The sequence below is a fragment of the Frigoribacterium sp. CF331 genome, assembly GCF_057787905.1.
The window spans coordinates 682,324-1,135,933 of sequence record NZ_CM173545.1 but is presented as its reverse complement, the minus strand read 5'-3'; the positions used below and the strand labels follow the sequence as shown (position 1 = coordinate 1,135,933).

407 protein-coding genes, 6 tRNA genes, 5 pseudogenes and 1 riboswitch (1 of these 419 cut by a window edge) are annotated in these 453,610 nt (G+C 72.3%); of the genes and pseudogenes, 231 read left to right on the top strand and 187 right to left on the bottom strand.

Annotated features, from left to right (window positions below; all coding sequences use genetic code 11):
* The 3 genes from AC3CCI_RS05225 to AC3CCI_RS05215 form a co-directional block, all read right to left on the bottom strand.
* A protein-coding gene (locus AC3CCI_RS05225; protein WP_354594883.1) for a glycosyltransferase crosses the window boundary here: on the bottom strand, window positions 1-880 show its 5' portion. Its footprint begins 185 nt before the window's first position; 880 of the gene's 1,065 nt are visible here — the first part of the coding sequence; its start codon is at window positions 878-880; its stop codon lies off the left edge, out of view.
* Window positions 877-5,595: a PKD domain-containing protein gene (locus AC3CCI_RS05220; RefSeq protein WP_488628329.1), complete on the bottom strand. Its 4,719-nt coding sequence runs from the start codon at window positions 5,593-5,595 to the stop codon at window positions 877-879. Before AC3CCI_RS05220 ends, AC3CCI_RS05225 begins: the two co-directional genes overlap by 4 nt.
* A 114-nt stretch (window positions 5,596-5,709) precedes the next feature.
* Entirely contained in the window at window positions 5,710-6,369 is a 660-nt protein-coding gene (locus AC3CCI_RS05215; RefSeq protein WP_488628328.1) for a hypothetical protein, read from the bottom strand.
* 165 nt (window positions 6,370-6,534) lie between these two features.
* Between AC3CCI_RS05215 and AC3CCI_RS05210 the strand changes: the two genes are divergently transcribed.
* Window positions 6,535-8,097, top strand: coding sequence for a glycosyltransferase family 39 protein (locus AC3CCI_RS05210; protein ID WP_488628327.1), 1,563 nt, complete (start codon window positions 6,535-6,537; stop codon window positions 8,095-8,097).
* Here the strand turns inward: AC3CCI_RS05210 and AC3CCI_RS05205 are convergent.
* Window positions 8,045-9,394: an O-antigen ligase family protein gene (locus tag AC3CCI_RS05205; RefSeq protein ID WP_488628326.1), complete on the bottom strand. Its 1,350-nt coding sequence runs from the start codon at window positions 9,392-9,394 to the stop codon at window positions 8,045-8,047. The genes AC3CCI_RS05210 and AC3CCI_RS05205 overlap by 53 nt on opposite strands.
* 252 nt (window positions 9,395-9,646) lie before the next feature.
* On the opposite strand from AC3CCI_RS05205, the gene AC3CCI_RS05200 reads away from it, so the two are divergent.
* The 7 genes from AC3CCI_RS05200 (at window position 9,647) to AC3CCI_RS05170 (ending at window position 17,497) form a co-directional block, all read left to right on the top strand.
* Window positions 9,647-12,142: a right-handed parallel beta-helix repeat-containing protein gene (locus tag AC3CCI_RS05200; protein WP_488628325.1), complete on the top strand. Its 2,496-nt coding sequence runs from the start codon at window positions 9,647-9,649 to the stop codon at window positions 12,140-12,142.
* An 88-nt stretch (window positions 12,143-12,230) separates the two neighbouring features.
* Window positions 12,231-12,905, top strand: coding sequence for a tRNA (adenosine(37)-N6)-threonylcarbamoyltransferase complex dimerization subunit type 1 TsaB (gene tsaB, locus AC3CCI_RS05195; protein ID WP_488628324.1), 675 nt, complete (start codon window positions 12,231-12,233; stop codon window positions 12,903-12,905).
* The gene (rimI, locus tag AC3CCI_RS05190) at window positions 12,902-13,441 is read left to right on the top strand and encodes a ribosomal protein S18-alanine N-acetyltransferase (protein ID WP_488628323.1); all 540 of its coding nucleotides are present in this window, start codon (window positions 12,902-12,904) and stop codon (window positions 13,439-13,441) included. Before tsaB ends, rimI begins: the two co-directional genes overlap by 4 nt.
* Entirely contained in the window at window positions 13,438-14,499 is a 1,062-nt protein-coding gene (gene tsaD, locus AC3CCI_RS05185) for a tRNA (adenosine(37)-N6)-threonylcarbamoyltransferase complex transferase subunit TsaD (protein WP_488628322.1), read from the top strand. The genes rimI and tsaD overlap by 4 nt, the downstream gene beginning before the upstream one ends.
* A 109-nt stretch (window positions 14,500-14,608) precedes the next feature.
* Window positions 14,609-15,037, top strand: coding sequence for a DUF4190 domain-containing protein (locus tag AC3CCI_RS05180; RefSeq protein ID WP_354594875.1), 429 nt, complete (start codon window positions 14,609-14,611; stop codon window positions 15,035-15,037).
* A 189-nt stretch (window positions 15,038-15,226) separates the two neighbouring features.
* Window positions 15,227-16,180, top strand: a complete 954-nt coding sequence (locus tag AC3CCI_RS05175; RefSeq protein ID WP_488628321.1) for a DUF4190 domain-containing protein — start codon at window positions 15,227-15,229, stop codon at window positions 16,178-16,180.
* A 198-nt stretch (window positions 16,181-16,378) separates the two neighbouring features.
* Window positions 16,379-17,497, top strand: coding sequence for an acyltransferase family protein (locus AC3CCI_RS05170; protein WP_488628320.1), 1,119 nt, complete (start codon window positions 16,379-16,381; stop codon window positions 17,495-17,497).
* Window positions 17,498-17,569: 72 nt separating this feature from the next.
* On the opposite strand, the gene AC3CCI_RS05165 is transcribed toward AC3CCI_RS05170, so the two are convergent.
* Window positions 17,570-18,763, bottom strand: a complete 1,194-nt coding sequence (locus AC3CCI_RS05165) for a class I SAM-dependent methyltransferase (RefSeq protein WP_488628319.1) — start codon at window positions 18,761-18,763, stop codon at window positions 17,570-17,572.
* A gap of 144 nt (window positions 18,764-18,907) precedes the next feature.
* Here AC3CCI_RS05165 and groES point away from each other — a divergent pair, with 144 nt between their 5' ends.
* From groES to AC3CCI_RS05150, 3 genes are all read left to right on the top strand, one after another.
* Complete coding sequence (groES, locus tag AC3CCI_RS05160; RefSeq protein ID WP_123519617.1) at window positions 18,908-19,204, top strand: co-chaperone GroES; 297 nt, start codon at window positions 18,908-18,910, stop codon at window positions 19,202-19,204.
* A 197-nt stretch (window positions 19,205-19,401) separates the two neighbouring features.
* Window positions 19,402-20,382 (top strand): EamA family transporter RarD, encoded by a 981-nt coding sequence (gene rarD, locus AC3CCI_RS05155; protein ID WP_354594872.1) that lies wholly within the window; start codon window positions 19,402-19,404, stop codon window positions 20,380-20,382.
* A gap of 162 nt (window positions 20,383-20,544) precedes the next feature.
* The gene (locus tag AC3CCI_RS05150) at window positions 20,545-21,873 is read left to right on the top strand and encodes an ABC transporter substrate-binding protein (RefSeq protein WP_354594871.1); all 1,329 of its coding nucleotides are present in this window, start codon (window positions 20,545-20,547) and stop codon (window positions 21,871-21,873) included.
* Window positions 21,874-22,336: 463 nt separating this feature from the next.
* Here the strand turns inward: AC3CCI_RS05150 and AC3CCI_RS05145 are convergent, their stop codons facing one another.
* The 4 genes from AC3CCI_RS05145 to AC3CCI_RS05130 form a co-directional block, all read right to left on the bottom strand.
* On the bottom strand, window positions 22,337-23,059 hold the full coding sequence (locus tag AC3CCI_RS05145; protein WP_354594964.1) for an ABC transporter ATP-binding protein: 723 nt from the start codon (window positions 23,057-23,059) through the stop codon (window positions 22,337-22,339).
* 80 nt (window positions 23,060-23,139) lie between these two features.
* Window positions 23,140-24,219, bottom strand: a complete 1,080-nt coding sequence (locus AC3CCI_RS05140) for an ABC transporter ATP-binding protein (protein WP_488628662.1) — start codon at window positions 24,217-24,219, stop codon at window positions 23,140-23,142.
* Between the two features lie 79 nt (window positions 24,220-24,298).
* Window positions 24,299-25,282: a branched-chain amino acid ABC transporter permease gene (locus AC3CCI_RS05135; RefSeq protein ID WP_056259640.1), complete on the bottom strand. Its 984-nt coding sequence runs from the start codon at window positions 25,280-25,282 to the stop codon at window positions 24,299-24,301.
* 12 nt (window positions 25,283-25,294) lie between these two features.
* A complete protein-coding gene (locus AC3CCI_RS05130; RefSeq protein WP_354594870.1) occupies window positions 25,295-26,653 on the bottom strand; it encodes a branched-chain amino acid ABC transporter permease in 1,359 nt (452 codons plus the stop codon).
* A 359-nt stretch (window positions 26,654-27,012) separates the two neighbouring features.
* Between AC3CCI_RS05130 and guaB the strand changes: the two genes are divergently transcribed.
* The 8 genes from guaB to guaA all read left to right on the top strand — a co-directional run bounded on the left by guaB (window position 27,013) and on the right by guaA (window position 37,013).
* On the top strand, window positions 27,013-28,515 hold the full coding sequence (guaB, locus tag AC3CCI_RS05125) for an IMP dehydrogenase (protein ID WP_488628318.1): 1,503 nt from the start codon (window positions 27,013-27,015) through the stop codon (window positions 28,513-28,515).
* A gap of 47 nt (window positions 28,516-28,562) precedes the next feature.
* Entirely contained in the window at window positions 28,563-29,684 is a 1,122-nt protein-coding gene (locus tag AC3CCI_RS05120) for a GuaB3 family IMP dehydrogenase-related protein (protein WP_354594868.1), read from the top strand.
* Between the two features lie 61 nt (window positions 29,685-29,745).
* Entirely contained in the window at window positions 29,746-31,605 is a 1,860-nt protein-coding gene (locus tag AC3CCI_RS05115; protein ID WP_354594867.1) for a glycerol-3-phosphate dehydrogenase/oxidase, read from the top strand.
* A gap of 199 nt (window positions 31,606-31,804) precedes the next feature.
* A complete protein-coding gene (locus AC3CCI_RS05110) occupies window positions 31,805-32,335 on the top strand; it encodes a cation:proton antiporter regulatory subunit (RefSeq protein WP_043595745.1) in 531 nt (176 codons plus the stop codon).
* A 5-nt stretch (window positions 32,336-32,340) separates the two neighbouring features.
* The gene (locus AC3CCI_RS05105) at window positions 32,341-33,876 is read left to right on the top strand and encodes a cation:proton antiporter (protein WP_488628317.1); all 1,536 of its coding nucleotides are present in this window, start codon (window positions 32,341-32,343) and stop codon (window positions 33,874-33,876) included.
* A 98-nt stretch (window positions 33,877-33,974) separates the two neighbouring features.
* The gene (locus AC3CCI_RS05100) at window positions 33,975-34,826 is read left to right on the top strand and encodes an SURF1 family protein (RefSeq protein ID WP_488628316.1); all 852 of its coding nucleotides are present in this window, start codon (window positions 33,975-33,977) and stop codon (window positions 34,824-34,826) included.
* 100 nt (window positions 34,827-34,926) lie between these two features.
* On the top strand, window positions 34,927-35,367 hold the full coding sequence (locus AC3CCI_RS05095; RefSeq protein WP_488628315.1) for a DUF3817 domain-containing protein: 441 nt from the start codon (window positions 34,927-34,929) through the stop codon (window positions 35,365-35,367).
* 92 nt (window positions 35,368-35,459) lie between these two features.
* Window positions 35,460-37,013, top strand: coding sequence for a glutamine-hydrolyzing GMP synthase (gene guaA, locus AC3CCI_RS05090; protein ID WP_354595346.1), 1,554 nt, complete (start codon window positions 35,460-35,462; stop codon window positions 37,011-37,013).
* A 421-nt stretch (window positions 37,014-37,434) separates the two neighbouring features.
* Here the strand turns inward: guaA and AC3CCI_RS05085 are convergent, their stop codons facing one another.
* Window positions 37,435-38,268 carry a Bax inhibitor-1/YccA family protein gene (locus AC3CCI_RS05085; RefSeq protein WP_488628314.1) on the bottom strand — a complete coding sequence of 278 codons (834 nt, stop codon included), beginning with the start codon at window positions 38,266-38,268 and terminating at the stop codon, window positions 37,435-37,437.
* A 275-nt stretch (window positions 38,269-38,543) separates the two neighbouring features.
* On the opposite strand from AC3CCI_RS05085, the gene AC3CCI_RS05080 reads away from it, so the two are divergent.
* Together AC3CCI_RS05080 and AC3CCI_RS05075 are read left to right on the top strand one after the other, a co-directional pair.
* Window positions 38,544-39,536, top strand: coding sequence for a glycerophosphodiester phosphodiesterase family protein (locus AC3CCI_RS05080; RefSeq protein WP_488628313.1), 993 nt, complete (start codon window positions 38,544-38,546; stop codon window positions 39,534-39,536).
* A 79-nt stretch (window positions 39,537-39,615) separates the two neighbouring features.
* Entirely contained in the window at window positions 39,616-42,036 is a 2,421-nt protein-coding gene (locus tag AC3CCI_RS05075) for an ATP-dependent helicase (protein WP_488628312.1), read from the top strand.
* A 122-nt stretch (window positions 42,037-42,158) separates the two neighbouring features.
* Here AC3CCI_RS05075 and AC3CCI_RS05070 read toward each other — a convergent pair whose 3' ends face one another.
* Window positions 42,159-42,923, bottom strand: coding sequence for an FHA domain-containing protein (locus AC3CCI_RS05070; RefSeq protein WP_488628311.1), 765 nt, complete (start codon window positions 42,921-42,923; stop codon window positions 42,159-42,161).
* Between the two features lie 101 nt (window positions 42,924-43,024).
* Here AC3CCI_RS05070 and AC3CCI_RS05065 point away from each other — a divergent pair, with 101 nt between their 5' ends.
* The 6 genes from AC3CCI_RS05065 to AC3CCI_RS05040 all read left to right on the top strand — a co-directional run bounded on the left by AC3CCI_RS05065 (window position 43,025) and on the right by AC3CCI_RS05040 (window position 51,364).
* On the top strand, window positions 43,025-43,318 hold the full coding sequence (locus tag AC3CCI_RS05065; protein WP_354595304.1) for a WXG100 family type VII secretion target: 294 nt from the start codon (window positions 43,025-43,027) through the stop codon (window positions 43,316-43,318).
* Window positions 43,319-43,398: 80 nt separating this feature from the next.
* Window positions 43,399-43,695 (top strand): hypothetical protein, encoded by a 297-nt coding sequence (locus tag AC3CCI_RS05060; protein ID WP_488628310.1) that lies wholly within the window; start codon window positions 43,399-43,401, stop codon window positions 43,693-43,695.
* A 20-nt stretch (window positions 43,696-43,715) separates the two neighbouring features.
* The gene (locus AC3CCI_RS05055) at window positions 43,716-44,951 is read left to right on the top strand and encodes a putative T7SS-secreted protein (protein ID WP_488628309.1); all 1,236 of its coding nucleotides are present in this window, start codon (window positions 43,716-43,718) and stop codon (window positions 44,949-44,951) included.
* Window positions 44,952-45,543: 592 nt separating this feature from the next.
* Complete coding sequence (locus AC3CCI_RS05050; protein WP_488628308.1) at window positions 45,544-46,290, top strand: hypothetical protein; 747 nt, start codon at window positions 45,544-45,546, stop codon at window positions 46,288-46,290.
* 35 nt (window positions 46,291-46,325) lie between these two features.
* Window positions 46,326-46,934 (top strand): hypothetical protein, encoded by a 609-nt coding sequence (locus AC3CCI_RS05045; protein WP_488628307.1) that lies wholly within the window; start codon window positions 46,326-46,328, stop codon window positions 46,932-46,934.
* Entirely contained in the window at window positions 46,931-51,364 is a 4,434-nt protein-coding gene (locus AC3CCI_RS05040; protein WP_488628306.1) for a type VII secretion EssC family protein, read from the top strand. Before AC3CCI_RS05045 ends, AC3CCI_RS05040 begins: the two co-directional genes overlap by 4 nt.
* Before the next feature lie 35 nt (window positions 51,365-51,399).
* Here the strand turns inward: AC3CCI_RS05040 and AC3CCI_RS05035 are convergent, their stop codons facing one another.
* The 3 genes from AC3CCI_RS05035 to AC3CCI_RS05025 form a co-directional block, all read right to left on the bottom strand.
* Entirely contained in the window at window positions 51,400-53,343 is a 1,944-nt protein-coding gene (locus AC3CCI_RS05035; RefSeq protein WP_488628305.1) for a thioester domain-containing protein, read from the bottom strand.
* A gap of 156 nt (window positions 53,344-53,499) precedes the next feature.
* Complete coding sequence (locus AC3CCI_RS05030; RefSeq protein ID WP_123519640.1) at window positions 53,500-53,733, bottom strand: hypothetical protein; 234 nt, start codon at window positions 53,731-53,733, stop codon at window positions 53,500-53,502.
* A gap of 43 nt (window positions 53,734-53,776) precedes the next feature.
* Window positions 53,777-54,187 (bottom strand): ester cyclase, encoded by a 411-nt coding sequence (locus AC3CCI_RS05025; RefSeq protein ID WP_354595311.1) that lies wholly within the window; start codon window positions 54,185-54,187, stop codon window positions 53,777-53,779.
* 211 nt (window positions 54,188-54,398) lie between these two features.
* Between AC3CCI_RS05025 and sucC the strand changes: the two genes are divergently transcribed.
* From sucC to AC3CCI_RS04985, 8 genes and pseudogenes are all read left to right on the top strand, one after another.
* On the top strand, window positions 54,399-55,562 hold the full coding sequence (gene sucC, locus AC3CCI_RS05020) for an ADP-forming succinate--CoA ligase subunit beta (protein ID WP_194595024.1): 1,164 nt from the start codon (window positions 54,399-54,401) through the stop codon (window positions 55,560-55,562).
* 15 nt (window positions 55,563-55,577) lie between these two features.
* Window positions 55,578-56,465: a succinate--CoA ligase subunit alpha gene (sucD, locus tag AC3CCI_RS05015; RefSeq protein ID WP_043594275.1), complete on the top strand. Its 888-nt coding sequence runs from the start codon at window positions 55,578-55,580 to the stop codon at window positions 56,463-56,465.
* Window positions 56,466-56,667: 202 nt separating this feature from the next.
* Entirely contained in the window at window positions 56,668-58,047 is a 1,380-nt protein-coding gene (locus tag AC3CCI_RS05010) for a cell division protein PerM (protein WP_488628304.1), read from the top strand.
* A 61-nt stretch (window positions 58,048-58,108) separates the two neighbouring features.
* Window positions 58,109-58,702 (top strand): phosphoribosylglycinamide formyltransferase, encoded by a 594-nt coding sequence (purN, locus tag AC3CCI_RS05005; protein WP_354595313.1) that lies wholly within the window; start codon window positions 58,109-58,111, stop codon window positions 58,700-58,702.
* Window positions 58,699-60,363 carry a bifunctional phosphoribosylaminoimidazolecarboxamide formyltransferase/IMP cyclohydrolase gene (purH, locus tag AC3CCI_RS05000; protein ID WP_488628303.1) on the top strand — a complete coding sequence of 555 codons (1,665 nt, stop codon included), beginning with the start codon at window positions 58,699-58,701 and terminating at the stop codon, window positions 60,361-60,363. The genes purN and purH overlap by 4 nt, the downstream gene beginning before the upstream one ends.
* Window positions 60,364-60,822: 459 nt before the next feature.
* Window positions 60,823-62,655 carry an ABC transporter ATP-binding protein gene (locus tag AC3CCI_RS04995; protein WP_488628302.1) on the top strand — a complete coding sequence of 611 codons (1,833 nt, stop codon included), beginning with the start codon at window positions 60,823-60,825 and terminating at the stop codon, window positions 62,653-62,655.
* Window positions 62,652-64,601 carry an ABC transporter ATP-binding protein gene (locus tag AC3CCI_RS04990; RefSeq protein ID WP_488628301.1) on the top strand — a complete coding sequence of 650 codons (1,950 nt, stop codon included), beginning with the start codon at window positions 62,652-62,654 and terminating at the stop codon, window positions 64,599-64,601. Before AC3CCI_RS04995 ends, AC3CCI_RS04990 begins: the two co-directional genes overlap by 4 nt.
* A gap of 51 nt (window positions 64,602-64,652) precedes the next feature.
* Window positions 64,653-64,853 (top strand): annotated as a pseudogene (locus AC3CCI_RS04985) (GNAT family N-acetyltransferase); the annotation flags it as partial.
* A 93-nt stretch (window positions 64,854-64,946) separates the two neighbouring features.
* On the opposite strand, the gene AC3CCI_RS04980 reads toward AC3CCI_RS04985, so the two are convergent.
* The gene (locus tag AC3CCI_RS04980) at window positions 64,947-65,318 is read right to left on the bottom strand and encodes an MGMT family protein (protein ID WP_488628300.1); all 372 of its coding nucleotides are present in this window, start codon (window positions 65,316-65,318) and stop codon (window positions 64,947-64,949) included.
* A gap of 25 nt (window positions 65,319-65,343) precedes the next feature.
* Complete coding sequence (locus tag AC3CCI_RS04975) at window positions 65,344-65,814, bottom strand: GNAT family N-acetyltransferase (RefSeq protein ID WP_354595318.1); 471 nt, start codon at window positions 65,812-65,814, stop codon at window positions 65,344-65,346.
* 99 nt (window positions 65,815-65,913) lie between these two features.
* Here AC3CCI_RS04975 and AC3CCI_RS04970 point away from each other — a divergent pair, with 99 nt between their 5' ends.
* From AC3CCI_RS04970 to AC3CCI_RS04950, 5 genes are all read left to right on the top strand, one after another.
* Entirely contained in the window at window positions 65,914-67,188 is a 1,275-nt protein-coding gene (locus AC3CCI_RS04970; protein WP_488628299.1) for an ROK family transcriptional regulator, read from the top strand.
* A 173-nt stretch (window positions 67,189-67,361) separates the two neighbouring features.
* Window positions 67,362-68,750, top strand: coding sequence for an extracellular solute-binding protein (locus AC3CCI_RS04965; protein ID WP_354595320.1), 1,389 nt, complete (start codon window positions 67,362-67,364; stop codon window positions 68,748-68,750).
* A gap of 4 nt (window positions 68,751-68,754) precedes the next feature.
* Complete coding sequence (locus AC3CCI_RS04960) at window positions 68,755-69,741, top strand: carbohydrate ABC transporter permease (RefSeq protein ID WP_488628298.1); 987 nt, start codon at window positions 68,755-68,757, stop codon at window positions 69,739-69,741.
* Window positions 69,742-69,743: 2 nt separating this feature from the next.
* Window positions 69,744-70,580, top strand: a complete 837-nt coding sequence (locus AC3CCI_RS04955) for a carbohydrate ABC transporter permease (RefSeq protein ID WP_056259591.1) — start codon at window positions 69,744-69,746, stop codon at window positions 70,578-70,580.
* A 94-nt stretch (window positions 70,581-70,674) separates the two neighbouring features.
* Window positions 70,675-73,749 carry an alpha-mannosidase gene (locus AC3CCI_RS04950; protein ID WP_488628297.1) on the top strand — a complete coding sequence of 1,025 codons (3,075 nt, stop codon included), beginning with the start codon at window positions 70,675-70,677 and terminating at the stop codon, window positions 73,747-73,749.
* 180 nt (window positions 73,750-73,929) lie between these two features.
* Here the strand turns inward: AC3CCI_RS04950 and AC3CCI_RS04945 are convergent, their stop codons facing one another.
* Window positions 73,930-74,856, bottom strand: a complete 927-nt coding sequence (locus AC3CCI_RS04945; RefSeq protein WP_354595323.1) for an ROK family protein — start codon at window positions 74,854-74,856, stop codon at window positions 73,930-73,932.
* 339 nt (window positions 74,857-75,195) lie between these two features.
* On the opposite strand from AC3CCI_RS04945, the gene AC3CCI_RS04940 reads away from it, so the two are divergent.
* From AC3CCI_RS04940 to AC3CCI_RS04905, 8 genes are all read left to right on the top strand, one after another.
* On the top strand, window positions 75,196-76,368 hold the full coding sequence (locus AC3CCI_RS04940) for an ROK family transcriptional regulator (RefSeq protein ID WP_354595324.1): 1,173 nt from the start codon (window positions 75,196-75,198) through the stop codon (window positions 76,366-76,368).
* Between the two features lie 136 nt (window positions 76,369-76,504).
* Complete coding sequence (locus tag AC3CCI_RS04935; protein ID WP_488628296.1) at window positions 76,505-77,833, top strand: sugar ABC transporter substrate-binding protein; 1,329 nt, start codon at window positions 76,505-76,507, stop codon at window positions 77,831-77,833.
* A 127-nt stretch (window positions 77,834-77,960) separates the two neighbouring features.
* Window positions 77,961-78,962: a carbohydrate ABC transporter permease gene (locus tag AC3CCI_RS04930; protein WP_488628295.1), complete on the top strand. Its 1,002-nt coding sequence runs from the start codon at window positions 77,961-77,963 to the stop codon at window positions 78,960-78,962.
* Window positions 78,959-79,912: a carbohydrate ABC transporter permease gene (locus tag AC3CCI_RS04925; RefSeq protein WP_488628294.1), complete on the top strand. Its 954-nt coding sequence runs from the start codon at window positions 78,959-78,961 to the stop codon at window positions 79,910-79,912. Before AC3CCI_RS04930 ends, AC3CCI_RS04925 begins: the two co-directional genes overlap by 4 nt.
* Window positions 79,913-79,915: 3 nt before the next feature.
* Window positions 79,916-81,646, top strand: a complete 1,731-nt coding sequence (locus AC3CCI_RS04920) for a beta-N-acetylhexosaminidase (RefSeq protein ID WP_488628293.1) — start codon at window positions 79,916-79,918, stop codon at window positions 81,644-81,646.
* Window positions 81,647-81,783: 137 nt separating this feature from the next.
* A complete protein-coding gene (gene nagB, locus AC3CCI_RS04915) occupies window positions 81,784-82,569 on the top strand; it encodes a glucosamine-6-phosphate deaminase (protein ID WP_488628292.1) in 786 nt (261 codons plus the stop codon).
* 34 nt (window positions 82,570-82,603) lie between these two features.
* Window positions 82,604-84,277, top strand: a complete 1,674-nt coding sequence (locus tag AC3CCI_RS04910; RefSeq protein WP_488628291.1) for an N-acyl-D-amino-acid deacylase family protein — start codon at window positions 82,604-82,606, stop codon at window positions 84,275-84,277.
* Window positions 84,278-84,444: 167 nt separating this feature from the next.
* On the top strand, window positions 84,445-85,071 hold the full coding sequence (locus AC3CCI_RS04905) for an NAD(P)-dependent oxidoreductase (protein ID WP_488628290.1): 627 nt from the start codon (window positions 84,445-84,447) through the stop codon (window positions 85,069-85,071).
* A 28-nt stretch (window positions 85,072-85,099) separates the two neighbouring features.
* On the opposite strand, the gene AC3CCI_RS04900 is transcribed toward AC3CCI_RS04905, so the two are convergent.
* A complete protein-coding gene (locus AC3CCI_RS04900) occupies window positions 85,100-85,504 on the bottom strand; it encodes a RidA family protein (RefSeq protein WP_354595332.1) in 405 nt (134 codons plus the stop codon).
* 137 nt (window positions 85,505-85,641) lie between these two features.
* Between AC3CCI_RS04900 and AC3CCI_RS04895 the strand changes: the two genes are divergently transcribed.
* Window positions 85,642-87,132 (top strand): alanine racemase, encoded by a 1,491-nt coding sequence (locus AC3CCI_RS04895; protein ID WP_488628289.1) that lies wholly within the window; start codon window positions 85,642-85,644, stop codon window positions 87,130-87,132.
* 52 nt (window positions 87,133-87,184) lie between these two features.
* Here AC3CCI_RS04895 and AC3CCI_RS04890 read toward each other — a convergent pair whose 3' ends face one another.
* Window positions 87,185-88,042: a hypothetical protein gene (locus tag AC3CCI_RS04890; RefSeq protein WP_488628288.1), complete on the bottom strand. Its 858-nt coding sequence runs from the start codon at window positions 88,040-88,042 to the stop codon at window positions 87,185-87,187.
* 101 nt (window positions 88,043-88,143) lie between these two features.
* Window positions 88,144-89,328 carry a serine/threonine-protein kinase gene (locus AC3CCI_RS04885; RefSeq protein WP_488628287.1) on the bottom strand — a complete coding sequence of 395 codons (1,185 nt, stop codon included), beginning with the start codon at window positions 89,326-89,328 and terminating at the stop codon, window positions 88,144-88,146.
* Window positions 89,329-89,406: 78 nt separating this feature from the next.
* Between AC3CCI_RS04885 and AC3CCI_RS04880 the strand changes: the two genes are divergently transcribed.
* The 3 genes from AC3CCI_RS04880 to AC3CCI_RS04870 all read left to right on the top strand — a co-directional run bounded on the left by AC3CCI_RS04880 (window position 89,407) and on the right by AC3CCI_RS04870 (window position 92,205).
* Entirely contained in the window at window positions 89,407-89,655 is a 249-nt protein-coding gene (locus tag AC3CCI_RS04880; RefSeq protein WP_488628286.1) for a DUF4287 domain-containing protein, read from the top strand.
* Between the two features lie 133 nt (window positions 89,656-89,788).
* The gene (locus tag AC3CCI_RS04875; RefSeq protein WP_488628285.1) at window positions 89,789-90,457 is read left to right on the top strand and encodes a response regulator transcription factor; all 669 of its coding nucleotides are present in this window, start codon (window positions 89,789-89,791) and stop codon (window positions 90,455-90,457) included.
* Window positions 90,454-92,205, top strand: coding sequence for a sensor histidine kinase (locus tag AC3CCI_RS04870; protein WP_488628284.1), 1,752 nt, complete (start codon window positions 90,454-90,456; stop codon window positions 92,203-92,205). The genes AC3CCI_RS04875 and AC3CCI_RS04870 overlap by 4 nt, the downstream gene beginning before the upstream one ends.
* A 155-nt stretch (window positions 92,206-92,360) precedes the next feature.
* Here the strand turns inward: AC3CCI_RS04870 and AC3CCI_RS04865 are convergent, their stop codons facing one another.
* Window positions 92,361-93,341, bottom strand: coding sequence for an NAD-dependent epimerase/dehydratase family protein (locus tag AC3CCI_RS04865; protein WP_488628283.1), 981 nt, complete (start codon window positions 93,339-93,341; stop codon window positions 92,361-92,363).
* Between the two features lie 74 nt (window positions 93,342-93,415).
* Window positions 93,416-94,237, bottom strand: coding sequence for a copper homeostasis protein CutC (locus AC3CCI_RS04860; RefSeq protein WP_488628282.1), 822 nt, complete (start codon window positions 94,235-94,237; stop codon window positions 93,416-93,418).
* 69 nt (window positions 94,238-94,306) lie between these two features.
* Between AC3CCI_RS04860 and AC3CCI_RS04855 the strand changes: the two genes are divergently transcribed.
* Complete coding sequence (locus AC3CCI_RS04855; RefSeq protein ID WP_488628281.1) at window positions 94,307-96,106, top strand: AMP-binding protein; 1,800 nt, start codon at window positions 94,307-94,309, stop codon at window positions 96,104-96,106.
* Window positions 96,107-96,269: 163 nt separating this feature from the next.
* Here the strand turns inward: AC3CCI_RS04855 and AC3CCI_RS04850 are convergent, their stop codons facing one another.
* The 4 genes from AC3CCI_RS04850 to AC3CCI_RS04835 form a co-directional block, all read right to left on the bottom strand.
* The gene (locus AC3CCI_RS04850; RefSeq protein ID WP_488628280.1) at window positions 96,270-97,673 is read right to left on the bottom strand and encodes an N-acetylglucosamine-6-phosphate deacetylase; all 1,404 of its coding nucleotides are present in this window, start codon (window positions 97,671-97,673) and stop codon (window positions 96,270-96,272) included.
* Window positions 97,670-98,095, bottom strand: a complete 426-nt coding sequence (locus tag AC3CCI_RS04845; RefSeq protein WP_488628279.1) for a YrdB family protein — start codon at window positions 98,093-98,095, stop codon at window positions 97,670-97,672. The genes AC3CCI_RS04850 and AC3CCI_RS04845 overlap by 4 nt, the downstream gene beginning before the upstream one ends.
* Before the next feature lie 237 nt (window positions 98,096-98,332).
* Entirely contained in the window at window positions 98,333-99,163 is an 831-nt protein-coding gene (purU, locus tag AC3CCI_RS04840; protein WP_354595347.1) for a formyltetrahydrofolate deformylase, read from the bottom strand.
* A 146-nt stretch (window positions 99,164-99,309) separates the two neighbouring features.
* Complete coding sequence (locus tag AC3CCI_RS04835; RefSeq protein WP_488628278.1) at window positions 99,310-99,726, bottom strand: DUF1304 domain-containing protein; 417 nt, start codon at window positions 99,724-99,726, stop codon at window positions 99,310-99,312.
* Between the two features lie 120 nt (window positions 99,727-99,846).
* Here AC3CCI_RS04835 and AC3CCI_RS04830 point away from each other — a divergent pair, with 120 nt between their 5' ends.
* The 11 genes from AC3CCI_RS04830 to AC3CCI_RS04780 all read left to right on the top strand — a co-directional run bounded on the left by AC3CCI_RS04830 (window position 99,847) and on the right by AC3CCI_RS04780 (window position 113,437).
* A complete protein-coding gene (locus tag AC3CCI_RS04830; RefSeq protein ID WP_354595345.1) occupies window positions 99,847-100,902 on the top strand; it encodes a LacI family DNA-binding transcriptional regulator in 1,056 nt (351 codons plus the stop codon).
* Window positions 100,903-101,209: 307 nt separating this feature from the next.
* Window positions 101,210-102,403: a glycoside hydrolase family protein gene (locus AC3CCI_RS04825; RefSeq protein ID WP_488628277.1), complete on the top strand. Its 1,194-nt coding sequence runs from the start codon at window positions 101,210-101,212 to the stop codon at window positions 102,401-102,403.
* A gap of 39 nt (window positions 102,404-102,442) precedes the next feature.
* Entirely contained in the window at window positions 102,443-103,744 is a 1,302-nt protein-coding gene (locus AC3CCI_RS04820; RefSeq protein ID WP_488628276.1) for an ABC transporter substrate-binding protein, read from the top strand.
* A gap of 11 nt (window positions 103,745-103,755) precedes the next feature.
* Window positions 103,756-104,769 carry a carbohydrate ABC transporter permease gene (locus AC3CCI_RS04815; protein WP_488628661.1) on the top strand — a complete coding sequence of 338 codons (1,014 nt, stop codon included), beginning with the start codon at window positions 103,756-103,758 and terminating at the stop codon, window positions 104,767-104,769.
* Window positions 104,766-105,677, top strand: coding sequence for a carbohydrate ABC transporter permease (locus tag AC3CCI_RS04810; protein ID WP_488628275.1), 912 nt, complete (start codon window positions 104,766-104,768; stop codon window positions 105,675-105,677). Before AC3CCI_RS04815 ends, AC3CCI_RS04810 begins: the two co-directional genes overlap by 4 nt.
* Before the next feature lie 99 nt (window positions 105,678-105,776).
* The gene (locus AC3CCI_RS04805; RefSeq protein WP_488628274.1) at window positions 105,777-106,832 is read left to right on the top strand and encodes a glycoside hydrolase family 130 protein; all 1,056 of its coding nucleotides are present in this window, start codon (window positions 105,777-105,779) and stop codon (window positions 106,830-106,832) included.
* Window positions 106,833-106,897: 65 nt separating this feature from the next.
* Window positions 106,898-109,084, top strand: a complete 2,187-nt coding sequence (locus AC3CCI_RS04800) for a hypothetical protein (protein WP_488628273.1) — start codon at window positions 106,898-106,900, stop codon at window positions 109,082-109,084.
* 117 nt (window positions 109,085-109,201) lie between these two features.
* A complete protein-coding gene (locus AC3CCI_RS04795) occupies window positions 109,202-109,447 on the top strand; it encodes a hypothetical protein (protein WP_354595673.1) in 246 nt (81 codons plus the stop codon).
* A gap of 116 nt (window positions 109,448-109,563) precedes the next feature.
* Window positions 109,564-110,178 carry a 2Fe-2S iron-sulfur cluster-binding protein gene (locus tag AC3CCI_RS04790; protein ID WP_354595674.1) on the top strand — a complete coding sequence of 205 codons (615 nt, stop codon included), beginning with the start codon at window positions 109,564-109,566 and terminating at the stop codon, window positions 110,176-110,178.
* A complete protein-coding gene (locus tag AC3CCI_RS04785; RefSeq protein WP_488628272.1) occupies window positions 110,175-111,308 on the top strand; it encodes an FAD binding domain-containing protein in 1,134 nt (377 codons plus the stop codon). The genes AC3CCI_RS04790 and AC3CCI_RS04785 overlap by 4 nt, the downstream gene beginning before the upstream one ends.
* The gene (locus AC3CCI_RS04780; protein WP_488628271.1) at window positions 111,305-113,437 is read left to right on the top strand and encodes a xanthine dehydrogenase family protein molybdopterin-binding subunit; all 2,133 of its coding nucleotides are present in this window, start codon (window positions 111,305-111,307) and stop codon (window positions 113,435-113,437) included. The genes AC3CCI_RS04785 and AC3CCI_RS04780 overlap by 4 nt, the downstream gene beginning before the upstream one ends.
* Window positions 113,438-113,499: 62 nt before the next feature.
* Here the strand turns inward: AC3CCI_RS04780 and AC3CCI_RS04775 are convergent, their stop codons facing one another.
* On the bottom strand, window positions 113,500-114,474 hold the full coding sequence (locus tag AC3CCI_RS04775; protein WP_354595677.1) for an XdhC family protein: 975 nt from the start codon (window positions 114,472-114,474) through the stop codon (window positions 113,500-113,502).
* Window positions 114,475-114,604: 130 nt separating this feature from the next.
* On the opposite strand from AC3CCI_RS04775, the gene AC3CCI_RS04770 reads away from it, so the two are divergent.
* Window positions 114,605-115,345, top strand: coding sequence for a nucleotidyltransferase family protein (locus tag AC3CCI_RS04770; protein ID WP_488628270.1), 741 nt, complete (start codon window positions 114,605-114,607; stop codon window positions 115,343-115,345).
* A gap of 18 nt (window positions 115,346-115,363) precedes the next feature.
* Here AC3CCI_RS04770 and AC3CCI_RS04765 read toward each other — a convergent pair whose 3' ends face one another.
* Window positions 115,364-116,449 (bottom strand): hypothetical protein, encoded by a 1,086-nt coding sequence (locus AC3CCI_RS04765; RefSeq protein ID WP_488628269.1) that lies wholly within the window; start codon window positions 116,447-116,449, stop codon window positions 115,364-115,366.
* A gap of 245 nt (window positions 116,450-116,694) precedes the next feature.
* On the opposite strand from AC3CCI_RS04765, the gene AC3CCI_RS04760 reads away from it, so the two are divergent.
* From AC3CCI_RS04760 to AC3CCI_RS04750, 3 genes and pseudogenes are all read left to right on the top strand, one after another.
* A complete protein-coding gene (locus AC3CCI_RS04760) occupies window positions 116,695-117,213 on the top strand; it encodes a DinB family protein (protein WP_488628268.1) in 519 nt (172 codons plus the stop codon).
* Between the two features lie 152 nt (window positions 117,214-117,365).
* The gene (locus AC3CCI_RS04755; protein ID WP_354595681.1) at window positions 117,366-117,869 is read left to right on the top strand and encodes a hypothetical protein; all 504 of its coding nucleotides are present in this window, start codon (window positions 117,366-117,368) and stop codon (window positions 117,867-117,869) included.
* Window positions 117,870-117,906: 37 nt separating this feature from the next.
* Window positions 117,907-118,497 (top strand): annotated as a pseudogene (locus tag AC3CCI_RS04750) (MOSC domain-containing protein); the annotation flags it as partial.
* A 278-nt stretch (window positions 118,498-118,775) separates the two neighbouring features.
* Here the strand turns inward: AC3CCI_RS04750 and AC3CCI_RS04745 are convergent.
* The 9 genes from AC3CCI_RS04745 to AC3CCI_RS04705 all read right to left on the bottom strand — a co-directional run bounded on the left by AC3CCI_RS04745 (window position 118,776) and on the right by AC3CCI_RS04705 (window position 129,876).
* Window positions 118,776-123,146: an FtsK/SpoIIIE domain-containing protein gene (locus tag AC3CCI_RS04745; RefSeq protein WP_488628267.1), complete on the bottom strand. Its 4,371-nt coding sequence runs from the start codon at window positions 123,144-123,146 to the stop codon at window positions 118,776-118,778.
* On the bottom strand, window positions 123,143-124,174 hold the full coding sequence (locus AC3CCI_RS04740) for a hypothetical protein (protein ID WP_488628266.1): 1,032 nt from the start codon (window positions 124,172-124,174) through the stop codon (window positions 123,143-123,145). Before AC3CCI_RS04740 ends, AC3CCI_RS04745 begins: the two co-directional genes overlap by 4 nt.
* Window positions 124,171-124,842: a hypothetical protein gene (locus AC3CCI_RS04735; RefSeq protein WP_354595686.1), complete on the bottom strand. Its 672-nt coding sequence runs from the start codon at window positions 124,840-124,842 to the stop codon at window positions 124,171-124,173. Before AC3CCI_RS04735 ends, AC3CCI_RS04740 begins: the two co-directional genes overlap by 4 nt.
* On the bottom strand, window positions 124,839-125,486 hold the full coding sequence (locus tag AC3CCI_RS04730; protein ID WP_488628265.1) for a hypothetical protein: 648 nt from the start codon (window positions 125,484-125,486) through the stop codon (window positions 124,839-124,841). Before AC3CCI_RS04730 ends, AC3CCI_RS04735 begins: the two co-directional genes overlap by 4 nt.
* Entirely contained in the window at window positions 125,483-127,021 is a 1,539-nt protein-coding gene (locus AC3CCI_RS04725) for a hypothetical protein (protein WP_488628264.1), read from the bottom strand. Before AC3CCI_RS04725 ends, AC3CCI_RS04730 begins: the two co-directional genes overlap by 4 nt.
* Entirely contained in the window at window positions 127,021-127,311 is a 291-nt protein-coding gene (locus AC3CCI_RS04720) for a hypothetical protein (RefSeq protein WP_354595689.1), read from the bottom strand. Before AC3CCI_RS04720 ends, AC3CCI_RS04725 begins: the two co-directional genes overlap by 1 nt.
* 111 nt (window positions 127,312-127,422) lie before the next feature.
* The gene (locus AC3CCI_RS04715; protein ID WP_056259510.1) at window positions 127,423-127,716 is read right to left on the bottom strand and encodes a WXG100 family type VII secretion target; all 294 of its coding nucleotides are present in this window, start codon (window positions 127,714-127,716) and stop codon (window positions 127,423-127,425) included.
* A 316-nt stretch (window positions 127,717-128,032) separates the two neighbouring features.
* Window positions 128,033-129,490 (bottom strand): MFS transporter, encoded by a 1,458-nt coding sequence (locus tag AC3CCI_RS04710; protein WP_488628263.1) that lies wholly within the window; start codon window positions 129,488-129,490, stop codon window positions 128,033-128,035.
* Complete coding sequence (locus AC3CCI_RS04705; RefSeq protein ID WP_354595691.1) at window positions 129,487-129,876, bottom strand: DUF3253 domain-containing protein; 390 nt, start codon at window positions 129,874-129,876, stop codon at window positions 129,487-129,489. The genes AC3CCI_RS04710 and AC3CCI_RS04705 overlap by 4 nt, the downstream gene beginning before the upstream one ends.
* 129 nt (window positions 129,877-130,005) lie before the next feature.
* On the opposite strand from AC3CCI_RS04705, the gene AC3CCI_RS04700 reads away from it, so the two are divergent.
* Both AC3CCI_RS04700 and AC3CCI_RS04695 read left to right on the top strand, forming a co-directional pair.
* On the top strand, window positions 130,006-130,626 hold the full coding sequence (locus tag AC3CCI_RS04700) for a DUF805 domain-containing protein (protein WP_488628262.1): 621 nt from the start codon (window positions 130,006-130,008) through the stop codon (window positions 130,624-130,626).
* Window positions 130,627-130,968: 342 nt separating this feature from the next.
* Window positions 130,969-132,279, top strand: coding sequence for an MFS transporter (locus AC3CCI_RS04695; protein ID WP_488628261.1), 1,311 nt, complete (start codon window positions 130,969-130,971; stop codon window positions 132,277-132,279).
* 332 nt (window positions 132,280-132,611) lie between these two features.
* Here AC3CCI_RS04695 and AC3CCI_RS04690 read toward each other — a convergent pair whose 3' ends face one another.
* Together AC3CCI_RS04690 and AC3CCI_RS04685 are read right to left on the bottom strand one after the other, a co-directional pair.
* A complete protein-coding gene (locus AC3CCI_RS04690) occupies window positions 132,612-132,740 on the bottom strand; it encodes a hypothetical protein (protein ID WP_255354548.1) in 129 nt (42 codons plus the stop codon).
* A 160-nt stretch (window positions 132,741-132,900) separates the two neighbouring features.
* A complete protein-coding gene (locus AC3CCI_RS04685; RefSeq protein ID WP_488628260.1) occupies window positions 132,901-133,383 on the bottom strand; it encodes an Asp23/Gls24 family envelope stress response protein in 483 nt (160 codons plus the stop codon).
* Between the two features lie 114 nt (window positions 133,384-133,497).
* On the opposite strand from AC3CCI_RS04685, the gene AC3CCI_RS04680 reads away from it, so the two are divergent.
* Both AC3CCI_RS04680 and AC3CCI_RS04675 read left to right on the top strand, forming a co-directional pair.
* Window positions 133,498-135,066 carry a cryptochrome/photolyase family protein gene (locus tag AC3CCI_RS04680; protein WP_488628259.1) on the top strand — a complete coding sequence of 523 codons (1,569 nt, stop codon included), beginning with the start codon at window positions 133,498-133,500 and terminating at the stop codon, window positions 135,064-135,066.
* A 179-nt stretch (window positions 135,067-135,245) separates the two neighbouring features.
* Window positions 135,246-135,866, top strand: a complete 621-nt coding sequence (locus AC3CCI_RS04675; protein WP_488628258.1) for a hypothetical protein — start codon at window positions 135,246-135,248, stop codon at window positions 135,864-135,866.
* 54 nt (window positions 135,867-135,920) lie between these two features.
* Here AC3CCI_RS04675 and AC3CCI_RS04670 read toward each other — a convergent pair whose 3' ends face one another.
* Together AC3CCI_RS04670 and AC3CCI_RS04665 are read right to left on the bottom strand one after the other, a co-directional pair.
* Window positions 135,921-137,090, bottom strand: a complete 1,170-nt coding sequence (locus AC3CCI_RS04670; protein ID WP_488628257.1) for an SGNH/GDSL hydrolase family protein — start codon at window positions 137,088-137,090, stop codon at window positions 135,921-135,923.
* 94 nt (window positions 137,091-137,184) lie between these two features.
* Window positions 137,185-138,891, bottom strand: coding sequence for an ABC-F family ATP-binding cassette domain-containing protein (locus tag AC3CCI_RS04665; RefSeq protein ID WP_488628256.1), 1,707 nt, complete (start codon window positions 138,889-138,891; stop codon window positions 137,185-137,187).
* A 93-nt stretch (window positions 138,892-138,984) separates the two neighbouring features.
* On the opposite strand from AC3CCI_RS04665, the gene AC3CCI_RS04660 reads away from it, so the two are divergent.
* Window positions 138,985-139,170 (top strand): PspC domain-containing protein, encoded by a 186-nt coding sequence (locus AC3CCI_RS04660; protein WP_488628255.1) that lies wholly within the window; start codon window positions 138,985-138,987, stop codon window positions 139,168-139,170.
* 24 nt (window positions 139,171-139,194) lie between these two features.
* On the opposite strand, the gene AC3CCI_RS04655 is transcribed toward AC3CCI_RS04660, so the two are convergent.
* Both AC3CCI_RS04655 and clpS read right to left on the bottom strand, forming a co-directional pair.
* The gene (locus AC3CCI_RS04655) at window positions 139,195-139,671 is read right to left on the bottom strand and encodes a DUF2017 domain-containing protein (RefSeq protein WP_488628254.1); all 477 of its coding nucleotides are present in this window, start codon (window positions 139,669-139,671) and stop codon (window positions 139,195-139,197) included.
* Window positions 139,668-139,973 (bottom strand): ATP-dependent Clp protease adapter ClpS, encoded by a 306-nt coding sequence (clpS, locus tag AC3CCI_RS04650; protein ID WP_056043262.1) that lies wholly within the window; start codon window positions 139,971-139,973, stop codon window positions 139,668-139,670. The genes AC3CCI_RS04655 and clpS overlap by 4 nt, the downstream gene beginning before the upstream one ends.
* Before the next feature lie 86 nt (window positions 139,974-140,059).
* Window positions 140,060-140,143, top strand: a riboswitch (ZMP/ZTP riboswitch).
* A 45-nt stretch (window positions 140,144-140,188) separates the two neighbouring features.
* Between clpS and glyA the strand changes: the two genes are divergently transcribed.
* Window positions 140,189-141,496 (top strand): serine hydroxymethyltransferase, encoded by a 1,308-nt coding sequence (glyA, locus tag AC3CCI_RS04645; RefSeq protein ID WP_354595619.1) that lies wholly within the window; start codon window positions 140,189-140,191, stop codon window positions 141,494-141,496.
* Between the two features lie 158 nt (window positions 141,497-141,654).
* Window positions 141,655-142,566 carry a bifunctional methylenetetrahydrofolate dehydrogenase/methenyltetrahydrofolate cyclohydrolase gene (locus AC3CCI_RS04640; RefSeq protein WP_488628660.1) on the top strand — a complete coding sequence of 304 codons (912 nt, stop codon included), beginning with the start codon at window positions 141,655-141,657 and terminating at the stop codon, window positions 142,564-142,566.
* A gap of 359 nt (window positions 142,567-142,925) precedes the next feature.
* Here the strand turns inward: AC3CCI_RS04640 and galK are convergent, their stop codons facing one another.
* Window positions 142,926-144,131 (bottom strand): galactokinase, encoded by a 1,206-nt coding sequence (gene galK / locus AC3CCI_RS04635; protein WP_354595609.1) that lies wholly within the window; start codon window positions 144,129-144,131, stop codon window positions 142,926-142,928.
* A complete protein-coding gene (galT, locus tag AC3CCI_RS04630) occupies window positions 144,128-145,231 on the bottom strand; it encodes a galactose-1-phosphate uridylyltransferase (protein ID WP_488628253.1) in 1,104 nt (367 codons plus the stop codon). Before galT ends, galK begins: the two co-directional genes overlap by 4 nt.
* Before the next feature lie 79 nt (window positions 145,232-145,310).
* On the opposite strand from galT, the gene AC3CCI_RS04625 reads away from it, so the two are divergent.
* Complete coding sequence (locus tag AC3CCI_RS04625; protein WP_488628252.1) at window positions 145,311-146,240, top strand: DeoR/GlpR family DNA-binding transcription regulator; 930 nt, start codon at window positions 145,311-145,313, stop codon at window positions 146,238-146,240.
* Window positions 146,237-147,187, top strand: a complete 951-nt coding sequence (locus AC3CCI_RS04620; protein ID WP_488628251.1) for an aldose 1-epimerase family protein — start codon at window positions 146,237-146,239, stop codon at window positions 147,185-147,187. Before AC3CCI_RS04625 ends, AC3CCI_RS04620 begins: the two co-directional genes overlap by 4 nt.
* Window positions 147,188-147,937: 750 nt before the next feature.
* Here AC3CCI_RS04620 and AC3CCI_RS04615 read toward each other — a convergent pair.
* Window positions 147,938-148,010 (bottom strand) — tRNA-Lys (locus AC3CCI_RS04615).
* A 174-nt stretch (window positions 148,011-148,184) separates the two neighbouring features.
* Between AC3CCI_RS04615 and AC3CCI_RS04610 the strand changes: the two genes are divergently transcribed.
* From AC3CCI_RS04610 to AC3CCI_RS04600, 3 genes are all read left to right on the top strand, one after another.
* Window positions 148,185-148,814, top strand: coding sequence for a hypothetical protein (locus AC3CCI_RS04610; RefSeq protein ID WP_043597263.1), 630 nt, complete (start codon window positions 148,185-148,187; stop codon window positions 148,812-148,814).
* A 644-nt stretch (window positions 148,815-149,458) separates the two neighbouring features.
* Window positions 149,459-150,055, top strand: coding sequence for a sigma-70 family RNA polymerase sigma factor (locus tag AC3CCI_RS04605; RefSeq protein WP_354595617.1), 597 nt, complete (start codon window positions 149,459-149,461; stop codon window positions 150,053-150,055).
* On the top strand, window positions 150,052-150,972 hold the full coding sequence (locus AC3CCI_RS04600; protein WP_488628250.1) for an anti-sigma factor: 921 nt from the start codon (window positions 150,052-150,054) through the stop codon (window positions 150,970-150,972). The genes AC3CCI_RS04605 and AC3CCI_RS04600 overlap by 4 nt, the downstream gene beginning before the upstream one ends.
* A gap of 145 nt (window positions 150,973-151,117) precedes the next feature.
* Here the strand turns inward: AC3CCI_RS04600 and pstB are convergent, their stop codons facing one another.
* The 9 genes from pstB to AC3CCI_RS04555 all read right to left on the bottom strand — a co-directional run bounded on the left by pstB (window position 151,118) and on the right by AC3CCI_RS04555 (window position 160,685).
* The gene (gene pstB, locus AC3CCI_RS04595; protein ID WP_354595604.1) at window positions 151,118-151,897 is read right to left on the bottom strand and encodes a phosphate ABC transporter ATP-binding protein PstB; all 780 of its coding nucleotides are present in this window, start codon (window positions 151,895-151,897) and stop codon (window positions 151,118-151,120) included.
* A 64-nt stretch (window positions 151,898-151,961) separates the two neighbouring features.
* Window positions 151,962-153,056 (bottom strand): phosphate ABC transporter permease PstA, encoded by a 1,095-nt coding sequence (gene pstA / locus AC3CCI_RS04590; protein WP_488628249.1) that lies wholly within the window; start codon window positions 153,054-153,056, stop codon window positions 151,962-151,964.
* A complete protein-coding gene (pstC, locus tag AC3CCI_RS04585; RefSeq protein WP_354595602.1) occupies window positions 153,056-154,018 on the bottom strand; it encodes a phosphate ABC transporter permease subunit PstC in 963 nt (320 codons plus the stop codon). Before pstC ends, pstA begins: the two co-directional genes overlap by 1 nt.
* Before the next feature lie 112 nt (window positions 154,019-154,130).
* Window positions 154,131-155,231 (bottom strand): phosphate ABC transporter substrate-binding protein PstS, encoded by a 1,101-nt coding sequence (locus tag AC3CCI_RS04580; protein ID WP_488628248.1) that lies wholly within the window; start codon window positions 155,229-155,231, stop codon window positions 154,131-154,133.
* Between the two features lie 226 nt (window positions 155,232-155,457).
* On the bottom strand, window positions 155,458-156,399 hold the full coding sequence (locus tag AC3CCI_RS04575) for an NUDIX hydrolase (protein WP_354595601.1): 942 nt from the start codon (window positions 156,397-156,399) through the stop codon (window positions 155,458-155,460).
* The gene (locus AC3CCI_RS04570; RefSeq protein WP_354595600.1) at window positions 156,396-158,567 is read right to left on the bottom strand and encodes an RNA degradosome polyphosphate kinase; all 2,172 of its coding nucleotides are present in this window, start codon (window positions 158,565-158,567) and stop codon (window positions 156,396-156,398) included. The genes AC3CCI_RS04575 and AC3CCI_RS04570 overlap by 4 nt, the downstream gene beginning before the upstream one ends.
* Before the next feature lie 166 nt (window positions 158,568-158,733).
* Window positions 158,734-158,952, bottom strand: a complete 219-nt coding sequence (locus AC3CCI_RS04565; protein WP_123355311.1) for a hypothetical protein — start codon at window positions 158,950-158,952, stop codon at window positions 158,734-158,736.
* A gap of 190 nt (window positions 158,953-159,142) precedes the next feature.
* Complete coding sequence (gene mshD, locus AC3CCI_RS04560) at window positions 159,143-159,973, bottom strand: mycothiol synthase (RefSeq protein WP_488628247.1); 831 nt, start codon at window positions 159,971-159,973, stop codon at window positions 159,143-159,145.
* 31 nt (window positions 159,974-160,004) lie between these two features.
* Window positions 160,005-160,685: a winged helix-turn-helix domain-containing protein gene (locus tag AC3CCI_RS04555; protein WP_354595598.1), complete on the bottom strand. Its 681-nt coding sequence runs from the start codon at window positions 160,683-160,685 to the stop codon at window positions 160,005-160,007.
* A gap of 113 nt (window positions 160,686-160,798) precedes the next feature.
* Here AC3CCI_RS04555 and AC3CCI_RS04550 point away from each other — a divergent pair, with 113 nt between their 5' ends.
* The 4 genes from AC3CCI_RS04550 to AC3CCI_RS04535 all read left to right on the top strand — a co-directional run bounded on the left by AC3CCI_RS04550 (window position 160,799) and on the right by AC3CCI_RS04535 (window position 164,276).
* On the top strand, window positions 160,799-161,089 hold the full coding sequence (locus tag AC3CCI_RS04550; protein WP_354595597.1) for a hypothetical protein: 291 nt from the start codon (window positions 160,799-160,801) through the stop codon (window positions 161,087-161,089).
* Between the two features lie 198 nt (window positions 161,090-161,287).
* The gene (locus tag AC3CCI_RS04545) at window positions 161,288-161,911 is read left to right on the top strand and encodes a heme-binding beta-barrel domain-containing protein (protein WP_488628246.1); all 624 of its coding nucleotides are present in this window, start codon (window positions 161,288-161,290) and stop codon (window positions 161,909-161,911) included.
* Window positions 161,904-163,127, top strand: coding sequence for a CAF17-like 4Fe-4S cluster assembly/insertion protein YgfZ (gene ygfZ / locus AC3CCI_RS04540; RefSeq protein ID WP_488628245.1), 1,224 nt, complete (start codon window positions 161,904-161,906; stop codon window positions 163,125-163,127). Before AC3CCI_RS04545 ends, ygfZ begins: the two co-directional genes overlap by 8 nt.
* A 33-nt stretch (window positions 163,128-163,160) precedes the next feature.
* Window positions 163,161-164,276 carry an FUSC family protein gene (locus AC3CCI_RS04535; RefSeq protein ID WP_488628244.1) on the top strand — a complete coding sequence of 372 codons (1,116 nt, stop codon included), beginning with the start codon at window positions 163,161-163,163 and terminating at the stop codon, window positions 164,274-164,276.
* 87 nt (window positions 164,277-164,363) lie between these two features.
* Here the strand turns inward: AC3CCI_RS04535 and AC3CCI_RS04530 are convergent, their stop codons facing one another.
* Window positions 164,364-165,140 (bottom strand): class I SAM-dependent methyltransferase, encoded by a 777-nt coding sequence (locus AC3CCI_RS04530; protein WP_488628243.1) that lies wholly within the window; start codon window positions 165,138-165,140, stop codon window positions 164,364-164,366.
* Between the two features lie 41 nt (window positions 165,141-165,181).
* Between AC3CCI_RS04530 and AC3CCI_RS04525 the strand changes: the two genes are divergently transcribed.
* The gene (locus tag AC3CCI_RS04525) at window positions 165,182-165,925 is read left to right on the top strand and encodes a phosphoglyceromutase (protein ID WP_159827656.1); all 744 of its coding nucleotides are present in this window, start codon (window positions 165,182-165,184) and stop codon (window positions 165,923-165,925) included.
* 86 nt (window positions 165,926-166,011) lie between these two features.
* Here AC3CCI_RS04525 and AC3CCI_RS04520 read toward each other — a convergent pair whose 3' ends face one another.
* Together AC3CCI_RS04520 and phoU are read right to left on the bottom strand one after the other, a co-directional pair.
* Window positions 166,012-166,545 carry a P-loop nucleotide/nucleoside kinase family protein gene (locus AC3CCI_RS04520; RefSeq protein WP_488628242.1) on the bottom strand — a complete coding sequence of 178 codons (534 nt, stop codon included), beginning with the start codon at window positions 166,543-166,545 and terminating at the stop codon, window positions 166,012-166,014.
* Window positions 166,546-166,639: 94 nt separating this feature from the next.
* Window positions 166,640-167,293: a phosphate signaling complex protein PhoU gene (gene phoU, locus AC3CCI_RS04515; RefSeq protein WP_043597221.1), complete on the bottom strand. Its 654-nt coding sequence runs from the start codon at window positions 167,291-167,293 to the stop codon at window positions 166,640-166,642.
* Window positions 167,294-167,533: 240 nt separating this feature from the next.
* On the opposite strand from phoU, the gene AC3CCI_RS04510 reads away from it, so the two are divergent.
* Window positions 167,534-168,727: a sensor histidine kinase gene (locus AC3CCI_RS04510; RefSeq protein ID WP_488628241.1), complete on the top strand. Its 1,194-nt coding sequence runs from the start codon at window positions 167,534-167,536 to the stop codon at window positions 168,725-168,727.
* A gap of 13 nt (window positions 168,728-168,740) precedes the next feature.
* Window positions 168,741-169,421 carry a response regulator gene (locus AC3CCI_RS04505; RefSeq protein WP_488628240.1) on the top strand — a complete coding sequence of 227 codons (681 nt, stop codon included), beginning with the start codon at window positions 168,741-168,743 and terminating at the stop codon, window positions 169,419-169,421.
* A gap of 116 nt (window positions 169,422-169,537) precedes the next feature.
* Here the strand turns inward: AC3CCI_RS04505 and AC3CCI_RS04500 are convergent, their stop codons facing one another.
* A complete protein-coding gene (locus AC3CCI_RS04500; RefSeq protein WP_354595704.1) occupies window positions 169,538-170,134 on the bottom strand; it encodes a hypothetical protein in 597 nt (198 codons plus the stop codon).
* A gap of 136 nt (window positions 170,135-170,270) precedes the next feature.
* Between AC3CCI_RS04500 and AC3CCI_RS04495 the strand changes: the two genes are divergently transcribed.
* Genes AC3CCI_RS04495 through rlmB form a run of 4 tightly spaced genes read left to right on the top strand, consistent with a single transcriptional unit; the run spans window position 170,271 to window position 174,493 of the window.
* Window positions 170,271-170,753, top strand: coding sequence for a CarD family transcriptional regulator (locus AC3CCI_RS04495; protein ID WP_043597211.1), 483 nt, complete (start codon window positions 170,271-170,273; stop codon window positions 170,751-170,753).
* On the top strand, window positions 170,743-172,035 hold the full coding sequence (ispD, locus tag AC3CCI_RS04490) for a 2-C-methyl-D-erythritol 4-phosphate cytidylyltransferase (protein WP_488628239.1): 1,293 nt from the start codon (window positions 170,743-170,745) through the stop codon (window positions 172,033-172,035). Before AC3CCI_RS04495 ends, ispD begins: the two co-directional genes overlap by 11 nt.
* Window positions 172,032-173,450: a cysteine--tRNA ligase gene (gene cysS, locus AC3CCI_RS04485; protein WP_488628238.1), complete on the top strand. Its 1,419-nt coding sequence runs from the start codon at window positions 172,032-172,034 to the stop codon at window positions 173,448-173,450. The genes ispD and cysS overlap by 4 nt, the downstream gene beginning before the upstream one ends.
* Window positions 173,447-174,493 carry a 23S rRNA (guanosine(2251)-2'-O)-methyltransferase RlmB gene (gene rlmB, locus AC3CCI_RS04480; protein ID WP_488628237.1) on the top strand — a complete coding sequence of 349 codons (1,047 nt, stop codon included), beginning with the start codon at window positions 173,447-173,449 and terminating at the stop codon, window positions 174,491-174,493. Before cysS ends, rlmB begins: the two co-directional genes overlap by 4 nt.
* Before the next feature lie 71 nt (window positions 174,494-174,564).
* On the opposite strand, the gene AC3CCI_RS04475 is transcribed toward rlmB, so the two are convergent.
* Window positions 174,565-175,866, bottom strand: coding sequence for a DUF4032 domain-containing protein (locus AC3CCI_RS04475; RefSeq protein ID WP_488628236.1), 1,302 nt, complete (start codon window positions 175,864-175,866; stop codon window positions 174,565-174,567).
* Between the two features lie 140 nt (window positions 175,867-176,006).
* On the bottom strand, window positions 176,007-177,107 hold the full coding sequence (locus tag AC3CCI_RS04470; protein WP_354595699.1) for an ABC transporter ATP-binding protein: 1,101 nt from the start codon (window positions 177,105-177,107) through the stop codon (window positions 176,007-176,009).
* Between the two features lie 272 nt (window positions 177,108-177,379).
* Between AC3CCI_RS04470 and AC3CCI_RS04465 the strand changes: the two genes are divergently transcribed.
* A complete protein-coding gene (locus AC3CCI_RS04465; RefSeq protein WP_354595698.1) occupies window positions 177,380-178,339 on the top strand; it encodes a DsbA family protein in 960 nt (319 codons plus the stop codon).
* Here AC3CCI_RS04465 and AC3CCI_RS04460 read toward each other — a convergent pair.
* Window positions 178,336-178,887 carry a metallophosphoesterase family protein gene (locus AC3CCI_RS04460; RefSeq protein ID WP_488628235.1) on the bottom strand — a complete coding sequence of 184 codons (552 nt, stop codon included), beginning with the start codon at window positions 178,885-178,887 and terminating at the stop codon, window positions 178,336-178,338. The genes AC3CCI_RS04465 and AC3CCI_RS04460 overlap by 4 nt on opposite strands.
* Window positions 178,888-179,080: 193 nt before the next feature.
* Between AC3CCI_RS04460 and AC3CCI_RS04455 the strand changes: the two genes are divergently transcribed.
* The 3 genes from AC3CCI_RS04455 to AC3CCI_RS04445 all read left to right on the top strand — a co-directional run bounded on the left by AC3CCI_RS04455 (window position 179,081) and on the right by AC3CCI_RS04445 (window position 183,028).
* Complete coding sequence (locus AC3CCI_RS04455) at window positions 179,081-180,214, top strand: AI-2E family transporter (protein ID WP_354595696.1); 1,134 nt, start codon at window positions 179,081-179,083, stop codon at window positions 180,212-180,214.
* A 281-nt stretch (window positions 180,215-180,495) separates the two neighbouring features.
* Entirely contained in the window at window positions 180,496-182,460 is a 1,965-nt protein-coding gene (locus AC3CCI_RS04450; protein ID WP_488628234.1) for an MDR family MFS transporter, read from the top strand.
* The gene (locus tag AC3CCI_RS04445) at window positions 182,441-183,028 is read left to right on the top strand and encodes a MarR family winged helix-turn-helix transcriptional regulator (RefSeq protein WP_488628233.1); all 588 of its coding nucleotides are present in this window, start codon (window positions 182,441-182,443) and stop codon (window positions 183,026-183,028) included. The genes AC3CCI_RS04450 and AC3CCI_RS04445 overlap by 20 nt, the downstream gene beginning before the upstream one ends.
* A gap of 243 nt (window positions 183,029-183,271) precedes the next feature.
* On the opposite strand, the gene AC3CCI_RS04440 is transcribed toward AC3CCI_RS04445, so the two are convergent.
* Together AC3CCI_RS04440 and AC3CCI_RS04435 are read right to left on the bottom strand one after the other, a co-directional pair.
* Window positions 183,272-184,315, bottom strand: a complete 1,044-nt coding sequence (locus AC3CCI_RS04440) for an NAD(P)-dependent alcohol dehydrogenase (protein ID WP_488628232.1) — start codon at window positions 184,313-184,315, stop codon at window positions 183,272-183,274.
* Window positions 184,316-184,490: 175 nt separating this feature from the next.
* Window positions 184,491-185,432 carry an ROK family protein gene (locus tag AC3CCI_RS04435; RefSeq protein ID WP_488628231.1) on the bottom strand — a complete coding sequence of 314 codons (942 nt, stop codon included), beginning with the start codon at window positions 185,430-185,432 and terminating at the stop codon, window positions 184,491-184,493.
* Between the two features lie 81 nt (window positions 185,433-185,513).
* On the opposite strand from AC3CCI_RS04435, the gene AC3CCI_RS04430 reads away from it, so the two are divergent.
* Window positions 185,514-186,461 carry a carbohydrate kinase family protein gene (locus AC3CCI_RS04430; protein ID WP_488628230.1) on the top strand — a complete coding sequence of 316 codons (948 nt, stop codon included), beginning with the start codon at window positions 185,514-185,516 and terminating at the stop codon, window positions 186,459-186,461.
* 132 nt (window positions 186,462-186,593) lie between these two features.
* On the opposite strand, the gene AC3CCI_RS04425 is transcribed toward AC3CCI_RS04430, so the two are convergent.
* From AC3CCI_RS04425 to AC3CCI_RS04415, 3 genes are all read right to left on the bottom strand, one after another.
* On the bottom strand, window positions 186,594-187,601 hold the full coding sequence (locus AC3CCI_RS04425) for an NADP-dependent oxidoreductase (protein WP_354593800.1): 1,008 nt from the start codon (window positions 187,599-187,601) through the stop codon (window positions 186,594-186,596).
* 167 nt (window positions 187,602-187,768) lie between these two features.
* Complete coding sequence (gene ypfJ / locus AC3CCI_RS04420; protein ID WP_488628229.1) at window positions 187,769-188,671, bottom strand: KPN_02809 family neutral zinc metallopeptidase; 903 nt, start codon at window positions 188,669-188,671, stop codon at window positions 187,769-187,771.
* Window positions 188,672-188,698: 27 nt separating this feature from the next.
* On the bottom strand, window positions 188,699-189,136 hold the full coding sequence (locus AC3CCI_RS04415) for a DUF5997 family protein (RefSeq protein WP_354593798.1): 438 nt from the start codon (window positions 189,134-189,136) through the stop codon (window positions 188,699-188,701).
* A 33-nt stretch (window positions 189,137-189,169) separates the two neighbouring features.
* On the opposite strand from AC3CCI_RS04415, the gene AC3CCI_RS04410 reads away from it, so the two are divergent.
* From AC3CCI_RS04410 to AC3CCI_RS04390, 5 genes are all read left to right on the top strand, one after another.
* Window positions 189,170-189,892, top strand: a complete 723-nt coding sequence (locus AC3CCI_RS04410) for a LysR substrate-binding domain-containing protein (protein WP_488628228.1) — start codon at window positions 189,170-189,172, stop codon at window positions 189,890-189,892.
* 36 nt (window positions 189,893-189,928) lie between these two features.
* Entirely contained in the window at window positions 189,929-190,693 is a 765-nt protein-coding gene (locus tag AC3CCI_RS04405; RefSeq protein WP_488628227.1) for an SDR family oxidoreductase, read from the top strand.
* Between the two features lie 124 nt (window positions 190,694-190,817).
* Window positions 190,818-191,267 carry a YdeI/OmpD-associated family protein gene (locus AC3CCI_RS04400; protein WP_354593795.1) on the top strand — a complete coding sequence of 150 codons (450 nt, stop codon included), beginning with the start codon at window positions 190,818-190,820 and terminating at the stop codon, window positions 191,265-191,267.
* A gap of 121 nt (window positions 191,268-191,388) precedes the next feature.
* Window positions 191,389-191,598, top strand: coding sequence for a hypervirulence associated TUDOR domain-containing protein (locus tag AC3CCI_RS04395; RefSeq protein ID WP_354593794.1), 210 nt, complete (start codon window positions 191,389-191,391; stop codon window positions 191,596-191,598).
* A 54-nt stretch (window positions 191,599-191,652) separates the two neighbouring features.
* Window positions 191,653-191,889: a hypothetical protein gene (locus AC3CCI_RS04390; protein ID WP_056259415.1), complete on the top strand. Its 237-nt coding sequence runs from the start codon at window positions 191,653-191,655 to the stop codon at window positions 191,887-191,889.
* Here AC3CCI_RS04390 and AC3CCI_RS04385 read toward each other — a convergent pair.
* Complete coding sequence (locus tag AC3CCI_RS04385; protein ID WP_488628226.1) at window positions 191,882-193,129, bottom strand: MFS transporter; 1,248 nt, start codon at window positions 193,127-193,129, stop codon at window positions 191,882-191,884. The genes AC3CCI_RS04390 and AC3CCI_RS04385 overlap by 8 nt on opposite strands.
* An 86-nt stretch (window positions 193,130-193,215) precedes the next feature.
* On the opposite strand from AC3CCI_RS04385, the gene AC3CCI_RS04380 reads away from it, so the two are divergent.
* Window positions 193,216-193,908 (top strand): TetR/AcrR family transcriptional regulator, encoded by a 693-nt coding sequence (locus tag AC3CCI_RS04380; RefSeq protein ID WP_354593792.1) that lies wholly within the window; start codon window positions 193,216-193,218, stop codon window positions 193,906-193,908.
* Window positions 193,909-193,944: 36 nt separating this feature from the next.
* Here the strand turns inward: AC3CCI_RS04380 and AC3CCI_RS04375 are convergent, their stop codons facing one another.
* Entirely contained in the window at window positions 193,945-194,799 is an 855-nt protein-coding gene (locus AC3CCI_RS04375; RefSeq protein WP_354593791.1) for an ABC transporter permease, read from the bottom strand.
* Window positions 194,796-195,848 carry an ATP-binding cassette domain-containing protein gene (locus AC3CCI_RS04370; RefSeq protein WP_354593790.1) on the bottom strand — a complete coding sequence of 351 codons (1,053 nt, stop codon included), beginning with the start codon at window positions 195,846-195,848 and terminating at the stop codon, window positions 194,796-194,798. Before AC3CCI_RS04370 ends, AC3CCI_RS04375 begins: the two co-directional genes overlap by 4 nt.
* A 207-nt stretch (window positions 195,849-196,055) precedes the next feature.
* On the opposite strand from AC3CCI_RS04370, the gene AC3CCI_RS04365 reads away from it, so the two are divergent.
* Window positions 196,056-199,556, top strand: coding sequence for a bifunctional proline dehydrogenase/L-glutamate gamma-semialdehyde dehydrogenase (locus tag AC3CCI_RS04365; protein WP_488628225.1), 3,501 nt, complete (start codon window positions 196,056-196,058; stop codon window positions 199,554-199,556).
* Between the two features lie 84 nt (window positions 199,557-199,640).
* Here the strand turns inward: AC3CCI_RS04365 and AC3CCI_RS04360 are convergent, their stop codons facing one another.
* From AC3CCI_RS04360 to AC3CCI_RS04340, 5 genes are all read right to left on the bottom strand, one after another.
* The gene (locus AC3CCI_RS04360; protein WP_488628224.1) at window positions 199,641-200,849 is read right to left on the bottom strand and encodes an alcohol dehydrogenase catalytic domain-containing protein; all 1,209 of its coding nucleotides are present in this window, start codon (window positions 200,847-200,849) and stop codon (window positions 199,641-199,643) included.
* 216 nt (window positions 200,850-201,065) lie between these two features.
* Entirely contained in the window at window positions 201,066-202,049 is a 984-nt protein-coding gene (locus tag AC3CCI_RS04355; protein WP_488628223.1) for an NAD-dependent epimerase/dehydratase family protein, read from the bottom strand.
* A gap of 100 nt (window positions 202,050-202,149) precedes the next feature.
* Window positions 202,150-204,939, bottom strand: coding sequence for an alpha/beta fold hydrolase (locus AC3CCI_RS04350; protein ID WP_488628222.1), 2,790 nt, complete (start codon window positions 204,937-204,939; stop codon window positions 202,150-202,152).
* Window positions 204,936-205,958: a 3-oxoacyl-ACP synthase III gene (locus AC3CCI_RS04345; protein WP_354593786.1), complete on the bottom strand. Its 1,023-nt coding sequence runs from the start codon at window positions 205,956-205,958 to the stop codon at window positions 204,936-204,938. Before AC3CCI_RS04345 ends, AC3CCI_RS04350 begins: the two co-directional genes overlap by 4 nt.
* Window positions 205,959-206,140: 182 nt before the next feature.
* Window positions 206,141-206,422 carry a hypothetical protein gene (locus AC3CCI_RS04340; protein ID WP_488628221.1) on the bottom strand — a complete coding sequence of 94 codons (282 nt, stop codon included), beginning with the start codon at window positions 206,420-206,422 and terminating at the stop codon, window positions 206,141-206,143.
* A gap of 63 nt (window positions 206,423-206,485) precedes the next feature.
* Here AC3CCI_RS04340 and AC3CCI_RS04335 point away from each other — a divergent pair, with 63 nt between their 5' ends.
* Window positions 206,486-206,731, top strand: coding sequence for a hypothetical protein (locus AC3CCI_RS04335; protein ID WP_488628220.1), 246 nt, complete (start codon window positions 206,486-206,488; stop codon window positions 206,729-206,731).
* A 61-nt stretch (window positions 206,732-206,792) separates the two neighbouring features.
* Here AC3CCI_RS04335 and AC3CCI_RS04330 read toward each other — a convergent pair whose 3' ends face one another.
* Complete coding sequence (locus tag AC3CCI_RS04330; RefSeq protein ID WP_488628219.1) at window positions 206,793-207,746, bottom strand: FUSC family protein; 954 nt, start codon at window positions 207,744-207,746, stop codon at window positions 206,793-206,795.
* A 224-nt stretch (window positions 207,747-207,970) separates the two neighbouring features.
* On the opposite strand from AC3CCI_RS04330, the gene AC3CCI_RS04325 reads away from it, so the two are divergent.
* Window positions 207,971-208,468, top strand: a complete 498-nt coding sequence (locus AC3CCI_RS04325) for a MarR family winged helix-turn-helix transcriptional regulator (RefSeq protein ID WP_488628218.1) — start codon at window positions 207,971-207,973, stop codon at window positions 208,466-208,468.
* Between the two features lie 44 nt (window positions 208,469-208,512).
* Here AC3CCI_RS04325 and AC3CCI_RS04320 read toward each other — a convergent pair.
* A tRNA-Thr gene (locus AC3CCI_RS04320) sits at window positions 208,513-208,585 on the bottom strand.
* A 146-nt stretch (window positions 208,586-208,731) separates the two neighbouring features.
* Here AC3CCI_RS04320 and AC3CCI_RS04315 point away from each other — a divergent pair.
* Window positions 208,732-208,914 (top strand): hypothetical protein, encoded by a 183-nt coding sequence (locus AC3CCI_RS04315; RefSeq protein WP_354593781.1) that lies wholly within the window; start codon window positions 208,732-208,734, stop codon window positions 208,912-208,914.
* A gap of 45 nt (window positions 208,915-208,959) precedes the next feature.
* Here the strand turns inward: AC3CCI_RS04315 and AC3CCI_RS04310 are convergent, their stop codons facing one another.
* Window positions 208,960-209,511, bottom strand: coding sequence for a nitroreductase family protein (locus AC3CCI_RS04310; protein WP_488628217.1), 552 nt, complete (start codon window positions 209,509-209,511; stop codon window positions 208,960-208,962).
* Window positions 209,511-209,912, bottom strand: coding sequence for a peptide-methionine (R)-S-oxide reductase MsrB (gene msrB / locus AC3CCI_RS04305; RefSeq protein ID WP_488628216.1), 402 nt, complete (start codon window positions 209,910-209,912; stop codon window positions 209,511-209,513). Before msrB ends, AC3CCI_RS04310 begins: the two co-directional genes overlap by 1 nt.
* Before the next feature lie 89 nt (window positions 209,913-210,001).
* Between msrB and AC3CCI_RS04300 the strand changes: the two genes are divergently transcribed.
* The 5 genes from AC3CCI_RS04300 to groL all read left to right on the top strand — a co-directional run bounded on the left by AC3CCI_RS04300 (window position 210,002) and on the right by groL (window position 214,277).
* The gene (locus tag AC3CCI_RS04300) at window positions 210,002-210,967 is read left to right on the top strand and encodes a DUF2332 family protein (RefSeq protein WP_488628215.1); all 966 of its coding nucleotides are present in this window, start codon (window positions 210,002-210,004) and stop codon (window positions 210,965-210,967) included.
* Between the two features lie 93 nt (window positions 210,968-211,060).
* Entirely contained in the window at window positions 211,061-211,348 is a 288-nt protein-coding gene (locus AC3CCI_RS04295; RefSeq protein WP_354593777.1) for a DUF3263 domain-containing protein, read from the top strand.
* An 18-nt stretch (window positions 211,349-211,366) separates the two neighbouring features.
* Window positions 211,367-211,948, top strand: coding sequence for a LytR C-terminal domain-containing protein (locus AC3CCI_RS04290; RefSeq protein ID WP_354593776.1), 582 nt, complete (start codon window positions 211,367-211,369; stop codon window positions 211,946-211,948).
* A gap of 306 nt (window positions 211,949-212,254) precedes the next feature.
* On the top strand, window positions 212,255-212,458 hold the full coding sequence (locus AC3CCI_RS04285) for a cold-shock protein (protein WP_354593775.1): 204 nt from the start codon (window positions 212,255-212,257) through the stop codon (window positions 212,456-212,458).
* A gap of 199 nt (window positions 212,459-212,657) precedes the next feature.
* Window positions 212,658-214,277, top strand: coding sequence for a chaperonin GroEL (gene groL / locus AC3CCI_RS04280; RefSeq protein WP_043593524.1), 1,620 nt, complete (start codon window positions 212,658-212,660; stop codon window positions 214,275-214,277).
* Window positions 214,278-214,649: 372 nt separating this feature from the next.
* Here the strand turns inward: groL and AC3CCI_RS04275 are convergent, their stop codons facing one another.
* The 6 genes from AC3CCI_RS04275 to AC3CCI_RS04250 form a co-directional block, all read right to left on the bottom strand.
* Complete coding sequence (locus AC3CCI_RS04275; protein WP_488628214.1) at window positions 214,650-216,419, bottom strand: sensor histidine kinase; 1,770 nt, start codon at window positions 216,417-216,419, stop codon at window positions 214,650-214,652.
* A gap of 102 nt (window positions 216,420-216,521) precedes the next feature.
* Window positions 216,522-217,214 (bottom strand): response regulator transcription factor, encoded by a 693-nt coding sequence (locus tag AC3CCI_RS04270; RefSeq protein WP_054146826.1) that lies wholly within the window; start codon window positions 217,212-217,214, stop codon window positions 216,522-216,524.
* A gap of 147 nt (window positions 217,215-217,361) precedes the next feature.
* Window positions 217,362-217,925, bottom strand: a complete 564-nt coding sequence (locus AC3CCI_RS04265) for a hypothetical protein (protein ID WP_488628213.1) — start codon at window positions 217,923-217,925, stop codon at window positions 217,362-217,364.
* Window positions 217,922-219,556: a DNA repair helicase XPB gene (locus AC3CCI_RS04260; protein ID WP_488628212.1), complete on the bottom strand. Its 1,635-nt coding sequence runs from the start codon at window positions 219,554-219,556 to the stop codon at window positions 217,922-217,924. The genes AC3CCI_RS04265 and AC3CCI_RS04260 overlap by 4 nt, the downstream gene beginning before the upstream one ends.
* 95 nt (window positions 219,557-219,651) lie before the next feature.
* Window positions 219,652-221,511, bottom strand: coding sequence for a helicase-associated domain-containing protein (locus AC3CCI_RS04255; protein WP_488628211.1), 1,860 nt, complete (start codon window positions 221,509-221,511; stop codon window positions 219,652-219,654).
* Between the two features lie 39 nt (window positions 221,512-221,550).
* Entirely contained in the window at window positions 221,551-221,829 is a 279-nt protein-coding gene (locus AC3CCI_RS04250) for a hypothetical protein (RefSeq protein WP_354593770.1), read from the bottom strand.
* Window positions 221,830-221,920: 91 nt separating this feature from the next.
* On the opposite strand from AC3CCI_RS04250, the gene AC3CCI_RS04245 reads away from it, so the two are divergent.
* Together AC3CCI_RS04245 and AC3CCI_RS04240 are read left to right on the top strand one after the other, a co-directional pair.
* Entirely contained in the window at window positions 221,921-222,298 is a 378-nt protein-coding gene (locus tag AC3CCI_RS04245) for a cold-shock protein (protein WP_043593516.1), read from the top strand.
* Window positions 222,291-222,959, top strand: a complete 669-nt coding sequence (locus AC3CCI_RS04240; RefSeq protein WP_488628210.1) for a DUF3027 domain-containing protein — start codon at window positions 222,291-222,293, stop codon at window positions 222,957-222,959. The genes AC3CCI_RS04245 and AC3CCI_RS04240 overlap by 8 nt, the downstream gene beginning before the upstream one ends.
* A gap of 93 nt (window positions 222,960-223,052) precedes the next feature.
* On the opposite strand, the gene serC is transcribed toward AC3CCI_RS04240, so the two are convergent.
* Complete coding sequence (gene serC / locus AC3CCI_RS04235) at window positions 223,053-224,165, bottom strand: phosphoserine transaminase (RefSeq protein ID WP_488628209.1); 1,113 nt, start codon at window positions 224,163-224,165, stop codon at window positions 223,053-223,055.
* Window positions 224,166-224,253: 88 nt separating this feature from the next.
* On the opposite strand from serC, the gene AC3CCI_RS04230 reads away from it, so the two are divergent.
* From AC3CCI_RS04230 to AC3CCI_RS04205, 6 genes are all read left to right on the top strand, one after another.
* Window positions 224,254-224,946 carry an iron-dependent transcriptional repressor DtxR gene (locus tag AC3CCI_RS04230; RefSeq protein WP_056259359.1) on the top strand — a complete coding sequence of 231 codons (693 nt, stop codon included), beginning with the start codon at window positions 224,254-224,256 and terminating at the stop codon, window positions 224,944-224,946.
* 330 nt (window positions 224,947-225,276) lie between these two features.
* Window positions 225,277-226,131, top strand: a complete 855-nt coding sequence (locus tag AC3CCI_RS04225) for a C40 family peptidase (protein WP_488628208.1) — start codon at window positions 225,277-225,279, stop codon at window positions 226,129-226,131.
* 330 nt (window positions 226,132-226,461) lie between these two features.
* Complete coding sequence (locus tag AC3CCI_RS04220) at window positions 226,462-226,956, top strand: HNH endonuclease (RefSeq protein ID WP_354593766.1); 495 nt, start codon at window positions 226,462-226,464, stop codon at window positions 226,954-226,956.
* A 174-nt stretch (window positions 226,957-227,130) separates the two neighbouring features.
* Window positions 227,131-227,202, top strand: a tRNA-Arg gene (locus AC3CCI_RS04215).
* A gap of 201 nt (window positions 227,203-227,403) precedes the next feature.
* Complete coding sequence (locus tag AC3CCI_RS04210) at window positions 227,404-228,942, top strand: CCA tRNA nucleotidyltransferase (RefSeq protein ID WP_488628207.1); 1,539 nt, start codon at window positions 227,404-227,406, stop codon at window positions 228,940-228,942.
* 59 nt (window positions 228,943-229,001) lie between these two features.
* Entirely contained in the window at window positions 229,002-229,808 is an 807-nt protein-coding gene (locus tag AC3CCI_RS04205; RefSeq protein WP_488628206.1) for a phosphatase PAP2 family protein, read from the top strand.
* 82 nt (window positions 229,809-229,890) lie between these two features.
* Here the strand turns inward: AC3CCI_RS04205 and AC3CCI_RS04200 are convergent, their stop codons facing one another.
* Window positions 229,891-230,253 carry a VOC family protein gene (locus tag AC3CCI_RS04200; RefSeq protein ID WP_488628205.1) on the bottom strand — a complete coding sequence of 121 codons (363 nt, stop codon included), beginning with the start codon at window positions 230,251-230,253 and terminating at the stop codon, window positions 229,891-229,893.
* A gap of 72 nt (window positions 230,254-230,325) precedes the next feature.
* Here AC3CCI_RS04200 and AC3CCI_RS04195 point away from each other — a divergent pair, with 72 nt between their 5' ends.
* Window positions 230,326-230,766 (top strand): MarR family winged helix-turn-helix transcriptional regulator, encoded by a 441-nt coding sequence (locus AC3CCI_RS04195; protein WP_354593762.1) that lies wholly within the window; start codon window positions 230,326-230,328, stop codon window positions 230,764-230,766.
* A gap of 1 nt (window position 230,767) precedes the next feature.
* Here AC3CCI_RS04195 and AC3CCI_RS04190 read toward each other — a convergent pair whose 3' ends face one another.
* Together AC3CCI_RS04190 and AC3CCI_RS04185 are read right to left on the bottom strand one after the other, a co-directional pair.
* Window positions 230,768-231,244 (bottom strand): GNAT family N-acetyltransferase, encoded by a 477-nt coding sequence (locus AC3CCI_RS04190; RefSeq protein ID WP_488628204.1) that lies wholly within the window; start codon window positions 231,242-231,244, stop codon window positions 230,768-230,770.
* A gap of 51 nt (window positions 231,245-231,295) precedes the next feature.
* Window positions 231,296-231,958, bottom strand: a complete 663-nt coding sequence (locus AC3CCI_RS04185) for a TetR/AcrR family transcriptional regulator (protein ID WP_354593760.1) — start codon at window positions 231,956-231,958, stop codon at window positions 231,296-231,298.
* A 92-nt stretch (window positions 231,959-232,050) separates the two neighbouring features.
* Between AC3CCI_RS04185 and AC3CCI_RS04180 the strand changes: the two genes are divergently transcribed.
* Window positions 232,051-232,695: a GNAT family N-acetyltransferase gene (locus AC3CCI_RS04180; protein WP_488628203.1), complete on the top strand. Its 645-nt coding sequence runs from the start codon at window positions 232,051-232,053 to the stop codon at window positions 232,693-232,695.
* A 186-nt stretch (window positions 232,696-232,881) separates the two neighbouring features.
* Window positions 232,882-234,210 (top strand): MalY/PatB family protein, encoded by a 1,329-nt coding sequence (locus tag AC3CCI_RS04175; RefSeq protein ID WP_488628202.1) that lies wholly within the window; start codon window positions 232,882-232,884, stop codon window positions 234,208-234,210.
* A gap of 96 nt (window positions 234,211-234,306) precedes the next feature.
* Here the strand turns inward: AC3CCI_RS04175 and AC3CCI_RS04170 are convergent, their stop codons facing one another.
* The 10 genes from AC3CCI_RS04170 to AC3CCI_RS04125 form a co-directional block, all read right to left on the bottom strand.
* The gene (locus AC3CCI_RS04170; protein WP_488628201.1) at window positions 234,307-235,044 is read right to left on the bottom strand and encodes a hypothetical protein; all 738 of its coding nucleotides are present in this window, start codon (window positions 235,042-235,044) and stop codon (window positions 234,307-234,309) included.
* A complete protein-coding gene (locus AC3CCI_RS04165; protein WP_488628200.1) occupies window positions 235,041-236,003 on the bottom strand; it encodes an ATP-binding cassette domain-containing protein in 963 nt (320 codons plus the stop codon). The genes AC3CCI_RS04170 and AC3CCI_RS04165 overlap by 4 nt, the downstream gene beginning before the upstream one ends.
* Window positions 236,004-236,008: 5 nt before the next feature.
* The gene (locus AC3CCI_RS04160) at window positions 236,009-237,082 is read right to left on the bottom strand and encodes a hypothetical protein (protein WP_488628199.1); all 1,074 of its coding nucleotides are present in this window, start codon (window positions 237,080-237,082) and stop codon (window positions 236,009-236,011) included.
* Window positions 237,079-237,681: an ABC transporter ATP-binding protein gene (locus AC3CCI_RS04155; protein WP_488628198.1), complete on the bottom strand. Its 603-nt coding sequence runs from the start codon at window positions 237,679-237,681 to the stop codon at window positions 237,079-237,081. The genes AC3CCI_RS04160 and AC3CCI_RS04155 overlap by 4 nt, the downstream gene beginning before the upstream one ends.
* A complete protein-coding gene (locus AC3CCI_RS04150) occupies window positions 237,672-238,727 on the bottom strand; it encodes a peptidoglycan-binding domain-containing protein (protein ID WP_488628197.1) in 1,056 nt (351 codons plus the stop codon). The genes AC3CCI_RS04155 and AC3CCI_RS04150 overlap by 10 nt, the downstream gene beginning before the upstream one ends.
* Entirely contained in the window at window positions 238,724-239,335 is a 612-nt protein-coding gene (locus AC3CCI_RS04145; protein WP_488628196.1) for a hypothetical protein, read from the bottom strand. Before AC3CCI_RS04145 ends, AC3CCI_RS04150 begins: the two co-directional genes overlap by 4 nt.
* 322 nt (window positions 239,336-239,657) lie before the next feature.
* On the bottom strand, window positions 239,658-241,982 hold the full coding sequence (gene metE, locus AC3CCI_RS04140) for a 5-methyltetrahydropteroyltriglutamate--homocysteine S-methyltransferase (RefSeq protein WP_488628195.1): 2,325 nt from the start codon (window positions 241,980-241,982) through the stop codon (window positions 239,658-239,660).
* 75 nt (window positions 241,983-242,057) lie between these two features.
* Entirely contained in the window at window positions 242,058-243,062 is a 1,005-nt protein-coding gene (locus tag AC3CCI_RS04135) for a methylenetetrahydrofolate reductase (protein WP_488628194.1), read from the bottom strand.
* Window positions 243,063-243,232: 170 nt separating this feature from the next.
* Window positions 243,233-244,540, bottom strand: coding sequence for an LLM class flavin-dependent oxidoreductase (locus AC3CCI_RS04130; protein ID WP_488628193.1), 1,308 nt, complete (start codon window positions 244,538-244,540; stop codon window positions 243,233-243,235).
* Window position 244,541: 1 nt separating this feature from the next.
* Window positions 244,542-246,020 carry an O-acetylhomoserine aminocarboxypropyltransferase/cysteine synthase family protein gene (locus AC3CCI_RS04125; protein ID WP_488628192.1) on the bottom strand — a complete coding sequence of 493 codons (1,479 nt, stop codon included), beginning with the start codon at window positions 246,018-246,020 and terminating at the stop codon, window positions 244,542-244,544.
* A gap of 273 nt (window positions 246,021-246,293) precedes the next feature.
* Between AC3CCI_RS04125 and AC3CCI_RS04120 the strand changes: the two genes are divergently transcribed.
* Complete coding sequence (locus AC3CCI_RS04120) at window positions 246,294-248,504, top strand: NADP-dependent isocitrate dehydrogenase (RefSeq protein ID WP_488628191.1); 2,211 nt, start codon at window positions 246,294-246,296, stop codon at window positions 248,502-248,504.
* Window positions 248,505-248,674: 170 nt separating this feature from the next.
* On the opposite strand, the gene AC3CCI_RS04115 is transcribed toward AC3CCI_RS04120, so the two are convergent.
* Window positions 248,675-249,649: a LysR family transcriptional regulator ArgP gene (locus AC3CCI_RS04115; protein WP_488628190.1), complete on the bottom strand. Its 975-nt coding sequence runs from the start codon at window positions 249,647-249,649 to the stop codon at window positions 248,675-248,677.
* A 69-nt stretch (window positions 249,650-249,718) separates the two neighbouring features.
* Between AC3CCI_RS04115 and AC3CCI_RS04110 the strand changes: the two genes are divergently transcribed.
* A complete protein-coding gene (locus AC3CCI_RS04110; protein ID WP_488628189.1) occupies window positions 249,719-250,489 on the top strand; it encodes a LysE/ArgO family amino acid transporter in 771 nt (256 codons plus the stop codon).
* A gap of 19 nt (window positions 250,490-250,508) precedes the next feature.
* Here the strand turns inward: AC3CCI_RS04110 and AC3CCI_RS04105 are convergent, their stop codons facing one another.
* Window positions 250,509-251,936 (bottom strand): CDP-alcohol phosphatidyltransferase family protein, encoded by a 1,428-nt coding sequence (locus tag AC3CCI_RS04105; protein ID WP_488628188.1) that lies wholly within the window; start codon window positions 251,934-251,936, stop codon window positions 250,509-250,511.
* Window positions 251,937-252,019: 83 nt separating this feature from the next.
* Between AC3CCI_RS04105 and AC3CCI_RS04100 the strand changes: the two genes are divergently transcribed.
* Window positions 252,020-252,592: a YdeI/OmpD-associated family protein gene (locus AC3CCI_RS04100; protein ID WP_488628187.1), complete on the top strand. Its 573-nt coding sequence runs from the start codon at window positions 252,020-252,022 to the stop codon at window positions 252,590-252,592.
* Window positions 252,593-252,782: 190 nt separating this feature from the next.
* Here AC3CCI_RS04100 and AC3CCI_RS04095 read toward each other — a convergent pair whose 3' ends face one another.
* Window positions 252,783-253,415: a Pr6Pr family membrane protein gene (locus tag AC3CCI_RS04095; protein WP_488628186.1), complete on the bottom strand. Its 633-nt coding sequence runs from the start codon at window positions 253,413-253,415 to the stop codon at window positions 252,783-252,785.
* A 126-nt stretch (window positions 253,416-253,541) separates the two neighbouring features.
* On the bottom strand, window positions 253,542-254,072 hold the full coding sequence (locus AC3CCI_RS04090; protein ID WP_488628185.1) for a Rho termination factor N-terminal domain-containing protein: 531 nt from the start codon (window positions 254,070-254,072) through the stop codon (window positions 253,542-253,544).
* A 133-nt stretch (window positions 254,073-254,205) separates the two neighbouring features.
* Here AC3CCI_RS04090 and AC3CCI_RS04085 point away from each other — a divergent pair, with 133 nt between their 5' ends.
* Entirely contained in the window at window positions 254,206-255,348 is a 1,143-nt protein-coding gene (locus AC3CCI_RS04085) for a M20 family metallopeptidase (protein WP_488628184.1), read from the top strand.
* Window positions 255,349-255,372: 24 nt separating this feature from the next.
* Here the strand turns inward: AC3CCI_RS04085 and AC3CCI_RS04080 are convergent, their stop codons facing one another.
* Window positions 255,373-256,401: a LacI family DNA-binding transcriptional regulator gene (locus tag AC3CCI_RS04080; RefSeq protein WP_488628183.1), complete on the bottom strand. Its 1,029-nt coding sequence runs from the start codon at window positions 256,399-256,401 to the stop codon at window positions 255,373-255,375.
* A gap of 230 nt (window positions 256,402-256,631) precedes the next feature.
* Between AC3CCI_RS04080 and AC3CCI_RS04075 the strand changes: the two genes are divergently transcribed.
* The 8 genes from AC3CCI_RS04075 (at window position 256,632) to AC3CCI_RS04040 (ending at window position 264,487) form a co-directional block, all read left to right on the top strand.
* Complete coding sequence (locus AC3CCI_RS04075) at window positions 256,632-257,663, top strand: substrate-binding domain-containing protein (RefSeq protein WP_354593742.1); 1,032 nt, start codon at window positions 256,632-256,634, stop codon at window positions 257,661-257,663.
* Window positions 257,663-258,418: an ATP-binding cassette domain-containing protein gene (locus AC3CCI_RS04070; protein ID WP_056259309.1), complete on the top strand. Its 756-nt coding sequence runs from the start codon at window positions 257,663-257,665 to the stop codon at window positions 258,416-258,418. Before AC3CCI_RS04075 ends, AC3CCI_RS04070 begins: the two co-directional genes overlap by 1 nt.
* A complete protein-coding gene (locus AC3CCI_RS04065; protein ID WP_354593741.1) occupies window positions 258,415-259,476 on the top strand; it encodes an ABC transporter permease in 1,062 nt (353 codons plus the stop codon). The genes AC3CCI_RS04070 and AC3CCI_RS04065 overlap by 4 nt, the downstream gene beginning before the upstream one ends.
* Window positions 259,473-260,561, top strand: a complete 1,089-nt coding sequence (locus tag AC3CCI_RS04060; RefSeq protein WP_354593740.1) for a phosphotriesterase family protein — start codon at window positions 259,473-259,475, stop codon at window positions 260,559-260,561. The genes AC3CCI_RS04065 and AC3CCI_RS04060 overlap by 4 nt, the downstream gene beginning before the upstream one ends.
* Before the next feature lie 80 nt (window positions 260,562-260,641).
* Window positions 260,642-261,391 carry a glutamine amidotransferase gene (locus tag AC3CCI_RS04055; RefSeq protein WP_354593739.1) on the top strand — a complete coding sequence of 250 codons (750 nt, stop codon included), beginning with the start codon at window positions 260,642-260,644 and terminating at the stop codon, window positions 261,389-261,391.
* The gene (locus AC3CCI_RS04050) at window positions 261,373-262,071 is read left to right on the top strand and encodes a TenA family protein (protein WP_354593738.1); all 699 of its coding nucleotides are present in this window, start codon (window positions 261,373-261,375) and stop codon (window positions 262,069-262,071) included. Before AC3CCI_RS04055 ends, AC3CCI_RS04050 begins: the two co-directional genes overlap by 19 nt.
* The gene (locus AC3CCI_RS04045; RefSeq protein ID WP_488628182.1) at window positions 262,068-263,306 is read left to right on the top strand and encodes a hypothetical protein; all 1,239 of its coding nucleotides are present in this window, start codon (window positions 262,068-262,070) and stop codon (window positions 263,304-263,306) included. The genes AC3CCI_RS04050 and AC3CCI_RS04045 overlap by 4 nt, the downstream gene beginning before the upstream one ends.
* Window positions 263,303-264,487 carry a M28 family metallopeptidase gene (locus AC3CCI_RS04040; RefSeq protein WP_354593737.1) on the top strand — a complete coding sequence of 395 codons (1,185 nt, stop codon included), beginning with the start codon at window positions 263,303-263,305 and terminating at the stop codon, window positions 264,485-264,487. Before AC3CCI_RS04045 ends, AC3CCI_RS04040 begins: the two co-directional genes overlap by 4 nt.
* 84 nt (window positions 264,488-264,571) lie before the next feature.
* Here the strand turns inward: AC3CCI_RS04040 and AC3CCI_RS04035 are convergent, their stop codons facing one another.
* The gene (locus AC3CCI_RS04035; protein ID WP_488628181.1) at window positions 264,572-265,207 is read right to left on the bottom strand and encodes a class F sortase; all 636 of its coding nucleotides are present in this window, start codon (window positions 265,205-265,207) and stop codon (window positions 264,572-264,574) included.
* Window position 265,208: 1 nt separating this feature from the next.
* A complete protein-coding gene (locus AC3CCI_RS04030) occupies window positions 265,209-265,949 on the bottom strand; it encodes a CHRD domain-containing protein (protein ID WP_354593735.1) in 741 nt (246 codons plus the stop codon).
* Window positions 265,950-266,178: 229 nt separating this feature from the next.
* Here AC3CCI_RS04030 and AC3CCI_RS04025 point away from each other — a divergent pair, with 229 nt between their 5' ends.
* Together AC3CCI_RS04025 and AC3CCI_RS04020 are read left to right on the top strand one after the other, a co-directional pair.
* Entirely contained in the window at window positions 266,179-266,748 is a 570-nt protein-coding gene (locus AC3CCI_RS04025) for an RNA polymerase sigma factor (protein ID WP_488628180.1), read from the top strand.
* On the top strand, window positions 266,741-267,634 hold the full coding sequence (locus AC3CCI_RS04020; protein ID WP_488628179.1) for a hypothetical protein: 894 nt from the start codon (window positions 266,741-266,743) through the stop codon (window positions 267,632-267,634). Before AC3CCI_RS04025 ends, AC3CCI_RS04020 begins: the two co-directional genes overlap by 8 nt.
* A 119-nt stretch (window positions 267,635-267,753) precedes the next feature.
* On the opposite strand, the gene AC3CCI_RS04015 is transcribed toward AC3CCI_RS04020, so the two are convergent.
* Window positions 267,754-268,791, bottom strand: a complete 1,038-nt coding sequence (locus AC3CCI_RS04015) for a Gfo/Idh/MocA family protein (protein WP_488628178.1) — start codon at window positions 268,789-268,791, stop codon at window positions 267,754-267,756.
* Between the two features lie 144 nt (window positions 268,792-268,935).
* Window positions 268,936-269,781 carry a helix-turn-helix transcriptional regulator gene (locus AC3CCI_RS04010; protein WP_488628177.1) on the bottom strand — a complete coding sequence of 282 codons (846 nt, stop codon included), beginning with the start codon at window positions 269,779-269,781 and terminating at the stop codon, window positions 268,936-268,938.
* A 240-nt stretch (window positions 269,782-270,021) separates the two neighbouring features.
* On the opposite strand from AC3CCI_RS04010, the gene AC3CCI_RS04005 reads away from it, so the two are divergent.
* The 3 genes from AC3CCI_RS04005 to AC3CCI_RS03995 all read left to right on the top strand — a co-directional run bounded on the left by AC3CCI_RS04005 (window position 270,022) and on the right by AC3CCI_RS03995 (window position 271,892).
* A complete protein-coding gene (locus AC3CCI_RS04005; protein ID WP_488628176.1) occupies window positions 270,022-270,765 on the top strand; it encodes an SDR family oxidoreductase in 744 nt (247 codons plus the stop codon).
* Window positions 270,766-270,886: 121 nt separating this feature from the next.
* Complete coding sequence (locus AC3CCI_RS04000) at window positions 270,887-271,120, top strand: hypothetical protein (RefSeq protein WP_354593729.1); 234 nt, start codon at window positions 270,887-270,889, stop codon at window positions 271,118-271,120.
* Between the two features lie 172 nt (window positions 271,121-271,292).
* On the top strand, window positions 271,293-271,892 hold the full coding sequence (locus tag AC3CCI_RS03995; protein ID WP_488628175.1) for a GIY-YIG nuclease family protein: 600 nt from the start codon (window positions 271,293-271,295) through the stop codon (window positions 271,890-271,892).
* A gap of 152 nt (window positions 271,893-272,044) precedes the next feature.
* On the opposite strand, the gene AC3CCI_RS03990 is transcribed toward AC3CCI_RS03995, so the two are convergent.
* Window positions 272,045-273,301 carry a zinc-ribbon domain-containing protein gene (locus AC3CCI_RS03990; protein ID WP_488628174.1) on the bottom strand — a complete coding sequence of 419 codons (1,257 nt, stop codon included), beginning with the start codon at window positions 273,299-273,301 and terminating at the stop codon, window positions 272,045-272,047.
* Between the two features lie 162 nt (window positions 273,302-273,463).
* Here AC3CCI_RS03990 and AC3CCI_RS03985 point away from each other — a divergent pair, with 162 nt between their 5' ends.
* Window positions 273,464-276,091, top strand: coding sequence for an ATP-binding cassette domain-containing protein (locus tag AC3CCI_RS03985; protein ID WP_488628173.1), 2,628 nt, complete (start codon window positions 273,464-273,466; stop codon window positions 276,089-276,091).
* Window positions 276,092-276,278: 187 nt separating this feature from the next.
* Here AC3CCI_RS03985 and AC3CCI_RS03980 read toward each other — a convergent pair whose 3' ends face one another.
* Window positions 276,279-277,178 carry an SDR family oxidoreductase gene (locus AC3CCI_RS03980; RefSeq protein ID WP_488628172.1) on the bottom strand — a complete coding sequence of 300 codons (900 nt, stop codon included), beginning with the start codon at window positions 277,176-277,178 and terminating at the stop codon, window positions 276,279-276,281.
* A 170-nt stretch (window positions 277,179-277,348) separates the two neighbouring features.
* Here AC3CCI_RS03980 and AC3CCI_RS03975 point away from each other — a divergent pair, with 170 nt between their 5' ends.
* Entirely contained in the window at window positions 277,349-277,759 is a 411-nt protein-coding gene (locus tag AC3CCI_RS03975; RefSeq protein ID WP_488628171.1) for an ester cyclase, read from the top strand.
* Window positions 277,760-277,903: 144 nt separating this feature from the next.
* On the opposite strand, the gene AC3CCI_RS03970 is transcribed toward AC3CCI_RS03975, so the two are convergent.
* Window positions 277,904-278,290, bottom strand: a complete 387-nt coding sequence (locus AC3CCI_RS03970; protein WP_488628170.1) for an iron chaperone — start codon at window positions 278,288-278,290, stop codon at window positions 277,904-277,906.
* Window positions 278,291-278,583: 293 nt separating this feature from the next.
* On the opposite strand from AC3CCI_RS03970, the gene AC3CCI_RS03965 reads away from it, so the two are divergent.
* Window positions 278,584-279,150: a recombinase family protein gene (locus AC3CCI_RS03965; RefSeq protein WP_055976327.1), complete on the top strand. Its 567-nt coding sequence runs from the start codon at window positions 278,584-278,586 to the stop codon at window positions 279,148-279,150.
* Window positions 279,151-279,180: 30 nt separating this feature from the next.
* Here the strand turns inward: AC3CCI_RS03965 and AC3CCI_RS03960 are convergent, their stop codons facing one another.
* Window positions 279,181-279,582 carry a MerR family transcriptional regulator gene (locus AC3CCI_RS03960; protein WP_055801348.1) on the bottom strand — a complete coding sequence of 134 codons (402 nt, stop codon included), beginning with the start codon at window positions 279,580-279,582 and terminating at the stop codon, window positions 279,181-279,183.
* Window positions 279,583-279,677: 95 nt separating this feature from the next.
* On the opposite strand from AC3CCI_RS03960, the gene AC3CCI_RS03955 reads away from it, so the two are divergent.
* Window positions 279,678-280,652: an arsenic resistance protein gene (locus AC3CCI_RS03955; RefSeq protein ID WP_055801345.1), complete on the top strand. Its 975-nt coding sequence runs from the start codon at window positions 279,678-279,680 to the stop codon at window positions 280,650-280,652.
* Here the strand turns inward: AC3CCI_RS03955 and AC3CCI_RS03950 are convergent.
* The 6 genes from AC3CCI_RS03950 to AC3CCI_RS03925 all read right to left on the bottom strand — a co-directional run bounded on the left by AC3CCI_RS03950 (window position 280,635) and on the right by AC3CCI_RS03925 (window position 284,743).
* Window positions 280,635-281,042: an arsenate-mycothiol transferase ArsC gene (locus AC3CCI_RS03950; protein ID WP_055801565.1), complete on the bottom strand. Its 408-nt coding sequence runs from the start codon at window positions 281,040-281,042 to the stop codon at window positions 280,635-280,637. The genes AC3CCI_RS03955 and AC3CCI_RS03950 overlap by 18 nt on opposite strands.
* Window positions 281,043-281,227: 185 nt before the next feature.
* Window positions 281,228-281,938, bottom strand: coding sequence for a zf-HC2 domain-containing protein (locus AC3CCI_RS03945; protein ID WP_082452595.1), 711 nt, complete (start codon window positions 281,936-281,938; stop codon window positions 281,228-281,230).
* Window positions 281,935-282,441 carry a sigma-70 family RNA polymerase sigma factor gene (locus AC3CCI_RS03940; RefSeq protein ID WP_055801561.1) on the bottom strand — a complete coding sequence of 169 codons (507 nt, stop codon included), beginning with the start codon at window positions 282,439-282,441 and terminating at the stop codon, window positions 281,935-281,937. Before AC3CCI_RS03940 ends, AC3CCI_RS03945 begins: the two co-directional genes overlap by 4 nt.
* 298 nt (window positions 282,442-282,739) lie before the next feature.
* Complete coding sequence (locus AC3CCI_RS03935; protein ID WP_488628169.1) at window positions 282,740-283,246, bottom strand: COG4315 family predicted lipoprotein; 507 nt, start codon at window positions 283,244-283,246, stop codon at window positions 282,740-282,742.
* A 428-nt stretch (window positions 283,247-283,674) separates the two neighbouring features.
* A complete protein-coding gene (locus AC3CCI_RS03930; RefSeq protein WP_488628659.1) occupies window positions 283,675-284,601 on the bottom strand; it encodes a sodium:calcium antiporter in 927 nt (308 codons plus the stop codon).
* Between the two features lie 16 nt (window positions 284,602-284,617).
* Window positions 284,618-284,743 carry a hypothetical protein gene (locus tag AC3CCI_RS03925; RefSeq protein WP_488628168.1) on the bottom strand — a complete coding sequence of 42 codons (126 nt, stop codon included), beginning with the start codon at window positions 284,741-284,743 and terminating at the stop codon, window positions 284,618-284,620.
* 7 nt (window positions 284,744-284,750) lie between these two features.
* On the opposite strand from AC3CCI_RS03925, the gene AC3CCI_RS03920 reads away from it, so the two are divergent.
* From AC3CCI_RS03920 to AC3CCI_RS03910, 3 genes are all read left to right on the top strand, one after another.
* Window positions 284,751-285,515 carry a cation diffusion facilitator family transporter gene (locus AC3CCI_RS03920; protein ID WP_326934206.1) on the top strand — a complete coding sequence of 255 codons (765 nt, stop codon included), beginning with the start codon at window positions 284,751-284,753 and terminating at the stop codon, window positions 285,513-285,515.
* Entirely contained in the window at window positions 285,512-286,093 is a 582-nt protein-coding gene (locus tag AC3CCI_RS03915; RefSeq protein WP_055801328.1) for a DUF305 domain-containing protein, read from the top strand. Before AC3CCI_RS03920 ends, AC3CCI_RS03915 begins: the two co-directional genes overlap by 4 nt.
* 671 nt (window positions 286,094-286,764) lie before the next feature.
* Window positions 286,765-287,310, top strand: a complete 546-nt coding sequence (locus AC3CCI_RS03910) for a uracil-DNA glycosylase family protein (protein WP_488628167.1) — start codon at window positions 286,765-286,767, stop codon at window positions 287,308-287,310.
* Here the strand turns inward: AC3CCI_RS03910 and AC3CCI_RS03905 are convergent, their stop codons facing one another.
* Window positions 287,311-288,237, bottom strand: a complete 927-nt coding sequence (locus AC3CCI_RS03905; protein WP_488628166.1) for a LysR family transcriptional regulator — start codon at window positions 288,235-288,237, stop codon at window positions 287,311-287,313.
* A 51-nt stretch (window positions 288,238-288,288) separates the two neighbouring features.
* Between AC3CCI_RS03905 and AC3CCI_RS03900 the strand changes: the two genes are divergently transcribed.
* A complete protein-coding gene (locus AC3CCI_RS03900) occupies window positions 288,289-289,437 on the top strand; it encodes a TDT family transporter (RefSeq protein ID WP_488628165.1) in 1,149 nt (382 codons plus the stop codon).
* A gap of 32 nt (window positions 289,438-289,469) precedes the next feature.
* Here AC3CCI_RS03900 and AC3CCI_RS03895 read toward each other — a convergent pair whose 3' ends face one another.
* Window positions 289,470-289,913 (bottom strand): nucleoside/nucleotide kinase family protein, encoded by a 444-nt coding sequence (locus tag AC3CCI_RS03895; protein ID WP_054145818.1) that lies wholly within the window; start codon window positions 289,911-289,913, stop codon window positions 289,470-289,472.
* Window positions 289,914-290,106: 193 nt separating this feature from the next.
* Window positions 290,107-290,370: a hypothetical protein gene (locus AC3CCI_RS03890; RefSeq protein WP_488628164.1), complete on the bottom strand. Its 264-nt coding sequence runs from the start codon at window positions 290,368-290,370 to the stop codon at window positions 290,107-290,109.
* Window positions 290,371-290,477: 107 nt separating this feature from the next.
* Between AC3CCI_RS03890 and AC3CCI_RS03885 the strand changes: the two genes are divergently transcribed.
* Together AC3CCI_RS03885 and AC3CCI_RS03880 are read left to right on the top strand one after the other, a co-directional pair.
* Window positions 290,478-290,963 carry a GNAT family N-acetyltransferase gene (locus tag AC3CCI_RS03885; protein WP_488628163.1) on the top strand — a complete coding sequence of 162 codons (486 nt, stop codon included), beginning with the start codon at window positions 290,478-290,480 and terminating at the stop codon, window positions 290,961-290,963.
* Window positions 290,964-290,999: 36 nt separating this feature from the next.
* Complete coding sequence (locus AC3CCI_RS03880) at window positions 291,000-291,536, top strand: putative immunity protein (protein WP_354593711.1); 537 nt, start codon at window positions 291,000-291,002, stop codon at window positions 291,534-291,536.
* Between the two features lie 392 nt (window positions 291,537-291,928).
* On the opposite strand, the gene AC3CCI_RS03875 is transcribed toward AC3CCI_RS03880, so the two are convergent.
* The 5 genes and pseudogenes from AC3CCI_RS03875 to AC3CCI_RS03855 form a co-directional block, all read right to left on the bottom strand.
* Window positions 291,929-292,297: a hypothetical protein gene (locus AC3CCI_RS03875; protein ID WP_488628162.1), complete on the bottom strand. Its 369-nt coding sequence runs from the start codon at window positions 292,295-292,297 to the stop codon at window positions 291,929-291,931.
* Between the two features lie 284 nt (window positions 292,298-292,581).
* Window positions 292,582-293,118 carry a hypothetical protein gene (locus tag AC3CCI_RS03870; RefSeq protein WP_488628161.1) on the bottom strand — a complete coding sequence of 179 codons (537 nt, stop codon included), beginning with the start codon at window positions 293,116-293,118 and terminating at the stop codon, window positions 292,582-292,584.
* Window positions 293,119-293,298: 180 nt separating this feature from the next.
* On the bottom strand, window positions 293,299-293,649 hold the full coding sequence (locus AC3CCI_RS03865) for a DUF6611 family protein (protein WP_488628658.1): 351 nt from the start codon (window positions 293,647-293,649) through the stop codon (window positions 293,299-293,301).
* A gap of 25 nt (window positions 293,650-293,674) precedes the next feature.
* A pseudogene (locus AC3CCI_RS03860) lies at window positions 293,675-293,848 on the bottom strand (DUF6611 family protein); the annotation flags it as partial.
* Window positions 293,845-294,351 carry a hypothetical protein gene (locus tag AC3CCI_RS03855; RefSeq protein WP_488628160.1) on the bottom strand — a complete coding sequence of 169 codons (507 nt, stop codon included), beginning with the start codon at window positions 294,349-294,351 and terminating at the stop codon, window positions 293,845-293,847. The pseudogene AC3CCI_RS03860 and the gene AC3CCI_RS03855, both read right to left, overlap by 4 nt.
* Before the next feature lie 275 nt (window positions 294,352-294,626).
* On the opposite strand from AC3CCI_RS03855, the gene AC3CCI_RS03850 reads away from it, so the two are divergent.
* Entirely contained in the window at window positions 294,627-294,812 is a 186-nt protein-coding gene (locus AC3CCI_RS03850) for a hypothetical protein (RefSeq protein WP_354593707.1), read from the top strand.
* A gap of 123 nt (window positions 294,813-294,935) precedes the next feature.
* On the opposite strand, the gene AC3CCI_RS03845 is transcribed toward AC3CCI_RS03850, so the two are convergent.
* Window positions 294,936-300,365 (bottom strand): beta strand repeat-containing protein, encoded by a 5,430-nt coding sequence (locus AC3CCI_RS03845; protein ID WP_488628159.1) that lies wholly within the window; start codon window positions 300,363-300,365, stop codon window positions 294,936-294,938.
* Between the two features lie 271 nt (window positions 300,366-300,636).
* Window positions 300,637-302,034, bottom strand: coding sequence for an MFS transporter (locus AC3CCI_RS03840; RefSeq protein WP_488628158.1), 1,398 nt, complete (start codon window positions 302,032-302,034; stop codon window positions 300,637-300,639).
* Between the two features lie 373 nt (window positions 302,035-302,407).
* Here AC3CCI_RS03840 and AC3CCI_RS03835 point away from each other — a divergent pair, with 373 nt between their 5' ends.
* Window positions 302,408-302,656 carry a glutaredoxin family protein gene (locus AC3CCI_RS03835; RefSeq protein ID WP_488628157.1) on the top strand — a complete coding sequence of 83 codons (249 nt, stop codon included), beginning with the start codon at window positions 302,408-302,410 and terminating at the stop codon, window positions 302,654-302,656.
* 118 nt (window positions 302,657-302,774) lie between these two features.
* On the opposite strand, the gene AC3CCI_RS03830 is transcribed toward AC3CCI_RS03835, so the two are convergent.
* Window positions 302,775-303,227, bottom strand: a complete 453-nt coding sequence (locus tag AC3CCI_RS03830; protein ID WP_488628156.1) for a DUF6314 family protein — start codon at window positions 303,225-303,227, stop codon at window positions 302,775-302,777.
* Window positions 303,217-304,650 (bottom strand): helix-turn-helix domain-containing protein, encoded by a 1,434-nt coding sequence (locus tag AC3CCI_RS03825; RefSeq protein ID WP_488628155.1) that lies wholly within the window; start codon window positions 304,648-304,650, stop codon window positions 303,217-303,219. The genes AC3CCI_RS03830 and AC3CCI_RS03825 overlap by 11 nt, the downstream gene beginning before the upstream one ends.
* A 237-nt stretch (window positions 304,651-304,887) precedes the next feature.
* Between AC3CCI_RS03825 and AC3CCI_RS03820 the strand changes: the two genes are divergently transcribed.
* The gene (locus tag AC3CCI_RS03820) at window positions 304,888-306,531 is read left to right on the top strand and encodes a glyceraldehyde-3-phosphate dehydrogenase (RefSeq protein ID WP_488628657.1); all 1,644 of its coding nucleotides are present in this window, start codon (window positions 304,888-304,890) and stop codon (window positions 306,529-306,531) included.
* A complete protein-coding gene (locus AC3CCI_RS03815) occupies window positions 306,528-308,711 on the top strand; it encodes a phosphoenolpyruvate carboxykinase (GTP) (RefSeq protein ID WP_488628154.1) in 2,184 nt (727 codons plus the stop codon). The genes AC3CCI_RS03820 and AC3CCI_RS03815 overlap by 4 nt, the downstream gene beginning before the upstream one ends.
* A gap of 181 nt (window positions 308,712-308,892) precedes the next feature.
* Here the strand turns inward: AC3CCI_RS03815 and AC3CCI_RS03810 are convergent, their stop codons facing one another.
* The 3 genes from AC3CCI_RS03810 to ocd form a co-directional block, all read right to left on the bottom strand.
* Window positions 308,893-309,933 (bottom strand): TerC family protein, encoded by a 1,041-nt coding sequence (locus AC3CCI_RS03810; RefSeq protein WP_194595193.1) that lies wholly within the window; start codon window positions 309,931-309,933, stop codon window positions 308,893-308,895.
* 197 nt (window positions 309,934-310,130) lie between these two features.
* The gene (ctlX, locus tag AC3CCI_RS03805) at window positions 310,131-311,150 is read right to left on the bottom strand and encodes a citrulline utilization hydrolase CtlX (RefSeq protein ID WP_488628153.1); all 1,020 of its coding nucleotides are present in this window, start codon (window positions 311,148-311,150) and stop codon (window positions 310,131-310,133) included.
* A gap of 57 nt (window positions 311,151-311,207) precedes the next feature.
* Window positions 311,208-312,239, bottom strand: coding sequence for an ornithine cyclodeaminase (gene ocd / locus AC3CCI_RS03800; RefSeq protein ID WP_488628152.1), 1,032 nt, complete (start codon window positions 312,237-312,239; stop codon window positions 311,208-311,210).
* 148 nt (window positions 312,240-312,387) lie between these two features.
* Between ocd and AC3CCI_RS03795 the strand changes: the two genes are divergently transcribed.
* Window positions 312,388-312,819, top strand: a complete 432-nt coding sequence (locus tag AC3CCI_RS03795; protein ID WP_488628151.1) for an Lrp/AsnC family transcriptional regulator — start codon at window positions 312,388-312,390, stop codon at window positions 312,817-312,819.
* Between the two features lie 43 nt (window positions 312,820-312,862).
* Here the strand turns inward: AC3CCI_RS03795 and AC3CCI_RS03790 are convergent, their stop codons facing one another.
* On the bottom strand, window positions 312,863-313,831 hold the full coding sequence (locus AC3CCI_RS03790) for an epimerase (RefSeq protein ID WP_354593697.1): 969 nt from the start codon (window positions 313,829-313,831) through the stop codon (window positions 312,863-312,865).
* Window positions 313,828-314,550 (bottom strand): DUF4166 domain-containing protein, encoded by a 723-nt coding sequence (locus AC3CCI_RS03785; protein WP_354593696.1) that lies wholly within the window; start codon window positions 314,548-314,550, stop codon window positions 313,828-313,830. The genes AC3CCI_RS03790 and AC3CCI_RS03785 overlap by 4 nt, the downstream gene beginning before the upstream one ends.
* Before the next feature lie 161 nt (window positions 314,551-314,711).
* On the opposite strand from AC3CCI_RS03785, the gene AC3CCI_RS03780 reads away from it, so the two are divergent.
* The gene (locus tag AC3CCI_RS03780; RefSeq protein ID WP_488628150.1) at window positions 314,712-315,764 is read left to right on the top strand and encodes a sulfurtransferase; all 1,053 of its coding nucleotides are present in this window, start codon (window positions 314,712-314,714) and stop codon (window positions 315,762-315,764) included.
* Here the strand turns inward: AC3CCI_RS03780 and AC3CCI_RS03775 are convergent.
* Window positions 315,730-315,840, bottom strand: a pseudogene (locus AC3CCI_RS03775) (YegP family protein); the annotation flags it as partial. The gene AC3CCI_RS03780 and the pseudogene AC3CCI_RS03775 overlap by 35 nt on opposite strands.
* 340 nt (window positions 315,841-316,180) lie before the next feature.
* A complete protein-coding gene (locus AC3CCI_RS03770) occupies window positions 316,181-316,600 on the bottom strand; it encodes a hypothetical protein (protein ID WP_354593693.1) in 420 nt (139 codons plus the stop codon).
* A gap of 274 nt (window positions 316,601-316,874) precedes the next feature.
* Between AC3CCI_RS03770 and AC3CCI_RS03765 the strand changes: the two genes are divergently transcribed.
* Together AC3CCI_RS03765 and AC3CCI_RS03760 are read left to right on the top strand one after the other, a co-directional pair.
* Complete coding sequence (locus tag AC3CCI_RS03765) at window positions 316,875-320,642, top strand: AAA family ATPase (protein WP_488628149.1); 3,768 nt, start codon at window positions 316,875-316,877, stop codon at window positions 320,640-320,642.
* A complete protein-coding gene (locus tag AC3CCI_RS03760; protein WP_488628148.1) occupies window positions 320,639-320,854 on the top strand; it encodes a hypothetical protein in 216 nt (71 codons plus the stop codon). The genes AC3CCI_RS03765 and AC3CCI_RS03760 overlap by 4 nt, the downstream gene beginning before the upstream one ends.
* Window positions 320,855-320,973: 119 nt before the next feature.
* Here the strand turns inward: AC3CCI_RS03760 and mscL are convergent, their stop codons facing one another.
* From mscL to AC3CCI_RS03745, 3 genes are all read right to left on the bottom strand, one after another.
* Window positions 320,974-321,468, bottom strand: coding sequence for a large conductance mechanosensitive channel protein MscL (gene mscL / locus AC3CCI_RS03755; protein WP_488628147.1), 495 nt, complete (start codon window positions 321,466-321,468; stop codon window positions 320,974-320,976).
* A gap of 94 nt (window positions 321,469-321,562) precedes the next feature.
* Window positions 321,563-321,979, bottom strand: coding sequence for an FmdB family zinc ribbon protein (locus AC3CCI_RS03750; RefSeq protein ID WP_488628146.1), 417 nt, complete (start codon window positions 321,977-321,979; stop codon window positions 321,563-321,565).
* Between the two features lie 26 nt (window positions 321,980-322,005).
* Window positions 322,006-322,584 carry a 5-formyltetrahydrofolate cyclo-ligase gene (locus AC3CCI_RS03745; protein ID WP_354593689.1) on the bottom strand — a complete coding sequence of 193 codons (579 nt, stop codon included), beginning with the start codon at window positions 322,582-322,584 and terminating at the stop codon, window positions 322,006-322,008.
* A gap of 66 nt (window positions 322,585-322,650) precedes the next feature.
* On the opposite strand from AC3CCI_RS03745, the gene galU reads away from it, so the two are divergent.
* From galU to AC3CCI_RS03715, 6 genes are all read left to right on the top strand, one after another.
* On the top strand, window positions 322,651-323,547 hold the full coding sequence (gene galU / locus AC3CCI_RS03740) for a UTP--glucose-1-phosphate uridylyltransferase GalU (RefSeq protein WP_194595606.1): 897 nt from the start codon (window positions 322,651-322,653) through the stop codon (window positions 323,545-323,547).
* 16 nt (window positions 323,548-323,563) lie between these two features.
* Entirely contained in the window at window positions 323,564-324,211 is a 648-nt protein-coding gene (locus AC3CCI_RS03735) for a GNAT family N-acetyltransferase (RefSeq protein ID WP_488628145.1), read from the top strand.
* Window positions 324,212-324,329: 118 nt separating this feature from the next.
* The gene (locus AC3CCI_RS03730) at window positions 324,330-325,376 is read left to right on the top strand and encodes a hypothetical protein (protein WP_488628144.1); all 1,047 of its coding nucleotides are present in this window, start codon (window positions 324,330-324,332) and stop codon (window positions 325,374-325,376) included.
* Window positions 325,377-325,446: 70 nt separating this feature from the next.
* Window positions 325,447-325,522: transfer RNA gene (locus AC3CCI_RS03725), tRNA-Ala, on the top strand.
* 122 nt (window positions 325,523-325,644) lie between these two features.
* Entirely contained in the window at window positions 325,645-325,848 is a 204-nt protein-coding gene (locus AC3CCI_RS03720; RefSeq protein WP_488628143.1) for a hypothetical protein, read from the top strand.
* Window positions 325,849-325,917: 69 nt separating this feature from the next.
* Complete coding sequence (locus AC3CCI_RS03715; protein ID WP_488628142.1) at window positions 325,918-327,516, top strand: DUF7059 domain-containing protein; 1,599 nt, start codon at window positions 325,918-325,920, stop codon at window positions 327,514-327,516.
* Window positions 327,517-327,564: 48 nt separating this feature from the next.
* Here AC3CCI_RS03715 and AC3CCI_RS03710 read toward each other — a convergent pair whose 3' ends face one another.
* Entirely contained in the window at window positions 327,565-328,467 is a 903-nt protein-coding gene (locus AC3CCI_RS03710; protein WP_488628141.1) for an NAD-dependent epimerase/dehydratase family protein, read from the bottom strand.
* A 222-nt stretch (window positions 328,468-328,689) separates the two neighbouring features.
* On the opposite strand from AC3CCI_RS03710, the gene AC3CCI_RS03705 reads away from it, so the two are divergent.
* On the top strand, window positions 328,690-328,872 hold the full coding sequence (locus tag AC3CCI_RS03705) for a hypothetical protein (RefSeq protein WP_488628140.1): 183 nt from the start codon (window positions 328,690-328,692) through the stop codon (window positions 328,870-328,872).
* A 28-nt stretch (window positions 328,873-328,900) separates the two neighbouring features.
* On the opposite strand, the gene AC3CCI_RS03700 is transcribed toward AC3CCI_RS03705, so the two are convergent.
* Window positions 328,901-329,398 (bottom strand): flavin reductase family protein, encoded by a 498-nt coding sequence (locus AC3CCI_RS03700; protein WP_488628139.1) that lies wholly within the window; start codon window positions 329,396-329,398, stop codon window positions 328,901-328,903.
* 520 nt (window positions 329,399-329,918) lie between these two features.
* On the opposite strand from AC3CCI_RS03700, the gene AC3CCI_RS03695 reads away from it, so the two are divergent.
* Both AC3CCI_RS03695 and AC3CCI_RS03690 read left to right on the top strand, forming a co-directional pair.
* Entirely contained in the window at window positions 329,919-332,489 is a 2,571-nt protein-coding gene (locus AC3CCI_RS03695; protein ID WP_488628138.1) for a DEAD/DEAH box helicase, read from the top strand.
* A 69-nt stretch (window positions 332,490-332,558) separates the two neighbouring features.
* Window positions 332,559-333,320, top strand: a complete 762-nt coding sequence (locus tag AC3CCI_RS03690; protein WP_354593682.1) for an SDR family NAD(P)-dependent oxidoreductase — start codon at window positions 332,559-332,561, stop codon at window positions 333,318-333,320.
* A gap of 104 nt (window positions 333,321-333,424) precedes the next feature.
* Here AC3CCI_RS03690 and AC3CCI_RS03685 read toward each other — a convergent pair whose 3' ends face one another.
* From AC3CCI_RS03685 to AC3CCI_RS03675, 3 genes are all read right to left on the bottom strand, one after another.
* Window positions 333,425-333,958 (bottom strand): ribonuclease H family protein, encoded by a 534-nt coding sequence (locus tag AC3CCI_RS03685; RefSeq protein WP_488628137.1) that lies wholly within the window; start codon window positions 333,956-333,958, stop codon window positions 333,425-333,427.
* Window positions 333,959-334,114: 156 nt separating this feature from the next.
* Window positions 334,115-334,945 carry an aldo/keto reductase gene (locus tag AC3CCI_RS03680; protein WP_488628136.1) on the bottom strand — a complete coding sequence of 277 codons (831 nt, stop codon included), beginning with the start codon at window positions 334,943-334,945 and terminating at the stop codon, window positions 334,115-334,117.
* A 108-nt stretch (window positions 334,946-335,053) separates the two neighbouring features.
* Complete coding sequence (locus AC3CCI_RS03675; protein ID WP_354593679.1) at window positions 335,054-336,262, bottom strand: MFS transporter; 1,209 nt, start codon at window positions 336,260-336,262, stop codon at window positions 335,054-335,056.
* Between the two features lie 316 nt (window positions 336,263-336,578).
* On the opposite strand from AC3CCI_RS03675, the gene nrdH reads away from it, so the two are divergent.
* From nrdH to nrdF, 4 genes are all read left to right on the top strand, one after another.
* The gene (nrdH, locus tag AC3CCI_RS03670) at window positions 336,579-336,812 is read left to right on the top strand and encodes a glutaredoxin-like protein NrdH (protein ID WP_043596549.1); all 234 of its coding nucleotides are present in this window, start codon (window positions 336,579-336,581) and stop codon (window positions 336,810-336,812) included.
* 81 nt (window positions 336,813-336,893) lie between these two features.
* Window positions 336,894-337,313 (top strand): class Ib ribonucleoside-diphosphate reductase assembly flavoprotein NrdI, encoded by a 420-nt coding sequence (nrdI, locus tag AC3CCI_RS03665; protein ID WP_354593678.1) that lies wholly within the window; start codon window positions 336,894-336,896, stop codon window positions 337,311-337,313.
* Between the two features lie 32 nt (window positions 337,314-337,345).
* On the top strand, window positions 337,346-339,451 hold the full coding sequence (nrdE, locus tag AC3CCI_RS03660; protein WP_354593677.1) for a class 1b ribonucleoside-diphosphate reductase subunit alpha: 2,106 nt from the start codon (window positions 337,346-337,348) through the stop codon (window positions 339,449-339,451).
* 98 nt (window positions 339,452-339,549) lie between these two features.
* Complete coding sequence (gene nrdF, locus AC3CCI_RS03655) at window positions 339,550-340,551, top strand: class 1b ribonucleoside-diphosphate reductase subunit beta (protein ID WP_354593676.1); 1,002 nt, start codon at window positions 339,550-339,552, stop codon at window positions 340,549-340,551.
* 177 nt (window positions 340,552-340,728) lie between these two features.
* Here nrdF and AC3CCI_RS03650 read toward each other — a convergent pair whose 3' ends face one another.
* From AC3CCI_RS03650 to AC3CCI_RS03640, 3 genes are all read right to left on the bottom strand, one after another.
* Window positions 340,729-341,991, bottom strand: coding sequence for a kynureninase (locus AC3CCI_RS03650; protein WP_488628135.1), 1,263 nt, complete (start codon window positions 341,989-341,991; stop codon window positions 340,729-340,731).
* The gene (locus tag AC3CCI_RS03645; RefSeq protein WP_488628134.1) at window positions 341,988-343,160 is read right to left on the bottom strand and encodes an amidohydrolase family protein; all 1,173 of its coding nucleotides are present in this window, start codon (window positions 343,158-343,160) and stop codon (window positions 341,988-341,990) included. The genes AC3CCI_RS03650 and AC3CCI_RS03645 overlap by 4 nt, the downstream gene beginning before the upstream one ends.
* Window positions 343,161-343,264: 104 nt before the next feature.
* Window positions 343,265-344,059, bottom strand: coding sequence for a class I SAM-dependent methyltransferase (locus AC3CCI_RS03640; RefSeq protein WP_488628133.1), 795 nt, complete (start codon window positions 344,057-344,059; stop codon window positions 343,265-343,267).
* Between the two features lie 72 nt (window positions 344,060-344,131).
* Between AC3CCI_RS03640 and msuE the strand changes: the two genes are divergently transcribed.
* The gene (gene msuE / locus AC3CCI_RS03635) at window positions 344,132-344,848 is read left to right on the top strand and encodes an FMN reductase (protein ID WP_488628132.1); all 717 of its coding nucleotides are present in this window, start codon (window positions 344,132-344,134) and stop codon (window positions 344,846-344,848) included.
* Between the two features lie 50 nt (window positions 344,849-344,898).
* Window positions 344,899-345,327: a hypothetical protein gene (locus tag AC3CCI_RS03630; protein WP_354593671.1), complete on the top strand. Its 429-nt coding sequence runs from the start codon at window positions 344,899-344,901 to the stop codon at window positions 345,325-345,327.
* Window positions 345,328-345,470: 143 nt separating this feature from the next.
* Here the strand turns inward: AC3CCI_RS03630 and arfA are convergent, their stop codons facing one another.
* From arfA to hrpA, 6 genes are all read right to left on the bottom strand, one after another.
* Window positions 345,471-347,006 (bottom strand): arabinosylfuranosidase ArfA, encoded by a 1,536-nt coding sequence (gene arfA / locus AC3CCI_RS03625; protein WP_488628131.1) that lies wholly within the window; start codon window positions 347,004-347,006, stop codon window positions 345,471-345,473.
* A 77-nt stretch (window positions 347,007-347,083) separates the two neighbouring features.
* Window positions 347,084-347,995 (bottom strand): carbohydrate ABC transporter permease, encoded by a 912-nt coding sequence (locus tag AC3CCI_RS03620; RefSeq protein WP_488628130.1) that lies wholly within the window; start codon window positions 347,993-347,995, stop codon window positions 347,084-347,086.
* Window positions 347,992-348,966 carry a carbohydrate ABC transporter permease gene (locus AC3CCI_RS03615; RefSeq protein WP_488628129.1) on the bottom strand — a complete coding sequence of 325 codons (975 nt, stop codon included), beginning with the start codon at window positions 348,964-348,966 and terminating at the stop codon, window positions 347,992-347,994. The genes AC3CCI_RS03620 and AC3CCI_RS03615 overlap by 4 nt, the downstream gene beginning before the upstream one ends.
* Before the next feature lie 133 nt (window positions 348,967-349,099).
* Window positions 349,100-350,470: an extracellular solute-binding protein gene (locus tag AC3CCI_RS03610; RefSeq protein ID WP_354593669.1), complete on the bottom strand. Its 1,371-nt coding sequence runs from the start codon at window positions 350,468-350,470 to the stop codon at window positions 349,100-349,102.
* A 281-nt stretch (window positions 350,471-350,751) separates the two neighbouring features.
* Window positions 350,752-351,777 carry a LacI family DNA-binding transcriptional regulator gene (locus AC3CCI_RS03605; protein ID WP_488628128.1) on the bottom strand — a complete coding sequence of 342 codons (1,026 nt, stop codon included), beginning with the start codon at window positions 351,775-351,777 and terminating at the stop codon, window positions 350,752-350,754.
* A 26-nt stretch (window positions 351,778-351,803) separates the two neighbouring features.
* Complete coding sequence (gene hrpA / locus AC3CCI_RS03600; RefSeq protein WP_488628127.1) at window positions 351,804-355,697, bottom strand: ATP-dependent RNA helicase HrpA; 3,894 nt, start codon at window positions 355,695-355,697, stop codon at window positions 351,804-351,806.
* A 98-nt stretch (window positions 355,698-355,795) separates the two neighbouring features.
* Here hrpA and AC3CCI_RS03595 point away from each other — a divergent pair, with 98 nt between their 5' ends.
* The 4 genes from AC3CCI_RS03595 to AC3CCI_RS03580 all read left to right on the top strand — a co-directional run bounded on the left by AC3CCI_RS03595 (window position 355,796) and on the right by AC3CCI_RS03580 (window position 361,735).
* Complete coding sequence (locus tag AC3CCI_RS03595; protein WP_488628126.1) at window positions 355,796-357,412, top strand: long-chain-fatty-acid--CoA ligase; 1,617 nt, start codon at window positions 355,796-355,798, stop codon at window positions 357,410-357,412.
* Between the two features lie 47 nt (window positions 357,413-357,459).
* Entirely contained in the window at window positions 357,460-358,404 is a 945-nt protein-coding gene (locus AC3CCI_RS03590) for a DMT family transporter (protein ID WP_488628125.1), read from the top strand.
* A gap of 86 nt (window positions 358,405-358,490) precedes the next feature.
* The gene (locus tag AC3CCI_RS03585; RefSeq protein WP_488628124.1) at window positions 358,491-359,675 is read left to right on the top strand and encodes a bifunctional 2-methylcitrate synthase/citrate synthase; all 1,185 of its coding nucleotides are present in this window, start codon (window positions 358,491-358,493) and stop codon (window positions 359,673-359,675) included.
* A 17-nt stretch (window positions 359,676-359,692) separates the two neighbouring features.
* A complete protein-coding gene (locus AC3CCI_RS03580; protein ID WP_488628123.1) occupies window positions 359,693-361,735 on the top strand; it encodes a thioredoxin domain-containing protein in 2,043 nt (680 codons plus the stop codon).
* Between the two features lie 30 nt (window positions 361,736-361,765).
* Here the strand turns inward: AC3CCI_RS03580 and AC3CCI_RS03575 are convergent, their stop codons facing one another.
* The 5 genes from AC3CCI_RS03575 to AC3CCI_RS03555 form a co-directional block, all read right to left on the bottom strand.
* Window positions 361,766-362,287: a sulfurtransferase gene (locus AC3CCI_RS03575; RefSeq protein WP_488628122.1), complete on the bottom strand. Its 522-nt coding sequence runs from the start codon at window positions 362,285-362,287 to the stop codon at window positions 361,766-361,768.
* Window positions 362,288-362,326: 39 nt separating this feature from the next.
* Window positions 362,327-362,650, bottom strand: coding sequence for a rhodanese-like domain-containing protein (locus AC3CCI_RS03570; protein WP_488628121.1), 324 nt, complete (start codon window positions 362,648-362,650; stop codon window positions 362,327-362,329).
* Window positions 362,651-362,822: 172 nt separating this feature from the next.
* A complete protein-coding gene (locus tag AC3CCI_RS03565) occupies window positions 362,823-363,389 on the bottom strand; it encodes a CoA-binding protein (RefSeq protein ID WP_354593661.1) in 567 nt (188 codons plus the stop codon).
* Window positions 363,390-363,395: 6 nt separating this feature from the next.
* Complete coding sequence (locus tag AC3CCI_RS03560; RefSeq protein ID WP_354593660.1) at window positions 363,396-364,688, bottom strand: O-acetylhomoserine aminocarboxypropyltransferase/cysteine synthase family protein; 1,293 nt, start codon at window positions 364,686-364,688, stop codon at window positions 363,396-363,398.
* A gap of 126 nt (window positions 364,689-364,814) precedes the next feature.
* Window positions 364,815-366,554: a dolichyl-phosphate-mannose--protein mannosyltransferase gene (locus tag AC3CCI_RS03555; protein WP_488628120.1), complete on the bottom strand. Its 1,740-nt coding sequence runs from the start codon at window positions 366,552-366,554 to the stop codon at window positions 364,815-364,817.
* A 46-nt stretch (window positions 366,555-366,600) separates the two neighbouring features.
* Here AC3CCI_RS03555 and rsmI point away from each other — a divergent pair, with 46 nt between their 5' ends.
* The 7 genes from rsmI (at window position 366,601) to AC3CCI_RS03520 (ending at window position 373,623) form a co-directional block, all read left to right on the top strand.
* Window positions 366,601-367,428, top strand: coding sequence for a 16S rRNA (cytidine(1402)-2'-O)-methyltransferase (rsmI, locus tag AC3CCI_RS03550; protein WP_488628119.1), 828 nt, complete (start codon window positions 366,601-366,603; stop codon window positions 367,426-367,428).
* Between the two features lie 93 nt (window positions 367,429-367,521).
* Complete coding sequence (locus AC3CCI_RS03545; protein WP_488628118.1) at window positions 367,522-368,514, top strand: NADP-dependent oxidoreductase; 993 nt, start codon at window positions 367,522-367,524, stop codon at window positions 368,512-368,514.
* 121 nt (window positions 368,515-368,635) lie between these two features.
* A complete protein-coding gene (gene metG, locus AC3CCI_RS03540) occupies window positions 368,636-370,204 on the top strand; it encodes a methionine--tRNA ligase (protein ID WP_354593656.1) in 1,569 nt (522 codons plus the stop codon).
* Window positions 370,201-371,145: a TatD family hydrolase gene (locus AC3CCI_RS03535; protein WP_488628117.1), complete on the top strand. Its 945-nt coding sequence runs from the start codon at window positions 370,201-370,203 to the stop codon at window positions 371,143-371,145. The genes metG and AC3CCI_RS03535 overlap by 4 nt, the downstream gene beginning before the upstream one ends.
* Window positions 371,145-372,047 carry a 16S rRNA (adenine(1518)-N(6)/adenine(1519)-N(6))-dimethyltransferase RsmA gene (gene rsmA, locus AC3CCI_RS03530; protein WP_488628116.1) on the top strand — a complete coding sequence of 301 codons (903 nt, stop codon included), beginning with the start codon at window positions 371,145-371,147 and terminating at the stop codon, window positions 372,045-372,047. The genes AC3CCI_RS03535 and rsmA overlap by 1 nt, the downstream gene beginning before the upstream one ends.
* Before the next feature lie 3 nt (window positions 372,048-372,050).
* Window positions 372,051-372,671: a hypothetical protein gene (locus AC3CCI_RS03525; protein WP_488628115.1), complete on the top strand. Its 621-nt coding sequence runs from the start codon at window positions 372,051-372,053 to the stop codon at window positions 372,669-372,671.
* A 13-nt stretch (window positions 372,672-372,684) separates the two neighbouring features.
* Window positions 372,685-373,623, top strand: coding sequence for a 4-(cytidine 5'-diphospho)-2-C-methyl-D-erythritol kinase (locus AC3CCI_RS03520; protein WP_354593652.1), 939 nt, complete (start codon window positions 372,685-372,687; stop codon window positions 373,621-373,623).
* Between the two features lie 127 nt (window positions 373,624-373,750).
* Here the strand turns inward: AC3CCI_RS03520 and AC3CCI_RS03515 are convergent, their stop codons facing one another.
* Window positions 373,751-375,424: a glycosyltransferase family 39 protein gene (locus tag AC3CCI_RS03515; RefSeq protein WP_488628114.1), complete on the bottom strand. Its 1,674-nt coding sequence runs from the start codon at window positions 375,422-375,424 to the stop codon at window positions 373,751-373,753.
* Between the two features lie 94 nt (window positions 375,425-375,518).
* On the opposite strand from AC3CCI_RS03515, the gene AC3CCI_RS03510 reads away from it, so the two are divergent.
* Window positions 375,519-376,712, top strand: a complete 1,194-nt coding sequence (locus tag AC3CCI_RS03510; RefSeq protein ID WP_488628113.1) for a ThiF family adenylyltransferase — start codon at window positions 375,519-375,521, stop codon at window positions 376,710-376,712.
* A 111-nt stretch (window positions 376,713-376,823) separates the two neighbouring features.
* On the opposite strand, the gene AC3CCI_RS03505 is transcribed toward AC3CCI_RS03510, so the two are convergent.
* The 5 genes from AC3CCI_RS03505 to AC3CCI_RS03485 are packed head-to-tail and all read right to left on the bottom strand — an operon-like array spanning window position 376,824 to window position 381,349.
* Entirely contained in the window at window positions 376,824-377,171 is a 348-nt protein-coding gene (locus tag AC3CCI_RS03505; RefSeq protein ID WP_488628112.1) for a MoaD/ThiS family protein, read from the bottom strand.
* A 1-nt stretch (window position 377,172) separates the two neighbouring features.
* Entirely contained in the window at window positions 377,173-378,267 is a 1,095-nt protein-coding gene (gene moaA / locus AC3CCI_RS03500; protein WP_488628111.1) for a GTP 3',8-cyclase MoaA, read from the bottom strand.
* 9 nt (window positions 378,268-378,276) lie between these two features.
* On the bottom strand, window positions 378,277-379,002 hold the full coding sequence (locus AC3CCI_RS03495) for an ABC transporter ATP-binding protein (RefSeq protein WP_488628110.1): 726 nt from the start codon (window positions 379,000-379,002) through the stop codon (window positions 378,277-378,279).
* Window positions 378,999-380,900: a hypothetical protein gene (locus AC3CCI_RS03490; protein ID WP_488628109.1), complete on the bottom strand. Its 1,902-nt coding sequence runs from the start codon at window positions 380,898-380,900 to the stop codon at window positions 378,999-379,001. The genes AC3CCI_RS03495 and AC3CCI_RS03490 overlap by 4 nt, the downstream gene beginning before the upstream one ends.
* A gap of 35 nt (window positions 380,901-380,935) precedes the next feature.
* On the bottom strand, window positions 380,936-381,349 hold the full coding sequence (locus AC3CCI_RS03485) for a lactococcin 972 family bacteriocin (protein ID WP_354593646.1): 414 nt from the start codon (window positions 381,347-381,349) through the stop codon (window positions 380,936-380,938).
* 185 nt (window positions 381,350-381,534) lie between these two features.
* Between AC3CCI_RS03485 and AC3CCI_RS03480 the strand changes: the two genes are divergently transcribed.
* From AC3CCI_RS03480 to AC3CCI_RS03465, 4 genes are all read left to right on the top strand, one after another.
* Window positions 381,535-381,939, top strand: coding sequence for a TOBE domain-containing protein (locus AC3CCI_RS03480; RefSeq protein ID WP_488628108.1), 405 nt, complete (start codon window positions 381,535-381,537; stop codon window positions 381,937-381,939).
* Between the two features lie 3 nt (window positions 381,940-381,942).
* Entirely contained in the window at window positions 381,943-382,758 is an 816-nt protein-coding gene (gene modA / locus AC3CCI_RS03475) for a molybdate ABC transporter substrate-binding protein (protein WP_488628107.1), read from the top strand.
* A 91-nt stretch (window positions 382,759-382,849) separates the two neighbouring features.
* The gene (locus AC3CCI_RS03470; RefSeq protein WP_488628656.1) at window positions 382,850-383,713 is read left to right on the top strand and encodes an ABC transporter permease; all 864 of its coding nucleotides are present in this window, start codon (window positions 382,850-382,852) and stop codon (window positions 383,711-383,713) included.
* Window positions 383,710-384,783: a sulfate/molybdate ABC transporter ATP-binding protein gene (locus tag AC3CCI_RS03465; protein ID WP_488628106.1), complete on the top strand. Its 1,074-nt coding sequence runs from the start codon at window positions 383,710-383,712 to the stop codon at window positions 384,781-384,783. The genes AC3CCI_RS03470 and AC3CCI_RS03465 overlap by 4 nt, the downstream gene beginning before the upstream one ends.
* 67 nt (window positions 384,784-384,850) lie before the next feature.
* Here AC3CCI_RS03465 and AC3CCI_RS03460 read toward each other — a convergent pair whose 3' ends face one another.
* Window positions 384,851-386,308, bottom strand: a complete 1,458-nt coding sequence (locus AC3CCI_RS03460; RefSeq protein WP_354593642.1) for a glycosyltransferase 87 family protein — start codon at window positions 386,306-386,308, stop codon at window positions 384,851-384,853.
* 66 nt (window positions 386,309-386,374) lie between these two features.
* Here AC3CCI_RS03460 and AC3CCI_RS03455 point away from each other — a divergent pair, with 66 nt between their 5' ends.
* Window positions 386,375-387,733, top strand: a complete 1,359-nt coding sequence (locus tag AC3CCI_RS03455) for a molybdopterin-dependent oxidoreductase (protein WP_488628105.1) — start codon at window positions 386,375-386,377, stop codon at window positions 387,731-387,733.
* Entirely contained in the window at window positions 387,730-388,236 is a 507-nt protein-coding gene (locus tag AC3CCI_RS03450) for a hypothetical protein (protein WP_354593640.1), read from the top strand. The genes AC3CCI_RS03455 and AC3CCI_RS03450 overlap by 4 nt, the downstream gene beginning before the upstream one ends.
* Here the strand turns inward: AC3CCI_RS03450 and AC3CCI_RS03445 are convergent.
* From AC3CCI_RS03445 to AC3CCI_RS03435, 3 genes are read right to left on the bottom strand one after another with little or no spacing between them, the layout of a single operon-like run.
* Entirely contained in the window at window positions 388,185-388,895 is a 711-nt protein-coding gene (locus tag AC3CCI_RS03445; RefSeq protein WP_354593639.1) for a class I SAM-dependent methyltransferase, read from the bottom strand. The two genes, AC3CCI_RS03450 and AC3CCI_RS03445, sit on opposite strands and share 52 nt — an antisense overlap.
* The gene (locus AC3CCI_RS03440) at window positions 388,892-389,596 is read right to left on the bottom strand and encodes a TIGR04282 family arsenosugar biosynthesis glycosyltransferase (protein WP_488628104.1); all 705 of its coding nucleotides are present in this window, start codon (window positions 389,594-389,596) and stop codon (window positions 388,892-388,894) included. The genes AC3CCI_RS03445 and AC3CCI_RS03440 overlap by 4 nt, the downstream gene beginning before the upstream one ends.
* Complete coding sequence (locus AC3CCI_RS03435) at window positions 389,593-390,261, bottom strand: glycosyltransferase family 2 protein (protein ID WP_354593637.1); 669 nt, start codon at window positions 390,259-390,261, stop codon at window positions 389,593-389,595. The genes AC3CCI_RS03440 and AC3CCI_RS03435 overlap by 4 nt, the downstream gene beginning before the upstream one ends.
* Before the next feature lie 112 nt (window positions 390,262-390,373).
* Between AC3CCI_RS03435 and AC3CCI_RS03430 the strand changes: the two genes are divergently transcribed.
* Together AC3CCI_RS03430 and AC3CCI_RS03425 are read left to right on the top strand one after the other, a co-directional pair.
* Entirely contained in the window at window positions 390,374-390,688 is a 315-nt protein-coding gene (locus AC3CCI_RS03430; protein WP_354593636.1) for a FitA-like ribbon-helix-helix domain-containing protein, read from the top strand.
* Window positions 390,685-391,104 carry a PIN domain-containing protein gene (locus AC3CCI_RS03425; protein ID WP_488628103.1) on the top strand — a complete coding sequence of 140 codons (420 nt, stop codon included), beginning with the start codon at window positions 390,685-390,687 and terminating at the stop codon, window positions 391,102-391,104. Before AC3CCI_RS03430 ends, AC3CCI_RS03425 begins: the two co-directional genes overlap by 4 nt.
* A gap of 115 nt (window positions 391,105-391,219) precedes the next feature.
* Here AC3CCI_RS03425 and AC3CCI_RS03420 read toward each other — a convergent pair whose 3' ends face one another.
* Both AC3CCI_RS03420 and AC3CCI_RS03415 read right to left on the bottom strand, forming a co-directional pair.
* A complete protein-coding gene (locus AC3CCI_RS03420; protein WP_488628655.1) occupies window positions 391,220-392,275 on the bottom strand; it encodes an NAD-dependent epimerase/dehydratase family protein in 1,056 nt (351 codons plus the stop codon).
* Window positions 392,276-392,352: 77 nt separating this feature from the next.
* Complete coding sequence (locus AC3CCI_RS03415; RefSeq protein WP_488628102.1) at window positions 392,353-393,267, bottom strand: MTAP family purine nucleoside phosphorylase; 915 nt, start codon at window positions 393,265-393,267, stop codon at window positions 392,353-392,355.
* Between the two features lie 38 nt (window positions 393,268-393,305).
* On the opposite strand from AC3CCI_RS03415, the gene AC3CCI_RS03410 reads away from it, so the two are divergent.
* The 6 genes and pseudogenes from AC3CCI_RS03410 to AC3CCI_RS03385 all read left to right on the top strand — a co-directional run bounded on the left by AC3CCI_RS03410 (window position 393,306) and on the right by AC3CCI_RS03385 (window position 398,116).
* Window positions 393,306-394,583: a molybdopterin molybdotransferase MoeA gene (locus AC3CCI_RS03410; RefSeq protein WP_488628101.1), complete on the top strand. Its 1,278-nt coding sequence runs from the start codon at window positions 393,306-393,308 to the stop codon at window positions 394,581-394,583.
* Window positions 394,580-395,119 (top strand): cyclic pyranopterin monophosphate synthase MoaC, encoded by a 540-nt coding sequence (gene moaC, locus AC3CCI_RS03405; RefSeq protein WP_488628100.1) that lies wholly within the window; start codon window positions 394,580-394,582, stop codon window positions 395,117-395,119. Before AC3CCI_RS03410 ends, moaC begins: the two co-directional genes overlap by 4 nt.
* The gene (locus AC3CCI_RS03400; protein WP_354593631.1) at window positions 395,116-395,691 is read left to right on the top strand and encodes a MogA/MoaB family molybdenum cofactor biosynthesis protein; all 576 of its coding nucleotides are present in this window, start codon (window positions 395,116-395,118) and stop codon (window positions 395,689-395,691) included. Before moaC ends, AC3CCI_RS03400 begins: the two co-directional genes overlap by 4 nt.
* Window positions 395,688-396,245, top strand: coding sequence for a molybdenum cofactor biosynthesis protein MoaE (locus tag AC3CCI_RS03395; RefSeq protein ID WP_488628099.1), 558 nt, complete (start codon window positions 395,688-395,690; stop codon window positions 396,243-396,245). Before AC3CCI_RS03400 ends, AC3CCI_RS03395 begins: the two co-directional genes overlap by 4 nt.
* Window positions 396,224-396,770: pseudogene (locus tag AC3CCI_RS03390) on the top strand (ATP-binding cassette domain-containing protein); the annotation flags it as partial. The gene AC3CCI_RS03395 and the pseudogene AC3CCI_RS03390, both read left to right, overlap by 22 nt.
* A gap of 191 nt (window positions 396,771-396,961) precedes the next feature.
* Window positions 396,962-398,116: an ABC-F family ATP-binding cassette domain-containing protein gene (locus AC3CCI_RS03385; RefSeq protein ID WP_488628654.1), complete on the top strand. Its 1,155-nt coding sequence runs from the start codon at window positions 396,962-396,964 to the stop codon at window positions 398,114-398,116.
* Between the two features lie 118 nt (window positions 398,117-398,234).
* On the opposite strand, the gene AC3CCI_RS03380 is transcribed toward AC3CCI_RS03385, so the two are convergent.
* Window positions 398,235-398,729: a MarR family winged helix-turn-helix transcriptional regulator gene (locus tag AC3CCI_RS03380; RefSeq protein WP_488628098.1), complete on the bottom strand. Its 495-nt coding sequence runs from the start codon at window positions 398,727-398,729 to the stop codon at window positions 398,235-398,237.
* A gap of 127 nt (window positions 398,730-398,856) precedes the next feature.
* On the opposite strand from AC3CCI_RS03380, the gene AC3CCI_RS03375 reads away from it, so the two are divergent.
* The 4 genes from AC3CCI_RS03375 (at window position 398,857) to AC3CCI_RS03360 (ending at window position 402,086) form a co-directional block, all read left to right on the top strand.
* Window positions 398,857-398,928: transfer RNA gene (locus AC3CCI_RS03375), tRNA-Gln, on the top strand.
* 91 nt (window positions 398,929-399,019) lie between these two features.
* A complete protein-coding gene (locus tag AC3CCI_RS03370; protein WP_354593627.1) occupies window positions 399,020-399,508 on the top strand; it encodes a DUF4126 family protein in 489 nt (162 codons plus the stop codon).
* A 125-nt stretch (window positions 399,509-399,633) separates the two neighbouring features.
* Window positions 399,634-401,067, top strand: coding sequence for a bifunctional UDP-N-acetylglucosamine diphosphorylase/glucosamine-1-phosphate N-acetyltransferase GlmU (glmU, locus tag AC3CCI_RS03365; protein ID WP_488628097.1), 1,434 nt, complete (start codon window positions 399,634-399,636; stop codon window positions 401,065-401,067).
* 41 nt (window positions 401,068-401,108) lie between these two features.
* On the top strand, window positions 401,109-402,086 hold the full coding sequence (locus tag AC3CCI_RS03360; RefSeq protein ID WP_354593625.1) for a ribose-phosphate diphosphokinase: 978 nt from the start codon (window positions 401,109-401,111) through the stop codon (window positions 402,084-402,086).
* A 911-nt stretch (window positions 402,087-402,997) separates the two neighbouring features.
* Here the strand turns inward: AC3CCI_RS03360 and gndA are convergent.
* Complete coding sequence (gndA, locus tag AC3CCI_RS03355; protein ID WP_354593624.1) at window positions 402,998-404,455, bottom strand: NADP-dependent phosphogluconate dehydrogenase; 1,458 nt, start codon at window positions 404,453-404,455, stop codon at window positions 402,998-403,000.
* 143 nt (window positions 404,456-404,598) lie between these two features.
* Here gndA and AC3CCI_RS03350 point away from each other — a divergent pair, with 143 nt between their 5' ends.
* The 13 genes from AC3CCI_RS03350 (at window position 404,599) to AC3CCI_RS03290 (ending at window position 419,352) form a co-directional block, all read left to right on the top strand.
* On the top strand, window positions 404,599-405,132 hold the full coding sequence (locus AC3CCI_RS03350) for a gluconokinase (RefSeq protein ID WP_354593623.1): 534 nt from the start codon (window positions 404,599-404,601) through the stop codon (window positions 405,130-405,132).
* Between the two features lie 274 nt (window positions 405,133-405,406).
* Complete coding sequence (locus tag AC3CCI_RS03345) at window positions 405,407-406,042, top strand: 50S ribosomal protein L25/general stress protein Ctc (RefSeq protein ID WP_354593622.1); 636 nt, start codon at window positions 405,407-405,409, stop codon at window positions 406,040-406,042.
* A gap of 60 nt (window positions 406,043-406,102) precedes the next feature.
* Window positions 406,103-406,693, top strand: coding sequence for an aminoacyl-tRNA hydrolase (pth, locus tag AC3CCI_RS03340; protein ID WP_354593621.1), 591 nt, complete (start codon window positions 406,103-406,105; stop codon window positions 406,691-406,693).
* A 190-nt stretch (window positions 406,694-406,883) separates the two neighbouring features.
* Complete coding sequence (gene mfd, locus AC3CCI_RS03335) at window positions 406,884-410,495, top strand: transcription-repair coupling factor (RefSeq protein ID WP_354593620.1); 3,612 nt, start codon at window positions 406,884-406,886, stop codon at window positions 410,493-410,495.
* Between the two features lie 95 nt (window positions 410,496-410,590).
* Window positions 410,591-411,379, top strand: coding sequence for a MazG nucleotide pyrophosphohydrolase domain-containing protein (locus tag AC3CCI_RS03330; RefSeq protein WP_488628096.1), 789 nt, complete (start codon window positions 410,591-410,593; stop codon window positions 411,377-411,379).
* A 333-nt stretch (window positions 411,380-411,712) separates the two neighbouring features.
* Complete coding sequence (locus AC3CCI_RS03325; RefSeq protein ID WP_488628095.1) at window positions 411,713-412,294, top strand: TetR/AcrR family transcriptional regulator; 582 nt, start codon at window positions 411,713-411,715, stop codon at window positions 412,292-412,294.
* A gap of 264 nt (window positions 412,295-412,558) precedes the next feature.
* Entirely contained in the window at window positions 412,559-413,800 is a 1,242-nt protein-coding gene (gene hisS, locus AC3CCI_RS03320) for a histidine--tRNA ligase (protein WP_488628094.1), read from the top strand.
* Between the two features lie 102 nt (window positions 413,801-413,902).
* Complete coding sequence (gene eno, locus AC3CCI_RS03315; RefSeq protein ID WP_354593616.1) at window positions 413,903-415,183, top strand: phosphopyruvate hydratase; 1,281 nt, start codon at window positions 413,903-413,905, stop codon at window positions 415,181-415,183.
* An 86-nt stretch (window positions 415,184-415,269) separates the two neighbouring features.
* Complete coding sequence (locus tag AC3CCI_RS03310; protein ID WP_488628093.1) at window positions 415,270-415,827, top strand: FtsB family cell division protein; 558 nt, start codon at window positions 415,270-415,272, stop codon at window positions 415,825-415,827.
* Window positions 415,824-416,381 carry a DUF501 domain-containing protein gene (locus AC3CCI_RS03305; RefSeq protein WP_354593614.1) on the top strand — a complete coding sequence of 186 codons (558 nt, stop codon included), beginning with the start codon at window positions 415,824-415,826 and terminating at the stop codon, window positions 416,379-416,381. The genes AC3CCI_RS03310 and AC3CCI_RS03305 overlap by 4 nt, the downstream gene beginning before the upstream one ends.
* Window positions 416,382-416,386: 5 nt before the next feature.
* Window positions 416,387-417,634 carry a S8 family serine peptidase gene (locus AC3CCI_RS03300; protein WP_488628092.1) on the top strand — a complete coding sequence of 416 codons (1,248 nt, stop codon included), beginning with the start codon at window positions 416,387-416,389 and terminating at the stop codon, window positions 417,632-417,634.
* A 39-nt stretch (window positions 417,635-417,673) separates the two neighbouring features.
* Complete coding sequence (locus AC3CCI_RS03295) at window positions 417,674-419,185, top strand: NAD(P)/FAD-dependent oxidoreductase (RefSeq protein WP_488628091.1); 1,512 nt, start codon at window positions 417,674-417,676, stop codon at window positions 419,183-419,185.
* 93 nt (window positions 419,186-419,278) lie between these two features.
* A tRNA-Leu gene (locus tag AC3CCI_RS03290) sits at window positions 419,279-419,352 on the top strand.
* Between the two features lie 179 nt (window positions 419,353-419,531).
* Here AC3CCI_RS03290 and AC3CCI_RS03285 read toward each other — a convergent pair.
* Entirely contained in the window at window positions 419,532-421,703 is a 2,172-nt protein-coding gene (locus AC3CCI_RS03285; protein ID WP_488628090.1) for an Ig-like domain-containing protein, read from the bottom strand.
* A 284-nt stretch (window positions 421,704-421,987) separates the two neighbouring features.
* Between AC3CCI_RS03285 and AC3CCI_RS03280 the strand changes: the two genes are divergently transcribed.
* Window positions 421,988-422,569, top strand: a complete 582-nt coding sequence (locus tag AC3CCI_RS03280; protein WP_354593610.1) for a LemA family protein — start codon at window positions 421,988-421,990, stop codon at window positions 422,567-422,569.
* Between the two features lie 28 nt (window positions 422,570-422,597).
* Complete coding sequence (locus tag AC3CCI_RS03275; protein ID WP_488628089.1) at window positions 422,598-423,503, top strand: M48 family metalloprotease; 906 nt, start codon at window positions 422,598-422,600, stop codon at window positions 423,501-423,503.
* Here AC3CCI_RS03275 and AC3CCI_RS03270 read toward each other — a convergent pair.
* The gene (locus AC3CCI_RS03270) at window positions 423,500-424,738 is read right to left on the bottom strand and encodes a winged helix-turn-helix domain-containing protein (protein WP_488628088.1); all 1,239 of its coding nucleotides are present in this window, start codon (window positions 424,736-424,738) and stop codon (window positions 423,500-423,502) included. The two genes, AC3CCI_RS03275 and AC3CCI_RS03270, sit on opposite strands and share 4 nt — an antisense overlap.
* A gap of 131 nt (window positions 424,739-424,869) precedes the next feature.
* Here AC3CCI_RS03270 and AC3CCI_RS03265 point away from each other — a divergent pair, with 131 nt between their 5' ends.
* Genes AC3CCI_RS03265 through AC3CCI_RS03255 form a run of 3 tightly spaced genes read left to right on the top strand, consistent with a single transcriptional unit; the run spans window position 424,870 to window position 427,568 of the window.
* Window positions 424,870-426,051, top strand: a complete 1,182-nt coding sequence (locus tag AC3CCI_RS03265) for an AI-2E family transporter (RefSeq protein WP_354593607.1) — start codon at window positions 424,870-424,872, stop codon at window positions 426,049-426,051.
* On the top strand, window positions 426,044-427,282 hold the full coding sequence (gene ilvA, locus AC3CCI_RS03260; RefSeq protein ID WP_354593606.1) for a threonine ammonia-lyase: 1,239 nt from the start codon (window positions 426,044-426,046) through the stop codon (window positions 427,280-427,282). The genes AC3CCI_RS03265 and ilvA overlap by 8 nt, the downstream gene beginning before the upstream one ends.
* Window positions 427,283-427,331: 49 nt before the next feature.
* Window positions 427,332-427,568, top strand: a complete 237-nt coding sequence (locus tag AC3CCI_RS03255; protein WP_488628087.1) for a hypothetical protein — start codon at window positions 427,332-427,334, stop codon at window positions 427,566-427,568.
* A 321-nt stretch (window positions 427,569-427,889) separates the two neighbouring features.
* On the opposite strand, the gene greA is transcribed toward AC3CCI_RS03255, so the two are convergent.
* Together greA and AC3CCI_RS03245 are read right to left on the bottom strand one after the other, a co-directional pair.
* Window positions 427,890-428,381, bottom strand: coding sequence for a transcription elongation factor GreA (gene greA / locus AC3CCI_RS03250; RefSeq protein ID WP_354593604.1), 492 nt, complete (start codon window positions 428,379-428,381; stop codon window positions 427,890-427,892).
* A gap of 142 nt (window positions 428,382-428,523) precedes the next feature.
* Window positions 428,524-428,946, bottom strand: coding sequence for a DUF4307 domain-containing protein (locus AC3CCI_RS03245; RefSeq protein ID WP_488628086.1), 423 nt, complete (start codon window positions 428,944-428,946; stop codon window positions 428,524-428,526).
* Window positions 428,947-429,015: 69 nt separating this feature from the next.
* Here AC3CCI_RS03245 and mca point away from each other — a divergent pair, with 69 nt between their 5' ends.
* Both mca and AC3CCI_RS03235 read left to right on the top strand, forming a co-directional pair.
* Window positions 429,016-429,906 (top strand): mycothiol conjugate amidase Mca, encoded by an 891-nt coding sequence (gene mca, locus AC3CCI_RS03240; RefSeq protein ID WP_488628085.1) that lies wholly within the window; start codon window positions 429,016-429,018, stop codon window positions 429,904-429,906.
* Window positions 429,903-430,277 carry a hypothetical protein gene (locus AC3CCI_RS03235; protein WP_488628084.1) on the top strand — a complete coding sequence of 125 codons (375 nt, stop codon included), beginning with the start codon at window positions 429,903-429,905 and terminating at the stop codon, window positions 430,275-430,277. Before mca ends, AC3CCI_RS03235 begins: the two co-directional genes overlap by 4 nt.
* Before the next feature lie 58 nt (window positions 430,278-430,335).
* Here AC3CCI_RS03235 and trhA read toward each other — a convergent pair whose 3' ends face one another.
* Entirely contained in the window at window positions 430,336-431,076 is a 741-nt protein-coding gene (trhA, locus tag AC3CCI_RS03230) for a PAQR family membrane homeostasis protein TrhA (RefSeq protein WP_354593600.1), read from the bottom strand.
* 85 nt (window positions 431,077-431,161) lie between these two features.
* Here trhA and AC3CCI_RS03225 point away from each other — a divergent pair, with 85 nt between their 5' ends.
* The 5 genes from AC3CCI_RS03225 (at window position 431,162) to AC3CCI_RS03205 (ending at window position 438,123) form a co-directional block, all read left to right on the top strand.
* The gene (locus AC3CCI_RS03225) at window positions 431,162-431,950 is read left to right on the top strand and encodes an isoprenyl transferase (protein WP_354593599.1); all 789 of its coding nucleotides are present in this window, start codon (window positions 431,162-431,164) and stop codon (window positions 431,948-431,950) included.
* Window positions 431,951-432,228: 278 nt separating this feature from the next.
* Window positions 432,229-433,356 (top strand): aminotransferase class V-fold PLP-dependent enzyme, encoded by a 1,128-nt coding sequence (locus AC3CCI_RS03220; RefSeq protein ID WP_488628083.1) that lies wholly within the window; start codon window positions 432,229-432,231, stop codon window positions 433,354-433,356.
* 313 nt (window positions 433,357-433,669) lie between these two features.
* The gene (phoH2, locus tag AC3CCI_RS03215) at window positions 433,670-435,013 is read left to right on the top strand and encodes an RNA 5'-3' helicase PhoH2 (protein WP_488628653.1); all 1,344 of its coding nucleotides are present in this window, start codon (window positions 433,670-433,672) and stop codon (window positions 435,011-435,013) included.
* A 1,221-nt stretch (window positions 435,014-436,234) separates the two neighbouring features.
* On the top strand, window positions 436,235-437,338 hold the full coding sequence (locus tag AC3CCI_RS03210) for a hypothetical protein (protein ID WP_488628082.1): 1,104 nt from the start codon (window positions 436,235-436,237) through the stop codon (window positions 437,336-437,338).
* Window positions 437,335-438,123 (top strand): prepilin peptidase, encoded by a 789-nt coding sequence (locus AC3CCI_RS03205; RefSeq protein ID WP_488628081.1) that lies wholly within the window; start codon window positions 437,335-437,337, stop codon window positions 438,121-438,123. Before AC3CCI_RS03210 ends, AC3CCI_RS03205 begins: the two co-directional genes overlap by 4 nt.
* 346 nt (window positions 438,124-438,469) lie before the next feature.
* Here the strand turns inward: AC3CCI_RS03205 and AC3CCI_RS03200 are convergent, their stop codons facing one another.
* From AC3CCI_RS03200 to xseA, 5 genes are all read right to left on the bottom strand, one after another.
* Complete coding sequence (locus AC3CCI_RS03200; RefSeq protein ID WP_488628080.1) at window positions 438,470-439,870, bottom strand: class II fumarate hydratase; 1,401 nt, start codon at window positions 439,868-439,870, stop codon at window positions 438,470-438,472.
* Window positions 439,871-439,955: 85 nt separating this feature from the next.
* The gene (locus AC3CCI_RS03195) at window positions 439,956-440,651 is read right to left on the bottom strand and encodes a carbonic anhydrase (RefSeq protein ID WP_488628079.1); all 696 of its coding nucleotides are present in this window, start codon (window positions 440,649-440,651) and stop codon (window positions 439,956-439,958) included.
* Between the two features lies 1 nt (window position 440,652).
* Complete coding sequence (locus AC3CCI_RS03190) at window positions 440,653-441,345, bottom strand: DUF4245 domain-containing protein (RefSeq protein WP_488628078.1); 693 nt, start codon at window positions 441,343-441,345, stop codon at window positions 440,653-440,655.
* Window positions 441,342-441,572, bottom strand: a complete 231-nt coding sequence (locus AC3CCI_RS03185) for an exodeoxyribonuclease VII small subunit (RefSeq protein WP_488628077.1) — start codon at window positions 441,570-441,572, stop codon at window positions 441,342-441,344. Before AC3CCI_RS03185 ends, AC3CCI_RS03190 begins: the two co-directional genes overlap by 4 nt.
* Window positions 441,573-441,581: 9 nt before the next feature.
* Window positions 441,582-442,871 carry an exodeoxyribonuclease VII large subunit gene (gene xseA, locus AC3CCI_RS03180; RefSeq protein ID WP_488628076.1) on the bottom strand — a complete coding sequence of 430 codons (1,290 nt, stop codon included), beginning with the start codon at window positions 442,869-442,871 and terminating at the stop codon, window positions 441,582-441,584.
* Window positions 442,872-442,985: 114 nt separating this feature from the next.
* Between xseA and AC3CCI_RS03175 the strand changes: the two genes are divergently transcribed.
* Window positions 442,986-444,059 (top strand): 4-hydroxy-3-methylbut-2-enyl diphosphate reductase, encoded by a 1,074-nt coding sequence (locus AC3CCI_RS03175; RefSeq protein WP_354593591.1) that lies wholly within the window; start codon window positions 442,986-442,988, stop codon window positions 444,057-444,059.
* A complete protein-coding gene (locus AC3CCI_RS03170) occupies window positions 444,056-444,625 on the top strand; it encodes a DUF6264 family protein (RefSeq protein ID WP_488628075.1) in 570 nt (189 codons plus the stop codon). The genes AC3CCI_RS03175 and AC3CCI_RS03170 overlap by 4 nt, the downstream gene beginning before the upstream one ends.
* An 85-nt stretch (window positions 444,626-444,710) precedes the next feature.
* Here the strand turns inward: AC3CCI_RS03170 and fbaA are convergent, their stop codons facing one another.
* Both fbaA and AC3CCI_RS03160 read right to left on the bottom strand, forming a co-directional pair.
* The gene (gene fbaA / locus AC3CCI_RS03165) at window positions 444,711-445,739 is read right to left on the bottom strand and encodes a class II fructose-bisphosphate aldolase (RefSeq protein ID WP_354593589.1); all 1,029 of its coding nucleotides are present in this window, start codon (window positions 445,737-445,739) and stop codon (window positions 444,711-444,713) included.
* A 107-nt stretch (window positions 445,740-445,846) separates the two neighbouring features.
* Window positions 445,847-449,230 (bottom strand): SdrD B-like domain-containing protein, encoded by a 3,384-nt coding sequence (locus tag AC3CCI_RS03160; RefSeq protein WP_488628074.1) that lies wholly within the window; start codon window positions 449,228-449,230, stop codon window positions 445,847-445,849.
* A 92-nt stretch (window positions 449,231-449,322) separates the two neighbouring features.
* Between AC3CCI_RS03160 and glpX the strand changes: the two genes are divergently transcribed.
* The gene (glpX, locus tag AC3CCI_RS03155; protein WP_354593587.1) at window positions 449,323-450,321 is read left to right on the top strand and encodes a class II fructose-bisphosphatase; all 999 of its coding nucleotides are present in this window, start codon (window positions 449,323-449,325) and stop codon (window positions 450,319-450,321) included.
* 75 nt (window positions 450,322-450,396) lie between these two features.
* Here glpX and AC3CCI_RS03150 read toward each other — a convergent pair whose 3' ends face one another.
* Window positions 450,397-451,665 carry a DNA recombination protein RmuC gene (locus AC3CCI_RS03150; protein ID WP_354593586.1) on the bottom strand — a complete coding sequence of 423 codons (1,269 nt, stop codon included), beginning with the start codon at window positions 451,663-451,665 and terminating at the stop codon, window positions 450,397-450,399.
* Between the two features lie 64 nt (window positions 451,666-451,729).
* Entirely contained in the window at window positions 451,730-452,359 is a 630-nt protein-coding gene (locus AC3CCI_RS03145) for an exonuclease domain-containing protein (protein WP_488628073.1), read from the bottom strand.
* A 118-nt stretch (window positions 452,360-452,477) separates the two neighbouring features.
* On the opposite strand from AC3CCI_RS03145, the gene ychF reads away from it, so the two are divergent.
* Complete coding sequence (gene ychF, locus AC3CCI_RS03140) at window positions 452,478-453,551, top strand: redox-regulated ATPase YchF (protein WP_194595297.1); 1,074 nt, start codon at window positions 452,478-452,480, stop codon at window positions 453,549-453,551.
* Window positions 453,552-453,610 lie beyond the last annotated feature (59 nt).

Genomic DNA, 453,610 nt, shown 5'->3' with positions numbered 1-453,610 from the left:
CGTCCTCGTACTGACGCACCCAGGCGGGCCCGACCTCGTCGGCCAGGCGCGCGTTGACCTCGTTGGCCGGCACGAGCACGGGTCGCCCGAGCGACAGGGCCGTGAGCACCCCACCCGAGTTGTGCATCTCGCGGTAGGGCAGCACGACGAGCTCGGCCCGTCGCACGGTCTCGATCAGGGCCTCGTCGTCCAGGAACCGCAGGTCGAGGCTGACCCGGGGGTCGTCGGCGGCGAGCTGCTCGAGGCCCTGCGCCAGCTCGGGCGTCGAGGGCTTGCCGGCGGCGTGCAGCCGGCGGTCGTCGCCACGCACGCCGCGGAAGGCGCGGACGAGGCCGTCGACGCCCTTGTAGCGACGGATGAAGCCGAAGTACGAGACCCGACCGGTCTCACGGGCGGGCCACGGCCAGCGCGAGAACCAGTCGACGTAGTGGCCGTGGGGGATGAGCGCCCCGAGCGCGTCGGGGTGCTCGGGCGTCTCGTCGTTCAGCCGCACCCAGAGCGTGGTGCGTCGTTCGATCCAGCGCAGCAGCACCCGCTCGCGGCGCGAGATGCCGCTCGGCAGCTCGAGGTTGTGCTCGGTGCGGACGATCGGGGTGCGGGTCGCCGCCAGCTTCGCGACCAGGGCGACGGTCAGCGCCTGGCGGACGAGCGCCTTGAGCGGGCTCCGGCCCGAGACGAGGATCTCGGGCCAGTGCACGTGGAACACGTCGTAGCGGCCGAGCAGCGCACCCTTCCAGCTGAAGGTGCGCACCTCGACCCCGGGGACCGCACCGACGGCGTCCCGGAGCATCACGAGGTAGGGGTTCGTCGTCGGCCGCGGTCGGGGGAACGACTGCTGGACGACGAGCCCGCTCGGGTGCTCCGGGACGGCGCCGGTCACGGCTTGAAGACGCTCAGGTCGTCGAACGAGACCGTCTGCGGAGCGTTGGTGGTGCTGCCCGAGGCGTAGGCGCCGAGGGCGACCCAGCCGGGTGCCTGCAGCCCCGCGAAGGCGTCGGTGGTCGACACGGTCCAGCCCGACGGTTCGGCGGTGCCGTCCGCCCAGACCTTGGCGCGGATCGTCGTCGTGCCCGAGCCGCTCACCTCGAGCCGCACGTTGAGCTTCGCCCCGGGGGCCACCTTCGTCGGCACGAGCGTCTCGCCCACGAGGTTGGTGCCCGACGTCGAGCCCTTGAAGGCCGTCAGGGCCACGACGACCGAGCCGTCCGGACGATAGCGCAGTGCCGCGCGGTACTCGGTGTTCGCCGCGACCTTGCGTCCGGTCACGTACACGTACGTGCCGCCACCCGTCGCCGCCTTGTCGAGGCTCACGCTCGTGCGCAGGTCGGCGTCGGTCGTCGTGACGCCGGTGAGGGCCATCGAGGTGTTCCAGCCGGCGGCTCCCAGGTACTGGGTGCCGACGCCGTTCGCGACCGAGTACTGCGAGGCCTGACCGGTGCGCGTCCACGTACCGCCCACGTCGGCCGAGCCCCAGCCGTTCGTCGCCGAGCGGCCGAAGCCGTCCTGCACGACGGCGGTGGCCACCGGAGGTGCGGTGACCGTCACCGTGGAGGTGCGGGTCCCCGTGGCGCCCTTGTCGTCGGTGACGACGAGGGTCACGGTGTAGGTGCCGCCCGTGGCGTAGTCGTGCTTCGCCGTGCTGCCGGTCGCCGTGGCGCCGTCGCCGAAGTCCCAGGCGTACGAGGCCACGGTGCCGTCGCTGTCGGTCGAGGCGCGCCCGTCGGTGGTCACCGAGAGCTTGTCGGTCGCCGTGGTGAACGTCGCCGTCGGGGCGGCGTTCGGGATCGGTGCGACCGTGACGGTGCCCGTCGAGCTGCCGGTGGCGCCCTTGTCGTCGGTCACCGTGAGGGTCACGGTGTAGGTGCCGGCGGCGGCGTAGGTGTGCGACGCCGTCTTCCCGGTGGCCGTGCCGCCGTCGCCGAAGGTCCAGGCGTAGCCGGTCACCGTGCCGTCCGCGTCGGCCGAGGCCGAGGCGTCGGTCGACACCGCCAGACCCGTCGTCGAGCTGGTGAACGACGCCGTCGGGGCGACGTTGGCCGGCGGGGCCGGGGCGACGGTGACCGTGCCGGTCGAGGTGCCGGTGGCCCCTTCGCCGTCGGTCACGGTGAGCGTGACGGTGTACGTGCCGGCCGTGGCGTAGGTGTGGCCCGAGGTCGAACCGGTCACCGCGGCCGTGCCGTCACCGAAGTCCCAGCGGTAGGACGCGACCGTGCCGTCCGAGTCGGCCGAGGTGCGGCCGTCGACCGCGACGACCAGGTGGTCGACCGTCGAGGTGAACGAGGCGGTGGGGGCCGCGTTCACGCGGGGCGGCGTCACCGTCACGGTGGCGGTCGAGGTGCCCACGGCGCCCCGGTCGTCCGTCACGGTCAAGGTGACCGTGTAGGTGCCGCCGGTGGCGTAGGTGTGCGTGGGCTTCGCGCCCGAGGCCACGGCGGAACCGTCGCCGAAGTCCCAGGCGTACGAGGCGATCGAGCCGTCGGCGTCGGCCGAGGTGCTGCCGTCGAAGGCGACGTCGAGGCCGGTGGGGGCCGAGGCGAAGGCCGCCGTGGGTGCCGCGTTCGGCTTGTCCACGCCCAGGGCGTAGTGCTGCGCGACCGTGGCGGCGTCGAGCGGACGGGCGTAGACGGCCGCCTCGTCGAGGCTGCCGGCCCAGTAGCCCGAGCCCGAGTTCCACGAGCTGTCGCCGCCGAGGCGCCAGTACCCGCGGTAGCCGTCCGACGCGGTCGACGGGTTCGAGCCGACCTGGACGCCGTCGACGTACAGCTTCATGCCCTCGGAGCCCTGGGTGGCCACGACGTGGTGCCAGCGCCCGTCGTTGTAGCTCGCCGTGCTGCTGGCGAGGTTCATCTGGCCGGTCCAGTTGCCGAACTGCAGGCGACCGTCCTGCTCCATGTAGACGTGGCGGTCGTAGTTGCCGCTGTAACCCGTCTGCTGGTTGCCGAAGCCGATCAGCTTGCCGCCCGAGGTCGTGGTGGTGTTGAACCAGGTCTCGAGCGTGTAGCTGTTGGGGGTGTCGTACGAGGTGTTGGTCGAGATGCCGCCGGACGACCCGTCGAAGGTCGCCGAGTGACCCGATCCCGAGGCGACGGCGGGGGTGCCACCGGTCGCGACGCCACCGCTCACGAGGCCGTCGGTGCCGACGGGGGACGCGTCGGCCGCTACGGTCTGGCCGTCACCGTCGAGACGGAAGTACACCTCGGGGTCGTCCTGGAACACGCGGGCGCCGTACGAGTCGGCCGGAGCCTTCGGCAGCTTGCTGGTGCGACCGGAGGCGACCCACTGTCCGTCGACCTGCTTCGGGCTCAGGGCTGCGGGGTAGATCGACACGTCGTCGATGTCGCCCTGGAAGTACGGAGCACCGTCCCAGTTGTTGTCGCCGCCGATCCGCCAGTAGCCCGTGTAGTCCTGGGCGCCGGTGGTGCCGGTGTCGGTCGCGACCTTCTTGCCGTCGACGTAGAACGACTGGCCGGCCGAGCTGAGGGTGCCCACCACCTGGTGCCACTGACCGTCGTTCAGCGCGGTCGGGCTCGTGATGATGCGGCTGGCGTTCGGGTACACGCCGAACGACACTCGGCCGCGGGGGTCCATGTAGAGGTGGCGGTCGTACGAGCTCGAGCCGCCGGTTCGGCTGCTGCCGAAGCCGACGATCTTGCCGCCCGTCGTCGACGTCGTGCGGAACCAGGCCTCGACCGAGAACGTCTGCGGACCGGTGACGGCCGAGGCCGTCGACGAGGTGCCGGTGTCGGTGCCCGAGAACGTGCTCGAACCGTCGGCGTCCGAGGTGGTCTGCCCGGTGGCGCCACGCGTGACGCCGGACTGGGCCTGCTGGTCGTCGTAACCGACCCAGTCGTAGACCGTCGAGCCGCTCTTCTCGCCCAGTCGCCACAGCGAGGTGGCGCCGTCGGCGGCGACCTGCTTGGCGTAGGGCGAGACCTGGTCGGAGGTGACGGTCACGTTCACGCCGTCACCGAGGACGGTGTTGCCGAGGGGATCGGTGGCGCGGACCCGGTAGCTGTGGGTGCTGCCCGGTTCGAGGCCCTTGTCGACGAAGCCGAGCGCGGGGCGCTTCCAGAAGGTCGAGGCGGTGGTCGTCGTGTAGACGGGGTTCGTCAGGTCACCGTCGCGGTACACCGCGTAGCTCAGGTTCGCGTTGTCCTTGTCCCAGTTCGACTGCCAGCTGACCCGGACCGTGCCGGACGACAGCGAGACGAGGTTGGGGGTGAAGAGCGCTCCCGACGCCTCGGGTCCCATCTTGTTCGGGGCGATGCTCGACACCGCGAAGCGCACGAGGCCGTTCTGGGCCTTGCCGTTCACGGACGGGAACTCCCCGCCGTAGACCACGTACTTGTCGTTGGCCGCGACGCTCCACGGGCCCTGGCTCAGGCCCGTGTAGCTGCCGGTCGCGAAGTCGGGGAACCAGTTGAGGATGCTCGGGGCAGGGGTCCCGGCGAAGTTGTAGTAGCCGTAGGGGTCGTTGCCGACCGTGCCGGTCGCCGAGTCGCTGAAGGCCATGGCGCGCTGGAAGGTCCAGGGTTCCGTCTGCGGCTGGCCGCCGATGTTGCCGCAGTAGTGCGGGTGGCCGGCGACGAAGACGGCGGTGCTGTTCGCGGCGACCGAGTAGGTGTCGCCGTGGCAGTCCTCGACCCAGGCGAGGTCGCCGTTCCAGGTCGACTTGAAGGCGCCTTCGAGGCGGCCGCCGCCACCGAAGGTGTAACCCGAGCCGTAGAAGCCGTTGGCCGTGGCGCTCAGGCTGTAGATCGCGGCCTGACCGCCACCGTTGCGGACGACGTCGTTGGCCTGCAGGGGGAGGTTGGCCCCGGTCGCGTTGTCGACCATGGCCAGGCCGTAGCCCGGTTGCGACGAGCCGTTGACCGACCCGAACGACCCGCCGAGGACGATCTTCGAGCCGTCCGGGCTCGTCACCAGGCCGAGGACGTCACCGTCGGCGATCTTCGGAGCCCACGGCAGGTTGGTGCCGTTCGACGCGGTCACCGCGGCGGCCTTGACGCGGGTGTCCTTGCCGACGCTCGAGAACGCCCCGGCGAAGTAGACGTTGGGGCCGACGGCGGCGATGGCGTTGACCGAAGCGTTCGTCCCGGGGTTCCAGCCGCTGACGAGGGCGCCGGTGGTCGGGTCGAGCGCCGCCAGGCGGTACTTGTTCACGCCGTTGACCTTGGTGAACGCCCCGCCGATGTAGAGGCGCTTGCCGTCCGGCGACGCGGCGATGGCCTTGACCTGCTGGTCGATCACCGGGGCGAACGTGGTCGACAGGGCGCCGGTCGTGATGTCGTACGCGAGGAGGAAGCTGCGGGGCACCTCGGCGACCCCCGCGGCCGCGCCGGCCGGGCGCGCCTTCGTGAACTTGCCGGCGGCGTAGACCGTGTTGCCGACGATGACCTGCGTGAAGACCGAGCCGTCGATCTGCGGTGCGGGCAGCGCGTCCGCGGTCACGGTCGCCGGGGTCGACGGCGACGTCGGGTCGGCGGGGGCGGAGTCGGCCGTGGCGGGCTGGACTCCCACCAGGACGGACAGGAGCACGGCGGACGCGGCGACGATCGCGGGCAGGCGAAGGCGCGACGAGACGGTTCTTCCCATGGGGAGGCCTCATTCGGGTCGGGTAAGTGACGTCGGCATTCGGGTACCGACGGCTTGACGACTATAAGGTCCCCCCTAGGGGGGACAATGGCCCCCGTTGTGGGTACAGGGGTGTTACGAGGTCGACCCCTCGAAGACCAGCACGGGCACGTCGACCGAGTAGTCGAAGGTCAGGCGCAGGTCGCCCTGGTCGTCGGCGGGCACCGCGAAGACGTAGACGCCGCTGGCCGTGGCGCCGGCGTCGACGCTGCCCGGAAGTGAAGAAGTCCCGGTCGAGAACGTGTTGGCGGGTGTCCGGTCCGACCCGTAGGCCAGGTTGACGACGGCCGTCGAGAGGTCGACGGGCGCGGTCGACGAGTTCGTGACCTCGATCTCGGCGCGCACGGCCGGACCGGTCACCTCGCCGGGCAACGCGGCCTCGCCGTCGACCGCTGTGAGGCTTTTCACCCGGACCGTCACCCCGTCCACGACGGTGGGCGACTGGTCGAGGCCCACGGGTGGTGCCTCGGGTGTGTCGGGCCCCGCCGCAGGAGGCGCGGTGTCGGTCGGCGCCGCCGACCCGCCGCCCGAGGACGCGGAGTCCGAGGGGGAGTCCGATGCCGTCGCCGTCCCGCCGGTCCCGGGGCCCCCGTCCTCGCCGCCGGTGACGGCCGGCACGATGACGAGGGCGACGAGCAGCGCGAGCGCGACCACGACGACGCCGCCGACGATCACGAGGCGACGACGGGAGCGCGGGCCGGTCCGGTCGGTGGGCGTCTGGTCGTCTGACGACATGGCGTCTCCTCGGTCGGGTGGGCCCGTCCCGCCGAGCACCGGCGGGGTCCTGGGTCGCTGCTAGCATGCCAGCACTCCGGGCCCCCCGCACCCGACCCGTCGGCCCGGTCGCCCTCTCCCTCGCCCGAGGCGACGGCTCGCGGTCGGCCACGCGTGAGGACGGCCATGACCACCACCAGCCCGACGGCGACCCGACCGGCCGGGACCGCGGCGTCCCTGCTCCGGTCCCGCGCCTCCTCGGCCGCCGTCCCGATCGCGCTGGGCCTGGCGGGCACCGCCGTGGCACTGGTGGGCTCGTCGACCGTGTCGCTCTGGACCGACGAGGCCGCCACGATCTCGGCCGCCACGCGATCGCTGCCCGAGCTGTGGGCGTTGGTGCAGCGGATCGACGCCGTGCACGCCGCCTACTACCTCGTCATGCACCTGTGGACGAGCGTCGCGGGCATCTCGCCGTTCGCCCTGCGGCTGCCGAGCGCGGTGGCCGTCGGCGCCTCCGTCGTGGGGGTGCACCGCCTGCTCGTGGTCCTCGGCCGACCGGACGCGGCGGTGGCGGGGGCGGTCGTGGCGATCGTGCTGCCGCGCGTGACCTGGATGGGCATCGAGGCGCGCTCGTTCGGCCCGAGTGCGGCCTTCGCGGTCTGGGCGACCGTCCTGCTCGTCGTGGCCCTCCGCCGAGGAGGCGCGGCCCGGTGGGTCGGGTACGCGGCGCTCCTCGGGGTGGGGACGGCCCTCAACATCTACGTCGCGCTCCTCGCGGTCGCCCACGCCGTCACGGTCGCCGTCGCGCGCGACGTCACAGGACGACGGCGTCTCGCCTGGCTCGTCGCGGCCGCGGGCGGTGGTCTCGCGGCGTCGCCCGTGGTGCTGCTGGCGGCGGGGCAGCAGGGCCAGCTCGGGGACAACCGGCTGGGGCTGGTGCAGATCGCCCGGGGCGTGGTGGTGAACCAGTGGTTCCTCGGCGGCACCCCGACGCGCGTGACGTCGACCGCGTCGCCGACCGAGCCCTGGGCGCTCGCGTCGCTCGGCCTGGCCCTGGTCGGGTGGGCCCTCGTCGTGGTCGCGGTCGTGGCCGGTCGGCACCGCGGCGGGAGCACGGCGCTCCGCGTGCTCGTGCCCGTCCTCGTCGTGCCCACGGCCGTCGTCGTGGGGTACAGCCTCGCGGTGAGCCCTCTCTACAACCCGCGGTACTTCACCTTCGCCGCTCCCGTCTGCGCCGCCCTCGTCGGACTCGGCGTCGTGGCCCTCCGCCGACGGACGACCCGCGTGCTCGCCGTCGTCGTGGTCGTCGCGCTCTGCGCCCCGATCTACCTCTCGCAGCGTCAGGTCACGGGCAAGAGCGGGACGGACTGGGCCGAGGCCGCCGCCGAGGTCGACCGTCGGTCGGTCCCGGGCGACGGGGTCTACTTCGCCCCGCTCGACGCCGGGTCCCCGTCGGTCGTGCGACGGACGACCGACAACGTCGAGGTCACCTACCCCACCGACTTCGACGGACTGGTCGACGTGACCAGGCGGTCCGAGGCCGTCGACGAGGACAGTCTCCGGGGCACCTCGTGGCCCCTCGGTTCGGACGAGTCCCGTCTCGACGACGTCGACCGGGTCTGGGTCGTCGAACCAGAGGAGGCGCCCACGGCACGCGAGGACGACGACACCCTGGTCCGCGAGGGTTTCGGCCTCGTCAGTCGGTGGTCGGGCGGGATGACGGCCGTGGAGGAGTGGACGCGGCCGTGACGTCGTCGTGCGGCAGGGCGGGCGACACGTGGTCGTCCGCTTCTCGTCGTCGGACCACCGGGAGGAAGGCGAGGCCCAGGGCGAGGATCAGCGTCGTCAGGGCGCCGTAGAAGGGCGAGAAGAAGATGTTCCAGATGCTCTGGGCCGAGGCGTAGAGCATGATGCCGCTGGCCGTGCCGTCCGCGATGCGACGGGCCATGCCGACGGCCAGCACGACGAGCATGAACGCGACGAGCACGATGCCGACGACGCCTGACTGCGACCACAGGTTGCCGACGACCGAGTGCAACTCGAAGTTGCCGCCGAACATGAAACGTTCGACGTACCCGTTGTTGGGCTGGTAGCCGATGCTGCTCATGCCCTCCTTGGCGACGCGGATGTCGTCGGGTGTCGGGACGGCGCCGGCGCCGAAGCCCCAGGGGTGGTCGCGCATCAGGGCGAGGGTCGCGGCCAGTTCCGGACGCCCGCCGAGGATCAGCGAGCCCGAGACGCGGAGTTGCTCGACGCTGCGGGACTGGGCGGCCAGCCCGAGGTAGCCGTCGAGGATGAGGGCCTGGCCGAGCTGGAAGACGGCGAACCCGAGGGCCGCGAGCCCGATCAGCACCGCGACGGGCGAGGGCCGACGGTGCGGACGCACGATCGTCATCTGTGCGAACACGAGGATCGCGGCGAGCAGCAGCAGGCCGAAGGCCGAACGGAAGTCGCTGAGCGCCGCGACGACCGTCAGCACGAGGAGCGTCCCGAGCTCCCACTTCCGCCCCAGGCGCGCGGCGAGGGCCAGGGCGATCACCGTGGCGGGCAGGGCGAAGCCGAACTTCCACGGGTTGCTCGCGAACAACGCCGTCGAGGGCGTCAGCTGCAGGGCGAGGCCGACGCCGAAGAAGAGCGTGGCCCATTGCGGGCCCAGGACGTCTGCGGCCCAGACGAACAGTCCGACGCCCAGCAGGGCCCCGAGGAGCAGCACCGTCATCGGGACGGCCGACGAGGGGTCGACCTCGTGGTCCACCGCGTTGGCGACGCCGAGCCAGACGCCCGCGAGGGCCGCCAGGGCGCCGACGCCCATGAACGCGACCCCCCACCGGCGGCGTCGCACGGCACCCCACCACACGGGCAGGAGGGCGATCGAGACGGCGAAGCCGAGTTGGACTCCCTGGGGCAGCGGGTACCGCATGCCGAGGACGACGAGGGCTCCCGCGGCCATCACGCGCACCCAGGTGCGGGCTCCGGTCGTGGCCGTCCCCGGGTTCCAGGACGGTGAGCTCGTCCTGGGTCCCGGGTCGAGTCGAGCCTGCGTCATGCGTGAACTCTAGGCGACCCCGCAGGGGGCGAGGACACCAGTCCGGGTGCCCCTCGGACGGTTGCCACCCGATGGGGAGCCACCACGACGGGGGCTGACGGAGGGTTGCGGACTGCGCCTAGATGTAACAAGATCTCGTCTTGTCCTCGGAGGGCCCCCGATGCGCCTCTTCCGAACGGATTTCCGCAAGCCCCCATCCTGGGGGTGCCGCGACGGGATCATCAGTACTCCACCCCGACGAAAGGAGCGCCGATGTCCAGCGCCACCACGCCCCGGCTCGACCCGCCCACCCGTTCACGTTCCGTCGCCGGTGCCCTGGTGACCGCGGTGGCCTGTCTGGCCGCGGTCCTCGTGCCCGCCACCAGCGCCTCCTCGGCCCCGACCACCGTGGTGTCCGACACCCACGGCCGCACCGTGTCGGCGGGGTGGGGCAAGGCCAACGCGGGCGGTTCGTGGACCACCTGGTCCAGCCCGTCCGCGACCTTCTCCGTCGGGAAGGGCGTCTCGACGATCTCCGGCCTCCGTCCGGGTGCCTCGGCCACCGCGACCCTCAAGTCCGTGTCGGCCCAGGACGTCGAGGTGCGTGAGTTCGTCGCCCTGCCGAAGACGGCCGGCGCCCTCTACCAGGGGTGGGAGCTGCGCCGACAGGCCGACGGTTCGACCTACCGGGGTCGCCTCGAACTCGGCGCCTCGGGCAAGGCGGTCCTCGTCGTCACGAAGGTCTGGAAGGGCAAGGAGTCCTCGCTCGGCCGGACGGCCCTGCCGTCGTCGGTGACGACCGGGTCCACGGTCGCCGTCGCGTTCCGCGCGGTGGGCACCACCACCGTGTCGGTCCAGGGCAAGGCCTGGGTGCGCGGCACGGCCGAGCCCGGCTGGCAGGTGTCCGTCGACGACTCGTCGGCCACCCGCGTGGCCGCACCCGGTTCCGTGGGCATCTGGCAGTACGCCAGCGGCGGCAACAAGGCCCCCGTGACGACGAGCTTCGACGACCTCGTCGTCACGAGCTCGCCGCAGACCGCCGTGCCCGCCCCCGCGCCCGTCCCGGTGCCGACGCCCACGACGCCGGCGCCGGAGCCCACGTCCCCCGAGCCGACGACGCCGGAGCCCACGACGCCCGAGACGGTGCCGTCGGTTTCACAGGGCTCCGCCCCGGTCGGTGGCACCTCCTACGCCGTCCCGGCCGGCGCGGTCGTCGTCTCGCCCGGCGGCGACGACGCGGCGGCCGGCACGCAGGCGGCCCCGCTCCGCACCCTGGCGGCGGCGGTCGCGAAGGCCCGCACCGGCGGGACGATCGTGCTGCGCGCGGGTTCCTACAACGAGAGCGTCGTCGTCCCGTTCCAGAAGAAGCTGACGATCCAGTCCTTCCCCCGCGAGGCCGTGTGGCTCGACGGTTCCGTGCCGGTGTCGACGTGGCAGCGCTCGGGGTCCGGCTGGAGCACGCCGTGGTCGTTCTTCCCCTCCGCCGAGATCGGCGGATCGGTGGACAACCCCCGCTTCGTCTCGCCCTCGTTCCCCTACGCGGCGCGACCGGACCAGGTCTTCCTCGACGGCGTCCAGCTGACCCAGGTGGCGCCCTCGCAGCTCGCCCCCGGCACCTTCGCGCCCGACCCCGCCTCGGGTCGCGTGCTGATCGGCAGCGACCCCTCGGGTCACGAGCTCCGCATCAGCAACAAGCAGCAGGCCCTGTGGGTCCAGTCGCCCGACTCGACCGTCCGTGGCCTCGGCATCCGCCGGTACGCCACCCCCAACTCCGACAAGGGCGCCATCCGCTTCGGCAACACGGGCGGCACCGCCGAGAACCTGGTCATCCAGGACAACGCCATGATCGGCATCAACCTCGAGAACAACGGGGGCCGTCTCCGGCACCTGACGGTCGAGCGCAGCGGTCTGCTCGGCGTCGGCACGAACGCCTCGTACGACCTCCAGCTCACCGACTCGGTGATCCGTCAGAACAACTGGCAGCGCTTCAAGGAGGCACCGGTCTCGGGCGGGGTCAAGATCACCCGGTCGCGCGGCGTGACCGTCACGAACAACGACATCAGCCGCAACTACAGCTCGGGCCTGTGGCTCGACGAGTCGGTGTACGACAGCAAGGTCACCGGCAACACGGTCGACGGCAACGAGTGGACGGGCATTCAGCTCGAGCTCTCGAGCAAGGCCGTGGTGGCCGACAACGTGATCACCGGTGGCAAGGCCGGTCTGCAGATCATGGGCACGGACGACGTCCGCGTCTACAACAACTCGATCGGCGGCTTCAGCGAGTACGGCGTCAAGATCACCCAGGACGAGCGCCGTCAGGCGACCGCCCCGACCGGCCAGGACCGTCGTCGTCCGATCCCCGACCCGACCGTGACGTGGGTCACCGGCAAGATCACGCTCGCCAACAACGCGTTCGGCAGCGGCGGGCGCTACCAGGTGTTCGTGCTCGACAGCAAGACGAACCGGTCGGCCGACTCGATGGGCATCACCGTCACGGGCAACGCCTTCAACCAGCGGCGCACGTCGGCCCAGGCGACCCTCGTCGGGTGGGGCGGGGGCGACAACAGGACGGTCACCCGTCTCGACACCGTGTCGGCCCTGTCGGCGAAGAACTCGTCGTGGCGCAACGTCGAGACGCAGCAGGTGCTCGACCTCGGCGGCATGACCAGCCTGTTGGCCTCGTCGCTCGGCATCGTCTCGGCCCTGCCGTCCGACATCGCGGCACTGCTCGGCCAGCCCGGCACGGCGCGTCGCATCGGCGCGTTCTGACCGGCGTGACGGAGCCCGGCCCCGGCCGGGTTCCGTCACCCGTCAGGAGGCGCGGGTCGGCCTCCCGACACCGCCTACGATTGACCCCGTGATCCTGGCCATCGACACCTCCGCCGGCTCGTCCGTCGCCGTCGTCGACCGCGACGGCGGAGTCCTCGCCGAGCGCACGGTCGCCGACACCCGGCGGCACGCCGAGGTGATCGGCAGCCTGGTCGACGAGGCCCTGCGCGAGGCGGGCGTCGTCCCCTCCGACCTCTCGGCCGTGGTCGCCGGCCGTGGCCCCGGGCCCTTCACGGGCCTCCGCGTCGGCATCGCCGCCGCCCGCGCGTTCGCCTTCGGGGCCGGCGTGCCCTGTCTCTCGGTCGGCAGCCACGACGCGGTCGCGTTCGAGCGGCTCTCGGCCGAGGGCGGTCGGTCCGTCGCCACGGCGGGCGGGCGCCTCGACTCCCCCCTCGTCGTCGTCACCGACGCGCGGCGTCGCGAGGTGGCGTACAGCGCGTGGTCGGGTCTCGACGACGACGGCCTGCCCGTGCTCGTGGCCGGCCCCGCCCTGGTCCGGCCGGCCGACCTCGACGAGGCGACGGGCGCCTCCTCGTCCTGGCCCCGCACCGACCCCGACGCGACGACGGTCTCGGCGGCCGCCCTGGGCATGCTGGCCGAGCGGCTCTTCGAGCACGGTCGCCCGTTCGCCGACGCCGAGCCCCTCTACCTGCGCGAACCCGACGTGACCCCGTCGGCCGGTCCGAAGCCGGTGACCCGATGAGCGTCCTGTTGCGCACGGCCACCCTCGACGACCTCGACGGCATCATGGCGATCGAGACCACGACCTTCGCCTCCGACGCCTGGTCGCGGGCGAGCATGACGCACGAGCTCACGGCTCCCGGCGGCCGCTACCTGGTCGCCGCGGCCGAGGGCGACGACACCACCGTGATCGGTTACGCCGGCATGCTGGCGCCGAGGGGCGCCCCTCAGGCCGACGTCCAGACCATCGCCGTGCTCGCCGAGCACCGCGGGCGGGGGCTCGGCCGCGCGATGCTGACGCAGTTGCTCGGCGAGGCGCGTCAGGCCGGCGTCCACGAGGTGTTCCTCGAGGTGCGGGCCGACAACCCCGGGGCGCAGCACCTCTACGAGTCGCTCGGGTTCGAACCGATCGCCGTCCGCAAGCGCTACTACCAGCCCGACGGGGTCGACGCGGTCGTCATGCGGCTCACCGTGCCCGCCGCGGTCACCGGGACCACCCCGACCCGGGCCGAGCCGTTCGGCGACGCCCCCCTCGACCGGCAGGAGGATCTCGGGTGACCGCCGACCGTGAACCGCTCGTGCTCGGCATCGAGACCAGTTGCGACGAGACCGGCATCGGCATCGTCCGGGGGCGGACGCTGCTGGCCAACGTCATCTCGTCGTCGATGGACGAGCACGCCCGCTACGGAGGCGTCGTGCCCGAGGTCGCCGCCCGCGCGCACCTCGAGGCGCTCGAGCCGGCCCTCGCCGCGGCGCTCGCCGAGGCCGGGGTCACCGTGGCCGAGCTCGACGCCATCGCCGTGACCAGCGGCCCCGGGCTCGCCGGGGCGCTCATGGTCGGCGTCGGCGCGGCGAAGGCCCTGGCGCTCGCCACCGGCACGCCCCTCTACGCCGTGAACCACCTCGTCGGGCACGTCGGTGCCGACGTGCTGCGCGAGGACGGCAGCGAGCTCGAGCTGCCGACGATCGCGCTGCTCGTCTCGGGCGGACACACCTCGCTGTTGCACGTGCGCGACCTGGTCGACGACGTCGAGCTGCTCGGCGAGACCATCGACGACGCCGCGGGCGAGGCGTTCGACAAGGTCGCCCGGCTGCTCGGCCTGCCCTACCCGGGCGGTCCGCAGATCGACCGCGTCGCCGAGGGCGGCGACCCGCGGGCCGTCCGGTTCCCGCGCGGGCTGACCCTGCCGAAAGACCTGGCGAAGCACCGCTACGACTTCTCGTTCTCGGGGCTCAAGACGGCCGTCGCCCGATGGGTCGAGCAGCGTCGCGGCGAAGGAGGCGCGGTGCCGGTCGCCGACGTCGCCGCCAGCTTCCGCGAGGCGGTCGCCGACGTCCTGCTGACCAAGGCCCTCGCGGCCTGTGCCGACCGGGGCGTGCCGCGCCTGCTGCTCGGCGGGGGAGTCGTGGCGAACGCCCGTGTCCGGCAGCTCGCCGCAGAGCGCTGCGCGGCCGCCGGGGTCGAGCTGCGCGTGCCGCCCCTCTCGCTCTGCACCGACAACGGCGCGATGATCGCCGCGTTGGGCGCCGAGCTCGTCTCGCGTGGCCGGGCACCGTCGCCGCTCGACTTCGGTGCCGACTCGACGCTGCCCGTGACGATGGTGCAGGCCGTCTGAGCCCGCCCCGTCGGCGGCTCGGTCGCCCGGTGCCCGTCGCCGATAGCATGCAGGGGCTCGACCGACCGCGGCCGTCACCGGCCGAACCTCAGCAGAAGGACGTCCTCCGATGACCGACCACAACTCCGGGCCCCAGGGCCAGCCCTCGTCGCAGAACCCCTACCCGGGTCAGCCGCCGGCCCACCAGGGCCAACAGCCGGCCTACCAGGGCCAGCCCTACGGTGGCCAGCCCGCCTACCAGGGCCAGAACGGCGCACGCTCCGGCCAGCGCAACACGCTGGCCCTCGTGTCGCTGATCCTCGGCATCGTCGGTTTCGTCACCGGCGGCCTCGCCGGCATCGCGGCGATCGTCACGGGCCACATCTCGCTCAGCCAGATCAAGAAGACGGGTGAGGACGGCAGGGGCATGGCCCTGACCGGCACGATCCTGGGCTACGTGTCCGTGCTGATCGGCATCCTGCTCATCGTCCTGGTCTTCGTCGGGCTGGGGATCGTCGCGAGCGATCCCGCCCTCTACGACGGCAGCTACAACTCGTAGTCCGACGCAGCGTCGGGTGGCGGCTTCCCAGGGGCCGCTCATCGGCGTCGTCGCTAGCATGAAAGGGTCCGCGCCGACGGTGCGGACCCTTTCGTGATCCTCGGTCGCGACCGGCACGACCCTGACCGGACCGACCCTGACCGGACCGACCGACGACACGACCGACCCACCGCTCGCGAAAGGCAGCTCATGGCCACCGACGACACCACCCCCGAGAAGCCCTCCTCGACGCCGAGCGCGCCCTCGGCGTCCACCCCGCCCACGGCGACGGGTGCCCCGCCCGTGAGCCAGACCGAGGGCGCCCGGGGCCCGGCCGCCTCGTCGCCGCCCCTGCCGCCCACCGCCTTCCCCGGGGCGCCGTCGCAGCCGCCCGCCTCGTCGACCCACGGCGGAGCCGGCGTGCCGCCCACGGGCTCGGCACCGTACGGTGCGCCGCAGGGTGCTCCCGCCCACCCGCAGCCCGAACGGTCCCGCCCGGGGCAGGTTCCGCCCGGTGCCCCTCAGCCGCCCCGGCCGCCGTATGCGCAGCCCGGCACGCAGCCTCAGGCCGCGTACGGTCAGCCCGCCGGGCACGGGCAGGGTCTCGGCCAGCAACCGCAGGGCTACGGTCCGCCGCAGGGCTACCGTCCGCAGCAGGGCTACGGTCAACAGCAGGGCTACGGTCAACAACCGGCCCGCGCAGGACAGGCGCCCGGTCAGCCGCCCTACGGCCACCAGCCCCAGGGTCAGCAGGCGTACGGGCAGCAGCCCTACGGGCAGCAGTCGTACGCCCAGCAGCCGTACGGTCAGCAGTCGTACGGCAGCGCCCCGTACGGCCAGCAGCCCTACGGCTCGCCCTACCCGCCCTACGCCTCGGCCGGTGCGGCCCAGCCCCCGCGTCTGCTCAGCCTCTTGTCGATGATCGGGTCGATCGCCGGCCTCGTGCTGGCCCCGTTGACCTTCGGGCTCTCGATCGTCCTCTCGATCGCCGGCGTCGTCCTGGGCCACCTCGGCGCGTCACGCGAGCGTCATGCCCGCGGCTTCTGGCTGACCGGCCTCGTCGTGGGCTACGCCGGCGTGGTCCTGATCGTCCTGGGCTGGGTCCTCTTCGGCCTCTGGATCGCCGGGTTCTCGTCCGGCTCGGGCTACTACGGCGGTTACTGACCGTCGAGGCGTGTCCGACGGCGTGCTCCCGAGCCGCCGTCGGGTGGTGTCCGACGTCGTCCGCGCCGCAGCCTGCACGGGTGATGCCGGGGCGGAACGAGCGGGCACCGGCGCCGCCTCCGGTCCGATCCGGGTTATCGTGGCGTGCCACCCACCCGAACCGGCCTCCCCGGCACCCGACTGCGACACGGAGGATCGATGTCAGCGCCAGCCCGCGACCACGCCGCCGTCGACCCGGCGCGCCGTCCGTCGCGGCCCGACGCGCTCGGCGCCGTCCTCGACCCGCGGCGGAACGCCTACAACCTGATCCGCCTCGTCATGGCCGCGGCGGTCGTGGTCTGGCACTCGGTCCCCCTGACCGGGCACGACATCGGCTTCGAGCCGGCGCGTCAGCTCGCCGCTCGCCTTCCCGTGGACGTGTTCTTCGCGATCTCGGGCTACCTCATCGTCATGTCCTGGTCGAGGACCCCTCGGGTGGTCGCCTTCCTCCGGGCCCGCGTCCTCCGCATCTTCCCGGCGTTCTGGGTGTGTCTCGTCCTCACCGCCGCCGTGTTCGCCCCGGTGTCCTTGCTCCTCCGGGGCGCGCCCGTCCCCGACGGGTTCGTCGGCGACGCCGTGTCGTACGTCGTGCGCAACAGCCTCCTGCGCGTGTGGCAGTACGACATCGCGGGCACGCCCCTCGGCACCCCGGTCGAGGGAGCCTGGAACGGCTCGCTCTGGACCCTCGGCTGGGAGTTCGCCTGCTACCTCGGCGTCCTGCTGCTGGGCGTCGTCGGCCTCCTGCGGTCCCGCTGGGCCCTCCCCGCCGCCTACCTGCTGTGCACCCTCGGCGTGGTGGCCAGCACCTACGGCGGGGTGCACAACTGGTACCTGACGAACGGGTCGCGGTTCGGCATCGTCTTCGTCGCGGGCGCCCTCGTGTACCGCTGGCGTGACAGCATCCCCGTCCGGCCCTGGCTGCTCGTCCTCGCCGGGGTGGCCGTCCTGGCCTCGTCGGCCCTGCCCGACTACGGTCTCGTCGCCGCACTCCCGCTCGCCTACCTCGCCCTCGGGGTCGGTGCGTCGATCAAGAACCCGCGGGCATCCATCCGCACCGACATCTCGTACGGCACCTACATCTACGGCTTCCCGCTGCAGCAGTTGCTCGCGACCGCAGGAGCGGCGGCCTGGGGAGTCCCGCTCTTCGCCCTCGTCTCGCTCGCGGTCACCTTCGTCCTGGCGACGGCGAGCTGGCACCTGGTCGAACGGCCCTTGATGAAGTTCAAGCGGCGCAAGCCGCTGGCCGGGCCGACCGATCCGGTGGGCACCGTCGCCTGAGCCCGGCACGCCGACCGGCACCCGGGCGCGACCGGACCAGGACGCCGGGGGTCGGTCCCGTCCCGCCGCGCGTCAGGCCAGGCGCTCGCAGAGCAGGGCCGTGTGCCGGCCAGCGACGCGGGTCAGCACGAGCGTCGCCGACCCGGTGCCCTGCAGCGACAGGCGCTTGCGGAACGTCGCGGGGTCGACGTCGACCCCGCGCTTCTTGATCTCGAGTCGGCCGATGCCGCGGGCCCGCAGTTCGCGCTTCAGCGTCCGCTCGTCGAGCGGGAAGGTCTCGACGACCCGGAAGCCCTGGGCGAAGGGGGTCTCGACCCGCGCCTCCGTGGTCAACCAGGCGATGTCGCGACTGATCGTGCGGGCGTCCATCGACCGGGCGAGGTCGCCGATCAGGCGTGCCCTGATGACGGCACCGTCGGGCTCGTAGAGGTACTCGTCGAGGTCGCCGGGGTCCACGTCGTCGGAGTCGGCAGGCGCCGTCAGCTCGGACGCACCGGAGGCGCCGATCACGAGGGCGGACCGGCCCACCCCCGGCCGCGCCAGCGGTCCGAACCACACCCCCACCTCGACCACGTCGCGATCGACCGAGATCCACTGGCACTCGGCGTCGGTCGGCAGCAGTTCGCGGTCGACGCCCGGTCCGAGCTTGACGCCCGTGGGCAGCCGCTCGGCGAGACCGAACGCGACGTCCAGGCCGGGGGACCAGTCGGCGGGGTCGGCGAGGCGCTTCGTCGCGGAGTGGCCGGACGTCCGCCTGGCCGGGTCGAGGAACACGCCCTCGACCCCGCCGAGGTCGGTCGTCGCGGCGTCGCCGTGCTCGACCCGCGACGACGACCACGGTGCGAGGTTGTACGAGGCGACCGCGGCGGTGACCTCGTCGCGGTCGACCGCGAGCACGTCGAGGTCGAGCGCGGCGAAGGCGATCGCGTCGCCGCCGATGCCGCACCCGAGGTCGGCCACGCTGCCGAGGCCGGCGGCGGCGTAGCGGCCGGCGTGCCGGGCGGCCACCGGGAGGCGCGTGGCCTGCTCGAGGCCGGCCTCGGTGAAGAGCATGCGGCTCGCGAACTCACCGAACTTGGCGGCGGCCTTGCCCCGGAGCCTCGCCTGGGTCAGCACCGCGGACACCAGGGCGGGCGGATGCCCCTGCTTGCGGAGCGCGGCCACGGTGCCGACGACGTCGTCGCCGGTGCCACCGCCCGCCGGCAGCGAGTCGAGCAGCCGCAGCCCCTCGGGTGAGAGGACTTCGAGCAGCTCGGAGGAATCCATGTCGTCCAGTGTGACGCACGCGACCCGACCCGTTGGCACTCGGATTGACCGAGTGCCAGTCTCGTCCTACAGTTGTTCTGGCACTCGCCCCCGGCAAGTGCCAGCCCCCATGTTTTCGTAGCACCGAGAAAGAAGAGGTCACCCGTGTCGGTCAGCATCAAGCCGCTCGAAGATCGCATCGTCATTCGTCAGGTCGAAGCCGAGCAGACCACTGCTTCGGGCCTCGTGATCCCCGACACCGCCAAGGAGAAGCCCCAAGAGGGCGAAGTGGTGGCGGTGGGCCCGGGCCGCATCGACGACAACGGCAACCGCGTGCCGCTCGACGTCGCCGTCGGCGACAAGGTCATCTACAGCAAGTACGGCGGAACCGAGGTGAAGTACGGCGGCGAAGACCTGCTCGTGCTCTCGGCTCGCGACGTCCTGGCGGTCATCGTCCGCTAGTTCCCGGCGCGGCTCCGGCCGTCGCCCGCGACCACCGGTCGCCGCCCCGAAGGCCCCTGCCCAGGCAGGGGCCTTCGTCGTGTCCGCGGCCTCCCGGCGGACGATCGACCGTCCCCGGGCGTGATCGTCCGTCGATCGATCCACCGTGGCAGGACCTCGCGTTCCGTGCAGTGGGTGCAGCCACCTAGAGTCGCCAGGTGACCTCGACCCGCGCCTCCTCGTCCCCCGCCGCCCCGACCCCGGGGCTCGGCGTCGCCGGAGCCGGCGGTGCGGGGCTCGCCTACGCCCTGGGGGCCTACGGGCTCTGGGGCGTGCTGCCGGTGTACTTCCTGCTGCTGGCACCGGCCGGCCCGTTCGAGATCGTGGCCTGGCGCGTGCTCTTCTCGCTCGTCTTCTGCGCGGTGCTGCTCGTCGTCACGGGCGCCCTGCGCTCGTTCGGCGCGCTGCTGCGCCAGCCCCGCGTGGTGGGCACCATGGGGTTGGCCGGCGCGTTCATCGTCGTCAACTGGACGGTCTTCATCTCGGCGACCCTCAGCGGTCACGTGGTCGAGGCCGCCCTCGGGTACTTCATCAACCCCATCGTGACGGTGCTGCTCGGCGTGGTCGTGCTGCGCGAACGCCTGCGCACGACCCAGTGGGTGGCCGTCGGGCTGAGCGCCGTGGCCGTCCTCGTGATCGCGGTCGGCGCGGGGCGGCCACCGGTCATCTCGCTCGTGCTCGCGTTCTCGTTCGGGCTCTACGGGCTGGTCAAGAAGCAGGTCGGCGGTCGCGTCGACGCGGTCGGCGGGCTCACGCTCGAGACCCTGTGGATCGCCCCCTTCGCGGCCGCGACCCTGATCGTCCTGCACGTGACGGGCCTGGGCGGCGGCGTCGTGCTCGGCACGGTGGGCGTCGGGCACACGATCGCCACGGTGGGCACCGGCGTCATCACCGCCGTGCCCCTGCTGCTGTTCGCCGCGGCGACCCGTCGGCTGCCCCTGACCACCGTCGGCCTGACGCAGTACGTCGCGCCCGTGCTGCAGTTCGTCGTGGGCGTCGTCGTGCTCGGCGAGCACATGTCGCTCACGCGCTGGGTCGGCTTCGCGATCGTCTGGGTCGCCTCGATCGTGCTGACGGTCGACATGGTGCGCACCGGGCGGCGGTCGCGCCGTCCGGCCGCCGTAGCCCCCGCGGTCTAGAAGCGACCTTCCCTCGCAAAGTCACGAATGGCTAACGAAACGTCACTTTGACGCCGAGAACACACGCCAGAAACATTCGACCCCTAGTTTCGGACCAATCGCGGCAGGTTCGACCGCCACCGGTCGGGCTGCACTGCCGCTGTCCACGAAAGGGTTCCACGGATGATCCGATCCAGCACCGCCCTCCGAGCACTGGCACTCGCCGGCGCAGCCTCCGTGCTGCTCGCTGCCTGTTCGACGGCCTCCCCCTCCGACGACGCCTCGTCGTCGGCGTCCTCGTCGGCCAAGACCGACCCGGCCGCGAGCTGCGAGGCCGGCACGCCGAGCACCGATCCGTTCGCGATCGGCACGATGCTGCCCCTGACCGGCACCCTCGCCTACCTCGGCCCGCCCGCCATCGCCGGTGCGAACCAGGCCATCAGCGACATCAACGCCGCCGGTGGCGTCCTCGACCAGCCGGCCGAGATCTCGACCAGCACCGACTCGGGTGACAGCAACGACATGACCGTGTCGAGCAACGCGGCGACGCAGCTGATCGACGCCAAGGTGCCCGTCGTGCTCGGTGCCGAGTCGTCGAGCGTCACGCTCAACGTGGTCGACCAGCTCACCAGCAACTGCATCGTCGAGATCTCGCCCGCCAACACGGCGAGCTCGCTGAGCGGCTACTCGTCGTACTACTACCGCACCGCTCCGCCGGACTCGGTGCAGGGCTCGGCCCTCGGCCAGCAGATCACCGCCGACGGCAACGCCAACGTGGCCTTCCTCGTCTTCAACGACACCTACGGCACCGGCCTCCGCGACTCGACGCAGGAGTCGATCGAGAGCTCGGGCGGCACCGTCGTCTACGGCGGCACCGGTGAGGGCCAGGAGTTCCCCCCCGGTCAGACCACCTTCTCGTCCGAGGTCTCGGCAGCCATCGCCGCCGACCCCGACGCCATCGTGATCCTCGCCTTCGACGAGACCAAGTCGATCGTCCCCGAGCTGGTCGCCCAGGGCTGGGACATGAGCAAGGTCTACATGTCCGACGGCAACACGGCGGACTACAGCGCCGACTTCGAGCCCGGCACGTTGGAAGGCGCCAAGGGCACGATCCCCGGTGCCGACGCGAGCGCCGACTTCAAGGCCAAGCTCGCCGCCGGGTACCAGCAGAGCGAGGGACAGGCTCTGGCCGACTACTCGTACGCTGCCGAGTCGTACGACGCCGTCATCCTGACCGCTCTCGCGGCCCAGGCCGGTGGCGGCACCGACGCCGGGACGATCCAGGCCAACATGGCCGCGGTCTCCGGCGCGAACGGCGGCACCGAGTGCACCACCTTCGCGGACTGCAAGACCGCGCTCGACGCCGGTGACGACATCCACTACACCGGCCCCTCGGGCATCGGACCGTTCAACGACGACAACGACCCGTCGTCCGCCTCGATCGGCGTCTACCAGTTCGACGCCGACAACAAGCCCGTCTACCAGACCGGCATCGAGGGTTCGGTCGGCTAGTCCCACCACCCGCACCATCCGAGGGCCCGGCACGAGACATCGTGCCGGGCCCTTCGGCGTGCCCCGCACCGCATCGCACCGCGTCTCGTGCACGGCACCGCGTCGCCGGTGCGTCGCCGTCTTCGCACCACCTCTCGTGCACGGCACCGCGTAGAGACCGGGTGCGGTGCACGAAACGCGGTGCGCCAGGCTCGCGCCTCTCGGCGCGGCGTCTCGAGGCCGGGAGGCGCGGCGGGCGACCCCAGGACGGTCGCGACGTCCGCGTCCCCGGTGCCGCGCCTCCTCGTCCCGGGCGGCCCGCCGGTGCGTCCCCGCCTTCGCACCGCGTCTCGTGCACGGCACCGCGTCGAGACCGGGTGCGGTGCACGACACGCGGTGCGCAGCCTCGGCACCCGCCGGGCGCACGCACGAGGCCCCGACCACGCCGGGGCGTGATCGGGGCCTCAGGGCGGCACAGGGGGCGTCAGGCGCCCTCGACGTCCTTCGCCAGGGTGCCGAGGTAGAGCTCGATGACCTTGGGGTCGTCCGCCAGCTCGCGGCCGGTGCCCGAGTAGGCGTTGCGGCCCTGGTCGAGGACGTAGCCGCGGTCGCAGATCTGCAGGCAGCGACGCGCGTTCTGCTCGACCATGATGACCGAGACGCCGGCCTTGTTGATGCGGCGGGTGCGGATGAACGTCTCGTCCTGGCGCACGGGCGACAGGCCGGCGGACGGCTCGTCGAGCAGCAGCACCTTGGGGTCCATCATCAGTGCCCTGGCCATGGCGACCGACTGGCGCTCGCCGCCCGAGAGCGACCCGGCGCGCTGGCCGCGACGGTCCGCGAGCACGGGGAAGAGGTCGTAGATGACCTCGAGGCGCTCGGCGAACTTCTTCGGCCGCAGGAACATGCCCATCTGCAGGTTCTCCTCGATGGTCAGCGAGGGGAACACGTTGTTGGTCTGCGGCACGAAGCCGACGCCCGCCTCGACCAGCTTGTTGGCCTTGAGGTTGGTGATGTCGGCGCCGCCGAGCGTGACCGAGCCCGAGTGGATCCTGACCTGCCCGAAGAGCGCCTTGAGCAGCGTCGACTTGCCGGCGCCGTTCGGGCCGATGATGCCGATCAGCTCGCCGGGGTAGCAGACCAGGTCGCACCCGTTGAGGATGTTCACGCCCGGCAGGTAGCCCGCGACGAGGTCGGTCGCGTTCATGACCGGCTCGACGCCGGCGAACTTCTCGGTGCCCGGGTGCTTGGGGGCCGTGGTGGCGCCCGCGCCGTCCTGTGCGGTGCTCATCGCTTGTCTCCGCTCTGCCGTCCGTCGGACAGCTGGTCGTCGGCCGCGTTCGTGGCCTGCGGGGTCGAGGGGTCGGGGTGGCCGGGCAGGTCGCGTCCCGCGACGCCGCCCGCGGACGAGGAGGCGCTGGTCGCCTCGGCCGCGCGGGCCGCGTCCTCGCGCGCCACCTCTTCTTCGAGCTGTTCGAGCGTGGCGTCGTCGAGCAGCGAGTCGTCGCCCAGGTCGGTGTCGTGGTGGGCGCCGAGGTAGGCGTCGATGACGGCCTGGTCGTCCATCACGGTGTCGGCCGGACCCTCGGCCACGATGCGGCCCTCGGCCATGACGATCACCCAGTCCGAGATGTGGCGGACCATGTGCATGTCGTGCTCGACGAAGAGCACCGTGGTGCCGTCGTCGCGCAGGCTCTGGATGTGCCCGAGCAGCGACTGGGTCAGGGCCGGGTTCACGCCGGCCATCGGCTCGTCGAGCATGATCATGGCCGGGTCGCTCATCAGCGCGCGGGCCATCTCGAGCAGCTTGCGCTGGCCGCCCGACAGGCTGCCGGCGAAGTCGTCCTTCTTCTCGAACAGCTTGAACCGCCTGAGCAGCTCCTCGGCCTTGAGCTCGATCTCTCGCTCACGCTTGCGCCAGAGGGGCGCGACGATCGCGACGAAGAAGTTCTCGCCGGGCTGGTCCTTCGCGCCGAGCAGCATGTTCTGCATGACGGTCAGGCGCGACAGCGCCTTGGTGAGCTGGAAGGTGCGCACCATGCCCGAGCGGGCGACCTTGGCGGCGCCCACGTTGCCCATGGCCTTGCCCTCGAAGACCCACTTCGCGACCCCCGCGCCGCTGCGCTTGAACGCGGTGGGGGCCGACGAGGCCTTGTCGAAGCCGGTCAGCAGGTTGAAGAACGTCGTCTTCCCGGCCCCGTTCGGGCCGATGAGCGCCGTGATGGCACCGCGCTGCACCTCGACGTGTCCGACGTCGACGGCGGTCATGCCGCCGAAGCGACGCACGACGTTGTCGACCGTCAGGATGGGGTCCGGCTTCGCCGAGCCCGGGATCTTCTCGACGGTGGCGAGCTTCGAGCGCAGCACCGTGCGGTCGTAGTCGTAGCCCTCGCGTCGGGGCCGGGTGCTGCCGCTGGCGGTGGTGCTCGTGGTGGTGCTCGAGGTGTCAGACACTGAACGCCAACTCCTTCTTCTTTCCGAGGATGCCCTGTGGCCTGAAGATGATCAGCAGCATGAGGGCGATGCCGACGAGGACGTACGAGAACTGCTCGGCCTGCTGGCCGTTCATGATGCTCGACGGGATGAAGTCGCCGGCGAGGGTGCGCACCAGCAGGCGGGTCACGAAGAACAGGATCGCTCCGAGCACCGGGCCGAAGACCGTCGCGGCGCCTCCCAGCAGCAGGGCCGTCCAGATGAAGAAGGTCATCGAGCGCCCCATGCTGTCCGGCTGCACCGAGCTCGGCAGCACGTAGATGATGCCGGCGAGCGATCCCATCAGGGCGCCGAGCACGAGTGCCTGCATCTTGTACGAGTAGACGTTCTTGCCGAGGCTGCGGACGGCGTCCTCGTCCTCGCGGATGCCCTTCAGCACGCGGCCCCACGGGCTGCGGCTGAGCAGGAACACCAGCAGGCAGAGCAGGGCGACGATGCTCCAGCCGACGATGCGGATCCACCAGCCGCTCACGCCGTTGTTGTCGTACGTGAACCAGAGGATGGTGGTCTGGCCGTCGGGCAACGGCGACAGGGCGGTGAACGCCTCGCGGTACGAGGCGCCCGGGATGCCGTTCGAGCCACCCGTGGTGTCGGTCAAGATGCTCGACCGGCCGACGTACCGGATGATCTCGGCCGAACAGATGGTCACGATCGCGAGGTAGTCCCCCCGCAGCTTTAGGGTCGGCACGCCGAGGATCAGCGCGAAGACGAGCGAGCAGACCAGGGCGATGATCACCGCGAGCCCGAGCGGCAGCCCGTTGCTGATCGAGATGGCGAAGCCGTAGGCGCCGAGCAGCAGGAAGGCCGCCTGGCCCATGTTGATGAGGCCGGTGAAGCCGAAGTGGATGTTCAGGCCGATCGCCGCGATGGCGAAGGCGGCCGTCGTGGGCGCGAGGGCCTCGGCGCTCAGCGCCCGCAGGAGTTCGATGAAGTACATGGTCGTTGCCCCTTAGCCCACTCGTTCTTTTCGACCGAAGATGCCCTGTGGCCTGAACACGAGGATCAGGATCAGGATCAGCAGGGCCGTCGCGTACTTGAAGTCGCCGGGCAGCCAGATGTTGGTCAGCTCGACGACGATGCCGATGATCAGCGAGCCGACGAGGGCTCCGAAGGCGGTGCCGAGCCCGCCCAGCGTGACGGCCGCGAAGATCAGCAGCAGGATCTGCAGGCCGGTCATCCAGTTGACGCCGTTCAGCACCAGGCCGAGCATGACGCCCGACAGGCCGGCGAGGCCCGCCGCCAGCGTCCAGACCAGGCGGATGATGCGGTCGACATCGATGCCCGAGGCCGCGGCCAGGGCCGGGTTGTCCGAGACCGCGCGGGTGGCGCGACCGGTGCGGGTCTTCAGCAGGAACAATCCGGTGCCGACGAGCACGACGACCGAGATGGCCATGGCGACGTACGACTGCACGGTCAGCGTGATGCCGAGGAAGGTCACGGTCGACGGGTTGTCGCGGTCGATCCGGACGGTGCCGGCGCCGTAGAAGTACTGGAACGCGTACTGCAGGGCGATCGAGAGGCCGATGGTGACGATCATGAGCTGCGTCAGGCTGAGCCGTCGCTTGCGCAGCGGCTTCCAGATCGCGAGGTCCTGCAGGTAGCCGGTCGCGGCGCAGATCACCGTGCTGAGCACCGCGGCGAGGATCAGCGGCACCCCGATCGAGGTGAACGAGTAGGCCAGCAGACCACCGAGGGTCACCTGCTCGCCGTGCGAGAAGCTGCTGAGGCCGGTCGTGCCGTAGATGAGCGAGAGGCCGATCGCGGCGAGGGCGAGCAGCAGGCCCAGTCGGATGCCCGAGGCGAACTGCTGGGCGAAGCGGTCCCAGTTGAAGGCCGAGGCGGTGGCGTCGCCGGTGACGGCGCCCTCCTCGGCGGTCAGGGCGAACAGTGCGCTCGCCGAGGCCCCCAGGTTGACGTTGACCGTGCGCTCGGCGTTGTCCGCGTTGACGAGGAACTGTCCGTCCGGCAGCGACTCGGTGTCGACCGTGACGCTGTAGGGGCCCGCCTCGGTGACGGCGATGCTCCAGCGGCCGGTGTCGTCGGTGGTGCCGGTCTCCTCGAAGTCGGACGCACCGGTGGCCACGACGTCGACGCCGACGGCGGGTTCGCCCTCGCTGTCGCGGATGGTGCCCTGGATGCAGCCGGTCGTGGGGCTCGTGGCGCAGGCGGCCTGGGCGGCCTGCGCCGACGTGGGGGCGACGGTCGCGGCGGCGAACGTGGCCATGAGCCCGAGCAGCACGGCGGAGGCCGTCACGATCAGGGACTGCCGCAGCCGGGGCCGCGACGCGATGGTCGTCGAGAGTCTCACAAAACCTCCTGGTGGGAAGCGCCCCGTCGAGATTCGGGCGGTCTCGTTCTGCTCCCGGGGCGTCGTCGTCGCTGACAGTAACTCCGCCGTGTGTCGAGCATGTTTCAGGTGCAAGACGGAGTGGAGTCGGTACAGAATCCCCCATGACGAGCGAGAATCACGAATCTTCCGTGTGTCGGATCGGTAACGGTGCACGATCGCCGCGTGCGCCGGGGGTCGCACCGCGCCTCCTCGTCGTCCCGGAGGGCGCCGGCGACAGGAATGCAGGAGGCGCGGGCTGGGTTAATATCGACTACCGGACTCGACGGCGACCCGGTGCCAACCCACCCACCCTCATCTCGCTCCTTCGAAGGGGACTCATGGACCAGCCGGACCCGTTCGGATTCATCGGACTCACCTACGACGACGTCATGCTGCTGCCGGGCCGCACCGACGTCATCCCCAGCGAGACCGACACCTCGTCGCAGCTCACCAAGCGCATCCGGGTCGCGGTGCCGCTGCTCTCGGCCGCGATGGACACCGTCACCGAGTCGCGCATGGCCATCGCCATGGCGCGTCAGGGCGGCATCGGCATCATCCACCGCAACCTCTCGATCGCCGACCAGGCGGCGCACGTCGACAAGGTCAAGCGCAGCGAGTCCGGCATGATCACGAACCCCGTCACGACGACGCCCGACGCCACGGTGGCCGAGGTCGACGCGTTGTGCGGGCAGTTCCGCGTCTCGGGCCTGCCGGTCGTCGAGGGCGACGGCACCCTCGTCGGCATCATCACCAACCGCGACATGCGCTTCGTGTCGCCGTTCGAGATGTCGACCACGCTCGTCCGCGACGTCATGACGGCGGCGCCGCTGATCACCGCACCCGAGGGCGTGGACCCCGATTCGGCGATCGCCATCTTCGCCCAGCACAAGATCGAGAAGCTGCCCCTGGTCGACGAGGCCGGCCACCTGCGCGGCCTCATCACCGTCAAGGACTTCGACAAGAGCGAGAAGTACCCCGACGCCACCAAGGACGACGAGGGTCGCCTGCGGGTCGGCGCCGCGATCGGCTTCTTCGGCGACGCGTGGGAGCGCGCCTGCGCCCTCCGCGACGCCGGCGTCGACGTGCTCGTGGTCGACACCGCCAACGGCGAGAGCTCGGGCGAGCTCGACATGATCCGTCGCATCAAGGCCGACCCGAGCTTCGCGCACGTCGACGTCATCGGCGGCAACGTCGCCACCCGCAGCGGTGCGCAGGCTCTGGTCGACGCCGGTGCCGACGCCATCAAGGTCGGCGTGGGCCCGGGCTCGATCTGCACCACCCGCGTGGTCGCCGGCGTGGGCGTGCCCCAGGTGACCGCCGTCTACGAGGCGTCGTTGGCCGCCCGCGAGGCGGGCGTGCCGGTCATCGCCGACGGCGGGTTGCAGTACTCGGGCGACATCGCGAAGGCCCTCGTGGCCGGCGCCGACACCGTCATGCTCGGCTCGCTGCTCGCGGGCTGCGACGAGAGCCCGGGCGACCTGGTCTTCGTGAACGGCAAGCAGTTCAAGAACTACCGCGGCATGGGGTCGCTCGGCGCGATGCAGACCCGCGGCAAGAACACCTCGTACTCGAAGGACCGCTACTTCCAGGCCGACGTGCCGAGCGACGACAAGCTCATCCCCGAGGGCGTCGAGGGCCAGGTGCCCTACCGCGGTGCCCTGAACAACGTGGTGTACCAGCTCAGCGGCGGCCTCCGTCAGTCGATGTTCTACGTCGGCGGGCGCACCGTGGCCGAGCTCAAGGCGAACGGCAAGTTCGTCCGCATCACCGCGGCCGGCCTGAAGGAGAGCCACCCGCACGACCTGCAGATGGTCGTCGAGGCCCCGAACTACCGTCGCTAGACGCACCGGGCCGGGGGCGCGTCCCCCGGCTCCGGTAGGGTGGCACGGTGACTGAGGTAGAGATCGGCGTCTCCAAGCGAGCCCGCCGCGCGTACGCGTTCGACGACATCGCCATCGTTCCGAGCCGGCGCACCCGCGACCCCCGAGACGTCTCGGTCGGTTGGTCGATCGACGCGTTCCAGTTCGAGTCGCCGGTCATCGCCGCGCCGATGGACTCCGTCGTCAGCCCCGCCACGGCCATCCGCATCGGTCAGCTCGGCGGTCTCGGCGTCCTCGACCTCGAGGGCGTGTGGACGCGGTACGACGACCCCGAAGAGGTCCTCGCCGAGATCCGCGACCTGCCCGAGCGCGACTCGGTCGCCCGCATGCAAGAGATCTACAGCGAACCGATCAAGCCCGAGCTCGTGCGCGACCGCCTCGCCGAGATCCGCGCCGCCGGCGTCACCGTCGCCGGCGCCCTCAGCCCGCAGCGCACCCAAGACCTCTACCAGACGGTCGTCGACGCCGGCGTCGACCTCTTCGTCATCCGCGGCACGACGGTCAGCGCCGAGCACGTCTCGAAGAACAGCGAGCCGCTGAACCTCAAGAAGTTCATCTACGAACTCGACGTCCCGGTCATCGTCGGCGGGGCCTCGACCTACACCGCCGCGCTGCACCTCATGCGGACGGGTGCGGCGGGCGTCCTCGTCGGGTTCGGGGGCGGCGCCGCCAGCACGACCCGCGCCTCCCTGGGCATCCACGCTCCCATGGCGAGCGCCGTGGCCGACGTCGCCGGCGCACGCCGCGACTACCTCGACGAGTCGGGTGGCCGCTACGTGCACGTCATCGCCGACGGGGGCCTCGGCACCTCGGGCGACCTGGTCAAGGCCATCGCCTGCGGTGCGGACGCCGTCATGCTCGGCGCCGCCCTGGCCCGGGCCGACGACGTGCCCGGCGGCGGCTACCACTGGGGCGCCGAGGCGCACCACCCCGAGCTGCCCCGGGGCCGCCGCATGCACGTCGGCACCATCGGCTCGCTCGAGAAGATCCTCTACGGCCCGGCCACGACGGTCGACGGCACGTCGAACATCATGGGCGCCCTGCGGCGCTCGATGGCGACCACCGGCTACAGCGACCTGAAGGAGTTCCAGCGGGTCGAGGTGGTTGTGGCCCCCTACCAGCCTCACTAGCGTTTGATGGGGTGGTCCGGTCGAGAGACCGGGCCGACCGAATCCAACGATGGAGGCTCGCATGGCCAAGTCCGCGTCCGTTTCGCTCTCCTCGAAGCTCGGCCCCGACGAACGGGCCGCAGCCGTCGAGGCGCTGAAGACGAAGGAACTCGACATCCTCGTCATCGGCGGTGGCATCGTCGGGGCGGGGTCCGCGCTCGACGCCGTGACGCGGGGGCTGAGCGTCGGCATCGTCGAGGCCCGCGACTGGGGCTCCGGCACGTCGAGCCGGTCGTCGAAGCTCGTCCACGGCGGCATCCGCTACCTCGAGCAGCTGAACTTCCGGCTCGTGCGCGAGGCCCTGATCGAACGCGGCCTGCTGCTGCAGCGACTCGCGCCGCACCTGGTGAAGCCCGTGCGGTTCCTCTACCCGCTGAGCAAGCCGGTCTACGAGCGCTTCTACATCGGCGCCGGCATGGCGCTCTACGACATCTTCAGCTGGACCGGCGGCCGCCCGCCCGGCGTGCCCCACCACCGCCACCTGAGCAAGTCGCAGGTGTTGCGCGCGATCCCGAGCCTGTCGAAGGACGCCGTCGTGGGCGGCCTGACCTACTACGACGCCCAGGTCGACGACGCCCGCTACGTGTCGTCGCTGGTGCGCACGGCGTCGAGCTACGGCGCCCACGCCGCGAGCCGCATCCGCGTCGAGGGCTTCGTCAAGGTGGGCGAGCGGGTCGTCGGCGTGAAGGCCCACGACTACCAGACCGGCGAGCACTTCGAGATCCGGGCGAAGCAGGTCGTCAACGCGACCGGCGTCTGGACCGACGACACCCAGGCCATGGTCGGCGAGCGGGGCCAGTTCAAGGTGCGGGCGTCCAAGGGCGTGCACCTCGTCGTGCCGCGCGACCGCATCCACTCCGACATGGGCATGATCTTCCGCACCGAGAAGAGCGTCCTGTTCGTCATCCCGTGGGGTCGCCACTGGCTGGTCGGCACGACCGACACCGACTGGGACCTCGACAAGGCGCACCCCGCGGCGACCGCGGCCGACATCGACTACATCCTCGAGCACGTGAACAAGGTCATGGCGGTGCCCCTCACGCGGGCCGACGTCGAGGGCGTCTACGCCGGACTCCGGCCGCTGCTCGCCGGCGAGAGCGACCAGACGTCGAAGCTGTCCCGTGAGCACATCGTGGCGCACACCGTGCCGGGCCTCGTCGTCGTGGCCGGCGGCAAGTGGACGACCTACCGGGTCATGGCCGAGGACGCCATCGACGAGGCCGTCGCGGCCCTCGACGGCCGGACCCCCGAGAGCACCACGATGGAGATCCCGCTGCTCGGCGCCGAGGGCTACCACGCGGCGTGGAACAAGCGCGGCAAGATCGCCAAGGCGTTCGGCGTGCACAAGGTGCGCATCGAGCACCTGCTGAACCGCTACGGCACGCTGACCGACGAGGTGCTCGACCTCATCCGCGACGACCCCTCGCTCGCCGAGCCGCTGCCCGGGGCCGACGACTACATCCGCGCCGAGGTCGTCTACGCCGCCAGCCACGAGAGCGCCCTGCACCTCGAGGACGTCCTCGCCCGGCGCACCCGCATCTCGATCGAGGCCTGGGACCGCGGCGAGTCCGCCGCCCCGGTCGCCGCCAAGCTCATGGCCGACGTGCTCGGCTGGAGCGACGACGAGGCCGAGGCCGAGGTCGCGAACTACCTCAAGCGCGTCGCGGCCGAGCGGGCCAGCCAGCTCGAGCCCGACGACGAGTCGGCCGACCGCGTGCGCCTCGAGGCGCCCGACATCACCTTCGGCTTCGACGAGGACGACATGGTCGTCGCGGGGGCCGACCAGGGAGGCGCGCCCAAACCGGGCGAGAAGGTCACCGAACCCGCGGGCACGCCGGGGGACGACACGTCGGCGAGCAGCCCGGGCGGCCGCCAGGGCTGATCCCCGGTCGCTCACGCGACCACCCGCAGGAGGCGCGGTGCCGGTTCGACCGGCACCGCGCCTCCTGCGTCCGCCGTCCGAGAACGTGGGAACACCTGTGGACGGCGACGGGTTGTCCCCAGCACGAGCAGCCCGGCTGCCGCGGCCGAACCCGCCGCTAGGCTGAGACGACTGCCCCCGAGTCCACTGGAGACGAACCATGGTTGACGTGCGTCGAGTCAAGCTCCCCGGCGTGGGTGTGCTGCACACCTTCATCACCGACGACGGCGGCAAGTGCGGTGTCATCACGCACCGTTCGGGGCACAGCGACCTCATCACGTTCAGCGACGACGTCGACGGCGACCACGTCAAGAAGGTCTCGTTGCGCCTCAGCGAAGACGAGGCGCACACGCTCGCCGAGCTGCTCGGCGGCACGCGCATCACCGAGTCGCTCTCGGCCCTCGACCAGATCCCCGGCCTCAGCATCGACTGGTTCACGGTCGACTACGACGACCACATCGCCGGGCAGCCGCTCGGCGACCTCGGCGCCAAGGGCGTCGTGGGCCTCACGGTGGTCGCGGTGGTCCGCGGTGACGCGGCCAACCCCGCGCCGTCGGGCGACTTCAAGGTGTTCCCCGGCGACACGCTCGTCGTGGCCGGTTCGCCCGAGAAGGTCGCCAAGGCGTTCTCGTTCTACCGCACCGGCGAGCTCAAGCACCGCTCGCCGGTCGACGCGCCGCCCGGGGGCTAGGTCCGATGCACCTGGGTGAAGAGCTGATCGTCCTCGGCATCCTGCTGCTGATCGCGTACGTGCTCGGTCGTGCCGGCAAGCTCGTCGGCCTGCCGTCGATCCCGATCTACATGATCGTCGGCCTGCTCGCCAGCACGAACACGGGCTGGTTCCCGTTGAGCTTCGAGTCCGACAACATCGAGTTGATCGCGATCTTCGGCCTGATCCTGCTGCTGTTCAACCTCGGCCTCGAGTTCGATCAAGACGAGTTCTTCTCGAACGCCGGGCGCCTGATCGTCTCGGGTGGCAGCTACATCGCCATCAACATGGGGGTGGGGCTGGTCTTCGGCTTCATGCTCGGCTGGGGCACGCGCGAGGCGCTGATCATCGCGGGCATGACGGCGACGTCCTCCAGCGCGATCGTCACGAAGCTGCTGATCGAGCTGAACCGCCTGGCGAACCGCGAGACGCCGATGATCCTCGGGGTCACGGTCGTCGAAGACATCTTCATCGCCGTCTACCTCGCGATCGTCTCGGTCGTGCTCAGCGGCGAGACCGACCCCGGGCCGGTCATCCTCAAGCTCGGCATCGCGTTCGCCTTCCTCGTCGTGATGTTCGGCGTCGCCCGGTGGGGCGGCCGGGTCGTGTCGCGGCTCATGCGCACCCGCGACGACGAACTCTTCACGGTGTTGTTCTTCGGCCTGGCCGTGCTCTTCGCGGGTCTCGGCGAGGTGCTCGGCGTCACCGACGCGATCGGTGCCTTCCTCATCGGCCTGATCATCGGGGCGACGAAGTTCCGCAACCGGGTCGAACAGTTCGCCCTGCCCATGCGCGACGTCTTCGGGGCGTTCTTCTTCCTGAACTTCGGCCTCGGGCTCAACCCGGCGCTCTTCCCGAGCGTGCTCGGGCCCGTCGCGATCGCCGTCGGCATGACGGTGCTGCTCAACGTCGGCGCGGGCCAGTTCGTCGCCTGGCTCAACAAGCTGGGGCCGCAGGCGGGCATCAACACCACCGTCATCCTCGTGAACCGGGGCGAGTTCGCGTTGATCCTCGCGACGCTCTCGGCCGGTGCCGGGCTCGACGAACGGTTGCAGCCCTTCGCCGGTCTCTACGTGCTGATCATGGCCGTGCTCGGCCCCGTCCTCGCTTCCAACAGCGAGCGCATCGGCTCGCTGGTGCTGCGATCGCGCAAGAAGGCCGAGCGGGCCGAGGCCGAGGCCCGTCGCCTCGAACGCGAGGCGCGCAGCGGCGACGAGATCGCCCTGATGGAGGCCGCGCTCGCCGGCGACGACCTCGACCAGACCGAGGTCACCGAGGACGACGACGAGCGCGAGACCGAGCGGGTGCGGACGGGTGCGGCACGGGCCGCCGCCGGGCGGGCCGGTTCGACCCGCGGCGGACGCGACGGCGACGGCGACGGCGACTCCGACGGCGGCCCGGACGGCGACGACGACCTCGACGACCTCGACGCGATGGACGCCGACGAGGCCCGGCTCTGGGCCGAGCAGGCCGGCCAGCAGAGCGACCAGCGGGCGGCGCGTCAGCGCGACCCCGAGTACTGAGCCCCGGCCCCGTCGGCTCGTCGTCCCGATCGGCTCGACGCCTCGATCCGCCCGTCGTCCCAGCGAGCTCGTCGACGACGAGAGGTACGATCGCCGACGTGACCCAGACCGCGCAGCGCCCCGTCCTCCTCGGAGTCGACGGCGATCCGCTGCCCGAGACCATGTGGCAGGTCGCCCGCCGCCCGCGGTGGATCGCCCTGCTCGGGCTCGCACTCGTGGTCGCCGCGATCTTCGCCTGGCTCGGCCACTGGCAGATCGAGCGCAGCGTCGAGAGCGTGCAGGTGGTCAACCCCGAGACCGAGACCACCAAGGTGCTGTCGTCGGTCGCCACGCCGCAGACCCCGTTCGCCGACTCGCTCGGCGCCCAGCGGGTGTCGGTCACGGGCGAGTTCGACCCCGACGACTTCGCCGTCGTCGGCGACCGGGTCAACGGCGGCGAGACCGGGTACTGGCTGATCGGTCGCTTCGTCGACGACGCCAACGGCGCCTCGCTGCCCGTGGGGCTCGGCTGGTCGGCCACGCGCGAGGGCGCCGAGGCGGCCGAGCCGTCCGTCGCCGCGACCTCGACCGTCACGGTCGAGGGGCGGTACTTCCCGTCCGAGTCCCCGACCGAGAGCGACTTCGAGAACGGCGCGCAGACCGTCGTGTCGGTGGCGGCCCTCATCAACGAGTGGCCCGGCTTCGACGGGCAGGTCTACGGCGGCTACGTCGTCGCCGACGACGCGCCCCGGTCGCTCGACGCGATCGACTCCGCGCCGCCCGCCTCCGACGTCCAGTTCAACTGGCTCAACGTCTTCTACGCGATCGAATGGGTCGTCTTCGCCGGCTTCGCCGTGTTCCTCTGGTTCCGGCTCGTGCGCGACGCGTTCGAGCGAGAGCACGAAGAAGCCGAGGAGGCGCGGGCCGAGGCGGACGCGCGCGGCGCGAGCCAGCCGACCCGCGCCTCCTGAGCCCGTCGCGGTCGCACGCCGGCGGCGTGGCCGACGGGCCTCGTTCGACGTCGACAGGTGCCGTCGTGGCGCGTCGGTGGGCGCGGCTAGAATCGAGTCCATGCCCCTGAAGCCCCGGCAACGCGACATCCCGAAGATCCCGGGTGCCGTCAGGTTCTACAAGATCTCTGCGTACGTCACCGGCGTCATGCTGTTGCTGCTCATCTTCGAGATGATCTTCAAGTACACGCCGCTGCAGCTCGAGATGCAGCTCGGCGGTCAGGGCGGGTTCCTCGTGCCGGTCGACTCGACCACGGGGTTCAACCTCTCGACGGCGATCCTCATCGCACACGGCTGGCTCTACGTCGTCTACCTCTTCGCCGACTTCCGCCTCTGGAGCCTCATGAGGTGGCCGTTCTCGCGGTTCTTCCTCATCGCGCTCGGCGGCGTCGTGCCCCTGCTCTCGTTCTTCGTCGAGAGCCACATGACCAAGCTCGCCACGCGGCAGTACGACGCGCTGACCGCCGAGACCACCCCCACGACCGAGGGAGCCCCCGCGTGACCGACGCACCCGAGACCGCCGAGGCGTCGGCGACGACCGCCGCCACGGCCCCCGCACCGGCCGAGCGTGCCCCCGAGACCGCCCAGAGCCCCGTGCTCGTGGTCGACTTCGGCGCCCAGTACGCGCAGCTGATCGCCCGCCGCGTGCGTGAGGCCAACGTCTACAGCGAGATCGTGCCGCACACGATCACCGCGGCCGAGATCGCCGAGAAGAACCCGGTGGGCATCGTGCTCAGCGGTGGCCCGTCGAGCGTCTACGAAGAGGGTGCCCCGAGCATCGACGCGGGCATCTTCGACCTCGACATCCCCGTGCTGGGCATCTGCTACGGCTTCCAGGCGATGGCCAAGGCCCTCGGCGGCGAGGTCTCGCACACCGGTCAGCGCGAGTACGGCGCGACCGACGTCACGCTCGCCGAGGGCGACAGCACCCTGCTCTCGGGTCAGCCCACCTCGCAGACGACGTGGATGAGCCACGGCGACTCGGTGTCGAAGGCCCCCGAGGGCTTCGACGTGCTGGCCTCGAGTGCGTCGACCCCTGTCGCCGCGTTCTCGAGCGACGCCCGCAAGCTCTACGGCGTGCAGTGGCACCCCGAGGTCAAGCACTCGTCGTACGGCCAGGCCGTCCTCGAGAACTTCCTGCACCGCGCCGCCGGCATCCCCGCCGACTGGAACAGCGGCAACGTCATCGCCGAGCAGGTCGCGCGCATCCGCGAGCAGGTCGGTGACGCGCGCGTCATCTGCGGCCTCTCGGGCGGCGTCGACTCGGCCGTCGCGGCGGCGATCGTGCACGAGGCCGTCGGTGACCAGCTGACCTGCGTCTTCGTCGACCACGGTCTGCTGCGTGCCGACGAGCGTCGCCAGGTCGAAGAGGACTACGTCGCCTCGACCGGCGTGCGGCTCGTGACGATCGACGCCGAGCAGCAGTTCCTCGACGCCCTCGCCGGGGTCACCGACCCCGAGCAGAAGCGCAAGATCATCGGCCGCGAGTTCATCCGCAGCTTCGAGGCGGCCGCCGAGGCCCTCGTGCTCGAGGCGGCGGCCGAGGGCGACTCGGCCGTGAAGTTCCTCGTGCAGGGCACGCTCTACCCCGACGTCGTCGAGAGCGGTGGCGGCACGGGCACGGCGAACATCAAGAGCCACCACAACGTGGGCGGGCTGCCCGAAGACCTGCAGTTCGAGCTCGTCGAGCCGCTGCGCACCCTGTTCAAGGACGAGGTCCGCGCGATCGGTCGCGAGCTCGGCCTGCCCGAGGTCATCGTGGGTCGTCAGCCGTTCCCGGGCCCCGGGCTCGGCATCCGCATCGTCGGCGAGGTCACGCACGAGCGTCTCGAGCTGCTGCGCGCGGCCGACGCGATCGCCCGCGCCGAGCTGACCGCGGCCGGCCTCGACGACGAGATCTGGCAGTGCCCCGTGGTGCTGCTCGCCGACGTCCGTTCGGTGGGCGTGCAGGGCGACGGCCGCACCTACGGTCACCCGATCGTGCTGCGCCCGGTGTCGTCCGAAGACGCGATGACCGCCGACTGGACGCGCCTGCCGTACGACGTGCTGGCCCGCATCTCGAACCGCATCACGAACGAGGTCGACGGCGTCAACCGCGTCGTGCTCGACGTCACCTCGAAGCCCCCGGGAACGATCGAATGGGAGTGACGCGAAGCGTCACTCTGGCGGCGCTCTGCGCCGTCAGTGCCCACCAGTAGCCGCGAACGTGGAGTGAGGGAGACCTCCCGCGAAGCGCAGTGATCGGGCCGTTTTCGGCGCGGAGCGCCGTGGCCTGATCATTCCGGGGGAGCCTGCGACCCCGGTGCCCACCAGTAGCGTGCGGCGTGCAGTGAGGGAGACCTCCCGCGAAGCGCAGTGAGGCGAAGCCCCCTCCGGCATACATCTGCCCGAGGGGGCTTCTCCGTTTCCGGCGTCAGGACGCCGGCGAGTGGGCAGAACATGCTCCCCATCCGCGCCCGATCGTCATCTTCTGCCCACTCGGCCGTCGGCCTCCACCCCACACGGAAGCGGGGCCCGTCCCTCTCGGAACGAGCCCCGCTTCGTGGTGGTGCTGGTGTCGCCGTGGTGGCTAGTCGCTGCCGCGCAGGATGGCGAGCATGCGCAGGATCTCGACGTACAGCCAGATGACCGTCATGACGATGCCGAAGGCCGCCGACCACGCGTAGATGCGGGGTGCGCCGCGTTCGACGCCGGTCTTGACCTGGTCGAAGTCGAGGACGAGCGAGTACGCCGCCATGATCACGACGAGGATGCCGAGGATGAAGCCGAGGGGGATGCCCGCGATCTCCATGCCCCGAAGGCCCCAGGGGTTGGTGTTGGCGCCGAAGACCATCAGGCCGAGGTTCAGCAACGAGAAGACGCCGTAGCCGATCATCGCGATCATGAAGATCTTGGTGGCCTTGGCCGAGGCACGGATCTTGCCGCTCTTGAACAGCAGCAGGGTCGTGACGAACACGGCCACGGTGCCGATCAGGGCCTGGGTGACGATGCCGTCCCACCGGCTCTCGAAGATCGACGAGATGCCTCCGACGAACAGACCCTGCGCGGCCGAGTAGGCGAGCACGAGGCCGGGGGACGGCTTCTTCTTGAAGATGTTCACGAGCGCCAGCACGAAGCCGGCGATGGCCCCGACGAAGGCGAGAGCGGGGACGAACCAACCCACGGCGGCGAAGACGAGGACGACGCCGAAGGCCAGCAGCGTCTTCGAGATCGTGTCTTCGTACGTCATGCGGTCGGTCTGCGTGGGGCCGGCGGCGGGCTGCGAGTAGAGCTGCTGCAGCTGCTCGGCGGTCATGCCGTTGTACTCGACCGGCTGGGCTGCGCCCTGCTGCTGACGGATGACGGGCCCGCCGTTCTTCGAGAAGGCCGGCGACTGACTGAAGCCGGGATTCGAGAATGCCAAGGGGTTCCTCTTCTTGATCGCTAGGGATGTGTGGACCGCCCGCGCAGGTGCGCGAGGGTGGTTCCGTACACACGAGGCTAACCGTGCCGTGCAACGAATGGCTGAAGATCTGCCTGATGAGAGCCGCATTCTCGCAGGGCGAACGTGCATGGCGTGCAGTCTTTTGCGTCTGCGGTGGGTGGGACGCCTCGGCCCCAGGGGGCCGCGCCTCCTCGTGGTCCACAGGGCGCCGGGCGGTTCGGGTCGTGCACGGACGGGCGGGTTAGCGTGACCGGGTGTCCACCTCGCCTCTCGTCATCGCCCACCGCGGCGCCAGCGGTCACCGACCCGAGCACGGCGAGGACGCCTACCGCCTCGCGATCGAGCTCGGGGCCGATGCGATCGAGCCCGACCTGGTCGCGTCGAGCGACGGCGTGCTCGTGCTGCGGCACGAGAACGAGATCTCGGGCACGACCGATGTCGCCGACCACGACGAGTTCCGGCACCGGCGCACCACCAAGACCATCGACGGCACGAAGGTGACGGGCTGGTTCACCGAGGACTTCACCTGGGACGAGCTCAGCACGCTGCGCATCCGTGAACGTCTGCCCGAGCTGCGGCCCGACAGCGCCGCGCACGACGGCGAGGGGCGCATCCAGCGGCTGGGCGACCTGCTCGACCTGCTCGACGCCGTCGATCGGCCCGTCGGGCTCGTCGCCGAGGTCAAGCACGCCACCTACTTCGACTCGATCGGGCTGCCGCTGGGCGAGCTGCTCGCCGACGAGCTGCGGCAGCGCCGGTGGGTCGACGACCCCCGCCTGACCATCGAGTCGTTCGAGCAGACCGTGCTCGGGCGGCTCGCCGACCAGCGACTCGGGGCCCGGCTCGTCTACCTGCTCGAGAAGGCCGGAACGGCGGCCGACCTCGTGGCGGCGGGTCGCGCCTCCGTGGGGTACCGCGACCAGCTGCACGCCGAGTCGCTCGAGTCGTTCGTCGACGCAGGGCTGCACGGCGTCAGCCTCGACAAGCACACGCTCGTCGACGCCCGCGGGGCGACCGACGGTCGGGTGGTCGACCGGGCCCACGCCGCGGGGCTCGACGTCTTCACCTGGACGCTGCGCGCCGAGAACGCGTTCCTGGCCCGCGCGAACCGCGGCCCCGGCGGCAAGGCCGCCTTCGGCGACTGGCGCACCGAGTTCACCTCGCTCATGGCTCTCGGCGTCGACGGCGTCTTCGCCGACCAGCCCGAGCTCGCCGAGGAGGCGCGGGTAGCCTTGGCGTCCCGCTGACCCCGCACCACGTCACCGCTGCCCGTGGTCGCCCCGCACCCCTCGCGATGTCGGTGGTCGCGCTTAGACTCGACGAGCCATGACGATCGTGCTCGAGCCCTCTGACGCTGCCGGCGGTTCCGGCGACCCCCTGACCGCCGGTCTAAACCCCCAGCAGAAAGAGGCGGTCGAGTACCGCGGGCAGTCGCTGCTGATCGTGGCCGGCGCCGGCTCGGGCAAGACCAGCGTGCTCACCCGCCGCATCGCCGGCCTGTTGGCGACGCGCGAAGCGTGGCCCAGTCAGATCCTCGCGATCACGTTCACCAACAAGGCCGCGGCCGAGATGCGCGAGCGCGTGGCGCACCTCGTCGGCCAGGCCGGTGAGGGCATGTGGATCAGCACGTTCCACTCGGCGTGCGTGCGCATCCTGCGGCGCGAGGCCGAGCAGTTCGGCTTCACCAAGAGCTTCACGATCTACGACTCGGCCGACTCGCGGGCGCTGCTCAAGCGCATCCTGAAAGAGCTCGACGCCGACCAGCTCGGCCTCACCGTCAGCATGGCGTCGGGCAAGATCTCGAAGCTCAAGAACGAGCTCAGCGACGTCGAGTCGTACTCGCGCCAGATCAACATGAACGACCCGCAAGAGGTCATGTTCCTCGAGATCTTCCGGCAGTACACCCGCGAGCTGCAGCGGGCCAACGCCTTCGACTTCGACGACCTCATCGCGCAGACCGTCTACCTCTTCCGGGCCTTCCCGCACGTCGCGGCGCAGTACCAGCGGCGGTTCCGGCACATCCTGGTCGACGAGTACCAAGACACCAACCACGCGCAGTACTCGCTCATCCGCGAGCTGACCCGGCCGGTGCAGTCCGACCTCGTCGACGAGCTCGAGCGGGGCGGCCAGTTCGTGCAGTCGATGCGTGACGGCAGCGGCGGCATCCCCGGGGCGTCGCTCACCGTGGTCGGCGACTCCGACCAGTCGATCTACGCCTTCCGCGGCGCCGACATCCGCAACATCGTCGAGTTCGAACGCGACTTCCCGAACTCGAAGGTCATCCTGCTCGAGCAGAACTACCGCTCGACGCAGAACATCCTCGACGCGGCCAACGCGGTCATCTCGAACAACTTCGACCGCCAGGCCAAGAACCTCTTCACCACGGTCGGCGCCGGCAGCAAGATCGTCGGCTTCACCGGGTACACCGGTCACGACGAGGCCCAGTTCGTGGCCGACGAGATCTCGGCACTGCACGAGTCCGGCACCGATTACAAAGACATGGCCGTCTTCTACCGCACCAACTCGCAGACGCGTGCGCTCGAAGAGATCTTCATCCGCTCGGCGATCCCGTACCGCGTGCTCGGCGGCACGAAGTTCTACGAGCGCGCCGAGATCAAGGACGCCATGGCGTACCTGATCACCGTCGCCAACCCGGCCGACCCGCTGGCGCTCCGCCGCATCATGAACGTGCCCAAGCGCGGCATCGGTCCGGCCACCGAGACCGCGATGCAGCGCTGGGCCGACACCAACGAGGCGCCGCTGCGTGACGCGATGCGCAACGCCGACCAGCTCGGCCTCGGTCCGAAGGTCACCGGTGCGATCACCGGCCTGGCGAAGCTGCTCGACGACGTGCAGGCGACGGCCGCGACGGCACCCGTCCACGAGATCCTGACCGCCCTCATCGAGGGCAGCGGCCTCGTCGAGGTGCTGCGCGCGTCACGTGACCCGCAAGACGAGGCCCGCGCCGAGAACATCGACGAGCTCGTCGCCGTCACCAGGGAGTTCCAGAAGAACAACCCCGACGGCACGTTGCTCGACTTCCTCACCGAGGTCACGCTCGTCGCGGCCGCCGACGACCTCGACGACACGAGCGGCACGGTGTCGCTGATGACGCTGCACACCGCGAAGGGGCTCGAGTACGAGGCCGTCTTCCTCACCGGAGTCGAAGAAGACCTGCTGCCGCACCGCATGTCGGCCAGCGAACCCGGTGGCCCGTCCGAAGAGCGGCGGTTGTTCTACGTTGGCATCACCCGGGCACGCCAGCGGCTCTTCCTGTCGCTCGCGATGACGCGGGCGCAGTTCGGCGAGGTGAACGTGGCGATGCCGTCGCGCTACCTGCAAGAGATCCCGGTCGAGCTGATCGACTGGAAGCAGTCGCCCGGCATGGCGACCAGTCGCGGGGGCACGCAGCCGCGGGCGCTCAACGCGCGTCGCGAGGGTGGTGACGGCAACCGGGGGGCGACCCCGCGGGCGTCGGGCGGTTACGGTTCGGGCAGCTACGACCGGGCGACGGCGGCGTCGAAGACGAAGCCGAAGACCGAGTGGGCGAACCGGGTCACGGGCACCGTGCGTGACAACGGCGACCTCGAGCTCGAGGCCGGCGACCGCATCTCGCACGTCGACTTCGGCGAGGGTCGCGTCATGGCCGTCACCGGCATCGGCGCCCGCCGCATCGCCGAGGTGCTCTTCGACGGCGCCGGCCGCAAGAAGCTGCTGATCAAGGTCGCACCGATCGAGAAGATCTAGCGCAGGCGACTCGTCGGCTCGGACCATCGCGGCTCGCGGCTCGCGGCTCGCGGCTCCACAATTGCCGTCAGCTCGGGTCGGAGCACGTGGTGGTGCTTGCCGTCGCCTGTCGGGCCGCCGCCTCACGCCTCGTCGCGAGTCCGGGCTTCCGGTCGGCGGCGGACGACGGTCACCGCGTGGTCGCCGATCGACAGCAGCGACCCGACCCTCACGCGGGTGGGGGTGTGCGCCTCGAGTTCGGTCACGTCGCCGGTCGTCGACACGAGGGTCGTGCCGTTGCCCGAGCCCAGGTCGGTCACCCAGACCCCGGCATCGGGACCGATGACGATCGAGACGTGATGGCGCGACAGCGACCGCCCCGGGTCGTCGAGCGCCACGACGCAGGCGCCGGCAGGTGGGGGCGGGGGTTGGTCCGTCCGGCGACCGACGACGACCGCCCGTGCCGTCAACGGCACGACGCTCTCGTCGGGGAGTCGCAGGCCGTAGTGCCTCGGACGCAGCGCCGTCGCCTCGAGATCGGGTGCTTCCGGTGGCCCTGCGTGATGCGGGTTGCCGGCGTCGGGCGGTGACGGCGGAGGCGGGGCCGCCGCTTCGACGGTCAGCGCAGGTAGTTCGGCAGGAGTCGCGGGCTCGACGAGCATCGTGCCGGGTGTGACGGGAGTCGCATCGGTCGGGCGACCCGGTCCGTCAGCGGGGGCGAAGCCCGAGGAGGCGCGGGGCGGGGGAGGAGCCGACGTCACGACGGTCTCGGGCGGTCGCAGCGGCAGGACGGTGATGCGCGAGAGCAGGCCTGCGGCTCGTAGCTCTCGGATGGACTGGGCGGTGACCACCGGAGGGTCCGCGGGGTGCTGCTCGCGCCTCCTGCTCGCGCCCTTCTTCCACCTCATGCCGACTCCGATCTGTGGGCAACCGTCACGCAACCTATCAGGCATGACATATTGGTCGTGATCGACCGACCGGTCGACGTCACAACGAGAGGGAGCACCTCATGGCCAATGTCACCGTCACCTACGACGACCTGCGCACGCAGGCCACGCAATTGCGCAACGGGCAGCGCGCGATCGAAGACCAACTCGGGCAGATGAAGTCGCAGATCGACAACCTCGTCGGCTCGGGCTACGTCACCGACAAGTCGTCCAAGGCGTTCGACTCGACGTACACCGAGTTCACGACCGGAGCGTCCAAGACCATCTCCGCGGTCGAGAGCATGGCGGCGTTCCTCGAGAACGCGGCCAGCACCCTCGAAGGTGCCGACCAGCAGCTGGCCAGCAGCCTGGGCTGACCGACGCACGACCGGGGGTCGAGGCGGGTCGTGCTGAAGCACGACGCGCCTCGGCCTCGCGACACGAGGGGAGGAACCTCATGGCTCGATCGAGCCTGAACATCGACGGGGCCGGTCTCGAGGCGTTGCTCGGCGACCTCGACCGGGTGCGGACCGACTTCGAGACGGCCGATTCGTCGGCACAGCTCACGGCCGAGGCCTGCGGGCACGCGCGGCTCGCAGCGAAGGTCACGTCGTTCGCGACGAACTGGAACGACCGGCGGGCGCAGCTCGCTCAGCAGATCACCGAGCTCGGCGAGGCCCTCTCGACGATCGACCAGACCTTCGCCGAGGTCGACGGCGAACTCGAGGGCACCCTCGTGGGTGGCGACCGGTGACGGCCGGCACGCTCGCCGGGGTGACGGCCAACTCGCTCGTGGGGGTCTCGGGGGACCCGGGGCTGGTGAACGCGATGGCTGACCATTACGAGTCGGTGGCGGCGTCGATCCGTGGGGCGGCCATGAAGCTGAGGTCGCTCGAAGCGGGGTCGTCGTCGAGCGACGCCCTCGACGCGTTCCTGGCCAAGGCCCAGCAGGTGTCGGCGAGCCTGGGCAAGGCCGAGGGGCGTTACGGCGAGACGGGTTCGGCGTTGAAGACGTACGCGTCCGAGCTCTCGCTCGCACAGGAGGCCGCCGCGCCGGCCCTGGCGAACCACCGAGACGCCGTCGACGACCTTGCCGCAGCCGAGAGGCTCGTCGAGCGGTACGACCAGCTGGCACTGGTGGCGACCGACGAGGTGACCAAGCAGGAGCACCTCGACCAGGCCGCAGCCCAGCGGGCCAAGGCCGACGACGCCCGGGGCCGCGTCGCCATCTATGCCAGGCGACTGGCCGACGCACACGCGTCCGTCGAGACCGCGGCGAACACTGCCATCGCCAGGATCGACGACGCCACGGACGACGGCCTCGACGACACCGTCTGGGACGACCTCGGCGCCGCCTGGGACGCCGGCTTCGCCGCCTTCCAGACCTGGATGGAGGAGAACGACTCGTGGATCAGCACCGTTGTGGACGCGCTCACAATCGTCGGTGGCCTCCTGGCCTTTGCCTCGCTCTTCATCCCGGGCCTCAACCTCGTCATCTTGGCGGTGATGGCAGTGTCTTTGGGGCTGGCTGTGGGGCGCTTCGCCGCAGGCACCGGAACCGCTCTTGATCTCGCCATGGCACTTGTCTCGGTCGCGACTCTTGGCATCGGGGGGACGCTAGTTGCATCGGCGAGGTCCTCCATCAAGGTGGTGAGCGCGAATCGCGTCGCTGGACTGGTGAGAAGCGGGAACACAAGAAGGCTCGCCACCTTGCGGGTGTCGACGAGTTGGAGCCGTGCCCAGCCCGGCCTCGGCGATCGATTCCTGCTGAAGAGCTTCGGTGACGAGGGGGTTGCCCAGGTGCTTCACTTTCTCCGCTCAACTCGGCCGGGGGCATTCGCCGACGATCCTGCCCAGATCGCAAGGACGCTAGCCAAGCTCAACTCAGCTCGGGTCATCCAGGCGGTTGACCAGGGCCGCAGCGTTGCCGAGGGTGCCGCTGCCTGGCTCGGTGTCGATCTTCCAGCCACGGTCTGGCGGAGGCTCAGCACTTCGAAAGGCTCGTTGTGACACCTATCGATCGTCATAGACGGAGGCGCCGTCAGTCGAAACTTGAGGGCGTCATCTTCAACGCGCTCGTCCTTTCGTCAGGCCTGATACCCGTGTGCGCCGCTCAAACGACCCGCCTAGTTCTCCAGTTCCGAGGTGGCGGACGGGGCGATGCGCGTCGATTGAACCCTGAGGGTGGTCCACTCTTCTCGACGGCGGAGAATTGGCCGCCGTTTGTGGGGTCCTCGGTACCGTTTTGGATTGCTTGTAGTTGTCTCGTGGCTGCCGTGATCTGGCTCTCTCGAAGAGGAGGTGGCAATGATCGCTTCCCTCTTGATTCGCCTCTGATTGCCTATGCTGCGTTTCTCGGAGGGGCGTGGAGCGTGATCATCGCCCTCCCCTTTCGCGGCCTCGATGCCTGGCCGCGGGACTCCGCAGTCGCGGGCGCCATCCAGATCCTCTGTGGCATCTGGGCGGCCGTCGGGATCATCCGGGGTCGGCGTCTTCGAAAACGACTGGCGCTTGACCAAGCGCGAATTACGGAGAGCACGGCCGGCCAACGCTGGAGACGGGAAGAGCCAGCCGGGGCCAGAGGTCGTTCAGAGGACAAATCGTGAGCGCCGCGGGGTACGTGAGGCGGACGGCTGGGACGGTGGCGGCGTCGTATTCGATCGTCGTGCCTCCCGGGTTCGTCCGGGTGCCGGGTGGGCTCGACGCTCGCGAGGCGGCCGCAGTCGTCGCCCCCCAGCTCGCTGAGCCGTCGGCCGCCGAGAAGATGTCGGCCCCCGAGGACTGGCGGCTGCGGTTCGGATCGGCGTTCGAACGAGCACTCGCCGCCGACGTCCACGGTCGGGTGCTCGACTCGTACCTCAGCGCGGGGCCGCTGCCGGGCACCGACATCGTCTGCTCCGTGGTCGTCGCCACGGTGCCCGTCACCCGGTCCAGACATGCCAATCTCGATCGGCTGTTGCTCCGGAGGGTCGCCACCCACGGGGCCGAACCGTTCGTCCTCGCCGGTGATCCCGCCGTCGTCTGGGACGACCCCGCGGGCGACACCTCGGCCCTCGACGGTGACACCGCGACGGCCGGCAGAGGTGACGGGGCTGACGAAGTGGCCAGCCTGACCCCGCTCCGGCGCCGCACCGTGCTGGCTCGAGTCGCAGGCCGAGACGACCGGTTGGTCACCCTCGTCCTCACCGTCGGATCGACCACCACAGCCGAGGCCGCGCGGAGCGACATCACCTCCGACGCGCAGCGCCGCATCGCCGACGCCCTCGCCGACGTCTTCGACGCGATGGTCAGCACCTTCCGCTGGCGCGACGCCGAGAGTCGCCTCGTCACCGACCGGCCCCTCGCCTGAACCCTCTCGACCGCCACAGAAAGCGACACCGAACCATGACCGACCACGACCACGACCACGACAGTGTTCGCGACCACGACCTCCTCATCGGACACGACCCCGACACCTGGGTGTCCCTGCCGACCACGTGGCCACACGACGGGCACCGAGCGCCACGCTCGTGGATCAGGGCCACCGTCCGTGCGGTCGCCGAGCGGTCCGAGGGCGCGACCCGCGCCTCCCGGTCCTGGCTCACAGAAGTGCTCTCGGCGCTGGCCCGCTGGTCGCCGGCCGACGAGCGCCGGTACCTCTACCTGCCCGACATCGCGACGCCGCCGAGCCTGCTGCGGGTGCAGTACGGCTCGGCCCGAGGGGACCGCGACGCCGCCCTGCGAACGATGGTCCTCGAGAGCGACCTCGCCCCGATCGAACCTCCCGTGGTCGAGGACGTCGAGACGGACGACCTCGGTCGGGGCCTGCGGGGTGTGCGGTACGCGGCCCTCGAGGGCGAGGACGGCCTCCACGCCACCCTCGTCTACGCCTTCCGCGCCGAGCCGTACGACGTCCGCGTCAGCTGTCAGGTCGGCGGCCCCGAAGCGGTGCCGGTCATGATCGCCGAAGTCGACCTCTTCGTCGACGGCATCAGCGTGGTGCCTGCCGCGTGAGACTGGCGCTCACCGTCCTGCACGTCCCCACGGGCCGCCGGGCCGACCGATCCGTCGTCGTCGATCCCGACGCCACCGTCGCCGAGGTCGCCGCACACCTCGCCGCGGCCCTCGGGCTGCCGACCGACGCCCACGATGCGGCTCCGTCCCACCTCTCGGTCGACGGCTTCCCCGTGGATACGGACGCCCGGCTCCGGTCGGGCGTCCTGCTCGACGGTGCCGTGCTCGGACTCGGCGGCCCCGCACCGCATCGTCGGCTCCCCGACGACTCGCCGACGATCCGCGTCATCGGAGGACGCGGCGCCGGCACGATCCACGTCGTCGACGTGGGCATCGTGCACGTGGGCACCGGACCGGACGCCGGCGTCCGACTGGACGACGACCGCGTGCCCCCGATCGTCGCGACGATCGAACTGGACGGTGCCGGGCGGTTCTCGCTGACCCCCACGGCGGATGCCTTCCCCGAGTCCGACGTCGACGCCCGCGGGCCGCTCGTCCTCGTCGACCGCATCCCCGTCCTCGGCACGGCCGCGATCGACGAGCACAGCGTCATCACCATCGGCGACACCCTCCTCGCCGTCGCCCCCGCCGGACACCCGTCCGCGGCCATCACCGTGAGCGACGGGGGAGGCACCCTCGACCACGCGCGTCCTCCGCGCCTCCTGCCGGAGCCCCCGACCACGACGTTCCGGTACCCCGCCGAGCCCCAGCAGGGCACGAAGCGGCCCCTGCCGATCGTGGCCGCGCTCGCACCCGTGGTGATGGCGGTCGTGATGGTCAGCGTGTTCGGCAACGTCGCCTTCCTCGCATTCGGGCTCATGTCGCCCGTCGTCATGATCGGCAACCACCTCTACGACAAGCGGAACGGCAAGGTGTCGCACCGGCGGCGCCTGGCCGACCACCAGGCCACCAAGGAGGCGGTGGCGGCGGACGCCGAGAGCGCCGTCCGACAGCTGCAGCGCGAGTTGCGACACCTCAGCCCCGACGCGGCGACCGTGCTCGACATCGCCGTCCGGCGTCGATCCCGGCTGTGGGAGCGCCGCCGGGACGACCCCGACCACCTGCGCGTGAGGATCGGCACCGCAGACCTGCCCTCGGGCGTCACCATCGAGGACCCCGCCGAGCTCGAGCACCGTCGGACGGTGGCCCGCCCCGCCGTCGACGTGCCCGTGACCGTCGACCTGGGCGACCACGGCGTCGTCGGCGTCGCCGGCAGGCCGGAGCACGCCCGACCGCTGGTCGCGTGGATGCTCGCCCAGCTCGCCGTCGCCCAGAGTCCCCGTGACGTGCGCTTCGTCGTCCTGACCGAACAGGCCGCGGTCGACCACTGGTCCTGGCTCGCCCATGTGCCCCACGCTCGGCCCGAGGAAGGACGACCCGCCGCCGTGTGGCTGGGCAACGACGCCGAGACCGTCGCCCGTCGGGTCGCCGAGCTGGGCGCCGAGATCGACGCCCGTCAGCGCGCGGCCCGCGAGTCGACGGGCGCGCTCCGCGCGGCGACCGACGTCGTGCTCGTGCTCGACGGGGCGAGACGACTGCGCACCCTGCCGGGGCTCGTCCGCGTCCTCCGGGACGGACCGTCCGTCGGCGTGCACGCGGTGTGCCTCGACACCGAACGTCGCTCGCTTCCCGAGGAGTGCGTCGCCGTCGTCACCTGTGGCACCACGAGGCACTCGCTCGACGTGCACCGGACCGCCGACGTGCGAGAGGTCAAGGCCGACCTGTTGCCCGACGGATGGTTCGAGGCCGTCGGACGGGCCGTCGCCCCGGTGGTCGACGTCGACGACGGTGACGGTGCCGCGGGGCTCCCGGCCCGTTCGCGCCTGCTCGACGTCCTGCAGCTCGACCCGCCGACGCCCGAGGCCGTCCTCGAACGGTGGTCCCGAACGGCCCCCACGACCGAGGTGGTGATCGGCGAAAGCCTCGACGGTCCGTTCTCGTTCGACCTGCGCCGCGACGGCCCGCACGGTCTGGTCGCGGGCACGACCGGCTCGGGCAAGTCCGAGTTGCTGCAGAGCATGGTCGCGTCGCTCGCCGCCGCCAACACGCCCGAGTCGATGACCTTCGTCCTCGTCGACTACAAGGGAGGGGCCGCTTTCCGGGACTTCGGGCCCCTGCCGCACACCGTCGGGATGGTCACCGACCTCGACACGCACCTGGTCGAGCGTGCCCTGCACTCGCTCGGGGCCGAACTGCGTCGCCGGGAGCACCTGCTGGCAGACGCCGGGGCCAAGGACCTCGAGGACTACGTCGAGGGCGCAAGCGGGCCGCGTGAACGGCCGCCGCTGCCGCGCCTCCTGATCGTCATCGACGAGTTCGCGAGCATGGTCCGCGAGCTGCCGGACTTCGTGACGGGCCTGGTGAACATCGCCCAGCGGGGACGATCGCTCGGCATCCACCTCGTTCTCGCGACCCAGCGGCCGACCGGCGTCGTCACCGGGGACATCCGGGCCAACACCAACCTGCGCATCGCCCTGAGGGTCACCGACGCAGGCGAGAGCACGGATGTCATCGACGCGGGCGACGCCGCCGGCATCGCGAAGTCGACGCCGGGGCGCGCGTTCGTCCGTCTGGGCGCGCGCGCCCTCGTTCCGTTCCAGGCGGGGCGCGTCGGGGGTCGCCGGCCGGGACTGGTCGCCGACGTCGTGCCGGAGGTGTGGTCGAGTCCGCTCGGTTGGGCGGACCTCGGCCGGGCCGCCCCCGAGCCGCCCGTGCGCACCTCGACCGAGTCGGTCGGTCGCACCGACCTGGTCGAGCTCGTCGCCGCTCTCGCCGCGGCGAGCGACCGCCTCGGCATCGCCCGCCCGCATCGTCCGTGGCTCGACGCGCTGCCCGAACGCATCGTGCTCGACGACCTCGACGCACCCGGGCCCGGCGTCGACGGAGAGGGGCCCCCCGACGGAGACCTGCCCGTCCTGCCGTTCGGTCGGCAGGACTTCCCGGCGGAACAGCGCCAGGCCGCGGCCGTCCTCGATCTTCAAGCCCTCGGCCACCTCTTCGTCGTGGGTGCCCCGCGCACCGGACGCTCGCAGGTGCTACGAACCGTCGCGGCAGCGATCGCCGACCGGACGAGCTGCGCCGACGTCCATCTCTTCGGCATCGACTGCGGAAGCGGGGCCCTCTTGCCGCTCGAGACCATGCCCCACGTCGGAGCCGTCGTCCAGCGCACCCAGCTCGACCGTGTGCGCCGCCTCCTGACGAAGCTCGTCGACGAGACCCACCGTCGCCAGCAGGTGCTCGCCACGGGTGGCCACGCCGGCGTCGTCGAACAACGCCGGGCGGCGCCCGAGGCCGACCGGCTGCCGCACCTCGTCGTCATGGTGGACCGGTGGGAGGGTTTCACCGGCAGCTTCGCCGAGATCGAACACGGCAAGCTCGTCGACCAGGTGGGGCTGCTGCTGCGTGAGGGCGCCGCGGCGGGGGTGCACGTGATCGTCACGGGCGACCGCCAGCTCGTCGCGGGCCGACTCGCCGCCCTCGTCGACGACAAACTGCTGCTGCGGTTGACGGACCGCGCGGACTACGCCCTCGCCGGGTTGACCCCCCGAGCCCTGCCCGACGTCGTGCCGCCGGGCAGGGGATTCACCGCCGAGAGCGCGATCGAGACGCAGGTCGCCCTGATCGACGCCGACCCCACGGGCCAGGCCCAGGCCGAGTCCCTGCGCCGGCGCGGGGTCGCGTCGTCGCATCGTGACCGCCACGTGCCCCCGGGTCGCCGGCCCTTCCGCGTCGACCAGTTGGCCGGCCCGATCACGTTCGACGAGGCCTGGTCCCGTCGCGACGAGCGCGACCCGACCGGACTGTTCGCCCTCGTCGGCGTCGGTGGCGACGACCTCGTGCCGATGGGCCCGGACCTCATCGAGGGGCCGGGCAGCTTCGTCGTCACCGGTCCGCCGAGGAGCGGGCGCAGCAGCGTCCTGGTCGCCATGGTCCGGTCGATCACCGCACAGGGCGTCGAGGTCGTCGTGGTCGCACCACGCCGCTCGCCGCTCCGTGCCCTCGAAGGGGCCCCGGGCGTCGTGGCGACGATCACCAGCCAGACCGTCGAGGCCTCGACGCTCGCGCCGCTCTTCTCGGCACCGCATGGTCCCCGCGTGCTCGTCGTCGATGACGGTGAACGCCTCAAGGACTGCCCCGCCGCCGAGTGGCTCGCTGACTTCCTGCGTTCGTGCCCCGAGACCGGTCGCGCTCTCGTCGTGGCGGGTACGACCGGCGAGGTGCTGACGGGGTGGTCCGGCTGGCACGTGGACGTGCGGAACAACCGTTGCGGTGCCGTGCTCGGCCCTCAGCTTCCGAACGAGGGCGAGCAGGTCGGCGTCCGTCTGACGAAGGCCGATCTCACCGATCGGCCCGTGCCGGGAGTCGCCTTCGTGGACGACGGGACCGGGCAGGCCGTGAGGGTGCAGGTGCCGTTCGATCCGGTCGGCTGACCCCCGCCCGTGTCGCGACACCTGCACCCGGGCGCTCATCGCGCGTCGCCCACCCCGAGGGCCGAGGGACGGTCGCCCGGCCGTGCGATGGACTCGGCGTCGATCGCGAGGCCCGGGCGCCGGCGCCTCCTGATGTGGAGCGCGCCCGCCGCCGCCACCAGGACGACCCCGGTCCCGAGGATGCCGAGGGCCACGAGCAACGCCTGCCCGGCTCCGTCGGACCCGGTGAAGGCGAGGCGTGCCGGTGGGACGGGTGCCTCGGTCGCGGCCGGCTGTCGGATGGTCGTCATCTCGCTCCGGTGCACCGTCGTGTCGGAGAAGGCAGGCACGACCTGGCTGCCGTCCTCCGCCACCGGTGATCCTGCGGACGAGAAGACGAAGACGTACGTGCCAGGGCGGTCGAGCGTGGTGCACGGGGTGTCGTAGGTGCCGTCCTCGCCGACGGTGACAGCTTCGCGTGCCACGACCAGGCTCGGGTCGATGCGGTCGACCGGCCCGAGATCACGTCCCTCGTCGGGGGCCTCGTCGAACGGCCCGACGAGCACCGACTCCACCTCGACCCCGCCGGGGACGTCGGGGTGGAGGTCGACGACCGTCAGGGCATCGCTGACACAGGTGCCGGGGTCGCCGTCGGCCTGCGACACCGTCGTCGAGAGGGACGGGGCCCACGGGACGAACGTGGTCTCGGTCGCGGCGCCGAAGGGCGAGCGCCACGAACCGACCCGGTCGCGGCCGGTCTCGACCGGGGTGTCGGCCGGGTCGATGGTCTCGACCCAGGTGAAGTACCCGCCGGACGGCAGTTCGCAACCCGGCGTCGAGTACGTGCCGGGCCCGTCGAGCACCTCGAGCGCGACCTCGCAGACGACCGGGGCGTCCGCCGGCCAGTCGTCGGTCTCGACGAGGGGAGCGAGGAAGGGCCCGAGCAGGCGGCTGCGGACGGTGACCGGCACGGCCCGCCACGTGCCCGAGTCGTCGTACCGACCCCATTCGGAGAGGAGCCCCTCTCCGGGCCGGACGTCGAGGGTCACCTGATCCGTCACGATCGTGCCGACCTCGGCGACCGTGTCGCTGGTCTCGGTCACGACCCGCGGTGCGAAGGGCAGTGGTGACAACTGCTCGACGCTGACCGATTCCGATGCCGACGCGGCCACGCCACCCGAGAACAAGATCATCTGCGACCCGGCAGGGCTGTTGCCCACCGTCGTGACCCTCCCGTAGGGCAGGTCGTCGAACCGGACCGTCGCGGTCACGGTCAGGCGGGCACGGTCACCGGTAGCCGTCACGGGCACCGGCTCGCCGTTGCGCACGGCGGCCGTCGTCGACCCGTCCGCGAAGACGGCCCCGTCGAGCGTGACGGTGCCCTCGTGCGACGGTTCGAGCACGGACGGGCCGCCCGTCACCCGGTCGACCGTGAGGTCGGGGCGGATGAGCCCCGTCCCGTCGGCTGCGAGCTCGACGGTGATCGAGGCCACGACCGACTTCGACGCGGCGGACGACGCCTCGGCGAGCATCTGATTCGCCCGCTCGAGCACGATCGGCCAGCGCTCGTTCGCGCGGCCCGCGTAGTAGCGCTGCGTGTGGCCGTTCAGCCCGGTGATCGTCCAGACGGCGAGCTGACCCGCGGCGGCCGTGTCGGCGTCGGTCGTTCCGCCCCAGGTGCGGGCGATGTAGGCGAGGCGGGCGTGGTCGTCGGTCGAGACGCCGATGACGTCACCGCCGGTGGTCGTGTCGTAGTGGTTGCCGACCGGCGAGGTCTTGCCGGCCTCGAGGCAGAAGGCCTGGGTGCCGTCGTCGAGCCGGTAGGTACCGAGCCACGAGACGCCATCGACCCGCCACAGGTGCCCGACGCCGCGACCGGTGCCGGTGACGGCGACAGCCGGGGCCTGGCCGAGGAGACCGGCGGCGACGGAGAACAAGAGGACGAGGGCGAGCGCGAGGCGTCGTCTGGGGGGCCCGAGGGCGCTGTGTCGTGATGTCATGCACCGACGATCGGGCAGGGGCCCCGGCTGCCGAGGCCGGCACCGCGCCTCCTGTGCACGGTTGTCGACGACGCAGGCCCGGGGGAGGAGCCGTCACGCGACGACGCCCCCGCCGCGAGGTGCGGCAGGGGCGTCGTCAGACGGGGAGGACCGAGGTCACTCGGTCTCGTCGAGGTCGATCTCGTCACCCTCGAGGTCGTTCGAGGCGTACTCGGGCGAGCCCTCGCGGGGTGCGCCGCCGGTCGGGCCGTCGTTGCCCTCGCCGACGCCGGGGAAGACCGTCTCGCCGGCGACCGCGTCGTTCGTCGCGATCTGCTCGGACTCGGCGAACTCGTCGGCCTGGTCGTAGGGCTGGTCGCCCGATGCTGCGGGGGTGTTCGTGTCGCTCATGGTGCGTCCTCTCGAAGGCGGTGCGGGGTGGTGGGGGGTCGTATCAGGCCAGGCCGAGTTGCTGCTTCAGGCCGGCCTCGTCGGTGGCGCCCCAGCGCTCGACCAGCAGGCCGTCCTCGTCGAAGCGTCCGACCTGGATGCCGCGCACCGTGAACGACTTGCCCGTGGGTTCGGCGCCCTGGAACGTGCCGGTGTGCGTTCCCGAGATCGTGAAGACGGCGGTGACGTTCTCGTCGTCGGCGACGAGCGTCTCGACCCCGAGGTCGGCGTCGGGGAAGGCCTCGAAGAACTCGGTCCAGAAGGCCTGGATGCCGGCGAGGCCGGCGGGTGCGTCGGGGGCCGGGTCGTGGTCGACGACGTCGGCGTGGAAGCCCTCGCCCAGTCGGTCGATCTCGCGGGCGGTCAGGATCTCGCCGATGCGCTGCTGGGTGGCGACGTTCTTCTCTTTCGACATGCGTGTCTCCGTTTCTCGTTCTGTCGGGATGCCTCTCGTCTACTCCCCAGGCCCGCGATCGCCGCCGATGCTCACAGCAGACGCGACGCTCGGCGTACCCCTCGGGTCGCCCGCTAGGCTGACCGCTGGCCCATTGTCTTCATGTCGAGATGGCTCGATGTCGAGACGGATCATGGTGAGACGACGCAGAGATGCGGATTGGAAGAACAGCGTGGATCTTTTCGAGTACCAGGCCAGAGACCTGTTCGAACAGTACGGCGTGCCCGTGCTGCCGGGCATCGTGGCCGACACCCCCGAGGAGGCGCGGGCAGCGTCCGAGAAGCTGGGTGGCGTCACCGTCGTCAAGGCCCAGGTCAAGGTCGGCGGCCGCGGCAAGGCCGGCGGCGTCAAGGTGGCGAAGACCCCCGACGACGCCGAGGCGGCGGCGAAGGACATCCTCGGGCTCGACATCAAGGGCCACGTCGTGAAGCGCGTGATGATCGCGGGCGGCGCCCAGATCGCGCAGGAGTTCTACTTCTCGGTGCTGCTCGACCGCGCCAACCGCTCGTACCTCTCGCTCTGCAGCGTCGAGGGCGGCATGGAGATCGAGCAGCTCGCCGTCGAGAAGCCCGACGCCCTCGCGCGCGTCGAGGTCGACCCCCGCTCGGGCATCGACCTGGCCAAGGCCACCGAGATCGCGAAGGCCGGCGGGTTCCCCGACGAGCTGATCGAGAAGGTCGCCCCCGTGCTGGTCAAGCTCTACGCGGTGTACGAGGGCGAGGACGCCACGCTCGTCGAGGTCAACCCGCTCGTCCTCACCGAGCAGGGCGACATCGTCGCCCTCGACGGCAAGGTGTCGATCGACGAGAACGCCGAGTTCCGTCACCCCGGCCACGCCGAGCTCGAGGACGCCGACGCGGCCGACCCGCTCGAGGCCAAGGCGAAGGCAGCCGGGCTCAACTACGTGAAGCTCGACGGCGAGGTCGGCATCATCGGCAACGGCGCCGGGCTCGTCATGTCGACGCTCGACGTCGTCGCCTACGCCGGCGAGGCGCACGGCGGGGTCAAGCCCGCCAACTTCCTCGACATCGGCGGCGGAGCGAGCGCCGAGGTCATGGCGGCCGGGCTCGACGTCATCCTGGGCGACGCCCAGGTCAAGAGCGTGTTCGTCAACGTCTTCGGTGGCATCACCGCCTGCGACGCGGTCGCCAACGGCATCGTCGCCGCCCTGGGCATCCTCGGCGACGCGGCCACCAAGCCGCTCGTCGTGCGCCTCGACGGCAACAACGTCGACGAGGGTCGACGCATCCTGGCGGAGGCGGCGCACCCGCTCGTCACCGTCGTCGCGACCATGGACGAGGCTGCCGACAAGGCCGCCGAGCTGGCTTCGAAGTAAGGACTGCACAGAACAATGTCGATCTTCCTCAACAAGGACAGCAAGGTCATCGTCCAGGGCATCACCGGCGGCGAGGGCACGAAGCACACCGCCCTGATGCTCAAGGCCGGCACGCAGGTCGTGGGCGGCGTCAACGCCCGCAAGGCCGGCACGACCGTCACCCACGGCGACGTCGAACTGCCCGTCTTCGGCACGGTCACCGAGGCCGTCGCCGAGACCGGCGCCGACGTCTCGATCGTCTTCGTGCCGCCGGCGTTCGCGAAGGACGCCGTCGTCGAGGCCATCGAGGCCGAGGTGCCGCTCGTCGTCGTCATCACCGAGGGCATCCCCGTGCAAGACAGCGCCGAGTTCTGGGCGCTCGCCAAGGCCAAGGGCGGCACGACGCGCATCATCGGGCCGAACTGCCCGGGCATCATCACGCCGGGCGAATCGCTGGTCGGCATCACGCCCGCCTCGATCTCGGGCTCCGGCCCGATCGGACTCGTGTCGAAGTCGGGCACCCTGACCTACCAGATGATGTTCGAGCTGCGTGACCTCGGCTTCTCGACCGCCATCGGCATCGGCGGCGACCCGGTCATCGGCACGACCCACATCGACGCCCTCGAGGCGTTCGAGGCCGACCCCGACACCAAGGCGATCGTCATGATCGGCGAGATCGGCGGAGACGCCGAAGAGCGGGCCGCCGACTACATCAAGGCGCACGTCACCAAGCCGGTCGTCGGCTACGTCGCGGGCTTCACCGCCCCCGAGGGCAAGACGATGGGCCACGCGGGCGCGATCGTGTCCGGCTCGGCCGGCACGGCCCAGGCCAAGAAAGAGGCGCTCGAGGCCGCCGGCGTCAAGGTCGGCAAGACGCCGAGCGAGACCGCGGCGCTGCTGCGCGAGGTCTACGCCTCCCTCTGAGGGATGACCCGCGCCTCCTCGACGGGCGTGTCCGTCGTGACGGGTCGTCTTCGGACGGCCGGCCATGACGGACACGCCCGTCGTCGTCCCCCCGGCGACCGGGCGTCGTCCGGGCGTCGTCCGGAGTGACGTCGAGGGCGTCGTCGTCGCGGGCGGCGGGGCAGCGGGCCGGCCCCGGTCGGCACCGGTACAGTCGCTCGCGATGAACCGCCCAGTCACCGCCCTCTTCGCCGCGCTCGAAGCCCTGCTCGTCGTGGGCGTCGGCGTCGGCATCCCCCTCGTCGTGCTGACCTCGCTCTGGGCGTTCCAGTACGGGCTGCAGATCGACTGGATCGTGTTCTGGCGGGCCGCCGTCGACTCGTGGCTCGTCGGCCACGGCGCGGACCTCACCCTGCAGCTCAGCGCCGAGGCCGCGGCCGCGACGGGCGTCACCGGAGCCGACGCCCCCATCGTCGTCTCGCTGGCGGCCATGGGCTTCGCCGTGCTCACCGTCCTGATGGGCATCCGCGCGGGTCGTGCCGCGGCCGAGACGGCGCACCGCGTGACGGGCGTGCTCGTGACCATCGGCACCGTCGCCGTGCTCTCGCTCGCGCTCACGGCCTCGGCCCAGCACGAGCTCGCCCGCCCGTCGCTGTGGCAGGGGACGCTGCTGCCCACGCTCGTCTACGCGGTGCCCGTCGTGGTCATGGCCGAGGTGACCCGGCGCCGTCGCGGCGAGGCCGCAGACCCCGTGACGGGTGCGATCGTCGGCGTGCTGACACGACTGCCCGGCCAGGTGACCGGCATCACCGCCACCGCGCTGCGTCTCGGCGCGACGTCGGCCGCCGCCGTGCTCGCCGCCTCGGCCCTGGTCGTCACGGTGCTCGTCGTGACGAGCTACGCCGAGGTGATCACCCTCTACGAAGGGGCGCACGGAGGGTTCCTGGGCGGGCTGGCGCTGACCGTCGGCCAGCTCGCCCTGATCCCCGACGTCGTCGTCTGGGCGGCGTCGTGGTTGGTCGGGCCCGGCTTCGCCATCGGCACGGGTTCGTCGATCTCTCCGCTCGGCACCGCGGTCGGACCGATGCCCGCGATCCCGCTGCTGGGGGCGCTGCCGACCGCCGACCTCACCTTCGGCTTCGTCGGTCTGCTCGTGCCGGTCGTCGCGGCCTACGTCTGCGCCACCGTGCTGAGGCCGCGGCTGCAGCGCGTGCTCTCCGGTCACGGCGTCGACGACGTGCTGCGCCGCATCGTGACCGCGGTCGTCGGTGGTCTCGTCGGGGGAGTCCTGCTCGGGCTGCTCGCCTGGGCCGCCTCGGGGTCGGCCGGGCCCGGCCGGCTGACCGACGTCGGCCCCGACCCGCTGCTGGTGGGTGGCTTCGCGGCGCTCGAGTTCGCCGTCGCGGCCGTGCTCGCGATGGTCGTCTCGCCCCCGAGGTTCGTGGGCGGCCCGGGCGTCGGGGCGGGGACGTCGTCCGACGAGGCGGCGGCCCGCGAGGCCCGACGTGACGCCGCGCCCGGGTCCGACGAGCGAGCCGATCCGGCGTCGGCCACGAGGTCCGACGGCGACGACACCGAGCGCATCGAGGGCCTCACGCGCTGAGCGGCCCGCGGGCGGATCGGCCGCCCGACGGCGTGCCCGCCGGGGCCGCTAGGCTTGCCGGGTGCTGAAGCTCGTGGTGCTCATCTCCGGTGGCGGCTCGAACCTCCGGGCGCTGCTCGAGGCCGCGAGCGACGCCGAGTACCCCGCTCGGGTCGTCGCCGTCGGGGCCGACCGCGAGGCCGACGGATTCGAGCACGCCGAGCACTTCGGGGTCCCGACGTTCTCGGTCTCGTTCTCGAACTTCGCCGACCGTGCCGCCTGGGGCGACGAGCTGCTGGCCCAGATCGAGCAGTGGCAGCCCGACCTCGTGGTGCTCAGCGGCTTCATGCGGCTCGTGCCTCCGCGGGTCGTCGCGGCACTCGCCCCGAACCTCATCAACACCCACCCCGCCTACCTGCCCGAGTTCCCCGGGGCCCACGGCGTGCGCGACGCGCTCGCCGCCGGCGTCGAGCAGACGGGTGCCAGCGTCATCGTCGTCGACGAGGGCGTCGACAGCGGCCCGATCCTTGCGCAGCGCCGCATCCCCGTGCTGCCCGGCGACGACGAGTCGTCGCTGCACGACCGCATCAAGGTCGTCGAGCGCGAACTGCTCGTGCAGACCGTGCTCGACATCGCCAACGGAACGACCACCCTCGAACAGGAGCCCACCGCATGAGCGGCCACGTCATCGACCCCAGCCTCTACCGCGACCGTGACGCCGTCCCCGTGCGCCGTGCGCTCCTCAGCGTCAGCGACAAGACCGGCCTGCTCGACCTCGCCGCGGCTCTCTCGGCCTCCGGCGTCGAGATCGTGTCGACCGGTTCGACGGCCCAGACCATCCGCGACGCCGGCCACGCCGTCACCGAGGTGAGCAGCGTCACCGGGTTCCCCGAGTCGCTCGACGGCCGGGTGAAGACGCTGCACCCCGCGGTGCACGCGGGCATCCTCGCCGACCTGCGGCTCGAGTCGCACGAGGCCCAGCTGGCCGAGCTCGACATCGCCGCGTTCGAGCTCGTCGTGGTCAACCTGTACCCGTTCGTCGAGACGGTGGCGTCGGGCGCCGACGCCGCGACCGTCATCGAGAACGTCGACATCGGCGGGCCCGCGATGGTGCGTGCCGCCGCGAAGAACCACGCCAACGTGGCGATCGTGGTGTCGCCGACGAGCTACCCGCAGGTCGTCGAGGCCCTCACGCTCGGTGGCACGACCCTGGCCCAGCGTCAGCGTCTCGCCGGCGAGGCCTTCGCCCACACGGCCGCGTACGACACGGCGGTGGCGGAGTACTTCGCCGCACACGTGGGCGCGGGCACCGAGGGTGACGCGTCCGCCGCGGCGACCGGCGCCTCCTCGTCCGTCGTCGACCCCGAGGAGGCGCGGGCCGGCTTCGAGCCCCGGGTCGAGGTCTCGGGTGAGCTGCAGCACACCCTCCGCTACGGCGAGAACGCCCACCAGGCCGCCGCGATCTACGCGACGCCCGGGGCGCACGGCATCGCGCAGGCGACGCAGCTGCACGGCAAGGAGATGTCGTACAACAACTACGTGGACGCCGACGCCGCCCTTCGCGCCGCCTTCGACTTCGACGAGCCCGCCGTGGCGATCATCAAGCACGCCAACCCGTGCGGCATCGCCGTCGCCTCGCCCGACGCCGTCGACGCCATCGCCGACGCGCACCAGCGTGCGCACGCCTGCGACCCCGTCTCGGCCTTCGGCGGCGTCATCGCGGCCAACCGCACCGTGACCCGCGCCATGGCCGAGACGGTCGCCGACATCTTCACCGAGGTCGTCATCGCCCCGGCGTTCGAGCCCGAGGCGGTCGAGGTGCTCAGCCGGAAGAAGAACGTCCGGTTGCTCACGCTGCCCGCCGGCTTCGCGCGCGAGGCCCGCGAGGTCAAGCAGATCTCGGGCGGCCTGCTGGTGCAGGACGCCGACGGGTTCGACGGCTTCACGTCCGCCGGGTGGACGCTCGTCGCGGGCGACGAGGCCGACGCCGCCACGCGGGCCGACCTGGAGTTCGCCTGGAAGGCGTCGCGGGCCGTCAAGTCGAACGCGATCCTGCTCGCCTCGGACGGCGCGTCGGTGGGCGTGGGCATGGGCCAGGTCAACCGGGTCGACTCGTGCCACCTCGCCGTCGATCGCGCCGGGACCCGTGCCGCCGGGTCGGTCGCCGCGTCCGACGCGTTCTTCCCCTTCGCCGACGGGCTGCAGGTGCTGCTCGACGCCGGGGTGACCGCCGTCGTCCAGCCCGGCGGCTCGATCCGCGACGACGAGGTCGTGGCCGCGGCCCAGGCGGCCGGCGTCACCATGTACTTCACGGGCGAGCGCCACTTCTTCCACTGAGCCACGCGCGGCGCCTGCGGCACGCCCCGCGACCCCGAGGGGCGCCGCCGGGTCGCGGGAGGCGCGGTGCGGGCCTGCCACGAATCCGAACGATTCCGTCTTGCGGCGGAGCCGACGGCTCACATATCCTGTAAGGCTGCTTGCAGCCGGTCGACCTCGACCGCGCGGACGGACGACGACACTCAGGAGGACATGATGACGACGACGACACTGACCACGGTGGGCACGGCCACCGACGGTGCTCGCGTGGGTCGCGCCTCCTCGGCGTCTCCGAGCCCGGCGCCGATCAGCTAGACGAGACGGCCCGCCGCCCACCGGCACCCCTCGCACACCCCCTCCCGGCGATCGTCCCCGGGCGGGGCCGCGCGTCGTCCCTAGCGACCGCGACGACATCTCCTCTCCACAACGGGTCACGGCTCGGCGCCGCACCCGTGCCAGATCACGACACTTGGATCACCCATGTCTCAGAAGTCCCCGTCCACCCGTCCGCCCGATGGTGCGGGCCGTCCCTCGACGGTCCGAGCCCTCGCGCGCCTCCACCCCTACGCGCGGCCCGCCTACCCGCGGTTGGTCCTCGGCCTCGTCGCGTCGTTGACCGCCGCCGTCGTCGCACTGCTCATCCCCCTCGTGCTGCAACTGCTGGTCGACGGCCCCCTGTCGAGCGGCGACCGGGCGCAGGTGTGGCCCGCGTTCGGCGTCGTCCTCGGCCTCGGCATCGTCGAGGCCCTGATGATCGGCACGCGTCGTCGCATGGTGCTCACGCCGAGCACCCGCGTCGAGGCGACCATGCGCAACGCGCTCTACGCGAAGCTGCAAGACCTGCCGGTGGCGTTCCACGACCGCTGGCAGAGCGGGCAGCTGCTCAGCCGGTCGGTCAGCGACCTCAGCCTGATCAGGCGGTGGATCGCCTTCGGGCTGCTGCTGCTGGTCGTCAACCTCGTCACGATCGTCGTCGGGTTCGTCGTGCTGTTCTGGTACAGCTGGGTGCTCGGGCTGATCTTCGTCGTGGCTTCGCTGCCGGTGTTCGTCGTCAGCTTCGCCTTCGAGAAGCGGTACTCGATCGTCGCCCGTCGCAGCCAGGACCAGGTCGGCGACCTCGCCACCAGCGTGGAAGAGAGCGTGCACGGCATCCGCGTGCTCAAGGCGTTCGGTCGGGGCAAGCACTCGCTGCGCGAGTTCGTCAAGCAGGCCGAAGACCTGCGCGGCACCGAGATCGAAAAGGCCAAGGCCATCTCGAAGCTGTGGCTCTGGCTGCTGCTCGTGCCCGACGTGGCGTTCGCCCTGTGCCTTCTCGGCGGCATCGGGCTGGCCGCCGACGGCCAGCTGACGGTCGGTCAGCTGTTCGCCTTCTTCGCGACGGCCACCGTGCTGCGCTGGCCGGTCGAGTCGATCGGGTTCCTGCTGTCGATGACCTTCGACACCCGCACCGCCGTCGACCGCTACTTCGAAGTCATGGACACCGAGAACGACGTGACCGACCCCGCCCGGCCGGCGACGATCGCCGAGCCGCACGGCCGGCTCGAGTTCGACTCCGTGCACTTCCGCTACCAGGACTCCCCGGCGCAGTACGACGACCTCGTCAACGGGGTCGACCTCGTGCTCGAGCCGGGCGAGACCATGGCGCTGGTGGGGCTCACCGGTTCGGGCAAGACGACGTTGCTCTCGCTCGTGTCGCGTCTCTACGACGTCACCGGCGGTCGCGTGCTGATCGACGGGGTCGACGTGCGCGACCTGACGAGAGAAGAGCTGCGTCGGCACATCGGCATGGCCTTCGAGGACGCCACGCTCTTCAGTGCGTCGGTGCGCGACAACGTCATGCTCGGCCGACCCGACCTCGTCGACGACCCGGTCGAGGCCGACCGCGTGATGCGCGAGGCCCTCGACATCGCCCAGGCCGACTTCGTCGAGCGTCTGCCCGACGGCGTCGACACGCGCGTCGGCGAAGAGGGGCTGAGCCTGTCCGGGGGTCAGCGTCAGCGTCTCGCCCTCGCCCGCGCCATCGCGGCCCGGCCCGCCGTCCTGGTGCTCGACGACCCGCTGTCGGCGCTCGACGTCGACACCGAGGCACGCGTCGAGGCCGGCCTGCGTCGGGTGCTCGCCTCGACGACGTCGCTGATCGTGGCCCACCGGCCGTCGACGGTGACCCTGGCCGACCGGGTCGCGCTGCTCGAGAACGGGCGCGTCACCGCGGTGGGGCGGCACTCCGACCTGCTCGCGGCCAACGAGCACTACCGCTACGTCATCTCGTCGCTCGACGACGACACGACCACCCGAGAAGAGGTGCTGGCATGATCGACGCGACCCTCGAGGACGACCGTCCCGACCGCCCCACGACCGCCGGCGACACGTCGGCGTCCGACCCCGCCGCACCCGTCGAGCACGAGGCCCTCGACGGCCGCACCCCGGCCGAGAAGCGTGCCGAGCAGGGCTCGACGACCGAGGGCGTCCGGTGCGAAGAGCGCCAGGACTTCACCGCGGCCGAGAGCAAGCGCCTCCGCCGGCGCTTGTTGCGGCTGCTCGGCTCGCTCGTGCATCCGCTCCGCTGGCGGCTGGCGCTCATGGGCGTCGTCGTCGTCATCAGCACGGCCTCGCAGGTCGCGGGGCCGGCGCTCATCGCGATCGGCATCGACCGGGCCCTGCCCGCCCTGATGGACCAGCAGGACTGGGTGCCCGCGATCATGGTCGTCGTGGTCTACCTGGTCACGGGCGTCATCGGTGCCGTGCTCATGGCGCAGTACACGGTGCTCTCGGCCCGGATCAGCCAGGCCATCCTGATCGACCTGCGCAAGCGGCTGTTCCTGCACACGCAGCGGCTCAGCCTCGAGTTCCACGAGACCTACACGTCGGGTCGCATCATCTCGCGGCAGACCAGCGATCTCGACTCGATCCGCGAGCTGCTCGACTCAGGCATCAACCAGCTCGTCTCCGGCCTGCTCTACATGGTCTTCACGGCCATCGCGTTGGTGAGCCTCGACGCCCAGAGCGGACTCGTGCTCGCGGTCGCGTTGGTGCCCCTGTTCGCGCTGACGCGCTGGTTCCAGGTGCGGTCGCAGAAGCTTTTCCGGGCCACGCGCGTCGCGAGCGCGCGGGTGATCGTGCACTTCGTCGAGACCATGACCGGCATGCGCGCCGTCCAGGCGTTCCGCAAGGAGAAGCGCAACGAGGACGAGTACGCCGGCCACGTCGAGGAGTACCGCCAGGCGAACGCGAAAGTCTTCACCCTGTTCGGCACGTTCGACCCCGGTCTCGTGCTGATCGGCAACGCGACCCTCGCCGTGGTCGTGCTCTGGGGTGGGTTCCGCGTGATCGACGGCTCGCTCGAGGTCGGCGCGCTGCTCGCGGTCGCGCTGTACGCCAAGCGGTTCTTCGACCCGGCCGAAGAGATGGCCATGTTCTACAACGGCTACCAGTCGGCGTCGGCCGCGCTCGAGAAGATCTCGGGCGTGCTGGAAGAGCAGCCCAGCGTGCCCGACCCGACGCGTCCGGTCGACCTGTGGGACGCCAAGGGGCAGGTGCACTTCGACGACGTCGAGTTCGCCTACAACGCCGACACGGTCGTGCTGCCCGGGTTCGACCTGCACGTGCCGGCGGGGCAGACCATCGCCCTCGTCGGCTCGACCGGGGCCGGCAAGTCGACCCTCGCCAAGCTCATCTCGCGCTTCTACGACCCGACGCGTGGCGCCGTCACGCTCGACGGCGTCGACCTGCGCGACCTGCACCCGAAAGACCTCCGTCGCGCCATCGTCATGGTCACGCAAGAGGCCTACCTCTTCTCGGGTTCGGTGGCCGACAACATCGCGCTGGGCAAGCCCGACGCGACGCGCGACGAGATCGTGCGGGCGGCGAAGGCGGTGGGAGCACACGAGTTCATCGAGGCCCTGCCCGACGGGTACGACACCGACGTGAACAAACGCGGCGGCCGGGTGTCGGCCGGGCAACGTCAGCTGCTCTCGTTCGCCCGAGCGTTCATCGCCGACCCGAGCGTGCTGATCCTGGACGAGGCGACGGCGTCGCTCGACATCCCGTCCGAGCGGATGGTGCAAGAGGCGCTGCAGACCCTGCTCGCCGATCGCACCGCGGTGATCATCGCGCACCGGCTGTCGACGGTCGCGATCGCCGACCGGGTGCTCGTCATGGAACACGGCAAGATCGTCGAGGACGGCACCCCCGACGACCTCATCGCGGGCACGGGCCGCTTCGCCCAGCTCCACGCGGCCTGGCGCGACTCGCTCGTGTGAGGTCGGCGGGGCCCGTCGCCGGTGGCGACGACGGGTGGGTTCCGACGAGGCGGCATCCGGGGCGGCGCCACCCTCGAGGCCTTCCGCCACCGCGGCAGCTACCGGGCGTCGACGGCGGCACGAGCCCGTTCGGCTCTCGCCGCGGGCAAGACGCTGGTGCACAGCGACTCGACCGAGGGTTCGCCTCCGATCCTCGAACGGTCGGGCCTGGTCGCCGTGTCGACGACGACCCCGTACGACTGGACCCGCTGAGGCCACCCGCGCGGGCGAGTTCGTAGGAGTCGGGCGGTCGTGACCGACCGTCCCCGACGAACTCGCCCGTTCCGGCTTCGAGCGTCGGCCCGGTCAGGGCAGGTGGGAGGCGCGCTCGAGGTCGACGCGGAAGGCGCCCGTCCGGCTCCACACCAGCGGGGTGCCCTCGACGCGGTACATCTCGAGGGCCCGCTGCTCGTGGTCGCGCGGGGCGTGGCCGGAGGCGCGGATCACCCGCCACCACGGGAGGTCGGCCCCGGCGTACGCCATGACCTGGCCGACGCGCCGCGATGCCCGCGACCCGAGGACGGCCGCGACCGAGCCGTAGGTCATGACGTGGCCGGGCGGGATCGACTCGACCACGGCGACGACCCGCGAGGCGAAGTCGTCCGGGTCCAGGTCCAGGTCCAGGTCCGGCTCGGGGCCGGGTCCTGCCTCGGGCCGGGACCCGACGTCGTGGCTCACGCCGTGGGGCCGACGTCGCCGCGGGTCACGCGGGCGACGACGCCAGCGTCAGGCCGGCGACGTGCTCGCCGTAGGGCGTCTCGCCGATGACCTCGAAGCCGATGTGGTGGAAGAACTCTTCGGGCCCGTCGTCGCCGGGCTCGTAGATGACGGTGACCCGGTCGAAGCCGCGGCTGCGGGCCTCGTCGGCGAGGGCGTGCACGGCGAAGCGCCCGATGCCCCGGCCCTGGGCGTCGGCCTCGACGTTGATGCGCCAGATGCAGCTGCGCAGCGCCTCGTCGTCGGCCTCGGCGTCGAAGTTGCCCATGATGAAGCCGACCACGGTGCCGTCGGCGTCGACGACGACCCGGGGCCAGGCGGTGGTCGGGTTCACGTAGGCCTCGGCGATCGAATGCGAGACGGGAGCGACGAACTGCTCTTGCCCCGGCTTGAGCGTGAGGTTGTTGGCCGCGACGACGGTGGCGGCGGACAGTTCTTCGAGGCGCAGACCAGACATGGGATCAGGGTATCGGCGTGCCCCCGGGGGCACCACCACCGGGGGGATGAGGCGCCCCGCGTGCACGCGGAGGCCTCCGGGTCGTGGATGATGACGAGAATGAACCGCGGGACGAACCTGCCGGCGATCGGCGGCTACAACCGATCCGTCGTGCTCGACGCGATCCGACGCGAGAGCGCCGGCCTCAGTCGCACCGAGATCGCCGGCCGCACGGGGCTGAGCCCGCAGACCGTGACGAACGTCTCGAGACGGCTGCTCGAGGCCGGCCTCATCCGCGAGAGCGGCACCGTGATCAGCGGCCCCGGCAAGCCCCGCACGATGCTCCAGCTCGAGTCGCGGGGGAGGTTCGCCGTGGGGGTCCACATCGATCCCGCCGTGCTCACCTTCGTGCTGCTCGACCTCGTGGGCACGGTCGTGGCGCACGCCCGCGAGCTGACCCCGTCCGCGAGCGAGCCCGACGAGGTCGTCGCCCTCATGGCCCGCAGCATCGACGGACTCGTGGTGGCGAGCGGCGTCGACCGCGAGCTGCTGCTCGGGGTGGGCATCGCCTCGCCCGGTCCGGTCGACATCGGCCCCGGGCTGGTGCTCGACCCGCCGATGATGCCGCTCTGGCGGCACGTCCCGCTCCGTCGGGCGCTCAGCGAGGCGACCGGCCTGCCGGTCCTGCTCGAGAAGGACGTCACGGCCTGCGCCGTCGCCGAGACCTGGCTGAGCGAAGGAGGCGCGGGTCGGCGGACCGACTTCGCCTTCGTCTACTACGGCACCGGTTACGGCACCGGGCTCGTGCTCGGCGGTGACGTGCTGCGCGGGGCCAGCGCCAACGCCGGCGACTCGGGTCACGTCATGGTCGACGACCACGGGCACCGCTGCACCTGCGGACGCATCGGCTGCGTGGGCGAGCTCATCACGCCGCACGCCCTCGTCCGCGAGGCCGTCGACGGGGCAGTCCTCGTCGCCGGCGACGTGTCGGACGACGCGCTCGCCGAGGCGGCCCGTCGCGGAGACGACGTCGACATGCGCCGCATCGACGAGGCGTTCGGCGCCCTCGTGGGCAAGGCCGACGCGGGCGACGCCGGGGCGCTCGCGGTGCTGCACGGCGCGGGCCGCCACCTGGCCAGGGCCCTCGTCACCATCGTCAACCTGCTCGACCTGGACGAGATCGTCTTCGGCGGACCGTTCTGGGCGCCCCTCTCGCGGCACGTCCTCGAGGTGCTCCCGGCGGCCGTGCGGGACGACCCCGCGCTGATCCCGAAGCACCCGGTCCGCATCGTCGAGTCGTCGATCGGCATCGACGTGGCGGCCGTCGGAGCGGCCTGCCTGGTGCTCGACCAGACGTTCTCGCCGCGACCGTCCGCCCTGCTGATCCGCGCCTGACGAAGCCGACCCGCGCCTCCGGGGGTGCTCGACCCGCGCCTCCCCGGCCGCTGGGTCGTTACCGGACCGTTGCCCGCCGAGTGCTTGACACGAGTTAGTCCATACGATGTAGTAATCGCATCGCGGTCGGGCAGAGCAGCCCGGCACCGACGCGGATGGAGCAAAGGAGCACCATGTCACGCACGTTCACCTCGGCCCGGGGGCGCAAGCGCGCACTGGCCGTCGCCGCCGCGGCAGTCGCCACGGCCCTGCTGGCCTCGGGATGCGCGGGGGGTGCCGGCGACGGCGACTCCGACACCATCAAGGTCGCATACCAGAAGTTCGGCACGTTCACGCAGATGGACGCCCACATGAAGGAGACGGCCAAGACCTTCGAGGCGGCCAACCCCGGCATGAAGGTCGAGTTCGTGCCCATCGCGGCGCAGAACGACGACTACTTCACCAAGCTCGCGCTGATGAACCGCTCGGCCGCCACCGCGCCCGACGTGATGTACGAGGACACCTTCAAGGTCAAGAGCGACGCGGCCGCGGGCTACCTGCTGCCGCTCGACGAGTACACCGCCGGGTGGGAGGACTGGGAGAAGTTCTACGACAACGCCAAGGAGGCCGGCGTCGGCGAGGACGGCAAGACCTACGGCATCCCGATGGGCACCGACACGCGGGCCCTCTGGTACAACAAGGACCTCTTCGCCCAGGCGGGCCTGCCCGTGCCGTGGCAGCCGAAGACCTGGCAGGACGTGCTCGACGCCGCCGAGACGGTCAAGGCGAAGGTGCCCGACGTCGTGCCGCTCAACGTCTACTCGGGCAAGCCGCAGGGCGAGGGGGCGACCATGCAGGGCTTCGAGATGCTGCTCTACGGCACGCCGACCGGCACGCTGTACGACGACGAGACCGGCAAGTGGCTGACCGACTCGCAGGGCTTCGTCGACTCCCTCGGCTTCATCGAGGACGTCTACCAGGGCGGCATCGGCCCGAAACCCGAGGAGGCGCTCGACACGAACATCGCCACCATCGTCGGTGGTGAGTGGCTTCCGCAGGGCAAGCTCGCGATCGCCCTCGACGGCTCGTGGATGAGCGGCACGTGGCTCGAGACCGGCACGAACCCGTGGCCCGAGTGGAACGACGTGATGGGCCAGGCGCCCATGCCCACGCAGGACGGCGCGAAGCCCGGGGCGACGAGCATGTCGGGCGGCTGGACGCTCGCCGTGGGCTCGAAGTCGAAGAACCCCGACAAGGCGTTCGAGTTCATCGCCGACGCCCTCGACAAGGACGGTTCGCAGAGCTACGACATCGCGGCCAGCCAGATCGCCGTGCGCAGCGACGTCGCCGAGGACCCGGAGTACGTCGACAGCAACCCGACCTTCGAGTTCTTCTCGTCGATCGTGCCCGTGACCCACTTCCGCCCCGCGACGACCGACTACAGCCGCATCTCGAACGAGATCACCGTCGCGATGGAGGCCGTCATGACGGGCCAGCAGAGCCCGGAGGAGGCCGCCGCCGCCTTCGACGACCAGCTGGTCGGCATCGTCGGCGAGGACCAGACGCAGAAGGCGGGGGACTAGCCGGATGGCGACCATCGCCCCCACCCCGGTCGGCCGCGAGAGCGGCCGGCCGGGGGCCCCCGGGCCCGGCCCCGGGCCCCACGGCGAGAAACCGGGTCGCCGGGCGGGTGCCTCGAAGGCCCGCGCGCTGCGCACCGGGGCCCGCACCCTGCCGCTAGTCCCGGCCTTCGTGCTGCTGGCCCTGTTCCTGCTGGGGCCGGTGATCTCGAGCTTCTACGGCTCCTTCACCGACGCCTCGTTGACCGGCTACGCCGCCGGCGGGTCGGAGTTCATCGGGTTCCGCAACTACACCGAGCTGTTCGCCGACCCGGACTTCCCGAAGTCGGTGCTGCTGACCCTCGCCTTCGTCTTCTTCTCGGCCGTCGTCGGTCAGAACGTCGTGGGCCTCGGGCTCGCCCTGCTGATGCGGAACGGCCACAAGGTCGTCCGTTCGATCGTCGGCACCTTCGTCATCGCCGCGTGGGTGCTGCCCGAGATCGTCGCCGCCTTCGCGGCGTACGCGTTCTTCAACGACGCGGGCACGCTCAACACCGTCCTGTCGTGGTTCGGCATCACGGGTGCCAACTGGCTCTACGCGCTGCCCATGCTCTCGGTGATCCTCGCCAACATCTGGCGCGGGGCCGCGTTCTCGATGCTCGTCTACTCGGCGGCCGTGCAGGAGGTGCCACCCGAGATCACCGAGTCGGCCGAGGTCGACGGCGCCACCGGCTGGCAGCGCCTCGTCTACATCACGCTGCCGGTGATCCGCCGCAGCATCTCGACCAACCTCATGCTCACCACGCTGCAGACGCTCTCGGTCTTCACGCTGATCTACGTGATGACCGGTGGCGGGCCCGGCACGAACAGCACGACGCTGCCGATCCTCGCCTACCAGGAGGCCTTCCAGTTCTCGCAGCTCGGCTTCGGCACGGCGATCGCCACGATCATGCTGCTCGTCGGCGCCGTCTTCTCGATCATCTACATCAGGGCCCTGAAACCGGAGGTCGACTGACCATGGCCATGACCTCACCCAGCGGCCGCAGCATGAAGGCCGTCTCGAACGTCGTGCTGATCGTCATCGCGATCTGCTTCGCGGTGCCGCTCGCCTGGCTGCTGCTCGCGTCGTTCGACCCCTCGGCCACGTTGTCGGCCAAGGTGCCGTCGCAGTTCACGCTCGACAACTTCACGGCCGTGCTCACGCCCGAGATCTCGTTCGTCCCGCTCGCCAACAGCCTGATCGTCTCGGGCGGCTGCGCCCTCGTGACGGTGGTGGTGGCGATCCTCGCCGCGTACCCGTTGTCGCGCTACCGGATGCGCATCAACAAGCCGTTCCTCTACGGCATCCTGTTCGGCACCGGCCTGCCGATCACCGCCATGATGGTGCCGGTCTACAGCCTGTTCGTCTCGCTGAACCTGATCGACTCGATCGGCGGCACGGTGTTCTTCCTGGCCGCGACCAGCCTGCCGATGGCGATTTGGATGGCCAAGAACTTCATGGACTCGGTGCCCATCTCGCTCGAGGAGGCCGCCTGGACCGACGGCGCCTCGATGTTCTCGACCCTGACGCGCATCGTCGTGCCGCTCATGCGGCCGGGCATCGCCGTCGTGTTCATCTTCGTGTTCATCCAGGCCTGGGGGAACTTCTTCGTCCCGTTCGTTCTGCTGCTCAGCCCCGACAAACAGCCCGCCGCGGTCAGCATCTTCAACTTCTTCGGGCAGTACGGCTCGGTCGCCTACGGCCAGCTCGCCGCGTTCTCGATCGTCTACTCGGTGCCGGTCATCGCGCTGTACGTGCTCGTCTCGCGGACCCTCGGCGGATCGAACGCGCTGGCCGGCGCCGTGAAGGGGTGACGCGCCTCCCCACCGATCAGCACACCGCTCTCGAGTTCCACAGAACCACCCGTCCCACCGCGCGCCCCGGCGCGCCCGTCAGGAGACTGATCCCATGCACGACAACACCGTCCTCGTCGAGGCCCGCATCGACCGCTTCGTCCGCGACCGCATCACGCCGGCGGTCTACCGCCGGGCCCTGCCGCTCACGATCACCGCGTGGGAGGCGCCGGGCGAGCCGGTGCCGTTCGCCGAGGCCGTCTCGAACGAGTTCGCACCCTTCGCGGTCGGTTCGCCGTGGAGCCGCCCCTGGGGCACCACGTGGTTCCACGTCACCGGCACGGTGCCCGACGACTTCGGCACCGACCCCGCGACGTCGCTCGAGCTGGTCGTCGACCTCGGCTTCAGCATCCGCCAGCCCGGGTTCCAGGCCGAGGGGCTCGTCTGGCGACCCGACGGCACGATCGTCAAGGCGATCGAGCCCTACAACGGGTACGTTCCCCTGACCGCGATCGGGGCGGGGGCCACGCCGGGCAGCACCATCGACGTCTACGTCGAGGCCGCCTCGAACCCCGACATCGGCGGCGACGACTTCCACGGCGAGACGCTGCTGGGCGACCCCGAGACCGCCGGCGACGCGCCGATCTACGCCCTGCGGGGCATCACCCTCGCCGAGCGTGACCAGGTGGTGGCCGAGCTCGACCGCGACGTCTGGACGCTCGTCGGGTTGATGCGCACCCTCGACCTCGCCTCGCCGCGGCGACACGAGATCCTGCGGGCCCTCGACCGGATGTGCGACGTCGTCGACCACGCCGACGTGGCGGGCTCCGCACGGTTCGGGCGCGAGGCCCTCGCCGGGGTGCTGGCCTCGCCGGCGAACGCGAGCGCACACCGCGTCGTGGCGACCGGTCACGCCCACATCGACTCGGCCTGGCTCTGGCCGGTGCGCGAGACGCAGCGCAAGGTCGCGCGCACCTTCTCGAACGTCGTCGCCCTGATGGACGACGACCCCGACTTCGTGTTCGCCGCCTCGAGCGCCCAGCAGTACGCCTGGCTGAAAGAGCGCTACCCCGAGTTGTTCGAGCGCGTCAAGCAGAAGGTCGCCGAAGGCCGCTTCGTGCCCGTCGGCGGCATGTGGGTCGAGTCCGACACGAACATGCCCGGCGGCGAGGCCCTCGCGCGCCAGTTCGTCGCCGGCAAGGGCTTCTTCCTCCGCGAGTTCGGCGTCGACGCCGACGAGGTCTGGCTGCCGGACTCGTTCGGCTACACGGGTGCGATGCCGCAGATCGCCCGGGCCGCGGGGGCGAACTCGTTCTTCACCCAGAAGGAGTCGTGGAACGAGACGAACCGCATGCCGCACCACACCTTCCTGTGGGAGGGCATCGACGGCAGCCGGGTGTTCACGCACTTCCCGCCGGTCGACACCTACAACTCCGACCTCTCGGCGGGCGAGCTGGCACACGCCGAGAGCGGCTACGCCGAGAAGGGGTTCTCGAACGTCTCCCTCGTGCCGTTCGGCTGGGGTGACGGTGGCGGCGGGCCGACCCGCGAGATGATGGCGGCCGCGCACCGGGCCGCCGACCTCGAGGGCTCGCCGCGCGTGACCGTCGGCACCCCCGCCTCCTTCTTCTCCCAGGCGCGGGCCGAGCTCTCCGACCCGGCCGTGTGGTCGGGCGAGATGTACCTCGAGTTCCACCGCGGCACCTACACGTCGCAGGCTCGGACGAAGCAGGGCAACCGCCGCAGCGAGCACCTGCTGCGCGAGGCCGAGTTGTGGAGCGCCACCGCCGCCGCACGAGGGCTGGTCGACTACCCCTACGACGAGCTCGAGCAGATCTGGCACGTCGTGCTGCTGCAGCAGTTCCACGACATCCTGCCCGGCTCGTCCATCGCCTGGGTGCACCACGAGGCCGAGCGCCACTACTCCCGCGTCGCCGAAGAGCTCGAGGCGATCATCGGCGCGGCCCAGCGGGCGCTCGCGGGGTCGGGGTCGGCGACGGTGACGTTCAACGCCGGGCCGGTCGCGGCGGCGGGCGTCGACGCCTCGTCGGGTTCGGCCGAGGGGCTCGCCCAGGAGGCGGGCGTCGGGTCGGTGGCACCGGTGGCCGACGGTGACGGCTGGGTGCTCGACAACGGGCTCGTCCGTGCGGTGTTCGACGGTGACGGCCTGGTCGTCTCGTTGGTCGACGCGTCGTCGGGCCGCGACCTCGTCGCCCCGAGCGAGAGGCTCGGCCTGCTGCAGCTCTTCCGCGACACCCCCAACCAGTGGGACGCGTGGGACGTCGACCAGGCCTACAAGAACGTCCGCACCGACCTGGTCGAGGCCGAGTCGGTGGTCGCCGACGGCGGGGCCCTCGTCGTGACCCGCCGCTTCGGCGGGTCCACGATCGTGCAGCGCTGGTGGCTCGACGACGGCGAGGCCGAGCTGCACGTGCAGACCGACGTCGACTGGCACGAGCGGCAGAAACTGCTGAAGCTGGCGTTCCCCCTCGACGTGCACGCCGACCGTGCGGCCTCCGAGGTGCAGTTCGGGCACGTGCAGCGCCCGACCCACCAGAACACCTCGTGGGACCACGCCCGGTTCGAGACCGTGGCCCATCGCTGGGTGCACGTCGCCGAGCCCGGCTTCGGCGTGGCCGTCGCGAACGACGCCACCTACGGGCACGACGTCACCCGCAGCACCCGCGACGCGGCCGACGGGGGTGACGGCGGCACCACGACGCTCGTCCGCCAGTCGCTGCTGCGGGCGCCGACCTTCCCCGATCCGTACGCCGACCAGGGGCGGCACGTGCTGCGCTCGTCGGTGCGGGTCGCACCCGACGTGCTCGAGGCGGCGACCGCGGGCTACCGGCTGAACCTGCCCGTGCGACGGGTCGAGGGTGCGTCGGGTGCCCGGGTGGCCCCGCTCGTGACGTCGACGTCGCCGGCCGTCCTGGTCGAGGCGGTCAAGCTCGCCGAAGACCGGTCGGGCGACCTGATCGTCCGGTTGTACGAGGCTCGGGGCGCGCGGGCGACCACCACGGTCACGGTCGACGCCGACAGCGGGTTCGGCGGGGCGTGGCGCACCGACCTGATCGAGCGCGAGCTGGCCGAGGGCTCGGCCGGGGCGGGGCGGTGGGTCGACGGCTCGGCGATCGACCTGACCCTGCGCCCGTTCGAGATCGTGACGCTGCGGGTGGCCAGGGCGTAGCGCCGGCGAGTCCCCTCCAGAGGGCACCGCACCACGAGATGGTCACAGCACCAGGTCTTCTCCTGGCGTTGTGACCATTTTGTGGCGCCGTGGCGCCGTGGCGGGGTGGCACCGTCGTGCCGTGCCGTGGCGGCGTGGCGGTTCAGCTGTGCGGGGGACGCTGCGCTCCCGTCGCGCTCGTCAGAGCGCGGCGGCGACCGCGGCGCCGGGCCCGCGGGCTCCGACCGTCGCCGCGCCGACGGCGGCCACGGGGAACCCCGGCGGCAGCAGCTCGATGCGCGACGAGAGCTCGAGCGACGCCAGGAACGGTGACCCGGCCGCCCAGCGGTCGAGCACCCCCGCGACGTCGTCGAGCAGGGGGCGGCCGAGGTTGCTCAGCCCGCCGCCGATGACGACCGAATCGACGTCCGTCGTCAGGACGAGGAGGCGCACCGCGGCAGCGACGCCCGCCGCGAGGTCGGCACGCACGCGGACGGCCTCGGGGTCGCCCGCGTCGGCCGCCGCGAACAGGGCCACGGCCGGGTACGCGTCGTGGGTCGGCCAGTGGCGTGACACCGCGGCGCCGGCCGCCACGGTCTCGAGGCATCCGCGCTGACCGCAGGGGCAGAGCTCGCCGGACGGGTCGACCGGGACGTGACCGATCTCACCCGAGACCCCCCGTGACCCGCGCCAGAGCTCACCGTCGACGACGAGGCCCGCGGCGAGGCCGGTGCCGAGGTTCAGGTAGCCGACCGACCCGGACAACGACATGGCCAGGTAGGCGCCGAGGGCGGCCGCGTTGACGTCGTTCTCGACCCGCACCGGCACCCCGAGCCGGGCGCTCAGCGTCGGGCCCACCGCCACGTCGTCGAAGCCGATGTTCACCGCGTGCCGGACGCGACCCGTCGCGCCGTCGACCAGGCCGGGGATGCCGATGCCGACGGACTCGAAGGCGGTGACGTCGACGCCCGCGCGACCGGCCAGCGAGGTCACGGCCGCGATCGCGTTGGCCAGCACGGCGTCCGGGCCGAACCCCGTCGGCAGCCGGAGGCGGTGGACGGGTGCGCCGGTCGCGTCCACGACGACGGCGTCGATCTTGGTGCCGCCGATGTCGAGACCGACCCTCACGGCCGTCCCGTCGGGTCGGCTGCGGAGGGGCCCGCCGGGGCGTGGCCGAGCGCGCCGTGGGCCGCGACGACGGACGCGGTGGCGGGCGTGGACATGTTTGTTAGTAAAGCTTACGAACCCTGCCTCGGCAAGGGGCAGAGAGATCCACAGCCGATGTTTCGGGTGTTGACCGTCGGTGTTTCGTGTGCGTAAACTCGCCGCCACGCACCTTGACACGTGTTTGTAAGGCTCATTTACTAACGGCACGCCACCATGGCGTCGCCACCCCGGCGCCGCTGCCGACGGGCCTGCAGACCGGGCCACAGGTCGGCGACGATGCCGAGACGAGAGGACGCGCCCGTGACCAGCACGACGATCACCAGGCAGCAGCAAGCGCCCGTCCGCGCGCACAACCGGTCGCTCGTCCTGCAGGCGCTCTACCGCGACGGCTCGATGAGCCGGGCGGACCTCGCCCGTCGCTCGGGACTGACCCGTCCCACGGTCTCGGCCCTCGTCGCCGAGCTGATCGACGGCGGCGTCGCCCGCGAGCTCGGCGTCCGGGACGACTCCCGGGTCGGCAAGCCGGCGACGCTCGTCGGCATCGAGTCGGACGCCTTCCACATCGTCACGGTCGACCTGTCGAGCGCGGAGCGCTTCGTGGGGGCCGTCGTCGACCTGCGGGGCGGCGTCGTCGAGCGCGCGAGCGTCGACCTCGACGGCGCCGTCGGTGAAGCCGCGGTCGCCCTGGTCGAACGTCTCGTCGACGACCTCGGCGCGCTGACGACCCGCCCGGTGCTCGGCGTCGGCGTCGCGACGCCGGGCATCGTCGACCACGACGGGGTCGTCCGCACCGCCGTCCACCTCGGCTGGTACGACCTGCCCCTGCGAGCGCGCCTGTCCGACCACGCCGGGCTGCCGGTCCACGTCGGCAACGACTCGAACGCCGCCGCCGTGGGCATCCGCACCTTCGGCGAGACGACCGTACAGGCCGCGACCGCGCACCCCGCGACCCCGCACCCCGCGACCGCACGCGCCGCGACGGCCCAGAGCCTCATGGTGGTGACGATCGACCACGGCGTCGGCGTCGGGCTGGTCGTCGCCGGCGCCCTCGTCGAGGGCGACCAGTTCTCGGCCGGGGAGATCGGGCACGTGACGGTCGACGAGAACGGCGACGTGTGCGCGTGCGGGCGACGCGGGTGCCTCGAGGAGGTGCTGGCCGCCCCGCAACTGAGGGCGCGCCTCCGTCAGCACGACGAGGGTTCGCGGGGTGCCGTGCTGCACGACGCCGGTCGTGCGCTCGGGCTCGTCCTCGCGCCGATCGTCAGCGCCTTGAACATCGACGAGGTCGTGCTGTCGGGCCCCGCCGACCTGGTCGAGGGCGCCCTGCTGCGGGCCGCCCGCGAGACCGTGCGGCAGCGGACGCTGTCGGCCGTCAGCAACGGCCTCACCATGCGCATCGCGGGCAGCGGCACCGACCTCGCCCTGCGGGGCGCGGCCTCGTTCGTGCTGCAGGCCGAACTGGGGTTGACGTGAACCCCACCACAGACCTCGGGGGCCCACCCCCGGAGGCGGCCAGGGCCTCCGCCCGTGCCGCATTCCCGACCCGACGCTTGTGCGAGCGCGGGCCGGGACCACAGCGATGCGGCATCCCCGCTTCGAGAACGAGGAGATGAAATTGCGAATCCAACGCTACACGGCGGTCGGGGCCCTGGGCCTGGCCGCGGCACTCGCCCTGACCGCCTGCTCGAGCTCGGGCACGGGCGGCAGCTCGTCCGACTCGCCGCAGGCCGTCCCCACGAGCAAGGGCGACGGCAAGACCCTGACCGTCTGGGTCATGACCGGCGACTACACGCCCGAGACCATCGACGCGATCAACGAGGAGTTCACCGAGGAGACGGGCGCCGAGGTCGACGTCCAGATCCAGCAGTGGGACGGCATCACGACAAAGATCAGCACGGCGCTCGCGACGAGCACCCCGCCGGACGTGCTCGACCTCGGCAACACCCAGGTCGCCAGCTACGCCGCGAACGGCGCCCTGCTCGACCTGACCTCGTACCGCGACGACCTCGAGCAGGGCCAGACCTGGCTGACCGGTCTCGAGGAGCCCGCCACCGTCGACGACGCGCTCTACGCCGTGCCCGGCTTCGCCGGTGCCCGGGCCGTCATCTACAACAAGACGATGTGGGCACAGGCCGGCATCACCGAGGCGCCCACCACCTACGACGAGCTCACCGCCGACCTCGACAAGGTGAAGGCCGCCAACACCGCCTCCGACTTCTCGGCGTTCTACCTGCCCGGCCAGTACTGGTACGCGGGCATGCAGTTCGTCTGGGACGCCGGCGGCGAGATCGCCACCTCGAAGGACGGCACCTGGACGGCCGGCCTCGAGAGCGACGAGGCGCAGCAGGGCCTGGCCGACTTCAAGGAGTTCCAGAACGCCTACTCGACGCCCGCCTCGCAGACCCTCGACACCGACGCGCCCGACCAGACGCAGGTCTTCGCCGACGGCAAGACCGCGACGATCCTGCACACGAACGGCTCGATCGACCTCATCAAGAAGGCCAACCCCGCGCTGACCGACGACGACTTCGGCACCTTCCCGATGCCGGGCAAGTCGGGTGAGACGCAGCCGGTCATGCTCGGCGGCTCGGACTGGGGCATCGCGGCGAAGAGCCAGAACTCCGACCTGGCCCTGCAGTGGACCAAGATCGCCACCAGCCCGGACATCCAGAGCGAGTGGGTCGTCGGCAACGACGGCTGGATCCCGAACAGCGAAGAGGGCATCAAGGCGGCGGCCGACGTCATCACCCCGATCCAGAAGGGCTTCTTCGACGCCGCGCTGAACTCGAAGGCCACCCCGGCCAGCGCGAACTGGGCGGCCCTCGAGGGCGACAAGAGCATCAACCAGCTCTTCTCCTCGGTCGTCTCGGGCTCCAAGTCGGCCGAGGCCGCGGCGAAGTCCTTCGACGAAGCCACCGACAAGGCGTTGAACGACTAGCGACGCGGCGCCCCCGGCCGCCACCGAGCAGCCGGCAGCACCCCGGGGGCGTCGCGCGAGCACCTGATCGCGCGACGTCCCCGCCCCCTCGACCCGCACCTCCTGGACTCGAACCGAAAGAGGAACCGTGGCCCTCTCGATCGCTCCCGGTCTCACCGAGACCCCGCCCGACGCCGCGCCCGACCGGAAGGGCGGCAAGCGCCCGAAGGACGAGCGCGGGGCTCCGGTGCGACCGGGGAAGAAACGTCAGCTCGCGCCGCTCTGGCTGCTCTCGCCGGCCGGCATCGTGCTGCTGGCCGTGACCGTCGCGCCGATCGTCTTCCTGGTGTTCACGTCGTTCACCGACTACGACCAGCGCTCGCTCTTCACCGGCGCGTACGATTCGGTGGGCGTGCAGCAGTACGCGACCCTGCTCACCGACACCGCCTTCTGGTGGTCGCTCGTGCGCACGCTCGTCTTCACGGCCGCCATGGTCGGCGGCAGCGTGCTGATCGGCACCGGCGTCTCGCACCTGCTGACCCGGCTGGGCACGCCCATGCGCTACACCGTGACGGTCGTGCTGATCCTGGCCTGGGCGATGCCGAACGTGGCGTCGTCGATCGTCTGGAAGTGGCTCTTCCAGCCCGGCTACGGCGTCGTCAACTGGCTGCTCACCCAGACCGGCCTGGTCGGCGACATGACCGACGTCGACTGGTCGAACGACGCGGCCCTCGCCTACACGAGCATCTGGCTGCTCATCGTGTGGCAGGCCGTGCCCTTCATCGCGCTGACGATGTACGCCGCCGAGACGCAGATCCCGCTCGAGTACAAGGAGGCCGCACGACTCGACGGGGCGAGCGAGTGGCGTGTGTACCGGACGGTCACCCTGGTGTTCCTCAAGCCGACGCTGCTGCTGATCACGATCTTGTCGATCATCTGGGACTTCAACGTCTTCAACCAGATCTGGCTCGTCTCGGCCGGCGGCCCCGACGACGCGACCTCGACCCTGGGCGTCTTCACCTACGTCACCGCGTTCGTCGGCTTCGACATCGGGCAGGGCGCCGCCATCTCGGTGGTCACCACGCTGCTGCTCGTCGTGCTGACCGCGTTCTACGTCCGCAACCTCGTCCGATCCGGAGAAGACCTGTGACCACGACCGCACCCGCCGGCGTCGGCACCACGACGACCGAGACCGTCGCCCGCGACGAGAAGGCGAAGGAGGCGCGCCCGGGCCACGGCACCGGCCGCCCGTCGTCCGCCCGCCCGACCCGTCGACGCCGGAAGCCCCGCTGGGTCAGCAACGCGATCGCCGTCGTCTTCAGCCTCGTCTGGCTGTTCCCCGTCTACTGGATGGTGAACACGGCCTTTAAGCCGCGACCCGAGGTGATGACGGCGACCCCGCTGTTCTGGCCCCAGAACCCGACGCTCGACAACTTCGTCGTCGCCGTGACGCAGTCGGACTTCTTCACGAACCTGCGCAACAGCGTCATCGTCGTCGCGGGCGCGGTGATCTTCTCGATCGTGCTCGGCCTGTTCGCGTCGGCCGCCCTGTCGCGGTTCCGGTTCCGGGGGCGGCGCACGATCATGGTGTTCATCCTGATCGTGCAGATGCTGCCGGCGACGGCCCTGCTGATCCCGCAGTTCCTGATCTTCAACAGCCTCGGGCTGCTCGGCACCTACGGCGGGCTCATCCTGGCGTACGTCGCGTCGACCCTGCCGTTCTCGATCTGGGTGATGCGCGGGTTCTTCCTGGCGATCCCGGTCGAGGTCGAGGAGGCCGCCCAGCTCGACGGGGCGAGCACCTGGCAGGTGCTGACGCGCATCATGTTCCCGCTTGTGCTGCCCGGCATGATCGCGACGAGCATCTTCGCGTTCATCGCCGCCTGGAACGACTACCTCGTGGCCTACACGTTCATGAAGGACCAGTCGATGTACACGCTGCCCGTCTGGCTGGCCTCGTTCAGCACGCCGACCAGCGGCACCGACTTCGGCGGGCAGATGGCGGCCTCGGTGCTGTTCTCGCTGCCGGTCGTCGTCTTCTTCATGATCATCCAACGCAACCTGGTGACCGGCATGTCCGCCGGCGCCGTGAAGGGCTGACCCGTGACGCACGCACCCTCGACCACCTCGACGCCCGCTCGGCCCGGCGCCACGACGCCCGAGACCGCACCGGTCGCGATCGTGCCGCGTCCGGCTCGGCTGACCCGCGCCTCCGGGGCGTTCCGCCTCGATCCGGCCACGCGCGTCTCGGCGCCCGACGAGCTCGCGGGCGTCGTCGCCTGGCTGCAGCAGTCGCTGCGCCCGGCGACCGGGCTGCCGCTGCGCGAGGGCAGCGCCGACGGCACCGGCATCTCGTTCGACCTCGACGCCTCGCTCGGCGCCGAGGCCTACCGGCTGGAGGCGCGACCGGCCGGCGTGCGCATCACCGGTGGCGACGCGGCCGGGGCGTTCCACGGGGCCCAGGTGCTGCGTCAGCTGCTGCCCGCGGCCGTGTACCGGACGGCGCTCGTGACCGGCGTGGACTGGGTCGTGCCCGCGGTCGACGTCGAGGACCGCCCTCGCTTCGGGTGGCGCGGGACGCACCTCGACGTCGCCCGGCACTTCCTGCCGAAGCACGACGTGCTGCGCTTCGTCGACCTGATGGCGCTGCACCGGCTGAACACGCTGCACTGGCACCTCACCGAGGACCAGGGCTGGCGCATCGAGATCGCGAAGTACCCACGGTTGACCTCGGTGGGCGCCTGGCGCGGGTCGACGCAGGTCGGGGCGGGGCCGGACGCGACCCAGGACGGCCGACCGCACGGTGGGTTCTACACGCAGGACGACATCCGCGAGGTGGTCGCCTACGCCGCGGCGCGCCACATCACGGTCGTGCCCGAGGTCGACGTGCCGGGCCACTCGATGGCCGCGATCACGGCCTACCCGCACCTCGGCGTCGGCGCGGTCGAGGTCGACGGCACGCTCGTCGCGTCACCACGGCAGATCGCCGTCGGCACGGAATGGGGCATCTTCGAGGACGTGCTGAACACCGAGCAGTCGACGGTCGACTTCTACACGGACGTGCTCGACGAGGTGATGGAGCTGTTCCCGGGCACCTGGATCGGCATCGGCGGGGACGAGTGCCCCAAGGCGCAGTGGCGGTCCGACCCGCGGACGCAGCAGTTGATGCGCGAGCGCGGCCTCGCCGACGAGGAGGAGCTGCAGGCCTGGTTCATCGGCCGGCTCGACGCGCACCTGGCGGCGGCTGGGCGGCGCACCTTCGGCTGGGACGAGATCCTCGAGGGGAACGCCACGATGTCGCCCGGTGCGACGGTCGCGTCGTGGCGCGGCATGACCGGCGCTGTCACGGCGGCCCGGCGCGGTTACGACGTCGTCGCCTGTCCCGACGACCAGGTGTACCTCGACTACCGGCAGTCGGACGGGCCGGACGAGCCGATCCCCGTGTCGATCCCGCTCACCCTCGCCGACGTGTACGCCTTCGAGCCGGTGCCCGACGCACTCGACGAGACCGAGGCCCGCCACGTGCTGGGCGGCCAGGCCAACATCTGGACCGAGCACATGGACTCGCCCCGCACGATCGACTTCTTCGCGTTCCCCCGGTTGTGCGCCGTCGCCGAGGCGCTCTGGACGACCGAGCCGCGCGACTTCGACGACTTCTCCACACGGCTGGCCGTGCACCTGTCCCGCCTCGACGCGATCGGCGTCGAGTACCGGCACGAGTCCGGCCCGCTACCGTGGCAGCGACGACCGGGCGTGCCCGGGCGTCCGGCCTCGCGAGAAGAGCGCGAGGCGTACATCGAGTCGGTCGTGGCGAACATCCGCGCCGAGGCCTAGGAGGCGCGACGCGCGTCCCGGCACCAGCGCCGGTACGGGTGCCGGTGCCGGTGCCGGTGCCGGTGCCGGCACCGATGCCGGTGCCGGTGTCGGCCCCGCGTGGGCCCGCGCACTCGTCACGACCGGGGAGGAGCCCCATGGAGATCATCATCGTCCGCGACGCCGACGAGGTCGGCCGCGTCGCCGCCCGCAAGATCGCGTCGGTCGTCCAGCGCGACCCCGAGGCCGTGCTGGGCCTCGCGACCGGGTCGTCGCCCACCGGCATCTACGCCTCGCTCGCGGCCCGCGTCGAGGCCGGCGAGCTCGACTTCGGTCGTGCCTCGGGCTTCGCGCTCGACGAGTACGTCGGCATCCCGCTCGAGCACCCCGAGAGCTACGCGTCGGTCATCCACCGCGACGTCGTCGTGCCGCTGGGCATGGACGCCTCGCGGGTGCGCGTCCCCGACGGCCGGGCGAGCGACGTCGAGGCCGCGGTCGTCGACTACGAGCGGGCGATCGCCGACGCCGGCGGCATCGACGTCCAGATCCTCGGCATCGGGGCGAACGGGCACATCGGCTTCAACGAACCCACGTCGTCGTTCGCGTCGCGCACCCGCATCAAGACCCTGGCCCCGCAGACCAGGGCCGACAACGCGCGGTTCTTCGACGACCCCTCGCAGGTGCCGACGCACTGCCTGACGCAGGGGCTCGGCACGATCCTCGACGCGCACGAGGTCGTCCTCGTGGCCCAGGGGTCGGCCAAGGCCTCGGCGGTCGCGGGCATGGTCGAGGGGCCGCTCAGCGCGATGTGCCCGGGCAGCGCGCTCCAGCTGCACCGGCACGCCACGATCGTCGCCGACGAGGCCGCCGCGTCCGAGCTGCAGCTCGCCGACTACTACCGCTACACGTACGAGAACAAGCCCGAGTGGCAGCGGTTCGAGTAGATCGCGGTGCACTCGTGACGACCACGGTGCCGTCGTGACGACGCTGGTGCTGGTGGGCGGGACGGTCTGGGACGGTTCGGGAGGCGCGGGTCGCGTCGCGGACGTCGTGGTGCGCGACGGGGTGGTCGCGGCCGTCGGGGCCGGGGCGGCGGCGCTCCTCGGGGAGGGGCGCCGCGCCTCCTCGGCCGGGGCAGGCGGGGCGACCGGGGCAGGCGGGGCCGCCGCGCCCACGCGAGACGTCGAGGTGGTCGACGCGACGGGACTCGACGTGCTGCCCGGCTTCGTCGACGTGCACGCGCACGACGACGCCGCGCTGTTCCGCCCGGGCGGGGTCGACCCGAAGACCGGGCAGGGCGTCACGACCACCGTCGTCGGCAACTGCGGCCAGGGCGTGGCGCCGTCGCCGTCCGACCCCGCCGACCGCTCGCTCGCGGACTACTCACGGCCGGTGCTCGGGGACTTCCCCCGCCGCACGTGGCCGACCTTCGCCGACTACGTGCGGACGCTCGCCGAGGGCGACGCCGACGGGCGGTACGGCCTGCACGCCGCGACGCTCGTGCCGCACGCGCCCCTGCGGGCGGCCGTCGTCGGCTTCGAGCGACGCCCGGCCGATCCCGACGAGCGGTCACGCATCGCGGCGTCGGTGGGCGAGGCGCTCGACGCAGGCGCCCTGGGCGTCTCGATCGGTCTCATGTACGCGCCCGGCGACGCCGCCGACCGGCCCGAACTCGTCGCCCTCGCGCGGGAGTGCGCCGTGCGCGGAAAGCTGCTCGTCGCCCACGTCCGCAACGAGGCCGACGGGCTGCGCGCCTCCGTCGACGAACTGGCGTCCCTCGGGCGCGAGACCGGTGCGGCGGTGCACGTCAGCCACCTCAAGGTGACCGGGCCCCGCAACGTCGGAGGCATGCCCGCCGTCGTAGACCACCTCGACGCCCTTCGCCGCGACGGGGTCGACGTCAGCGCCGACGTCTACCCCTACGACGCGGGCAGCACGACGGTGGCGTCGCTCTTCCCGCCGGCGACCGCCGACCACGGGGTCGAGAGCCTGCTCGAGGCGCTGCGACCCGGCACGCTCTCGCGACGGCAGGTGCTCGACGGGCTGCTCGAGCCGTGGGCCGGCTCGACGCTCGAGAACCAGTACGCCGCGATCGGCCCGGCGCGCATCTCATTGGCCGGCTTCACGCGGCCCGAGCACGAGCCGTTCGAGGGGCGACCGCTGTCCGACATCGCGGCGGCCGTCGGGGCCGACCCCCGCGAGGTGCTCGCCGACCTCGTCCTCGCCGAACGCGGCGCGCTGACCGTCATCGTCTTCCACACCGACCTCGAGGGCATGCGGACGGCCCTCGCCTGGCCGCACGCCCTGGTCGGTTCGGACGGCCTGCCGCGTGAGACCGGCACCGTGCACCCACGGCTGTACGGCACCTTCTCACGCGTGCTCGACACGTACGCCGGCACGGGGCCGAGGGCCGTGCTGTCACGGGGCGAGGCGATCGCGCGCCTGTCGACCCGCGCCTCCTCGCGGTTCGGGCTGGGCGGCGGCCGCGCCGGCGGTCACGGAGGAGGCGCGCTCGGCATCGCTCCCGGAGCCGTCGCCGACCTGCAGCTGATCGACCCGGGGGCCTACGCCGACCGGGCCACCTACGCGACGCCCCGGCTCGGCCCGTCGGGGCTGGTCGGCCTCTGGGCAGCCGGCCGTCGCCTCCGCTGACCCGCCCCGTCGGGGGCAGTTCGGCTTCGGCACCGGTCGCGGGCTCGGGGCGGTGCGCGTCGGCGCTCCTCGGCGTGCGGGCGCCCGGCCGTCCAGGTGGTCGATCGGGTTCTCCCGGCCCCGCCCCGGCCGGACGGTGTTCGCTTCGGTGAACGACAGGAGGCGCGATGAAGGTTCTGGTGCTGGGAGCGACCGGGGGCACGGGCTCCCACGTGCTGCGAGTCGCCCTGTCGGCAGGGCACGACGTGACGGTGCTCGTCCGCGACGCCTCGTCTCTCGACGTGACCGACGGCGTGCGGGTGCTGACGGGAGACGCGACCTCGCCGGACGACGTCCGCGCCGCCGTGGCCGATCAGGACGCGGTGCTCAACACGGTCGGTTCGCGGAACATCCGGCACCCGGTCGAGGTCGAGGTCGGTCGGGCCCTGCTGCCGGCGATGCGCGAGGCGGGCGTCGACCGGCTGGTCGTCTGCTCGGCGTTCGGCGTCGGCGACAGCCAGGACGACGCGAACACGTTGCAGAAGGTGTTCTTCCACACCGTGCTCGGCAAGGTCTACGCCGCCAAGGAGGTCGCCGACGCCGAGGTGCGCGAGAGCGGCCTGGACTGGACCCTCGTCTACCCGACGCGTCTCACCCACGACCCGGCGACCGGATCGCTCGCCACGGGGGAGAGGCTGCCCCAGGGAGGCGGCATCCACGTCACCCGGGCCGACGTCGCGCGGTTCATGCTGGCCCAGCTGACCGACTCGACGTGGTCGCGGAAGACCGTGGTGGTGACGGGCGCGGGGGAGTGACCCGCGCCTCCTGCGGTGTGGTCGGGCGTCAGCCGAGGACGGCGAGGGCGTCGATCTCGACGAGCATGGCCTCGTTCGGCAGCTCGACGAAGACCGTGGTGCGGGTGGGGAAGACGCCGCTCGGCACGTTCTGCAGCAGGTAGGTCTCGTAGGCGGCGTTCATCTCGGCGAAGTCGTCTCGCGTGGTGAGGAAGACCCGCAACGAGACGACGTCGTCGAACGTGCCGCCGGCGCCCTCGACGACGGCCTTGACGTTGTCGAGGGTGCGGACCGTCTGCGACGTGAGGTCGCCGGGGTGCAGGTACTCGCTCGTGGCGGGGTCTTGCGGACCCTGGCCCGAGACGCTGAGGAACCCGTTCTTGAGCACGCCCTGCGAGAAGGTCGAGATGGGGGTCGGGGCGCCGCCGGTGCGGACTTCGGTCTTCTCGCTCACAGGTCTGCTCTTCTCTGCTCGATGGTCTGGGGAACCGACGTGATGTGTCGTGTGTCGGGGGTGACTGCCAAGCTACCGGCAGGCACCGACACACGGCCTGAGCGCTCCACCCTCCACCCGCCCCGTCGGAAGGCATCATGACCACGTCACCCCAGGCACCGTCGTCCCAGGGCCCGTCGACCGCGGCCCACCCGTCGACCAGCAAGGTCGGCTTCGGTCGCGAACCGCGGCCCGTGCCGCTGATCGACCTCGCGACCCCGTTGTTGACCCTCGACCTCGACGCCCTCGACCACAACGTCGCCACGATGGCCGCCTGGTGTCGAGAGGCCGGCGTCGACCTGGCGCCGCACGGCAAGACGACGATGGCACCCGAGATCTGGCGGCGGCAGCTCGACGCCGGGGCGTGGGGCATCACGCTCGCGACGGCCTTCCAGGTCGCCGTGGCGCGCGAGGCCGGGGTGCCGACCGTCGTCATGGCGGGCACCGCGTTCGCCCCGGCGACCCTGGCGGCGCTCTCCGCGCCCGGGGTCGACGTGCTGATGTGGGTCGACTCGGTCGAGACGGTGCGGCTGGTCGACGCCGGCCTGGCTCGGGGCGAGGCCGAGCGGCCGTTGGCCGTGCTGGTCGAGTTCGGGTCGCCGCTCGGGCGGACGGGGGCCCGCTCGGTGCGCGAGGCCCTGCTCGTGGCCGAGGCCGTGACCGCGGCTCCGCACCTGGTGTTGGCCGGCGTCGCCGGTTACGAGGGCGCCCTCACCCACGACGTCGACGACGCCGGCATCGCCGTGGTCGACGACTACCTCCAGGGCCTGCTCGAGGTGCTCGACGGCATCGGGGCCCCGGCGTTCGACGCCTGGCTGGCGTCCGGCCACGACGTCGTGCTCACCGCGGGCGGAAGCGTCTACTTCGACCGCGTCGTCGCCGTGCTCGGCGGCCGCCACGACCCCTCGGGGCTGCAGGGCCCACGCACGCGCGTCGTGCTGCGATCGGGCTCGTACGTGGCCCACGACCACGACCTGTACCGCCGGTTGACGCCCGCCGCCCGCGGCGCGACGCCCCTGGGGTCAGGAGGCGCGGGTGACGTCGACCGGGACGTCACGGTCGTCGTCGGCGACGGTTCGGCCGGGACGCAGGCCGATCGCGAGATGGGCGGGCCGACCGACGGCGAGCTGACCGGGCTCGACGGTCTCACCGAGGGGTTCGGTGCCGAGCCCGCGGGCGGGGCGCCCGCCGGGCTCGCGGCAGGGCCGGCGTTCCGACCGGCCCTCGAGCTGTGGGCGTCCGTGGTGTCGCGTCCCGAGCCCGGGCTGGCCCTGCTCAACGTCGGCCGGCGTGACACCTCCGACGACGAGGGGTTCCCGGTGGCGCTCGAGGCGTGGCGTCCCCAAGCGGCCGACCGGCGCCTCCCGGGCGTGCTCGACGGGTCGCACGTCTCGGCGCTGAACGACCAGCACGCCTTCTTGCGGCTCGACCCGTCGTCCGGCCTGCAGGTCGGCGACCTCGTGCGGCTCGGCGTCTCGCACCCCTGCACGACGATCGACAAGTGGGCCGAGATCGCCACGGTGCGGGGCGCGGCCGACCGCCGCGGCGTGCCGCCCGTGGTCGAGGGCGGCATCACCACGCGGTTCTGACGGGAGCCTGCGGTCCGGGCCGCAGGCCCGGGGCCGCAGGTCCGGGGCCGACCTACGAGCCCGAGCCCTCGTCGGTGTCGGGGGTCGGCGCGTCCGTGGGCGTCGGGGCGTCCGTGGGAGGGGTCGGAGCGTCGGTCGGCGGGGTCGGACGATCGGAGTCGTCTCCGCCGTCCGCGTCCTTCTCGGGTCCGCCCTTGCCGGGACCGTGGCCGGGGCCCTTCGGGCCGCCGTCGGCGGGGGTCGGCAGCGCCTTGCCGTCGGGGCCGGTGCCGGGGGTCGGCAGGGCCTCGCCGTCGGGGCCGGTGCCGGGTTCGGGCAGGGCCTTGCCGTCAGGCCCCGTGCCGGGTTCGGGCAGGGCTTCGCCGTCGGGGCCGGTGCCCGGGGTCGGCAGCGCCTTGCCGTCGGGACCGGTGCCCTCGGCGGGTCCGCTGCCGTCTGCCTCGTCACCGGGGGTCGGCGGGGTCGGGGCGTCCGTCGGAGCCCCGGTGGCGCCGTCGCCCGGCTTCGAGGCGTCGTCCTGGCCCGGGGTGGCGGTCGACGAGGCGCTGACGGTCGAGCCGCCGGCGTTCGAGACGGCGACGGCCGTGCTCGTGCCGACGAGGGCGAGGCCGGCCGCGGCGATGCCGATGCCGACGAGCAGGCCCTTCTTCGAACGGCGTCGCGTGGCCGGCTCGGCGCGGAACGCACTGCCCTCGGCAGGCAGTTCGCGGGTGCGCTGGTCGTCGGCGACGATCGGCGTGGTCGGTGCGGTCGGCTGGCCGGGTGCCGCGGCGGGCAGCTCGGTCGTCGCGCGGGCGTCCTCGTCCTCGTCCTCGCGGCGGAGGCGCTCGGCCCACGCGTCGTCCTGCGAGGGGGTGTCCTCGTCGCGACGGTCGTCGTCGCGGCCGCCGGGGGTGATGTCCTTCGCCATGGTGTCTCCAGATCTCGGTGCCGGGCCGGCCGTGGTGCGGCTGGCGGTCGGGTCGTTCCCTCCGGCAGGCACCACTCTCGGAAGCGAATCTGAAGCGGGGCTTAAGTCGTGCCGTCCACCACGACGCCGCGGGCCACGGTGCGTTCCCCCTCGAGCAGCGTCACCGGGTCACCGGGTGTGACGAGATCGCCGAGGTCGACCTGCGCCCAGAAGCGGAGCTCGACCCGGTCGCGGCCGTCCCCGTCCCCGTCCCCTGCTCGTGAGCAGATCGCCCCCACCAGGACTCCGTCGAGGGTCGCCTCGCCGGCAGAGAAGTCGGGGTGGCCGGAGCCGAGCCAGACGAGGGGCCGATAGCTGAGGCCGGGGCGGAGGCGGCTTCGGACGTCCGACGGCTCGAGCCCCCACGTGACCTCGACCAGGACAGGCGGGGGAGACACGCGCCTACCGGTGGGCGGAGCGGGAACGGGGCGCGGGTCGGACACCGAGGCGCCCCGGAGGACGAGCGACAGACGCGACGCCACCTCGTGGACCACCGCCTCGTCGAGTCCGGGCACGTCGGCTGCCGGCCGACCGGCCGGTGGCCCCGCCTGGGCCACGCGCCGGACCGCGTCTGCGACGAACCGGAGCTGGTCGACACGGACGGCGAACCACGGGTCCGGCGCCGCTCCGACCCCGACCGGGTCATCCTGCTCGAGGGCCCAGGCCGTCCAGCCGATGCGTCGCACCCCCACCGACCCGACACCCGGAGGACCCGGTGCGGGCGCATCCCGCGCGGCCCGATCCGCTCGGCGCGCCCAGGCGAGTGCCGTCGACGACGACACTCGGAGGAGCCCGTCCCGGTCGTCCGTGAAGGGGTCGACGACGACGGCCCGCAGGGCGCTCGACATCGTCACGAGATCTGCGGCCGTGAGTGCGACGACGACCTCGCGCTCGTCGCTGGTCGCGTCCTCGCCGCGATCCTGGGCGAGCAACAGGTCGAGGGCCTCGTCGACGCCGACCCGCCGCAGGACCGGGACGAAGGGAGGCTCTCGGAGCTGCCGCACCGGCCGGGCCGCGGGGTTCGTCGGCAGCACGGTCGTCGCCGTCGGCGGGCCGTCCCGCTCGGCGACGACCGTCAGGAAGAACCAGAGCGAGACCAGGAACGCCCCGAAGCTGACCGCCCCGACGACTCCCGATGCCGCCGGCCAGGCGGTCGACACCAGGCCTCCGGCGCCGAACGCCCCGAGGGAGACGGCCGCCGTCACCCCACCGGCGATCAGTTGGCGCCTTCGACGTTCCCTCGACATGAGGTGACCCTAGGGGAAACGGGCGGCTGCGAAGCGTCGACCCCGCCTGCCACCGTCCCGGGCTGCTACCGTCACCGCATGTCCGAGCGACGCGTCCTGGCACCCGAACCGCCCGCCGACGGCCAGGCCGTGAAGGGGCCGGCGTCGTACTTCCCGAGCATCGAGCGCACCTACGGTCGGCCGATGCAGGACTGGCTCGACCTGGTCGACGCACGCCTCGACGAGCACGCCCACATGCAGGTCGTGTCGTGGCTGAAGTCCGAGCACGGGCTGGGCCACGGGCACGCCAACGCGATCGTCGCGTACGTCCGCCACGCCCGCGGCTGACGCGAGCGGCGTCCGCGGCGCCGTCTTCCCGTGAGCCCGACCCCGGTGCCGCGGCTGGCCGTTCGCTGCGACGCACACCCGCCGCCCAGCCCGTCCATAGCCTCCGCCCACCCGCCGCACCTACCGTGCGTGGATGCTCAGCCCTGCCCGCGTCCTCGTGATCGACGACGACGAGACCATCCGCACCGCCGTCGTCACCGCGCTCGGTGCCGAGGGCTTCGCCGTGCACGGCCTGGCCGACGGCTCCGACCTGACCGAGCAGCTCGCCGCCTTCGTGCCCGACCTCGTCGTGCTCGACTGGATGCTGCCCGGGGCGAGCGGCATCCGCCTGGCGAGCACCATCCGCACCTCGTCGGACGCGGCCGTCGTGATGCTGACGGCGCGTGACGAGGTCGACGACCGGCTGCGCGGCTTCTCCGAGGGCGTCGACGACTACGTGGTCAAGCCGTTCGCCGTGGCCGAGCTGATCGCCCGGGTCACGGCCGTGCTGCGTCGTCGTGGTCGCATCCCCTCGGTGATCGAGATCGGCGACCTCGTGGTCGACCCCGAGGCGGCCCGCATCACGCGCGGCGGCGAAGCGCTCGACCTCACCGCGACCGAGTTCCGCCTGCTCGGCTTCCTCGCCGAGAGCCGTGGACGCACCGTCTCGAAGACGCAGATCCTCACCCAGGTCTGGGGCTACGACGACTACGACCCCAACCTCGTCGAGGTGCACCTCAGCGCGCTGCGCCGCAAGATGGAGAGCCGCGGCCCCCGCCTGATCCACACCGTCCGCGGTCTCGGTTACCGGATGAGCGCGTGACCCGCCCCCGCCGCGCCTCCCTGTCGACCGGCGAGCCGACCCGACCCCACGACGCCACGACCCGGCCCCACGACGCCCAGACCCACCCCCGAGGAGGCGCGGGTCGGGCCCCCGAGGCGACCGCACCCGGGCTGCGGACCGGCTCGTTGCGCGTCCGCACGGTCGTCGCCGTGCTGCTGCTGCTCGCCGTCCTGCTGACGGCGCTCGCCGTGACGGTCGAGCTGACCCTCGGCCAGCGCCTCCGCGCCCAGGTCGTCGACCGGCTCTCGGACCGGGCCGCGGCGGCCGCCGCCCTGGTCGGCACGGTGGACGGCGACGAACTCGCCGACCGCCTGTCGGCCCAGGGCCTGTCGGTCGTCATCCGCGACGCGGACGGCGACGCGATCGTCGCCGGCCCGAGCCCCGACGAGCTGCGCGAGGGCCCACCCTCGCTCGGCGAGGGCGGCCCCGGTCGCGGCGGTCCGGCCTCCGGCCTCTCCGACGGCCCGGGAGGCGCGGGCACCGGCGCCGACGGCGGCTCCGGTTCCGGCTCGTCGTCCGGCGGCGACCCGTCGACCGGCACCGACTCCGGGGACGCGACCGGCGCCTCCTCGTCCGACCCGGTCACGGTCAGCTCGTCCGAGGTGCGGAGCGACGACGAGGTCACGACCCTCGTCTCGCAGCTCAGCGACGGCTCGACGATCACGCTGACGACGGACTCGCGGTCGGTGGGCGAGACCCTGGTGCAGCTGCGCTGGGTGATGATCGGCGCCTCCGCGGCGTTCCTGCTCATCGCCGCGATCGGCCTGGCCCTCGTGGTCCGGGCGACGCTGCGACCGCTCGACCGGATGACGGGCGTGGCGCGGTCCATCGCGCACGGGGACCGGGGCCGACGCCTGCGCCCGGCTCGTCGCGACACCGAGATCGGCCGCGTCGCCGTCGCGTTCGACGAGATGCTCGACGGCGTCGAGGGGGCCGAGCGGGCCGCCCTCGACGCCGAGACGCGGGTGCGGGCCTTCGTCTCGGACGCCGCCCACGAGCTGCGCACCCCCGTGGCGGGGATGCGCGCCGCGGCCGACACCCTCGTGCGCTCGCCCGGCACGCTCGACGAACGGGAGCGCCTCGCGACGCACGTGGTGCGCGAGGCCGAGCGCGCCTCCCGGTTGATCGACGACATGCTGCTGATGGCTCGCGTCGACCAGGGCATCTCGCTCGACGTCGCACCCGTCGACCTCGGCGCGTCGCTGCTCGCCGACGTCGAACGCCAGCGGCTGCGACGGCCGTCGCTCGACCTGCGCGTGGTGCTGCCCGACGGACCGGTCGTGGTCGCCGCCGACGCGGGACGCGTCTCGCAGGTCGTCGGCAACCTGGTCGACAACGCGGCCCGCGCGACGGGCGGCACGGGGCAGGTCACGCTGTGGCTCGACGCGTCGCGGGCCGACGAGGTCTCGGTGCTGGTCTCGGACGACGGCCCGGGCGTGCCCGAGGGCGACCGCGAGCGGGTGTTCGACCGGCTGGTGCGACTCGACGAGGCCCGACGCTCCGGGGACGGAGGCGCGGGCCTCGGCCTGCCCATCGCCCGCGGCCTCGCCCGCGCCCACGGCGGCGACCTGGTCTGCGAGGCCCCCGGGTTCGGGCGGCCCGGCGCGGTGTTCCGGCTGACGTTGCCCGTCGCGGCGTCCGCGGTGCGGGACGGCTCGGAGGCCGCTGCCGTGGATCGCACCTCGTCGCCCACGGCCGCGCCCGCGCTGCGTCGCACCGCCGGCTGAACGTCGCACTGCCGGCTGAACGTCGCACTGCCGGCTGGTCGCTCCACGCTCGCGTCGTCGCACCACGCCCGTGGGTGGTTCGACGACGCGACGGTGGTGCGACCGGGGGAGGCGCGGGTCCGGACGACGCGCCGCCCGCGACCCCTGCCGCCCGGCTACAGCGCGACGAGCCGCTCGTAGGCGTCGTCGACCCAGGGGTCGACCGTGCGGCGGGACGCGTCGGCGTCGTGCCAGGCGACGATCTGGCGGGCTCCCTCGGCGAACGGCACCCGCGCCTCCCAGCCGGGCACCAACGCGCGGATCTTCGACGTGTCGAACACGGCCGGGTGGCTGCGGTCGCCGCAGAGGTCGGCCGTCCACTCGGGCACCTCGTCGGTCAGCACCTGCGTCGTGCGGTGGACGACGTGCAACGACGCGCCCGCGGCGTCGGCCAGGTCGCGGGCGATCATGTTCCAGGTGAGCAGCTCGGGCGACATGATGTGGAACGCCTCGCCGAGGGCTCCGGGGTGGCCGAGCAGGCCGACGAAGGCGCGGGCGAAGTCGGCCGAGTGGGTCAGCGCCCAGAGCGACGTGCCGTCCCCGTGCAGCACGACCGGGTCGCCGCGGCGCATCCGCTCGATCGTGGTCCAGCCGCCGAGCAGCGGCACGGCCGTCTCGTCGTACGTGTGCGAGGGGCGCACCACCGTCGCCTGCACCCGCCCGGCGAGGTGCTCGTCGCGCAGCAGGCGCTCGCAGGCGATCTTGTCGCGTGAGTACGACCACCACGGATTGAACAGGGGGGTCGCCTCGGTGATCGGCAACGTCACCGGGGGCTTCTGGTAGGCCGACGCCGAGCCGATGAACACGTACTGGTCGGTCAGCGGCGCCAGCACCCTCAGCATCGACGCGAGCTGGTCGGGCGTGAAGGTCAGGAAGTCGGCCACGGAGTCGAAGCGACGCCCCCTCAGGGCGGCGGCCAGCGCCTCCTCGTCGCGGACGTCGGCGACGAGCTGCTCGACGCCCGCGGGCACCGGCCTGATGGTGGTGCTGCCGCGGTTGAGCACGGTCACGGCGAGGCCGTCGCGCAGGGCCTGCTTCACGACCGAGGCGCTGATCTGCCCGGTGCCGCCGATCACGAGGAGGGACGTCGATGTCATCGCTCCACTGTGCACCCCTGCGACCCGTGGTGGTCGGCTCGCCGGCCCCGGGGTGTCGGGTCGGGGCCGTCGGGTCAGGCCCGGTCGAGGGCGTGGCGGGCGGCGCGGACCAGCTCGGGGTCGGTGCCGAACCACGAGTCGGTCGTCGCCTCGGTGCCGAGCGACACGGTCGTCCCCGACCGGGACGAGGAGGCGCGCACGGCCTGCGCCCGCTTCGCCGACAGGTGCACGGCGTCGACCCCCGCGGCCACGAGTGCCGGGACGTCGCCGAGCTGCACCCCGCCCCCGGCCATCACCTGCACGTCGCCCGCGACCTCGATCATGCGCGGCAGCACCCCCGTGGCGAGACCCGTCCCGACCGTGGACGCCCCGCCCGACGTCAGCACGCGCGTGACACCAAGCCCCGCGAGTGCCGCCACGGCCGCCACCGGGTCGGCCGCGCGGTCGACGGCCCGATGGACGGTGACCTCGAGCGCTGGGACACGGGCCGGCCCGGCGGCGTCGAGGGCGGCGTCGACGAACCAGCGGACGGCGTCGACGTCGAGCGAGCCGTCCTCACGCAGCGCGCCGACGACGACGCCGGCCACGCCCGACCGCACCAGCGCCCGGGTCTCGCGCACCATCACGTCGAGCTCGTCGGCGTCGTAGGTGAAGCCCCCGGGCCGGCACCGGACCAACGCGTGCACCGGCACGCCCGTCGCGACGGCCGCCTCGGCGAGACCCTGCGACGGGGTGACGCCGCCGAGCTCGAGGGCGCTGCACAGCTCGACGCGGTCCGCCCCGCCGTCGCGTGCCGTGACGGCCCCGGCCGCACTCGTCACCGCGATCTCGAGGGCAGGCCGCGAGCGGCCGGACGGGACGGCGGATGAGGAGGCGCGGGTCGCGTCGGTCGTCATGTCACGACCCTAGGCGAGCGGCCCGCGCCCCTGTCGGGCCCGGCACGGACGCGGGTGCATGATGGCGGGATGTCCGACGCATCCCGATCGCCCGACGCCCCCGCCGGGGTCCCTGCCGCCCCCGCCCCGCCCGTCGCTGACGCCCCGGCCACCGACGCCCCGGCCACCGCCGCGTACCGCGCCGCCCGCGACCACCTGCTCGGCCTCGGTCGCGACCTCGACCGGGCGAGCGACGAGTTCCGCTGGCCGGACGTCGGCGACCGCTTCAACTGGGCGACCGACTGGTTCGACGTCGTCGCCGACGGCAGCGACCGCACGGCGCTCTGGATCGTCGAGGAGGACGGCTCCGAGCAGAAGGTGTCGTTCGACGCGATGCGCCGACGCAGCGACCAGGTCGCCGCGTGGCTGCACGACCTCGGCGTCGCGAAGGGCGACCACGTCATGCTCATGCTCGGCAACCAGGTCGAGCTGTGGGAGGCCATGCTCGCCGTCATGAAGGTGGGCGCCGTCATCCTGCCGACCTCCACGGTGCTGGGCAGCGCCGACCTCGCCGACCGCGTCGACCGCGGGCTGGTGCGCCACGTGATCGCCAACGCGGGCGACGCCGCCGCGTTCGCCGGTGTCCAGGGGATCGAGGCCGTCACGCGCATCGCCGTCGTGCCCGCCGGCGAGGCGACCCCTGAGGGCTGGACGTCGTTCGGGGACTCGCACCGCGCCTCCTCGTCTCGTCCCGACGTCGTGACCGCGACGGGGGACCCGTGCCTCGTCTACTTCACCTCGGGCACCACGAGCAAGCCGAAGATGGTCGTGCACTCGCACGCGTCGTACCCGGTGGGCCACCTGACGACGACGTACTGGCTCGGCGTGCGACCGGGCGACGTGCACATGACCATCTCGTCGCCGGGGTGGGGCAAGCACGCCTGGAGCTGCTTCTTCGCGCCGTGGACCGCCGAGGCCACCGTCTTCGTCTACAACTACGGCCGGTTCCGCCCCGCCGAGCTGCGCGACCAGCTCGAGCGGGCCGGGGTCACCTCGTTCTGCGCGCCGCCGACGGTGTGGCGCATGCTGATCCAGTCGTCGCTGGGCTCGCGGCCGGGTGCGCTGCGCGAGGCGCTGTCGGCGGGGGAGCCGCTCAACCCCGAGGTGATCGGGAGGGTGCAGCAGGGCTGGGGCCTCGACATCCGCGACGGCTACGGGCAGACCGAGACGACGGCCATCGTCGCCAACGCGCCCGGCGGCACGATCAAGGCCGGCTCGATGGGACGTGCCCTGCCCGGCGTCGACGTCGTGCTGGTCGACCCCGTCACGGGCGTCGTCGGCGACGAGGGCGAGGTGTGCCTCGACCTGACGACGCGCCCGGTCAACCTGATGACGGGCTACCTCGGCGACGAGGCCCGGACCGAGTCGTCGATGCGCGACGGACTGTTCCACACCGGTGACGTCGCCGTGCGCGACGCCGACGGCATGATCACCTTCGTCGGCCGCACCGACGACGTCTTCAAGTCGTCGGACTACAAGATCTCGCCGTTCGAGGTCGAGAGCATGCTGATCGAGCACCCCGCGGTGGCCGAGTCGGCCGTCGTGCCGGCGCCCGACGACACCCGGCTGAACGTCGTCAAGGCCTACGTGACCCTGGCCGAGGGGTGGGCTCCCGACGCCGAGACCGCCCGCGCCGTGCTCGCGCACGCCCGGGCGTCGCTGCCCGCGTGGGAGCGCGTGCGGCGGGTCGAGTTCGCCGAGCTGCCGAAGACGATCTCGGGCAAGATCCGCCGCGTCGAGCTGCGCGACCGCGAGGAGGCGCTGGCCCGGTCGGGCGAGCGGGCTGCGGCCGAGTGGCGCGACGGGGACTTCCCCGACCTGAAGGGGTAGGGGCAGGGCCCGCGGCCCACGGGTGCGCCCCGTTGCACCGCGTTTCGTGCACGACACCGCGACTAGTCACGGTGTCGTGCACGAAACGCGGTGCAATGTCGTGAGGGCGGGGCCGGGCGGGGCGGGGCCAGGCGGTGCGGGGCGGGGTCAGGCGGTGCCGGGATCAGCCGATGGGCAGTTCGCGGCCGGCGGCCCAGACCCGGGCGACCGTCCAGTCGTCGTGCCAGGCCACGGCGTCGGCCGCATGGCCCGGGGCGAGGCGCCCGAGCGGCGGACGGGCCTCGGCCTGCCCGCGGCTCCGCGCGGTGTCCGGTGCCGGGGCCGCTCTTGGGCCCTGCGCCGTGCCCTGCGCCGTGGGCGCGTTGCCGGCCTGCGCTGCGCGCGTGCCCGTTCGTCGGCCCCCGGCGTCGAGTCCGAGCACGTGGGCCGGCACGAGCGTCAGCGCGGCGACCGCGTCGACGGGCGAGAGGCCGGCCGCCGTGACCGCGAGGCGCAGGGCGGCGTCCTGCGTGAGGGTCGACCCGGCGATCGTCGAGGTGCCCGTGAGCACGGCGACGCCGTGGTCGACGGTGACCGCGAGCTCGCCGATGCGGTAGTCGCCGTCCGACGCGCCCGCCGCGGCCATGGCGTCGGTGACGAGGGCGACCCGCCGCGGGGCCGACCGCAGCACGAGCTCGGCGACGGCCGGGTGGACGTGCACCCCGTCGAGGATCAGCTCGATCGTCACCCGCTCGTCGCCGACCGCCGCGACGAGCGGCCCCGGGTCGCGGTGGTGGATGCCGGCCATCGCGTTGAAGGCGTGCGTCACGAGCGAGGCGCCGCGGTCGAACGCTGCGCGCGCCAGGTCGAAGTCGGCGTCGGTGTGCCCGACGGCGGCGACCACGCCCGCGGCGACGAGCCGGTCGATGGCGTCGAGCCCGCCGGGCAGTTCGGGCGCGACCGTGACCTGCCGCACGACGCCGTCGCCCGCCTCGAGCAGGGCCTCGACCGTGGCCGCGTCGGGTTCGAGCAGGACGTGCGGCGCATGGGCGCCCCGCCGGTCGGGAGCCAGGAACGGCCCCTCGAGGTGCGCCCCGAGCACGAGCGTGTCGCGCCGCATGAGGTCGCCGATCAACCCGAGCGACCGCGTCAGCACCGGCACCGGGTTCGCGACCAGGCTCACCAGCGACCGGGTCGTGCCGTGGCGTCGGTGCAGGGCGAGGCCGGCGTCGAGGTCGTCGGGCCCGCCGTCGAAGGCGTGACCGCCGCCGCCGTGCGTGTGCAGGTCGATCAGCCCCGGGGTGAGGGTCGCGCCCGCGAGGTCGACCGTGACGTCCGCCGGGGGCGGCACCGCGCCTCCCGGGGGTGTGGACCGGGTCGGAGTCGCGCCCGCGGGCGACGCCGAGGAGGCGCGGGTCGCGTCGACCCCGCCCCTCGCCCCGTCCGCCACCCGCGACCCCGGCACCCGCGACCCCGGCACCGTGGCGCCGGTGGCGACGATGAGGTCGCCGTCGACGAGCATCCAGAAGCCGTCGACCTCGCCGTCGGCGTCGACCTTGCGCGCGTCCGTGAAGAGGGTGGTGGTCATCGTCGGGCCCCGCCGCCCCGGCCCGGGGCACGGCCGGTGTCACGCCGCGCGTCGCGACGGAAGGCCAGCACGCCCGTGACCAGGGCGACGACGGCGAACACGGCGGCGACGACCGGGTGGCCGAGCATCGCCCAGGCCGCGACCACGGCCCCCATGATCGCGATCTCGACGAGGGCCTTGCCGACGGCGTCGGTGGCGATCGGGGCGCGGGGCGACCGGAACAGCCCCCACACGACGATGGCGAACAGGGGCGCGCCGATCATGAACGCCAACGACGGGAACGGGAACGGCCAGGCCAGGTAGCCCCAGAAGCCGAGGCTCAGGAACGCGAAGATCAGCGTGACGAACCGCACCACGTCGGGGGCGGCGACCGGGCCGCCGCGGGCCGGAGCGGGTGAGGGGGCGGAGTCGGTCGGAGTCACCCGCCCAGCGTACGGCGCGGGCTGTCACGGTGCGGCGTGTGCTGTTCGGGGTGTGCGGTGCGGCGTGCGTCCGATCCGGTGTGTGCCGTGCGGCCCCCGTCCTACCCGGCACTGCCGGATCGAGCTGCCGGGTGCCGAGTGGGCAGGAAGTGCTGGTCGCGGGCTCTGGAGCAGCGGCTTCTGCCCACTCGGTGCCCGAACCGGCCGAGCCGGGCCGGCCGGGTGGGCCGAGCGGGCCTAGCGGAAGACGATCGTGCGGGCGCCGTCGAGCAGCACCCGGTCCTCGGCGAACCAGCGGACGGCCTGGGTCAGGGTGCGGCTCTCTTCGTCCTGACCGATCGCCATCAGCTCGGGGGCGCTGCGGGTGTGGTCGACCCGGACGACGTTCTGCTCGATGATCGGCCCCTCGTCGAGGTCGCTCGTGACGAAGTGCGCCGTCGCGCCGATCAGCTTCACGCCGCGTGCGTGCGCCTGCCGGTAGGGGTTGGCCCCCTTGAACCCGGGCAGGAACGAGTGGTGGATGTTGATCGCGCGCCCCTCGAGCGCCGCGCACAGCTCGGGGCTGAGGATCTGCATGTACCGCGCCAGCACGACGAGTTCGACGTCGTAGCGGTCGACGACCTGCAGCACGCGCGCCTCGAACGCCGCCTTCGACGCGGGGTCGGTGACCGGGTGGTGCTCGAACCGCTTGCCGTAGAACTCGGCCAGCCCCGACAGGTCGTCGTGGTTGGCGAGGATCAGCGGCACCTCGATCGGCAGCTGCCCGGCGCGCTGGCGGAAGAGCAGGTCGTTGACGCAGTGCGCGGCCTTGCTCGCGAGCACGAGCGTGCGGGTCGGACGGCCGACCACGTCGAGCCGGTGCGTCATGCCGTAGTGCGCGACGACGGGGGCGAGGGCGCTCTCGAACGCGTCGCGCTCGCCGGGGGCCTCGACCTGCAGCCGCATGAAGAAGGTGCCCGTGTCGTGGCTCGAGAACTGGGCCGACTCGGTGATGTTGCCGCCGGCCTGCACGACCGCGCCGCTGATCGCGTGGACGATGCCGGGCCGGTCCTGGCAGACGAGGGTCAGCGTCCAGTGGGTCGTCGGGGCGGCGGGCCCCGAGCCGCCCGCCGCGGCGTCGGCGGGAGCGGAGGAGGCGCGGGTGGCGTCGGTCACCAGCCCAGGGTAGTGCGGCAGAAGTGACCAGACGGTCACATCGAGGGCGGGCCGGCAGGTCAGTACGACGAGACGAGCAGCGTGACGAGGGCGACGAACGGCAGGGCTCCCTGGGTGAGGGCGGCGCGGGTCTTGGTCCGGTCGGAGAAGAGCAGGACGAGCGCTGCCGCGAGCATCGACCCCGTGCCCGCCACCAGCAGCGCGGTGCCCGCCGGGGACGCCTCGGGGGCGCTGCCCGCGCCTCCTGCCCCTCCCGCCGCCACGAGGACGACGCCCACGATCGTGACGACGGCGAGGAACAGGTTGTAGAAGCCCTGGTTGAAGGCGAGGCCCCTGGTGTGCTCGGCCTGGGCGTCGCTCGTGACGCCGAAGGTGGCGCGGATTCGCGGGGTGGTCCAGAGGAAGGACTCCATCACGAAGACGTAGACGTGCAGCAGGGCGGCCAGCGAGGCCGCGACGAGCGAGACGATGAGCATGCCTCGACCCTAGGGTGTGCCCGTCCGCCGGGCGGTGGCGGTGACGGCGGGTCAGTAGCATCGTGGGGGCGCGGCGGACGCACACGGACGGCGGCACGGCTGAGGACGAGGAGGCGCGGCGTGGCAGAGCGGGTCACCATCGTCGAGGTCGCGGCCCGGGCGGGCGTCGCGATCAGCTCGGTCAGCAGCGCCCTCAACGGTCGCCCCGGCGTCTCGGAGCAGACCCGCGCGCGCATCCGCCAGGCCGCCGACGACCTCGGCTTCGTGCCGAGCGTGCGGGGGCGCAGCCTCAGCGCAAAGCGGGCCTTCACGGTCGGGCTGGTCGTCCACCGCGACCCGTTCGTGCTCGAGTCCGACCCGTTCTTCGGCGCCTTCATCGGCGGGCTCGAGTCGGTGCTCGACCCTCGCGGCTACGCGCTGATCCTGCAGATGGGGTCGGCCGCCGACGAGCCGCTCGAGCGCTACCGCCGGCTCGCGGCCGGGCGTCGGGTCGACGGCGTCTTCCTGGACGAGCTCACCGTGGACGACCCTCGCGTCGACCTCGTCCGCGAGCTCGACCTGCCCGCGGTCGGGGTCAACCCGGCCGCCGGCTTCCCGCTGCCCGCCGTGCGGCAGGACGACTCGGCCGGCATCGGCGAGCTCGTCGAGCACCTCGTGTCGCTCGGCCACCGACGCTTCGCGCACGTCGCCGGGCCCGACCGCTTCGTGCACTCGCGGCGTCGCGGCGCGGCCTGGCACGACGCCCTCGTGGCGGCCGGGCGCGACCCCGGGGTCGTCGTCGAGGCCGACTTCACCTACGACGGGGGAGCCCGCGCCGCGTCCCGGCTGTTCGGCCCGGGTGCGACGGGCGTCGGCGCCGGAGCGGGCGCGCCCGGCGACGACCGGCCGACCGCCGTGTTCTGCGCCAACGACCTGGCCGCGATCGGGTTCATGACCGAGGTGGACCGGCTCGGCCTCCGCGTCCCCGGCGACGTCAGCGTGGCGGGCTTCGACGGCATCGAGCTCGGGTCGTACGTGCGCCCCGGGCTGACCACGTTGACGACGGCTCCGCGGCTCGTCGGGGCCGAGGCGGCGCGCCTCCTGCTCTCGGCCGTCGAGGGCGAGGCCGTCACGGACGCCGAGATCGCTCCGGCCCGCCTGCTCGTCCGCTCGTCGACGGGGCCGGCCGCCCGCTGAGTCGGGTCGGCGGGCCGGGTCGGCGAGCCGGGCGCGGGCCCTGGGGCCCGCCACCGCCCCGGTCGCTCGGCGCCCGGGCGTCGGGGTCGCACCACCCTCGCGTCGTCGAACCACGTTCCGGGGTGGTTCGACGACGCGAGGGTGGTGCGACCTGCGGCAGGGGCCCGTCGCGTCAGGTCAGGAGGCGCGGTTCGGGCGACGACGCGGGCGGGGGTTCCGGTCGGGCCGTCTCCGTGCTAGCTTCTCGGTCTACCGAAACGTTTCGGTAGACCAGCGAGACCGCACACGACGAAGTGGGTGCCCCCCGATGACGACCACCGTTCCCCCGACCGTCGTCGACGCGGCCCGGGCCGCCTCGACGCCGTACCTCGTCCCGCTCACGCGCGAGCGCCTCCGGACGGTGCTCGACGAGGCCCTCGTGCACCGGAACGAGCTGACGGGCGCGCTCTCGCAGCTGACCTTCTCGAGCCCGGCCGCCTACGGCTCCGACCGCCCCGACTGGGCCGTCGGCCCCTTCGCCGCGGACCCGGCGTTCACGTTCACCCTCGACGGCCAGTGGCCCGACCCCGACGGCATCGGGTGGACGAGCGACTCCCTCTACAACCCCAGCCTGATCGAGCACGACGGCACGCTGCACCTCTTCTACCGAGCCTCGCCCCGCAAGGAGAGCCTCGGCAGCCGCATCGGCCACGCCACGCTCGCCCTCGCGCCCGACGGTCGGCCCGCCCCCGGGGCCGGCTGGGTCGACGACCCGGCCAACCCGGTCCTCCGCCCGACCCTCGACGACGAGCTCTACGGCACCGAGGACCCCAAGGTCTACCGGGCCGAGGGCCGCTTCTGGCTCTTCTACAACGGCGTCTTCCCGATCACCGAGGAGGCGCGGGTCGCGCACCCGAGCACCGGGTACCCCGTGCAGGCGGTCGGCATCGACGTGCTGCTGGCCGTCAGCGACGACCTCGTCACCTGGCAGAAGCTCGGGCCGATCGCGGACCACGAGCAGACGAGGCTCTGGGCCAAGGGCGCCGTCATCCCGCGCGACGAGCTCGGCGACGCCGTCCGGCTCGGCGGCACCGGCTCGGCCGACGACCCCGGGCAGTACCTCATGTTCGTCAGCGAGGGCTTCGACGGCGTGCTCCACGTCGGCCGCTCGGACGACCTGCGTCGGTGGACCTTCGAGCCCGTGCCCTACCTCGACCTGTCCGACGTCGGCGGGCACCTGCACGAGGTGGCCGCCGACGTCGTGACGGGCGACGGTCGGCTCGTGCTCGACGTGTTCCACGACGTCGACGGGGTCTTCGCCGCGAGCCAGGTCGTCTACGACGTCGCCAGGCCGTTCGACCAACTCGCCCTGACCCCGGGCGGCTCCCTCAGCTGGGGCGGCCTGCAGAGGGTCGGCGGGCGTTGGACCTTCGCGCAGGGCTGGGACGCCCCCGCCGGCCACCGCGACCTGTACTTCTACCGCACCGCACCCGAGACCACCCCACCCGAGACCACCCCCTAGCCGCACCGCAGCACCCACCCCCCACCCAAGGAGAACACCGTGCAACGACGCACACGCTTCACCCGCCGCGCCACCCTCGGCGCCACCGTCCTGGTCGCCGCCCTCGGCCTGACCGCCTGCTCGGGCGGAGGCGGCGCCTCGAGCGACGCCCTCACCGCCAAGGGCCCCATCACGATCTGGTACTCGAACAACGAGCAGGAGGTCAGCTGGGGCAAGGCCATGGTAGAGGCCTGGAACGCCGACCACCCCGACGAGCAGGTCAAGGGTCAGGAGATCCCCGCCGGCAAGTCGAGCGAGGAGGTCATCGGGGCGGCCATCACGGCCGGCAACGCGCCCTGCCTCGTCTACAACACCGCCCCGAGCGCGGTCGGGCAGTTCCAGAAGCAGGGCGGCCTCGTCGACCTGTCGAGCTTCCCCGACGGCGCCAGCTACATCGAGGAGCGCAGCGGCGACCTCGCGAAGCAGTACCAGGACGCCGACGGCAAGTACTACCAGCTGCCCTGGAAGTCCAACCCGGTGATGATCTTCTACAACAAGGACCTCTTCACGAAGGCCGGACTCGACGCCGAGAACCCGAGCCTGTCGACCTACGACGACTTCCTCGCGACCTCGAAGACCCTCGTCGACGCGGGCGTCTCGAAGTACGCCATCCACCCGGCCCCGACGAGCGAGTTCTTCCAGTCGCAGTTCGACTTCATGCCGCTCTACGCCGCCGAGACCGGGGGCACCGGCCTCGTCGAGGACGGCAAGGCCACCTTCGCCGACACCGCGGGCGAGGACGTCGCGACCTTCTGGCGTTCGCTCTACGAGCAGGGCCTGGCGGGTCAGGAGCAGTACACGGGCGACTCGTTCGCCGACGGAGAGGCCGCGATGTCGATCGTGGGGCCCTGGGCCGTGTCCGTGTACAAGGACGTCAACTGGGGTGCCGTGCCCGTCCCGACCAAGGACGGCACGAGTGCCGACGAGACCTACACGTTCAGCGACGCGAAGAACGTCGGGATGTACACCGCCTGCGAGAACCAGGGCACGGCGTGGGACTTCCTGAAGTTCTCGACCAGCAGCGACGAGGACCGCGCCCTGCTCGAGACCACGGGCCAGATGCCGATCCGCACCGACCTGGCCTCGACCTACGCCGACTACTTCTCGGCGAACCCGTCGTACCAGCTCTTCGGCGAACAGGCCGCCCGTACGGTCGAGGTGCCGGCGGGCCCGAACACGGTCGCCGAGCTGCAGGCCTTCCGCGACGCGTGGTCGAACAGCGTGATCTTCGGCAAGGGTGACGTCGACTCGTCGCTGAAGGACGCCGCGGACAAGATCGACGAGCTCGCGGCGCAGGGCTGATCGTGTCCACCGTGCACGAGGCGGCGGCAGCGTCGCCGACCGCCGGCCGCTCCGAGGAGGCGCACCGCGCCTCCTCGGGAGGCCCCGGTTCGGGGCACCGGGCGGGCCGTCGCCGAGGTGACGACCCGCGCGGGCGTCGCCGGGGCGGCCTGCTCGGCAAGAACCCGCTCGGCCTGCTGTTCAGCGCGCCGTACCTGGTGTTCGTGCTGGCGGTGTTCGCGTACCCGCTGGTCTACGCGGTCTACATCGCGTTCCACGACTACTTCTTCACCGCCCCCGGCGCGGTCGTCGCCCGCCCCTTCGTCGGCCTCGACAACTTCGTCACCGCGTTCACCGACCCGGCGGTCATCCGCTCGTTCGGCAACGTCGGCGTCTTCCTGGTGATCAACGTCCCGTTGACCGTCGTGCTGAGCATGGTGCTCGCCACGGCGCTCGACCGGGTCGTGCACTTCCGGGGCTTCCTGCGGGTGGCGTTCTACGTGCCGTACCTCACGGCGAGCGTCGCGGTGGTCGCCGTCTGGCTGTTCCTGTTCAACGGCGACGGACTCGTCAACCAGGTGCTCGGGCCGCTGGCCCCCACGCCGTCGTGGTTGATCAACTCGGCCTGGGCGATGCCCTCGATCGCGCTGTTCGTCACGTGGAAGCAGCTCGGCTTCTACATCCTGCTGTACCTCGCGGCACTGCAGAACGTGCCGAAGGAGCTGTACGAGGCGGCGTCGAGCGACGGTGCCGGCCCGATCCGGTCGTTCTTCACCGTCACGGTGCCGGGCGTCCGGCCCGCCACCGTGCTCGTGCTGCTCGTCTCGACCGTCACGGGTGCGAACCTCTTCACCGAGCCGTACCTGCTGACCGGGGGAGGCGGGCCGAACGGCGCGTCGACCTCGCCCGTGCTGCTGATGTACCAGAAGGGCATCGAGCAGGGGAACCCCGACCAGGCGGCCGCCATCGGCGTCGTGCTCGTGATCCTCGTGCTGGTCATCGCCCTGCTGCAGAACCGGTTCGCCGGTGGGAAGGACGAACGATGACGCTCGTCGACGACCACGCCCCGACCCCCGGGGCGAGCCCCGCCCGCACCCCGCGGGTGGCGAAGAAGCCACCGCTGACCCGTGCCCAGACGACGCTGCGGGGCGTCGTGCTCGCGATCGGCGCCCTGGCCTTCCTGTTCCCCTTCTACTACATGGTGATCGGGTCGCTGCAGACCAAGCCCGACCCGACCGTGGCGGGTGCCTTCCCGCACCCGTCGAACCTGACGGTCGAGAACTACGCCGCGATCGACAGCCGCATCGGACTGCTGACCGGCCTGGTCAACTCGGGCATCTTCACGGTCGGCGTGCTCGCCTGCACCCTCGTGTTCGGCGTGCTGGTCGGCTACGCGTTGGCCGTGCTGCAGTGGCGGGGCCGCGGGGTCACCTTCGCCCTGGCGCTCCTCGTGCAGGTGGTGCCGTTCCAGCTGCTGATCATCCCGCTGTACGTGCTGATCGCGCGCAACTACGGGTTGAGCGACAACTACCTCGGCATGATCCTGCCGTTCGCCATCAACTCGACGGCGGTGATCATCTTCCGGCAGTACTTCCTGCAGCTGCCGAAGGAGCTCTTCGAGGCGGCCCGCATCGACGGCACCGGCGAGTTCCGGCTGCTGTGGAACATCGCGCTGCCGCTCGTGCGCCCCGCGCTGGTCACGGCCCTGCTGCTGACCTTCATCGGCCCGTGGAACGAGTTCCTCTGGCCGTTCCTCATCACGAAGGAGGCCTCGATGCAGCCCCTGGCCGTCTCGCTGGCGAACTACATCAGCAACGTCGCGGCGACGGCGGCGAACCCGTTCGGCGCCACCCTCGCCGGTGCCGTCGTGCTGGCCGCGCCGGTCGTCCTGCTCTTCATCGTGTTCCAGCGCTACTTCATCTCGACCGACGTCGGTTCGAGCGTGAAGGGCTGACCGCCCTCGCACGCCGCCGTCCCGACCCCGTCGAGGAGGCGCGGTGCCGGCGCCCCGCGCCCCGCGCCTCCTCGGCTCCCTCCACCCGAAAGGCCCCCCATGGCTGACTTCCCCTACCGACTGACCCGCCTGGGCGTCGTGATGACCCCCGACCCCGATTCGCCCGACGAGGCCGAGGGGGTGCTCAACCCCGGCTCGGGGCGTGGGCCCGACGGCGAGCTGTACCTGCTGCCGCGACTCGTCGCCGCGGGCAACGTGTCGCGCGTCGGCCTGGCCCGGGTCGTCGTCGAGGACGGCGTGCCGGTCGGCGTGGCCCGCGAGGGCGTCGTCCTCGCACCCGACCGCGGGTGGGAACGGGGTGCCACGCACTCCGGCGTCGAGGACCCCCGCGTGACCTGGATCGCCGAGCTCGGCCTGCACGTCATGACCTACGTCGCCTACGGTCCGCTGGGGCCGCGCACGGCCGTGGCCGTCAGCGACGACCTGCGCGACTGGCGTCGGCTCGGCCCGGCGACGTTCGAGTACGTCGACGAGCTCGACACCGACCTCGGGCTCTTCCACAACAAGGACACCGTGTTCTTCCCCGAGGCCGTCACGGCACCCGACGGCGTGCGCAGCTTCGCCGTGCTGCACCGGCCCATGTGGCACATCGGGGCGACGGTGCCGGGCGAGGGCAGCCCGCTGCCGGCCGGCGTCACCGACGGGCGGCACTCGATCTGGATCAGCTACGTGCCGGTCGACGCCGTCGCGGCCGACCCCCGGGCGCTGGCCCGCTGGGGGCAGCACCGCTTCGTCGCCGGGCCGGCCTTCCCCTTCGAGGAGCTCAAGATCGGCGGCGGCCCGCCCCCGCTCCGCGTGCCCGAGGGCTGGCTGCTGCTGCACCACGGTGTCACCGGCGTGATCGACGACGCCTTCGCCCAGCAGCAGAACGTGAACTACGCCGCGGGCGGCATGATCCTCGACGCCGACGACCCGTCCCGCGTGGTCACCCGGTCGGAGGTGCCGCTGCTCGAGGCCGAGACCGCCGACGAGCGCGACGGCATCGTGCCGAACGTGGTTTTCCCCACGGCGATCGAGCAGATCGACGGCGTCGACGTCGTCTTCTACGGCATGGCCGACTCGAAGATCGGCGTCGCCCGCCTCGACCGGGCCTGACCCGCGCCCGGGTCCGCGCCGCCCGTCACCCCCAGAGACCAACGACAAGAAGGAGGCGGTCGACGATGATCGCACGCAACCCACGATGGACGGGCGCGGCACTGGCCGCGGCCCTGGCGACCGTGCTGGGGGTGACGGGGGCGCTGCCGGCTGCCGCCGCGCCTCCCGGGCCGGCGGCCGCGCCGACGACGGCACCGACCGCACCCGCCGTGCCGGGCGGTGCGCCCACGACGCCGGCCGTCGCGCCGCTGACGAACCTGGCGCACCTGGACTACCTGCTCGACCAGGCGACGCCCGCGCCCGAGGCCGGGCACTCGACGTACCGGCAGGACGTCGAGCCGACGCTCACCCTGCCGTGGACCTATGCCGACGCCCGGGACGGCGGCACCTTCGCCCGGGTGGGCGGCGGCCCGCTCGACCCCGCGACCGGCTACTGGGGGCAGGGCGCCTACAACAGCGACGACGTGTCGCGAGCGGCCGTCGTCTACCTGCGCGACTGGAAGCAGACCGGCTCGGAGGCGAGCCGTGAGAAGGCGTACGAGCTGCTGCGCGCGACCGCGTACTTCCAGACCACGACCGGCGACGCCGCCGGCAACGTCGTGCTCTGGATGCAGCCCGACGGCACGTTCAACCGCAGCCCCGTGCCGGTCGAGCTGCCCGACCCGTCCGACAGCGGCAACAGCTACTGGTTGGCCCGCAGCATCTGGGCCTTCGGCGAGGGCTACGCCGCCTTCGCGCAGAGCGACCCCGCGTTCGCCGCGTTCCTGCAGCAGCGGCTGCAGCTCGGCGTGACGGCCCTGAACCGCGACACGCTGTCGCACTACGGAGAGTACGACGTGGCCGACGGGGTGAAGGTGCCCGCGTGGCTGATCGTCGACGGGGCCGACGCCTCGTCCGAGGCCGTCCTCGGGCTGACCGCCTACTCGGCCGTCGCGCCGGGGGACGCGGCCGCGCGGACCGCCCTGACGCAGCTCGCCGAGGGAGTCGCGGCGATGTCGTCGGGCGACGGGCAGACCTGGCCGTACGGAGCCGTGCTGCCCTGGGCGAAGTCCCGCTCGATGTGGCACGCCTGGTCGTCGCAGATGCCCGTCGCCCTGGCCAGGGCCTCCACCCTGCTCGGTCGACCCGACCTGCTGAAGCCGGCCGTGCTCGACCAGACGTCGTTCACCACGACCCTGCTCACCGCGAGCGGGCCCGACAACGCCTGGTACCCGACCCCCGTCGACCAGACGCAGATCGCCTACGGGGCCGACTCGCGGCTGCAGTCGGCGCTCGCCGTGGCGTCGGCGTCGGGCTCGGGCTCCGGTGTCGGCCAGGGCTCCGGCCCGGGTGCGACGGGACCGGGTGCGAAGGGCCCTGACGCGAAGGGGTCGACGGCCCCGGGGCTGAGGCGCATCGCGGCAGTGGCCGCGAGCTGGTACTTCGGCACCAACCGCTCGGGCGCTCCCGTGTACGACCGCGCCACGGGCGTGACCTACGACGGCGTGCAGGCCGACGGCACGGTCAACCGCAACAGCGGCGCCGAGAGCACGATCCACGGTCTGCTGTCGATGATCGCGCTCGACGGCGCCCCCGACGTCTCGGCCGAGGCGCAGGGCCTGACGAGCGTCACCTCGCGTGACGGCCTCACCGTGGTCGAGGCCGAGACGGCGTCGACCACGACGGGCACCGTCGTCACGCCCGACTCGGCCTGGACGGGCGAGTCGCAGTACAGCGGTGGCTCGGCCCTGCGTCTCGAGCCCGGGCAGAGCGCGACGATCACGGTGCCCGCGGGCTCCGGGCTGCGGCACGTCGAGCCCGTGCTGCTGGCCGCAGAGGGCGTCCGGTCGACGTCGGTCTGGAAGTCGGGTCGCGTGCCCCTGGGGACGCTGACGACGCAGGCCGGCGCCCAGGGCGTGACCGCCGCCTCCGGGGCCCTGCTGCCCCAGACCCTGCCGGTGCCGATCGGTGCCGGGGCGACGACGATCACCGTGACCGCCGGGCGGAACGCGACCGTCGTCGACGGCCTGATCGTGCGCCCGCTCGTGCAGCGGCTGGTGCTCGCCGGCACGGCGGCCGACGGGCGGGCGACGACGACCGAACTGGTGTCGTCGACCTCGCGCCTGCCGCTGCCGACCTCGGTCGGCGTGCGGGGCAGCCGGTCGTCGCTGTCGTCGTACGACGCGCAGGGCCGCCTCGTGCAGCAGCGCGACGTCCAGGGCCGCAGCGTGGTGCTGGTCAAGCCCGGGGGCTTCGCCGTGCTCACCCGCTAGCGCGCCCCCCGAGACCCCAGGAACCCGCTCAGACCCCACGCCGCGCGCAAGGGTCTCGGCGACTTCCTGGGGTCTCGTCGCGCCGGGACCGCAGGAGGCGCGGGTACGGTCGGACGCATGAGCGACGACACCCAGGCCCCCGGTCCCGACGACGCCGACCGCGACACGAGCCCTGGGCACCCGGTCGACCACGACCCGACCGGCATGACCGACGACGAGAAGCGGCACGACCAGCTCACCCGGGCCCCGAAGTCGGACGAGTCGGACGCGGCCCCGCGCATCACGACCGAGGACCGCGGCGACGGCGTCACCCGCATCGACGTCGCCGACACCGCCAAGGTCCGCCCGGGCAAGGCCGACTGACGCGGGGTGGGGGTCGGCGGGCCGTCCGCGGCGGCCGACCCGCGCCTCCTCCCCACGCGCTTCGCAAACGGGACAGCACCCGTGCGCCCGCGTGCCCCCGGGCATACCGTGCACGCATGGTGTCCCAGGTCAGCGCAGAAACCAGTCCACCGAACGCGACGACGGGCACGGGTGCGAACCCGCCCGGCGTGCCCACCACGACGATCACGCTCGACGTCAACGGCAGCCCGCACCGGCTCGAGGTCGACAACCGCACGTCGCTGCTCGACGCCCTGCGCGAGCGACTCGACCTGACCGGCTCGAAGAAGGGTTGCGACCACGGCCAGTGCGGCGCCTGCACGGTGCTCGTCGACGGACGTCGCACCAACAGCTGTCTCGTCCTGGCCGTCAGCGCCGAGGGCAGCGACGTCACCACGGTCGAGGGCCTGGCCGACGGCGACGCCCTCCACCCGGTGCAGCAGGCGTTCCTCGACCGGGACGCCTACCAGTGCGGCTACTGCACGCCGGGCCAGATCTGCTCGACGGTCGGCATGCTCGAGGAGGCGCGGGCCGGCATGCCGAGCCACGTCACCACCGACATCACCGACGGAGAGATCGACCTCGACGACGAGGAGGTCCGCGAACGCCTCAGCGGCAACCTCTGCCGCTGCGGGGCCTACCTGAACATCGTCCCGGCCGTGCACGACGCGGCCTGCGCGCACGACGCCGCCACCGAGGGAGCCACCCGATGAAGACGTTCGAGTACGAGCGGGCGACCGACGTCGCCTCCGCGGTCGCCATCCTCGACCGCACCCCGAACGCCAAGGCCCTGGCCGGCGGCACCAACCTGGTCGACCTGATGAAGCTCGGCGTCGAGCGTCCGGACCTGCTGGTCGACGTCAGCCGCCTCGACTTCGGCGGCGTCGACGAGCTGCCCGACGGCGGGCTGCGCATCGGCGCGGGGGTCCGCAACAGCGACCTCGCCGCCCACCCGCTCGTCCGCACCCGCTACCCGGCCCTGACCCGTGCCCTGGTCAGCGCGGCCTCGGGTCAGCTGCGCAACCAGGCGACGACCGGCGGCAACCTGCTGCAGCGCACCCGGTGCACCTACTTCATGGACACCACGAAGCCCTGCAACAAGCGCGAACCCGGCACGGGGTGCGGCGCGATCGCCGGACTGTCGCGCGAGCTCGGCATCCTCGGCGTCAACGACCTCTGCATCGCGACGCACCCGGGCGACATGGCCGTCGCCCTGGCCGCCCTCGACGCCGTGGTCGTCTTCGAGACCGTCGACGGCGAGCAGCGCCTGCCGGTCGACGAGTTCTTCCGCGAGCCGGGAGACGACCCGACCCGCGACACGAACCTGCCGAGCGGGGCCCTGATCACGGCGGTCGAGCTGCCGGCACTGCCGGTCGCGACGAACTCGACCTACCGCAAGGCGCGCGACCGCCGGTCGTACGCCTTCGCCCTGGGCTCGGTCGCCGCCGCGCTGTCGGTCGACGACGCCGGCCTCGTGACCGACGTCCGCATCGCCCTGGGGGCCGCGTCGCCCGTGCCGTGGCGCGCCCGCAAGGCCGAGGAGGCGCTGGTCGGCTCGCCGGCGACGCCCGCCTCGTTCGCGGCCGCCGCGCAGCTCGAGCTGGCCGCCGCGACGACCACCGAGCAGAACGCCTTCAAGGTCGCGCTGCTGACCCGCCTCGTCGTCGGGGTGCTGAGCGAGCTCGCCGGCCTCGACCACGCGGCCGACGACACGGGAGAGGGCGTCGATCCCTCTCCGTTCCGCCCGACGGGAGCCAACGGGGCGCACCGGCACGTCGCGGCCGACGTCGAACCGGCGACCGACGACGGCACCGGCACCGGCTCCGAGGGGAGCGCCGCATGACCGCCGTCGACGTCGTCACGCCCGTCGACACGAGCGTCCCCACCGGTCTCGGCGCCCCCGTCGCCCGGCTCGAGGGCCGCGACAAGGTGACCGGTGCCGCCCGCTACACCTACGAGCACACGCCCGACGGCGTGCTCTACGGCTGGATCGTGCAGTCGACGGTGACGACCGGCACGATCACCGGCTCGAACCGCGACGAGGTGCTCGCCATGCCCGGCGTGCAGGACGTGATCACCCACGAGCAGGCCCCGCACCTCGAGGACGCCGAGGACGGCGAGCTGCTCGTGCTGCAGTCGGCCGCCGTCGCCTACCGCGGGCAGCCCGTCGCGCTCGTCGTGGCCGACACGTTCGACACGGCGCGCGAGGCGGCCTCGGCCCTGACCTTCGACTACGACGTGGGCCCCGGTGACGTCGTGCTCGGCACGGACCACCCGTCGCTCTACGCTCCCGAGACCGTCAACGCGGGCTTCGAGACCGACACCTCGCAGGGCGACGTCGACGCGGCGATGGCCGACTCGTCCGTCACCATCGACGAGACGTACGAGACCGCCGCCCTGTTCAACAGCCCGATGGAGCCGCACGCCACGGTCGCCACCTGGGTCGACGGCGAGCTCGACGTGCTCGACTCGAACCAGGGCACCAGCGGCGTGGCGACGACGCTCGCCACGCTCTTCTCGCTCGACCCGTCGGCCGTGCGCGTGCGGGCCGAGCACGTCGGCGGCGGCTTCGGCTCGAAGGGTTCGGCACGCCCCGTCGTGGTGCTCGCCTCGATCGGAGCGATGCGGACCGGTCGTCCGGTGAAGGTCGCCTACACGCGCCAGATGATGTTCGCGATCGCGGGTTACCGCACGCCGACGATCTCGCGCGTCCGGCTGGCCGCCGACTCCGAGGGGCACCTCTCGGCCCTGTCGCACGAGGCCTACTCGCACTCGTCGACGCTGCAGGAGTTCACCGAGCAGACCGCCGAGCCGACCCGTCACCTGTGGGCCGCGCCGAGCCGTCTCATGACGCACCGCCTGGCCCGACTCGACGTGCCGACGCCGCGCTGGATGCGCGCGCCGGGCGAGGCGCCGGGCGTCTACGCCGTCGAGTCGGCGATGGACGAACTGGCGTCGAAGCTCGACCTCGACCCGGTCGAGCTGCGCGTCCGCAACGAGCCCGAGGTCGACCCGCACACCGGCCAGCCGTTCAGCAGTCGGCACCTGGTCGACTGCCTGCGGCGCGGAGCCGAGCTGTTCGGCTGGGAGGGCCGCGACCCCCGCCAGGGCGTGCGCCGGGTCGGACGCTGGCTGGTCGGCACGGGCGTCGCCGCCGCGACCTACCCCGCGAGCGTCATGCCCGCGGGTGCCCGGGTGACCGCGTTGCCCGGCGGCCGGTTCGAGGTGGGCGTCAACGCGACCGACATCGGCCAGGGCGCCCGCACGGTCATGGCGCAGATCGCCGCCTCCGAGCTGGGCGTGCCGCTCGACCTGGTCGACCTGCACATCGCCGACAGCAGGCTGCCGACCGCCGGCGTGGCCGGCGGGTCGTCGGGCACGGCGTCGTGGGGGTGGGCGGTCACCAAGGCGAGCAGGCAGGTGACCGAGCTGCTGGCGCAGGGCCAGCCCGTGCCTCCCGAGGGCCTCGAGGTCGTCGTCGACATCGCCGAGGACATCGCGGCCATGAGCGACCACTCGCGGTTCGCGTACGGCGCCCAGTTCGTCGAGGCGCGCGTCGACCTCGACTCGGGCGAGATCGTCGTGCCGCGCATGGTCGGCGTCTTCGCGGCCGGGCGCATCATGAACGCGCGCACCGCCCGGTCGCAGTTCGTCGGCGGCATGACGATGGGCCTGTCGATGGCGCTGCACGAGCACGGCATGCTCGACCCGACCCAGGGCGACTACGGCAACCACGACTTCGCGACGTACCACGTGGCGGCCAACGCCGACGTGGGGTCGATCGAGGTCGAGTGGCTCGACGAGGAGGACCCGCACCTCGCCCCGATGGGCGGCAAAGGCATCGGCGAGATCGGCAACGTCGGGGCCGCGGCGGCCGTGGCGAACGCCGTCGCCCACGCGACCGGCATCCGGGTGCGCGACCTGCCGATCCAGCCCGACAAGCTGCTCGCCGAGCTGCCCACGCGGTACTGACCGTCCCCGCGGACGGGAGGCGCGGTGTCGGCGGACGCCGCGCCTCCTGCCCGTGGGCCGCGTCAGCCGATCAGGTGGATGCTGCCGTCGCGGTCGCGCAGCGGCGCCCGCGAGGCTCCCGAGCGTGCGGCGAGCACCTCGGCCAGGATCGACACGGCGGTCTCCTCGGGCGTGCTCGCGCCGAGGTCGAGCCCGATGGGCGAGTGCAGGCGGGCCAGCGCCTCGTCGCCGACCGACCGCTCGCGCAGGGCCGCCATGCGTCGGTCGTGGGTCACGCGTGACCCCATCGCCCCGACGTAGGCCGCCGGTGAGGCCAGCGCCGCGGCGACCAGGTCGGCGTCGAAGCGTTCGTCGTGCGAGAGCACGGCGACGACCGTGCGCTCGTCGACCTCGGTGCGCGCCAGGTAGTTCGGCGGCCACTCGACGACGACCTCGTCGGCCGAGGGGAACCGCTCAGGGGTCATGAAGACGGGTCGCGGGTCGCACACCGTCACCCGGTAGCCGAGCACGGCCCCGGCGTTGCAGAGGGCCACGGCGAACTCGACGGCTCCGAAGACGAGGAGGCGCGGCGGAGGCACCGAGCGCTCGCCGAAGACCCTCAGGCCGTCGCAGTCGTCGACGGTCGGCACGACCTCGCCGGTGCGGACCGGCCCGAGCACCACGTGGGCGGTGGCCTCACGACCGGCGGCGGCGTCGCGCAGGGCCGCGATCGTCACGGCGTCGTCGGGCGTGACGAGTCGGGCGAGCACCTCGATGCGTCCGCCACAGCTCAGGCCGACCTCGAACGCCGTCTCGTCGCTGAAGCCGAAGGTCTCGAGCTGGGCCACGCCGTCGTCGAGCACCTGGGTGCAGATCTCGTACACCGCGCCCTCGACGCAGCCGCCCGAGATGCTGCCGATCACGGTGCCGTCGGTCGTCACGGCCATCGAGGTGCCGACCGTGCGCGGGGCGCTGCCCACCACCGAGACGGCCGTCGCCACGGCCAGGCGCTCGCCCGCGTCGAGGCGGGCCAGCAGGCGGTCGGCGATCTCGAACACGGGACTCCTCGGGTCGGCGTCGGGCGGCGCCAGACCTCGATGCTGCCACGGCCCGGGGCCGGCGGCACGTCACGCCGCCGGACGTTCGCCGCGTGGACAGCCCGACCGAGCCCCCGGCTACCCTGACCCCATGCCCGACGACGCCCGCCCGACCCGCGCCGCCGGGGGCACCGGCCCGTCGCACGCGGACGCACCCGGCACGGGCGCATCCGGCGCGGGCGCACCTGGCACGGTCGCGCCCGGCGCGGACTCGTCGGAGGGAGGCGTGGTCGGCTTGCTGCTCGCGGCCGGGGCCGGGACGCGCATGGGCCGCCCGAAGGCGCTCGTGGTCGACGAGCACGGGCCCTGGCTGACCCGCACGGTGGCGACCCTGCTCGACGGGGGCTGCGACCGCGTCGTCGTCGTGCTCGGTGCGGGCGAGGACGAGGCGCGGCCGCTGCTGGCCGCCGACCCGCGCCTCCTCGGGTCAGACGCCCCGGCGCGCGTGTCGGTCGTCGTCGCGGACGACTGGGCCGACGGCCTCGCCGCCTCGCTCGCCACCGGGCTGACCGCGCTCGCCGCGTCCGACCCCGAGGAGGCGCGGCTCGCCGTCGTCACGCTCGTCGACTACCCGGGTCTGCCGACGGCCGCCGTCTCGCGGTTGCTGTCGCCCGCGGCCGCCGACGCGCCGCTCGGCCCGACCGTACTGCGGCGCTCGGTGTTCGGCGGACGCCCGGGTCACCCCGTCGTGGTCGGACGGTCCCACTGGGCCGACCTCGTGGCGTCCCTCACCGGAGATCGCGGGGCCGGTCCCTACCTGACGGCCCACGCCGCCGAACCGGTCGACTGCTCCGACCTCTGGGACGGCTGCGACGTCGACGCCCCCACCTGACCCCGCACCGGCCGAGCGTCAGTTGCACTTCCCGCTGCCGCTGAAGCACGGGGTGTAGTTCGCGGGCAGGGGCTCCTGGCGGGGGGTGGGGGACTCCCACCGGTCGCCGGGGACGGGCGCGCCGACCGCGCCGACCACGACCAGCCCGGCGACGACGACGGTCGCGACCACGGCGCCACGATGACCGGCGGTGATCGCGGCGAACAGCGCGACGACGAGACAGGCGAGGCAGGCGACGAGGGTCCTCAGCCAGCCGGCCGCGGCGTCGTCGCTGACGGTCGGAGGGTCGCCGAAGAGGCTGAACTCGGCCGAGAACCACTGCCCGGCCAGCGAGAGCATCAGCAGGGCGCCCGCCGCGAGGGCGAGGGCCTCGACGACGACGGCGACGCGGTGGACGGTGGAGCGGCCTTCGCGGGGACGGCTCACGCCGGCCGGGGGTGCCGCAGGCCCCGGGGAGGCCGCCGCGCCGACGGGGGTGGGTCCGGCCGATGCGGGTCCGACGGGTTCGGGTCCGACGGGTTCGGGTACTACCGGTTCGAGTCCTACCGGCCCGGGTCCGACCGGCCCGGGCGCGTCTCCGGGCGCGCGTGCGGCCGCAGGTGTGGCCTGGCCCGTCGACTCGCGATCGCCCCGTCCCGACCGTGCCGCGAGGACGACGAACGCCGCCAAGCCGACGGTGGCGGCGAACGGCAGGCTGACGAAGACCAGGGTGGGCAGGGTGTAAGGCGAGAAACCGGCCCGGATGCCCGACGTGACGCCCGACCCGACCGTCAGCTCGACGCCCGCCCGGGCGACGGCCGCCGCGGCGACGTAGAGCCAGGCCCGGCGCGACGGGGTGGCGTCCGACCACCGCCGGGCGACCAACACGGCGAGGAGGGCCCAGACGACGAACGGCACGAGCCCGACGCGGGCGAGCGCCTCGGGCAGCTCGAGCAGCGAGGCGACGGTGCGTCCGGCCGAGGCCGACACCGTGAACAGCACCCGTCCGGCGACGATCAGGGCCGCCGCGGTGCCGACCACCCAGGCGACCTCGTGCCGGTCGACCCGTCGGCGCGGGCTCGCCGCCGCCCCCGCCGGCCGGCCCCCGGGCTGAGTGTTCGTCATGGGTAGACGCTAGCGGCGGCTGGCCTGGCAGACGTCATCCCGACGACGGACGTCGGCCCCGTCCCGACCCGCCCCGCGCCTCCCCGTCCGCCCCATGAACCCGGTTTCGATCGATGAACCCGGAAGCTTCCGGGTTCATCCGTCGAAACCGGGTTCATCGTGGGCTCGGCGGATGACCGCCGCGGCACGCACGACGGCAGCATCTCGATGGCAGCCCCCGTGCCGCGCGCCCTAGCGTCGATCTCATGCCGATCACGCCCGACACGAAGAACTGGACCTGGGTGCTCGACCGCCCCTGCCCCGACTGCGGCTTCGACCCCGCCCGGGTCGCGTTCCGCGCCGTGCCGCGCCTGGTCCGCGAGAACGCCGCCGCCTGGCCCGCCGAACTCGCCCGACCCGACGCCCGCACGCGTCCGGACGACGCCACGTGGTCCCCCCTCGAGTACGGAGCGCACGTGCGCGACGTGTTCCGCACCTTCGACGCGCGCCTCCGGCTGATGCTCGCCGAGGACGCCCCGACCTTCGCGAACTGGGACCAGGACGCCACGGCGCTCGACGACGACTACGCCGCCCAGCAGCCTGCGGTCGTGGCCGACGAACTCGTGGCGGCGGCCGCCGTCGTCGCCGACGCGTTCGAGGCGGTGCGCGACGACCAGCTCGACCGGGTGGGCCTCCGCAGCGACGGCTCGGCCTTCACCGTCGACTCCCTCGCCCGCTACTTCGTGCACGACCCCGTGCACCACCTGCACGACGTCCGCCGCTGACGCCGGGCCCGCGGCCCTGTCCCACCGCTGACGGGGCGACAGCCGCCCGGTCTCGCCGCTCGCGTCACACGGCCGACGTGCAGGGTTCGACGTCCGGCCGACGGATCGACGTCCCGACCGGCACCCCGAGGAGGCGCGGCCAGGCTCGCGCCATGACCGAACGTTCCGCAGACGGCCGGCTGATCGTGCGTGTCGTCCCCGACCTCGCGGGCACGGTGCTGTGGTCCGACGGCGCCCTCGACCATGCCGACGCACGCCTGTCGCCCGGGCTCGAGGCCGACCTGCGGGCGTGGGAGGCCTGCCACCGGACGCGGCTCGACCCCGGCGTCCGGGTGCACGATCCCGCCGACGCCCGGGCCTTCGCCCGGACGGGCGCCGCCCTGGCCGATCGCCTGGCGGGCGAACTCGGCGACGGAGTCGAGGTGCACCTCGTCGTCGGGGGTCGCACGATCCACTGGTCGTCTGGACCCCCGACGAACCCGCGCGCCGCTCGAGCCCTGCACGACCGCGCCGCACAGGCGGAGGCCGAGGCGCGCGAGATCGCCGCCCGCCACCCTGACGGCGGCTGGTACGCCTACGCACCGCTCTCGGGCACCCGCTTCAGGCCGTCCCCGGGCGAGCACCCCTCGCCCGGCACCCACCGCCCGTCCGACTGAGGCCGACCCGTACCCGCCGCCGCTGTCGCACCGTCGAGTGGACGTCGAACCGCCACATTCGACGGTGCGACGTCCACTCGGCGGTGCGACCCCGGCCCCGACGCCTGACCCCGGCCCCGGCCCCGGCCCCGACGCCCGACCCCGGCCCCGGCCCTCGACCCCGGCGCTCGACCGGGGCAGACTGGGCCCCGTGACCCGCGCCTCCGTCCTCTCGGTCGGCCTCGACGACGCCCACCGGTTCAGCAAGCCGCGCGTCGAGCGGGTCACCCTGCTCGCCGGGCTCGGCGTCGAAGGGGACGCGCACCTCGGTCGCACGGTGCAGCACCGCTCACGCGTGGCCCGCGACCCCGACCAGCCCAACCTGCGGCAGGTGCACCTGATCCACGCCGAACTCTTCGCCGAGCTCGCCGACCTGGGGTACGACGTCGGCGCGGGCGACCTCGGCGAGAACGTCACCACGCTCGGGGTCGACCTGCTCGCCCTGCCCGTCGGCACCGTGCTCACCCTCGGTGAGGAGGCGCGGGTCGAGATCACCGGCTTGCGCAACCCGTGCCTGCAGATCGACCGCTTCGAGTCGGGCCTGCTCAAGGCCGTCGTCGGCAGGGACGAGGCGGGCGAGCTCGTCCGCAAGGCCGGGGTCATGGGGATCGTGCTCTCCGGGGGCGAGGTGCGGCCGGGTGACCCGATCGCGATCCACCTGCCGGCCGGCCCCGGGCGTCGCTGCAGCCGGTCTGAGCGACGCCGCACGACGTCGCGCTTCCGACCGGACGTCGCACCGCCGAGTGGACGTCGCACCGCCTCATTCGACGGTGCGACGTCCACTCGGCGGTGCGGCGCCGTCCGACCCCGACCCCGACCCCCGGCCCGGCTCGACCCGGACGCCGCCCGCGACCGGCGACCCCGGCGTCAGGCTCCCGCCGCCGCCGCCACCGGCGTGGCGAGGGGCACCTGCACCGTCGCCGCCTCGCCCGACCCCAGGTGCACCGTGGCGCGACCCGGCACGACGCGCGTCGACACCATCGAGCGGGTCACGCGCACGCCGATCAGGTCGCCGTCGATGGTGTTCTGCGGACTGAGCAGGGCACCCCTCCGGTTCTTCTTGGCGTCGACCTGCCACCCCGAGAACCCGGCGCAGAGCCCGGTCGTGTTGCCCCCGAGCAGCAGGGCCCGCCGGTGGTCGGCCGCGGACTGCACGTACGACCTCAGCCACTGCTTGGCGGGGGCGTCGATCAGCAGCTCGCCGTCGTCGACGACGAGGGCGACGGGGCGACCGTCGGGGTCGAGCAGCGGGCGCAGCTCGTCCTCGGTCAGGTCGACGCCGGTCAGCACCGCCCGGACGCCGTCGCGCCCCGCGAAGAGGCGGAGGGGCGACGGACGCGGGGCGGCGATGACGAGCTCGGTGCCCGCGCGCAACAGCGACTCGGCCATCGTGACGAGCATGGTGCTGCGTCCGCTCCTCGACGGGCCGGCGACGACGAAGGTCGGGGCGTCGGCCTCGAGGTCGATGCCCTGGGCGGTCATCTCGTCGCCCCCCACGCCGATGAGGGCCCAGAGCGGTCGTGCGGCGTCGGCCCCGGCCAGCTCGAGGGCGTCCTCGAGTCGGAGGTCGGTCGGCAGTCCGTCCACGCGCAACGGCCGCACGCGACGCGTCGCGAGGGGTTCGGCCGCGTCGAGCCGCGCGGCCAGCTCGCGCAGGGCCGTCGCCTGCCCCTGACCGCTGACGTCGTCGCCGAGCACGCCGACCTGCAGCTCGACGCCGCTGCCCGAGCGGAAGCCGCGCCCGGGGGCGATGTCGCCGGGGAGCTCTTTGTGGTTGATGCCCGCGAGGCTGTAGTCGAGGCGGTCGGTCAGCCGCAGGACGACCTTGTCGTCGGTCAGCACGGCCATCCGGCTGGTGAGCAGCGACCGGTCGCCGGCGATCACCACGTGGATGCCGGCACCGGCCCCGTCGCGCAGCAGGGCCTGCACCGAGTCGGTCAGCCGCCCGCCGTCCACCTCGCCGAGCGTCCCGACGAAGTTCTCCCACCGGTCGATCATCAGCAGCACGTGCGAGAGCCGCGCACCCGCGGGGGCGGTCGCGCGTTGCTCGCCCACGTTCGCGACGCCCGCCTCGGCGATGACGTCGTGACGGCGGCCCATCTCGGCCACCAGCCGGTCGATCAGCCGGGTCGACCGCTCGATCTGGGTGCGCTGCGTCACGGCCCCGCAGTGCGGGAACGCCGCCAGGGCCGACAGGGCGCCGTTGCCGCAGTCGACGCCGTAGAGGTGCAGGTCGTCGCTCGAGACGGCGGACGCGGCGGCGGCGGCGATGCTCCGCAGGGCCTGCGACCGCCCCGAGCCGGGCGCGCCGACGACGTACAGGTGGCCGAGGCGGTCGAGGTCGACGACGGCGTCGCGCTGCAGCTGGCGGTCGGGCAGGTCCTCGGTGCCCCAGGCGAAGGCGAGCGGGCCCGCCGAACCGGCCCGCGCCTCCGGGTCCACGGTCGTCAGCGGCACCTGCTCGGCCAACGGGTCGAGCCACGGGCTGCGCTGCGAGGGCACGGCCAGCAGCTCGTTCGCGTCGCGGAGGGCCTCGACGAGCGCGGCGAGGTCGGTGTCGGCGGCGGCCGTCCCGGTGGCCGGCCGGGTGGGGACCGTCAGGGCGAAGTCGCGCCAGCCCAGTCGTCGGACGAAGGGTTCGACCACGGCGCCGCCGACCTCGGTGGTGCTGCGGCCGCCGACGCGGGCGGACTGGAACGGCACGACCGAGGCGTGGCCGAGGCGGGCGTAGGCGCGCCCGGGCACGCTCTTGGCGATGCGGGCCGCGTCGGGGATGTCGATGACGTCCGAGCTCTCGCCCGTGTCGGTCATGCGCAGGGCCACGCGGAGGTTGGTGTTCGCGCGGATCTCGGGGCTGATGACGCCCGAGGGGCGCTGCGTGGCGAGGATGAGGTGCACGCCGAGCGAGCGCCCGCGCTGCGCGATGCCGACGAGCCCGGTCACGAAGTCGGGCAGCTCCTTCGCGAGTGCCGCGAACTCGTCGATGACGATCAGGAGGCGCGGCAACCGCTCGCCGGCGCCTCCCGTCGCGAGGTGGTCGCCGTAGTCCTCGACGTCCTTGGCGCCCGCGGCGGCCAGGACGTGCTCACGCCGGGTCAGCTCGGCGCGCAGCGAGCGGAGCGCCCGCTCGACCAGGTGGCTGTCGAGGTCGGTCACGAGGCCGACGGTGTGGGGCAGCTCGGCGCAGGCGGCGAACGCCGCGCCGCCCTTGTAGTCGACCAGGACGAAGGTCATCGCGTCGGGTCGGTTGGTGACGGCGAGCGAGGCCACGAGCGACTGGAGGAACTCCGACTTGCCCGAGCCCGTCGTGCCGGCCACGAGGCCGTGCGGGCCGTCCTTGACGAGGTCGAGCGAGAACGGGCCGTCGATCGAGACGCCGACGACCGCGGTGGTCGAGGCGCCGGCCGAGCTCCACCGGTCGGCGAGCTGCTCGCCCGTCGGCCGGCCGAGGTCGAGCACGTCGAGCAACGCCGCCGAGTCGGGCACCAGGCCCTCGGTGGCCGTCGAGCTGATGTCGCGGACGGGCGAGACGTCGCGGGCGACGTCGTCGTACCAGTCGGGCACGACCAGGTCGGTGAGCACGTGGTCGACGTCGAGGGTGTGCTGGCGGCGCAGGACGAGCTCGGAGTCGGAACGCTGCAGCACGGTGGCCGCGCATTCCTCGGGCAGCTGCCACTCCTCGGCGTCGAGGCAGAGGACCCGCACCCCGCAGGCCGGCCCCTCGCGGAGCAGGCCGACGACGCCGGGCATCGCCCGGAGCCGCCGGGCTCCGTCGAGCACGACGACGTACTCGGGCGAGAACCTCGTGGCGCGGGACTGCCGGGTCGCCAGGGTGGCCTGGCGCTCGGCCACGAGCTGCGTGAGCTCGGCGAGGCGCCGGCCGATCGACTCGGAGTCCGCCCCGATCAGCGAGAGCGCGTCGTCCCCGTCGGGGCGGACGTGCGGCAGCCAGTTCACCCACGCCCAGTCGTCGACCGCGGTCGTCGAGGTCAGGACGACCAGGCGGACGTCCAGCGGGCTCTGGGTGACGGCGAGCTGGCCCAGCATCCAGCGACCCATCTCGCGGGGCCAGGCGCCCGTGCCGGCCACGCCCACCACGCCGGCCGCGGCGAGCGACACGGTCACCGGCACCCGCTCGGTCGTGCCGGTCGCGACGCTGCGCGAGATGAGGTCGCGGTCGTCCTGGATCTCGACGGTGGCCGGCAGGTCGGCGACGCCCACCCGCACGGTCAGGTGGTCGGCGTCGGTCGACCGGCGTTCCCAGAGCCGCCGCGTCGGCACGCGGGCCGCCGTCCGCAGCTCGGCGGCGTCGCCCGCGTCGTGGCGGCGCCGGTCGCGCTCGGCGACCACGGCCTGGTCGACGCGCTCCTCGATGCGCCGGACGAGGTCGCGGTGGTCGGCGAGCATGCGAGCGTGGCTCTTCTTGCCCTGGCGCCGCGAGGTGACGGTCGTGCCGATCATCATGATCGGCGACATGAAGGCGAACATCAGGTAGAAGGGCTGGCGGAACAGGATCGCCATCGTGACGCCGAACACGGCGGGCACCGCGGCCATGATCCACGGCAGCGGGGAGCGCTGCGGGGGCACGGGCTCCTTCGGGATCGTGTAGCGGTCGACGACCGGGGGCGGCAGCAGCCGGGGCGGCCGGTTGAAGTCGAGCCAGCCGGAGTCCGGGGGGCGCAGCAGCACGACGTCGGACACCGTGACGGGGCGGGCGGCGAGCATCGAGTCGGCCACCCGGAGGATCTCGCCGTGGGTCCACGGCGTCCATTCCGGGCCGAGGTCGGCGCCCTCGAGCAGGACGACCGGCACCGCGCCTCCGCCGACGCGACGCAGGCGCACCGACGCGTCGAAGCCGACCTCGAGCTCGACGACGGCCTCGCCCGACGACGACTCGAGGCCGAACGACCCGTCGGGGCCGACGGCGAGCCGCGTGCTGCCGACCGTCAGGGGTTCGAGGCGCCCGCTGTCGCGCCCGCCCACCGCGCGCAGTTCGACGATGCCGGTCGGTCGGGGCGTCGGGGGCGTCGAGCCGAGGTGCAGGACCGTGCCGTCGAGCAGGCCGCTCGTGGCGAAGGTGACGCCGTGGTCGACGTCGACGGCCTCGCGGGGGACCGCACCCCACTCGCGGCCGAGGGCCTCGAAGATGCGCTCCATCGGGGTGTCGCCCGGGGCGTCGACGAGGACGTCGCCCGAACGGCCGACGAGGTCGTCGACGACGGTGACGACGACCCTCACCGGGTGCCGACCGGGGTGGGGGCGGCGGTCGCCGCGGCGTCGCCGTCCGGCGTGGCCGACGGCGCGGCCGTCGCGGACAGGGCGACGTCGACCCAGCGCAGCTCGCCGAACGGGCCGGCCTCGAGCCGACCGTCGCGCCGTGCGGTGAACGACCACCGCGCCTCGGCCGTCGCCGTCAGCACGACGACGCCCCAGAGCGAGTCGGGGCGTTCGAGGGCGGCCCGCAGGGCGGCCCAGGCGTCACGCCCGGGCACGTCGGCGAGCAGCAGGACCCCCGGGCGGCCGTTCTCGACGACCCGCGCCACGGCGTCGTCGAGCGAGAGGACGGCGCCGAGCGCGACCTCGTCGTGGGTCAGTCCGACCGTGGCGAGGGCCGTGGCCGACGACCAGGGCGACGTCGCCAGCTGGTCGGCGATGCGACGGGCGACGGCCACGACCGCCGCGCGGTCGCCCGACACGGCGACGGGGCCGCGGGCGTGGGCGAGTTCGACGTGCGTGCGACCGTCGGGCGACGAGCCGAGCGCGACGGTCGTCGAGAAGTGGCCGGACCTGTCGCCGGCGACCCCGTCCGCGTGCAGGGCGGCGAGCGAGGCGGACCAGGTGCGGCCGTCGACCGTCGTCGACCAGGGGGCCGGGGGCGCGACGGTCGGCGACGCGAGGTCGACGTCGACCCGGTCGAGTCCGACGACCAGGCGCACCATGCCGGGGAAGACCACGTGCTCGCGCTCGCACGAACCGATCAGCGCCCGCATCACGCGGTCGACGGTCCAGGTGCCCGCGGGGTCGGCGCGCACCTGGTCGGCCCAGTCGACGGCCACTGTGCTGCGGTCCTTGCGGGCGGCGACCACGAGGGGGAGCGTGAACGAGAGCGTGACCACGACCAGCAGCACGGCGATCGTCAGGGCGAGGTTGCCGAAGGGGTGGACGAACGGCGACAGCGTCGACGGCGACAGCGTCGACGGCGACAGCGTCGACGACGACAGCGCCGACGACGACAGCGCCGACGACGACAGCGCGAGGGCCGTCACGCGTCGACCTCGGCCAACCGCGTCTCGAGGTCGCCGGGCTCGACGCCGGGCACGTCCACCCAGCGGAGGGTCGTCACCAGGGCGTCGAACAGGTACACGAGGGCCTCGGCGAGTCGTTCGGTCGGTTCGTCCCCGTAGACGGCCGAGAAGTTCAGCACGAGCCAGCGGCCCGGGCGGTGCGGCACCGAGATGGTGTAGACCACGCGACGCGTCCACACGCGCTCCCACGACCCCTCGGCCTGGTCGTTCGTCAGCACGTCCTCGGTGCGGGCCGCGGCCGCCCCGTCGACGTCCCGCAGGCCGCCGTCGACCTGACCGGCGTCGGTCAGCAACCGGGCGATCACGGCCACCGGCTCGGTCTCGGACTCGTCCTCGACCTCCGACTCGACCAGCGAGGCGGGCAGCGTGAACCCGTCGACGGGTGCTCCCGGCAGGTACACGGCCGTCGCCCCGGCCTCGCCCGCCTCCTCCACCGTCCGGGCGAGCTGTCGGCGGAACTGCCGGCGGAGCGGTTCGGCGCTGTCGCGCGGCAGGTCGTCGGGCAGTGCGGCCGCGACGATCGCGTCGAGCTCGTGGCGGAGCTGTTCGGCCGCCTCGGGCCGGGCAGGCAGGCGCACCCACCCCGGGGGCAGGGCCATCACGAACGAGGTCGTCAGGTCGACGGTCATCGGTCGTCTCCGTCGATCTCGGTCTCGGTCTCGGTCACGGTCTCGGCGCGCACCGTGCCGAGGAGCCCCACGACACGGTCGCGGAACGGCTCCACGAGGCCGAGGTCGTTCGTGCGCCACAGGGCGACGACGTCGAGCCCGTCGCGTCGTCGGGCGCACGCCACCGTCGCCCAGACGTCGCGCTCGTCGTCGAGGTCGAAGCGCGTCACGACGATGCCGGGCCCGACGGCCTCGGGCAGGTCGTCCACGATCGGCGCCTCGACCGGGCGTCCTCCGCGGGCCAGGGCGAGGTCGAGCAGGTCCACGTCGTCGTCGGTCGGCTCCGCCGACACGATCACCGGCAGCGGCCAGCGGCCCGGCAGGCCGAACGACGCGACGAGTCGCGACGAGTCGTCGAGCGAGTCGGCCATGTCGAGCAGGTCGGACAGCGTGCGGTCCACGTCGAGGGCAGGAGGCGCGACCTCGTCCTCGAGGTCGAGTCGCGCCAGGTCGTCGAACAGGTCGATCATCACCTCGCACCACCCCTCCTCGTCGAAGTCGGCGTGGCGCGACCTGGCCGGGACGAGCAGCCCGGCGGGCAGCTCGACCCCGACGACCGCCTCGACCGCGCCCGGGCGGGGCCGCCCCGCCGGGGTCCCCGTCACAGGGGCGCCTCGGGGCGGGCGTTGCCGCCGGGGAAGTCGTACTTGACGTTCTCCCAGGTCTCCCACCGGCTGAGGTCGGTGCCGAGGCCGGTCGGGTTCGCGCCGAGGGCGAAGCCCATGCCCGCCCAGCCGTAGACCGAGCGGCCACCGTTGAAGAAGGTGAACGCGCGGGGCAGCTCCTTGGCGACGACGCCGGCCTCGGTCGCCGCCGCGCGGTACTTCTCGAAGCCGTTGACGCCGTCGGTGCCGAAGAGCTTGTCGAGGCGGTAGCCGCGGTAACCCTCCGACCCCTTCACGAACTGCTGCGTGACGGCCGTGACGTCCTTGCGGATGGTGGTCGGGATCTTCTTGAGGTTCCACCAGTTGGGGTCGATCTTCCCGATGGTGGTCGCCTGCTCGTGGTACGTCTTCGAGGCCGTGAGCAGGCGTGCCCTCTCGGCGGCGATCCGTCCGTCGACGTCCGCCCGCTCGACCCGCATCCCGTCGCGCTCGGCGCGGGCCGCGGCCCGGACGTCGGGGCGTTGCTGCGGTCGGATCTTGCTCTCGGCCACGCCCGCGCGGATCTTCGCGGTGAGTTCCTTCTGGCGGGCCTGCAGGGTCCTGGTGGCCGCGGCCGACGTGGTGCGGATCTCGGTGAACTTCGCGGCGTGCTTCGTCGCGACCCCGCTCTTCGCGACGCTGACCACCTTGGTGAGGGCGGCTCCCGCTCCGAGCAGCAGCACGCCGACTCCGGCGATGATCACGTCGATGAACGAGGCGTCACCCATCGCGGCCTGCGCGGCGGTCGCCGCGAAGGCGAGGCCGGTCACGATGGCCCCGGCGAGGGCGGCCATCCCGAGTCCGGGGATGATGAAGGCGAGGACCGCCAGCGCGACGCCGATCCAGGTGAGCACCTTGACCAAGATCTTGAGGAAGGCCTGGAAGGCGGCCTTCAACCGGTCCTTCCAGGAGTCCTTCAATCCGTCGTTCCACGCGTCGCGGATGGTCTCGGAGGCCTGTCGGCCGCGCGCGTCCAGTTCGGCGAGGGCGCCCTCGAGGCGGGCGATCGCGCGCGTGCCGCCCGACTCGGCCTCCGACACGGCGGCGTCCTTCTGGCGTCCGGCGGTCTCCTCCTCGGGCGTCAGCGGAGGGGCGTCCGACGGGCGTCCGACGCGGGGGTCGCTCATGCCCGTGGCGGACGACAGCGAGTCGCTCGCGACCTTCGCGTCGGCCAGGGCCGCCTCGGACTCGGTCAGGGCCGTCTGGAGGTGGGGCAGGTAGGCCTTCAACGCGTCGCGCACGGCCGAGTAGCGCCCGCTCATCTGGGTCAACTGCTCGCTGACCTGTTTGCTCTTCTCCCGGACGCGGTCGGCGCTCTGCCCCTTGAACTGCGACTCGTCGCCCTCGCCGATGCGCCGCAGCACGGTGGCCTGGTCCTCGATGTCCTTGGCCATGTTCGTGTAGTAGACCGTCAGCTGCTCGATCTGGTCGACGTCGGCCACCACCGGGTCGCGGTGACGGTTCAGCAGGTTCCACTCGCCGGGACGTTCGGGCATCAGACGGTCTCCGTCTTCAGGCCGTCGGCGATGTCGGCGTCGGCGCGCTCCCACTCGTCGTGCATCTGCTGCAGCTTGTCGTGCAGCTTCGACACGTTGTCCTTGATCTTGCCCCGGTGGATCTTCCAGTTGCCGCTGAAGTCGCGCATGGCCTTGTTCACCGTGGCCTGCCCGAAGATGTCCTTGTTCTCGTCCTTGCCCGAGGCCTGGTGCTCGAGTTCGTCCCGCACCCGGGCGAGGGCGTCGATCGAGGTCTTCAACGCCTCGCCGTCGACGATCAGGTCTGCCATGTCTCCGCGTCCGTTCTGACGATGTGTCGCTGTCGTGCCGAGGGGTGCCACCGGGCGGTGGCGGACGGGCGGTCCCGCCTCCCGGGGGTCGGGAGGCGGGACCGCGTCCGGCTACTTGAGGGCCTTGGCCAGCTCGGAGTCGGTCTGCTCGAGTGCCTCGGCGGCACTGTTCAGGTACTGGCTCATGCCTTCGAGCCCCTGGATCGTCTTGGTCGCGCCGTCGTTGAACTCCTGGTACGACGACCCGAACGCCACGGACGACTGGTCGGTCACGTAGCCGCCGCTGATGAGGCTGTCGACCAGGGTCTTGAGCTCGCGCAGCTTCGACTCGATGTCCTGCTCGCCGTTGTTCAGACGGGTCGCGGCATCACGCATGTCGCCGTAGGTCACGTTCAGGTTGGGCATTCGGTGCTCCTTCGAACTGGGGGTGTCGTCGGTGTCGACGGTGTCCGCCGGCGGCGAACGTGAGACAACGTAACGGGACAGGACGGTCCCCTGACCCCCGAATCGGGGTCATCCATCTCGCGTTCACCCGTGCCGGGTTGTCGATACTCGACGGTATGGCGCCCGGATCGTTGCGCAAACCTCTTGCCCATCGGCATTTTTGTGCACTGCGTGAATCAAGGTGGTCCGAGTCGACCGGGGCGCAGAATTAACCTGTTCGAAACCGAACTCTTTTGTCCGGAGAACGAACCCCGGCGTGTCAGCACGGCCTCCGAGGTCACCGACCCGGCGCGGCGGGGCCCCCGGCGGGCGCCCGCAGCGACCGGTCGGACACCGTCAGCGCCGTCGCCACGACCGCGAGACCGATCACGACCGCGGCCAGCGTGTGGAGCCCGGTCGTGGTCGGTGCGTCGCCGTACACGCCGCCGATCAGGCTCGAGGCCCCGATGGCCCCGACGTAGATCGCGGTGCGCGACAGTCCTGCGGCCGTGCCGATCATCGACGACGGCACCTGCCGGTAGAGCGCGGCCTGGTTCGAGACCGAGGCGAGGCCCTGCGGCAGGCCGAACAGGGCCGGCACGAGCACGAGCGCCCAGACCGGGGACCCGGAGGCGGTGGCCAGCAGCAGCGCGCCTCCTGCGATCGGGACGGTCGCCGCCACGACCAGAGGCAGCCGCACGGCCGACCGCCGCGCGAAGACGAAGGACGCGACCCCGGCGACGATCGCACCCGGCAGCTGGATCAGCCCGGCCTGCGCGCTGCCGATGCCCCCGACCTGCTGCACCCACTGCGAGAAGCCGTAGGTGACCGTGTAGGCGATGCCGTAGACCAGGAAGAGCCGCAGGTAGGTGCGGGTGAGCGGCCCGTTCGCCGCGAGCACGCGCACGTCGACGAAAGGCGCGACGGCACGCAGCTCCCAGGCGATCAGACCGGCCAGGGCGGCGACGGCCACGCCGAGCAGCCACCACCAGCCCTGACGCAGGTCGAGCAAGAACACGAGCAGGGCGGCGATCGTGACGGCGAAGAGGGCGAGCCCCGGCAGGTCGACGGCGCGGGCGAACGAGAGCCGGGTGGCGGTGGAGTCACGGACCGGGCGCAGCGAGTCGCTCGGCATCCAGAGCAGCGAGAGCACGAGCCCGACGCCGGCGAGCGGCACGTTGACCAAGAAGATCGAGTGCCAGCCGAACAGGCCGATGAGCACCCCGGCGAGGGCCGGGCCGGCCGCCGCCGACGCGAGCGACGAGATGGACAGGCCGCCCAGCACGAGCGGGGGAGTCGCGACGCCGAGGCGGTCGGACTGGTTGCGGATCGCCGTCATCGCGGCGGGGTACGCGGCCGAGGTGCCGATGCCGATCAGCACCCGCGCGGTGACGGCTCCGCCGAAGGACGGCACCAGCTCGGGCAGCACGCCGGCCAGCATCACGACCACCATCCCACTGACGAACACCTTCTTGGGCCCGATCCGGTCGGCGAGCTTGCCCATCGTCGGTTGGCCGACGGCGCTCGCCAGGTAGAGCGCGGCGACGAGCCAGATCGCCTGGTCGGCGCCGATGCCGAGGTCGGTCGAGATCGGGGCCAGGGCGACCGCGATCATCGTGGTGTTGATCGGGTTCAGCAACGGGCCGAAGAGCAGCGGCACGACGAACCGCGGCCCGAACGGCCGGGCGTCGTGCGAGGTGCGGGCGATGCGCGAGGCCCGGGCGCCCTCTCGTCGGCTGTGGCCCGCGCCGCTCACGACCGGTGGCGGCGGATGCGGATCGGGCCCTTCGCCGTCGACGGGTCGACCACCGAGCCGCCCTGCGTGATGTCGACCTCACCCGCGGCGACCATCCGTCGGGCCGCGCGGCGGACGGGCTCCATCAGGTCGCGCCACGCGTCCTCGTCGTCGGGGTGCAGCGACCGGGCGACGTCGGACGGGCAGATGGTCGACGTGGCCGCCCGGGCCGCGAGCAGGTCGCGGATGCGCTGCTCGAGGGCGCGGTCCTGCGCCGTCACCTTGCGCTTGCGGCAGGCGTCGCTGCAGTACGCGACCTCGTCCCAGTTCGACGCCCACTTCTTGCGCCACTCGATGGTCCGTCCGCACGATCGGCAGGTCTTGGGGTCGGGGGTCGCGGCGCTCATGCTGACAGTCAACGCGGGAGGCGCGGTGAGCGTTCCCGACGAGGTGGTCGCCCCGCTCGTCCGTCGGTCGGGCGCTCTCGCCCGCTCGGGGGATGGAGGCGCGGGTGCGGTCCGCGTATCGTCGTCGGGATGAGCGGCGGCACGGCGACAGGCGCGACGCGGGGTGCGTGGACCGAGGTCGACCGGCAGCCGCTGCCCGGTGCGACCCCGATGCAGGCGCTGCGGCGGTTCGTGGGCAACGCGTACGTCGTGCACGCCCGGGCCGGCCGTGCCGAGTTCTGGTGGATCTGGCTGTTCCAGACCGCCCTGGGGCTCGCGTGGAACCTCGGCGTCGGGTCGCTCGTGCGGGGGGCCGGCGAGGCGTCGTGGTCCGTCGGCGCCTACGGCTCGTCGCTCTTCGCCTACTGGCAGGTCGTCTCGTCCGGCTCGGTCGGCCCCCTCGACACCGCCGCGTCCACAGGCGCCTCGCTCCACCTGGGGCAGTTCTCGATCGGGCCCCTCGGACCGGCCGGCGGTGCCCCAGGGGGGACCACCTGGGTCGGCATCGTCTGGGCGCTCTGGTGCCTGGCGACCCTCGTGCCCATGGCGACCCTGGCGATCCGACGTCTGCACGCCGCCGGGGTCTGGGGGTGGGGCTGGTTCTGGCTCGGCGCACTGCTGCCGTTCCTGCAGATCGTCGTCGTGCTGATGCTCGCCAGCGAGACCCGGCCGCCGAGCGCCCGCTTCCGCGAGCGCGACCGCGCCTCCTGACCCACCACGCCGCGTTTCGTGCACCGCACCGTGACCAGTCACGGTGCGGTGCACGAAACGCGGTGCGCTGCGGCCGCCGGCACACGGGCGCGACGGCCCTGGCCAGGCCGGGCGACAGCGGGTAGACTCGACCTCGGTCGGGCGGCACTCCCGGCCCCGGGCGTGCACGACAGCGCGCAGTCGGGATCACCATCCTCCCCGAGCCACCCACGGTCACGAGCGACACGAGTTGCGAGGGCCGTGCCGCCGGCAGGCCTGCTCGACCCTCGGGTCGAGGCGACCGGTCGGCCCGTGGCAGCCATCGGGTCGAGAGAACGGCGCCCGCCGACCACCTCAGGTTCCATGACACTCGCACCCCCGCGCCCTTCGGCGCCCTCGTCCACCCCGCCGGCCCGCTTCCCGTGGGCAGGCCTGATCGCCATCGCCGTCGCCACGTTCCTCTCGATCTCGGGCGAGATGCTGCCGACCGGCCTGCTGCCCGAGATGAGCGCCGACCTCGGCGTCACCGAGTCGAGCATCGGCCTGCTCGTCAGCGTCTTCGCCTTCACGGTCGTGCTGACCAGCACCGGCCTCACCCACCTCACCCGGCGGCTGCCCCGCCACCTGATCGTGGTCGGCCTGATCGTCGTCCTGGCGATCAGCGCCGCGCTCACCGCGATCGCCCCGACCTACGAGCTCGTCCTCGCGAGCCGTGTGCTCGGTGGTCTCGCCCACGGCATGTTCTGGGCCGTCGGCGGTGCCTACGCCGGGCACCTCGTGCCGCGGGCCCAGGTCGGCCGGGCGCTCGCCGTCGCCATGAGCGGGGGCACGCTCGCGTTCGTGCTGGGCGTCCCGCTCGGCACCGCGCTCGGTCAGGCCCTGGGCTGGCGCGAGGCGTTCGGCGTCCTCGCCGGGCTCATGGCGCTCGGCGCGGTCTTCGTCCACAAGTTCCTGCCGCCGGTGGGGCCGGGCACGGCGCACGAGTCGACGCCCGACCCGGTGACCGACGCGGTGCCGACGCTGGTCGACGGCGCCGCGCCTCCTGCGGTGCGGGACGGCGGGCGCGAGGGCCGACGCCGTCGCGCGCTGCCGAGGCCGAGCGTGCTCGGCGTCGTGCTGAGCTGTGTGATCACGGCGGTGTTCATGGTCGGCCACTACTCGTTCTTCACGTACATCACGCCGTACCTCGTGCGCTCGACCGGGGTGCCCGAGCAGGGCCTGGCCGGCTGGCTCTTCGCCTTCGGCGTCGCCGGGGCCGTGGGGCTGGGCATGGTCGGCTGGTTCCTGGGGGCGCGGCCGCGGGTCAGCATCCCGATCGGGGTGGCCGTCGTCGGCCTGGCCGTCGCGGGCATGCTGCTGTTCGAGGGCATGATCGTGCCGTCGCTCGTCGCGTTCGTGCTGTGGGGCGTGACCTTCGGGGCGCTGCCGCCGCTGTTCCAGACCCGCATGCTGCAGGTCGCTCCCGAACGGATGCGCGACCTCGCGAGTGCCTTCTACACGACCGGCTTCAACGCCGGCATCGGCGGCGGCGCGCTGATCGGCGCGCTCGTGCTCGACGGAGCCGGGCTCGACTCGTTGCCCGTGCTCTACGTCGTCGTGGCCGCGGTCGTGCTGGTCGCGGTGCTCCTGAGCGACCGCCTGCTCGCCCGTCGGTCGGCCCGCCCCGCCGCCTGACCCGGTCGCGCCGCCGCCTGACCCGGTCGGCCCGCCACCTGACCCGGTCGGCCGGGGCCGTCGCCCGGGCGTCGGCCCGGTCGTGCGGCGCTCACCCCCTGCCTAGGCGGATCGCTGACCGCCGCTGCAGGGGGTGGCTGACGCTGTGGCGTGCTCGGGTCGTGCCGTCCGGCTGCGTCACCCCGCGAAGCGGCGCTCACCACCTGCCTAGGCGGATCGCTGACCGCCGCTGCAGGGGGTGACGCGGCCGGGACGCACGAACGCGGGAGGCGCGACTCACGCGAGTCGCGCCTCCCGCGTTCGAGGCGGTGCGGGGCGGTGCGGGCGCCGGGTCAGCGACGCCGACCGGGCTGCTGGTAGCCGCCGGCCTGGCCGTTGCCGCCGCCACGGCGCTTGTTCATGATCTTCTTGAAGACGAACGTCGCGATCAGCGGGGCGAAACGTCGGAGCAGTGATGCCATGGGGTGCCTCCTGGGGCGATGGTGCACGGGTCGTGCGGTCGAGCCGGTCGGCTCGGTGGGGTGCGGCCCGCGGTGCTGCGGGAGACGATCGCGTCGGGACGACCGCCGCAGGTGTCAGTCAACTCTGTGTACTGAACTCCCTGCCTGCTGAAAGGGGCGCCTACTGGACTCGCTGCGAGGAGCCGTCGTCGTCCGAGTCGTCGTCCTGGCCGGCGATGAAGATGTCGCTGACCTCGATGTTGATCTCGACGACCTCGAGCCCGACGAGCTGCGTGATGGCGTCGCTCACGGCCCGACGGACGTCGTCCGCGACCTGCTGCACCGACAACGGGTAGTCGACGACGATGCTGAGGTCGGCCGCGGCCTGCGTCCGGCCGACCTCGACCTTGACGCCCTGACCGTGGTCCTGCTGGCCGACCGCGCTGCGCAGGGCGCCCACGGCACGCGACGCCCCGCCACCGATCGAGTGCACCCCGGGCACCTGACGGGCGGCGATGCCAGCGACCTTGGCGACGACGCCGTCGGCGATCTGCGTGGTGCCCGCGGCGTCGGACGAGACGGTCGAGGCGCCGTCGAGGCGCGAGACGCCGTCGACGCGCGATCCGGTGCTCGTGGCGGGGGTGGGCGTGGCGGCGTTCGACATCTCGGGTCCTCTTTCGGCTCGGTGGCTGGTGTGTCGATGAGACGCCCGACGCGCCCGGTTCGTCACGGTGAAGATGCTGACAACTCGCTGAGTGCGCACGCCTACTGTCGGGGCATGCAGCGCACCCGGTGGATCTTCCTCGACCAACTCGGCCCCCACTTCGACGACGGCGACCCGATGCTGTTGATCGAGAGTCGCTCGTCGTGGCGCGGGCGCACCCTGCACCGGGCGAAGCTGCAGCTGATCCTCTCGGCGATCCGGCACCGGGCGGCCGAGCTCGGCGACCGCGTCGACTTCCGACAGGTCGAGCACTACTCCGAGGCGCTCGAGGGCCGCGACGACCTGCAGGTGGTCGACCCCACCTCGTACCGGGCCCGACGACTCGTGCGGTCGGTCGGGGCCGACGTGCTGCCCAGCCGGGGCTTCGTCTCGAGCGAGGCCGAGTTCGCCGAGTGGGCGGCGGGTCGACAGGGCGGCCGCGGCGCGGGCCGGTCCGGGGGCGCGGCGGCGGACGCCGACGACGCCCGCCGAGGAGGCGCGGGTCGACCGACCGGCGCGTCCGGCGGTCGACCCGCACCGCGCCTCCTGATGGAGGACTGGTACCGGGCGGTCCGTCAGCGCACCGGCCTGCTGATGGAGGGCCCGCAGCCCGTCGGCGGCCAGTGGAACTACGACCACGACAACCGCGAGAAGCCGCCGAAGGGGGCCGCGACGCTGGGCCTCCCGCCGCAGGAGTGGCCCGCGGAGGACGACATCGACGCCGAGGTGCGGGCCGACCTCGACCGGTGGGAGCGCGAGGGCGTCGTCACGCTCGTCGGCGACGACGCCCCCCGTCGGTTCGCCGCCACCCGGGCCGAGGCGACCGCCGCCCTGGCGGACTTCGTCGAGGTGCGGCTGCCCGACTTCGGCCCGTTCGAGGACGCCACGCTGTCCGGCGACTGGACCATGGCGCACTCGCTGCTCAGCGCCCCGATGAACCTCGGACTGCTCGACCCGCGCGAGGTCGTCGAGGCCGCGATCGCGTCGTACCAGGCCGGTGACGCCCCCCTGCGCAGCGTCGAGGGCTTCACCCGGCAGATCGTCGGCTGGCGGGACTGGGTCTGGCACCTCTACTGGCACCTCGGCGAGGACTTCGCCACGACGAGCAACCACCTCGGCGCCGCGCAGCCCCTGCCCGAGGTGTTCGCCGGGCTCGACGCCGAGGCGGTCGAGGCCGAGTGCCTGAGCGACACCCTCGACGGGTTGCGACGCCACGGCTGGAACCACCACATCCAGCGGCTGATGATCCTCGGCAACTGGGCCCTGCAGCGCGGGGTCGACCCGGCGGCGCTCAACCAGTGGTTCGTCGACATGTACGTCGACGGCACGCCCTGGGTCATGCCCGCCAACGTCGTGGGCATGTCGCAGCACGGCGACGGCGGCATCGTCGCGACCAAGCCCTACGCGTCGGGCGGTGCGTACATCCACCGCATGACCGACCACTGCGGCTCGTGCCGGTTCGACCCGAAGAAACGGCTCGGCGAAGACGCCTGCCCGGTGACCGCCGGGTACTGGGCGTTCCTCGACCGGGTCGAGCCCGTGCTGTCGGGCAACCCGCGCATGGGCCAGCAGTTCGCCGGGCTGCGTGGGCTCGCCGACCGCGAGGCCGTCGTCGAGCAGGAGCGCACCCGCACGACCTGGTGACCCGGCGCCCGGCACCGACGGGGTCGGCGCCGTCGGGGGTCGCACCATGTGAGCGTCGTCGAACCACCCTCCGGCGTGGTTCGACGGCGCGACGATGGTGCGACCTCGGAGGCGTCCCTCGTTAGGGTGACGGGAGCGCCGGGCGCAGGGAGCCCGACGCAGATCACGAGGGAGCCCCGATGGCCACGTCCATGCGCAGAACGGCCGTGACGGCCGCCACCACGGGCGTGCTCGCCCTCGGCCTGCTGCTCGCCGGCTGCACGTCAGGAGGCGCGGCTGCCGACGACGACGCCGCGTCCGGCGGGTCGTCGGCCGGCTCCGGCGGCTCGGGGTCGACCGCGTCGGGCGAGGGCACCTTCGACGACCTCGCCAGCTGCGACGACGTCGGTGCGGCGCTCGGCGACGTCGTCGACGGCCTCGAGCCCCGCGACGACAGCACGTTCTCGGGCGACCAGGCGAACTGCCAGTGGGCGACCCCGACGACCGAGGCCACCGACGCGGCCGACGTGACGGCGATCGTCGTGCTGGCCCAGCGTCAGGAGTTCAGCGCCGACGACATCAGCTCGCAGACCTCGCAGATCGAGGGCACCGAGGGCGTCGAGACGGTCGACGACTCGCGCGTGGCGGCCTTCGGCGGGCAGGCGTTCTCGCAGACGGTGACCCAGCAGGGCATCACGGCGTCGGCCAGCACGATCCTCTCGCCGCACGGTCTGGTCGCCGTGACGGCGACGGGCGCGGGCGACGCCGCCCCGCTCAGCACCGACGAGACCCTCGACGCCGCCTACGGCCTCTTCGACTGAGCCCGCGCCGGGGCGGGCGTCGTCCTCGCGACGCGCCCGCGCCTCCTCGGCTCGTCAGCCGACGCTGATGCGGTCGAGCACGAAGTCGGCGATGACGCGTTGCCCGGCGTCGTTCGGGTGCACCCCGTCGGCCGAGAGCAGCGACGCGACGCCGTCGGCGGGCAACGCGTCCGCGAGGTCGACGTAGGCGCTGCCCGACTCGCTCGCGAGCCGTTCGACGACCCCGCGGTAGTCGTCGACGTCGCCGGCCAGCCCCCGCGTGAGGTTCGTGCCGGGCACGAACTCGCCGATGAGCATGATCGACGGCGGGTCGTCGAGACCCTGCAGGCCTTCGATCAGGGTGCGGTAGTCGTCCTCGAACTCGGCGGGCGTCCGGGTGAACGCGTCGTTGGCGCCGAGCGTGACGGTCACGAGGTCGGGGGCCGCGGCGGCGACCGAGTCGAGGAACCCGGGCAGGTCGGCCGTGAAGGTGCGAGCCGTCGCGCCCGAACGCGACGAGTCGAAGAGCGAGACGCCGCGGTCGCGGTCGCCGTCGTACGCCGTGAGGCCCTCGAGGTCGACGGCCGAGTGGGCGTTGATCGTCACGGTGTGCTCGCCCGCGTCGAGGCCGGTCACGGGGGTGATGCCGCTCGTCGCCGTCGAGTCGTGCGTGTCGACCTCGACCGCGTCGCCGTCGTCGATCGCGTAGCTGAAGGTGCCGCGGCCGCTGGTCCACCAGAGGTCGAGATCGGTGCCGGTGAACGGGTAGGTCGTGGTCGCCCCGGCTCCCAGGGTGACCGAGCGGTAGCCGAGGTCGGCGGTGCGGGCCGAGGCCGACACCGGCCCCTCGCTGCTCGTCGCCCAGCGCGCCCAGGTCGACGCCGGCGGGGCGACGGCGAACGCGGCGGGTCGGTAGCCGACCCCGCCCGGGACGTCGTCGGTCGGATAGCGCTCGCGCAGGCCGTCGAGGGTGAGGTCGATCCAGCGGGAGTCCACGGTCGAGGCACCCATGCCCTCGGTGATCGAGTCGCCGACGGCGACCCAGCGGGCGGGGTAGTCGTCACGGTCGTCGAGGGCGGTCGCCCAGTCGGCGAGCTCCGAGGAGGCGCGGGTCGGGCCGGCCGACGAGGTCCCGTCGACGGAGGCGCCGCCCGTGGGCTCGCTCGGGTCGGTCGGGTTCGCCGTGCAGCCCGTCAACAGGGCGAGGGCAGCGGCGACCGCGACCATTCGGGTGGTACGGGTCATGACGACGACGGTAGTCGAGCGGCTCGTCGCCCGTTCGCCGGGGCCGCGGGGGCCGGCACCGCGGGGCCGGCGCGGCGGCCGGCCTCCCGCGGGGTCACGACTCGGTGACGGTGCCGTTCTCGACGCGCCAGTGGCGGTCGAGCCGGACGGTCTCGAGCATGCGCCGGTCGTGGGTGACGAGCAGCAGGGTGCCGTCGTACGACTCGAGGGCCTGCTCGAGCTGCTCGATCGCGGCGAGGTCGAGGTGGTTCGTGGGCTCGTCGAGCACGAGCACGTTGACGCCGCGGGCCTGCAGCAGGGCGAGGCCGGCGCGCGTGCGCTCGCCCGGTGAGAGCTCGTCCACCGGACGTGAGACGTGGTCGGCCTTCAGCCCGAACTTGGCGAGCAGCGTGCGCACCTCGGCCTGTGGCCAGTCGGGCACGAGCGCCTCGAACGCGTCGGCCAGCGGCACGTCGCCGGCCAGGAGCGCCCGGGCCTGGTCGATCTCGCCGACGGCGATGCTGGCTCCGCGACTCGCGCCTCCTTCGCTCGGTGCCTGCCGGCCGAGCAGGCCGCGCAGCAGCGTCGACTTGCCGGCGCCGTTGGGGCCGGTGATGCCGATGCGGTCGCCGCCGTCCACCTGCAGCGAGACCGGACCGAGCACGAACTCGCCCGTCGCCGGGTCGCCCTGGCGGAAGACCGCGCCGCTGAGGGTCGAGACGACGGCGCTCGAGCGGGGCGCGGCGCCGATGGTGAACTCGAGCTGCCACTCTTTGCGGGGCTCGTCGACCTCGTCGAGCCGGGCGATGCGGCTCTCCATCTGGCGGACCTTCTGGGCCTGCTTCTCGCTCGACTCGGCCGAGGCCTTGCGGCGGATCTTGTCGTTGTCGGGCGCCTTCTTCATCGCGTTCCGGACGCCCTGGCTCGACCACTCGCGCTGGGTCCGGGCGCGGCCGACGAGGTCGGCCTTCTTCTCGGCGAACTCGTCGTAGGCCTCGCGGGCGTGCCGACGGGCGGTCTCGCGCTCGTCGAGGTAGGCGTCGTAGCCGCCCCCGAAGACGCGGTTCGACGACTGGGCCAGGTCGAGCTCGAGCACCTTCGTGACGCACCGCGCGAGGAACTCGCGGTCGTGGCTCACGAGGACGATGCCGCCGCGCTGACCCTGGACGAAGCGCTCGAGCCGCTCGAGGCCGTCGAGGTCGAGGTCGTTGGTGGGCTCGTCGAGCAGGGCCACGTCGAAGCGGCTGAGCAGCAGGGCGGCGAGACCGACGCGGGCCGCCTGGCCCCCGCTGAGGCCGGTCATCGGGCTGTCCGGGCCGACGGCCGCCTCGTCGTCGCCGGTGCGTCCGCCGGTCGCGAGGCCGAGGTCGGCGAGCACCTGCGGCAGGCGCTCGTCGAGGTCGGCGGCGCCGCTGGCGAGCCACCGGTCGAGGGCGGTCGAGTAGACGTCGGCGGGGTCGAGCCCGTCGGCGCGCGGGGCCGGGTCGGGGTCACCCAGGGCGGCGGCGGCCGCGTCCATCTCGGCGGTGGCCTGTGTGCTGCCGGTCCGACGGCCGATGTAGTCGGCGACGGTCTCGCCGGGCACGCGCTCGTGCTCTTGCGGCAACCAGCCGACGAAGGCGTCGCCCGGGTTCAGGGTGACCGTGCCGGCCTGCGGCTCGTCGACCCCGGCGAGGAGGCGCAGCAACGTCGACTTGCCGGCCCCGTTCACGCCCACGACGCCCACGACGTCCCCCGGCGCGACCGTCAGGTCGAGGTCGTCGAACAGGGTGCGGTGCCCGTGGCCGCCGGCCAGGCCCTTGGCCACGAGTGAAGCGCTCATCCGGCCATTCTCGCGCACCGGAGGTGTCGTGCACGGTCCGGCCACGGGCGGCGTGGTCGGGCGTCGTCCGGCCACGCCTGGCATGCTCGACGCATGGCCACCCTCACCCGCCCCCGCCGCGGCAAGATCATCGCCGGAGTCTGCGCCGCCCTCGCGAACCGCTTCGGCGTCAGCGCCTTCCTGGTGCGGCTCCTCTTCGTGCTGTCGATCGTCCTGCCCGGGCCGCAGGTGCTCGTGTACCTGGTCCTTTGGGTCGTCTTCCCGAAGGAGAACCGCTAGGACCACGCGACCCGGGGCGCCGGGTCAGCGCCTCGGGAGGGACCTCAGCAGCGCCTCCTGCAGGTAGCCCAGCCAGTCGAAGACGTGGCCCATCGCGCGCAGCTGCGGGTCGTCGCTCGGGGCGACGCCCTCGGCCGTGACGCCGAGGCGCTCGCCGAGGGTCAGCCGCAGGTCGTTCAGCGTCCGCAGCCACGACTGCTGCGCCGCCCGGTCGAGCGACGTGCCCGGTTCGTCGAGCCCGGCCAGCACCGCGCGCCCGTTCTCGACCTTGCGCCGGGTCAGGTCGTCGGCCGTGAACCGACGGAACTCCGCGGCCGCCTCGTCGTCGTCGTGGTACGCCGCGGGCAGGAGGCGCGCCAGGGCCGGATCGCCCTCGTCGCCCTTCTCGAGCAGCCCCAGCAGCTGGCCGACCAGGTCGGTGAGCAGGCCCCGCTCGTCGGCGTCGAGCCGCACGCGCACCTCGTCGCCGCCCCGGGCGCGGACGAACGGCACGAGCGTCACGCCTCGTCCTCCTTCGACAGGGTCGCCCACAGGCCGTAGTCGTGCATCGCCTCGACGTGGCGTTCCATGGCCTCGCGGTTGCCCGTCGCGACGACCGCACGGCCCTCGGTGTGCACCCGCATCATCAGGCGCTTCGCCTCGGCCCGGCCGAAGCCGAAGTAGGTCTCGAAGACGTGCGTCACGTACGTCATGAGGTTGACCGGGTCGTCCCAGACGAGCGTCACCCACGGGGTGTCGGGAGAGGTCAGGAGGCGCTGGTCGGCCTCCGTCCCCGTGCGGGTGTCGTCGAGGGTCGGGCTCACCCGACCAGGGTGTCACACGGGCCCCGTGAACGGGCCGTCGCCCGGGCCGTCGCGCGGCTTCCGGCCCCGGGGTGCGCTTGTTATGCTGGGCCGGTCGCGACTGGCGTTCAGATGGTCACCATCGGGGAGCGACTGACACACGTGCGTGGCCGTACGCCTGGGCCACGACATCCGACCCTCCGTCCGTCCCGTGTGCCAAGGAGTCCTCCGTGACCATCTCCGACCAGACCGCCCCCTCGACCGGCGCCGCCTCGACCGATCGCCAGCCCTCGACCTTCAACGAGCCGCTCTCGGTCGTCGACCCCGAGATCGCCGCCGTCCTCGAGCAGGAGCTCGGCCGTCAGCGCGACTACCTCGAGATGATCGCGTCCGAGAACTTCGTGCCGCGTGCCGTGCTCGAGTCGCAGGGCTCGGTGCTCACCAACAAGTACGCCGAGGGCTACCCCGGGCGCCGCTACTACGGCGGCTGCGAGTTCGTCGACGTCGCCGAGAACCTCGCCATCGAGCGGGCCAAGTCGCTGTTCGGCGCCGACTTCGCCAACGTGCAGCCCCACTCGGGCGCGCAGGCCAACGCCGCGGTGCTGGCCGCCATCGCCGACATCGGCGACACGATCCTCGGCCTCGAGCTGTCGCACGGCGGTCACCTCACCCACGGCATGAAGCTCAACTTCTCGGGCAAGATGTACCAGGCCGTGGCCTACGAGGTCGACCCCGAGACCTACCTGATCGACATGGACGTCGTCCGTCGCCAGGCGATCGAGCACCAGCCCAAGGTCATCATCGCCGGCTGGTCGGCCTACCCCCGCCAGCTCGACTTCGCCGCCTTCCGCGCCATCGCCGACGAGGTCGGCGCCTACCTCTGGGTCGACATGGCGCACTTCGCCGGCCTCGTCGCCGCGGGTCTGCACCCGTCACCCCTGCCGCACGCGCACGTCGTCTCGTCGACCGTGCACAAGACCCTCGCGGGCCCCCGCTCGGGCGTGATCCTCTCGAACCACGAGCCGCTGTTCAAGAAGCTCAACTCGGCCGTGTTCCCGGGCCAGCAGGGCGGCCCGCTGATGCACGTCATCGCGGCCAAGGCGACGGCGTTCAAGCTCGCCGCCGAGCCCGAGTTCAAGGACAGGCAGGAGCGCACCATCCGCGGCGCCCAGGCTCTCGCGGCACGCCTCACGGCCGACGACGCGAAGGCCGCCGGCATCGACGTCCTGACCGGGGGCACCGACGTGCACCTGGTGCTCGTCGACCTGCGGGCCAGCGAGGTCGACGGCAAGCAGGCCGAGAACCTGCTGCACGAGGTCGGCATCACGGTGAACCGCAACTCGGTGCCGTGGGACCCTCGTCCGCCCATGGTCACCTCGGGTGTGCGCATCGGCACCTCGGCCCTCGCCACGCGCGGCTTCTCGGACGCCGAGTTCGCCGAGGTGGCCGACATCATCGCGCTCACGCTGATGCCGTCGCCCGACGTCGAGGCCCTCGCGGCCCGCGTCAAGGCGCTGACCGACGCGTTCCCGCTCTACGCGTGAGCGCTGACGTCACGGCCGGCACGCCGGCGGGCGTCGCTGCGGGGTCGAGTGTCGGTGACGCCATCGGCGTCGGTGGCAGCGGCGGCAGCGCCGGCCTCGGTGGCAGCGGCGGCGGTGTCGGTGACGGCGTCGGGGCTCCGTCCGGAGGCGCGGTGACGATCGAGCGCACCCGGTTCGTCCCCGGCGACGAGACGTCCGCGGTGAAGATCGACGGCACCGCCCTGGCCGCGGCCGTGAAGGACGACCTGCGCCACAGGGTCGATGCCCTGAAGGCTCGTGGCATCGCGCCCGGGCTCGGCACGATCCTGGTCGGGGCGAACCCCGGCTCGCTCTCGTACGTCGCGGGCAAGCACCGGGACTGCGCCGAGGTCGGCATCGAGTCGATCCGCATCGACCTGCCCGACACGGCGACCGAGGCCGAGATCCGGCAGGCGATCGAGACGATGAACGCCGACCCGGCGGTGACCGCGTTCATCATCCAGCTGCCGCTGCCCGCGGGCATCGACCCGACGGCGATGCTCGAGCTGATGGACCCCGCCAAGGACGCCGACGGCCTGCACCCGGTCAACCTGGGCGAGCTCGTCCTGGCGGTGCCCGGGGGCAAGGGTTCGATCGACACGCCCCTGCCCTGCACCCCGCGCGGCATCGTCGAGATGCTGCGGGCCTACGAGATCCCGATCGCCGGCACCCACGTCACGATCATCGGCCAGGGGCTCACGGTCGGGCGCCCGCTCGGGTTGCTCCTGACCCGCCTCGAGGCGACGGCCACCCTGACGCACTCGAGAACGGTCGACGTCGCCGCCGAGGTCCGTCGTGCCGACATCGTCGTGGCCGCCGCCGGGGTCGCAGGGCTGGTCAAGCCGGACTGGGTGAAGCCCGGTGCGGCCGTCGTCGACGTGGGCATCACCCGCGTGCTGAACGAGGAGACCGGAAAGTACAAGCTGCGCGGAGACGTCGACCCGGCCGTCGCCTCGGTCGCGGGCTTCCAGTCACCCGTGCCGGGAGGCGTCGGCCCGATGACCCGCGCCATGTTGCTCAAGAACGTGGTCGAGGCCGCCGAGCGCCGCTGACGCCCCCGCACCACGTCAGAAGATGGGCACAGCGCCAGGTTTTCCCCTGGTGCCGTGCCCATCTCGTGGTGGCGTGGCCTTGCCCGTGGTGCTGCGTCGGGCCGTGCCCTCTTTCCGCCATGAGGTAAACACGCCGCCACGCAATGTCGTGGCGGCGTGTTTACCTCGTGGCGGGCTGTGCCGCTGGTGCATCCAGCACGCCAGAAGATGGGCACAGCGCCAGGCCTTCACCTGGTGCTGTGCCCATCTCGTGGTGCTGTGCCCATCTCGCGGTGGTGTGGCCGTCTCGCGGTCCCGACCACCTCCTCACGCCGCCCGGCTGCCCGACTGTCGGCCGTACGCCGCCCGGCGGCCCGGCCTCAGGCGTCGCGGCGGGCACCCTCGGCGGCGTGCACGGTGAAGACGGTCGGCGCCGTGTGGCCGGCCTCGGCGAAGGCGGCGAGGATCGCGGCCTCGACGTCGGCGCGGGCCTCGGTCGGGACGAGGGCGATGGCCGAACCGCCGAAGCCGCCGCCGGTCATGCGGGCGCCGACGGCGCCCGTGGCCTGGGCGGTCGCGACGGCGAGGTCGAGCTCGGGCACCGAGATCTCGAAGTCGTCGCGCATCGACACGTGAGACGCGTCGAGCAGGTGGCCGATCGCGCGGGGGCCGTCGGTGCGGAGCGTCCGGACGGTGTCGAGCACCCGCTGGTTCTCGGTGACGACGTGGCGGACGCGGCGGAACGTCTCGTCGTCGAGCAGCTCTTCGGCCCGACCGAGGTCGTCGGCGTCGAGGTCGCGCAGCGAGTCGACGCCGAGCGCGGCGGCGCCCTTCTCGCACGAGGTGCGGCGCTCGACGTAGCCCCCCGTGGCGTGGGCGTGTTCGACGTGGGTGTCGACGACCAGCACCTCGAGGCCGGCCGCGGCGAAGCCCAGGTCGACGACGTCGGCGTCGAGGCTGCGGCAGTCGAGGAACACCCCGGAGTCGGTGCGCCCGAGCAGCGAGGCGGACTGGTCCATGATGCCGGTGGGCGCACCCACGGCCTCGTTCTCGGCGAGCTGTCCGACCGCGGCCAGGGCCGAGCGGTTGACGTCGAGCGCCCACAGCTCGGCGAAGGCGACGGCCACCGAGCACTCGAGCGCGGCGGACGACGAGAGCCCGGCGCCGACGGGCACCTCGGATTCGACGAACAGGTCGAGCCCCGGGACGGCGGACAGGTCGATGGTCGACAGGTCGCCCCCGGCGGCGGCGAACGACGGCGAGTCGGCACGGTCGCGTGCCACGGAGAGTGCCCAGGCGATGCCGAGCGCGTACGCCGACCAGCCCGACATCGAGGCCGGGTCGAGGTCGTCGAGCGACATCTCGTGCACGCCCGCCTCGAACGACGACGCGACGCGCAGCAGGCGGTCGTCACGGCGGCCGACCGTGACGGTGGTGCGGCGGTCGATGGCGAACGGCAGCACGAAGCCGTCGTTGTAGTCGGTGTGCTCGCCGATCAGGTTCACCCGACCCGGGGCGGACCAGCGACCGGCGACCTCGGTGTCGAAGACGTCGGAGAACCGTGGGGGAGTGGTGGTGTCGGTCATGCTCGCTCGATCGCCTCTCGGATTCGGTCGGCCTGCACCTCGGGGACGAGGTCGCCCACCCAGGCTCCCATCGCCGCCTCGGAGCCTGCCAGGAACTTCAGCTTGCTCTCGGCCCGACGCGGCGACGTGATCTGCAGCATCAGCCGGACGGTGTCGCGGCCAGTGCCGACCGGTGCCTGGTGCCAGGCCGCGATGTAGGGGGTCGGGTCGTCGTACAGGGCGTCGACACCGCGCAGGAGGCGCCGGTACAGGAGCGCGAGCTCGTCGCGTTCGTCGCCGGTCAGCGCCGCGAAGTCGGGGACGTGACGGTGCGGCAGCAGGTGGATCTCGATCGGCCAGCGGGCGGCGAACGGCACGAACGCCGTGAAGTGCTCGCCGGCGAGGACGACGCGGGGGCCCGAGCGCTCGCGGTCGAGCAGGTCGGCGAACAGGGTCGGGCCGTAGGCCTCGATGCTGTCGAGCAGGCGGGTGGTGCGGGGCGTCACGTAGGGGTACGCGTAGATCTGGCCGTGAGGGTGGTGCAGCGTGACCCCGATGGCCTGGCCGCGGTTCTCGAACGGGAAGACCTGCTGGATGCCGGGCAGCGCCGACAGGGCCGCCGTGCGGTCGGCCCACGCCTCGACCACGGTGCGGGCGCGCGACTCGCTGAGGTCGGCGAACGAGCCGTGGGTCTCGGGGCTGAAGCAGACGACCTCGCAGCGACCGACGCTGCGCAGGGTGCGTTCGAGCCCGATGCGGCCGAGGTCGTCGAGGCCGGCGGGCGCGTCGTCGCTCTCGAGCAGGGGCCCGAACGACGGCGAGCGGTTCTCGAACACGGCGACGTCGTAGACGTCGGGGATCTCGGACGGGTTCGACTCGCTGGCCGGCGCGAGCGGGTCGAGCTCGGCCGGCGGCAGGAACACGCGGTTCTGCCGGGAGGCGGCGATCGACACCCATTCGCCGGTGAGGGCGTCCTGCCGCATGGTCGCCGTGTCGGGTCGGGGGTCGAGGGTGCGGGCGTCGACGCGTCGTTCGGCCGACAGGGTCGTGTCGGCGTCGTCGAAGTAGATGAGCTCGCGGCCGTCGGCCAGGACCGTCGCGCGCTTCGTGATGGACGACATCGCGCCTCCTCCTGTTCAGGGCACTCGCGACCGCGACTTGCAGTTGCGAAAGTACGTGAAAGCATACGAAACTGGCCGGGTGAACGCCAACTCGACCCCCCGGCCCGAGACACCGCCCGCGGTGCTGCCGGGCGAACGTCGGCGCGACCGCATCGCCGACCTCGTGGGGCGGCGCGGCTTCGTGCGCACGGCCGAGCTGGCGCGTGAGTTCCGGTTGTCCGAGGTGACCATCCGCACCGACCTCGAGAGCCTCGCGGCCGACGGCCTGCTGTCGCGCGTCCACGGCGGGGCCCTGTCGGTCGACCGACCGGCCGAGCGACCGTTCGAAGAAGAGAGCTCGGTGTCGACCGAGGCGAAGCGGGCCATCGGCGTCGAGGCCGCGTCGCTGGTGCGCTCGGGCGACTGCGTGGTGCTCGACGTCGGCACGACCACGACGCAGATCGCGTTGGCGCTGCTCGAACGTCACGAGCTCGAGGGCGTCGTCGTCGTGACGAACGGGCTCACCATCGCCTTGGCCCTCGAGCAGGCCGTGCCGCGGTTCACCGTCATCGTGTCGGGCGGCACGCTGCGTCCGTTGCAGCACTCGCTGGTCAACCCGTTGGCGACGAGCGTGTTCGCCGGCATCACCGCCGACCTGGCCTTCATCGGCTGCACCGGCGTGCACGCCACCCACGGCGTCACGAACGTGAACCTGCCCGAGACCGACCTCAAGCGCCTGATGACCCAGACGGCCCGCCGGTCGTACATCGTCGCCGACGGCAGCAAGCTCGGCGAGGCCCACCTCGGCGTGATCGGCCCGCTCGACACCTTCGAGGCGCTCGTCACGGCGGGCGCCGACGACGCCGCCGTCGCCGAGTTGCGGCGGGCGGGCCTCGACGTGGTGACCGCGCGAGGAACGACCGCAGGAGGCGCGGGCGAGGTCGACGCGCCTCCTCACGACCCGGCCCGTCGCGTCCCTGACCCCGGTCCCGGACGCGACGGAGGCCCGAGAGCGAGACTGGAGCGATGACGACGAGCAACCCGACCGGAGAACAGTACGAGCTCACCCTCGAGCGGGACGGTCACACCGTGACGGGCATCGTGACGCAGGTCGCGGCGGGCATCCGTGCCCTGGCCGTCGACGGCGTCGCGCTGACCGAGACGTTCGGCGCCGACGAGACGCCGCCCTCGGCGTGCGGCATCACGCTCGTGCCGTGGCCGAACCGCGTGGCCGGCGGCCGCTGGTCGCTCGACGGGCAGCAGCAGCAGCTCGACCTCACCGAGGCGGCCAAGGGCAACGCCAGCCACGGGTTGCTGAGGTACACCGCCTACCAGGTGGTCGAGCGTGAGCCGCACGCCGTGACGCTCGGCGCGACGGTGTTCCCGCAGCACGGCTGGCCCTTCCAGCTCGACACGACCGTCCGGCACGAGCTCGTCGCCGACGGCATGGTCGTCACGCACGCGATCACCAACGTCGGCTCCGGCCGGGCACCGTTCGCCGTGGGGTCGCATCCGTTCTTCCGGGTGGGTGACCACGACCCGGCGACCCTGAGGGTGACGCTCGCGGCCGCGACACGGTTCGAGGTGGACGAGAGCAGCATCCCGATCGCGACGTCGCCCGTGGCGGGCACGCCGTACGACCTCTCGCACGGGCCGCTCGTGGGGGACCTCGACCTCGACACGGGCTACCGCGGCGTCGAGCCTGACGCCGAGGGCGTCCGCACGACGACCTTCACCGCACCCGACGGCTCGGCGACCGAACTCTGGCAAGACCCGTCGTTCGAGTACGTGCAGGTCTTCACGCCGCGCAACTTCCCGCGTCACGGCGTGGAGGGGCTGGCGATCGCCGCCGAGCCGATGACGGCGCCGGCCAACGCCCTCGCCTCGGGTGAGGGGCTGCGCTGGCTCGACGAGGGCGAGACGTGGACGGGCAGCTGGGGCGTGCGGTACCGGGCGGCAGCCGTCACGACGTCGTAGGCCGCGGCCGACTCCGACGACGGTGGTGCCAGGGCGTGCGTGGATGCGGGGAGGCGCGGGGCCCGGTGGGGCAGCGAGGGTGCGGGCCCGGGAGCGCCGTTGCTCCCGGCCCCGCGTTCGGCCGGTGGCACCGTTTCGGGTCGGTGCCGTCCTCGCCCGAGGTCGCACCGCGCGCGAGGAGTGGGATGCGACCGTCGTCGTGGTCGACGGGCCCGAGGACACACAGAACCGCCGATCACAGCGGGGTCCGGGCCGATGCGGAGAATCTACGCCAGATGCGACGGCAAGACAAGAGGAAATCTCGTCTCTGGTCGCACGTCCCGTCGGTCCGGCCCTTGTCCGTTTTCCGTCGCCCTGGGACGGCACCCAGGGCGACGCGCGTACCGTTCACGGCTGTCTCCCCACGGCCCCCAGGCCGTGACGTACCCCGCGTGACATGCCCGACACCTGTCGCGGGGAGGCCGAGCGCCCTTCCCGACCCGAACCGGAAGGGCGCTTTCTCTCGCCGTCGACAGAACGGTCACCACACGACCCGCTCGAGGCGTATGGTCTCGGCTTAACAGGCGGCCAGGGACCGTCTGGAATCGGGGGACAGGATTCGGGTCCAGGTCTCTCGGGGTGGGGCCTCCGCATTCGGGTGCGACGTCGGCCCCGCCCTACCGGTCCGGCTGACGGACGCCAGAAGGCGCCGGGCCCGACGCGCCGGGTCGAAGGCGCCGGAGGTCGACCTGGAGGCCGTGCGAGAACAGGTGGGCCCCGTGGGGCTCGAACCCACGACCCGCGGATTAAAAGTCCGATGCTCTACCAACTGAGCTAGAGGCCCGTGCCCGTCCACTTTACGGGATGCCGCGGCCCGTGCTCGCCAGGCCGAGCCGCGCCTCCCGTGCGGTGTGGGGTGCAGGCCGAGCCGCGCCTCCCCGACGTCGCCGCCCGTCGGCGGTGGTGCCGTGGGCGAACGTCCGGGTCGGTGTCGGTGGGCACGCCTATCGTGGGTCCGGTGCCGAGACCTTTCCACCGCCCGACCCAGTTCTCGGGGTCCGAATTCGAAGCCTTCCAGGGCGGAGACGACCCCGCGACGATGAACCGCGTCGCCCACGAGTCGGCCTCGGCCCTCGTCGCCCGGGTCAAGCACGACCCGAGTCCCGAGATCCTCGACCGGCTCGTCACGTTCACCGACCAGCACGGCATCGACGCCGTCGCCGAGCTGTGGGCTCGTGCCAGCCCGCACAGCCTGCCCGGGGCGCTCTGGCGCATCTACCTCGTGCGGGCCGTCATCCGGCAGAACCCGGTCGAGGTCACCCAGCTCTTCGAGCGGGGGGTCGAGGTCGCCACCACGATCGACCCCGTCGTGGCGGGGGCACCGGCGCCGGCCAGCCCCGAAGAGATCCTCGAGCTCGCCGACCTGATCCTGCGCGGGGTGTTCGTGGGCGACTTCGCGATCGCCCTCGAGCGCGGTGCCGCGTTCTGCCGGCTCGCCGCCGCCGGGGCCACGTCGGTCGCCGACGACCAGGACGCCGCCGGCTCCGACCGGGCCGGCGAGCTCACCCGGCGGGCGCTCCGCTTCAGCGAGCTCGGGGTCGACCTCGTGGCGTGCGCCCACCTGTGGCGCGACGACAGCCTCGACTGAACGCCCGCGAGCGCGACACGCGCGAAGGGCGACCGCGTTCGCACGACGCGAACTCGTCGGCCCGTGCGGCGCGATGCGGGTAAAGTCTTCCAGGTCGGGCCGCAGTAACCCCGGGCTCCAAATTTAGCCGCTTCGAGCGGCCTCGCGCCGAGAGGCGTTTCTGCGGTCCGGCACCTCGTCCTCCCGAGTCCCGTCCACTCGGGCGAGAAGCCGGAGTGCCGCCCGGCCGCCTCCTCCCTCGCGAGGTGACGCGCGCCTCCTGCGGTCCGCCCGTCGGCCCCTCGGCGGCCCCGCCGTGGCCCACGTCGGCACGCCACGCGCTCGCCCGCCGTCACCGCGCGAATGTTCGCCCAATCCACCCGGGCCCCGGTGCCGAACCCTTGACGTGAGGATGCACGATCCCCCGCCGACTCCCGTCCTCCCTAAGCATCGGGCGTCGGCGGGCTGGTCTCCCTGCGATGCACCGGGCCTGAACGCCATCCCAGACGGCCGCATCGCAGGGAGTCCCGCTCGCACCACGAACACCGCAGCGCGGCACCACCGCACCAGCACCACCGCAACAGCACCACCAGCCCCACATCACGATCCGCCCCGGATCGTGCCCCACGACTCCACGAACAGTGCGACCGGAGGTGAACCCTGACATGCTCGAACTCGTGACCCGAGAGACAGAGACGCCCGAGACCGGGCACACCCTGCCGACTCCCGACGAACTGCTGCCGCGAGTCGCACAGGGCGACCAGACCGCCTTCGCCGAGCTGTACGACCAGACGGCGCCGCGCGTGCTCGGCCTGGTCAAGCGGCTCCTCAAGGACCACGCCCAGTCCGAAGAGGTGACCCAAGAGGTCTTCCTCGAGATCTGGCAGAACGCGACGCGCTTCGACTCCGCTCGGGGCAGCGCCGCCAGCTGGATGCTCACGATGGCGCACCGCCGCGCCGTCGACCGCATCCGCGCCTCCCAGGCCGGTCGCGACCGCGACCTGAAGATCGGCGTCCGCGACCTCGAGACCGACTACGACTCGGTCACCGAGTCCGTCGAGATCCGCATCGAGCACGAGCGGGTCGAGCGGGCCCTCGGACGCCTCACCGAACTGCAACGCCAGGCGGTCAAACTCGCCTACTACGGCGGCCTCAGCCACAGCGAGGTCGCGAAACTCCTCGACGTGCCGATCGGCACCGTCAAGACCAGACTGCGCGACGGCATGATCCGCCTGCGCGACGAGATGGGAGTGGCATCGTGAGCGATCACGACGAGCCCACGCGGGGCCGCCATGCGGACGACGCGGGCCCCACGAAGATCGACACCGACCACCTGTCCGGTGCCTACGTGCTCGACGCACTCGGCGACGACGAACGACACGCCTTCGAGGCGCTCCTCGACGACACATCAGACCAGTACGACGACACCAGGACGGAGGTGGCCGAATTGAGAGAGACAGCACTGTTGCTCGCCCACGCCGCTCGGCCCGTCACGCCCTCCGCCGAGCTGCGCACCAGCGTCCTCGGCCTCATCGCGTCGACGCCCCAACTGCCGGCGCTCACCCCGGCGGCCGACCACGACACCTCGACCGCAGGAGGCGCAGGTGACCGGGACCACGAGCGTCGCGTCGAGCGCACCCCGGCTCCCGAGATGGAACCGAGCGAGTCCGAGGGTGCCCGCGTCCTGACGGCCACCGGTGCCGCACACCGGCGCTGGTTCGCCCGGCCCGTCGCGATCCTCGGGGCCGCCGCGGCAGCCGCGGCGCTGTTCTTCGGCGGCGGAGCACTCGTCGAGGGGCTCGGTCAGACCGGTCAGCAGCAAGAACAGCAGGCGTCCGGCATCGACGAGATCTACGCGGCGAGCGACTTCCAGCGCTCGGTCGCCGACGTCAGCACCGGCGGCAAGGCGACGCTCATCTGGTCGGACGAGCTCGGCCGCTCGGCGGTCGTCGTCGACGGGATGACCTCGCTGCCCGGCGACCGGACCTACGAGCTCTGGTACATCGGCTCGGACGGTGCCGTCCCCGCGGGCACCTTCGACGCCTCGTCGAGCGCCCCGGCGACGCACCTGCTCAAGGGCGAGAAGAAGCCGGGCGACACGATCGGCATCACGGTCGAGCCCGCCGGTGGTTCGTCGACGCCGACCACCGACCCGGTCGTCGCGATCCCCAGCGCCTGACCCGCGTCACGGCTTCGAACGCCCGACCTGGCGGTCGAGGTCCCGCATCGCACACGAGAGGCGGTCCACCACCCGGTGGACCGCCTCTCGTGCTGCGCGGCGCCGTACGCCCGACGGAGCGCCCCCGAGGAGGCGCGGTGCCGGATCAGCCGAAGCGTCCCGACACGTAGTCCTCCGTCGCCTGCACGCTCGGGTTCGAGAACATCCTGGCGGTGTCGTCGAACTCGATGAGCTTGCCGGGCTTGCCGGTGCCCGCGATGTTGAAGAACGCGGTCTTGTCGCTGACGCGGCTGGCCTGCTGCATGTTGTGGGTGACGATGACGATCGTGTACTGCTGCTTGAGTTCCTCGATGAGGTCCTCGATGGCGAGGGTCGAGATCGGGTCGAGGGCCGAGCAGGGCTCGTCCATCAGCACGACGTCGGGCGAGACCGCGATGGCCCGCGCGATGCACAGGCGCTGCTGCTGGCCACCCGAGAGACCGGAGCCGGGCTTGTCGAGGCGGTCCTTGACCTCGTTCCAGAGGTTCGCGCCCTGCAGCGACTTCTCGACGAGGCCGTCCTGGTCGCCCTTCGACATGCGACGGTTGTTGAGCTTGACGCCGGCGAGCACGTTGTCGCGGATGCTCATCGTCGGGAACGGGTTGGGGCGCTGGAACACCATGCCGACCTGTCGGCGCACGAGCACCGGGTCGACGCCGGGGCTGTAGAGGTCGTTGCCGTCGATCAGCACCTCGCCCTCGACGTAGGCGCCGGGGATGACCTCGTGCATGCGGTTCAGCGTGCGCAGGAAGGTCGACTTGCCGCAGCCGGACGGGCCGATGAACGCGGTCACCGTGCGGGGCTCGATGGTGATGTTGACGTCTTCGACGGCCTTGAACTTGCCGTAGTAGACGTTGAGGTCGTTGACCTCGATGCGCTTGGACACGGTGATTCCTTCGGGGTGGGAGCCGGGCGGGAGCCGGGACGGGGTGTGGGTCGGGGTGGCCGGGTCAGCGGCCGAGCTTGGGCGCGAACAGGCGGGCGATCAGGCGCGCGAGGAGGTTGAGCGCCATCACCATGAGGATCAGCGTGAGCGCCGACGCCCAGGCCCGGTCGATGAACGCGGCCGCGTCGGTGCCCTGGCTGACGTACGAGCTGTACGCGAAGACCGGCAGCGACTGCATGCGGCCGTCGAAGAGGTCGTAGTTCATGCTCGCCGTGAAGCCCGCCGTGATCAGCAGGGGCGCCGTCTCGCCGATGATGCGGGCGATGGCGAGCATGACGCCGGTCGTGATGCCGGCCACCGAGGTCGGGATGACCACCTTGAGGATGGTCAGCCACTTCGGCACGCCCAGCGCGTACGACGCCTCGCGCAGCTCGTTCGGCACCAGCTTGAGCATCTCCTCGGTGCTGCGCACGACGACGGGGATCATCAACACGGCCAGGGCGACCGAGCCCGCCGCCCCCATCCGGACGCCTTCGCCGAAGAAGATCACGAACAGGGCGTAGGCGAACAGGCCGGCCACGATCGAGGGGATGCCCGTCATGACGTCGACGAAGAACGTGATCGCCCGGGCGAGGCGACCCTGCCCGTACTCGACGAGGTAGATGGCGGTCAGCAGGCCGATCGGCACCGAGATGACGGTGGCGAAGGCCGTGATGAGCAGGGTGCCCGTGATGGCGTGCAGCCCGCCGCCGCCGGCCCCGACGACGTTGCGCATCGACATCGAGAAGAAGTCGGCGTCGAAGCGGTTCGCCCCGGACGTCACGACGGTGACGAGCAACGACACCAGCGGCACGAGCGCGATGATGAACGCGGCGCTGACGAGGGTGGTGACGACGCGGTCCTTCGCGCGGCGGACGCCCTCGATCTGCATCGCGACGACGAAGACGAGCGCGGCGTAGAGCACGGTGCCGAGGATGATCGCCCCGACCCAGTTGAACGACTCGGTGACGCCGGCCGCGTTCAGCAGGGCGAAGACGACGCCCATGACGACCCAGCTGGCCAGCAGGATCACCAGCGGCGCGGCCTTGGGCAGGCGTCCCGTCGTGAGGGCGTTCACCGAGCGGTCGGACCGGCGCACGCCGGCGGTGGTGGTGGCCATCAGTTCGCTCCCGAGAAGGCCTTGCGGCGGTTGATGACGTAGCGGGCGATCGAGTTGACGATCAGCGTGATGACGAAGAGCACGAGGCCGGTCGCGATCAGGGTGTTGATGCCGATGTCGTGCGCCTCGGGGAACCGCAGGGCGATGTTCGCTGCGATGGTCGACGAGTTGGTCGAGGTGAGGATGGCCGGGTTGATCACGAGGGCGGGGGAGAGCACCAGCGCGACGGCCATGGTCTCGCCGAGGGCGCGGCCGAGGCCGAGCATGGCCGACGAGATGATGCCGGGGCGGCCGAACGGCAGCACGGCGATCTGGATCATCTCCCAGCGCGTCGCGCCGAGGGCGAGGGCGGCCTCCTCGTGCAGCACGGGGGTCTGCAGGAAGACCTCACGGCTGAGGGCGGTGATGATCGGCAGGATCATCACGGCGAGGACGATCGACGCGGTGAGCAACGTGCGGCCGGTGCCCGAGACGGGGCCGGCGAAGAGCGGGAACCACCCGAAGGTGTTCACCAGCCAGTCGTAGAAGGGCTGGATGGCCGGTGCGAGCACGATGCTGCCCCAGAGCCCGAAGACGACCGAGGGCACGGCGGCGAGCAGGTCGATGACGTAGCCGAGGCCCTGGGCCAGCTTGCGCGGTGCGTAGTGCGAGATGAAGAGGGCGATGCCGATCGCGACCGGCAGGGCCATCAGCAGCGCCAGGGCCGCGGCGTAGACCGTGCCGAACGCGAGCGGGCCCACGTACTGCCAGAACGAGCCGGGGTAGCCCGAGAGCGAGACGTCGCCGGGAGCGGCGGTCAGGGCCGGGATGCTCTGCACGACGAGGAAGAGCGCGACGGCGGCCAGGATCGCGAGGATGAGACCACCCGCGACGACGGTGCTGCCCGAGAAGATGCGGTCGGCGGGACGTCGCTTGGGCTTCGGGACGGCGGCGGGTGCCGAGGTCGTGGCGGGGGCGGTCATCGGACGGGGTCCTCCGGAGGCTCGGGTGGGGTTCGGGGTGGAGCGGTGCCTGTCAGGCCGATGGCCCGGGAACGCACGCGGTGCGTTCCCGGGCCCCCGGGGTGGTGCCGTGTTACTTGATGAGCGCGATGGCGTCGGCGACCTGACCCGAGAGCGTGCTCGAGATCGGGGCCGAGCCGGCGGCGTCGGCCGCGACCTTCTGGCCGTCCTCGCTGGTCACGTACGACAGGTACGACTTGACGAGCTCGCCCTTGGCGGCGTCCTCGTACGACTCGCAGGCGATCAGGTAGCTGACCAGGACGATCGGGTACACGCCGGACGCGGTCGAGGTGCGGTCGAGCGCGATGGCGATGTCGCCGTCGGTCCGGCCCTCTTCTTCGGGCGACTCGTCGACGATGGCGGCGGCGGCGTCGGCCGAGTAGCCGACGAAGTCGTCGCCGACCTTGACCTTGACGGTGCCGAGGTCACCGGCGCGCGAGGCGTCGGCGTAGCCGATGGTGCCGGTGCCGTTGGTGACGGCGTCGATCACGCCGGAGGTGCCCGAGGCGCCCTCGCCGCCGAAGGCGGTCGGCCAGGTGCCGTCGGCCTCTTCGGTCCAGGTGTCGCCCGCGGTGGCGTGCAGGTAGTCGGTGAAGTTCTCGGTGGTGCCCGAGTCGTCCGAGCGGTGGACCGCGGTGATGCCCGTGCTGGGCAGGTCGGCGTCGGGGTTGTCGGCCTTGATCTCGGCGGCGTCCCAGGTGGTGATCTTGCCGCTGAAGATGCCGGCGAGGGTGGCGGGCGTCAGGTCGAGCTCGTCGACGCCGTCGAGGTTGAAGACGACCGCGATGGGCGAGACGTAGGCGGGCAGCTCGACGATGCCGGTGTCGGGCGTGCAGCCGGCGAAGGTGCTCGACGAGATCTCGTCGGTGGTGAAGGCACGGTCGGAGCCGGCGAAGTCGGCGGCGCCCGAGATGAAGCTCTCACGTCCACCACCCGAGCCCTGGGGGTCGTAGTTGACGGTCACGTCGGGGTTGGCGGTCTGGAAACCGGCCACCCAGGCCTCTTGCGCGGCCTGCTGCGACGACGCGCCGATGCCCGAGATGGTGCCGGAGAGGTCGCTGGCCGAGGCGTCGCCGGAGGGCGTGGCGCCGCCTTCGTTGCTGGCGCAGGACGCGAGGAGCATGGTTCCGACCGCGGCGATCGCGACGATGCTGCCGGTGCGCTTGAAGTTCACAGGGGGGTCCTTTTCGGGATGTGATGGCTGGGTGCTGTGGGCCAGGTGCCGACCCGTGCGAGACGCTACGGCGGACGGTTAACCACGGTCGCCTGCCCCGGTGAACGGAAGGTGAACGAGGGGGGAACATCGGCCGGGACACGCGCGTCCCGACGGGTGTCGACCCCCGCCCGTCACGGGCGGGGGTCGACGACCACGGCGTCGGGCGGAGGCCGGGAGGCGCGGGTCAGGCAGCCGGGCCGTGCGTCTCGATCGCGACCAGCTTCGAGTCGTCGACCGAGACGTGCAGCACCGTGAACTCGGCCGTGCCGAGCGACGAGGCACGGCGCAGGTCGATGCGGTCGCCCCCCTTGGTGCCCAGCGAGATCTGCCGGATGACCTCGGGCAGCACGGGCCCGTGGCTGCAGATGACCGCGGCGACCTTCTTCTTGAGGCGCTTCTTGACGACCGCGGCGACGTCGTCGGTGCCCTGCTCGAAGGCGTCCTGGCTGATGGCGTCGGTCTGGCGCACGCCGACGCGGGTCAGGGCCGACAGCGGCTCGAGCGTGGCCAGGCACCGCGCGGCCGTGCTGCTGACGATGCGCGCCGGCGACCACGCGGCGATGACGGGGGCGACCGACCTCGCCTGACGCCGCCCCTGGGGCAGCAGCGGCCGCGTGGCGTCGGAGCCGTGCCAGTCGGACGGCGAGGTCGTCTTCGCGTGCCGGAGGGCGACGATCGGGAAGGTCCGAGCCGTGCCGGTCGAGACCCGGTCGGCGAAGCGTTGCAGCACGTCGGCGTCCCGGGCGTAGGTGAGCATCGCCCCGGCCTTCTCGAGCCCGACCCACTCGATGGCCGCCACCTCGTGGTTGGCCGTGAACGAACCGGCCTCGGCGAAGGCCTCGTCGGTCACCTCGGCCGACCAGTAGTAGACGACCTTGTCGCGGCCACCGGGCAGCAGGTACTCGGCCGTGCCGAGCGGGGCACCGAGCGTGACGCGGTAGCCGGTCTCCTCGTGGATCTCGCGGACGGCCGTCTGTGGCGTGGCCTCGCCGGGGTCGACCTTGCCCTTGGGCAGCGAGACGTCGCCGTGGTGGTCGCGGTGGATGAGCAGCACCCGCACCTTGCCGTCGACGAGGCGCCAGCAGACGGCACCGGCGGCGACGACCGTCGTCGAGGTGACGGTCATCGCTTGGAGCGCTTCCGGACGGTGATGGCCTTCATCTGGGCGTTCTGCAGGTCGGTCAGGGGCCGGCCCTCGGCGTCGCGGGCGTGGCGCGTCCAGGTGCCGTCGGCCTCGAGCCACCACGACGACGTGTCGTCCGACACGGCCTGGTCGAACAGGGCCGACACCTCGGCCAGGTGGTCGGCCTGCGTGAGGCGCACGAGGGCCTCGACCCGGCGGTCGAGGTTGCGGTGCATCATGTCGGCGCTGCCGATGAACACCTGCGGGTCGCCGTCGTTCGCGAACCAGAACAGTCGGCTGTGCTCGAGGTACCGCCCGAGGATCGACCTCACCCGGATGTTGTCGCTCAGTCCCGGCTCGCCCGGCTTGATCGTGCAGATGCCGCGCACCCAGACGTCGACCGGCACGCCGGCCTGGCTCGCCTTGTAGAGGGCGTCGATGATCTGCTCGTCGACGATCGAGTTGATCTTGATGCGGATGCCCGCCGGGCGGCCGGCCTGCGCGTTCTCGATCTCGTTCTGGATCTGCTTCAGCAGCCCCCGGCGCAGGTAGCGCGGGGCGACGAGCAGGCGCTTGAACTTCTTCTCGATGGCGTAACCCGAGAGCTCGTTGAACAGGCGGGTGAGGTCCTTGCCGACCTGGTCGTCCGAGGTGAAGAGCCCCATGTCTTCGTAGATGCGGCTGGTCTTGGGGTTGTAGTTGCCCGTGCCGATGTGCGTGTAGTGCTTGAGCGTGCCCTTCTCCTGACGGATGACCAGGGCGAGCTTGCAGTGGGTCTTCAGCCCGACCAGGCCGTAGACGACGTGCACGCCGGCCTTCTCGAGCTTGCGGGCCCACGTGATGTTGTTCTGCTCGTCGAAGCGCGCCTTGACCTCGACCAGGGCGAGCACCTGCTTGCCGGACTCGGCCGCGTCGATCAGCGCCTCGATGATGGGCGAGTCGCCGCTGGTGCGGTAGAGCGTCTGCTTGATGGCGAGCACGTTCGGGTCGGCCGCGGCCTGCTCGAGGAACGCCTGGACGCTGGTCGCGAACGACTCGTACGGGTGGTGCACCAGGATGTCTTGTCGGGCGATGCTGGCGAACATGTCGGGCTTCATGTTCGGCTCGGTCGGCTGCAGCTGCACGGCCGTGGTCGGCAGGTGCTTGGGGTACTTGAGGTCGGCGCGCGGCATCTTGGTGATCTCGAACAGGCCGGCCAGGTCGAGCGGCGCCGGCAGCTTGTAGACCTCTTGGTCGGTCACGTCGAGCTCGCGCACCAGCAGTTCGAGGGTGACCGGGTCCATGTCGTCGGTGATCTCGAGGCGGATCGGCGGACCGAAGCGACGACGCAGCAGCTCGCGCTCGAGCGCCTGGATGAGGTTCTCGGACTCGTCCTCGTCGACCTCGACGTCTTCGTTGCGCGTCACGCGGAACACGTGGTGCTCGACGACCTCCATGCCCGGGAACAGGTCTTGCAGGTGGTTCGCGATGAGGTCTTCGAGGGGGATGAACCGCACCCGCCCGCTGTCGTCGTCGGGCAGCTGCACGAAACGCGGCAGCATCTGCGGCACCTTGAGCCGCGCGAACTCCTGCCGCATCGTCTTGGGGTTGCGCACGCGGATCGAGAGGTTCAGCGACAGGCCCGAGATGTACGGGAACGGGTGGGCCGGGTCGACGGCCAGGGGCATGAGCACCGGGAAGATCTGCTCGGTGAAGATCTCGCGCATGCGCACGCGGTCGGCCTCTTCGAGGTCGGACCAGTTCTCGATGTGGATGCCCGCGTCGTCGAGGTCGGGCTTGACCAGGTCGAGGAACGCCCGGGCGTGGCGCTCCTGCAGCTCGTGGGCCTTCTTGCTGATGTCGGCCAGGACCTCGTTCGGCCCGCGCCCGACGTTCGTCGGCACGGCGAGCCCGGTCGCGATGCGGCGCTTGAGCCCGGCCACGCGCACCATGAAGAACTCGTCGAGGTTGCTGGCGAAGATCGCCAGGAAGTTCGCGCGTTCGAGCAGGGGCGTGGTGGGGTCTTCGGCCAGCTCGAGCACCCGCTGGTTGAACGCCAGCCAGCTCAGCTCGCGGTCGAGGTAGCGCTCGCCGGGCAGCGTGCCGTCCTCGAAGCTGACGATCTCGTCGAAGTCGTCGAGGAAGTCGGGGGTGACGCCGGCACCGTCGACGCGGGGTTCGCTGCTGTCCATCGCACCATCGTGCCACCCCGCGCGGCCTCGCCGCGTCGTCCCGTGGTGAACGCGAGGTGACGTGTGTATCCGCGACGCCCGGGGGAGGAGGCGCGGGTGCTGTCACCGGCGCACGCGACGACGCCCCCGCCGGTTCGGCGGGGGCGTCGTCATGTGCTGCCCCGGGCTACTTCTCTTCGTTCTTCAGGGCGAGGCCGAGGGCGAAGAACGTCGGCGCCCAGTGGCCGATGAAGATGCCCCAGCGGTCGGACTGCGCCTTGTCGGACGAGTCCTTGCCCTGCGAGGCGAGCCAGGCCACGAGGGCGATGACGATCGAGGCGAAGCCGCCCCAGTAGGCGTGCTTGCTCTGGAGGCCGAGGTCGGAAAGGAACTTGACGGGGTTCATGGTGTTCTCCTGTCGATGGGGATGCGTGCCGTGCGCGATTGCTCAATCCACTCCCCGGCGCTGTGAGTGCGATGGCAGCTCGGTCCGTGGGTCTGGAGTAGGGCTCGCGGTGGCGGTTCTGTACCCCGGGCCGTACCCCGCGGCCCGGCTGGTTCGTCCCGACGCGAGCGGGGCGGCGAGTGACGCCGGGTCAGCGTGACAGCGCGTACTGCACGTCGACCGCGTGGTCGGTGAAGCCCCGCGCCGCGTAGAGCCGCAGGGCGGCCGTGTTGTCGCCCTCGACGTAGAGCGCCGCGGTGTCGGCCCCGCGCTCGGCGAGGCGGGCGAACCCGGCGTCGACCACCGCGCCTCCCAGGCCCTCGCCCTGGTGGTCGGGCGACACGCCCACCGCGTAGAACTCGCCGGGCTGGCCGGCGTCGAGCTTCAGCCAGCAGAAGGCCAGCAGGTCGTCACCACGCCAGAGCAGGACGAAGTCGCCGGCGTCGAACCAGGCCTCGGCCCGGCGGGCGTCGAGGTCGGCCTGCACGAGCGAGCCCTGCTCGGGGTGGTCGGCGAACGCACGGGCGTTCAGGTCGAGCCAGGCCCGGTCGTCGACCCCGGGGCGGAAGGCGGCGACCCGGTCGCCGTCGCGCAACCGCGGCGGGCGGGGCGACGAGGGCACCGGCGCTCGCTGCTGCAGCAGGCGACGCGTCTCGTCGAGGCCGAAGCGAGCCGCGAGCACGCGGGAGCCCGGGTGGTCGCCGTGCGCCCAGAGCAGCAGGGGCCCGTCGGTCTCGTCGACCAGTCGCTGCAGCAGCTCGGCTCCGCGTCCCTGGCGACGGTCGTCGGGGTGCACGACGAGTTCGGCCTCGTCACCGCGCCGCACCGCCGCCGCGTGAGCGTCGCCGACGACGGTGGCGACACCCGACCGCACGTCGACGAGCGTCTGGTCGGAGAACGGCGGGCTGCCGTCGGCCTCGGCGGCCGCGTGGGCGAGCACGGGGACGAAGGAGGCGCTGGTCGCGTCGACCGCGCCCGTCACGACGTCACCGCGCCCGGTCGGGCCGTCGTGCTCACGAGACGACGGCCTGGGCGTCGTCGTCGTAGACGTTGAACCGGTAGCCGACGTTGCGGACGGTGCCGATCAGCGACTCGAGGTCGCCGAGCTTGGCGCGCAGGCGTCGGACGTGGACGTCGACCGTCCGCGTGCCGCCGAAGTAGTCGTAGCCCCAGACCTCGCTGAGCAACTGCTCGCGGGTGAAGACGCGGGACGGGTGGGTGGCGAAGAACCGCAGCAGCTCGAACTCCTTGAAGGTCAGGTCGAGGGGGCGGCCGTGCACCTTGGCCGAGTAGCTGGCCTCGTCGATGACGACGCCGGACGCGTGGATCTTCGAGCCCGTCTGCGACTGCGCGAGGCGTCCGGTGACCAGGCGGATGCGGGCGTCGACCTCGGCGGGCCCCGCGGTCTCGAGGATGACGTCGTCGACGCCCCACTCGTTGTTGACGGCGGTCAGGCCGCCCTCGGTGAGCACGAGGACGAGCGGCACCGTGACGCCCGTGGTGCGCAGGATCTTGCAGAGCGACTTGGCGCTGGCCAGGTCGGCCCGGGCGTCGACGAAGATGAGGTCGCTCGAGGGGGCGTTCACCAGTTGCGCGGGTTCGGCGGGGATCTGCCGGGTACGGTGGCTGAGCAGGGCGAGCGACGGCAGCACGTCGGGGCCGCCCGCAGAGGTCAGTACCAAGAGCTGCGCCACACGACCTCCAGTGAATGTACTGTCGAGCAGTCTAAAACATGAGACCCCGCCGCTCCGACCATCCGATGCTAGGGCAGGTCGGCAGAACGGCGGACACGAACGAGGGATGGACCGTGCAGGCAGGCGAACGAGACGTCGACGCGACGACGGCGCGGCTCAAGCCGATCACGGTCGTCCCGGTGTGGGTGGCCTCGCTCGTCGCCGCGGTGCTGATCGGGTTGTTCTCGCCCGCCGCAGAGTACTGGGACCACGTCGTGCTCGCCCTCGGCGGGGCCATCGTGCTGACCTTCGTCCTGCAGCTGGCCACCAGCCAGAAGGACGGCCTCGTGTCGCGCACCATGCTCAGCACCTGCGGCAGCCTGGTGATCCTGGCCGTCGTCACCGGCGTCCTCGCGGTCGTCTGAGCGGACGCCCCGAAGGACTGGGCACCCCGGTGGTCGCCGGGTAGGCTCGACGTCATGGATTCCCTGCTCGCACTCGAGGTGTTCTACATCGGGCTCCTCGGCCTCGCCACCCTCGCCATCGGCTTCGTCTCGGTCGTCGTCCTCCTCAAGCTGTTCAAGGGGCAGCGTTGACCGACGAGCGACGGCGCTGACCGCTCCATGATCGACATCCCCATCGACCTCCCGTCCGAGCTCGTCCCCCTCTCGTGGTTGATCGGCGTCTGGCAGGGCACCGGCGTCGTCGACTACAAGATCGGCGAGGGCGACCCCGACTCCGTGCCGGGCACCGAACGGCGCACCCACGAGTTCGGGCAGCGCATCAGCTTCAGCCACGACGGCCTGCCCTTCCTGAACTACAGCTCGTACACCTGGCTGCTCGACGACGAGCACACCCCCCTGACGAGCGAGACCGGCTACTGGCGACTCGAACGCCCCGCCGAGCCGGGCGACCGGGGCCCGGGCATGCTGCCGGGCGTCGGCGTGCAGCCGTTCACCTCGGCGCGCGCCGTCGAGATCCTGCGGACGCCCGACGACGGCTTCGGCCTCGAGGTGCAGATCGCCCACCCGACCGGCGTCAACGAGCTGTACCTCGGACGGGTGAAGGGGCCCCGCATCGACCTGGCCACCGACGCCGTCGTGCGGTCGAGCAACGCCAAGGAGTACTCGGCGGCCACCCGCATGTACGGTCTCGTCGACGGCAAGCTGTTCTGGGCGTGGGACATCGCGGCCCTCGGGCAAGAACTGCGCTCGCACGCGTCGGGGCAGTTGGCGCGCGTTGACTGACGCGGACGGCCCCACCACCGACGCCGCGCCTCCTGCGGTGTCGCCTTTCTCGGCGCGCGACGGCTTCGTCGACGACGGGTCGGGCGTGGCCGCCCACTACGGCAACCCGCTCGGCGAGCAGCGCCTGCTCGCCCGCGGCGCGGCCGTCGTCGACCTCTCCGACCGCGGCGTGCTCACGGTCTCCGGGCCCGACCGGCTCAGCTGGCTGAACTCGCTGACGAGCCAGGCGCTCGTCGGCCTCGCTCCCGGCGTCTCGACCGAGACCCTGCTGCTCGACGCGAACGGCCGGCTCGAGCACGCCGCGCGCATCGTCGACGACGGCGAGACGGCGTGGCTGCTCGTCGAGCGTTCCGAGGTCGAGCCCCTCGGCACCTGGCTCGACCGGATGCGCTTCATGCTGCGCGTCGAGGTGGCCGACCGCACGGGTGACGTGGCGACGATCGGTTCGATGCACGACCTGCTCGGCGGCACCGACCCGCTCGTCCCGGTCGTGACGTCGGGCGACACCCCGCTGGTCTGGGTCGACCCCTGGCGCGAGGTGACGCTCGGCGGGCACAGCTACGCCGAGTCCGACCACCACCCCGGTCACGACTGGACCTACCGCGAGAGCCTCGTGCGGCGCTCCGACCTCGACGCGCTCGCGGCCCTGCCCGCCGACCGTCTGGCCGTGGCGGGCACCCTCGCCCTCGAGGCCCTCCGCATCGAGGCCTGGCGCCCGCGCCTGGCGACCGAGGTCGACGAGCGGACCATCCCGCACGAGCTCGACTGGATGCGCAGCGCCGTGCACCTCGCCAAGGGCTGCTACCGCGGCCAGGAGACCGTCGCCAAGGTGCACAACATCGGCCACCCGCCGCGTCGGCTCGTCATGCTGCACCTCGACGGCAGCGACGGCGTGCTGCCCGGGCACGGTGCCGAGGTCGTGCTGGCACCGCCCGCCGGCGGCGCCGTCGAGGCCGAGACGCCAGGAGGCGCGGCCGGGGCCCCCGAGACCCCCGCGCGCAAGCCGGTGGGTCACGTCACGAGCGTCGCCCTGCACCACGAGCTCGGTCCGATCGCGCTGGCACTCGTCAAGCGCGGCACCGACGAGGCGGCGCCGCTCGCGGTCGTCGTCGACGACCTGCTCGTCGCCGCCGCCCAAGAGGTGGTCGTCCCCGCCTCGGCCGGCGCCGCCGCGGGCGTGCCGCGCCTGCCGCGCCTCGGCGCCGTCCGTCGCTGACCGCCCGGTGAGGCAGCGCACCCGGGCCCGGTCGTGACCGGGCCGACGCGCGGCGGCGGGCTGCGGCGCAGCTGGCACCGCGCCTCCTCGTCGTTCGACCTGAGGGACGCGACGGCCCGGACGATCGCGTCGGGGCCCGCCGTCGTCCAGATCGTGCTCGCGGTCGCGGGGGCCTACGCCATCACGCACTACGCCCTGGGCCACGCGATCCCGCTGCTGGCCGTGACCATCACCATCTCGTCGCTCGGCCTCGCCCGCGACGCCCGCCCGCGCCGCGTGCTCGAGAACGCGGTCGGCGTGCTGATCGGCATCGCCCTGAGCGAGGTGCTGCTGATGATCGTCGGCAAGGGGCTGTGGCAGATCGCGCTCGTCCTGTTCGTGACGTTGCTGGTCGCGCGGTTCTTCTCGTCGAGCAGTGCGTTCGCCGTCGCGGCCGCGACCCAGTCGATGCTCGTCATGTTGCTGCCCGACCCCGACGGCGGGGCCTTCGTCCGCAGCATCGACGGAGCCGTCGGGGGAGCGGTGGCCCTGCTCGTCACCGCCGTCGTGCCGCGCGACCCCGTCGGGCTCGCCCGGTACGACGCCCGGCGGCTGTTCGACGAGGTCGACCACGCCTTCACCGCGCTCGTCTCGGCGGTGCGCACCGACGACGCTCCGCGCGCCGACGACGCGCTCGGTCGCCTCCGCGGCACGCAGTCGGTGCTCGACGACTGGTCGTCGACCCTCGAGTCGGCGCAGTCCATCGCGCGGCTGTCGCCCTTCCTGCGGTCGCGACTGCCCGACCTGCGCCAGCAGGCGACGGTGCGGCGCTACGTCGACCTCGCGGTGCGCAACCTCCGGGTGGTCGCGAGGCGCCTCGACACCCAGCTCGGCGACGGCGTCGACCGGTCGGCGCTGGCCGACCTGCTCGACTCGACCGCGCGGGCCGTCGCGGTGCTCGGCCGGTCGGTGCACGACGTCGAACAGCGGCCGGTCGCCCGCGAGGCCCTGACGGCCGTGGCCCGACGGCTCGACCCGACCGTCGTGCTGCCCGGCGCGCCCGTCACCGAGGCCATCGTCGTGCTGATGATGCGCCCGCTGCTCGTCGACCTGCTGATGGCCACGGGGCTCGACCACGGCGAGGCCCGGGCCCGGCTCGCCCGCGTCTGACGCGTGGTGCCCGCGTCGCTCGGGCGCCTGACGCGTCGCCCGCCCGCCGCGCGCCCGCCGGGCACCCGTCCCGCGGCCGTCCGCGGGTCACGCCCGCGGTGCGACCGCCGCCCAGGGCACCGAGAGCTCGCCGAGCCGCCACCGCGTCCGGCCGCCCTGCACGGGCCAGCCCGCGTCGCGCAGCCCCTGCACCGTCGCGAGCCAGCGTTGCACCGGCCCGTAGACCGAGAGCGGGGCCGCGACGGCCCACTGGCGGTCGAGGTCGACGAGCAGGTCGTGCACGCGTTCTCCCGGCACGTTGCGGTGGATCAGGGCCTTGGGCAGTCGTTCGGCCACGACCGACGGCAGTTCGAGCCCGGCGAGCCGCAGCGAGATCGTGAACGTCGTCGGCCCCCGGGGTGTCACGTCGACCCAGCTCGCCACGCGGCCGACCTCGTTGCAGGTGCCCTCGACGAGCACGCCGCCGGGCTGCAGGCGCCCGGTCATCAGCGCCCACGCGTCGGCCACCTGCGACTCGTCGTACTGGCGCAGCACGTTGAACGCGCGGACCACCGCCGGTCGACGGTCGCCGTCGAGCGGCACCTCGAACCCGCCCCGGCGGAAGCTCACCCCGGGACGTGCCGACAGGCTCGCGAGCCGCACGCGTTCGGGCTCGATCTCGATGCCGACGACCTCGACGTCGTCGCGGACCCGCAGGAGGCGCTGGTGCAGTTCGAGGGGAGTCGTCGCGCTCGCGCCGTACCCCAGGTCGACGACCAGGGGGTCGTCCGCGCGCCGGAACGACGGGTGGGCGGCGATCCAGCGGTCGACGCGGCGCAGGCGGTTGGTGCCGGTCGTGCCGCGCGTGACGGAACCGATGGGCATGCACCGAGTCTGCCATCGGAGCGTCGCGATACGCTGGCGGCATGACTTCGACCCTCATCCTCCTGCGTCACGGCAACAGCGAATGGAACGCGAAGAACCTCTTCACCGGATGGGTCGACGTGCGGCTCACCGAGCAGGGCCGCGCCGAGGCCAAGCGTGCCGGCGAGCTGCTCCGCGAGGCCGACCTGCTGCCCGACATCCTCTACACGTCGCGCCTGACCCGGGCGATCCAGACCGCCGACATCGCCCTCGAAGAGGCCGACCGCCTCTGGATCGACGTCAAGCGCTCGTGGCGCCTCAACGAGCGCCACTACGGTGCGCTGCAGGGCAAGGACAAGGCGCAGACGCTCGAGCAGTACGGCCCCGAGCAGTTCCAGACCTGGCGCCGGTCGTTCGACGTGCCGCCGCCCCCGCTCGACGACGACAGCGAGTTCTCGCAGGCGCACGACAAGCGCTACGCCGAGCTCGGCATCGACGCCCCGCGCACCGAGTCGCTCGCCCTCGTCATCGAGCGCATGCTGCCGTACTGGCACAGCGACATCACCGAGAGCCTGGCCGCCGGTGACGTCACCCTCGTCGTCGCGCACGGCAACTCGCTGCGGGCGCTCGTGAAGCACCTCGACGGCATCGGCGACGACGAGATCGCCGAGCTGAACATCCCCACGGGCATCCCGCTCGTCTACGAGCTCGACGACGACTTCGTGCCGACCGGCCCGGCCCGCTACCTCGACCCCGAGGCCGCCGCCGCCGGTGCCGCCGCGGTCGCGAACCAGGGCAAGAAATAGCGCCTCCCGACGATCTGGCGCCCCGCGGCCCGTCCACCGGTCGCGGGGCGCCGTCGTCGGTGCGGGTCGGCACCACGAGGCGGCGGTCAGACGAACCGTGCGCTGATCTGCATCACGAGGTCGTCCATGTCGACGGGGGCACTCGTGTCGACGCGGATGACCGGCCACCCGCCGAGCGGCTCGGCACCGGCCGCCCACGTCGGCCAGGCGGCCCGGGTCGACTCGACCGTGCCGTGCGCCGGGTGCCGGCCGCCGGCCGCGAGCCGGTCGACCACGCGCTGCAGGGCCACCTCGGGGTCGACGTCGCACCACACCTCCACCGTGCGGGGCGATCCGGCGCGTTCGACGCCGGCGCGGGCGACGTCGAGATCGCGCTCCCGGTGCCAGAACGAGTCGACCACCACGCCCGCCTCGACCTCGCCCGCCATCGCCCAGACGGCGTCCATCGCGATGCCACCGAGGGCGTGCGGATCGATCATCGGCCCGGCCAGGTCGACCAGCGCCTCCTTGACGGGGTCCTTCGCGAGCAGCGGGCAGCCGAGCACGCCGGCGAGCGTGGCCGAGAGGGTGGTCTTGCCCGATCCGGGCAGACCGTTGACGAGGATCGCGACTGAAGCCATGCCCCCATCCTCGCGGACCGCGAGGCCGCGACCGGACGCAGGAGGCGCGGTGCCCGTCGACCGGGCACCGCGCCTCCTGCTCGTCAGAGGGTGGTCAGACCTCGGGGGCGACCCAGTCGCCGGTGGCGAGGTACTGGACCTTCTTGGCGATCGAGACCGCGTGGTCCGCGAACCGCTCGTGGTAGCGCGACGCGAGCGTGGAGTCGACCGTGTCGACGGCCGCGCCCTTCCAGGTCTCGCCGAGCACCTTGTCGAACACGCTGAGGTGCAGCTCGTCGATGCGGTCGTCGTCGTTGCGGATCTCCTCGGCCAGGCGCACGTCCTCGGTGGTCAGCAGCTCGGTGAGCTTGTTCGCGATGGCGACGTCGAGCTCGCCCAGCTCCTTGAAGGTCGGTCGCAGCGACTTCGGCACGACCTTCTCGGGGAACCGGTAGCGGGCCAGCTGGGCGATGTGCTCGGCCATGTCGCCCATGCGCTCGAGCGAGGCGCTGATGCGCAGGGCGCTGACGACGATGCGCAGGTCGCGGGCGACCGGGTTCTGGCGGGCCAGGATGTCGATCGCCAGCTCGTCGAGGGCGATGGCGCGCTCGTCGATCTTGTCGTCGTCGGCGATGACCTGCTCGGCCAACGAGACGTTCGACTCGTTGAAGGCCGTGGTCGCGTTCGCGATCGAGACGGCGACGAGGCCGGCGATCTCGACGAGACGCTCCTGCACCTCCAGGAGTTCCTGCTGGAATACCTCGCGCATGTCGTGTTCGACCCTCTCGTCGTGGGGGCTCGGTGGCCCTGGGAGCACGGTGGCTGCGAGCGGGGTGCGGGGCGCGCCCTCGGCTCGTGACGTGGGGGCGTGAGTCGCCCGCACAGTCCCGACGATGGTCTCCGGTGAAGGTTAACGACCGGTGATCGCCGCCTGAACTCTGACCAAAGTACAGCGGATGCGCCGACCTCCCGTTCATCGACGGGCCGGGGGGTCACTACTGTGAACGACATGGAATCCGCCTGGCTGGTGCCGTTGTCGCTGGCCTTCGGGGCCGTCGTCGGTGCCGCGATCGTGCTGGTGGTCGTCTCGGCCCACCGACGCGCCGTGCGAGCCGCGGCCCTCGTCGACGTCGCCCTGCCGGACGGCATCGACGCCGTGCTCGACGCGCTCGAGTCCGCGGGGCTCGTGGTCGACCCCTCGGGCAACGTGCTGAAGGCCTCGGTGGCGGCCCGGCAGCTCGGCCTGGTGTCGGCCCAGCAACACCTCGTACACCCCGAGCTCGAGACCATCGTCAACGACGTCCGCCGGCACGGCGACCCCGTCGTCGAAGAACTGACCCTGCCCCGGCTGCCCGGCAGCGAGGCCACCATCGCCGTCCACGTGCGGGCGGCCGCGCTCGGCGGTCGCTTCGTGCTGCTGCTCGCCGAGGACCGCACCGAGGGGCGCCGCCTCGACGACATGCGCCGGGACTTCGTCGCCAACATCAGCCACGAGCTCAAGACGCCGATCGGCGCCGTCGGGCTGCTGGCCGAGGCCCTCGAGTCCGCCTCGGCCGACCCCGAGCAGGTGCGGCACTTCGCCGCGCGCCTGACGCGCGAGGCCGGGCGGCTCGGCCGCCTCACACAGGACATCATCGAGCTCTCGCGCCTGCAGGCGACCGACGCGCTCGAGACCGCCGAGCCGATCGACGTGCGCGACGTGGTCGACACGGCCGTGGACCGCAACCGGGTGGGCGCCGAGGCACGTGGCATCGACCTCGTCGTGCGGGGCGGCAAGCACGCCCACGTCGTCGGCGACCAGGCGATGCTCGTCACGGCCGTGGACAACCTCGTGGCGAACGCCATCAACTACTCGCCCGACGGGTCGCGGGTCGGCATCGGCGCCACCGTCGACCAGGGCGGGGTCGTCGAGATCGCCGTCACCGACCAGGGCTACGGCATCCCCGACGACGAGCTCGACCGCGTCTTCGAGCGCTTCTACCGCGTCGACCCGGCCCGGTCCCGTCGCACCGGCGGCACGGGCCTCGGCCTCGCGATCGTCAAGCACGTCGTGCAGAACCACGGCGGTGACGTGCGCGTCTGGTCGCAGGTCGGCAAGGGGTCGACCTTCACGCTGCGCCTGCCGGCCGCCGACGTCGAACCCGTCACCCGATCGATCCCGACCACGGTCGCCCCGCGGCCGGAGCACCAGGAGACACGATGACCATGGAGACCCGATGACCCACATCTTGATCGTCGAGGACGAGGAGTCCCTCAGCGAGCCGCTCGCCTTCATCCTGCAGCGCGAGGGCTACCAGGTGACGGTGGCCGAGGACGGCCCGGGTGCCGTCGCCGCCTTCGACAAGACCGGCGCCGACCTCGTGCTGCTCGACCTGATGCTGCCGGGCATCCCGGGCACCGAGGTCTGCCGGATCATCCGGACCAGGTCGCAGGTGCCGATCGTCATGCTCACGGCCAAGGACAGCGAGGTCGACATCGTGGTCGGCCTCGAGCTCGGCGCCGACGACTACGTCACCAAGCCGTACTCGACCCGCGAGCTGCTCGCGCGCATCCGGGCCGTCCTGCGTCGTCGCGTCGACCCCGACGACCTGTCCGACTCGATGCTCGAGGCGGGCGAGATCCGCATGGACGTCGAGCGTCACGTCGTGTCGGTCCGCGGCACCGACGTCGCCATGCCCCTGAAGGAGTTCGAGCTGCTCGAACTGCTCATGCGCAACGCCGGCCGGGTGCTGACCCGGGGACAGCTGATCGACCGGGTCTGGGGCTCGGACTACTTCGGCGACACCAAGACCCTCGACGTGCACATCAAGCGCATCCGCTCGAAGATCGAGGCCGTGCCTTCCGAGCCGAAGGCCCTGGTCACGGTGCGCGGCCTCGGCTACCGCATCGAGGCCTGACCGGCGGGCAGGGCTCCCGCCCCGCCGGGAGCCCGGGAGGCGCCGGTCGCCTCACGCGCGAGAGGCCCGGCACCGCACACGGCGGGCCGGGCCTCTCGGCGGTCGGTGGGGTGGGGCTACGGCGTCGGCGACGAGGACGGTGCCTGCTCGGTCGCCTCGACGAGCGGCGTCGACTCGACGGTGGGCTCGGAGGACGGCGTGGGCGAGGGCAGCAGCGTGGCGTACTCGGACAGGGCACCCGTCAGGACGGGCACGTTGAACGACTTGCCCGTCTCGGTGCCGTACTGGACGAACACCGGCACGAGGGCGCCCGGGTCGGAGTCGAGCGAGTCGATGATGAACTGGTCCTGGCCGGGCTCGGTGCCCAGCTCGACCTTGGACGAGCCGTCGACCTCGATCGTCTGCGTCTCTTTGCCCGAGGTGGTGGGGTACTCGAACGAGACCTTCGCGGCCTCGTCGCTCGTGTTGAGGACGACCATGCTCAGGCTCGCCGTGCCGCCGTCGCCCTCGCGAGCCGTGAGGAGGATGGCGTTCCGCACCTGGATCGAGCCGACGTTGACGCTGTAGCCGTCGCTGGCGTCGTACTGCTTCGTCGTGGCCTGCGGGCTGATGAAGTTGCACCCGGCGGCGGTCAGGACGACCACGGCGCCGACGGCGGCGGCCGAGACGACTCGCGTCGCCAGTCCGCGAGACTTCAGGGATGGGGCTCGCACAGGTGTCCTCCAGGATCAGCGTCACGACAAGCGTCTGCCGCCCAGCTTATCCGCGCCCACGGGCGTCGGTTCGTTAGGGCAGCCTTACCAACGACTGCTTATGGTATCCTGGGTGTCGCAGAATGGAGCCTGATTCATGCAGTTCGAGGTCGGCGAGACCGTTGTATACCCGCACCACGGGGCAGCGACAATCTCAGAAGTCAAGAAGCGGATCATCAAGGGCGAAGAGAAGCTGTACCTCAAGCTTCGCGTCACCCAGGGTGATCTGACCATCGAAGTACCCGCAGACAACGTCGACCTGGTCGGCGTGCGAGACGTCATCGGCAAAGAGGGGTTGGACCGCGTCTTCGACGTGCTCCGCGCCCCCTTCACCGAAGAGCCGACCAACTGGTCGCGCCGCTACAAGGCGAACCTCGAGAAGCTCGCCAGCGGTGACGTCATCAAGGTGTCCGAGGTCGTGCGCGACCTCTGGCGTCGCGATCAGGACCGCGGCCTCTCGGCCGGTGAGAAGCGCATGCTCGCCAAGGCCCGCCAGATCCTGATCAGTGAGCTCGCGCTCGCCGAGAAGACCGACGAAGAGAAGGCGTCGAGCGTCCTCGACGAGGTCCTTGCGTCCTAGCACTCCCGACGACCGCTCGGTCGGTGACGGTGGGGTCCACACCCCGTCCGGCGCCGGTCGGGCGGTCGTCGTCGTTGCGGCGGGCAGCGGCACCCGACTCGCGCTCGGCCGCCCGAAGGCGTTCGTCGAGGTCGCGGGCCGCAGCATCCTCGAACGGTCCCTCGAGGCCGTCTTCGCGTCGGCCGTTCCGACGCAGGTCGTCGTCGTCGTCCCCGCGGCGCTCGTCGACGAGTCCCGCACGCTCGTGGACGCCGTCGCCGGTCCCGCCTGCGGCTACGCCTCGGTCGTCGTGGGCGGCGCCACGCGCCAGCAGTCCGTCGCGGCGGGCCTGACCGCCCTCGGCCCCGAGGTCGCGACCGTGCTGGTCCACGACTGCGCCCGGCCGTTCACCCCCACCGCGCAGTTCGACCTCGTGGCCGACACCGTCGAGGCCACCGGCGACGGCGTCGTGCCGGGCCTGCCGGTGACCGACACCGTCAAGCGCGTCGACGCCGACGCCGCCTTCGTCGTCGACACCGTCGACCGCAGCGAGCTCGTGGCGATGCAGACGCCGCAGGGGTTCCCCCGCGCCGCGCTCGCGCGCGCCTACGCCGGGGCCTCGGTCGAGCACACCGACGACGCGGCGCTCTTCGCCGCCGCCGGCCACCGCGTCCGCGTCGTCGCGGGCGACCCGGTGGCCTTCAAGATCACGACCCCGTGGGACTTGCGTCGGGCCGAGACGATCGTCGCCGAGGGCGAGGCGGGTGCGCCGGGGCGCGAGGCGACCGCTCGACCGGGCCCGCGCCTCCTGACCGGGGTCGGCACCGACGTCCACGCGTACGACGCGGCGCAGCCGATGCGCCTCGGGCTGCTGCACTTCGCCGACGAGGCGGGGCTCGCGGGGCACAGCGACGGCGACGCCGTCGCCCACGCGATCGTCGACGCCCTGCTGTCCGCCGCCGGCCTCGGCGACATCGGGTCGAGCTTCGGCACGGACGATCCCCGCTTCGCCGGGGCCTCGGGCGACGTGTTCCTCTCCGCCACCCTCGACCTGCTCGCGGCCGCCGGCGCGGCCCCGGTGAACGTCGCCGTCCAGGTGATCGGCAACCGGCCCCGGCTCTCGTCGCGGCGCGTCGAGATGCAGGACGAGCTGACCCGCGTGGTCGGCGCCCCCGTCAGCGTCTCGGCGACCACGACCGACGGGCTCGGCTTCACGGGGCGTGGTGAGGGCGTCGCCGTCGTCGCGACGGCCCTCGTCACGAGCGAGGCCGCGAGCCCGGCGTCAAATAGGCTGATCACGTGACCATCAGGCTCTACGACTCCCGCCGGCAGGCGCTCGTCGACTTCGTCCCGCTCGTCCCCGGCCAGGTCGGGCTGTACGTCTGCGGCCCCACCGTGCAGTCGTCGCCCCACATCGGGCACCTGCGCTCGGCGCTCGTCTACGACCTCTGGCGTCGCTGGTTCACCTACCGCGGCCTCGACGTCACCCTGGTGCGCAACGTCACCGACATCGACGACAAGATCCTCGCCCTGGCGGCCGACACCAGCGAAGAGTGGTGGGCCCGCGCCTACCGGTACGAGCTCGAGTTCACCGCCGGGTACCAGGCGCTCGGCATCCTGCCGCCCACCTACGAACCACGGGCGACCGCCAGCGTCGGCGAGATGCAGCAGATCGTCACGACGCTGCTCGAGAAGGGGCACGCCTACGTCGCCCCCGACGGCTCGGGCGACGTGTACTTCGACACGACGAGCTGGCCCGCCTACGGCGCCCTCACGAACCAGTCGGTCGACGACATGGCGCCGGCCACCGACGCCGACCCCCGCGGCAAGCGCGACCCGCGCGACTTCGCCCTGTGGAAGGGCCACAAGGCCGACGAGCCCGAGTCCGCCTCGTGGGCGTCGCCCTGGGGCGAGGGGCGACCCGGGTGGCACATCGAGTGCTCGGCGATGTCGGCTCGCTACCTCGGCCGCGCCTTCGACATCCACGGCGGCGGCCTCGACCTGAGGTTCCCGCACCACGAGAACGAGCTCGCCCAGTCGACCGCCGCGGGCATGGGCTTCACCTCGTACTGGCTGCACAACGGCCTCGTCGCCGTCGAGGGCCAGAAGATGTCGAAGTCGCTCGGCAACTCGATCTTCGCCGCCGACTTCCTGGCCAGGGCCCGCCCGGTGGTCGTGCGCTACTTCTTCAGCGCCGCGCACTACCGCTCGACCATCGACTACCACGAGGGCGCGCTGCTCGAGGCCGAGGCGGCCCTCGACCGCGTCGAGACCTTCCTCGAACGGGCCCAGCGGCGCCTGGCCGACACCCGCTTCGCCGGGGTCGGCGCCCGCGTCGTGCCCGACGAGTTCGGCGAGGCGATGGACGACGACCTCAACGTGCCCCAGGCCGTGGCCGTGCTGCACGACACCGTGCGTGCCGGCAACGTCGCCCTCGACGACGGCGACCTCGACACCGCGGCCCGGGCCTGGCAGCACGTGGCCGCCATGGTGGCCGTGCTCGGCATCGACCCGACGGCGCCCGAGTGGCGGTCGGGCGACGAGGGCGACGCCCACCGCGCGCTCGGCACGCTGGTCGACGTACTCTTGGCCGAACGCCAGCAAGCCCGGGCCGATCGCGACTTCTCGCGGGCCGACGAGATCAGGGGCGTCCTGACGGGCGCCGGCATCACCATCGAAGACACCCCCAGCGGGTCGCATTGGAGCCTCGAACAGTGAAGAACACCAGCGGAGCACGCAAGGGCCGTCCCGGCAGCAGTGCCGTTCGCCAGGGCAGCAAGGGCAAGCAGGTCGGCAGCGGCGGGCAGGGGCGCCAGGCGCTCGAGGGCAAGAAGCCCACGCCGGCCGCCGAAGACCGCCCGTACCACCCCGCGGGCAAGGCGAAGGCGGCGCGCGAGCGCCTCGAGGCGGCTCGTGGTCGCGGCGGGGCCGGCCCGCGCGCCGGGTCGCCGATCGCCGGTCGCGGGGGGGCCGACGCCCCCCGGCGTCGCCCCAAGTCGGCCGACGACAGCGAGATGGTCACCGGTCGCAACTCGGTCGTCGAGGCGCTCCGGACGCGGGTCCCGGCGACGACGCTCTACATCGCCGCGCGCATCGAGATGGACGAGCGCACGAAAGAGATCCTGCAGCTCGCCACCCGCCGTGGCCTGCCGATCCTCGAGGTGATGCGCCCCGAGCTCGACCGCATCACGGGGCACGACTCCGTGCACCAGGGCGTCGCGCTCAAGGTGCCGCCGTACGAGTACGCCCACCCCGTCGACATGCTCGAGGCGGCGGTCAAGCGTCAGCAGAAGCCGCTCTTCGTGGCGCTCGACGGCATCACCGACCCGCGCAACCTCGGGGCGATCATCCGTTCGGTGGCCGCGTTCGGCGGGCAGGGCGTCATCGTCCCGCAGCGTCGGTCGGTCGGCCTCACCGCCTCGGCCTGGAAGACCTCGGCCGGCGCCGCGGCCCGCATCCCCGTCGCGATGGCCGCGAACCTCACGCAGACCCTCAAGTCGTACAAAGAGCAGGGCGTGTTCGTGATCGGCCTCGACGGTGACGGCGACGTCATGCTGCCCGGCCTCGAGCTGGCCGACCGCCCGATCGTCGTCGTCGTGGGCAGCGAGGGCAAGGGCCTGTCGCGCATCGTCGCCGAGACCTGCGACATGATCGTGTCGGTGCCCATCACCGGCGCCGTCGAGTCGCTGAACGCCGGCATCGCGGCGTCCGTCACGCTCTACGAGATCTCGAAGCTGCGCGCCGAGCGCTCGAAGAAGTAGCGCGGAACCCGCGAGGCGGGGCCTCGAGGAGGCGCGGGTCGGCCGGGTGCCGGCCCGCGCCTCCTGCGTCGTCAGACCTTCGCGCGCCAGTCCTCGTCGGAGCCGGCGTCGTCCGCCTCGAGCCGGTCGGCCTCGGGCAACGAGATCGACTCGGTCGCGGGTTCGATGACCATCTGCTCGTCGCGGCGGTGACGAAGCACGTCGTTGATGTACGAGGTGAGCGCCTCGGCGATCGGGACGTCGCGGTTCTCGGCCTGCGACTGGTACCAGCGGTGCTCGAGCAGCTGGTGGAACACCTCGGCCGGCTCGAGGCGTCCGCGCAGCTCGCGGGGGATCGAGCGGACCACGGGCTCGAAGACGCGCGAGGCCCATTCGTGGGCGATCATCTCCTCGTCGGAGTCCGACTGGTCGGTGCGCATGCGGTACGCGTCGAGGTCGTTGAGCAGGCGGCGTGCCTGGTTCTCCTCGACGTCGAGGCCCGTGAGCCGCAGCAGGCGGCGCGAGTGGTGGCCGGCGTCGACCACCTTGGGCTGGATCTTGACCTGGCTGCCGCCCTCGGCGGTCTTGATCGCCAGTTCTTCGATGTCGAAGCCGAGGTCGTTGAGCCGCTCGACGCGGTCGTTGATCCGCCAACGCTCCGAGCTGTCGAAGGTCTCGGCCCCGGTCAGCTCGGTCCAGAGGCTGCGGTACGCGGCGACGATGCCGTTGCTGACGTCGACGGGGTCGAGGTTGTCGTCGAGGCGACCGCCGGCCTCGAGGTCGAGCAGCTCGCCGGCGATGTTGACGCGGGCGACCTCGAGGTCGTTCTCGCGCTGGCCGTTCGACAGGCCGCCGGGGTAGAGCTTGCCCGTCTCGGCGTCGACCAGGTAGGCCGCGAACGCCCCCGCGTCACGACGGAACAGGGTGTTCGACAACGACACGTCGCCCCAGTAGAACCCGATGATGTGCAGCCGGACGAGCAGCAGGGCCAACGCGTCGACCAGGCGGCGGGCCGTGTCGGGGCGCAGGGTCTGCGAGTACAGCGCACGGTACGGCAGCGAGAACTTCAGGTGGCGGGTGACGAGCACCGGGTTGAGCGGCGAACCGTCGGCGTCCTGGCGGTTCGTGATGACGGCCAGCGGGTCGACGCAGGGGATGTCCATGCGCTGCAGCGTCCGCAGCATCTCGTACTCGCCGCGGGCCATCTCGCCCGACGTCTCTTTGATGGCGATGACGAAGCCGCTGAGGTGCGCGAACCGCACGAGGTGCCGCGAGATGCCCTTGGGCAGGGTGGCGATGGCCTCGTCGGGCCACTCGTCGAGCGGCAGGTCCCAGGGCAGGTCGAGCAGCGCCGGGTCGGCGGTGGCCGAGGTGATGTTCAGGGAGTCGGGCATGAGGGCCTCTCGTGCGTGGTGCGCCACCCTGACGGGACGGCGGGGGAGGTCGGGAGGCGCGGGGCCTGGACGCGGGACGGCCCGCCGTGTCGCCCGGAGTGGTGCTCCGGACGGACCCGACGGGCCGACTCGACCTGCTGCTACGCGCTGACGACGGCCTTGTCGCCGAGGCGCTCGCCGCTCTCGGTGTCGAAGACGTGCACGTGGTGCGCCTGCGGGGTGACGTGGATCGTGTCGCCCAGCTTGGGGTGGTTGCGGCCGTCGACCCGCACGACGACGTCGACGCGGTTGCCGTCGACCTCGGTGTGGCCGTAGAGGTAACCGTCGGCGCCGAGCTCTTCGACGACGTCGACGGTGACCGCGAGGCCCTCGCCGGTCGTGTTGACCACGACGTCCTCGGGGCGGACGCCCACGGTGACGCTCTTGCCGTTGGCCTGGCCGACCGTGTCGCGGTCGACCGCGGTGACGGCGGTGCCGAACTGGATGCCGCCGTCGACGACGTCGGCGGGCAGCAGGTTCATGGCGGGCGAGCCGATGAAGCCGGCGACGAAGACGTTCTGCGGCTTCTCGTACAGGTCGCGGGGGGTGCCGACCTGCTGCAGGACGCCGTCCTTGAGGACCGCGATGCGGTCGCCCATCGTCAGGGCCTCGGTCTGGTCGTGCGTGACGTAGACCGTGGTGACGCCGAGGCGGCGCTGGAGCGACGCGATCTGGGTGCGGGTCTGCACGCGCAGCTTGGCGTCGAGGTTCGACAGGGGCTCGTCCATGAGGAACACCTGGGGCTGACGCACGATGGCGCGACCCATGGCGACGCGCTGACGCTGACCACCCGAGAGGGCCTTGGGCTTGCGCGAGAGGTAGGGCTCGAGGTCGAGCAGCTTGGCCGCCTCGAGGACGCGGGTCGCGCGTTCTTCCTTGCCGACGCCGGCGATCTTCAGGGCGAAGCCCATGTTCTCGGCGACGGTCATGTGGGGGTACAGCGCGTAGTTCTGGAACACCATCGCGATGTCGCGGTCCTTCGGCGGCACGTCTGTGACGTTGCGGTCGCCGATGTAGATGTCGCCCGAGTTGACCTCTTCGAGGCCGGCGAGCATGCGCAGGGTGGTCGACTTGCCGCAGCCGGAGGGGCCGACGAGCACGAGGAACTCGCCGTCGGCGACCTCGAGGTCGATGCCGTCGACCGCGGCGCGCGTCGAGCCGGGGTAGAGGCGGGTTGCCTTGCTGAACGTGACCGAAGCCATGATCTTCTCCTTCACCGGCAGGTACGTGCCGGACGATCCGTTGTGAATGGACGGTGATCACCCTCAGGGATCTGCGGTGACCACCACCGGCCAGCATGCCAGGAAACGTGCCGGCCCGCCATGCGCGCACCCCTTCTCCACCCGCTCGTCGCCCGCGCTGGCGGACTTCTGCCAGGCTCTCCTCGTACCATGTTTCGTGGCCACGACTCGTGGCGACCGTCCCCACCACCCGCTCGACGCGACCATGCGAGGCCGTCGCGCACCGGAGCCCCATGACTGACCTGAACCCCGACGACCCGTCGTTGACCAAGAACCAGCGGCGCGCGGCGGCCCGCCAGAAGGCGCAGCTCGCGCGACAGAAGCAGAAGCGTCGCCAGCGTGCGGGCCGGTGGGCCCTGCAGGGCGGCCTCGCCCTGGTGGTGATCGCCATCGTCGTCGGCGTCGTCCTGGTCATCACGAACAGCATCCGTCCGGCCGGCCCCGGCCCTGCGAACATGGCGAGCGACGGAATCAAGATCGGCCAGGGCTTCGAGGCCGTGCAGACCGGTGCCCTCGGCCCCGACGACGAGCCCACCGCCTCGGCGACCACGGCGTCGAGCGACACGGTCGACATCGTGGTCTACCTCGACTACCTCTGCCCGATCTGCGGCGAGTTCGAGCAGGCCAACAACGACTACATCAGCGGGCTCGTCGAGTCGGGCGCGGCGACGGTCGAGTACCACCCCGTGGCCATCCTGACGAACCAGTCCCTCGGCACGAAGTACAGCAACCGGGCCGCCAACGCCGCCGCCTGCGTGGCGAACTACTCGCCGAACTCGTTCTTCGACTTCAACACCGCGATGTTCGAGCAGCAACCGGAAGAGGGCACCAGGGGCCTCGACGACTCGCAGCTCGCCGACATCGCGACGGGAGTCGACGGGGTGACGAACGCGAGCGACATCACGTCGTGCATCGACGACGACGAGTTCGGGTCGTGGGTGACGGCGGCGACCCAGCGCGCCATCGACGGGCCGATCCCGAACAGCGACCTGGACGCCTTGACCGGCACCCCGACGGTCCTCGTCAACGGTCAGAAGTACGACGGCAGCCGTCCCTTCACCGTGCAGGAGTTCCGCAGCTTCGTCGTCACCGCGGCCGGCAACAGCTACACCGAGTCGGGCACGGCCAGCCCGTCGCCGACCCCCACCGGGTCCGCGCCGGCCGAAGCCCCCGCCGAGACTCCCGCCGGCTAGGTCGTCATGCGCGGGTGCGGCAGCACGCCGGTGCGGTCGCGCGTCGCGACCGGCAGGTCGTGCAGCACCACGTCGCGCACCTCGCCGGCGTCGAGGGTCAGCGTCAGGTAGGTGGCGGCCGGCTGGCGTCGCCGGTCCGTGGGCGACCCCGGGTTCAGCAGGCGCAGGCCCGCCGGGGTGGTGGTGTCCCACGGGATGTGGCTGTGCCCGAAGAGCAGCAGGTCGGTCTCGGGGAACGCGCGGTCCATGCGGGCCTCGCGCCCCTCCTTCGCTCCGGTCTCGTGGACCACCGCCAGGCGCACGCCGTCGACCGTGTGGCGGGCCACCTCGGGCAGGCGGGCGCGCAACCCGTCGCCGTCGTTGTTGCCCCACACCCCGACCAGGAGGCGCGCGCGGGCCTCGAACTCGTCGAGCAGCGGTTCGCCGGTCCAGTCGCCCGCGTGCACGACGACGTCGGCGCGCTCGACCGCGGCCCACACGACCCCCGGTACGGCCTTCGCCTTCTGCGGGACGTGGGTGTCGGACACGACGAGGACGGAGGTCGGCATGCCCCCACGCTAGGCGCGAGTCGAACCGTCGGAGCGTCGATCCGGCCCGATATTCTCCTGACGGGGTTGGCTGGTCCGGTCGGGCCGATCACCCCCGACTCTCTCGCCCGCCCACCGGCGCCCGGCCGCGTGCGACCGCGCCCCGCCCGGCACCCCTCTCGACCCCCGCACCACCAGAAACGAGGACGACACCGTGGGACTCTTCCGCAGCCATGAAGCCGAGGTGGCCCGTGAGGACGCCGCCGTCCGGCACTCCCTCTGGGCCGACGCCTTCGGCACCCTCGCGACGCGCGCCGTCCAGATCATCGCCGTGCTGATCGTCGCGATCGGCGTCATCTACGTGTTCTTGAGCCTCAGCCTCGTCACCCTCCCGGTGCTGCTCGCGCTCATCTTCGCCTCGGCCATGCTGCCGGTCGTCGCGTTCCTGCGCCGTCACAAGGTGCCCTCGGTGCTCGCGACGCTGATCGCCCTGTTCGCCGTGCTGATCATCCTCGGCCTCGTCGCCTGGCTCATCGTGTGGGCGGTCGAGAACCAGGCGAGTTCGCTCGCCGAGTCGGCGACCTCGGGCTTCAACAAGCTGCAGGACTGGATCACGACCCTGCCCTTCTCGATCAGCGACCAGCAGATCGAGGACGCCCGCAACGCGGCCGTCGACTTCGTCACGAGTTCGCAGTTCGGCTCGGGTGCCCTGGCCGGCGCCTCGGCCGTCGGCAGCTTCGCCACGGGGCTCGTGCTGATGATCGTCGTCCTGTTCTTCTTCCTCAAGGACGGCCCCGCGATCTGGGAGTTCCTGCTGCGACCGTTCAAGGGTGAGCACTACGCCCGTGCCCGCCGCATCGGCGACAAGACGGTGTCGACCCTCGGCGGTTACGTGCGCGGGACGGCGACGGTCGCCGCGGTCGACGCCATCGGCATCGGCATCGGCCTCTTCGCCCTCGGCGTGCCCCTGGCCCTGCCGCTGGCCGTCGTGGTCTTCCTGACCGCCTTCATCCCCCTGGTCGGCGCGACCGCGGCCGGCATCCTGGCCGCCCTCGTGGCGCTCGTCGCGAACGGGCCCGGCACGGCCCTGGCCGTCGTCGCCGTCGTGGTGGTCGTCAACCAGCTCGAGGGCAACTTCCTGCAGCCGGTGCTCATGGGGCGCACGCTGCAGCTGCACGGCCTCGTCATCCTCGTCGCGCTGACCGCCGGCACGATCCTCGGTGGCGTCGTCGGCGCCGTCATCGCGGTGCCGCTGATGGCCGTCGTCTGGGGCATCACGCAGGTCTGGAACGGCGACCACGACCCCGCCGAGATGTTCCGGCAGAAACGGCCCGAAGAGGTCCGCTGAGCGGGACGACCCGAGGAGGCGCGGTGCGAGCAGGGCTCGCACCGCGCCTCCTGCGTCCCCGCTCCCTCCGGACCAGGTTCGAGAAAAAAGGTGCAGCAACTGCAGCCAGATGGTTGCAGATCGTCAACGAAAGCGTATGGTTGATTTTCGGCAACCAACGGACACGGCCAACGGCGATCGGTCCCCACCATCTCGAACCACCGGAGCGCACCTTGTCGCAGACCACGACCGCCGCGGGTACCAAGCCCGCTGCCCCGCACGAACCGGGTGAAGCCCCCGGCATGAGCCACCGCGAAGTCCTCACGGCCCTGTCGGGCCTGCTGATGGGCATGCTCGTGGCGATCCTGTCGTCGACCGTCGTGTCGACCTCGCTGCCGCGCATCGTCAGCGACCTGAACGGCAGCCAGACCTCGTACACCTGGGTCATCACCGCCACGTTGCTGGCCACCACCGTCAGCACCCCGCTCTGGGGCAAGTTCTCCGACCTCACGAACCGCAAGGTGCTGCTGCAGGTGGCGCTCGTGCTCTTCGTGCTCGCGTCGGTCGCGGCCGGCTTCTCGCAGAACACCGCGACGCTGATCACCTTCCGCGTCTTCCAGGGCCTCGGCGCCGGTGGCCTCACCGCCCTGGTGCAGGTCGTCATGAGCGACATCATCAGCCCGCGTGAGCGCGGCCGCTACATGGGTTACCTGGGCGCCGTCATGAGCGTCGGCACCATCGGCGGCCCGCTGCTCGGCGGCGTGCTCACCGACACGATCGGCTGGCGCTGGAACTTCTTCGTCGGCGTGCCCGTCGGCATCGCGGCCCTGATCGTCATCCAGCGGACGCTGCACCTGCCGGCCAAGCCGAAGAAGAAGGTCGTCGTCGACTACTGGGGCGCGGGCCTGATCGCCGGCGGCGTCTCGCTGCTGCTCATCTGGGTTTCGCTCGGCGGCAAGCAGTTCGAGTGGAACTCGGTGACCAGCTGGGTCATGGGCCTCGGAGCCGCCGCGCTGCTCGTGCTCGCCGTGGTCGTGGAGTTCCGTTCGAAGGAGCCGATCATCCCGCTGACGCTCTTCACGAACCGCACCTTCACCTTCGCCGTCATCGCCTCGCTCAGTGTCGGCGTCGCCATGTTCGGCACCAGCGTCTTCCTCGGCCAGTACATGCAGCTGGCCCGCGGCCAGTCGCCGACCATGGCCGGCATCCTGACGCTGCCGATGGTCCTCGGCCTGCTCATCTCGTCGATGGTCGCCGGTGCGCTCATCTCGAAGTACGGCAAGTGGAAGCCCTACATGATCGTCGGTTCGGTCCTGCTCGCCGCCGGGCTCTTCCTCATGTCGACGATCGAGTACGACACGAACTTCGTCATCGTCTCGGTCTTCATGGCGATGATGGGCCTCGGCATCGGCATGGTTATGCAGAACCTCGTGCTGGTCGTGCAGAACTCGGTCGACGTCGGCGTCGTCGGCGCGGCCTCGTCGAGCGTCGCGTTCTTCCGCAGCCTCGGCGGCACCATCGGCGTCTCGGTCATGGGCGCCGTGCTCGGCACCAAGGTGTCGGGCTACATCACCGACGGCCTGACCGACGCCGGCGTCGACCCCAGCGCCCTGGGCAGCGGCGAGTCGACCACCAGCATCCCGGATCTCAGCACCGTGCCCGGCCCGATCCGCACCATCATCGAGTCGGCCTACGGTCAGGGCGTCGCCGACGTGTTCCTCATCGCGGCGCCCCTGGCGATCATCACCATCGTCTTCGTCTGCCTGCTGCCGAACGTCGAGCTGGGCACCAAGACCGGCCTGCAGCGTGCCGCGGCGAAGGGTGAGGGCCCGACGGCCGGCTCGGCCTCGACCGACGGCGAAGGAGGCGCGGCCCCGGTCGACGGGAACGACGCTTCCCCTGCCGCCAAGGGCGCCGCGGCCACGGCCGGCCTGGCCCCCGCGGTGTCGAGCGCCCCGGCGACGGCGGCCGCACCCGCTCCGTCGGCACCCGCGTCGGCATCGACGAGCACGCTGACGACGGACTCGCCGGCCTCGAGCCTCTCCGGGTCGCCGGCTCCGGTCTCGCCGATCGACGAGGGGGCTGACCCGGTCGAGACGGGACGCCGCCACCACGGTCACGCGACGACCGCCACCGGTACCATCGACACGATCATCGCGACGGGTGCCGCCGAGGTGGCGGGCCACCCGGTGCCCGCCGACGAACTGGCCGAGAGCCCGGTGTTCTCGTCCCTGGTCGAGGAGAAGGATGTCGCAGCCGATCGTTGACGGCCAGCCCGAGGGCGCGGTGCTCGACGCGCCGCGTCCTGCGGGGGCCGAGGCCTCCGACCCGGCGGCACCGCGCCTCCTCGGGGTCGATGCCGACGCGCAGGTCGCACCGCGCCTCCCGAGCTCCGCCGACGACGGTCGCGAGGGCCACATGGCCAGCGTGGTCGACGAGATCGGCTCGATGATGGTCGAGGCCAAGCGCACGATCGCCGCGGCCGCGTCGCGGTTCGACCCCGACGTGCCGCCGACCGCGTTCTACGTGCTGCGCTACGTGATGAAGCACCAGCCGTGCAGCGCCGGCGACATCGTCAAGGCGATGGCGATGGACAAGAGCGCGGTCAGCCGGCAGGTCACCCTGCTGCGCGAGGCCGGGTTCGTGGACGTCGTGCCCGACACGGCCGACGGCCGCGTCATGACGCTGCGCAGCACCGATCGGGCCGAGGCCCGCATGCTCGAGGTGCGGCACGAGAACCGCGCCGTGTTCCGCACCCACGTCGAGGGCTGGACCGACGCCGAGCTCGCCGAGTTCGCCGGCTGGCTGCGCCGGTTCAACACCCCGGCCGGCTAGGTCGGCCGGCTTCGAGTCGGGTCCGCGTCGCACCCCGTCGATCGGCGCAGGACACCTGCCCAGGCGAATGGTCGAGCGCCGGTCGGCGGGGTGTCGAGGCGGGGACGGTGTCGCACCCCGTCGATCGGCGCAGGACACCTGCCTAGGCGAATGGTCGAGCGCCGCATGCCGGGGTCACACGGCGGACCGACGACGAAGGCCCCCTCCCGAGACGGGAGGGGGCCTTCGGGCGTCCGGCAGGTGCTAGATGGTGGCGGTGTCGATCACGAAGCGGTAGCGGACCTTGCTGGCGACGACGCGCTCGTAGGCCTCGTCGACCTCGTCGGCACCGATCGTCTCGATCTCGGCACCGATGTGGTGCTCGGCGCAGAAGTCCAGCATCTCCTGCGTCTCCGGGATGCCGCCGATGTTCGACCCGGCCAGGCTGCGACGGCCGCCGATGAGCGAGCCCGCGCCGAACGACTGCGGGTTCTCGGGCAGGCCCACGAACACCATCGTGCCGTTGAGGCGCAGGGTGCGGGCGTAGGCGTCGATGTCCATGTCGGCCGAGATCGTGTTGATGATCAGGTCGAACGAGCTGCGCAGCTTCGTGAAGGTCTCGGGGTCGCTCGAGGCGTAGTAGTGGTCGGCGCCGAGCTTCAGGCCGTCTTCCTGCTTGGAGAGCGTCTGGCTGATGACGGTGACCTCGGCGCCCAGGGCGTGCGCGATCTTGACGGCCATGTGGCCGAGCCCGCCCATGCCGACGACGGCGACCTTCTTGCCGGGGCCGGCGCCCCAGTGCTTGAGCGGCGAGTAGGTCGTGATGCCGGCGCAGAGCAGCGGTGCCGCCTCGTCGAGCGCGATGCCCTCGGGGATCGACAGCACGTAGTTCTCGTCGGCGACGATCTGCTTGGCGTAGCCGCCGTAGGTGGGCTCACCCGAGTACTGGCGGCCGTTGTAGGTCGCGACGTTGCCCTTGACGCAGAACTGCTGCTCGCCCGCGAGGCAGTTCTCGCACTCGCGGCAGCTGTCGACGAAGCAGCCGATGCCGACGCGGTCGCCGACCTTGTGCTTCGTGACGTCGGAGCCGACCTCGGTGACGATGCCGGCGATCTCGTGACCGGGCACCATCGGGAAGATGGCCTTGCCCCACTCTTCGCGGGCCTGGTGGATGTCGCTGTGGCAGATGCCGGCGAAGGCGATGTCGATCTGGACGTCGTTCGGGCCGACGTCGCGCAGCTCGACGGTGGAGTGCTCGAAGGGTGCGCCGGCGGACGGCGTGAGCAGGACGGGGACGGTGGTGGGCATGGGGGGACCTCCGTGTAGATGGCTGTGCGCACCTCGCGGGCGCGCCGAAATCCGACGACGTTGTGGGATGCAACCAGCCTAGGCCGGTCCGCCGACGACGGCTCCCAGCCCGGGGTCCGAGCGGCCGAGGCGCCGACGGCAGGAGGCGTGGGTCGGCCCCCCGAGGAGGCGCGCCTCAGCCGAGCAGTTCGGCCCGCCAGACGAGCGCGGCGGCCCCGACCAGGGGGCTCTCGTCGCTCAGCCCGGAGCGGACGACGCGGACGCGACGGGCGTACTCGTTGACCGGCGCCTCCTGGACGGTGGCCCGGACCAGGTCGAGGTAGTCCTCGCTGACGCGCGAGAACCCGCCGCCGATCGCGACGACGTCGAGGTCGAGCAGCGTGGTGACCGACGACACGGCCTCGCCCACGGCGTTCGCCGATCGTCGGACGGCGGCCACGGCGATCTCGTCGCCCGCCACGTAGCCGGCGGCCAGGTCTTCGCCGCGCTCGCCCTGCCAGCCCTGCGCGCGTGCCCAGGCGACGACGTTGGGGCCCGAGGCGATGACCTCGAGGGTGGCGGCCCAGGCGTTCTCGCCGGCGGGGCGGTCGGCGATCTGGATCTGACCGATGTGGCCGGCGTTGCCGGTGCCACCCGAGAGCAGTCGGCCGTTCACGATCAGCCCGCCGCCGACGCCGGTCGAGACCGTGATCGCCAACGCGTTGTCGACGCCCTGCGTCGCGCCCACCCAGTGCTCGGCGAGGGCCAGGCTGACGCCGTCGAGGCGCAGCGTGACGGGGGCGGCGTCGGGCAGGGTCGAGGCGGCGAGGGCCGCCACCTGTTCGCGCAACGGGTAGCCGCGCCAGGCGTGGAGGTTGATCGGCGACACCGTGCCGTGCACGAGGTCGACCGGGCCGGCGCTGCCGATGCCCGCACCGACGAGCGCGTCACCGTCGGGCAGGGCCGCGAGGGCGTGGGCGACGACCGCGCTGACCGCCTCGGCCAGTTCGTCGGACGTCGACCCGGCGCCGGTGGGGCGGCGGTCGCGGCTTCCGTCGAGCAGGGCTCCGTCGGAGGCGACCAGCGCCGCCTCGACCTTCGTTCCGCCCACGTCGACGGCCAGTGCGTAATCGGTCACGTCGGCCAGCGTAGCGGGGGCGTGCGACCGGGTCGGCCGCCGCACTAGGGTGGCTGCCGGCACGCTGACGAAAGGCACCCCATGCACACCACCGACGGTCGGGTCGCCGTTCTCGGCGACGCCCTCATCGACGAGATCCGCACCGACGAGGGGTCGACCGACCACGTCGGCGGAGCCGGCCTCAACGTCGCCGTCGGGCTCAGCCGCCTCGGCGTGCCGACCACGCTGCTCGCCTCGATCGGCGACGACGCCGACGGCGGGTCGATCCGCGCCTTCCTCGCCGAGCACGACGTCGAGCTGGTCGCGACGATCAACCCGCTCGGCACCGGCCGGGCCGTGTCGCTGCGGGTCGCCGGCGAACCGACCTACGTCTTCACCGACGCCGCGGTCGCCCGGGGCCTCGACTTCTCGGCCGAGCAGCTCGCCGTGCTCGAGGCCGCTCCGCTCGTCGCGGTCAGCTCGTACCCGTTCGACGACGCCGCCCTCACCGACCGTCTGCTGCGCGTCGTCGGCACCGACCCCGTGCGGTTGGTGGTCGACCCGAACCCGCGCCCCGGGTTCCTGCCCGGCGGGGCCGCCCAGATCGCCGACTTCGTCGCCGGCTTCGAACGCGTCGCGGCCTCGACGCTGCTCGTCAAGGTCGGCGACGACGACGCCGGGCTCGTCGCCGGTCGGTCGCTCGCCGACTGGCAGGAGGCGCTGCTCGCCTCGGGCACCGGGGGAGTCCTCGCCACGCGCGGCTCGGCCGGGGCGAGCCTGGTGCTCGCCGGGTCGGTGGACGGCGCCACGGACGGCGCCACGGACGCTGCCGCGGGCACGGCCCTGACGCGCGGCATCTCGTCGGCCGACGGCGAGGTCGTCGACACGATGGGTGCCGGCGACGCGACCTTCGCGTCGATCGTCGCCTCGCTGCTCGCCGAGCGGCGTGAGCCCGGGTCGGTCGAGTGGTCGGGGGCGCTCGACCGGGCCATGGACGTCGCGGCGGCGACGGTCAGGGCTCCGGGGGCGTTGCTGCGGCTGCCCCGCTGACGGCTGCGCGGTCGGCCGACCCGCGCCTCCTGCCCTCTGCCGTCGCCCGGACGCCGCCGAGTGGACACGACGCCGCGGCGTGCGGCGGCGTCCCGTCCGCTCGGCGGTGTGTCGGACGGTCGACGATGCGGCTCAGCCGAGCGACTCGGCGACCGCCCGTGCCTTGCCCGACAGGTACCAGTGCGAGCGGGCCCCGGTCTCGACGGGCTGCATGCCGACGACCACCTTGCCGCGGGAGTGCTGCTCGGCCAGGTCCTCGAAGGCCTGGGCGATGTAGTCGAACGGGTAGAAGCCCGAGACCAGCACGCGCAGCTTGTTCTCGGCGATGAGCTTCGCGAGGGCCGAGAGGATCATGGCCGGTTCGGTGTCGTCGCGCTCGGCGCCGATGAAGCGGATCTCGCGCTCGAGGCGGTCCTCGCTCGAGCTGAACCGCGACGGCAGGACGCCCAGGGCGGTGCTGAGGGCCGGGTTGTCGCCGCCGAAGTTGTCGATGAAGGCCGTGACCCCGCGGTCGGTCCCCGCCGCCTTGTCGATGCGCTCGCGCAGGCCCTCGCCGTAGTCGACCGGCACGACGCCGATCGACCGGAGGTAGTCGTGGTTGCCGGGGCTGCACGTGCCGATCACCTTGGCGCCGAGCTGCAGGGCGAGCTGGCACTCGATGTGGCCGACCCCGCCCGCCGCGGCCGTGATGACCACGACGTCGTCGGGCCCGAGGTGCAGGCTGCGGACGGTGTCGTACGCCGTGGCTCCCGCCAGGTAGAGGCCGCCGGCGACCTCCCACGGGACGTGCGGCGGCTTCGGCACGACGGCGCTCGCCGGCACCACGACGTAGGTCGCGTGCGCGCCCCCGCCGACCGCGTGGCCGACGACCTCGGCCCCGACCGAGAAGTCGCGCACGGCGGCGCCGCGCTTCTTGACGATGCCGGCGAAGCACGATCCCTCGCGGGCGGGGAACTCGAGGGGCAGCCGGTCGACGAAGTCGCCCCGCCGGATGAAGTTCTCGATGTGGTTGAGGCCCGCGCAGATGACCTCGACGACGACCTCGTCGTCGGCCGGCGTCGGCAGCGGCTGCTCGACGAAGTGCAGCTGGGCCACGTCTCCGTACCCGTCGAACTCGATGGCCTTGCCAGGTCGTGCCATGACGCGCCTCCACTGCTGTCGTCGCGGCGGCGCCTGTGCCGTCGCGAGGGTGAGTGAAGTGTGCGCCCTCCGGGCCCGCACCGACCGCAGGGGACGCTTCGAGTTGCCTGGGGAGCCGGGCCCGGTGGCCGTCGGCCACGGTCGGGAGGCGCGGGTCGGCCTCGTCGTCAGAGCTGGTCGGTCGGCACCGAGAACGTGTCGCACGCCGTCGCGCCCTGGCTGCGGCCGGTCTCGAACCACTTCTGGCGCTGGTCGGCCGAGCCGTGCGTCCAGGTGTCGGGGTCGACCTGGCCGCCGCCGGCGGACTGGATGCGGTCGTCGCCCACGGCCGCCGCGGCGTCGAGCGCGTCGGCGACCTGCTGGTCGGTGACCGGCTCGAGGAACGTGACGCCGTTCGCGTCCTGGACGGTCGAGGCGGCGCCGACCCAGGCGCCCGCGTAGCAGTCGGCCTGGACCTCGAGCCGGATGGTGTCGGAGCCCGGCCCGGTGTCGCTGCGGTCGGCGCGGTCGAAGGCGCCGGTCAGCTGCTGGATGTGGTGGCCCCACTCGTGACCCACGACGTACATCTGGGCGAGCGGGCCGCCGCTGGCGCCGAACTGCGAGCGGAGCTGCTCGAAGAAGTCGGTGTCGACGAAGAGGGCCTCGTCGGGCGGGCAGTAGAACGGGCCCGTGGCGCTCGTCGCGCCACCGCAGCCGGTGTCGGTCGACCCGCTGAAGAGGAAGAAGTCGGGCGTGCGGTAGTCGCTGACACCGAGGGCCGGTGCCTCGGTGGACCAGTAGGCGTCGAGCGAGTCGGCTGCTCCGACCATGCGGCAGTCGACGCTGTCGTTCGCCTGGGCGCCGGTGGTGCACTCGGACGACAGGTCGCCCTCGCTGACGGGCTGGGCGGCCCCGCCGCCCATGCCGCCGCCGAGCAGGCCCGAGACGTCGACGCCGGTGGCCTGGCTGATGAGGAACACAGCGATCACGCCGACGATGCCGAGACCGCCCCCGGCGATCCCCGCCGTGCGGCCGCGGCCACGCCGCTTGACCTTGCTGCCGTCGAGGCGCGCGTCGTCGTTGAATGACATGTCGCCGACGGTAGCGCAGCGCTGGCGTCAGCGCCCTTCGGCGGCCTCTTTCGCCTCGCGCTCCTTGCGGAGCACCTCGCGGCCGGCGTTGCGCTCCTTCACCCGCAGCTCTTCTTCGCGCACGTCGGCGTGGATGCCGCGCTCGGTGCGCAGCCAGTCGGGCATCTCGTCGAGCAGGGCGTGGATCTGGTCGGTCGTCATGACGTCGTCGACGCCGGCGCGGGCGAGGCCCGACGTCGAGATGCCGAGCTTCTGCGCGACCACCGGACGCGGGTGCGGGCCGGTGCGGCGCAGCTCGGACAACCACTCGGGCGGGTTCGTGCTGAGCTCGGCGAACGCCTCGCGCGTGACGGGGGAGGCCTGGAACTCGTCGGGCGTGGCCGGCAGGTACACCCCGAGCTTCTTGGCGGCCGTGAAGGGCTTGAGGGTCTGCGGCTGCTTGCCGGACGGCGCGTCGGAGGTCATCTGCCCAGGGTACCGGCCCGATACCCTCGACCCATGACGACCGAGCCGACCCGCGCCCCGTTCCGCATCGGGGTCGTGCCCGGGGTGACCCTGGCGAAGTGGTCGAGGCTCTGGGCCGAGCGCCGGCCCGAGACCCCGCTGGCCTTCGTGCCGGTGGCCGACGCCGATGCGGTCCCGGCGCTCGCCGCGGCCCGCGGCGACGACCGGGTCGACATGGTGCTGGCGCGGCTGCCGGTCGACGCCGAGGGGCTCTCGGTCATCCGCCTCTACGACGAGCGCGCCGTCGTCGTCGTGCCCAGGGACCACGTCGTGGCCGCGGCCGGCGCCGAGGACGAGGTCGAGGCGGCGGCGTTCGAGGGTGAGCACCGGCACGACCTCGACCCGACCCTCTCGGTCGCCGACGCCGTGGCGGTGGTCGCCACGGGGGCGGGCGTCGCCGTGATGCCGCAGTCGCTCGCGCGCCTCCACGCCCGGAAAGAGGTGACGTACCGTTACGTCGCCGACCTGCCGCCGACGACGATCGCGCTGGTCTGGCCCGAGGGCGACCTGACCGACGACCTCGACGACTTCATCGGCGTCGTGCGGGGCCGCACGGCCCGCAGCTCGAGGTCGAGGAGGCGCGACGAGCCCGAGCGCGAGGACCCGGCCCGCAAGGGGTCGGCTCCCGACCCGCGCGGGGCGAAGCCGGGGCGCACGCCTAAGGGTCGCGGGCCGCAGCGTGGCACGGGTCGCAGCCGGCCGCGCCGCGGTCGCTGACCCGCTCCGAACCGTTCGGCCTGACAAGCTGAGCGCATGTCGAAGAAGACCTGCCTCCTGACCGGCGCCGGCCGCACGTCCTCGATCGCGAACGGCATCGCCCGCGAGCTCGCCGCCGACGGGTGGGACCTCGCGCTGACCACCTGGGACGGTTACGACGCCTCCATGCCCTGGGGCCTGGCGGCGATGGACGTCGGCTCGCTCGTCACCGAGCTCGAGGAGGCGGGTGCGCACGTGGCCGTCTACCCGGCCGACCTGGCGGACCCGGGGACTCCCGCGCGCCTCCTCGGGGCGGTGAACGCCGACCTGGGGCCGGTCACGGCGCTCGTGCTGTCGCACTCGCACAGCGTCGACTCGTCGATCCTCGACACGAGCCTCGAGAGCTGGGACGCGCACTACGCCGTCAACGTGCGGGCGGCCTGGCTGGCGATCAAGGCGTTCGCCGAGCAGCTGCCGCCGGTCGACCGACTCGTCGAAGGCGCCCGGGTGGTGGCCCTGACCAGCGACCACGTCGTGCACAACCTGCCCTACGGCTCGAGCAAGGGGGCCCTCGACCGACTCGTGATCGCGGCGGCCCGCGAACTCGGCCACCTGGGCGTCTCGTCGAACGCGCTGAACCCCGGCCCCATCGACACCGGGTGGATGGACGACGCCACCCGCGCCAGCGGCACCGAGCAGCAGCCGACCGGGCGCCTCGGGACGCCCGCCGACATCGGCCAGGTGGTGCGCTTCTTGCTGTCGCCCGCCGGCCGCTGGATCTCGGGCCAGCTGATCAAGGCCGACGGCGGCTTCTCGGTCTGACCGGCATCGCACCCGCACCGCCGCACCGCACCGCGTTTCGTGCACCGCACCGCGACTAGGTGCGGTGCGGTGCACGAAACGCGGTGCGGTGGTGCCGAGGCGGGGGGCTCGCTAGCATCCGGGCATGACCGAACCCGTGACCTTCCGCACCACCATCGCCGAGGCCCGCGTCAACGCGACGGGCATCGTCGTGCCGCCCGAGGCCGTCGAGTCGCTGGCGTCGGGCAGGAAGCCCGCGGTCGTCGTCACGGTCGAGGGGTACACCTACCGCAGCACGGTCGCGAGCACGGGCGGGCGGTACCTGATCCCGGTCAGTGGCGCGCACCGGGCGGCGTCGGGCGTCGTCGGCGGGCAGGAGGTCGAGGTCACGCTGGCCCTCGACACCGAGCCGCGGGTGGTCGAGGTGCCGGCCGACCTGCGCGAGGCGCTCGACGCGGACGACGCGGCCCGCGCCTCCTACGAGTCCCTCTCGTACAGCCGTCAGCGCGCCCTCGTCGAACCGATCGGGGCGGCGAAGACCCCCGAGACCCGGGCCCGTCGCCTGGCCGCCGCGCTCGCCGCCCTGGCCGGCTGAGCCCGCTCCGGCGCTGTACCCCGCGACGCTGGGTGGGCCGTCGGCCCGGGCGGCGTACCGTCCACGCCACCACCGAGCGGCGACGGACGCCGCCGGCAGGACCACGCACCAAGGAGGCGCGATGTCGTTCAGCAAGGGAGACCACGTCACCTGGAACACCCCTCAGGGCGAGACCCACGGCACGGTCGTGGAGAAGCGCGTGAAGGAGTTCCAGCTCGACGGGCAGAAGTTCAAGGCGTCGGACGACGAGCCGTACTTCGTCGTCGAGAGCGACAAGAGCGGGGCGAAGGCGGCCCACAAGGGCTCGTCGCTCTCCGCGAAGAAGAAGTAGCAGCACCCCACCATCCACAGTCCCACCCCGCCCCACCCCGACGAGGAGAACACCATGGCCGACCTGAACGACGTGCGCTGGAACGACGAGGCCCGCGACAAGATCCTGACCGACGCCGACAACGTCCTGCGCGATGCCGTCCGCGACGCCGCGGCCGCCCACTCGGGCGAGTCGTGGGAGGAGTCCTTCAAGGCGATCAACGAGGCCGTCAAGGACCGCTTCATCGACTACGAGCCGGGCCCGGACGTGCGCAAGTACGCCGAGGCGATCGAGCGCGGCGAGTTCAGCTGACCCGCGCCTCCTGGCCGGCGTCGACCCGACGCACCCGTGAGCTGAGCGCCACGGCCACCGCGACGGCGACGACGAGTCCGGCCAGGGCGGCGAGCGTCGCCGGCGTGCCGATCAGCTCGGTGAGCGGGCCCACCGTGACCTCACCGACCGGCACGCCGGCGAGCGAGGCCAACGTCAGGCACGAGAACACCCGGCCGAGGTAGGCACCCGGCACCTGCCGCTGGACGACCACGTCGAGTGGCACGGTGAAGACCTCGAGCCCGACGCTGGCGGCGAAGAGCCCCAGGGCGATCCAGAAGAACCAGTGCAGCGGATCGAAGACCACGGGGTCGGTGCCGTAGGCGAACGAGAGCAGCACGAGCGGCAGGGCCAGCGCCGCCGCTCCGAGGCAGGCCGCCCAGAGCCGGAGGCGGCCGCGCAACGCCCCGGCCCAGAACGCCCCGACGATCAGGCCGAGCGTCTGCACGGCCCCGGCGAAGCCCCAGAACAGACGTCCGAACGACTGGTCGGCGACCAGGGGCCCGACGACCTGCACCCCGCCGGCGAACGCGAACTGGAACGTGAAGGCCAGGGCAGCCGTCGAGGCGAGCCAGCGGGTGCGCCACACGAAGCCGAGCCCGCTGCCGAGGTCGCTCAGCACCGACGTGCCCCCGGAGGCGCGGGCACCGTCCCGGGGCAACCCCACGAAGACGACGGCCGCCACCGCGAAGACCCCGGCCCCGAGGGCCAGGGCGACGCCCGAGCCGGCGGTGCCCACCACGGCGCCGCCCACCGCGGTGCCGACGACGAGGCCGACGTTCATGCCCACGCGGCTGAGGACGGTCGCGTCCCTCACGCGCTCGTCGGGCACCGTGTCGCGGAGCAGTGCGCTCGTGGCCGGGCCGAAGAAGGCGGCCGCGGCGCCGTTGACCGCGCCCACGGCGGCGAGGGTGACGAGGGTCTCGGTCTGCGTGAGCATGAGCGTCGCCGCCCCGACGAGCGACAGGGCCGACACCCACGACGACACGATCGCGACCGACCGCCTCGAGAACCGGTCGGCGAGGGCACCGCCGACCAGCACGAGCACGATGTTCGGCACCGAGCGGGCGACGACCACGAGCCCCAGGTCGACGGCGTCGGCCCCGAGGTCGACGGCCGCGAAGACGATGGCCAGGGGGGCCAGACCGCTGCCCAGCCACGAGGACAGCCGCCCGACCCAGAGGGCCCGGAAGGCGGGCGTTCTCAGCAGCGACCACGGCACCGCTCGACTCTATGCCGACGGCCCGTGCTCGGACGACGTGCCCGCGGCGTCGTCACGGGCGCTCGGGACGACCTAGGCTGACCCCGATGGACGCCTCCGAGCCCGACACGACCCGCGCCGACGTCAGCGACGTCGCCCCGGTCGGCGTGGTGCGCGAGCCGGGCCGGTACCGCAAGGGCATCGCCAAGCGCGAGGCGATCCTCGACGCGGCGCTGCCCGTCTTCGGCAAGGTCGGGTTCCACGGGGCGACCCTCCGCGAGATCGCCCGACGGTGCGGGGTCTCGCACCAGTCGCTGATGCACTACTTCCCGACCAAGGACGAACTGCTCATGGCCGTGCTGCGGCGGCGGGACGAACGCCTGCGGCGGCACTTCGACGACGACGGAGGCATGAGGGTCGACGAGCTGGTGGCGCTCGCCGAGTACAACGTCGACGTGCCCGTGGTGATCTCGCTGTTCATCACGGCGTCGGCCGAGGCCACCTCGCCCGACCACCCGGCACACCACTACTACGCCGACTACTACGAGCGCATCGTCTCGTCGACCTCGGCCTACCTCGGGCTCGCCCAGGCCCGGGGCTGGCTCCGGGACGGCTTCACGGCCGAGTCCGCCGCCCGCGTCGTGCTGGCGGTGCAGGACGGCCTGCAGCTGCAGTGGTTGTACGAGCGCGACGACGTGGACGTGCCCGCACTGATGCGCCTCGTGATCGGCAGCGTCCTCACGGTGCCGACGAGCGAACTCGACGCCGCCGTGCGGGACGCGGCCGGGCGCTCGCGCTGACCCGCGCCTCCTCGGGGCGTGACCGGCCGGGGCCGGTCACTTCGCGCTGATGCGCTGGAACTTCCGGATGCAGAGCGGGACGAAGACGACGAGCATGACCGCGATGCCGAGCAGGACGGTGGCGTAGGGGTGCTGCATCGTCCAGATGTCGGGCACCGGGGTGTCGCCGAGGTTGCCGAACGAGGTGCGGGCGGCCTGCACGAGCGACGACACCGGGTTCCACTCGGCGAACACCCTCAGCACGGTCGGCAGGGTGTCGCTCGGCACGAAGGCGTTCGACACGAACGTCAGCGGGAAGAGGATCATGAACGACGCGTTGTTGATCGTCTCGGGCGTCTTGACGCTCATGCCGAGCAGGGCCATGACCCAGCTGAACGAGTAGCTGAAGAGCAGCAGCAGGGCGACGCCGCCCACGAACGACGCCGGTGACGCGTTCACCCGCCAGCCGACCGCCAGGCCGGTGAGCATCATGATCACCATCGAGATCGTGTTGAGCACCAGGTCGCTGTTCGTGCGACCGATCAGCACGGCCGACGGGCTCATCGGCAGGGTGCGGAACCGGTCGATGATGCCCTCCTTCAGGTCTTGCGCCATGGCGGCGCCCGAGAAGGTCGAGCCGAAGACCACGGTCTGCGCGAAGATGCCGGCCATCAGGAACTGCGTGTAGTCGGTGCCCTGGACGGCGATCGCGCCGCCGTAGACCTGGCTGAACAGCAGCACGAACATGATGGGCTGCAGCACGGCGAAGATCAGCATGTCGGGCGAGCGCTTGACCTTGATCAGGTTGCGCTTGGTGACGGTCCAGCCGTCCGACGCCCAGGTGCCGAGGCCGGTGTCGGTCGACGGTCGCAGGGTCTGGGTGAGGGCGGCGGTCGTGCTCGTCGTGGTCATGCTCGTGCCTCTCTCTGCTTCGCGCCCCGGCGTCCGCGGCCTCGGCCACCACCCGCGTCGTCGTCGCCGGGCGACCCGTCGTCGGCGCCCGAGTCGTCGTCGGCCGCCCGGTGCCCGGTGAGCTGCAGGAACACGTCGTCGAGCGTCGGGCGCCGCATGCCGGCGTCGTGCAGCTCGATGCCGGCCGCGCCGAGGTCGGCCAGCGTGCGCTGCAGGGCGGTGGGGCCGTCGGTGACTGCGACCTCGAGCTGGCGGCCGTCGGCCCCGACGGTCGGTTCGGAGTCGCCGTGTCGTCGCAGCACCTCGACGGCCTGGTCGGCGCGGGCCTCGTCGACGAGGGCGACGACCAGGCGGTGGCCGCCGACCTGCGCCTTGAGCTGGTCGGCGGTGCCCTCGGCGATGACGGCCCCGCCGTCGATGACCGAGATGTCGTCGGCCAGCCGGTCGGCCTCCTCGAGGTACTGCGTCGTCAGCAGCACCGTCGTGCCGCCGTCGACCAGCCCCGTGATGATGTCCCACAGGGCGAGCCGGCTGCGCGGGTCGAGCCCGGTGGTCGGTTCGTCGAGGAAGAGCACGCGGGGGTTCGTGACGAGCGCCCCGGCGAGGTCGATGCGTCGTCGCATGCCGCCCGAGAACCCCTTGACCGGGCGGTCGCCGGCGGCGGTCAGGTCGAAGAGCTCGATCAGCTCGCGGGCCCGGTCGCGGCTGACCCGGCTGCCCAGGTGGTAGAGGCGGCCGATCATGTCGAGGTTCTCGAAGCCCGTGAGGTTCTCGTCGACCGCGGCGTACTGCCCCGAGACGCCGATCGAGCGGCGCACCGCCTGCGCGTCGTCGACCACATCGAGGCCGGCGATCGTGGCCGTGCCCGAGTCGGGTCGCTCGAGCGTGGTGAGCATCTTCACCCCGGTCGTCTTGCCGGCGCCGTTCGGGCCCAACAGGGCCTTCACCGTGCCCTCGGGCACCGTGAGGTCGAGACCGGTCAAGGCCCGGACCGGCCCGGACTTCGACCGGTAGGTCTTGGTCAGGCCGCGTGCTTCGATCATCGCCATGCGTGCTCCCGGGCTGGGGGTGGGCCTCCCGTCGGCGGACGGGTCGGTCCCGGCGGCCGCCGTGCACCGCCTGAACGCGCCCAAGGTAGCGCTGTCCGGCTCTCGCCGCCAGTGCCGATCCGCCCCCTGTGGACGAGGAGGCGCGGCGCACGACACGGTCTCGCCTCAAACCTTGCCAGGTGGCAAGTTCCGCCCTACATTCATCCCATGACCACCATCGACGAGACGGCGGGGCCGTCCACCGCTGAACAGCTCCTGCCCGTCGGCATCGGCGACGACGCCGTCGCCCTGGCCCGCCGCTGGGCGCACGAGGCGTCGAACGCCCCGAGCACCGGCTCGGCCCACCTGCTCGCCCAGGTGCTGAAGGACGAGTCGGGCCTCGCCTTCACCATCGGCTTCGTCGACCGGGTCGTCCGCCCCGAAGACCTCGGCGTCGCCGCCCGCAACCTGTCGACCCTCGCGAAGCAGGCTCCGGCCTTCCTGCCGTGGCACATGCGCGGTGCCGTCCGCCTCGGCGGCGTCCTGGCGCCCCTCCTGCCCGGCGTGGTCGTGCCGATCGCCCGCCGCGTCCTGCGCGGCATGGTCGGCCACCTCATCGCGGACGCCCGCCCCGCCAAGCTCGGTGCGGCCATCGCGAAGATCAAGAAGGACGAGACCAGGCTCAACCTCAACCTGCTCGGCGAGGCCGTCCTGGGCGACGCCGAGGCCGAGCACCGCCTCGCGGGCACCCGGGCGCTGCTCGCCCGCGACGACGTCGACTACGTGTCGATCAAGGTCTCGTCGATCGTCAGCCAGCTCTCGATGTGGGCCTTCGACGAGACCGTCGAGCGCGTCGTCGAGAAGCTCACCCCGCTGTACGAGCTCGCCGCCCGCTCGCCGAGGCCGAAGTTCATCAACCTCGACATGGAGGAGTACCGCGACCTCGACCTGACCATCGCGGTCTTCACGCGCCTCCTCGATCAGCCGCAGCTCAAGGGCCTCGAGGCGGGCATCGTCCTGCAGACCTACCTGCCCGACGCCCTGGGCGCCCTGCAGCACCTCACCACCTGGGCGACCGAGCGGGTGGACGCCGGCGGGGCCGCCATCAAGGTCCGCGTCGTCAAGGGCGCCAACCTCGCCATGGAGACCGTCGACTCCACGGTGCACGAGTGGCCCCTCGCGACCTACGACACCAAGCAGGGCAGCGACACGAACTACAAGCGGGTGCTCGCCTGGGCGTTTACCCCCGAGCGCACCCGGGCGGTGCGCGTCGGCGTCGCCGGCCACAACCTCTTCGACATCGCGTTCGCGCACCTGCTGGCCGAGGCCCGCGGGGTGGGCGACCGCGTCGAGTTCGAGATGCTGCTCGGCATGGCCGAGGGGCAGGCCGAGTTGGTCAAGGCCGACGTCGGCGGGCTGCTCCTCTACACGCCCGTCGTCCACCCCCGCGAGTTCGACGTCGCCATCAGCTACCTGATCCGCCGCCTCGAAGAGAACGCCTCGAGCGAGAACTTCATGTCGGCCGTCTTCGAGCTCGCCTCGAACGAGGCCATGTTCGAGCGCGAGAAGGGTCGCTTCCTGGCCTCGCTCGCCGACGTCGACGGCGACGCCCCGGCACCGCACCGCGTGCAGAGCCGCCTCGACGCGGCCCAGGCGCTCCAGCCCCGCCCGGCGGGCAGCGGCTTCGACAACGAGCCCGACACCGACCCCGCCCTCGCCGACAACCGGGCCTGGGGTCGCGAGATCGCCGCGCGCTCGGCCGACTCGCGACTCGGCGTCGAGCTGATCGAGTCCGCCAGGGTCACCGACGTCGCCACCCTCGACGCGATCGTCGCGGACGCCGTGGCGGCGTCCGCCAACTGGGCGGCCAGGGGAGGCGCGGGCCGGGCCGTCGTCCTGCGCGAGGCCGCGGCCACGCTGTCGGCCCGACGCGCCGACCTCATGGAGGTCGCGGCGAGCGAGACCGGCAAGACGGTCGCCGAGGGCGACGTCGAGGTCAGCGAGGCGATCGACTTCGCCAACTGGTACGCCCACCTCGCCGAAGAGCTCGACCGGGTCGACGGCGCGACGTTCGTGCCCGAGCGGCTGACCCTGATCACCCCGCCCTGGAACTTCCCCCTGGCGATCCCGGCCGGCTCGACCCTCGCGGCGCTCGCCGCGGGCAGCAGCGTCGTGGTCAAGCCGGCCGGCCAGGCGAAGCGCAGCGGCGCCGTCATGGTGCAGGCCCTCTGGGACGCCGGCGTGCCCCGCGAGGTGCTCAAGCTGGTCGACGTCGACGAGGGCGACCTCGGGCGCCACCTCGTGTCGCACCCCTCGGTCGACCGCGTGATCCTCACCGGCGCCTTCGAGACCGCCGCGCTCTTCACCAGCTGGCGCACCGACCTGCCCCTGCTCGCCGAGACCAGCGGTAAGAACGCGATCGTCGTCACCCCGAGCGCCGACCTCGACCTGGCCGCCTCCGACGTCATCAAGTCGGCCTTCGGCCACGCGGGGCAGAAGTGCTCGGCGGCGAGCCTCGTGATCCTCGTCGGCTCGGTCGCGACCTCGGAGCGCTTCCGCCGTCAGCTCGTCGACGCCGCGTCGACCCTGCGCGTCGGCCTCCCCTCCGACCCGACGACGCAGATGGGCCCCATCGTCGAGCCGGCCCACGGCAAGCTCGAGCGGGCCCTGACGACCCTCGGAGCAGGCGAGACCTGGTTGGTCGAGCCGAAGCTGCTCGACGAGACGGGCCGTCTCTGGTCGCCCGGCGTGCGCGCCGGCGTCGCGGCGGGCAGCGAGTTCCACCTGACCGAGTACTTCGGCCCGGTCCTCGGCATCATGACCGCGGCGACCCTCGACGAGGCGATCGAGTTGCAGAACGCGACCGACTACGGCCTGACCGCCGGCCTGCACACCCTCGACCCCGCCGAGCTGGCCACCTGGCTCGACCGCGTCGAGGCGGGCAACCTCTACGTGAACCGCGGCATCACCGGCGCGATCGTGCGGCGTCAGCCGTTCGGCGGCTGGAAGAAGTCGTCGGTCGGCGCGGGCGCCAAGGCCGGTGGCCCCAACTACCTCGTGCACCTCGGCTCGTGGCAGCCGACGGCGCTGACCGAGCCGCAGGAGGCGCGCCCGGGTCGGGCGGCCCTGGCCGCCCTCGAGGCCGCGTCGCCGCTGCTCGGGGCGTCGGGTGCGTCGGCCCACGACGACCTGCGCGCCGCCGCCGCCAGCGACGAGCACTTCTGGGCGACCGAGTTCGGCGTCGCCCGCGACGTGAGCGACCTCGGTCTCGAGCGCGACCTGCTGCGCTACCGCCCGCTGCCCGTCACCGTCCGTGCCGCCGACGGAGCCGCCCCGGCCGACGTGGTCCGCGTGCTGCTGGCCGGCCTCCGGTCGGGCGCCCCGCTCACGGTGTCGTCGTCGGTCGCCCTGCCCGGTGCCCTCGTCCGGGCACTCGGCCTCGCGGCCTCCGACGTGGTGCACGAGGACGACGCGGCCTGGCACCTCCGGGTGCGTGCGGGCCGGCTGTCGACCGAGCGCGTGCGGTTGGTGACGGGCGCGGGTGACGCGACCGGCGCCTCCTCGGCCCTGGCCGACGCCCTCGGCGGCGACCCGGCGGTCGCCGTGTTCGCCGCGGCCGTCACCCCGACCGGCCGCCTCGAGCTGCTGCCGTTCGTGCGCGAGCAGGCCGTGGCCATCACCGCCCACCGGTTCGGCAACCCCGACCCGTGGAGCGCCGACGTCATCTGACCCGGGTCACGAGAGACGACGTGCCGCTCACCCCGTCGGGTGGGCGGCACGTCGTGTCTCGTCCGTGGCGTCGCGCGGTCGGACTCAGCCGGCGACGACCTCGACCTTGGTCCAACCGGGCTCGCGGCGGTCGAACGCCTCGTAGGCCTCGATGGCCGAGCCGATGCCCTCGTGCTCGGTGATGAACGCGGTCGGGTCGAACTGGCCGGACGCGACCAGGTCGATCAGCGGCGGGGTCACCGAGTGGTGGTCGCAGTTGCCCATGCGGATGGTCAGGTTCTTGAGCATCGCCTCGCCGAACGGGAACGACGTGACGGTCGGCGAGTACACGCCGATGACGCCGATGCGGCCGTACTTCGCGACGACCTCGACGGCCCAGCGCAGGGCCTGGGTCGGGGCGTTGCCGGGCACCCACTGGTCGCCCTGCGGGTTCGCGTCGGGGGCGACCTGCTCGACCTCGGCCGCGAACTCGGCGGCCGTGTCGGCGTCGGGAGCAGCCGGGCCGTGGCTCGCGTGCTGGGCGTCGACGCCCACCGCGTCGATGACGGCGTCGACGCCGGCCCCGGCGGTGAGGCGCTTGATGGTCGCGACCGGGTCCTCCTCGTCGAAGTTCACGATCTCGGCGTTCTGGGCGAGGGCCTGCGCGAGGCGGGTCTCCTCGTGGTCGACGACGATCACGCGGCTCGCGCCCTGCTTGAACGCCGACGCGATCGCGAACTGGCCGACGACGCCGGCGCCGAACACGGCCACCACGTCACCCCGGGTCACGCCGGCGAGCTGGGCGCCGAACCACCCCGTGGGGAAGATGTCGCTCAGCAGGATCGCCTGCTCGTCGCTCACCGTGTCGGGCAGGCGGTGCATGGTGTTCTGGGCGAACGGCACGCGCACCGCCTCGGCCTGCAGGCCGTTCACCGGGCCGGTCGAGGCCGGGCCGCCGAAGAAGCAGGTGCCGGCGTCGGGGCCGTTGGGGTTCGCGACGTCGCACTGGGCCGTCTGGCCCTGACGGCAGTAGCGGCAGGTGCCGCACGAGACCGTCGAGTTGATGACGACGCGGTCGCCGGCGCTGAAGCCGCGCACGTCGTCGCCGACCGCGGTGACGACGCCGACCGCCTCGTGCCCGAGGATCGTGCCCTCGGCCATCGGGGCCATCGTGCCGCGCACGAAGTGCAGGTCGGTGCCGCAGATGGCGCTGCGGGTGATGCGGACGACCGCATCGGTGGGGTCGACGATCGTGGGGTCGGCGACCTCGTCGAGTCGGATGTCGCCGATGCCGTGCCAGACGACTGCCTTCATGGGGGTGGTCCTTCCGTCGAGTGAGGTGGGGGCTGCGGCCGGGCTCGTGCCCGACGGCTGCCGCCACCCGGGCGACGGTAGGCCCCGGCCGCGCGACGGGACGTGTGCCCTCGCACAGAGAACGGGGGACGCGGCCCTGACCCGTCGCCCCCCTAATCTCGCGGAGTCGGCGGGGCGGACGCCGGGCCTCGGGCGGCGGGCCTCGGACGCCGGGCTTCAGACGGCGGGCTGTCCGGCGGCGTACCAGGCGGCCAGCCGCCGCAGTCCCTCGTCGACGCTCACGGCCGGGGCCCAGCGGAGGTCCCGTTGCGTCCGCCGCTGGTCGAACCAGTGGGCGGTCGACAGCTGTTCGGCGAGGAACCTCGTCATCGGCGGTTCGTCGGCACCCGGGCGCACGGCCCAGACCCGTTCGACGAACGATCCCGCGGCGCGGGCGACCGCGGCGGGCACCCGGAGGCGCGGGGCGGGCACCCCGGCCGCCGCGCAGATCCCCGCCATCAGGTCGGCGACCGTGCGGGGTTCGCCGTTGCTGATGACGTAGGCCCCGCCGCTGACCTCGTCGACGCGCTCGAGCGCGGCGGCGATGCCCGACGCCGCGTTGTCGACGTAGGTCGAGTCGATCAGCGCGGCACCGTGGTCGAGCAGGGGCAGGCGGCCCGCGCGGGCGCGGTCGACGATGCGCTCGACGAGCTGCGTGTCACCCGGGCCCCAGACGAGGTGCGGGCGGACGGCCACCACGCGCAGGTCGGCGTCGGCCGCCCCGAGGGCGACGCGTTCGGCCGCGGCCTTGGTGCGGGCGTAGTCGCCGCGGGCGTGACCGGGCGAGGCGGGCAGGGCGTCGTCGCCCACGATCGACGAGCCGGCGTGTGCCACCGAGGGTGACGACACGAAGACCAGGCGTGACGCCGAGGAGGCGCGCATCGCCTCGACGAGGGAGCGCGTGCCCCCGACGTTCACGGCCTCGAACTCGGCCGCGTCACCGGTGAGCGACACCTTGGCGGCGAGATGGACGACGGCGTCCTGGTCGCGGACGCCCGCGGCGACCGCCTTCGGGTTCGTCACCGAGCCGAGGATGTCGCGGGCCCCGGGCACGCCCGACGGTCGTCGCTGGAGGGTCGTGACCTCGTGCCCGGCGGCGGCGACGGCCCGGGCGACGGCGCCGCCCAGCAGCCCGCTGGCGCCGGTGACCAGCACCCTCACGGCCGAGGCCCGGGCGCGACGTCGGGCGTGTTCGTCGTCGACGGTCGTGCGCGCCCGCCGGTGTCGGCCGAACCCGCCCGGCCCGGAGCGCCGCCGAGCCTCACGGGCGACGCATCCGTCCGCCCGACAGCACGGACGTGGCCCAGCTGGCGAGGCCGGTGCGGTCGATCTTGCTGTTGTGTCGCACGTCCGTCGGCAGCCGGGGCACGACGAGCACGGCGGCCACGGGTCGTCCCGACGCCTCGGCGACGGCCGAGCGGACCGAGGCCGCCAGGGCCGCGGGGGCCAGCCCGGGACGACGGGCCGGGGGGACGGTCTCGGCGACGACGACGACCTGCTGCGTGCCGGCCGGGCCGACGCCGACGACGGCGGCGCGGGCGATGCCGGCCAGCGCCTCCACGGCCTGTTCGGACGCCACCGGCGTCAGCACGCCCGTGGGGGTCGTGATCACGTGGGGGAGCCGGCCCTCGACCCAGAGGCGCCCCGCGGCGTCGAGGTGCCCGACGTCGCCCGTGCGGTGCCACCGGGTCTCGGCGGTCGACCCGAGGCGGCTGGCGCGGTGCGTCAGCCAGAGCCGGTCGTAGTGGTCCTCGACGTGCGGGGCCGAGACGACGATCTCGCCGGTCACGCCGGCGTCGTCGACGAAGGCCGAGGAGGCGCGGCCCGCCTCGTCGAGGGGAGCGATCCGCACCGTCGTGGTCGCGCCGGGCAGCCCGACGCAGACCCCGCCCGCGTCGGGCGCGCCCGCGGCGACGGCGGCCTCGCGGTCGGCCGTCGCGGAGCGCACGCCCTCGAGCGTGACGTCGGTCATCAGCAGGCCCTCGGTCATGCCGTAGGGGGTGTGGGGCGTCGCGTCCGGCATGAGGTCGCCGGCGGCCGCCAGCAGCGACTCCGAGACGGGGGCACCGGCCGAGAGGAACGTCCGGACGCCGGCCAGGGCGCGGTGGTCGTCGGCGTCGAGGTCGCCGGCGGTCGTGACGACGTTGGCGAGCGCGGCGGGGGAGAGGAAGACGACGGTGGCGTCGACCGCCGCCGTCGCGGCCGCCACCGCGCGGGCCGTCAGGGTGCGCGGCTTCGTGACGTCCATGTCGGGCGTGACGCTCGTCGCACCGAGGGCGGGCCCGAGCAACGCGAACGGCGCGAAGCCTGCGACGAGGCCGGTGCCCGGCCCGACGTCGTACCGCTCGGCGAGGGCGTCGCGCAGGGCGGTCAGCTGGCCGTGGCGGTAGACGACGCCCTTGGCGGGGCCGGTCGAGCCCGAGGTGAAGAGGATCGCGGCCTCGGCGTCCGAGGTCGGTGCCTCGGGCAGTTCGGCGAGGGCGTCGTGGGCCCGTCGGCCCAGGGCGGCGATCTCGGGCAGCGACGCCTCGACGCCGAGGGCCCGCGCGGCGACCGGCGACAGCTTCGTGGTCGAGATCTTGCGGCCGGGCCAGCCGAGGGCCGTGGCGGCGGTGAGGCCGGGCAGCTGTCCGACGACGTGGTCGGGCCAGGCTCCGCGGACCGCCCGCGTCAGGCCACGCACGCCGAGCCCCGCGTCGGCGACGACGACGACCGCGCCGATGCGCACGCACGCGTAGAGCACGGCGGTGAGGTCGGCGCCGGGCTGCACGAGCAGCGAGACCCGGTCGCCCGGTCGCACGCCGTGCTTCCGCAGGCCGAGGGCGATCTCGCGGACCCGGCGGGCGAGCAGGCTCCAGCTCACCGACCGCGGGCCGTCGGCACCCGCGGGAGCCATCTCGACGAGCGCGGTGGCCGGGCTGTCGGCCAGGGAGTCGAGGTGCGACCAGAGTGGGCGGTCCTGCGGGGACGCAGCCAGCGCCTCCTCGGGTCGGGAGGTGCCCGCGTCGGCGACACCGGTGCGAGCCGTACCGGTGCGGGACGTGCCGGTGCCGGTGCCGGGCGTGCCGTCGGGCAGGCGGTCGCCGAGCCAGGTCAGCAGGGCCCCGGCGTAGTCGACGTCCTCGGCGACGAGGTGGCCGGCGCCCTCGAAGCGGTGGACGTCGGCGTGCGGCAGCCGGTCGACGAGGTCGTCGAGGTACCGGTCGGAGAAGATCGGGTCGCGCGGGCCCCAGAGCATCAGGGCCGGCACGGAGAGGTCGCGCAGGCCCTCGGCGATGCGGTCGAGCTCGGGGCTGCTGACGTGCTCGTCGTCGACGGGGATGTCGGCGACGAAGCCGCCGATGCCCCCGCGGCGGTCGGCCTGCCGGTACGGGGCCCGGAAGCCGGCCTTGACCTCGGCCGACAGCGGTGGGTGCGCGAGGCCGAGGGTCACGTCGAGGAACCCGGTCGTGCCGACGGTCGCGCGACCCAGCACGCCGCGGGCGAGGGTGAGGCGCAACGGAGCCGGGATCTTCTCGCCTTCGGGCTGGTGCACCGCGGTGTTGAGCAGCATGAGCCCCGCGAGCTGGTCGGGATGGTCGACCGCCCAGCCCGACGAGACGACGCCGCCCCAGTCGTGGCCGAGCGTGACGACCGGTCCGGTGATCTCGAGCGCGTCGGTGAGGTCGCCCAGGTCGGCCACGCGACGGGCCAGGGTCTGGGGCGAGCCGGTGCGCTCCGAGAAGCCCATGTCGAGCTGGTCGACGGCGACGACCCGCCACGCCGTGCCCCCGGCCTCGGCGGCCTCGAGGGTGCGGGCGACCAGTCGGCGCCAGAGGTACGACCAGGTCGGGTTGCCGTGCACGCAGAGGATGGTGCCGACCGGTTCGAGGCCCCGGGCGGCCAGGGCCTCGCCGTTGTCGAGGACGTGCCAGGTGCGGGAGGCGCGGTGCGAGCCGAGCCCGTACGGCACGTCGACGAGGCGCGACCACGACGGGTCGAGCCCGTCGAGACCCGCGGGGGGACGTGACGCCGGCGCCGTGGCGGAGGCGGACCGCGGGAGGCGACTCACCAGGCGAGCTCCATCATCGCGGTGTTGATGCCCGAGCCGACGCCCATCAGCAGCACGCGGTCGCCCTTGCTGAGGGTCTTGCTCTCTTCGACCAGGGTGATCGGGATCGACGCCGGGCCGACGTTGCCGAGGGTCGGGTAGGTGAGCGGGACGAGCTTCTTGTCGATGCCCGCGGCCTTGACGAAGGCGCCGGTGTGCACGTCGCTGACCTGGTGCATGATGTAGCGGTCCATCCGCTGCCAGTTCCAGTCGCGCTTCGCTTCTTTCCAGGCCGAGACGACGAGCTCCATGCCGCGCTTCAGCAGGGCTTTCGCGTCGGTGAACATGCCGTCGACGCTGCCGACGCAGAGGTCGTAGTTCTCGGTGGCGGCGCGCGTGACGCCGCCGACGATGCGGTGGCCCTCGGGGTGCAGGTCGGCCCGGCCGATGACGGCGGCGGCGGCACCCGAGCCGAGGGTCAGGCTGGCGAACTCGCTCATGAAGTCGTCGCGGCCGTAGCCCTTGGTCAGCAGGCGGTCGATCGTGTTGACCTGCACGTCGTCGGCGTCCTCGCCGTCGATGATGACGGCGTAGTCGATCTGGCCGGCGTCGATGAGCTGCGCGGCGAGGGTCATGCCGTTGACGAAGCCGAGGCACGCGTTGGCGATGTCGAAGTTCGTGGCCGACGAGGGCAGGCCGAGGCCGTGGTGCAGGCGGACGGCGACCGAGGGCTCGAGGTGCGGGCGCGTGACCGACGTGTTGATCAGCAGTCCGACCTGGTCGGGGCGGATGCCCGCCTCGGCCATCGCGCGCTTGCCGGCGTCGATCGCGGCCGAGTCGAAGCTCTGCTCGGTGCTCCAGTTGCGGCGCTCGTACACGCCGGCGACGCGCTGCAGCAGGCCGGTGGGCAGCTTCAGGCGCTTGAGGACGGGCAGGAGCTTCTCGTCGATGCTCTCGGAGGTGGTGACCCGGTCGGCCATCGTGCTGGTGACCGACAGCAACGCGACGTTGCTGTGCCGGGTCGTAGCGTTTCCGTTCAACGGAACTCCCTGTCGAGTTGTGGCGGGGTGGGGCTGCACGCGCGCGCGGGTGGCGCGCGGAGCCGAACGTCGTGGGCACCGGTCCGGTGCACCCGTCAGTTTACGGCGACGGACGCTGGGTGGTTGCCAGGTTGACGGGGCACGTCCATGCCCTGGACGGCATGTGGCGCGCGGGTGGGTCGTCAGCCCTCGGGCCCGCGGGGCAGCCTGACGACGCGCCGCCGGTCGTCCCGCGACCACCAGACGAGGTCGGCGAGGGCCCAGGTCGCGGCGCCCAGCCCCGCGAGCACCACGACCACCGTGACGACCGTGACGCTGCCCCCGCCGACCGCCAGGGCGGCGACGATGCTCGCGATGACGACGAGCGCGCAGAACACGGTGACGAGGGGCAGGGCGATGCCGCCGCGCTTGGTCAGCAGCCAGTTCGGCACGTCGGGGTCGACGTGCACGTCGTGTCGTCGCACGGTGCCTCCTCGGCGGGTCGGGTCCCGGCGATCGTAGCCCGAGCACCTTGTACCCTCGGGTGCATGAGCGACCTGCGGCGACCCTGGTTCACCCTGACGAAGACGGGCGCCGTGGTGCCCGCCGTCTTCGAGGTGCTGATCGGCCTCTTCGGCCTCGTCGTCCAGGTGCTCAACATCGCGTCGGGCGTGCCGGTCCAGGCGTTGACCGTGATCATCCTCGTCGTGGCCCTGCTGCTGATCGCACAGGGCGTCGCCGACCTGGTCTGGTGGAGCAAGGACGGCCGTCGCGCCAGGGCCCGCCAGGTCTGACCCGCCGCCGGCCCACCCTGCCCGTGCCGCCCCGCCCGCGCCGCATCGTCGGCGGCGGCGGTCAGGCGGACGCCTCCGGCCGGGGCCGACGCAGTCGGTGCGTCGCGAGCAGCACGACGACGACCACGCCCACCCCGATCGCGGTGTCGGCCGTGCGGGCCGCCACGAGGGCGCCCACGTCGACCGGCGTGCCGCCGAGGGCGCGCATGCCGAGGGCCATCGGCGTGATGAACACGAGCGCGAGACCGTAGTTGCGGACGATCAGCAGCTCGGTCGCGAACTGCAGCACCCCGAAGGCGACGATCAGGGCGGCGACGCCCGGCTGCCAGGCGAGCAGCAGGGCGGCGAGGCCCACCCCGACGAGGGTGCCGAGGAGGCGGTGGCCGGCCCGCACGAGCTGCCCCGCGGTCGCGGTCCCCACCACGGGCACCACGGCCGACACCATCGCCCAGTACGGGCTCTGCACGCCGAGCGCCACGCTGAGCGACCCGGCCGCGATCGAGGCCACCAGGCAGACGGCGGCGTGGACGAGCGTCCGTCGGCCGTCCAGGGGTCTCGGCCCGCGCCTCCAGCGACGACCCTCGGCGGTGGCCAGCGCCCGGCGGCCGGAGGGCAGCAGGGCTCCCGCGAGCGAGGCGAGCAGCGCGACGGCGAGGCTCGCCGGGGCGACGACCGCGGCCGCGCCGACGGTCGAGGCGGTCGCGGGGACGAAGGCCGTCACACCGAGGCCGAAGACGAAGAAGAGCGGGCCGGGCGGGCTCCAGCGGCGCAGGTCCGACACGGCTGAAGCCAGGCCGGCCACGAGGCCGATCGCGACGACGGCCACCACCACCGGGGCGCCCGACGCCGCCAGGACCGTGCCCAGCACGACGCACGCGACCAGGCCGAGCCCCGCCTCGAGTTGCATCTCGAGGCGCTGGAACCTCGGCAGGCCGCGACCGAACGCCGAGGCGAAGGCCCCGAAGACCGCGTAGGGCGTCCACTCGACGTGACCGATCAGGGCGAGCACGACCATCGGCACGAGCACCGAGACGGCGACGCGTGCCGCGGGGCGGTGGGCTCCGTCGTGCGGACCGAGGCGGACGAGGTCTCGCGGATGCGGCAGCAGACGGTGGGCGGGGGCGGTGGTCGTGATGGCGGGTCCTCCGGTCGACGGGGCGTGGGCGCTCGTCGTCGAACTGCTTCACGGGTGAATGAACTGCATCCACTTTACCCGTGAAGCATCGGTACTCTCAAGGCATGAGCGACCACGGCCCGCGCGACGCGATCGACGACGTCCACGACCGGTGGCGCGAGCTGCGACCCGACCTCGACGTCTCGGCGATCCCCGTCGTCGGCCGGGTCAACCGCCTCGCCCGCATCGTGCAGCGCCGCAGCGACGACCTGCTCGCCGAGTTCGGCCTGGGGCGTGCCGACTTCGACCTGCTCGCCGCCCTGACCCGACGCGACGCCCCGACGACCCCCACGCAGCTCGCCGACGAGACGCTGCTGTCGCCGCCGGCCGTCACGAAGCGCGTCAAGGGCCTGCTCGCGGCCGGCCTCGTCGACCGGTCGGCGAACCCCGACGACCACCGCGGCTACTTCGTCGCCCCCACCGCCACCGGACGCCGGCTGATCGACCGGGTGCTCGAGGTCCAGCTCGCCGACGAACGGGCGATGCTCGCCGCCCTGCCCGAGGAGGCGCGCGCGGCCGTCGCGGACGGCCTGCGTCACCTGCTCGTCGCCCTCGAGGGCTGAGCGGGGCCGGACCGGTGCGATCGGGCCGCGTCATGGGGGAACAGAGCCGGCCACGGGACTCGAACCCGTAACCTTCCGATTACAAGTCGGATGCGCTACCAATTGCGCCAGGCCGGCGGAGCGTGCCCATCTTACCCAGGCCGCGCCTCCCGCCCCGGCGCGAAGGGTGCGGCCGGTGCAGGATTGGCGCTCCGAGGGCGAGAAGTGGTGAAGTAGACGGAGCGCACCGCGCCCGTTCGACGCACCGACCTGAGGAGCCCCCCTTGTCCACGATCTTGACCGCGCTCGGTTCGCTCGCCCTGCTCCTCGTCAGCTTCGCCCTGTTCGCCTACTCGTTCGGCACCGGCGAGCCCAACGCCTTCGTCTTCTTCGCGGGCATCGTGCTGATGACCGGGTCGTTCTGGCTGCCCATCACGGTCATCGGCAACAGCCACAAGACCTGGTGACCGGGTCGGCGTCCCGCACGGGGGCGCCGACGCGCCGGGGTCACCTCACGACGACGGCGTGCTGACGAACCGTTCGGGGTCGAGCAGCTTGCGCGGCTTGCCCTCGTCGTCGTCGCGACCGCCCACGTAGAGCCAGCCCAGCAGCTGCTCGCCGTCGCGCAGACCGTGCGCCGCGGCCACCTCGGGCGTGCGGGTCCACACGCCGGTGCGCCAGAAGACGCCCCAGCCCTCGTCGTCGAGCACGAGCGACAGCAGGTGGGCGACGCCCGAGGCCACGGATTCTTGCTCCCAGTACGGCACCTTGCGGCTCTCGCGCGGAGACACGACGACCGCGACGATCAGCGGGGCCCGCAACGCCTTCTGGGTCAGCTTGTCGCGGGCGTGCCCCTCGGCCCCGCTCGCCTCGGCGAGGGACCGACCGACGATCATGCGGTCGTCGCCCCGCAACTCGAGCAGGCGCCAGGGGCGCAGCTCGGAGTGGTCGGCCACCGTCGCCGCCGACCGCACGGCGTCGAGCAGCTGCTCGTGCGTCGGCGCGACGTCGGTGACCTTCGACCGCGACCGACGTCGCCGGGCGGCGTCGGCGACGGTGCTCACTACTCGGCGGCCTTGAAGTCGAGCGAGATGCTGTTCATGCAGTAACGGTCGCCGGTGGGCGTGCCGAAGCCGTCGGGGAACACGTGGCCCAGGTGCGAGCCGCAGTTCGCGCAACGCACCTCGGTTCGGGTCATGCCGAGGCTGTCGTCGTCGATCAGCTGCACGGCCTCGGGGTTCACCGACTCGTAGAAGCTGGGCCACCCGCACCCGCTGTCGAACTTGGTGCCGCTCTTGAACAGCTCGGCGCCGCAGGCGGCACACGCGTAGGTGCCGGCACGGCTCTCGTCGAGCAGCTCGCCGGTCCACGGACGCTCGGTGGCGGCCTCACGCAGGACGGAGTACTGGTCGGCGTCGAGCTCCTCGCGCCACTGCTCGTCGGTCTTCTCGATCTTGTACGCCACGATGATCTCCTCGCTTGTCGGGACTCCTCATCCAACACGATCCGGCGTCGCGCGATTCCCGGCGCCCACCGGGCTGCCAGACTCCGGGGGTGAGCACCTCCGAGCGCTTCCTGGCCGCTGCCCTCGCCTTCGAGCGCGAGGGCTCGCCCTCGCAGGCCGCCCTGGCCCGGGGCGTCGCCGGCGACCCGGCGGCGCTCGCCGTCGTCGACCGGGCCGAGGAGGCGCGGCGCCAGCCCGTCCTCGTCCTCGCGGTCTGTCGGTGGCTGGGCGCGCCGCCCGGGCCCTGGTCGACGCTGCGGCCCTGGTTGCTCGCCCGCTCCGACGACGTCGTGGCCGAACTCGGCCGGCGCCTCACCCAGACCAACGACGTGAGGCGCTGCGCCCCCCTGTCGATCGCGCTGGCCCGGGTGCCGGGCCCCGTCGCGCTGCTCGAGGTCGGTGCCTCGGCGGGGCTCTGCCTCGGCGTCGACCGGTACGGCTACCGCTCGGGCGACCACGCCTGGGGCGACCCGTCGAGCACGGTGCAGCTCGCGGTCGACGTCGTCGCCGGGGTCGACGCGCCGCCGCTCCCCGAGGGGCGGCTGCCCGAGGTCGTCTGGCGGGCGGGGCTCGACCTCGACCCCGTGGACGTCGACGACGCGGAGCAGGTCTCGTGGCTCGAGACGCTCCTGCCGCCCGAGCGCGTCGACCGGCACGACCTGCTCAGGCGGGCGGTGGCGCTCGCCCGCACCGCGCCTCCTCGGCTCGTCGCGGCGGACGCCGTCGACGGCCTCGCCGCCCTCGCCGCCGAGGCGCCGCAGGGGACGACGCTCGTCGTCGTGTCGACGGGCACGCTCGTCTACCTGCCGGGGCGGCGACGTCAGGCCTTCGTCGACGAGGTCGGCCGGCTGGGCGCGCGGTGGATCTCGTACGAGCGGCGCGACCTGCTGGCCGACGTCGTCGCCGAGGCGCCGCCGGGCGTGCCGGCCGGGGACGCCTTCGCCGCACTCGCGCTGGACGGGCGGGCGATCGGCGTCGGCGACGCGCACGGGACGCGCCTGCACCTCGTGTCGTGAGCCCCGTGGGTTGCCGGACCACGCGCCCGGCCTCCGCGATCGGCCACGGAGCCGCCCCTAGGATGGCCCGGAACCGAGGGGAGGGCTGCGAGGATGGACGAGAACGCGACGGGTGACGACGTGCGCGCGAGCGTGCTGTCCGAGCGTGACCGCGCCGTCCTCGACTTCGAACAGCGCGCTCCGGCGGCGGCCGGTGCCCGCGAGGCCGCGATCCGGCGCGAGCTGGGCCTCGGGGCCGTCCGCTACCAGCAGTTGCTCAACTCGCTCATAGACCGACCGGCTGCACTGGCCTACGCCCCCATGCTCGTCGGCCGCCTGCAGCGGCTGCGAGCCGCCCGCCGCGACGCCCGAGCGACCCGTTCGTTCGGTCCGACCCACTGATCCACGAGAGACCCACGCATGCCTGCATTCGACCGAGACCGGTTCGACGACGTCCCCGCCGACCTCGACCGCGTCGGGGCGCACCGGGCCGTGAAGCGCCCGGGCGGCGGCTGGATCGCCTTCGCCTGGGCCGCCCTGGCGACCGGCGTGCTGGTGGGGGCCGGGGTCGTCTACCTCGGCGTCGCCAACGACAGCTTCCAGTTCGTCAACCCCTCGTCGTCGAGCACGGCCGAGGCCGGGGCCGCCGAGACCGACACGGCCACCTCGACGCCCACCCCGTCGGCCAGCGAGTCGGTCGCACCGCTCACCGACCCGTCGCAGGTCGACCCCGCGGTCACCGTCACCGTCCTGAACGGCACGGCCACGGCGGGCCTCGCCGGAGCCGCCTCGGAGCGCCTCGAGGCCGAGGGCTGGGTCGTCGGCACGCAGGGCAACGCGAGCGAGCGGGTCTCGACCTCGACCGTCTACTACTCGTCGGCCGCCGACGAGGCCGTGGCGCTCGGGTTGGCCCAGCAGCTCGGCATCGCGGACGTCGAGCTGACCGACGCCTTCCCCGGCGCCTCGGTCACGATCGTCCTCGGGGCCGACTACAGCGCCTGACGACGGGCCGTCGAGGCGGCCCACCCGAGGAGGCGCGGGTGCCGTCGGGCCCTCGCCGCGCCTCCCGTGTTACGCCCGTGTTTAATCACGGGTTGATTCCTCACCTTTTGCGGGTGTTTCTCGGATGACCTGTTCATCTCGGCTTTTCTCGCCGCTAGCATCTGGGATTGGTCGCCCCTCACGGCTCGCCGACCTGGTGTTCTGCACGAGTGACGCTGCCCCGTCCGGGTGCGCAGGTCACTGCGTCGACGACCCGGCCCGGCAACACCGCACGTGCCGTACGTACACAGCAAGGGGAGCGACACCATGGCAAACGGGACCGTCAAGTGGTTCAACGCGGAGAAGGGCTACGGCTTCATCACCGTCGAGGAGGGCGGCCAGGACGTCTTCGTGCACTACTCGGCCATCGACATGAGCGGGTACAAGGTCCTCGAAGAGGGCCAGGCCGTCGTCTTCGAGGTCGGCACGGGCGACAAGGGCCCCCAGGCGGAGTCGGTCCGACTCGCCTGAACCCCGTCGGCGCGCCCCGACGCGTCGACACCCGCCGAGCACGCCGTCACGGTCCGCCGTGGCGGCGTGCTCGCGTCCGTAGGCCCCGGAACGTCACTTGCACTCTCATCGGGCGAGTGCCAGAATCGTTGCTGGCACTCGCGACACGTGAGTGCCAATGCTTCTGCTTCATGACGTCCGGGAGGGACGAAAAACACACATGGCTAAGATCATTGCTTTTGACGAAGAGGCCCGTCGCGGCCTCGAGCGTGGCCTGAACATCCTGGCCGACGCGGTGAAGGTCACGCTCGGCCCGCGTGGTCGCAACGTCGTGCTCGAGAAGAAGTGGGGCGCCCCCACCATCACGAACGACGGCGTCTCCATCGCGAAGGAGATCGAGCTCGACGACCCGTTCGAGAAGATCGGTGCCGAGCTCGTCAAAGAGGTCGCGAAGAAGACCGACGACGTCGCCGGTGACGGCACGACCACCGCGACGGTGCTGGCCCAGGCCCTCGTCCGCGAAGGCCTGCGCAACGTCGCGGCCGGCGCCGACCCCATCTCGCTGAAGCGCGGCATCGAGAAGGCCGCCCAGGCCGTCTCCGACCAGCTGCTCGCCGACGCGAAGGACATCGAGACCAAGGAGCAGATCGCCGCCACGGCGTCGATCTCGGCCGCCGACCCCACCATCGGCGCGCTCATCGCCGAGGCCATCGACAAGGTCGGCAAAGAGGGCGTCGTCACCGTCGAGGAGAGCAACACCTTCGGCACCGAGCTCGAGCTCACCGAGGGCATGCGCTTCGACAAGGGCTACCTGTCGCAGTACTTCGTCACCGACCCCGAGCGCCAGGAGGCCGTCTTCGAGGACGCCTACGTGCTCATCGTCAACTCGAAGATCTCGAACATCAAAGACCTCCTGCCGATCGTCGACAAGGTCATCCAGTCGGGCAAGCAGCTGCTGATCATCGCGGAAGACGTCGACGGCGAGGCCCTGGCCACGCTGGTCGTCAACAAGATCCGCGGCATCTTCAAGTCGGTCGCCGTCAAGGCCCCCGGCTTCGGCGACCGTCGCAAGGCCCAGCTGCAGGACATCGCGATCCTCACCGGTGGTCAGGTCATCGCCGAAGAGGTCGGTCTCAAGCTCGAGAACGCCACGCTCGACCTGCTCGGCCGTGCCCGCAAGGTCATCATCACCAAGGACGAGACGACCATCGTCGAGGGTGCCGGCGACGACGAGCAGATCGCCGGCCGCGTCCGTCAGATCCGCAGCGAGATCGAGGCGACCGACAGCGACTACGACCGCGAGAAGCTCCAGGAGCGCCTCGCGAAGCTCGCCGGCGGCGTGGCCGTCATCAAGGCGGGTGCCGCGACCGAGGTCGAGCTGAAGGAGCGCAAGCACCGCATCGAGGACGCCGTCCGCAACGCGAAGGCTGCCGTCGAAGAGGGCATCGTCGCCGGTGGTGGCGTCGCCCTCATCCAGGCCGGCAAGACCGCCCTGGCGAACCTGCAGCTCGAGGGCGACGAGGCGACGGGTGCGAACATCGTCCGCGTCGCGATCGACGCTCCGCTGAAGCAGATCGCCTTCAACGCGGGCATGGAGCCCGGCGTCGTCGCCGACAAGGTCCGCGGGCTCGACATCGGCTGGGGCCTCAACGCCGCGACCGGCGAGTACGTCGACATGCTGGCCGCCGGCATCATCGACCCCGCCAAGGTCACGCGTTCGGCTCTGCAGAACGCCGCGTCGATCGCCGGTCTGTTCCTCACGACCGAGGCCGTCGTCGCCGACAAGCCCGAGAAGAACCCGGCCCCGGCCGGCGACCCCTCGGGTGGCATGGACTTCTAGTCCGCACCGTCCGGCTCGCGCCGGGCACACGCACAAGGGCGGTTCCCCCTCGGGGGAGCCGCCCTTCGGCGTTCCGGGTGTGCGGCGTCGTGGGGTGGCCCGGATGCGCGACGCCGCGGGGAGACCAGGGTGCGACGTCCCGCTCGCCCGGTCCGACCCTCGCGTCCGGCGGTGGGCGATGTGCCTAGGCAGGGGTTCTGCGCCGACTGAGGGGGTGGGTTGGTGCGCGCGGGGTCGCACCCCCGCGTTCGGCGGTGAGCGATGTGCCTAGGCAGGGGTTCTGCGCCGGTCGAGGGGGTCGGCCGATGGGGCGAGCCGGGCCAGCTGCGAGATGCCGAGCCGCGAGGTGCCGCGAGGCGAGCCGGCTCGCAGTCAGGCGGTCGCGCTCGTGGTGACCGGCTCGGCGGGGGTGGAGACGTCGGCGGGCATGAGGGGCAGGGCGACGCGGAAGGTCGCTCCGCCGCCCGGGGTGTCGCCCACGTCGACCGAGCCGCCGTGGGCTGCGACGATGCCCGAGACGATGGCGAGGCCGAGACCGCTGCCGCCGGTGTCGCGGGTGCGCGACGAGTCGGCGCGCCAGAAGCGCTGGAAGATCTTCTCGCGGATCTGCGGCGGGATGCCCTCGCCGTGGTCGACGATGGCGACGGTGGCGACGCCGCGCGACGGGTCGGACTGCACGACGAGTTCGATCGGGCTGTCGTGTTCGGTGAAGCGCATCGCGTTGCCCATCAGGTTGGTGATCACCTGGCGGATCTTGTTCTCTTCACCGAGCACGATCGCCGGCGCCTCGAACCTCTGCACCTCGTCCTGCAGCTGGGCGGCGGTGGCGGTGTCGCCGTTGCGCACGGCCCGGGCCCGCAGGCTCCGGAGGCGCGCGAGGGTCGCGCCCGCGAACGAGATCGGCCCCGTCGCCCCCGGTGCGGCACCCCCGAGTGGCGTGCCCGCCGCGGGCGTCGTGACCGCGGCCGGGGGAGTGGCCTGGGGGAGGCGCCCGTCGGCCGTCGCCTCGTCACCCTCGACCGGTGCCTCGAACGGCGCGACGACCGGTTCGAGCACGATCACGTCGATGTCGCGGTCCGGGTTCGACGCCATCGTGTCGAGGGCCGAGTCCCTGGCGAGCTGCACGAGGTCGACCGGGCCGAGCTCGAGGGGCTTCGACTCGTCGAGGCGGGCCAGGGCGAGGAGGTCTTGCACCAGCACGCCCATGCGGATCGCCTCCTTCTCGATGCGGTCCATGGCCTGGGCGACGTCCTCGGGCTTGGTGAGCGCCCCCATGCGGTAGAGCTCGGCGTACCCGCGCAACGACACGAGGGGCGTGCGCAGCTCGTGGCTCGCGTCGCCGACGAAGCGTCGCATCTGGTCGATCGTCTTGGCCCGGTCGTCGAAGGCGCTGTCGATGCGGCTGAGCATGGTGTTGAGCGACCGGTTGAGGCGGCCCACCTCGGTGTTGGGCGTGGTCGAGTCGAGGCGCTGGGTGAAGTCGCCGTCGGCGAACCGGGCGGCCGTGGCCTCGACGTCGCGCAACGGGGCGAAGGTCGACGTGACCAGGAGGCGCGTGAGGGCCGCCCCCAGGACGACCACCGAGAGTCCGAAGCCGAGGAAGATGCCGCCGAAGCGCCCGATCGTCGCGTTCGTGCTGGCCAGGTTCGTGCCCGCGACGATCGTCGCGGGCACGAGGGACACGGTGCCCTGGGCGTCGGTCGACTGCAGCTGCGTGGGGTGGGCGTAGAGGCGCCACTCGTTGTCGCGACTGGTGCTGTACCGGATGAACGCCTCGTCCATCGGGGCACCCGAGACGCCCAGTCCCGTCAGCACGGGGGCGTCCGTCGAGCTCGAGAGCTGGCTGCGGGTGTCGCAGATCAGGTCGCCGTCGGCGTCCAGGATGGCCACGTAGCTGCTGGTCAGGCCGCCGAAGTTCACGGTGCACGACCGAGAGTCGGACGCGTCGATCAACGCGCCGTTCAGGTTGCGGGCCGAGTTCTCGAGCGAGGTGTCGACCTGCCCCATCAGATAGGTGCTGAGCACGGTCATCGTGCCGAGGCCGGCGACGACGAGGCCGAGGGTGACCAGGGTCACCGTGATGCCGGTGATCTTGGTGCGGATGGAGATCTCGTTCCACCACTGCGAGAGGCGTGCGTGCATGGGGTCAGACGTTAGCGGAGCCGGCTGGGGGTCGACACGACGATGCCCGACCGCACGGGGCGGTCGGGCATCGTCGGTCGACGCGTGTCGGGCGAGGGCCGGTCAGGCCTTCGAGGCCTTGAGCATGTAGCCGAAGCCGCGCTTGGTCTGGATGATCGGCTCGGTCGAGAACTGGTCGAGCTTGCGACGCAGGTACGAGATGTAGCTCTCGACGATGCCGGCGTCGCCGTTGAAGTCGTACTCCCACACGTGGTCGAGGATCTGGGCCTTGGACAGCACCCGGTTGGGGTTCAGCATGAGGTACCGCAGCAGCTTGAACTCGGTGGGGCTGAGCTCGATCGCCGTCTCGCCGATGGTGACCTCGTGGGTGTCCTGGTCCATGGTGAGCTCGCCGGCGCGGATGATCGCGTCTTCGTCCTCGTTCATGGTGCGACGGAGGATCGCCTTGATGCGGGCCACGATCTCGTCGAGGCTGAACGGCTTGGTGACGTAGTCGTCGCCGCCGACGGTGAGGCCGGTGATCTTGTCCTCCGTGTCGTCCTTCGCCGTCAGGAAGAGGATCGGCGACGTGTAGCCCGACGACCGCAGTCGCTTGGTCACGCCGAACCCGTTCATGTCGGGGAGCATCACGTCGAGGATGATCAGGTCGGGTTCTTCTTCGAGGACCGCCGAGATCGCCTGGGCCCCGTTGCCGACCGCGCGCACGGCGAAGCCGGCGAAGCGCAGGCTGGTGGTCAACAGGTCGCGGATGTTCGGTTCGTCGTCGACGATCAGGATCTTGGGGCCGTCACTCATGCGCCCAATCATCTGCGCGCCTCCTCGGTGTTTCCTGTGAGCGGGAGGCACGTCTCCCGCGAGCAGGCGGAGCGTCGGCCCTCAGGCGGCCGAGACCGCAGCTGGCCGAGACCCTCGTCCGGCCGGGACGCCGGGCGGCCGTCGGGGTCAGGAGTCGGGGCCGGCCCACTCGACGTTCGGCACCAGGGCGACGCGCGTCGTGAGCTCGAGCAGCTCGTCGGGCACCGCCAAGGTGAAGTCGACGCCCTCGCGCCGCTCGAGCACGGCGGTGTAGCCCGAGGCGCGGGTGATCTGCCACCCGGGGAACTCCTCGACCGAGGCCGCGACGACCTGGGCCTCGGAGGCGTCGTCGGTGGCGCCGATCGCGCTCAGGCCGGCGAACAGGTGGTCCTTCACCGGCGAGCCGGCGAGCAGGTCGCTGCGCTCGATGACCTCGGGGTCGGGGCTCCAGGTCACGACGCTGAGGGTGGCGCCCGCGTGCAGCCCGCCCTGCACCTCGTACGTGCGCGCGACCGAGACGACCACCGACGGGTCCCACTCGGCGAAGCGGGCGACCTGACCGCGGAACTCCATGGCGTCGTGGTCGAGCGAGGCCACGAGGGGGCCGAACGTCGCGAACGGCGCCTGGTCGGCGGCGAAGACCCGGCGCAGGCTGTCACGCCAGAGCTCGTCGTCGCCCAGGGGCAGGTCGGTGGCCCCTCCGTCGCTCACGCCGCGACCACCGGCGAGTCGAGGATCGTGTAGCTGTAGCCCTGCTCGGCCAGGAAGCGCTGACGGTTCTGGGCGAAGTCCTGGTCGACCGTGTCCCGGCTGACGAGCGTGTAGAACGACGCGGGCAGCCCGGACTTCTTCGGCCGCAGCAGTCGGCCGAGTCGCTGGGCTTCTTCCTGCCGCGAACCGTACGAGCCGCTGACCTGGATCGCCACGGTCGCCTCGGGCAGGTCGACCGAGAAGTTCGCGACCTTCGAGACGACGAGCACCTTGAGGTCGCCGTCGCGGAACTGCTGGTAGAGCCGTTCGCGCTCGTCGACGGGCGTGCTGCCGGTGAGCGTCGGGGCCTCGAGCACCTCGGCGAGCTCGTCGAGCTGGTCGAGGTACTGGCCGATGACGAGGATCTGCTCGCCGTCGTGCCGCGCCACGAGGTGCTTGACCACGTCGAGCTTCGCCGGGGCCGTCGCGGCCAGCCGGTAGCGCTCGTCGTCGGGCGACGCGGCGTACTCGAGCCGCGCCTCCTGCGGCAGGTCGACCCGCACCTCGTAGCACGAGGCCGGCGAGATGAAGCCCTGGGCCTCGATCTCCTTCCACGGGGCGTCGAAGCGCTTGGGGCCGATCAGGCTGAAGACGTCGCTCTCGCGGCCGTCCTCGCGGACCAGGGTCGCGGTCAGGCCGAGCCGACGGCGGGCCTGCAGCTCGGCCGTGAGCTTGAAGACGGGCGCGGGCAGCAGGTGCACCTCGTCGTAGACCACGAGGCCCCAGTCGAGCGCGTCGAGCAGCGAGAGGTGCGTGTACTTGCCGCCGCGGCGGGCGGTGAGGATCTGGTACGTCGCGATGGTGACGGGCTTGACCTCTTTCACCGAGCCCGAGTACTCGCCGATCTCGTCCTCGGTCAACGAGGTGCGCTTGAGCAGCTCGTCGCGCCACTGCCGTGCCGAGACGGTGTTGGTGACGAGGATCAGCGTCGTGGTGCCGGCCGCCGCCATGGCCCCGGCGCCGACGAGGGTCTTGCCCGCGCCGCAGGGCAGGACGACGACGCCCGAACCACCCTCGAAGAAATTGTCGATGGCCTTCTGCTGGTAGTCGCGCAGGTGCCAGTCGCTCTCGTCGAGGTCGATCGTGTGCGGGGTGCCCGGCGTGTAGCCGGCGTGGTCCTCGGCGGGCCAGCCGAGCTTGACGAGCTGCTGCTTGACCTCGCCACGCGCCCAGGGCAGGAGCTCCCACAGGTCGTCGGCCCGCTTCACGCCGAGCAGCTCGCCGACCTTCTTGGCCCGGGTCACCTCGCTCAGCACCGAGCTGTCGGTGCCGCGCAGCAGCAACTGGTCGCCGTCGCGCTCGATGACGATGCGGCCGTAGCGCGCCACCGTCTCGGCGATGTCGACGCTGACGCTCTGCGGCACGGGGAACTTGCTGTACTTCTCGAGCGTGGCGAGCATGTCGTCGGCGGTGTGCCCGGCGGCCCGGGCGTTCCAGAGACCGAGCCGGGTGATGCGGTAGGTGTGCACGTGCTCGGGCGCGCGCTCGAGCTCGGCGAAGACGCTCAGGTCGTGCCGCGCGTCCTCGGCCTGCTCGTGCGCGACCTCGAGCAGGACGGTGCGATCGCTCTGCACGATCAGGGGTCCGGTCATGAGGGACGAGTCTAGGCGCGCCTCCTGCCCGCGCTCACAGCGGGGCACCGCCCGCGGGACGAGGAGGCGCGGCTCGGCCGACGGGGCCGCCCGCGTCAGTCGCGACTCGCGACCGCCACCACGTTCTTCAGCGGCAGCGTGCGCTCGACGTCGGACTTCTTGTCGCGACCGCGGACGCGTCCGCCGCCGATGCCGGTGGGCTCCATGTCGAGGGTGGTCGTGCTGCCGTCGGGCATCGCGACCGTGACGGTGACGGTCAGGCGTCCCTTGACGGCGGCGTCGAGCTGACGGGCGATCCAGGCGCGGTCGGTCGACTCGTCGCCGCCGGCGTCGTCCGTGTGCAACCGCGTGACCAGCTCGCGCAACGGGTCGCGCGTCTCGAGCGGGGCGGGGCGGCGCGGCCTGCGGCGTGACGGCGGCGCGACCTCGTCGCCCCCGTCGTCGACCACGACGACGGGGTAGCGCTCGTCGCTCAGCGACCAGAAGACCGTGTCGCGCTCGAACCGGCTCGCGACGGTCTTCTCGTCCACGCGGGTGAGGCCGAGGGGTGACAGCGACTGGTCGACCTCGAGGGTGTCGAGGCTCGCGCGGTCGTCGGCCACGACGAGCGACAGCGAATCGCCCGGTGCGCCCGCCGGAGCGCGCCCGGGGGCGACGGCGCGGACGCGGTACCGGCCGTGCCGTTCGGCGCTCTGCTGGATCAGGTAGTCGAGCGGCTGGGGGATGCCCGTCGACGAGATGCCGCCGAGGAAGTCCCGCAGCGTCTCGGCCGTCTCGCCCTCGCTCAGGGCGCGCTGCAGTCCGCCCTCGGTGATGCGGTACGTGGCCGCGAGGCCCGCGCTCTCGACGACCGCGATGACGCGCAGCCGGGCGTCGATGGCCGGCGAGAGCGGACCGGGCGAGACGACGCTGAGGTCGTGCTGCAGGTAGACCTGCTCGACCGCGTCGGGCAGCAGCGCGGCCACGCGGGCGCGGGCGGCGGCGGGACCCTCGCGGAAGAGCGCGACGGCCGCCGAGGTGGGGGTGTCGTCCGAGGTCAGCCCGAGCACCTCGGCGCTCCGCGAGAAGGCGGCGATGCGCTCGGTGATCCAGCTGCCGCCGGCGGGGTACGACCAGTCGGAGAACTCGCGCAGCGGCAGGCCCCACGACGTGTCGACGCGCTGCTCGAGCACGGTGAGGATCTCGCTCGGCAACGAGCCGAGCCACGCCCGCGTGAGCGTCTGCCAGCGGTCGGGCCAGGAGGCGCGGAGCCAGTCGGTCGCGTCGGCGGCCACCACCCAGCCGTCGGGGCTCGGGGCCGCGAGCCCGGCCCGCACGGCGATGGCGAGCACCGTCGCGACGTCGTCGACGTCGATGCGGGCCGCCTCGGCGAGTCGCCTCGTCTCGGGCAGGGCCAGCCCGCCCTTCGCGAGCTCGCGCGCCGGCGACTGCTCGAGGGCACGCAGGATCTCGGCCACCTCGATCACGACGGCGTAGAGGCGTTCGGCCGAGCGGGCGTCGGCCTCGTCGCGCGCCTGGTCGAGGACGGTCTCGAGGACGACCGGCGGTCGCTCGGCGGTCAGCACGTCGAGGGCCAGGGCGGGATCGTCGTCGAGCCGGTCGCCGACGGCGTCGAGGGTCGCGACGGACGTGCCCCGCCGCACCACGAGGAACGCCTGGACGAGCTGCTCGAGGGCGGCGTCGACGGCTTCGCGGTCGATCTCGAAGGCGGCGTCGACGCGGTCGTGCACGGCGTCGACGTCGCCCGGCACCCGGACGACCTGCAGCACGACGAGTGCCACCCGGTCGAGGTGGGCCAGGGCGTCGCGGACGCTGGCCGGCTCGAGCAGCACGTCGGCGAGGTCGAAGGCGTCGTGGACGCTCGACGCCCTGACCTGCCGGCGCGCGAGGCGGCGCAGCAGGTCGTCGTCGTCGACGGCGCGCAGGACGCCCGCGAGGTCGAGTGCACTAGCCATGGTCGAGGCCTCCAGCCGTCGTGCAGCCCGGGTCTGCGGTTACCGTCTGGTGCCCCGCGAGTCGCGGCTGCGACGCACGGCGCTCGCCACCACGAATGCCAGCAGCATCGCGACGGCGATCGGGAGCCCGATGAGGGGCAGGATCGTGAGGGCGGGCCAGACGCCGACGGTGAAGTCGGCGACCCCCATCGCCGTGCCGACGAGCCTCGTGAAGAACGCGAGGACCGAGACGACGACGATGGCGAGGATCATGAAGAGGAGGACGCGCTCTGTACGATTGACGTCAGAGGGCGCACTCGTCTCGATCTTCTTGGCCACGGGTCAACGATAGTGCGGTGCGGCCCTACCCGGCGATCTAAGCTGGGGCGACCCACCCCCAGGGTCACCCGTCTTCACGAGAGGTCCAGTCATGCCCACCGGCAAGGTCAAGTTCTACGACGACGAGAAGGGCTTCGGCTTCATCAGCAGCGATGACGGCCAAGAGGTCTTCCTCCACGCGTCGGCCCTGCCCGCCGGCACCGTGGGTGTCAAGGCGGGCACCCGCCTCGAGTACGGCATCGCCGACGGCAAGCGCGGCGCGCAGGCCCTGTCGGTCCGCGTCCTCGAGGCCGCCCCCAGCCTCGCCAAGATGAACCGTCGCTCGGCCGACGACATGGCCGTCATCGTCGAAGACCTCGTCAAGGTGCTCGACAAGGCCGGTGGCGACCTGCGTCACGGCCGGTACCCGCAGAACGGCGCCCGCATCGCCGTGCTTTTGCGCACCGTCGCGGACTCGTTCGATGCCTGAGGCCGCCCCGCGCACGCCCTGGTCCGAGCTCGCCCGTCGCGCCCTGACCGAGATCACGCCCGACGAGACCATCGGGGCCGAGGCCGACCCCGTCGACGACGAGGCCGGAGTCACCTCGGTGCGCTTCGCCACGCTGCTCCCCGGCTACCCGGGCTGGCACTGGACGGTCAGCGTCGCCCACCTCGACGGTGAGGACCCCTCGGTGCTCGAGGCCGAATTGCTGCCCGGTGACGGTGCCCTGCTCGCGCCGGACTGGGTGCCGTGGGCCGACCGCCTCGCCGAGATGAAGGCCCAGGAGGCGCGCGACGGCGACGAGGACGCCGACGACTCCGACGACGACGACGAGTCCGACGACGACGACGACGACTCGGACGACGACGACTCGGACGACGAGGACGACTCGGACGACGACGACTCGGACGACGACGAGCACGGTTCGATCGTGCACGGTGGCGACGTGGACGGGGTCGACATCGACGACCTCGTCGACGACGCTCCGGACGACGACGACGACGACTCGGACGACGACTCCTCGGACGACGACGACGCCGTGACGCCGGTCGTCCCGGCCGCGCACCCCGAGGCCGACCTCGACGACGAGTCGCACGACGACGACTGGGACGGCGAGGACGAAGACCCCCTGAGCAGACGACGGAAGTAGTCCGTCGACCCGACCCGCGCCTCCTGCGGTCGGTCGTCACGACGAAGCCCCCGACACGATCGTGTCGGGGGCTTCGTCGTGGTGCCGGCGGGGTCAGAGGGCGTCGACGACGTACTCGATGGAGCGGATGAGCTGGCGCACGTCGTCGGGCTCGACGGCCGTGAAGGTCGCGACGCGCAGCTGGTTGCGGCCGAGCTTGCGGTACGGCTCGGTGTCGACGATGCCGTTGGCGCGCAGCACCTTCGCGATCTCGGACGCGTCGATCGACTCGGCGAAGTCGATGGTCGCGACGACCTGCGAGCGGTGCGACGGGTCGACGACGAACGGGGTGGCGTACTCGGAGGCGGTGGCCCAGTCGTAGAGCGCCGACGACGACTCGCGCGTGCGGGCGTCGGCCCAGGCGAGACCGCCGGAGTCGAGCATCCAGCGGGTCTGGTCTTCGAGCAGCAGCAGGGTGGTGAGCGCGGGGGTGTTCAGCGTCTGGTCGAGCCGCGAGTTGTCGACGGCGTTCTTCAGGCTGAGGAACTCGGGGACGTACCGGCCGCTGGCGGCGATGCGCTCGACGCGCTCGACGGCGGCGGGGGAGAAGAGCGCGAACCACAGGCCGCCGTCGCTCGCGAAGTTCTTCTGCGGTGCGAAGTAGTAGACGTCGGCCTGCGAGGCGTCGAAGTCGATGCCGCCCGCGGCGCTCGTCGCGTCGACGACCGTCAGGGCGCCGGGGTCTCCGGCGACCCGGGTGACCGGGGCCATGACGCCCGTCGAGGTCTCGTTGTGCGGCCAGGCGTACACGTCGACGCCCTCGACGACCTCGACCTCGGCGAGCGATCCGCCCTCGGCCGTGACGACGTGGGGAGCCTCGAGCCACGGCGCCGCGTTCGCCTTGGCGAACTTCGAGCCGAACTCGCCGAACGACAGGTTCTCGGCGCGCTTCTCGACGAGGCCGAAGGCCGCGGCGTCCCAGAAGGCGGTCGAGCCGCCGTTGCCGAGCACGACCTCGTAGCCCTCGGGCAGGCGGAACAGCTCGCCGAGCTCGGCCCGGACGCGGCCGACGAGGCCCTTGACCGGTGCCTGGCGGTGCGAGGTGCCGAGGATCGACGCACCGGCGGTCACGAGGTGCTCGAGCTGGGCCGCCCGGACCTTCGAGGGGCCGCAGCCGAAACGGCCGTCGGTGGGCAAGAGGTCAGTGGGAATCCGGATGTCCGCCATGCGGTCGATCCTACTGACGCGGCGCGGGGCCCAGCGTGCAGCCGGTAGGCTTGCGGGGTAGTCCACGTGTTCCACCGGGAGGCCCCTGTTGACCGATCTCGTCGACACCACAGAGATGTACCTGCGCACGATCCTCGACCTCGAAGAAGAGAACATCGTGCCGCTGCGTGCGCGCATCTCCGAGCGTCTCGGCCACTCCGGTCCGACCGTGTCGCAGACCATCGCCCGCATGGAACGCGACGGCCTCGTCGTCGTGTCGGGTGACCGCCACCTCGAGCTGACGCACGACGGGCGCACCAAGGCCACCCACGTCATGCGCAAGCACCGGCTCGCCGAACGTCTCCTGGCCGACGTCATCGGCCTCGACTGGGCGTACGTGCACGACGAGGCCTGCCGGTGGGAGCACGTCATGAGCGAGCAGGTCGAACGCCGACTGCTCGACATGCTCGACCACCCGACCGAGTCGCCCTACGGCAACCCGATCCCCGGTCTCGACGAACTCGGCGACTCGCCCGCGGGGCGGTTCCTCGACGGCGTCGTCAACCTGGTCGCCGTCCTGGCCGAGAACCCCGAGGGCGTCACGCGTCCGATCCGGCGCCTGGCCGAGCCGGTGCAGTTCGAGCCCGAGCTGCTGCAGCAGTTGCAGGGTGCGGGCGTCCTGCCCGGCGGGGTCGCGACCGTCCGCTCGGCGGGGTCGTACGTGTTCGTCCAGGTCGACGGTCACGACGAGGGCCTCGAGCTGCCGACCGAGGTCGCCCAGCACATCTACGTCGGGCTCTGACCGCCCGTCCGGCCGGCGGGGTGGGGTGACGCGGGTTTCTTGCGTGCGTGCGCCGCGCCTCCTGCGTTCTGCTGCGGATCACGCAGGGCTTTACCGATTCGTTACAAATCTCCCTCTCAAGGATGATTTCACCGCGGCCCTCAGGTACAGTCGCTGAGTCCCCAGGCCGCTGAACCGGCCGTCGGACCCGTGGCAGGACGTCTCTCACGCCCGTCTCCTGCCGTGTGTCGTTGCGATCGAGACGAACGGACGGGGCAGCTTCCCTAGAGCTGCCGAGACGTAGGAGACCCACCCCCCGTGACGCTTCCCGGCTCAGACACCACCCCTGACGTGCGCCCGAACCGCACCGTCGCCACCCGCACCCCCGCCGACCTGCCGACCCGCTCGTCCCTGCGACGCGCCCAGGCCGCCGCGGCCGCACCCGCCGCCCGGTCGGGCCGCCCGTCGGTCAAGCGCAGCGTGGTCTCGGTGACCGTCATGACGCTCACCGCCGGCCTCATCGGCACCATGGCCCTGCCCGCCTTCGCCTCGAACCCCGGCGCGGCGGCCGGCCCGAGCGTCGGAGCCTCGTCGACGGCCGCCTCGACCAGCCACGCGCAGAGCGTCGCGGTGGGCGACGACGTCGCCCTGGCCGACGCCACGCGTGACGGCTACACGGCGACCTCGCAAGAAGACCTGAACGCGGCGGCCCTCGCCAGCCAGCGCGAGGCCGAGCGAGCAGCCCTGGCCGCGAGCTACGCCAGCTACACCGGCCCGACGGCGGCCGAGAACGTGGCCGCGGCGTCGTCGTCGGGTTCGGCCTCCGCCTCGGCGACGGGCACCGTCGCGACGCCCGGCGCGTTCAGCCTCAGTGCCGTCTACGACACGGCCCTGCAGTACGTCGGCACCCCGTACGTCTTCGGCGGCGCCACCCCCGCCGGCTTCGACTGCTCGGGCTTCGTGATGTACGTCTACTCGCAGTACGGCATCGCGCTGCCGCACTCGGTCACCCGCCAGGGGGCCATGGGCACGCCGATCTCGGCGGCCGAGGCCCAGCCCGGCGACGTGGTGATCTTCAACGACGGGTCGCACGACGGCTTCTACGCCGGCAACGGCATGATCCTCGACGCGCCGAAGCCCGGCGGGTTCGTCAGCGTGCGGCCGCTCTGGACGAGCGCCGTGCACTACGTGCGCTTCGGGGCCTAGGCGACCCGCGCCTCCTTCGCTCGGCCCGTCTCGCGACGGGCTCCGCGTGAACAACCTGTGAAGGGTCGTCTTGCCTATAGGCAAGACGGCCCTTCCGGGCTTAACCTGGCGCCCTCGGAGTTCCGCTGAGACCAGGAGCGTCACATGCCTCGTACGACCGCCACCCGCACCATGGGTGCGCTGTCGCACGAGCACATACGACACCCCGCCATGTGACAGAGCACCGTCCCCGTGACGGTGCTTTTTTCGTGTCGGCGGGCCTGCTGGGCCGGCGACGCCCCGAGAGATCGAATCCCTGGAAGCCGTCCAGGGTGCTTCGAAAGGGAAAGCATGCGCACTCTCGTCCTGAACGCCGGTTTCGAGCCCCTCGCCGTGGTGTCCGACCGGCGGGCCCTCGTCCTCGTCATGAGCCAGAAGGCGACCGTCGTCGCCGCCGACGCGGAGCACCCCGTGCTCGGGGCGGTGATGTCGTGGGATCGTCCGTCGGTCATCGTGCTGACGCGGTACGTGCGCATCCCGCACACGCGGCAGATCCCGGTCTCGCGCCGCGGGGTCATGCGGCGCGACGCGCACCGCTGCGCCTACTGCGGCCGGTCGGCGACCACCATCGACCACGTGCAGCCGCGGTCGCGTGGCGGGGCGGACAGCTGGGAGAACCTCGTCGCGTGCTGCCTCAAGTGCAACAATCTCAAGAGCGACCGGACGCCGCACGAGATGGGCTGGGAGCTCCGCTTCACGCCCAAGCCGCCGCACGGGGTCGGCTGGGTCGTGCGCGGCATGGAGCGCACGCAGGCGGACTGGGACGAGTACCTCGCCGCCGCGTGAGCGCGGCCTGCTCGGCGCGGAGCCGGCCCGGCGGGCGGGCGGCCGGGCGGGCTGCTCCGCACCGCGTTTCGTGCATCGCACCGTGACTAGTCGGGGTGCACTGCACGAAGGGCAATGCAGTGGTCTCGTGGGCCGGACGGCAGGAGGCGCGGGTTCGGTAGACTCGGACGGTCAGCCTCTGTAGCTCAATGGAAGAGCAGTTCCGTCCTAAGGAAAGGGTTGGGGGTTCGAGTCCCTCCAGGGGCACCTGACGCCGCTTCGCGGCGTTGCCCCCGGAGGGACTCGAACCCCGCGGCCCCGCGCTGCGCGCGCCCGTCCAGGGGCACCTGACGCCGCTTCGCGGCGTTGCCCCTGGAGGGACTCGAACCCCGCGGCCCCGCGCTGCGCGCGCCCGTCCAGGGGCACCCAGTCGTCGCCCGCCACGTGACGTAGCGTAAAAGGGGAGTCATGGCCACCCACTCGGACGAGCACCCCGCCCCGTCCGTCGGCTCCACCCGGTCGCCGTCCGGCGTCCTCGTCGGGTCCGTCACGTGTCCGAACTGCGCGACCGACCGCCGTCGCGGGCACGTGCACCGCTGTGCGGCGCCCGAGCTCGTCACGCTCCCGGCTGCCGCGGTCGAGCTGCTCGCGGCCGTCCGTGCCGCCGGCGGGCACCCGCTCGTCGTCGGCGGCGCCGTCCGCGACGCCCTCGCCGCCCGGTCCGCCCCGGGCCCCCTGGACGCCCGCGTCGCACCTCCTGCAGCGGTCGCCCCGAAGGACCTCGACATCGAGGTGTTCGGCGTCGAGACGCTCGACCGACTCCGCCCGCACCTCGCCGCCGTCGCCCGCGTCGACGACGTCGGTGCCTCGTTCGGAGTCCTCGTCGCCACCGTGGGCGGTCTCGACGTCGACGTCTCCGTCGCCGGTGAGCCGCCGACCCCGGCCGGCGAGGCGGCGGCGTTCGCGCGCCGCGACCTCACCGTCAACGCGCTGGGCTGGGACCCGGGCAGCGGAGAGCTGGTCGACGTGTGGGGCGGAGCGGCCGACGTCGCCCACGGCGTCCTGCGACACGTCGGGCCGTCGTTCTCCGACGACGCCCTGCGTCCCCTCCGGGCGGCACAGTTCGTCGCCCGCTTCGGGTGGACGCTCGCCGACGACACGGTCCTCGCCTGCCGGGAGCTCGCGCACCTCTACGACACGCTGCCGAGCAGCCGGGTCTGGGGCGAGTGGAAGAAGCTGGCCACCCGCGGCCTCCACATCTCCCGTGCGCTCACGGTGCTCGAGCGGACGGGGTGGCTCGACAACTTCCCCGCCTTGGCCGCCACGCGCGGGATCGAGCAAGACCCCGCCTGGCACCGGGAGGGTGACGTCCTCACGCACCTGGGCCTCTCCGCCGACGTCGCCGCGGCGGCGGCCGAAGCCGAGCGGCTGCCCGCGGAGCAGCGCCTCCTCGCCGTCCTCGGCGCTCTCGTCCACGACGTCGGCAAGCCCTACGTCACCACCGTCCACGACGACGGCCGCATCACCAGCCACGGCCACGAGTCGGTCGGCGACCCGGTGGCGCAGGACTTCCTGGCCGGCATCGGTTCACCGCACGTCGTCCGCGACCGCATCGGCGGGCTGGTCGCCGAGCACATGTGCCATGTCGGCGTCGGCGGCGAGCCGACGCCGTCCGCCGTGCGCCGTCTCGTCCGCCGCCTCGACGGACGGTCCGGGCTCACCATCCACGACTGGGCCCGCGTCGTCGACGCCGACGTCGCCGGCCGAGGCCCGTCCGCAGGCGCCCCCGTCTCAGGCCCCTGGGTGGCGCTGGCCGGCGACGTCGGCGCGAAGCCGCGGAGGAGCCTCCTGACCGGACGCCACCTGATGAGCCTCGGCTACGAGCCCGGCCCCGCGTTCACGGACATCATCCGGGCGGCCCTCGCCGCGCAGGACGACGGCGAGTTCGACGACGAGGCCGGAGCCGTCGCGTGGTTCGTCGCGCAGGAGGTGCCGCGGGTCTCGTGAGCGTGCGCCGGCGCGGCCGAACCTGGAGGTCCTGACCGGCCAGGGGCCAGGGTGGTCTCATGCCGACCTCCGCAGAGACCGCCCGTACGACCCGCCACGACCGGCAGATCGGTCGCCGTGACCTGACCGAGTGGCGGTCGGCCGCGGGCCGGCGGCTCGCCTCGCGCCACAAGACCGTCGCGCAGAAGGTCGGCGCCCGGCGCGCGCTCGTCGCGACCCTCGCCGTCGGGGGCGGCATCGCGGTCGCCGCGACCGCCGGGGCCGCGTACATCTACGACGGGGTGACGGGTCGCGACGGCATCCAGAGCCTCGACCGGCCGGCACTCGAGCGGGCGAAGCGGCTCCGCTCGCCGTTCACCAACGGCGCGGCGGCGACCATCGCCCACGTCTTCGGGCCCGTCGTCCTACCCGCCGTCACCGTCGGCGCCGCCGCGGCCTTCGGCATCCGTGACCGTCACCCCAGCCCCGTCACCCTCGTCGTGGCGGTCGGAGCGGGCTCGCTCGCGATGACGGTCGTGGGCAAGAAGCTCATCAAGCGCAACCGACCCGACCGCCACGAGGCCATCCCGCCCTACGAGGAGTCGCCGTCGTTCCCGTCCGGGCACACGCTGAACACCACCACGATCCTCGGCGTGCTCGCCTACCTGCTGGCGCTCCGGCAGCGCGACCAGGCGCCGCAGGTCGCGATCGTCGGAGCCGCCGCCGGGACGGCCGGCGTCGTGGGGCTGTCGCGCGTGCTGCTCGGGGCGCACTGGTTCACCGACGTCGCCGTCGGGTGGGTCACCGGCATCGGGTGGCTCTCGCTGATCGTCACCAGCCACCGCCTCTACCTGAGCACCCAGGACGACGACGACGTCCACGAGTGACGACGCGTCGGGCCGGCGTGACCTCCGAGGGGATCGTGCGCCGCGCCTCCTCGTCCCCGGTCCGGGTCGGAGGAGCCGCGCGTCACGCCCGGTCGTGCAACGTGACCTGGTAGCCGTCGGGGTCGACGAAGGTGAAGGTGTGGCCGAAGGGGCCCTCGACCGGTGCCGTCGCGATCTCGACGCCGGCGGCGACCAGGGCGTCGTGGGTGGACCGGGCCTCGGGATCGAGCAGCCAGAGGCCGACGCCGTGACCGAGCGGGGCCGCGTCGAGGTCGACGCCGGGCAGGGCGCCCCGCACGGCGAACGCGATCGGCTTCGTGGCGAAGACGACGGCGTGCGGCGGGCCGTCCTGCCGGGTGAGGCCGAGGTGCTGCTCGTAGAACGCGGCGGAGCGCTCGACGTCGCGGACCTGGAGCGAGATGAAGTCGGGGCCGGTGGCGGTCATGGGGTGCCTGCTCTCGTGTCGAAGATGTGTGTCAGTTAGCTGACATGGATCAACCTATGTCAGACTACTGACATGAGTCAAGGCGCGTCGGCGATCGACCTCGAGACCTCGGTGGGTTACCTGCTGAAGGAGGCGTCGAGTGCGCTCCGCGCCTCCATGGAGGCTGAACTCCGCCCGCTCGACATGACCATCACGCACTACTCGTGCCTCGAGCTGCTCGCGCAGCGGCCCGGGCTGTCGAACTCCGAGCTCGCCCGCGGCGCGTTCGTCACGCGTCAGTCGATGAACGTGCTGCTGCAGTCGCTCGAGCGCGACGGTCTCGTGCGACGGGCCGACCGAGCGCCGACGGGGCGGGCCCTGCCGACCGAGCTGACGGCGGCCGGGCGGCGACAACTGGCCGTGGCGAGCGCCGCCGTGCGGGCGGTCGAGGACAGGATGACGGCGGGGTTGACGCCGGCCGCGCGGCGGCAGCTGGCGGAGGCGCTGCGCGGGTGCGTGACCGCCCTGCGCTGACTCAGCTGGTGAGCGTGCGACCGAGCGACACCGTTCCCGCGTCGTCGGCGTAGTGGCCGTAGGCCGCGATGGGTCGGTACCCCGCCGACTCGTAGAGGCGGATCGCGGTGTCGTGGGCCACGTTGGTCTCGATCACCATCTCGGTGACGCCCGCGTCCGACGCCGACCGTTCGAGCCAGGTCAGCACCGCTCGGGACAGCCCGCGCCCGCGTCGGTCGGCCCGCACGTACATCCGCTTGAGCTCGGCGCGGCCGTCCGGCAGCAGCCGCCACGCGCCGAGGGCGACGGGCTCGCCCGACTCGTACGCCACCGCGAACGTGCCCCTCGGCAGCTCGAACTCGGAGCGGTCGATCGGGCTGTCGTCGCGTCCGCCGTAGATCTCGACGTAGAGCTGTTGCAGCCCCTCGACGAGCAGCTGCACGTCGGGGTGGTCGTAGGGGCGGGGCTCGATGCTCGTCGCGGGCGCCGGTGTCGTCACCCCACCATCTTGGTCGATCGCCGCGCGACCGGGGTGGCTCCCGCCCCGACGTCAGGCCGCGTCGCGCCCGGTCACCCGGTCGAGTCCGGACGAGGAGGCGCGGCGCGCGTCCCCCAGGTCGCATCCGAGGGCCACCAGCACGCGGGCCACCAGCTCGACCGACCACTCGGGGGTCACGAGCTCGGGGCTCGACCACCAGGTGTGCAGCCCGCCGAGGAGACTGCCGCCGACCAGGGACAGTGCCAGGTCGACGTCCAGCTCGGCGAACGACCCCGCGGCCTGTCCGGCCTCGACCAGGGCCCGTGCCTGCGGCACCAGCGCCGCCTCGGCGTCGAGCAGGCGCAGCCCGTTGCGCGCGACGACGACGGCCACCGCAGGGTCGCTCTCGGTGAGGCCGAGCACCACGTGCATCGCGATCGCCGCCGCCGTCGTCGGGGAGTCGCCCGCCCGACCGAGCGCCGTCATCCGGTCGGTCTGCGCCTCGAGCACGCTCTGGACGGCTTGGTCGAACAGCTCGTCCTTTCCGGCGAAGTGGTTGTAGAACGTGCCGAGGCCGACGTCCGCCAGCTGCGTGATCTCGGCGACGGGGACGGCGGCGTAGTCGGCCCGCCGCAGCAGGACGACACCGGCCTCGATCAGCTTGCGACGCGTGTCGCGGGTGCGGCGGGACGTCCTCGAGGGGTCGACCCGCACCTCCTCGTCGTCCGTTCTCACAGCGGCCTCTCACGTGTCCGGCGGGTTGTCTGGCTACATTCTGTCATGACTGACGAAATCGTCAGCTCTGACGAATCCCATCAGGAGGCATCGTGCCCGACGTGTCGATCACCGCCGCCCGCCCGGACCAGCTCGACGCGGCCGCCGCCGTGCTCGCGGAAGGGTTCCGAGACGACCCCGTCATGCGGGGGTTCGTCCCGCGGGGGCCGCGACGGCACGCCCGCCTGGTCGACCTCTTCGCGGCGATGATGCGGTCGATCCCCCGGGCCCGTCGCACGGTCGACGTGGCCGTCGTCGACGGTGACGTCGTGGGGGCGGCGGTCTGGGAGGCCCCGCGCACCCGGGCGTCGTCGCCGCTGAGCCTCCCGGTCTCGTGGGACGAGCTCGGGCAGCTGCCCCGCTACCTACGCGCCCTGGGCCTCGGCGGGCTCGTGCCGGCGGCCCGGCACCAGGCGACCCTCGCGGCACCGCGCCCCCGCCTGCCGCACTGGTACCTCGGCGAGATCGCCGTCGGCGACGCGGCCCGCGGGCTCGGCGTCGGCACCTCGTTGATCGAGCACCGCCTCGCCGCCGTCGACGAGGCGGGCGACGCCGCCTACCTCGAGTCGTCGACCGAGCGGAACCGGGCGCTCTACCGTCGGATGGGCTTCGTCGAGCTGGGGCCGATCCGTGGGCTGCCGGGGGCGACGCCCGCCGCGATGTGGCGTCCGGCTCGGACGGCGGCCGGGCCGGCGTGAGTCCCGGCACCCGGGCCGTCGGGGGTCGCACCACCGATGCGGTGTCGAACCACCCACGAGCGTGGTTCGACACCGCGACGGTGGTGCGACCTCGGCGGGGCCGGCGGACATGCGACCGTCGCGTCCGTGAGTCGCCGTGTGACGAGGCTGCTGGTGCATCGGCCGCGCCGGGAGGATCGTGTCGGCATGGTGAACGCGACGACCGCACCGGCCCCGGCAGCCGCCCTGCCCTCGGCGCCTGCCCTGCCTCCGGCTCCGGCCCTGCCCTCGGCACCCGCCGAGCAGCACCTCGCCCGCCTGCGCCGCGAGCGTTCGAGCATCAAGTGGACGCGATTCGCCGACGACGTGCTGCCGCTCTTCGTCGCCGAGATGGACTACGACCTCGCCGAGCCGGTCGTCGACGAGCTGGTCCGCCGCGTGCGCGCCTCGGACGTCGGCTACCTCGACGGCCCCGGGCCCCTCGCGCCCGCCTTCGCCCGCTTCGCGCTCGACCGGTGGAGCTGGCGCGTCGACGAGTCCCGCGTGCACATCGCGACCGACGTCAGCGTCGGCATCGTCGAGACCCTCCGCCTCGCCGTGCCCCGCGGTGGCCGCGTCGTCGTGACGCCGCCGGTCTACCCGCCGTTCTTCGAGCTCGTCGAGGAGGCCGGGGCCGAGGTCGTGTGCGTGCCGCTGCTGGTGGCGGGGGAGTCCGTCGGCGACGCGACCCGCGCCTCCTCGGGGTCGCCGGCGCTCGCCGGTGACGGGCGGGCCCGCGCCGGCCTCGACCGCGCCGGCCTCGACCGCGCCGGCCTCGACCTTGCCGGCCTCGAGCGGGCGTTCGCCTCGGGCGTCGACGCGTTCGTGCTGTGCAACCCGCACAACCCGCTCGGCATCGTCCACGACGCGGCCGTGCTCGCCGAGGTGGCCCGGCTCGCCGCGCGGTACGACGTGCTCGTCGTGAGCGACGAGGTGCACGGCCCGCTGACCCACCCCGGCGTCGTCTTCACGCCGTTCTCACCGGTCGCGGAGGCGCAGGGGGCGCGGTCGGTCACGGTCACCTCGGCGAGCAAGGGGTGGAACCTCGCAGGGGCGAAGTGCTCGCTGGTGGTCGCGGGCGACGACCGGACGGCCGTGCTGCTCGACGGGCTCGTGGAGGAGGTCGCCTGTCGCACGAGCATCCTCGGCCTGCACGCCAACGTCGTCGCCTTCGGCTGTACCGACTGGCTCGACGACGCCGTCACCAAGATCGTCGCGAACGACGCCCTGCTGGCGTCCCTGCTCGCCGAGCACCTGCCCGGCGTCACGTACCACCGCCCGGCGGCCGGCTACCTCGCCTGGCTCGACCTCCGCCCGCTCGGGCTCGGCGACGACCCCGCCGCCGTCCTGCTCGCGGGTGCCCGCGTCGCCCTCAACGCCGGCCACACCTACGGACCGGGAGGCGCCGGTCACGCCCGCCTCAACCTCGCGTGCGACCCCGGGGTGCTGGTCGAGGCCGTGCGACGAATCGCCGCCCTCGTGGCCTCCCGCGCCTGAGCGGCCCGCCGCGCCGCTCGCCGCCCCGGGGTCGCCGCCTCGGGCGCCGCTGTGCCCTCCGGCTGTGCCTGCCCGGGACCCGGCCCGCTCGTCGCGTCAGGCGACGTCGCGCCGCAGCTGCCGCCACCAGCCGAGCCCCAGCGGGAGCGCGACCCAGATCACCAGCGAGGTCAGCGCCTGCCCTGCGCCCGGCACGTCCCCGGGGCCGATCCCCCAGGCAAGGTGCGGGTGCGCGAGCCAGGCGGAGAAAGCGAGCGTCGAGATCCAGGGGGCGACGGACGGAACGAGCAGCGCGGCGGCGACGTCGTACGTGATGGGCAGCAGCATGGTGACGACGATGGCCAGGGGCGTGTTCAGCAGCAGTGAGCCGACGGCTGTGCCGGTCAAGGCGGCTGCGACGGCCAGGGCCACGACCCCGCCCGCGGCGGTCGTCACGGCGGACCAGTCGGTCGCCGCGAGGAGGTCGGGGTGCAGCACGACGAACGCCAGGGCCGCGCCCGCGGCCGTGACGAGAGCGACCCCCAGGACGAGTGCGACGATCGCGACGACGCGTGCCGTCAGGACCAGCAGGCGCCGGGGCGTCTGGGTGAACGTCGCCAGGGCGGAGCGTCCGGTCCAGTCGCCGGTGACCGCGAGGACGGCCACGACGGGGAGGAGGGCGGTGAGGGGGAGGGCCACCCCGCCTACGAACGTCTCGAGCGACGTGTCCGCCGTCTGGGACAGGGCCACCGTGCCGACGCCGAGCAGGGCGATGGTGGCGAACAACACTCGCGCGGCGCGGGTGTCGGTGGCCTTTCGCAGCTCGATTCGCAAGAGGACGGACCAGGGGGTCATGAGGTCGCTTTCGGCGGGGACGTCGACGGGGGCGTCGTGGATGGGAGGCGCGCGGTGTGTTCGCCCGAGGTCTGGTCGAGGAAGAACGAACGGAGTGACGGACGGGACTCCGACAGATGGGTCAACGGGATGCCCAGGGTGAGGGACAGGCGTCCGACGTGATCGGCCGTGGTCGCGGCGGAGAGGATCGCCGGGTCGTCTCGCCCTCGCTCGACCGCCACCCCCTGACCGACGAGGGTGCGGGCGAACCGCTCGTCGTCCGCGCTGGTGAACGCGACGCTCGCCGGGGCACCACCGCGCGCCGGCCCGGTGTGGACCACGCGGCCACGATCGAGGATGACGACGTCGTCGGCGATCGTCTCGATGTCGGCGAGGTGGTGACTGGACAGCAGGACCGCGCCGCCGGCGCGGGCGAAGCCGACCATCAACTCGTCCAACCACCGCAGCCCTTCGGGGTCGAGGCCGTTGCCCGGCTCGTCGAGGATCAGCGTCGTCGGCTCGCCGAGCAAGGCGACGGCGAGGCCCAGGCGCTGTCGCATGCCGAGGCTGAGCGCCCCGATTCGACGGCCGCCCACGGTCGACAGGCCGACGAGGTCGAGACACTCGTCGACGCGTCGTGGAGGGACGCCGATCGCCAGGCCCGAGAGGCGGGCGGTCTCGCGGACGCTGCGCCCCCCGTGGCCGGCACTCGCGTCGAGCAGCACGCCGACCGTTCGGCCCGGTCGGTCGAGCTCGGCGAAGGGGCGGCCCCCGAAGAGTGCCGTCCCGCTCGTCGGTCGGACGAGTCCGAGCGCCGCCCGCAGCGTCGTCGACTTGCCGGCCCCGTTCGGCCCGAGCAGTGCGGTGACCCGACCCGCGCGCGAGTCGAAGCTGACGTCCCGGACGACGGCTCGTCGGCCGTAGGCCTTGGAGAGGCTGCGGACCGACACGGGGTACGGATCTGGGGAGGTCTGTCTCATGCTCTTCACCTCTGTCTCACGTAGCGGAGCAGCGAGGACTCCCGGACGGACACCGCGGCCACGACGACGCCGAGCAGCACGCCGACGGCGCCGGCGGCCAGGGTCCGTCCGGCGTCCAGGACGATGGGGATCGAGTCGTCCGGGCGGAGACCGGAGGTGACGGCCAGGACGACGGGCACGAGGCACAGCGACGCCACGGTCGTCCAGGCCGCTGCCTGCAACGATTGCGACCCGAGCTGGGCAGCCGTGGTGACCCCGACGTGTCGGTCGGAGGCGAGACGACTCCGTCGTCGCCAGACGCTGGCCGCCCCCGAGGCGACGCCGAGCCCGCAGGCCGCTGCTGCACCCCATCCGTCGAGAGGCACCGGAGGCGCGTGGAACGTGGCACCGAGGGTGGAGTTCAGTTGGCCCAGCACAGGGCGCGACTCGGTGTCGCCTCCGCCACCGGGCAGGACCGTCCGGCCGAGTGCTTCCACGACGTCGTCGCTGGCGGGCCACGACGTGACCCAGCAGGCGTCGAAGGGCCCGTCGTCGGCCCTGCTCGCCCCCAGCGCACTGTACGTGAGCGCCGGATCGCGCCCGTCGTCCGGGTACCCGAACACCCCCTGCACGGGCGCGTGCCCGTCTCGCGTCGCCAGGTCGCCCTGGCCGGTGAGTCCGAGGGCCCGCGAGCCCTCGTCGCTGACGACGAGACCGAGACCGTCGGTGGTGCCGTCGACCAGCAGCAGCGCCGCGAAACCCGGCGTGACGTCGTACGTCGGGACGCTCGCCCTCGGCAGAGCCGCGGGAGCCAGGTCGACGGTGGTGGCGCGGATGGCACCCGCGGCCTGCACGGTCGGCAGGGCGGACAGGGCGTCGCAGGCGCGTCCGTCCACTCGCGCCTCGGCGGTCTCGACCAGGGTCGCGGCCCCGCTCGCCAGCCATCGGTCGGCCGCGTCGACGGCGGATCGCGCACTCGTCGCCTGCGCCACGGCGACGGCCCCGACGGTCACGACGAACAGGGCGATCCAGATCGACGTCGTCGTGGTGCCCGAGACGAGGTCACGCAGGGCCTCGCGGGCGACCTCACGGGCCTTCACCGGTGCTCATCGAGATCGAGCACGTCGTCGCAGGCATCTCGCGTGGCGTCGTCGTGCGTGGCCACGAGCACCGCGGTGCCGTGGTCGGCGAGCGAACCGATGACACGGTTGACCTCGGCGGCCGTTGGACGGTCCAGCTGCGCGGTGGGTTCGTCGACGAGCAGGACGTCGGGCTCGGCAGCGATGCCGCGGGCCAGCATGAGGCGCTGGGCCTCGCCGCCCGACAGCTCGGCGAACCGAGCCCCCGCGCGCGGCGCGAGGTCGAAGCGGCCGAGGAGGGCCAGCGCCCGGCGGTCGGCCTCGACCCGAGACGCCCCGCTGGCCAGGAACGCGAGCGAGACGTGGTCGAGGGCGGTCCGCCGCGGCACCCCGTGAGGGTTCTGGAACACCCAGCCGACGCGTGTGCCCGCGGCTCGCACGACCCGCCCGAAGCGAGGCGTCACCATGCCCGCGACGACGGCGAGGAGCGTGGACTTGCCCGAACCGCTCGGACCCACGATGGCGCACACGGAGCCACGGTGCAGGGTGAGATCGACGTCGGTGAACAGCGGCGCGCCGTCACCGAACGCATGACCGACTCGATCCAAGGTCACCGGCATGTGAGGCTCCCGCCAGGACGAGGGACGACCGACGTCACGGGCGTGCCGTCGGGCGCGACGACGTAGGACTGACCCAGCTGCGAGCCGACGACGTCCACAAGGAGGGGCTGTCGGGGCTCACCCGAGTCGTCGACGGGCTGAAGGCACGCCGTGCCGTCGCGTACGTCGACGAGGGCGCTCGGAGGCACGACCGTGACCCGGACGGGTTCGGCGAGGGACCATCGGGCGGCGACGGCCGGTGCGTCGTCGTCGACGACGGACGCGTAATCGGGCGTCGAGGCCAGGCGAGCCAGATCGGTCGGGTCGGTCACGATCCCCTCGGCCGAGACGGCGGTCGTGACCCCGGCCACGGTGACCACCCGGTCGCCGGGGGAGGCGTCGAGTGGCAGCTTCTCGAGTCGGGCAGCCTGCAGATCGACGGGAAGACGGACGAGTTCGTCTCCCGAATCCACGGACGATCCGACCACGCCCTCGCACCCCTCGACCCGGACCCGGGGTGCCGGGAGCCACGTGACGGCGTCGACCGGGACGGCGTCGTCGGCCGCCACGGTGACTCCCCTCGTGGTCAAGAACGACCGGACGGCCCGTCGGGTGTCCGCACCGAACGTGCCGTCCGCGGCGACGGGGGCCCCCAACCGAGCCAACTCGGCCTGGAGGCCACGGACGTCGTCGCCGCGATCGCCCAGGTCGAGCCCTCGCCAGAGGGGCACGGCGGTCGCGAGTGCGACGACAGGACGGCCGTCCACGGTCGCGACGACGTCGCCGCTCGCGATCTCACCGCCCGTGGAGCACGACAGTCCGGTGAGGACGCCCGGTCGAGGCGAGACGATCCGTCGCGGTGACCCCGTCTGCAGCACCAGCTGGACCTGTCGTTCGTCGACGTCCTCACGCGTGTCGACGGGAACCGCCTCGGCGGGGGCCGGTGAGCGCAGGGCCGCGGGCTGGTCGGGTGGGATGGACAGGAGCACCGCGCCGGCACCGACGGCGAGTGCGGTGAGCGCCACGAGACCGACCACCGACGCGCTCGGGAGTCTCGTCGGCTTCATCGCCCGGACCACAGGCCGAGGGGGTCGCGGAGACAGGACTGGGCGGCCTCGGACTGGGTGTCGAACGGGAAGGTGCCCGACTCGTCGTCGGCCTCCCAGTCGTCCCGACCGTAGGACGGGTCGACCAGGCCGGCATCGGCCAGGCACCTGACCTGGATGGTCCCTTCGTCGAGGCGCTCGGGGTTGCGGCGAACTTGCTCGAAGAGGAAGGTCACCCAGCTGTCGAACCTGGTCTCGCAGGCCTGCAGTGCTGCATCCGACCGCTCGAAGGGCATGTCGGGGGCATCGCCGTCGAGGTCGGTGAGCTCGAACCCGCCGTCGGGTGAGTAATCGACGGCCAGGCCCGAGTCGGCGAGGCAGCGGCGGACGCCGTCGTGCGCCTGCTCGAGTTCTGTCGAGGTGACGACGCCGTCGGCCAGGATCTCTCTCTCGACGGCGCTCTCGCTCTCGTCGAGCGCCTCGGCGAAGACGTCGGCCCACGGCCCGGACAGCTCGAGGTCGGCGGCCTCGGGTCGAGAGGTGCCGGCCGGCTGAGGGTCGGCGCAGCCCACCAGGGCGACGAGCACGGCGGCGGCCGTGACAGCCGCCGCCGTGACCGTCGTCCTCACTTCGCGGTCATCCCGTACGACACCACGTCGGCCCAGCACTGCGACTGGCTCGACCATCCACCCCGGCCGACCCACGAGCCGTACTTCTCGATGAGCACGTGTGCTTCCTCCCTCTGACGAATCCGTTCCGTCAGGCGTCGAAGCTAACGTTAAAAAGGTCACCTATCAAGGGTGACATTCTGCCGATCGAAGGGCGGAAGGGTGGTGACCGTGCCCCCTGGCGACATCCCGCCACGACATGAACACCCCGCCACGAGAGGACGTGGCGGGGTGTTCATGTCGTGGCGGGATGGGCCGGGGGCGGGCCAGGACCCGCGCCCGGCTACACGCCGGCGGGCACCGCGGCGACGCGCTCGCGCGCGGCCCGGGTCGCGGCCACGAGGTTCTCGAGCGCCGCGACGGTCTCGGCGTAGCCGCGCGTCTTCAGGCCGCAGTCCGGGTTCACCCAGAGCTGGCGCACCGGCAGGGCGTCGAGCGCCGTGCGCAGCAGCTCGGACACCTCGTCCACGCTCGGCACCCGCGGCGAGTGGATGTCGTACACGCCCGGTCCGACGCCGCGCGAGAAGCCCCCGTCGCGCACCTCGGCCACGACCTCCATGCGTGAGCGCGCGGCCTCGATCGACGTCACGTCGGCGTCGAGAGCGTCGATCGCCTCGATGACCACGCCGAACTCCGAGTAACAGAGGTGCGTGTGGATCTGCGTCCGTGCTGCCACGCCGGCCGTCGCGAGTCGGAACGACCCCACCGACCAGTCCAGGTAGGCCGCCTGGTCCGCGACCTTCAGCGGCAGCAGCTCGCGCAGGGCCGGCTCGTCGACCTGCACGATGGGGATGCCCGCCGCCTCGAGATCGGCGATCTCGTCCCGCAGCGCCAACGCCACCTGGTCGGCCGTCTCGCCGAGCGGCTGGTCGTCTCGCACGAACGACCACGCGAGGATCGTCACCGGCCCGGTCAGCATGCCCTTGACCGGCTTGGTCGTCAGCGACTGCGTGAAGGTCGACCACTCGACGGTGATCGGCGCCGGACGCGACACGTCGCCCCAGAGGATCGACGGCCGCGTCGCCCGCGAGCCGTACGACTGCACCCAGCCGTGCTGCGTCACGGCGAACCCGTCGAGGTTCTCGGCGAAGTACTGCACCATGTCGTTGCGTTCGGGCTCGCCGTGCACCAGCACGTCGAGCCCGATCTCCTCCTGCAGCGCGACCACGCGGCGGATCTCGTCCTGCAGGAAGCCGCGGTACGCGTCGTCGTCGATCTCTCCGCGGGCATGACGGGCCCGGGCGACGCGGATGTCGCCGGTCTGGGGGAACGACCCGATCGTCGTGGTCGTGAGGGCGGGCAGCGAGAGGGCGGCCGCCTGCTCGGCGACCCGCGCCTCCTCATCCCCGCGGACGTAGTCGCCCGGCGTCAGGGCGGCGGCCCGGGCGCGCACGGCTCCGTCGCGGACGCCGGGCGCCGCGAGCCGGTCGGCGAGGGCCGAGGAGGCGCGGGTCAGCTCGTCGAGGACGGCCTCACGTCCCGCGGTCAGCCCGCGTGCGAGCACGGCCACCTGCCCGACCTTCTGGTCGGCGAAGGCGAGCCAGCTGCGCAGCCGGGCGTCGAGCTGCCGTTCGACCTCGACGTCGTGGGGCACGTGGAAGAGGTTGGTCGAGGTGCCCGCCGACACGACCGGCGACACCGCGCGCAGCGACTCGAGCGCCTCGAGCGCGGCGGCCAGGTCTCCGCGCCAGACGTTGTGGCCGTCGACGACCCCGCCGACCAGCACCTTGTCGGTCGTCACGCCGGTCGGCACCGAGCCCTCGACGAGGTCGAGCGCGACGCCGTCGACCGGGGCGTCGAGCAGCACGGGCAGGGCCTCGCCGAGGTCGCCGTAGGGTGCCGCGACGAGGATCGCCAGCGGACGGTCGCTGCCGAGCGACGCGTAGGCCGACGCCGCCGCGGCCCGCACGGTCGCGGCGTCGACGTCGAGCGACTCGCTGACCAGGGCGGGCTCGTCGAGCTGCACCCATTCGGCTCCGGCCGCGGCCAGGCGGGCGAGCAGTTCGCGGTAGACGGGCACGAGGTCGGCCAGGCGGTCGAGCGGCACGAAGCCCTCGGGCGCGTCCCCGTCGGCCTTGGCGAGGGCGAGCAGCGTGACCGGGCCGACGACCACCGGGCGGGTGCGGTACCCGGCCGCGCGCGCCTCCTCGACCTCGCGCACGAGGCGGTCGCCCGCGAGACGGAAGGTCGTCGACGGGCCGATCTCGGGCACGAGGTAGTGGTAGTTCGTGTCGAACCACTTCGTCATCTCGAGCGGGGCGCGCTCGGCGTCGCCGCGGGCGAGCGTGAAGTAGCCGTCGAGGTCGAGGTGCCCGTCGGCGTCGACGAGGTCGGCGAAGCGGGCGGGCACGGCACCGACGGTCACGGCCGCGTCGAGCACCTGGTCGTAGTACGAGAACGACTCGGGAACCGACGAGTCGTCGCGGCCGAGACCCAGCTCGACCAGGCGGGCGCGCGTCGTCGCACGGAGGTCCGCCGCGGTGGCCTCGAGTTCGTCGACGGTCGTGTCGCCGCGCCAGTGCGACTCGACGGCGCGCTTCAGTTCGCGGTCCGCGCCGATGCGCGGGTAGCCCAGGACGGTGCCGGCGGGGAAGGAGGGAGTGGTCATGCGGACGGTTCTCTCTGTGCGGGGTGCGGGGTGCGGATGGGTGGGTCGATCGGGGGTCGGGAGGCGCGGCGCGGCTCAGGACGACGGAGGCGACGCCGTCTCGAGGACGGGCGTCGCCTGGGGGAGGACGGTCGGGGCCGTGGGCGCCGGGGCTGGGGCCACGGGGGTCGACGGCACACAGTGGTCGAGCAGCCCGCAACCGCGGAGCACGGCGAGCGGTGCCTCGTGGCGGTTGAACGTGTAGAGGTGCAGGCCGGGGGCGCCGCCGGCGAGCAGGCGGCGACCGAGGTGGACGGCGTGGTCGACGCCGACGACGGTCGGCTGGTCGGCGGTCTCGAGCCGGCGCAGCAGGTCGGCGGGCAGCGTCTCTCCGGTCAGTTCGACGATGCGTCGCAGCTGGTTCGCCCCGAGGATCGGCATGAGACCCGGCAGGATGCGCATCGTGACGCCGGCCTCGCGCGCCCGGTCGACGAAGCCGAGGTAGTCGTCGGCATCGAAGAAGAGCTGCGTGATGGCGAGCGTCGCGCCGGCCGCCTGCTTGGCGAGCAACGTGTCGATGTCCTGTCGGCTCGACCGCGATCGGGGGTGCCCGTTCGGGAACGCCGCCACCGCGACGGTCGTCTTCGGCCCGCTGCTGAGGCGCGAAGCGAACGGGTTGCCGGGCACGGCGTTCTCGACGAACGGCACGCGCTCGGCCTGCACCCGGTGGATGAGCTGGACGAGCTCGCCGGCGCTGCCGAGGTCGCCGAGGAAGGCGTCCTGCTCGGTGAGGCCGGCCGGCGGGTCGCCGCGCAGCGCGAGGAACGCCGTCACCCCCGCGTCGAGGAACTCCCGGATCAGCCGCGACGCCTCGGCGTACGACGAACCCACGCAGGTCAGGTGTGCCATCGCCTGCACGTCGGTGTCGCGCAGCACCTCGGTCAGCACGGCCAGCGACTCGGCCCGCGACGACCCCGACGCGCCGTAGGTCACCGAGATGAACTCGGGCCCGGTCGCGGCCAGCTGCCGCAGCGACGCGTGCAGGGCGTCGGCGCTCGCCGGGGTGCGGGGCGGGTACATCTCGAACGAGAAGGTCGGCACGTCTGCTCCTGCCTTGGTCGGTCGCGTCGAGGGGGGTCGTGCGGGGTGGCAGTGACATTACGAGTGGCCAGGTCACGCGTCGAGGCCTGTGACGCCCTGTTTCGTCCGGTGACGCCGGGTGTCCGCCGCGCCTCCTGATCTTCGGAGTGCCGACCCCGAGGAGGCGCGGGTCAGCCGAACAGGTTGGCGCGCGTCCCGCCCGGGGCCAGTTCGTCGCGCAGGATGCCCCGGCGTCGCAGCACGGGGACGAGGTCGTCGAGCATGCGGTGCAGCGTCACGGGGTGCAGGTCGCCCGAGAAGAGCAGCCCGTCGTTGTCGCCGTCGTCGCCCAGCTCTTCGACGAAATCGGCGAACTCGTCGGCGGTGCCCACGAAGCCGGCCCGGTCGGTCACGAGACCCTTGCGCGCCTTGCGGGTGAGCAGCTCGCGCAGCGGGGCGTCGTCGGTGCCGCCGTAGAAGCCCGCGATGCTGCCGTGCGACACGTGCTCGCCGAACACCCCGCGGTCGACCGGGCGGTCGAGGTGGAGCCCGGTCAGGTCGGTCTCGAGGTCGCTCGACCAGCCGAGGGCGACCTGCGCGAGCACCTCGTCGGCCGGGTGGCGTGACGCCTCGACGACGCGTGACGCCTCGTCGTGGCTCGACACGATCTCGGGCTTGACGACGAACAGCACGCGCAGGTCGTCGGGGCCCCGACCGTGCTCGGTCGCGGCGGCCAGCACCTTCGCCCGGTAGTCGAGCACGGCCTGGGCCTGCAGCGGCGCGAGCGCGAGCTGCACGTCGGACTGCGTGCCCGCGAACGCCAGCCCCCGCGCCGACCCGCCCGGCGAGACGACGAGCGGGTCGCCGTGCTCGAACGGGATCGCGTTGAGCGGCCCGTCGACGGTGAAGTGCTCGCCCCGGTGCCGGAACGCGTCGATCTTCGTGCCGTCCGCGTACCGCCCCGTGGCCGGGTCGGCGACCAGGGCCCCCTCGCCCCAGCTGTGCCAGAGGCGCCGGACGACGGCCATCCACTCGTCCGCCCGGTCGTAGGCGGCGTCGTGGCCGAGCGGCTCGAGGCCGACGTGCCGGGCGCTGCCGACGTCGGTCACGAGGTTGATGCCGAACCGGTCCGAGCTGAGGTGCGCGAGCGTCGCCGCCTGCCGCGCCGCGAGGTACGGGGGAGTGATGCCCGCGTTGACCGTCGGCGCCAGCCCGATGCGCGAGGTCGCCGCGAACAGGTACGGAGCGAGCAGCAGCGGGTCGTGCTTCGGCCCGCCGTAGGCGCCGCGCACGCGCAGGTCGAGGGTGTCGGGCGAGCCGAGCGAGACGGCGTCCTCCATCACGATCAGCTCGAAGCCGGCCTGCTCGAGTTCTCGGGCGGACTGCTGGTAGAGCTCTGGCCGCGTCCAGTCGTGGTTCCACTCGCGGTACGGGTGGCCCCAGCCCTGCGGCCCGAAGCCCCGCGAGAAGAACCAGCCGAGGTGCTGACGGCGTGCCACGTCAGGCCTCCACGGGCTGGCGGGACGTGCGGCGGCCGGTGTCGACCGCGACGGCGTCGGGTCGGTCGGCGTCCGCCTCGGCGGCGGCCCCGAGGTCGGGACCGAGGAGGCGCGCTCGGCGACCCGCGCCTCCTGCGTCCGTCGTCCGTGCCGCGGCCTGCTCGCGGACCGCGGCGAGCCCGCGCTCGAGGTCGCGCAGCAGGTCGCCCAGGTCTTCGATGCCGATCGAGAGGCGCAGCAGGCCGGGCCAGATGCCGGCCGCGTCGCGCTCGGCCGGGGTGCGACCCGCGTGCGTCGTGGAGGCCGGGTGCAGCACGAGCGAGCGGACGTCGCCGAGGTGCGTCATGTGGCTGAACAGCTCGACGGCGTCGACGAAGGCCGCGGCGTCGGCCTCGCCGCCCGCGAGGGTGAACGAGAAGACGGAGCCCTGTCCGCGCGGCAGCTGACGCCGGGCGAGGGCGTACGAGGGGCTCGACTCGAGCCCGGAGTAGTCGACGCTCGACACCTCGGGGCGCGCCTCGAGCCAGCGGGCGATCGCGAGCGCGTTGCTCGAATGGCGCTCGACGCGCAGCGACAACGTCTCGATGCCCTGGCGCAGCAGGAAGGCGTGGAGCGGCGACGGCGTGGGGCCGAACCGCGAGACCACGATCTCGCGGGTGTACGAGGCGAACGCCCGACGGCCGTGCCGCTCCGCCCAGCTGCGGCCGCCGAACGAGCGCTCGGGCTGGTTCAGGTGCGGGAAGAGCTGGGGCCGCGCCGACCAGTCGAAGGTGCCCGCGTCGACGACGACCCCGCCGAGCGCCGTGCCGTGGCCGGCCAGGAACTTGCTCGTCGAGTGCACGACGACGTCGGCGCCGTGCTCGATCGGGCGCAACAGGTAGGGCGTCGCGAGCGTGTTGTCGACGACGAGCGGCAGGCCGTGGCGGTGGGCCACGTCGGCCAGGCCGGCGACGTCGAGCAGGTCGTTCTTGGGGTTGGGGATCGGTTCGCCGAAGAGCACGCGGGTGTCGGGGCCGATGCGGCGCTCCCACTCGGCGAGGTCGGTGGCGTCGTCCACGAAGTCCACGCCGATGCCCAGGCGGCCGAAGTTCTGCAGCAGCAGGCCGCGGTTGCCCTCGTAGATGCTGCGCGACGACAGCACCCGGTCGCCGGCCTGCACGATGCCGAGCAGGGCCGACGTCGTGGCCGCCTGACCGCTCGCGACGAGGATCGCCTCGGCCCCGCCCTCGAGGTCGGCGAGCCGACGTTCGACCTCGTCGGTGGTCGGGTTGCCGTTGCGCGTGTAGAGGTAGCCCTCGTCGTCGCCCGCGAAGCGCTCGCGGGCGTGCTCGAAGCTGTCGAACACGAAGCCGGCGCTGAAGTGGACCGGCGTGACCCGGGCGCCGTGCGGGGCCTCGGGCGAGGCGCCGGCGTGCACCTGACGCGTGGTGAAGCCGGCGGGCTCGCGCTGCGCGGTGCCGTGCGGTGCGGTGTGGGTCACGGGGGCCTCCTCGTCGCGGGTGGGTGCTGCGGTGCCGTGCAGCCTGGCACCGACCTCGCGGGGGGACCAAGGACCGTGACGCCCGGTTACCGGGCCGGCCCGCGCCTCCTGCGTCCTCGACCCGCGCCTCCTGCGGTCGACTCGTCCCCAGGGCCGGGCGCGGCGGGGTCGTCCAGACGGGGCATGTATCTTCATGTCGAGAGATCTCTGCGCGAGTAGCGTAGGGGCACGACCGAGCACACGCATGCCCGACAACGAGGGAGCACCTGCCGCATGGCGAAGATCATCTACACGCTCACGGACGAGGCGCCGATGCTGGCGACCTACTCGTTCCTGCCCATCATCCAGGCCTACGCCAAGACCGCGGGGGTCGACGTCGAGACCCGCGACATCTCGCTGGCCGGCCGCATCGTGAGCCAGTTCCCCGAGCGCCTCACCGACGAGCAGCGCCAGGGCGACGCGCTGGCCGAGCTGGGGGCCCTGGCGAAGACGCCCGAGGCCAACATCATCAAGCTGCCGAACATCTCGGCGTCCATGCCGCAGCTCAAGGCCGCGGTCGCCGAACTCCAGTCGCAGGGCTACGACCTGCCCGACTACCCCGACTCGCCCTCGACCGACGCCGAGCGCGACGTCAAGGCCCGCTACGACAAGGTCAAGGGCAGCGCGGTCAACCCGGTGCTGCGCGAGGGCAACAGCGACCGCCGCGCACCGCTCTCGGTCAAGAACTACGCGCGCAAGCACCCGCACCGCATGGGCGCCTGGACGGCCGAGTCGAAGACGAACGTCGCGACCATGGGCGTCGACGACTTCCGCTCGAACGAGAAGACCGTGGTCATCCCGGCCGACGACACCCTGCGCATCGAGTTCGTCGGCACCGACGGCACGACGAAGGTGCTGCGCGAGTCGATCCCCGTCCTGGCCGGCGAGGTCGTCGACGGCACCGTGCTGCACGTCGCCGCGCTGCACGAGTTCCTGGCCGCACAGATCGAGCGCGCCGAGGCCGAGGGCGTGCTGTTCTCGGTGCACCTCAAGGCGACGATGATGAAGATCAGCGACCCCATCCTGTTCGGCCACGTCATCCGCGCGTTCTTCTCGCGGGTGTTCGAGCGGTACGGGGCCGACCTGCAGGCCGCCGGGCTCGACCCGGCCAACGGCCTCAACGGCATCCTGCAGGGTCTCGCGGCGCTGCCGAACGGCGACGAGATCAAGGCCGCCTTCGACCAGGGGATCGCCGACGGGCCCGACCTGGCCATGGTCGACTCCGACAAGGGCGTCACCAACCTGCACGTGCCGAGCGACGTCATCGTCGACGCCTCGATGCCCGCGATGATCCGCACCTCGGGTCACATGTGGGGCCCCGACGGCGACGAGCACGACACCCTCGCGGTGATCCCCGACTCGAGCTACGCCGGCATCTACCAGGCCGTGCTCGACGACTGCCGCGCGAACGGCGCGTTCGACCCCGCCACCATGGGCTCGGTGCCGAACGTCGGCCTCATGGCCCAGGCCGCCGAAGAGTACGGCTCGCACGACAAGACCTTCGAGGTGCCGGGCGACGGCACGGTCCGCATCGTGGACCAGGCGGGCGAGACGCTCATCGAGCACGAGGTCGCCACGGGCGACATCTGGCGCGCCTGCCAGACGAAGGACGTCCCCATCCGCGACTGGGTCAAGCTCGCCGTCACGCGGGCCCGCGCCACCGGGACGCCGGCCGTGTTCTGGCTCGACGAGACCCGTGCCCACGACGCGACCCTGATCGGGCTCGTCCGCACCTACCTCGCCGAGCACGACACCGAGGGCCTGCAGATCGAGATCATGTCGCCGGTCGACGCGATGGCGTTCTCGCTCGAGCGCATCCGCCGTGGCGACGACACGATCTCGGTGACCGGCAACGTGCTGCGCGACTACCTGACCGACCTGTTCCCGATCATGGAGCTCGGCACCTCGGCCAAGATGCTCTCGGTCGTGCCGCTCATCAACGGCGGTGGCCTGTTCGAGACCGGCGCCGGCGGCTCGGCCCCGAAGCACGTGTCGCAGCTCGTCGAGCAGGACTACCTGCGGTGGGACAGCCTGGGTGAGTTCCTCGCCCTGGCGGTCAGCTTCGAGCACCTCGCGACCTCGACCGGCAACGCCCGGGCGCAGATCCTCGCCGACACGCTCGATCGTGCCACCGGCACCTTCCTCGACGAGAACAAGTCGCCCGGACGCAAGCTCGGCTCGATCGACAACCGCGGCAGCCACTTCTACCTGGCCAAGTACTGGGCCGACGAGCTCGCCGGGCAGACCGACGACGCCGAGCTGGCCGCCGCGTTCTCGGGTCTGGCGACGACGCTCGGCGGGTCCGAAGAGGCCATCGTCGCCGAGCTGATCGAGCCCCAGGGCACGGCGGTCGACATCGGGGGCTACTACCACCCCGACGCCGCCAAGACCGAGGCCGTCATGCGACCGTCGCACACGCTGAACGAGGCGCTCGCGACGCTGTAGGTCGCGAGGCGGCCGAGAACGGGAGGCGCGGTGCCGGTCGGCACCGCGCCTCCCGTCGTCCGTCGGCCGGGCCGCCGGGCCGTCGGCCCGTCGGTGTCGAGTGGTCCCGAATCGTCCTCGCGGGGCGCGGGAAGGACGATTCGGGACCACTCGACCAGCCGGAACGGGCGTCAGGGGTGCAGGGCGTGGCGGGCGGTGGCGCGGACGGCGTCGGTGACGGCGTCGAGCAGGGGGGAGGCCAGCGTCCAGCGTTGCCAGAAGAGCGGCACGTCGACGGGGTCGGCGGGGGCCAGCTCGACGAGGCGCCCGGCGTCGAGTTCAGGGTGCGCCTGTGCCTCGGGCAGCATGCCCCAGCCGAGGCCGAGCACGATGGCCCGGGCGAAGTCGGCCGACGCGGGCACGTGGTGCCGGGGCGAGAGCGGCTCGTGGCCGGTGAGGCGACGCGCGAAGTCGTGCTGCAGGTCGTCGGCGCGGTCGAAGACCACCATCGGAGCCCGGCCGAGCCGCGCGAGGTCGGGGCCGTCGGACGGACGAGCCCTCGTCGCTCCTGCCCCGTCGCCGCGGCCGGCGGGGTCGCTGCTCAGCCACCGCTCCACGAACCCCGGGCTGGCGACGGCGCGGTACCGCATGACGCCGAGCGGCTCCGAGCTGCACCCCTGGACGGGCTCACGGGTGGCGGTGACGGCGGCGAGTACGTCGCCCGACCGCAGCAGTTCGGCCGTGTGCTGCTGGTCGGCCCGGCGCAGGTCGAAGACGACGGGCGCGGTGGGCGGCACGGCGGCCAGCGCGTCGAGGAACCAGGTCGCCGTCGAGTCGGCATTGACCGCGATCGGCAGCGTCGTCGGCACGTGTTCGTCCGAGCCGGCCTCGGCACGGTGCGCGGGGTCGCCGCCCAGCCGGGCGAGAACGTCCGAGGCGAGCAGGTCGACCTGCCGCGCGTGACGCAGCAGCACGTCGCCGGCCTCGGTCGTGGTGACGGGTGTCGTCCGGCGCAGCAGCACCCGCCCCGCCGAGCGTTCGAGCTGCTTGACGCGTTGCGACACCGCCGACTGCGTCACGTGCAGGCGTCGCGCGGCCGCCTCGAAGGTGCCTTCGTCGACGATCGTCCGGAGCGTGTCGAGCTGGTCGAGGGGGAACCGAGTCATGAGCAGAGCTTATGCAGCATCGCGAACATGAGTTGGACCGATGCATCGCCATCGCCCTAGCGTGACCTCATGACCTTCGCGACCGTGCTGCCCGCCGTCCTGTTCGGCTTCGGCACGAGCCTGGCCCTGATCGTCGCGATCGGTGCCCAGAACGCCTACGTGCTGCGCATCGGACTGCGGGCGGTCACCCGTGTCGTCGCGCCGGTCGTCGTGGTCTGCGCCGTGAGCGACGCGGTGCTGATCAGCGCGGGGGTGGCCGGCGTCGGGGCCCTCGTCGAGGCGGCGCCCCAGGCGGTCGTCGTCGTGCAGCTCGTCGGCGCAGGGTTCTTGATCGTCTACGGCGCGTTCGCCGCGAAGCGCGCGATCCGACCGGTGGGGGCCCTGACCGTCGACGTCACGCCGGCGCCCGCCGTCGTCGACGCGAGCGAAGGAGGCGCGGTGTCGGCGGGCGGCGACACGTCCGCCCTGCAGATGCCCGGCTCCCCGGCACCGGCCGCTGCCGCAGCGAGCACAGCCGCGCCGGCTGCCGCCGCACCCGTCGCCCCGACCCGGGTCGTGCCCGCCGTCCTCGCGGCCCTGGCCTTCACCTGGCTCAACCCGCACACGTACCTCGACACGATCGTCTTCCTCGGGTCGGTCGCGAACCACCAGCCGCCCGAGCTGCGCTGGTGGTTCGCGGGCGGCGCGATCGCGGGCAGCCTCGTGTGGTTCTCGGCGCTGGGGTTCGGAGCGCGCCTCCTGCGTCCTCTGTTCGCGAAGCCCGCCGCCTGGCGGGTGCTCGACGCCGTCATCGCGGTGGTCATGATCGCCCTGGGGCTGAGGTTGCTGTTCGGCCTGTGACCGGGCCCGCGGGCCGCCCTCAGGCCGGGCGCTCGGCGATCGCGCGCTGCCAGCGGACGAGCATCACCCGCGCGTAGTGCACGGCCGTCACGTAGTGGAAGACGAGCCCGGCCAGGAACACCAGGTAGCCGACCCCGATCACGCTCGTCCACTCGGGGCCGTCGAGGGCGACGCCGAGCAGCAGCACGGCGAGCCCGACGAAGCAGAGCCCGGTCCGCAGTCGGCCCGCCCACCACACGGGCACGGCCGGGTCGCCCCGGAACGCCAGCACGGCGCCGACGGCGAGCAGCACGTCGGGCACCATCAGCAGCACGGCCTCCTGCCACCCGAAGACGTCCGCCGCCGCGAAGGCCACGGCCACGACGACGACGGTCAGCCGGTCGGCCACCGGGTCGAGCCACGACCCGAGCACCGAGACCGAGTCGGTCCGTCGCGCGACGAAGCCGTCGAGCCAGTCCGTCACGAACACGACCCCGACGACGGCGAGGGCCGCCCACCACAGCTCGGCGACCAGCAGGCCGGCGAACACCGGCAACAGCAGGAGGCGCGCGGCCGTGATCGCGTTGGGCACGGTCCGCCACTCGTCCACCTCGAAGAGGCGGTGCCTCAGGGCCGCGAGCCGACGGGAGGACAGGTGCTCCGCCACGAACTCGCCCGAGGCGGTCGCGCCCGCGACCACGGGATCGGCCACGGCGTGCCCGGCCGCGTGGACGGCCGACGAGACGGGCCCCCGGTCGTCGGCCCGCGCCTCCTCGTCCGCGTCGTCGGCCGCGGCGGTCTCGTCGACGGTGCCGGTCGAGGCACCCGGCGACGCGGCGGCCTCGGCGGCGGCGGCCCGGCGTCGGCGCACGAGCCGCACGACGAACACGATCGCCACGACGACGGCCGCCCCGACCAGCGCCCAGGACGAGAACTGACCGAGGTACCGCTGGGCCGCCTCGAGCGACGAGCGCAGCAGGAACCCGATGCCGACGTAGACCGCGGCCCAGGTCAGCGCCCCGCCGAACGACGCGGGCAGGAACGACCGGTAGGGCACCTTCGCGACCCCGGCCGCCGCGGGGGTGAGGGTGCGCACGACGGGGACGAGGCGCGTGAGGAACACCGCGGCGGCTCCGCGGCGCTCGAGCACGGCCACGGCGCGGTCCCAGCTGTCGACGCCGATCTTGCGGATGATGCGGGTGTCGCGGAACCCGGTGCCGAACCGGCGGCCGAGCAGGTAGCCGACGTGGTCTCCGAGCGAGCCGCCCACCGCGACGGCGACGAAGAAGGCGACCGCGGGCCAGGGGCTGTCGAAGGTCGCCGCGAGCAGCAGCACGATCGTCTCGCCCGGCACGAAGACACCGAGGCCGAGGCCGGACTCGGTGAACGAGAACAGGGCACCGAGCGCCCAGACGAGCGGGGTCGGCAGCGACGATCCGATGTCGGTGATCCACCCGATGAGGTCCATCCCGCCAGGCTAGGGGAGGCGTGCTGAGGGGGCGTCGTCCGGGGGACGGGGGCGGGTCGGTCGCGGGTCGGTAGGTTGGCGGCATGGTCAGCTTCGCCGACAAACCCGTGCTCGACGTGACGGTCGAGCAGTGGCAGGCGTACCTCGAGGGCGACCCCGACGTGCGCGGGGTGCGGCTGACGCTGCGCAAGGTGCGGTCGACGGCGACGGGCATGACCTGGTCCGAAGCGCTCGACGTGGCCCTCTGCCACGGCTGGATCGACGGGCAGACGAGCCGCCTCGACGACGACTTCACCCTCACCGCGTTCCAGCCCCGCCGCCGGGACAGCCCGTGGTCGCAGGTGAACCGTGAGCACGTCGCCCGCCTGACCGCCGAGGGGCGCATGACGCCGGCGGGGCAGGCCGAGGTCGACCGGGCGAAGGCCGACGGTCGCTGGGACGCCGCCTACCGGCAGAAGGACGCCGTGCCTCCCGACGACCTCCAGGCCGCGCTCGACGCCGACCCGGCGGCTGCCGCGCACTTCGCGTCGCTCACGAAGACCGAGCGCTTCCGCGTGTACTTCCGGCTGGCCGCGCTCAAACGTCCCGAGACCCGGGCGGCGCGCATCCGCGACGTGGTGGCCGCGGCGGCCCGGGGCGAGCAGCACTACCGCTGAGCCGCCCCGGGCTGCGCGCTGTCAGGCCGCGCTGCCGGGCCATCCGCCGTGGGGCTCGACGCCGCCACGAAGTGGACACCGCGCCACCTTTTTGCGTGGCGTCGTGTCCACTTCGTGGCGGGTTGGCGGGTGGCGGGGTCGGGGCCCGGGGGCCGGCGACGCGCGTCGAGCGCAGGAGGCGCGGGTCGCGTCAGCGGCGCGTGCGCTGCTTCCAGAAGCGGCCGGCCAGGCGCGCGAGGCCCACCAGGGCGACGGAGAGCACGGCGAGCGCGACGAGCAGCACCACCATGTAGACGGCCACGGGGCCGTAGCCGCCCAGCGCCTCCGGGTCGTAGAAGGGGTACGGGTAGAACGACGTGATCGCGCCGCGCACCAGCGAGTAGACGCTGTACAGCACGGGCACCACGAGCCCGATCGCCGCGGCCGCCCAGGGCAGGCGGCGCCCGGCGGGCAGCACGAGCCAGTCGACCAGCACGGCGATGGGCATCACGACGTGGACGATGACGTTCACCCAGGGCAGCACGGCGCCGCTCACCTCGGTCAACAGCACGTTGAAGACCAGGCCGACGAACACCATGTTCACGACCGAGATCAGCCGCACGACGTCCCAGGCGCGACTGCCGGGGCGACGGCGCAGGGTCCGGACGCCCCCGACGACGAACACGACGACGGCGAACAGGTTGCTGAGGTTCGTGAAGTACGAGAAGAAGTTCGCGATGCTGAAGTGGTTCTCGAGGTGCACGGCGAACTGCCCGCCGACGGCGACCAGGGAGGCCGCCGCGAACACGAACCGGTACGGGACCATCAGCTGAGCACGCGTCATGTCCTCACCCTAGTGAGGCGCGGCGGCCGGGTCGCCGCGTGCGATGCGGGCGTGTTCGTGCGTGACGGGCGCCGACGGACGCCCGTCACGCACGAACACGCCCGCGGGGTGCGGTGGTGCGTCCGGTCAGGCCTGTTCGATCTTCTCGATCAGGGCGGCCTTGGTGTACCGCGACACGTTCGTGACGCCCTTGGTGCGGGCCAGGGCACGTAGGGCGACGAGGGTCTGGGCGTGGAGGTCGACGTGGGCGTCGTGCCCGTCGGCCGTCTGCACGGTGGTCTCGTCGACCTCGGGCAGCGGCGGGGTGTAGATCGAGCGCGGCTCGGCCGGGGTGGCGGACGAGGTCGACGACGAGTCGCCCGCGGAGGCCGAGTCGTTCGCGGAGGCCGACGAGCCCTCCGACGAGCCCTCTCCCGACGTCGACGGTGCCTCGGACGCCTGCTTCGCCTTCTTGAGCTCCTTCTTCGCGCCGCCGAGACCGGCGGCCGCGGTGTCGAGCGCGTCCTCGAGCGGCGAGACCTTCGGGCGGGACTTCTTCGCCAGCTCCTTCGCGCGGCGTCGGGCCTCGTCGACCGCCTTGCGGGCGTCGGCGACGGCGTCCTCGGCCTTGTCGTAGGCCTTGAGGGCCTTCTTCTTGAGCTTCTTCTGGTCGGCCATGGTCGGGGGTCCCCTCCGGTCGGGCGTGTCGGGCGTGTCATGCGTGTGCCTCGACGCTGGCACGACGCCCTGGGACCGCGTCCAGGGGCACGCGACGACCGAGCCCCCGGGCACCGGCCGCTAGCGTGTCCGCATGACGCCCTCGACCCCGGACCACGCCCCCGTCATCGCCCTGCTGCGCGACCTCGTCGCGATCGACTCGACGAGCGGCACGCCCGGTGAGGCCGCCGTCCTGCGCCGCGTCGCCCGCGAGTTCGAGGCCGTCGGGGAGGCGCGGGTCACCTTCGCCCCCGGGGTCGACGGCGAGCCCGCGGCGCTGCTCGTCTCACCGGCGACCGTCGCCCTCGACGAGCCGCTGCTCGTCTTCGCGTCGCATGCCGACGTCGTGCCCGTGACCGACGCCTCGGCCTGGAGCCACGACCCGTTCGGCCCGGTCGTCGTGGGCGACCGGCTCCACGGGCGGGGGTCGTCCGACATGAAGTCCGGCCTGGCGGCGTCGGTGGTCGCCGTGCGTGACCTCCTGACGCGGGGCGCACCCGTGGCGCTCGCCGTCTCGACCGGCGAGGAGGTCGGCTGCCTCGGTGCCCCGGCCCTGGTCGACCTGCTCTCGGGCCACCGGGTCGGGGCCGTCGTCATCCCCGAGTCCACCGACGGGCAGGTCGTCCTCGGTCACCGCGGCGCCCTCTGGCTGACGGTGCGCACCTCGGGTCTCGCCGCCCACGGCAGCACGCCCGAGCGGGGCCACAACGCGATCCTCGACCTGGTGGCCGTGCTGGGGCGCCTGGGCGACCTCCCGCTCTCGGACCACGCCGACCTCGGCCGCGAGACCGTCAACGTGGGCGTCGTGTCGGGCGGCAGCGTGCCCAACATCGTGCCCGACGCCTGCGAGGCGCGCGTCGACCTGCGGGTGGTCCGGGACGACGTCGACGAGCTCGTGGCCTGGTGGCGCGCCCAGCCCGAGGTGACGGAGGTCCGCGTCGACCTCGACCTGTCCGCCGTGTGGACCCCGCGCGACCACCCGTGGCTCGGCGGGCTCGGCGCCCCGGTCTCGGCGTCGCCCGCGTCGTACTTCACGGACGCCTCGGTGCTCGTCCGCTCGCTCGACGCCGAGGTGCCCGTCGTCGTCTGGGGCCCGGGCGACCCGACCGTCGTGCACACGGTGGACGAGTCGGTGTCGGTCGCCGCGGTCGTCCGGGCGGTCGATCAGTTCCGCCGTGCCGGAGACCGCTGGGCCGCCGACCGCAGGGCGGCCGACCGCCGGGCCGGCGACCGCTGACGGCCACGCCGGCCGGGCGCGTGCTCAGCGCGTGCTCTGCCGCCGGACCAGCCTCGGGGCGAACGAGATGCGGGCTCCGCCACCCGCGCCTCCCGGGGTGCCGCGCAGCGACAACAACCGCAGGGCCTCGTCGGCCATGCGGTCGGTCGGTTGCGCCAGGGTCGTCAGCGCCGGGGTCACGTACGAGGCGAACACGATGTCGTCGAAGCCCGTGACCTGCAGCTCGTCGGGCACCCGGACGCCGAGTTCGCGGGCGGCGCGCAGCACGCCCATGGCGATGAGGTCGTCGGCGCAGACGATGGCGTCGGGTCGGTCGTCCGAGGCGAGCAGCCTCCGGGCGGCCGCGTCGCCGCTGTCGACCGTGTAGTCGCCGAGGACGACGCCGTCGCGGACCTCGCGGATGCCGAGCTCGGCCGACCAGTGCCGGAATCCCCGGAGGCGCAGGGTCGTCGACGAGTTCGTCAGCTCGGACGTGACGAACGCCGCCGACCGGGCGCCGGTGTCGGCCAGGTGCGTCAACACGAGCTTCATGGCCTCGGCGTCGTCGAGTCCGATCCAGTCGGTGTCGGGCACGTCGACCCGGCGGTCGAGCTGGACCAGCGGCACGGCACGGGCCGACGCGGCGACGGCGGCGGCGCTCTCGGTGTCGTGCACCGGGCTGACCACGATGCCGTCGACGTGACGCTCGATGAGGGAGCGCAGGTGGTCGGCCTCGACGGCGGGGTCCTGTCGCGAGTCGCAGAGGAACAGCTGCTTGCCCTCGCCGTGCAACGCGCTCTCGAGGCTGTCGACCAGCGTCGTGAAGAACGGGTTGAGGATGCTCGGCACCACCATGCCGACCGTGTCGGTGCGGCGGGTGCGCAGGGCGCGGGCGATGCCGTTGCCCGAGTAGCCGAGCTCGTCGGCCGCGAGCCGGACCCGCGCCTCGACCTCGGGCCCGACGGGACGCGAGGCGGACATCACGCGCGAGACCGTCGCCGGCGAGACGCCCGCGCGACGCGCGACGTCCGAGATGGTGACGGCGTTCATGGGCTCCTCGGGGGCTGCGGTCACGGGGACGACGGGGGAGGACACCATCGTAGCGGGTGCCCGAGGGAAACCGATTGCCGACCGCCGATCTCTTTTACACGTCGGAAACACAAAGGTGTTGACACTCGAAACACGGAGGCGTCACTCTTGACGCAGTTCCAGTGGGCAATCGATTGCCCACCGTTCTCGCCCCGACGAGACCGCCCCCGTCAGTCCCCGCATGCTCCACCTCGTCCTCCCCAGGAAGGCCCCTCATGCCCTCGACCCGCACCGTCCTCACCGCCCTCGCCGTGGGCGCCCTCGCGGTCGGCACCCTCGCCGGCTGCGACTCCACCGCGAGCACCACCTCCGGCGCCTCGCCCGGGGCCACCACCGCGACGCGCCCCGCACCGACCGGCGTCCCGCAGGCCTGTGCGCCCGACGGCGGCGGGACGCTGCAGCTCGGCATGGTGGACATCAACGAGCAGACCGCCTTCTTCACCCAGATGAACGAGGGCGTGCAGGACGTCGCCGACGAGGCCGGCGCCGACCTGCAGATCGTCAGCGGCGACAACGACAGCGCCACGCAGGTCTCGGGCGTCGAGAACCTCGTGGCGTCCGGCGTCGACGCGCTCATCGTCGACCCGGTCGACGCGACCGCGTTGATCCCCGCCCTCACGGCGGCGAAGGCGGCCGGCATCCCCGTCGTCGCGGCCGACGGCTCGGTCGAGGACGCCTCGGCCATCGACTCGTACGTCGGCACGGCGAACGAGGACGGCGGTGCCCAGCTCGGCGAGGCCTTCCTCGAGCTGACCGGTGGCGAAGGCGAGGTCGGCGTGGTCGGCGCGCTGAACAGCGCGATCCAGATCCAGCGCCAGAACGGCTTCACCGACGCGGTCGAGGCCGGCGGCATGACCATCGGCACGATCGTGGACGGCCAGAACGTCAACGAGGACGCCCAGGCGGCGGCCGAGAACCTGCTCACGGGCAACCCCGACCTCGAGTACATCTACGCCACGGGCGAGCCCGCCCTGAACGGCGCCATCGCCGCCGTCAAGAGCCAGGGCGCCCAGGACCGGGTCAGCATCGTCGGCTGGGACCTCTCGGCCTCGGCCGTCGAGGGGCTGCAGGACGGCTACGTCAAGGCGGTCATCCAGCAGGACACCTTCGGGTTCGGCTACGAGGCCGCGAAGGCCGCCATCAACCTGGCCTGCGGCACCGGCGACGTGCCGGCGACCGTCGACGTGCCGATCACGATCGTCACCCCCGACAACCTGGCCGACTTCTCGTACTACCTGGAGGGCTGATGACCGACGTCACGACGGACGACCTGCTCGTCGAGCTCGAGGGCATCCGCAAGTCGTACGGCGCCGTCGACGTCCTGCGCGGCGTCGACCTGCGTCTCGCCCGGGGCGAGGTGCTCGGCCTCGTCGGCGACAACGGTGCCGGCAAGTCCACCCTGATGAAGGTGCTCGCCGGGTCGGTCCAACACGACGGCGGACGGATCAGCATCAAGGGCAAGGAGGTGCGGTTCCAGTCCCCGAGCGACGCCCAGGCCGAGGACATCGGCATCGTCTACCAGGACCTCGCCCTGTGCGACAGCCTGAACGTCGCCGCGAACCTCTTCCTCGGCCGCGAGCCGCGGATCGGGCCGTTCCTCAAGGTCGGCGAGATGCACGCCGAGGCCACGGCCGTGCTGAAGGAGTTCGGCGTCCGGGTCACCTCGACCCACCAGCTCATCTCGCAGCTCTCGGGCGGGCAGCGCCAGTCGGTCGCCATCGCCCGCGCCGCCTCGGTCGACCCCGACGTGCTGATCCTCGACGAACCGACCGCGGCGCTCGCGGTCACCGAGGTCGAGTCGGTCCTCCGCCTGATCAAGGAGGTCGCGGCCCGCGGGGTCGGCGTCATCCTGATCACCCACCGGCTGCAGGACCTCTTCCGGGTCTGCGACCGCATCACCGTCATGTACGAGGGCCGCAGCGTCGACGACGCGCGCATCGACGACCTGACCATCGAGTCGCTCGTCGACATGATCACCCGAGAAGGGAGCGCCGCCGCATGACCGCGACGACCTCTGACCCCACCCGCACCGACGGCCCCGAGCCGGGCCGGGGCCACGGCCACGGCGCCGCCGCGGCCCGCGAGCGACGCTGGGAGGCCCTGCAACGCGTCAACAAGTCGACGCTGCTCATGCTCGTCGTGACGCTCGTCGTCATCGTCGTCTTCTCGGTGGCGACCCCGACCTTCCTCACCGGGACGAACCTGCGCAACGTCGCCGTGCAGGTCGCCCCGGCCGCCATCGTGGCCGTGGCGATGACCTTCGTCATCACGGCGGGCATGATCGACCTCTCGGTCGGGTCGACGCTCGCCCTCGTCTCGGTGATCGGCGCGGTGCTGCTGAGGGCCGGGCTCGAGTCGGTGCTCGTCATGGTGATCTGCCTCGCCGTCGGCGCCCTCTGCGGGCTGGTCAACGGCTGGTTCTCGAGCTACCAGGGCATCCCGTCGTTCATCGTCACGCTGGCCACCATGTCGATCGTGCGGGGCGTCGCGCTGCTGATCACGAAGGGCTACTCGATCGCGATCGGGTCGGGCCTGATCTTCGCGCAGGTCGGCCAGGGGCGCCTGTTCGGCCTCGGCTACCCCGCCTGGCTCGCCCTGATCATCGTCGGCGTCGGCATCGTCGGCCTGCAGCGCATGCGGTTCGGTCAGTACATCACCGGCATCGGCTCGAACGAGGAGTCGGTCCGTCGCGCCGGCGTCGACACCCGCTTCGTCAAGATGACGGCCCTCGTGCTGAGCGGCACGGCGGCCGGTGCCGCGGGCATCATCACGGCGGCCCGCCTCGGGTCGGGTGACGCGAACTCGGGCGTCGACTTCGCCATGACGGTCATCACGGCCGTCGTGATCGGCGGCACGAACCTGCTCGGCGGCAAGGGCAGCGTCATCGGCACCGCGATCGGCGCCATCTTGACCGGTGTCATCACGAACGGCCTCACGCTGCTCGGCCTCAGCCCCTACATCGTGCCGATCGTCACCGGCAGCCTGTTGATCGTCGTCATCTGGATCAACCTGCGCGGCGGCTCGTTCACCGACCTCGTGCGCAAGGTGGTGACCCGATGAGCCGCGTCGGGGGGTTCGGCGTCGAGACGACCGCCGTCGTCGACGTGCAGACGGTGACCGGCCCGGTGCCGAGCGACCGCCTCGGCTACACGCTGCCGCACGAGCACCTGATCAACAGCATCGAGGAGGGCGGCCTCGAACCCGACCCCGAGTTCCCCGAGCTGTTCGACGCCCCGGTCACCCCCGACATCGCCTGGCTGCTGCGCGACCGGCCGCTCGCCTGCCGCGACAACTGCGTGCTCGACGGCGACGACGACGCGGTCGACGAACTCGTGGCGTTCCGCGACCTCGGGGGCAGCACGGTGATCGAGCTGACCTCGGACGGCCAGGGTCGCGACCCCCGCCGGCTCGCCGAGATCTCGCGTCGCAGCGGGGTGAACGTCGTCACCGGCGGCGGCTGGTACCTCGAACGGTTCCACCCCGAGGCCACGGGTCGTGACGCCGTCGACGACCTGGCCGCCCGCCTGGTCGCGCAGTACCGGGCCGACCCGGCCGAGACCGGCCTGCCCCGCTCGGGCGTGATCGGCGAGATCGGCGTCTCGCCCGGCTTCACCGAACGCGAGGAGCGCTCGCTGCGGGCGGCCTGCCGCCTGCAGCGCGAGACCGGCCTGCCGATGTTCGTGCACCTGCCCGGCTTCGTCCGTCACGGCGGTCGCGTGCTCGACGTCGTGCTGCGCGACGAGGGCGTCGACCCGACCGCGGTCGTCCTCTGCCACATGGACCCCTCGGGCTCCGACCCCGACTACCAGCGCAGTCTCGCCGAGCGCGGCGTCTGGCTCGAGTTCGACATGATCGGCATGCCCTACCGCTTCTCGCTGCCAGGTGAGGGCCAGTCGCCGTCGCCCGTCGAGACGGCCGCGGCGATCGCCCGCCTCGTGTCCGCCGGGTTCGGTCGTCGCCTGCTCTTCAGCCACGACCTGTTCCTCAAGAGCATGCTGCGTCGGCACGGCGGCAACGGCCTCTCGTACATCCCCGCGGTGTTCCTCGACCGCCTCGTCGACCTCGGCGTCGACGCCGGCGTCGTGCACGGCGTCGGCACCCGCAACGTCCGCGACCTCTTCGAGGGCGCGGCCCTGACCCGCTGAGGGGCGACCGTGCGGCACCGAGCCGCGCGCGCCTCCTCGTCCCGTCCCGTCCCGTCCCGTCACCACCGGAAGGCACCACCATGTCCCGCATCCTCATCGCCGGCGAGAGCTGGATCACCGCGACCACCCACACCAAGGGCGTCGACGAGTTCACCGCCCACTCGTACACCGAGGGCGTCGCGCAGCTGCGGGCCGCCCTGCAGGCCGGTGGCCACGAGGTCGTCCACCTGCCCGCGCACCTCGTGCCGACCGAGTTCCCCGAGACCCGGGAGGCGCTGGACGCCTACGACGTCGTGGTGCTGTCCGACATCGGGGTCAACTCGCTGCAGCTCGCGCCCGCCGTCTTCGAGAAGAGCATCCCCGGTCGCGACCGCGTCCAGGAGCTCGCCCGCTGGGTCGAGGCGGGAGGCGCGCTGCTGATGATCGGCGGCTACCTGTCGTTCTCGGGCTGGCAGGGTCGCGCGGGCTACGCCCGGACCGAGATCGCCGACGTGCTGCCGGTCGAGCTGCTGATCGGCGACGACCGCGTCGAGCGCCCGGCCGGGGTGGTCGCGACCGTGCTCGACGCCGACCACCCCGCCCTCGGCGGTGCCGGCACCGAGTGGCCCCTGCTGCTCGGCTACAACCGCACGGTCGTCAAGCCGGGAGCCGTCGAACTGGCCCGGCTGGACGGCGACCCGCTCGTCGTCGTCGGCGAGGCCGGCGCCGGACGCACCGCGGTCTTCACGAGCGACTGCTCCCCGCACTGGGCGCCGCCGGCGTTCTGCGACGAGTGGAGCGGCTACGCCAAGGTGTTCCAGGGCATCGTCTCGTGGCTGACCAGCCGCTGACGCCGACCGGCCCCGCGGCGGGCTCGCGGGGCCCCGGGGGGCGGGCGGCCGCGCTCGTCGCGCGGTGCTCGGACGGGCTCGACGCGTCGGCGTCCGTGCCGCTGCTCGCCCGGATGGCCGACGGCACGATCGACGACGCCGACTTCGGACGCTACCTCGCCATCGAGCAGGCGTTCGTCCGGACCGCCGCCCGGCTGGCCGGGTACTGCCTCTGGCAGCAGTCCGAGTGGTCGCGGGCCGAGCGTCACGCCGACGCCGTCGCCGACCTCGTCGGTCCGCAGAGCCGGTACTTCGAGCGGCTGCTGGCGACGCGACCGGTCGACGACGCGACCTCGACCGACCTGCTGCGCCGCGCCTCCGTCCTCGAGGGGGCCGTGACGGCCGCTCTCGACGAGGGCGGCTACGCCGGGGTGGTCACGAGCCTCGCCGCGGCCGAGACCCTCTACCTGCGCTGGTGCACGCGAGCGGCCGAGCGCGAGGTGCCCCGACCGGGCGACGTGCAGCGGTGGATCGACCTGCACGTCACCGACGGCTTCCGCTCGCAGGTGGCGTTCCTGCACCAGCTGGTCGACGAGCTGCCCGACGACGTGACCGACGCACAGCTGGACCGCTGGTTCGCCGGCATGCTGCGGGCCGAGGACGCGTTCCACGCGAGCGCGCTCGTCGAGGTGGCCGCGTGACCGGCCCGGTCGTCGACCTGCGGGCCGTCGAGGCCCGCCTCTCGGCCGCGGGCATCCCCTTCGAACGCCTGGCCGTCGGCCCGGACGCCGTCGTGGTCGTCTCGTCGTACGGGGGTCGGGTCTACGGGCCGTTCTTCTCCGGAGGCCTGCCAGAGAACTGGCTGCCGGACGCCTTCGGCGACGACGCGTCGTTCGGGGCGCTGGTGGCCGGCGGCGACTGGAACGTCGGCGGCGACCGGGTCTGGATCGGGCCCGAGATCGCCTACATGATCCGCGACCGCAGCGACTACTGGGGCAGCTACGAGATGCCGCCCTCGCTCGACCCCGGCCGGCACGACCTCGAGCGCACGGGCGAGCACGTCACCATGACGCGGGTCGCCGAGCTCGAGGCCTTCACCGAGCCCACGGGGGCGGTCCGGGCCGAGCTGCGGCTGGTCGTCCGGCCCGCCGCGCACCCGTTGCGCCACCTGCGCGGGGCGTCGGTCGCGAGCCCCGGCGGGGCGTCCGTGGTCGACGGGGTCGAGTACGGCGGCTACGTGACCGAGGTCCGCCTCGGCATCACGTCGGACGGTGCCCACGAGGCCGAGTCGTGGGTGCTCGACCAGGTCCGCCCCGGCGGGACCGCGTTCGTCGCGGCCGTCCCCGGGGCCCAGGTGACCGACTACTACGAGCCGGTCGGCGACCTGCTCGCCGAGGTGCCGGGGGGCGTCGCCGTGTCGCTGACGGGGGCGGACCGCTTCAAGATCGGCTTCGCGGCGCCGCACGTCACCGGACGCATCGGCCACGTGCGGGCCGTGGGCACGCCCGCCGACGACCGCGCCGTGCTGTTCGTGCGCGGCAGTCACAGCGACCCGTCCGCCGAGTACTCCGAGGAGCCCGACCCGTCGCCCGGCGTCCGGGGCGACTCCCTGCACCTCTACGACGACGACGGCGGGCTCGGCGGGTTCGCCGAGATCGAGGCGCGGGGCACCCCCGTGCTCGGCCCGCGACCCGACGCCGTCACCGACCGGTTCTCGAGCTGGTGGTTCCGGGGGCGGACCGACGACGTCGCCCGCGTGGCCCAGCACCTGCTCGGGGTGCCGGCCGCGACGGTGGCGCGAGCCGCCCGGGGGGTCGAGCCGCGCCTCCTCGGGTCGTCGCCGACCCCGAGCAGCCCCCCGCCGGCGAGCAGCCCTCCGTCGCCGAGCGACACCGCGCCCTGGCGCGACACCACGCCCCCGAGAGGAACGACATGACCACCGACACCGACCCCGAGGCCGTCGACCGGGCCTACGACGACCTCGTCGCGCTCGTCGAGCACGGGCCGCGCTTCCACGGCACGCCGGGCATCGCGGCCGCGGCCGACTGGCTCGAGCAGCACCTCGGTGCGGTCGGCTGGCCGGTGGAACGACAGGCCGTGACGCTGCCCGGCTGGCAGCCGGGCTCCGTGCACCGCGTGGTCGTCCACGACCCGATCGTCCGCGAGCTGCCCGCCTGGCCGATGCTCTGGAGCGGCTCGACGGACGGCCCGCGTCGCGGCACGGTGGAGGCCGTCGGCCCCCAGGGGCTCTGGGGCGACTCGATGACCTGGCGCAAGTTCGTCGTGACCGACGACGACGGGCGCGTGCTCGCGTACCTCCACGCCCGCGACGACGGACCCGCCGCGCCCCAGCCCCTGCCGTCGGGGTCCGACCTCGAGGTCGCCCACCTGGCGATCGGCCGGCTCGACGGCCTGCAGCTGACCGAGTGGCTGGGTGACGGCAAGGCGCTCGTCGTCGAGGTCGAGGCCGACAGCGGTGCCGTCGCGGCGGCCACGAGCGACAACCTGATCGTCGACGTGCCGGGCACGGGCGAGGGCTCGGTGCTGCTCTGCGCCCACTACGACAGCTTCTTCAACACCGTCGGCGCCTACGACAACGGCAGCGGGACGATCGCCCTGCTTCACCTCGCCGAGAAGTGGGCGGCCGAGCCGCCGGTGCCGTCGGTGCGCCTCGTCTTCTTCACCGCCGAGGAGTGGCACCTGGGCGGGTCGCGACACTTCGTCGACACGGCGTCGACCGCCGACCTCGACGCGATCGACTACGTGCTGAACGTCGACGGGCTCGGCCGCGGCTCGTTCGTCGAGGCGTTCGGTGCGCCCGAGGCGTTCTCGACGGCGTTCCGCTCGGCCCTGCTGCAGCACGCGTCGGCGACCCGGCCCGACCTCGAACTCGTGACCCGGTTCCCGCCGACGACCGGCACCGACGACGCGTCGTTCTACCGCGCCGGGGTGCCGAGCGCGTTCCTGACCTTCAACGACCTGCACCGGTTGCACCAGCCCGACGACGAGCCGAACCGGGGCATCGCGGCGAACGTGGCCTGGACCGTGCCGCTCGTCGAGCACCTCGTGGCGACCCTGGCGCGGCCGACCCGCGCCGCGCCTCCCGGGGTGCTGTAGGCCGGGTCGGTCGAGTCGACGGCCCACCCGGCCGCCTGCTCGTCCGGCCCGCCCGGTCGCCCGTTCGCCCGGGCGCCCGGCGGCTCAGCCCATCGGTTCGGCGAAGACGATCCGGTTCTGGTCGTAGTGCCCCGACGAGCGGTCGAACACGCCGCCGCAGGTGATGAGCCGCAGTTGGTCGGTCGGCTGGGCGCCGAAGACCCGCCCGGTCGGGAACTCCGCCTTCGGCACGTCGAGCACCTCGGTCACGACGTAGCCGACGACGCCGCCCTCGACCGTCGTCACGTCGACGCGGTCTCCCGCGACGAGCTCGTCGAGTCGCGCGAAGACCGCGGGCCCGGAGGCCGAGTCGACGTGGGCGGCGATCACCGTGGGCCCGCGCCCGCCGGGTTTGCCTCCGCCGGTGAACCACCCGACGTCGTCCGCGTCGACGGGCACCTCCATGGCGCCGTCGTCGGCGATCCCGAGGTCGATCAGCGGGGCGTCGAGTCCGATCGCCGGCACCGAGACGGCCGCCGGGGCCACGCCTGCGCCGACCGTGGCGAGCGCGTCGACCGCAGGAGGCGCGGTGCCGGTCGCCGACGGAGCCGCGGTCGGCGAGGCGCCCGCCCCCGCCCCCGGGGTCGGCGCCGCCGTCGGCCCGACCACCCCGGGCGACGCGCACCCGGTCAGGGCCAGCACGACGACGGCGACGACCGCCGGCAGCAGGGGGCGGCGCACGTCAGGCCCGAGCCTGGCGGTGGCGACGGGTCAGGACGTACGCGCCCGCGCCGAGCAGGGCGAGCGCGCCGGCACCACCGGCGGCGAGGCCGAGGCCGGCCGTCCCGCCCTCGGTGGCCGCGCCTCCGAGTCCGGTGTCGACGCCGCCCACGGGCACCTGCGTCAGCTGGCCGCGGACCACGCCGGCCGCGAACGACGCGGTGTGCGAGTCGCCCGTGAAGCCGGCCGGGTTCGCCTCGAGCTGCTTCAGGCTGAAGCCGGTGCCCGTGTCGGACCCGGCGTCGCTCGTCACGCCCGTGGTGAACGGTCCCTGCAGGCAGCCGCTGCTCGTGCGCGTGCCGTCACCGCGGTCGACCGGGTTCGGGAACGCGATGCGCGGCGGGCCGGCCTGACCCTGCGCCGCCTCGTGGATGTGCGTCGCGGTCTTGGCCGGGCTCTGGTAGTCGCCGGTCACGCCGCGCAGCGTGATGTCGTAGCAGATGACCTCGGTGTCGCTGTTGACCCGGAAGTCGAACGTGCCGGTCGCGCCGGACTCGCCCGGGGTGGCGACCCCGTCGTTGTTGATGACCTGGTCGGGCGTCGCCATCACCGTGTAGGCGCTGGTGAAGCGGGACGGCTCGGGCACCTCGGTCTCGGCGAACGCGGGGGTCGCGGCGAACAGGGTGACGGCCGCGGCGGCGGCGCCGCCCACGGTCAGGGTGCGGATCGCGGTCTTCTTGGTCGTGCGCGTCATCTTCGGCATGCTCCGGGTCCTCTCGACGGGCGGCTCCCGGGCGGGTGCCGCTCGACAGGGCCTACGTCGAGGTCGGCTGATGCGTTCACCCGGGGTCCGAGAAAGTTCGTGCGCGTCCTGACGGACTTCTTGCGCGTCTCGACGAACTTCGTGCGCGTCCCGATGAACGGGGGAGGCGCGGCGGACGTACACCCCGTCGGCATCCGCGACCGGCGTGGATAGGCTGGAGGTCAGGCGGATGATCGCCGTCATGGGTCGCGCCGCTCCCGTCTCGGGCCGCACGACAGATCGGAGCCCGATGAGCGAGGGGTCGCCCGGGCTCGACGTCCGGGCCGCGTTCGTCGAGCACGGCTCGGCGCTGCTCGGCTTCGCCGTCAACGCCCTGCGCGACCGGGCCCTGGCCGAGGACTGCGTGCAAGAGACGTTCGTCCGCGCCTGGCGGGCCCGCGAGTCGTTCGACGCCGACCGCGGCAGCGTGCGCACCTGGCTCTTCGCCATCGAGCGGCGCGTGGTGCTCGACGTGCACCGTGCGCGGGGACGCACCCCGTCGCTCGTGCCGTTCGACCACGCGCCCGAACCGGTGGCGACCGTGGCCGACCCGCTCGAACGGCTGGGCATGGCCGAAGGGCTCGCCCGCCTCAGCGACGACCACCGGGCGGCCGTCGTGGCCGTCCACCTCGAGGGCCTCAGCTACCGCGAGGTGTCCGACCGCACGGGCGTGCCCGTCGCGACCCTGCGCACCCGCGTGTTCCACGCCCTGCGCGCCCTCCGCACCCACCTCGACGAAGGCGAGACGACCGATGACTGACCGAACGCCAGCTGCCGGTGGCGGCACCGGAGGGATCACCGGTCCCGGTGCTGCCGGCAGCGCCGGAGGGAGCGCCGGTGCCGAGGGCTCCCGTCGCGACGAACTGATCGCCGCGGCGCTCGCCGACGACCTCTCGCCGGCCGAACGCGCCGAGTTCGACGGGCTGCGGGCCGCCGACCCGGGCGTCGACGCCGAGCTCGCCTCGCTGGGAGTGGTCGTCGAGGGGCTCTCGGGCTTCGGGCGCTGGGACGACGTCGCCCCGAGCGACCGGCTGCGCGACCGGATCGACGCGATCGGCACCGGAGGGGACGCCCACGCCGCCGGTGCCGCCGGTGCTGCCGGCGGAGTCGGTGCCGCCGGTGCTGCCGGTGCTGCGGGCGCGGACGGCGAGCGTGAGGCCGACGCGGCCGTCACGCGGATCGGCCCGCACGTCGCCGCCGCCCGCTCGGGTCGTGGTCGACGCCCCCTGCTGATCGCCGTCGCGGCCGCCGCGTGCCTCGCGATCGGCGCCGGGGGAGGCGCCCTGCTCGCGTCGCCCCGCGACACCGTCGTCACCGGCCCGGCCGGCACCCTGGGAGCCACCGAGCACGTCGACTTCACCGGTCAACCGGCCGGCGTCGACCTCGACGGCGACCTCGTCGCCCACACCTGGGGCACCGAGACCGTGCTCAGCGTCGACGGCCTGCCGACGGGCTCGGCGTTCACCGTCGTCGTCGTCGGGGACGACGGGCGCGAGTACGAGTCCGGGGCCTTCCTCGGCTCGGACGTCCGCGTCGACTGCCGGCTGAACGCCGCCGTGCTGCGGCCCGACGTGGCCTCGGTCGAGATCCGCGCGGCCGACGGGCACGACATCGCCGTCGCGTCCGTGCCGCCCGTCGCCAGCTGAGCCGGCGCGCCCACCCCTGCCGGCCGGCCCGCGCCTCCCGTTCGCGAGCCGACCCGCGCCTCCCGTTCGCGAATCGACCCGCGCCTCCCGGGCTCGGAACCGACCCGCGTGCCCGCGGGTCAGACGACCGACAAGGAGGCGCGGGTCGCCTCGGTCGTCGCGAGCAGCGACCTCGAGTCGGCCAGCGAGTGCAGGGGCGAGTCGCGCAGCCCGGCGTCCACGTAGGACGCCAGCGCCGTGGCCTGGTAGGCGAGCCCCTGTCGGCCGGTCGGCACGGACGGGTCGCTCCAGACGGCCGACCCGGCGCCCGTGGTGAGCTCGAACGTCGCGGGGAAGACCAGGTTCTGCAGGGTGCGGATCGACCCGGTCGTGCCCGCGATCGTGCCGAGCCCGGGCGAGGTGGTGAGCAGGCTCGTGGCGGCGGTCGCGAGCACCCCGTCGGCCGTGCGGGTGACGACGGCCGCGTCGAGGTCGACCCCGTCCGCCCGGGTCGAGCCGGTCGCGTGCCACTCGACGGGGTGGCCGGTCGCGAACTGGGTGAACCAGAAGGCGTAGACGCCGATGTCGAGCAGGGCGCCGCCGCCGAGCGCCGGGTCGGCCATGCGCCCGCCGGCCGAGAGGTCGTTCGCCCAGGCGACGTCCGCGGTCGCGAGTCTCACGTCGCCGATCGCGCCGTCGGCGAGCAGCGAGGCGATGACGGTGGTGTGCGGCAGGTAGCGGGTCCAGAGCGCCTCCATGGCGAGGACGCCGGCGGCGCTCGCCGCGGCCGCGATCTCGTCGGCCTCGGCCGTGCTGGTGGCCATCGGCTTCTCGATCAGGACGTGCTTGCCGGCCCGGATCGCCGTCAGCGCGTCCGGCAGGTGACGGGTGTGGGGCGTGGCCACGTAGACGACGTCGACGTCCGGGGAGGCGACCAGCGCCTCCTCGTCTCCGTACGCCGCGTCGACGCCGTGGGCGCGGGCGAAGGCCTCGGCCCGGTCGAGGCTGCGCGACGCCACGGCGACCACGCGCTGGTCGGTGTGCGCGTGCAGCGCGTCGGTGAAGTCCCCGGCGATCTCTCCCGGGCCGATCACACCCCAGCGGAGGCTCGGCCCGCCGCGCAGCGGGACGGCCGTCGCGGCGGGGAAGCTCGGGGTGCTCGGGGTCTGCGTGGACATGCGGTCTCCTCGGGGTCACGTCGTCGTGCGTGCGTCCATCTTCGCCGGTGCCCCCGGTCTCCGGCCCGAGCAACCCGCGGCGAGCGGCGTCAGCCGGCGGCCCTCGGCCCTCGGCCAGCGGCCGCCAGCCTCGGCCCTCAGCCCTCAGCCCTGCTCGGCGAACCGCCCCGTGCCGATCACGTCGAGCAAGCGCAGCTTGGCGTCGTCGTCGGACCCGGGCGTCGCCGTCAGCACGAGCAGGGTCTGCGACTGGTCTTCGGTGAACAGCGCCTGGCAGTCGACCTCGATCCGGCCGAGCTCGGGGTGCAGCAGCGTCTTGCGGTCGTCGAAGCGCTGGTGCACCGCGTGCCGGCTCCAGAGCGTGGCGAACTCGTCGCTCGACGCGAGCAGCGCCTCCACGAGCTCTCGCGGTCGGCCGCCGCCGCCCGCCATGCTCAGGGCCGCCCGCAGCCCCGAGGCCTGCAGCTCGAGCTGGTGCGCATGGTCCTCGACCGGGTAGGAGGCGCGCTCGGCCGGGTCGGTGAACCACCGGTGGAACGCGCTGCGGGCCAGGCCCTCGAAGCGCATCTGGTCGCCGAGCAGGGCCACCGCGAGGCGGTTCTGCGCGAGCGTCTCGGCCAGGTCGCTGAGGACCAGCGCCGGCGTGTCGACGAGCCGGTCGAGCACCCGCAGCAGGGCCGGGCTGACGTGGTCGCCGCCCCGCGTCCGACGCGGCGGGTGGTGCCCCGTCAGGCGGTAGAGGTGGTCGCGCTCGTCCAGGCTGAGGCGGAGGGCACGCGTCAGGGCGACGACCATCTGCTCGGACGGCTGGGGGCCGCGCTGCTGCTCGAGGCGCGCGTAGTAGTCGGTCGACATGCCGACCAGCGACGCGACCTCTTCTCGGCGGAGACCCGCGGTGCGCCGGCGGACGCCCTCGGGCAGGCCGACGTCGGACGGGCGCAGCGCCTCTCGGCGGTGACGGAGGAAGTCGGCGAGCTCGGCACGGTCCATCGCCCCATGCTGTCAGCCGGGCCGTCGCCCAGCCAGGGACCGTCGATCCCTGGACGAGCGCTCTCTGCCGACCCGCGCCTCCTCGGGGCAGGGTGGGGTCAGCACCGACGGTCGTCTTCCCGGCGAGCGTCACCCGCCGCGCGGTGCACGGCACCCACGCCGCGCCGCGCGCGGCACCCACGCCGCGCCGCGCGCGGCACCCACGCCGCGCCGCGCGCGGCACCCCACGAAGGAGCGACCGTGAAGATCAGCGGCAACACCGTGTTCATCCCCGGAGCCACGTCCGGCATCGGCCTGGGCCTCGCCCTGCGCCTGCAGGCCGCGGGCAACACCGTCATCGTGGCGGGCCGCCGCCGGGCCCTGCTCGACGAGATCGTCCGGGACCACCCGGGCATCGAGGCCGTCGAACTAGACACCACCGACCCGCAGGCCGTCGTCGAGGTCTCGGCCGAGGTCCAGCGCCGCTGGCCCGAGACCGACGTCGTCGTCGCGATGGCCGGCATCATGCAGACCGAGGACGTCACGAGCGGCGACTTCCTCGCGACGGCCGAGGCGACGGTCACGACGAACCTGCTCGGGCCGATCCGGCTGCTGGCCGCGTGGACGTCGTTCCTGCAGACGCAGCCGGCCGCCTCGTTCGTGACCGTCTCGTCGGGGCTCGCGAGCGTGCCGCTGCCGATCACGCCGACCTACTCGGCGACCAAGGCCGCGATCCACTCGTTCAGCGAGGCCGTCCGCGTGCAGCTCGCGGGCACCAGCGTGCAGGTCGTCGAACTCGTGCCGCCGGCCGTCCAGACCACCCTGCTCGGGCAACAGGACGACCCCTCGGCCATGCCGCTCGACGAGTACCTCGACGAGACGATGGCCCTGCTCGAGGCGCAGCCCGACGCCCACGAGATCCTGGTCGAGCGCGTCAGGTTCTTGCGCGACGCCGAGGCCGAGGGGCGGTACGACGCGGTGCTGGCGCGGCTCAGCGGGCACTGAGCAGGGGTGGGGGGTCGGCGCCGGGTCGTGTGCGTGTGCCGGGTCGGCGGGTTGATGGATCGGCGGGCGCCGGGTCGACGGACGCCGGCTCGTGTCGGGCACCGCGCCCTAGGCTGAACGCATGAGTGCGTGGGGTGACTGGGGTCCGGCCGTGGTGGCGATCGTCGTCGCCGTCGTCTACCTCGTGATCGTCGTGAGCATCGTGCGAGCCGTGCGCCGTCGAGCCGACACGACCCAGCTCGAGCGCACCGTCTGGACGGTCGCGGCCGTCCTCTTCCCGATCGGCGCCGGGGCCGTCTGGCTGCTGCTCGGGCCGCACCCGCTCGGCCTGCGCATCGACCGCGAGCACGAATAGCCCCGGGTCGAGCGCGGCCCCGCCCCCGAGCGGCACGGCCCACCTCCGGGCGGGCACGGTCCCGCCTCCGGCCGGGTGCGGCCCCGCCCCCGAGCGGCACGGCCCACCTCCGGTCGGGCACGGTCCCGCCTCCGGGGTCGAGCCTGTCGGCGGTCGCGTCTAGCCTGCGGAGGTGACCAGCCCCACTTCCGAACCCGACGCCTGCCGAGGAGGCGCGGCTGGGCCCCTCGAGACCGCCTGCGGTCGCCCGGTCGACGCGTCGTCGCCCGTGCCGCTGTGCGACCGGCACCTGGCGGTCGCCGCCGACTGGGTGGCGGCACGCGAGGGCTCGGGCGACGGGGTGACCGACCTGCTGCCGTCGCCGTGCCTCGCCTGCGGCTCGCGGCTCGGCGTGCACTGGCCGTCGGGCTGGCTCTGCGCCGTCTGCGAGTGGCGCCAGGGCGACGTTCCCGACGCCGAGCTCGGGGTCGTGCGGGTCGACGTCGTCTACTACATCCGCTTCGACGACCGCATCAAGATCGGCACCTCGTCGAACCCGCGGCAGCGCCTGGGTACCCTCTGGCACGACGAACTCCTGGCCTTCGAGCGGGGCGACCGCGTGGTCGAACGCCGGAGGCACGGACAGTTCGCCGCGACCCGCTTCGGCCGCACCGAGTGGTTCGCACCGAGCGCCGAACTCGACGCGCACGTGACGGCGCTCGCCGCGGGCGTCGACGACCCCTGGCAGCGGTACGCCCGTTGGCGCAGCGAGGCCCTGGCCCTGCGCGGCTGACCCTGGCCCTGCGCGGCTGACCCTGGTCCGCGCCGGGCCCTGAGCCTCGTCGCACCGGGTTTCGTCCTTCGCACCGCGACTAGATCGGGTGCCGTGCACGAAACGCGGTGCAGTGTCGTGGCTGTGCCCGGTCGTTCGGGTGCGCGCCGGGGTCAGGGGCGCAGATAGGCGTCGACGAGCAGGGGGCCGCGGATGGCCCGCAGTTCGTCGAGCAGCAACGGCACCGTCTGCCGGGTCAGCCCCGAGAGCTGCAGGTCGTGCGGGCCGAGGGGCGGCAGCTTGCCCGTGCGCAGTCGCACGACCTGCCAGCCGGCCGCGCGGAGGGCCGCGTCCTTGCGCCGGTCGGCGGTCTCGCGGTGTCCGACGTGCTCGAGCCCGTGCCGCCCGGTCGAGTCGTACTCGATCGCGACCCGCAGCTCGCTCAGCACGATGTCCGGCCACACCTCGACGTGGTCGAAGAACGGACGCCCGACGCGCACGGCGTTGAGCCCGGGCTCGAACTCGAGCCGGGCGGTCAGTTCGGCCCGCAGCTCGGCCTCGACCGCCGACGCCGGCTTCGGCGCACACACGCTGGTGAACGGGGTGCCCGTCGGCAGCGCCGGCGTCTTGTCGCAGACCGGCCGCGAGGCACGGGTCGGCCGCGAGGCCCGACCGCCCCGGGAGGCGCGGGCCGGCTGGGCGGCGCGGGCCGGCTCGGAGGCGCGGGCCGGCTCGGAGGCGCGGGCCGGCTGGGAAGCGTCGGCGGGCTCGGAGGCGCGGCTCGGCTGGGCGGCGCGGGAGCCCGGACTGCCGGTCGCGTCCGCCCGTGGTGTCGTCGACGGCAGGCCGGTGCTCACGGAGCGACGACGCCGGGGCGGGGGTGGCGGGGTACCGGGCGCCGCGCCTCCTGACTTCTGAGCCTGCACCGTCGAGCCCGGCACCGACGACGTCGCGGTCGTCGGTGCGGGCGCCGGCAGGCCCGCACCCGTCTCGCCGGTGGCCAGGGCTGGTCCGCGGACGAGCGCGGCCGGCTCGTCCGTGACCGCGGCCTGCCGCCGGGCGGCCTCGGCCTGCGCCCGCACGACCGCCGCAGGAGCGATGGGCGGGCGCATCGGCAGCGCGTGTGGCACGGCCAGTTCGCTGCAGGTGGGGCACCACGACGACCGGCGTCGCTCGCGCCCCGGCCGGTGTCGCTGCTCGTCGGGAGTGGCGACGAACACGTGGCCGGCGTCGCAGAGCCAGCACAGCCACACGTCGGCCGCGGGCGGGATCTGGCTCAGCACGATGCCGGCGTTGTGCTCGGGGCGGTACTGGCGCACCAGCACCGGGTACGACGCCCACGCCTCGCGGTAGCTGCCCACCGCGTAGGGCACGGCGAGCCCGCGCGACGTCTGGCGTCGCGCCCACCAGGCGGCGATCGGCTCGGGCACGCGCACACGGTACGACGGGCCGCCGACATCCGCACCCGCCGCTCGGGGCACGAACCCCGTTCGCGAAGACGAACCACGAAGAAACGGGGTTCGGCTTCGTGAACGGGGTTCGGCGAGACGCGGCCCGGCCCGGCCGCCCCCGACCCCCGTAGCATCAACCGGATGCCCGACACCGCGCCTCCCGACGTGCCCACCCCCGCGACCGCCGCCGCGGCAGCAGCCCCTGGCGCCCCCGACGCACCAGCCCCCGCCGACGCCCCGACCGCCGCGGCCTCGGGCGACGCCCCGACCGCCGCGGCCCCCGCCGACCCCGCGACCGCCGCAGCCCCCGCGACCGCCGCAGCCCCCGCGACCGCCGCAGCCCCCGCGACCGCACCAGCCCCGGCCGACGTCCACGCCCGCGGCTTCGTCCGCGTCCGTGGTGCCCGCGAGAACAACCTGCGCGCGGTCGACATCGACGTGCCGCGCGACAGCATCGTCGCGTTCACGGGCGTCTCGGGCTCGGGCAAGTCGTCACTGGCGTTCGGCACGATCTTCGCCGAGGCGCAGCGCCGGTTCTTCGAGTCGGTGGCTCCCTACGCACGTAGGTTGATCGCGCAGGGCGGCACCCCGCACGTCGACGAGATCACGGGCCTGCCTCCGGCCGTCGCCCTGCAGCAGCGTCGGGGGGCGCCGAGCTCGCGGTCGACCGTCGGCACCCTGACCACCCTGTCGAACTCGATGCGGATGCTCTACTCGCGGGCCGGCAGCTACCCCGCCGGGGCCGACCGCCTCGAGTCCGACTCGTTCTCGCCCAACACCGTCGCCGGGGCCTGCCCGCGCTGCCACGGCCTCGGCGTCGCGCACGAGGTCACCGAGTCGTCGGCCGTCCACGACCCCTCCCTGAGCATCCGCGACGGCGCCATCACCGCCTGGCCGGGAGCCTGGCAGGGCAAGAACCTCCGCGACGTCACGAGCGTCCTCGGCTACGACATCGACCGCCCCTGGCGCGACCTGCCCCAGGCCGACCGCGACTGGCTGCTGTACACCGACGAGCAGCCCGTCGTCGAGGTGAACCCCCAGCGCGACCGGGTCGCGAAGCCGTACAAGGGCCGCTTCTGGAGCGCCCGCGCCTTCGTCATGCACACCCTCGCCGACTCGCAGAGCGAGACGCAGCGCACCAAGGTGCTGCGGTACGTCGAGAGCGGGCCGTGCTCGCTCTGCGGCGGCAGCGGGCTGACCCGGGCCGCGCTCGCGGTGACCTTCGCGGGCCGCACCATCGCCGAGCTGAACGCGCTGCCGATCGCCGAGCTGGGCGACGTCCTGCGGCCGACCGCCACCCTGACGAGCGCGTCGGCCGCCGTGTCGAACGCGTCGTCGGGTGAGGTCACCGAGGTCGCCGTCCGCCTCGCCGCCGACCTGCTGGCCCGCACGACCGTGCTCGACGACCTCGGGCTCGGCTACCTCAGCCTCGGCCGGGCGACGCCCACGCTGTCGCCGGGCGAGATGCAGCGGCTGCGCATCGCGACGCAGCTGCGGTCCGGCCTGTTCGGCGTCGTCTACGTGCTCGACGAGCCGAGCGCCGGCCTGCACCCGGCCGACGCCGAGTCCCTCGTCGAGGTGCTCGAACGCCTGCGGGCGAGCGGCAACTCCGTGTTCGTCGTCGAGCACGACATGAGCATCGTGCGCCGCGCCGACTGGGTCGTCGACGTCGGCCCGGGGGCCGGCAGCCAAGGAGGCGCGGTGCTCTACAGCGGTCCCGTCGCCGGGCTCGCCGGGGTCGCCGACTCGGTCACCCGACGCTTCCTCGAACCGTCCGACGCCGGTCGCGCCCAGGACGAGCCGCCCGTCCGCCGCGAACCGGTCGGCACCCTCGAGCTGCGGGGCGTCACCCGGCACAACCTCGTCGGCGTCGACGTCGACCTGCCGCTCGGCGTGCTGACCGCGGTGACGGGGGTGTCGGGTTCGGGCAAGTCGACGCTGGTGGGTGGGGTGCTGGCCGAGACCGCGACCGGGCACGAGCGGGTCGACCGCGTCGTGCAGGTCGACCAGAAGCCGATCGGCCGGACGCCGCGGTCGAACCTCACGACCTACACGGGCCTGTTCGACGCCGTGCGGCAGGCGTTCGCGGCGACCGACCTGGCACGAGAGCGCGGCTACGGTGCCGGACGCTTCTCGTTCAACGTCGTCGGCGGCCGCTGCGAGGTCTGCCAGGGCGAGGGGTTCGTCTCGGTCGAGCTCCTCTTCCTGCCCGGCAGCTACTCGCCCTGCCCCGAGTGCCACGGCGCCCGGTTCAACCCCGAGACCCTCGAGGTGACCTGGCACGGGGCGACGGTCGCGGACGTGCTCGCGATGACGGTCGACGAGGCCGCGACGTTCCTGACCGAGGTGACCAGCGCCTCGCGGGCCCTCGAGACCCTGCGGCAGGTGGGGCTCGGCTACCTCCGGCTCGGGCAGCCGGCGACCGAGCTGTCGGGCGGTGAGGCGCAGCGCATCAAGCTGGCGACCGAGCTGCAGCGGGCGCGCACCGGTCACACGCTCTACCTGCTCGACGAGCCGACGACGGGGCTCCACCCGGCCGACGTCGAGTTGCTCGTCGCCCAGCTGCAGCTGCTCGTCGACGCGGGCAACTCGGTCGTGGTGGTCGAGCACCACATGGGCGTCGTCGCCGCGTCCGACCACGTGATCGACCTCGGCCCCGGGGGAGGCGACGCCGGCGGTCGCGTGCTCGCCGTCGGCACGCCCGAGCAGGTCGCCGGGGCCGCGGGCAGCCGGACGGCGCCGTACCTCGCGGCGGCGCTGCCGGGCTGACCCGCCGAGAGCCGGGGAGGCGCGGTGCAGCCGAGCCGCGCCTCCCGCCTTCCCGACCAGCGCCTCCTGCCTTCTCGACCCGCGCCTCCCGGCCCTCGCGACCTGCGCCTCTCGCGACGCCCCGACGAGACACGACGTGCCGCCCACCGGTCGAGGGGGCGGCACGTCGTGTCGGAGCGGGTGGGGTCTACGGCGAGACCATGCCACCGTTCACGTTGAGCGTCTCGCCCGAGACGAAGCTCGACTCGCCCGACGCGAGGAACACGTAGGCCGGAGCCTGCTCGGCGGGCTGCCCTGCGCGGCCGAGCGGCGCCTCGCTCGAGCCGAACTCGGGCAGCGACTCGGGGTCGACGCCGTCGGTGACCTGCAGCACCGTCCAGGTCGGGCCCGGGGCGACGACGTTGACGCGGATGCCCTTCTTGATGAGCTGCTGCGCCATGCCCTTGGACAGGTTGTTGATCGCACCCTTGGTGGCGGCGTAGTCGAGGCGGTCGGGGGCCGGCGTGTGCGCCTCGGCCGACGCCGTGTTGATGATGGTCGAGCCGGGGGCCAGGTGCGGGACGGCCGCCTTGACGATCCAGAACGGCGCGTAGACGTTGGTGCGGAAGGTCAGGTCGAACTGCTCGTCGGTGATGTCGGCGATGTCCTCGTGCCAGACCTGCTTGCCGGCGACGTTGACGACGGCGTCCAGGCCGCCGAGCCCCTCGACGGCCTTCTCGACCAGTTCGCGACAGAAGGAGGCGCTGGTCAGGTCGCCGGGCAGGGCCACGGCCTTCTGCCCCGCGGACTCGATCATGGCGATGACGTGGTCGGCGTCTGACTGCTCGCTCGGGAGGTAGTTCAGGGCGACGTCGGCACCCTCGCGGGCGTAGGCGATGGCGACGGCGGCCCCGATGCCGGAGTCGGCACCCGTGATGAGCGCCTTGCGGCCGGTCAGGCGGCCGGTGCCGCGGTAGGTCTCCTCGCCGAGGTCGGGCACGGGCGTCATCTTCGACTGCAGGCCGGGCTCGTCCTGGTGCTGCACCTCGGGGCTGATCGTCGGGTAGAGCGAGCGCGGGTCGGCGAAGGTGTACTGGTCGCGGGTCATGCGGGGTCCTCTCGTGGTCGCGGTGCCCTGGACGGTACGCCGGGCGGACTGCGGGTCGTACCCCACGGGCGGGTTGCTGCCCCGGGGTACGGGCTCACACGGCGGGCGCGACCGGCGGGCGTAGGCAGGTCGGGTGCCGCGACGAGCGCGGCCGGGACGGAGTGGGCACCATGGCGACCGAGATCACCGAGGGCGGGCTGGCGACGATGGACGCCGTCGAGCGCATGCGCGACCAGGAACGCCCGCTCGACGAACGGTTCACCGACGACTTCACCGACCACGACCCGGCCGACGGGCAGCCCGAGGGCGGCGGCGGCATCGCCTGGTTCTGGGAGCAGTTCGGGGAGTCGTTCAGCGACGTGGACCGGACGGTGCTCGAGACGATTGTGACGCCGACGAAGTTCGTCACGATCAACGACATCTCGGGCACGCACACGGGTGAGTTCATGGGTCACGCGCCGACCGGGAAGCGGTTCACGGTGCGCAACGTGCAGGTGATCGGCTACCGCGACGGCAAGGCGTGCGACCGCTGGGGCTCGACCGATGTGCTGGGCATCCTGCAGCAGCTCGGTCTCGCCTGACGCTCGAGGCTGCTCGTCCGTCCGCCCGCCCGCCCGCGTTCGTCGCATCGGGCGTCGAGTGGTCCGAAAGTGTCCTTCGGCCGAGCGCGAGGGACGATTCGTGACCACTCGACCGGCCCCGGGGACGTCGGATAAGGGGTCGCGTCAGCGGGTGACGGCGAAGGCCGGGGGAGGCGCGTCCGACGTCGCCCCCGTTCCGCACGCCACGGCGCGGGCGATGCGTTCGACCAGCTCGTCCGGCACCGGGCGGCCCCAGCCGAAGGCGACCGTGTCCTTGGCGCGGCGGTGTGGCGAGACGTCGCCTTCGAGGGCGCCGTCGAAGCGGGGGACCGGGTAGATGCCGAGGTGACGGGTCCAGGCCGCGAAGTAGAGCGTGTGGCCGTCGTCGAAGCGGACGGCGGGCATGCCGTACCTGAGGCTCTCGATCCCGCCGGAGCACCCGGCGTGGATCGCCCGTCTCACCCGCTCGAGTGCTTCGCGCTTCTCGGGCGGGAACCCCGCGATGTACTGATGGACCACGCTGTCGCTCATGACGAGTCCTCTCGTTCGCTGGGCACCAGTGTGCGACGGAACGCCCCGCACCGCCAGCCCCTGGCGGCACCGCGAGGTCGTCAGGCCCGATCTCGCTGGTGTGCTCACAAGCTGCGGTGAACCCTCGCGCGATGGTCGGGCTGTGGTTGCGTTCGTAAGAGGGTCGTTCATCGGGACACCTGCTTGGGCCCGTTTTATCCGACTGGCATCAAGTGGCGCCTGGCCTGCGGATTCGCGTATGCCTGTCCCGCAAAAATGCCCGGTGACGGGGGGATGAACGCTACAGTCGTCGGATGCTCATCGGATACGCCCGCGTCTCGACGTCAGGACAAGATCTCGCAGCACAACGTGACGGTCTTGCAGCGCTTGGTGTTGACGATCAACACGTCCATGTTGACCACGGCTTGTCGGGCACTACTCGAGCCCGGCCGGGCCTGCGCGAGGCCCTCGCTGCGTGCCGTGCCGGCGACGTCCTGGTGGTGACGAAGCTCGACCGTCTTGCCCGCTCGCTGCGTGACGCGACCGACATCTCCGACGAGCTCACGAAGAAGGGCGTCGCCCTGAACCTCGGGGGAGCGGTCTACGACCCCACCGACCCAGTGGGCCGCCTGCTATTCAACGTCCTCGGAATGGTGGCTGAGTTCGAGGCCGACCTGATCCGTGCCCGCACGCGGGAGGGGATGGCGATCGCCAAGGCCGCTGGCAAGCTTCGCGGTCGCAAGCCCAAGCTCACCCCCTCACAGGAGAAGCACCTCGTGCAGCTGCACCGCACCGGCGCCCACACAACCAGCGAGATCGCCGAACTCTTCGGTGTTGCGCGTTCGACGGTCTACCGCGCAATCCAGCGAGCGGCGCCCTGATCCATCGATTCGTGGACGAGGCTCGGCGGATCAGGGGAACGTTCGGAACACGCACTCGGTCGAGCACCGCTCTGACCGGTCAGGGCACGCGGCTAGGCCGTGTTCGGCACGAGCGAGGCGTGACCGGAGCCGGTCGAGCCGGGCCTGCTTCTTCTCGATCTGACGCACCTGCTCTGCCAAGAGCGGCCGCAGCGCCTCCCGGACATCGGTGCAGGACGTCGACTCCATGGTGCTGAGGTGCGCGCCGATCTGATCAAGAGGCAATCCGAGTTCTTTGCTGGCTTCAATCAGGTCGAGGCGGCTGAGCAGGTCCGGGCTGTAGTCGCGGTACCCGTTGTGGGCCCTGGCCGGGGTCAAGAGCCCGATGGACTCGTAGTACCGGAGCGCCGTGGCGGAGACACCGCTGCGTTTACTGACTTCGGAGATTCGCACACCGCGACCCTAGAGCCGCCGGTGCCGCTTGACCTTCGAGCGGCTCGAACCTCTACGGTCACTGACGTGCCCTCTTCCCCCACACCTGTCCTGCCGTGAACGCGGTCGTTTCCTGGCGCGAACACCGGCAGATCGGTCTTTACCTGGTCGCTATCCTGGCTGCCGGCGTGGTCGGCCTCACCGTGCCGGGGGCACACCACCTAGAGGCCGCGATCGAGCCCGTGCTCGCGATGCTGCTGTTCGCGACGTTTCTCGGGGTGCCGTTCGCCGCGATCAGGAGGTCTCTCCGAGACGGGCGGTTCCTCGCCGCGGTCGGGGTGCTGAACTTCGTCGTCGTCCCCCTCGTCGCGTACGGGCTGTCCCGGTTCGTCGCGGACGAGCCGGCGCTGCTGTTCGGGGTGCTGCTGGTGCTGTTGACCCCGTGCATCGACTACGTGATCGTGTTCGCCGGTCTTGCCGGCGGCGCGTCAGAACGGCTCCTCGCTGCGGCACCGGTTCTGATGCTGGCGCAGATCCTTCTCCTGCCGCTGTACCTGCTGCTGTTCATCGGCCCCGAGGGCGTCGCCGTGGTCGAGGTCGGCCCCTTCGCACGGGCGTTCCTCCTCCTAATCGTCGTCCCGCTCACCGCGGCCGCGCTCGTGCAGGCCCTCGCCCGGCGACACCGGTCCGGTGTCGTGATCGAGCGGACGATGCTGGGCCTGATGGTGCCGCTGATGATGGCAACCCTGTTCACCGTCGTGGCCTCACAAGCCGGAGACGTCGGAGACGCCCTGGGGCAGCTCCTCGTGCTGGTGCCGATCTATGCCGCGTTCCTCGTCGTCATGGCAGCGCTCGGCATCGGCGTCGGACGCATCTTCCGGCTCGACGTGCCAGCAACACGGGCCCTGGTGTTCAGCGGTGCGACCAGGAACTCGCTCGTGGTCTTGCCGCTCGCACTCGCCCTCCCGGCGTCGCTGTCGCTTGCTCCGGTCGTCGTCGTCACCCAGACGCTCATCGAGCTCGTTGGCATGGTGATCTTCGTCCGCCTCGTCCCACGTCTCGTGCGGAGCGATTCAGAGACGGTTGCGTAGGTCTGCGACTCGAGAGCGAATGTCGTCTCGGACAAGGCGCATCCGCTCCATGCCTTCGATGCCCCGCTCGGAAGGTTCGTCTGTGATCCACGTCTCGAACCGGACTGTCGGGATCCCTTCAACTTTCGCCTCGGTACCGAGAGTCACGAGGACGTCAGCCGTGGCGATCATGTCTGCGGTGAGGGCCTTCGGGTGCTCGTCGCCAACGTCGATGCCCAGCTCTTGAAGAGACTGGACTGATTGGGCGTTGAGGGCAGCCCCGGGCTTGGTGCCGGCAGAGCGCACGGTGACCTCGTCGCCAGCGAGGTCGCGCATCAGAGCTGCGGCCATTTGCGACTTGCCCGCGTTCTTCTGACAGACGAAAACGACAGTGGGCTGATGAGTGGTCATGTGGCGAACCATACTGACGTCGAGAAACGAGTCACCGCGTTTGCGTCTCGATAGCCGATCCGCCACCGAGAGCGATTTCGGACCGATTTATCGAGACGATCTGGGCCCCGCAACTAAGAGGGAGTGGTCGCAGCCAACGAGCGTCCGGTGACCGACCGTCTAACGGGCGTCTCGTTCGGAGGTGCTCAGGTGTCTAGCCGAGCCAACGCGACCGTGGATCCCTGCAAGCGGATTTCTACACTCGTGATCTTCAGGCTGGGAATAGCCGTCGACGCAGACAGATCTGCGGCACGCGAGCCAGCTGCGTCCCACGTCGCGACGGTAAGCGTGGTGTTGTCCGTTTGTGTGACCACGAGCTCGTATCGGGAGTTGTCTGGCGCATCCGCGCCGTAGTCGCAGTTCCAATCGAGCCTCGTGCCCCAAGATTTCTCCTCGATCTGCAGACCGGCAGTAAGGGTGGTGGAGTCAGTTCCGGGGTCCATGGGCTGGAACGTCATTTGGGCCGTCGCTGGGCCGACGTCGTTTCTTGCGCCCACGGCGAGCCCCCCGAAGACGGCGGCAGCAACAGCAGCGGCAACTGCGAGAGCCATGACTCCTCGGCGGCGGCGTTGACTCTTGCGGAAGCGGTGGGCCATCAGCGACAACGTTTCTGATGGCGCCTGAGTTTCATCCATACCCAGAGGTGAATGGATGGCAAGGGCCTCTTCCGGCGAGATTCGGCTCAGGATGCCTGGGAGACCCGCAAGTTCCGTCACCGCTTCACGGCAGTTGGCGCAGGTACTGAGGTGCTGCTCGTATTCGCGACGTTCATCGGTGGGGAGCGCTCCGAGGACGTAGGACGCGTCCCAGTCTTGGTAACGGTCCTCGTTAGCTTGAAGATCGGGATGCTCAGTCATCGTGTGACGCCCCTTTCTTGGAGGGCTAGCCTCAGCCCGCGTAACCCATAGTGGAGCCGCGATTTCGCGGTTCCTTCTGGGATGCCAAGCCGTCTCGAAATTTCAGGAATGCTCTGACCAGCGAAGTACGCATCGATGACGATCTGACGGTGGTGGTCGGAGAGCGACGCCAGCGCGTCCGCAACGATGATGCTGTCCAGGACGGCATCAGTGCGATCGAGAGCAGTGCCTTCTACCTCGCCAAGGGCTGCCACTTCTCGTCGACTCCGGGCAGATCGTGCGTCGTCGATGACGAGGCGCCGAGCGACCGTGAACAGCCACGCTTGAGCCGCATCCTTGTCGAGCTCCAGCACCTTAGGACGCTGCCATGCTCTCAGCATCGTCTCTTGAACGATGTCCTCGGTCAGCGCCGCGTTCCGAGTGAGGCTGTGTGTGTAACGGCGAAGCGCCCCGCCGTGGCACTCGAACAATGTCGACAAAAGCTCGTCACTGGCTCGGGCCATGACCTTCACCGCCTCGCGCCAGTGAAGTCCGGCTAGTGCCTGATCCAGGACCGCCTCTTGTCGTGCCTGTATCGAGCGCACCGAGGAACGCCGATGCGCACCAGTGATCGAACCTCATGCCATCGACCAGGCCAGGACATGGGTTCACCGTCTGAGCGGAAGCAGTCGACGTATTCGCACCCACTGTCTCTGCCTTGATGTCGATGAGCACTGCCTTGTGGCTCCTTTGCTCGGGTGGGGTTGTGGAGCTGCGAGGGCCTGCAACCCGGAGAGTTCTGTCCGGCAGGCACGCGCGCGATCAGGAGGCTGGGGTCGCTGCGCCCTCAGTGGCTGCTTCCATGTTGATCGTGCCGTCCGGCTGGAGGACGTACCAGGCATCCTTCACGCCCTGTCCGTTGACCTGTCCAGGTTCGGTGTCCTTCGCGAACCGGTACACCGGCCAGCCGTCGACGGTCAGCTGGGTTGTCCCGTCCGTGCGGGTGAGGGAACCGATCTCGGCCGTGATGCCTTCTGGGGAGGACGTGTCGGAGGCTTCAACTGCCGGCCAGGTCGTGGCGCATTCGTCGTAGCAGTTGCTGGTGCCCGAGTCCTGCTCGTCCATCTTGAACGTGTAGATCGTGTACCCGGCGTCGTCGGTGATGATCTCGCCCAGGGGAGACGTTGCGGTGCCGAGGACTGCCGCTGCCGCGGTGGTCTCGGCGGGGGCCGGCTCGGTGGAGTCGGTCGTCGTGGATGATTCGGCAGATGTGGTGCACCCGGAGAGAGCGGCCGCCGCCAAAACGGCCGTCGTGAGGGTGATGGTCATTCGCTTGTGCATGATTCCTCCTGCTGGTACGCCGGCCCAGGTAGCCCGCTTACTACGAACACGATGCAGCTCATCCAGAAGTTCATCCGTGGCCGAAAAAGATTGGCGGTCGCAGGCAGCCGTCCTCACTCCCGGCGAAACGGGTGGCAGACGCGAGTGGCAACCCTGCACCGAGGGCACCGCTGTCACACATCATCACTCTGGGCCACTGTTCGCAGCTGCGGCGTCACGCCCTGCTGGACGACGTGACTATCCATGTTCACGACGTGATCTGGTCTCGAAACATCCCCCGGGACCGGATTACGGCGATCTCAGACGTCGGCCAGGTCGAGTACAAGGACGCCCGCGGCTACAGCAGCATGGGCGCCTTGGTCAACTTCCACGGCTCATTGGGCTTGACGGTCGCCAGTGTCGCCGGGCTGGTCCTGTCAGCCGAGCGTGATGGCGACGAGGCCACCGATGCCGACCGCGTAGAGCACGAGCACGACGAACGAGTCCACGCCCATGCCCACGATGCGTCGTCGCGGCCGAAAGAGCAGGCCGACGGCGTAGACGAGCGTGAGCAGCGCGGCGAGGGCGGTCAGGTAGACGTCGCTGGTGTTCGACCGGGGCAGGATCGCCTGCCCGGAGATGACCGTGGCGACGAGGAAGAGCACGGGCAGGAACGCGTTGCCGCCGAAGATATCGCTGACGGCCAGGTTGTCGTCGCCCTGCTTGACGGCCTGCAACCCGGTCGAGATCTCGGGCAGGCTCGTCGCCAGTGCCAGGACCGTCGCGCCGAACAGCACCCCCGACAACCCGATCTGCGACGCGGCCGCATCGCCCGCGCGTTCGAGCACGACGCCGGCGACGAGCGTGGCGAGGGCCGACAGGCCGAAGACGACCGCGGCCTTCTTCGTGCTCATGGTCGTCGGCGACGGGTTCGAGCGCGTCCGGTGTCCGCTCGGTCGAGGCGTCGACGTGTCGGGTGCCGCTCCGGCCTCGTGCCACGGCAGGCCCTTGCCGGCACGCCGGACGAGGAAGAGGCCCACGAGCCAGATGACGGCGATGAGGACGACGTCCGGCGTGAGGCGGGCCACCGTGAGCGACGTGGGCAGCTGGGTTCCGGCGATGACGACGGCGAGGACCGCCACCACGACCAGTGCCTCGAGCAGCAGCCCTAGGGAGGCCGCGCGATAGGTGAGGGGGTGGACACCCTTGCCGCGTTTCCCGAGGGCGTCCAGGACGACGAGGACGACCGTCTGAAGGGCGATGCCGTCGAGGATGTTGCCCGCGGCCACCTCGAGCGAGCCCGAGAGGGCGGCGCTGACCGTGATGGCGATCTCGGGCAGGTTGGTCGCCACCGCGAGGACGATGAGTCCGCCGAGCGCGCTACCGAGGTGGAGTCGGGAGTCGAGGACGTCGGTCGTTTTTCGACAGCTGGATGCCGGCGACCCAGATGACGGCGGCGCCGGCGACGAAGATGGCGGCTAACAGCCAGAGGGGAAGGGTGTCCATGCGTGCTATGCAACTCCTCGGGGTGCGCCTCTCGACGCGGGGCGATCGTCGAGACGGATGCCGGCGGCCCCCGGCCGGTCCAGGCGCCTTGCACTCGTCGGCAGCCGTCGCGGGCTGGGAATCGATCAACCGCCTCATCGACCCCAGGCCGATCGCGAATCCCTGGCTGCTGGTCGCCGCTGGGCTCATCGGCTTTGCAGACAACGAACTCGTCGCGATCTACCGCATCCGCGTCGGGCGACGGATCGGATCGGCAGCCCTCGTCGCTGACGGGGTCCACGCCCGCCTGGACGGCTTCACGTCCCTGTCTGTCGTGCTGGGCGCCATCGGGGTCCTCGCCGGGTTCCCGCTCGCGGACCCCATCATCGGCCTGCTCATCGCAGCCTCGATCATGGTCCTGCCCTGGGGGACGGTGAAATCCATCGGCCGACGGCTGATGGACGGCATCGACCCCGACCTCCACAAGCGAGCCGAACACGCCCTGGAACACGCCCTGGGCGTGCGGGGCGTCCACGATCTTTATCTCCGGTGGATCGGGCACCGTCTCACCGGCTCCGCAACCATCGAGGTCGACGCCGAAGACCTCCTGACGGCGTCCCAGACCGCCGACCAGGCCGAGGCGCATCTGCGCGCTGCGCTCGGCAACCTCGACGCGTTCACCGTTACACCGATACCACCGGTGCCGGCTCAGAGGCTCTCATCAGCCGTACGCGGCACGATACCTCCGGGGGGTATCTTTTTTTCGATTCTGATCCTGGAAGAACGACCATGAACCGCACCGCCACCATCTTCATCAGCGCAACTGCGACCATTGCTGCCCTCGCCCTCGCGGGGTGCGCCGAGGCGTCGTCGTCCGCAGGCGACACGTCGTCCGCGTCGTCGTCCCAGGCTGCTGCCTTCAACGATCAAGACGTCATGTTCGCCCAGATGATGCTCCCGCACCACACCCAGGCCGTCGAGATGAGCGACATGCTCCTCGCGAAAGACGGTATCGACGGGGACGTGATCACCCTTGCCGAGACGATCAAGGCCGAGCAGGCCCCGGAGATTGATCAGCTCACGACATGGCTCAAGGCTTGGGGGCAGGACACTGAGGCGTCCATGGATCACTCCATGGACGGCATGATGAGCGACTCCGACATGGACGCCCTCGAGAATGCTGACGGAACCGACGCGGCGCGGCTGTTCCTGGAACAGATGACGACACACCACGAGGGGGCTGTCGAGATGGCGCAGACCGAGATCGAGGGTGGGCAGAACCCGGACGCGGTCCAGCTGGCGACAGCGATCGTCTCCTCTCAGACTGACCAGATCGACACGATGGAAGACCTCCTCGCGGTAATCAAGTAGCCGTCCTCGTCGCAGGCCAGCGTGCCCCAAGACGGTCACCAGAATCTCGGTCTTGGTAATGCAGTCCCGGGATGGCTCGGGGAGCCACAAGCAGCGGAATTTTGGTCGCCACCTGGGGTGGCAGCGATACCGGTCGCCGGCCTCGTGGTCGACGTCGCTCCCGCAGTCCTGCTGGTGAGGATGTGACCCGTGCTGAAAACGTCCGCCTAGCAATCGGTCACCGGTTGAGGCAGCCCCAGGCATCATGAGGGGCATGAGAGCGGGGACAGCGACCTACGGGAAGACCCTCGCTGGTGTCTTGGCTGTTCTCAGCGATGTCGATCCGTATGGTCTCGAGCCTGGTCAGCCGGACGGTGCTCCGTCAGATGAGTGCGAGATGGAGGCGGTCGACCTGGTTCGCATTCTCCTCAGGGCCGATGCCGTCACGATCCTTGATGTCGAGGCGGTGTGGATGCGCTGGTTCTCGGAGTCGCTCGTCCTTCGACTCGGACCGCCCCGAATGGCGCAACTGGTTGATCGCTTGAACGCACTCGTGGACGGTGCCCGATAGAGGATCGCCCACTGGATCACTTGCTGTGGGGCGAGTGCACTCGGAGCGGACGCCGTCTTGGTCGTTCCGCGTCGTCGGTGAGCGTGGGCGGAAATGGTCCTCGACGTCGTAGCGTCTAGGGATGCAGCAGCCCAGGGGCCTCGATCAGCTCGTATCGGAATGGCGGAGCTTCGGACCAGGAGGTGCGCGCTTCGTGCCGGGCTTCGACCCATCAGGTGGAGGAGCAGCGGCGAAAGTTCTCGTGCTGATGGAATCACCCGGTCCTGCCACGATCAGGCAGGGCGAGGACGCGATCAGCAGTGAGGACAACCCGGGGCCGACGGCGTCAGCGTTCAGGCGAGCACGGATCGAGTCGGGTCTGGGCAGGAGCGTCTACCTGCGATGGAACATCGTCCCGTGGGCCCTGGGCCGGGCGCCGACCGTCACCGATCTCGAAGACGCACGCCCTGCCCTCGCTCAGCTGCTCGGTTCTCTGCCGCAGCTGCGAGCGATCGTGACCTTCGGCACTCCGGCCCTGACGGGCGTGATGAGGTACTTCACCCTGGAACCGCGTGCGAGGGTCGTGCCCGTGCTCGCAGCACCCCATCTGTCGCCGGCGAACGCCACCCGCGCCGGCGAGAAGCACCTGCGGGCCGTCACGGCCCTACGGCACGCTTCGCTTCTCTGATCATCTCGGCGAGGAGTCGGGGCTGTGCTGCAACGCGGCGATCACGGCCAGGAGATCCTGCGCCCCGGCGCTCAGACCGGCCGACCACACAGCGCGAAACGGGCGCCTCAGGTCGACGGCTGCCGGGACGGTGACGAGGCGCCCGGCACGGAGGTCGTCCTCGACCAGCAACGAGCTGATGACTCCCGGACCCACACCGCCGGCGATGGCCGCCCGGATGGCGCCCGTCGACGACAACTGCGCAGCGGGTTCTGCCATCAGGGCAGGGTCGATCCCCAGGGCGAGCTCGAGGGTCCGGCGGGTGCCCGAGCCCGACTCCCGAGACACGAGCGGTGTGGATGCGAGATCCGCTGCCGTCACGGGTTCGGACTTCGATGCCCATGCGTGCCTCGGCGAGACGACGACGAGCAGTTCGTCGACACCCAGGACGGTCGTGGCGAGCCCGTCGGCCTCATCAGGGGTCTCCGTGAACCCGAGGTGCGCGCGCCCCGAACGGACCTCGTCGACGACCCAGTCGCTGTTGCCCGATTCCAGGCGCACCCGGACACGATCCGCTGCCGCTGTCATCCAGCGTGGCATCAGCGCCTCTGACACCGTCTGACTCGCCGCGACGAGGAGAGCGTCGGAGGCGCCGGCCATCAGGGTGTGCAGCGATCGTTCGAAGGTGGTCGCCGCCTCGAGCACAGGTCGGCCCCACTCGCACACCAGGAGTCCGTGCTCGGTCAGCGCCGAGCCCGCCCGAGAGCGGACGAGCAACGTACGACCCAGCCGCCGCTCGGCGCCCGTGATGCGAGACGACGCCGCCTGCTGGCTGATGCCCACCGATGTCGCGGCCCGGCCCAGACTGCCCGATCTCGAGATCGCCTCCAGCAGTCGGAGCGTCTCGAGATCAACAGGGAGTCCGGTCACAAGGATCGATTGTGACACCACAAGCATCCGCCCGTATCGGCAGCCGGACGCACGTACGAAGATCGAGGCATGCCTGCCGCGATCACACCGACTGTCGCCCCTCCCCGCACGCACGGTCTGTTCCGCCAGCTCGAGCACCGCGGGCAGATCGTGTCGAACCTGACCCCGAACTGGTTCGCGTCGATCATGGGGACCGGCATCGTCGCCAACGCCGCGGCGACCCTGCCGTTGCAGTTCCCGGGGCTGCGCCCTGCCGCGACCATCGTCTGGGCACTGGCCAGCGTGTTGTTGGTCGCTCTCAGCACAGCGACCGTCATGCACTGGGTGCGTTACCGAGCCACCGCGCGGGGGCATCATCTCAATCCGGTGATGGCGCACTTCTACGGGGCACCGCCCATGGCGCTGCTGACCGTCGGCGCGGGCACCCTCCTCTTGGGCAAAGACGTCCTCGGTACGCCCCTGGCGGTCGGCATCGACTGGGTGTTGTGGACCATCGGTACGGTGCTCGGCCTCGTCAGCGCGATCGCGGTCCCGTACCTGACGTTCACCCGGCACGACACGGCCCCCGACAGTGCGTTCGGCGGCTGGCTCATGCCCGTGGTTCCCCCGATGGTGTCTGCCTCGACCGGTGCGCTGCTGCTGCCCTTCCTGCCCGCGGGGCAGGCGAGGCAGAACATGCTCTGGGGGTGCTACGCGATGTTCGGCTTGTCGTTGCTGGCGTCGATCGTGATCATCACGCTGATCTGGTCACGCCTGGCCCAGCACAAGATCGGCCCGGCCGGCATGGTCCCGACCCTCTGGATCGTCCTCGGCCCCCTGGGGCAGTCGATCACCGCAGCCAACCTGCTCGGTGGCAACGCCCACCTCGCCGTCGACCAGGGAACCTCTCACGCCCTGTTCGTCTTCGGGCTCGTCTACGGTGTGCCCACTCTGGGATTCGCCCTGATGTGGGCGGCACTGGCATCGGCCATCACCCTCCGCACCATCCGCCAGGGGCTCCCTTTCTCACTCACCTGGTGGTCGTTCACCTTCCCCGTCGGCACCTGCGTGACAGGCCTGAACGGTCTGGCCCTGCACACGGGACTCGTCGCGCTGCAGGTACTGGCGGTCGTGTTCTACATCGGGCTCGTCGGGGCCTGGATCACGGTCGCCGTGCGCACCTTCCACGGCAGCGTCATACGCGGAACGCTCCTCGCGCCTCCCCGTCCCCTGCCCTGACCGCGGACGACGAGGGTGCGTGGGGGAGTGGCTCAGATCGAACAGGCGTCGTTCCAGTCACGGCGATAGGCCTCGGGGTCACTGACGTCGACGATGGCCGAGGCGGCGCCCTTGGGCTCGTCACGCGACCGGTAGCTCTCGAACGCCACCGCACTGCGGTCGTTGCTCGCCGGATCACGCACCCCGGAGGCTTCGACCCACAGAGTCCAGTTCCACCGCGTCCGGACGCCAGGCTGCAACGCGCCTTCGCCGACGACCAACAGCACGTCCGTGCCGGCGGGTGAAGACTCGAAGTCTGCGCCCGTGAATGATCGGACCGACGACGTGAGGCCTCTCGCGCTGATCTCCCGAGCTAACTGACTGCCCATGTCCGAGAGATGCTCGCCAGCATCGCCATCCACAGCCACGATGCCTCCACCGGACGGAAGCTGACTCAGCATCTCGGAAACCAAGTCATGGATGACGGTGTTGCTCATGATGCTTTCTCCTGCTCACTCGTTCGTCGAAACGGAAAAGGGAGTCGGCGGCCGCCGACTGATGCGGCTGCACGAAGCGGTCGCGAACCTGATGCAACCACGAGCATGCGCCGACGTTCAGCCCTGTAGAAGCGCGTGCTTGGAGCGCCCGATAGGGGATCGCTCAACGGATCGCGTCGCTTGGCCATCGATGTCACTCATGAATGCGATCAGCTCGGGCGTTTCGAATAAAGAGCGTGGCGAGTGATCCCGCTGTGAAGATGACGGCGTAGGCGACGAAGGCAACCCACATGGGCGCCTTGACGCGGTCGATGAGGAACCAGAAAAGCCCACCGCCGACGAAGATCAAGACGAGGTTGAGGAGAACGGTTCTTGTCGGCAGCCACGGCGTCGGGCGCTCAGTCACTGCAGTTACGTCGACGGGGCGAGCATGCGGCAGTCCTTCTTCGTTGCTCATAGGACGAGCATGCCCCACAACGTGATCCGGCATCGGATATCGTCCCGATAGAGGATCGGTCAGCGGCCGGTCCAGGAGCTCGCCCCTCTCCCCGAGAAGATCGGCGCATGATCCTGCGGAACAGCACAGTCGCTCTGGAACCCATCACGCCAGCCCTCGCCCGGCGCATCGTGGCTCGTGACGAGCGACCCGGTGACCAGTGGCATGCCGAGTACCCGTTCCGTGACGAGATCGATCCTCTGAAATTGCTGGCCGCGTCGACGGCTCCTGACCCGGACTTCACGATGTACCTCGTCCGACGTACGTCGGACGGGATAGCGGTGGGTGGCTTAGGGTTTTTCGGTCCTCCGGACGCCGAAGGCCGAGTCGAGTTCGGGTACGGGCTCGTTCCATCGGCCCGGGGCGCGGGCCTTGCATCGTCGGCTGTCTCGCTCGCTCTTGATCACGCCGGTCTGCGCGGGGCGACGATCGCAGCGGCGGACACGGAAGCAGACAATGTCGCGTCCCGTCGCGTCCTCACAAAGGGCGGCCTCGCAGAAGTGGGACGAAGCGGCTCCCTCGTTCTCTACGAACGAGTCCTGACCGCCCGATAGACGATCGTCGACCGGACCGTCTGCGAGAGTGCTGGCATGCTCTCTCCGCAGTCACTGTCCGAGAATGATCGCCGTCTTGTCGCAGCGTGGGCTGCGGATTGCGCAGAGAGGGTCTTGCCTCTCTTTGAGGCCGAGGTGCCCGAGGACGACAGACCACGGGACGGGATTGCTCGAGCGCGAGCGTTCTCTCGCGGTGAGCTAAGTGCAGCAGGAGAGATTCGGCGTCGTTTCGTCGCGGGTCGGGCCGCGCAATCGACGGCCTCCCCGGCGGGCAAAGCAGCGGCGTGGTCCGCGGCGCAAGCTGCTGGCGTAGCGCACATGGGCGCTCACGCTCTTGGCGCAGCCGCCTATGCGGCGAAAGCGGCCGAGCTGGCGGCACCGGGTGGCGGGGAGGCTGAGGTCCGATGGCAGGTGCAGCACATGAGCCGCTCAGTACGGGCCGCGCTCCGAACCCTGCCGCTTCTCGGAGAGAACTCGTCGGGTCCTCTCGGTTCGGGGCTCCTGGCTTCTGGTGCGCTGGGACAAACGATCCACGCGTTGCAAGCCGCCCTCAGGAATGCCGAGCTGAACTGAGCTCTCACCATCGTCCCGTTCTGCGCTTCCCGATAGGAACTCTCTCCGCGGGCCCCGGCATGTCCTAGGTTCGGTTCCGCGCTGCATCATGCGCCTGGACTTCGGCTTGCTACTCGATGCCCCACGTGACGAATGGTTCGCGTGGAGTCGAGCCTGTACCGTCGGAGGACCTCGCTTCGACGAGTCATCAGTTGCTGAAAGCAGGGGCTTGATCCCGAGGGAGTTGGCTCCGTCGGTCACGGCGGGGCCAACGGCTCTCGATCGACGCCGGTCTCGTCCGCGGGGACGCCTCGATCCACAGGCCACCCGCCCGACAGACGGTCGTCGAATGAGACGCCACGGAGGCAGGCGGCTACTCGTGCGCCTGCGGCCGGGCACCGGGGGTTGCCACGTCAGTCCGACGTCGTGACCGGGGGCTGCCAGTTCGGAGTGACGATCGCGGCCTCCCACTGTGAGTCGACCGGACCGGATGCTTCGATCGTGACACCGGTGGTGTCGGTCACGACGGGCAGGCGAAGCGTGGCGCCGCAGGGGATGTCGGCCTCGGTGTAGGTCGTCGCGGGCTCGTGCGCCTCCGCGAACCGGACGATGCGCAGGTGGACGAGGTCGGCGTCGCGACACACGGCGAGTACGTCGTAGTCGCCGGCGGGGACGCTCCCGAGTGTGACCTGCGCTGGCGAGGTGCCTTGAGCGGAGTCGTCCGTCGTGATCTGCCCACCGGCTCCACCTTCTCCGGCGGGGTCGCTGAGCAGCTGCGTCATGCGGGCGGCCCACTCGTCGTCCTGGAGGGATGGCTCCGGTGTGGAACATCCCGCGAGAAGCAGTACTGAGAGCAGGACGGCGCCGGGTACCGGGAGCTTGAGCACGCAACGATTGTCCCGTACGAGAGCCCTTCTCGGTTTCCTCACCAGCGGATGCGGACATGCGCGTGTCGTCGGCCGGTCCCTGCGGCCATGGTCGATCTGGGCACTGATCTTCCTTCTGATCGATCGCGTCTGGACCTTCGGGCAACGGCGAGTATCCGGATCGACGGGCACGCGTCCGACTAGGCGTGGGCACTCGAGCGTCGAGGTCGGTCGCCGGGGTCGTCTTCTTCATCGGGCGGAAAGACTTCGCGCAGGCCGACGAGATGGGCGTTGCGCCGCCACCACCCGGCATGGTCGTCCCGCCGACTCGACAGATGGTCGTCCTGTCGGGAGATGTGCTCGACGAAGGCCGTGGGAAGTCGGACATCGTGGTCTCGGACGTAGTGAGCCAGGCCTTCAGGCCAGAGGAACGTGCCGTCCGTGAGCTCGAGGTTTCCGTTCTTCGGGTCACCGCAGATGCGACACCTCGACCAGCCCGTGTAGGCCCGGGCTACGAGACCGCGAGTGAGGTAGTCGACGACAGCGAGCCGTTCTTCTCGCGGTTGATCAGGGTCGACGAGTTCGTGTGGGTCTGGGTAGGGGCCGTGCGGATCGCCCTGCTCGGCCCAGTAGCCGATGACGATCAGAGGTTCGGACGGGTCCGTCGTCCCTGCTGTGACCACCTCGAAGTGCGTGCCACCGACGTCCTCGCACCGCGCAGGCAAGTCCTGTTCCATGACGGCAGCCTAGGGACAGCCCCCGCAGTCCCGTCCATGCCGGTTTCTCCCTCCGCCGTGAATGGCGGCCACACGTCGGACGTCGGCGTGCTCGACGAGCTGGACTCGATCCACGGGCTCCGGAAGGGACGCTGTTCCTGGATCGCCACGACCAGCTCGCGCGTCAGACGGCGTGACCGACTACGTCCCTGGCCCTGCTTGCGCGCTGGGTAGTGTCCGCCAGACCTCTTCCCACCGGGCGAGGTAGCGCTCGGTGGAGATGTGCCCCGCGTCGAGTTCTCGTTCCAGGGCGGACAGTCGCGCCGCGGTCGCACGCACGCACGTCGCGTCGCCCACGACGACGAGTCCGTCCGGGGTGCAGGTCGACGATGCGGACAGCTCTCGGGTCGACTCGCGCAGTCCACGCGTCGTCAGCTCGATGACCGCGAACCCGAGCACCCAGGCGACCAGGGCCGCGAGTCCGGTGACGTGCGGTGGTGCCCACGACGCCATGACGATCACGACCGACACGGCGAGGACGGCTCCTGCCAGGGGCCAGGGGCCAGGTCTGCCGGGCGTGCAGGAGGCGACGATCGTGCAGGGTCGTGCCCGGTCGGTACACCGTCAGGCTGATCTGCTGGACGACCGTCGACCGAGCCGGCGCCTGGTCCAGGCTGCCCCAGGAATGGGCGCCGTCGACCAGGTCGTGGACGGCGTGGCGCACGGAACGGGACGCTGAGGACGCACTCATCGGGCCTGGTGGCGTCGAACGCGCCCCACCGTGACGTCTCCGGGGCAGGGGACGGCGAGGAGGTCTCCGACCCGGAGGTCCGCGGGGAGGTCGACGACCGCGACGGACGGCCCCTCGTCGTCGAGCCCCACCACCACGGCCGTGTCGTGCACGGTCGAGATCCTCCCGATGAGCCGGAGCTCGCCGATGACGACGGGTGCCGAGCCGAGCCGGCCGTCGACCTGGACCACGGTCGCGCCGGACGTGTGACGGCTCACCGTCCGGACGCTGACCACGATCGCGGTCGCGTCGTCCACCGGGGACACGCGTCCGCCCGAGCGGGGGATCAGGGCCGCACCCGTGTGGACGCACGGGGTCTCGCAGATGCCGGCGAGGCGGACGAGGGAGACGCCACCGATGACGATGTCGTCCACCGTCGCGTGGGTCCTCGCGGGCCACGAATCGACGGTGAACGGATCGGCGATGACGCGCCGCATCGACGGCAGGATGTCGGTGAGGGTCACGAGCGATCCGCCGCGCCGACGGGACGGGACCGGAGGCGGTCCGTCACGGACCGAGCAGGGTGAGAGTGCATGAGACAGTCCTACGAGACCCGCTCGTCGCCCGAGGCGGGCCTGACGACATCCGTGCGCCCTCGACCGCCATCCTGACGGCACTCCTACGCCACACCCGGGACGACCGGGCCGACGACGTCGCGAGGAGTCGCCACCCCGCGCAGGGGAGGGGTCTAGTGTTCGAGGACTCGTCGATCCGCCCGCTCGTCTCCAGGAGGCACCGGATGTTCCAAGACCACATGTGGCTGGCCCAGGCCGACGCGCGGGCGATCGACCCGGCCGACTCGGTCAACGGCGGCGACCACCGGGGCGATCGACCCGGCGAGGAGAAGGCTCCCGTCCGTCACCCGTCGCCGTGGCAGCGTCTCGTGCGCGGATTCCCCTGGCAGCAGGAGCGGCAGCAGCGCTAGCCGACCCGCCGGGTCGGGCGCCCTCCGCGCCTCCCGGCACCGCGCCTCCTGAACGACCGACGTCCCCGCCCGCACGGCTCCTCGCGAGAGGGCCGGCGGACGGGGACGTCGTGGTGTCGGGCGCTACTCGGCGCGACGACCGCGGATCGGTCCGGTGACGCGGCGGCCGCGACGCGACAGCGCCAGGCCGATCGCGACCCCGAGCAGGGCCATCGCGGCGATGCCGAGGACGGAGGCGCTGCCCGTGAAGGCGAGCTGCGTCGCCGTCAGGATCATCGGGAACGTCACCGTGACGACGGCCTGGACGGTCACCCCGGCCGTGTCGGTCACGCGGTACTGGACCGAGGCCTTCGAGTCGAAGCCGGCCTCGGGGGTGAAGACGACGCTGCCGTCGACGACCGTCCAGGTGCCCGTGCCGGGCACGGTCAGCGTGCTGACCCCGTCACCGGTCGCCGGGTCCACGATCACGAGCGTGCCGCGGTCGAACGTCGCGCCCTGGGTCGGGGTGTCGTTCGTCGTGACGTCGACGGTGACGGCGTGGTCGGTCGTGCCGCGCTGCTCGTCGTCGACCGCGACCGCCGCACCGAGCACGGTGATGGTCACCGTCGCGCGGGACGTCTGCCCCGAGGCGTCGGTCGCCGTGTAGTCGAACGAGTCGACCCCGACGAAGCCGGCGTCCGGCAGGTACTCGTACGAGCCGTCGCGCTGCATCGTCACGGTGCCGTGCGCGGGCTTCGAGGCCAGGACGACCCACAGGGCCGACCCGTCGTCGTTGCCCAGCACGCCGCCGACCTTGCCGGTCACCAGGCGCTGTCCGGCGATCGTCGTGCCCTTGTCGTCGACGGCCTTGACGCCCACGGTGATGCGGACCGTGGCGGTGGCGGTGCCGCCGTCACGGTCGGTGACCGTGTAGGTCACGGCGTCCGGGCCGGAGTACCCGGCCGTCGGCGCGTAGACCAGGCGACCACCGGCGTCGATCGTGACCGTGCCGTGGGTGGCGGTGCCGGTCGCGGTGACGCGCAGCCCCGTGCCCAGGTCGTTGCCCAGCACGCCGGGGGCGGCCACGGTCAGCGTCGTGTCGGCCGGGGTCGCGGCCCTGTCGTCGACCGCCGTCGGCAGCACCGTGACGGTGACGGTGCCGGTGCGGGTCTGGCCCTCGCCGTCGGTGGCCGTGTAGGTGAAGGTGTCGACACCCGAGAACCCGGCCGACGGCGTGTAGACGTACGAACCGTCCTTCGCCAGGTCGACCGTGCCGTGGGCGGGGCGAGCGTCGAGCGTGGCGGTCAGCGAGCTGCCCGAGTCGTTCGAGAGCACGCCGCGCGCGGCGTCGACGGTCAGCGGGGTGCCGGCGCGGGTGGTGCCGGCGTCATCCACGGCGAGGGCGCCGACGACGATCGTGACGACGGCCGTCGTGCTGCGGCCCGACGCGTCGGTCGCGGTGTACTCGACGCGGTCGGTGCCCGAGAAGCCGGGCTGCGGCGTGTAGGTCGCCGAACCGTCCGGCCGGGTCGCGATCGTGCCGTGCGCCGGGGTGCCGACGCTCGTCACGGTCAGGCCGGTGCCGACGTCGTTGCCGAGCAGGCCGGGGGCCGGCACGGTGAGGGTGGTCGCGGCGGGCGTCGTGTAGCGGTCGTCGATCGCGCGGGGCGTGACGGTCACGGTGACCGTCGCGGTGCCCGTGCCGCCGTCGCGGTCGGTGACCGTGTAGACCACGATGTCGTCACCCGAGAACCCGGGTGCCGGGGTGTAGTCGAACGTGCCGTCCGGTGCGATCGTCACGGTGCCGTGCGACGCCGGGGTGACCGCGGTGACGGTCAGGCCGGTGCCCACGTCGTTGCCGAGCACGCCCGGGGCGGCGACCGTCACGTGACCGCCGGCCACGACGGTGGCGACGTCGTCGACGGCCTTCGGGGCGACCACGATCGTCACGGTGCCCGTGCCTTTCTGGCCGTTGCCGTCGGTGACCTCGTAGCCGAAGGTGTCCTTGCCCGAGGTGCCGGGCTCCGGCGTGTAGGTGTACGAACCGTCGGGGCCCATCGTCACGGTGCCGGCCTTCGGCTGGTCGGTGACCTTCGCCGTGAGGTCGGTGCCCGTGTCGTTCGAGAGCACGCCGTGAGCGGCGTCCACGACGAGGGGCTGGTCGGCGACCGTGCCGCCGACGGGTGAGTCGTCGACGACGATCGGACCGACGTGGACGGTGACGGTCGCGACGTCCGAGCCGCCCGAGGGGTCGGTGGCGCGGTAGGTCAGCTGGTCGGTGCCCGAGAAGCCGTCGCCGGGCGTGTAGGTGATGGTGCCGCCGGCCGCGATCGTCGCGGTGCCGTGGGCCGGGGCGTCGACGAGCTCGGCGCGCAGGTCGGTGCCGAGGTCGTTGCCGAGCACGCCGGGCGCGGCGACGGTGACCGGGGTGCCGGCCGTCGTCGAGGTCGTGTCGTCGACCGCGTCGGGCACGACGACGATCGTCACGATGCCCGTGCTCTTCTGCCCTTCGGCGTCGGTCGCCGTGTAGGTGAAGGAGTCGGTGCCCGAGAAGCCCGTCGCGGGGGTGTAGACGTACGACCCGTCCTTCGCGACGGTCACGTCACCGTGGCGGGGGGCGCCGTCGAGCACGGCGGTGAGGCCGGTGCCGCTGTCGTTCGACAGCAGGCCGTTCGCGGCGTCGACCGACAGGGGTCGGCCCGCCGTCGCGGTGCCCTGGTCGGCCACGGCGAGGTCGCCGACGATCACCCAGGCCTGGGCCGTCGTGGTCTGTCCCGACGCGTCGGTCACCTGGTACTCGAACGAGTCGGTGCCCGAGGTGCCGGCGTCCGGCGCGTAGCTCCAGGTGCCGTCGGCGTCCACCGTCACGGTGCCGTGCGAGGGGGTGCCGTGGTCGGTGACGCGGAGGCCCGTGCCGAGGTCGTTGCCGAGCAGGCCGGGCGCCGCGATCGTCACGGTGGTGCCGTTCGGGGTCGTGGCCTGGTCGTCGACGGCCACCGGCTTCACCGTGATCGTCACGGTCGCGGTCGAGGTGCGGCCCGCGGCGTCGGTGACCTGGTAGGTCACGGTGTCGGTGCCCGAGAACCCGGGGGCCGGCGTGTAGTCGAACTCGCCGTTCGGGGCGGTGGTCGCCGTGCCGTGCTGCGGCCCGGTCACGATCGCGGCGGTGAGGCCGGTGCCGAGGTCGTTGCCGAGCACGCCCGGTCCGTCGACGTGCGCGTTGCGACCCGCGAGCACGGTGACGGCGTCGTCGACGGCCTTCGGCGCGACGCCCACGGTGGCCGTCGCAGTGCTCGTGGTCCCGTTGCCGTCGGTCAGCGTGTACGTGAACGAGTCGGTGCCCGAGAAGCCCTTCTCCGGCGTGTAGACGAACGAGCCGTCCGGCGAGACCACCACGGTGCCGTGGGTGGGGGCGGTGGCGACCGCGGCGGTCAGGGGGCCGGTGCCGCCGTCGTTCGCGAGCAGGCCGCGGCCGGCCGGCACGTCGAGGGGTGCACCCGCGACGGCGTCGACCGAGTCGTCGGAGGCGCGGGGGGCCACCGTCACGGTGACCGTGGCGGTGTCGGTGCCGCCCTGGCCGTCGGTGACGGTGTAGTCGAAGGTGTCGGTGCCCGAGAAGTCGCCGGCGGGCGTGTAGGCGACGTCACCGGCGGGCGTCACCGAGGCGGTTCCGTGCCCGGGCGTCGAGACCGCGGTGACCGTCGTGTCGACGCCCCGGTCGTTGGCGGTGAGGTCGCTGCCCGCGATGGTCGTCGGCGTGCCCGAGACGGCGCTCGCCGTGTCGTCCGCGGCGGTGGGCAGGACCGTGACGGTGACGGTGCTCGTGGTCTGCGCCCCGTCGGCGTCGGTCGCCGTGTAGGTGAACGAGTCGGTGCCCGAGAACCCGTCGGCCGGCACGTAGCGGTACGAGCCGTCACGGCCGAGCACGAGGGAGCCGTGCGAGGGGCCGGTCGCGACCGCGGCGGTCAGGCCGCTGCCCGAGTCGTTCGACAGCACGCCCGAGGCGGCGTCCACGACGAGCGGCTGGCCGGCGCGGGCCGTCGCGACGTCGTCGCTGCTCGACGGGGTGACGGTGATCGTGACGGTCGAGGTCGACGTGCCACCGCCTCCGTCGGTCGTCGTGTACTGGAACGTGTCGGTGCCCGAGAACCCCTTCGCCGGCGTGTAGGCGTACGAGCCGTCCGCGGCCACGGTGGCCTTGCCGTTCGCGGGCTGCGTGTTCGAGGTGACGGTGAGGTCGGTGCCCGCGTCGTTCGCGAGCACGCCGGGCGCGTCGACGGTCAGCGTGGTCCCGGAGGCGGTGGTCGCCTGGTCGTCGCTGGCAGCGGCCGAGGTCGCGGCCACGGCGTTCGTGAAGGTGCAGACGACGTCGGTGCCGTCGGCGCTGCTCGCGGCCGGGAAGCTGAACCGGGCCGTGTTGCCCGAGCCCGAGGCCACCGACGTCGAGCTGTTGACGTTCGTGCAGTCGTAGGTCGTCGAGTAGTCCGCCAGGCGGGTCGAGGAGTTGCCCGCGGTCTGCGAGACCGTGTAGGTGCGGGCGGGGATCGCCAGGGCGGCGCCGGCCTTCTGGGCCTGGACGCCGGTCGCGTCGCCGGACGTCGTCGCGGTCGCGGGCGAGGCGAGGTTGCCGCCGTCGACCTTGAGGGCGAACTGGTCGCCGGACTTCCAGCGGCCCTTGACGTCGGCCTTGCCCGTCAGGGTGTTGGCGTAGTTGCAGCTCGCGAGGTCGGAGTACGCGGTGATGTTGCTGATGGCCGGGGTCGTCATGCGGCTGACCTCGGCACCCGAGCTCGAGTCGAGCTTGATGATCTGCATGCCCGACGAGACGTAGAGGTAGCCGTCCGACGAGAAGGCGATGCCGGGGCTGTTCGTGCCCGTGGGCAGGTCGGTCAGCTTGGTGGCGGCGAGCGAGGTGGTGCCGGCCGTCGTCGGGATGGTCTCGTCGTTCAGGCGGTAGACCGCGTTGCTGGCCACGACGAAGAGCAGCCCCTGCGTGCTGAAGGCGAAGTCGCCGTTGCCGGCCTGCAGCCCGGGGATGCGTCCGACGACGCCGATCTTCTCGCCGGTCTTCGGGTTGTAGGCCGAGATCGTGGCCGGGTCGCCGCCGGTCGCGTAGTAGTAGATGCCGGTGACGGGGTTGACGGCGCCGCGCAGCGTCGAGGCGGGGGCACCGGCCGGGTTCGCGTCGGCCACGGTGGTGACCGCTCCGCTCGCCGCGTCGTACCGGGCGAGGACGTTGCCGTTCGAGCCGTTCGCCGTGCCGTTCGTGAAGGCGTAGGCGTCGAGGCCGTTGCGTCCGACGCCGAGGCCGTTGTTGGCGGGTGAGAACGGGTTGGCCGTTCCGGCGATGACGTCGGACACCGTGTTGGCCGCGACGTTGATCGCGACGAACTGGCCCTGACCGGCGGTGGCGTAGATGGTGTTCTGGTCGCACGACAGGGCCGCGGCGGCCTGGGCGGGAGCCGGCGCGACGGCCTGGGTGACGGCGACGGCCGCCAGCAGGGAGGCGGTGGCGAAGGCCGCGAACGAGAGGGCGCGACGGCGTGGGCGCGCGGAGGCGCGGAGAAGCGACATGGGTGGTGGTGTCCTCGGGTGGGGGCGTCCGGCCGGGTCGGATCCGACCGGACGTCTGTCGTGCTCTCGGCACGCGGGGGTTCAGGGGCCCGCGTGTCGCCCCCACGGGTACGGGGGCACCACGGAAGTGGATGTTTCGACAATAAAGCTTCTCTGCTGTCGAGCGGAGTCCCCAGAGCGGGGGGTTTTCCGGTCCGCCTTGTGGGGGACACCGGGGTACGAGGAGGCGCGGGTCGCTTGGCCGAGGACGTGACCCGCGCCTCCTGGTCGCCTAGCGGCGGGGCCGACGCCCGCGGCGGTCCCGGCCGACCGTCGGGATCGACGTCGTGACGACGGCGACCGACGACGTGATGACCGCCAGCGACGAGGTCGACAGGGTGGCCTGCGCGTGGCCGACCAGGGGGAAGCCCCGGCGGCCCGCCACGATCACGGCGAGGCTGATCGCCACGATCGCGGCCGCCGCGAACGGCACGGTGGCCAGACCCGACAGGCCGTAGACCTGACCGCCGATGGCGGCCCCGGCAGCGATGCCGACGTTCGATCCGGCGTTGACCAGCGCGCCCGCGATGTCGGGGCTCACCCCGCCGGTGCGGATCGCCGCGGCCATGAAGAGGGTGCCGGTCGTGCCGTTGGCGGCCATCCACAGCCCGGCGACGACGAAGGTGCCGACGAGCGATCCGTGCACGAACGGCAGGGTGGCCAGGGCGCCGATCATCACGGCGACGGCCACGATCAGGGTCTGACGCGGGGCCCGGTCGACGAAGGCGCCGGCCGCCAGCAGGCCGATCACGCCGGCACCGCCCAGCACGAGCAGGGCGCCGCCGACGAGGTCCTCGCCGAGGCCGGCTCCCGTCAGGTAGGGGCCGACGAAGGTGTAGACGACGTAGTGGCCCGCGAACAGCATGAGGTCGGCCACGATGACCGCGAGCAGCCCCGACCGGGCCCACGAGCGCACCGATCCGACGTGCGGCGACGACTCGCCCTGCACGTGCGGCAGGAACACGGCGGCGACGACGGCAAGGGCCGCGGTGGCGACGGCGACGGCTCCGACGGCCGGGCGCCAGCCGAGCTGGTCGCCGACGGTGGTGGCGAGCGGCACGCCCACCACGAAGCCGAGCGAGCTGCCCGAGTAGACGAACGCGATCGCCCGACCGGCCAGGCGGGCCGGCACGATGCGCGTCGCGTAGGCCGAGGCCACGGAGAAGAACAGCGCGTGGGCGATGCCGCCGACCACGCGGCCGGTGAGCAGCACGCCGAAGCTCGGCGCGAGCGCGACCATCAGGTTCGAGACCGTGTAGCCGACCAGCGTGGTGACGAGCACGGCCTTGCGGGGGAACCGCGCGGTCGCCCAGGTGAGCGGCAGGGCGAGGGCGGCGACGGCCACGGCGTAGACCGTCACGACGACGCCGAGTCGGGCCTCGGTGACGCCGAGGTCGCGGCTCATCGTCGAGAGCAGCCCGACCGGGCTGAGCTCGGTCGTGATGGCGAAGAAGGTCGCGAGGCCGAGGACGGCGATGCCGACGACGCCCGACGGGGTCAGCCGGTGCGGCTGCGGCGTCGGACGGTCGTCACGCGGGTGCCCGGCCGCGACGCGTTCGCCGGGCGGGGCGGTCGGCCTGACGGCGGGCGTGCTCGCGGTCTCGGGTGGGCGCTGAAGGGTGTCGGTCACGGGGTACCTCCGGGCCCGTGACGCGTGCGCACGACGATGGTCTCGTCGGGGGGCACCGCGGACGTCGGCGGGTCGACTCGTGGTCGACCCCCGGTCTGCACGATGCGGCACACTCGTCGCGGGCCGTGCTGCTGGCGGGTGGATTGGGGGATTGCCACTCCACGACGAGGGCGCCCGTCCAGTGTGACATGCGACCCCCGGAGGCACGCAAGGCCCCCGAACGAGAACGAGGCGGCGTTCGCTCGCGGCGAGCGGGGCCCCGACCGTGGCGGCGCAGCTCGCCCGGGCGGTGCCCGTCGTCGACGGCGCCGGTCGGGACGAGGAGGCGCGGCGACCGTGCCCGACGCCCGTCACCCCGCGTACCCTGGTCGCCATGAGCACCGACACCGCCCCCGACCGCATCCTGATGTTCGGCGCCGAGTGGTGCCGCGACTGCCGCCGCTCGAAGGCGCTGCTCGACCGCGAGGGCGTGGCCTACGACTACGTCGACCTCGAGGCCGTCGCCGACGGGGCCGACCGCGCCTACGCCGTGAGCGGCCGGACGCAGATCCCCGTCGTGGTCTTCCCCGACGGCAGCCACCTGGTCGAGCCGACCGACGCCGAGCTCTCCGCCAAGCTCTGACCCGGCAGCGTCGCCGGCTGACCACCGCGCCCGCCCGCCGCGCGCAGGCCCGCCGCGCGCGGGCCCACCACCCCGCCACGATGTGAGAACTCCGCCACGCAAACGTGTGGCGGCGTGTTCACCTCGTGGCGGGATGCCCTGCGACGCGCTCGTACGTCGTGAGCGCGTCGTACGACTTGGCGGGTCCTCGCACCGTCCAGCGCTCGACGAACGACGTCGGCGAGAGCACCCGCGTCTCGACGAGATAGCTGTCCGGTGCGCACGGGTGGTGCGCCTCCCAGGCTCCCGACCGCAGGTCGAGGTCGACGAAGTGCCGGCCGTCGGCGAAGCGCACGTCGAGCACACCGTCGGCCCGGGCGGCGTAGCCGAGGCGCCGGGTGGCGGGCGTCCGCCGGTCGGCCACGACCAGCTCGCCCGTCTCGTCGTAGGTCGCGACGAGATCGCCGGCCGCCCGCGCCTCCACGACCGTCGCCGTCCCGTCGAAGCGGGCGTGCTCGCCCGTGCGGTGGTCGTCGATCTCGCGGACCACCGCCCAACGGCCGAGCAGCAGCGCGAGCGTCTCAGCCGGCATGGCGCTCGAGGAACTCGTAGACCTCGGTGTCCTCGACGCCGGGGAAGGTGCCCGAGGGCAGCGGGGCGAGCACGTGGGCGTGCAGCCGGGCGCTCGGCCACGCCGCGTCGCGCCACCGTGCGGCCAGGCCGGCCGGTGGACGACGGCAGCACGACTCGTCGGGACAGGTCGAGGTCTCCCGTCGCTCGGTGTCGCGACCGCGGAACCACTTCGCGTCGGCGAACGGCACCCCGACGGTGATCGAGAACTCGTCGTGCTCGGTCGTGCCGGTCTGCGAGGCCGACCAGAACGTGCCCGCGGGGGTGTCGTCGTACTGGTAGTGCTCGGTGGTGCGGTTGGTCCGGGCGAAGGCCGTGCGGGCGGCCCAGTGGCGGCACACCAGTTGACCCTCGACGGCGCCGGTGACGTCGGCGGGCAGGGGCAGGCCGTCGTTCTCGGCGGCCTTGGCGATGGCCCCGTCGCCCGTGACCCGCAAGAAGTGCATGCGGATGCCGAGGTGCGACGTGAGCAGGTTGGTCATTCGCATCGCCGCCGCCTCGTGGGTGACGCCGAAGCCGTCGCGGAAGTCCTCGACCGAGAGGTCGCGCTGCGCCTTGGCCTTCTGCAGCGAGTCCACCGCCGCGTCGAGCGGCATGAGGCAGGCCGACGAGAAGTAGTTGATCTCGAGTCGCTGCCGCAGGAACTCGGCGTAGGTCGAGGGGCGTTCGTGCCCGAGCAGGCGGTGCGCCATCGCCTGCAGCGCCAGTGCTCGCAGGCCGTGACCACCCGGGATCGACGCGGGCGGCAGGTAGATCCGCCCGTTGGCGAGGTCGATCACCGAGCGTGCCGAGTGCGGCAGGTCGGCGACGTGGATGATCTCGAGGCCCAGGCTGCGGGCCATGCGGCTCACGCTGCTGTGCGACAGGGCGCCCGCGGTGTGCCCGACCGTGCGGAGCAGGTCGGCCGCGACGTCCTCGACGTCCGGCAGGTGCGAGTCGCGCTCGCGCATCCAGAGCCGCAGTTCGGTGTTCGCCCGCCGCGCCTCCTCGGGGGTGGCGCTGGCCTCGCTGTGCCGACGCGCGAGCTCGCGGTGCAGCCCGAGGATGGTCTGGAGCGCCGGCGTGCTCAACCCTTTGTTCGCCTTGACGTCGGGCAGGCCGAGCGACCGGTACAGCGAGCCCCGCTGCGCCTGGGCCAGCTCGATCTCGAGCGCCGCGCGCTCGCTCGGCGGCTCGGCGGCGAGCAGGGTCGCCAGGGGCACGTCGAGGGCGCCGGCCAACGCCCTGACCAGACCGATCTTGGGCTCGCGACGCCCGGTCTCGATCAACGAGAGCTGGCTCGCGCTCACCTCGACGCGCGACGCGAGCTGGTCGAGGGTCAGGCCGCGGGCGGTGCGGGCGTGCCGCACGGCCTGGCCGAGCAGCAGGGGGTCGGCGTCGACCACGGGGCACCCCTCTCGGAGGCGTCTGTTTGACGAGAGCGAAAGAACACCCGATCTTTACGCATCACCGACCTGCAGATCAAGGTCGACGGCGGTCATCGTGGAGAAACACCCCTTTCGACGACAAGAGAAGACACGATGGCACCGACGCCCACCGCCCCCGGCCCGACCGACGACCCCGTCGTCCGGTACGACGAACGCCAGGACGACTGGGCCGGGCGCCTCGCGCTCGCCGAGGCGATGATCCCGGTGATCGGTCGGCTCTGGCGGCGCGACGGCGTGGTCGTGTCGATCCACGGGCGCAGCCTGCTCGACCGGTCGCCCGTCGGCGTCCTCAAGCTGCACCGCTTCGCCCGCCGGCTCGGCGACCACGCGCTCGACCCCGGCGAGACCCTGGCGGTGCTGCACCTGCTCGACGGGCTCGACCTCGGACCCGCGTCGATCGACCTGGCCCGGCTGAGCGCCCGGCTCCGTGCCGAGCGCCTCGGGCGACGAGGGGGCGGGGCCGCCGCGTCGGTGGCGGACGTCGTCCGGACCGAGCTCGCCGAGGTCGTCGGGCGTCGCGGTGACGACGGCGCCGCGACCCGCGACGTCGTCCTCTACGGCTTCGGGCGCATCGGGCGGCTCGTCGCGCGGCTGCTGATCGAGCACGCCGGGGGACGAGGAGGCGCGCGCCTCCGGGCGGTCGTCGTGCGTCGCGGCTCGGCCGACGACCTGGTCAAGCGTGCCAGCCTGCTCAGGCGCGACTCCATCCACGGCCCCTTCGCGGGCACCATCGTGGTCGACGAGGCCACCGACACGATCGTCGCGAACGGCACGACGATCCAGGTGATCTACTCGGACGACCCGGCGACGGTCGACTACGAGCGGTACGGCATCCACGACGCGATCGTCGTCGACAACACCGGCCGGTGGCGGGACGAGCCGTCCCTGCGACGACACCTGGAGGCGCGGGGCGCGTCGCGCGTGCTGCTCACGGCCCCGGGCCGGGGCGGCATCCCGAACGTCGTGTTCGGCGTGAACCATGAATCGGTCGGCGACGAGGCCGTGGTCGCCGCCGCGTCGTGCACGACGAACGCCATCACGCCGGTGCTGGCCGCCCTCGACGAGCGGTGGGGCGTCGAGTCGGGGCACATCGAGACCGTGCACGCGGTGACGAACGACCAGAACCTGACCGACAACTTCCACCCCGGCGACCGGCGGGGGCGCTCGGCCTCGCTCAACATGGTGCTGACCGAGACGGGCGCCGCGAAGGCGGTCGCCAAGGCGTTGCCGCAGCTCGCGGGACGCCTGACCGGCAGCGCCATCCGGGTGCCGACGGCCGACGTCTCGGTCGCGGTGCTGAACCTGCGGCTGCGGCAGCCGGTCGACCGGGACGAGCTCAACGCGCACCTGCGGCGTGCCTCGCTCGACTCGCCCCTGCGGCGACAGATCGACTACGTCGAGTCGCCCGAGGTCGCGTCGACCGACTTCGTCGGTTCGCGCCACGCGGGCGTCGTCGACGGGCTCGCGACCGTGGTGTCCGGCGACGGCGACGGCGTCGTCGGCAGCGGTGTCGCCGGCAGCGGTGCCGCCGGCGACGGTGCCGGCGGCGATTGGGGTCGCCGGGTCGTGCTCTACGTCTGGTACGACAACGAGTTCGGCTACAGCTGCCAGGTCGTCCGGCTGCTCGAGCACCTGGCCGGTGGCACGCCGCCCTCCCTGCCCCGAGCGCCGCGCGCCGTCTCCGCCTCCCCGGCCCCGCGCGAGGACGTCTCCCTCCCGACGCCCGATCCGGCACGGACCGGATCGGCCGGAGGTGGTCGCGTCCCCGCTCCCGACGCGGCACCGCTGCCCGTCCACCCCGACGACCGACTCGACCTGACCCTGGAGGCCACGCGATGATCACCACCCGACCCCACGACGACCGCGTCCTGCGCGACGCGACCCGCGCCTCCGCGGGTGACGCGACCCGCGCCTCCTCGGCCTCGCCGACCGCCCCGCCGACGGCCCCGCCGACGGACTGGGCGCGCGCGGCACGGCGGCGCCACGTCCCTGCCCCGTCGTGGGCTCCGCGCACGCTCGTCGCCTGGGTCGCCGAGCAGGTCGACCTGCTCGAACCCGACGCCGTGCAGTGGATCGACGGCTCGGACGCCGAGGCCGAGCGGCTGACCGCCGACCTCGTCGCGAGCGGCGCGTTGATCCCGCTCGACCCGGTGCTGCGTCCGGGCAGCCACCTGGCCCGGACCGACCCCGGCGACGTCGCCCGCGTCGAGGACCGCACCTTCATCTGCACCACCGACCCCGCGGGCGCCGGACCCACCAACAACTGGCGCGAGGCCGGGGCCATGAGGCGCGAGCTGCGACCCTGGTTCGCCGGGTCGATGCGGGGCCGCACGATGCTCGTCGTGCCGTTCAGCATGGGGCCCGTCGGCGGGCCGCTCTCGCAGCTCGGCGTCCAGCTCACCGACTCGGCCTACGCCGTGCTCAACCTGCGCATCATGGCTCGCGTGGGCTCCGAGCCGTTGGCCGCGTTCGGCGGGGCCGACGGCGAGGTGCCGTTCGTCCGCGGCGTGCACAGCGTCGGGTTCCCGCTGCGGGACGCGGACGGCACGACTCGCTCCGACGTCGCCTGGCCGTGCAACGACACGAAGTACGTCACCCAGTTCCCCGAGACGCGCGAGATCTGGTCGTTCGGCTCGGGCTACGGCGGCAACGCCCTGTTGGCGAAGAAGTGCTTCGCGCTGCGCATCGCGTCGACGATGGGGCGCGACGAGGGCTGGCTCGCCGAGCACATGCTGCTGATCAGGGTCACGAGCCCCGAGGGGCGGGCGTTCCACGTCGCCGCGGCGTTCCCGTCGGCCTGCGGCAAGACGAACCTCGCCATGATGCAGCCGACCCTGCCCGGCTGGCGGGTCGAGACCCTCGGCGACGACATCACCTGGATGAAGCCCGGACCCGACGGCCGGCTCTGGGCGATGAACCCCGAGACGGGCTTCTTCGGGGTCGCCCCGGGCACCGGCGAGACGTCGAACCCCGTCGCCGTCCGCACCCTGCACGCGAACACGATCTTCACGAACGTGGCGCTGACCGACGACGGCGACGTCTGGTGGGAGGGGCTGACCGACGACGCGCCCGAGCACCTGGTCGACTGGCGGGGCGAGGACTGGACCCCCGCCTCGTCGACCCCCGCGGCTCACCCGAACTCGCGCTTCACGGCCCCCGCCGAGCAGTGCCCGTCGCTCAGCCCCGACTGGGACGCGTTCGACGGCGTGCCCCTCGACGCGATCGTGTTCGGCGGGCGGCGCGCGACGAACGTGCCCCTCGTGACCGAGGCCCGGTCGTGGCAGCACGGCGTGTTCGTCGGTGCGACCGTGGCGTCCGAGCAGACCGCGGCGGCCGAGGGCGTCGTCGGCGAGCTGCGTCGCGACCCGTTCGCGATGCTGCCGTTCTGCGGCTACGACATGGGCGACTACTTCGCCCACTGGCTGCGGCTCGGCGCCGACCTCGGCGACCGGGCGCCGCAGGTCTTCCAGGTCAACTGGTTCCGCAAGGGGGCCGACGGGTCGTTCCTCTGGCCGGGCTTCGGCGAGAACTCCCGGGTGATCGCCTGGATCGCCGGACGCCTCGCGGGCACCGCCGACGCCGTCGAGACGCCGCTCGGCCTGGCTCCCGCCCCGGGAGCCCTCGACCTGGACGGCCTCGACCTCACCGAGGAGGCGCTGGCCGAGTCGTTCGCGGTGCCCACGGACGCCTGGCTCGCCGAGTGCGACCTCACCGCCGAGTTCTTCGACCGGTTCGGGTCGACCCTGCCCGACGCGCTGCGCGACGAGCTGGCCGCCCTGCGCACCCGGCTCGAGGTGGCCGCCGCCGCCGGCGGGCCGACCGCGGGCGCGGCCGTGCCGACCGCGGGTGCGGGCGTGCCGACCGCTGGTGCGGCCGTGCCGACCAGGGATGCGGCCGTGCCGACCGCGGGCGCGGCCATGCCGACCGCGGGCGCGGCCGTGCCGACCGCGGGCGCGGCCGTGCCGACCGCGGGCGCGGCCGTGCCGACCGCGGGCGCGGCAGGCACGCCGGCCGGCTGACGGGGCCGACGACTCCCGCCGCCCGTGATCAGCGGGTGACGGGCCCGGGGCTCCGCGTCGTGGGGACGCGGAGCCCCTCACACGACACCGCACCGCGTTTCGTGCACCGCACCCTGACTAGTCGGGGTGCCGTGCACGAAACGCGGTGCGGTGCCGCGTCGAGCCGGCCCGACGCCGAGGCCTAGTGGCGCGTGGGGTCGTCCGCGTCCTTGGCGACCGTGACCTTCTCGCCCTCGATCTCGTCGCGCTTGGCCTTCTGGGCGTCGCCGCGGGTCTTGGCGAGGCTGGCGATCGTGGCGACGGTGATGGTCGCGCCGATGAAGAGCAGCGAGAACCAGATCGGGATCTCGGGCACCCAGAGCAGCGGCTCGCCGCCGTTGATGAACGGCACCTCGTTGACGTGCAGGGCGTGGAAGACCAGCTTGACGCCGATGAAGGCGAGGATGATCGCGAGGCCCTGCGACAGGTAGACGAGGCGCTCGAGCAGGCCGCCGATCAAGAAGTACAGCTGACGCAGGCCCATGAGGGCGAAGGCGTTGGCGGTGAAGACGATGTACGCCTCGTTGGTCAGACCGTAGATCGCGGGGATCGAGTCGAGGGCGAACACCAGGTCGACGAAACCGATCGCGATGACGCAGAGCAGCAGCGGCGTGACGAAGCGCTTGCCACCCTTCTTGACGGTGAACTTGTCCTCGTGGAACTCGTCGTCGACGGGCAGGATGCGGCGGGCGATCTTGACGAAGGCGTTGTCGGCCGCGTTGCCGCCGTGGTCGCCCTTGATCTGCTGGTAGGCCAGCACGAAGAGCAGGGCGCCGAACAGGTAGAACACCCACGAGAAGTTCTCGATCAGCGCGGCGCCGGCGGCGATGAACCCGGCGCGCATGATCAGGGCGATGACGATGCCGATCATCAGCACCTTCTGCTGGTACATGCGTGGCACCGCGAACCCGGTCATGATCAGCAGGAAGACGAAGAGGTTGTCGATCGACAGCGCCTTCTCGGTCAGGTAGCCGGCGAAGTACTCACCGCCGTAGCCCCACCCGCTGACGAAGCCGATGCCGACACCGAACAGCAGCGCGAGCCCGATGTAGAACGCGGACCAGCGGGCGGACTCGCCGATCGTCGGCTCGTGCGGCTTGCGCACGTGGGTGAAGAACTCGAACACGAAGAACGCGATGGTGACCGCGATCGTGATGAGCCAGGTGGTCAGTGAGACGTCCACGGGGGTGCTCCGGGTGGGTCGGGCTGATGAGGCGGGTGGGACGTCGACGCGATCGGTCGACGACGGGCGGCAAGCTCCTAGAAGAACCGTACGTGGGTGCGTGCTGGGGGCGAGCCATCAAGCCACCGTGACCCTCCTGGGAAGGTGCAGGGAGCGCAAGAACTCGACGGCCCGGGAGGCGCGGTCCGGCGACCGCCTCACCGTCGCGTCAGGTGCACCCCGGCCAGCATGCAGCGCACCGATCCTCCGGCGAGCTCGATCGTCGGCACCTCGAGCGGCAGGGGCCTGGCGTGCCGCGACACGGCCAGCCGCTGCGTCCGGGTGAGCGCGGCCCAGCCGCGTGCGGAGATCGCCAGCACGGGTCCGTCGGCGCCGCGCAGCTCGAGGGCGTTGCCGGCGAACTCGCCGAGCTGGTCACGGCTCAGGGCGACCACCTCGCGTCCGGAGGCCGTCAGGCGCTCGACCACGCGCCTCCGTTCGCCCGTCGACGCGATCGACTCGAGGCCGACCAGGGCGAAGCGCGACGCCACGCTCATCATGACGTTGGTGTGGTAGATCGGCACGCCCTCGGCGTCGGTCGCCGTGAAGGCCAGCACGTCGAGGCCGAGGTCGGCGCAGACCACCGCGACGGCCGCCGGGTCGGCCCGCTGCGAGAGCGCGACGTAGGCGACGCGGTCGACGTGGTCGACGACGAGCGCTCCGGTGCCCTCGACGACGCGGCCGTCGCGTTCGAGCGACGAGTGGTCGAGCACGTCGGTGACGGCGTACCCGTCGCGCAGCAGGTCGACGACGTCGGCGCGGCGTTCACCCCGGCGGTTCGGCGAGTGCATCGGGTAGAGCACCACCCGGCCGTCGCCGTGGGTCGAGAACCAGTTGTTCGGGAACACCCCGTCGGGCCGGTCGGTCCGCTCGTCGTCGACGAGGTGCACCGTGACGCCCGCCCCGCGCAAGGCCGCCGCCGCCCGGGTGACCTCGGCGGCGGCCCGCGCGGCGAGCTCGCCCCGGGTCGCGTCGACGTCGGCGGGGTCGGTCTGGAACGCGTTGTCGGCGGCCGTCTGCGGGTTCGGCGTGAAGTGGTGCGGTCGCACCATCACGACCGCGGCGGGGGACTGCGTGGTCAGCCGCGCCTCCTCGTCGGCGCTTCGGGTGCGCGAGGAGGCACGGAGCTCGGGGGGCGACGCCGAGGAGGCGCGGGGCGGGCGGTCGAGGATCGTCACGACGGACTCGGCTCGGCGTTCGGGGCTCGGGGTTCCGGGTTCGACGTCGGACCGGGGTCAGACGCCGACGGGCCGACGGGCGGCGACGAGCCCGAAGAGGTCCTTCGGGTCGTCGGGGTCGGCGACGAGGTCGATCTCGACGGCGAGGTCGGTGCCGACGACGTCGTCGCGCAGGTACTTGAGGGCGCAGACGTCCTCGATGGCGAAGCCGACCGAGTCGAAGATCGTGATCTGCTCGTCGTCCGTGCGACCGGGACGCTGCCCGGCGACGACCTGCCACAGCTCGGTGACCGCGAAGTCGGCGGGCTGGTGCTGGATCTCGCCCTCGACGCGGGTCTGCTCGGGGTACTCGACGAACACGTCGGCCCGGCGCAGGGTGGCGGGGTCGAGCTCGGTCTTGCCGGGGCAGTCGCCGCCGATCGCGTTGACGTGGACGCCGGGGCGCACGGCCTCGTCGGGCAGGACGATCGCGTTCTGCTTGTCGGCGGTGCACGTCGTGATCACGTCGGCGCCCTCGGCCGCCTCGCCCGGGCTCGCGCACACCGTGATGTCGAAGCCGAGCGGTTCGAGGTTGCGGACGAACTTCGCGGTGGCGTGCGGGTCGACGTCGAACACGCGGACCGTCTCGAGCCCCAGGGAGGCGCGCATCGCCAGTGCCTGGAACTCGGCCTGCGACCCCGCCCCGATCAGGGCGAGGACGCGCGAGTCGTCCCGGGCGAGGCGCTTGGCGGCCATCGCGCTCGTGGCGGCCGTGCGCAGGGCGGTGAGGATCGTCATCTCGGCGAGGAAGGTCGGGTAGCCCGTGTCGACGTCGGCGAGCACCCCGAACGCCGTCACGGTCTGGTAGCCGCGGCCGGGGTTCGAGGGGTGGCCGTTGACGTACTTGAAGCCGTAGGTCTCGCTGTCGCTGGCGGGCATCAGCTCGATGACGCCGATCGGGCTGTGCGAGGCGACGCGGGGCGACTTGTCGAAAGCGGGCCAGCGGGCGAAGTCGCGTTCGAGGGCGGTCACCATGCCGCTGGTGATCGGGCCGACCCCCCGGTCGGTGACCCAGCGGATCATGTTCTGCACGTCCACGAAGTGCACCACGGCGGCCTCCTCCTGCTCGGCCCGGCTCGGTCTCGCGTCCGGGTGCCACCACGCTAGGACTGGGCGATGTGCAGCCACAATCACCATCGAGCGCCATTCCGCACGCCCGGACAGGCGATCTGCGCAGACGTGCTGTACTTTTCGTGTCATGGCGCATCTCGACGAACTCGACCGCCGCCTCCTGGCCGCCCTGCGGGTCGACGCCCGCGAGTCGGCGGCGAGCCTGGCGCGGCGACTGGGCGTGACCCGGGCGACGGTCACGTCACGGCTCGACCGCCTCGAGGCGTCGGGCACCGTGCTCGGCTACACGGTGCGGGTGCGCGAGGCCGACGACCCCGACCTGATCCGGGCCATCGGCTTCATAGAGATCGAGGGTCGCTCGACCGACCACGTCATCCGGCAGCTGCGGGGGTTCCCCGAGGTGGTGTCGCTGCACACCACGAACGGCGGGTGGGACCTCGTCGCCGAGCTGCGCACGTCGTCGCTCGGCGAGTTCGACCGCGTGCTCGCCCGCATCCGCAGCGTCGAGGGCGTCGTCAACAGCGAGACCAGCCTGCTGCTCAGCTCGGTGTTGCGCTGACCGTGCCCGCGCCCGCGACTGCTCAGGCCGTGCCCGCGCCCGCTCAGGCCGCGCCGCGCCTCCCGGCGACGATGCTCTTCAGCGCCTCGTCGAGGTGCGGGTGGACGAACTCGTAGCCGCCCTCGACCAGCCGTTCGGGCAGCACCCACCGGCTCTTGAGCACGAGCTCGGTCTCGGTGCGCAGCACGGCCGTGCCGAGCTCGAGCATCCAGCGCCAGGCGGGCAGGCCGACGGGCACGCCGAGCACGCGGCGCAGGGTGCGCATCATGCCTCGGTTGTCGCTCGGGTTAGGCGACGACAGGTTGAGCACGCCCTCGAGCGAGTCGTCGGCCCGGGCGAACCGGATCGCGCCGAGCACGTCGTCGACGTGGATCCAGCTGAACTTCTGCCGTCCGCCCCCTCGGCCCTCGCGGTGGTACGTGCCCGCGGCGAGCCGTGCCCGGGTCGCCGGCCACGGGCCGTCGAGCTGCGGGCCGCCGAGTCCCGCCCGGACGAGGCCCATCAGCGGCACGAGCGCGCTGCCGTCGCCCAGCACGATGGCCATGCGCAGGGCGACGCGGCGGGTCGAGGGCAGCTCGCCCGAGAAGAACTCGGCCTCCCACGACGTGGCCACGTCGACCGAGAACCCCGAACCGATCTCGCCGGTGGACTCGGTCATCGGGCGGTCCTCGGCGTGGCGGTAGATCGTCGCGGTCGACGAGTTCATCCAGACCCGGGGAGGCGCGGTGCAGGCGAGCACCGCCTCCTTCAGTTCGCGCGTCGTCTCGACCCGCGACCGCATGATCTCGGCCCGGTTCTCGGGGCCGTAGCGGCAGTTCACGCTCTTGCCGGCGAGGTTGACGAGGAGGTCGGCCCCCTCGAGCAGGGCGGTGATCCCGGCGGTGTCGCCCCACGAGGCGTCGGGGCCGTGGCGGCCGATCAGGCTGACACGGGCGCCCTCGGCGCGGAAGGCCTCGGCGAGGTGCTGTCCGATGAAGCCGCTGGCTCCGGCGAGGACGATGTGGTCGGTCATGGGCGTGGTCCTCGTCGGTGTGGTCGGTCGGGGTGGTCGTCGCCGGCGGGCCCGGTGGACGCGGCGGGTGCGGTGGGCCCGTCTGTCGGTGCGGGGTCGTCGGCGACGACCTCGTAGTCGAAGTGGCCGGTGTACTCGTACAGGCGGCCGAGGGCGGGGGAGTCGAGCACGACCGACACGCGCTGCCGACCCACCGACTCGTCGTAGCTCTCGTGCAGCGTCACGCGGGGCGCGACCGCGCGGGGCAGGCCCAGGCGCACCGGGCCGAGCCGGAGCGCCGTGCTCGTCGAGACCATGGTCAGCGCACCGTCGACGACCGTGGCCCGCAGTCGGGCCGACCAGCGGCGCCGGTGGCCGAGGTGGTCCTCGAGGCCGTCGCCCCGGGCCGCGATCTCGTCGACCATGCGGCGCGTCCCGTCCGCGAACGCGAAGGTGCGGACGGCGGTGACGGCCACCTCGCCGCTCGCGGCGGTCGCGGGTCGGTTCTCGACGCGGAACGGCACGTCGCGGCGGTCGACCGCGAACAGGACGCCCTGTCGGCCGAGCACCCACAGCACGGGCCAGAGCCATCGCCTCGGCGTGCCCACGACGGCGAACGTGCCCCGTCCCCGGCCGACCGAGCCGGCCGGCACGGCCGCGAAGTACGGCCGGAGGCGCGGGTGCAGCCGGTCGAGCCCGTCGCCCAGCGCGGCCTCGTACGGGGAGCGCGCCACGGTCATGACCTCACGCTAGGGGACCGACCGGTCCACCGTCCGGCGTTCCCTCGACGTCGAGAAGTCCTCATGTGCGAGTCGTGACGCAGCGCGATCGGGCCGCGCGCGCCTCCTCGGGGCAGGTCGGGGCCGCCGCGAGGAGGCGCGCGACGATTAGCCTCGTCGGAATGAGCCACCCCCTCGTCACCGTGACCGAGCTCGCCTCGACCCTCGAGCGTGGCGGCGTCGTCCGCCTGCTCGACGTGCGGTGGCGGCTCGACCGACCGGACGGCCGCCCGGCCCACCGCGAGGGGCACCTGCCCGGCGCCGTCTACGTCGACCTCGACGCCGAGCTGGCCCGACACGGCGACCCGATCGACGGGCGACACCCGCTGCCCGACCGGGCCGACCTGCAGGCGGCGGCCCGGCGGTGGGGCGTCGACGACGGCGACGCCGTCGTCGTCTACGACGACCTCGGCGGACAGTCGGCCGCGCGCGCCTGGTGGCTGCTGCGAGCCTCCGGCCTGGCCGACGTCCGGCTGCTCGACGGGGGACTGTCGGCCTGGCGCGAGGCGGGCCTCCCGCTCGAGCAGGGCGACGTGGTCGCGCGACCCGGCGGAGTCACGCTGGGCGACGACCCGTGGCCCGTCATCGACGCCGACGAGGCGGCGGCCTGGCCCCGCACCGGCGTGCTGGTCGACAGCCGCGCCGCCGAGCGGTACCGCGGCGACGTCGAACCCGTCGACCCCCGGGCCGGCCACGTCCCCGGTGCCGTCAACCTGCCGACCGCGGGCAACCTCGACGAGTCGGGTCGGTTCGTCGACGCGGCCCGGTTGCGGGCGCGTTTCGAGGAGGCGGGGGTCGGGCCCTCGACGCCCGTCGCCGTCTACTGCGGGTCGGGAATCACGGCGGCGCACAACGCCTTGGCGGCGACGATCGCGGGCTTCGAGCCCGTGCTCTTCGCGGGGTCGTGGAGCGCGTGGTCGAACGACCCGACCCGTCCCCTCGCGACGGGAGACGGCCCCGGGGGAGGCGACGCGGGTCGGCGGCGGACCGCAGCTCCGGCAGGCCCTTCACCCTTCAGGCAGGGCCCGCGGCAGCGCGTCGGGCTCAGTCGGCGTGGCCCGGCGTCGGCACGGCGGAGCGGTCGTCGACGACGGCGTCGACCGCGATGCTGCGCACGGCGTCGATGCCGTTCATGGCCGACCCCTTCTGCTTGTAGCCCTCGGACGACACGATGACCTCGCCGTTGCTCGCCGTCAACACGAAGCGGTACTCACCCGAGGCGTCCTGGGTGACGATGAACTTGCCTGCCATGGGTGACCCCTTGCCCGATGTGGTCCACGCGCTCTGCGTGGCGACAGCCTAGGGCCGGCGCCCCGCGACCGACCGACTCACCTCCGGCCCACGCGTCAGCCGGGTCGGAGACCTTTTGACATGTGACATTCCATGCGACAGACTGACGGAGTCGGTGCGACCGCCTCGAGCCCCGTTCCCCCCTCCGGGGATCGGCGGTCGCACCGACCCGTCTCGGCGGCCGGTCCGCCGGGCACACGAGAGCGCCCGGCCCCGGATGGCAGTCTCGGGGCCGGGCGCTCTCCGCGCGTCGGGCACCCGATCGGGCGCCCGTCGGGCGACTCCTCGGGCGGGTGTCGGCTCAGTCGGCCAGCAGGACGGCCATGGCGCTCTTCAGCGACTCACGGTCGCGACGGAGCTTGGCGACCTCGGCCTCGAGTTCCGCGACCCGCTCGGCCGTGGCGGCCGTGGCGGCCGAGCCCGACCCCGAGCCCGAGCCCGGCGGGCGGCCCCGGCGCGGGGTCGACGCCGGTGCGGCGGCCGCGTCGTCGTCCGCCTCGGCCTCGAGCTCGCGTTCGACCGCGTCGTCGGGTGCCGGCGTCGGTGCGATCGAGCGCTCGTGGGCTCGGATCCACCCGCGCAGCGACTGTTCCCCGACCTCGAACTCGGCGGCCGTCTCGCGGATGATGGCCCGGTTGCCGGGCTCGGCCTCACGACGCTCGAGCACCCGGGCGAGCGACTTCTCGCGGGTCTCGTCGCTGTACTTCTGTTCGAAAGGCATGTGCGCTCCTGGTGTCGAGACACGGTGTCGTGTCAGCTCATTGAATAGCCCCCGTGATGACCGTACTGCACGATGACGTCTCGCTGCGCGGTCATGACGTGATCTCACATAACCGAACGTGTCGCGCATGATGACAGCCCGTGTAACACGCCCCACGATGAACGACAGGTGCCGCCGAGTGGCCCGGGGCACCGCGCCGCGTCCGCCGCGGCGACGCGCGACGGATACGGCCGACCTCCGGGAGTTGCCGGGGCGGACCGCTTAAGGTGTCAGGGTGTGGCGAGCCGACAGACAGCATGACAACGACGACGACGAGAACGACTCCGTCGCCGTCCCGACCGGCGCGCCCACGGGCGTGATCGCTCCCCACGCCGTCAGCCTCGGTCACCCGGGGCAGTCCCTGGGCAACGTGGCCGAGCCCGTGTGGAACACCTGGCGCGAGTCGCTGAGGCGCGTGGGCGGCCCGTCCGCCCTGTTGCACTTCGGTGACTCACAGCGGTCCCGCATCGAGCTGAGCACCACGCACCCGGGTGGGCTCGCACAGTTCATCACCGGCAAGACGACCCTGCTCTCGAGCCTCATCCGCGACGACCTGGCCCTGCGGACGGCGCGCGCCGCCGCCGGCGAGATCGCGGCCAAGGGGCTCGAGCTGAGCACCGTCCGCGGCATCGACGCCGTCCACCTGGCCATCGGCATCGCCGCCTGGTCGTTCGCCGGCGAGGACTTCCGGGCCCCCGTGCTGCTGCGCCCCCTGGCGATCCGACGTCACGGTCGCGACTTCGAGGTGAAGCTGCTCGGCGAGCCCTTCCTCAACCCGGCGCTGGTCGACGCCCTGCACGACCAGTTCGGCATCACGCTCGACGCCGAGTCGTTCGTCTCGCTCGCCAGCCGCGAGGGGTCGTTCACGCCGAACCCGGTCATCGACCGCCTCCGCGGCCTGACCGCGCACCTCGAGTGGTTCACCGTGCAGCCGCGGCTCGTCGTCTCGACCTTCGCCGAGGTCTCGACCGAGATGGCCCTCGACGCCCGCGAGCTCGGCCACCCCGTGCTCGACGCCCTCGCCGGCAACCCCCTGGCCATCCGTCAGGTCGAGCAGGCCTACCGGCCGGCCACCGCGACCCCGCAGGACGAACGGAGCCCCGAGACCGACACGCTGCTGCTCGACGCCGACCCCGAGCAGGAGAACGTGGTCGCGCAGATCGCCGCCGGCAACTCGGTCGTCGTCAAGACCCTGCCCGGCACGGGCGGCACGCAGACCATCGTCAACGCCGTCGGGCGTCTCGTCTCGCAGAACAAGCGCGTCCTCGTCGTCAGCGCCCGTCGGGCCTCGCTCCGCGGCATCACCAGCCGTCTCGCCGACATCGGGCTGCCCGGCGTCGCCGTGAGCCCGACCACCCTGCGCCGCGACGTGATCCGGTCGATCTCGCGCAACGAGAAGGCCACGCACCCGCAGATGGGCGAGGTCGACGACGCCCTCGTGCGCCTCCGGAAGGTCCTCGTCGACTACCGGGGTGCGCTCAGCCGTCGCGACCCCGAGCTCGGCGTCTCGGTGCTCGACTGCCTGACCGAGCTGTCCCGCCTCGCGTTGCTGCCGTCCGCCCCCGCGACGACGGCGCGCCTCAGCCGTCGCAGCATCGCCGCCATGGTCGACGGTCGCGGCCGGGTGGCCGAGACGATGGTCGGTGCGGCCAACCTGGGCGAGTTCAAGTACGGGCCGGGCGACTCGCCCTGGTACGGCGCCCGCTTCACCGAGACGGTCGGGGCCGGTGACGCCCACCAGCTCGCGAAGAACCTGCACCACCGCGACCTGCCCCGGCTGCTCGAGCGCGCGACGGACGTCATCGGCAGCACCCGCATGCGGCCCTTCGAGAGCGTCGCCGAGCTCGGCGTCTACCTGCGCCTCCTCACCGAGATCCGCGACACCCTCGACAAGTTCATGCCGGTCGTGTTCGACCGGTCGGTCGCCGAACTGGTCGCCGCGACGGCACCCAAGCGCGAGGCCCCCGACATGTCGAGCGCCAACCGTCGTCGGCTGAAGAAGCTCGCCCGCGAGTACGTGCGCCCCGGCGTCCACGTCGCCGACCTGCACGGCGCCCTGCAGCGCATCCAGCAGCAGCGGATCGTCTGGCAGCGCTACGTGTCGGCGGGCACCCCGCCCGAGGTGCCCACGGGCATCGCCGACACGCACGTGCTGCACCAGCAGGTGTCGCAAGACCTCGAACGCCTCGACGGCCCCCTGGGGCTCTCGGGCGCCGACGGCCTCACCGAGATCGGCGTCGTCGAGCTGCAGCAGCGCCTCGAGGCCCTCGCCGCCGAGAGCGACGTGCTGCAGAACCTCCAAGAGCGCACCGAGCTCATGACGACGCTCCGCGACCTCGAGCTGACGCCGCTGATCACCGACCTGGCGAACCGACACGTCCCCGAGCACCAGGTCGCCGCCGAGCTCGAGCTCGCCTGGTGGCGTTCGGCCCTCGAGTCGCTGCTCGAGGCCGACCGGGCGTTGCTCGGGGCCAACACCGCGATGCTCGACCGGCTCGAGGCCGACTTCCGCCTCGTCGACGAGGCCCACGCCGCCGGCAGCGCCCAACTGCTCGCCTGGTTGCTGGCCGAGAACTGGAAGATCGGGCTGGTCGACTGGCCCGACGAGGCCTCTGCCCTCAAGGACCTGCTGCGACAGGGCCACCTGACCGCGCGCCTCCTGCACGACGCCGCGCCGCACCTGTCGCGTGCCGTCGCGCCGGTCTGGGTCGCCTCGCCCTACGAGGTGCACACGATCGCCGACACGGTGCCGTTCGACACCGTCGTGCTCGTCGACGCCGGGGCGACCACGCTCGCCGAGAACGTCGGGGCGATCCGTCGCGGCAAGCAGACCGTCGCGTTCGGCGACCCCGTCACGCAGACGCCCTCCGAGTTCGACATCGGCGTCCAGCCGGGCAAGCCCCCGGTCGACGCCGACGAGGAGAGCCTCGCCGCCTCGCACTCCGAGAGCGCCCTGGCCCGCCTGGCGACCCTGCTGCCGACCCTCTCGCTGACCCGCAGCTACCGCGCCGGTGGCGAAGACCTCGCCGAGCTGGTGAACCGTCGCTTCTACGGCGGGCGCATCGAGTCGCTGCCGTGGGCCGGCAGCTTCCTCGGCCACGGCAGCATCGCGCTCGACTACGTCTCGGGCGGCACCGCCGTGCCCGACCCCGAGTCGGGTGCCGTCGAGAGCGTCGACGCCGAGGTCGACCGTGTCGTCTCGCTCGTCCTCGAGCACGCCCGGACGCGCCCGAGCGAGTCGCTCATGGTGTTGACGGCCTCGGCCAAGCACGCCGTCCGCGTGCAGCAGGCGGTGCTGACGGCCGTCTCGGGCCACAAAGACCTGACCGAGTTCGTCGTCGGCGACCGCAGCGAGCCGTTCATGGTCGCCACGCTCGAGCAGAGCGTCGCCCAGAGCCGCGACCACGTGGTCTTCTCGATCGGCTACGGCCGCACGCCGCACGGCCGGGTGCTGAGCGACTTCGGTCCGCTCGGGCAGCCGGGCGGAGAACGCCTGCTGGCCGTCGCGATGACGCGCGCCCGCCGGTCGATGGTCATCGTCACGTGCTTCCAGCCGGGCGACATCGACTCGAGCCGCATGGGGCACGGCACGGTCGCCCTCAGCGAGATCCTCACCGAGGTGCAGGCTCGCACGACCGCCGAGCACGTCCCCGACGACAGCGAGCCGATGCTCGTCGACCTCGCGCGGCGACTCGAGGCGAAGGGCATCCCCGTCGCCCTCGGGCACCGCGGCAAGCTCGGGCTGGTCGCGGCGCACGACGGCGTCTGCGTCACCATCGAGACCGACACGACGCTGTCGCGGACGAGCCTGCGCGAGTCGCTGCGGTCCCGCCCCGAGGTGCTGCGCCGGCTCGGCTGGCACTACATCCGGGTGCACGCCTTCCAGCTCTTCACCGACCCCGACGTGGTGGCCGAGCGGGTCGCCGAGGTGCTCGGCATCGGTGACGCGCACACGCACGAGGTGCCGGCCCTCTCGGCCAGCCAGCACGTCAACCGACGATGAGCGCAGGAGGCGCGGCGTCCGACGACGACGCCTCCTCCGCCCTCGAGGCGGTCGAGCCGCGCCCCCTCGTGGTGCGACGACGGGCCGGTCGCCGCGTGACCACCGATCCGGTGCCGGGCAGCGACCCCACGCCGTCGCCCGAACCCGAGCGGCTGGGGTCGAGCGAGAACGAACAGCGCCTGCGCGCCGACGTCCCGCCCCACTGGGGCTGAGCGGTCGGCGTCCGGCCGAGCGACCGCCACGACGACGAACCCCGGAGGCGAAGACGGACCCCGTTCCGTTGGGGTCCGTCTTCGCATCCGGGGTTCAGGCGCGGTGGGCGCCCCGGGCGTCAGCGGCTGCCGAGCGGGCCGTTCTCGCTGTGCGGGTCGCGGGACTCGAGCACGGGGGCGGCGTGCAATCCGGTGCCGGCCGCGGGCGAGGCCTGGGCGCGCAGCAGGTCGCGGATCTCGCTGAGCAGCTCGACGTCGGTCGGCGGCACGTCGGCCGGGGTCTCCTCCGCCTTCTGCTTGGCGAAGGTGCGCTTCAGCAGGTTGTTCACGGGCAGCACGAGCACGAAGTAGACGACCGCGGCGATGATGAGGAACTGGATAGCCGAGCCGATGACGGCACCGAACTTCAGCTGCGCCTCGCCACCGCTCAGCGTCGGGATCGTGACGATCAGTGCCTTGTCGAGCATGGTCGCGTTGAACGCCGCACCGATCAACGGGTTGAACACGTTCGTCACGAGCGACGTCACGATGGCCGTGAAGGCCGCTCCGATGACGACCGCGACCGCGAGGTCGATGACGTTTCCGCGCAGGATGAACTCTTTGAAACCCTTCACGGGCGACTCCTTCTGATCCGTCGAGATGAGTTTCTCGACGTACAGCCAACCACGGAGGCGCGCGACGGCGGTCGCGGGCGTCGCCCCGGGTGGGTCAGGACGAGCCGGACGACCCGCTCGAGCCGGAGCCCGACGAGCCGGAGCCCGACGAGCCGGAGCCCGACGAGCCGGAGCCGGACGAACCCGACGCCGACGAACCGCTGCCGGACGAGGACGAACCCGACCCGCTGCCGGACGCGCCCGGCGAGGACGAGCCGCTCGCGCCTCCCGAGCCCTTGTCCGACGAGCTGGACGACGTGCCCTTGTCGCCCGAACCCGAGCCCGACGTGCCCTTCGAACGCGAGTCGGTGCGGTAGAAGCCCGATCCGTTGAAGGTGACGCCGACGGGGCTGAAGACCTTGCGCAGCTTGCCCTGGCAGACCGGGCAGACCGTGAGGGTGTCGTCGGTGAACGACTGCACGACGTCGAACGCGTTGTCGCACTCGGTGCAGCGGTACGAGTAGGTGGGCACGGAGGCGCTCCTGGGGGATGGCGAGTCTAGAACTCGTGGATGCCGGAGGGGGTGACGACGCCGTCGACGGGCTGGTCGTGCCGCTCTCGGGGCACCGACTCGACGTACTCGGGGTCGAACACCACAGCATAGACGGGCGGGCGACGCTCCATCGAGCCGAGGGTCTTGTCGAAGTAGCCCCGGCCCCAGCCCATGCGCATGCCGCCGTGGTCGATCGAGGCGGCGGGCACGACGATCAGGTCGACGTCGTTGATCGCCATCGGGCTGAGCACCTCGCCGACGGGTTCCGGCAGGTCGAACAGGCCCCGCCGCTCGCTCTCGCCGTCGCCGACCGCCCAGTCGAGCAGACCGTCGGCGCGCGTGATCGGGAACAGCACGCGGATGCCGTTCGCGAAGGCCCAGTTGAGGAACGGGCGCGTGTTGGGCTCGACGTCGGTCGAGAGGTAGGCGGCGATCGAGCGCACCGAGAGGCTCGTGGCGAGCTCGGTGAGGTGCTGCGTGATGCCCTCGGTCGTGGTCTCCCTCTCGTGCGCACCGAGGGTGCGACGCTTCTGGCGGATCTCGGCTCGCAGGGCGCGTTTGGCGTTGCCGACGTCGTCAGTCATGACGACGAGCTTAACCGTCCGACTATTAACCTCCGTGAAACGTCGGGGATGGTTACGCTGACCCGCATGGGCTTCACGATTTCTAAAGCAGTCATTCCCGCCGCGGGTCTGGGGACACGGTTCCTTCCCGCCACGAAAGCAATGCCGAAGGAGATGCTGCCGGTCGTCGACAAGCCGGCCATCCAGTACGTCGTCGAGGAGGCCGTCGCGGCCGGCCTCACCGACGTGTTGATGATCACGGGGCGCAACAAGAACGCGCTCGAGAACCACTTCGACCACGTCAGCGAGCTGGAGGAGACCCTCAAGAAGAAGGGCGACCACGACAAGCTCGCCAAGGTCAACCAGTCGACCGACCTCGCCGACATGCACTACGTCCGCCAGGGCGACCCGCTCGGCCTCGGCCACGCGGTGCTCCGGGCCAAGATGCACGTCGGCCGCGAGCCGTTCGCCGTGCTGCTCGGTGACGACATCATCGACGCCCGCGACCCGCTGCTCACGCGCATGGTCGAGGTGCAGGGGCAGAAGAACGCCACCGTCATCGCCCTGCTCGAGGTCGACCCCTCGCAGACCCACCTCTACGGCATCGCCACGGTCGAGAAGACCGACGAGGACGACGTCGTGAAGGTCACGGGCCTCGTCGAGAAGCCGGCACAGGGCGAGTCGCCCTCGAACCTCGCCATCATCGGTCGCTACGTCATCCGCCCCGAGGTCTTCGACGTCCTCGAGAAGCAGGAGCCCGGCAAGGGCGGCGAGATCCAGCTGACCGACGCCCTCATGAAGATGGCCGGGGCCGAGGAGTGGACCGGCGGCGTGTACGGCGTCGTCTTCCGCGGACGTCGGTACGACACGGGTGACAAACTCGACTACATCAAGGCCATCGTGCAGCTCGCCAGCGACCGCGACGACATCGGTGGCGAACTGCGCCCGTGGTTGCAGGAGTTCACCGCCGGGCTCGAGAAGTAAGCAGGCGACACGTTCCGTGACGAGCATCCCCACGTTGACGGAGGGGGCGGTGACCATCCGCCCCCTCCGGCTGCGTGACACCCGCGACCTCGACCAGGCCCTGACGGAGAACCGGTCGTGGCTGCGGCAATGGGAGGCCACGAACCCCAACGGCTTCACCAGCCACGACGTCCGCGGCAGCATCCGCTCGCTGCAGACGAACGCGCGTGCCGGCCTCGGCCTGCCCTTCGCGATCGAGCTCGACGGCCGCTTCGTCGGTCAGCTCAACGTCTCGGGCATCACCTACGGTTCGCTCGGTTCGGCCACCATCGGCTACTGGGTCACCCAGGGCGCGGCCGGTCACAACGCGACGCCGACCGCCGTGGCCCTGGCCACGGACCACTGCTTCCGCGCGCTGGGCCTGCACCGCATGGAGATCTGCATCCGGCCCGAGAACGCCCCGAGCCTGCGGGTGGTCGAGAAGCTCGGCTTCCGGTACGAGGGCCTGCGCCGCCGGTACATCCACATCAACGGCTCGTGGCGCGACCACTTCTGCTTCGCGCTGGTCGCCGAAGAGGTGCCCGAGGGCGTGCTGCGGCGCTGGACGACGGGCACCGTCCCGGTCGGCCAGGGCACCGTGCCCGCCGAGGCGCTGGCCGAGGCCGGACGCGCGCTACCGCTCTAGCCGGTCCGGACCCGCGAAGGTCGTGGGTCGGCTCCCCGAGTCGGATCCGCGACGCGACACGCGGACACACCTGTCGATCAGCGGCCCCCGGGCCCCGCCCGCTCATACCTTGGTCACCATGAACATCGAGTCGTGGGGTGGAGGCGTCGTCCTCGCCCTCGTCGCCGCGCTCTGGCTCGTCTACCTCGTGCCCACCTGGCAGCGTCGACGCGAGTACCTCGCGACCGAACGCAACGCCGTGCGGCTGCAGCAGACCCTGCGCATCCTCGCCCAGACGGCCGAGGTGCCCGACGAGGTGCGCGTCGAGGCGAACGCCCGCTCGGTGGCCGACGCCCAGAAGATCCTGCGACACGAGGAGGCGCGGCGCGAGGCCCTGCGACGGGCCCACGAGGCCGCACGGCAGCGTGCCGTCACCCGCGAGCTCGCCGCGGCCGCCCCCGTGCTCCGGGCCGCCGACCGCGACCCCGCCCTCGCCGCGCGTCGGCTGCGACGCTCCCGGCTGGTCTCCACCGTCGTGCTGGCCCTCAGCGTGGTCGCCGTCGTCGGGGGAGTCGCCGCCGGCCTCACGTCGTCCTGGGTGCTGGTCGTCGCCGGGCTCGTCTTCGGCGGCGGGTCGATCGCGATGCTGGCCCAGCTGGCCGCGGTCTCGCGCGCCCGCGCTCGTCGGGCCGTCGTGGCTCCCGTCGCTCAGCCGCTCAAGGACTTCTCCGGGGTGATGGGCGAGGGTGTCGTCGTCCGCGACGACGAGGCCGCGGCCGAGTCGCGTCTCTGGACGCCCGTGCCCGTGCCGAAGCCCCTCTACCTGCGCCGTGGGCGACAGCGTCCGACCGCGGTCGTGACGACGGCCGATCCCGCCGTCGAGCTGCAGCAGGACTCGCGTCGCTCGGTCGAGGCGCTGCGGGCGGCCCAGCACGACGCCCTGCGCGAGGCCGCTCGTGCCGAGGCCGCGCTGCAGTCCACGCGACGTCCGCGGGTGACCGATGCCGCGCCTCCCGCGTCGGCTGCGGCCGCCCCGGCCGCTCCCGCCCCCGCCGAGGAGGCGCGGGTCGAGCCGGTCGCGCCGCCCCGCCCCCCGAGCCGCTTCGCCCGCATGGGCATCATCGACGAGCTGCCGCCGTCGGCCTTCTCGCTCGACGAGGCACTGCAGCGGCGTCGCGCCGTCTGAGCGTCACGCGCACCCGCCGCCCGGGTTCGGTCGTCCGCCGACGAGGTGCTATCGTTGCAGAGCAGTTTCTGGGGCTATGGCGCAGTTGGTAGCGCGTCTCGTTCGCAATGAGAAGGTCAGGGGTTCGAATCCCCTTAGCTCCACCACACGAAGGCCCGGGTCGACCACGACCCGGGCCTTCTGCACGTCACGAGACCCCGATGCGACCGATCTGATGGATCCGCTGTGAGCCGGTGCGGCCGGGGCGGGCCGGTCGTAGCATCCCGACATGTCACTCGCAGTCAGCATCGTGCAGCACGAAGAGCACGACCACCCGGTCTGGTACCTGCAGTACTCGTACGCGCGCAGCCTCCCCGGTGCGCCGGCCCGCGGGCCGTACCACTCCCGACTCGACGCGGAAGAGGCGCTGCACCACCTCCGGGACGCCGCCCACATGTACGGCGAGTTCGAGTTCTCGGTGCTGCCCGCCTGATCCTCGTCGTGGCCGGCTAACGGACGCCGTCGGCGACCGGCGCCGCGCCTCCTGCACCATGATGGTCGGGTGCCTCCGACGACCCCGACCGACGCCCCGACGCCCCACCTGACGACCGACCCCGAGCTGCTGGCGCGGCTGCGGGCCGACCTGGCCGCGTCCGGGTTCACCGTCGAACGGCTGCAGGGCGCCGACGCCTGGGGCTCGCACGCCGGTGCCGCGCTCTTCCGCGGCGAACGGGTCGCCGCACGACGCGCTCTCGCCCGCAGCTCCGCCCGTGACGCCTCGCTGCGTCCCGCCGCCACGCTCGCGCTGCTGTTCGTCCTCGGCTACCCGCAGGCCGACGACGTGGTCGCCGAGGCGCTGCCGACCCTGGGCGTCGACGGCGCCGTCACCGCCGGGCTCGTCGCGCGAGAGGGCGACGCGGTCCGCGCGCTCGTCGACCTCCGCCCCTACGCGTTCGTGGACGCCTCGGGCGAGGCGAGCTGGTGGATCGCCTCCGACCTGGGCGAGCTCGTGGTCGAGGGGGCCCTGCGCGAGGACCACGTGCTCGGGGTCGGGGGAGCCTCGGCGACGCTGGCCGGCCTGATGGTCTCGCGGCAGGTCGACCGGGCCCTCGACCTCGGCACGGGCTGCGGCATCCAGGCGCTGCACGCGGCGCGTCATGCACGACACGTCGTCGCGACCGACATCTCGCGACGGGCCCTCGACTTCGCCGCCTTCAACGCCGCACTCAACCTGGTCGACGGCATCGAGCTGCGCCTCGGCAGCCTCTTCGAGCCCGTGGCCGGCGAGACCTTCGACCACATCGTCTCTAACCCTCCGTTCGTCATCACGCCGCGGGTCGAGGGCGTGCCCGAGTACGAGTACCGCGACGGCGGCATGGTGGGCGACGACCTCGTCGCCTCGGTCGTCGAGGGACTCGGCCGGCACCTCGCCCCGGGCGGCGTCGCGCAGCTGCTCGGCAACTGGGAGACCGGAGGCGCGGGCTCGGTCGACGGGAAGCGGGGCGCCTACGCGGTCGCGGACTGGGCGGCCCGCGGCGACGTGCCCGTCGACGTCTGGGTGGTCGAGCGCGAGGTGCAGGACCCCACCGCGTACGCCGAGACCTGGATCCGCGACGGCGGCACGCGACCCGGCACGGCGGACTTCGAACGGCTCTACGAGGCGTGGCTGGGCGACTTCGAGGCCCGGGGGATCGTCGAGGTCGGGTTCGGCTACGTCACCCTCAGGCGGCCGGCGGACGACGCGAGCGTCCCCGTGGTGCGCACGGAGCGCCTCCTCGGCGGCCTGGGACAGAACGACGTCGGGCTCGGAGCGCACCTGCTCGGCACGCTCGAGGCGGTCGACCTGTTGCGCGGGCTCGACGACGAGCAGCTGGCCGGCCGACGACTCGTCGTCGCGGGGGACGTCACCGAAGAGCGCCACTACTGGCCCGGCAACGACGATCCCACGGTGATCTCGCTCCGCCAGGGCGGGGGCTTCGCCCGGACGGTCGAGTCGGGCACGGCCCTCTCGGCGTTGGTCGGCGCCTGTGACGGCGAACTCAGCGTCGGTGCGATCGTCGGAGCCCTCGCGCAGCTGCTCGGGGCGGACGAGGCCGGGCTGCGGGCCGAGCTGCTGCCGCGGGTACGCGAGCTCGTGACGACGGGCGTGCTGCGCGCCTGACGGTGTCCGCCCGCGCCCGCCGGTGGGCGGCGGTGCGCGGGCGACGCCTCAGCCGCGGTGGTTGCCGGTGCGCTCGCCCCACTCGCGCCACGAGTACTCGGGCACGAAGCCGAGCAGGTCGCGGGCCTTGTCGCTGCTGAGCAGCGGCTCGACGCCCTCGACGGCCCGGCGCTTCTCGACCTGCGGCCAGTACTGCTCGGCGAGCACGGCCGTGGGCGTGTTCATCACGGTGTCCGACGCCGCGATGATGAACGCCTCGAAGCCGACCAGGTCGCTCTCGAGGGCCTTGCGGACGGCCTGGGCGCCGTCCCGGGCGTCGATGTACGAGAAGAGGTTGAAGGTGCGCTTCTCGGGGGTCTCGTCGAAGGGGTACTCCGAGTAGTCGCCGTCGTCCATCACGTTCGAGAAGCGCAGGCCGATCAGCTTGAGCTGACGGTCCCAGCGGGTGAAGTGCCGCGCCATCTCCTCCTCGACGGCCTTGCCGAGCGAGTACGACGACTCGGGGCGCACCGGGTACTCCTCGTCGAGGGGCAGGTACGGCGGGTCGATGTCGAACGGGATGCCCAGCAGCGTCTCGCTCGAGGCCCACACCACGTTGCGGATCTTCGCGGCGCGGGCCGCGGCGAACACGTTGTAGCTCGAGGTGACGTTGTTGGTGAACAACGCCGCGTTCGGCACGAGGCCGGGCGCGGGGATCGCGCCCAGGTGCACGACGGCGTCGACGTGGTCGTAGCGGTCGTCGACGCTCGTCAGGGCCTGGGCGACCTGGCCGTAGTCGGTCAGGTCGACCTTGACGAACACGACGCCCTCGACGGGGTCGGGGCTCGGGACGCGGTCGAGCAGGACGACCTCGTAGCCGTGCTCGGCGAGGTCGCGCACGACGGCGCGACCGAGCTTGCCGCTGCCGCCGGTGACGGCGACTCGGGTGGTGGGGGTGCGGGGAGACGACATCGTCGGCCCTTTCTGCCGGGCGCCCGGCGGGTCTGGAGGTGCGCTGGTCGGGCTGCGCGCCTCCTCTGTTTCTACTAGCCCGCGGGCGCCCGCGGTCGGTCCGCGCCGAGCGCGTCGCCGAGGAGGCGCGGTGCCGGCTCCCTCCCGCTGGGAGCCGTGTCGGAGGTGGCGGGTAGTTTCGGCCTGACCGGGGTCGACCGTCGGCCCCCGAGAGAGGCCCTCATGAGCACGCACACGAACCCCGCGCAGCACGACGCCGACGACCACGCCGACCCCGCCGCCGTGCACGGCGACAGCCCCGAGACCGTCGAGCTGCACGGCGACTCCGCCGCCGACGAGGCCGCGACCGAGGGCGCCGTCGAGCAGCTCGACGACCTGCTGGGTGGCCAGCAGCCCCTGCGCTGATCGCGGCGCCGCCGCGCCGACCCCTCGCTCAGCCGAGCGGCTGCAGCGAGTGGAAGGCCGTGTCGTGGTAGACGAGCGGTGAGGCCGTCCCGTCGACCTCGGCACCGAGCACCTGCAAGATGACGACGACGTGGTCGCCCGCGGGCACCTCCCGGTGCACGACGCACTCGAGGCGCAGCGGGGCACCCGTCACCAGGACGGCCCCGGCGGCGGTGGTCGTGTGGTCGACGCCGACGAAGCGCGTCGCGCGGGTCCGTGACGACAGCCGTCGGCACAACCCGCCCTGGTCGGCGGCGAGCACCGACACCCCGAGGGTCGGGGCGCCCCGCAGTCGCGCCCAGGTGGCGGAGTCGTCCCGGGCCGAGAAGGTGACCATGGGCGGGTCGAACGACGCCCCGACCGTGAAGCTCGAGACGACCATGCCGTCGGGCCCGTCGGCGCCGGTCGCGGCCAGCGCGGCGACCCCGCTCGGGAAGACGGCGAACGCCGAACGGTCGACCGGGGCGAGCGTCGTGGTGCGGGTCATCGGGGCTCCCGTCGACTGATGTGAACCGGTTGGTTCAACGTGACGTTAGCCCGCTGGTGTTTCGTCCGGATTACGCGTCCGGCCAATCACCTGGAAGTCACCCACCACGTCGGGCTCCGTCCGAGGTACGGTGTAGTGCGCTCACCGGCTGGTTACCGGGGCGCCCGTTCCCGACGAGCGGCCGTCGAACCCAGCGTGGTCTCCTGATCCGACTTCGTGAGGTCCTCGGCCGTGGGTCCGGTGGGCACGCCCTGGTCCGAGTTCTGCTCGTCGACCGGGGCGTGCCCTCTTCTCGTCGTCGGCGCCGGTGACCGGGGCGTTCTCGTCCCCGGGGTCGCGAGCCGCGCCTCCTCGTGTTTTACTTGAGATCCTCTCACCTCGTGGAGGTTCAGGACACGAGGCGGGGGACCGGCCGCGGGGGGCGACGCCCCGTCCCCCCCCGGCCGGGTGATCCGCCTGCCGTCGGCATCGACCGAGGACGTCGCCCGTGACCCGGCCGATGGTGCAGGGTTGAGTCATCATGTCGCCCGCTCCCGTCGCCCCCCTGGCCGCCCTGCTCCCGTCGACCCCGGGCGTCGACTCGTACGACGCCGACACGGCGTACACGGCCTTCGCCGAGTGGGCCGAGTCACGCGGGCTGCCGCTCTACCCGGCGCAGGACGAGGCGATGATGGAGCTCGTCGGCGGCGCCTCGGTGATCCTCAGCACGCCCACCGGCACCGGCAAGTCGCTCGTGGCGGCCGGCGCCCACTTCGTGGCCTTGAGCCAGGGCGGTCGGTCGTACTACACGGCGCCGATCAAGGCGCTGGTCAGCGAGAAGTTCTTCGCGCTCGTCGACCTCTTCGGGCCCGAGAACGTCGGCATGGTGACCGGTGACTCGTCGGTCAACGCCGACGCGCCGATCATCTGCTGCACCGCCGAGATCCTCGCGAACCTCGCCCTGCGGCACGGGGCCGACGCGGCCGTCGACCAGGTCGTCATGGACGAGTTCCACTTCTACGGCGACCAGTCGCGGGGCTGGGCCTGGCAGGTGCCGCTGTTGCTGCTGCCGCGAGCGCAGTTCCTGCTGATGTCGGCGACGCTCGGCGACGTGACCCGCATCACCGACGACCTCGCCCGTCGCACCGGTCGGCCCGTCGCCCGGGTCACGGGCGTCGAGCGCCCGGTGCCCCTGCACTACTCCTACGCCCAGACCCCCGTGCAAGAGACGGTCGAAGAGCTGCTCTCGACCGGCGAGGCCCCCGTGTACGTCGTGCACTTCTCGCAGGCGGCCGCACTCGAACGGGCGCAGGCGCTGTCGAGCATCAAGGTCGCCAGCCGCGAGCAGCGTGACGAGATCGCCGAGCTGATCGGCGGGTTCCGGTTCAGCACGGGGTTCGGCAAGACGCTCAACCGCCTCGTGCGCTCGGGCATCGGCGTGCACCACGCGGGCATGCTGCCGAAGTACCGCCGCCTGGTCGAGCAGCTCGCGCAGCGCGGACTGCTCCGCGTCATCTGCGGCACCGACACCCTGGGCGTCGGCATCAACGTACCGATCCGCACCGTGCTGTTGACGGCCCTGACCAAGTTCGACGGCACCCGCATGCGCCAGCTGAGCGCGCGCGAGTTCCACCAGATCGCCGGCCGGGCCGGTCGCGCCGGCTACGACACCTCGGGCACGGTCACGCTGCAGGCACCCGAGCACGAGATCGACAACCTGAAGCAGATCGAGAAGGCGGGCGACGACCCGAAGAAGAAGCGCAAGATCGTCCGCAAGAAGGCACCCGACGGCTTCGTGTCCTGGGGCGAGCCGAGCTTCACCAAGCTGATCGCGGCCGAGCCCGAGGCGCTGACGTCGCACATGCAGGTCACCCACGCGATGCTGCTCAACGTCATCGGTCGGGGCGGCGACGTGTTCGAGAACGTGCGGTCGCTGGTCTTCGACAACCACGAGCCGCTCGCGAAGCAGTACGCCATGGCCCGCCAGGCCATCTCGATCTACCGCACGCTCCGCACCGCCGAGGTGGTCGTGCAAGAACCCTCGCCCGACGGCGGTGCCCCGACGATCCGCCTGACGGTCGACCTCCAGGCGAACTTCGCGCTGAACCAGCCCCTGTCGCCCTTCGCCCTGGCGACCTTCGACGTGCTCGACGTCGAGTCGCCGACCTACGCCCTCGACATGGTCTCGGTCGTCGAGGCGACGCTCGATGACCCCCGGCCGATCCTTTCGCAGCAGCAGTTCAAGGCCAGGGGCGAGGCCGTCGCCGCGATGAAGTCCGAGGGCATCGAGTACGACCAGCGCATGGAGCTGCTCGAGGAGGTCACCTGGCCGAAGCCGCTCGACGAACTGTTGACCGCCCTGTTCGAGACGTACGCGGCCTCGCAGCCCTGGATCGGCGACTTTGCGCTCAGCCCCAAATCGGTCGTGCGCGACCTCTACGAGCGCGCCATGACGTTCGGCGACTTCGTGAACTTCTACGGCCTGGCCCGCTCCGAGGGGCTCGTGCTGCGCTACCTGTCGGACGCCTTCCGGGCCCTGCGGCAGACCGTGCCCGACGAGGCGAAGACCGACGAGCTGGTCGACGTGATCGAGTGGCTCGGCGAGCTGGTGCGCCAGGTCGACTCGAGCCTGCTCGACGAGTGGGAGGAGATGGTCAACCCCCGCGAGCTCGAGGCCCACGACGAGATCGTGCCCCCGACCCTGCGCACCCTGACCGCCAACGAGCGCGCGTTCCGCATCATGGTGCGCAACGAGCTGTTCCGCCGCGTCGAGCTGGCGGCGCGGGACGACGCCGACGCCCTCGGTGCCCTCGACGCCGGCTCGGGCTGGGACGCCGACCGGTGGGGCGAGGCGCTCGACCGGTACTACGACGAGTACGACTCGATCGGCACCGACGCCGCCGCGCGCGGGCCGCAGATGCTGCAGGTCGAGCAGCTGCCCACGGTCTGGCGCGTCCGGCAGATCCTCGCCGACCCCGAGGGCGACCACGACTTCGGCATCTCGGCCGTGGTCGACCTCGCCTCGAGCGACGAACGCGGCGAGGCCGTGGTCACCGTGACGGCCGTCGGCCCGGCGTCCGAGCGGAGCCGGCCGTCACCCGTCGAGGGGTAATCTCGTAGGGTCGTGCCACACCCCGGCCGCCGACCAGCATCGCCCGCGTTCCACCACGAAGAGGTCGCCATGTCCCGTCTGTCCGGCAAAGTCGCCATCGTCACCGGGGCCGCCTCGGGCATCGGCGAGGCGATCGTCCGCCGGTTCGCCGACGAGGGGGCTCGCGTCGTCGCGACCGACATCGTCGACGGGTCGACCGTCGCCGCCGAGACGGGGGCCGAGTACGTGCAGCACGACGTCGCCAACGGCGGCGACTGGAAGCGCGTCATGGACCACGTCGTCGAGCGGTACGGCCGGCTCGACGTGCTCGTCAACAACGCCGGCATCGTCTCGGGCCAGTCGATCGACGTCACTCAGCTCGAGAGCTGGAACCGCGTGTTCGCGGTCAACGTCACGGGCGTCATGCTCGGCACCCGATTCGCCATCGAGCAGATGCGCGCGAACCCCGACGGTGAGGGCGGGTCGATCATCAACCTCGCCCCGGCGACGTCGTTCCTCGGCTTCGGCGACGACGCGGCCTACACGGCGAGCAAGCACGCCCTGGTCGGCCTGACCCGTTCGAGCGCCGCGCACGCCGCCCAAGAGGGCTGGAACATCCGCATCAACTCGCTGCACCCGGGCCCGACCGACACGGCGCTGTTCCGTCGCCAGGTCGAGGCCCAGCCGCAGGTGCTCGAGGCGTTCCGCGCCATGAGCCCGCGCGGGCGCCTCGCCAAGCCCGACGAGGTCGCCGGGCTCGCGCTGCACCTCGCGAGCGACGACTCGGCCTTCTCGACGGGCGCGCAGTTCGTCGTCGACGGCGGCCTGTCCAGCACGCACCCCTCGATGTAGCTGCGCGGCGCTTCGCGGTACGGCACCGCGTTTCGTGCACGGCACCGCGTCTAGACCGGGTGCGGTGCACGATTCGCGGTGCGGTGCGGTGCGGTGCCTGCCGATCAGAACAGGGTCGCAGGAGGCGCGGGCGGGCTCGCCGGCGCGGCGATCGGAGCGGTGGTGGTCACCGGCGCCCCCGGCCACCCGGGCCCGGTCGGCACGTCGGTGCGGTTCTGGAACGCCGTGGCCGCGCCGCGGGCCCGCACGTCGGCGGCCTCGTTCATCTCGTGGCCGACGTGGCCGCGCACCCATTCGAAGCGCACCTTCCGCCCGGCCAGTGCGGCGTCGAGCTCCTTCAGGATCTCGACGTTCAGCACGGGCTTGCCGTCGGCCTTGCGCCAGCCCTTGCGCTTCCAGCCGGGCATCCACTCGGTGCAGGCCTTGATCGTGTACTGGCTGTCGCAGAGGATGTGCAGGTCGTCGTCGGTGCCGGCGGTGGCGCGCAGCAGCTCGAGCACGGCGGTCAGTTCGCCCTGGTTGTTCGTCGCGCGCGGCCAGCCGCCCGCGGCCCACCGCTCGTCGTCCACGTACCAGGCCCATCCGGCCGGGCCGGGGTTGCCGAGGGCCGATCCGTCTGCTGCGGCGGTGATGGTCATGCGGGGTGCTCCTTGCGTCGACGGGTTGCCGGTCCACGGTAACGTGCCGGGCGCGACCGACCGGACCCGCGCCTCCTGCGGGCGGCCCCCGCCCCACGACGACGCACCCCGGCGGCGCCGGGGCGGCGGTCCCGGGGCCCGCCGGACGAGTCCGCGTCAGCCGTTGTGGTCGGGGTGCGAACCGGTGCGCTCGCCGGTCTCGATGCCGGCGACGGCGGCGAGGTCGCTCGCGTCGAGCTCGAAGCCGAAGACGTCGAGGTTGGCGCGGATGCGCGACGGCGTGACCGACTTGGGGATGACCACGAGGCCCTGCTGCAGGTGCCAGCGGATGGTCACCTGGGCCGGGGTGACGCCGTGCTTCGCGCCGATGCGGACGAGGGCGGCGTTGTCGAGGATGCGTCCGCGGGCGAGCGGGGACCACGCCTCGGTGACGATGCCGTGCGCGGCGTCGAAGTCGCGCAGCTCGTGCTGCTGCAACCACGGGTGCACCTCGACCTGGTTGAGGGCGGGCACGACGTCGGTCTCGGCCATGAGGCGCTCGAGGTGGGCGACCTGGAAGTTGCTCACGCCGATCGAGCGCGCGCGTCCCTCGGCGCGGATCGTCTCGAGGGCGCGGTAGGTCTCGACGTACTTGTCCTGCTTCGGGGCCGGCCAGTGGATCAGGTAGAGGTCGACGTGGTCGGTGCCGAGCTTCGCCAGGCTCTCGTCGAACGAGCGCAGCGTCTCGTCGTAGCCGTGCGCGGTGTTCCAGACCTTCGTCGTGAGGAACACCTCGTCGCGGGGCAGGCCCGACGCGCGCAGGGCCCGGCCGACGCCGGTCTCGTTCGCGTAGAACTCGGCCGTGTCGAGGTGGCGGTACCCCTCGGCCAGGGCGGTCTCGACGACGCGCTCGGCCTCGTCGTCGGCGACCTTGTAGACGCCGAGGCCGAGTTGCGGGATCGTCCGGCCGTCGTTGAGGGTGATCAGGGGCACGTCGGGTGTGGGCATGCCCCCAACTCTGCCAGCCTCCGGCGGACACGTGTCGCCCGACGTCGCCGTCGGCGCCGCGGACGGTGCGTGCCGCGTCGGCACCCGGGGGGGCCGAGGAGGCGCGGGTCAGCTGGCCTGGATCGGCACCGGTTCGGTGTCGGGCAGCGGGCTCGCGTCGCGACCTCGCAGGTCGGGCAGCGCCTTGTGGAACACGGCACCGACGATCGTGCCCACGAGGGCGAAGCACGCGGCGACGATCAGGCCGCCCTGGCCGCCGACGTGGTCGATCGCGAAGCCGGCGATCGCCGAGCCGAGGGCGGAACCGATCAGCTGGCCGGTGCCGGCCCAGCCGTAGGCCTCGGCCGTGTCGCTGAACTTCACGCTCGACGACACGACGGCGAACATGACGGCGAGGGCCGGCGCGATGCCGACGCCCGCGATCAACAGGGTGATGCTGATCGGCCAGAGGCCCGTCGCGAAGATCGCGAGGGTCATGCCGACGAACACGATGGCGATGCGTCGGGCGAGGGCCCACGGGCCGACCGGCACGTGCCCGAGGGCGAGGCCGCCGACGAGCGAGCCCGCGGCGAAGATCGCGAGGGCGATGCCCGAGTCGGCGCTGCCCTCGCCGAAGAGCGCCACGACGCCGGCCTCGACCGCGGCGCAGGCCCCGATGAGCAGGAACCCGGCGACGGTCGCGAGCAGCACCGTCGGGCGGGCCAGCACCTTGCCGAAGGCACGCTTGCTGCGCGGGATGCGCACGCGCCCGACCTCGGGCGACGCGATGAACCAGATGCCGCCGCCGACCAGGAAGGCCGCGGCGAGCCAGATCGCCTCACGCGTGCCGATCTGCGTGCCCACGAAGGTCGTGATGACGGGGCCGGCCACCCAGATGATCTCTTGGGCGGACGCGTCGAGCGAGAAGAGCGGGGTCAGCTGGTTCGAGGTCACCATCTTGGGGTAGATCGTGCGGACGGCGGGCTGCACGGGCGGCACGCTGAGGCCCGTGACGAAGCCGAGCGCCATGAACACCGGCACCGAGAAGTCGTACAGGGTGAAGGTGACCATGGTGATCAGGCAGACCACCAGGGTGAGGGTGAGGACCGGGCGCATCGCCCACCGGCCCATCCAGCGGCTGGTGAGCGGCCCCGAGATCGCCTGGCCGATGCTCGTCGCCGCGAGCACGAGGCCGGCCGCGGCGTAGGAGTGGTGCACGTGTTCGACGTGCAGCAGGAACGCGAGCGACAGCATGCCGAACGGGAAGCGCGCGGTCAGCTGGGCCGCGATGATGCGCGAGACGCCGGGCGTCTTCAGCAGGGTCGAATAGGTGCTCACGAGGGGTCAAGTCTACGAGCGCGGTCGGCGGTCGCGACACGCCGGTGGCCCGAATTGGGGACACCGGCCCCGAATGTCGGAGGTGGGGAGAAAGATGTGCACAACCCCGCCAAGAACGGGGGAGAACCGGCCCCGATCTGTTCACAACCTGTGCATGGGCCTGTGGATAATTACAGCCGTGTAACACCGCATCTAGTTGTGCCCACCAGTGTCGGCCACAAGATGTAGTATCGAAGAGTCGCCACGGGCACCACGCCCCGCAGGCTCACGAACCACCGATCCGGCCTCAGGGGCCGGCCAGAACACAGGGGATCCCATGGCCATCACCGTCTACACCAAGCCGTCCTGCGTCCAGTGCACGGCCACCTACCGAGCCCTCGACAACAAGGGCATCGAGTACGACGTGCTCGACGTCACCGCCGACGACGCCGCCCTCGAGAAGGTCCGTGCCCTCGGCTACATGCAGGCCCCCGTGGTCATCGCCGACGACGACCACTGGAGCGGCTTCCGCCCCGACAAGATCGCCGCACTGGCCGCCAAAGTCGACTAGTCGACCGGGCGCCTCGCGCCCGCCCAGCAGCATCGTGACCCGGGGCCGTGCCCCACACCGCGTCGGAGGCGAGGACTCGTCGTGACGAACGAACTCGTCTACTTCTCGAGCGTCTCGGGCAACACCGACCGCTTCGTCACCAAGCTCGGGCTCCCGGCACGGCGCATCCCGCTGTTCCCGTCCGAGCCGCCGCTCCACGTCCGTGACCCCTACGTCCTCGTGCTGCCGACCTACGGCGGCGGCGAAGGGCGAGGCGCCGTCCCGAAGCAGGTCATCCGGTTCCTCAACGACGAGGGCAACCGGCGCCTCATCCGAGGCGTGATCGCGGCGGGCAACACCAACTTCGGAGAGGGCTACTGCCTGGCCGGCGACATCGTCGCGGCCAAGTGCGACGTTCCCCTTCTCTACCGTTTCGAAGTCTTCGGAACACCAGACGACGTACAAGCCGTACAGACAGGATTGGAAGAATTTTGGACACAGCAGTCGATGACCTCGAAGTGATCGCCGCACCGGGGCAGGGTCTGAGCTCCGGCATGGACTACCACTCCCTGAACGCGATGCTGAACCTCTACGGCCCGTCCGGCGAGATCCAGTTCGACAAGGACCGCGAGGCGGCCAAGCAGTACTTCCTGCAGCACGTCAACCAGAACACGGTGTTCTTCCACAACCTGCGCGAACGCCTCGACTACCTCGTCGAGAACGAGTACTACGAGGCCGCGACCATCGAGCAGTACGACTTCGCCTTCATCGAGAAGCTGAACGACCTCGCCTACTCGAAGAAGTTCCGGTTCCAGACCTTCCTCGGGGCGTTCAAGTACTACACCTCCTACACGCTCAAGACCTTCGACGGGAAGCGCTACCTCGAGCGCTTCGAAGACAGGGTGGTCATGACGGCACTGGGCCTGGCCCAGGGTGACGAGAAGCTCGCCGTCGACCTGGTCGAAGAGATCATCGCCGGCCGCTTCCAGCCGGCCACGCCGACCTTCCTCAACACGGCGAAGGCCCAGCGCGGCGAGCTCGTCAGCTGCTTCCTGCTGCGCATCGAAGACAACATGGAGTCGATCTCACGCGGCATCAACTCGTCGCTGCAGCTGTCGAAGCGTGGTGGCGGCGTCGCCCTGTCGCTGTCGAACATCCGCGAGGCCGGTGCGCCGATCAAGCAGATCGAGAACCAGTCGTCGGGCATCATCCCCGTCATGAAGCTGCTCGAAGACAGCTTCAGCTACGCGAACCAGCTCGGTGCCCGCCAGGGTGCCGGTGCCGTGTACCTCAGCGCCCACCACCCCGACATCATGCGGTTCCTCGACACCAAGCGTGAGAACGCCGACGAGAAGATCCGCATCAAGACGCTGTCGCTCGGCGTCGTCGTGCCCGACATCACGTTCGAGCTCGCCAAGAACAACGAAGACATGTACCTCTTCTCGCCGTACGACGTCGAGAAGGTCTACGGCGTCCCCTTCGGCGACGTCGCGATCAGCGAGAAGTACCGCGAGATGGTCGCCGACTCGCGCATCAAGAAGACCAAGATCAAGGCGCGCGACTTCTTCCAGACGATCGCCGAGATCCAGTTCGAGTCGGGCTACCCCTACATCGTGTTCGAAGACACGGTGAACAAGGCGAACCCGATCAAGGGCCGCATCAACATGTCGAACCTGTGCTCCGAGATCCTGCAGGTCAACACGCCCACCACGTTCAACGAAGACCTCTCGTACGACCAGATCGGCAAGGACATCAGCTGCAACCTCGGCTCGATGAACATCGCCCTGTCGATGGACGCCCCCGACCTCGGCAAGACCGTCGAGACCGCGATCCGCGGGCTCAGCGCGGTCAGCGACATGAGCCACATCGCGTCGGTGCGCTCGATCGAGGTCGGCAACGACCAGTCGCACGCCATCGGCCTGGGCCAGATGAACCTGCACGGCTACCTGGCCCGCGAGCGTGTGCACTACGGCACGCCCGAGGCGATCGACTTCACGAACATCTACTTCTACACGGTGCTGTTCCACGCCCTGCGGGCCTCGAACACCATCGCGATCGAGCGGGGCGTCACCTTCGGCGGCTTCGAGGACAGCACGTACGCGTCGGGCACCTTCTTCGACAAGTACACCGAGACCGAGTGGAAGCCCGAGACCGAGCGCGCGGCGGCGCTGTTCGCCGACGCCGGCGTGTCGATCCCCACGCAGGACGACTGGCTCGCGCTCAAGGCCAGCATCATGCAGCACGGCATCTACAACCAGAACCTGCAGGCCGTGCCGCCGACGGGCTCGATCTCGTACATCAACCACTCGACGTCGTCGATCCACCCGATCGCGTCGAAGATCGAGATCCGCAAAGAGGGCAAGCTCGGTCGCGTGTACTACCCGGCGCCGTTCATGACGAACGACAACCTCGAGTACTACACCGACGCGTACGAGATCGGCCCCGAGAAGATCATCGACACCTACGCCGCGGCGACGCAGCACGTCGACCAGGGCCTGTCGCTCACGCTGTTCTTCAAAGACACGGCGAGCACGCGCGACATCAACAAGGCCCAGATCTACGCATGGCGCAAGGGCATCAAGACGATCTACTACATCCGCCTCCGCCAGCTCGCGCTCGAGGGCACCGAGGTCGACGGCTGCGTCAGCTGCATGCTCTAGGCCCTGTGCCACCAGGCCTCGCGGCCACCGGCGCGGGCCGGCCTCGACAGCCGGCCCGCGCCTCCTGAACTCACGCTCTTCCTTCCGAAAGGCACGTCATGACCCTCACCGATCCGGTGCACGCCACCGGCAAGTCGGTCCCGCTGATCACGTCGGTCAGTGCGATCAACTGGAACCGCATCAACGACGACAAGGACGTCGAGGTGTGGAACAGGCTCGTCAACAACTTCTGGCTGCCCGAGAAGATCCCGCTGTCGAACGACGTCCAGTCGTGGAACACCCTGACGCCCGAAGAGCAGCAGATGACCATGCGGGTCTTCACCGGCCTGACGCTGCTCGACACGATCCAGGGCACCGTCGGTGCGATCAGCCTGATCCCTGATGCGATCACCCCGCACGAAGAGGCCGTCTACACGAACATCGCGTTCATGGAATCGGTGCACGCCAAGAGCTACTCGTCGATCTTCTCGACCCTCGCGTCGACGCCCGAGATCGACGACGCCTTCCGCTGGTCGACCGAGAACGTCAACCTGCAGAAGAAGGCCCAGATCGTCCTCGACTACTACACCGGTGACGACCCGCTGAAGCGCAAGGTCGCCTCGACGCTGCTCGAGTCGTTCTTGTTCTACAGCGGCTTCTACCTGCCGATGTACTGGTCGTCGCGCGCCAAGCTCACCAACACGGCCGACCTCATCCGCCTCATCATCCGCGACGAGGCCGTGCACGGGTACTACATCGGCTACAAGTTCCAGAAGGGTCTCGAGGGCGCCTCGGACGAGCGCAAGCAGGAGATCAAGGACTACACGTTCAACCTGCTGTTCGAGCTCTACGAGAACGAGATCCAGTACACGCAAGACCTCTACGACGGCGTCGGCCTCAGCGAGGACGTCAAGAAGTTCTTGCACTACAACGCCAACAAGGCGCTGATGAACCTCGGCTACGAGCCGATGTTCCCCAAAGAGACGACCGACGTGAACCCGGCCATCTTGTCCGCGCTCTCGCCGAACGCCGACGAGAACCACGACTTCTTCTCGGGGTCGGGCTCGTCGTACGTCATCGGCAAGGCCGTCAACACCGAAGACGAGGACTGGGACTTCTAGCCCACCCCCGCACCACCGACAGGCGCCGCCCACCCGGGCGGCGCCTGTCCTGCGTCCGACCCGTCTTCGCACCGCCCGGCCGCCGGCGTCGTCGATCCGCGAGAACACCGGGAAGTGGACGAGACACCGCCCCGTGCAGCGGTGTCCTGTCCACTCGACGGTGTGCTGGGTGAGCGCTCAGGCGTCGAGCAGCGCGGCCCGGATCGCCGCGATGCCGAGGCGCACCTCGGCGAACGAGGTGCTGAGCGGCGACAGCCCGATGCGCAGGGCGTCCGGGTTGCGGAAATCGGGCACGACGCCGCCCTCCCACAGCCGGGCGACGATCTCGCGGAACGACTCGTGGGTGATCGTGACGTGGCTGCCGCGCCGCGACGCCTCGCGTGGCGTCGCGACCGTCACCCCGAGCGGCACGAGCCAGGCGTCGACGAGCTCGAAGGCGTAGTCGGTCAGGGCGAGCGACTTCGTCCGGACGGCGTCGATGCCGGCTTCGTCGATCAGGTCGAGCATGTCGTGCATCGCGAGCATGCCCATCACCGGGGGAGTCCCGCTGACGAACCGCCGGATGCCGGCCGCCGGCTGGTACCCGTCGGCCATCGCGAACACGTCGGCCGCACCCATCCAGCCCTGGATCGGCTGGTCGAGCTCGGGCAGCAACGAGGCGCGGGCGTAGACGAACGCAGGGGCGCCCGGCCCGCCGTTGAGGTACTTGTACGTGCAGCCCACGGCGAGGTCGACGCCCCATTCGTCGAGCCGCATCGGCACGACGCCGACGCTGTGGCAGAGGTCGGCCAGCACGAGTCCGCCCGCCTCGTGGACGATCGCCGTGATCGCGGGCAGGTCGACCAGCCACCCCGAGCGGTACGAGACGTGGTTCACGAGCAGCAGGGCCGTGTCGGGCCCCACGACGTCGCGCACCTGCGGCACGGTCACGCCGGTCGCCTTGTCGACGGCGATCCAGCGGACGGTCGCGCCGTGCTCACGGGCGATGCCCTCGACGACGAAGCGGTCGGTCGGGAACTGGTCGTCGTCGATGACGATCTCGTGCCGGTCGGGCCGGGCTCGCAGCGCCGCCCGGATCGCCTTGTAGAGCAGCACGGTGGTCGAGTCGGCGACCACGGTCTGACCGGGCGCGGCCCCGAGGCAGGCGGCCGCGATGCGGTCGCCGAGCTCGGTCGGCAGGGCCATCCAGCGTTCGTCCCACGACCGGATCAGCCGGGTGCCCCAGGCGTCCTCGACGAACCCGGCCAGGCGGGCCGACGTCGCGGCGACCGGCCGGCCGAGCGAGTTGCCGTCGAGGTACGACACCACGTCGCCCGCCGACACGAACCGGTCGACGAAGGACGCGAGCGGGTCGGCGGCGTCGAGCGGTGCCGCGGGGTGCGCGGAGGCCTGCTCGTCGGGGTCGGTGGCGTCGACGGGGTAGGCGAGCGGGTCGGTCATCGGGTCTTCTCCTCGAGGGCGACGCCGAGCAGCTCGTCGGCGGTCAGGGCGGTGGCGCCGGCGAGCCAGGCGGCTCGCTCGTCGGAGGACGCGGAGGCGCGGGGCGCGTCGGCGATCCAGGTCACGCGGGCGAAGGGCAGGCGGGTGCCCGCGGCCGGCTCGGTCACGTCGGGGGCGAGGGCGGCGAGGAGCCCGGCGAGCCCGAAGCCGGCCCGACCCATCGCCCGCAGCTCGCGCTCGTTCACGCCGAGCGGCAGGTCGCCGTTGCCGAGGTCGGTGCCGTAGAGCACCCGGCCCCCCGCGGCACGGAAGCGCGACAGGTTGTCGACCGCCGTGAGGAATGCGGACCCACCCGGGACCTCGGTCGCAGGCTCCCTCGGCGCTGGGCTCGCGGATCGCGTCGCGACCCCCTGCGCTCCACCGCGCGGCCCGTGGATGTCGAGCGTGCTGATCCACGTCGTCGAGGCCGCCAGTCGGGCGACCAGGTCGTCGTCGAGCCGCTCACTGAACGGGGTGTGGGCGAAACGGTCGACGCCCGCGTCGAGTGCCCGTGCGGCCTGGCCCACCCCCTGGACGTGCGCGACGACGGGCAGGCCGAGCCCGTGGGCCGCGTCGACCACGGCCCGGAGCACGTCGTCGTCGAGCACGGGGCCGACGTCCGCGTTCAGTGCGACCTTCACGACCGAGGCGCCGAGGGCGTGCTGCTGTCCGACCACGCGGGCCGCACGCCGCAGCCGGGTCGAGGCCCGCAGGCCGCCGACGGCCAGGGCGGCCCGGGGCGGCGCCCAGCCCGACCGGCTGGGGTAACCACCCGGCACGGTGATCAACCCGCCGGCGACGGCCACCTCGGGCCACCCGTCGCGACCCGACCGGTCGAGCCACCCGCGGGCCGCGTCGGGCTCCCACCCGAGGTCGACGACGCGCGCGATGCCACCGGCCGGCAGGCGGGCGGCGTCGATCAGGCCGAGGTGGACGTGCGAGTCGGTGAAGGGGGCGAGCACGGTGCCGGGGACGTGCGGCAGCTCGGCCCCGGCGAGCACGTCGGAGTCGTGGGCGTCGGCCGGGCCCGCGAAGACGACGCCGTGCGCGTCGAGCCGCAGCAGGCTGCGACCGGACCACCTGCCCGACCAGGCGTGGTCGACCGTGACGAGCCGCGCCTCCTGGTCCATGCCCCCGACCCTATTCGCGCCCGCTGCCGGTGCCCTGCAGGCCCGGCCGCGTCCGGGACGACGAGGCGGGCCTGCAGGGTGGGGACGAGCCGAGGAGGCGCGAGCTACCCGGGCAGGACGGCCCGCGAGCACCTCGCCACGTACGGCAGCCGGATCAGGTCGAGGTCGCGGGTGTCGGGGTGCGTGTCGAGCAACCGCTCGACGTCGCGCAGCAGCGCCGCACGGTCGTCGGGCGACAGCGTGATGACGTAGCTGCGGGACGCGATCATGGCGAGGAACTCCTCGCGCCCGAGCTCGTGCACCCAGGCGACGTCGTGGCGCTCGACGGGACCGAAGGGTGCGCCGACGACCGGGGCGTCCGACCCCATGTCGCGCTCGCGGGGCTGGTGCATCACGCGGCTGAGCTCGGCCACCCACGGCACCGACTCGTCGCGGATGTTCCAGATCAGGCCGAGCGTCCCGCCGGGGCGAAGCACCCGGGCGATCTCGGGCACCGCACGCGCGGTGTCGACCCAGTGCCAGGCCTGCGCGACGAGCACGGCGTCGGCCGAGGCGTCGTCGAGCGGGAGGGCCTCGGCCGACCCCGCGACCGAGACGGCCCCGGGCACGACCTGCTCGAGGGTCGCCCGCATGCCGGGTGACGGCTCGACGGCGGTGACCGACGGGGCCCGGTCGAGCAGCAGGCGGGTGAGCTTGCCGGTGCCGGCCCCCAGGTCGACCACGTGACAGGCACCGTCGGGCAGCAGCCAGTCGACGGCCTCGAGCGGGTACGACGGGCGGCCCCTCTCGTAGACGTCGGCGGCCAGCCCGAACGAGGCGGCGAGATCGGAATCGGGTCGAGCGGGGTCGAAGCCGTGGGCGGCCGGGTCGGACCCCTGACGGGTTGGTCGATGTGTCACCGGAACACTGTCGCACGTCACGATCCGTCACACACCCTCTGTTACGTCGGTCGCGGGCGCAGCATGGTGGGGATGTCCTCCACGCCCGTCCCGTCCCCGTCGTCCGCCCGTCCGCCCCGGCCCCTGCGGGTCGTCGCCGTGTCGGGCACCCTCAGCACGCCGTCCAAGACCGACGCGCTCGTGCACGAGATCGTCACCGCTCTCGGCGACGTCCTGCCGATCGAGGCGCACGTGATCCGGGTCAGCGAGCTCGGTCCGCTGTTCGCCGGGGCGCTCACGCGCGACCAGCTCGACGAGCGGGTCGAGCGCGAGCTGGTCGCGATCGAGACCGCCGACCTGCTGATCGCGGCCTCGCCCGTCTACCGCGCCTCCTTCACCGGGCTCTTCAAGCACCTCTTCGACTTCGTCGAGCAGTACGCGCTGGTCGACGTGCCCGTCCTGCTGGCCGCGACGGGCGGCAGCGAACGCCACGCGCTGATCGTCGAGCACTCGCTGCGGCCGTTGTTCGGGTTCTTCCAGGCGCTCACGCTGCCCCTCGGCGTCTACGCCCACACGACCGACTTCACGGCGACCGGAGGCGCGGACAAGTACGCGGTCACGGCGCCCCTGCTGCAGGAGCGCATCCGCAACGCGATCCAGCGGGGACTGCCCCTGATCCGCTCGAGCATCCTCGAGAAGGACCGCATCGAGCAGGCCCTCGACCGGGGTGGCCCGGACGACGCGCCCACGGTCGACGACCTCCGGGCGGGCGGGTTCGAGGTCGCGACGCCCACGCGCCTGTTCAGCTGACCGGCCGGACGCCCGGACGTCGCGACCCGAAGGCGGGGCAGCCGCCCAGGATGCCCACCGGTATCGTGGTCGACGTGACCCCCGACCCGACACCTCGTGACCCGTCCGTCGCGCGGGCCGAGATCCGCGACAGCGAGGCCCAGCGCCGACTCGGCCTGCTGCCCCCCGGCGTCCTGCCGACGCGTGCCGCCCGCTGGGTGGCCGACGGCGTCGACGACGCCTCCGTGCACGAGCTCGCCCGGGCGCTCACGACGACGGACGACGCCCGCGAGGCCCTGCTGGCCCGTGCGGCCGCCGACCTCGACCTCGGCTTCGCGACGGTTCGCGAGGCGCGTGCCCACCACGGTCAGCGCGTCGTCGAGTCGATGACGGCCGCCTCCGCGCCGAACGACGCCCTGGGCTTCTCGAACGGCTTCACCGACACGATCGAGGAGTCGGTCCGCGACAGCATCGCGCGCCTCTTCAAGCCCCGCGGCTGACCGTCCCGCCCCACCTCGTCGGGGCGGCCCCTTGCACGTGCGGTCTCTCGGCGACGTCCGGGGGTGCCGCGTGACGCGACCACGCACAGGAGGCGCGGTGCCGGTCGATGCCGGCACCGCGCCTCCTCGGCTCCCTCGTCGGGTCAGGCCTTGCCGACCTCGAGTTCGACGACGGCCCACGACAGTGCCGGCAGGCGCAGGCGCGCAGTGCCCCCGTCGACCGTGACGCCGGTCAGCGGGACGAGCCCGACGGTGTCCTGTGCCTGCTCGGTGTTGGACGAGAACCGGTCGCCGCCCTCGGGCACGGCCAGCACCTCGGCGCGGGTGACGCGGCCACCGTCGAAGCCGCGCAGGGCGAGCTCGACGTCGGCCGTCTCGTCGAGACCGCGGTTGGCGAGGAAGAAGGCCAGCTTGCCGGTCTCCTCGTCGTAGGTCGCGCTGACGTCGACCAGGTCGGCGTCGCCGTACTTCTCGGTGTCGACCTTGTCGCTGGTGACGACGGTGCGCAGGATCTGCCCGGTGGCCAGGGCCGCCATGCGGGCGAACGGCCAGAAGATCGACTGGCGCCAGGCGGGGCCGCCGGCCTCGCTGCGGATCGGGGCGATGACGTTGACGAGCTGCGCCTGGTTGGCGATCTTGACCCGGTCGCCGTGACGCAGCAGCGAGTTCAGGAACGTGCCGACCACGACCGCGTCGGTGACGTTGTACTGGTCCTCGATCAGCCGGGGGTGCTCGCGCCAGCCCTTCGAGACGTTGTGCGGCTGGTCGTCGCTGTCGAGGCCGGTCTGGTACCAGACGTTCCACTCGTCGAACGAGATGTCGACCTGCTTCGCGTGCTTGCCGGCGGCCTTCACGCCGTCGATGGTCGACACGACCTCGTCGATGAACGCGTCCATGTCGACGGCCGTCGCGAGGAAGCTCTTCGCGTCGCCGTCGTGCTCCTGGTAGTAGGCGTGCATCGAGACGTAGTCGACCTCGTCGTAGGCGTGGGTGAGCACCTCGTGCTCCCAGGCGCCGAAGGTGGGCATGCCCCGGCCCGAGCTGCCGACGGCGACCAGCTCGATCGAGTCGTCGACGAACTTCATGGCCTTGGCGGCCTCCTGGGCGAGGCGGCCGTACTCGGTGGCCGTCTTGTGACCGATCTGCCACGGGCCGTCGAGCTCGTTGCCGAGGCACCAGAGCTTGATGTCGAACGGGTCCTTCGCACCGTTGGCGATGCGACGGTCGCTCAGTGCGGTGCCGCCGGGGTGGTTGGCGTACTCGACGAGCTCGCGGGCGGCGTCGACGCCGCGGGTGCCGAGGTTGACGGCCTCCATGACCTCCGTGCCGGCGAGCTTCGACCACGCGACGAACTCGTGCAGGCCGAAGGCGTTGGTCTCGACCGTGTGCCACGCGCCGTCGAGGCGGCGCGGGCGCTGGTCGACCGGCCCGACGCCGTCCTCCCAGTTGTAACCCGACACGAAGTTTCCGCCGGGGTAGCGGATGACGGTCGCGCCGAGCTCCTTGGTCAGGTCGAGGACGTCCTGACGGAAGCCGTTCTCGTCGGCGGTGGGGTGGCCGGGCTCGTAGATGCCGGTGTAGACACAACGGCCCATGTGCTCGACGAACGAGCCGAACAGGCGTCTCGGCACGGGGCCGACGGTGAACTCGCGGTCGACGGTGATGCGGGCGGTGGACATGGATCTCCTAGCGGGGGGAACGGCGTGTGATCGGTGGGTACGGGGATGCGGAGGCGCGGTGCGGCGGCGAGGTCGGGTCACTGACCTCCGAAGCCGGTGGTCGAGATGCCCTTGATGATCTGGCGTTGGAAGAACAGGAACACCAGGATCAGCGGCAGGGCCGCGAGGACGGCCGCCGCCATGTTCTGCGCGTACTGGATGCCGTAGGCGCTCTCGATGGTCTGCAGGCCGACCGGCAGGGTGAGCAGCGACGCGTCGTTCGTCACGATGAACGGCCAGAGGAAGTTGTTCCACGCGCCGATGAACACGAAGATCGACACGGCGCCGAGGATGGGCCGCGACAGCGGCAGCAGGATGGTGAAGAACACCCGGATGCGCCCGGCCCCGTCGACGCGGGCGGCGTCCTCGAGCTCGATCGGCACCTGGTCGAAGAACTTCTTCAGCACGAAGACCATGGCCGGGGCGATGGCCTGGGGCAGGATGATGCCCCAGTACGTGTCGACCATGTCGAAGGCGAGCATCTGGTAGAACAACGGCACGATCAGCACCTGCGGCGGGATGATGATCGACGCGATCGTCGCCACGTACAGCCACTTCTTGCCCCGGAAGTCGAGGCGCGAGAACGCGTAGGCGACGAGGGCCGAGGTGGCCACGACGATCAGCGTGATGACGATCGACGTGAAGAGGCTGTTGAACAGCCACACCGGGATGTTGCCCTGCTCGAGCACCCCGCGGTAGGCGTCGAGGGTGAAGCCGCCGGCCGGGATCCAGGTCTGCGGGGTGGCGGCGGCGTCGGCCTCGCTCTTGAACGACGTGGCCAGCGACCACAAGAAGGGCAGCAGCCACAGGACGGCCAGCACGACGAGGATCACCACGCTGAGCACGGCCATCGGGCCGAACGGCTTCTGGCCGGGCTTGTGGCCCCTGCGGCCGCGGTCGGCGGTGGGGGCGCGCAGGTCGGAGGTGGGGGCGACGGCCGGGGCGGTCATTTCTGGGCTCCCTTGCGGTTGCGGGCCGTGATGCCGAACTGGGCGATCGAGATGACGACGATGACCGCGAAGAAGATGTACGAGATCGCCGACGAGTAGCCGAAGCGGTACCCGGTGAAGCCGGTGTCGAAGATGTACTGCACGGCCGAGCGGGTGCTGCCCGCCGGGCCGCCGGTGGTCATCTGGTAGATCTGGTCGAAGACCTTGAGCGACGCGAGCACCTGCAGGATGACGATCAGGCCGGTGGTCGGTCCGAGCTGCGGGATGGTGATCGAGACGAGCGACCGCCAGCGGCCGGCACCGTCGAGCGACGCGGCCTCGTACTGCTGGTCGGGGATGTTCTGCAGGGCGGCGAGGTACAGCAGGAAGTTGAACCCGACCGTCCACCAGACGGTCGTCGCGACGACGGCGATCATGGCCGTGTCGGGGTCCTGCAGCCAGGCGGGCTGCGGCAGTCCGAGCGTGCCGAGGACGGTGTTGATCGGGCCGAGGGTCGGGCTGTAGAGCTGGATCCAGAACAGCGAGACGACGGTCGAGGCGAGCAGGTACGGCAGGAAGAAGCTCAGCCGCCAGAGCCACTGGCCCGGCAGGCCCGTGTTGACGAGGATCGCCAGCACGAGCGCGACGACGACGAGCGGGATCGTGCTGAGCACCGTGAACCAGAGCGTGTTGAGCATCGACCGCCACATGTCGCCGTCGGCGAAGGCCTCGGCGTAGTTCGCGACGCCGATCAGCTCGCCGCCCTGGCCGGTCAGGCTCTGACCGGTGAAGCTCAGGTAGAAGCCGTGCAGCAGGGGCCACACGAGGAAGACCGCGAACAGCACGGTGAACGGGGCCGCGAAGCCCCAGCCGATGCGGTTGTCGGACGGGCCGGTGCGCCCGCGGGAGGTGCGGGTGCGGTCGGCCGCGCGGGCGTCGGACCGCGAGCGGTCGGCGGTGGCCCGGGGGGCCTTGACCGTGGTGGAGGTCACAGATCGACTCCTTCGTCGTCGTGATGGTCGGGTCGTGCGGAGGAGGGGGTGGTCGCGGGGACGGACCACGGGCGAGCCGGGGTGGGGCGTGTCGGGCGGCGCGTGCCGGCGGGCGCGTCGTGCCGTCGACCGGTCACACGGGTGCCGGACGCGAGAGCTGCGTGTTCACGCGCGCGATGAACGCCCGCATGCCGGCGGCCGCGTCGTCCTTGGCGAGGATCACCGACTGGATCGAGTCGAGGAAGTACGTCTGGAAGTCCGACCCCGAGCCCGTGAACCAGGCCGGCGGGTCGTAGTTGAGGTAGTCGGCCGCCTCGGCGTAGTTGGCCTGGGGCCGGAGCTCGGCGTACTCGGGGCTCTCGACGATCGGCAGGTAGGCGGGGATGTGCCCGGCGGCCGCCCACGAGATCGAGTCCTTGAGGATCGTCGAGACCATCTTGTAGACGTCCTCGCGCTTCGTCTCGTCGACCACGCTCTGCCGGGGCAGCACGAACGCGTGCGAGTCGGCGTAGACGGCCGGCGTGCCGAAGAGCGTCGGGATGATGCTGCCGTCGAACGGGATGCCCGCGTTCTCGGCGCTGGGGACCTCCCACACGCCGGTGAACAGCATGCCGCTCTCGCCGCTGACGAACTGGGCGATGCCCGACTGGATGTCGCTCGCGGTGGCCATCGCGGTGCCGTCGGTCAGCTGCTGCATGAACTCGAGCGCCGTGACGGCGGCCTGTTCGTCGTACTCGACCGTGCCGCCCTCGCGGAGCACCATGTCGGCGCCCTGCTGCTTGTAGAACGTGTAGAACATGCGCCAGAGCTGGGCGCCGTCGTTCAGGTACCCCCACGAAGCCCCGTTCTTGCCCGTCACGCGCTGCATCGCGTTCGCGACCTCGAGGAACTGCTCGGGGCTCGTGATCTCGACGAGCTTGCCGTCGGCACCCAGGGCTCCGGCCTGCGCGGCGATGTCGGTGTTGTACAACAGGATGAACGGGTGCGAGTCGAGGGCGACCGAGTAGAGGTCGTCGCCGCTGAAGCCCTTCTTCCAGACCGCCTCGGCGAAGTCCTGCTCGCGGACCCCGTACGACGCGAGCTTCTCGACGTCCCACGGGTCGAGCAGGCCGCCGGGGGCGTAGCCGGGCACGCGCGAGGCGTGCATGATCGCGACGTCGGGCGCGCGACCGCCGGCCGAGGCCATGGCGAGCTTCGTGTAGTACGGCGTGCCCCAGGCGAGCACCGTCTGCGTCGCGTGGAACTCGGGGTTCTGGGCGTTGGCCTCGTCGATCAGGGCCGACATCTTGATGCCGTCGCCGCCGCTCAGCAGGTGCCAGAACTTCAGCTGGGCGACGTCCGTGCCCGAGCCGGTGACGGCGCCGGGGGCACAGCCCGCGAGGCCCGTGGCGACGAAGGCCCCGCCGACGAGGGCGGCCGAACCCAGCAGCATGCTGCGGCGGCTGAGGCCGTGGGAGGGGGTGCCCGGTCGGGGTGCCGGGGTCGTGCGATGGTTCTCGGTCATCTTCACTCCTTTGTGATGCGTGACGAGAGTGACTATTCCATCGTTGTAACGGATGCGCAAGTGACGCGGGACGGTGAGTCGCGCCTCCTGGGCTGCTGCCGGCGTGGCCGCCGCGCGGGTCGCCGTCGGGCGGGCTGCCGCACGGGCGGCCCCGTCACGCCGCCACGATGTGGGCATGCCGCCACGTTTTCTCGTGGCGTCGTGTTCACATCTTGGCGGGTTGGCGGGTTGGCGGGTTGGCGGGTCGCCGACGCGCGGGCTGGCGGGCTGGCGGCTCGGCGTCAGGCGCGGCCGCGGGTGCTGGCGCGCACGACGATCTCGTGGGGGACGAGCACGAGCTCGGCCGCGCCCTGCCGGTCGGCGATGCGGGCCGCGAGCAACTCGAGGGTGCGGTCGACGTAGTGTCGCTTGTCGAACGTGACCGTGGTCAGCGGGGGCACCGAGAAGCGGCCGTCGACGATGTCGTCGAAGCCCGCGACGGCCACGTCGTCGGGCACGCGCAGCCCCGCCGACGTGATCGCGCTGACGGCGCCGATCGCGAGCGAGTCGGTGAAGCAGAAGATCGCGTCGGGTCGGTCGCCGCGGTCGACCGCGGCCCGCACGACGGCGAAGGCGTCGGCCGAGGTCCACTCGGGGCACGAGTACTGCAGGGCCCGGTCGACCGGCAGGCCGGCCTCGGCCATGGCCAGTTCGAAGCCGCGGGTGCGGGCGCGCGCCGTGGCGGTGTCGAACTGGCCGGCCGAGTCGCCCAGGGTGGCGATGCGTCGGTGACCCGCCGCGATCAGGTGCGCGGTCATGTCGCGCGCGGCGGCGACGCTGTCGACGCGGACCTGGTCGACGAGGGTCTGCTCGACCTCGCCGATCACCACGACCGGGGGCAACGAGTCGGTGCCGGCGCCGGTCGCCGACGACAGCGCGCTGGCGTCCAGGGTGATCGGGTTGAGCACGAGGCCGTCGACGAGGTGCTCCTTGCCCCGCGAGAGCAGCTCGCCCTCGCGCTCGGGCCGTGACCCGGTCTGTTCGAGCTGGATCGACCAGCCGCGCTCGTGGGCGACCTCGACGAACCAGTGCGTCATCTCGGCGCTGTACGGCGTGCTCAGGTCGGGGAACGCCAGGGCGATCGACCCCGTCCGCCCGGTGCGGAGGCCCCTGGCGCTGAGGTTCGGCACGTAGTCGAGCTCGGCGAGGGCGGTCTCGACCCGGTGTCGGGTGTCGGGCCGCACGAACACGACGCCGTTGATGACGTTGGAGACGGTCTTCGGCGACACCCCGGCGAGTGCCGCCACGTCCTTCACCGTCGCGCGCATGCGTTCAGGCTAGTGCGAGCCGACGTTCAGACGGAGCCGAGCACCTTGACGATCCGCTGCAACGAGACGCTCTCGCTCGGGCGCAGGTCTTGCGCGAACAGGCTGAGGCGGAACTCCTCGAGCATCCACCGGGCGCGGACGATCGCAGGAGGCGCGGTGTCGGCAGGTGGGAACGTCCCGCCCGCGGCCTCGTACCGCTCGGTCGCCTGCTGCACCTCGCTCAGCCAGACGCGGTCGCGTCCGGGTGCCTCGAGCAGCTTGGCGGTGCGCTTCGTGATGCCCACGAGGTACACCGGCACGCGCTGCAACTGCTGCAGCCCGGTCTGCGACACGAAGCCCGGGCGGATCAGGCGGTCGCGCTGCTGTCGCATGTCGGTCAGCGCCGCGAGCAGCGTCATCGACGTCGCGCCCTTCATCGCCTTGTCGGCGTCGCGGGCGGCCGTCAACGTCCGGGCGACGAGCGACACGGTCTGGAACATCTGGTCCATCACGGCACCCGAGACCCGGTCCCGCGTCGAGAGGAACTCCTTCTTCGTCATGACCATGCCGTCGGGCTTCACCCGGAACAGCACGTCGTCGACGACGGCCACGAGACAGTCGGCGAAGAGAGCTGCCGTGTTCTGGTACGGGCTCGTCGCGAGGATGAGCTTCTCGGCGCTGGTCAGGTGCTGCTGCACGTAGGCCACGGGAGACGGGGTCGCCAGCATGAGCAGGCGTCGCACGCCCTTCGGCGTCGCGAGGGCCTGGTCGGCGGGCGTCGCCATCAGCGTGATCGACACGGAGTCGCCGTGGTCGACCAGCGCCGGGTAGGCGCGGATCACCGTGTCGCCGTGGCGGGTGTCGACGACGGCGGGGAGCTCGTCGAAGTCCCACGACGTCAGGCCCTCGCGCTCGATCGAGCTGGTGGGGCGAGGCGTCACGGGCGTGGCGTCGCCACCCGCGCCTCCTCGTCCGCGACCCCGGCCGCGGCCGCGCTCGCCCTGACCGCCGCCCTGGGTGACGCGGGCGACGCTGTCGCGCGTCGCGTCGCGCAGGCGGTGCTGCAGCGCGGGGAGGTCTTTGTCGGCTCCGACCGTGCGGCCGCGCTCGTCGACGACGGCGTACGTGACCCGCAGGTGGGCGGGCACGCGGTGCAGGTCGAAGTCGTCGGCGGTGACGGGCGCGTAGGTGAGCTTCTTGACGGCCGCCGCGACGGTCGCCGTGAAGGGCTCGGCGGCGTCGGCGGGCGGGGAGTCGGGCAGCTCGTCGGTGATCTTCGACGCCCAGTCGGCGGCGGGGACGACGTTCTTGCGGATCTGCTTGGGCAACGACTTGATCAGCGACGTGACGAGCTCGTCGCGCAGCCCCGGCACCTGCCAGTCGAACCCGACCGGACGGAGGCGCGGCAGCAGCGGCAGCGGGACGATCACGGTCACGCCGTCGTCGTCGGCTCCCGGCTCGAACTTGTAGCGCAGGGTGAGCGTCTGGTCGCCCTGCTGCCACGTGCTCGGGAACCCCTGTTCGTCGACGTCGGGTTCGTCGTCGCCGAGCAGATCGGCCGCGGTCATCGTGAGCAGGTCGGGGGTCTCGACCTTCGCCTTGCGCCACCAGCCCTCGAAGTCGCGCGTGCTGGCGACGTCCGACGGGATGCGGCGCTGGAAGAACTCGAACGCGGCGTCGCCGTCGACCAGGATGTCGCGGCGTCGCGTGCGCTCCTCGACCTCGGTCAGCTCGCGGATGAGCTGCCGGTTCTTCTGCTCGAAGGCCTGGCGCCCCTCCCAGTCGCCCTCGACGAGCGCGTGACGGATGAACAGCTCGCGGGCGTAGGCGGGGTCGATGCGCGAGAACTGGATGCGCCGCCGCTCGACGATCGGCACCCCGTAGAGCGTGACGCGCTCGTAGGCGACGACGGCTCCCTGCTTCTTCTCCCAGTGCGGTTCGCCGTAGCTGCGCTTGACCAGGTCGGGCGCGAGCGGTTCGGCCCACGCCGGGTCGATCGCCCCGGCCACCCGGGCGAACAACCGGCTCGTCTCGACCAGTTCGGCGGTCATCACGGCCGCCGGCGGCTTCTTCGCGAGGCTGCTGCCGGGGAAGATGAGGAACCTCGTCTGGCGGGCGCCGACGAAGTCCTTCTTCTGCGGGTCGAAGAGGCCGATCTGGCTGAGCAGGCCGGCGAGCAGGCTGCGGTGCACGCCGTCGGGGTTCGCGCTGCGCTCGCCGATGTGCAGGCCGAGGGGGCGGGCCGCCCGGCTGAGCTGCCGGTAGACGTCCTGCCACTCGCGGATGCGCAGGTAGTTGAGGAACTCGTCGCGGCACAGGCGCTTGAAGGCGTTGCCGCTGAGCTCGCGCTGCTTGTCTTCCAGGTACTCGAACAGGTTGAGCAGGGTGAGGAAGTCGCCCTTGGGGTCGCGGAAGCGCGAGTGCTTCTCGTCGGCCTGGGCGCGCTTCTCGAGCGGGCGCTCGCGGGGGTCCTGGATGCTCAGGGCCGAGACGATGGCGAGCACCTCGCGCGTCGTGCCCTGCGTCTTCGACTCGACCACCATGCGGGCCAGGCGGGGGTCGATCGGCAGGCGGGTGAGCTGCTTGCCGACGCGCGTGATCTGGCCGCCCTGCGTCACGGCACCGAGTTCGCGCAACAGGTCGAGGCCGTCCTTGATGCCGCGCGAGTCGGGCGGTTGCAGGAAGGGGAAGGCCGCGATGTCGCCCAGGTCCAACGAGATCATCTGCAGGATGACGGCGGCGAGGTTGGTCCGCAGGATCTCGGGCTCGGTGAACTCGGGACGCTTCTCGAAGTCGGTCTCGCTGTAGAGGCGTATCGCGATGCCGCTGCTGGTACGACCCGAGCGGCCCGACCGCTGGTTCGCGCTCGCCTGCGAGATGGCCTCGATCGGCAGGCGTTGCACCTTGGCCCGGGTCGAGTAGCGGCTGATGCGCGCGGTGCCGGCGTCGATCACGTACTTGATGCCGGGCACGGTCAGGCTGGTCTCGGCGACGTTGGTCGCGAGGACGATGCGCCTGCGGGTGCCGGCGGTCGTGCTGGGCTGGAAGACCCGGTGCTGGTCGGCGGCGCTCAGCCGGCCGTAGAGCGGCAGCACCTCGGTGTGCGGCAGGTTGCGGCCGCGGATGCTCTCTTCGGCGTCGCGGATCTCGTTCTCGCCGCTGAGGAAGACCAGGACGTCGCCGCTCGACTCGCGGGCGAGCTCGTCCAGTGCCTCGTCGATGCCCTGCAGGTAGTCCTTGTCGTCGGCGCGCTGCCTGCGGTCGCCGGCCCGCGCCTCCTGACGGTCGCCCGGACGGCCCGAGGGGCGGTCGTCGTCGTCGAGGTCGCCGTCGTCGTCGCCCGTGGTGTCGTCGGCGACGAGAGGCCGGTAGCGGACCTCGACCGGGTAGGTGCGACCCGAGACCTCGACGATGGGGGCGTCGCCGAAGTGCTTCGAGAACGACTCGGGGTCGATCGTGGCGCTCGTGATGATCAGCTTGAGGTCGGGGCGGCGGGGCAGCAGCTGCTTCAGGTAGCCGAGGAGGAAGTCGATCGTGAGGCTGCGCTCGTGCGCCTCGTCGATGATGATCGTGTCGTAGCGCTCGAGGTCGCGGTCGAAGTGGATCTCGTTGAGCAGGATGCCGTCGGTCATCAGCTTGATCTGCGTGTCGGCGCCGACCTTGTCGGTGAACCGCACCTGGTAGCCGACGACCCCGCCGACCTCGTCGCCGAGTTCTTCGGCGATCCGCTCGCTGATGGTGCGGGCGGCGATGCGCCGGGGCTGCGTGTGGCCGATCGCGGTGCGACCGAGCTCGAGGCAGATCTTCGGCAGCTGCGTGGTCTTGCCCGAGCCGGTGGCGCCCGCGACGATGACGACCTGGTTGTCACGGATCGCCGCGGCGATGTCGTCGCGCCTCTGGCTGACCGGCAGCTCGGCGGGATACGTGATGGTGGGGATCATGAGCCCTCCATCGTAAGCCGCCCGGGCTGGGCGGGTCGACGGGTGCCGCGTCGTAGGATCACGGCAGACTGCTCGTCAACGGAGACGGAGAAGACACGATGTCATCAGCACCCAGCCCCCGAGGCCACGCCACCGCGTCGGTCGCGGCCATCCTCGCCGAATCGGCCGCCCGTCACCCCGACGACGTCGCCGTGATCGTCGGGTCCACCTCGACCACCTACGCCGAGCTCTGGCAGCAGACCCTCGCCTACGCCGGTGCCCTCCGCGCCCGCGGCGTCGGGCCGGGCGACCGGGTCGCCATGCTCGTCCCGAACGTGGCCGACTTCCCCCGGGTGTACTACGCGACGCTCGCGCTCGGGGCGGTCGCCGTGCCCGTCCACGCACTACTGAAGCGTCACGAGATCGAGTACGTGCTGGCGGACAGCGGTTCGAAGCTGCTCGTCTGCGCCGCGCCCCTCCTCGGCGAGGGCGGTGCGGGAGCCCGGCTCGCCGGGGCCGACGTGCTGACCGTGCTCGCGCCTCCCGCGGGCGCGGCCACGGCGTCGGATGACGACGACGCGTCCGCCGCACCCGACCGCCTCGAAGACCTGGCCGCCGTCGCCGAGCCCCTCGACACGTACGTGCCGCGCGACCCGTTCGACACGGCGACCATCCTGTACACGAGCGGCACCACCGGGCAGCCGAAGGGCGCCGAGGGGTCGCACCTCGCCCTGATCGAGCAGGTCAACACCAACCTGATGACGACCTTCGACATGCACCGCGGAGACGTGCTGCTCGGGGCGCTGCCGTTGTTCCACACCTTCGGGCAGACCTGCACGATGAACACCGGGTTCCGCGTCGGCGCGACCATCGTCATGCTGCCGAAGTTCGACGGCGACGCCGCACTGGCGGCGATGGTCGAGCACCGCTGCGAGGTCTTCATGGGGGTGCCGACGATGTACATGGCGCTCATCGCCGCCGCGGGTCGGAGCGAGGCGCGTCCGCCGCTGCGCTACGCCGTCTCGGGCGGGGCGTCGCTGCCGCTCGCCGTGCTCGAGAGGTTCCAGGAGGTTTACGACGCACCGATCCACGAGGGCTACGGGCTGACCGAGACCTCGCCCGTCGCCACCTTCAACCACGTCGGCGTGCCGCCGCGCCCCGGCACGATCGGCACGCCGATCTGGGGGGTCGACGTCGAGATCGCCGACCAGCACGTCGAGGACTCGATCGTCCTGCTGCCGCACGGCGAGATCGGCGAGCTCGTCATCCGCGGGCACAACCTGATGAACGGGTACCTCGACCGCCCCGACGACACCGCGAAGGCGATCGTCGACGGCTGGTTCCGCACCGGCGACCTGGGCACGAAGGACGACGACGGGTACCTCACCATCGTCGACCGCACGAAGGACATGATCATCCGCAACGGCTACAACGTGTACCCGCGTCAGGTCGAGGAGGTCCTCGCCCAGCACCCCGACGTCACGATGGCCGCCGTCTTCGGCGTGCCCCACGAGCTGCACGGACAAGAGATCGAGGCCGCCGTCGTCCTCCGCGAGGGCGCCGCCGCGACCCCCGACGAACTGGTCGCGTTCGTCGCCGACGAGATCGCGGCCTACAAGTTCCCCCGCGTCGTGCACGTGCTCGACGCCCTGCCCCTCGGGCCCAGCGGCAAGGTGCTGAAGCGCGAGCTGGTCGACCGGTTCGGCACCCCGCAGGAGGCGCGCTCGGGCAGCTGACCGGCGGTCGCCGTCGCGAGGCGGTCGCGCCGCTACGATGACCAGCCATGATCGCGATCGTGCTGGCCGCCCTGCTCTGGGGCACGACCGGCACGGTGGCGAGCACGCTCCCGTCCGACGTGGGCCCGCTCGCCGTCGGCGCCGCGACGATGTGCGTCGGCGGGCTGCTGCTGGCGCTGACCGCCCCCCGGCTCACGCGCGGCGTGCTGGGCGGTGGCATGACGTCGTGGCGGTGGCTCGTCCCGGGCGCGCTCGGCGTCGTCGTCTACCCGCTCGCGTTCTACTCGTCGATGTCGCTCGCCGGGGTCGCGGTCGGCAACGTCGTCTCGCTCGGCACGGCACCCGTCTTCGCGGCGCTGCTCGAGCGACTGCTCGACCCGCCCGGGCGTCGACGCCCCCTGGAGGCGCGGTGGGCGGCGAGCGCGGCCCTCGCGGTCGTCGGCGTCGCCCTGCTCGCCGGGACCGGCGGACACCCGCCGGGTCACGACGGGACCGTCCAGGCCGACGGAGGCGCGGCCGCGGCGTCCGCGTCGGTGCCGGCCGGCATCGCGCTCGGCGTGCTCGCGGGCCTCGCCTACGCGACCTACACGTACACCGCGGGGCGCCTGATCGCCGAGGGGCACCCGTCGCGCGGGGCCGTGTCGGCGCAGTTCGGCCTGGGCGCGGTGCTGCTGCTGCCGGTGCTGCTGGCGACCGGGGCTCCCTTGCTGCGGTCCGGCGCCTCCCTGGGGGCCGCGGCGTACCTCGCGCTCGGTCCGATGTTCGTCGCCTACCTGCTGTTCGGCCGGGGCCTGCGCACGGTGTCGAGCTCGCGGGCGACGACCGTGACGCTGCTCGAACCGTTCGTGGCGACCCTCCTCGCTGTGCTCGTGGTCGGCGAGCGGCTCGACCCGGTGGGCTGGCTCGGCCTCGGCCTGGTGCTCACCGGCGTCGTCTCGGTGGTGCTGGCCCGGCCCCCACGCCCCTCCCGCCCGGGGGTCGTCGCCACCTAGAGTGGAGCAACGACGCTCGTGCCGCGGCCCCGTGCCCGGCGCGACCGGTCCGCCGCGGCGGGCCCGCCTCATCACGAAGGAGTGACATGAGCGACACCATCACCGCACCCGCCCCGGCCGCCGCCGAGGGCCCCGAGATCCACAAGGGCCTGGCCGGCGTCACGGTCGACCGCACGGCGGTCTCGAAGGTCGACGCGGCCAGCAACTCGCTGCTCTACCGCGGCTACCCGGTCCAGCAGCTGGCCGCCGGGCGCGACGTCGAGGACGTCGCCTGGCTGCTGCTGCACGGCGAGCTGCCGACCGCCGCCGAACGCCACGACTTCGACGCCGAACTGCGGTCGCACCGCGCGCTCGCGCCGGGTCTGCAGCACCTGATCGACCTCGTCCCGACCTCGGCCCACCCGATGGACGTCGTCCGCACGGCGGTCAGCGCGATCGGCGCCGCCCGGCCCGAGCCGACGACGGGCGCGGGCGCCTACGACGCAGACGAGACGCGACGGCTCGCCACGCACCTCTTCGCCGTGCTGCCGGCCGTCATCGCGTACGACCAGCGTCGTCGCCGCGACCTGCCGCCGGTGCCTCCGCGGGACGACCTCGGCTACAGCGCCGACTTCCTCCACCAGGTCTTCGACCGCGAGCCCGACGCGCTCGACGTCGACGCCTTCGACACGTCGATGACGCTCTACGCCGAGCACTCGTTCAACGCCTCGACCTTCACCGCGCGGGTGGTCGCCTCGACGTTGTCCGACCTGCACTCGGCGATCGTCGGGGCGATCGGTGCCCTCAAGGGCCCCCTGCACGGTGGCGCGAACGAGGCGGCCCTCGAGCTGCTCGACCGGGTCGGCCCCGCCGACGGCGCGGCGGCCTGGCTCGACGACGCCTTCGCCCGCAAGGAGAAGATCATGGGCTTCGGGCACCGGGTCTACAAGAACGGCGACAGCCGCGTCCCCACGATGGAGGACGCCCTCGGGCGCCTCGTCGACCGGGCCCGCGAGCAGGGCGACGAGCGGGTCGACGGTCTCAAGGCGACCTACGACGTCGTCGCCGCGACGGTCTTCGAGCGCAAGGGCCTGAAGCCGAACGTCGACTACCCGTCGGGTCTCGCGTACCACCTGATGGGCTTCGAGACGCCGGTGTTCACGCCCCTGTTCGTCGCGTCCCGGGTGCTCGGCTGGAGCGCCCACGTCATCGAGCAGCGCGAGGCCAACTCGCTCATCCGGCCGCTCAGCGAGTACGACGGCGCCGCACCGAGGGACGTCCCCGCCCGCTGACGCCTACCCTGGCCCGCATGCCGAACCAGCTGCGAGACGCCGTCAGCCCGTACCTCAGGTCGCACGCCGACAACCCGGTCGAGTGGCGGGCGTGGGGACCGGCGCCGTTCGCCGAGGCCGCCGAGCGCGACGTGCCCGTGATGGTGTCGATCGGCTACTCGACCTGCCACTGGTGCCACGTCATGGCGCGCGAGAGCTTCTCCGACCCCGAGGTCGCGGCCCAGCTCTCGGCCGGGTTCGTCTCGGTCAAGGTCGACCGCGAGGAACACCCCGACGTCGACTCGAGCTACCTCGCGGCCGCGTCGGCGTTCACCGAGGGCCTCGGCTGGCCGCTGACCGTCTTCGTCACGCCCGAGGGCCGCCCGTTCTACGCGGGCACGTACTTCCCGCCGGTCCCGGTGCAGGGCCGACCGGCGTTCCGGCAGGTGCTCGACGCCGTCACCGACGCGTGGACGACCCGCCGCGGCGAGGTCGACGCGACCGCGTCGGCCGTCCAGGAGGCGCTGGCCGCGGGGGCGGCGTCGGTCACGGGCACCGCGCCTCCTCGCTCCGACGCCGGGGTCGCCCTGCCGGGACGGCCCGAGCTCGCCCACGCCGTCGCCCGCCTCGCCGCCCACGAGGACCGCGAGCACGGCGGCTTCGGCGGGGCGCCCAAGTTCCCCACGGCCCCGGCCCAGCTGGCGCTGCTCGCCCTCGGTGCTGGCGGAGACGACGGGGCGCTCGAGCTCGTGTCGCGCACCCTCGCCCGCATGGCCGCGTCGCCGCTGCGCGACCCGGTCGAGGGCGGGTTCTTCCGGTACGCGGTGCGCCGCGACTGGTCCGAGCCGCACTACGAGCGGATGCTCTACGACAACGCGCAGCTGCTGCTGGCGTACTCACGGCTGTCCGTGCTCGACCCGGCTCCCGTCGACGCGGGGCCTGCGGCCGACCCGGGCTCCGCGGCCGATCCGGGCTCCCGAGCCGGCGCGAGCCCCGCTGATGAACCGAACCCCGTTCCGAGGTCGGCAACTCAGGAGATCGTCGCCGCAGATCCGGTCCGAGTGGCCGCCGGCATCGCCGGTTTCCTGAGTTCGCGACTGCGGACGACCGACGGGGCCTTCGGCTCGGCGCAGGACAGCGAGAGCACGATCGACGGCGTCCGCGACGAGGGCGGCTACTACCGGCGCGACGCCGAGGGACGGGCGACGCTCGACCCTCCGCCCGTCGACGACAAGGTGCTGACCGGCTGGAACGGCCTGGCGATCTCCGCGCTCGCCGAGGCCGGCGCCCGGCACGACCGCCCCGAGTGGATCGACGCCGCGACCGCCGCGGCCGACCTGCTGCTCGCGCGGCACGTGACGGGCGACGGTCGACTGCTGCGCGCCTCCGTGGGGTCGGCCGTGTCGGCGGCGGTCGCGACCCTCGAGGACCACGGCCTGTTCGCCTCCGGCCTCCTGGCCCTGTCGTCGGCGACGGGCGAGGCCCGGTACGCGATCGCCGCTCGGGGGTTCGTCGACGCCTGCCTGCTCGACGAGGCCGACCCGCGAATCGTCGCGGCACCGTCGGGCGGCGACCCGGTGCTCGTCGCGCAGGGCGTCGCGCTCACGAGCGACCCGAGCGAGGGGGCCTACCCGTCGGGGCGCAGCGCGATCGCGGCGGCGGCCCTGACGCTGCACCAGCTCACGGGGGAGGCGCGGTACCGCTCGGTCGCCGAGAGGCTCGTCGCCGAGGTGGCCGGCTCGGCCCTCGACAACCCGCTCGCCCACGGAGCCGCGTTCGGACTGCTCGTCTCGCTCGACGCACCGCTGACGCAGCTGGTCGTCGTCGAGCCGTCGGGTGCCGCCGCGACCGGCGGCGACGACGGCCTCGCGCGGCGGGCGCGCGATCTCGTCCGGCCCGGCAGCATCGCCGCGGTGCTGGACGAGGAGGCGCTGGTCGCCTTCGCGCACGCGGGCTTCGAGCTGTTCGCCGGTCGCTCGGCCCCCGGGCGCGTGCCCACCGCCTACCTGTGCCGCGACTTCGTCTGCCGCCTGCCCGTCACCGACGTGCGGGCACTCGACGACCTCCTCGTGGTCGACTGAGCGGGTCGTCGGGGGAGGGCGCCGGCGGCGTCAGGCGGCGACGGGGACGAGGGGCGCCGCGGGGTCGGTGACCCACTCGGCCAGCGAGCCGTCGTAGACCGAGACGTCGTGGCGACCGAGGACGGCGAACGCGAGGGCGTCGACGCTGGCCGACACCCCGGAGGTGCAGTAGACGACCGTGCGCGGCTCGTCGGGCACGAGCGCCACGCGCTCGCGCAGCACGGAGTCGCGCACGAGGGTGCCGTCGTCGGCCAGGAGGGACCCGGACGGGACGCTGACGCTGCCGGGGATGTGCCCGGCGCGCGCCAGCGGGCCCGAGACGCCGTCGAACTCGTCGCGGGGCGACGCGCAGACGAGGGTCGCGCGTTCGTCACCGGCCACCACGGACTCGACGAAGGCCTTGTCGACCCAGTGCCCGGGCCGCTCGGTCGCCACGAACCGCGCGGGGGTCGGCCGGACGTCGCCCAGGTCGTAGGGCTTGCCCTGCGCCAGCCAGTGCGACCACCCGCCGTCGAGGACCGCCACGGCGTCGTGGCCGTAGGCGCGGAACAACCACCACAGTCGCGAGGCCCACCGGCCGTCGAGGGTGTCTTAGACGACGACGGTGCTGCCGTTCGAGATGCCGAGGGCGGAGGTCGCGGCCTGGAACCGGTCGACGCCCGGTCGGGCGAAGGGCAGGTCGGAGCCGGGGTCGCTGAAGTCGGCGAGGAGGTCGGCGAGCACGGCCCCCGGCACGTGCCCGTCGCGTTCGAACCGGTCGCGCCCGGTCGCGTACGAGACGGACGCGGGGTCGGCGCCCCCGTCGCCGCCGACCTCGGCGAGCACGGTGGCGTCGACGATCGTCAGGTCGTCGGCGCCGAGGTGGTCGGCGAGCCACTGCGTCGAGACGACGGGCGAGGTGAGGACGGGTGCCATGGCGCCCACGGTAACGGCGGCCGGTGACATCGACCAGTGCGCGAGCAATGAAGCGTCACAACGTCGACCGCGTCACCCGTGCCGGCGTACGCACCGGCGTCCGAGACGACGTCCGCACCCGCATCCGCACCGGCGTCCGCGTGCCCGTCGACGGTCGAGCCGGGGGGTCGGCTCAGCGACCGGCCTTCTTGGCGCTGATCACCCCGGTGTCGAAGCCCATCAGGTTGAGGCCCCCGTTGAACCGCGCGTGCTCGACCTTCATGCAGCGGTCCATCACGACGGTCAGGCCCTTCTCCTCGCCGTACCGCGCGGCCTCTTCGTCGTAGATGCCGAGCTGCACCCAGATCGTCTTCGCGCCGACGGCGAGCACGTCGTCGACGACCGACCGGATGTCGGACGCCTTGCGGAACACGTCGACGATGTCGGGCACCTCGGGCAGGGAGGCGAGGTCGGGGTAGGCCTTCTGGCCGAGGATCGTGTCGGCCCGGGGGTTGACGAAGTAGACGCGGAGGTCGGTGGACTGCTGCAGGTACGTGCCGACGAACGAGCTCGACCGGCTCGGGTTCGGCGAGGCGCCCACCACGGCGACGCTCTTCGCGCCCCGCAGGATCGCCTGGCGCTCACGCGCCGTGGGCCCCACCCACGTGCGCTGCGACCTCAGCAGCTTGGCGAGGGGCGACGACGAGGGCAGCTCGCAGGTCAGGCCGTTGGTCAGCTGGGTGGTGACGGTGTCGGTCACGTCGGGTCACTCGCCTCTCGTCGCCGCGGCCAGCGCCTGGTCGAGGTCGTGGATGATGTCGTCGGGGTCTTCGATGCCGACGCTGATGCGCACCGAGCCGGGCAGCACGCCGGCGTCGACGAGCTGCTGCTCGCTGAGCTGGGCGTGGGTGGTCGAGCCGGGGTGGATCACGAGCGTCTTGGCGTCGCCGATGTTGGCGAGGTGGCTGGCGAGCTCGACCGACTCGATGAAGGTCTTGCCGGCCGGACGACCGCCCTTCAGCTCGAACGTGAAGACCGAACCGGGGCCCTTCGGCAGGTACTTGGCCGCGCGCTCGTGGTGCGGGTGCCCGGGCAGCCCGGCCCACCGCACGCGCTCGATGCGCGGGTCGGCGTCGAGCCACTCGGCCACCTGCCGGGCGTTGTCGACGTGGGCCTGCATGCGGAACGGCAGGGTCTCGACGCCCTGCGCCAGCAGGAAGGCCGAGTGCGGGGCGAGGGCCGGGCCGATGTCGCGCAGCTGCTCGGCGCGCAGGCGGGTGAGGAAGGCGTACTCGCCGAAGTTGCCCGACCAGTTCAGCCCGCCGTAGCTCGGCACGGGCTGGTCGAAGAGGGGGAAGCGCTCGCTGTCCCAGCCGAAGCGGCCCGACTCGACCACGACGCCGCCGAGCGTGGTGCCGTGCCCGCCGAGGAACTTCGTGGCCGAGTGCACGACGACGTCGGCGCCCCACTCGATCGGCCGGTTGAGGTACGGCGTCGCGATCGTCGAGTCGACGATCAGGGGCAGGCCGTGCGCATGCGCGACGTCGGCGAGGCCCTCGAGGTCGGCGACCTCGCCCGACGGGTTGGCCACGGTCTCGACGAACAGCAGCTTCGTCTCGGGCGTGATCGCCGCGGCGTAGTCGGCCGGGTCGGAGGACTGCACGAAGGTCGTCTCGACGCCGAACCGGCGCAGGGTGACGTCGAGCTGGGTGATCGACCCGCCGTACAGGTTGGCGCTGGCGACGATGTGGTCGCCGGCGCCGGCGAGCGAGGCGAAGGTCACGAACTGGGCGCTGAGCCCGCTCGACGTGGCCACCGCGCCGAGTCCGCCCTCGAGGCTCGCGACGCGCTCTTCGAAGGAGGCGGTGGTCGGGTTGGCGAGGCGGCTGTAGATGTTGCCGTACTTCTGCAGGGCGAACCGCGCCGCGGCGTCTTCGGTGTCGTCGAACACGAACGCGCTCGACTGGTAGATGGGCAGCGCCCGAGCCCCCGTCGCCGCGTCGGGGATGTTGCCCGCGTGGATCGCCCGCGTGCGGAAGCCGTACTCACGATCTGCCATGTGCCCACGCTAGCCGCTGGTCGTCACGCGGGGACTCGCCGCGTCACACGGCGGAACAGAACCGGCCCGCGCCTCCCACCCGGGGACGAGACGTGGGGACCCCTCGGCGCCCCGATGCCGGGGCCGCTACTTCCAGCTGGGGATCCAGTAGTGCAGGCGGATGAACTCCCAGTCGGCGAGCTGGGCCGTCCAGAGCGGGTAGAAGAAGACCGAGACGGCGATCGCGGCCACGACGACGATCGCCGTCACGCCGATGCCGCTGAGTCGCCGCGACGGGTCGTCGGTGCGCCCGCCGAGGACGATGCCGAGCACGGCGGCGAGGCCGAGCACGAGGTAGGGCTCGAAGGCGATCGTGTAGAACTGGAACACCGTGCGGTCGGTGAACGCCAACCACGGCAGGTAGGCCGCCGCGACGCCGACCAGGATCGCCCCGTGCCGCCACTCGCGGTGGCGGGCGACGCGGTAGACGAGGTACAGGCAGGCCGCGACGGCCGCGTACCAGATCAACGGGTTGGCGATCGAGGTGATGGCCTCGCCGCAGCGGGCCACGTCGCACCCGCCCTGGCCCTCGTCGAACCCCTGGTAGTACATGCTCGTCGGTCGCAGCATGAGCAGCCAGGTGAGGGGGTTCGCCTGGTACGCGTGCGGCGTGTGCAGGCCCACGTTGAACCCGTAGACGCCCGCCTGGTAGTGCCAGAAGTTCTGCACCACGTCGGGCACCCAGGCCAGGGCGCCCGTCCAGCGGGTGCCGCCGTCCTCGACCCAGGTGCGGTAGTACCCGCCCGAGGTGACGAACCAGCCGGTCCAGCTCGCGAGGTAGGCCACCACGGCGATCGGCACGGTCAGCACGAAGCTCACCGGCGCCTGCTTGAACAGGGTGCCCGACAGCCAGAACTCGACCCCGGCGCGTCGACGCGCCAGCATGTCGACGACGACGGAGTAGACGGCGAAGAACGCCAGGAAGTACAGGCCGTTCCACTTGACGGCCGTCGCCAGGCCGCACAGGAGCCCGGCGGTCACCAACCAGGGACGCGACCACAGGGCGGGGCCCCAGGCGAGGTCGCGACCGGCGCCGCGCCTCCTCGCCCGCCAGGCCTCGAGCCGCCGGGCGCTCTGCCGACGGTCCAGCAGCACCGCACCGAACGCCAGCAGGCCGAAGAACATGACGAAGCCGTCGAGCAGCGCCACCCGCGACATGACGATCGCGTGCCCGTCGATCGCGAGGAAGAACCCGGCCAGCGTGCCGAGCAGCGTCGACCGCAGCAGCAGCGACCCGATGACCGCCACCAGCGCCACCGCCAGGATGCCGACGACCGCCGTGCTGATGCGCCAGCCCGCCGGGTCCTGGGGACCGACGGCGGCCATGCCCAGGCCGATCAGCCACTTGCCGAGCGGCGGGTGCGCCACGAACGACGGCGCCGCGAGGAACCCGTCGACCCCGCCCGCGGCGAACGTCGGGTCGTAGTCGGCCGGCCACGACCCCTCGTACCCGAGGTTGAACAACGACCAGGCGTCCTTGACGTAGTAGGTCTCGTCGAACACCAGGGTCGAGGGCGTGTTCAGGTGCCACAGCCGCAGCGCGGCGGCGAGCAGGGTGACCGCGAGCGGGCCCGCCCAGGCCCAGGCGCGCCTCCTGGCCGGGGTGCGCAGCACGCGACCCCACCAGGCGTCGAGCCGGGTCGCGGGAGCCGTGCGGACCGGGGGGCGCGACGGGTCGACGCCGGGCGCCTCGCCGGTCGTCTCACCGGGCGCCGCCGTGGTCGAGGTGCCGGACGCCGCGGCCGGCGCGCCGACCGTCGGACGGGCAGGAGGCGCGGTGTCGTCCTCGACGAGCGCGTCGAATTCGCGCTCGGCCCCGGTCGTCATCGGGCCATCGTAATTGTGCGGTCCGGTGCCGGGGGACAATGGTCGGGTGATCGTGCTCGCCGCCACCCCCATCGGCAACCTCGGCGACGCCAGCCGCCGTCTGGTCGAGACGCTCTCGAACGCCGAGGTCGTCGCCGCCGAGGACACCCGCACGGCCATCCACCTGATGCGTGCCCTGGGCGTCGAGAACCGGCCCCGCCTCATCGCGCTGCACGAGCACAACGAGCGCGAGAAGGCGGGCGAGATCGTCGAGTTGGCCCGCACCACCGACGTCGTCGTCCTGACCGACGCCGGCATGCCCGCCATCAGCGACCCGGGGTTCCCGCTCGTCGAGGCCGCGGCCGCGGCCGGCGTGACGGTGACGTCGATCCCCGGCCCGTCGGCCGTGCTGACGGCGCTCGCGGTGTCGGGGCTGCCGACCGACCGGTTCGGCTTCGAGGGCTTCCTGCCGCGCAAGCAGGGCGACCGGCTGCGCGTGCTCTCCGCCCTCGCCGACGAGCGCCGCACGATGGTGTTCTTCGAGTCGCCCCACCGCCTGGCGGACTCGCTGGGCGACCTCGTCACGGCCCTCGGCGCCACGCGTCGGGTGGTGGTCTGCCGTGAGCTGACCAAGCTGCACGAAGAGGTGCGTCGCGGCACCGCGGCCGAGCTCGCCTCGTGGGCCGCCGAGGGCGTCCGGGGCGAGATCTGCGTCGTGGTCGAGGGCGCCCCCGAGCGCGTCGTCGACCTCGCGGCCGGGCTCGCGCAGGTGCAGGCGCTCGTCGCCGACGGCACCCGCCTGAAAGAGGCCACCACCGACGTGGCCGCCGCCACGGGGCTGTCGAGGCGCGACCTCTACCAGGCCGCCCTCGCCGCCCGTCCGCCCCGCGCGTAGGGCGGGCCGTACCCCGTCCAGCGCGGCGGGTGCAAGCTCGACGCAGGTGCGCGCCCGCCGGAGGCGCGGCCCCCCACGAGCAGGAGGCACGGCATGAAGGCGGTCCGTTTCGAGCAGTACGGCGACATCGACGAGCTCAGGGTCGAGCAGGTGGCGAAGCCCGAGGCGGGCCCGGGTCAGGTCGTGGTCGCCGTCAAGGCGGCCGGACTCAACCCCGGCGAGGCGGCGATCCGCGCGGGGCTCATGCACGACGCGTTCCCCGCGGCGTTCCCGTCGGGGCAGGGCACGGACTTCGCCGGCGTCGTCGACGAGGTCGGGGCGGGCGTCGACGAGTGGTCGGTGGGCGACGAGGTCGTCGGTTGGGCGAACCGGTCCTCGCACGCCGAGTTCGTCGTCGTCGACCACGACGAGCTCGTGGCCAAGCCCGAGAACGTCCCGTGGGAGGTCGCCGGCAGCATCAGCGTGACCGGCCCCACCGCGTACGCCGCCCTGCGCGCCGTGCAGGCGACCGAGGGCGACACGCTGGTCGTGTCGGCCGCGGCCGGCGGGGTCGGCGTGATGGTGTCGCAGCTCGCCGTGCTCGGCGGCCTCACGGTGATCGGCACCGCCAGCGAGCGCAACCACGACTTCCTGCGCCAGCTCGGCGTGACGCCCGTCGAGTACGGCGACGGCGTCGTCGACCGCATCCGCGAGGCCGCGCCGCAGGGCGTCGACGCGTACGTCGACTGCTTCGGCCACGGCAACGTCGGGTACGCGCTCGAGCTCGGCGTCGCCCCCCGGCGCATCGACACGATCATCGACTTCGCCGCGGCGGAGGAGCACGGCGTCAAGGCCGAGGGCAGTGCCCAGGCCACGAGCCAGGCCGTCCTGTCCGAGCTGCTCGACCTCATCTCGACGAACAAGATCATGGTGCCGATCGACGGCATCTTCCCGCTCGACGAGGTCAAGGACGCCTACCGCGACCTCGAGGACGGCCACGCCCGCGGCAAGTACGTCCTCGGGCTCGACGTCGTCGAGTACCCGGGCGAGCGCTCGGGCGACCGCGCCGGGTCGGACGACCGCACCGACGACCACCCCGCGACCTGACCGGCCGGGGCGCACCCGCGACCCCGGCGGTCGACGCGACCCGCGCCTCCTCGTCCCGACGACGGACGCAGGAGGCGCGGGTCGCGTCACTCCGTCGGTGCCCCCACCTAAGATGGTCCCCATGCCCGCCGGCGACTCCTTCTTCATCGCAACGCCCATCTTCTACGTCAACGACGTGCCGCACATCGGTCACGCCTACACCGAGGTCGCGGCCGACGTGCTCGCCCGGTGGCACCGTCAGCGGGGCGACGACGCCTGGCTGCTGACCGGCACCGACGAGCACGGCCAGAAGATCCTGCGCACCGCCACGAGCCACGGCGTGACGCCGCAAGAGTGGGCCGACAAGCTCGTGACCGAGGCCTGGAAGCCCCTGCTCGAGACGGTCGACATCGCCAACGACGACTTCATCCGCACCACCGACGCCCGCCACGAGGCCGGCGTGCAGAAGTTCCTGCAGAAGCTGTACGACGACGGCTTCATCTACCAGGGCGAGTTCGAGGGCTTCTACTGCGTCGGCTGCGAAGAGTACAAGCAGCCGAGCGACCTCGTGCCCGGCACCGGCGCCTACGAGGGCGAGCAGGTCTGCGCGATCCACAGCATCCCGGTCGAGGTGCTGCAAGAGAGCAACTACTTCTTCCGCATGAGCGACTTCGAGCAGCGCCTGCTCGACCTCTACGAGTCGCAGCCCGACTTCGTGCAGCCCGACTCGGTGCGCAACGAGGTCGTCTCGTTCGTCAAGCAGGGCCTGCGCGACCTCTCCATCTCACGTCAGAGCTTCGACTGGGGCGTCAAGGTGCCCTGGGACGAGAAGCACGTCGTGTACGTCTGGTTCGACGCCCTGCTGAACTACGTCACCGCGATCGGCTACGGCGTCGACGACGACGAGTTCGCACGTCGCTGGCCGGCCGTGCAGCTGGTCGGCAAGGACATCGTGCGGTTCCACGCCGTCATCTGGCCCGCCATGCTCATGGCCGCCGGGCTGCCCGTGCCGAAGAACGTCTTCGGGCACGGCTGGCTGCTCGTCGGCGGCGAGAAGATGTCGAAGTCGAAGCTGACCGGCATCGCCCCGCAGCAGATCACCGACGTCTTCGGCGCCGACGCGTTCCGGTACTACTTCATGCGCGCCATCACCTTCGGTCAGGACGGCAACTTCAGCTGGGAGGACATCGCGGCCCGCTACCAGGCCGAGTTGGCCAACGGCTTCGGCAACCTCGCCTCGCGCGTCGTCGCCATGGTCACGCGCTACTTCGACGGCGTCGTCCCGGTCGCGGGCGACCTGACCGAGGCCGACCTCGCCGTCCGCGAGACCGAACTGCGGGTCACCGCCGAGGCCGACGCCGCGATCGACCGGTTCGCCATCAACGAGGCCCTCGCCTCGATCTGGCAGCTGGTCGACCAGCTGAACGGCTACATCACCGAGCAGGAGCCCTGGGCCATCGCGAAGGACGACTCGCAGCGCGAGCGCCTCGGCACCGTCCTCGCCACGGCCCTGCGGGGCCTCGGCACGCTGACGGTGCTGCTGTCGCCGTTCGTCCCGACGGCCACGCACACCCTGTGGCAGTCCATCGGGCAGGGCGAGCTGACCAGCCAGCCCGTCGACCGGGCCGCCGAGTGGTCGAGCGCTCCGACGGTCCAGCCGCTCGCCGCCGGGCTCTTCCCCCGCATCGACCAGCCCGAGCCGGCGAAATGAGCGGTGACACGCCCGCCGGCGAGCCCGCCAGCCACGTCCGGCACCGTTCGTCCGGCGGCGACCAGAAGCGCGACCTGACGTACCCCGCGCCTCCTCAGCCGCTGGTCGTCCCGGTCTACGACAACCACACGCACCTCGAGATCGCCGACGGCGTGGGGGACGACGGCGACGGCCCCCTCGACTACCGCGAGCACCTCGACCGCGCCTCGGCCGTCGGCGTGCGCGGCGTCGTCCAGGTCGGCACCGACCTCGAGACGTCACGGTGGTCGGCCGAGATCGCGAGCCGCGAGCCCCGCGTGCTGGCCGCCGTCGCGATCCACCCGAACGAGGCACCGGCCCTCGCCGCCGCGGGCACGCTCGACGAGGCCCTGGCCGAACTCGACGAGCTCGCCGCCCGGCCCCGGGTGCGCGCCGTCGGCGAGACCGGCCTCGACTTCTTCCGCACCGGCGACGACGGTCGTGCGGCCCAGCTCGAGGCGTTCCGTGGTCACGTCGAGATCGCGAAGCGGCACGGCCTCGCCCTGCAGATCCACGACCGCGACGCCCACGACGACGTGGTCGACCTGCTGCTCGAGGTGGGCGCGCCCGAACGCACCGTCTTCCACTGCTTCAGCGGCGGGCCCGAGCTGGCGAGCATCCTCGCCGAGAACGGCTGGTACGCATCCTTCGCGGGCACGGTGACGTTCAAGAACGCGCAGCCCCTGCGCGACGCGCTGGTGCAGCTGCCGCGCAACCTGATCATGGTCGAGACCGACGCGCCCTACCTGACCCCGGTGCCCTACCGGGGCCGGCCGAACGCGCCCTACCTGATCCCCTTCACGCTGCGCTCGATGGCCGAGACGATCGGCACCGACGTGTCGATGCTCGCCGCCCAGATCTCGTCGACGACCGAGCTCGTCTACGGCACCTGGGACAGCGAACCCGTGACGGTCGAGGGCTGATGTCGCGCGCCACCCTGCTCGGTCCCGCCGAGATCCGCGACCTCGCCGACCTGCTCGGCGTCCAGCCGACCAAGAAGCTCGGCCAGAACTTCGTCCACGACGCCAACACCGTGCGCCGCATCGTCGCGGCCTCGGGCGTCTCGGCCGGCATGACGGTGGTCGAGATCGGCCCCGGGCTCGGCTCGCTCACGCTGGGGTTGCTCGAGGCGGGTGCCCGGGTCGTCGCCGTCGAGATCGACAAGCGTCTCGCCGAGCAGCTGCCGAAGACGGTCGCGATGCTGCAGCCGGCGGCCGACCTCACGGTCGTGGTCGACGACGCCCTGCGGGTCACGACGCTGCCCGACCGACCGACGCACCTCGTCGCCAACCTGCCGTACAACGTCAGCGTGCCGGTGCTGCTGCACTTCCTCGAGCACTTCGACGGGCTCGAGCACGGCCTGGTCATGGTCCAGGCCGAGGTCGGCCTGCGGCTCGCCGCCGAGCCGGGGTCGAAGGTCTACGGCGGCCCGAGCATCAAGGCGGCCTGGTACGGCGAGTTCCGGGCCGCGGGCCAGGTCAGCCGGCAGGTCTTCTGGCCGGTGCCGAACGTCGACAGCATCCTCGTGGCCTTCGACCGCAAGCCGGCCCGCGGCAGCGAACTCGAACGCCGGGCGACCTTCGCCCTCGTGGACGCGGCCTTCCAGCAGCGACGCAAGATGCTCCGCCAGTCGCTGTCGTCGCTGTACGGGTCGTCGTCCGCCGCGTCCGAGGCGCTCGAACGTGCCGGCCTCGCGCCCACGCAGCGGGGCGAGCAGCTGACCGTCGACGACTTCCTCGCCGTGGCCCGCGCGAGCGACGTCGACGCCCTCGCCGGGGCGTCGGTCTCGGCCGTCCTGCACGTCGACGAGGTCGAGGCCGGCTGAGCCGTGCCCCGACGCAAGGACGATCGTGGTGCCGCGTCCGCCGGCCCGGGTCCGGGTCCGGGTCCTGCGTCGAGCCCTGCCGATCGGCGGCGTGGTGACCAGCGTCTCAGCGATGCGCGACTCGGCTCCGGCACGGGGCGCAGTGCGGCCGAGTGGTTCGCGCGGCTCGACGCCGCGGGGGCGACGCGACTGTCGCACGAACAGATCTCGCGCCTCCTGGTCGACGAGTTCGAGGTCGTGCCCTGGTGGGCCGAGGGCATCACGGTGCGGTACGAGCAAGAGCGCGGCGTCGAGCCGCCCGGGCGTCAGCCCGACGGCAGCTACGCGGTCACCGTGGGGCGGAGCCTGCGGGGTGCGCCCCTCGAGCTGCTCGACCTGGCGATCGACCGGTTCGCCGGGTACGCCGGCGGAGCCCCCGTCGCCGTGGTGCGGTCGGCGACCGGCCCGACCGCCGAGTGGGCCCTCGCGCACGGCGACACCCTGCACCTGCGCGTCGTGCCGACCGGGGGGCCGAAGTGCTCGGTCACCCTGACCCAGGGCGGCCTGCGCCTGCCCGAGCGCGTCCAGCCCGTGAAAGAGGGGTTGACGCGGGCCTTCGGGGTCATGGGCGATCGCCAGAACTGACTAGGTTGGAACCATGACGTCCGTGGCCGCCCCGACCGTGGTCCACACGCGTGCGCCGGGCAAGATCAACGTCTTCCTCGCCGTCGGCGACCTGCAGGACGACGGGTACCACGACCTCGCCACCGCGTACCAGGCCGTCTCGCTCTACGAAGACGTGCGGGCGCGTCACGCCGACGGGTTCACCGTCGCGGTCACGGGGGGCCCCTCGATCGACGTGTCCGGCGTGCCGACCGACGAGTCGAACCTCGCGATCAAGGCCGCCCGCCTGCTGGCCGAGACCACCGGCTACGCCGGGGGAGTCGCGCTGACCATCGACAAGGCCGTGCCCGTCGCCGGCGGCATGGGCGGCGGCTCGGCCGACGCGGCCGCCACCCTGCTCGCCTGCGACACCCTCTGGGGCACCGGCGTGGGCCGCGACGAACTGCTGCGGCTCTCGGCCCGGCTCGGGGCAGACGTCCCGTTCGCCTTCGCCGGCGGCACCGCGATCGGCACCGGCCGCGGAGACGAGCTCAGCCCGGCCCTGGCGAAGGGGCAGTTCCAGTGGGTGCTCGCCGTCGCCGACGTCGGCCTGTCCACGCCCCGCGTCTACGACGAGCTCGACGCACACCGCCGTCGCCACCAGGGCGAGATCCGGTCGGTGCGGCACCCCGTCGTCGACGCCGGCGTCCTGCACGCCCTGCGGGCCGGCGACCCCGGCATGCTCGCCGACGCGATGCACAACGACCTGCAGGCCCCGGCGTTGCACCTGCAGCCGGGCCTGGCCGAGGTGCTCGAGCTCGGCGAGGGCAACGGCGCGCTGGCCGGCGTCGTCTCGGGGTCCGGACCGACGGTGGCGTTCCTCGCGCCCGACCTCGACGGCGCCCTCGAGCTGCAGATCGCCCTCAGCGCCGCGCGCCTCACGGTCGTGCGGGCCACGGGGCCCGTGCACGGCGCCCGCGTCGTCACCGACTGACCCGCCGCGGCCGCGGAGGCTGCTGCCGCAGGCCCTGAGACCCCAGGAAGTCACCGAGACCCCCGCGCGCGCAGGGGGGTCTCGGCGCGTTTCCGGGGTCTCGGCGACGGGCGGCCGTCCGGTGGGGTCAGCGCTCGTACTTGAGCACGTTGGTGCGCGTGAGGTGCCACTCGTCCGCGACGTGGAACCCCTTCGCGGCGAGGTCGGCCGTGACGCGAGGGCGCCAGTCCTGCTTGTCGCTCGTGATCAGCCAGACGACGTCGAGGTCGTCGGTGCGGTCGATGACGTCCTCGAGCGGGTGCTGGGTCTCCCACAGGCCCCCGGTCTCGGCGGCGGGCGTCTCGAGCGTGAAGTCCGACATGCCCTCGAACGCGGCGGGGTAGGTGTTCTCGATGATGCGCGAGGTGGCCTTGGGGTGCCTCCGGACCGGGCCGAACACGACGCCCTCGGTGGTGCCGGCCGGTTCGAGCGCTCGCTGCTCGGTGACGAGGTCGGCGACCTGGTTCCACGCGGCGCTGTCCTTCGCTTCGGGCTGCCGTTGGCGCTCCCAGGTCGGTGCGGTGAGCACGAGGGCGATCAGCAGCACGAGGGCGACGACGCGTCGCCAGGGGATCGCCGCCACCGCGACCGCCATCATGATGGCGACCGCAGGAGTGCCGAACGTGAGGTAGCGCGGCGAGTAGAGGGGTTCGGTCACGAGCGAGACGCCGACGAGCCCGACGGTCGGCACGACCATCCAGGGCAGGACGACGGCGACGAGGCCGCGGGCCCGCGGCACGAGGCCGGCGCCGACGACGACGAGGCTCGCGACCACGAGCAGCCAGCCGAACACGGCGAAGCGGTCGTTCTGGTAGAACCACTGCGTCGTGAGCACCTGGTTGATCGTGGCGAAGCCCGGTCGGTCGAGCCAGCCGACCTGGCCGCTCTGCTCGGACGTGAAGTACACCACCGGCAGGCTGGCGAGACCGGCCACGGCGGCGCCGCAGAACCACCCGACGAACGCGCCCCGCGCCCCGTGCGGGCCCCGGTCGCCGAGGGGCGGGTGGGCCGCCGACCCGCCGGGTGCCGTGCCGGGCAGCCCGGCGTCGGCCCGACGGCGGCGTTCGCGCCGCCACTGCAGCAGCAGAGTGACGCCGTGGCCGACCACCACGAAGGCGACGTACAGGAAGAACAGCACCGACACGACGGCGAGCACCGCGTAGCCCACCCACCAGCGCACGGCCGACGCTCGGGTGCGCGTCTCGCCCACCTCGGCGGTGCGCCGGGCCGCCGTGACGAGCACGAGGGTGAGGGCGACGGCGAACATCGCCGAGAAGGCGTACGAGCGGCCCTCGCCGCCCATCCACGTCACACGGGGGATCAGGCAGAACAGCAGGCCGGCCACGACGGCCGTCCGGCGGTCGGCGAGCGACCGGGCCAGCACCACCGTGAGGGCGGCGGCGAGACCCGTGACGATGGTGCTCGGCACCCGCAAGGCGACGGGTGAGTAGGGGAACACGTCGAACCAGAGGTGCATGAAGGCGTAGTACGTGGCGTGGACGAGGTCGACGGTCTGCACCATCTGCCAGAGCTGGCCCCAGCTGCGCGTGGCCGAGATGACCGTCGCCGCCTCGTCGTACCAGACCGAGGGCACCCAGAGGAAGGCACCCGAGATCGCGGCCGCGAGCACGCCGACCAGCAGGGCGTCGAGACGACCCCCGTGCAGGAGGCGCGCGAGGGTCGTGCTCCGCCCGGTGTCGGGCGTCGTGGATACAGTGGGCGCGGTCGATCGACCGTCGGCCCGGTTCTGGAGGTTCGTCATGTCGTCTCTTCCCCCTCTCGGCGGATCTCGCGCGCGACACGGTGGTGACGCGCCCGGGGTGGCCGCGCGCGGCGATGGCGCGCGCGGTGCCGACGTGCGCGACGGTGGACACGGCGGCGACCCCGCCGAGGGCGAGCGCTACTCGCGCAGCGTGCGCCTGCCGGGGTTCGGTCTGGGCTCCCAGGGGCGTCTGGCGACGTCGAGGGTGCTCGTGGTCGGGGCCGGCGGGCTGGGCGCGCCGGTCATCCAATATCTCGCAGCCTCGGGTGTGGGAACCCTGGGAATCGTCGACGACGACGCCGTCGACCTGTCGAACCTACAACGGCAGGTGCTGTTCCGGCCCGACCAGGTGGGGTTCCCCAAGGCCCGAGCGGCCGCCGACTGGGTGCGCGCCGCGAACCCCGACGTGACCGTCGTCGCCCACCCGTTCCGACTGGGCGAGCGCACGGTCGACCTGCTCGACGACTACGACGTGGTGGTCGACGGCAGCGACTCGTTCGACACCTGCTACCTCGTCGCGGACGCCGCGGCAGCGCGCGGCCTGCCCGTCGTCTGGGGCAGCGTCAACCGCTGGGACGGCCAGTTCAGCGTCTTCTGGGACGACGCCCCCGACGGCCGCGCGGTCGACTACCGCGACCTGCACCCGGCTCCGCCCGCCTCGGGCTGGGACGAGTCCTGTGCCGACGTCGGCGTGCTGGGGCCGCTCTGCGGCACCGTCGGCACGGGCATGGCGAGCGAGGTGGTCAAGCTGTTGACCGGTCTCGGCGAGCCGCTGCTCGGCCGGGTCGTGACGGTCGACGCCCTGGGCGGCACCTGGCGCGAGAGCCGTCTGGCCCGTGCCCCGCACCGGGCCGAGGCCCGGGCCACGGTGAACGCCGCGCGCCGCGCCTCCTCGGCCTCGCCGTCGGCCCCGAGCGGCGACGGGGCCGTCGCCGCGACGACGACGGCCCACGGCGTGGGGCCCGACGTGGACGCCGACGGTCTTGCGGGCCTGCTGGAGGCGCGCGCGGCCGGTGGCACCGCCTTCACGCTGCTCGACGTGCGAGAGGTCGACGAGCACGACTTCGCGCACATCCCGGGCGACGTGCTCGCGGCCGGGTACGGCACCCGCACGCGTCAGCGGCCCGAGCTCGACCCGGGGCAGCCGGTAGTCGTGTACTGCGCGCGGGGTCCGCGGGCCCGGGCGGCCGCCGACCTGCTGGCCGGCGACGGCTACGACGTGTCGGTGCTGAACGGCGGCATGCTCGGGTGGCAGCTCGCGCAGGGCGCGCCGACGCCTCGCGCCTGACCCTTCGGGGCACCGTCGGCGGCACCGGCACCGGCACCGGCACCGGCACCGGCACCGGCACCGACCCTGGGTTCGCTCGGCCCCGGCGCCGAACCCGGGCCTGGGTCGGGGTCAGCCTCCGGCAAAGGGCGGCATGACGTCGATCACGGCGCCGTCGGGCACGAGCTGCTCGCGGTCGCGCGTGGTCAGGCCGTCGACCAAGAACGAGCAGCGCATCAGGACGTCACGGAAGTCCGCGGCCGAGGTGCCCTCGACGGGCCGGACCTCGGTCAGCAGGCGGCCGACCGTGGGGCGCTCGCCCGCGGGCACCTCGACGCGCTGCTCGTCGCGTCCCACGGCCGTGCGGGCGGCCGCGAAGAACCGCAGCGTCGCCGAGACGCCGGTGGCCGCGACGGAGGCCGCCGGGTCGTCGGCCGTCGCGACGGCCCCGGTGGTGGGGCGGGGGTCGGTGGTCGTCACGTCAGCCTCCGATGGCGCTCATGGTGCGTTCGGGTTGCACGAAGTCGGGGTCGTCGATGCCGTGGCCGGAGGGCTTGGCCCACATGGCTCCGCGCCAGGCGTCCGCGAGCTCGTCGTCGCTCGCGCCGCCGCGCAGCAGGTCGCGCAGCCCGGTCTCGCCGCCGCTGAACAGGCAGCTGCGGATGCCGCCCTCGGCGGTCATGCGCGTCCGCCGGCAGTCGGCGCAGAACGGCTCGCTGACCGAGGCGATGATGCCGACGCGGCCCGTCAGCCCGGCGTCGTCGCCGCGGCCCACGGCGTCGAACAGCTCGGCGGGCGCGCCGTCGCGGTCGACGTCGGCGGGGCTGAGGTCGAAGCGGGTGGCGATCAGCGAGTGGATGTCGCGTGAGGTGACGAAGGAGGCGCGGTCCCAGCTCCGGTCGGCGTCCAACGGCATCTGCTCGATGAAGCGCAGCTCGTGGCCGCCGCGCAGCGCCCAGGCCAGCAGGTCGGGTGCCTCGTGGTCGTTGACGCCCGGCAGCAGGACGGCGTTGATCTTGACCGGCGTGAGACCGGCGGCCGCCGCGGCGTCGACGCCGGCGAGCACCTTGTCGAGGAACGGCCGACGCGACACCTTCATGAACGTCTCGGCGTGCAGCGAGTCGAGCGACACGTTGACCCGGTCGAGCCCGGCGTCGGCGAGGGCCTGCGCCCGGTGCGCCAGGCCGATGGCGTTGGTCGTCAACGAGACCTCGGGTCGCGGCTCGATCGCGGCGACGCGGCGCACGATGTCGATCAGGTCCGCGCGCAGCAGGGGCTCACCCCCGGTGAACCGCACCTGGCGGACGCCGAGCGACCGGACGCCGATGCCGACCAGCCGGACGATCTCGTCGGCGTCCAGCGCCTGCTCTCGCGGCAGGGCCGGCAGGCCCTCGGCGGGCATGCAGTAGGTGCAGCGCAGGTTGCACTTGTCGGTCAGCGAGACGCGCAGGTCGGTCGCGGTGCGGCCGAAGCGGTCGAGCAGGCCCGGGGCGGCGGTGCTCGACGGCCGGGGCGGCAGCAGGGCGTCGGCGGAGGCCCGGCCGGGCATGGTGGGCAGTCCGAGCGAGACGGTCATCTGACGAGGTTAAGCCCGCCGGGCCGAACGTGCGGTGTCCGGTTCGGACGACCCGCGCCTCCGTTCGTTCCGCGGCCCTCGGTCACCCGTCCGCGACGGGTCGAGGACGGCGTCGCACCAGTCGACGACCACCGGGTCGTGCGTGGCCACGACGACGGTCGTGCCGGCGTCGCGCAGCGTCGCCAGGGCGGCGAGGGCGAGGCCGCGGGCCCGGTCGTCGAGCGCCGAGGTCGGCTCGTCGGCGACGACGAGGCGGGGCCGTTGCGCGACGAGGCGGGCCAGGCCGACGCGTTGCCGTTCGCCCCCGCTCAGCGGCGCGACGAGGCTGCCCGCCCGGTCGTCGAGGTCGAGCATCGTCAGGGCCCGGTGCACGGCCGCGGCGCGGTCCCGTCGCGAGAGGCCGGCGGGGCGGACCACCCCCACGTTCTGGGCGACCGTCCAGTCGGGCACGAGCGTGCCGCGTTGCAGCAGCACGCCGCAGGTGGTCCGGAGGTACGCCCGCAGCCGGGCCCGCCCGAGCGAGGTCACGTCGGTCCCGCCGAAGGTCACCCGGCCCTCGTCGGGGGCTCGGAGGCCCGCGAGGCACGCCAGCAGGGTGGACTTGCCGCTGCCGTTCGGCCCCACGACGGCCAGGGCCGAGCCCGGGTCGAGCGTCGTCGAGACGTCCGTCCAGAGCGTGCGTCCGCCCACGGTGGTGCCGAGCCGGTGGAGCGTCAGTCGGTCGGTGTCGGTCATCCGTCTTCTCTCGGGGTCAGGAGGCGCGGGCGGGGTGCCCACGCGCGTCGCGTCCACGACAGGGTCGCGACCCGCGTGGTGAGGTCGGTCGCCGTCAGGCCCAGGACGAGCAGGGCCGCCGACGTCGGGGCCAGGGGGCTGACCACGAAGCCGGCGGGGACCACCGCGACCGCCATGAGGGCTGCGGCGGCGGTGAGGCCGGCGCCGACGGCGAGATCGGCTGCGGACGCCCGCCCGGGGCGGCGTCCGGCGAGGGCGAGGGCGTCGGCCCGCGGACGTCGTCGGGCTGCGGCGACCAGGGCCGTGGTGACGGTGCCGAGCACGAGCACGAGGCCCGTCGACGAGGCGACCACCACCGCGAGCAGGGTCTCCCGCCGGCTCGCTCGTAGGACGTCCTGTTGGTCGTCGGCGACGTTCTTCCAGGCGGAGACCAGCCCGCCGACCCCGGCCCGGGCGAGGTCGCGCTCGACGGCCCGGGGGTCGTCGAAGCCGATCCAGCCGTTGAAGGCCGAGACCGCGAGCATCTCGTCGGGCACGACGTCCAGCGGCAACTCGGCCTCGACCCGGACCGGGACGTCGATGCCGAACGGGCCCGAGGTGACGGGGCTCACCGGGGGCTCGTCCCCGGGCGGGTCGCGGAACTCGTACCGCCGGGCTGGTGCGGCCTGCCCGTCGACCGCCCAGTGCGTGTCGAGGACGAGGTCCAGCTCGGCCCGCGCCGCCTCACGGTCGGCCGGTCGGGCGTCGACGCGCACGAGAGGGGTGTCGGGGTCGGTGCCGCCGGTCGTGCTCGGCGGGGCCAGGTGGAGCACCATGCCGGGGACGATCGTGGGGTCGGCCAGCCGGGCGCGTCCGGTCGCGAGCTGGTGACGCGCGATCGGGCCGAGCTGCCGCGGGAACTCCTCCTCGGTGGCGCCGGCGACCCCGACCCACATCGACCACCACCGCGACGCGTCGGGGTCGGCCGCCACCGTTCGATCGATTTGCCGCGTCGCGTCGCGGGCGGTCGTGGCGACGCCGACGCCCGCGACGACGACCAGGACCAGGCCGACGTGCAGGGCGATCGGCAGCGCCTCGCGGCGGAGGGCGTCGAGGCGGCCGACCGTGGTCGCCACCAGACGCCGCGGGGCAGCGGCGGGCAGCGCGACCAGGTGGACGGCCAGCACCCCGGCCGTCGTGACGGCGGCGAGGGCGGACCACAGGGGCAGCACCACCTCGGGTCGACGGTGGTCGGCGACCACGACCCAGGCGCCGAGGACGACGCCGGTGGCCACGAGCACCACGGCGCCGGTCGCGACGGCGACGGGCGCGAGGTCGCGTCCCCGGGAGCGCCACGAGGGCCAACCGACGACGGTGCGGAGTGCGGTGGACGCTCGCCGTCGGTGTCCCTGGCGGGCGGCCGTCGCGAGCAGCAGGACGGCGACGCCCACGGTGACGAGGGCGACGGGCCTGCTGCGCAGGACGGCGGGCACCGTCCCGGCCAGGGACTGCCGCGCGTCCTGTGGCGCGAACCCGGCGTCGTCGAGGCGGTCGAGCAGCCTCGCGTAGTCGTCGCCCGTGGCGTCGGTCGTGTACGTGCCCCGCAGCTCGCGGTCGCCGAGGTCGGCGCCAGGGTGGACGACGTGCGACAACCAAGGGGTGACGGGCTGCTCGACGGCACCTCGGAGCGGGTACACGTGCGTCACGGTCTCGGGGGCCCACGGGTCGGCCTCGACGTGGGCGAGGTCGACGCCGAGTCCGTCGGCCACCCGACCCAGGGTGGCGGCGGGGTCGGGGTCGACGGTCAGGGGTGGCACGGCGGCCAGCACGAAGGCGTTGCCGAGGGGGCGCGACCCGAACGCCTCGCTCTCGGCGAGGGCGTGCAGCCCCACGACGGTCGCCGCGGCGACCGCCGCCACGACCCCGAGGACGGTTGTGGCGGCGAGCCGCGTGCTCAGCGGACGTTCCAGAACGCGGTGTTGCCGCCGGTGCTCTTGGTGCGCGTGGCGACGGCGAGGTAGCCCGGCGCCCTCCATCCCGACGAGAGGCAGCGACCCTGGCTCGCGCAGGCCGTGGCGCTGTGCTGACGCGAGGCGTGCTGGTACTTCGAGTACACCGTCGAGTTCGTGACGCCGTACTGCCAGTACCCGCCCCCGACGTACCCGGAGCCGCGGGTCGAGGGGCCGTCGGCCGGGGCCGAACCCGACGCGGCCGCCTCGTCGGAGGCCGAGGAGGCAGCCGCCGGTGCGGGGGCCGCCACCGCGGCCGGCGCGACGCCGATGCCGACGCCGACCACCGCGGCGACGGCGAGGCTCGCGGCCGCGACCGACAGGCGACCGAGCACAGGCGAGGGGTGGGGTGTGGACATGGTCGTTCTCCGTTCGTCATGATCGTCCGTCCGTCGGAAGATCACATGACGATGGCATTAAAAACGAACCATTGCAATACGACTGTTCGCATGCAGAATCCATGATACCGATATCCGATAACACGAGTGGCTCGCTTGTCATGTGACGCATGCGAGACCGCTCCTGCGGAGCTATGGTGGTCGCCATGTCGCAGATACGGATCAAGGACGCCGCAGCCTTCCTCGGCGTCAGTGACGACACCGTCCGACGCTGGGTCGACCTCGGCCTGCTCACGAGCGAGAAGGACGCGGCCGGCCGGGGCGTCGTCGACGGCGTGTCGCTCGCGCGCCTCGCCCGCGAGAACGCCGTCCTGCCCGCCGACCCCTCCGAGATCGGTCGCTCGGCACGCAACCGGCTCGTCGGAATCGTCACCGAGGTCACCGCCGACCGGGTGATGGCCCAGGTCGAGCTGCAGTGCGGCCCGCACCGCATCGTCTCGCTGATGAGCAGCGAGGCCGTCCGCGAGATGGGTCTCGAACCCGGCTCGGTGGCCGTCGCCGTCGTGAAGGCCACGACCGTCATCATCGAGACCCCCGGCGGGAAGGCCTGACCCGTGAGAAGACCCCCCACGATCGTCGCGACGCTCGCCGGAACCGTCGCGCTGGCGACCTCGCTCGCCCTGACGGGCTGCTCGGGCGCGACCGTCGACCCGGCGACCAGCGCGACCCCGACCGCCTCCGGCTCGGCGCTCGACGGGTCGATCACCGTCTACGCCGCTGCGTCGCTGAAGACCACGTTCACCGAGCTGGCCGACGACTTCGAGGAGGCGAACCCCGGCACGACGGTCGAGCTCACCTTCGCGGGCTCGTCCGACCTCGTCACGCAGATCACCGAGGGCGCCCCCGCCGACGTCTTCGCCTCGGCGGACGAGAAGAACATGACGAAGCTGACCGACGCCGGGCTCGTCGAGTCGTCCGCACCCGAGGACTTCGCGACCAACGTCCTCACCATCGCCGTGCCTCCGTCGAATCCGGCGGGCGTGACGAGCCTCGCCGACCTCGCGGAGCCCGACGTGAAGACCGTGGTCTGCGCCCCCCAGGTGCCCTGCGGCACGGCCACGGTCGCGGTCGAACGGGCCGCCGGCGTCACGATCTCGCCCGTCAGCGAAGAATCGTCGGTCACCGACGTGCTGGGCAAGGTCACCTCGGGCGAGGCCGACGCCGGACTGGTCTACGTGACCGACGTCGAGGCGGCCGGCGACAGCGTCGAGGGCGTCCCGTTCGCCGAGTCCGACCAGGCCGTCAACACGTACCCGATCGCCCCCGTGGCCGACGCGGCGGACCCCGAGGTCGCCCGGGCGTTCGTCGCCCTCGTCACGGGCGAGGTCGGCCAGGGCGTGCTGCGGGCCGCCGGTTTCGGCGCACCGTGACGACCTCGTCGTGACCCTCCGAGCACGGACGCCCCGGCCCGAGGTGACGCCGCACGGTGATGGGCGGCGGTCCCTCCGTCGGGGCCGTGGCCTGCCCGCGAGCGTCCCGGCCTGGGTCGTGGTCGTCGCCGCGTTCGGCGCCGCCTTCGTGCTGCTGCCCCTCGTCGCCATGGTGTCGCGGGTCGACTGGCCCGACTTCGTCCCGCTCGTCACGTCCGAGTCGTCGGTCGACGCCTTCTGGTTGAGCCTGCGCACGTCGGTCTCGGCGACCCTGATCTGCGTCGTGCTCGGGGTGCCCCTGGCCGTGGTGCTGGCCCGCACCGAGTTCTGGGGCCAGAAGGTGCTGCGCTCGCTCGTGCTGTTGCCGCTCGTGCTGCCGCCCGTCGTCGGCGGCATCGCGCTGCTCTACACGTTCGGGCGCCGGGGCCTGCTCGGTCGGGCCTTCGACGCGTTCGGCGTGACGATCGCGTTCTCGACGACGGCGGTCGTGCTGGCCCAGGCCTTCGTGGCCCTGCCCTTCCTGGTGCTGAGCCTCGAGGGTGCCCTGCGCACCGTGGGGACGCGCTACGAGGCCGTCGCGGCGACCCTCGGGGCCCCGCCAACGACCGTGCTGCGCCGGGTGACCCTGCCGCTCGTGCTGCCCGCGCTCGCCTCGGGGACCGTGCTGTCGTTCGCCCGGGCCCTCGGCGAGTTCGGCGCCACGCTGACCTTCGCCGGGTCGCTCCAAGGCGTCACGCGCACCCTGCCCCTCGAGATCTACCTCCAGCGCGAGACCGACCCCGACGCGGCCGTGGCGTTGTCGCTCGTGCTCGTCGTCCTGGCCGTCGTCGTGGTCGCGCTCGCGCACCGCGTCGGCGCACCGGGTGGCGCGGCCGAGCGGGCCGGGGCACCGTGGCCCGAGGCGCCGCGATCCGCCGCCCGCAGCCCCCTGACGACGAGGAGGCGCGGGTCGTGACCCTCGAGTTCGCCGCGGTCGTCGGGTCCCGCGGCTTCGACGTCGAGCTGACGGTGGCCGAGGGCGAGACGCTGGCCGTGCTCGGCCCGAACGGCGCCGGCAAGTCGACGGTGCTCGACCTCGTCGCCGGCCTCGTGCGTCCCGACCGCGGCACGGCCCGGCTCGGCGACCGCGTGCTGTTCGACGTCGACGGCCGGGGACGAGGGCCCGCGCTGCGTCCGCACGAGCGCGGCGTCGCGCTGCTCGCCCAGGACGCCCTGCTCTTCCCGCACCTCAGCGCCCGCGACAACGTCGCGTTCGGCCCGCGCAGCGCCGGCCTGTCGCGCCGCGAGGCCACCCGGCGGGCCGACGACTGGCTCGCCCGGGTCGACGCCACGGCGCTCGCCGGCCGGCGGCCGACGCAGCTCTCGGGCGGGCAGGCGCAGCGGATCGCCGTCGCGCGCGCCCTGGCGGCCGACCCCGACCTGCTGCTGCTCGACGAGCCGATGGCCGCCCTCGACGTGTCGGTCGCCCCCGCCCTGCGGCGCACGCTGCGCGACGTGCTCGCCGATCGGACGGCGATCGTGGTCACGCACGACGTCCTCGACGCCTTCACGCTGGCCGACCGGGTCGTCGTGCTCGACGCCGGGCGGGTCGTCGACGCCGGCCCCACGCGGGCCGTGCTCGAACGCCCGACCACGCCGTTCGCCGCCGGGCTCGCCGCCCTGAACCTGGTGACCGGCACGGTGACGCGCCGCGGGGGAGTCCTCCTCGACGACGGGTCGGTCGTGTCCGCTCGTCCCGCCTCCGACGTCGCGACCCGCCTCGAGTTCGGGACTGCCGCCGCCGTGGCGGTCCGACCCGCCGCCGTGCGGGTCACGACGGGCGCGCCGGTCGCTCCGACGCCCGGCTCGAACGTCCTCGACGTCGTCGTGTCCGACCTCGAACCGCGTGGCGACCTCGTCCGCGTCCGGGCGGGCGACGTCTCGGCCGACGTCCTGCCCGGCGTCGTGGCCGCCCTCGACCTCGTGCCGGGCACTCCGGTCCGTTTCTCGTTCGACGCCGACGACGCGGTCGCCTACCCCCTCTGACGGCGGGCCCCCGGCTCGACGGCGAGCCACGCCGACGCCCGTGGCCCGGCCGCCCGTCGCCGAGGCGTCAGGTGCGCTCCGCGGCCGGCGGTGACCCGCGCCTCCGCCCGGCGAGCGCGCGCACCCGCCGCAGGTCGCCGTCGAGCCCGTCGAGCAGGCGGTCGGCGAACCCGGGCCCGGCCCGCCAGAGCGTCCCGAGCAGGATGACCAGCACGGCCGCGGCGAGCGACGAGCGCTGCAGCGCCATGCCCGGTTCGAGCTGCCGCACGAGCAGCGCGAGCGGGATCGCCAGCCACTCGACGCGACCGGTCAGCGCGACGAACGGCACGAGCAGCAGGGCGTACCAGGGGTACCGCGGGCTGACGGCCACGAGCGTCACGCCGATCATCACGAGCTGCCCCAGCCACGGGTCGTGCGACGGGGTCTTGACCCAGACCAGCACGGCCGTCACCCCGACGATCAGCACGGCGGCGGGGGTCGTCCAGGCCTCGGGCAGGAACGCCGACAGGAAGACGAAGCGCGAACCGTCCTCGTAGCCCTCCTCGGTCAGGTAACCCGGCAGGTACCCGAGCACCTGCCACCCCGTCGTGGCCACGTACGGGACGTAGAGCACGGCGAACGTGACGACGGAGGCGCCGATCACCTTCCAGGGCTGCCCGCGCAGCAGGGCGGGCGCCGCGATCACCGGGATGAGCTTGGTCGCGATCGCGGCCCCGAGCGCGATGCCGCCCCGCCAGCGTCGGCCGGTGGCGACGAGCAGCGACGCGGCGACGACGAGCACGGCGCCCAGGAGGTCGACGTGCGAGTTCGTGATGCCTTCGCCGACGACCAGCGGGCACCAGCCCCAGAGCGCCGCCCACCGCGGGTCGAGTCCGCGACGACGCAGGGTGGCCAGCAGGGCGAGGGTCGTGCCGAGCACGAGCACGAAGCCGGTGGCCTGCAGCGGGAAGAACCCCGCGTCGGGCCCGACGACCGCCGACACGGCCCAGAAGTACAGCTCGGCGAGGGGCGGGTAGATGGTGGGCACGTCGGGCCGGTTGATCAGGGTGCAGACGACGTCGCCGGTCTGGCTGTCGTAGGCGCGGTGCACCTGGCGGTCGGGCTCGCCGCAGCGCTCGCCGATCGTGCCGTCGTCACGCGTGAACGGCGTCGACTCGGGGAAGAGCCACGTCGGCCGCAGGTCGCGGAGCTCACCCGCGTCGGGCGTGTACTCGTACGGCGAGATGCCGGCCGTCTGCACGATGCCGTCCCAGGCGTAGCGCGCCGGGTCGGTGCTCGTGTTGGGCACGCCGGTCAGGCCCGCACCCCCGACGAGCGCCGTGCCCGCGACGACCAGGGCGGTGACGTGTCGCACGGGCACCCGGCGCAACAGCACGACGGCCAGGGCGAAGAGCGCCCAGCAGATGCCGGTCCAGACGACGAAGTCGGTCCGCAGCTCTTTCATCAGGAAGCCGACGTTCACGACGCCCCAGGCGATCGTCCCGGCCAATCCGAGGACGGCAACGGCCGCGAACACAGTACGCACGTGACCAGTGTGGCGGAATCCGCCGGTGCAGTCCCCGAGTCGCGGCATATCTGAAATGATGCAGCCATGAGACGACTCCTGCACGACGCGCGACGAGCGGTCTCGTCACCGACGCGCAACGCCCGCTCGGCGACCGTCTTCGGCCGTCTCCTGGGCCTCGCCTTCGTCGTCTGCCTGCTGACGGGCCTCTACAGCCACGTCCTCCAAGAGCCGCTCGGGTGGATGCGCTTCCCGACGAGCCCGGTCTGGCTCTACCAGGTCAGCCAGGGCGTCCACATCACCGCCGGCATCGCGTGCGTCCCCCTGCTGCTCGCCAAGCTGCACTCGGTCTTCCCGCAGCTCTTCCAGCACCCGCCGATCAGGCACCCGGTCGACGTCCTCGAGCGCGCCTCCATCGCCCTCTTCGTCGCGACCTCGATCCTGCAGCTCGTCACCGGGCTGCTCAACACGTACCAGTACTACCCCTGGCCGTTCCCGTTCAAGCAGGTGCACTTCGCCCTGTCGTTCGTCATCGTCGGGTCGTTGGCCGTCCACATCGCCGTCAAGCTGCCGCTCATCACCCGCTACTGGCGGGCGCGCGACAGCTACGACGACGAGGGGCGCTTCGTCGAGCCGTCGGCCGGGCTCGACCCGGCCCGCGCCTCGTTCGTGGCCGAGACCGAGGCCACGGCCGAGCTCGCCCGGTTCCGTGCCGAGCGCGACGCCGACCCGACGCGACGCGACCGCGACCCGCACGCCGCGCCTCCTGCCCCCGCCCGCGGCCTCACCGGCCGCGTCATGCGCTGGATCGACACCGCCCACGAGGTCGACCGCGAACCGGGCCGTGCCCGGGTGTCGCGTCGGGGCTTCTTCACCGCCGCCGGGGTCGCCACCGGCGGGGTCGTCGTCCTCACCGCGGGTCAGTCGTTCGCCCCCCTGGCGCCGCTCAACGCCTTCGCGCCCCGGCAGCGCGGCCTCGGCCCGAACGACCTGCCGATCAACCGGACGGCCGCGGCCGCCCAGGTGCTCGAGACGGCGATGGACCCCGACTGGCGCCTCGACGTCGTGGTCGGCGGCGTCGCCACCGCGTTCACCCTCGACGCGCTGCGCGGGTTCGACGGCGCCGACGAACGCCTGCCCATCGCCTGCGTCGAGGGGTGGAGCCAGACCGGCGCCTGGCGCGGGGTGCGCCTCGTCGACCTGCTGGCCGCGGCCGGCGCCCCGACCGACCGACGCCTGCGACTGACGAGCCTCGAGAAGAAGGGCGGCTACCGCGTGACCGAGATGGGCCCCGAGTACGCCTCCGACCCCCGCACCCTCGTCGCCCTCGAGCTGAACGGCGAGCCGCTCAGCATCGACCACGGCTACCCGGCGCGCATGATCGCCCCGGGCCGACCCGGCGTCCTGCAGACGAAGTGGCTCAGCTCGATCGAGGTGCTCTCGTGACCGCGCGCGTCCCGTCGACGACGGCGGGTGCAGGAGGCGCGGGCACGTCGCGCGCCGTCCGCGTCGTGCGCGGTGTGCTGGTCGCCCTCGGCGTCGCCCTGATCGGCTTCGGCGGCTGGGTGCTCACCGACACCGTGAACCCGAACCGCTACGGGGGCCTCGTGGTCTGGTTGATCGGTTCGGTCGTCCTGCACGACGCCGTGCTCGCCCCGGTCGTGGCCGCGGTGTCGCTCGTCGTGCGACGGACGGGGCGGCGCGTGCGTCCGGCCGTCCTCTGGATCGTGCAGGGCGCCGTCGTCGTCGGCGCGATCTTCTCGCTGGTCGTCGTGCCCGAGATCGTCGCGAAGATGAAGGGGCCGAAGAACGACACGGTGCTGCCGTTCGACTACGGCGTTCGCCTCGCGGTGCTCTGGCTCGCGATCGCGGTGGTCGCCGCCGCGGTGGTGGCGCTCTACCTGGCGCGCAGCCGGCAGAAGGTGCGTCCGGCGACCGACCAGGTCTGAGCGACCCGCAGGCCCGAGCGTCGGGCGTGGCGGTGCAGGGCCTCGCGGCCGACCTCGGCCCAGGGGAAGGTCGCGCTGGCGTGCCCCAGGTCGTCGACCACGTGGGCCTCGTAGCTGTCGTCCAGCGAGGCGTCGGGAGCGGTCTCGACGACGACCGACCCGGTCGGGGTCAGGATCTCGGCACAGCGGGTGAGCAGGGCCGTCGGGTCGCCGCCGATGCCGACGTTGCCGTCGAGCAGCAGGGCGAGGTTCCACTCGCCCTCGCGGGGCAGCGGATCGAAGACGGAGCCGGCGGCCACGGGCAGGCCGGCCTCGCGGGCCATGGCCACGGCCGTCGGCGAGACGTCGAGCCCGAGCACCGTCAGGCCCCGGTCGACGGCGGCCCGCACCATGCGGGCGGGTCCGCAGCCGATGTCGAGCACCGGGCCCGTCTCGGCGTCGAGCGTCGTGAGGTCGGCGGCGTCGGCGTCCGCGCTCCAGCGGGCCACGTCGAACGGTTCGTCGGCGTCGCGGTCGCCGGCGGCGGGGGGCGAGGCGGGGCGGCCGACGGCACCGGCCGCCCGGACGAGCTGCAGCAGCCCCTCGTGACGCAGGGCGCGCGCGTACGGCTCCGCGCCTCCTGAACCGAAGGTGGCGGGCTGTTCGGGGGCGATGGTCATGAAGTGACCCCTTCTGTGGCGGGATCGGTCGTTCGGGTGACGCCGTTCGTGGTGGTCGTGCGGGTGGGGTTCGTGGTGGTGACGGTGGACTCGGCCTGCCGCAGGGCGGAGGCGAACCGGCTGTCCGGCGCCGCGCGGGCGACGAGGCGCGCGTCGTCGATGGTGTCGACGTCGACGAGCTCGGGCAGCATGCGGACGGTGAGGCCGGCGTCGGCGAGCCGGCGCAGCTGGTGGGCGCCCGTGTCGTCGCGCGACATCGGCACGCCCCGCAGCAGGTCGCCGGTCGGACGGGCGAGGCCGAGGGCCCAGAAGCCGCCGTCGTTCGCCGGGCCGAACCAGGCGTCGACGTCGTCGGTCCACGCGTCGAAGACCGGGGCGAGTGCCTCGACGGTCACCTGGGGGGTGTCCATGCCGATCAGCACCGTCTTGCCGTCGACCTCGTCGAACAGGGCGCCGAGTCGTGCGTCGAGGTCGCCACCGATCTGAGGGATCACGTCGAAGTCTTCGGAGCCGTCGGGCCTGCGGTTGCCGTCGAACAGCAGGACGCGTCGCGCCGCCGGCAGCCGGCGGGCCACGTCGAGGGTGTCCTGGATCGCCGCGGCCGCGACGTCGGCGGCCTGCTCGAGGCTGAGCGGCGGGTGCAGCCGGGTCTTCACCTTGCCCGGGATCGTCTCTTTGGCGATCACGACGAGGGTGGTCATCGGCCGGCCTCGCGCAGCAGGCGCGACATGTCCTTCACGGCCACCCAGGTGCCGCGGATGGTGCCGGTCACCTTGCTGCGCCCGACGCGCGGCGAGTACGGGGCGTCCCGTTCGACGATGCGCCAGCCGGCCTCGGATGCACGCAGCACCATCTCGAGCGGGTAGCCGCTGCGGCGGTCCTTCAGGTCGAGGTCGAGCAGGGCCTGGCGACGGGCGACGCGCATCGGGCCGAGGTCGTGCAGGGCGACCCCGCTGGCCCGCCGCATCAGGCGCGACAGGGCGAGGTTCGCCAGGCGGGCATGCACCGGCCAGGCACCCCGGGTGGTCGGGCGCCGACGGCCGAGCACCAGGTCGGCGTCATCGGCCATCACGGGCTCCGCGAGCGCGACGAGGTCGGCGGGGTCCATCGAGGCGTCGGCGTCGCAGAACGCGACGTAGGGCGCGGTGGCCGCCTCGAGACCGGCGTGGGCCGCGCTGCCGAAGCCGCGCCGCGCCTCCTGCACGACGGTCGCACCGTGCGCGGCCGCGACGCGCGCGGAGTCGTCGGTCGACCCGTTGTCGACGACGATCGCGTGCCAGCCCTCTGGCAGCCGCCCGAGCACCCACGGCAGCGCGCCTTCTTCGTCGAGACAGGGCAGCACGACGTCGACCACGGGATTGCTCATCCTCCCGACGATACGGATGCGATCCCATGAAGGTCATGGGAGCGGGCGATGCGCGCCCCGAACGGGGGGAGTGCTGTCGTTCTGCTAGCGTCGGTGATCGGAGGGGGCCAGGATGGCGACGTTGACGGTGCGGGGTCTCGACCCCGAGGTGATCGAGGGGCTCAAGGCCCTGAGTGCGAGCCACGGGCGGTCGATGGAGGCCGAGGTGCGGCTGATGGTGACGCGACTCGCCCGGGGGGCCGAGGGGCCGGTCGACGATCCGTCGGCCGTGGCGGCCGTCGGGGCGGCACCGACGCCCGAGAACTGGGTCCACGCCTTCCGTCGCCGGTTGGCGGAGAAGGGCTCCTTCCTCGACGACGAGTTCGTCGAGAGCCTCGACCGCGATCGGCGGGCGCAGGCCCCGGCGCGATCGGCCGAGTTCCGGTGATCGTCGTCGACACGAACGTCGTGTCGGAACTCGCGCGTCCCCGTCCCTGCCCCGAGGTGGTGAGATGGTTCGAGCGGCAACGGCTCGACGGGCTCTACCTGAGCGTCGTCACCGGTGCCGAGATGTTGGCCGGGCTGCTGGCCATGCCCGGGGGCCACCGCCGTGACCGCGTCGAGGACTGCGTCATCGACATCCTCGAGCACCAGTTCGACGGTCGTGTACTGGCGTTCGACGCGCACGCGGCGATCGAGTACGCGACGGTGCTGGCGCGGCGCAGGGCCGCCGGTCGACCGATCGCGACGGCCGACGCCATGATCGCGGCACACGCCCTCGTCGGCGGTGCCGCCCTGGCCACGCGCAACACGAGAGACTTCGAGGGCCTCGGTCTCGAGCTCGTCGACCCCTGGGCCCGGTGACCTCGAGGCGTCCGCCGTCGGGCACTCCGGACGTCGGACGCCCTGCCCGGTCAGCGCTTCGGGTCAGCGCCTCCGGTCGGCGGCTCGGGTCGGCGGCCCGGGTCAGCGCCTCCGGTCAGCGGACGACGGCGGCGCGCAACGGGGCCGTGGCGAACTCGTGCATGCCCTGCTCGAAGCTCACGCTCGGTCGCCAGCCCAGCTCGTCCTGCAGCCGGGCCGACGAGGCCGTGACGTGGCGCACGTCGCCCGCCCGGTACTCGCCCGTGACGACGGGTGCCGGCCCGCCGGCCTCGCGAGCCAGCGCCTCGGCCATCTCGCCGATCGTGTGCACCGTGCCGCTGCCGACGTTGAAGGCCCGGAACGCGTCGGCCGGCTGGTCGGCCGTCCAGTCGAGGGCCGCGAGGTTGGCCGAGGCGATGTCGCGGACGTGCACGAAGTCGCGGCGCTGGGCCCCGTCCTCGAACACCCGAGGCGCCTCGCCGCGTTCGAGCGCCGAGCGGAAGAGCGACGCCACGCCCGCGTACGGGGTGTTCTGCGGCATGCCCGGGCCGTAGACGTTGTGGTACCGCAGTGCCGCGGCGCGACCGCCCGTGCTGCGCGCCCACGAGGTCGAGAGGTGCTCCTGGGTCAGCTTGGTGATCGCGTAGACGTTGCGCGGGTCGAGGGGGGCCTCTTCGCCGATCAGCTGCGGTTCGAGCAGCTCGCCCGCCTCGTCGCGCGGGTCGAAGACGCCCGCGTCGAGGTCGGCGATGCGGCGGGGTGCCGGCCGTTCGGTCGCGCCGGTCGAGGTGCGGTAGCTGCCCTCGCCGTAGACGACCATCGACGACGCCACGACGAGCCGGTCGACGCCGGCCCGGTCCATCGCCGCCAGCACGACGGCCGTGCCGAGCTCGTTGGACGACACGTAGTCGGGTGCGTCCTGGAAGTCCACGCCGAGTCCGACCTTGGCCGCCTGGTGGCAGACCGCGTCGACGCCCACGAGGGCCCGGTCGACGGTCTCGGCGTCGCGGACGTCGCCGTGCACGAAGTCGACGCGGGGGTCGACGGTCGGCTCGCCGCCGTGCACGTCCGGCCGCAACGAGTCGAGCACGCGCACCGTCCAGCCGCGCTCGAGCGCGAGGTCGACGATCGCCGAGCCGATGAAGCCGGCACCACCCGTGACGAGCAGCAGGCCGGGGCCGGCGGACTCGGCGGCGGTCGCGGCCGCGGCCGCGTCGGTGGCGGGGGACGAGGAGGCGCGGGTGGCGCTCACAGCGCGGCCCTCCGCCCCGAGACGGGCCGGGCGAGCACCTCGGCCACCGCCTCGGGCGACATCAGCTCGCGCGGGGCGTAGTCGTCCGGCATCGCGGCGACGATCGACTCGATGGCCCCGACGATGCGCGGCTGGGCGGCGGCGAGCCGCTCGAAGACGAGCGAGGCGCTGACGGCGTCGGCGTCGGGGGCGTCGCCCTCGGCCGGGGCGAGGCCGGCGTCGCTGTCGGTCACGTACGAGAGGTTGACGGCCCCCATGCCGAGCTCGAGCGTGAGCGGGATCTCGGGGTACATCGTCATGTTGACCGTGTGCGCCCCCGCGGCCCGGAACCAGAGCGACTCGGCCCGGGTCGAGAACCGCGGCCCCTGGATCACGACGCAGGTGCCGGTCGGGGCGAACGGCTCGCCCTGCGCCTCGAGGGCCTCGATCGCCGCGGCCCGCAGCACCGGGTCGAACGGGTCGGCGGCAATCAGGTGCTGCACCTGGCCCTCGACGTCGAAGAAGGTGTCGCGACGGCCCCAGGTGCGGTCGACGAACTGGTCGGTGACGACCATCGTGCCCGGGGCGACGTCAGGACTGACCCCGCCGACCGCCGACGACGACACGATCGCCTTCGCGCCGAGGGACGCCAGCGCCCACACGTTCGCCCGGTAGTCGATCAGGTGCGGTGCGACCGCGTGGCCCGCGCCGTGCCGGGTGAGGAACGCCACGCGCTTGCCGCCCAGCTCGCCGATCGTCACCTCGCTCGAGGTCGGGCCGTACGGCGTCTCGACGACGTGCCGGGTCGCCTCGCCCTCGGAGAACAGCGAGTAGAGCCCCGAGCCGCCGATGACGGCGACGTCGACGGGCGGTGGCCCCGAGGAGGCGCGGGTGGGCTGGGGGACGTCGGTCTCGGTCACGGGGTCGGTCACCCCCGATACGCTACTGACGATCGCCCGAGAGGAACCGCGTGCGCACCATCGAGACCCACCTCGCCGAGGTCACGGCGCTCGTCGAGGCCGCCGCCCGGTCGCGCCCCGTCGAGCCCCTCGTCGTCACGCCCGAGGCGCTCGCCGCGCGGCCCGACCGCTACCGCGACCGCGTGCTCGCGGCCGACGTCGTCGCCCCGATCGACCTGCCGCCCTTCGCCAACTCGCAGATGGACGGCTACGCCGTCTCGACCCCGGGGCTCGACGCGACCGGGCCAACCGCGCTCCGGGTCGCCGAGCGCATCCCGGCCGGCCGGGCCGCCCCCGACCTGGTGCCGGGCACCGCGGCCCCGATCATGACCGGTGCCGCCGTGCCCGACGGCGCCGACGCGATCGTGCCGATCGAGAAGGTCACGCCCGACGCGTTCCCGCCCGCCGGCGTCGACGCCGTCGTCGAGGTGCCCGCCGGCGTGGCCTCCGGCGCCTTCGTCCGAGCCGCGGGCAGCGACGTCGGCGCGGGGTCGGTGCTCTTCGCGGCCGGGACGCGACTGACGCCCGCCCGGTGGGGCGTGCTCGCCGCCTCCGGCATCGACGCGGTCGAGGTGCGCAGCCGCCCGCGCCTCCTGCTGGTCTCGACGGGCGAAGAGCTCGCCGCCCCCGGTGCCCCGCTCGGGCCCGGCCAGATCCACGACGCGAACGGGGCCACGCTCGCCGCCGCGCTCGCCGAGGTCGGCGTCGACGTGACGGTCGCCCGGGTGACCGACGACGCGGCCGCCCTGCTCGCGGTCGTCGCCCGCCACGCCGACGCCGTCGACCTGGTGCTGACCAGCGGCGGGGTGAGCGCTGGCGCCTACGAGGTCGTCCGCGACGCGTTCGAGGGGGTCGGCGTCACGTTCGGCTCGGTCGCGATGCAGCCCGGCGGGCCCCAGGGCTGGGGTGCGGTGCGCGTCCACGACCGCGACCTGCCCGTCGTGTGCTTCCCCGGCAACCCGGTCAGCTCGCTCGTGTCGTTCGAGGCCTTCCTCCGGCCCGCCCTGCAGGCCGTCACCGGCGTCGGCACGCCCCGCGCCCGGTGGACCGTCCCCATGGCCCACGCCGCCGACTCACCGGTCGGCAAGCACCAGCTGCGTCGCGGGCGGGTCGACGTCGACGGCCGCGCCCACCTCGTCGGTGGGCCGAGCTCGCACCTGCTCGCGGCCCACGCCGAGGCCACCGTGCTCGTCTCGATCCCCGTCGGCGTCGACCGCGTCGACGAGGGCGACGAGGTCGAGGTCTGGGCGCTCGACGACCCCGCCCGCCACGAGAAGGCCGACCGATGACCGACACGCCCGCGACCGACGCCCCGCCCTCGACCGGCGTCCCGCCCGCCGACGCCACGCCCGCGACCGACGCCCCGCTCTCGCACGTCCGGGCGGACGGCACCGCCCACATGGTCGACGTGACCGGCAAGTCCGAGACGAAGCGGATCGCGACGGCGCAGGCCGTGCTGACCACCCGGCCCGACGTGATCGCGCGACTGGTCGACGGCTCGCTGCCGAAGGGCGAGGCGCTCGGCACCGCCCGCATCGCCGGCATCCTCGCCGCCAAGCAGACCCCGACCCTCATCCCGCTGTGTCATCCGCTGCCGCTCGGGGCGATCACGGTCGACTTCGAGACGACCGAGGCGCAGGTCACCGTGATCGCGCGCGTCTCGACCCGCGGCGTCACCGGGGTCGAGATGGAGGCCCTCACCGCCGCGTCGGTCGCGGCCCTGACCCTGTTCGACATGATCAAGGCGGTCGACGCGCTCGCCGTGATCGGCGAGATCAAGGTGCTCGACAAGCAGGGCGGCAAGTCGGGGGACTGGTCTCGATGAGCGACGCCACGTCCGAGCCGGGCCCCGTCGCCGCGGCCGGCACGCACCCGACGGACGCGCCCGGCCGGCGCCGCGCCGTCGTCGTCGTGGCCTCGACCCGGGCGGCCGCCGGCACGGCCGACGACACGACCGGGCCGGTGATCCGCGACTGGTTCGTGGCACGTGGGTGGCTGGTCGAGGGCCCCGTCGTCGTGGCCGACGGCGAACCCGTCGGCGCCGTGCTCGAGGCAGCACTCGAGTGGGGCGTGGACGCCGTCGTCACCACGGGCGGCACGGGCGTCTCGCCGACCGACGCCACGCCCGAGACGACCCTGCCCCTGCTCGACCGCGAGCTGCCCGGCATCGCCGAGGAGCTCAGGAGGCGCGGTGCGGCCTCGACGCCCCTGGCCGTGCTCTCGAGGGGGCTCGCCGGGGTCGCCGGCGCGACCTTCGTCGTCAACCTGCCCGGCTCGCGGGGCGGGGTGCGCGACGGGCTCGCCGTGCTCGACGACGTCCTCGACCACGTGGTCGACCAGCTGCACGGGGTCGACCACGCCCAGAACCGCCACCCTGACCCCGGAGGGGCAGCATGACCTGGAACGACGACCCGACCCACCTGCCCGGCGGTCCCCAGGCCGGTGCCTCCGGCGGTGCCGCGGGCGCCGCGCCCGACGGTGGGTCCGGCTCCGGTGCGACGACACCCGCCGACCCCGCACCGGCCGCCGATCGCGTGCTGCTCGCCCGGGTCGTCGACGTGACCGTGTCGGTGGCCGAGTGCTCCGCGCTCGTGACGAGCCGCGCCTCCGGGGCGGTCGTGACGTTCGAGGGGGTCGTCCGCGACCACGACGAGGGGCGTGGGGTCGAGGCGCTGCACTACGAGGCGCACCCGACGGCGACCGACGTGATCCGCGAGGTCGCGCTGAGCGTGGCCGAGGCGCACCCCGAGGTCGCGATCGCGGTCGAGCACCGGTACGGCGACCTCGTCGTCGGCGACGTCGCCCTGGCCTGCGCCGTGGCGTCCGCCCACCGCGCCGAGGCGTTCGCGGCCTGCGCCGCGCTCGTCGACGAGGTCAAGGCCCGCACCCCCATCTGGAAGCGCCAGGAGTTCACCGACGGCTCGGACGAGTGGGTGGCGTCGCTGGGCTGACGTCGGCCGCGCACGGCCGGGTCGGGCGCCCAGCCCGTGCCGTCTACGCTTCTCGGGTGGCTCATCTACTCGGCGCTGAAAACCTCCGTCTCGAATTCCCGACCAAGGTCGTCCTCGACGGGGTGACCCTCGGCATCGACGAAGGCTCCCGCATCGGGGTCGTCGGCCGCAACGGCGACGGCAAGTCGACGCTGATGTCGGTGCTCGCCGGCCGGCTCGAACCCGACGACGGTCGCGTGACGACCCGCCGTGGCCTCACGATCGGCATGCTCGACCAGCGCGACGTCCTGCCAGAGGGCTCCACGGTCGGCAGCCTCATCGTGGGCGACCGGGACGAGCACGAGTGGGCCGGCGACGCGCGCATCCGCGACGTCATCTCGGGGCTCGCCACCGACATCCCGTGGGAGGCGCGGGTCGAGGACCTCTCGGGCGGCCAGCGTCGGCGCGTGGCCCTCGCCACCCTGCTGGTCGGCGACTGGGACGTCCTGTTCCTCGACGAGCCCACCAACCACCTCGACGTCGAGGGCGTCGCCTGGCTGGCCCAGCACCTCTCGCGCCGGTGGTCCACGAACTCGGGCGCGCTCGTGGTCGTGACACACGACCGGTGGTTCCTCGACGAGGTCTCGACCGACACGTGGGAGGTCCACGACGGCATCGTCGAGCCCTTCGAGGGCGGCTACGCGGCGTACGTGCTGCAGCGCGTCGAACGCGACCGCATGGCGTCGGCCTCCGAGGCCAAGCGCCAGAACCTCATGCGCAAAGAGCTCGCCTGGCTGCGTCGCGGTGCCCCGGCGCGGTCGACCAAGCCCAAGTTCCGCATCGACGCGGCCAACGAGCTCATCGCCGACGAACCGCCCGTCCGCGACGCCGTGCAGCTGTCGCAGATGGCGACCGCCCGGCTCGGCAAGGACGTCGTCGACCTCGTCGAGGTCGGCGTCTCGTTCGGCGACAAGCGGGTGCTGCAGGGCGTCGAGTGGCGCATCGCCCCGGGCGAGCGCACCGGGGTGCTCGGCGTCAACGGTGCCGGCAAGTCGACGCTGCTGAAGGTCGTCACCGGGGCGATCGCGCCGACCGAGGGGCGGGTCAAGCAGGGCAAGACGGTCAAGTTCGCCATCCTCGACCAGCAGCTCGCCGACCTGCACGAGGTCGCACACGAGCGGGTGAACGACGTCATCGGTCGTCAGCGCACCTCGTACGTGACCGGCGGCAAGGAGATGACGCCGGGGCAGCTGCTCGAGCGCCTCGGGTTCACGAGCGCCCAGCTGCAGACCCCGATCAAGGACCTGTCGGGTGGGCAGAAGCGTCGCCTGCAGTTCTTGCTGATCCTGTTGAACGAGCCGAACGTGCTCATCCTCGACGAGCCCACCAACGACCTCGACACCGACATGCTCGCCGCGATGGAGGACCTCCTCGACGGCTGGCCCGGCACCCTGCTCGTCGTGTCGCACGACCGCTACCTGCTCGAGCGCGTCACCGACCAGCAGTACGCCGTGCTCGAGGGCCGCTTCCGCCACCTGCCCGGCGGCGTCGACCAGTACCTCCAGCTGCGTCGCGAGGCGACCCAGAACCAGGGAGGCGCGACCGACCGCCCGACGGCCGTCCAGGGGGCGTCGGCGTCGGTGGCCGCCTCGGCCGCCGCCTCGGGGCTGTCCGGTGCCGAGAAGCGCAACGCCGAGAAGGAGCTCGGCTCGATCGACCGCAAGCTCGCCAAGGCGGCGGGCGAGCGCGAGTCGTTGCTGGCGCAGTTCGCCTCGTTCGACCAGTCCGACTTCGACGGCCTGGCTGCGCTGCAGGCGAAGCTCACCGCGCTCGACCACAAGACGGGCGAGCTCGAGGTGCGCTGGCTCGAGTTGAGCGAGCTGCTGGCGTAGGGCTCGGGTGCGGCTCGCCGGCCCGGCCTGCCCGGCCTGTCCGCACCGCACCGCGTCTCGTTCACGGCACCCCGTCTCGTCCGGGTGTGATGCACGGAACGCGGTGCGGTGCGTCCGGTCAGCCGCCGAGCGTCAGGCTGAGCGTGCGCAGCAGGTCGGCCAGGCGGCGACGGTCGTCGTCGCTGAGGTCGCTGAGCAGCGCGTCCTCGGCCGTGACGAGTCGTTCGATGGCGGCGTCGACCGCTCGGCGGCCCTCGCCGGTCATCGTGACGAGGATGCCCCGGCCGTCGTTCGGGTCGGTGCGACGCTCGACCAGGTCGCGGGTCACGAGCCGGTCGATGCGGTTGGTCATCGCGCCGCTCGAGACGAGGGTCTGCTGCAGCAACGTCTTCGGGCTGAGCTGGTAGGGATCGCCGGCCCGACGGAGGGCCGAGAGCACGTCGAACTCCCACGACTCGAGGTCGCTGGCGTGGAACGCCTCGCGTCGGGCGCGGTCCAGGTGCTTCGACAGTCGTCCCACGCGCGAGAGCACGTGCAGGGGCGCGAAGTCGAGGTCGGGTCGCTCGTGGCGCCACGCCTCGACGATCCGGTCGACCTCGTCCTGCTCGGGCATCCGCCCATCATGCCCGAGGGCTGGTCCGGACGGGGGAGGCGCGGTGCCGCACCCGGCGTGCCCGCGCCTCCTCGGGGCACGGCGGCTCGGCCGCGGTCTGGCAGAATGGTGCGGCGCGCACGCGCGGTCCGCCATGGTGTAACGGCAGCACGACAGCCTTTGGAGCTGTTAGGTCTAGGTTCGAATCCTGGTGGCGGAGCCCCGACCGTCTCGAGTCACGATCGTTCCGACGGCCCCGCCCCGCCCCGACCGTGGCGCCCCGGCGTCCGCCCGACGACGAGGACCCTGCCATGTCGACCACCACCTCCCTGCCGCCGCTCGTCCGCGCCGCCCTGCTCGGCGCGCTCGGCGGTTCACGTTCGGCGACGCCCCTGGCCGTGCTCGCCGTGAACCAGGGCGCCGACGAGGCGCGCGGCTCGTGGCAGCACTGGCGTGCGTTCCGGTCGCCGGTCGGTCGCGCCGCCTTCGTGGCTGCCGGCCTCGGCGAGCTCGTGGGCGACAAGCTGCCCGCCACGCCGAGCCGGCTCGCTCCCGGGCCCCTCGTCGGGCGCGTCGTCTCGGGCGCCGTGGCCGGCGTCGCGATGGGCGGAACGGGGCGCGGGGGTCGGCCCGTGGCCGGTGCCGTCGCGGGTGCCCTCGGTGCCCTCGCCGGCAGCTGGCTGTTCGCCGGGGCCCGCGGGGCCCTCGTCGAGAAGACCGGCCTGCCCGACGTGGTCGTCGCGCTCGTCGAGGACGCCGTCGCGGTCGGTGGCTCGGTCGCGGTCGTCCGGTCGCGCTGAGTCGTCTCGTCCCCAGGCGAGACGTCCCCCCGGGCGTTCCCACGCCGGGTCGGTGTCCCACGGTCGCGCCACCCCTCGTGGGAGGATCGGCGGAGTTCACGCGCCACCCCTCACCAAGGAGCACCATGCCCGAACGCCAGCTCGCCGTCGTCGTCCTCGCCGCAGGGCAGGGCACGCGCATGAAGTCCTCGACCCCGAAGGTGCTGCACCGGCTGGCCGGGTTGCCGCTGATCCAGCACGTGCTCGAGACCGCCGGCGCGCTGCAGCCCGACCACCTGGTCACCGTGGTGCGGCACGAACGCGACCTCGTCGTGGCGAGCGTCCTCGACACCGCCCCGCACGCGCTCGTCGTCGACCAGGACGACGTGCCCGGCACGGGTCGCGCCGTCGAACAGGCCGTGGAGGCGCTGCCCGCCGAGTTCACCGGCGACGTCGTCGTCGTCAGCGCGGACGTGCCCTTCCTCGACCACGAGACCCTCGCCGCCCTGCTCGACCAGCACCGCGCCGCGTCCGCCTCGGCCACCCTGCTCAGCGCCGTGCTGCCCGACGCCACCGGGTACGGCCGGGTCGTCCGGCGCGACTCGGGCGACGTCGACCGCATCGTCGAGCACAAGGACGCCACCGACGACGAGCGTGCCGTGCGCGAGATCAACTCGGGCACCTACGCGTTCACGGTCGCCGCCCTGCGCACCCACCTGCCGCGCATCGGGTCGGCCAACGCCCAGAACGAGAAGTACGTCACCGACGTGGTGGGCCTGCTGACCACGGCCGGCGAGGTCGTCGCCGCCCGCGCGATCGACGAGACCTGGCGCCTCGAGGGCATCAACGACCGCGTGCAGCTCGCCGCCGCCGCCCGCCGGCTCAACGACCGCATCGTCGAGCACTGGCAGCGTGAAGGGGTCTCGATCGTCGACCCGCAGACCACCTGGATCGACCGCGACGTCTCGCTCAGCCCCGACGTCGAACTGCTGCCCGGCACGCAGCTGCGGGGTGCGACGTACGTCGCCGCGGGCGCGGTGGTCGGCCCCGACACCACCCTCGTCGACACCGAGGTGGGCGAGGGGGCGACGGTGAAGCGCACCGACGCGACCCTCGCGGTCATCGGTGCCCGCGCCTCCGTGGGTCCGTTCGCGTACCTCCGGCCGAACACGCTCCTCTCGGCCGACGGCAAGATCGGCACCTTCGTCGAGACGAAGAACGTCCAGATCGGCGAAGGGTCGAAGGTGCCCCACCTCAGCTACGTCGGCGACACCGAGGTCGGCGAGGGGTCGAACATCGGCGCCGGCACCATCACGGCCAACTACGACGGGGTGGCCAAGCACCGCACCGAGGTCGGGTCGCACGTCCGCACCGGGTCGCACAACGTCTTCGTCGCCCCCGTTAGGATTGGCGACGGAGCGTACACAGGCGCCGGCACCATCGTCCGAAAGGACGTGCCGGCCGGTGCCCTGGCCTTGAGCATCGCTCCACAGCGCAATGCGAGCGGATGGGTCGAGGCGAACCGCCCCGGCTCGGCGGCTGCCGAGGCCGCCGCTCGCGCCGAACGAACGACCGACTGAACCCGGTCGGGTTGGCCCCTCGGGGCCGGAGAGCGAGTGACGTGTCCGGAATCAAGATCACCGGCGAGAACCGACTCGTCTTGATCTCGGGGCGTGCGCACCCCGAACTGGCCAACCAGATCGCCGCCGAGCTCGGCAGCGAGTTGATCCCGACCGACGCCCGCACCTTCGCCAACGGCGAGCTCTACGCCCGGTTCGACGAGAGCGTCCGCGGCTCCGACGCGTTCGTCATCCAGTCGCACTCGGCCCCCATCAACGAGTGGTTGATGGAGCAGCTCATCATGGTCGACGCGCTCAAGCGCGCATCGGCCAAGCGCATCACCGTCGTGGCGCCGTTCTACCCGTACGCCCGGCAAGACAAGAAGGGCCGCGGCCGCGAGCCCATCTCGGCCCGCCTCGTCGCCGACCTCTTCAAGGCCGCCGGCGCCCACCGCATCATGAGCGTCGACCTGCACGCCCCGCAGATCCAGGGCTTCTTCGACGGCCCGGTCGATCACCTCTTCGCCATGCCGGTGCTGCTCGAGCACTTCCGCGCCAAGCTCGACAACACGACGCTGACGGTCGTCTCGCCCGACATGGGCCGCGTCCGCGTCGCCGACATCTGGAGCGAGAAGCTCGACGCCCCCCTGGCCATCATCCACAAGCGCCGCGACCCGCTCGTGCCGAACCAGGTCACCGTGCACGAGATCGTCGGCGACGTGTCGGGCCGCGTCTGCCTGCTCGTCGACGACCTCATCGACACCGGCCGCACGATCGTCAAGGCCGCCGAGGCCCTCAAGGCGAACGGCGCGATCGGCGTCGTGGTGGCCGCGACCCACGCGGTGTTCAGCGACCCGGCCCCCGAGATCCTCAACAGCGACTTCATCGACTCGGTGGTCGTCACCGACACGCTGCCGCTCACCGAGCACCAGAAGTTCGACAAGCTCGAGATCCTGCCGATCGCCCCGCTCATCGCGCGCGCCATCCACGAGGTCTTCGACAACGGCTCGGTCACCTCGATGTTCGACGGCGCCGCCTAGCCCCCCCAGCGGCCCTGCTGCCGCGGCGCTGCTCCCGCTGCGCTGCCCCTGCCAAGCTGACCTGCTCCCGCCGCCCTGCCGCCGCCGCGCTGACCTCGCCGCGCTCCTGTAGCTGCACTGACCTCGTCGTGCTGCTCCGCCGCCCTGTGCCCGGCACCCCCTGCCCGCGCCCTGCGCCTGCGGTCGGCAACTCAGGAGATCGGCTGCACCGCGCCTCCTCCGGGCTGCGACGGGTGCCGTTCTCCTGACTTGCCGACGGGGCGGGCGGGTCCGGCGGCAGTGTCAGGGGTGCTCGTGTGAACACCGTCTGCGCATGTCGGCCCTGCTCGCGCCGCGCACGGTCGGCAACTCAGGAGATCGGCTGCACCGTGCCTCCTCGGGGCTGTTGCGGGTGCCGTTTTCCTGAGTTGCCCGAGGTGAGGTGCGGGGTTGCTCGGTGGTGCGAGGGGTGCGGGTACGGATGTCTGCCCGTCTGCGGATGTCGATCCCCTGTTCGCGCCGCGCACGGTCGGCAACTCAGGGGATCGGCTGCACCGCGCCTCCTCGGGGCTGTTGCGGGTGCCGTTTTCCTGAGTTGCCCGAGGTGAGGTGCGGGGTTGCTCGGTGGTGCGAGGGATGCGGGTACGAACGTCTGCCCGTCTGCCCGTCTGCCCGTCTGCGCATGTCGGCCCTGTTCCCGCCGCGCACGGTCGGCAATCCAGGGGATCGGCTGCACCGCGCTTCCTCCAGGCCGTTCCGGCTGTTCTTCTCCGGAGTTGCCGACACCACGGGCAGGGCGGGTCGGCGGTGCGATCATTCGCGGCGGCCGACGTCGAACGGGCGCGCCCGCCGACGCGGCCCGCCGAGGGGCGACGCGTCGACGGGCGCGCCCGTCAGGGCCCGGAGGCGCGACAGCGCTCCGGGGGAGTGCCTCAGTGGGTCGAGGGCTCCGTCTCGATCTCGGACCGGTCCCCGGACCAGAGGGTGTGGAACGTGCCCTCGTCGCCGACCCGCTGATAGGTGTGCGCGCCGAAGAAGTCGCGCTGCCCCTGGATGAGCGAGGCGGGCAGGCGTTCGGACGCGAGCGAGTCGTAGTACGACAGCGCCGACGCGAAACCGGGGACGGGGATGCCCGAGAGTGCCGCCTTGGCGACGATGCGGCGCCAGGCGTCCTCGCCGTCGCGGACGGCCGCCGCGAAGTAGTCGTCCTCGAGCAGGGTCGCGATCGACGCGTCCTTCTCGTAGGCGTCGACGATGCGGTTGAGGAACTGCGCCCGGATGATGCAGCCGCCGCGCCAGATCTTGGCGATGGCGCCCTTGTCGATGTCCCAGTCGTACTCGTCGGCACCGGCGATGATCGCGTCGAAGCCCTGGGCGTAGGCCACGATCTTCGAGGCGTAGAGCGCCTTCTGCACGTCGTCCTCGAAGCCCTCGCCGGCCTCCTGCACCTCGGGTCGACCCTGCAGGGTCCCCTGCACCGCCGCGCGCTGCGTGGGCTTCGACGACACAGCCCGGGCGAAGACGGCCTCGGCGATGCCGCCGACGGGCACGCCCAGACCGACGCTGTTCTGCACGGTCCAGACGCCGGTCCCCTTCGAGCCGGCCTGGTCGACGATCGAGTCGACGAGCGGTCCGCCCGTCTTGGCGTCGGTCTGCCGCAGCACCTCGGCCGTGATCTCGATCAGGTACGACTCGAGCTCGCCCTCGTTCCACTTCTCGAAGACCGAGGCGATGGCGGCGGGCTCGTGGCCGCCGACCCGGCGCAGCAGGTCGTACGACTCGGCGATCAACTGCATGTCGGCGTACTCGATGCCGTTGTGGATCATCTTGACGAAGTGGCCCGCACCGTCGGCGCCGACGTGCGTCACGCAGGGCTCGCCCTCGGCCACCGCCGCGATCGACGCCAGGATCGGGCCGAGGGTCTCGTAGGCCTCCTTCGAACCGCCGGGCATGATGGACGGGCCCTTCAGGGCGCCCTCCTCGCCGCCCGAGATGCCGGCGCCCACGAAGTTGAGACCCCGCTCCTTCAGGGCCGCCTCGCGACGGCGGGTGTCCTGGAAGTTCGCGTTGCCGCCGTCGACGATGATGTCGCCCTCGTCGAACACGTCGGCGAGCTGGTCGATCACGGCGTCGGTGCCGCGGCCGGCCTGCACCATGATGATCGCGGTGCGCGGCTTCTGCAGTGAGGCCGCGAAGTCCTCGATCGACTTCGACGGGATGAAGCCGGCGTCGCCGTGCTCGTCCATCAGGGTGTCGGTGCGCTCGGGGGAGCGGTTGTAGACCGCGACGGTGTTGCCCTCGCGGCTGGCGAGGTTGCGTGCCAGGTTCGAGCCCATGACGGCCAGGCCGACGACTCCGATGTTTGCCTGTGGTCCTCCGTGTTCAGCCACGGTGCCTCCTTGTCGGTAGGGAACGGACCGACCATATGCCGCCCGGCCCGGGGGTCGCCCAGGTGGTGCCTCGGAGGTCGTGGGTAGGGTCGTGGAGACCCGCGCTCGCCCTGCGCCCCGCCCCGAGACGACCCGAGGACCCCGTGACCGAAGCCGCCCCCTTCCCGCCCGTCGTCGTGATGGGGGTGTCCGGTTCGGGCAAGTCGACCGTGGGCGAGCTCCTCGCCGAGACCCTCGGCGTGCCCTTCGTCGACGCGGACGACCTGCACCCCGAGGCCAACCGCCTCAAGATGGCCGAGGGGCACGCGCTAAACGACGACGACCGGTGGCCGTGGCTGCGCATCGTGGCCGACCGCATCGCCGCAGCGGGCGACGAGTCGGTCGTCGTGGCGTGCTCGTCGCTCAAGCGGGCGTACCGCGACGTCCTGCGCGACGGTGACCCGCGCCTCCTCTTCGTCCACCTGACGGGCGTGCGCGACCTCGTCGCCCGCCGGCAGCGCGAGCGCAAGGGCCACTTCATGCCGTCCGGGTTGATGGAGTCGCAGTTCGCGACCCTCGAGCCGCTCGCCGACGACGAGGCAGGCTTCGAGGTGGACGTGCGACCCGGCCCCGACGACATCGTCGCCGCCGTCGTCGCGCACCTGGGGGCGGTGCGACGCGGCGAGCTCGAGCACTGACCGGTCGCCCTGCGGGCGCTCGACCCCGGGAGGCGCGGGTTGGCGACGCGCCCGGCCCCCGTGTAACCTGGGCAGCTGAACCTCGGCGAGGGGTGCTCCGGCACCCGTGATCGACGCGGTAGGCAGGCGCTCGGTGCTCAGGCACCACTCGTGCAGCGGTGACCGTCCTCGGGCGACACCCCTCGGGTTGCGGGTCCTTCCTCACGCGATGCGCGTTCGAGTTGACACCGACCACACACCCCCGGGCCCTCGCGGGCCCCTGCAAGGAGACGACATGTCCGACCAGAACTCCCTCAGCGCCCTCGTGCGCACCAGCTTCGGCAAGGGCGCGGCCCGCAAGATCCGCGCGAAGGACCAGATCCCCGCGGTCATCTACGGCCACGGCACCGACCCCCAGCACGTCACGCTGCCCGGTCACGAGACGATGCTCATCACGCGTCGCGCGAACGCCGTCATCACGCTCGACATCGAGGGCACGAACCAGCTCGCCCTCGTCAAGGACATCCAGCGCGACCCGGTCAAGCAGACCATCGAGCACATCGACCTCATCGTCGTCCGCCAGGGCGAGAAGGTCACCGTCGAGGTGCCCGTGCACGTCGAGGGCGAGTCGGCTCCCGGCACGATCCACGTCGTCGAGCTCAACGCCGTCGAGCTCGAGGTCGAGGCCACGCACATCCCGCAGAACGTCGTCGTCTCGATCGAGGGCCTCGAAGAGGGCGCCCAGGTCTCGGCCGCCGACCTCGTCCTGCCGAAGGGTGCGACGCTGGTCAGCGAGCCCGAGACCCTCGTGCTCGCGGTCTCGGTGCCCCAGCTCGACCTCACGACCGACGCCGTCTCGGACGAGGACGGCGAAGCCGCCGAGGCCGAGGGCGACGTCGAGTCGATCGAGGACGAAGAGCGCTCCGAGTAACACCCCGCACCCCGAACACCCTGCCGGCGCAGAACCACCGAGAGAGCGACGACCACGACGATGGCACTCGACGACCGGTGGCTCGTGGTCGGGCTCGGCAACCCCGGGCCCGGCTACGCCGGCAACAGGCACAACGTCGGGCAGATGGTGCTGGCCGAACTGGCCGACCGTCTGTCCGCCGGCTTCAAGAGCCACCGCACGAACGCGACGGTCGCCGAGGGGCGCACAGCCCCCGGCGGCCCTCGCTTCGTGCTGGCCAAGCCCGCGACCTACATGAACGTCTCGGGCGGTCCGACGCAGGCCCTGTTGCGCTACTACGACCTCGACGTGTCGCGCTTGATCGTCGTCCACGACGAACTCGACATCGACTTCGACACCGTCAAGCTCAAGCACGGCGGAGGTCACGGCGGGCACAACGGACTCCGCGACATCATCGCCGCCACCGGCTCGAACGAGTTCACCCGGGTGCGGGTCGGCATCGGCCGACCCCCCGGCAGGCAGGACGCCGCCGACTTCGTCCTCAAGGACTTCTCGTCGACCGAACGCAGGGAGCTCCCGTTCTTGCTCGGCGACGCCGCCGACGCCGTCGAGATGATCGCGACGGACGGGCTGACGGCGGCACAGCTCAAGTTCCACACCGCCAAGGGCTGAGCGTTCCGAGCGTGACCGACCACGGACGTGGTCGGCGCTGGCGTCGCGGGATCGCTTCGCGATCCTCTGAGCTCCAGCGCGCAACTGAAGTTCCACACCGCCAAGGGCTGAGCAGACCCTTCACCCGGCCAGGTGTCGCCGACAGCGAACCCCGGCCACGGTGTCGGTGGTGCCGCGTAACATCGTGCGGGTGATACTCGCGGGTTTGATCAAGGCGCTCTCGCGCGCCTCCACGTTCTCCGGCGCCCTCGACCGCGCCGCACGCAGCACCGACTTCTCGGTCGTCGACGGCCTCCGCGTGCCGCTGCTGGCCGGCTTGCTCGACCGCCGCCAGGGGCCGCAGGCGATGCTCGTCGTCACGGCGACCGGCCGCGAGTCCGAGGCGGTGCGGGGTTCGCTCGCCAGCTACCTGCCCGAGGCCGAGATCATCGAGTTCCCCGCGTGGGAGACCCTGCCGCACGAACGCCTCAGCCCGAGCGCCGAGACCGTCGGTCGACGCATCCACGCCCTCCGCCGTCTAGCGACCTGGCAGGTCGAGGCGGCCGACTCGCCCGAGACGGTCCGCCCGATCGTCGTCGTGGCCGGGGTCCGGGCCGCCCTCCAGCCCCTCAGCGACAACCTGGCCGAGCTCGACCCGGTGCAGCTGACGGTCGGCGAGCGGGGCCACGACCTCTCGGGCATCGCCGTGCACCTGGTCGACCTGGCGTACGCCCGGGTCGACATGGTGACCCGACGCGGCGAGTTCGCCGTCCGCGGTGGCATCCTCGACGTCTTCCCGCCCACGGCCGAGCACCCGGTCCGCGTCGACTTCTTCGGAGACGAGGTCGACCAGATCCGCCGCTTCTCGGTGGCCGACCAGCGAAGCCTCGACGGTGAGGTCACCTCGGTCGAACTGCCGCCGAGCCGCGAGATGCTGCTGACCGAGGCCGTTCGTCAGCGTGCGCGCGAGATGCAGCACGAGTTCCCGAGCCTGTCCCAGATGCTCGCGAAGATCGCCGAGGGAATCCCCGTCGAGGGCATGGAGAGCCTCGCGCCGGCCCTCGTGCACCGGCTGGTGCCGGTGACGCATTACCTGCCGGCGGGCGCCTCCATCGCGGTGCTCTCGCCCGAGCGCGTCGTGTCACGGGCCCAGAGCCTCGCCGAGACGAACCGCGAGTTCCTCTCCGCCGCGTGGAACGCCGCGACGGCCGGGGCCGAGGCCCCGATCGACCTCGACTCGGGTGACTTCCTCAGCCTGCGCGACCTCCGAGAGGCCGCGGGTGACCGGGCCTGGTTCACCATGAGCGGCTTCGACTCGGGTGAGGTGCTGTCCGACGACGAGGCGGTCGCCTCGGCCGGCGACTACGTGCGCGTCGACGCAGCCGTCGTGCCGAGCTTCAGCGGTCACGCCGAAGGTGCGCTCGAGCACGTCGTCCAGCGCGTCCGCGACGGGTGGAGCGTCGTCGTCACGGCCCGTGGCGTCGGCCTCGTCGAGCGGGCACGGGACGTCCTCGCCGAGCGTGAGGTCGCGGCCCGCCTCGAGGACGCCCTGCCCGAGACCCTCGAACCCGGGGTCGTGCACCTCGTTGCCGGCGGCGTCGAGGCCGGGTTCGAACTGATGGAATCCAAGATCGCCGTCCTCGGCGAGTCCGACTTCTACGGTCGGTCGGCCAACTACGACTCCCGCCAGGTCAAGAAGCTCGCGACGCGGCGCAAGAACGTCGTCGACCCGCTGCAGCTCAAGCCGGGCGACGTGGTCGTGCACTCCACGCACGGCATCGGCAAGTTCCTCGAGCTCACCAGCCGCGAGGTGTCGAGCGGCGGCAAGAACGCCGTGAAGCACTCGCGCGAGTACCTCGTCCTCGAGTACGCGCCCTCGAAGCGCGGCTATCCCGGCGACAAGCTCTACGTGCCGACCGACCAGCTCGACCTGCTCAGCCGGTACGTCGGCGGCGAGGCGCCCTCGCTCAGCAAGATGGGCGGCGGCGACTGGGCGGCCGCGAAGGGCAAGGCCCGCAGGGCCGTCCGCGACATCGCGGTCGAGCTCGTGAAGCTCTACTCCGCCCGCATGGCGAGCAAGGGTCACGCGTTCCCGCCCGACACCCCCTGGCAGCGCGAGCTCGAAGAGGCCTTCCCGTTCGCCGAGACGCCCGACCAGCTCACGACCATCGACGAGATCAAGGCCGACATGGAGCGCCCGATCCCCATGGACCGCCTCCTCTCGGGCGACGTGGGTTACGGCAAGACCGAGGTCGCCGTCCGGGCCGCGTTCAAGGCCATCCAGGACGGCAAGCAGGTCGTCATGCTCGTGCCGACGACCCTGCTGGTCAAGCAGCACTTCGACACCTTCAGCGACCGTTTCGCCGGGTTCCCCGTGCACCTGCGCAGCCTGAGCCGGTTCCAGACCGCGAAGGAGTCGAAAGAGACCATCGCGGGCCTCGGCGACGGCACCGTCGACATGGTCATCGGCACGCACCGGCTGCTCAGCGAGGGCATCTCGTACAAGGACGTCGGGCTGGTCATCATCGACGAAGAACAGCGCTTCGGCGTCGAGCACAAGGACGCGCTGAAGAAGCTCAAGACCAACGTCGACATCCTCGCGATGTCGGCCACGCCGATCCCGAGGTCGCTCGAGATGGCGGTCACGGGCATCCGCGAGATGTCGACGCTCGCCACGCCGCCCGAAGACCGGCATCCGATCCTCACCTTCGTCGGCCCCGAGAGCGACCGTCAGAAGGCCGCCGCGATCCGACGCGAACTGCTGCGCGAGGGGCAGGTGTTCTACGTCCACAACCGGGTGTCGAGCATCAACCGCATCGCCGCGCAGATCGCCGAGCTCGTGCCCGAGGCCCGTGTCGCGGTCGCCCACGGCCAGATGGCCGAGTCGACGCTCGAACAGGTCATGGTCGACTTCTGGGAGCGCAAGTTCGACGTGCTGGTCTCCACCACCATCATCGAGACCGGCCTCGACATCGCGAACGCCAACACGTTGATCATCGACCGGGCCGACAAGTACGGTCTGAGCCAGCTGCACCAGCTGCGTGGTCGCGTGGGTCGCGGTCGCGAACGTGGCTACGCGTACTTCCTCTACGACGCCGACAAGCCGTTGAGCGAGACCGCCCAGGACCGGCTCGAGACCATCGCGGCCAACAACGAGCTCGGTGCGGGCATGCAGGTGGCCCTGAAAGACCTCGAGATCCGCGGGGCCGGCAACCTGCTCGGTGGCGAGCAGTCCGGCCACATCGCCGGCGTCGGCTTCGACCTCTACCTCCGCATGATCGGCGAGGCCGTCAGCTCGTTCCGCGGCGACGTGGCCGAGGGGCAGACCGAGCTGCGACTCGAGTTGCCGGTCGACGCCCACGTGCCCGAAGAGTACGTCGAGAGCGAGCGCCTGCGTCTCGAGGCGTACCAGAAGCTCTCGACGGCGAGCTCGCCCACCTCGACCGACGACCAGATCGACGCCGTCCTCGACGAGCTCACCGACCGGTACGGCGAGCCCCCGGCACCCGTCCTGGCGCTGATCGAGGTGTCTCGCCTCCGACGTGCCGCCCAGAAGGCCGGGCTCAGCGAGGTCGTGGTCATGGGCAGCAACCTGCGGGTCGCCGGCGTCGACCTGCCCGACAGCATGCAGGTGCGGCTGCAGCGCATGTACCCGGGCGCCCGCTGGTTCGCCCAGGCGAACGCCGTCAGCGTGCCCTTGCCCAGGGCGCACGGGCAGGCGCCGACCGACGACGAGCTGATCGTCTGGGTCGAACAGCTGCTGTCGGCGATCTACTCGGCCCCGGTCGCGCGCCCCGCGACCGACACGGCGGCGGCGAACTGAGCGTGCCGGTCGGGCGGGGTCCGGGCTCCACACCCCAGGAGGCGCGAGGCGGTCGCGAGCCCGGGGCGGGTGCCGCGATCGACGAACTCGTCGGCGTGGTCGACGCCCTCCTCGCCGACGAGGGCGGTTGCGCCTGGAACCGGGCCCAGACGGCCGAGTCCCTCGTGGCCTACCTCGTGGAGGAGACCTACGAACTCGTCGAGGCGATCGAGGACGGCACCCCCGACGACGTGCGGGAAGAGCTCGGGGACGTGCTCTATCAGGTGGTCTTGCACAGCGCCCTCGCCGCGCGCGCCTCCTCGGGCTCGTTCGACCTCGGCGACGTCGTCCGTGACGTGAGCGCGAAGACGGTGCGGCGGCACCCGCACGTGTTCGGAGCCGACCAGGCCGCCGACCTCGACGACATCGTCCGCCTGTACTCGGCGGCCAAGGCGCGGGAGAAGGCCCGGCGGACGAGTGCGTACGACGGCCTGCCCCCGGGGCAGCCGGCTCTCGCGCGGGCCCAGAAGCTCGATGCGAAGCGGGCGGCGACCGGTGCGGCCCGGCCGTCGCCCGCCGTCCCGAACGCACCCGTCTCGCCGTCCACCGACGACGGCGAGGGGGCGGTGCGGTCGGTGCCGGCGACCGAGCTCGCCTGGGGGCGTGCCCTGCTCGCTCAGGTGGACGAGGCCGGCGACCGTGGCATCGACGCCGAGCGTGCGCTGCGGGCGGCGGTCCGGGAGCGCGAGGCGATGCTGCGCCGCGACGAGCGCGACGAGCGCGGCGAGCACGGCGAGTCTGGGGAGCGCGGCGCCGCGACCGCACCGAGCGAAGGAGACACGACGGACGAGGTCGCGGCGGGTCGCTCTGACCGGGACGAGCAGGTGCCCCCTCAACCCGAATGAGGGGGCACCCCGGCGCCGCCTGCTCAACCCGAATGAGCGGCGAGCCGTCGCTCGACCACCGGACCACGAGGCCCAGGGGCGTCGTCCCGGCCGGTGTGCGAGTGGTGTTCTCAATGTAGAGGACGAGTGTTGACATGTCAAAGGCCGACATGTCGGTCCACCGTCGAGGTGACCCGTGAGGTGCCCGTCGAGGTGCCCGACGAGGCGTCGGTGCGGGGTGTCGGAGCCGTCACGGATCGGCCGGTCGGCCACGACAGACGTCTGTTATGGTCCACTACGACGACGGCGATCGCGCAGGGCGAGTCCGAGTCGTCGGCACGAAGGAGCGGCATCATGCCTCGCAAACCCGACCCCACCCGCAAGCCCGAACTCCTCGGGCAGATCCTCGAACACCTCCGAGGTCGCTCGCTCGCCACCGTGTCGTTCCGGACCCTGGCCGAGGCCCTCGGGGTCAGCACCTACGTCTTCGTCTACCACTTCGGCAACCGCGCCGAGCTCATCGCCGAGATCGTCCGAGCGGTCGTGGCCCGCAACGACGCGCTCCTGGCCGTCGAGGTCGCCGATCTCGACTCGGAGGCGTTCTCGAAGCACCTCGCGAAGGTGTGGCACGACGTGTCCACCGAGCGCGGTCGTGACCTCCACCGGCTCGAGCTCGAAGCCGCTCTGCTCGAGACCGTCGCCGGTGAGACGGGAGGCACCGCGCAGAAGGCGGTCGGGCGCTGGGTCGACCACGTCGCCGCCTGGGCGACGGCGAGGGGTTCGGCGACGGCGGATGCGAAGGTCGCGGCCCGCGTCTTCGTCGACGCCCTGTTCGGACTGCAGTACGACGCCATCGTCTCGGGCGAGGGTCGTCGGACGTCGGCCGCCTACAAGCACGCCGTCGAGACGTTCGTCACGAGCGTCCCTCAGGGTTGACCCCTTCAGGTCCCGCCACCCGTCGCTCGTCGCTCGGGTCGATCGCTGCGGGCCCCGCCACGTGTCGCTCGAGGCGGAACCGGGCCGAGCGCCATGCGCCCGGCCCGGCCCGGGCCCTCGCCGCAGGGAAGGGAGGGCCTCGAGGTGGGATCGACACGCAACCCGATTCGCGTCGACCACCCAGGAAGACCATAACGTAGAATGTGACATGCCCGCAACTCCGCTCGCGTGTTCGAGGGCGGGTCTCTCTGGGAGGATGTCTCCATGCCGAATCCCGTCACCCCGCCGCGCGGCATGCGCGATCACCTCCCTGCCGACAAGAGGCGTCGTGAGGGCGTCCTCTCGGTCATCCGCGGCGTCTACCGTTCGTACGGCTTCGACGAGATCGAGACGCCCGTGGTCGAAGAGAGCTCGCGCCTCCACTCGGGTCTCGGCGGCGACAACGAGAAGCAGGTCTTCGCGGTCCTGAAGCGGGGGCTCGACCTCGACGACGTCCGGTCGGCCGAGAGCGTCCTCGGGCTCGCCGACCTCGGTCTCCGCTTCGACCTGACGGTTCCCCTCGCGCGGTTCTACGCCTCGCACCGGGCCGAGCTCCCCGCGGTGTTCCGGTCCGTGCAGATCGCGCCGGTGTGGCGGGCCGAGCGGCCGCAGAAAGGGCGTTACCGCCAGTTCGTCCAGTGCGACATCGACGTGCTCGGCGAGGCGGGTCCGCTGGCCGAGATCGAGCTGATCCAGGCGACGACCGCCGTGCTCGACGCCCTGGGCCTCACCGGCACGACGATCCGCGTGAACGACCGGCGCATCCTGCTGACCCTGCTCGCGCACTGGTCCGTGCCCGCGGCGCTCACCGACCAGGCGCTGATCGTGGTCGACAAGCTCGACAAGATCGGCGTCGACGGCGTCGTCGCCGAGCTCGTCGCGCTCGGCGTGACCACCCCCGATCTCGCCGAGGCGCTCGCGGGCCTGGCCGACGCGTCGTGGCAGACCGGCGAGGGCGACGCCGCCCCGTGGCTCGACCGTGCGGCCTTCGCCGACCTGGTGGCCCTCCGCGACGCCCTGCCCGGAGCCACCCTCGAGTTCGACCCGACCCTCGTCCGCGGCATGGGCTACTACACCGGCACGATCTTCGAGATCGCCCACCCCGACGTCCCGTACTCGCTGGGGGGCGGGGGTCGCTACGACGGCATGATCGGGCGCTTCCTCGGCAGCGACGTGCCCGCGGCCGGCTTCTCGCTGGGCTTCGAGCGCCTCGTCGACCTGGTGACGCTCGCGACCGACGACGACGAGGGCCTCGCGCTGGTCTACGACAAGAAGGTCGAGCCGGTCGAGCTGCTCGCCCTGCAGCGCGACCTGCTGGCGGGCGGCGAGCGACGCGTCCGCCTCGAGAAGCGGGCCAAGAACTTCACCAACCAGCTCGACGGCCTGGCTGCCGCCGGCTTCGGTCGGTTCGTGACCGTCCGGGGTGGCGAGTCGGTCGCCGACCTCGAGGTCCGCACCATCGGCTGACCACCGCCGTCGGCTCCCCGCCACGAACCAGGGCAGGAGGCGCGGCTAAGCTGGGCCGCGGACCTCGCGTCCCCAGACGAACGACTACTAAGGAGCTCTCCAGTGGCAGCAATCGACGCCGTAGGCGCCCGCGAAATCCTCGACTCGCGGGGCAACCCCACCGTCGAGGTCGAGGTCTTGCTCGAAGACGGGACGGTGTCGCGTGCGGCCGTCCCCTCCGGTGCATCGACCGGGGCCTTCGAGGCCTACGAGCTGCGCGACGGCGACGAGAGCCGGTACCTCGGCAAGGGCGTGCTCAAGGCCGTCGCCGCGGTCATCGACGAGATCGGCCCCGAGGTCGAGGGCCTCGACGCCACCGACCAGCGCCTGATCGACCAGGCCATGATCGAGCTCGACGGCACCGACAACAAGAAGCGCCTCGGCGCGAACGCCATCCTCGGCGTCTCGCTGGCCGTCGCCCGCGCCGCGGCCGACTCGGCCGACCTGCCGCTCTTCCGCTACATCGGCGGGCCGAACGCGCACACCCTGCCGGTGCCGATGCTGAACGTGATCAACGGCGGCTCGCACGCCGACAGCAACGTCGACATCCAGGAGTTCATGATCCTGCCCGTCGGCGCGTCGTCGTTCGCCGAGGCCCTGCAGTGGGGTGCCGAGACCTACCACGCCCTCAAGAGCGAGCTGAAGGCCAAGGGCCTGTCGACCGGCCTGGGTGACGAGGGCGGCTTCGCGCCGAACCTCGACAGCAACCGTGCCGCCCTCGACCTCCTCGTCGAGGCCATCACCAAGGCCGGCTTCACCCCCGGCAAGGACCTCGCCCTGGGCCTCGACGTGGCCTCGAGCGAGTTCTACGCCGACGGCAGCTACACCTTCGAGGGCGAGAAGCGCGACTCGGCGTTCCTCGCGAACTACTACGCCGACCTCGTCGCGTCGTACCCCCTCGTCACCATCGAGGACCCCCTCGACGAAGACGACTGGGAGGGCTGGGCCCACCTCACGAGCGAGATCGGGTCGAAGACGCAGATCGTCGGCGACGACCTGTTCGTCACCAACCCCGAGCGTCTCGCCAAGGGCATCTCGGCCGGGGCCGCGAACTCGATCCTCGTCAAGGTCAACCAGATCGGCACGCTGACCGAGTCGCTCGACGCCGTGGCGCTCGCGCAGCGCAGCGGCTACACGACGGTGCTCTCGCACCGTTCGGGCGAGACCGAGGACACCACGATCGCCGACCTCGCCGTCGCGACCGACGCCGGCCAGATCAAGACCGGCGCTCCGGCCCGCAGCGAGCGCGTCGCGAAGTACAACCAGCTCCTCCGCATCGAAGAAGAACTGGGCGACGCCGCCGTGTACGCCGGGTACGGCGCCTTCCCGCGCTTCTCCGCCTGACGCCACCCGCGCCTCCTCGGGGCCCGTCCCGCTCGTGCGGGGCGGGCCTCCGTCGTTCCCCCAGAGACGTCGTTTAGGCTCGTGGCATGCCCCGTGAGACCTGGAACCGCCGTGTGCCGGTGACCCTGCCGGCCAGCGAGACGCCGACGGGCCACTGGCTGCGCAGCATCCGGTTCTCGGGCTTCAGCGTGCTGATGCTGGTGATCCTCGTCATGTTCGTCGTCATCCTGGCGCCGTCGTTGCGCACCCTGATCCAGCAGCAGCAGCAGATCGCCGCCCTGCAGGACGACGTGCGGCAGCAAGAGCAGTCGGTGGACGAGCTCAAACAAGACGTGGCCCGGTGGAGCGACCCGGCGTACATCGAGGCGCAGGCCCGAGACCGCCTGCTCTACGTCTACCCGGGCGAGTACAGCTACCTCGTCATGGGCGACGACGCGACGGAGGCGCCGGGCACGGCTCCCGGCACCGGCACGACGATCAGCGATTCGCTCCAGACGCCCCAGGTCGACTGGGTCGCGGCGATGACCTCCTCGGTCCTCGACGCGGGCCTGAGCGACGAACCCGCGACCGAGCTCGTCGCCCCCGACATCAGCGGCAGCCAGGTGCCCGCCCCGACCTCCGACCAGACAGGCGGCACGCCGTGACCAGGCCACCCTTCGACCCCGTGACCGACGACGACGTCCGTGCGGTGACGGCCCAGCTCGGCCGTCCGGCGCGCGACGTCATCGGCATCGCCGCCCGCTGTGCCTGCGGTGCGCCGACGGTCGTCGCCACCAAGCCGCGGCTGACCGACGGCACGCCGTTCCCCACGCTGTACTATCTGTGCCATCCCGGTGCCACCGCCGCCGTGTCGACCCTCGAGGCCACCGGCGTGATGGCCGAGTTCACGGCCCTGCTCGAGAGCGACCCCGACCTGCGGGCGCGCTACCTCGCCGCCCACGAGTCCTACCTCGCCGACCGCGAGAGCATCGAGCACGTCGACGAGATCGACCACGTGACGGCCGGGGGCATGCCCGAGCGGATCAAGTGCCTGCACGCCCTCGTCGGCCACGCACTGGCCGCCGGGCCGGGCGTCAACCCGTTCGGCGACCTGGCCCTCGAGCGCGCGGCGTGGAGCCCCGACGTGTGCCGTTGCCCCGACCGCTCCGCGGGTGAGCCGGCGACGGCGGTCGTCGACGTCGCGGGTGGGGGAGCCTGACGCTCGTGCGTCGCTCCGGGGGGTTCGTCGCGTTCGTGGTGCTGGGGGCGCTCGTGGCGGCCGTCGTACCGGCCGCGTCGGCCTCGGCCGACCAGGTGCGTGACGCCGAGTACTGGCTCTCCGACTACGGCATCGAGCGGGCCTGGCAGACGACGCGGGGCGCGGGGACGACCGTTGCCGTGATCGACACGGGCGTCGACTCGTCCGTGACAGAACTGCAGGGCGCCGTCGTCGGGGGCACGGATGTGTCGGGGCTCGGCTCGGCCGACGGTCAGACACCGGTCGGCGACGACCCGAACCACGGCACCCTGGTCGGGTCGATGGTCGCCGGCCGTGGCACGGGTCCCGGCGACGGCGTCATCGGGGTCGCACCCGAGGCCGACCTGCTCTCGGTCTCGGTCGGCTTCGGAGCGTCGGCGGTCGACTCCGACGACCAGATCGCCCGGGCCGTCCGCTGGGCGGTCGACGCCGGGGCGGACGTCATCAACATGTCGCTGACCCGGAACACCCTCGACTGGCCGACCAGCTGGGACGACGCCTTCCTCTACGCCATGGACCACGACGTCGTCGTCGTCGCGGCGGCCGGCAACCGGGGGAGCGGGACGACCGAGGTCGGCGCACCGGCGACGATGCCGGGCGTGCTGACGGTCGCCGGCGTCGACCGAGCGGGCACGGCGAGCTTCGACGCCTCGAGCCAGGGCATCACGATCGGCGTGGCCGCCCCGAGCGAGGACCTCGTCGGAGTGGGCCCCGGCGACGTGCACTACAGCTGGAGCGGCACGAGCGGCGCGACGCCCCTGGTGGCCGGCATCGTGGCCCTCGTCCGCAGCGCCCACCCCGAACTCGACGCCGACGACGTCATCAACAGGGTCGTGGCCACGGCCACCCCCAAGGGAGACTCGACCCCCGACCCCCTGTACGGCTACGGGCTGGTCGACGCCGCCGCCGCCGTGACGGCCTCGGTGCCCGCCGTCGACGCCAACCCGATGGGCGACCTGTCCGAATGGATCAGGGTGCACCGTCGCGCCGACGTGCCCGCGCCCTCGGCCCAGGCGACGAACCCGACGGACGAGGCCCCCGTCCCGACGCCGGTGCCCGATCCGGGTCAGCCCCTGGCCGTGTTGCTGCCCACCGTCGAGACCATGCGGTCGACGGGCATCCCCCTCATCGTCCTCGCGGTCTTCGGCGGGGCGGCGACCCTGGTCGTCCTCGGTGCGGTCCGTCAGTTCAGGCGGGCGCGGCGCTCGGGGTAAGGTCGTCTGCGACACCCCCACCTCAAGGAGACATTCGCCGTGCCCAAAATCCTGATCGTCGGCGGCGGCTACGCCGGTTTCTACACCGCCTGGAAGCTCGAGAAGTGGCTGCGCGCGGGCGAGGCCGAGGTCACGATCGTCGACCCGCTGCCCTACATGACGTACCAGCCCTTCCTGCCCGAGGTGGCGGCCGGGTCGATCGAGCCGCGTCACGCCGTCGTGGCCCTCCGTCGTCACCTCAAGAAGACGAACGTGGTCACGGCCAAGGTCACGGGCGTGGACCACGCCTCGAGGACCGCCACCATCACCCCCGAGGTGGGCGATGCGTGGACTATGGAGTACGACCAGATCGTCATGACGGCGGGCGCCGTGTCGCGCACGTTCCCGATCCCGGGCGTAGCCGACGAGGCCATCGGCCTCAAGACCATCGAAGAGGCCGCGGCGATCCGCGACAAGGTCCTCACGAACTTCCAGAAGGCCGCCAACCTGCCCGCCGGTCCCGAGCGGGACCGCCTGCTGACCGTCGTCGTCGTGGGTGGCGGCTTCGCCGGCATCGAGGTGTTCGCCGAGCTCCGCAGCTTCGCCAGCGACCTGCTGAAGAACTACCCCGACCTCACCATCGACGACACGCACTTCCACCTCGTCGAGGCGATGGGCCGCATCATGCCCGAGGTCTCGCTCGAGACCAGCCACTGGGTGCTCAAGAACCTCGCCGAACGTGCCGCCACCGTGCACCTCGACACGCAGCTGCAGTCGGCGGTGGGCGGCAAGATCGAGCTCTCGACCGGAGAATCGTTCGAGTCCGACCTCATCGTCTGGACGGCCGGGGTCATGGCCAACCCGATGGTCCGGGGCACCGACTTCCCGCTCGAGCAGCGTGGACGCATCACCGTGAAGGCCGACCTCCGCATCGTCGACGGCGAGACCGTCGTCCCCGACGCCTGGGCCTGCGGCGACGTCGCGGCCACCCCCGACCTCACCGGCAAGGGCGTCGGCGGCTTCTGCGTGCCGAACGCCCAGCACGCCGTCCGCATGGGCAAGCGCCTCGCCAAGAACATCGTCGCATCGCTCCGCGGCGAGGGGCTCGTGGACTACAAGCACGAGAACCTCGGCGCCGTCGCCGGTCTGGGCCTGAACGTCGGTGTCTTCCAGAGCGGAAAGTTCGCCATGAAGGGCTTCCCGGCCTGGGCGGCCCACCGCGGCTACCACGGAATGGCCATGCCGTCCTTCGAGCGGAAGTTCCGCGTCGTGGGCGGTTGGTGGAACAACTTCTGGCTGGGACGCGACATCGTCTCGCTCGACAACCGCGAGCGCCCTCGTGCGGCGTTCGAGGAGTTCGCCTCGCGGCCGAAGCCGGCCGTCGAGACGCCGGCCGGGGCTCCGGCCGCGGCTGTGGACGCCGGCGCGGGTCAGCCGGCCGGCGAGGCCGGACCCGCCTACGCGAACCCGGTCGAGGACGACGGCACGGCGAAGAAGGGCACGGCCGAGGGGGGCGACGCCGCCTCGAAGCCCGCCCGCAAGGCGCCGGCCCGGAAGCCTGCCGCCGAGTAGGTCCTCGCCGACCGACGGTCGAACGTCACGACGACGCCCGCTCGCTGCCCTGCAGCGGGCGGGCGTCCGTGTCTCGTAGGCTGGTCGTTCCGGGCCCCCGTAGCCCAATCGGCAGAGGCAGGCGACTTAAAATCGCTTCAGTCAGGGTTCGAGTCCCTGCGGGGGCACGCCCTCCGACGCGACGCGACGTGAGGGGCGGGGTCACCGCCCCACCCACCGCCCGTGGACGTCGGCAATTCCGGAATCCGACGCGCTCGTGTGGCGGATCTCGGGCGGGGTGCGTCGATCTCCGGAGTCGCCGACGGCCGCGGCACCCGTCTGCCGCGCCACGATCAGCTGACGGGCGTCAGGCGCCCGCCGCATCGTCCTCGACGAAGGTCGTCCAGAGCCAGACCGCGAGGCAGAGGCCGGCGAGCACGACGGCGGCCACGACCGCCCCGCCCACCGGGAAGGACGACGAGGGACCGCCCGCCAGCACCGCTGCCGCCGTGCCCACGCCGACCACCGTCACGCCCACGTGCACGGGCCGGGACCAGTCCCAGAGGTGTCGGCCCGGCAGCGTCCCCAGCGGGACCAGGGCGAGGACGAGCGAACCCAGTCCGGTCAGGCACACGGTCGCACTGATCTCGAGGCCCAGCTCGGTCGCGAATCCGCCGCTGCCCGGCAGGGCTCCGTGGACCGCCCAGGCCACGGCCGACAGGACCACCAGGGCTCCGACCTGCACGAGGGCCGACAGCCCGTCCTCGCGAGCGTCGGGCTCGGCGGCCCGACCGTGGCGCGACGTCGGCGACGCCACGAGGCCACCGACGAGCACCACCCCGAGCACGAGGGGCGGGTCGAGGCCGAGCACCCGGGTGACGGCGCACGCGACCACGGCGACGAGGAGGAGGTGTGGCGAGATCCGCACGCGAGGCACGCGCCCCAGCAGCCGGGACGTCACGAGGGTCGGCAGCACGACGGCGAGGACGTTGACCAGGGCGACCCCGACGAGGATGCCGGCGAGGAGGCGTGCGGAGCGGACCTCGCCGTCGAGGCCTGCGGCGAGTCCCACGACGGCCGCGCCGGCGGCGACGGTGAGCGCGGCGGTCAGGCGGGGGTCGACCTGCCCGGTCGAGAACGAGGTGGGCGGCTCCAGGCGCCTGTTCCGGCCCGTGAGGCGCAGGCCGCGACTCGGGAGCCGACCTCGCAGGGCGGTCGCGAGCAGTCGTGCGGGCCCCACGACGAGGAGGACGAACGCCACGGCGAGCCCGACGGCGAGCAACCAGCCGGTGCCGGCCGTGGCCTGCCCGACGGTCGGCAGATCACGGCCGAACGTCGTCGCCGCGGCCCACGATCCTGCTCCGGCCGGGGTGTCGGCCTGCCCTGAGTCGCCCCCGCCCGGGCTGCCGCCACCCGGCGCGTCGGCGTCGCCGTCCCCTGGAACGGGCGCCACGGTCGACCCGGCCCCCGGGTCCGACGGCACACCCGGACCCGCCGTCGCCCCCGGCCCGGTCGGCGGCGCCGGGGAGGCCGACGGACCGGGAGGCGCGGGTGACGACGCCGAGGACGCCACGGTGACCGAGACACCCGCGCTGGGCGGCCCCACGTTGACCGCCGCGTCGATCTGGGCGGCCTGCACGAGATGCGTGCCCTCGGCCAGGGCGGGGTCGGACGACGTGCACCGCCACGAACCGCCGACCACCGACGCCTGACAGACGGGGGTGCTGTCGACGTACGCGGTGACCGTGGCTCCGTCTTCTCCCGTCCCGGCGACGACGAGGGGCTGGGTCGTGACGCGGTCGCCGTCGCGCGGGGTGACGACGACGGGTGCGGCCGGGGCGTCACGGTCGATCGTGACGGTGGCGTCGGCCGAGGACGCCGAGTGCGGGACCGCCGGCACGGACGCGGAGCTCTGCGTCGCCCGCAGCGTGTAGCGCCCGGTGGGCCAGGTCGAGGCGGGGAGCACCACCGACCAGGCGCCTGTTCCGTCGGCCGACGCCGAGACCGCTGTCGCGCCTCCTTCGATCGTGACCCGGGCACCGGGGTGGGCGGCTCCGCCGACCTTGCCGCCCAGGGCGGGCCCGCCCCGGACGGTCGGGGGACCGAGCACCGAGAACGGGGCGCTCACCCCGTCGCCGACCACGGTGGAGTGGGTGACGTCGCGGACCGTGAGGGTCTGGTCGGCGCCGTTCTCGAGCGTCACCGGGCACGACCACGCGGCGGGACTCGTGGCGTCGGCGGGCACGGCGACCTCGCACAAGGCACGGCTGGGGACGCGCGGGTCGAGCACCCGCAGGGTGGCGCCGGGCGTGCCCGTGCCACCGACCACGACGTCGTTGACGTCCTGGTCGCCGACGTCGCGGATGGTCGGGGCGACCGGCTGCGGCCCGGGCTGGCCGAGCGACGGCTCGGGCGTCGGCGTGCCCGAGGGGTCGCTCGCCGCCCGGGCGACCGCGCCCGCCGACAGGGTCATCGAGAGGCCGAGCAGGACGGCGGCGATCGTCGACAGGGCACGTCGCCCCCGGCGGGGCGCACGCACGGAGCGTCCGACGACGGGGGCCGGCGGACGCATCGATGGCGGGGTCGGTGACTCGAACACTGTCACCCATTCAGCACGGTCACGGGGTACAAGTCAATCGGTCGCGGGGAGGAGGTGTCGTGACGCGGCCTCGTCGTGAGTTCGCTCGGAGAAGTCCCGGACGACAGGGACCCCCCATGCGGCCCATTTATAGTGTCCCTCGGACCCCCGACCACCCGAACCAGGTGGCGGGCGACCATCGGGCGCCTCGTCGCCACCGGTCCACACCCTAGGAGTGACACGTCATGCAACCGGCCACGATCGGCATCCTGGTAGCAGCAGGCATCATCGTCCTGCTCGCGGTCATCATCGGCATCTACCTCTGGGCCACCTACAACTCGTTGGTGACGCTCAAGGTGCGCGTCGACGAGGCCTGGAGCGACATCACGGTCCAGCTCAAACGCCGCGCCGACCTCATCCCCAACATCATCGAGGCCGTCAAGGGCTACGCGTCTCACGAGTCGTCGGTGTTCCAGAACGTGACCGCGGCCCGCGCCGAGACGATCGGTGCCGGCACCCCCGCCGAGGCGTCGGCTGCCGAGGGGCACATGCAGACGGCGCTGAAGAGCATCTTCGCCGTCGCCGAGGCGTACCCGCAGCTGCAGGCGAGCCAGAACTTCTTGCAGTTGCAGTCCGAGCTCGTCGACACCGAGGACAAGATCCAGGCCGCCCGCCGCTTCTACAACGGCGGGGTGCGAGAGTTCAACACGAAGAACAGGGTCTTCCCCAACTCGCTCTTCGCCAAGAGGCTCGGGTTCACCGAGCGCGACTTCTTCGAGGTCTCCGAACCCTCGGCCATCGCCGAACCGCCCCGCGTCCAGTTCTGACCGGTCCTCGCAGGATCTCGTCGAGACCATGTACTCAGCGATCTCACGCAACAAACGCAACACCGTCCTCATCGTCCTGATCTTCCTCGTGATCGTGGGGGCCCTCGGCTTCGCCGCGAGCGCGATCTGGAACAACGGATCGATCGGGTTCCTCGTCCTCGGGGGCGCGGCCGTGTACGCGCTCGTCCAGTACTTCGCCGCGAGCGGCCAGGCCCTGTCGATGAGCAACGCCCAGCAGGTGGACGGCACGACCGCCCCGCGCCTGTACCGGACGGTCGAGAACCTCAGCATCACCATGGGCATGCCGATGCCGAAGGTGTACGTGGTGGTCGATCCCGCCCCCAACGCGTTCGCCACGGGGCGCGACCCCGAACACGCCGTCGTGGCGGCCACGACGGGCTTGCTCGAGATCATGGACGACGCCGAGCTGCAGGGTGTGATGGCCCACGAGCTCGGTCACGTCAAGAACTACGACATCCGCGTCTCGACCATGGTCTTCGGCCTCGTGGTCGCCGTCGGGTTTCTCGCCGACGTGCTGCTGCGCATGTCGTTCTTCACCTCCCTGACCGGCGGCAACCGCAACTCGAACGCCGGCGGTGGCGGAGGGGGCAACCCGGTGTTCCTCGTGCTCGGCCTCGTGGCCGTGATCATCGCCCCCCTCGCGGCGGCAGGCGTCCAAGCCGCCGTCTCACGCCAGCGCGAGTACCTGGCCGACGCCACCGGCGCCCTCACGACGCGGTACCCCGAGGGTCTCGCGCGAGCCCTCGAGAAGCTCGGGGCGGCCGGTCGGCCCATGCGCCAGCAGAACACGTCGATGTCGCACCTCTGGATCAGCGACCCGATGAGACCCGGCGTGATGGACCGCCTCTTCAGCACCCACCCGCCGCTGAACGACCGCATCGAACGGCTGCGACGGAACGCCGGGACGTTCTAGTCGGAATCGTCGCCCTCGACGGGACCGGAGGCGGCCGGTCGGAGGGCGTCGGCCAGGTCGCCGCGCTCCTCGACCTCGATCGAGGTGAGCCCCTGCCACGCTGCGGCACGGCGGAGGGTGGTCGCGAGCAGGTCGACGTCGATCGCGAGGTCGCGCTCACGCCAGGCGGACCGGACCCGGAGGACGCCCGCCTGCCGGTCGCTCTTGAGGTCGACGCGCCCGACGAGCTGGTCACCCTGGAGGACGGGCAGCACGTAATAGCCGTGGACGCGTCTCTCGCGGGGCGTGTAGATCTCGATGCGGTAGTGGAACCCGAAGAGCCTCTCGGCTCGTGGTCGGTGCCACACGACCGGGTCGAACGGCGACAGCACGGCGTCGGACTCGAGCCGCCGGGGCACGCGCGCGTCACGGTGCAGCCACGCCGTCGAGCCCCAGCCGGGGACGACGACGGGCTCGACCACGCCCTCGTCGTGCAGCTCGCGGAGCGCGGGCACGACGTCGGCCGTCTTGAGACGGAAGTAGTCGGCGAGATCGGACGTCGTGGCGACCCCGGAGGCGCGGGCGGCGTGGGCCACGAGTCGCCGGTGGGATTCGTGGCGGTCGACGTCGACGGCCAACACCTCGTCGGGGAGCACCTGCTCGGGCAGGGCGTAGACCCGCTCGAACCGTCGCCGCCCCGCGCTCACCAGGGCACCCGTGCGGAACAGCGACTCGAGGCCGCGCTTCACGTCGCCCCAGCCCCACCACGGGCCGGTGCGGTCGGGCCGGGGGAAAACCGCGGCGTCTGCCTCGACGAGGCTGGCCGGAAGGGGGCCCTTGTCGCGGATCTCGTCGAGCAGCCAGCGCTCCATGCGGGGACTCGTCGACAACCACGACGAGGCGTCACCCCGCCACTTCGCGTCGTGGTCGCGCATCCTGAAGCGGAACAAGGGCCAGGTCGCGACCGGCACGATCGCCGCCTCGTGCGCCCAGTACTCGACGTACCGGCCGCGGGGAGCGAAGGTCAGGCGGTCGAGGGTCGCTCGGTCGTACGAACCGAGACGCGCCAGGGCCGGCAGGTAGTGGCTGCGTTCGAACACGTTCACCGAGTCGATCTGCAGCAACCCCAGTCGATCGACGAGGGAGTTCAGCTGGCGGGTGCCCGGGCGCACCCCGGCGTCGACGGGGCGACCGAACCCCTGCGCCGCGAGGGCGACACGACGGGCCTGGGCGGGGGAGAGCTGCTGACGGGGCACGCGGACGACTGTACCGACGGCCACCGACGGGGCCGCGCCTCCTGGTCGTCGTCTCGTCCCCGGGGGCTGCATGCCCTCAGCGGCATGTGGACGGGTAGGTGGGGCGGCTCCGAGGGCCATAAACTGACGCGATGATCTGGCGGAACCGCCCTTCGAGCGGCGACGAGACGCGGGGCGACGCGGCGGGCGGGCGCCCGCCCGGCCCCGTCGCCGACCCGTCGGTGCCCCGGGGCATGGTCGTCGCCGGTGCCTGGTCGTGGCGCATCCTGCTGATCGTGGCCGTGGTCGGCGTGCTCGTCTGGCTGGTCACCCAGTTGCGCGTCATCGTCATCCCGTTCCTGGTCGCGCTGCTCGTCTCGGCCCTGCTCGTGCCGCTGTCCGCCTGGCTGCAGCGCCACCGGTGGCCCAAGGGGCTCGCGATCGTGACCGTCCTGGTCGGGTTCCTCGTCGTCGTCTCCGGCCTGGTCGTGCTCGTGGTGCTCCAGATCGTCGACGGGTGGCCGTCGTTGCGAGACCGGTCGGTCGCCTCGTACGGCGAGTTCGAGGACTTCCTGCTCACCTCGCCGTTGCACCTGACGGAAGGGCAGATCAACGGCTACCTGTCCGACGCGGTGGCCGCCGTCCAGCAAGACAGTCAGCCCCTGGTGAGGGGCGCCCTGTCGGTGGGGTCCACCGCGGGTCACGTCGGCGCCGGGCTCGTGCTCGCCCTGTTCGCGACCATCTTCGTGCTGGTCGGGGGGGCCGAGATCTGGCGCTGGGTGGTGCGGCTGTTCCCCCGCGCGTCGCGTCCCGCCGTCGACGGTGCCGGGCGTGCCGGGTGGCTCACCCTGACGAACTTCGTTAAGGTCCAGGTCTTCGTCGCGTTCGTCGACGCCGTCGGCATCGGGCTCGGCGCCTTCTTCCTCGGCCTGCCGCTCGTCGTCCCGATCGCGATCGCGGTGTTCCTGGGTTCGTTCGTCCCCGTCGTCGGTGCCGTGGCGACGGGTGCGGTCGCGGTCGTCATCGCGCTCGTCTACAACGGCTGGGTCGTCGCCCTGGGCATGCTGGCCGTGGTCGTCGTCGTGCAGCAGATCGAAGGTCACCTGTTGCAGCCGTTCGTCATGGGCAGCGCCGTCAAGGTGCACCCGCTGGCCGTCGTCTTCGCCGTCGCGGCCGGCACCCTGGTCGCCGGCATCCCCGGAGCCCTCTTTGCGGTGCCGTTCGTGGCCGTGCTGAACGTCATGATCACCTACGTCGCGAGGGGCAGCTGGCGCGAGACGCCCCGGCCCGTCGAGGACGACGTCACCCGAGCCGGAGGCCTCACCGATGTCTGACCGCACCCTGGCAGGACCCACCCTCACCGAGATCGAGGAGGCGCGTGAACGCGTCTCGCAGGTCGTGCGCGTCACCCCGATGGAGACCTCGCAGTACCTCGCCGACGTGCTCGGCTCACGAGTCCACCTCAAGTGCGAGAACCTGCAACGAACCGGGTCGTACAAGATCCGTGGCGCCTACAACCGCCTGACGCAGTTGTCCGACGACGAGAAGGCCCGCGGGGTCGTGGCCGCCTCGGCGGGCAACCACGCCCAGGGAGTCGCCCTCGCCGCCCGCGAACTCGGCATCAAGGCGACGATCTTCATGCCCGTCGGCGTCGCCCTCCCCAAGCTGCAGGCGACCCGGCACTACGGTGCCGACGTCGTGCTGCACGGCCACGCGGTCGAACAGTCCCTCCGGGCGGCGCAAGAGTTCGCCGACACCACCGGCGCGGTGTTCATCCCGCCGTTCGACCACGCCGACGTCGTCGCCGGCCAGGGCACGCTGGGTCTCGAGATCCTCGAGCAGGTCCCCGACGTCGACACGGTCATCGTTCCCGTCGGCGGAGGCGGGCTCGCGGCCGGCGTGGCCAGCGCCCTGAAACAGAGTGCCGCGCTCACCGGCCGTGACGTCCGCATCATCGGCGTGCAGGCGGCCAACGCGGCCCCGTACGCCGTCTCGATGAAGCTCGGCGTCCGCACCGACATCGACGCGCAGCCGACGATCGCCGACGGCATCGCCGTCGCGAGGCCCGGCGTGCTGAACTTCGAGATCATCCGCGAGACGGTCGACGAGATCGTGACGGTCAGCGACGACGACACCGCGCGGGCGATGCTCGTGCTGCTCGAGCGCGCGAAGCTCGTCGTCGAGGCGGCCGGAGCGGTGGGCATCGCCGCCATCCTCACCGAACAGGTGCGAGACCTCGGCACCACCGTGGTGATCCTGAGCGGCGGCAACATCGACCCGTTGATGATGGAGCGCGTCATCGGCCGAGGCCTCGCCGCCGCCGCCCGGTACGTCAAGCTGCGCATCGGCATGCCCGACCGTCCGGGTCAGCTGACCCGGGTGAGCGAGGTGCTGTCCGACGCCAACGCCAACGTGGTCGAGGTGCTGCACACCCGCCACGGCCGGGGGCTGCAGATCAGCGAGGTCGAACTCGAGCTCAGCGTCGAGACCCGCGGTCCCGACCACGTCGACGAGGTGTTGCAACGACTGCGCGACGCCGGGTACGAACCCAACGTCGATTTCTGAGTCGCGTCTGCGTGACCCCGCCCGCGTCTCCTGACGCTGCCCGTGCCTCGTGACGCTGCTGCGCCTCGTGACGCTGCTGCGCCTCGTGACGCTGCTGCGCCTCGTGACGCTGCTGCGCCTCGCGACGCTGCTGCGCCTCGTGACGCTGCTGCGCCTCGTGGCCGAGTCCGCGCCTCCTGACGCTGCCCGCGCCTCCGGCTGCTGGCGCCCCCTGCGATGCATGCCGACGTCGGCTACGTCGGCTACGTCGGCAACTCAGGCGAACGACGTGCTCCGGATGTCGTGAGGCCGGCCGCAGCGTCGTTCTCCTGAGTTGCCGGGCGGGCCCGGCGCGAGCGTGCCGGGGACGGCGCCTCACCAGGCCGGACCCCACCGGTGTTGCGCCGACGTCGGCTACGTCGGCAACTCAGGTGAACGACGTGCTCCGGGCGTCGTGAGGCCGGCCGCAGCGTCGTTTTCCTGACTTGCCGGGCGGGCCCGGCGCGAGCGTGCCAGGGCCACTCGTCACCACGCGGCGTGGAACGAGGTCGGCGGCCCGTCGCCGGGTACGGCCCGCGGTACGACGGAGGCCCCTGCTCGAGTCGAGCAGGGGCCTCCGACGTGCGACCTACGGCTGGTAGGTCTCGACCTTGGTGACCGTGACCGAGATGTCCTTGCCGTTCGGGGCGGTGTAGCTGGTCGTGGTGCCGACCTTCAGCCCGTTGATGGCCTGCCCGAGCGGGCTGGTCTCGCTGTAGACCGAGAGGTCGCTGCCGGCGGCGATGATCTCGCGGTTGCCGAGCAGGAACGTGCTCTCGTCGCCGGCGATGGTCGCCGTGACCACGGTGCCGGGCCCGACGATGCCGTCGGCGGCCGTGGAGTCGCCGACGGTCGCGTGCTTCAGCAGGTTGGTCAGCGTGCGGATGCGGGCCTCCATCTTGCCCTGCTCGTCCTTGGCGGCGTGGTAGCCGCCGTTCTCCTTCAGGTCGCCCTCTTCGCGTGCGGCCTCGATGCGCGACGCGATCTCTCGACGACCCTCGCCACTGAGGGTGTCGAGCTCGGCTCGAAGACGGTCGCGGGCGTCGGTGGTGAGCCAGGTGGTCTCGTTGTCAGTGCTCATGGTGTCTCCGTTTCGTGCGGCGGTCGTACCCGGACGGGCGGGTCGAGCCGAGGAGGCGCGGTGCCGGGAGCCGGGGCGAGGTCGCCCACCGAAAAAAGGAGACCGGCCGAGTGGCCGGTCTCGTCGTGCGATTCCGAGCAGTCTAGGGAAGCCAGCACCGGTAGATCAAGCCCGTGACCGCCCGCTCGGACGTGGCGAGCGAGGTCGTGTAGGTCACCGACCGCCGCTCGGAGGCGGGCAGGTGGACGATCTTCCACCCGACGACGGCGAAGCCGCTGTTCTGGGCCTCGACGGCGCAGTCGACGGCCCGACCCGTGTCGGCGGTCACGGTGTACTGCACCTCGACGGCGCGGTCGGAGGTCACCTGGTAGCCGACGTCCGCCGACTCGAGCTGCGACGAGGTGCCGTCGAACGCGGCGAAGACGACCCAGGCCGCGAACACCACCGCGAAGGCCACGGCGACCGAGAGGCCGACCACCAGGCGCCGACGCCGCCCGCGCGGGGAACGCCCGTACCGGGCGTCGAGGCGCGCAGCGGGTGGGGTGACACGGGGCGTGGACGTCACGCGGATCTCCGTCCGATTAAGCTGTCCTCAGGGTAGCAACGTCTGCCCGGCACACATTGCGAGGAAGAATTGACCCTGCGCCTGCTGGCGGTCCACGCCCACCCCGACGACGAGTCCAGCAAGGGCTCGGCGACCTACGCCTACTACCGCAGCCTCGGCGTCGACGTGCTCGTCGTCAGCTGCACGGGTGGCGAGCAGGGGTCGATCCTCAACGAGCAGCTCGAGGCCCGCCACCACGCCGAACGCGACATCGCCGGCCTCCGGGTGCACGAGATGGCGGCGGCGAAGGCGGCCATGGGCATCGACCACCTCTGGCTCGGGTACGCCGACTCCGGACTGCCCGCCGAGGGTGAGTCGGTCGCGGTCAACTCGTTCGCGACCATCCCGCTCGAGATCAGCGCCGAGCCGCTCGTCGCGATCATCCGTCGCTTCAAGCCCCAGGTGCTGGTGACGTACGACGAGAACGGCGGGTACCCGCACCCCGACCACATCCGCACCCACGAGATCTCGATGGCCGCCTACCGCGACGCCTCCGACCCCGCGCGCTACCCGGCCACGGGTGACGCCTGGCAGATCGAGAAGGTCTACTACGACCGCATGTTCAGCGCCGGTCGCATCGGCGCCATGATCACGCACCTGCGCGAGAGCGACCCCGAGTCGCCGTTGATCGAGTCCCTGACCGAGATGCTGGCCCGGTTCAGCGACCGTCCCGACCTCGCCACGACCCGGGTGCCGGTGTCCGACTTCTTCCCCGTGCGTGACGCGGCCCTGCGGGCCCACGCCAGCCAGGTGCCGCTCGACAGCGCGTTCTTCTTCTGGCCGCACGAGTTGCAGGTCGCCGCCTGGCCCACCGAGGACTTCCAGCTGGTCGAGTCGACGGTCGAGTCCGACCTGCCCGAGGACGACCTGTTCGCCGGGGTCGTCGACCCCGAGACCGGTCTCGTGGGCGTGCAGCGATGAGCGCCCTGACCGACTCGGTCCTGACGGTCACGACGCGCCTGCTGGCCCAGCCCCAGACGCCCGACCCGACCCTGCCGCCGTCGACCATCCCCGACGACGCCGTCACGCCGGGCGTGTGGGGCTTCGTGGCCATCGCCTTCGTGGCCGTCGCCACCGTGCTGATCGTCGTCGACATGACCCGTCGCGTCCGCCGCACCCGGTACCGCGGAGAGGTGCGCGAGCGCATCCAGGCCGAGCGTGACGAGGCGGCCCTCGCCGCCGCGGCACTCGACGACGAAGAACTGCCCGGCGACGCCGACCGTCGCGCCCGTCGCGTCGACGGCGACCTCGACGACGACGCCGACCGCAGGAGGCGCGAGCGCGACTCGTGACCGGGGTGACCGGTGCCGGGGTGGCGACCCGCGCCTCCTGGGCTCGGGTGGCCTCGGCCTAGAAGGTCGGCGGGTCGAGGGCCACGAGCAGGATGCCCGTCCAGTGGCAGAGGTACGCGAGCACGGTCATCGTGTGGAACAACTCGTGGAACCCGAAGTGCCCGGGGACGGGGTTCGGCTTCTTGATGCCGTAGAACACGGCCCCGGCGATGTACAGCGCACCGCCGACGAGCACGAGCACCATCATCGCGACGTTCGCCTGCAGCAGGTCGACGACGAAGCCCAGCGCGCCCACGCCCAGCAGGACGTACAGCGGCACGTACAGCCACCGCGGCGCGTTGAGGAAGAACACCCGGAAGAGGATGCCCAGCACGGCGCCCGTCCAGACCAGCACGAGCAGGGTCACGCCCTTCGAGGGCGGCAACGCGATGACCGCGATCGGCGTGTAGGTGCCGGCGATCAGCAGGAAGATGTTGGCGTGGTCGAGCCTCTTGAGGAAGCGCTTGGCGTCCGGGCTCCACGGGAAGCGGTGGTAGGTCGCCGAGATGCCGAAGAGCAGCAGCGACGTCGCCATGAACACGGCACAGGCCCAGGTCGCCGCCGTGCCCTGGGCGAGCACGACGAGGACCACGCCCGTCGCGATCGCCACCGGGAACGTGGCCGCGTGGATCCAGCCGCGCCACGTCGGCTTGCGCTCGATCGAGGCGTAGGCGAGGGCGTCGTCGAGCAGCGGGAGGTTCGGGATCTCGGGCTCGTCGGCCCCGAGGGTCGTGCGATCGCCGTCGGCGGGGCTGCTCATGGGGCCGAGCCTAGGGGAGCGGCCGAGGGGGCTGGCTGAGAATCGAGGGCTCGGTGGAGGGCCGACCGTGGGCTACCGTAGCCCTGTGAAAAAGCGCCGTCCCTCCCCCCTCGCCAGGGGAGTCCTGTACGGCCTGTACCAGAACCGCATCCGCCGCAGCCTCGACGGTCAAGAGCTGCCGCACCACGTCGCGATGATCGTCGACGGCAACCGCCGCTGGGCCAAGCAGCGCATGCTCGAGACGGCGGCGCACGGGCACCGGGCCGGCGCGGCGAAGATCAGCGAGTTCCTCACCTGGTGCGACGACCTCGGCATCAAGGTCGTGACGCTCTACCTGCTCTCGGCCGACAACCTGGGCAACCGGCAGTCCGACGAGCTGACCGAGCTCTTCGGCATCATCGGCGACGTCGCCGACGAGCTCTCGCACCAGCGGGACTGGCGCGTGCAGCACGTCGGCGCGACCGACGACCTGCCCCCGGCGCTCTGCTCGGCGTTGCGCGAGGCGCAGGCCCGGACGGCCGACAAGGGCGGGCTGCACGTCAACCTCGCGGTCGGCTACGGCGGACGCCGCGAGATCGCCGACGCCATGCGCAGCATCGTGCGGGCCCACGACGCCGCCGGGGGCACCCTCGACGCGCTGGCCGACGTGCTCACCCCCGAACTCATCGCCGACCACCTCTACACCGGCGGCCAGCCCGACCCCGACCTGGTCATCCGCACGTCGGGCGAACAGCGGTTGAGCGACTTCATGCTGTGGCAGAGCGCCCACAGCGAGTTCTACTTCGTCGAGGCCTTCTACCCCGACCTCCGCGAGGTTGACTTCCTCCGCGCGGTGCGCGACTTCGCGCTGCGGCACCGCCGCTACGGCAGCTGACGTCGACGCGGGCGACGCGGGCGATCCCCGCGGCCCGGGCGGCCCGGGTGGTCGCTCGCCCGAGCGCGTCGTGCCCGACACGTCCGTCGTGCCGACTCGTCCCGCGGGGTGACCGTGCTGGGTCGGCGACTCCGGAGTCCGGCCGCACCCGCGCCTCCTGACGGGGTCGAGGCGTGCCGTCCTCCGGAGCCACCGACCGCCCGAGACCGGGAGGCGCGGGTCGCCGACCCGCGGACGGCACTACGGTGGGTGCAGTCACCGCCGCCTAGGAGAACACCGTGAAGACCATCGACGACCTCGCCTCGGGGTACTCCGACGAACCCGGATACTTCGACTTCGCGAAGTGGGGCCCGATCTCGACCGCCGTCGCCGACGAGCAGCGCTCGCTGGTCGAGGTCCAGGCCAGGGCGCGGTTCGGCTCCGAGATCGCCCTCACCGAGCAGTCGGGGCGGGTGAGCCGCGCGATCTCGTCGCTCGTCGGGTTCGCACCCGACCACGTGGTCTTCCAGCCCAACACGAGCGAGGGGCTGACGCACGCGTTCTTCGGCCTGACCGGACAGGTGCTGATGTCGCCCCGCGACTATCCGAGCATGCCGGTCGCCGCGACCCGCTCGGCGGAGGCCCTCCGCGTGCTCGAGCCCGTGTGGATGGACCTCGACCACGACGTCGTCACGCCCGCCGTGGTGCAGCGGCACCTGACCGACTCGGTCACGGCCGTGGCCGTCAGCCTCGTCGACTACCGGACGGGCTACCTCGTCGACCTCGAGGGCATCCGCCAGGTCATCGGCGACCGACTGCTGATCGTGGACGCGATCCAGGGGTTCGGCGTGGTTGACGCGCCCTACGCCGTGGCCGACGTCGTCGCCTCGGGCGGCCAGAAGTGGGTCCGCGCGGGGTGGGGCACGGGGTTCCTGGCGCTGAGCGACCGGGCCCTGTCGGCCCTGACGCCCGTCTTCAGCGGCGTCGCAGGCAGCGACCTCGTCCTCGGTGGGTGGTACCACGACCGTCAGCCGACGCGGCCCGGCGCCGCCGCCTTCCAGGTGACCAACCCCGACCCCATCGCCCAGGCCCGCTTCGCCACCGCACTCGAGGACCTCGCCGAGGTCGGCGTCGCCGCCGTCTCACGAGCGGTCGCCGAGCGGGCGACCCGCGTCATCGACCTCGCCGACGAGTTCGCGGTGCCGGTCGTCTCACCCCGTGACGTGTCCGAACGCGCCGGGATCGTCGTGCTCGAACCCGCGCTCGACCAGATGACGACCTTGACGGCCGCCCTCATCAACCACGGCGTCACCGCGACCGTGCGCGACACGACCGTGCGGCTGAGCGTCCACGTCTCGACCGGAGACGAGTCGTTCGAGATGCTGCGAGGGGCGTTCACCTCGTTCGGGACGAGCGTCTTCTACTGACGGCCCGCCGTGGCGGTGCCGCCGTGGCGGTGCCGCCTTGGCGGTCCGGTGCGGCGGTGCGGTGCGGTGCCCGGTGCCCGGTGCCGGCTCGACCTTCGACGACCACCTGAGGGTCGTTCACCTGATCGTCACACGACACGGCCGCGCCGGTGGTGCGGATGTCGGAGGGGCGTCGTAGGTTCGTCACATCGGGCAAGGCGCCCGATCGAGCCGGCCACGAAAGTTCGCCTCGCAACTGCTCCGCGGCCGTCTCTGCCGAAGGTACCCGGGTGCCCAGCCGCCCGAGGACGGAGTGGTCGTGACCGCGTCGAACATCACCTCAACCGCACGCAACACCGCGACAGCCACGGGGGGTGAGCAGGCGGTCACCCAGCGCACCTACGTGCTCGACACCTCGGTGCTGTTGTCCGACCCGCAGGCGCTCTTCCGGTTCGCCGAACACGACGTCGTGCTGCCCGTCGTGGTCGTCAGCGAGCTCGAGGGCAAACGTCACGACCCCGAGCTCGGGTACTTCGCCCGCCAGGCCCTCCGTCTGCTCGACGATCTCAGGGTGAAGCACGACCGACTCGACTTCCCCGTGGCCGTCGGCGACGGGGGCTCGCTGCGCGTCGAGCTGAACCACTCGAACATGTCCGTGCTGCCCTCCGGCCTCCAGCTCAACGACGCCGACTCGCGCATCCTCGCGGTCGCGTCGAACCTCGCGGCCGACGGCCTCGCGGTCACCGTGGTCTCGAAAGACCTGCCCCTGCGGGTCAAGGCCGCCTCGATCGGCCTGGCCGCCGAAGAGTACCGGGCCGAGCAGGCCGTCGACAGCGGGTACACCGGTCAGACCTCGATCGACGTCTCGAGCGAGCAGATGGCCTCGTTCTACGAGTCCGAGAGGCTGTCGAGCCGGGCCCTCGGCGACGTGCCCGTGAACACGGGCGTCGTCGTGCACTCCGAGCGCGGCTCGGCACTCGCCCGCGTCGTCGCGCGGGGCGAGGCACGTCTCGTCCGCGGCGACCGCGACGTGTTTGGCCTGCACGGCCGCTCGGCCGAGCAACGCCTGGCCATCGACCTGCTGCTCGACCACGAGGTCGGCATCGTGTCGCTCGGCGGCAGCGCGGGCACCGGCAAGTCGGCCCTGGCACTCTGCGCGGGGCTCGAGGCGGTGCTCGAGAAGCAGCAGCACAAGAAGATCATGGTGTTCCGTCCGCTCTACGCCGTCGGCGGTCAAGACCTCGGGTTCCTGCCGGGTGACGCCGGCGAGAAGATGAACCCCTGGGCGCAGGCCGTCTTCGACACCCTGGGGGCGATCGTGTCCCAGAACGTCCTCGACGAGGTCGTCGAGCGGGGCATCCTCGAGGTGCTGCCGTTGACGCACATCCGCGGTCGATCGCTGCACGACGCCTTCGTCATCGTCGACGAGGCCCAGTCGCTCGAGCGCAACGTCCTGCTGACCGTGCTCAGCCGCATCGGCCAGAACTCCCGCGTGGTGCTGACCCACGACGTGGCCCAGCGCGACAACCTCCGCGTCGGACGCCACGACGGGGTCGCCTCCGTCATCGAGACGCTGAAGGGCCACCCGCTCTTCGGTCACGTCACGTTGACCCGCTCCGAGCGGTCGGCCATCGCGGCACTGGTCACCGAGATGCTCGAGTCGAACGAACTGGCTTGACCGGCCCGGTCTGAGGCGCGGGTCACCCGACCCGCGCCTCCGGCGTCCCGAGGCGCGCGGGTCACGTGAGCCGCGCCTCCGGCCGACGGGAGGCGCGCGCGTTGAGCGAGCCGCGCCACCTGCTGGCGGGAGGCGCGCGCGTCGCGTGAGCCGCGCCTCCGGCCGACGGGAGGCGCGCGGGTCACGTGAGCCGCGCCACCTGCTGGCGTGAGGCGCGCGTTGAGTGAGGCGCGCCTCCGGCCAACGGGAGGCGCGCGCGTTGCGTGAGCCGTGCCTCCGGCCGACGGGAGGCGGGCGCGTTGAGTGACCCGTGCGTCCGGCGTCCGTCCCTCCGGTGCGTGACGCCGGCCTCCGTGTGCGTCCGCGGCCCCTGGCGGGGCCTGCAGCCCGGACGCATGCGCCCCTCGACCCGCGTCGCTGCACCTCGACTGTCGGCAACTCCGGAGATCGGCGTGCTCGTCGCGTTCATAGGCCCTCCGGACTGCTGATTTCCTGAGTTCTCGGTTCTGGCCCTCGCGCAAGCATCCGTCTGCTCGCGCGGTGCCCTGACCGGCGTCGCCGTCCCCCGAGTTGTCGGCAACTCCGGAGATCGGCGTGCTTGTCGAGTTCATCGCCCCAGCGAAATGCCGATTTCCTGAGTTCTCGCACTGGTCCGCGCAGAGATGTCCGTCTGCTCGCGCGATGCCCGGACCCACGTCGCCGACCCCTGGGTTGTCGGCGACTCCGGACATCGGCGTGCTCGTAGCGTCCAGCCGTCCTGCGGACTGCTGATGTCGGGAGTTCTCGGCGCCGGGGCGAGCTCGCGCCTCGGGTGGCGTTCCAGGGTCGGCTCACCGGGCGCCCAGCGCACGGCACCGGCACAGGCCACCGCCGATCCGCCGACCGAGAGTCGACGGCACGACTCTCGAGAGCCCCGACGTGCGCTCCGTCGGCACGTCAGGGGATCGACGTCATCCGTGCTCGGCGAGCCTCCGGACTCGGTCGAACCCCGGATGTGTCCACAGATTCGGCTGCCCCGGCACCGCGGACGACAGGGCGCCGGGGTGACGACGGATTTCCCCCTATGCGACGGGGACGGGCCGTGGGTGGCGTTCGGGGACCTGTGTTCCCGCCATGAGCCGCAGGCGTCACGACTCGTCCTCAGGCCGCGGTGAATCGCGGTTCTCCACGATGCGATGACGGGGGCCCCGGGGGAGGCGCGGGTCGGGGCATCGTGTCGCCATGCAGCAGATCGCCACCCACGTCGGACAGGCAGGCGGAGTCCTCCACAAGCGCGACCTGGTCGCCCTCGGGGCCACCGACCGGATGCTGACCGCCGCCGTGCGGTCCGGTCACGTGCACCGTCCTCGGCGAGGTTGGTACTCGACCTTCCCCCCGGGGGACGCTCGATACGAGGCCGTGCGCATCGGCGGGAGATTGACCGGTGCGGCGCTCCTGGCGCTGCTGGGGGCCTGGCTGTGGGCGGTGCCGCCCGTCACCGTCGTCGTGGCCCCGACGGCGTCGCGGCTGAGGCCTCGGCGAGGGGCGACCGTCGTCTGGCGTGCCGACGGGCTCGTGCCACCGCGTCCGTCATCCGGGCAGGCCCCGCACCCCGATGACGGCGACGAGCGCGCTGCGGAGGATGCCCGGAGGTCGACCTGGGCCGTGCCGCTGCAGACCGCGCTGGTCGACGCCGTCACGGCGGCGTCCTTCGAAGAGGCGGTTGCCCTCTTGGACTGGGCCCTCGCGACGGGGCAGTTCTCGCTGCCCGGTCTGCACGCCGCCTTCGCTCGGGCGCCTTCTGACGTCCGGGGCGTCGTCGACTGGGCGGACCCTCGCTGTGAGAGCTTCATCGAGAGCATCGTCCGGACGATGTTCGTCCGCCTGGGGCATCACGTCGACAGCCAGGTGCGGGTCGGCCCGGGGGACCGCCGTCGCATCGACCTCGTCGTCGACGGCGTCGTCGCACTCGAACTGGACGGTCGCAGCTGGCACGGTGACACGTTCGACGCCGACCGGCTGAAGGACCTCGCCATCACCGTCCGGGGGCGAACGGCCCTCCGCGCGAGCTACGAGATGGTGCGCGATCACCGACCGCTCCTCGTCGCCGCCGTCCGGGCTGTACTCGACGAGGCGAGATGCCCCCGGAGGCGCGCGCTGGTGTTCCGCGGGCGGGTGGAGCACCCCGGCGTCCGGCGTGCACGAGGACGACGTCCGTGGCACCTGGCCAGACCCGCCGGGTCGACGTCCACCCGAGCCGTGTCGACGGCCGTCGGAGGTGCGTCGTCGGTGGGCGGGGGCCGTGAGTCGGGCGAGTGGGCGGTACGGACGCCCGAGGCCCCGTGACCGTCTCGAGCGAGCCGGCGGACGAGGCGTTCGGCACAGGTGCGGCGGCGGACGAGGTGCCCGGGGCGGGGATGCAGCCACCCGCCCACAGGACGGTCCGGGACGCACGCGAGGCGCCTCGACGAGTCAGCCCCGTGACGGAGCGGGAGCAGGCTCGCGACGCCCTGACGATCGCGGTGCTGACGGCGTCGGCCGTCGCCGCGTCGACGGCGACCCCGGGTGGCGTCACCCCGGTCCACGTCGACGTCGCCCTGGTTCCGCATCCGGCGGTGGCGACACTCGTGGGGTGCCTCGGTGTCGCCACCGTGACGCCGGCCCTGGTCCGGATCGACGTCGAGCGACGACGTCTTCCGAACGTCCTCGTGGGCGTCGTCGCGGTGGCGTGGGTCGCGTCGCTCGTCGTGTTCGTCGTCCAGGGCGGTGTCGTCGCCGCGACGACGAGCTTCGGGTGCGTGATCGCCACGGCCGTGGCGGGGCTCGTGGTCGCGCTCGCCGGTGGGGTGGGGATGGGCGACGTCAAGCTCGGCGCCCTTCTGAGCGGCCTCGTCTCCCCCTGGGGCAGCATGGCATTGCTCAGCCTGTGGGGCCTTGCCGGTGCGTCAGCCCTCGCGCTGGCCGCGATGCGGAGGGCGGACGCCAGCTCGCGGCACACCAGGCGACGAGCCCGTCCGGCCCGTCTCGTCGCCGATGTGCCGTTCGGGCCCTGCCTGCTCGGGGCGTTCTGGGCCATCGTCGTCGGTCGTCCGGTGCTGGCCGCCCTGGTCGACGTCTCGTCGACGTTCTGACGCCGGGCACGTGACGACACGGCACAGGGACGACGTCGAGGTGGGGCACGGCGGCATCGACGATCTGACGTCGAGATGGCGGCGACGTGGCAGCGGAGCGATGTCACCGAGGCACAGACGAGACGCGAGAGCGGCGTCGACGGAACGCGTCCTCTCTGTCACCGAGGCATCCGCGGGAGGCGCGCGACCGTCAGCGACGGAGCGCGCCTCCCCGACCGCTGGGTGATCGCGTCCTCGACGGAGTGCCGGAGGTGCGCTCGGCCCCGGCGTGGGCCGGTCGGGTGGACTCAGCCCGGGTGGGCTCAGGCGGGTGGGTTCAGCCCGGGTGGGCTCAGCCCGGGTGGGCTCAGCCCGGGTGGGTCATGCTGAGCACGTCGAGCGCCGTGTCGAGCTGCTCGTCGGTGACCTCGCCCCGCTCGACGAACCCGAGGTCGACGACGGCTTCGCGGACGGTCAGCTTCTGGGCGACCGCGTGCTTCGCGACCTTCGCCGCGGCCTCGTAGCCGATGACCCGGTTGAGGGGCGTGACGATCGACGGCGAGGACTCGGCCAGGGCACGGGCGTGCTCGACGTTGGCCTCGAGCCCCTCGACGGTCTTGTCGGCCAGGGCGCGCGTGGCGTTCGAGAGCAGGCGGATCGACTCGAGCAGGGCCGTTCCCATCACGGGGATCGCGACGTTGAGTTCGAAGGCACCGGAGGCACCGGCCCAGGCGATGGTCGCATCGTTGCCGATGACGCGGGCCGAGACCATCAGCACGGCTTCGGGGATGACCGGGTTGACCTTGCCCGGCATGATCGACGACCCGGGCTGCAGGTCGGGGATGTGCAGTTCGCCCAGGCCGGTGTTGGGGCCGGAGCCCATCCACCGGATGTCGTTGTTGATCTTGGTCAGGCTCACGGCGAGCACCCGCAGGGCACCGGAGGCCTCGACGAGTCCGTCGCGCGCCCCCTGGGCCTCGAAGTGGTCGAGCGCCTCGGTGACCGGCAGACCGCTGTCGGCGGCCAGGGCGGCGATGACCCTCTGGGGGAAACCGAGCGGCGTGTTGATGCCGGTGCCGGTGGCCGTCCCGCCCAGGGGGACCTCGGCGACGCGCGGCAGTGCGCTCTGCACCCGCTCGATGGCGAGGCGGATCTGACGCGCGTAGCCGCCGAACTCCTGGCCGAGGGTGACGGGTGTGGCGTCCATCAGGTGCGTCCGGCCGGCCTTGACGACGTCCGACCAGGCGGAGGCCTTGGCCTCGAGGGCGACGGCCAGGTGGTCGAGGGCCGGCACGAGGTCGTGCAGCAGGGCCCCGGTGACGGCGACGTGGACGGACGTCGGGAACACGTCGTTGGACGACTGCGACGCGTTGACGTGGTCGTTGGGGTGGACCGCGACGCCGTCGACCGTGCCCGCGAGGGTGGCGAGCACCTCGTTCATGTTCATGTTGGACGACGTGCCGCTGCCGGTCTGGTAGACGTCGACCGGGAACTGGTCGTGGTGGCTGCCGCCGATGATCTGGTCCGCGGCCGCGACGATCGCCTCGGCGACGGGCTGCTCGATGATGCCCATCTCGCCGTTGACGAGGGCCGCCGCCCGTTTGATGCGGGCCAGGGCGACGATCTGGGCCGGCTCGAGCCCGGCCCCGCTGATCGGGAAGTTCTCGACGGCACGCTGCGTCTGGGCACGGTAGAGGGCCGATGCGGGCACCCGCACCTCGCCCATGGTGTCGTGCTCGATGCGGTAGTCGGTCTCGGATGTGGTCACGACGTCGTGGTCCTTTCCTCGGGCCCTGCCGGGCTGCTGCGCCCGACGGGGGCGCGGGGCGTCGGAGCGTGCGCCCCGACTCGGTTCAGAGTCGGCCGACGAGCACCGAACGGTCGACCCGCCCGTTGGCGAGGTCGTAGTTCGCGCCGACCACGGCCAACCTACCGTCCTCGACGGCGGACGAGATCAGGGTGGACCTGTCGACGAGCGTGCGCACCGAGGCCTCGATGTGCAGCCGCCCTACGGCTCGGGGGTCGAGGTCGGAACCGCCCTCGAGATCGTGCTGGGCGCGCTCGACCGAGGGCATGATCATGTCGATCAATCCGCCGAGGAAGGCCGACCCGGGGGCCGCGTCCGAGCCGATGGAGTCGATCGCGGTCGCGACCGCACCGCAGCTGTCGTGGCCGAGCACCACGATCAGCGGGACGTGCAGCACCGAGACGGCGTACTCGAGCGAGGCGATGACCGTGTCGCCGACGACCTGCCCGGCGTTGCGGACGACGAAGAGGTCGCCCAGGCCGACGTCGAAGATGATCTCGGCGGCGAGGCGCGAGTCGGCGCACCCGAACAGGGCGGCCACGGGTTCTTGTCCGGCGGCGAGGGACGACCGGCGATCACTGTCTTGGTGCGGGTGGCGAGGTGCCCCGTCGACGAAGCGGTGGTTCCCCTCGACCATCCGGTCCCAGGCGACGCCCGGTGCCGAGTCGTCGGTGCGCGGGGAGGGATCGGTCGAGGTGGGCGTGGGGGCCGTGGAGTCGGCGGCCGAGTCGTGTCGGGTCACGTCACTCGCTTTCTTGACTGGCGATCTGGGCGGCCAGGGAGGTGGCCAGGACGTCGAACTCGGAGTCGTCGGCCGTGCCGTAGAGCACGTACGAGCTGCGGCCGACGGTGGTGGTCAGGGCATAGGCGTAGTTGCCCGGGTCGTCGGCGTCGCGTCGGTCGTAGACGTCCCAGGTGAGACCGGCGATGGATCGCGTCGACGTCGCCGCCGCGTTCTGGACCTGCAGGCTGACCCAGGTCGGATTGGCGTCGATGCCCTGCTCGAGCCCGATGAACTGCTGGTCGGGGGTGATGAGCCCGACGTACCAGGTGGGCACGTCGTCTCGGGTCGACGACCGCACCTCGGCGGCGTTGGAGGTCCACCCGTCGGGCAGGGGAGGCGCGGCGAGGGGGACGTCGACGCTCGCCTGGGCCTGCGACGCCACCTGGACGTAGTCGATCTCTTGGCGGTTCACGGTGCCGTTCGGGCGGACGACGACGAGCACGAGGAAGAGCACGATGCCGAGGGAGGCGACGATCGACAGGGTCAGGTTGATCGCGGTCTGGTTGGCGTAGTGCTTGCGGGTGTTCTCGGCCTTGCGGGCCGCGGTCTCTTCGGGTGTCTCGGGCCGCCCGAGTTCGGCGACGACCCGGGGTTCGCGGGGGCGTCGCGCCCCGCGGGGACCGCCGTCGGAGGGTTCGGAGGGGGTGGTCATTCGGCCGGCCCCTGACGGCGTGCCGCCTCGAGCCGTTCGCGCGCGCCCATCAGCCACTCTTCACAGCGGCGGGCGAGGGCCTCGCCGCGTTCCCACAGCGCGAGCGATCGTTCGAGGGTCGACGCGCCTTGCTCGAGCTCGGACACGACGGAGACCAGCTCGTCGCGAGCCTGCTCGTAGCTGAGCGAGGCGACGTCGGGCGGGGTGCTGGTCGAGGTGCTGTCCACGGGTCGATCCTAACGAGGGGTGCTGACAGGGGTCGCGGCGGGGCTCGCGGCCGGGGGCGGGTCGGACGGGGCGGAGCCTGGGGAGGAGGCGCCGGTGCTGACGGCGCCCACCGCGCCTCCGTCGGTGGTCACGAGCAGGCGCGTCTCGGCCGGCGCCTCGTCGGGGGAGCGCAGCACGCTGCCGGACGGCAGCTGCACGATCGCGTAGCCCCGGCGCAAGGTGCCCTGTGGCGACAGGGCGCGGAGCTGGGCCGTCAGCTCGGACACCCGCGTGTGCGCCCGTTCGACGGCTCGCCCGACGAGTTCTTCGCCACGCGCGACGGCCCGGACGACCTCGTCCGCCCGGACGTCGACCAGCGTCTGGGGGGACGCGAGCACGGGGCGGCTGCGGATCTGTTCGAGTCGGTCGATCTCGGTCGCGACCAGCGACGTCAGGCGGACGCCGATGCGCGTGCGGGCCTGCTGGACCCGCGACAGTTCTTCGGTGACGTCGGGGACGACCCGTTTGGCGGCGTCGGTCGGCGTCGACGCGCGGAGGTCGGCGACGTCGTCGAGCAGGGGCCGGTCGGCCTCGTGCCCGATGGCACTGACCACCGGGGTGGTGCAGGCCGCGACGGTGCGGACGAGGCCCTCGTCGCTGAAGCCGAGCAGGTTCTGGAAGTCTCCGCCGCCCCGGGCGACGATGATGACGTCGACCTCGTCGTCGGCGTCGAGTCGCTGGATCGCCGCCGTGACCTCGCCCACCATGCGGTCGCCCTGCACCGCCGCGTGCACGACCCGGAACGAGACGGACGGCCACCGCAGCTGCGCGTTGCGCAGCACGTCTTTCTCGGCGTCGCTGTCCTTGCCGGTGACGAGGCCGATGCACCCGGGCAGGAACGGCAGGGCCCGTTTTCGGTCGGGCGAGAAGAGCCCCTCGGACGTCAGTTGCCGACGGAGCCGTTCGAGCCGCTCGAGCAGGTCGCCGAGGCCCACGTGGCGCATGTCGAACACCTGCATCGTGAGGCTGCCGCCCTTGACCCAGTAGTTGGGCTTGACGGCGGCGATGACCCGGTCGCCCTGCTTCAGGTCGGCCGGGACGCGCGACTTGACGCTCGACCAGATGGAGAACGAGACGGTGGCGTCCTGCTCGAGGTCGCGGAGCTTGCCGTAGACGTTGCCGCCCGAGACGTTCCACTGCGTGATCTCGCCCTCGACCCAGGCCGTGCCGAGCCGGTCGATCCAGTCGCGCACCTTGCTGGCGAGCAGTCCGACCGGCCACGGGGCCTCGGCGGTGGGCGGTGGGGGAACGATCGTCATGGGGCTCCGTTCGTGGTGGGCGTCGTCGACGGTCGGCTCGCCGGGCCGGCGTGGTCCTCGGCCCTCGCGGCGGCTCTCAGTACGCGACCAGTCCGTCGCACCTAGACTCGTCGGGTGAGCCACATCACCAACGGCGCCCTCGCCATCGACCTGCCGACACCGCGTGTTCCTGCGGTGCGGAACAGGCTAAAGGATACCCCCGTCACCGGACGCAAGCGGGTGCTGCTCGCGGCACCCCGCGGTTACTGCGCGGGCGTCGACCGCGCCGTGATCGCCGTCGAGAAGGCGCTCGAGCACTACGGCGCGCCCGTCTACGTGCGCAAGCAGATCGTGCACAACGTCCACGTCGTGGCGACGCTCGAGAGCCAGGGGGCGATCTTCGTCGACGAGGTCGACGAGGTCCCCGAGGGCTCGCACATCGTCTTCAGCGCGCACGGCGTCTCGCCGGCGGTCGTGAAGGGTGCGGCCGACCGCGAGCTGCAGGCCATCGACGCGACCTGCCCCCTCGTCACGAAGGTGCACCGCGAGGCCGTGCGCTTCGGCGCCCAGGGTCGTCACATCATCCTGATCGGCCACGCCGGGCACGAAGAGGTCGAGGGCACCATGGGTCACGCGCTCGACCGGACCACCCTCGTCCAGAACCCGGGTGAGGTCGACGACCTCGTGATCGACGACCCCGAGAACCTCGTCTGGCTGTCGCAGACGACCCTCAGCGTCGACGAGACGATGGAGACCGTGCGCCGCCTGCGCGAACGTTTCCCGAGCATCCAGAACCCGCCGAGCGACGACATCTGCTACGCGACGCAGAACCGCCAGGTGGCCATCAAGAAGGTCGCCCAGGGTGCCGACCTCGTGATCGTCGTCGGGTCGGCGAACAGCTCGAACAGCGTCCGCCTGGTCGAGGTCGCCCTCGAACACGGTGCCAAGGCCGCCTACCGGGTCGACTACACGAACGAGATCCGCCAGGAGTGGCTCGACGGCGTCGAGACGGTCGGCGTCACCTCGGGTGCATCCGTGCCCGAGGTCCTCGTCGACGAGGTGCTGGCCGACCTGTCCGACGCCGGGTACGTCGACGTCGAAGAGGTCGTCACGGCTGAAGAAGACCTGATGTTCTCGCTGCCGAAAGAGCTGCGCAAGGACGCCACGGGCCAGGTCGACGCGCGTGGCCTCGGCGGCCGCACCCGATGAGCGACGACCGGCCCAGGCCTCGCTACGGCGAGTACGCGCCCGAGGGGTGGGTCAACCCCGTCGCCACCGACGACGCCGCCCAGGAGGCGCGGGTCGCCGAACAGGACGCGCGGCCCACGACCACGGCCGACGGGCGCTCCGGTGACGGCACCCTCACCGCGCCTCCCCCCCTCACCACCGGGCGCCGCGTCGACCGGGTGGCGACGTTCGCCCTCATCGGGCTCGGAGCCTTCGGAGCGATCCAGGCCGTCGCCCGGGCGCCTCGCTACGCCGAGGACCAGCTCGCGCAGTTCGCGCAGTTCGACGCCGACCTGTCGGGGTTCTCGTCGACGGGCGCCTTGCAGACCTTCGGCGTCGTGATGGCCGTCTTCGCCGTCGCGCTCTTCGCCTTCTCGACCTGGTGGACGCTCCGGCGCCTCCGGGCGGGTCGGCTCGGCTTCGTCGTGCCCCTCGTCGCGGGCGTGGTCTTCAGCCTCGTGCAGGGGTTCGGAGCCGCTGCGGTGTTGATGTCCGACCCGGCGTTCGCCGCGTCCATGCAGAAGATCACCGACAGCTTCTTCTCGTAGCAGGTTCCGGCAGGGGGCACGCCACGACGTACGAGACCCCCGGGCCGTCGCCCGGGGGTCTCGTCGTACCTGCAGGAGGCGCGGGTCAGCTGGCCGACTGACCGTACGACCCGAGCTGCTTCGTCGCCTCGACGACGCGCGCGGCCATGGCCGTCTCGGCGACCTTGCCCCAGGCGCGGGGGTCGTACTGCTTCTTGTTGCCGACCTCGCCGTCGACCTTGAGGAACCCGTCGTAGTTCTTCAGCACGGTGTCGGCGATGGACCGGCTGAAGGCGTACTGCGTGTCGGTGTCGAGGTTCATCTTGACCACGCCGTTCGAGACCGCCTCGGCGATCTCGGCGTCGGACGACCCCGAGCCGCCGTGGAAGACGAGTTCGAGGGGCTTCTCGGCGGTGCCGAACTTCTCGCGGATGCCCTGCTGGATCTCGCCGAGCAGTTCCGGGCGCAGCTTGACGTTGCCGGGCTTGTAGACGCCGTGCACGTTGCCGAAGGTCAGGGCGGCGATGTAGCGGCCGTGCTCGCCGAGTCCGAGAGCCTCGACGACGCGGGTGACGTCTCCGACCGTGGTGTACAGCGCGTCGTTGGTGCCCTCGTGCTGGACCCCGTCCTCTTCGCCTCCGACGACTCCGATCTCGACCTCGAGGATGGCGTTGATGGCCTTGGTGCGCTTCAGCATGTCCTGCGCGATCGAGATGTTCTCGTCGAGGGGGACGGCCGAGCCGTCCCACATGTGGGACTGGAACAAGGGGTTGCGACCGGCACGGACCTCTTCTTCGGAGGCGGCGATCAGCGGCAGGACGAACCCGTCGAGGGCGTCCTTCGGGCAGTGGTCGGTGTGGAGGGCGACCGTGACGGGGTAGTTCTTGGCGACCTCGGTCGCGAACTTGGCGAACGCGATGGCGCCGGCGGCTCGGTTCTTGACGGTGTGGCCCGCGAAGTAGTCGGCACCGCCGGTGGTCACCTGGATGATGCCGTCGCTGCCCGCTTCGGTGAGGCCCTGCAGGACGGAGTTGATCGTCTGCGACGACGACACGTTGACGGCGGGGTAGGCGAAGCCCTTGGTCTTCGCCTTGTCGAGCATCTCTGCGTACTGCTCGGGGGTTGCGACGGGCATGGCATCTCCTTCGATCACGACTGCGGTCTGCTCCGTTCAGCCTAGTCAGGGCTCGACGGGCGCGTGCCGAGAGGACGGGGCCGTCCACGGACGGCCCCGTCCCCTCGTCAGTCGGTGCCGGGATCGCCCGGGTGCGGAGACCCGGGGGCAGGGACGACGGTGCCGTCGAGCCGGCGTCGCCGCCGCACCAGCACGATGCCGAGGGTGAGCGCGGCGAGGGCGGCAGCCACGGCGGCGGCCGGGGCCGCGCCGGTGAAGGCGAGACGCGGGCGACCGTCGGAGGTGCTCGCCGCAGGGTCGGTGCCCTGGTCACCGCCCGGCGTCGAGGCGTCGTCGAACGGCGGATCGACCGTCTCGACGGGCGGGTCGACGACCTCGGGGGCCGGCAAGGCGCCCGCGTCGACGTCGTCGAGGTCGGAGACGCCCACGAGAGCCCCTGCGGCGTCCGTGACGCGCGTCACCTCGACCTCGGCATCACCGCCGGCGTGGGCATCGGAGTCGCGCGTCGGGTCGTCGCCGACGTGCGGAGTCGTCCACCCGCCCGCCACGCTGCCGAAGTGGACGACGTAGTCGCCCGGTCGGAGCGAATCGAACCGGTACCTGCCGTCGGCGTCGGTGTCGGTCTCCGCCTCGACCGTCGCGCCACGATCGTCCGTGCCGGACAGGCGCACGGCGTGGTCGGACAGGCCGGCCTCGTCGTCCTGGCGCAGCCCGTCGGAGTTCGCGTCCTGCCAGACGATCCGCCCGATGCTTCCCCCGACGGCCGTCGTCCGCGCGACGGGGGAGTGCGCGGTCCAGTCGATGTTCGCCGCCCGGAGGCCGAAGGAGGACGCCCAGACGTCGCCGGCCTGATCGCCGTCGCCTGCCGAGAGTGCGAGCTCGTGGCTCACCGTCGTACCGGACGAGACGGGTGAGGTGCGGTCGACGCGGACACCGGTCACCTCGCCGAGGTCGGCGGGGCAGCCTGCCGTGCCGAAGTCGGCCTGCGCGCACCACCGGGTCGAACCGCCCGGCTCGTTCGTGGCGTCAGCGGGGTCGTCGACGAGGGAAGCCGGGGCGACGTTCGTGTACCGGACCGTCTCGGAGGCGTCGGCCGCCGCGACCGGTTCGGTCAACACCGGTCGGGTCGCCGCCTCGGTGCCTCGGTCGTCGCCGTCGTGAGGCAGGGACGTCACGAGCGAGGTGTCGGCCAGCGACTCGGACCCGTTGTTGGTGTAGATCAATCGGAACACCGACTGGTCACCCACGACGCGCACGTCGTGGTCGACCTGTTCGTCGACGTCGAAACCGCTGCCGGCCAGGACGTGCACCGCGCGGTCGGTCACGCGCCTGTCGGGAGAGGACACGTCGCGCAGCGACTCGATGGTCGCCGAGTTCGTGGCGTCGGTGCCGGGTGACGCCGAGGTGAACCGGGCCGCGAACGTGATCGGGGCCAGTGCGTCGTTGACCTGGACGGGGTCGAGGACCCACGTCAGGCGCTGGTGCGTCGCACCGTCGACCTCGATCTCGTCGACCGCGGGCTCGGCCGAGGCAGAGCCCGCGACGTAGACGGCACCGAGAGGCAGGACGTCGCGGATCGTCAACTTCTCGGGGAGGTCGTCGTCCGACGCGTTGGTGAGGGTCGGGTAGAGGGCGTAAGTCAGGGACCCGCCCGCCGTGACGTAGGCCGTCTCGTCGGGGGTGTCGGAGGCGTCGTGCCCCGGGTCGACGACGGCACTGGTGACGCGGGCCGCGTTGCTCGTCACGCTGAGGAAGTCGGACCAGGTTCCGTTCGCCGCGACCGGGTCGCCGGGAGAGTGGGTCCACGCGCTCGTCGCGTCTCGACGGATGCTCGTGAAGGTCCGGAGGTGCGTGTGGTTGGCGAGGCGGTCGACGGCGGTGAGATGGACGGTGAACGAGATGCTCGTGTTGCCCGGGTGATCGTAGTTCCAGCGGACCGCACCGACCGCCGAGGGCCCACCGGGGACGTCGCGAGGGTCGTCGTGCCACCCGAGATCGTCGTCACAGGTCGCGTCACGCGCGTCCTCGGGGTCGGAGGCGTCGAAAGCCGCGTACTGCGGGCGCCCCGTGTCGGCGACCCGGTTCGAGGACGCCCACGAACCCGGTGCGTTCTCTCGCAGGGTCTGGGTCGTGTTGTCGAACACGGCGCAGACGGTCGAGCCCGACCACGAGGTGGTGCCGCGGTTGGCGAGGCTCGTGCTGCTGATCAGCGTCTGGGCCGGCGTGACGTACGGGTCGTCGTACTTGCCGGACAGCGGGAACGACGTCTTGGTCTCGTCGTTCCAGCCCGCGTAGCGGGTCGCGCCGGTCACGCCGGCCGAGTAGAGGATGTTGCGATCCGCCGAATTGTCGTCCAGGGGTTCGGACGCCCCTGCGTAGTTGGCCTGCCCGCTGACCGACGTGGCGACGAGGTCACGATAGGTGTTGCGGGTCAGGAGGGACTCGCCGAACGGAGGGTTCGGAACCCACAGGCTGACGTAGGCCGAGACGACGTAGGGCGACACGCCGCCGGCGATCTGCCCGCCCGTGACGCTGCGACTCGGGATCGACGTCAGGCTCGTGTCGGCCCCCGAGATGGTGATGCTGACAGGCTCGCCCGGAGCCGTCTGCGAGCAGGTGATCGTTCCTGAGTCGACGACGTTGCGCTCGCCGCCCCCGACACCACCGGGCGCCCCCGGGATCTGGCCGGTGTTGACCCCGCACGCGTCGTCGGTGTCGGTGGGCAGCAGGACGGCAGGGCTCGGCTTGCCGCCGAACATGGCCGAGACGTCGTCGACCAGCGAGATGTCGCCGCTCAAGCCCTCGTAGCCGAGGAGCCCGTCACCCGCCACGAGGGACTGCCAGTCGATCTGCAACGGGTAGACGATGCGGAAGCCCGGCGTCGAGCCGTCCGGCCCGACGGTGGCGGCGAACGATGTGACCGTGCGGTTCATGGAGACGTTGAAGCGTGGCACGGCCGAGACCCGGACGTCGGGTACGGGGGCGGTGACGGGTGCCCGCTCGGGCGCGTGGAGCTCGACCGAGGGCTGCAGGGAGCTGCCGGCGTGGACGTCACGGTCGACGGTCGCGACGATGCTGAGGGTGCGGACGCCGGTCGAGAGGGGGGCCAGCAAACAACGAAGCGTGTCGCCCGACACGCTCGAACCGGTGAGGCACTCGTCGGGCAGGGTCGACCAGGTCAACCCGTCGGGAGCCGAGGCGACGACCTCGCCGCCCGACGCGTCGCCGGTGGTCGTGCCGACGGTGATGCCGTAGACCAGGGAGTCGTTCGTCCGGACGATGCCGTTCTGTGGACCGCTGTCGCCGCCGGGCGCGTCGTCCGGGGTGAACGGGCCGACGCCGTCGGAGGCCAGTCGCACCGACAGGCTGAGGGCGTCGGGCGCGGGGGCGTCGGGTGCGGCGTGGGCGGCGTCGACGGCCAGGGTGGAGAGGCTCGCGCCGAGTGCCAGGGCGACAGCCACGGGGCGGCGCAGACGTGTGGTTGGTTTCATGAGCACCTTTCTCCGTGCATATATGCACTGTGATCAATGAAACATATCGCATGACATCCGTCTGGACAACCCCGGGGACTAAGCTCGTGGACATGGCCGATTCGTCTTCTGGAACCCTGTACGCGCACCCCGACCGCAACCTCGGCATGGAGCTGGTGAGGGCCACCGAAGCCGCGGCCATCCGGTCGGCGCCCTTCATCGGCAAGGGCGACAAGAACGCCGCCGACAAGGCCGCGGTCGACGCCATGCGGAAGTTCCTCGGGACGGTCGCCTTCGACGGGGTCGTCGTGATCGGCGAGGGCGAGAAGGACGAAGCCCCGATGCTGTTCAACGGCGAACACGTCGGCAACGGTTTCGGCCCGGCCTGCGACATCGCCGTCGACCCCATCGACGGCACGAGCCTCACCGCGGCCGGCCGCATGAACGCGCTCTCGGTCATCGCGGTCAGCGACCGGGGCAGCATGTACGACCCCAGCGCCGTCTTCTACATGGACAAGATCGTCACGGGCCCCGAGGGCAAGGGGGTCGTCGACCTCGACCGTCCGATCGGCGAGAACATCACCGCCCTGGCGGCCGCCAAGGGCATCGCCGTCGAGGACATGCAGATCGCGGTGCTCGACCGCCCGCGTCACGCCGATCTGATCGCCGAGATCCGGGCCGTGGGCGCCTCGACCCGTCTCTTGCTCGACGGCGACGTCGCCGGCGGCATCAACGCGGCCCGCCCCGACTCGCGCATCGACATGTGCGTCGGCGTCGGCGGCACCCCCGAGGGCATCATCACCGCCTGCGCGGTCAAGGCCCTCGACGGCCTCATCCTCGCCCGTCTGGCACCCAAGGACGACGCCGAGCGCCAGAAGGCGGTCGACGCCGGCCACGACCTCGACCGCGTGCTCGACCAGGACGACCTCGTCACGGGTGACAACGCCTACTTCGTCGCCACCGGCGTCACCGACGGTGCTCTCGTCGCCGGCGTCACGCGCAAGCAGGGCATGATCCGAACCTCGAGCATCGTGTTGCGCTCGCACTCGGGCACCATCCGCCGGGTCGAAGCCGACCACCTCGTCTCGAAGTGGTACGGCGAACAGGCCTGACCCGCAGGTGACGACGAATGCCCGGCCCTGGCCGGGCATTCGTCGTCATGCGAGCTCGCCGAGGGTCTCGGCGCGTCAGCCGACCCGGCCCTCGCCGTCGGTCAACGCAGCGGTGAGTTCGGGCGCGGTGATGTCACGGGGGGTCTCGTCGACCGTCGTGGGACTCGACAGGACCTTGGAGTCGTCGAGCATGCTCAGGCGTCGGGCGGAGGGCAGGACCGTCCGCTCGAGTGAGCCGACGAACCGGTTGTAGTCGGTCACGCCGGCCCGGAGCGACCGGCCGAGCTTGTCGACATGGCCGGCCATGGTCGACAGGCGGCCGTACAACTCGCGGCTGAGGTCGAAGAGTTCTTTGGCCTCGGCGGTGACGACGTCCTGTTGCCAGCTGAAGGCGACGGTCTTCAACACCGACCACAGGGTCACGGGCGAGGCGAGGGCGACTCGTTTCTGGAAGGCGTAGTCCATCAGGGACGGGTCGGCCTCGAGCGCCGACGAGACGAGCGACTCGCTCGGGATGAACGCGATGACCAGCTCGGGGGACGAGTCGAGCCCTGCCCAGTACGTCTTGCCGGCCAGGGCGTCGACGTGCGCCCGGAGGGCCTTGACGTGCTGACGGACGAGCAGGTCGCGTCGAGCCCCTTCGTCGCCCGTGGCCGACGCGGGGATGGCGCTGGCCTCGAGGTAGGCGGAGAAGGGCACCTTGGCATCGACCGCGATGTTCTTGCCGCCCGGCAGGTGGACGACCATGTCGGGTCGGCCCGAGCCGGCGTCGGACGAGATCGACGTCTGGACGTCGAAGTCGACCCGCTCGACGAGGCCGGCGGCCTGCACCACGTTGCGGAGCTGGGTCTCGCCCCAGACCCCTCGCGTGCTGTTCGACTTCAGGGCAGAGGCCAGCATCTCGGCCGTGCCCCGCAGGCGCTCGCCCGACTCGGCCGTGTGTCGCAACTGTTCGCTGATCGCCCCGTACTGGCGGGTGCGTTCTGCCTCGAGTTCGGCCACCTTCTGCTGGACCGCCTGGAGGCTCTCAGCGACGGGACTCAGGGCGACGAGCACCTGGCCGTCGCCCCGCGCACGTTCGGCCTCGGCGATGCGGACGTCGCGCAGCCGGTCTTGGAACTCGCGGAGGCGGTCTTCTTGCTGGGCGATCTGCCGGCGGTACTGGTCGTCCTGGCCGTCCAGGCGCTCGCGGGCCGCGTCGGCCACGGCTCGGGCGGCGGCGAGCTCGGCGGTCAGGTGCGAGGACGCCTCGGTAGCACGCGAGCGGGCGAGCAGCCCGCCGACGACGGCTCCGACGACGAGGCCGAGCAGGAGGGCGAGGAACAGGGCCACGGGTGACGACATGGGGCGAGTGTGGCAGCGACCGCCGACAGCCCCGGCCTCGACGAGCTGACGTCGTGCGTCAGCGTCAGCCGAGGGCCATGGGTCGGCGGTCGACTCGCGGCGAGTCGTGTGCGGTCGAGGCCCCCGCGGGCTGCAGCACCTTGACCTTGACCGACGCGATCGTCGCGAGTTCGGCGACGTCGGCCGCGCCGTGGAAGAGGGCCGCGTGGGCGACGATGGCCGCGCACGCCTCGGCGTCGGCGAGGGCGTCGTGGTGCGAGAAGGAGTCGAAGCCGGCGGCCGTCGCGGCGACGGGCAGCCGGTACGAGTCGAGCGAGTAGGTCTTGCGGGCCACCTGCAGGCTGCACAGGTACGACCACGGGGGAGGGGTGAGCCCCGTCGCCGCGCAGGCGGCCTTGATGACGCCCATGTCGAAGCCCGCGTTGTGCGCGACGAAGACATCGTCGCCGGCGAAGTCGGCGAGCAGTTCGAACTGCTCGGCCCAGCCGAAGGCCCCGACGACGTCGCTCGCGACGATGCCGTGGATGCGGGTGTTCCACTCGGAGAACTCGTCGTGCCCGGCCGGGGGAGAGATCAACCAGCCGACCTTGTCGACGACGACGCCGTCGCGGACCTTGACGAGGCCGACGGAGCAGGCGCTGGCACTGCTCGAGTTCGCGGTCTCGAAGTCGATCGCGGTGAAGTCGATGGGCATTGACTCATGCTCTCACGCGCCTCCGACACCGCCTCCACAGGCCGGCCGGGCACCCGTCCGTCCCCAGGCGACCCGGCCCCGACGGTGCGACTCGACAGGCCCGGTACGCTTGACTCTCGTGGCTCTCACTATCGCGATCGTCGGACTGCCCAACGTCGGCAAGTCCACCCTGTTCAACGCCCTGACCAAGAACCAGGTGCTGGCGGCGAACTATCCGTTCGCGACCATCGAACCCAACGTGGGCATCGTCAACCTGCCCGACCCGCGCCTCCAGGTCCTGGCGGGCCTGTTCGGCAGCGAGAAGACGCTGCCGGCGCCGGTGTCGTTCGTCGACATCGCCGGCATCGTCAAGGGCGCGAGCGAGGGCGAGGGGCTCGGCAACAAGTTCTTGGCGAACATCCGCGAGGCCGACGCCATCGCCGAGGTCGTCCGCGGCTTCGACGACCCCGACGTCGTGCACGTCGACGGCAAGGTCGACCCCGAGAGCGACATGGGCACGATCAACACCGAGCTCATCCTCGCCGACCTCGAGACCGTCGAGAAGGCGCTCGTCCGCTACGAGAAAGAGCTGCGTCTCAAGCGCGTCGAGCCGATCGTGCACGAGACGGCAGTGGCCGCCAAGGAGGCGCTCGAACGAGGCGAGGCGCTCTCGGCCACGAGCATCGACCTCGAGCCGATCCGCGAACTCGGGCTGCTCACCGCGAAGCCCTTCATCTACGTCTTCAACGTCGACGAGGCCGTGCTGACCGACGAGGCGCGCAAGGCCGAGCTGCAGGCGCTGGTCTCGCCGGCCGAGGCGATCTTCCTCGACGCGCAGGTCGAGTCCGAGCTGATCGGCCTCGACGACGACGACGCCGCCGAACTGCTCGCCTCGCTCGGGCAGGACGAGTCGGGCCTCGACCAGCTCGCCCGCATCGGCTTCGAGACGCTCGGCCTGCAGACCTACCTGACGGCCGGCCCGAAAGAGACCCGCGCCTGGACGATCGGCAAGGGCTGGAAGGCCCCGCAGGCCGCCGGGGTCATCCACACCGACTTCGAGAAGGGCTTCATCAAGGCCGAGGTCATCTCGTACGACGACCTGGTCGAGACCGGCTCCATCGCCGAGGCGCGCTCGGCCGGCAAGGCCCGCATCGAGGGCAAGGAGTACGTCATGCAAGACGGCGACGTGGTGGAGTTCCGCTTCAACAACTAGGCGTTCTTCGCGGCGTGGACGAAGGCTCTCAGGGCACCTGTGAACTTCTAGTCCGCGGT

What these genes read in the sequence shown, in the direction of transcription:
- AC3CCI_RS04810 (WP_488628275.1), top strand. Translation starts at nt 104,766, where the DNA reads ATGACGCTCGTCGACGACCACGCCCCGACCCCCGGGGCGAGCCCCGCC.
- AC3CCI_RS03520 (WP_354593652.1), top strand. Translation starts at nt 372,685, where the DNA reads ATGACGTCCGTGGCCGCCCCGACCGTGGTCCACACGCGTGCGCCGGGC.
- AC3CCI_RS04700 (WP_488628262.1), top strand. Translation starts at nt 130,006, where the DNA reads ATGAGCGGCGGCACGGCGACAGGCGCGACGCGGGGTGCGTGGACCGAG.
- AC3CCI_RS04365 (WP_488628225.1), top strand. Translation starts at nt 196,056, where the DNA reads ATGACCACCATCGACGAGACGGCGGGGCCGTCCACCGCTGAACAGCTC.
- AC3CCI_RS03965 (WP_055976327.1), top strand. Translation starts at nt 278,584, where the DNA reads ATGCTCATCGGATACGCCCGCGTCTCGACGTCAGGACAAGATCTCGCA.
- AC3CCI_RS03485 (WP_354593646.1), bottom strand. Translation starts at nt 381,349, where the DNA reads ATGTCCACACCCCACCCCTCGCCTGTGCTCGGTCGCCTGTCGGTCGCG.
- AC3CCI_RS03680 (WP_488628136.1), bottom strand. Translation starts at nt 334,945, where the DNA reads ATGCCCACACCCGACGTGCCCCTGATCACCCTCAACGACGGCCGGACG.
- AC3CCI_RS04440 (WP_488628232.1), bottom strand. Translation starts at nt 184,315, where the DNA reads ATGCCCACCACCGTCCCCGTCCTGCTCACGCCGTCCGCCGGCGCACCC.
- AC3CCI_RS03745 (WP_354593689.1), bottom strand. Translation starts at nt 322,584, where the DNA reads ATGACTGACGACGTCGGCAACGCCAAACGCGCCCTGCGAGCCGAGATC.
- AC3CCI_RS04100 (WP_488628187.1), top strand. Translation starts at nt 252,020, where the DNA reads ATGGTCAGCTTCGCCGACAAACCCGTGCTCGACGTGACGGTCGAGCAG.
- AC3CCI_RS04850 (WP_488628280.1), bottom strand. Translation starts at nt 97,673, where the DNA reads ATGACCACCACCCTCTTCACGGACGCGCGCAAGGTCGACGCCGACGGC.
- AC3CCI_RS04470 (WP_354595699.1), bottom strand. Translation starts at nt 177,107, where the DNA reads ATGGCTTCGGTCACGTTCAGCAAGGCAACCCGCCTCTACCCCGGCTCG.
- glpX (WP_354593587.1), top strand. Translation starts at nt 449,323, where the DNA reads ATGGCCGATTCGTCTTCTGGAACCCTGTACGCGCACCCCGACCGCAAC.
- AC3CCI_RS03590 (WP_488628125.1), top strand. Translation starts at nt 357,460, where the DNA reads ATGATCGCGATCGTGCTGGCCGCCCTGCTCTGGGGCACGACCGGCACG.
- galK (WP_354595609.1), bottom strand. Translation starts at nt 144,131, where the DNA reads ATGACCGACACCACCACTCCCCCACGGTTCTCCGACGTCTTCGACACC.
- AC3CCI_RS03920 (WP_326934206.1), top strand. Translation starts at nt 284,751, where the DNA reads ATGCAACTCCTCGGGGTGCGCCTCTCGACGCGGGGCGATCGTCGAGAC.
- ypfJ (WP_488628229.1), bottom strand. Translation starts at nt 188,671, where the DNA reads ATGTCATTCAACGACGACGCGCGCCTCGACGGCAGCAAGGTCAAGCGG.
- AC3CCI_RS03730 (WP_488628144.1), top strand. Translation starts at nt 324,330, where the DNA reads ATGAACATCGAGTCGTGGGGTGGAGGCGTCGTCCTCGCCCTCGTCGCC.
- AC3CCI_RS04450 (WP_488628234.1), top strand. Translation starts at nt 180,496, where the DNA reads ATGAGCCACCGCGAAGTCCTCACGGCCCTGTCGGGCCTGCTGATGGGC.
- AC3CCI_RS04905 (WP_488628290.1), top strand. Translation starts at nt 84,445, where the DNA reads ATGAAGGTTCTGGTGCTGGGAGCGACCGGGGGCACGGGCTCCCACGTG.
- AC3CCI_RS04020 (WP_488628179.1), top strand. Translation starts at nt 266,741, where the DNA reads ATGACTGACCGAACGCCAGCTGCCGGTGGCGGCACCGGAGGGATCACC.
- AC3CCI_RS03480 (WP_488628108.1), top strand. Translation starts at nt 381,535, where the DNA reads ATGTCGCAGATACGGATCAAGGACGCCGCAGCCTTCCTCGGCGTCAGT.
- AC3CCI_RS04960 (WP_488628298.1), top strand. Translation starts at nt 68,755, where the DNA reads ATGGCGACCATCGCCCCCACCCCGGTCGGCCGCGAGAGCGGCCGGCCG.
- AC3CCI_RS04120 (WP_488628191.1), top strand. Translation starts at nt 246,294, where the DNA reads ATGGCGAAGATCATCTACACGCTCACGGACGAGGCGCCGATGCTGGCG.
- AC3CCI_RS04890 (WP_488628288.1), bottom strand. Translation starts at nt 88,042, where the DNA reads ATGGCGAAGGACATCACCCCCGGCGGCCGCGACGACGACCGTCGCGAC.
- AC3CCI_RS03445 (WP_354593639.1), bottom strand. Translation starts at nt 388,895, where the DNA reads ATGACCATCGCCCCCGAACAGCCCGCCACCTTCGGTTCAGGAGGCGCG.
- AC3CCI_RS04665 (WP_488628256.1), bottom strand. Translation starts at nt 138,891, where the DNA reads ATGAGCGCTTCACTCGTGGCCAAGGGCCTGGCCGGCGGCCACGGGCAC.
- AC3CCI_RS04785 (WP_488628272.1), top strand. Translation starts at nt 110,175, where the DNA reads ATGAAGACGTTCGAGTACGAGCGGGCGACCGACGTCGCCTCCGCGGTC.
- pstC (WP_354595602.1), bottom strand. Translation starts at nt 154,018, where the DNA reads ATGACCGCCCCCGCCACGACCTCGGCACCCGCCGCCGTCCCGAAGCCC.
- AC3CCI_RS04475 (WP_488628236.1), bottom strand. Translation starts at nt 175,866, where the DNA reads ATGCCCGACTCCCTGAACATCACCTCGGCCACCGCCGACCCGGCGCTG.
- AC3CCI_RS04070 (WP_056259309.1), top strand. Translation starts at nt 257,663, where the DNA reads ATGACCGACGTCACGACGGACGACCTGCTCGTCGAGCTCGAGGGCATC.
- AC3CCI_RS05075 (WP_488628312.1), top strand. Translation starts at nt 39,616, where the DNA reads ATGACGATCGTGCTCGAGCCCTCTGACGCTGCCGGCGGTTCCGGCGAC.
- AC3CCI_RS04970 (WP_488628299.1), top strand. Translation starts at nt 65,914, where the DNA reads ATGAACCGCGGGACGAACCTGCCGGCGATCGGCGGCTACAACCGATCC.
- AC3CCI_RS03580 (WP_488628123.1), top strand. Translation starts at nt 359,693, where the DNA reads ATGCCGAACCAGCTGCGAGACGCCGTCAGCCCGTACCTCAGGTCGCAC.
- AC3CCI_RS04605 (WP_354595617.1), top strand. Translation starts at nt 149,459, where the DNA reads ATGCTCGAACTCGTGACCCGAGAGACAGAGACGCCCGAGACCGGGCAC.
- AC3CCI_RS04000 (WP_354593729.1), top strand. Translation starts at nt 270,887, where the DNA reads ATGAGTGCGTGGGGTGACTGGGGTCCGGCCGTGGTGGCGATCGTCGTC.
- AC3CCI_RS03945 (WP_082452595.1), bottom strand. Translation starts at nt 281,938, where the DNA reads ATGACTGAGCATCCCGATCTTCAAGCTAACGAGGACCGTTACCAAGAC.
- trhA (WP_354593600.1), bottom strand. Translation starts at nt 431,076, where the DNA reads ATGAGCAGCCCCGCCGACGGCGATCGCACGACCCTCGGGGCCGACGAG.
- AC3CCI_RS03845 (WP_488628159.1), bottom strand. Translation starts at nt 300,365, where the DNA reads ATGTCGCTTCTCCGCGCCTCCGCGCGCCCACGCCGTCGCGCCCTCTCG.
- AC3CCI_RS04565 (WP_123355311.1), bottom strand. Translation starts at nt 158,952, where the DNA reads ATGAACCCCGTCAAGTTCCTTTCCGACCTCGGCCTCCAGAGCAAGCAC.
- AC3CCI_RS05215 (WP_488628328.1), bottom strand. Translation starts at nt 6,369, where the DNA reads ATGTCGTCAGACGACCAGACGCCCACCGACCGGACCGGCCCGCGCTCC.
- AC3CCI_RS03610 (WP_354593669.1), bottom strand. Translation starts at nt 350,470, where the DNA reads ATGACCGAGAACCATCGCACGACCCCGGCACCCCGACCGGGCACCCCC.
- AC3CCI_RS03495 (WP_488628110.1), bottom strand. Translation starts at nt 379,002, where the DNA reads ATGACCGACACCGACCGACTGACGCTCCACCGGCTCGGCACCACCGTG.
- AC3CCI_RS03380 (WP_488628098.1), bottom strand. Translation starts at nt 398,729, where the DNA reads ATGCCCGAGCAGGACGAGGTCGACCGGATCGTCGAGGCGTGGCGCCAC.
- AC3CCI_RS04570 (WP_354595600.1), bottom strand. Translation starts at nt 158,567, where the DNA reads ATGGACAGCAGCGAACCCCGCGTCGACGGTGCCGGCGTCACCCCCGAC.
- galT (WP_488628253.1), bottom strand. Translation starts at nt 145,231, where the DNA reads ATGTCGTCCATCACGAAGCGCGCGACGGTCCTGGCCGACGGCCGCGAG.
- AC3CCI_RS04955 (WP_056259591.1), top strand. Translation starts at nt 69,744, where the DNA reads ATGGCCATGACCTCACCCAGCGGCCGCAGCATGAAGGCCGTCTCGAAC.
- AC3CCI_RS03850 (WP_354593707.1), top strand. Translation starts at nt 294,627, where the DNA reads ATGTTCCAAGACCACATGTGGCTGGCCCAGGCCGACGCGCGGGCGATC.
- phoU (WP_043597221.1), bottom strand. Translation starts at nt 167,293, where the DNA reads ATGCGCGAGGTATTCCAGCAGGAACTCCTGGAGGTGCAGGAGCGTCTC.
- AC3CCI_RS04770 (WP_488628270.1), top strand. Translation starts at nt 114,605, where the DNA reads ATGCCCGACGACGCCCGCCCGACCCGCGCCGCCGGGGGCACCGGCCCG.
- nrdF (WP_354593676.1), top strand. Translation starts at nt 339,550, where the DNA reads ATGACCCTCACCGATCCGGTGCACGCCACCGGCAAGTCGGTCCCGCTG.
- groL (WP_043593524.1), top strand. Translation starts at nt 212,658, where the DNA reads ATGGCTAAGATCATTGCTTTTGACGAAGAGGCCCGTCGCGGCCTCGAG.
- AC3CCI_RS03235 (WP_488628084.1), top strand. Translation starts at nt 429,903, where the DNA reads ATGAGCGCCCTGACCGACTCGGTCCTGACGGTCACGACGCGCCTGCTG.
- AC3CCI_RS05035 (WP_488628305.1), bottom strand. Translation starts at nt 53,343, where the DNA reads ATGACATCACGACACAGCGCCCTCGGGCCCCCCAGACGACGCCTCGCG.
- AC3CCI_RS04705 (WP_354595691.1), bottom strand. Translation starts at nt 129,876, where the DNA reads ATGAGCGCCGCGACCCCCGACCCCAAGACCTGCCGATCGTGCGGACGG.
- AC3CCI_RS04520 (WP_488628242.1), bottom strand. Translation starts at nt 166,545, where the DNA reads ATGGCTTCAGTCGCGATCCTCGTCAACGGTCTGCCCGGATCGGGCAAG.
- AC3CCI_RS04150 (WP_488628197.1), bottom strand. Translation starts at nt 238,727, where the DNA reads ATGAAGCCGACGAGACTCCCGAGCGCGTCGGTGGTCGGTCTCGTGGCG.
- AC3CCI_RS05030 (WP_123519640.1), bottom strand. Translation starts at nt 53,733, where the DNA reads ATGAGCGACACGAACACCCCCGCAGCATCGGGCGACCAGCCCTACGAC.
- AC3CCI_RS05210 (WP_488628327.1), top strand. Translation starts at nt 6,535, where the DNA reads ATGACCACCACCAGCCCGACGGCGACCCGACCGGCCGGGACCGCGGCG.
- AC3CCI_RS05025 (WP_354595311.1), bottom strand. Translation starts at nt 54,187, where the DNA reads ATGTCGAAAGAGAAGAACGTCGCCACCCAGCAGCGCATCGGCGAGATC.
- AC3CCI_RS04410 (WP_488628228.1), top strand. Translation starts at nt 189,170, where the DNA reads ATGACGACCGAGCCGACCCGCGCCCCGTTCCGCATCGGGGTCGTGCCC.
- AC3CCI_RS03630 (WP_354593671.1), top strand. Translation starts at nt 344,899, where the DNA reads ATGCCCACCGGTATCGTGGTCGACGTGACCCCCGACCCGACACCTCGT.
- glmU (WP_488628097.1), top strand. Translation starts at nt 399,634, where the DNA reads ATGCCCGAACGCCAGCTCGCCGTCGTCGTCCTCGCCGCAGGGCAGGGC.
- AC3CCI_RS03785 (WP_354593696.1), bottom strand. Translation starts at nt 314,550, where the DNA reads ATGACCGTGGCGCGCTCCCCGTACGAGGCCGCGCTGGGCGACGGGCTC.
- AC3CCI_RS04295 (WP_354593777.1), top strand. Translation starts at nt 211,061, where the DNA reads ATGGACGAGAACGCGACGGGTGACGACGTGCGCGCGAGCGTGCTGTCC.
- AC3CCI_RS03605 (WP_488628128.1), bottom strand. Translation starts at nt 351,777, where the DNA reads ATGCGCGCGACGGTGAAGGACGTGGCGGCACTCGCCGGGGTGTCGCCG.
- AC3CCI_RS03280 (WP_354593610.1), top strand. Translation starts at nt 421,988, where the DNA reads ATGCAACCGGCCACGATCGGCATCCTGGTAGCAGCAGGCATCATCGTC.
- AC3CCI_RS03985 (WP_488628173.1), top strand. Translation starts at nt 273,464, where the DNA reads ATGCCCGACACCGCGCCTCCCGACGTGCCCACCCCCGCGACCGCCGCC.
- AC3CCI_RS04860 (WP_488628282.1), bottom strand. Translation starts at nt 94,237, where the DNA reads ATGACGACCGACGCGACCCGCGCCTCCTCATCCGCCGTCCCGTCCGGC.
- AC3CCI_RS03690 (WP_354593682.1), top strand. Translation starts at nt 332,559, where the DNA reads ATGTCCCGTCTGTCCGGCAAAGTCGCCATCGTCACCGGGGCCGCCTCG.
- AC3CCI_RS03275 (WP_488628089.1), top strand. Translation starts at nt 422,598, where the DNA reads ATGTACTCAGCGATCTCACGCAACAAACGCAACACCGTCCTCATCGTC.
- AC3CCI_RS04805 (WP_488628274.1), top strand. Translation starts at nt 105,777, where the DNA reads ATGGCTGACTTCCCCTACCGACTGACCCGCCTGGGCGTCGTGATGACC.
- AC3CCI_RS03705 (WP_488628140.1), top strand. Translation starts at nt 328,690, where the DNA reads ATGAGCACGCACACGAACCCCGCGCAGCACGACGCCGACGACCACGCC.
- nagB (WP_488628292.1), top strand. Translation starts at nt 81,784, where the DNA reads ATGGAGATCATCATCGTCCGCGACGCCGACGAGGTCGGCCGCGTCGCC.
- AC3CCI_RS04965 (WP_354595320.1), top strand. Translation starts at nt 67,362, where the DNA reads ATGTCACGCACGTTCACCTCGGCCCGGGGGCGCAAGCGCGCACTGGCC.
- AC3CCI_RS04525 (WP_159827656.1), top strand. Translation starts at nt 165,182, where the DNA reads ATGACTTCGACCCTCATCCTCCTGCGTCACGGCAACAGCGAATGGAAC.
- AC3CCI_RS05105 (WP_488628317.1), top strand. Translation starts at nt 32,341, where the DNA reads ATGCACCTGGGTGAAGAGCTGATCGTCCTCGGCATCCTGCTGCTGATC.
- AC3CCI_RS03440 (WP_488628104.1), bottom strand. Translation starts at nt 389,596, where the DNA reads ATGACCACCCTCGTCGTGATCGCCAAAGAGACGATCCCGGGCAAGGTG.
- AC3CCI_RS03645 (WP_488628134.1), bottom strand. Translation starts at nt 343,160, where the DNA reads ATGGACCAGGAGGCGCGGCTCGTCACGGTCGACCACGCCTGGTCGGGC.
- rsmA (WP_488628116.1), top strand. Translation starts at nt 371,145, where the DNA reads ATGTCGCGCGCCACCCTGCTCGGTCCCGCCGAGATCCGCGACCTCGCC.
- AC3CCI_RS03830 (WP_488628156.1), bottom strand. Translation starts at nt 303,227, where the DNA reads ATGCCGGCTGAGACGCTCGCGCTGCTGCTCGGCCGTTGGGCGGTGGTC.
- AC3CCI_RS04085 (WP_488628184.1), top strand. Translation starts at nt 254,206, where the DNA reads ATGACGCCCTCGACCCCGGACCACGCCCCCGTCATCGCCCTGCTGCGC.
- AC3CCI_RS03370 (WP_354593627.1), top strand. Translation starts at nt 399,020, where the DNA reads ATGTCGACCACCACCTCCCTGCCGCCGCTCGTCCGCGCCGCCCTGCTC.
- AC3CCI_RS04780 (WP_488628271.1), top strand. Translation starts at nt 111,305, where the DNA reads ATGACCGCCGTCGACGTCGTCACGCCCGTCGACACGAGCGTCCCCACC.
- AC3CCI_RS03555 (WP_488628120.1), bottom strand. Translation starts at nt 366,554, where the DNA reads ATGACGACCGGGGCCGAGCGCGAATTCGACGCGCTCGTCGAGGACGAC.
- AC3CCI_RS03515 (WP_488628114.1), bottom strand. Translation starts at nt 375,424, where the DNA reads ATGACGAACCTCCAGAACCGGGCCGACGGTCGATCGACCGCGCCCACT.
- AC3CCI_RS04695 (WP_488628261.1), top strand. Translation starts at nt 130,969, where the DNA reads ATGACACTCGCACCCCCGCGCCCTTCGGCGCCCTCGTCCACCCCGCCG.
- AC3CCI_RS04245 (WP_043593516.1), top strand. Translation starts at nt 221,921, where the DNA reads ATGCCCACCGGCAAGGTCAAGTTCTACGACGACGAGAAGGGCTTCGGC.
- AC3CCI_RS05065 (WP_354595304.1), top strand. Translation starts at nt 43,025, where the DNA reads ATGGCCAATGTCACCGTCACCTACGACGACCTGCGCACGCAGGCCACG.
- AC3CCI_RS04670 (WP_488628257.1), bottom strand. Translation starts at nt 137,090, where the DNA reads ATGACCCGTACCACCCGAATGGTCGCGGTCGCCGCTGCCCTCGCCCTG.
- metE (WP_488628195.1), bottom strand. Translation starts at nt 241,982, where the DNA reads ATGACCACTCCCTCCTTCCCCGCCGGCACCGTCCTGGGCTACCCGCGC.
- AC3CCI_RS04425 (WP_354593800.1), bottom strand. Translation starts at nt 187,601, where the DNA reads ATGGCACGACCTGGCAAGGCCATCGAGTTCGACGGGTACGGAGACGTG.
- AC3CCI_RS04210 (WP_488628207.1), top strand. Translation starts at nt 227,404, where the DNA reads ATGGCCACCCACTCGGACGAGCACCCCGCCCCGTCCGTCGGCTCCACC.
- AC3CCI_RS04760 (WP_488628268.1), top strand. Translation starts at nt 116,695, where the DNA reads ATGCCGATCACGCCCGACACGAAGAACTGGACCTGGGTGCTCGACCGC.
- AC3CCI_RS05060 (WP_488628310.1), top strand. Translation starts at nt 43,399, where the DNA reads ATGGCTCGATCGAGCCTGAACATCGACGGGGCCGGTCTCGAGGCGTTG.
- AC3CCI_RS04090 (WP_488628185.1), bottom strand. Translation starts at nt 254,072, where the DNA reads ATGGCCGACCAGAAGAAGCTCAAGAAGAAGGCCCTCAAGGCCTACGAC.
- AC3CCI_RS04875 (WP_488628285.1), top strand. Translation starts at nt 89,789, where the DNA reads ATGCTCAGCCCTGCCCGCGTCCTCGTGATCGACGACGACGAGACCATC.
- AC3CCI_RS03890 (WP_488628164.1), bottom strand. Translation starts at nt 290,370, where the DNA reads ATGAGCAACGAAGAAGGACTGCCGCATGCTCGCCCCGTCGACGTAACT.
- AC3CCI_RS03400 (WP_354593631.1), top strand. Translation starts at nt 395,116, where the DNA reads ATGAGCGACGCCACGTCCGAGCCGGGCCCCGTCGCCGCGGCCGGCACG.
- nrdE (WP_354593677.1), top strand. Translation starts at nt 337,346, where the DNA reads ATGGACTACCACTCCCTGAACGCGATGCTGAACCTCTACGGCCCGTCC.
- AC3CCI_RS04260 (WP_488628212.1), bottom strand. Translation starts at nt 219,556, where the DNA reads ATGACCGGACCCCTGATCGTGCAGAGCGATCGCACCGTCCTGCTCGAG.
- AC3CCI_RS03710 (WP_488628141.1), bottom strand. Translation starts at nt 328,467, where the DNA reads ATGTCGTCTCCCCGCACCCCCACCACCCGAGTCGCCGTCACCGGCGGC.
- AC3CCI_RS03190 (WP_488628078.1), bottom strand. Translation starts at nt 441,345, where the DNA reads ATGACCACCCCCTCCGAACCCTCCGACGGCGGTCCCCGCGGGGCGCGA.
- AC3CCI_RS04380 (WP_354593792.1), top strand. Translation starts at nt 193,216, where the DNA reads ATGGACGCCTCCGAGCCCGACACGACCCGCGCCGACGTCAGCGACGTC.
- AC3CCI_RS04195 (WP_354593762.1), top strand. Translation starts at nt 230,326, where the DNA reads ATGAGTCAAGGCGCGTCGGCGATCGACCTCGAGACCTCGGTGGGTTAC.
- AC3CCI_RS03150 (WP_354593586.1), bottom strand. Translation starts at nt 451,665, where the DNA reads ATGTCGTCACCCGTGGCCCTGTTCCTCGCCCTCCTGCTCGGCCTCGTC.
- AC3CCI_RS04795 (WP_354595673.1), top strand. Translation starts at nt 109,202, where the DNA reads ATGAGCGACGACACCCAGGCCCCCGGTCCCGACGACGCCGACCGCGAC.
- pstA (WP_488628249.1), bottom strand. Translation starts at nt 153,056, where the DNA reads ATGGCCACCACCACCGCCGGCGTGCGCCGGTCCGACCGCTCGGTGAAC.
- AC3CCI_RS04040 (WP_354593737.1), top strand. Translation starts at nt 263,303, where the DNA reads ATGACCACCGACACCGACCCCGAGGCCGTCGACCGGGCCTACGACGAC.
- ilvA (WP_354593606.1), top strand. Translation starts at nt 426,044, where the DNA reads ATGTCTGACCGCACCCTGGCAGGACCCACCCTCACCGAGATCGAGGAG.
- AC3CCI_RS05170 (WP_488628320.1), top strand. Translation starts at nt 16,379, where the DNA reads ATGTCAGCGCCAGCCCGCGACCACGCCGCCGTCGACCCGGCGCGCCGT.
- AC3CCI_RS04075 (WP_354593742.1), top strand. Translation starts at nt 256,632, where the DNA reads ATGCCCTCGACCCGCACCGTCCTCACCGCCCTCGCCGTGGGCGCCCTC.
- AC3CCI_RS04835 (WP_488628278.1), bottom strand. Translation starts at nt 99,726, where the DNA reads ATGCTCATCGTCTCGCTCGTCGCGGCCTCGCTGGCCGCCCTGCTGCAC.
- AC3CCI_RS04690 (WP_255354548.1), bottom strand. Translation starts at nt 132,740, where the DNA reads ATGGCATCACTGCTCCGACGTTTCGCCCCGCTGATCGCGACGTTCGTC.
- AC3CCI_RS04400 (WP_354593795.1), top strand. Translation starts at nt 190,818, where the DNA reads ATGACCGAACCCGTGACCTTCCGCACCACCATCGCCGAGGCCCGCGTC.
- AC3CCI_RS04360 (WP_488628224.1), bottom strand. Translation starts at nt 200,849, where the DNA reads ATGAAGGCAGTCGTCTGGCACGGCATCGGCGACATCCGACTCGACGAG.
- AC3CCI_RS03570 (WP_488628121.1), bottom strand. Translation starts at nt 362,650, where the DNA reads ATGGCACCCGTCCTCACCTCGCCCGTCGTCTCGACGCAGTGGCTCGCC.
- AC3CCI_RS03870 (WP_488628161.1), bottom strand. Translation starts at nt 293,118, where the DNA reads ATGGAACAGGACTTGCCTGCGCGGTGCGAGGACGTCGGTGGCACGCAC.
- hrpA (WP_488628127.1), bottom strand. Translation starts at nt 355,697, where the DNA reads ATGATCCCCACCATCACGTATCCCGCCGAGCTGCCGGTCAGCCAGAGG.
- AC3CCI_RS04765 (WP_488628269.1), bottom strand. Translation starts at nt 116,449, where the DNA reads ATGACGAACACTCAGCCCGGGGGCCGGCCGGCGGGGGCGGCGGCGAGC.
- galU (WP_194595606.1), top strand. Translation starts at nt 322,651, where the DNA reads ATGGGCTTCACGATTTCTAAAGCAGTCATTCCCGCCGCGGGTCTGGGG.
- AC3CCI_RS04105 (WP_488628188.1), bottom strand. Translation starts at nt 251,936, where the DNA reads ATGGACCTCATCGGGTGGATCACCGACATCGGATCGTCGCTGCCGACC.
- AC3CCI_RS04405 (WP_488628227.1), top strand. Translation starts at nt 189,929, where the DNA reads ATGTCGAAGAAGACCTGCCTCCTGACCGGCGCCGGCCGCACGTCCTCG.
- sucD (WP_043594275.1), top strand. Translation starts at nt 55,578, where the DNA reads ATGTCGATCTTCCTCAACAAGGACAGCAAGGTCATCGTCCAGGGCATC.
- AC3CCI_RS04395 (WP_354593794.1), top strand. Translation starts at nt 191,389, where the DNA reads ATGTCGTTCAGCAAGGGAGACCACGTCACCTGGAACACCCCTCAGGGC.
- AC3CCI_RS03620 (WP_488628130.1), bottom strand. Translation starts at nt 347,995, where the DNA reads ATGACCGCCCCGGCCGTCGCCCCCACCTCCGACCTGCGCGCCCCCACC.
- AC3CCI_RS04430 (WP_488628230.1), top strand. Translation starts at nt 185,514, where the DNA reads ATGCACACCACCGACGGTCGGGTCGCCGTTCTCGGCGACGCCCTCATC.
- AC3CCI_RS04545 (WP_488628246.1), top strand. Translation starts at nt 161,288, where the DNA reads ATGATCGACATCCCCATCGACCTCCCGTCCGAGCTCGTCCCCCTCTCG.
- AC3CCI_RS03345 (WP_354593622.1), top strand. Translation starts at nt 405,407, where the DNA reads ATGTCCGACCAGAACTCCCTCAGCGCCCTCGTGCGCACCAGCTTCGGC.
- AC3CCI_RS04505 (WP_488628240.1), top strand. Translation starts at nt 168,741, where the DNA reads ATGACCCACATCTTGATCGTCGAGGACGAGGAGTCCCTCAGCGAGCCG.
- AC3CCI_RS05175 (WP_488628321.1), top strand. Translation starts at nt 15,227, where the DNA reads ATGGCCACCGACGACACCACCCCCGAGAAGCCCTCCTCGACGCCGAGC.
- hisS (WP_488628094.1), top strand. Translation starts at nt 412,559, where the DNA reads ATGCCGAATCCCGTCACCCCGCCGCGCGGCATGCGCGATCACCTCCCT.
- AC3CCI_RS03210 (WP_488628082.1), top strand. Translation starts at nt 436,235, where the DNA reads ATGCAGCAGATCGCCACCCACGTCGGACAGGCAGGCGGAGTCCTCCAC.
- purH (WP_488628303.1), top strand. Translation starts at nt 58,699, where the DNA reads ATGAGCGGCCACGTCATCGACCCCAGCCTCTACCGCGACCGTGACGCC.
- AC3CCI_RS03310 (WP_488628093.1), top strand. Translation starts at nt 415,270, where the DNA reads ATGCCCCGTGAGACCTGGAACCGCCGTGTGCCGGTGACCCTGCCGGCC.
- AC3CCI_RS03695 (WP_488628138.1), top strand. Translation starts at nt 329,919, where the DNA reads ATGTCGCCCGCTCCCGTCGCCCCCCTGGCCGCCCTGCTCCCGTCGACC.
- AC3CCI_RS03535 (WP_488628117.1), top strand. Translation starts at nt 370,201, where the DNA reads ATGAGCGGTGACACGCCCGCCGGCGAGCCCGCCAGCCACGTCCGGCAC.
- AC3CCI_RS03760 (WP_488628148.1), top strand. Translation starts at nt 320,639, where the DNA reads ATGAGCGCAGGAGGCGCGGCGTCCGACGACGACGCCTCCTCCGCCCTC.
- AC3CCI_RS03685 (WP_488628137.1), bottom strand. Translation starts at nt 333,958, where the DNA reads ATGACCATCACCGCCGCAGCAGACGGATCGGCCCTCGGCAACCCCGGC.
- AC3CCI_RS03770 (WP_354593693.1), bottom strand. Translation starts at nt 316,600, where the DNA reads ATGCCTTTCGAACAGAAGTACAGCGACGAGACCCGCGAGAAGTCGCTC.
- AC3CCI_RS05220 (WP_488628329.1), bottom strand. Translation starts at nt 5,595, where the DNA reads ATGGGAAGAACCGTCTCGTCGCGCCTTCGCCTGCCCGCGATCGTCGCC.
- AC3CCI_RS05180 (WP_354594875.1), top strand. Translation starts at nt 14,609, where the DNA reads ATGACCGACCACAACTCCGGGCCCCAGGGCCAGCCCTCGTCGCAGAAC.
- AC3CCI_RS03935 (WP_488628169.1), bottom strand. Translation starts at nt 283,246, where the DNA reads ATGACCATCACCCTCACGACGGCCGTTTTGGCGGCGGCCGCTCTCTCC.
- AC3CCI_RS04880 (WP_488628286.1), top strand. Translation starts at nt 89,407, where the DNA reads ATGTCCGAGCGACGCGTCCTGGCACCCGAACCGCCCGCCGACGGCCAG.
- serC (WP_488628209.1), bottom strand. Translation starts at nt 224,165, where the DNA reads ATGGCGGACATCCGGATTCCCACTGACCTCTTGCCCACCGACGGCCGT.
- msuE (WP_488628132.1), top strand. Translation starts at nt 344,132, where the DNA reads ATGTCCTCCACGCCCGTCCCGTCCCCGTCGTCCGCCCGTCCGCCCCGG.
- AC3CCI_RS03265 (WP_354593607.1), top strand. Translation starts at nt 424,870, where the DNA reads ATGATCTGGCGGAACCGCCCTTCGAGCGGCGACGAGACGCGGGGCGAC.
- AC3CCI_RS04575 (WP_354595601.1), bottom strand. Translation starts at nt 156,399, where the DNA reads ATGACCGTCACCTCGACGACGGTCGTCGCCGCCGGTGCCGTCTGCTGG.
- AC3CCI_RS05115 (WP_354594867.1), top strand. Translation starts at nt 29,746, where the DNA reads ATGGCCAAGTCCGCGTCCGTTTCGCTCTCCTCGAAGCTCGGCCCCGAC.
- AC3CCI_RS04240 (WP_488628210.1), top strand. Translation starts at nt 222,291, where the DNA reads ATGCCTGAGGCCGCCCCGCGCACGCCCTGGTCCGAGCTCGCCCGTCGC.
- AC3CCI_RS03385 (WP_488628654.1), top strand. Translation starts at nt 396,962, where the DNA reads ATGGCGTCGGCCTCCGAGGCCAAGCGCCAGAACCTCATGCGCAAAGAG.
- AC3CCI_RS04270 (WP_054146826.1), bottom strand. Translation starts at nt 217,214, where the DNA reads ATGAGTGACGGCCCCAAGATCCTGATCGTCGACGACGAACCGAACATC.
- AC3CCI_RS04755 (WP_354595681.1), top strand. Translation starts at nt 117,366, where the DNA reads ATGACCGAACGTTCCGCAGACGGCCGGCTGATCGTGCGTGTCGTCCCC.
- AC3CCI_RS04895 (WP_488628289.1), top strand. Translation starts at nt 85,642, where the DNA reads ATGACCACGTCACCCCAGGCACCGTCGTCCCAGGGCCCGTCGACCGCG.
- AC3CCI_RS04460 (WP_488628235.1), bottom strand. Translation starts at nt 178,887, where the DNA reads ATGCCGACCTCCGTCCTCGTCGTGTCCGACACCCACGTCCCGCAGAAG.
- AC3CCI_RS05205 (WP_488628326.1), bottom strand. Translation starts at nt 9,394, where the DNA reads ATGACGCAGGCTCGACTCGACCCGGGACCCAGGACGAGCTCACCGTCC.
- AC3CCI_RS04865 (WP_488628283.1), bottom strand. Translation starts at nt 93,341, where the DNA reads ATGACATCGACGTCCCTCCTCGTGATCGGCGGCACCGGGCAGATCAGC.
- arfA (WP_488628131.1), bottom strand. Translation starts at nt 347,006, where the DNA reads ATGTCCACCGCCCGCATCACCGTCGACCGCGAGTTCACCGTCGGCCCC.
- AC3CCI_RS05095 (WP_488628315.1), top strand. Translation starts at nt 34,927, where the DNA reads ATGCCCCTGAAGCCCCGGCAACGCGACATCCCGAAGATCCCGGGTGCC.
- AC3CCI_RS04115 (WP_488628190.1), bottom strand. Translation starts at nt 249,649, where the DNA reads ATGACTCGGTTCCCCCTCGACCAGCTCGACACGCTCCGGACGATCGTC.
- AC3CCI_RS04330 (WP_488628219.1), bottom strand. Translation starts at nt 207,746, where the DNA reads ATGGTCGTGCTCGCCCTGATCGGTCACGTCGAGTGGACGCCCTACGCG.
- AC3CCI_RS03780 (WP_488628150.1), top strand. Translation starts at nt 314,712, where the DNA reads ATGAGCCACCCCCTCGTCACCGTGACCGAGCTCGCCTCGACCCTCGAG.
- AC3CCI_RS04375 (WP_354593791.1), bottom strand. Translation starts at nt 194,799, where the DNA reads ATGACCACGACGAGCACGACCGCCGCCCTCACCCAGACCCTGCGACCG.
- AC3CCI_RS05045 (WP_488628307.1), top strand. Translation starts at nt 46,326, where the DNA reads ATGACCGACCACGACCACGACCACGACAGTGTTCGCGACCACGACCTC.
- AC3CCI_RS03915 (WP_055801328.1), top strand. Translation starts at nt 285,512, where the DNA reads ATGAACCGCACCGCCACCATCTTCATCAGCGCAACTGCGACCATTGCT.
- guaB (WP_488628318.1), top strand. Translation starts at nt 27,013, where the DNA reads ATGGACCAGCCGGACCCGTTCGGATTCATCGGACTCACCTACGACGAC.
- AC3CCI_RS04030 (WP_354593735.1), bottom strand. Translation starts at nt 265,949, where the DNA reads ATGCCGAAGATGACGCGCACGACCAAGAAGACCGCGATCCGCACCCTG.
- AC3CCI_RS03895 (WP_054145818.1), bottom strand. Translation starts at nt 289,913, where the DNA reads ATGAGCAACACCGTCATCCATGACTTGGTTTCCGAGATGCTGAGTCAG.
- AC3CCI_RS04205 (WP_488628206.1), top strand. Translation starts at nt 229,002, where the DNA reads ATGCCGACCTCCGCAGAGACCGCCCGTACGACCCGCCACGACCGGCAG.
- AC3CCI_RS04095 (WP_488628186.1), bottom strand. Translation starts at nt 253,415, where the DNA reads ATGACGCGTGCTCAGCTGATGGTCCCGTACCGGTTCGTGTTCGCGGCG.
- AC3CCI_RS03145 (WP_488628073.1), bottom strand. Translation starts at nt 452,359, where the DNA reads ATGCCCATCGACTTCACCGCGATCGACTTCGAGACCGCGAACTCGAGC.
- AC3CCI_RS03700 (WP_488628139.1), bottom strand. Translation starts at nt 329,398, where the DNA reads ATGACCCGCACCACGACGCTCGCCCCGGTCGACCGTTCGGCGTTCGCC.
- AC3CCI_RS04015 (WP_488628178.1), bottom strand. Translation starts at nt 268,791, where the DNA reads ATGTCCACGCAGACCCCGAGCACCCCGAGCTTCCCCGCCGCGACGGCC.
- AC3CCI_RS04680 (WP_488628259.1), top strand. Translation starts at nt 133,498, where the DNA reads ATGCAGCGCACCCGGTGGATCTTCCTCGACCAACTCGGCCCCCACTTC.
- AC3CCI_RS05010 (WP_488628304.1), top strand. Translation starts at nt 56,668, where the DNA reads ATGAACCGCCCAGTCACCGCCCTCTTCGCCGCGCTCGAAGCCCTGCTC.
- AC3CCI_RS04335 (WP_488628220.1), top strand. Translation starts at nt 206,486, where the DNA reads ATGAGCGACCTGCGGCGACCCTGGTTCACCCTGACGAAGACGGGCGCC.
- AC3CCI_RS03650 (WP_488628135.1), bottom strand. Translation starts at nt 341,991, where the DNA reads ATGACCGACCCGCTCGCCTACCCCGTCGACGCCACCGACCCCGACGAG.
- AC3CCI_RS04155 (WP_488628198.1), bottom strand. Translation starts at nt 237,681, where the DNA reads ATGCCGGTGACCTTGGATCGAGTCGGTCATGCGTTCGGTGACGGCGCG.
- AC3CCI_RS04055 (WP_354593739.1), top strand. Translation starts at nt 260,642, where the DNA reads ATGTCCCGCATCCTCATCGCCGGCGAGAGCTGGATCACCGCGACCACC.
- AC3CCI_RS04990 (WP_488628301.1), top strand. Translation starts at nt 62,652, where the DNA reads ATGATCGACGCGACCCTCGAGGACGACCGTCCCGACCGCCCCACGACC.
- AC3CCI_RS04025 (WP_488628180.1), top strand. Translation starts at nt 266,179, where the DNA reads ATGATCGCCGTCATGGGTCGCGCCGCTCCCGTCTCGGGCCGCACGACA.
- AC3CCI_RS05150 (WP_354594871.1), top strand. Translation starts at nt 20,545, where the DNA reads ATGATCCGATCCAGCACCGCCCTCCGAGCACTGGCACTCGCCGGCGCA.
- xseA (WP_488628076.1), bottom strand. Translation starts at nt 442,871, where the DNA reads ATGACGATCGTTCCCCCACCGCCCACCGCCGAGGCCCCGTGGCCGGTC.
- AC3CCI_RS03395 (WP_488628099.1), top strand. Translation starts at nt 395,688, where the DNA reads ATGACCTGGAACGACGACCCGACCCACCTGCCCGGCGGTCCCCAGGCC.
- AC3CCI_RS03585 (WP_488628124.1), top strand. Translation starts at nt 358,491, where the DNA reads ATGAGCGACACCATCACCGCACCCGCCCCGGCCGCCGCCGAGGGCCCC.
- AC3CCI_RS04620 (WP_488628251.1), top strand. Translation starts at nt 146,237, where the DNA reads ATGACGACGAGCAACCCGACCGGAGAACAGTACGAGCTCACCCTCGAG.
- AC3CCI_RS03790 (WP_354593697.1), bottom strand. Translation starts at nt 313,831, where the DNA reads ATGACCGACCACATCGTCCTCGCCGGAGCCAGCGGCTTCATCGGACAG.
- AC3CCI_RS03950 (WP_055801565.1), bottom strand. Translation starts at nt 281,042, where the DNA reads ATGACCACTCATCAGCCCACTGTCGTTTTCGTCTGTCAGAAGAACGCG.
- AC3CCI_RS04220 (WP_354593766.1), top strand. Translation starts at nt 226,462, where the DNA reads ATGCGCACTCTCGTCCTGAACGCCGGTTTCGAGCCCCTCGCCGTGGTG.
- metG (WP_354593656.1), top strand. Translation starts at nt 368,636, where the DNA reads ATGCCCGCCGGCGACTCCTTCTTCATCGCAACGCCCATCTTCTACGTC.
- AC3CCI_RS04725 (WP_488628264.1), bottom strand. Translation starts at nt 127,021, where the DNA reads ATGCCCGAACGTCCCGGCGAGTGGAACCTGCTGAACCGTCACCGCGAC.
- AC3CCI_RS03545 (WP_488628118.1), top strand. Translation starts at nt 367,522, where the DNA reads ATGAAGGCGGTCCGTTTCGAGCAGTACGGCGACATCGACGAGCTCAGG.
- AC3CCI_RS03325 (WP_488628095.1), top strand. Translation starts at nt 411,713, where the DNA reads ATGCCTCGCAAACCCGACCCCACCCGCAAGCCCGAACTCCTCGGGCAG.
- AC3CCI_RS03885 (WP_488628163.1), top strand. Translation starts at nt 290,478, where the DNA reads ATGATCCTGCGGAACAGCACAGTCGCTCTGGAACCCATCACGCCAGCC.
- AC3CCI_RS04675 (WP_488628258.1), top strand. Translation starts at nt 135,246, where the DNA reads ATGGCCACGTCCATGCGCAGAACGGCCGTGACGGCCGCCACCACGGGC.
- fbaA (WP_354593589.1), bottom strand. Translation starts at nt 445,739, where the DNA reads ATGCCCGTCGCAACCCCCGAGCAGTACGCAGAGATGCTCGACAAGGCG.
- AC3CCI_RS05135 (WP_056259640.1), bottom strand. Translation starts at nt 25,282, where the DNA reads ATGTACTTCATCGAACTCCTGCGGGCGCTGAGCGCCGAGGCCCTCGCG.
- AC3CCI_RS03975 (WP_488628171.1), top strand. Translation starts at nt 277,349, where the DNA reads ATGGCGACCGAGATCACCGAGGGCGGGCTGGCGACGATGGACGCCGTC.
- AC3CCI_RS04495 (WP_043597211.1), top strand. Translation starts at nt 170,271, where the DNA reads ATGCAGTTCGAGGTCGGCGAGACCGTTGTATACCCGCACCACGGGGCA.
- AC3CCI_RS04170 (WP_488628201.1), bottom strand. Translation starts at nt 235,044, where the DNA reads ATGACCCCCTGGTCCGTCCTCTTGCGAATCGAGCTGCGAAAGGCCACC.
- AC3CCI_RS04060 (WP_354593740.1), top strand. Translation starts at nt 259,473, where the DNA reads ATGAGCCGCGTCGGGGGGTTCGGCGTCGAGACGACCGCCGTCGTCGAC.
- AC3CCI_RS04175 (WP_488628202.1), top strand. Translation starts at nt 232,882, where the DNA reads ATGGTGAACGCGACGACCGCACCGGCCCCGGCAGCCGCCCTGCCCTCG.
- AC3CCI_RS04255 (WP_488628211.1), bottom strand. Translation starts at nt 221,511, where the DNA reads ATGGCTAGTGCACTCGACCTCGCGGGCGTCCTGCGCGCCGTCGACGAC.
- AC3CCI_RS04995 (WP_488628302.1), top strand. Translation starts at nt 60,823, where the DNA reads ATGTCTCAGAAGTCCCCGTCCACCCGTCCGCCCGATGGTGCGGGCCGT.
- AC3CCI_RS04325 (WP_488628218.1), top strand. Translation starts at nt 207,971, where the DNA reads ATGAGCGACCACGGCCCGCGCGACGCGATCGACGACGTCCACGACCGG.
- AC3CCI_RS04530 (WP_488628243.1), bottom strand. Translation starts at nt 165,140, where the DNA reads ATGCCCATCGGTTCCGTCACGCGCGGCACGACCGGCACCAACCGCCTG.
- rimI (WP_488628323.1), top strand. Translation starts at nt 12,902, where the DNA reads ATGAGCGTCCTGTTGCGCACGGCCACCCTCGACGACCTCGACGGCATC.
- AC3CCI_RS04445 (WP_488628233.1), top strand. Translation starts at nt 182,441, where the DNA reads ATGTCGCAGCCGATCGTTGACGGCCAGCCCGAGGGCGCGGTGCTCGAC.
- AC3CCI_RS03940 (WP_055801561.1), bottom strand. Translation starts at nt 282,441, where the DNA reads ATGGCCCGAGCCAGTGACGAGCTTTTGTCGACATTGTTCGAGTGCCAC.
- AC3CCI_RS04290 (WP_354593776.1), top strand. Translation starts at nt 211,367, where the DNA reads ATGCCTGCATTCGACCGAGACCGGTTCGACGACGTCCCCGCCGACCTC.
- AC3CCI_RS03815 (WP_488628154.1), top strand. Translation starts at nt 306,528, where the DNA reads ATGATCACCACCCGACCCCACGACGACCGCGTCCTGCGCGACGCGACC.
- AC3CCI_RS04885 (WP_488628287.1), bottom strand. Translation starts at nt 89,328, where the DNA reads ATGTCGAGGGAACGTCGAAGGCGCCAACTGATCGCCGGTGGGGTGACG.
- AC3CCI_RS04065 (WP_354593741.1), top strand. Translation starts at nt 258,415, where the DNA reads ATGACCGCGACGACCTCTGACCCCACCCGCACCGACGGCCCCGAGCCG.
- AC3CCI_RS05110 (WP_043595745.1), top strand. Translation starts at nt 31,805, where the DNA reads ATGGTTGACGTGCGTCGAGTCAAGCTCCCCGGCGTGGGTGTGCTGCAC.
- AC3CCI_RS03720 (WP_488628143.1), top strand. Translation starts at nt 325,645, where the DNA reads ATGTCACTCGCAGTCAGCATCGTGCAGCACGAAGAGCACGACCACCCG.
- AC3CCI_RS04200 (WP_488628205.1), bottom strand. Translation starts at nt 230,253, where the DNA reads ATGACCGCCACCGGCCCCGACTTCATCTCGCTCCAGGTCCGCGACGTC.
- AC3CCI_RS05165 (WP_488628319.1), bottom strand. Translation starts at nt 18,763, where the DNA reads ATGGATTCCTCCGAGCTGCTCGAAGTCCTCTCACCCGAGGGGCTGCGG.
- AC3CCI_RS04415 (WP_354593798.1), bottom strand. Translation starts at nt 189,136, where the DNA reads ATGACCTCCGACGCGCCGTCCGGCAAGCAGCCGCAGACCCTCAAGCCC.
- AC3CCI_RS04950 (WP_488628297.1), top strand. Translation starts at nt 70,675, where the DNA reads ATGCACGACAACACCGTCCTCGTCGAGGCCCGCATCGACCGCTTCGTC.
- AC3CCI_RS03820 (WP_488628657.1), top strand. Translation starts at nt 304,888, where the DNA reads ATGATCCCGGTGATCGGTCGGCTCTGGCGGCGCGACGGCGTGGTCGTG.
- AC3CCI_RS03900 (WP_488628165.1), top strand. Translation starts at nt 288,289, where the DNA reads ATGCCTGCCGCGATCACACCGACTGTCGCCCCTCCCCGCACGCACGGT.
- AC3CCI_RS05070 (WP_488628311.1), bottom strand. Translation starts at nt 42,923, where the DNA reads ATGAGGTGGAAGAAGGGCGCGAGCAGGAGGCGCGAGCAGCACCCCGCG.
- nrdH (WP_043596549.1), top strand. Translation starts at nt 336,579, where the DNA reads ATGGCCATCACCGTCTACACCAAGCCGTCCTGCGTCCAGTGCACGGCC.
- AC3CCI_RS03970 (WP_488628170.1), bottom strand. Translation starts at nt 278,290, where the DNA reads ATGAGCGACAGCGTGGTCCATCAGTACATCGCGGGGTTCCCGCCCGAG.
- AC3CCI_RS03170 (WP_488628075.1), top strand. Translation starts at nt 444,056, where the DNA reads ATGAGCGACGACCGGCCCAGGCCTCGCTACGGCGAGTACGCGCCCGAG.
- AC3CCI_RS04465 (WP_354595698.1), top strand. Translation starts at nt 177,380, where the DNA reads ATGACTGACCTGAACCCCGACGACCCGTCGTTGACCAAGAACCAGCGG.
- moaA (WP_488628111.1), bottom strand. Translation starts at nt 378,267, where the DNA reads ATGACCGTCTCGCTCGGACTGCCCACCATGCCCGGCCGGGCCTCCGCC.
- AC3CCI_RS04800 (WP_488628273.1), top strand. Translation starts at nt 106,898, where the DNA reads ATGATCGCACGCAACCCACGATGGACGGGCGCGGCACTGGCCGCGGCC.
- AC3CCI_RS03160 (WP_488628074.1), bottom strand. Translation starts at nt 449,230, where the DNA reads ATGAAACCAACCACACGTCTGCGCCGCCCCGTGGCTGTCGCCCTGGCA.
- AC3CCI_RS03795 (WP_488628151.1), top strand. Translation starts at nt 312,388, where the DNA reads ATGGCGCATCTCGACGAACTCGACCGCCGCCTCCTGGCCGCCCTGCGG.
- AC3CCI_RS05145 (WP_354594964.1), bottom strand. Translation starts at nt 23,059, where the DNA reads ATGAACGCGACCGACCTCGTCGCGGGCTACCTGCCGGGCGTGAACATC.
- AC3CCI_RS05200 (WP_488628325.1), top strand. Translation starts at nt 9,647, where the DNA reads ATGTCCAGCGCCACCACGCCCCGGCTCGACCCGCCCACCCGTTCACGT.
- AC3CCI_RS03980 (WP_488628172.1), bottom strand. Translation starts at nt 277,178, where the DNA reads ATGACCCGCGACCAGTACACCTTCGCCGACCCGCGCTCGCTCTACCCG.
- AC3CCI_RS04285 (WP_354593775.1), top strand. Translation starts at nt 212,255, where the DNA reads ATGGCAAACGGGACCGTCAAGTGGTTCAACGCGGAGAAGGGCTACGGC.
- AC3CCI_RS04275 (WP_488628214.1), bottom strand. Translation starts at nt 216,419, where the DNA reads ATGCACGCACGCCTCTCGCAGTGGTGGAACGAGATCTCCATCCGCACC.
- greA (WP_354593604.1), bottom strand. Translation starts at nt 428,381, where the DNA reads ATGAGCACTGACAACGAGACCACCTGGCTCACCACCGACGCCCGCGAC.
- AC3CCI_RS04735 (WP_354595686.1), bottom strand. Translation starts at nt 124,842, where the DNA reads ATGACCGTCGACCTGACGACCTCGTTCGTGATGGCCCTGCCCCCGGGG.
- AC3CCI_RS03560 (WP_354593660.1), bottom strand. Translation starts at nt 364,688, where the DNA reads ATGGCAGATCGTGAGTACGGCTTCCGCACGCGGGCGATCCACGCGGGC.
- AC3CCI_RS03455 (WP_488628105.1), top strand. Translation starts at nt 386,375, where the DNA reads ATGAGACGACTCCTGCACGACGCGCGACGAGCGGTCTCGTCACCGACG.
- AC3CCI_RS03835 (WP_488628157.1), top strand. Translation starts at nt 302,408, where the DNA reads ATGAGCACCGACACCGCCCCCGACCGCATCCTGATGTTCGGCGCCGAG.
- pth (WP_354593621.1), top strand. Translation starts at nt 406,103, where the DNA reads ATGGCACTCGACGACCGGTGGCTCGTGGTCGGGCTCGGCAACCCCGGG.
- AC3CCI_RS04110 (WP_488628189.1), top strand. Translation starts at nt 249,719, where the DNA reads ATGACCTTCGCGACCGTGCTGCCCGCCGTCCTGTTCGGCTTCGGCACG.
- AC3CCI_RS04825 (WP_488628277.1), top strand. Translation starts at nt 101,210, where the DNA reads ATGACGACCACCGTTCCCCCGACCGTCGTCGACGCGGCCCGGGCCGCC.
- AC3CCI_RS03925 (WP_488628168.1), bottom strand. Translation starts at nt 284,743, where the DNA reads ATGGACACCCTTCCCCTCTGGCTGTTAGCCGCCATCTTCGTCGCCGGC.
- AC3CCI_RS04685 (WP_488628260.1), bottom strand. Translation starts at nt 133,383, where the DNA reads ATGTCGAACGCCGCCACGCCCACCCCCGCCACGAGCACCGGATCGCGC.
- AC3CCI_RS04165 (WP_488628200.1), bottom strand. Translation starts at nt 236,003, where the DNA reads ATGAGACAGACCTCCCCAGATCCGTACCCCGTGTCGGTCCGCAGCCTC.
- AC3CCI_RS04855 (WP_488628281.1), top strand. Translation starts at nt 94,307, where the DNA reads ATGTCCGACGCATCCCGATCGCCCGACGCCCCCGCCGGGGTCCCTGCC.
- AC3CCI_RS04390 (WP_056259415.1), top strand. Translation starts at nt 191,653, where the DNA reads ATGGCCGACCTGAACGACGTGCGCTGGAACGACGAGGCCCGCGACAAG.
- AC3CCI_RS04510 (WP_488628241.1), top strand. Translation starts at nt 167,534, where the DNA reads ATGGAATCCGCCTGGCTGGTGCCGTTGTCGCTGGCCTTCGGGGCCGTC.
- AC3CCI_RS04935 (WP_488628296.1), top strand. Translation starts at nt 76,505, where the DNA reads ATGAAATTGCGAATCCAACGCTACACGGCGGTCGGGGCCCTGGGCCTG.
- AC3CCI_RS04720 (WP_354595689.1), bottom strand. Translation starts at nt 127,311, where the DNA reads ATGGCAGACCTGATCGTCGACGGCGAGGCGTTGAAGACCTCGATCGAC.
- AC3CCI_RS03875 (WP_488628162.1), bottom strand. Translation starts at nt 292,297, where the DNA reads ATGACGCAGCTGCTCAGCGACCCCGCCGGAGAAGGTGGAGCCGGTGGG.
- AC3CCI_RS03880 (WP_354593711.1), top strand. Translation starts at nt 291,000, where the DNA reads ATGCTCTCTCCGCAGTCACTGTCCGAGAATGATCGCCGTCTTGTCGCA.
- AC3CCI_RS04975 (WP_354595318.1), bottom strand. Translation starts at nt 65,814, where the DNA reads ATGTCTGGTCTGCGCCTCGAAGAACTGTCCGCCGCCACCGTCGTCGCG.
- AC3CCI_RS04715 (WP_056259510.1), bottom strand. Translation starts at nt 127,716, where the DNA reads ATGCCCAACCTGAACGTGACCTACGGCGACATGCGTGATGCCGCGACC.
- AC3CCI_RS03910 (WP_488628167.1), top strand. Translation starts at nt 286,765, where the DNA reads ATGCAGCAGCCCAGGGGCCTCGATCAGCTCGTATCGGAATGGCGGAGC.
- AC3CCI_RS04010 (WP_488628177.1), bottom strand. Translation starts at nt 269,781, where the DNA reads ATGGACCGTGCCGAGCTCGCCGACTTCCTCCGTCACCGCCGAGAGGCG.
- AC3CCI_RS04790 (WP_354595674.1), top strand. Translation starts at nt 109,564, where the DNA reads ATGGTGTCCCAGGTCAGCGCAGAAACCAGTCCACCGAACGCGACGACG.
- AC3CCI_RS04660 (WP_488628255.1), top strand. Translation starts at nt 138,985, where the DNA reads ATGGCCACCCTCACCCGCCCCCGCCGCGGCAAGATCATCGCCGGAGTC.
- moaC (WP_488628100.1), top strand. Translation starts at nt 394,580, where the DNA reads ATGACCGACACGCCCGCGACCGACGCCCCGCCCTCGACCGGCGTCCCG.
- AC3CCI_RS03595 (WP_488628126.1), top strand. Translation starts at nt 355,796, where the DNA reads ATGTCATCAGCACCCAGCCCCCGAGGCCACGCCACCGCGTCGGTCGCG.
- AC3CCI_RS04370 (WP_354593790.1), bottom strand. Translation starts at nt 195,848, where the DNA reads ATGGCGATGATCGAAGCACGCGGCCTGACCAAGACCTACCGGTCGAAG.
- AC3CCI_RS03435 (WP_354593637.1), bottom strand. Translation starts at nt 390,261, where the DNA reads ATGAGCAATCCCGTGGTCGACGTCGTGCTGCCCTGTCTCGACGAAGAA.
- AC3CCI_RS03430 (WP_354593636.1), top strand. Translation starts at nt 390,374, where the DNA reads ATGGCGACGTTGACGGTGCGGGGTCTCGACCCCGAGGTGATCGAGGGG.